Annotated in this window: 288 protein-coding genes, 1 pseudogene and 3 riboswitches; of the genes and pseudogenes, 144 read left to right on the top strand and 145 right to left on the bottom strand. The window is 70.8% G+C overall.

Translation table 11 applies throughout. The annotated features are described in order from the left end of the window. Nucleotides 1–399: 399 nt before the first annotated feature. The 4 genes from urtD to urtA all read right to left on the bottom strand — a co-directional run bounded on the left by urtD (nt 400) and on the right by urtA (nt 5,378). Nucleotides 400–1,287: an urea ABC transporter ATP-binding protein UrtD gene (urtD, locus tag FFT10_RS14155; RefSeq protein WP_137733472.1), complete on the bottom strand. Its 888-nt coding sequence runs from the start codon at nt 1,285–1,287 to the stop codon at nt 400–402. Beyond that, complete coding sequence (gene urtC, locus FFT10_RS14150; RefSeq protein WP_137733471.1) at nt 1,284–2,405, bottom strand: urea ABC transporter permease subunit UrtC; 1,122 nt, start codon at nt 2,403–2,405, stop codon at nt 1,284–1,286. Before urtC ends, urtD begins: the two co-directional genes overlap by 4 nt. Next, nucleotides 2,402–3,973, bottom strand: a complete 1,572-nt coding sequence (gene urtB, locus FFT10_RS14145) for an urea ABC transporter permease subunit UrtB (protein WP_137733470.1) — start codon at nt 3,971–3,973, stop codon at nt 2,402–2,404. The genes urtC and urtB overlap by 4 nt, the downstream gene beginning before the upstream one ends. A 136-nt stretch (nt 3,974–4,109) precedes the next feature. Beyond that, nucleotides 4,110–5,378: an urea ABC transporter substrate-binding protein gene (gene urtA, locus FFT10_RS14140; protein WP_137733469.1), complete on the bottom strand. Its 1,269-nt coding sequence runs from the start codon at nt 5,376–5,378 to the stop codon at nt 4,110–4,112. A gap of 322 nt (nt 5,379–5,700) precedes the next feature. On the opposite strand from urtA, the gene FFT10_RS14135 reads away from it, so the two are divergent. The 3 genes from FFT10_RS14135 (at nt 5,701) to FFT10_RS14125 (ending at nt 7,766) form a co-directional block, all read left to right on the top strand. Next, nucleotides 5,701–6,462, top strand: a complete 762-nt coding sequence (locus tag FFT10_RS14135) for a DUF481 domain-containing protein (protein ID WP_137733468.1) — start codon at nt 5,701–5,703, stop codon at nt 6,460–6,462. Between the two features lie 34 nt (nt 6,463–6,496). Continuing rightward, the gene (mscL, locus tag FFT10_RS14130) at nt 6,497–6,925 is read left to right on the top strand and encodes a large conductance mechanosensitive channel protein MscL (RefSeq protein ID WP_137733467.1); all 429 of its coding nucleotides are present in this window, start codon (nt 6,497–6,499) and stop codon (nt 6,923–6,925) included. Between the two features lie 100 nt (nt 6,926–7,025). Next, nucleotides 7,026–7,766 (top strand): hypothetical protein, encoded by a 741-nt coding sequence (locus FFT10_RS14125; protein ID WP_137733466.1) that lies wholly within the window; start codon nt 7,026–7,028, stop codon nt 7,764–7,766. 24 nt (nt 7,767–7,790) lie between these two features. Here FFT10_RS14125 and FFT10_RS14120 read toward each other — a convergent pair whose 3' ends face one another. Next, nucleotides 7,791–13,343 carry a PAS domain S-box protein gene (locus FFT10_RS14120; RefSeq protein ID WP_137733465.1) on the bottom strand — a complete coding sequence of 1,851 codons (5,553 nt, stop codon included), beginning with the start codon at nt 13,341–13,343 and terminating at the stop codon, nt 7,791–7,793. Between the two features lie 9 nt (nt 13,344–13,352). Next, nucleotides 13,353–14,477 (bottom strand): HD-GYP domain-containing protein, encoded by a 1,125-nt coding sequence (locus tag FFT10_RS14115; RefSeq protein ID WP_228027112.1) that lies wholly within the window; start codon nt 14,475–14,477, stop codon nt 13,353–13,355. A 218-nt stretch (nt 14,478–14,695) separates the two neighbouring features. On the opposite strand from FFT10_RS14115, the gene FFT10_RS14110 reads away from it, so the two are divergent. The 6 genes from FFT10_RS14110 (at nt 14,696) to arsB (ending at nt 19,743) form a co-directional block, all read left to right on the top strand. Further along, a complete protein-coding gene (locus tag FFT10_RS14110) occupies nt 14,696–15,424 on the top strand; it encodes a P-loop NTPase family protein (RefSeq protein ID WP_137733463.1) in 729 nt (242 codons plus the stop codon). Between the two features lie 100 nt (nt 15,425–15,524). After that, nucleotides 15,525–16,568, top strand: a complete 1,044-nt coding sequence (locus FFT10_RS14105) for an ArsJ-associated glyceraldehyde-3-phosphate dehydrogenase (RefSeq protein WP_137733462.1) — start codon at nt 15,525–15,527, stop codon at nt 16,566–16,568. Nucleotides 16,569–16,581: 13 nt separating this feature from the next. Further along, a complete protein-coding gene (gene arsJ, locus FFT10_RS14100; RefSeq protein ID WP_174246105.1) occupies nt 16,582–17,832 on the top strand; it encodes an organoarsenical effux MFS transporter ArsJ in 1,251 nt (416 codons plus the stop codon). Nucleotides 17,833–17,845: 13 nt separating this feature from the next. Further along, the gene (locus tag FFT10_RS14095) at nt 17,846–18,181 is read left to right on the top strand and encodes an ArsR/SmtB family transcription factor (RefSeq protein ID WP_137733460.1); all 336 of its coding nucleotides are present in this window, start codon (nt 17,846–17,848) and stop codon (nt 18,179–18,181) included. A 30-nt stretch (nt 18,182–18,211) separates the two neighbouring features. Continuing rightward, the gene (locus FFT10_RS14090; protein WP_137733459.1) at nt 18,212–18,706 is read left to right on the top strand and encodes an arsenate reductase ArsC; all 495 of its coding nucleotides are present in this window, start codon (nt 18,212–18,214) and stop codon (nt 18,704–18,706) included. Further along, entirely contained in the window at nt 18,703–19,743 is a 1,041-nt protein-coding gene (gene arsB, locus FFT10_RS14085) for an ACR3 family arsenite efflux transporter (RefSeq protein ID WP_137733458.1), read from the top strand. Before FFT10_RS14090 ends, arsB begins: the two co-directional genes overlap by 4 nt. Before the next feature lie 24 nt (nt 19,744–19,767). On the opposite strand, the gene FFT10_RS14080 is transcribed toward arsB, so the two are convergent. From FFT10_RS14080 to FFT10_RS14070, 3 genes are all read right to left on the bottom strand, one after another. Beyond that, complete coding sequence (locus tag FFT10_RS14080) at nt 19,768–20,784, bottom strand: response regulator (RefSeq protein WP_137733457.1); 1,017 nt, start codon at nt 20,782–20,784, stop codon at nt 19,768–19,770. Continuing rightward, nucleotides 20,774–24,367 carry a hybrid sensor histidine kinase/response regulator gene (locus tag FFT10_RS14075; RefSeq protein ID WP_373282519.1) on the bottom strand — a complete coding sequence of 1,198 codons (3,594 nt, stop codon included), beginning with the start codon at nt 24,365–24,367 and terminating at the stop codon, nt 20,774–20,776. Before FFT10_RS14075 ends, FFT10_RS14080 begins: the two co-directional genes overlap by 11 nt. 61 nt (nt 24,368–24,428) lie before the next feature. Beyond that, nucleotides 24,429–25,790: a sensor domain-containing diguanylate cyclase gene (locus FFT10_RS14070; RefSeq protein WP_137733455.1), complete on the bottom strand. Its 1,362-nt coding sequence runs from the start codon at nt 25,788–25,790 to the stop codon at nt 24,429–24,431. 212 nt (nt 25,791–26,002) lie between these two features. Here FFT10_RS14070 and ureA point away from each other — a divergent pair, with 212 nt between their 5' ends. The 7 genes from ureA to FFT10_RS14040 all read left to right on the top strand — a co-directional run bounded on the left by ureA (nt 26,003) and on the right by FFT10_RS14040 (nt 31,888). Continuing rightward, nucleotides 26,003–26,305, top strand: coding sequence for an urease subunit gamma (gene ureA, locus FFT10_RS14065; RefSeq protein ID WP_137733454.1), 303 nt, complete (start codon nt 26,003–26,005; stop codon nt 26,303–26,305). Between the two features lie 28 nt (nt 26,306–26,333). Continuing rightward, nucleotides 26,334–26,498 (top strand): hypothetical protein, encoded by a 165-nt coding sequence (locus FFT10_RS27655; RefSeq protein WP_154694087.1) that lies wholly within the window; start codon nt 26,334–26,336, stop codon nt 26,496–26,498. Between the two features lie 10 nt (nt 26,499–26,508). Beyond that, nucleotides 26,509–26,814 (top strand): urease subunit beta, encoded by a 306-nt coding sequence (locus tag FFT10_RS14060; protein ID WP_137733453.1) that lies wholly within the window; start codon nt 26,509–26,511, stop codon nt 26,812–26,814. Beyond that, nucleotides 26,814–28,553: an urease subunit alpha gene (gene ureC, locus FFT10_RS14055; protein ID WP_137733452.1), complete on the top strand. Its 1,740-nt coding sequence runs from the start codon at nt 26,814–26,816 to the stop codon at nt 28,551–28,553. The genes FFT10_RS14060 and ureC overlap by 1 nt, the downstream gene beginning before the upstream one ends. A gap of 48 nt (nt 28,554–28,601) precedes the next feature. After that, nucleotides 28,602–29,222, top strand: coding sequence for a guanylate kinase (gmk, locus tag FFT10_RS14050; protein ID WP_137733451.1), 621 nt, complete (start codon nt 28,602–28,604; stop codon nt 29,220–29,222). Between the two features lie 59 nt (nt 29,223–29,281). Continuing rightward, nucleotides 29,282–29,485 carry a DNA-directed RNA polymerase subunit omega gene (gene rpoZ / locus FFT10_RS14045; RefSeq protein WP_137733450.1) on the top strand — a complete coding sequence of 68 codons (204 nt, stop codon included), beginning with the start codon at nt 29,282–29,284 and terminating at the stop codon, nt 29,483–29,485. Between the two features lie 90 nt (nt 29,486–29,575). Continuing rightward, nucleotides 29,576–31,888, top strand: a complete 2,313-nt coding sequence (locus FFT10_RS14040; protein WP_137733449.1) for a RelA/SpoT family protein — start codon at nt 29,576–29,578, stop codon at nt 31,886–31,888. A gap of 1 nt (nt 31,889) precedes the next feature. On the opposite strand, the gene greB is transcribed toward FFT10_RS14040, so the two are convergent. After that, nucleotides 31,890–32,456 (bottom strand): transcription elongation factor GreB, encoded by a 567-nt coding sequence (gene greB, locus FFT10_RS14035; RefSeq protein ID WP_137733448.1) that lies wholly within the window; start codon nt 32,454–32,456, stop codon nt 31,890–31,892. A 12-nt stretch (nt 32,457–32,468) separates the two neighbouring features. Then, on the bottom strand, nt 32,469–33,551 hold the full coding sequence (locus FFT10_RS14030) for an AraC family transcriptional regulator (protein ID WP_137733447.1): 1,083 nt from the start codon (nt 33,549–33,551) through the stop codon (nt 32,469–32,471). Nucleotides 33,552–33,677: 126 nt separating this feature from the next. Here FFT10_RS14030 and icmF point away from each other — a divergent pair, with 126 nt between their 5' ends. After that, nucleotides 33,678–36,968, top strand: coding sequence for a fused isobutyryl-CoA mutase/GTPase IcmF (icmF, locus tag FFT10_RS14025; protein ID WP_137733446.1), 3,291 nt, complete (start codon nt 33,678–33,680; stop codon nt 36,966–36,968). 93 nt (nt 36,969–37,061) lie between these two features. On the opposite strand, the gene FFT10_RS14020 is transcribed toward icmF, so the two are convergent. Further along, the gene (locus FFT10_RS14020; RefSeq protein ID WP_137733445.1) at nt 37,062–37,517 is read right to left on the bottom strand and encodes an FxDxF family PEP-CTERM protein; all 456 of its coding nucleotides are present in this window, start codon (nt 37,515–37,517) and stop codon (nt 37,062–37,064) included. Nucleotides 37,518–37,755: 238 nt separating this feature from the next. Continuing rightward, nucleotides 37,756–38,037, bottom strand: coding sequence for a hypothetical protein (locus FFT10_RS14015; protein WP_137733444.1), 282 nt, complete (start codon nt 38,035–38,037; stop codon nt 37,756–37,758). A gap of 306 nt (nt 38,038–38,343) precedes the next feature. Between FFT10_RS14015 and FFT10_RS14010 the strand changes: the two genes are divergently transcribed. The 7 genes and pseudogenes from FFT10_RS14010 (at nt 38,344) to FFT10_RS13985 (ending at nt 46,249) form a co-directional block, all read left to right on the top strand. Further along, the gene (locus FFT10_RS14010; protein ID WP_137733443.1) at nt 38,344–38,757 is read left to right on the top strand and encodes a nuclear transport factor 2 family protein; all 414 of its coding nucleotides are present in this window, start codon (nt 38,344–38,346) and stop codon (nt 38,755–38,757) included. A gap of 70 nt (nt 38,758–38,827) precedes the next feature. Continuing rightward, the gene (locus tag FFT10_RS14005) at nt 38,828–40,645 is read left to right on the top strand and encodes a hypothetical protein (protein WP_137733442.1); all 1,818 of its coding nucleotides are present in this window, start codon (nt 38,828–38,830) and stop codon (nt 40,643–40,645) included. Nucleotides 40,646–40,661: 16 nt separating this feature from the next. Further along, nucleotides 40,662–41,141: pseudogene (locus FFT10_RS28025) on the top strand (cysteine hydrolase family protein); the annotation flags it as partial. A gap of 78 nt (nt 41,142–41,219) precedes the next feature. Next, nucleotides 41,220–41,861, top strand: coding sequence for a pyridoxamine 5'-phosphate oxidase family protein (locus FFT10_RS28020; RefSeq protein WP_137733498.1), 642 nt, complete (start codon nt 41,220–41,222; stop codon nt 41,859–41,861). A gap of 26 nt (nt 41,862–41,887) precedes the next feature. After that, on the top strand, nt 41,888–43,186 hold the full coding sequence (locus FFT10_RS13995) for a class I SAM-dependent methyltransferase (RefSeq protein ID WP_137733441.1): 1,299 nt from the start codon (nt 41,888–41,890) through the stop codon (nt 43,184–43,186). A 73-nt stretch (nt 43,187–43,259) separates the two neighbouring features. After that, nucleotides 43,260–44,459, top strand: coding sequence for an acyl-CoA dehydrogenase family protein (locus FFT10_RS13990; RefSeq protein ID WP_137733440.1), 1,200 nt, complete (start codon nt 43,260–43,262; stop codon nt 44,457–44,459). 59 nt (nt 44,460–44,518) lie between these two features. Further along, nucleotides 44,519–46,249, top strand: coding sequence for a mechanosensitive ion channel family protein (locus FFT10_RS13985; RefSeq protein ID WP_137733439.1), 1,731 nt, complete (start codon nt 44,519–44,521; stop codon nt 46,247–46,249). On the opposite strand, the gene FFT10_RS13980 is transcribed toward FFT10_RS13985, so the two are convergent. The 3 genes from FFT10_RS13980 to FFT10_RS13970 all read right to left on the bottom strand — a co-directional run bounded on the left by FFT10_RS13980 (nt 46,219) and on the right by FFT10_RS13970 (nt 49,341). Continuing rightward, nucleotides 46,219–47,463: a CaiB/BaiF CoA transferase family protein gene (locus FFT10_RS13980; RefSeq protein ID WP_137733438.1), complete on the bottom strand. Its 1,245-nt coding sequence runs from the start codon at nt 47,461–47,463 to the stop codon at nt 46,219–46,221. The genes FFT10_RS13985 and FFT10_RS13980 overlap by 31 nt on opposite strands. Continuing rightward, a complete protein-coding gene (locus tag FFT10_RS13975) occupies nt 47,460–48,431 on the bottom strand; it encodes a hydroxymethylglutaryl-CoA lyase (RefSeq protein ID WP_137733437.1) in 972 nt (323 codons plus the stop codon). The genes FFT10_RS13980 and FFT10_RS13975 overlap by 4 nt, the downstream gene beginning before the upstream one ends. A 79-nt stretch (nt 48,432–48,510) precedes the next feature. Next, nucleotides 48,511–49,341, bottom strand: coding sequence for a helix-turn-helix domain-containing protein (locus FFT10_RS13970; RefSeq protein WP_137733436.1), 831 nt, complete (start codon nt 49,339–49,341; stop codon nt 48,511–48,513). 138 nt (nt 49,342–49,479) lie between these two features. Here FFT10_RS13970 and atpE point away from each other — a divergent pair, with 138 nt between their 5' ends. Next, complete coding sequence (gene atpE / locus FFT10_RS13965) at nt 49,480–49,719, top strand: F0F1 ATP synthase subunit C (RefSeq protein ID WP_137733435.1); 240 nt, start codon at nt 49,480–49,482, stop codon at nt 49,717–49,719. Nucleotides 49,720–49,733: 14 nt separating this feature from the next. Next, nucleotides 49,734–50,021, top strand: a complete 288-nt coding sequence (locus tag FFT10_RS13960) for a DUF2834 domain-containing protein (protein WP_137733434.1) — start codon at nt 49,734–49,736, stop codon at nt 50,019–50,021. Nucleotides 50,022–50,073: 52 nt separating this feature from the next. Here FFT10_RS13960 and FFT10_RS13955 read toward each other — a convergent pair whose 3' ends face one another. From FFT10_RS13955 to FFT10_RS13935, 5 genes are all read right to left on the bottom strand, one after another. Further along, entirely contained in the window at nt 50,074–50,433 is a 360-nt protein-coding gene (locus FFT10_RS13955) for a YciI family protein (protein ID WP_137733433.1), read from the bottom strand. Then, nucleotides 50,430–50,891 carry an SRPBCC family protein gene (locus tag FFT10_RS13950; protein WP_228027111.1) on the bottom strand — a complete coding sequence of 154 codons (462 nt, stop codon included), beginning with the start codon at nt 50,889–50,891 and terminating at the stop codon, nt 50,430–50,432. The genes FFT10_RS13955 and FFT10_RS13950 overlap by 4 nt, the downstream gene beginning before the upstream one ends. 18 nt (nt 50,892–50,909) lie before the next feature. Then, nucleotides 50,910–51,356 carry a VOC family protein gene (locus tag FFT10_RS13945; protein ID WP_137733431.1) on the bottom strand — a complete coding sequence of 149 codons (447 nt, stop codon included), beginning with the start codon at nt 51,354–51,356 and terminating at the stop codon, nt 50,910–50,912. A gap of 102 nt (nt 51,357–51,458) precedes the next feature. Next, nucleotides 51,459–52,706, bottom strand: coding sequence for an RNA polymerase sigma factor (locus FFT10_RS13940; RefSeq protein ID WP_137733430.1), 1,248 nt, complete (start codon nt 52,704–52,706; stop codon nt 51,459–51,461). 230 nt (nt 52,707–52,936) lie between these two features. After that, nucleotides 52,937–53,407, bottom strand: coding sequence for a hypothetical protein (locus tag FFT10_RS13935; protein WP_137733429.1), 471 nt, complete (start codon nt 53,405–53,407; stop codon nt 52,937–52,939). A gap of 146 nt (nt 53,408–53,553) precedes the next feature. Between FFT10_RS13935 and FFT10_RS13930 the strand changes: the two genes are divergently transcribed. From FFT10_RS13930 to cueR, 4 genes are all read left to right on the top strand, one after another. Beyond that, nucleotides 53,554–54,501 carry a sodium-dependent bicarbonate transport family permease gene (locus FFT10_RS13930; protein WP_137733428.1) on the top strand — a complete coding sequence of 316 codons (948 nt, stop codon included), beginning with the start codon at nt 53,554–53,556 and terminating at the stop codon, nt 54,499–54,501. 12 nt (nt 54,502–54,513) lie between these two features. Further along, nucleotides 54,514–54,819 (top strand): P-II family nitrogen regulator, encoded by a 306-nt coding sequence (locus FFT10_RS13925; RefSeq protein ID WP_137733427.1) that lies wholly within the window; start codon nt 54,514–54,516, stop codon nt 54,817–54,819. A gap of 259 nt (nt 54,820–55,078) precedes the next feature. Next, nucleotides 55,079–57,379 carry a heavy metal translocating P-type ATPase gene (locus FFT10_RS13920; RefSeq protein WP_228027110.1) on the top strand — a complete coding sequence of 767 codons (2,301 nt, stop codon included), beginning with the start codon at nt 55,079–55,081 and terminating at the stop codon, nt 57,377–57,379. After that, the gene (gene cueR, locus FFT10_RS13915) at nt 57,376–57,849 is read left to right on the top strand and encodes a Cu(I)-responsive transcriptional regulator (protein WP_137733496.1); all 474 of its coding nucleotides are present in this window, start codon (nt 57,376–57,378) and stop codon (nt 57,847–57,849) included. The genes FFT10_RS13920 and cueR overlap by 4 nt, the downstream gene beginning before the upstream one ends. A gap of 28 nt (nt 57,850–57,877) precedes the next feature. Here the strand turns inward: cueR and FFT10_RS27650 are convergent, their stop codons facing one another. The 11 genes from FFT10_RS27650 to FFT10_RS13865 form a co-directional block, all read right to left on the bottom strand. Then, the gene (locus FFT10_RS27650; protein ID WP_154694086.1) at nt 57,878–58,036 is read right to left on the bottom strand and encodes a hypothetical protein; all 159 of its coding nucleotides are present in this window, start codon (nt 58,034–58,036) and stop codon (nt 57,878–57,880) included. 24 nt (nt 58,037–58,060) lie between these two features. Beyond that, a complete protein-coding gene (locus FFT10_RS13910) occupies nt 58,061–58,432 on the bottom strand; it encodes a copper-binding protein (RefSeq protein WP_228027109.1) in 372 nt (123 codons plus the stop codon). Continuing rightward, complete coding sequence (locus FFT10_RS13905; protein ID WP_137733426.1) at nt 58,429–58,911, bottom strand: DUF411 domain-containing protein; 483 nt, start codon at nt 58,909–58,911, stop codon at nt 58,429–58,431. The genes FFT10_RS13910 and FFT10_RS13905 overlap by 4 nt, the downstream gene beginning before the upstream one ends. Beyond that, entirely contained in the window at nt 58,908–59,453 is a 546-nt protein-coding gene (locus FFT10_RS13900; RefSeq protein WP_137733425.1) for a cupredoxin domain-containing protein, read from the bottom strand. The genes FFT10_RS13905 and FFT10_RS13900 overlap by 4 nt, the downstream gene beginning before the upstream one ends. An 85-nt stretch (nt 59,454–59,538) precedes the next feature. After that, on the bottom strand, nt 59,539–60,963 hold the full coding sequence (locus tag FFT10_RS13895; protein ID WP_137733424.1) for a multicopper oxidase family protein: 1,425 nt from the start codon (nt 60,961–60,963) through the stop codon (nt 59,539–59,541). Between the two features lie 17 nt (nt 60,964–60,980). Next, nucleotides 60,981–62,423: a TolC family protein gene (locus FFT10_RS13890; protein ID WP_137733423.1), complete on the bottom strand. Its 1,443-nt coding sequence runs from the start codon at nt 62,421–62,423 to the stop codon at nt 60,981–60,983. Nucleotides 62,424–62,433: 10 nt separating this feature from the next. Continuing rightward, nucleotides 62,434–62,814 (bottom strand): hypothetical protein, encoded by a 381-nt coding sequence (locus FFT10_RS13885; RefSeq protein ID WP_137733422.1) that lies wholly within the window; start codon nt 62,812–62,814, stop codon nt 62,434–62,436. Nucleotides 62,815–62,938: 124 nt separating this feature from the next. Next, nucleotides 62,939–63,373 (bottom strand): hypothetical protein, encoded by a 435-nt coding sequence (locus FFT10_RS13880; protein WP_137733421.1) that lies wholly within the window; start codon nt 63,371–63,373, stop codon nt 62,939–62,941. A gap of 116 nt (nt 63,374–63,489) precedes the next feature. Then, nucleotides 63,490–64,911, bottom strand: coding sequence for an efflux transporter outer membrane subunit (locus FFT10_RS13875; RefSeq protein ID WP_162520795.1), 1,422 nt, complete (start codon nt 64,909–64,911; stop codon nt 63,490–63,492). Nucleotides 64,912–64,936: 25 nt separating this feature from the next. Then, nucleotides 64,937–68,071 (bottom strand): efflux RND transporter permease subunit, encoded by a 3,135-nt coding sequence (locus tag FFT10_RS13870; protein ID WP_137733419.1) that lies wholly within the window; start codon nt 68,069–68,071, stop codon nt 64,937–64,939. A 20-nt stretch (nt 68,072–68,091) separates the two neighbouring features. Continuing rightward, nucleotides 68,092–69,297, bottom strand: a complete 1,206-nt coding sequence (locus FFT10_RS13865) for an efflux RND transporter periplasmic adaptor subunit (RefSeq protein ID WP_228027116.1) — start codon at nt 69,295–69,297, stop codon at nt 68,092–68,094. Between the two features lie 335 nt (nt 69,298–69,632). Here FFT10_RS13865 and FFT10_RS13860 point away from each other — a divergent pair, with 335 nt between their 5' ends. Genes FFT10_RS13860 through wrbA form a run of 3 tightly spaced genes read left to right on the top strand, consistent with a single transcriptional unit; the run spans nt 69,633 to nt 71,963 of the window. Further along, nucleotides 69,633–70,568, top strand: a complete 936-nt coding sequence (locus tag FFT10_RS13860; RefSeq protein ID WP_137733417.1) for a DMT family transporter — start codon at nt 69,633–69,635, stop codon at nt 70,566–70,568. Further along, on the top strand, nt 70,565–71,281 hold the full coding sequence (locus FFT10_RS13855; RefSeq protein ID WP_137733416.1) for a pirin family protein: 717 nt from the start codon (nt 70,565–70,567) through the stop codon (nt 71,279–71,281). Before FFT10_RS13860 ends, FFT10_RS13855 begins: the two co-directional genes overlap by 4 nt. 28 nt (nt 71,282–71,309) lie before the next feature. After that, complete coding sequence (gene wrbA / locus FFT10_RS13850) at nt 71,310–71,963, top strand: NAD(P)H:quinone oxidoreductase (protein ID WP_137733415.1); 654 nt, start codon at nt 71,310–71,312, stop codon at nt 71,961–71,963. A gap of 421 nt (nt 71,964–72,384) precedes the next feature. On the opposite strand, the gene FFT10_RS13845 is transcribed toward wrbA, so the two are convergent. Beyond that, the gene (locus tag FFT10_RS13845; protein WP_137733414.1) at nt 72,385–73,284 is read right to left on the bottom strand and encodes a LysR family transcriptional regulator; all 900 of its coding nucleotides are present in this window, start codon (nt 73,282–73,284) and stop codon (nt 72,385–72,387) included. Between the two features lie 299 nt (nt 73,285–73,583). Here FFT10_RS13845 and FFT10_RS13840 point away from each other — a divergent pair, with 299 nt between their 5' ends. Both FFT10_RS13840 and FFT10_RS13835 read left to right on the top strand, forming a co-directional pair. Beyond that, entirely contained in the window at nt 73,584–74,144 is a 561-nt protein-coding gene (locus FFT10_RS13840) for a MerR family DNA-binding protein (RefSeq protein ID WP_306446573.1), read from the top strand. A gap of 165 nt (nt 74,145–74,309) precedes the next feature. After that, nucleotides 74,310–74,567, top strand: coding sequence for a heavy-metal-associated domain-containing protein (locus FFT10_RS13835; RefSeq protein WP_137733413.1), 258 nt, complete (start codon nt 74,310–74,312; stop codon nt 74,565–74,567). Here the strand turns inward: FFT10_RS13835 and FFT10_RS28215 are convergent. The 3 genes from FFT10_RS28215 to FFT10_RS13820 form a co-directional block, all read right to left on the bottom strand. Continuing rightward, nucleotides 74,476–75,192, bottom strand: a complete 717-nt coding sequence (locus FFT10_RS28215; protein WP_228027108.1) for a peroxiredoxin family protein — start codon at nt 75,190–75,192, stop codon at nt 74,476–74,478. The genes FFT10_RS13835 and FFT10_RS28215 overlap by 92 nt on opposite strands. A gap of 74 nt (nt 75,193–75,266) precedes the next feature. After that, complete coding sequence (locus FFT10_RS13825; RefSeq protein WP_137733412.1) at nt 75,267–75,812, bottom strand: carboxymuconolactone decarboxylase family protein; 546 nt, start codon at nt 75,810–75,812, stop codon at nt 75,267–75,269. Nucleotides 75,813–75,876: 64 nt separating this feature from the next. Then, a complete protein-coding gene (locus FFT10_RS13820) occupies nt 75,877–76,545 on the bottom strand; it encodes a protoglobin domain-containing protein (protein WP_137733411.1) in 669 nt (222 codons plus the stop codon). Between the two features lie 158 nt (nt 76,546–76,703). Between FFT10_RS13820 and FFT10_RS13815 the strand changes: the two genes are divergently transcribed. After that, complete coding sequence (locus FFT10_RS13815; protein ID WP_137733493.1) at nt 76,704–77,573, top strand: AraC family transcriptional regulator; 870 nt, start codon at nt 76,704–76,706, stop codon at nt 77,571–77,573. 318 nt (nt 77,574–77,891) lie between these two features. Here FFT10_RS13815 and guaA read toward each other — a convergent pair whose 3' ends face one another. From guaA to guaB, 3 genes are read right to left on the bottom strand one after another with little or no spacing between them, the layout of a single operon-like run. After that, nucleotides 77,892–79,493, bottom strand: a complete 1,602-nt coding sequence (gene guaA, locus FFT10_RS13810; RefSeq protein ID WP_137733410.1) for a glutamine-hydrolyzing GMP synthase — start codon at nt 79,491–79,493, stop codon at nt 77,892–77,894. A gap of 8 nt (nt 79,494–79,501) precedes the next feature. Beyond that, nucleotides 79,502–80,767 (bottom strand): MFS transporter, encoded by a 1,266-nt coding sequence (locus tag FFT10_RS13805; protein WP_228027107.1) that lies wholly within the window; start codon nt 80,765–80,767, stop codon nt 79,502–79,504. Between the two features lie 7 nt (nt 80,768–80,774). Then, the gene (guaB, locus tag FFT10_RS13800) at nt 80,775–82,247 is read right to left on the bottom strand and encodes an IMP dehydrogenase (protein ID WP_137733409.1); all 1,473 of its coding nucleotides are present in this window, start codon (nt 82,245–82,247) and stop codon (nt 80,775–80,777) included. Between the two features lie 110 nt (nt 82,248–82,357). On the opposite strand from guaB, the gene FFT10_RS13795 reads away from it, so the two are divergent. Further along, nucleotides 82,358–82,870: a DUF4124 domain-containing protein gene (locus tag FFT10_RS13795; RefSeq protein WP_137733408.1), complete on the top strand. Its 513-nt coding sequence runs from the start codon at nt 82,358–82,360 to the stop codon at nt 82,868–82,870. Between the two features lie 10 nt (nt 82,871–82,880). On the opposite strand, the gene FFT10_RS13790 is transcribed toward FFT10_RS13795, so the two are convergent. After that, on the bottom strand, nt 82,881–83,216 hold the full coding sequence (locus tag FFT10_RS13790) for an RnfH family protein (protein WP_228027106.1): 336 nt from the start codon (nt 83,214–83,216) through the stop codon (nt 82,881–82,883). Next, entirely contained in the window at nt 83,203–83,649 is a 447-nt protein-coding gene (locus tag FFT10_RS13785; protein WP_137733407.1) for a type II toxin-antitoxin system RatA family toxin, read from the bottom strand. The genes FFT10_RS13790 and FFT10_RS13785 overlap by 14 nt, the downstream gene beginning before the upstream one ends. Nucleotides 83,650–83,712: 63 nt before the next feature. Between FFT10_RS13785 and smpB the strand changes: the two genes are divergently transcribed. After that, nucleotides 83,713–84,225: an SsrA-binding protein SmpB gene (smpB, locus tag FFT10_RS13780; protein ID WP_137733406.1), complete on the top strand. Its 513-nt coding sequence runs from the start codon at nt 83,713–83,715 to the stop codon at nt 84,223–84,225. A 15-nt stretch (nt 84,226–84,240) separates the two neighbouring features. On the opposite strand, the gene FFT10_RS13775 is transcribed toward smpB, so the two are convergent. Next, entirely contained in the window at nt 84,241–85,032 is a 792-nt protein-coding gene (locus tag FFT10_RS13775; RefSeq protein ID WP_137733405.1) for an enoyl-CoA hydratase, read from the bottom strand. Nucleotides 85,033–85,045: 13 nt separating this feature from the next. Next, the gene (locus FFT10_RS13770) at nt 85,046–86,695 is read right to left on the bottom strand and encodes an acyl-CoA synthetase (protein WP_137733404.1); all 1,650 of its coding nucleotides are present in this window, start codon (nt 86,693–86,695) and stop codon (nt 85,046–85,048) included. Nucleotides 86,696–86,953: 258 nt separating this feature from the next. Between FFT10_RS13770 and FFT10_RS13765 the strand changes: the two genes are divergently transcribed. From FFT10_RS13765 to FFT10_RS13735, 7 genes are all read left to right on the top strand, one after another. Beyond that, on the top strand, nt 86,954–87,751 hold the full coding sequence (locus FFT10_RS13765) for an ABC transporter ATP-binding protein (protein ID WP_137733403.1): 798 nt from the start codon (nt 86,954–86,956) through the stop codon (nt 87,749–87,751). After that, complete coding sequence (locus FFT10_RS13760; RefSeq protein ID WP_137733402.1) at nt 87,744–88,469, top strand: ABC transporter ATP-binding protein; 726 nt, start codon at nt 87,744–87,746, stop codon at nt 88,467–88,469. The genes FFT10_RS13765 and FFT10_RS13760 overlap by 8 nt, the downstream gene beginning before the upstream one ends. A 7-nt stretch (nt 88,470–88,476) precedes the next feature. Further along, on the top strand, nt 88,477–89,352 hold the full coding sequence (locus FFT10_RS13755; protein WP_137733401.1) for a branched-chain amino acid ABC transporter permease: 876 nt from the start codon (nt 88,477–88,479) through the stop codon (nt 89,350–89,352). Next, nucleotides 89,349–90,332, top strand: a complete 984-nt coding sequence (locus tag FFT10_RS13750; RefSeq protein WP_137733400.1) for a branched-chain amino acid ABC transporter permease — start codon at nt 89,349–89,351, stop codon at nt 90,330–90,332. The genes FFT10_RS13755 and FFT10_RS13750 overlap by 4 nt, the downstream gene beginning before the upstream one ends. Before the next feature lie 66 nt (nt 90,333–90,398). Beyond that, entirely contained in the window at nt 90,399–91,604 is a 1,206-nt protein-coding gene (locus tag FFT10_RS13745) for an ABC transporter substrate-binding protein (RefSeq protein ID WP_137733399.1), read from the top strand. 152 nt (nt 91,605–91,756) lie between these two features. Beyond that, complete coding sequence (locus FFT10_RS13740; RefSeq protein WP_137733398.1) at nt 91,757–92,959, top strand: ABC transporter substrate-binding protein; 1,203 nt, start codon at nt 91,757–91,759, stop codon at nt 92,957–92,959. Between the two features lie 80 nt (nt 92,960–93,039). Continuing rightward, on the top strand, nt 93,040–94,239 hold the full coding sequence (locus tag FFT10_RS13735; RefSeq protein ID WP_137733397.1) for a CaiB/BaiF CoA transferase family protein: 1,200 nt from the start codon (nt 93,040–93,042) through the stop codon (nt 94,237–94,239). Between the two features lie 9 nt (nt 94,240–94,248). On the opposite strand, the gene FFT10_RS13730 is transcribed toward FFT10_RS13735, so the two are convergent. Genes FFT10_RS13730 through FFT10_RS13720 form a run of 3 tightly spaced genes read right to left on the bottom strand, consistent with a single transcriptional unit; the run spans nt 94,249 to nt 97,874 of the window. Next, complete coding sequence (locus tag FFT10_RS13730; protein ID WP_137733396.1) at nt 94,249–96,087, bottom strand: gamma-glutamyltransferase family protein; 1,839 nt, start codon at nt 96,085–96,087, stop codon at nt 94,249–94,251. Continuing rightward, a complete protein-coding gene (locus FFT10_RS13725) occupies nt 96,084–97,388 on the bottom strand; it encodes an O-acetylhomoserine aminocarboxypropyltransferase/cysteine synthase family protein (RefSeq protein ID WP_137733395.1) in 1,305 nt (434 codons plus the stop codon). The genes FFT10_RS13730 and FFT10_RS13725 overlap by 4 nt, the downstream gene beginning before the upstream one ends. 9 nt (nt 97,389–97,397) lie before the next feature. Continuing rightward, nucleotides 97,398–97,874 carry a CoA-binding protein gene (locus FFT10_RS13720; protein WP_137733394.1) on the bottom strand — a complete coding sequence of 159 codons (477 nt, stop codon included), beginning with the start codon at nt 97,872–97,874 and terminating at the stop codon, nt 97,398–97,400. Between the two features lie 29 nt (nt 97,875–97,903). Then, nucleotides 97,904–97,995: riboswitch (glycine riboswitch) on the top strand. 10 nt (nt 97,996–98,005) lie between these two features. Then, nucleotides 98,006–98,129: riboswitch (glycine riboswitch) on the top strand. Between the two features lie 43 nt (nt 98,130–98,172). On the opposite strand from FFT10_RS13720, the gene gcvT reads away from it, so the two are divergent. From gcvT to gcvP, 3 genes are read left to right on the top strand one after another with little or no spacing between them, the layout of a single operon-like run. Next, nucleotides 98,173–99,294, top strand: coding sequence for a glycine cleavage system aminomethyltransferase GcvT (gene gcvT, locus FFT10_RS13715; protein WP_137733393.1), 1,122 nt, complete (start codon nt 98,173–98,175; stop codon nt 99,292–99,294). Between the two features lie 38 nt (nt 99,295–99,332). Next, nucleotides 99,333–99,707, top strand: a complete 375-nt coding sequence (gcvH, locus tag FFT10_RS13710) for a glycine cleavage system protein GcvH (RefSeq protein WP_137733392.1) — start codon at nt 99,333–99,335, stop codon at nt 99,705–99,707. Nucleotides 99,708–99,741: 34 nt separating this feature from the next. Next, a complete protein-coding gene (gene gcvP / locus FFT10_RS13705) occupies nt 99,742–102,696 on the top strand; it encodes an aminomethyl-transferring glycine dehydrogenase (RefSeq protein WP_137733391.1) in 2,955 nt (984 codons plus the stop codon). A 27-nt stretch (nt 102,697–102,723) separates the two neighbouring features. Here the strand turns inward: gcvP and FFT10_RS13700 are convergent, their stop codons facing one another. Together FFT10_RS13700 and FFT10_RS27790 are read right to left on the bottom strand one after the other, a co-directional pair. Next, the gene (locus tag FFT10_RS13700) at nt 102,724–103,074 is read right to left on the bottom strand and encodes a hypothetical protein (RefSeq protein ID WP_137733390.1); all 351 of its coding nucleotides are present in this window, start codon (nt 103,072–103,074) and stop codon (nt 102,724–102,726) included. Between the two features lie 8 nt (nt 103,075–103,082). Then, nucleotides 103,083–103,553: a hypothetical protein gene (locus tag FFT10_RS27790; protein WP_162520793.1), complete on the bottom strand. Its 471-nt coding sequence runs from the start codon at nt 103,551–103,553 to the stop codon at nt 103,083–103,085. 99 nt (nt 103,554–103,652) lie between these two features. On the opposite strand from FFT10_RS27790, the gene FFT10_RS13690 reads away from it, so the two are divergent. Together FFT10_RS13690 and FFT10_RS13685 are read left to right on the top strand one after the other, a co-directional pair. Continuing rightward, complete coding sequence (locus FFT10_RS13690; protein ID WP_162520792.1) at nt 103,653–106,580, top strand: ATP-binding protein; 2,928 nt, start codon at nt 103,653–103,655, stop codon at nt 106,578–106,580. 32 nt (nt 106,581–106,612) lie between these two features. After that, nucleotides 106,613–108,004, top strand: a complete 1,392-nt coding sequence (locus tag FFT10_RS13685) for an L-serine ammonia-lyase (RefSeq protein WP_137733387.1) — start codon at nt 106,613–106,615, stop codon at nt 108,002–108,004. A gap of 1 nt (nt 108,005) precedes the next feature. Here FFT10_RS13685 and FFT10_RS13680 read toward each other — a convergent pair whose 3' ends face one another. Beyond that, the gene (locus FFT10_RS13680; RefSeq protein ID WP_137733386.1) at nt 108,006–111,833 is read right to left on the bottom strand and encodes a PAS domain S-box protein; all 3,828 of its coding nucleotides are present in this window, start codon (nt 111,831–111,833) and stop codon (nt 108,006–108,008) included. Between the two features lie 148 nt (nt 111,834–111,981). Continuing rightward, nucleotides 111,982–114,003: a methyl-accepting chemotaxis protein gene (locus FFT10_RS13675; protein WP_137733385.1), complete on the bottom strand. Its 2,022-nt coding sequence runs from the start codon at nt 114,001–114,003 to the stop codon at nt 111,982–111,984. 179 nt (nt 114,004–114,182) lie between these two features. Between FFT10_RS13675 and FFT10_RS28585 the strand changes: the two genes are divergently transcribed. The 12 genes from FFT10_RS28585 (at nt 114,183) to FFT10_RS13615 (ending at nt 131,201) form a co-directional block, all read left to right on the top strand. Continuing rightward, on the top strand, nt 114,183–115,376 hold the full coding sequence (locus FFT10_RS28585; protein ID WP_137733384.1) for a methyl-accepting chemotaxis protein: 1,194 nt from the start codon (nt 114,183–114,185) through the stop codon (nt 115,374–115,376). A 54-nt stretch (nt 115,377–115,430) separates the two neighbouring features. Then, entirely contained in the window at nt 115,431–115,796 is a 366-nt protein-coding gene (locus FFT10_RS13665; RefSeq protein WP_137733383.1) for a response regulator, read from the top strand. A gap of 4 nt (nt 115,797–115,800) precedes the next feature. Then, complete coding sequence (locus FFT10_RS13660; protein WP_137733382.1) at nt 115,801–116,118, top strand: STAS domain-containing protein; 318 nt, start codon at nt 115,801–115,803, stop codon at nt 116,116–116,118. A gap of 9 nt (nt 116,119–116,127) precedes the next feature. Next, nucleotides 116,128–118,320, top strand: coding sequence for a chemotaxis protein CheA (locus FFT10_RS13655; RefSeq protein ID WP_137733381.1), 2,193 nt, complete (start codon nt 116,128–116,130; stop codon nt 118,318–118,320). Nucleotides 118,321–118,325: 5 nt separating this feature from the next. Beyond that, nucleotides 118,326–120,575 (top strand): methyl-accepting chemotaxis protein, encoded by a 2,250-nt coding sequence (locus FFT10_RS13650; protein ID WP_228027105.1) that lies wholly within the window; start codon nt 118,326–118,328, stop codon nt 120,573–120,575. A 30-nt stretch (nt 120,576–120,605) separates the two neighbouring features. Beyond that, a complete protein-coding gene (locus tag FFT10_RS13645) occupies nt 120,606–121,190 on the top strand; it encodes a chemotaxis protein CheW (protein WP_137733380.1) in 585 nt (194 codons plus the stop codon). 18 nt (nt 121,191–121,208) lie between these two features. Further along, on the top strand, nt 121,209–122,660 hold the full coding sequence (locus FFT10_RS13640; RefSeq protein ID WP_154694085.1) for a methyl-accepting chemotaxis protein: 1,452 nt from the start codon (nt 121,209–121,211) through the stop codon (nt 122,658–122,660). Next, the gene (locus FFT10_RS13635) at nt 122,657–123,460 is read left to right on the top strand and encodes a CheR family methyltransferase (RefSeq protein WP_137733379.1); all 804 of its coding nucleotides are present in this window, start codon (nt 122,657–122,659) and stop codon (nt 123,458–123,460) included. Before FFT10_RS13640 ends, FFT10_RS13635 begins: the two co-directional genes overlap by 4 nt. After that, nucleotides 123,453–124,298: a chemotaxis protein CheD gene (locus FFT10_RS28205; protein WP_228027104.1), complete on the top strand. Its 846-nt coding sequence runs from the start codon at nt 123,453–123,455 to the stop codon at nt 124,296–124,298. The genes FFT10_RS13635 and FFT10_RS28205 overlap by 8 nt, the downstream gene beginning before the upstream one ends. A 32-nt stretch (nt 124,299–124,330) precedes the next feature. Beyond that, complete coding sequence (locus tag FFT10_RS13625) at nt 124,331–125,443, top strand: protein-glutamate methylesterase/protein-glutamine glutaminase (protein ID WP_137733378.1); 1,113 nt, start codon at nt 124,331–124,333, stop codon at nt 125,441–125,443. 123 nt (nt 125,444–125,566) lie between these two features. Continuing rightward, on the top strand, nt 125,567–128,020 hold the full coding sequence (locus FFT10_RS13620) for a methyl-accepting chemotaxis protein (RefSeq protein WP_137733377.1): 2,454 nt from the start codon (nt 125,567–125,569) through the stop codon (nt 128,018–128,020). 1 nt (nt 128,021) lies between these two features. Next, entirely contained in the window at nt 128,022–131,201 is a 3,180-nt protein-coding gene (locus tag FFT10_RS13615; RefSeq protein ID WP_137733376.1) for a sensor domain-containing protein, read from the top strand. Nucleotides 131,202–131,212: 11 nt separating this feature from the next. On the opposite strand, the gene FFT10_RS13610 is transcribed toward FFT10_RS13615, so the two are convergent. From FFT10_RS13610 to FFT10_RS13590, 5 genes are all read right to left on the bottom strand, one after another. Next, nucleotides 131,213–134,419 (bottom strand): efflux RND transporter permease subunit, encoded by a 3,207-nt coding sequence (locus FFT10_RS13610; protein WP_137733375.1) that lies wholly within the window; start codon nt 134,417–134,419, stop codon nt 131,213–131,215. Nucleotides 134,420–134,429: 10 nt separating this feature from the next. Continuing rightward, entirely contained in the window at nt 134,430–135,641 is a 1,212-nt protein-coding gene (locus tag FFT10_RS13605; protein WP_137733374.1) for an efflux RND transporter periplasmic adaptor subunit, read from the bottom strand. 139 nt (nt 135,642–135,780) lie between these two features. Beyond that, a complete protein-coding gene (locus tag FFT10_RS13600; RefSeq protein WP_137733373.1) occupies nt 135,781–137,013 on the bottom strand; it encodes an MFS transporter in 1,233 nt (410 codons plus the stop codon). Beyond that, the gene (gene aroC / locus FFT10_RS13595) at nt 137,010–138,137 is read right to left on the bottom strand and encodes a chorismate synthase (protein ID WP_137733372.1); all 1,128 of its coding nucleotides are present in this window, start codon (nt 138,135–138,137) and stop codon (nt 137,010–137,012) included. The genes FFT10_RS13600 and aroC overlap by 4 nt, the downstream gene beginning before the upstream one ends. 69 nt (nt 138,138–138,206) lie before the next feature. Then, nucleotides 138,207–138,671, bottom strand: coding sequence for a CBS domain-containing protein (locus FFT10_RS13590; protein WP_137733371.1), 465 nt, complete (start codon nt 138,669–138,671; stop codon nt 138,207–138,209). A 110-nt stretch (nt 138,672–138,781) separates the two neighbouring features. Between FFT10_RS13590 and FFT10_RS13585 the strand changes: the two genes are divergently transcribed. Beyond that, the gene (locus FFT10_RS13585; RefSeq protein ID WP_137733370.1) at nt 138,782–140,080 is read left to right on the top strand and encodes an O-acetylhomoserine aminocarboxypropyltransferase; all 1,299 of its coding nucleotides are present in this window, start codon (nt 138,782–138,784) and stop codon (nt 140,078–140,080) included. Continuing rightward, nucleotides 140,077–140,898 (top strand): alpha/beta fold hydrolase, encoded by an 822-nt coding sequence (locus tag FFT10_RS13580; RefSeq protein WP_137733369.1) that lies wholly within the window; start codon nt 140,077–140,079, stop codon nt 140,896–140,898. Before FFT10_RS13585 ends, FFT10_RS13580 begins: the two co-directional genes overlap by 4 nt. Nucleotides 140,899–140,911: 13 nt before the next feature. Here FFT10_RS13580 and FFT10_RS13575 read toward each other — a convergent pair whose 3' ends face one another. Both FFT10_RS13575 and kbl read right to left on the bottom strand, forming a co-directional pair. Beyond that, a complete protein-coding gene (locus FFT10_RS13575) occupies nt 140,912–141,859 on the bottom strand; it encodes an NAD-dependent epimerase/dehydratase family protein (protein ID WP_137733368.1) in 948 nt (315 codons plus the stop codon). Then, entirely contained in the window at nt 141,856–143,070 is a 1,215-nt protein-coding gene (gene kbl, locus FFT10_RS13570) for a glycine C-acetyltransferase (RefSeq protein ID WP_137733367.1), read from the bottom strand. The genes FFT10_RS13575 and kbl overlap by 4 nt, the downstream gene beginning before the upstream one ends. 69 nt (nt 143,071–143,139) lie before the next feature. On the opposite strand from kbl, the gene FFT10_RS13565 reads away from it, so the two are divergent. From FFT10_RS13565 to hemH, 9 genes are all read left to right on the top strand, one after another. After that, nucleotides 143,140–143,739 carry a helix-turn-helix domain-containing protein gene (locus tag FFT10_RS13565; protein ID WP_137733366.1) on the top strand — a complete coding sequence of 200 codons (600 nt, stop codon included), beginning with the start codon at nt 143,140–143,142 and terminating at the stop codon, nt 143,737–143,739. A gap of 84 nt (nt 143,740–143,823) precedes the next feature. Next, nucleotides 143,824–145,161, top strand: coding sequence for an amino-acid N-acetyltransferase (argA, locus tag FFT10_RS13560; protein WP_137733365.1), 1,338 nt, complete (start codon nt 143,824–143,826; stop codon nt 145,159–145,161). 30 nt (nt 145,162–145,191) lie between these two features. Then, nucleotides 145,192–145,464 carry an oxidative damage protection protein gene (locus tag FFT10_RS13555; RefSeq protein ID WP_137733364.1) on the top strand — a complete coding sequence of 91 codons (273 nt, stop codon included), beginning with the start codon at nt 145,192–145,194 and terminating at the stop codon, nt 145,462–145,464. A 32-nt stretch (nt 145,465–145,496) separates the two neighbouring features. After that, nucleotides 145,497–145,859 carry an H-NS histone family protein gene (locus tag FFT10_RS13550; protein WP_306446572.1) on the top strand — a complete coding sequence of 121 codons (363 nt, stop codon included), beginning with the start codon at nt 145,497–145,499 and terminating at the stop codon, nt 145,857–145,859. 244 nt (nt 145,860–146,103) lie between these two features. Then, the gene (locus FFT10_RS13545) at nt 146,104–149,151 is read left to right on the top strand and encodes a bifunctional diguanylate cyclase/phosphodiesterase (RefSeq protein WP_137733363.1); all 3,048 of its coding nucleotides are present in this window, start codon (nt 146,104–146,106) and stop codon (nt 149,149–149,151) included. Nucleotides 149,152–149,197: 46 nt separating this feature from the next. After that, nucleotides 149,198–151,063: a DNA primase gene (dnaG, locus tag FFT10_RS13540; RefSeq protein WP_137733362.1), complete on the top strand. Its 1,866-nt coding sequence runs from the start codon at nt 149,198–149,200 to the stop codon at nt 151,061–151,063. A 361-nt stretch (nt 151,064–151,424) separates the two neighbouring features. Then, the gene (gene rpoD / locus FFT10_RS13535) at nt 151,425–153,689 is read left to right on the top strand and encodes an RNA polymerase sigma factor RpoD (RefSeq protein ID WP_137733361.1); all 2,265 of its coding nucleotides are present in this window, start codon (nt 151,425–151,427) and stop codon (nt 153,687–153,689) included. A 113-nt stretch (nt 153,690–153,802) separates the two neighbouring features. Further along, nucleotides 153,803–154,747, top strand: a complete 945-nt coding sequence (locus tag FFT10_RS13530; RefSeq protein ID WP_137733360.1) for an adenylate/guanylate cyclase domain-containing protein — start codon at nt 153,803–153,805, stop codon at nt 154,745–154,747. An 89-nt stretch (nt 154,748–154,836) separates the two neighbouring features. After that, nucleotides 154,837–155,919: a ferrochelatase gene (gene hemH / locus FFT10_RS13525; RefSeq protein WP_137733359.1), complete on the top strand. Its 1,083-nt coding sequence runs from the start codon at nt 154,837–154,839 to the stop codon at nt 155,917–155,919. 22 nt (nt 155,920–155,941) lie between these two features. Here hemH and FFT10_RS13520 read toward each other — a convergent pair whose 3' ends face one another. From FFT10_RS13520 to FFT10_RS13505, 4 genes are all read right to left on the bottom strand, one after another. Then, on the bottom strand, nt 155,942–158,764 hold the full coding sequence (locus FFT10_RS13520) for a beta strand repeat-containing protein (RefSeq protein WP_137733358.1): 2,823 nt from the start codon (nt 158,762–158,764) through the stop codon (nt 155,942–155,944). Between the two features lie 116 nt (nt 158,765–158,880). Next, nucleotides 158,881–160,377 (bottom strand): tripartite tricarboxylate transporter permease, encoded by a 1,497-nt coding sequence (locus FFT10_RS13515; protein WP_137733357.1) that lies wholly within the window; start codon nt 160,375–160,377, stop codon nt 158,881–158,883. Further along, nucleotides 160,377–160,880 (bottom strand): tripartite tricarboxylate transporter TctB family protein, encoded by a 504-nt coding sequence (locus tag FFT10_RS13510; protein WP_373282515.1) that lies wholly within the window; start codon nt 160,878–160,880, stop codon nt 160,377–160,379. The genes FFT10_RS13515 and FFT10_RS13510 overlap by 1 nt, the downstream gene beginning before the upstream one ends. Further along, a complete protein-coding gene (locus tag FFT10_RS13505; RefSeq protein ID WP_137733356.1) occupies nt 160,880–161,842 on the bottom strand; it encodes a Bug family tripartite tricarboxylate transporter substrate binding protein in 963 nt (320 codons plus the stop codon). Before FFT10_RS13505 ends, FFT10_RS13510 begins: the two co-directional genes overlap by 1 nt. Nucleotides 161,843–162,022: 180 nt before the next feature. Between FFT10_RS13505 and FFT10_RS13500 the strand changes: the two genes are divergently transcribed. The 8 genes from FFT10_RS13500 (at nt 162,023) to FFT10_RS13465 (ending at nt 171,665) form a co-directional block, all read left to right on the top strand. Further along, entirely contained in the window at nt 162,023–162,703 is a 681-nt protein-coding gene (locus FFT10_RS13500) for a response regulator transcription factor (protein WP_137733355.1), read from the top strand. A 43-nt stretch (nt 162,704–162,746) separates the two neighbouring features. Next, entirely contained in the window at nt 162,747–164,165 is a 1,419-nt protein-coding gene (locus FFT10_RS13495; protein ID WP_137733354.1) for a sensor histidine kinase, read from the top strand. Then, complete coding sequence (locus FFT10_RS13490) at nt 164,162–164,608, top strand: RNA-binding S4 domain-containing protein (RefSeq protein WP_228027103.1); 447 nt, start codon at nt 164,162–164,164, stop codon at nt 164,606–164,608. Before FFT10_RS13495 ends, FFT10_RS13490 begins: the two co-directional genes overlap by 4 nt. A 138-nt stretch (nt 164,609–164,746) precedes the next feature. After that, nucleotides 164,747–165,301: a nucleotide exchange factor GrpE gene (gene grpE, locus FFT10_RS13485; RefSeq protein WP_137733353.1), complete on the top strand. Its 555-nt coding sequence runs from the start codon at nt 164,747–164,749 to the stop codon at nt 165,299–165,301. Nucleotides 165,302–165,416: 115 nt separating this feature from the next. Then, the gene (dnaK, locus tag FFT10_RS13480; protein WP_137733352.1) at nt 165,417–167,360 is read left to right on the top strand and encodes a molecular chaperone DnaK; all 1,944 of its coding nucleotides are present in this window, start codon (nt 165,417–165,419) and stop codon (nt 167,358–167,360) included. A 118-nt stretch (nt 167,361–167,478) separates the two neighbouring features. After that, nucleotides 167,479–168,624: a molecular chaperone DnaJ gene (gene dnaJ, locus FFT10_RS13475; RefSeq protein ID WP_137733351.1), complete on the top strand. Its 1,146-nt coding sequence runs from the start codon at nt 167,479–167,481 to the stop codon at nt 168,622–168,624. A 61-nt stretch (nt 168,625–168,685) separates the two neighbouring features. Continuing rightward, nucleotides 168,686–170,977 (top strand): protein-disulfide reductase DsbD family protein, encoded by a 2,292-nt coding sequence (locus FFT10_RS13470; RefSeq protein ID WP_162520791.1) that lies wholly within the window; start codon nt 168,686–168,688, stop codon nt 170,975–170,977. A 61-nt stretch (nt 170,978–171,038) separates the two neighbouring features. Continuing rightward, on the top strand, nt 171,039–171,665 hold the full coding sequence (locus tag FFT10_RS13465) for a thioredoxin family protein (protein ID WP_137733349.1): 627 nt from the start codon (nt 171,039–171,041) through the stop codon (nt 171,663–171,665). Between the two features lie 24 nt (nt 171,666–171,689). On the opposite strand, the gene FFT10_RS13460 is transcribed toward FFT10_RS13465, so the two are convergent. From FFT10_RS13460 to FFT10_RS13420, 10 genes are all read right to left on the bottom strand, one after another. Then, complete coding sequence (locus FFT10_RS13460) at nt 171,690–172,841, bottom strand: PA0069 family radical SAM protein (protein ID WP_373282514.1); 1,152 nt, start codon at nt 172,839–172,841, stop codon at nt 171,690–171,692. A gap of 56 nt (nt 172,842–172,897) precedes the next feature. Then, nucleotides 172,898–174,319 carry a replicative DNA helicase gene (dnaB, locus tag FFT10_RS13455; RefSeq protein ID WP_137733348.1) on the bottom strand — a complete coding sequence of 474 codons (1,422 nt, stop codon included), beginning with the start codon at nt 174,317–174,319 and terminating at the stop codon, nt 172,898–172,900. Nucleotides 174,320–174,499: 180 nt separating this feature from the next. Further along, entirely contained in the window at nt 174,500–175,384 is an 885-nt protein-coding gene (locus tag FFT10_RS13450) for a cytochrome c oxidase subunit 3 (protein ID WP_137733347.1), read from the bottom strand. A 64-nt stretch (nt 175,385–175,448) separates the two neighbouring features. Then, nucleotides 175,449–175,679, bottom strand: coding sequence for a DUF2970 domain-containing protein (locus FFT10_RS13445; protein WP_137733346.1), 231 nt, complete (start codon nt 175,677–175,679; stop codon nt 175,449–175,451). Then, on the bottom strand, nt 175,676–176,302 hold the full coding sequence (locus tag FFT10_RS13440) for a cytochrome c oxidase assembly protein (protein WP_137733345.1): 627 nt from the start codon (nt 176,300–176,302) through the stop codon (nt 175,676–175,678). Before FFT10_RS13440 ends, FFT10_RS13445 begins: the two co-directional genes overlap by 4 nt. Nucleotides 176,303–176,319: 17 nt before the next feature. Next, entirely contained in the window at nt 176,320–176,445 is a 126-nt protein-coding gene (locus FFT10_RS28200) for a cytochrome oxidase small assembly protein (RefSeq protein ID WP_228027102.1), read from the bottom strand. A gap of 16 nt (nt 176,446–176,461) precedes the next feature. Further along, nucleotides 176,462–178,093 carry a cytochrome c oxidase subunit I gene (ctaD, locus tag FFT10_RS13435; protein WP_137733344.1) on the bottom strand — a complete coding sequence of 544 codons (1,632 nt, stop codon included), beginning with the start codon at nt 178,091–178,093 and terminating at the stop codon, nt 176,462–176,464. Nucleotides 178,094–178,145: 52 nt separating this feature from the next. Then, nucleotides 178,146–179,297 carry a cytochrome c oxidase subunit II gene (gene coxB / locus FFT10_RS13430; RefSeq protein WP_137733343.1) on the bottom strand — a complete coding sequence of 384 codons (1,152 nt, stop codon included), beginning with the start codon at nt 179,295–179,297 and terminating at the stop codon, nt 178,146–178,148. Between the two features lie 30 nt (nt 179,298–179,327). Then, nucleotides 179,328–179,894 (bottom strand): DUF2244 domain-containing protein, encoded by a 567-nt coding sequence (locus FFT10_RS13425; RefSeq protein ID WP_137733342.1) that lies wholly within the window; start codon nt 179,892–179,894, stop codon nt 179,328–179,330. A gap of 177 nt (nt 179,895–180,071) precedes the next feature. Next, on the bottom strand, nt 180,072–180,986 hold the full coding sequence (locus tag FFT10_RS13420) for a biotin synthase (protein WP_137733341.1): 915 nt from the start codon (nt 180,984–180,986) through the stop codon (nt 180,072–180,074). 23 nt (nt 180,987–181,009) lie between these two features. Between FFT10_RS13420 and FFT10_RS13415 the strand changes: the two genes are divergently transcribed. Together FFT10_RS13415 and trmL are read left to right on the top strand one after the other, a co-directional pair. Beyond that, entirely contained in the window at nt 181,010–181,741 is a 732-nt protein-coding gene (locus FFT10_RS13415; protein ID WP_137733340.1) for a ComF family protein, read from the top strand. 31 nt (nt 181,742–181,772) lie between these two features. Beyond that, nucleotides 181,773–182,243: a tRNA (uridine(34)/cytosine(34)/5-carboxymethylaminomethyluridine(34)-2'-O)-methyltransferase TrmL gene (gene trmL / locus FFT10_RS13410; protein ID WP_137733339.1), complete on the top strand. Its 471-nt coding sequence runs from the start codon at nt 181,773–181,775 to the stop codon at nt 182,241–182,243. A 13-nt stretch (nt 182,244–182,256) separates the two neighbouring features. Here trmL and FFT10_RS13405 read toward each other — a convergent pair whose 3' ends face one another. From FFT10_RS13405 to FFT10_RS13390, 4 genes are all read right to left on the bottom strand, one after another. Next, the gene (locus tag FFT10_RS13405; protein WP_137733338.1) at nt 182,257–183,246 is read right to left on the bottom strand and encodes an NAD(P)H-dependent glycerol-3-phosphate dehydrogenase; all 990 of its coding nucleotides are present in this window, start codon (nt 183,244–183,246) and stop codon (nt 182,257–182,259) included. A 14-nt stretch (nt 183,247–183,260) separates the two neighbouring features. Then, nucleotides 183,261–183,734 (bottom strand): protein-export chaperone SecB, encoded by a 474-nt coding sequence (secB, locus tag FFT10_RS13400; RefSeq protein WP_137733337.1) that lies wholly within the window; start codon nt 183,732–183,734, stop codon nt 183,261–183,263. A 148-nt stretch (nt 183,735–183,882) separates the two neighbouring features. Further along, on the bottom strand, nt 183,883–184,143 hold the full coding sequence (grxC, locus tag FFT10_RS13395) for a glutaredoxin 3 (protein ID WP_137733336.1): 261 nt from the start codon (nt 184,141–184,143) through the stop codon (nt 183,883–183,885). An 86-nt stretch (nt 184,144–184,229) separates the two neighbouring features. Further along, complete coding sequence (locus FFT10_RS13390) at nt 184,230–184,640, bottom strand: rhodanese-like domain-containing protein (protein WP_137733335.1); 411 nt, start codon at nt 184,638–184,640, stop codon at nt 184,230–184,232. A gap of 84 nt (nt 184,641–184,724) precedes the next feature. On the opposite strand from FFT10_RS13390, the gene gpmA reads away from it, so the two are divergent. The 9 genes from gpmA (at nt 184,725) to FFT10_RS13345 (ending at nt 192,929) form a co-directional block, all read left to right on the top strand. Further along, nucleotides 184,725–185,471 (top strand): 2,3-diphosphoglycerate-dependent phosphoglycerate mutase, encoded by a 747-nt coding sequence (gpmA, locus tag FFT10_RS13385; protein WP_137733334.1) that lies wholly within the window; start codon nt 184,725–184,727, stop codon nt 185,469–185,471. A gap of 80 nt (nt 185,472–185,551) precedes the next feature. Continuing rightward, nucleotides 185,552–186,319, top strand: a complete 768-nt coding sequence (locus FFT10_RS13380) for a FadR/GntR family transcriptional regulator (protein ID WP_137733333.1) — start codon at nt 185,552–185,554, stop codon at nt 186,317–186,319. Further along, the gene (gene ltnD, locus FFT10_RS13375) at nt 186,316–187,233 is read left to right on the top strand and encodes an L-threonate dehydrogenase (RefSeq protein WP_137733332.1); all 918 of its coding nucleotides are present in this window, start codon (nt 186,316–186,318) and stop codon (nt 187,231–187,233) included. Before FFT10_RS13380 ends, ltnD begins: the two co-directional genes overlap by 4 nt. Then, complete coding sequence (gene otnK, locus FFT10_RS13370; RefSeq protein WP_137733331.1) at nt 187,230–188,501, top strand: 3-oxo-tetronate kinase; 1,272 nt, start codon at nt 187,230–187,232, stop codon at nt 188,499–188,501. Before ltnD ends, otnK begins: the two co-directional genes overlap by 4 nt. Further along, a complete protein-coding gene (locus tag FFT10_RS13365; RefSeq protein WP_137733330.1) occupies nt 188,498–189,181 on the top strand; it encodes a class II aldolase/adducin family protein in 684 nt (227 codons plus the stop codon). Before otnK ends, FFT10_RS13365 begins: the two co-directional genes overlap by 4 nt. A gap of 23 nt (nt 189,182–189,204) precedes the next feature. Continuing rightward, nucleotides 189,205–190,017: a 2-oxo-tetronate isomerase gene (otnI, locus tag FFT10_RS13360; RefSeq protein WP_137733329.1), complete on the top strand. Its 813-nt coding sequence runs from the start codon at nt 189,205–189,207 to the stop codon at nt 190,015–190,017. Between the two features lie 42 nt (nt 190,018–190,059). Then, the gene (locus tag FFT10_RS13355) at nt 190,060–191,037 is read left to right on the top strand and encodes a TRAP transporter substrate-binding protein (protein ID WP_137733328.1); all 978 of its coding nucleotides are present in this window, start codon (nt 190,060–190,062) and stop codon (nt 191,035–191,037) included. 59 nt (nt 191,038–191,096) lie between these two features. Beyond that, entirely contained in the window at nt 191,097–191,588 is a 492-nt protein-coding gene (locus FFT10_RS13350; RefSeq protein WP_137733327.1) for a TRAP transporter small permease, read from the top strand. A gap of 12 nt (nt 191,589–191,600) precedes the next feature. After that, nucleotides 191,601–192,929 carry a TRAP transporter large permease gene (locus tag FFT10_RS13345; RefSeq protein WP_137733326.1) on the top strand — a complete coding sequence of 443 codons (1,329 nt, stop codon included), beginning with the start codon at nt 191,601–191,603 and terminating at the stop codon, nt 192,927–192,929. Nucleotides 192,930–192,945: 16 nt separating this feature from the next. Here the strand turns inward: FFT10_RS13345 and FFT10_RS13340 are convergent, their stop codons facing one another. Together FFT10_RS13340 and FFT10_RS13335 are read right to left on the bottom strand one after the other, a co-directional pair. Beyond that, the gene (locus tag FFT10_RS13340; protein WP_137733325.1) at nt 192,946–194,070 is read right to left on the bottom strand and encodes an HD-GYP domain-containing protein; all 1,125 of its coding nucleotides are present in this window, start codon (nt 194,068–194,070) and stop codon (nt 192,946–192,948) included. A gap of 83 nt (nt 194,071–194,153) precedes the next feature. Beyond that, complete coding sequence (locus FFT10_RS13335; RefSeq protein WP_137733324.1) at nt 194,154–195,035, bottom strand: ribose-phosphate diphosphokinase; 882 nt, start codon at nt 195,033–195,035, stop codon at nt 194,154–194,156. 132 nt (nt 195,036–195,167) lie between these two features. Here FFT10_RS13335 and FFT10_RS13330 point away from each other — a divergent pair, with 132 nt between their 5' ends. Continuing rightward, nucleotides 195,168–196,940 carry a sensor domain-containing diguanylate cyclase gene (locus FFT10_RS13330; protein WP_137733323.1) on the top strand — a complete coding sequence of 591 codons (1,773 nt, stop codon included), beginning with the start codon at nt 195,168–195,170 and terminating at the stop codon, nt 196,938–196,940. On the opposite strand, the gene FFT10_RS13325 is transcribed toward FFT10_RS13330, so the two are convergent. From FFT10_RS13325 to FFT10_RS13300, 6 genes are read right to left on the bottom strand one after another with little or no spacing between them, the layout of a single operon-like run. After that, nucleotides 196,935–197,693 carry a lysophospholipid acyltransferase family protein gene (locus FFT10_RS13325; protein ID WP_137733322.1) on the bottom strand — a complete coding sequence of 253 codons (759 nt, stop codon included), beginning with the start codon at nt 197,691–197,693 and terminating at the stop codon, nt 196,935–196,937. The genes FFT10_RS13330 and FFT10_RS13325 overlap by 6 nt on opposite strands. Further along, a complete protein-coding gene (locus FFT10_RS13320) occupies nt 197,693–199,015 on the bottom strand; it encodes a dihydroorotase (RefSeq protein ID WP_137733321.1) in 1,323 nt (440 codons plus the stop codon). Before FFT10_RS13320 ends, FFT10_RS13325 begins: the two co-directional genes overlap by 1 nt. Beyond that, nucleotides 199,012–199,974, bottom strand: coding sequence for an aspartate carbamoyltransferase catalytic subunit (locus FFT10_RS13315; protein ID WP_137733320.1), 963 nt, complete (start codon nt 199,972–199,974; stop codon nt 199,012–199,014). Before FFT10_RS13315 ends, FFT10_RS13320 begins: the two co-directional genes overlap by 4 nt. Nucleotide 199,975: 1 nt before the next feature. Continuing rightward, a complete protein-coding gene (pyrR, locus tag FFT10_RS13310; protein WP_137733319.1) occupies nt 199,976–200,488 on the bottom strand; it encodes a bifunctional pyr operon transcriptional regulator/uracil phosphoribosyltransferase PyrR in 513 nt (170 codons plus the stop codon). Continuing rightward, complete coding sequence (gene ruvX / locus FFT10_RS13305; protein WP_137733318.1) at nt 200,485–200,889, bottom strand: Holliday junction resolvase RuvX; 405 nt, start codon at nt 200,887–200,889, stop codon at nt 200,485–200,487. The genes pyrR and ruvX overlap by 4 nt, the downstream gene beginning before the upstream one ends. A 2-nt stretch (nt 200,890–200,891) precedes the next feature. Continuing rightward, nucleotides 200,892–201,467, bottom strand: a complete 576-nt coding sequence (locus tag FFT10_RS13300) for a YqgE/AlgH family protein (protein WP_137733317.1) — start codon at nt 201,465–201,467, stop codon at nt 200,892–200,894. A 12-nt stretch (nt 201,468–201,479) separates the two neighbouring features. Between FFT10_RS13300 and FFT10_RS13295 the strand changes: the two genes are divergently transcribed. Beyond that, nucleotides 201,480–203,006 (top strand): cryptochrome/photolyase family protein, encoded by a 1,527-nt coding sequence (locus FFT10_RS13295; protein WP_137733316.1) that lies wholly within the window; start codon nt 201,480–201,482, stop codon nt 203,004–203,006. A gap of 14 nt (nt 203,007–203,020) precedes the next feature. Here the strand turns inward: FFT10_RS13295 and FFT10_RS13290 are convergent, their stop codons facing one another. The 7 genes from FFT10_RS13290 to FFT10_RS13260 form a co-directional block, all read right to left on the bottom strand. Further along, nucleotides 203,021–204,046 (bottom strand): alpha/beta hydrolase family protein, encoded by a 1,026-nt coding sequence (locus FFT10_RS13290; protein ID WP_137733315.1) that lies wholly within the window; start codon nt 204,044–204,046, stop codon nt 203,021–203,023. 90 nt (nt 204,047–204,136) lie between these two features. Beyond that, entirely contained in the window at nt 204,137–210,511 is a 6,375-nt protein-coding gene (locus tag FFT10_RS13285; protein WP_137733314.1) for a hybrid sensor histidine kinase/response regulator, read from the bottom strand. Between the two features lie 19 nt (nt 210,512–210,530). Then, nucleotides 210,531–212,897 (bottom strand): methyl-accepting chemotaxis protein, encoded by a 2,367-nt coding sequence (locus FFT10_RS13280; protein ID WP_137733313.1) that lies wholly within the window; start codon nt 212,895–212,897, stop codon nt 210,531–210,533. 60 nt (nt 212,898–212,957) lie between these two features. After that, nucleotides 212,958–213,485 (bottom strand): chemotaxis protein CheW, encoded by a 528-nt coding sequence (locus FFT10_RS13275; RefSeq protein ID WP_137733312.1) that lies wholly within the window; start codon nt 213,483–213,485, stop codon nt 212,958–212,960. 21 nt (nt 213,486–213,506) lie between these two features. Beyond that, nucleotides 213,507–213,872 carry a response regulator gene (locus FFT10_RS13270; RefSeq protein WP_137733311.1) on the bottom strand — a complete coding sequence of 122 codons (366 nt, stop codon included), beginning with the start codon at nt 213,870–213,872 and terminating at the stop codon, nt 213,507–213,509. A 28-nt stretch (nt 213,873–213,900) separates the two neighbouring features. After that, complete coding sequence (locus FFT10_RS13265) at nt 213,901–214,317, bottom strand: response regulator (protein ID WP_137733310.1); 417 nt, start codon at nt 214,315–214,317, stop codon at nt 213,901–213,903. A 66-nt stretch (nt 214,318–214,383) separates the two neighbouring features. Next, a complete protein-coding gene (locus FFT10_RS13260; RefSeq protein ID WP_137733309.1) occupies nt 214,384–214,536 on the bottom strand; it encodes a rubredoxin in 153 nt (50 codons plus the stop codon). A 205-nt stretch (nt 214,537–214,741) separates the two neighbouring features. On the opposite strand from FFT10_RS13260, the gene thiD reads away from it, so the two are divergent. Genes thiD through FFT10_RS13245 form a run of 3 tightly spaced genes read left to right on the top strand, consistent with a single transcriptional unit; the run spans nt 214,742 to nt 217,890 of the window. Then, nucleotides 214,742–215,749 carry a bifunctional hydroxymethylpyrimidine kinase/phosphomethylpyrimidine kinase gene (thiD, locus tag FFT10_RS13255; protein WP_137733308.1) on the top strand — a complete coding sequence of 336 codons (1,008 nt, stop codon included), beginning with the start codon at nt 214,742–214,744 and terminating at the stop codon, nt 215,747–215,749. 9 nt (nt 215,750–215,758) lie between these two features. Continuing rightward, nucleotides 215,759–217,060: a glutamate-1-semialdehyde 2,1-aminomutase gene (gene hemL / locus FFT10_RS13250; protein ID WP_137733307.1), complete on the top strand. Its 1,302-nt coding sequence runs from the start codon at nt 215,759–215,761 to the stop codon at nt 217,058–217,060. Beyond that, nucleotides 217,057–217,890, top strand: a complete 834-nt coding sequence (locus FFT10_RS13245) for a D-hexose-6-phosphate mutarotase (RefSeq protein WP_137733306.1) — start codon at nt 217,057–217,059, stop codon at nt 217,888–217,890. The genes hemL and FFT10_RS13245 overlap by 4 nt, the downstream gene beginning before the upstream one ends. Before the next feature lie 6 nt (nt 217,891–217,896). Here the strand turns inward: FFT10_RS13245 and FFT10_RS13240 are convergent, their stop codons facing one another. Both FFT10_RS13240 and FFT10_RS13235 read right to left on the bottom strand, forming a co-directional pair. Further along, complete coding sequence (locus FFT10_RS13240; RefSeq protein ID WP_137733305.1) at nt 217,897–218,367, bottom strand: DUF6152 family protein; 471 nt, start codon at nt 218,365–218,367, stop codon at nt 217,897–217,899. A gap of 24 nt (nt 218,368–218,391) precedes the next feature. Then, the gene (locus tag FFT10_RS13235) at nt 218,392–218,811 is read right to left on the bottom strand and encodes a hypothetical protein (RefSeq protein ID WP_137733304.1); all 420 of its coding nucleotides are present in this window, start codon (nt 218,809–218,811) and stop codon (nt 218,392–218,394) included. A 61-nt stretch (nt 218,812–218,872) separates the two neighbouring features. Between FFT10_RS13235 and mpl the strand changes: the two genes are divergently transcribed. From mpl to soxA, 11 genes are all read left to right on the top strand, one after another. Beyond that, nucleotides 218,873–220,225: a UDP-N-acetylmuramate:L-alanyl-gamma-D-glutamyl-meso-diaminopimelate ligase gene (mpl, locus tag FFT10_RS13230; protein WP_137733303.1), complete on the top strand. Its 1,353-nt coding sequence runs from the start codon at nt 218,873–218,875 to the stop codon at nt 220,223–220,225. A gap of 50 nt (nt 220,226–220,275) precedes the next feature. Beyond that, on the top strand, nt 220,276–221,127 hold the full coding sequence (locus FFT10_RS13225; RefSeq protein ID WP_228027100.1) for an amidohydrolase family protein: 852 nt from the start codon (nt 220,276–220,278) through the stop codon (nt 221,125–221,127). Beyond that, entirely contained in the window at nt 221,124–221,540 is a 417-nt protein-coding gene (locus FFT10_RS13220; protein WP_137733302.1) for a hypothetical protein, read from the top strand. The genes FFT10_RS13225 and FFT10_RS13220 overlap by 4 nt, the downstream gene beginning before the upstream one ends. Beyond that, nucleotides 221,537–222,754, top strand: coding sequence for a cytochrome-c peroxidase (locus FFT10_RS13215; protein ID WP_137733301.1), 1,218 nt, complete (start codon nt 221,537–221,539; stop codon nt 222,752–222,754). The genes FFT10_RS13220 and FFT10_RS13215 overlap by 4 nt, the downstream gene beginning before the upstream one ends. A gap of 87 nt (nt 222,755–222,841) precedes the next feature. Continuing rightward, on the top strand, nt 222,842–223,819 hold the full coding sequence (locus tag FFT10_RS13210) for a tripartite tricarboxylate transporter substrate binding protein (RefSeq protein ID WP_137733300.1): 978 nt from the start codon (nt 222,842–222,844) through the stop codon (nt 223,817–223,819). A 93-nt stretch (nt 223,820–223,912) separates the two neighbouring features. After that, on the top strand, nt 223,913–224,362 hold the full coding sequence (locus tag FFT10_RS13205; RefSeq protein WP_137733299.1) for a (2Fe-2S)-binding protein: 450 nt from the start codon (nt 223,913–223,915) through the stop codon (nt 224,360–224,362). Between the two features lie 11 nt (nt 224,363–224,373). Next, the gene (locus tag FFT10_RS13200; RefSeq protein WP_137733298.1) at nt 224,374–226,563 is read left to right on the top strand and encodes a xanthine dehydrogenase family protein molybdopterin-binding subunit; all 2,190 of its coding nucleotides are present in this window, start codon (nt 224,374–224,376) and stop codon (nt 226,561–226,563) included. A gap of 7 nt (nt 226,564–226,570) precedes the next feature. After that, entirely contained in the window at nt 226,571–226,945 is a 375-nt protein-coding gene (soxX, locus tag FFT10_RS13195; RefSeq protein ID WP_137733297.1) for a sulfur oxidation c-type cytochrome SoxX, read from the top strand. Further along, nucleotides 226,942–227,400: a SoxY-related AACIE arm protein gene (locus FFT10_RS13190; protein ID WP_137733296.1), complete on the top strand. Its 459-nt coding sequence runs from the start codon at nt 226,942–226,944 to the stop codon at nt 227,398–227,400. Before soxX ends, FFT10_RS13190 begins: the two co-directional genes overlap by 4 nt. A 7-nt stretch (nt 227,401–227,407) precedes the next feature. Beyond that, nucleotides 227,408–227,749: a thiosulfate oxidation carrier complex protein SoxZ gene (locus FFT10_RS13185; RefSeq protein WP_137733295.1), complete on the top strand. Its 342-nt coding sequence runs from the start codon at nt 227,408–227,410 to the stop codon at nt 227,747–227,749. After that, nucleotides 227,746–228,510 carry a sulfur oxidation c-type cytochrome SoxA gene (gene soxA, locus FFT10_RS13180; RefSeq protein WP_137733294.1) on the top strand — a complete coding sequence of 255 codons (765 nt, stop codon included), beginning with the start codon at nt 227,746–227,748 and terminating at the stop codon, nt 228,508–228,510. Before FFT10_RS13185 ends, soxA begins: the two co-directional genes overlap by 4 nt. A 7-nt stretch (nt 228,511–228,517) precedes the next feature. Here the strand turns inward: soxA and FFT10_RS13175 are convergent, their stop codons facing one another. Next, nucleotides 228,518–229,093 carry a TMEM165/GDT1 family protein gene (locus FFT10_RS13175; protein WP_137733293.1) on the bottom strand — a complete coding sequence of 192 codons (576 nt, stop codon included), beginning with the start codon at nt 229,091–229,093 and terminating at the stop codon, nt 228,518–228,520. Between the two features lie 107 nt (nt 229,094–229,200). Next, nucleotides 229,201–229,327: riboswitch (yybP-ykoY riboswitch) on the bottom strand. 76 nt (nt 229,328–229,403) lie between these two features. On the opposite strand from FFT10_RS13175, the gene FFT10_RS13170 reads away from it, so the two are divergent. Beyond that, nucleotides 229,404–229,802, top strand: coding sequence for a PaaI family thioesterase (locus FFT10_RS13170; protein ID WP_137733292.1), 399 nt, complete (start codon nt 229,404–229,406; stop codon nt 229,800–229,802). A 21-nt stretch (nt 229,803–229,823) separates the two neighbouring features. Here FFT10_RS13170 and FFT10_RS13165 read toward each other — a convergent pair whose 3' ends face one another. Together FFT10_RS13165 and FFT10_RS13160 are read right to left on the bottom strand one after the other, a co-directional pair. Further along, nucleotides 229,824–230,486 (bottom strand): class II aldolase/adducin family protein, encoded by a 663-nt coding sequence (locus tag FFT10_RS13165; RefSeq protein ID WP_137733291.1) that lies wholly within the window; start codon nt 230,484–230,486, stop codon nt 229,824–229,826. A gap of 4 nt (nt 230,487–230,490) precedes the next feature. Further along, nucleotides 230,491–231,717: a 6-phosphofructokinase gene (locus tag FFT10_RS13160; protein WP_228027099.1), complete on the bottom strand. Its 1,227-nt coding sequence runs from the start codon at nt 231,715–231,717 to the stop codon at nt 230,491–230,493. Between the two features lie 107 nt (nt 231,718–231,824). Between FFT10_RS13160 and FFT10_RS13155 the strand changes: the two genes are divergently transcribed. After that, nucleotides 231,825–232,934, top strand: a complete 1,110-nt coding sequence (locus FFT10_RS13155; RefSeq protein ID WP_228027098.1) for a TRAP transporter substrate-binding protein — start codon at nt 231,825–231,827, stop codon at nt 232,932–232,934. Between the two features lie 2 nt (nt 232,935–232,936). Then, nucleotides 232,937–235,453, top strand: a complete 2,517-nt coding sequence (locus FFT10_RS13150; protein WP_137733289.1) for an ATP-binding protein — start codon at nt 232,937–232,939, stop codon at nt 235,451–235,453. A gap of 8 nt (nt 235,454–235,461) precedes the next feature. Here FFT10_RS13150 and FFT10_RS13145 read toward each other — a convergent pair whose 3' ends face one another. Together FFT10_RS13145 and FFT10_RS13140 are read right to left on the bottom strand one after the other, a co-directional pair. Continuing rightward, nucleotides 235,462–237,264: a flavin-containing monooxygenase gene (locus FFT10_RS13145; protein ID WP_137733288.1), complete on the bottom strand. Its 1,803-nt coding sequence runs from the start codon at nt 237,262–237,264 to the stop codon at nt 235,462–235,464. Nucleotides 237,265–237,519: 255 nt separating this feature from the next. Further along, complete coding sequence (locus FFT10_RS13140) at nt 237,520–238,722, bottom strand: YbfB/YjiJ family MFS transporter (protein ID WP_137733287.1); 1,203 nt, start codon at nt 238,720–238,722, stop codon at nt 237,520–237,522. A gap of 255 nt (nt 238,723–238,977) precedes the next feature. On the opposite strand from FFT10_RS13140, the gene FFT10_RS13135 reads away from it, so the two are divergent. Then, the gene (locus FFT10_RS13135) at nt 238,978–239,394 is read left to right on the top strand and encodes a GNAT family N-acetyltransferase (RefSeq protein WP_137733286.1); all 417 of its coding nucleotides are present in this window, start codon (nt 238,978–238,980) and stop codon (nt 239,392–239,394) included. A 4-nt stretch (nt 239,395–239,398) separates the two neighbouring features. On the opposite strand, the gene FFT10_RS13130 is transcribed toward FFT10_RS13135, so the two are convergent. Next, on the bottom strand, nt 239,399–241,672 hold the full coding sequence (locus tag FFT10_RS13130; protein ID WP_137733285.1) for a YgiQ family radical SAM protein: 2,274 nt from the start codon (nt 241,670–241,672) through the stop codon (nt 239,399–239,401). A 263-nt stretch (nt 241,673–241,935) separates the two neighbouring features. Between FFT10_RS13130 and FFT10_RS28195 the strand changes: the two genes are divergently transcribed. The 3 genes from FFT10_RS28195 (at nt 241,936) to FFT10_RS13115 (ending at nt 244,237) form a co-directional block, all read left to right on the top strand. Further along, nucleotides 241,936–242,385 carry a high-potential iron-sulfur protein gene (locus tag FFT10_RS28195; protein WP_174246101.1) on the top strand — a complete coding sequence of 150 codons (450 nt, stop codon included), beginning with the start codon at nt 241,936–241,938 and terminating at the stop codon, nt 242,383–242,385. Between the two features lie 95 nt (nt 242,386–242,480). After that, nucleotides 242,481–243,422: a diacylglycerol/lipid kinase family protein gene (locus FFT10_RS13120; protein ID WP_137733480.1), complete on the top strand. Its 942-nt coding sequence runs from the start codon at nt 242,481–242,483 to the stop codon at nt 243,420–243,422. Next, complete coding sequence (locus tag FFT10_RS13115; RefSeq protein ID WP_137733284.1) at nt 243,419–244,237, top strand: metallophosphoesterase family protein; 819 nt, start codon at nt 243,419–243,421, stop codon at nt 244,235–244,237. The genes FFT10_RS13120 and FFT10_RS13115 overlap by 4 nt, the downstream gene beginning before the upstream one ends. Before the next feature lie 12 nt (nt 244,238–244,249). On the opposite strand, the gene FFT10_RS13110 is transcribed toward FFT10_RS13115, so the two are convergent. The 5 genes from FFT10_RS13110 to FFT10_RS13090 all read right to left on the bottom strand — a co-directional run bounded on the left by FFT10_RS13110 (nt 244,250) and on the right by FFT10_RS13090 (nt 250,274). Continuing rightward, nucleotides 244,250–245,368, bottom strand: coding sequence for a serine hydrolase domain-containing protein (locus tag FFT10_RS13110; protein ID WP_137733283.1), 1,119 nt, complete (start codon nt 245,366–245,368; stop codon nt 244,250–244,252). Between the two features lie 33 nt (nt 245,369–245,401). Further along, entirely contained in the window at nt 245,402–247,354 is a 1,953-nt protein-coding gene (locus FFT10_RS13105) for a sigma-54-dependent Fis family transcriptional regulator (protein ID WP_137733282.1), read from the bottom strand. Nucleotides 247,355–247,373: 19 nt separating this feature from the next. Beyond that, the gene (locus tag FFT10_RS13100; RefSeq protein ID WP_137733281.1) at nt 247,374–247,682 is read right to left on the bottom strand and encodes an EthD family reductase; all 309 of its coding nucleotides are present in this window, start codon (nt 247,680–247,682) and stop codon (nt 247,374–247,376) included. A gap of 110 nt (nt 247,683–247,792) precedes the next feature. Then, entirely contained in the window at nt 247,793–248,575 is a 783-nt protein-coding gene (locus FFT10_RS13095) for a class II aldolase/adducin family protein (protein ID WP_137733280.1), read from the bottom strand. 19 nt (nt 248,576–248,594) lie between these two features. Continuing rightward, complete coding sequence (locus FFT10_RS13090) at nt 248,595–250,274, bottom strand: ABC transporter permease (protein WP_137733479.1); 1,680 nt, start codon at nt 250,272–250,274, stop codon at nt 248,595–248,597. A gap of 135 nt (nt 250,275–250,409) precedes the next feature. Here FFT10_RS13090 and FFT10_RS13085 point away from each other — a divergent pair, with 135 nt between their 5' ends. After that, complete coding sequence (locus FFT10_RS13085; RefSeq protein ID WP_137733279.1) at nt 250,410–251,507, top strand: ABC transporter ATP-binding protein; 1,098 nt, start codon at nt 250,410–250,412, stop codon at nt 251,505–251,507. Nucleotides 251,508–251,547: 40 nt separating this feature from the next. Here the strand turns inward: FFT10_RS13085 and FFT10_RS13080 are convergent, their stop codons facing one another. The 4 genes from FFT10_RS13080 to FFT10_RS13065 are packed head-to-tail and all read right to left on the bottom strand — an operon-like array spanning nt 251,548 to nt 254,669. Then, complete coding sequence (locus tag FFT10_RS13080; protein WP_137733278.1) at nt 251,548–252,567, bottom strand: S49 family peptidase; 1,020 nt, start codon at nt 252,565–252,567, stop codon at nt 251,548–251,550. A 7-nt stretch (nt 252,568–252,574) separates the two neighbouring features. Then, complete coding sequence (locus FFT10_RS13075; RefSeq protein WP_137733277.1) at nt 252,575–252,985, bottom strand: Rieske (2Fe-2S) protein; 411 nt, start codon at nt 252,983–252,985, stop codon at nt 252,575–252,577. Then, nucleotides 252,978–253,646, bottom strand: coding sequence for an HAD family hydrolase (locus FFT10_RS13070; RefSeq protein ID WP_137733276.1), 669 nt, complete (start codon nt 253,644–253,646; stop codon nt 252,978–252,980). The genes FFT10_RS13075 and FFT10_RS13070 overlap by 8 nt, the downstream gene beginning before the upstream one ends. 51 nt (nt 253,647–253,697) lie before the next feature. Then, nucleotides 253,698–254,669 carry an RluA family pseudouridine synthase gene (locus FFT10_RS13065; RefSeq protein ID WP_373282512.1) on the bottom strand — a complete coding sequence of 324 codons (972 nt, stop codon included), beginning with the start codon at nt 254,667–254,669 and terminating at the stop codon, nt 253,698–253,700. A 678-nt stretch (nt 254,670–255,347) separates the two neighbouring features. Here FFT10_RS13065 and FFT10_RS13060 point away from each other — a divergent pair. Both FFT10_RS13060 and FFT10_RS13055 read left to right on the top strand, forming a co-directional pair. After that, nucleotides 255,348–258,326: an Rne/Rng family ribonuclease gene (locus tag FFT10_RS13060; protein WP_137733275.1), complete on the top strand. Its 2,979-nt coding sequence runs from the start codon at nt 255,348–255,350 to the stop codon at nt 258,324–258,326. Nucleotides 258,327–258,429: 103 nt separating this feature from the next. Further along, nucleotides 258,430–259,809, top strand: a complete 1,380-nt coding sequence (locus FFT10_RS13055; RefSeq protein WP_137733274.1) for a leucyl aminopeptidase family protein — start codon at nt 258,430–258,432, stop codon at nt 259,807–259,809. Nucleotides 259,810–259,813: 4 nt separating this feature from the next. Here FFT10_RS13055 and nagZ read toward each other — a convergent pair whose 3' ends face one another. The 22 genes from nagZ to FFT10_RS12945 form a co-directional block, all read right to left on the bottom strand. Then, nucleotides 259,814–260,875 (bottom strand): beta-N-acetylhexosaminidase, encoded by a 1,062-nt coding sequence (gene nagZ / locus FFT10_RS13050; protein WP_137733273.1) that lies wholly within the window; start codon nt 260,873–260,875, stop codon nt 259,814–259,816. Nucleotides 260,876–260,887: 12 nt separating this feature from the next. Continuing rightward, on the bottom strand, nt 260,888–261,289 hold the full coding sequence (gene acpS, locus FFT10_RS13045) for a holo-ACP synthase (RefSeq protein ID WP_137733272.1): 402 nt from the start codon (nt 261,287–261,289) through the stop codon (nt 260,888–260,890). Then, nucleotides 261,286–262,077 (bottom strand): pyridoxine 5'-phosphate synthase, encoded by a 792-nt coding sequence (locus tag FFT10_RS13040; protein WP_137733271.1) that lies wholly within the window; start codon nt 262,075–262,077, stop codon nt 261,286–261,288. Before FFT10_RS13040 ends, acpS begins: the two co-directional genes overlap by 4 nt. Before the next feature lie 12 nt (nt 262,078–262,089). Further along, the gene (gene recO / locus FFT10_RS13035; RefSeq protein WP_137733270.1) at nt 262,090–262,875 is read right to left on the bottom strand and encodes a DNA repair protein RecO; all 786 of its coding nucleotides are present in this window, start codon (nt 262,873–262,875) and stop codon (nt 262,090–262,092) included. Nucleotides 262,876–262,877: 2 nt separating this feature from the next. Next, a complete protein-coding gene (gene era, locus FFT10_RS13030) occupies nt 262,878–263,813 on the bottom strand; it encodes a GTPase Era (RefSeq protein ID WP_137733269.1) in 936 nt (311 codons plus the stop codon). Between the two features lies 1 nt (nt 263,814). Further along, a complete protein-coding gene (gene rnc / locus FFT10_RS13025; protein WP_137733268.1) occupies nt 263,815–264,543 on the bottom strand; it encodes a ribonuclease III in 729 nt (242 codons plus the stop codon). A gap of 53 nt (nt 264,544–264,596) precedes the next feature. Further along, complete coding sequence (locus FFT10_RS13020; RefSeq protein ID WP_137733267.1) at nt 264,597–264,971, bottom strand: DUF4845 domain-containing protein; 375 nt, start codon at nt 264,969–264,971, stop codon at nt 264,597–264,599. 23 nt (nt 264,972–264,994) lie between these two features. After that, entirely contained in the window at nt 264,995–265,963 is a 969-nt protein-coding gene (gene lepB, locus FFT10_RS13015; RefSeq protein WP_137733266.1) for a signal peptidase I, read from the bottom strand. A 37-nt stretch (nt 265,964–266,000) separates the two neighbouring features. Next, nucleotides 266,001–267,809, bottom strand: a complete 1,809-nt coding sequence (lepA, locus tag FFT10_RS13010; protein WP_137733265.1) for a translation elongation factor 4 — start codon at nt 267,807–267,809, stop codon at nt 266,001–266,003. Nucleotides 267,810–268,353: 544 nt separating this feature from the next. Further along, nucleotides 268,354–269,835, bottom strand: coding sequence for a DegQ family serine endoprotease (locus tag FFT10_RS13005; RefSeq protein ID WP_137733264.1), 1,482 nt, complete (start codon nt 269,833–269,835; stop codon nt 268,354–268,356). A 63-nt stretch (nt 269,836–269,898) separates the two neighbouring features. Next, on the bottom strand, nt 269,899–270,933 hold the full coding sequence (locus FFT10_RS13000; RefSeq protein WP_137733263.1) for a MucB/RseB C-terminal domain-containing protein: 1,035 nt from the start codon (nt 270,931–270,933) through the stop codon (nt 269,899–269,901). A 2-nt stretch (nt 270,934–270,935) separates the two neighbouring features. Then, complete coding sequence (locus FFT10_RS12995; RefSeq protein ID WP_137733262.1) at nt 270,936–271,544, bottom strand: sigma-E factor negative regulatory protein; 609 nt, start codon at nt 271,542–271,544, stop codon at nt 270,936–270,938. Between the two features lie 90 nt (nt 271,545–271,634). Further along, a complete protein-coding gene (gene rpoE / locus FFT10_RS12990; protein WP_137733261.1) occupies nt 271,635–272,246 on the bottom strand; it encodes an RNA polymerase sigma factor RpoE in 612 nt (203 codons plus the stop codon). After that, the gene (locus FFT10_RS12985) at nt 272,243–272,713 is read right to left on the bottom strand and encodes a hypothetical protein (protein ID WP_137733260.1); all 471 of its coding nucleotides are present in this window, start codon (nt 272,711–272,713) and stop codon (nt 272,243–272,245) included. Before FFT10_RS12985 ends, rpoE begins: the two co-directional genes overlap by 4 nt. An 18-nt stretch (nt 272,714–272,731) precedes the next feature. Then, nucleotides 272,732–273,976 (bottom strand): beta-ketoacyl-ACP synthase II, encoded by a 1,245-nt coding sequence (gene fabF, locus FFT10_RS12980; RefSeq protein ID WP_137733259.1) that lies wholly within the window; start codon nt 273,974–273,976, stop codon nt 272,732–272,734. A 12-nt stretch (nt 273,977–273,988) separates the two neighbouring features. Continuing rightward, nucleotides 273,989–274,228 carry an acyl carrier protein gene (gene acpP / locus FFT10_RS12975; RefSeq protein WP_137733258.1) on the bottom strand — a complete coding sequence of 80 codons (240 nt, stop codon included), beginning with the start codon at nt 274,226–274,228 and terminating at the stop codon, nt 273,989–273,991. Between the two features lie 114 nt (nt 274,229–274,342). Next, nucleotides 274,343–275,080 carry a 3-oxoacyl-ACP reductase FabG gene (gene fabG / locus FFT10_RS12970; protein ID WP_137733257.1) on the bottom strand — a complete coding sequence of 246 codons (738 nt, stop codon included), beginning with the start codon at nt 275,078–275,080 and terminating at the stop codon, nt 274,343–274,345. Further along, nucleotides 275,077–276,015, bottom strand: coding sequence for an ACP S-malonyltransferase (fabD, locus tag FFT10_RS12965; protein ID WP_137733256.1), 939 nt, complete (start codon nt 276,013–276,015; stop codon nt 275,077–275,079). The genes fabG and fabD overlap by 4 nt, the downstream gene beginning before the upstream one ends. Before the next feature lie 61 nt (nt 276,016–276,076). Next, on the bottom strand, nt 276,077–277,054 hold the full coding sequence (locus FFT10_RS12960) for a beta-ketoacyl-ACP synthase III (protein ID WP_137733477.1): 978 nt from the start codon (nt 277,052–277,054) through the stop codon (nt 276,077–276,079). Between the two features lie 41 nt (nt 277,055–277,095). After that, nucleotides 277,096–278,211 (bottom strand): phosphate acyltransferase PlsX, encoded by a 1,116-nt coding sequence (gene plsX, locus FFT10_RS12955; RefSeq protein ID WP_137733255.1) that lies wholly within the window; start codon nt 278,209–278,211, stop codon nt 277,096–277,098. A 259-nt stretch (nt 278,212–278,470) separates the two neighbouring features. Then, nucleotides 278,471–278,653, bottom strand: coding sequence for a 50S ribosomal protein L32 (gene rpmF / locus FFT10_RS12950; RefSeq protein WP_137733254.1), 183 nt, complete (start codon nt 278,651–278,653; stop codon nt 278,471–278,473). A gap of 135 nt (nt 278,654–278,788) precedes the next feature. Further along, complete coding sequence (locus FFT10_RS12945; protein ID WP_137733253.1) at nt 278,789–279,346, bottom strand: YceD family protein; 558 nt, start codon at nt 279,344–279,346, stop codon at nt 278,789–278,791. Nucleotides 279,347–279,396: 50 nt separating this feature from the next. On the opposite strand from FFT10_RS12945, the gene FFT10_RS12940 reads away from it, so the two are divergent. Beyond that, nucleotides 279,397–280,023, top strand: coding sequence for a Maf family nucleotide pyrophosphatase (locus tag FFT10_RS12940; RefSeq protein WP_137733252.1), 627 nt, complete (start codon nt 279,397–279,399; stop codon nt 280,021–280,023). Next, the gene (locus FFT10_RS12935) at nt 280,020–280,790 is read left to right on the top strand and encodes an SAM-dependent methyltransferase (protein ID WP_137733251.1); all 771 of its coding nucleotides are present in this window, start codon (nt 280,020–280,022) and stop codon (nt 280,788–280,790) included. Before FFT10_RS12940 ends, FFT10_RS12935 begins: the two co-directional genes overlap by 4 nt. A gap of 16 nt (nt 280,791–280,806) precedes the next feature. Here the strand turns inward: FFT10_RS12935 and FFT10_RS12930 are convergent, their stop codons facing one another. Then, entirely contained in the window at nt 280,807–282,327 is a 1,521-nt protein-coding gene (locus FFT10_RS12930) for a DEAD/DEAH box helicase (RefSeq protein WP_137733250.1), read from the bottom strand. Between the two features lie 153 nt (nt 282,328–282,480). Here FFT10_RS12930 and rfbC point away from each other — a divergent pair, with 153 nt between their 5' ends. Together rfbC and FFT10_RS12920 are read left to right on the top strand one after the other, a co-directional pair. Then, nucleotides 282,481–283,041 carry a dTDP-4-dehydrorhamnose 3,5-epimerase gene (gene rfbC / locus FFT10_RS12925; protein ID WP_137733249.1) on the top strand — a complete coding sequence of 187 codons (561 nt, stop codon included), beginning with the start codon at nt 282,481–282,483 and terminating at the stop codon, nt 283,039–283,041. Nucleotides 283,042–283,059: 18 nt separating this feature from the next. Continuing rightward, nucleotides 283,060–284,088, top strand: coding sequence for an NAD-dependent epimerase/dehydratase family protein (locus FFT10_RS12920; protein WP_137733248.1), 1,029 nt, complete (start codon nt 283,060–283,062; stop codon nt 284,086–284,088). A gap of 13 nt (nt 284,089–284,101) precedes the next feature. On the opposite strand, the gene FFT10_RS12915 is transcribed toward FFT10_RS12920, so the two are convergent. After that, the gene (locus tag FFT10_RS12915) at nt 284,102–285,193 is read right to left on the bottom strand and encodes an MraY family glycosyltransferase (protein WP_137733247.1); all 1,092 of its coding nucleotides are present in this window, start codon (nt 285,191–285,193) and stop codon (nt 284,102–284,104) included. A 163-nt stretch (nt 285,194–285,356) separates the two neighbouring features. Here FFT10_RS12915 and FFT10_RS12910 point away from each other — a divergent pair, with 163 nt between their 5' ends. From FFT10_RS12910 to FFT10_RS12815, 20 genes are all read left to right on the top strand, one after another. Further along, nucleotides 285,357–287,279 (top strand): SLBB domain-containing protein, encoded by a 1,923-nt coding sequence (locus tag FFT10_RS12910; RefSeq protein WP_137733246.1) that lies wholly within the window; start codon nt 285,357–285,359, stop codon nt 287,277–287,279. A 14-nt stretch (nt 287,280–287,293) separates the two neighbouring features. After that, nucleotides 287,294–288,433: a Wzz/FepE/Etk N-terminal domain-containing protein gene (locus FFT10_RS12905; protein ID WP_228027096.1), complete on the top strand. Its 1,140-nt coding sequence runs from the start codon at nt 287,294–287,296 to the stop codon at nt 288,431–288,433. Between the two features lie 50 nt (nt 288,434–288,483). Next, nucleotides 288,484–289,371, top strand: a complete 888-nt coding sequence (locus FFT10_RS12900) for a WxcM-like domain-containing protein (protein WP_137733245.1) — start codon at nt 288,484–288,486, stop codon at nt 289,369–289,371. Next, complete coding sequence (locus FFT10_RS12895) at nt 289,368–290,468, top strand: DegT/DnrJ/EryC1/StrS family aminotransferase (protein WP_137733244.1); 1,101 nt, start codon at nt 289,368–289,370, stop codon at nt 290,466–290,468. Before FFT10_RS12900 ends, FFT10_RS12895 begins: the two co-directional genes overlap by 4 nt. A gap of 62 nt (nt 290,469–290,530) precedes the next feature. After that, nucleotides 290,531–291,349, top strand: coding sequence for a class I SAM-dependent methyltransferase (locus tag FFT10_RS12890; RefSeq protein WP_162520790.1), 819 nt, complete (start codon nt 290,531–290,533; stop codon nt 291,347–291,349). A 5-nt stretch (nt 291,350–291,354) separates the two neighbouring features. Further along, nucleotides 291,355–292,023, top strand: a complete 669-nt coding sequence (locus tag FFT10_RS12885) for a class I SAM-dependent methyltransferase (protein WP_228027113.1) — start codon at nt 291,355–291,357, stop codon at nt 292,021–292,023. Nucleotides 292,024–292,092: 69 nt separating this feature from the next. Further along, complete coding sequence (locus FFT10_RS12880) at nt 292,093–293,247, top strand: glycosyltransferase family 4 protein (RefSeq protein WP_137733241.1); 1,155 nt, start codon at nt 292,093–292,095, stop codon at nt 293,245–293,247. Further along, a complete protein-coding gene (locus FFT10_RS12875) occupies nt 293,244–294,701 on the top strand; it encodes an MATE family efflux transporter (RefSeq protein ID WP_137733240.1) in 1,458 nt (485 codons plus the stop codon). The genes FFT10_RS12880 and FFT10_RS12875 overlap by 4 nt, the downstream gene beginning before the upstream one ends. Next, nucleotides 294,698–295,939 carry a glycosyltransferase gene (locus FFT10_RS12870; RefSeq protein WP_137733239.1) on the top strand — a complete coding sequence of 414 codons (1,242 nt, stop codon included), beginning with the start codon at nt 294,698–294,700 and terminating at the stop codon, nt 295,937–295,939. Before FFT10_RS12875 ends, FFT10_RS12870 begins: the two co-directional genes overlap by 4 nt. Next, nucleotides 295,936–297,042, top strand: a complete 1,107-nt coding sequence (locus FFT10_RS12865) for a glycosyltransferase family 4 protein (RefSeq protein WP_228027095.1) — start codon at nt 295,936–295,938, stop codon at nt 297,040–297,042. Before FFT10_RS12870 ends, FFT10_RS12865 begins: the two co-directional genes overlap by 4 nt. Before the next feature lie 3 nt (nt 297,043–297,045). Then, nucleotides 297,046–299,055: an asparagine synthase (glutamine-hydrolyzing) gene (asnB, locus tag FFT10_RS12860; RefSeq protein ID WP_137733238.1), complete on the top strand. Its 2,010-nt coding sequence runs from the start codon at nt 297,046–297,048 to the stop codon at nt 299,053–299,055. A gap of 1 nt (nt 299,056) precedes the next feature. Then, nucleotides 299,057–300,133, top strand: a complete 1,077-nt coding sequence (locus tag FFT10_RS12855; protein WP_137733237.1) for an EpsG family protein — start codon at nt 299,057–299,059, stop codon at nt 300,131–300,133. After that, complete coding sequence (locus FFT10_RS12850; protein WP_228027094.1) at nt 300,130–301,248, top strand: glycosyltransferase family 4 protein; 1,119 nt, start codon at nt 300,130–300,132, stop codon at nt 301,246–301,248. Before FFT10_RS12855 ends, FFT10_RS12850 begins: the two co-directional genes overlap by 4 nt. A gap of 2 nt (nt 301,249–301,250) precedes the next feature. Beyond that, on the top strand, nt 301,251–303,059 hold the full coding sequence (locus FFT10_RS12845) for an ABC transporter ATP-binding protein (RefSeq protein ID WP_228027093.1): 1,809 nt from the start codon (nt 301,251–301,253) through the stop codon (nt 303,057–303,059). Next, nucleotides 303,056–303,868, top strand: coding sequence for a class I SAM-dependent methyltransferase (locus tag FFT10_RS12840; RefSeq protein ID WP_162520789.1), 813 nt, complete (start codon nt 303,056–303,058; stop codon nt 303,866–303,868). Before FFT10_RS12845 ends, FFT10_RS12840 begins: the two co-directional genes overlap by 4 nt. Nucleotides 303,869–303,880: 12 nt before the next feature. Beyond that, nucleotides 303,881–304,753, top strand: a complete 873-nt coding sequence (locus FFT10_RS12835; protein WP_137733235.1) for a polysaccharide pyruvyl transferase family protein — start codon at nt 303,881–303,883, stop codon at nt 304,751–304,753. Continuing rightward, entirely contained in the window at nt 304,750–305,958 is a 1,209-nt protein-coding gene (locus tag FFT10_RS12830) for a glycosyltransferase family 4 protein (protein ID WP_137733234.1), read from the top strand. Before FFT10_RS12835 ends, FFT10_RS12830 begins: the two co-directional genes overlap by 4 nt. Before the next feature lie 37 nt (nt 305,959–305,995). Further along, nucleotides 305,996–307,027 (top strand): glycosyltransferase family 4 protein, encoded by a 1,032-nt coding sequence (locus tag FFT10_RS12825; RefSeq protein WP_162520788.1) that lies wholly within the window; start codon nt 305,996–305,998, stop codon nt 307,025–307,027. A 4-nt stretch (nt 307,028–307,031) separates the two neighbouring features. Beyond that, nucleotides 307,032–308,069 (top strand): glycosyltransferase family 2 protein, encoded by a 1,038-nt coding sequence (locus tag FFT10_RS12820; RefSeq protein WP_162520787.1) that lies wholly within the window; start codon nt 307,032–307,034, stop codon nt 308,067–308,069. Nucleotides 308,070–308,075: 6 nt separating this feature from the next. Beyond that, entirely contained in the window at nt 308,076–309,950 is a 1,875-nt protein-coding gene (locus FFT10_RS12815) for an ElyC/SanA/YdcF family protein (RefSeq protein ID WP_162520786.1), read from the top strand. A 27-nt stretch (nt 309,951–309,977) separates the two neighbouring features. Here the strand turns inward: FFT10_RS12815 and FFT10_RS12810 are convergent, their stop codons facing one another. Genes FFT10_RS12810 through FFT10_RS12755 form a run of 12 tightly spaced genes read right to left on the bottom strand, consistent with a single transcriptional unit; the run spans nt 309,978 to nt 323,242 of the window. Next, complete coding sequence (locus FFT10_RS12810; protein ID WP_137733230.1) at nt 309,978–311,861, bottom strand: acyltransferase family protein; 1,884 nt, start codon at nt 311,859–311,861, stop codon at nt 309,978–309,980. 53 nt (nt 311,862–311,914) lie between these two features. Further along, nucleotides 311,915–313,792: a polysaccharide biosynthesis protein gene (locus tag FFT10_RS12805; RefSeq protein WP_137733229.1), complete on the bottom strand. Its 1,878-nt coding sequence runs from the start codon at nt 313,790–313,792 to the stop codon at nt 311,915–311,917. 7 nt (nt 313,793–313,799) lie between these two features. Next, nucleotides 313,800–314,396 carry a sugar transferase gene (locus tag FFT10_RS12800; protein WP_137733228.1) on the bottom strand — a complete coding sequence of 199 codons (597 nt, stop codon included), beginning with the start codon at nt 314,394–314,396 and terminating at the stop codon, nt 313,800–313,802. A 31-nt stretch (nt 314,397–314,427) separates the two neighbouring features. After that, nucleotides 314,428–315,615 carry a DegT/DnrJ/EryC1/StrS family aminotransferase gene (locus tag FFT10_RS12795; protein ID WP_137733227.1) on the bottom strand — a complete coding sequence of 396 codons (1,188 nt, stop codon included), beginning with the start codon at nt 315,613–315,615 and terminating at the stop codon, nt 314,428–314,430. A gap of 6 nt (nt 315,616–315,621) precedes the next feature. Further along, on the bottom strand, nt 315,622–316,344 hold the full coding sequence (locus tag FFT10_RS12790) for a class I SAM-dependent methyltransferase (RefSeq protein ID WP_137733226.1): 723 nt from the start codon (nt 316,342–316,344) through the stop codon (nt 315,622–315,624). After that, complete coding sequence (locus FFT10_RS12785; RefSeq protein WP_137733225.1) at nt 316,341–317,558, bottom strand: glycosyltransferase family 4 protein; 1,218 nt, start codon at nt 317,556–317,558, stop codon at nt 316,341–316,343. The genes FFT10_RS12790 and FFT10_RS12785 overlap by 4 nt, the downstream gene beginning before the upstream one ends. Next, nucleotides 317,555–318,637 carry a glycosyltransferase gene (locus FFT10_RS12780; RefSeq protein ID WP_137733224.1) on the bottom strand — a complete coding sequence of 361 codons (1,083 nt, stop codon included), beginning with the start codon at nt 318,635–318,637 and terminating at the stop codon, nt 317,555–317,557. The genes FFT10_RS12785 and FFT10_RS12780 overlap by 4 nt, the downstream gene beginning before the upstream one ends. Beyond that, nucleotides 318,634–319,239: an acyltransferase gene (locus tag FFT10_RS12775; protein ID WP_137733223.1), complete on the bottom strand. Its 606-nt coding sequence runs from the start codon at nt 319,237–319,239 to the stop codon at nt 318,634–318,636. The genes FFT10_RS12780 and FFT10_RS12775 overlap by 4 nt, the downstream gene beginning before the upstream one ends. Continuing rightward, complete coding sequence (locus tag FFT10_RS12770; protein WP_137733222.1) at nt 319,236–320,462, bottom strand: oligosaccharide flippase family protein; 1,227 nt, start codon at nt 320,460–320,462, stop codon at nt 319,236–319,238. Before FFT10_RS12770 ends, FFT10_RS12775 begins: the two co-directional genes overlap by 4 nt. A 16-nt stretch (nt 320,463–320,478) precedes the next feature. After that, nucleotides 320,479–321,594: a DegT/DnrJ/EryC1/StrS family aminotransferase gene (locus FFT10_RS12765; protein ID WP_137733221.1), complete on the bottom strand. Its 1,116-nt coding sequence runs from the start codon at nt 321,592–321,594 to the stop codon at nt 320,479–320,481. Between the two features lie 5 nt (nt 321,595–321,599). Continuing rightward, complete coding sequence (locus FFT10_RS12760; RefSeq protein ID WP_137733220.1) at nt 321,600–322,181, bottom strand: acyltransferase; 582 nt, start codon at nt 322,179–322,181, stop codon at nt 321,600–321,602. Continuing rightward, nucleotides 322,181–323,242, bottom strand: coding sequence for a Gfo/Idh/MocA family protein (locus tag FFT10_RS12755; RefSeq protein WP_137733219.1), 1,062 nt, complete (start codon nt 323,240–323,242; stop codon nt 322,181–322,183). The genes FFT10_RS12760 and FFT10_RS12755 overlap by 1 nt, the downstream gene beginning before the upstream one ends. 172 nt (nt 323,243–323,414) lie before the next feature. On the opposite strand from FFT10_RS12755, the gene lysS reads away from it, so the two are divergent. Both lysS and FFT10_RS12745 read left to right on the top strand, forming a co-directional pair. Beyond that, the gene (gene lysS, locus FFT10_RS12750) at nt 323,415–324,965 is read left to right on the top strand and encodes a lysine--tRNA ligase (RefSeq protein ID WP_137733218.1); all 1,551 of its coding nucleotides are present in this window, start codon (nt 323,415–323,417) and stop codon (nt 324,963–324,965) included. 19 nt (nt 324,966–324,984) lie between these two features. After that, nucleotides 324,985–325,551 carry a pyridoxamine 5'-phosphate oxidase family protein gene (locus tag FFT10_RS12745; RefSeq protein ID WP_137733217.1) on the top strand — a complete coding sequence of 189 codons (567 nt, stop codon included), beginning with the start codon at nt 324,985–324,987 and terminating at the stop codon, nt 325,549–325,551. 12 nt (nt 325,552–325,563) lie between these two features. Here FFT10_RS12745 and FFT10_RS12740 read toward each other — a convergent pair whose 3' ends face one another. Both FFT10_RS12740 and FFT10_RS12735 read right to left on the bottom strand, forming a co-directional pair. Beyond that, nucleotides 325,564–326,352 carry an enoyl-CoA hydratase gene (locus FFT10_RS12740; RefSeq protein ID WP_137733216.1) on the bottom strand — a complete coding sequence of 263 codons (789 nt, stop codon included), beginning with the start codon at nt 326,350–326,352 and terminating at the stop codon, nt 325,564–325,566. 58 nt (nt 326,353–326,410) lie between these two features. Next, the coding region (locus FFT10_RS12735; RefSeq protein WP_162520785.1) for a DUF3108 domain-containing protein at nt 326,411–327,274 on the bottom strand (864 nt) is incomplete at its 5' end.

Raw genomic sequence — 327,274 nt, 5'->3', positions numbered from 1 at the left:
GCGCCACATCCAACTTCGCCTTGCTGACGTCCACCCCGAGAAAGCTCTGCACGATCGACTCCTTTGCGATCACAACAGCGCTGGATTCGACACGCGCACCCTAGTATGCGGGGTCGCCGCCGGCGGCGCGCTGACCAGCCGGGGCGCCCCAAGACACCGTTCGAGCTACAGCGTCGAAACCGAACGACGCCCCAGTCTTAACCCCGGGCTTGCTGGCCCAAAGAGGAAATCGGGGTCTGTCGGACGGGCTCCCTTCAGCGCGACGGGAGCGGTGAAAACAATACTAGGAGGAGTCCTATGCGCCGCTTGCGGCGTGTAGGACGGGGGACACGGAGGAACCCGGATTCCCGGCCTCCGCTGCCTCGCGCAGACCCGTGGCTGCGAAAGGCAAATGGCCCCTCAGCGCCCAAGATAGACCTCCACCACCTTCTCGTTGTTCTGCACATCCGACAGCAGCCCCTCGGCCAGCACGCTGCCCTCGTGCAGCACCGTCACCTTCTTGCGGCCCTCGGTCAGCTGGTCGACGAACTTCATGTCGTGCTCCACCACCACCAGGCTGTGCTTGCCCTCCAGCGTGAGGAACAACTCGGCGGTGCGCTCGGTCTCCTCGTCGGTCATGCCGGCCACCGGCTCGTCCAGCAGCAGCAGGGCCGGGTCCTGCATCAGCAGCATGCCGATCTCCAGCCACTGCTTCTGGCCATGGCTCAGCAGGCCGGCGGTGCGCTGGGCCTCGTCCTGCAGGTGGATGGTGGTCAGCGTCTCGCCGATGCGGTCGAGCTGGGTGCCGGTGAGCCGCGAGAACAGGCTGGCACGCACCCGGCGGTCGTCGGCCAGGGCCAGCTCCAGGTTCTCGAAGACGCTGAGTTCCTCGTACACCGTGGGCTTCTGGAACTTGCGGCCGATGCCCACCTGGGCGATCTGCGGCTCGGTCAGGCGCAGCAGGTCGATGGTGCTGCCGAAGCTGGCGGTGCCGCTGTCGGGCCGGGTCTTGCCGGTGATGCAGTCCATCATCGTGGTCTTGCCGGCACCGTTGGGGCCGATGATGCAGCGCAGCTCGCCCACATTCACCGTGAGCGACAGCTTGTTCAATGCCCGGAAGCCGTCGAAGCTGACGGTGATGTCATCCAGGTACAGGGCCACGCCCTGGGTGAAATCGGGCACGCCCAGGCGGGCGATGCGGCCGTAGCTGGCGCTGCGGCCACCGCTCTCGGTGCCCAGGCTGGCCTGCTGCTTGGCTTCATAGGCCGCGCGCCGTTGCGCGCCCTGCTCCATCAGGTCGGGCGTCATGACTTCTTCTCCGCGGCCTTGCGGAACAGGCCGACGATGCCGTGCGGCAGGAACAGGGTGACGGCGATGAACAGCGCGCCCAGGAAGTACAGCCAGAACTCGGGGAAGGCCACGGTGAACCAGCTCTTGGCGCCGTTGACGAAGAAGGCGCCGACGATGGGACCGATCAGCGTGGCGCGGCCGCCCACCGCTGCCCAGATGGCGATCTCGATGCTGGCCGCCGGGCTCATCTCGCTGGGGTTGATGATGCCCACCTGCGGCACGTACAGCGCACCGGCGATGGCGCACATCACCGCGCTCAGCGTCCAGATGCTGAGCTTGTAGGCCAGCGGGTTGTAGCCGGTGAACATCACCCGCGTCTCGGCATCACGGATGGCCTGCAGCACGCGGCCGTACTTGCTGTGGACGATGGCGCGGGCCAGCAGGTAGAAGCCCACCAGGGTGCAGCCGGTGATCACGAACAGCGTGATGCGCATGCCCGGCGTGGCGATCGGCAGATCGAGGATGCGCTTGAAGTCGGTGAAGCCGTTGTTGCCGCCGAAGCCGGTCTCGTTGCGGAAGAACAGCAGCATCGCGGCGAAGGTCATCGCCTGGGTGATGATCGAGAAGTACACGCCCTTGATGCGCGAGCGGAAGGCGAACCAGCCAAACACGAAGGCCAGCAGGCCGGGCACCAGCACCACCAGCAGCATCTGGGCGATGAAGCTGTCGCTGACCGCCCAGGTCCACGGCAATTCCTTCCAGTTCAGGAACACCATGAAGTCGGGCAGCGGGCTCTTGTAGTTGCCGTCCAGCCCGATCTGGCGCATCAGGTACATGCCCATGCCGTAGCCGCCGAGCGCGAAGAACAGGCCGTGGCCCAGGCTGAGGATGCCGGTGTAGCCCCAGATCAGGTCCATCGCCAGCGCGCAGATGGCATAGCAGAGGATCTTGCCGGTGAGCTGCACCATGTAGTCGCTGACATGGAACACGCTGCCCTCGGGCACCAGCAGGTTCAGCACCGGGAAGACGACGCAGATCACCGCCAGCGCGGCGATCACGCCGGCCCAGCCCTTGGTGCCCAGCAGCAGACCGCGCTTCTGCTGCAGGCCGGCGGACGGAGAGAGAACCGCGCTCATGCTTCCGCACTCCGGCCTTTGATCGCAAACAGCCCTTGCGGTCGTTTCTGGATGAACACCACGATGAACACCAGCACCATGATCTTGGCCAGCACCGCGCCGGCCCAGCCTTCGAGCAGCTTGTTCAGGATGCCCAGCCCCAGCGCCGCATACACCGTGCCGGCCAGCTGGCCCACACCGCCCAGCACCACCACCATGAAGCTGTCGACGATGTAGCCCTGGCCCAGGTCGGGGCCGACGTTGCCCACCTGGCTGAGCGCGCAGCCCGCCAGGCCGGCGATGCCCGCGCCCAGGCTGAAGGCCAGCATGTCGATGCGGGCGGTGTTGACGCCCACGCAGCTGGCCATGCGCCGGTTCTGGGTGACGCCACGCACGAACAGGCCCAGCCGGGTCCTGCCGATCAGCGCGGCCACGCCCACCAGCACCAGCACCGCGAACACCAGGATGGCCAGCCGGTTGTAGGGCAGCACCAGGTTGGGCAGCACCTGCACACCGCCGCTCATCCACGATGGGTTCTCGACGCCCACGTTCTGCGCGCCGAACAGGCTGCGCACCGCCTGCATCAGCACCAGGCTGATGCCCCAGGTGGCCAGCAGCGTCTCCAGCGGCCGGCCGTAGAGCCAGCGGATCACCGTGCGCTCCAGCACCGCGCCGACCAGCGCGCTGGTCAGGAAGGCGGCCGGGATGGCCACCAGGATGTAGCTGTCGAACAGCCCCGGCAGGTACTGCTTGAACAGGTTCTGCACCACGTAGGTGGCATAGGCGCCGATCATCATCAGCTCGCCATGGGCCATGTTGATCACGCCCATCAGGCCATAGGTGATGGCCAGGCCCAGCGCCACCAGGAGCAGGATCGACCCCAGGCTGGCCCCGGTGAACAGCACGCCCAGGCGCTCACCCCAGGCCAGCTGGCCCTGCACGCTGTCGATGGCGGCCTGGATGGCGGCCTTGACATTCGGATCCTGCTCGTTGCCCAGCTTCTCCAGCAGCAGCGAGCGGGTGGCCGGCGAGCTGCTGCCCGACAAGGCCGCAGCGGCGGCAGCGCGCTTGGCCGGATCGGCCGAGGAGATCAGCACAGCGGCGCGCAGCAGGCCCAGGCGGTCCTTGAGGTCGGCATCGGTCTCGGCCGCGATGGCCTTCTCGATCAGCACCAGCTTGCCTTCGTCGACATCGTCCTTCAGCTCGGCGATGGCGGCGCGGCGCACGGCCACGTCGGGCGAGACCAGCTTCAGCACGGCCAGCGCGGCTTCCAGCTCGCGGCGCATGCGGTTGTTGTTGACGACATCCTCGGCGTCGGCCGGCAGCGTGGCGCTGGCGCCGGTGGCGGCGTCCACCACCTTGTCGCCCTGCACGATGAAAGCCTTGCCGCCGGCCACCTTGACGGTGTCGTCGAGCATGGCCTGGATGAACGGCGACAGCGCGGTGTCACCGGCCGCCACGGCGTCATTGAGCGCGGCGACCCGGTCGTCGGAGTCACCGGCAGCGATCCTGCCGGCCTGCTCCGGTGTCAGCGCCCAGGCATGACAACCGCCCAGCAATGCAATCAAAAGAATCAGACGACGAAGCACAGGCAGGCCCGGTCAAGAACTGAAGGCGGCTGCGGCCAAGCCGCAGCTGCCGAACCAAGCACACGCCGCGGAACCGGCTCTGCCGGGCCGCTGGCGTGGCCCCCCTTGGGGGGAGCGGCGAAGCCGCTTCGGGGGGTTACTTGGTAGGGACGTTCTTCTTGCCCTTGTTCTCGGGGATGTAGTCGCTCCAGGGGTCGGCCACCACCGGGCCCTTGGTCTTCCACACCACGTTGAACTGGCCATCGGCCTTGATCTCGCCGATGAACACCGGCTTGTGCAGGTGGTGGTTCTCCTTGTCCATGGTGGACATGAAGCCGCCCGGCGCCGGGAAGGTCTGGCCGGCCATCGCGGCGATCACCTTGTCGGTGTCGGTGCTCTTGGCCTTCTCCACCGCCTGCTTCCACATCATGATGCCGATGTAGGTGGCTTCCATCGGGTCGTTGGTGATCGGCTTGTCCTTGTGGCCGGGGATGTTCTTGGCCTTGGCGTAGTCGCTCCACTTCTTCACGAACTCGGTGTTGGCCGGGCTCTTGATCGACATGAAGTAGTTCCAGGCGGCCAGGTGGCCCACCAGCGGCTTGGTGTCCACGCCGCGCAGCTCTTCCTCACCCACGCTGAAGGCCACCACCGGCACGTCGGTCGCCTTCAGGCCCTGGTTGCCCAGTTCCTTGTAGAAGGGCACGTTGGAGTCGCCGTTGATGGTGGAGACCACCGCGGTCTTCTTGCCTTCGGAGGCGAACTTCTTGATCTTGGCGATGATGCCCTGGTAGTCCGAATGGCCGAAGGGGGTGTAGTCCTCCATGATGTCGGCATCGGCCACGCCCTTGGCCTTCAGGAAGGCGCGCAGGATCTTGTTGGTGGTGCGGGGGTACACGTAGTCGGTGCCCAGCAGCACGAAGCGCTTGGCGCTGCCGCCGTCCTTGCTCATCAGGTATTCCACCGCCGGGATGGCCTGCTGGTTGGGCGCGGCGCCGGTGTAGAACACGTTCTTGCTCAGTTCCTCGCCCTCGTACTGCACCGGGTAGAACAGCAGGCTGTTCAGCTCCTCATAGACCGGCAGCACGCTCTTGCGGCTCACCGAGGTCCAGCAGCCGAAGGTGACGGCGACCTTGTCCTTGCTGATCAGCTGGCGGGCCTTCTCGGCGAACAGCGGCCAGTTGGATGCCGGGTCGACCACCACCGGCTCCAGCTTCTTGCCCAGCACGCCGCCCTTGGCATTGATCTCGTCGATGGCCATCAGCACGGTGTCCTTGAGCACCGTTTCCGAGATGGCCATGGTGCCCGACAGCGAGTGCAGCACGCCCACCTTGATGGTGTCCTGGGCGAAGGCGGGCACGGCGACGAGGCTGGCGCCCAGGGCGACTGCGGACAGTGCGACGGAGAAGTTGCGACGGGAGGTTGTCATGTTGGCTTTGCTCCTGGTGGGCGGAATGCCCCGTTGAATGGACAGCCGCAGTCTCGGCGCCGGCCGGCGATCGGGCCATACGACACATGTCGTAGGCGGACGCCGCACCCCCTCGGCACCGCCGCGCTGAACTTGAGGCTGCAGCGGGCGCAAATCTGGCAAAAACGCACGATTGGCTGTGGTGCCACGGCCACCGCGGGCTGCAAACGGGCCCGGGCTGTCTAGCATCCACCCGCCGGCTTGTCGGGAGATCTTGATTCCTGTGGCAAGCGGTGCGGGCAGTCCGCCCATCACAACCACACGTTCCCCAGGAGAGAGATCCATGGCACATCTTTGCCAAGCCGCCCTCGTGGCCCTGTCGCTGGCCGCCGCCGCCGGCGCGCAGGCCCAGGCCACCGTCAAGAACGACGGCCAATTCCGCGCCGCGCTGGGACTGGGCGCCAGCCTGGCCTCCGGCAACACCAAGGCGACCAACCTGTCGCTGAACGCCGATGCGGTGCGCGCCACCGACCGGAACAAGCTGTCGCTGTACGGCAACCTGCAGTACGCCCGCAGCGGCGGCACCACCACGGCCGACCAGCTGCGTCTGGGCACCCGCTACGACCAGAACCTCGGCACCCAGCTGTTCGGCTTCGGCGGCCTCGACCTGGAGCGCAACAAGTTCGCCAACCTGAACCTGCGTGCGCAGCTCAGCGCCGGCCTGGGCTGGCATCTGATCAAGTCGCCCAGCACCACCTTCGACCTGTTCGGCGGTCTGGGCTACGTGAGCGACAAGTACAAGAGCCCGATGGTCATCGACGGCCGCAGCCGCGACAGCTACGGCTACATGTCGCTGCTGCTGGGCGAGGAGTCGACCCACAAGCTGAGCGACACCACCAGCTTCAAGCAGCGCCTGACCCTGGTGCCCAACCTGCAGAACCGGGGCGAGTTCCGCGCCAACTGGGACGCCGGCCTGGCCGTGGCGATGAGCAAGGCCATGAACCTGAACGTGGGCCTGAACTTCGCCCACAACAGCGAGCCTGGCCCCGGCCGCAAGTCCACCGACACCCTGGTGACCACCGGCGTGTCGGTCAAGTTCGACTGATCCCCATCAACCCAGCATCCACAGGAGCAACACCATGAGCATGGCTTCGGAATTCAAGGAATTCGCCCTCAAGGGCAACGTGATGGACCTCGCCGTCGGCGTGATCATCGGCGGCGCGTTCGGCAAGATCGTCGACTCGATGGTCAAGGACTTGATCATGCCGCTGGTCAACCTGCTGACCGGCGGGCAGATCGACTTTTCCAACAAGTACCTGGTGCTGTCGGGCAACGTGCCGGCGGGCGCAGCGCTGGCCGAGGCGCAGAAGGTGGGCAACGTGTTCGCCTACGGCAGCTTCCTGACGATCGCGATCAACTTCATCATCCTGGCCTTCGTGATCTTCATGATGGTCAAGCAGATGAACCGCCTGAAGCGCGCCGAGCCGGCGCCCGCACCGGCCGCACCGCCGCCCACGCCGGAAGACGTGGTGCTGCTGCGCGAGATCCGCGACGCGCTGCGCAAGTGAGCCCCGCATGCGGCGGGGGAACTGGGCCCCTGCGGCCCGGTTCCTCCGCCGACAGCCGGTCCGCCAGGCGGCTGACACTGGGTGATCAAGGAGATTGCCCATGGCCCACCGATGGCGCGCCAGCCTGGCCGCCGCCCTCGCCGGCACCAGCCTGGCGGTGGCACTGACCGGCAGCGGCCTGGCCCGCGCCGCCACCGGCCCGGGCGCCGATGCCCTCAGCCCCACCGAGCTGACCTGGCTGCGCGCCGCCGCGCCGGTGCTGGCCTTCGCCCGCGCCGAACGCCTGCCCCTGCATGTGCTGGTGCAGCCGCAGGACACGCCCGGCCAGACGCCGATCGGCATGGCCTTCATCGAGGGCCGCTGCGTGCTGGTGCTGTCGATGCGCGGCAACCCCGAGGCCCAGGCCACGCTGGACCGCATGCCGCCCGGCCTGCTGGGCCCGGTGGTGGAGGCCATCGCCGCGCATGAGCTGGGCCACTGCTGGCGCCACCTGCAGCAGACCTGGGGCACCCTGCCCTCGGGCCTGATGGAGCTGTCCGGCTTCAGCCAGGTGACCCCCGAGCAGGAAGTGCTGCTGAAGGACATGTGGCGCACCCGCCGCGAGGAAGGCTTTGCCGACCTGGTGGGCCTGGCCTGGACGCTGCAGCACCACCCGCAGCACTATGCCGCGGTGCATGCCTGGCATGTGCGCGAGCGTGCCGAGCAGGCGGTGGACACCGGCCCGCACGACACCCGGGTGTGGATCCGCCTGGCCGAGGATCCCGCGGCCTTCGGCCCCGGCGGCTCGGTGTTCGAGCGGGTGGCCGCGCTGTGGCAGGCCGGGTTGATCGCCGGGTTCTGAAGGCCAGACGCCGACCGCGCCCGATCAGGCTGCCGGCGCCGCCAGCAGCGCGTCCACCCGCGCCAGCGCAGCCTCGAAGGCAAAGCCATGCACGTCGCGCGCCAGCGCATCGAGCTGCGGGCCCAGGGCCGCTGCCAGCTGCGGCGCATGGCGGGCCAGGTGGTCGGCGGCCTCGGTGTCGTGCGACTGCAGCAGGCCCCGCAGCGCCAGCAGGCAGCTGCGCACCGCATCGGGCTCGGCCGCCGGCCGGCACCACTGCAGCAGGCAGCGGGTCAGCGCCTCCGGGTCCACCGGCTTGACCAGCACATCGTCCATGCCGGCGGCCAGGCAGTCGACCCGGTCCTCGGCGAAGGCGCTGGCGGTCATCGCGATGATCGGCACCCGCTGCCAGCCCGGCAGCTGGCGGATGGCGGCCGCCGCGCGCAGGCCGTCCAGGCGCGGCATCTGCACGTCCATCAGCACCACGTCGTAGCGGGACTGGCGGGCGCGCTGCAGCGCCTCCTGGCCGTCGCCGACCAGCGCCACCTGGGCGCCCTGGCCGCTCAGCAGCTCCAGTGCCACCTCCTGGTTGATCGGGTTGTCCTCGGCCAGCAGCACCTGCAGGCCCAGCAGCGGCAACGCGGCCGGCAAGGCCGCCGGCGCGGGCGGCAGCGCAGGCGCGACGATGTCGTCGGTCTGGGGCAGCGGCAGCTCCAGCCAGAAGCGGCTGCCCTCGCCCGGCTGGCTGTGCACACCGATGCGGCCGCCCATCAGCAGCGCCAGGCGGTGGCAGATGGCCAGGCCCAGGCCGGTGCCGCCAAAGCGCCGGGTGGTCGATGCATCGGCCTGCTCGAAGGGCCTGAACAGCAGTGGCAGCTGGTGCGGGTCGATGCCGATGCCGGTGTCGGACACCTCGAAGCGCAGCCAGCCCGGGGCCAGCGGCTGCGCCAGCAGGCCGACCTGCCCGCCCGGCGCGAACTTCACCGCATTGCTCAGCAGGTTCAGCAGGATCTGCTCCAGCCGCATGCGGTCGCCATGCACATGGGCCGGGCATGCCGGGTCCAGCTGCAGATGCAGGCGCACCCGGTTGGCCTGGGCGCGGTCGGCCACCATCGCCAGCATGCGCTGCAGGCAGGGCTGCAGCGCGAAGTCGATCGGGTCGAGCTCGACCTTGCTGGCCTCGATCTTGGAGAAGTCGAGGATGTCGTTGATGACCTGCAGCAGGTGCTGGCTGGCGTCGGCGATCTTGCCGAGATGGTCGCGCTGCCGCGGGCTCAACGGTTCGCGGCGCAGCAGGTGGGCGAAGCCCAGCACCGCATTGAGCGGCGTGCGGATCTCATGGCTCATGTTGGCCAGGAAGGCGCTCTTGGCCTGGTTGGCGGCATCGGCCGCGGCCTTGGCCTGCGCCAGGGCGATCTCGGTGCGCCGGCGCTGCAGGATGTCCCACAGGTCGGACCCGGCCAGGGCCAGGTCCTGGGCGGCACCGGGCGGCGCGCCGGGCTCCCCGGCCGCGGTGTCGGCATGCACCACGCACAGCACCTGCACGCAATGGCCCTGGTCCAGCACCGGCACGGCCAGCAGGCGCTGCGGCGGCTGGCCCGCCGGCACCGGCACCACCACCGGCGCCTGGGTGCGCAGGGCGCCGGCACAGGCCTGGGCAGCGGCCTGCGCACCGGGCCCGTCGGCCTGGCCGGGCTGCAGCGCCGGGTGCGTGGTGGTGGCCCAGGTCGGCGCACCGAGGCAGCCGTCGGCATCCACCGGGTGCAGGCTGCCGCTGTGGCTGCCCACCAGGGCCACCAGCACGTCGATGCCCTGCTGCCACAGCGCCTGCTCGTCCAGCCCGGCGGCGCGCTGGCTGAGGCTGAGCATCGCCCGCAGGCGCAGGTCTTCGCGGGCCAGGCGGCGGTTCAGCTGCTCCAGCTCGGTGGTGCGCTGGGCCACCAGCTGCTCCAGGTGCTGGCGGTGCTGGGCCAGCTCGCGGTCGGCGCGCAGCCGGTCGGTGATGTCGATGCCGGTGCCGACCACGACCGGGCCGGTGTCCAGGTCGACCCGGCGGGCCACCAGCAGGAAGGGCACGCGCCGGCCATCGTGCACCCGCAGCGGCGCTTCGGTCTGGAACTCCTGGTCGGTCAGCACCCGCTGCAGTGCCTGCTGCACCGCCGGCCGGTCTTCGGGCGCGAAGTAGTCGACGGCGCTGCTGCCGCGCACTGCCTCGGCGTCGTAGCCGGTCACCGATTCGAAGCGCCGGTTCCACATCAGCAGCCGGCCCTCGGGATCGACCACGAAGAACAGCCCGGCCACCGACTCCATCAGCTGCTCGCGCAGCCGCTGTTCCTGGCGGCGGGCGGCCTCGGCCGCGATGGACTCGACCGCATGGCCGACATCGCGCACCAGGCGGGCGTACAGTGCCAGCTGGTCGGGGTCGAAGTGGCCGGCGCCGTCGGCCTGCAGCACCAGCACGCTGCGCGGCCCGCCGGCCGGCGAGATGGGGAAGGCCGCCACGCTGTGGCCGCCGGCGGCATCGTCGCGCACCACCGGCGCGTCGCCGTGCAGCGCGGCCAGCGCCGGCGCGTCCCAGGGGAACGGCACGGCGCCGCCCTGGCCGGTGCGGGCCTCGGTGCGCAGGGCGCCACCGGTGGCATCCTGCCGGCCGATCCAGGCCTGCGAGAAGCCGCCCACGTCCACCGCGATGCGGCAGACCTCGGCCTGCAGCGCTGCGGTGTCGTGCAGCCGCACGATGGCCTCGTTGACGCCGCTGAGCACCGCATAGGCCTGGTTCAGCCGGCGGATGCGGTCGGCATGCTGGCGGCTCTCGGTGACGTCGCGCCACACCACCGACAGCAGCGGCCGGCCGGCGAAGTCGATGCGGCGCAGCGTCATCTGCACATGCTGCAGGCCACCATCGCGGCGGCGGTGGGTGTTGTCGAACACGGCCTGTTCACCGGCCATCACCCGGGCGGTGTGGTCCTGGATGTCCTGCGGCGATAGCACGGCCTGCAGGTCAGCCGGGCGCAGGCGGGCGAACTCGGCACGTGTGTAGCCAAGGCCGGCGCAGGCGGCATCGTTGAAGGTGACGAAGCCCTCGGTCTGCGGATCGACCAGCACGATGGCGTCGGTGGTCTGGCTGAACATGGTGTCGACCAGGCGCGACTGGTCGGCCAGCGCCTGGGCGCCCTGCTTGATCAGCGTGATGTCGCGCGCGGCGCCCAGCACGCCCGCGGCCCGGCCCCGGGCATCGACCATCGGCGTGGTCACCACCTCGAACAGCGCCTGCCGGTGCTCGGGCGGCACGGCCAGCCAGCGCTCGGCGGTCAGCGGCTGGCCGCCGGTGGCCACCGCGGGCTCGTCGGCGGCCAGGGCCACCAGGTTGTGGGCCGTCAGTTCCGCCGGCGATGCGGCGGTGCCGGCGGCGGGCAAGGGCTCCACCAGCCGGCGGTAGGCGGCGTTCGCCAGCAGCAGCTGGCCCTGCGTGTCCTTCAGCCAGATCGGGTCGGGGATGGCCTGCAGGGTGTCGGCCAGCCTGCGCTCGCTGTCGCGCAGGCGCTGGGCATTGCGGTGCTGGCCCACCGCCAGCGCCGCCAGGCCGGCGGCGAAGCTGGCATGGTCGAGCTCCTCGTCGCCGGGCAGGCCGGGCTGCCGGCGGTAGACGGCAAAGCTGCCCAGTGGCCGGCCAGCCGGACCCGGCACCGGGATCGCCCAGCAGGCGGCCAGGCCGGCGCGGCTGGCCAGGTCGCGGAAGTCGGCCCATGCCGGATCGCGGGCGATGTCCTCGGCCAACACCCGCTGGCCGCTGTGGCAGGCGCTGCCGCAGGCACCCATGCCGGGGCCGATGGCCATGCCGTCGATGGCCTGGTTGTAGAACGCCGGCAGGCTGGGCGCGGCACCGTGCAGCAGCCGGGTGCCGGACTCGTCGACCAGCAGCAGCGAGCACAGGCTGCCCGGAAACGCCGCCTCATGGTCCAGCGCCAGCTGGCGCAGCTGGTCGGCCAGCGGGTCGCCGCGCACCAGGCTCTCCAGCAGGCGCAGCCGGCTCTGGTCCCGCTGCTGGCTGCGGTGCAGGCGGGTGATGTCGGTGATCACCACCACCCGGCAGGCCTCGCCGTCGCGGTCCAGGTCGTGCGACTGCACCAGCACCTGCATCGGCGTGCCGTCGCGCCGCAGGTGCTGCCACTCCGCGGCCACCAGGCCCTGCATCTGCACGATGGCCTGGCGGGCCATGTCGCGCTGGGCCGGCGTCATCAGGTCGGCCACCTCCAGTTGCAGGGCCTCGGCGCGGGTGCAGCGGTAGAGGGCGCAGAAGGCGTCGTTGACCGCCACCAGGCGCTGGTTGCGGCGGGCATACACCGCCATCGGCGCCGGGTTGCGGTCGAACAGCAGGCGGAACTCGTCCTCGGCGCGGCGCAGCGCGGTGATGTCGCGGCCGATGCCCAGCACGCCGATCAGGCGGCCGTCGGCATCGCGCACCGGCGTCTTGATGGTGTGGGTCAGCTCGCTGTGGCCGTCGCTGGCGAAGTGCAGCAGCTCCTCGTTGCTGGTGGGCGCGTTGCGCGCCATGGCCCGCTGGTCATGGGCGCGGAAGAACGCGGCCACGTCGGGCGGCACGAAGTCGGCGTCGGTCTTGCCGACGATCTGCGCCTGCGGCGTGCCGTACAGCTGCTCGAAACGCGGGTTGCAGGCCAGGTAGACGCCGTCCGGGTCCTTCAGCCAGACCAGGTCGGGCAGCGCGTCCAGGATGGCGCGGTGGCGCAGGCGGTCCTGGGCGATGGTGGCATCCATCAGGCTCACCGCCATGGCGCGGGCGAGGTCATGCCCGCTGAGCATGCCCACCAGCTGGCCACGATCGTCGAGCACCACCAGGTGGCGCACCTGCAGCGCCAGCATGCGGTCGGCGGCGGCGTTCAGGGTGGCGCTGGTGCCGATGCTGTGCACCGGCTGGCTCATCACCGTGGCCAGGGGCTGCGCGCCGGCATCGCCGCCGGCGGCCAGGCAGCGGGCGGCATCGCGCGCGGTGACCACGCCCACCGCAGCGCCAGCGGCATCCACCACCACCACGCTGGCGTCGGCGCCCAGGCCCATGGCCAGGGCGGCATCGTGCAGCGTCTGGTCGATCCGCACCAGCCGCGCCACCGGTTGCATCACCGACGGCACCAGGTGGTGGCCGGCCAGCAGGCTCAGCTGCAGCAGCATGCGGAAGTCGGTCTCGCTGACCACGCCTTCCAGGCGCTGCTGCGCATCGACCACCGCCAGGTGCGAGACACCACGCCGCAGGCACAGCTGCCAGGCTTGCTCGCAGGGCAGGCTGCCGTCGACGCAGACCAGCGGCTCCAGCGCATCGCGCACCGGGGTGCTGCCGGCCAGGTCGCCACGCAGCACGGCCAGCAGCCGGCCTTCACCCACCATGCCGAGCACCCGGCCGCCGCCATCGACCACCGCCACGCAGGACACCCGGCGCGCGGCCATCAGCCGTGCGGCGTCGACCAGGCAGGCCTGCGGGTCCACCTGCACCACCGGCCGCGAGGCCATGCTGGACAGCGGCCGCTGCATCGGGCTGCCGGCGGGCAGCGGGGATGGCGGCGCAGGCGGCAGGTCGGTCGGCATCGGCCGCAGTCAGTGGCCCAGCCGGGCGGCCACCGCCCGGAAGCCGGCTTCGCAGGCGTGCAGGGCCTGGCACACCGCCGGGTCGAACTGCCGGCCGGCGCGGGCGTGGATGTAGGCCAGCGCATCGGCCACCGGCCAGCCGGCCTTGTAGGGCCGCGTGGTGGTGAGGGCATCGAAGACATCGGCCACCGCCATCAGCCGGGCGGCCAGCGGAATCGCCTCGCCGGCCAGGCCCGCGGGGTAGCCCTGGCCGTCCCAGTGCTCATGGTGGCCCAGCGCGATGTCGCGGGCCACGGCCAGGGCGCGCAGCGGCTCGGCGGTGTCGCCCGGCGCCGGCGCGGGCTGGTCGCCGGCATGCTGGGCCTGCACCTTGGCCATGGCCTTGGCGATGGTGTCGGCACCGATGCGGGCATGGGTCTGCATCACCGCGAACTCGTCCGCCGTGAGCTTGCCGGGCTTGAGCAGGATGCGGTCGGGGATGCCGATCTTGCCCAGGTCGTGCATCGGGGCGGCCTTGACGATGCGTTGCAGCTGGGCCTCGTCCAGCGCGGCGGCATGGGCCACGCTGCGCTGCAGCTGGCGCGCCAGCAGCTCGACATACAGCCGGGTGCGCTGGATGTGGTTGCCGGTGTTGTCGTCGCGGGTCTCGGCCAGCTCGGCCATGGCGCAGAGCATCAGGTCCTGGGCCAGCAGGCCGTCGCGCATGCGCCGGGCCAGCTCCCGTTCCAGCCAGGCGTTCTGGTCGGCCAGGCGCACCTGGGCCTGGCGCAGCGCCAGGTGGGCACGCACACGGGCCAGCAGCACCGCGGGCTTGATCGGCTTGACGATGTAGTCGGCCGCACCCAGGGCCAGGCCGGCCTCCTCGTCGAACTCGGTGCCCAGGGCGGTGACGAAGATCACCGGGATCGCCGCCAGCGCCGGGTCGGCGCGCATGCGGCGCAGCACGGACAGCCCATCGAGCGCGGGCATCATCACGTCCAGCAGCACCAGATCGGGCTGCTCGGCGGCCATCAGCGTCAGCGCGCTGGCCCCGGACAACGCGCCCAGCACCCGGAACTCCGGCCGCAGCAGCTGGGACAGCAGCGAGACGTTCAGCGGTTCGTCGTCGACGACGAGCAGGGTGGCCTGGGGCACGGTGCGGTGTTTCGCATCTCGTTGGTGGGGGCTGGCACCACCGCCGACATCCGCAGCAGGGCCCGATCGACTACCGCTGCATGCTAGCCCACATCGCGCACCGGATGGCAGCGGCTTGCGCGCCACAATGCATGCAGCCTGCTGGCATGCCGCGTGCACGCTGGCGTCCATCCCGCAACTGCCGCCACCGGGCCGGGCCCGGTGGCCGAGACCACGCCATGAACCAGCCTCCCACACTCGAGACCCTGACGCAGTCCAAGATCCACCTGATCGGCGGCGAGAAGGGCGGCGTCGGCAAGTCGATGGTGGCGCGCCTGCTGGCGCAGTACTTCATCGACCATGCGATGCCCTTCGTCGGCTACGACACCGACCGCTCGCACGGCGCGCTGCTGCGCTACTACACCGGCTATGCCTCGCCGGTGCTGGCCGACCGCTACGAGGCGCTGGACGCCATCGTCGAAAGCGCCGCCGAGGAGCCCGGCCGCCGCGTGCTGGTCGACCTGGCCGCCCAGACCCATGCGCCGCTGGTGAAGTGGATGGACGAATCCGGCGTGCTCGACCTGGCCGAGCTCAACGGCATGGCCATCCACTACTGGCAGGTGATGGATTCTGGGCGTGATTCGGTCGACCTGCTGGCCCGGCTGCTGGACCAGTTCGGCGCCCGGCTGCGCTATGTGCTGGTGAAGAACCAGATCCGCGGCGACGACTTCAGCCAGCTCGAGAAGAGCGGCGAGCAGGCCCGCGCGGTGGCCTTCGGCGCCCAGATCATCACGCTCAAGCACCTGCATGACCCGGTGGTGCAGAAGATCGACGCCGCCAACGCCAGCTTCTGGGCGGCCAAGAACGTCACCGAGAAAGGCGGTCCCGGCCTGGGCCTGATGGAGCGCCAGCGGCTGAAGATGTGGCTGTCCCACGCGATGGCCGAGATCGACACCATCGCGGTCTGAGCGCGCAGGGCCCGGCCGCGCGGCCGGGTGTCATCCAGCCGTCACAGGCCCATCGTAAATTTCCAGGCTTCTGGAATCATCAAGTGATGGAGCACGCAGCATGAGAGTCGGCATCAATGGCATGGGCCGCATCGGGCGGCTGGCGCTGCGCGCGGCCCTGGGCGCCGCCGAGCGCCCGCAGGACGACCCGCGCGCCGGCCACCGGCTGGAGGTGGTGCACTGCAACGAGCTGCAGGGCGGCGCCGCCGCCACGGCCCATCTGCTGCAGTTCGACAGCGTGCAGGGCCGCTGGCGGGCGAACATCACCGCCGACGGTGAAGACGCCATCCGCATCGACGACCGCCGGCTCGGCTTCAGCAGCCACGCCACGGCCGCCGCCATCCCCTGGGGCGAGCTGGGCGTGGACCTGGTGCTGGAGTGCACCGGCAAGTTCCTGACCCCCGAGACGCTGCAGGGCCACCTGGACCGTGGCGCCAAGCGGGTGATCGTGGCCGCGCCGGTGAAGGTGGGCGGCGTGCTGAACATCGTGGTGGGCGTGAACCACCACCTGTACCAGCCGGCGCAGCACCACATCGTCACCGCGGCCAGCTGCACCACCAACTGCCTGGCGCCGGTGGTCAAGGTGGTGCACGAGGCCATCGGCATCCGCCACGGCCAGATCACCACCATCCATGACCCGACCAACACCAACCGGGTGGTGGATGCGCCGCACAAGGATCTGCGCCGCGCCCGCAGCGCGATGACCAGCCTGGCGCCCACCACCACCGGCAGCGCCACCGCCATCGCGCTGATCTACCCCGAGCTCAAGGGCAAGCTCGACGGCCATGCGGTGCGGGCGCCGGTGCTCAATGCCTCGCTGACCGATTGCGTGTTCGAGCTGCAACGCGCCACCAGCGCCGACGAGGTGAACGCATTGTTCCAGGCCGCCGCGGCCGGGCCGCTGGCCGGCATCCTGGGCTACGAGGCGCGGCCGCTGGTCAGCGCCGACTACGCCCGCGACACCCGCAGCGCGGTGGTCGACGGCCTGTCCACCCTGGTGACCGACGGCACGCTGCTGAAGGTCTACGCCTGGTACGACAACGAGATGGGCTATGCCTGCCGCATGGTCGACCTGGCATGCCACCTGGAGGCGCAGGGTCTCTGACCCGCTGCACGCGATGAACGCCGGGACCCGGAACTACGCGATCGTCACCGCCGCCTACTGGGGCTTCACCCTCAGCGACGGTGCGCTGCGCATGCTGGTGCTGCTGCACTTCTACCGGCTGGGCTACTCGCCGTTCACGCTGGCCTTCCTGTTCCTGCTGTACGAGGCCATGGGCATCGTGGCCAACCTGCTGGGCGGGTGGCTGGCCACGCGCTACGGCATCGCGCGCATGCTGGCGGTGGGCCTGGCCACGCAGATCAGCGGCTTCCTGCTGCTGTCGGCCCTGCAGCCAGGCTGGACGGTGGCGGCCTCGGTGGCCTGGGTGGTGGGCGCGCAGGGCCTCTGCGGCGTGGCCAAGGACCTGACCAAGACCGCCAGCAAATCGGCCATCAAGCTCACCGCCGGCACGGCATCGGGCCAGCTGTTCAAGTGGGTGGCTTTCTTCACCGGCAGCAAGAACGCGATGAAGGGCGTGGGCTTCTTCCTGGGCGGGCTGCTGCTGCAGACGCTGGGCTTCCAGCATTCGCTGTGGGCCATGGCCGCACTGCTGGCCGTGGTGCTGGCGGGCGTGCTGCTGTGCGTGCCGCGGCTGATGGGCAAGGCCAAGGCGTCGAAGTCGGCGAAGGAACTGTTCGCCAAGAACCCGGGCATCAATGCCCTGGCCGCCGCACGGGTGGCGCTGTTCGGCGCGCGCGACGTGTGGTTCGTCGTCGGCGTGCCGGTGTTCCTGTATGCGGCGGGCTGGACCTTCACCATGGTGGGCGCCTTCCTGGCGCTGTGGACCATCGGCTACGGCGCGGTGCAGGCTGCCGCGCCGGCCATCGTGCGCCGCAGCACCGACGGGCTGAGCACCGAGGTGCCCGCCGCACGCACCTGGTCGGCCCTGCTGGCGGCGGTGCCGCTGGTGCTGGCGGCGCTGGTGGCGCTGGATCTGCCGGCCCTGCGGCCGCACCTGGACTGGGTGGTGGTGGTCGGCCTGGGGCTGTTCGGCGTGGCGTTTGCCGTCAACTCGTCGGTGCACTCGTACCTGGTGCTGGCCTATGCCGGATCGGAGAAGGCGGCCGAAGACGTGGGCTTCTACTACGCCGCCAACGCGCTGGGCCGCTTCCTGGGCACGCTGCTGTCGGGCCTGCTGTACCAGTGGGGCGGGCTGCTGGCCGCGTTGCTGGGTTCGGCGGTGATGCTTCTGGCCTGCTGGGCCATCACGCTGATGCTGCCGCTGGTGCGCAGCACCGCCAGCACTGACACCGCCCCCGCCACCTGAACGGAGACACCCGATGGACGAACAAGCTGCCGTCACCGCCCTGGCCGCCCTGGCCCAGGGCATGCGCCTGCGGGTGTTCCGCGCCCTGGTGGGCGCCGGACCGGCCGGCATGACGCCCGGCACACTGTGCGCCACGCTGGACGTGCCCGGCTCCACGCTGTCGTTCCACCTGAAGGCGCTGGAACACGCCGGCCTGGTCACGCAGGAGCGCGACGGCCGCCACCTGATCTACCGCCCCGCCATCGTGCAGATGAACGCGCTGCTGGACTACCTGACGGCGCACTGCTGCGAAGGCGCCCCCAGCACGACCTGCGCGCTGGGCCCGGCCAGCAGCGGCGGTTGCTGCTGACTGCGCCCACTCTCGACTCTGGAGCCCACGATGTCCGACAAGATCTACCAGGTGCTGTTCATCTGCACCCACAACGCGGCCCGCTCGATCCTGGCCGAGGCGCTGCTCAACCACCTGGGCGGCGGCCGCTTTGCCGCGCATTCGGCCGGCAGCCACCCGCGCGGCAGCGTGCACCCGCTGACGTTGGCCACGCTGCAGCGGCTGCGCCTGCCCGCCGACGGCCTGCACAGCAAGGACTGGGCATCCTTCGCCCAGCCCGGCGCGCCGCGGCTGGACTTCGTCTTCACCGTCTGCGACCAGGCTGCCGGCGAGGTGTGCCCGGTGTGGCCGGGCCAGCCGGTCACTGCCCATTGGGGCGTGCCCGACCCCGCCGCCGTCACCGGCACCGACGCCCAGCAGCAGCCGGCCTTCTGGGATGCGGCGCTGGTGCTGCGCCGCCGGCTGGAGCTGATGCTGGCCCTGCCGCTGGCGTCGCTGGACCGGCTGGCGCTGCAGCAGGGGCTGCGCGACATCGGCAAGCAATGAATACCTTCGAGCGCTGGCTCACGCTGTGGGTGGCGCTGTGCATCGCCGCCGGCATCGCGCTGGGGCAGTGGTTCCCGGCGCCGTTCCAGGCGATCGGCGCGCTGGAGATCGCCCGCGTCAACCTGCCGGTGGGCGTGCTGATCTGGGTGATGGTGATCCCGATGCTGCTGAAGGTGGACTTCGGCGCGCTGGCCCAGGTGCGCCAGCATTGGCGCGGCATCGGCGTCACGCTGTTCGTCAACTGGGCGGTCAAGCCGTTCTCGATGGCGCTGCTGGGCTGGCTGTTCGTGCGCCATGTGTTCGCGCCCTGGCTGCCAGCCGACCAGGCCGACAGCTACATCGCCGGGCTGATCCTGCTGGCGGCGGCGCCCTGCACCGCGATGGTGTTCGTCTGGAGCCGGCTCACCGGCGGCCACCCGCTGTTCACGCTGAGCCAGGTGGCGCTGAACGACACCATCATGGTGTTCGCCTTCGCGCCCATCGTCGGCCTGCTGCTGGGCCTGTCGGCCATCACCGTGCCCTGGGACACGCTGCTCACCTCGGTGGGGCTGTACATCGTGCTGCCGGTGGTGGTGGCCCAGCTGTGGCGGCGCGCCCTGCTGCGGCGCGGGCCCGAGGCGCTGGCCGCCGTGCTGGCCTGGCTGGGGCCGGCCTCGATGGCCGCGCTGCTGGCCACGCTGGTGCTGCTGTTCGCCTTCCAGGGCCGGGCCATCCTGCAGCAGCCGCTGGTGATCGCGATGCTGGCGGTGCCGATCACGCTGCAGGTGGTGTTCAACGCCGCGCTGGCCTATGGCCTGAACCGCCGGCTGGGCGAGGCGCATTGCGTGGCCTGCCCGTCGGCGCTGATCGGCGCCAGCAACTTCTTCGAGCTGGCGGTGGCCGCGGCCATCAGCCTGTTCGGCTTCGAATCCGGCGCGGCCCTGGCCACGGTGGTGGGCGTGCTGATCGAGGTGCCGCTGATGCTGGTGGTGGTGCGCGTGGTCAACGCCAGCCGCGGCTGGTACGAGCGTGGCGCGCCCGCCAAGGCGCCGGGCTGATCAGCTGCGGGATCAGCCGCTTGATCAGCCGCGGGATGCGCCGAAGCCCGGCACCCGCGCCAGCACCAGGGCGGCGGCGGCGGTGCGCGTCTCCACGCCCAGCTTGGGCAGGATGTGCTCCATGTGCTTGGTCACCGTGCGCGGGCTGGCCCCCAGGATGTCGCCGACATCGCGGTTGGTCTTGCCCTTGGCCACCCAGTACAGCACCTCGGCCTCGCGCGCCGTCAGCTTGAACTGGCCCATCAGCGATTCGAGCACCGCGGCATCGTCGCTCTCGCTGGCGACGATCAGCCACTCGGCCTCGTCGGGGTCGCTGTCCTCGTCGCCCAGGCTGCGTTCGGCCAGCTCGCCGGTCATCGCATGCAGGGCCAGGGTGAGCCGCCGCCCGCCGCGGGCGCTGACCAGCGGCTGCGGCGGCTCGCCACGCGCCACGCCGGCGGCCTGGCTGCGCAGCCAGTCGATCAATGGCACCGGCGCGGCGCTGCCCTCGCTGCCGAAGTAGTCGCGCAGCAGGCTGCGGGCCAGGGCGGTCTGCCACAACAGGCGGCCATCCCCCGCCCGCACCACCAGGGTGGCATGGCCGAAGGCATCCAACGCATTGCGGGCCTGGCGCTGCAGCCGCGCGGCCTGGGTGTGCACGCCGATGCGGGCCAGCACCTCGCGCGGCTGCAGCGGCTTGGTGACGTAGTCGACCCCGCCGGCGCCGAAGGCGGCCACCACATGCTCGGTCTCGGTCAGCGCCGTCATGAAGACGATGGGGATGGCGGCGGTGGCCGGGTCGGCCTTCAGCCGGCGCGCCACCTCGAAGCCGTCCATGCCGGGCATCAACGCATCCAGCAGCACGATGGCCGGGCGCGCCTGGCGGGCGCGCTGCAGGGCGCTGGGGCCGTCGGTGGCCACCAGCACGGTGTAGCCGGCCTCGTCCAGCGCGTCGTGCAGCAGGCTCAGGTTGTCGGGCAGGTCGTCGACGATCAGCACCACCTCGCCCGCGGCATGGGCCAGCGGGGCGGGCGGCGACGGTGGCGTGGGTTCAGACGGCATCGGACGGGGGCGGCGAGACACCGGGCCGCGGTGCGGCCGCCGGTGCGGACGCATCGACCAGCGCGGATTGGATCAGATGCGCCATGGTGTCGAGCTGGAAGCCGCGTGCCAGGTTGCGCAGCCGGTCGATGTAGGCCGTGCTGGCTGGATGCTCGGCGGCCAGCGCGTCCAGCTTCTTCTGGATGCCGCGCAGGTAGCCCAGGCGCACCAGTTCGTCCAGCGCGCGCAGCGCCTCGGCCGGCGGTGGCACCAGGGCCGGCGCGCCGGCCGCCTCGGCATCGGAGGCCGGCGTGGCGGGCTCGTCCACCCACTGCAGTTCCAGGCGGCGCTGCAGCCAGCCCAGCAGTTCGGCCATGCGCACCGGCTTGACCAGGAAGTCGGCCGGCGTGATGCCGAGGTCGTTCTCCAGCCCCTTGTCGAAGGCATTGGCCGAAACGATGGCGGCCGGCGCGTCGCTCAAACCCTGGTCGCGCAGGCGGCGCAGCGTGGTCCAGCCGTCGATGCCGGGCATGGCCAGATCGAGGAAGATCGCATCCACCGGCTCGGTGGCCAGCAGGGCCAGCGCCGCCTCGCCCGATTCAGCCTGCAGCAGGCTGAAGCCCAGCGGCGCCAGCCGGTCGGCCAGCAGGCGGCGGTCGGTCTCCTCGTTGTCGACCACCAGCAGCCGGCGCCGCGGCCCGGCGTAGCCGGTGTGGCGCTGCAGGGCCGGCCGCTCACGCTGGCTGGCGCGGGCCTGCAGCTCGGGCAGGTACAACCGCACGGTGAAACAGCTGCCCTGCCCCGGCGTGCTGCGCACCGTCAGGTCGCCGCCCATCAGGCCGGTCAGCATGCGGGCAATCGTCAGGCCCAGGCCGGTGCCGGTGCTGGCATTGCCGCCGGCGGCGGTGCCGCGCACAAAGGGCTCGAAGACCTGCGCCAGCTCGGCCTCGGACATGCCGGGGCCGGTGTCCTCCACCTCGAAGCGCGCCATCTCGCGGCTGTAGTCGACGCGGAAGCTGACCTGTCCGTTGCGGGTGAACTTCACCGCATTGCCCAGCAGGTTGATCAGGATCTGGCGCAGCCGCTTCTCGTCGGCGCGCACCAGCTCGGGCAGGGTGCCGGTGCGCTGGTGCTCGAAGCGCAGGCCGCGCTCAGTGGCCTGCGGTTCGATCAGCCGCACCAGCTCGTCCATGGCGTCGGCAAAGTGCATCGGGCCCAGCTCCAGCGCCAGGCGGCCGCTCTCGATGCGGGCGATGTCCAGCGTGCCCTCGATCAGGCTCAGCAGGTGGTCGCCACCGCGGCGGATGACCTGCACCGCGCTGCGCCGGTGGCCGGGAATGGCGGGGTCGTCCTCCAGCAGCTGGGCATAGCCCAGGATGCTGTTGAGCGGCGTGCGCAGCTCATGGCTGATGGCGGTGATGTAGCGGCTCTTGGCCTGGTTGGCGGCATCGGCCTGGGCCTTGGCCTGCTGCAGCTGCAGATCGGTGCGCTGGTGGGACTCGACCTCGTCGCGCAGCGCGGCGGCCTGCTGCTCCAGCACCAGGGCCTGCGCGCGCAGCGCCCCGGCCTGCTCGTTCATGGCCTGGGTCTGGCGGCGCGCCTCGGCCTGGGCCAGGGCCCGGCCACGCTGGGCCAGCACCGCCCACCAGGCCACCATGCCGGCGATCAGCAGCAGCACGGCAAACGCCTGGCCGAAGCCGGTGCGAAGCAGCGGCGCCACCGCGGCGGCGCTGATCGCATCCAGGCTGCCCAGCGAGCGCAGGCCCAGCAGGTAGAGGCCGGCGAACAGCAGGGCCAGGCCCGGCACCACCGCGCACATCAGCAGCAGGTACGCCGACAGGCCGCCCGCCAGGTGCGGCGCCATGCGCGCCGGCAGCAGGCGCTGCAACAGGCCCAACCACTGCTCGGCCAGCCGCGCCTGCGGCTTGCACAGGTCGTCGCAGCGGGCATCCAGCGTGCAGCACAGGCTGCAGATCAAGCCGCCGTAGGCCGGGCAGGCGGCCATGTCCTCGGGCTCGTAGTCGCGCTCGCAGATGCTGCAGCGGCGCAACGCATGGCGGCCCAGGTAGCGGCCGTGGGCCACATCCTCGGCGGCTTCCAGCTGCTGTGCCGCCGCGGTGCGGCGGGCCAGGTAGTAGCGGCCGCCAGTGGCCCAAGCGATCAGCGGCGAGGCCACCATGGCCACCACCAGCGCGATCATGGCCGACCAGGCCTGCGCCATCGGCCCGAAGGCGCCCAGGTGGGCGGCGATGCTGAGCACCGAGGCGATGCCCATCGCGCCCACGCCCACCGGGTTCACGTCGTACAGGTGGGCGCGGCGGAACTCGATGCCCTTGGGGCTGAGCCCCAGCGGCTTGTTGATCACCAGATCGGCCACCACCGCCATGATCCAGGCGATGGCGATGTTGCTGTAGAGCCCCAGCACATGGCCCAGGGCCTGGAACACGTTCAGTTCCATCAGCACCAGGGCGATCAGGGTGTTGAACACCACCCACACCACCCGGCCGGGATGGCTGTGGGTCAGCCGCGAGAAGAAGTTGCTCCAGGCCAGGCTGCCGGCATAGGCGTTGGTGACGTTGATCTTGAGCTGGCTGACCACCACGAACAGGCAGGTGGCCGCCACCGCCCAGCCGTAGTGCGGGAACACGTACTCCCAGGCCGCCAGGTACATCTGGTTGGGATCGACCGCGCGCTCGGGCGGCACCATGTGGGCCAGCACCAGGTAGGCCAGCAGCACGCCGGCCAGCATCTTCAGCACGCCCATCAGCACCCAGCCGGGCCCGCCCAGCAGGGTGCCGAACCACCAGCGGCCGGCCTGGCCGGGCCGCTTCTCGGGCATGAAGCGCAGGTAGTCGGCCTGCTCGCCCATCTGCGTGATCAGCGCGATGCCCACCGTCAGCGCGGCGCCGAAGCCCATCAGGCTGAAGCCGGCATGGGAACCGTCGGCGCCGGCATAGCTGGTCAGGCCGGCCAGCTCGGGCGGGCTCTTGACCAGCACCCAGGCCAGCGGCAGCACCAGCATGGCCAGCCACAGCGGCTGCGTCCACACCTGCAGCCGGCTGATGACGGTGACGCCGTGGGTGACCAGCGGGATCACCACCAGGGAACAGATCACGTAGCCCCAGGCCGGCGGGATGTCGAAGGCCAGCTCCAGCGCATAGGCCATCACCGCCGCCTCGAGGGCGAAGAAGATGAAGGTGAAGCTGGCGTAGATCAGGCTGGTGATGGTGCTGCCCAGGTAGCCGAAGCCGGCGCCGCGGGTCAGCAGGTCCATGTCGACGCCGTGCCGTGCGGCATACACGCTGATCGGCAGACCGGCCAGGAAGATGATCAGCCCGGTGGCCAGGATGGCCCAGGCGGCGTTGACGAAGCCGTACTGCACCAGCAGCGTGGCGCCCACCGCCTCCAGGATCAGGAACGAGGCGGCACCGAAGGCGGTGTTGGCCACCCGCCAGGTGCTCCACTTGCGGAACGTGCGCGGCGTGAAGCGCAGCGCGTAGTCCTCCATCGTCTCGCGCGCCACCCAGCTGTTGTAGTCACGCCGGAAGGTCACCACCTGCTGAGGCGGTGCGGTCAGGGCGGCGGGCGGGCGGGGGTCGTTCACGGCGGCGTGGGTGCAAGAAACACACCGAGTCTGCCCCAGCCGGGGCCTGGTGCCTGGCTGCTCAGCCCGCTGCTGGTGCCAGGCACACCTGGTTGCGGCCGGCGCCCTTGGCGGCGTACAGCGCGGCATCGGCGCGGGCCAGCACCGCGTCCAGGCTGGCATCGGCAGGCAGGATCTGGCTGACGCCCACGCTCACCGTCACCACCAGCGCCAGGCCCTGGTGCTGCAGCGGCTGGGCCTGCAGGCTGGCGCGCAGCCGCTCGGCCAGGGCGGCGGCCTCGTCCGGGCCGGTGTCGGGCAGCACCAGGGTGAATTCCTCGCCGCCGCTGCGGGCCACCAGGTCGTGCTGGCGGGTAACGCGGCGCATCAGCGTGGCCGCATGCTGCAGCACCGCATCGCCAGCGGCATGGCCGTGGCGGTCATTGATCAGCTTGAACAGGTCGAGGTCGACCGCCAACACCGCACAGCGGTGGCCGGCGCCGGGCTGGCGCACCCGCTCGAACTCCAGCGCCAGGCGCTGCATCAGGCTGCGGCGGTTGGCCACGCCGGTGAGGTCGTCGGTGCTGGCCTGGCGCTTGAGCTCCTGGCTGAGCAGCACCCGCTCGGTGATGTCCTCGAAGCTGCTGTACACCTCCTGCGCCTGGCCGGCGCGCAGCACCGGCGTGGCATTGACCAGCAACCAGGTGCAGCCGCGGTTCGGCGCATGCACGCCCATCACCACCTGGTGCACCGGCTGGCCGGTGCGCAGCGCCACCATGGCGGGATGCTCGGTGCCGGGAAACGGGCTGCCGTCCTCATGGATGGCCTGCCAGCGCGGGTCGACGCTGTGGCGGCCCTGCATCTGGTCCAGCGTCAGCCCCAGGATGCGCTGCGCCGCCGGGTTGGCCGAGGTGATGCGGCCGGCGGCGTCCTGGTAGACCACGCCCTGGGCCACCGTCTCGAACAGGGTGCGGTAGCGCTCCTCGCTGTCGCGCACCACCGCCTCCAGCTGCTTGCGGTCGGAGACATCGGTGAGCAGCCCGGTCCACACCACCTCGCCGGCGCCGCCGGGCTGCGGCCTGGCGCGGGCATGCACCCACTTGAGCACGCCATCGGCGGTGCGGATGCGGTACTCCTGCTCGAAGGCCTGGCCGGCCAGCAGTGCAGCGCGGATGGTGGCGTCGTGCTGCGGGCGGTCCTCCGGCAGGATCACCCGGCCCAGGGCCCGGATGTCGGCGCAGACCTGTGCCGGCGTCAGCCCGAACAGCGGCTCGATGCCCGGGCTGACATAGGTGAAGCGCCACTGCCCGCCCGCCCAGCGCGACAGCCGGAACATCGCCCCCGGAATCGATGCGGCCAGGTCCAGCATCAGGGCCGCGCTGTCACCCAGGGTGTCCTCGGGCAGCGAGGGGCGGGGAGCGGGCGCGTTCTGCTCGTGCTGCATGGTGGCACTGGCGCCTGACCTCGGCGCGTCTGCTCCTGTGGGTGGACCCGGTGTGCGTCACCGCACACGCCCGGCAACGCCGGGATTCTGAGGCCGGACCTGCATTTTGTGCAGTTTTGCTGACAGGCTTGCCTGCCGGTGCGCGGTGACACCCCGATGGCGACCTGCGTCGCACTGGTTACGATGGCACTGAATGTGCTGAGGCCGACACCATGGATCTGACCCCGCGTGAAAAAGACAAGCTGCTGATCTTCACCGCCGCGCTGCTGGCCGAGCGGCGCAAGGCCCGGGGCCTGAAGCTCAACGTGCCCGAGGCGGTGGCCCTGATCACCGCCGCCATCATGGAAGGCGCCCGCGACGGCAAGACCGTGGCCGCGTTGATGAGCGACGGCAAGACGGTGCTGACCCGCGACGACGTGATGGACGGCGTGGCCGACATGGTCCGGGAAATCCAGGTCGAGGCCACGTTTCCGGATGGCACCAAACTGGTGACAGTGCACCAACCCATTGCATAACGCAGCCAAAACGCTGCTGGAGCGCACCATGAAGAAGCAAATCTTGGCCCTGCTGGCCATGGCAGGCGCCGGTCTGGCGCAGGCGCATGAGGGCCACGGCCTGCCGGGCGCCTCGCACTGGCATGCCACCGACGCCGCCTGGCTGCTGGCCGCGGTGGCCGTCGCCGGCCTGTGGCTGGCCCGGCGCAAGTGAGGCGCAGCGCATGATCCCCGGCGAACTGCTGACCGACGACGGCGACCACATCCTGAACCCTGGCCGCCGCACCCACACCCTGGTGGTGCAGAACACCGGCGACCGGCCGATCCAGGTGGGCTCGCACTACCACTTCGCCGAGACCAACGGCGCCCTCAGCTTCGACCGCGCCGCCGCCCGCGGCATGCGGCTGAACATCGCCAGCGGCACGGCGGTGCGCTTCGAGCCGGGCCAGCAACGCACGGTCGAGCTGGTCGACTACGCGGGCGCCCGGCAGGTGTTCGGCTTCCGCGGCCAGATCCAGGGAGCCTTGTGATGGCCACGATCGGCAGGCGTGCCTACGCCGAGATGTACGGCCCCACCGTGGGCGACCGGCTGCGCCTGGCCGACACCGCGCTGGTGGTGCAGGTCGAGGACGACTTCACCCTGCGCGCCGGCGGCTACGGCGAAGAGGTGAAGTTCGGCGGCGGCAAGACCATCCGCGACGGCATGGGCCAGGGCCAGGCGCCCAACGGCCCCGGTGCGCACGAGGCCGCCGACCTGGTGATCACCAACGCGCTGATCATCGACCACTGGGGCATCGTCAAGGCCGACATCGGCATCAAGCGCCACCGCATCGCCGCCATCGGCAAGGCCGGCAACCCCGATGTGCAGCCGGGCGTGGACATCGTCATCGGCCCGGGCACCGAGATCCTGGCCGGCGAGGGGATGATCGTCACCGCCGGCGGCATCGACAGCCACATCCATTTCATCTGCCCGCAGCAGATCGACGAGGCGCTGTACTCGGGCGTGACCACCATGCTCGGCGGCGGCACCGGCCCGGCCACCGGCACGCTGGCCACCACCAGCACGCCCGGGCCCGAGCACATGCGGCTGATGCTGCAGGCGGCCGAGGCCTTCCCGATGAACCTGGGCTTCCTGGGCAAGGGCAACGCCAGCAGGCCCGAGGCCCTGAACCAGCAGGCCGAGGCCGGCGCCATCGGCCTCAAGCTGCACGAGGACTGGGGCACCACGCCGAGTGCCATCGACCAGTGCCTGAACGTGGCCGAAGCGCACGACATCCAGGTCTCGATCCACAGCGACACCCTCAACGAGAGCGGCTTCGTCGAGGACACCATCGCCGCCACCAAGGGCCGCAGCCTCTGCGCCTTCCACACCGAAGGTGCCGGCGGCGGCCACGCGCCCGACATCCTGCGGGTGGTGGGCGAGGCCAACTTCCTGCCCAGCAGCACCAATCCGACCATGCCCTACACCGCCAACACGGTGGACGAGCACCTGGACATGCTGATGGTCTGCCACCACCTCGATGCGTCGATCGCCGAGGACCTGGCCTTCGCCGAGAGCCGCATCCGCCGCGAGACCATTGCCGCCGAGGACGTGCTGCACGACATGGGCGCGATCAGCATGATGAGCAGCGACAGCCAGGCCATGGGCCGGGTGGGCGAAGTCATCATCCGCACCTGGCAGACGGCGCACAAGATGAAGCAGCAGCGCGGCACGCTGGCGGGCCCAGATGGCCAGTCCAGCGAGCGCCACGACAACTTCCGCGTCAAGCGCTACGTCGCCAAATACACCATCAACCCGGCGCTGGCCAACGGCATCGCCCACGAGGTGGGCAGCGTGGAAGTGGGCAAGTGGGCCGACCTGGTGCTGTGGAAGCCGGCCTTCTTCGGCGTCAAGCCCAGCGTGGTGTTGAAGGGTGGCTTCATCGCCGCCGCCGCCATGGGCGACCCGAATGCCAGCATCCCGACACCGCAGCCGGTGCACTACCGGCCGATGTTCGGCAGCTTCGGCAAGGCCGTCGGCCCCACGTCGATCAGCTTCGTCAGCCAGGCCAGCCTGGCCAGCGGCGTGGCCGAGAGCTACGGCCTGGCCAAGCGGCTGGTGGCGGTGAAGGGCAACCGCACCGTCACCAAGCGCGACATGGTGCACAACGCCTACCTGCCGCAGATGCAGATCGACGCCCAGACCTACCAGGTGCGCGCCGACGGCGTGCTGCTGACCTGCGAGCCGGCCACGGTGCTGCCGATGGCGCAGAAGTACTTCCTGTTCTGACGCTTCAGCGCCGCCCGGGGTGCCGCCGGTCTGGGTGAAAATCCCGCGATGGAAACCCCCGGCAACCTCTTCGTGGTGGCGGCGCCCAGCGGCGCCGGCAAGTCCAGCCTGGTCAAGGCGCTGCTGGAGCTCGACTCCCATCTGGCCGTGTCGGTCTCGCACACCACCCGCGCGCCGCGCGGCCAGGAACAGCACGGCCGCGAGTACTGGTTCGTCGGCACCGATGAATTCCGCCAGATGGCGGCGCAGGGCGATTTCTTCGAATGGGCCGAGGTGCACGGCAACCTGTACGGCACCTCGCGCCGTGCCATCGAAGACCGCCTGGCCCGCGGCGAGGACGTGGTGCTGGAGATCGACTGGCAGGGCGCGCTGCAGATCAAGCAGATCTTCGGCCACGCCATCCTGATCTTCATCCTGCCGCCCAGCTGGGCCGAGCTGGAGCAGCGGCTGAAGCGCCGCGGCGAAGATGGCGCCGACGTGATCGCCCGCCGCATGGAGAACGCCCGGCTGGAGGTGGCGCAGGCGCGCCATTTCGATTTTGTTATCATCAACGGTTTATTCGAGACGGCGCTGTTCGATCTGAAGACCGTCGTGCACTCGCAGCGCTTGCGCTACGCCGCACAGCAACGCAACAAATCCCAGGTGTTCTCGGCGCTCAACTTGATCTGACCCTGATCTGACGCCGGATCTCCCTGCCAGCATCACCGAACTGAACCGAAGGCAAGCCCATGGCCCGCATCACTGTCGAAGACTGCCTCACCAAGATCCCGAACCGCTTCCAGCTGGTGCTGGCCGCCACCTACCGCGCCCGCATGCTGAGCCAGGGCCACGCCCCGAAGATCGAGAGCAAGAACAAGCCCGGCGTGACCGCCCTGCGCGAGATCGCCGCCGGTGAAGTCGGCATCGAGATGCTGCGCCGCGTGCCGCTGTAAACAGCCGCCGCACCGCTGCCAAGGGCGCCTCCGGGCGCCCTTTCTCATTGCCGATCGGCCGCCTGGGCAAAGCAGGCTAAATTCGGGTGCATGGGCATCCGATCCTTCGCCGCCGAACTGCTGTTGCCTGCCGTGCTGCAGGCCAAGCACCGCGGCACCACGCCCGCGTCGGGCACCCAGGACGAGGTCGCCACCTTCGCCGCGCTGCAGGACAAGCTGGGCTACCTGAGCAAGGCCGAGGTCAAGCAGATCCGCGAGGCCTACAAGTTCGCCGACGGCGCGCACCTGGGCCAGTTCCGCGCCAGCGGCGAACCCTACATCACCCACCCGCTGGCGGTGGCCGGCCTGGTGGCCGACTGGCGGCTCGATGCCCAGGCGCTGATGGCCGCGCTGATGCACGACGCGATGGAAGATTGCGGCATCACCAAGGTGGAGCTGATCGAGAAGTTCGGCGCGCCCACCGCGGAGCTGGTGGACGGCCTCACCAAGCTGGACAAGCTGCAGTTCAGCACCCGCGAGGAAGGCCAGGCCGAGAGCTTCCGCAAGATGCTGCTGGCGATGGCGCGCGACGTGCGCGTCATTCTGGTGAAGCTGGCCGACCGGCTGCACAACATGCGCACGATGACGGCGATGCCTGCAGCCAAGCGCGGCCGCATCGCCCGCGAGACGCTGGACATCTACGCGCCCATCGCCCACCGGCTGGGCCTGAACATGATCTACCGCGAGCTGCAGGAGCTGAGCTTCGAGCACCTCTACCCCTGGCGCCATGCGGCCCTGGCCAAGGCGGTGCAACGCGCCCGCGGCTACCGGCGCGACATCGTCGAGCGGGTGCGGCTGGAGGTGGAGAAGGGCTTTGCCGCCGGCAAGATCAAGGTGCAGGTCTCGGGCCGCGAGAAGACGGTCTACAGCATCTACCGCAAGATGCGCGAGAAGCACGCCGGCTTCGCCCAGGTGAACGACATCTTCGGCTTCCGCATCGTGGTGCCGGCGCTGATGGACTGCTACCTGGCGCTGGGCACGCTGCACCAGCTGTACAAGCCGGTGCCGGGCCGCTTCAAGGACTACATCGCCATCCCCAAGGCCAACGGCTACCAGAGCCTGCACACCACCCTGGTCAGCCCGCTGGGCACGGCGGTGGAGTTCCAGATCCGCACCGAGCCGATGCACGCCGTGGCCGAGACCGGCATCGCCGCCCACTGGATCTACAAGCATGATCCCAAGGCCGGCGGCAAGAACGGCAGCGGTGCCGGTGAGGCCCAGCGCCTGGGCGCGATGTGGCTCAAGAGCCTGCTCGACATCCAGGACGAGACCCGCGACGCGGCCGAATTCCTGGAGCACGTGAAGATCGACCTGGTGCCCGAGGCGGTGTACGTGTTCACGCCGATGAGCAAGATCCTGGCGCTGCCGCGTGGGGCCACGCCGGTCGACTTCGCCTACGCCATCCACTCCGACGTGGGCGACCACTGCGTGGCCGCCAAGCTCAATGGCGAGCCGGTGGCGCTGCGCACCGAGCTCAAGAGCGGCGACGTGGTCGAGATCGTCACCGCGCCGGGCGCACGGCCCAACCCGAGCTGGCTGAACTTCGTGCGCACCGGCCGGGCGCGCAGCAAGATCCGCCATTTCCTCAAGACCATGGAGCATGAGGAGTCCAGCGAGCTGGGCGCCAAGCTGCTGGCCCAGGCGCTGCGGGCCGAGGGGCTGCTGATGCCATCGGCCGAGCTGGACGATGCACCCGCCCAGGCGCTGTGGCAACAGCTGATCCGCTGGAGCGGCAACCGCAGCCGGGCCGACCTGCTGGTCGACATCGGCCTGGGCCGCAAGATCGCCACCATCGTGGCCAAGCGCCTGGCCCAGCTGATGGCCGAACGCGGCGCGCGGCCGGATGCGGTGACGCTGACACTCAACCGCTTCGGCAGCACCGTCGACGGCAACGACGACGCTGCCGCCCCGCCGCCGGGCGTGGTGATCGATGGCACCGAGGGTGCGTCGGTGGTGCTGGCCACCTGTTGCCGGCCGATTCCGGGCGACGAGATCCGCGGCTACCTGGGCCGCGGCGAGGGCCTGCTGGTGCACACCGCCGACTGCAGCACCGGCAAGCGCCTGGCCGAGCGCGACCCCGAGCGCTGGATCGCGGTGGAATGGGCCGAGCAGCCCAGCCGCCATTTCGAGACCAGCGTGAAGCTGCTGGTGAAGAACGGCAAGGGCGCGCTGGCCCAGATCGCCCAGGCCATCAGCGCGGCCGAGGCCGACATCAGCCACATCGAGATGGACAACGACCAGCAGGACGACGCCACCGAGCTGACCCTGCTGCTGGCGGTGCGCGACCGCCAGCACCTGGCCGACGTGCTGCGCACCGTCAAGCGCAGCCCGCCGGTGCTGCGGGCGGCGCGCGTCAAGCCCTGAGTCAGCCGCCGGGCGCCGGGTAGTTGACCGCGATCACTTCCAGCACCTCCACGCCACCCGGCGTCTGCAGCTTCACCTCGTCGCCTTCGCGGGCCTTCAGCAACGCCCGGGCGATCGGCGCGATCCAGCTCACCTCGCCGGCCAGGTTGTCGGCCTCGTCGATGCCCTTGATGGTGATGGTGCGTTCCTCACCCCGGCTGTTGGCATAGGTGACGGTGGCGCCGAAATAGATCTGGTCGTTGCCGTGGTGCAGGCTGGGGTCGGCCACCTCGGCGATGTCCAGCCGCTTGGTCAGGAAGCGGATGCGGCGGTCGATCTCGCGCAGCCGCTTCTTGCCGTAGAGGTAGTCGCCGTTCTCGCTGCGGTCCCCGTTCTTCGCGGCCCAGGAGACGGTCTCCACCATCTTCGGCCGTTCCTCGTCGATCAGCGCCACCAGCTCGCCGCGCAGGCGCTGGTAGCCGGCCGGCGTGATGTAGTTCTTGCCGCCGGGCGGCAGCGGCGGCAGGCCGGGGCCGCCGTCGTCATCGTCGGCGTCGCCCTCGGGCTCTTTCGTGAAGGCCTTGTTCATGGTGGACGCAGTCTATCCAGCCGGCAACGTGGCCTGCTGCGCGCTGCGCCAGGCGCCCGGTGCGCTGCCGGTCCACTTGCGGAAGGCGCGGTAGAAGGTGCTGGCATCCTCGAAGCCCAGGCGGGTGGCGATGTCGGCCACGCTCAGCCGCCGCTCGGCCAGCAGCTGCAGCGCCAGGTCACGCCGCACCTCGTCCTTCAGCGGACCCCAGGCGGCGCCCTCGGCATCCAGCCGGCGGCGCAGCGTGGCGGTGGACAGGCCCAGCGCCCGGCCCAGCTCGGCCAGCGTGGGCGCGGCCTGGCCCTGGTCCAGCGCGCTGCGGCACAGGCGGCGGGCGCGGTCGCCCAGGCCGGTGGGCACCACCTGCTTGAGGAACACCGACTGCGGCGCGTCACGCAGAAACGCCTTCAGGCTGGCCGGGGTGACGGTGGCCGCCGCCGCCAGCACCCGGGCGTCGAACACCGCCACCGTGGCCGTGGCGTCGAAGCGCTGCAGCGGGCCGAACATGCGCCGGTACTCGTCGGCATGGGCCGGCGGCGGATGGGCCCAGTCCACCCGGGCCAGCGGCACCCGGCGCCCGGCCAGCCAGCACAGCAGGCCGTGCAGCATCACCAGCAGGGTCTCGTCGGCGAAGCGGCGGGCATCGGCCGCATCGCCCGCGGTTGCGTGGAAGTGGGTGTGAACGTGGGTGCGGATGCGGTTGTCGATCTGCAGCAGCGCCTGGCCACCGGCCACCCGCAGGCTGACCGTCAGATCGTCGAAGAACAGGCCGAATCCGCGCAGCGCCTGCCGCAGCGCGGCGCCCACCGTCGGCTGGCCCGCCACCGCATGGCACAACATGGCAAAACTGCCCACCTTCATGCGCCGGGCATCGAGGCCGAAGAACTCGTCGTCCAGCGCCAGGGCCACCGCCATCCACAGCCGTGCAAAGGCCTGGGCCGGCACCCGGGCACCCGGCTGGGCCAGCAGCGCGGGGGCGATGCCGGCCTCGTCCAGCACGGTGGCGCGGGCGGCCGCATCCAGCGCACGGACGGCGCTGCGCACGAAGGCGATGGAGACGCTGCGCGGACGGTCGGTGCCGGGTGGGCTGGGCATCGGCGCATTCTGGCAAATCCGCTCAGGGCACCGCGCGTTTGCGCCATCACGCACCGGCGGCCGGCGGCCTAGACTCAGCGCCTGCCGGCGCCATGCACGGCGCCGCCCGATCCAGGAGACAACCCGATGACCGATCTGTCCGCCGAGTTCCAGGCCCTGGCCAACTACCGGCCCACGCACAAGGTGCGCTTTGTCACCGCCGCCAGCCTGTTCGATGGCCACGATGCCGCGATCAACATCATGCGGCGCATCCTGCAGGGCATGGGCGCCGAGGTCATCCACCTGGGCCACAACCGCTCGGTCGACGAGGTGGTGACCGCCGCGCTGCAGGAGGACGTGCAGGGCATCGCCGTCAGCAGCTACCAGGGCGGCCACAACGAGTACTTCACCTACATGGTCGAGCTGCTGAAGCAGCGCGGCGGTGAGCACATCCAGGTCTTCGGCGGCGGCGGCGGCGTGATCGTGCCCGAAGAGATCGCCATGCTGGCCGGCCACGGCGTGCGCATCTTCAGCCCCGAGGACGGCCAGCGCATGGGCCTGCAGGGCATGATCGGCGAGATGGTGATGCGGGCCGACCGCGACCTGACGGCCCATGCGCCCACCGCGTTGTCGGCCATCCAGGGCCACACCGAGGCCGCCTGGCGTTGCCTGGCCCAGCTGATCACCGCGCTGGAGAACGGCAAGGCCGACGCCGCCCTGGTGACCGATCTGCATGCAGCGGCCAGGCAGGCCAAGGCGCCCGTGCTGGGCATCACCGGCACCGGCGGCGCCGGCAAGAGCAGCCTGACCGACGAGCTGATCCGCCGCATCCGCCTGGACCAAGGCGACGCGCTGCGCATCGCGGTGATCTCGATCGACCCGTCACGCCGCAAGAGCGGTGGCGCCCTGCTGGGCGACCGCATCCGCATGAACGCCATCGGCCCCTGGAGCCAGGGCCACCGCGTCTACGTGCGCTCGCTCGCCACCCGCGACACCGGCAGCGAGATCAGCGCCGCCCTGCCCGACGTGCTGGCCGCGGCCAAGGTGGCCGGCTTCGACCTGGTGATCGTCGAGACCTCGGGCATCGGCCAGGGTGACGCGGCCATCGTGCCGCTGGTCGACGTGCCGATGTACGTGATGACGCCCGAATTCGGCGCCGCCAGCCAGCTGGAGAAGATCGACATGCTCGACTTCGCCGAGTTCGTGGCGATCAACAAGTTCGACCGCAAGGGCGCTGCCGATGCGCTGCGCGATGTGGCCAAGCAGGTGCAGCGCAACCGTGAAGCCTTCAACGTGATGCCCGATGCCATGCCGGTGTTCGGCACCATGGCCAGCCGCTTCAACGACGACGGCGTGACCGCGCTGTACCAGGCGCTGAAGACCCGCCTGGGCGCACTGGGCCTGCCGCTCACCGAAGGCCGCCTGCCGCTGGTCCACACCCGGCACAGCACCCACCAGACGCCGGTGGTGCCGGCCTCGCGCACCCGGTATCTCGCCGAGATCACCGACACCGTGCGCGGCTACAAGGCCAGGGCGCGCGCGCAGGCCACGCTGGCGCGTGAACTGCAGCAGCTGCGTGCCACCGCCGCCATGCTGCAGGCCGACGACGCCGCCAAGGACGGCGCGAAGAACACCGTGCTGCGCCTGGCCGACCAGCGCGCCACCCGGCAGGACCCGGCCGCCGCCCGGCTGCTGGCGCAGTGGCCCGAGATGCAGAAGGCCTATGCCGGCGACGAGTACGTGGTGAAGATCCGCGACAAGGAGATCCGCACCAGCCTGGTCCACACCACGCTGTCCGGCAGCAAGATCCGCAAGGTGGCCTTGCCTGGCTATGAGTGCCATGGCGAGCTGCTGAAGTGGCTGATGCTGGACAACGTGCCCGGCAGCTTCCCGTACACCGCCGGCACCTTCGCCTTCAAGCGCGAGGGCGAGGACCCGACCCGCATGTTCGCCGGCGAGGGCGACGCCTTCCGCACCAACCGGCGCTTCAAGCTGGTGAGCGAAGGCATGCCGGCCAAGCGACTGAGCACCGCCTTCGACTCCGTCACCCTCTACGGCAACGACCCCGACCGCCGGCCCGACATCTACGGCAAGGTGGGCAACTCGGGCGTCAGCATCGCCACGCTGGACGACATGAAGGTGCTGTACTCGGGCTTCGACCTGTGCAACCCCAGCACCAGCGTCAGCATGACGATCAACGGCCCGGCGCCCAGCATCCTGGCGATGTTCATGAACACCGCGATCGACCAGCAGATCGCCAAGTTCACCGAGCAGAACGGCCGCGCGCCCACCGACACCGAGATCGCCAAGATCCGCGAATGGGCCCAGGCCAATGTGCGCGGCACGGTGCAGGCCGACATCCTGAAGGAAGACCAGGGCCAGAACACCTGCATCTTCAGCACCGAGTTCTCACTCAAGGTGATGGGCGACATCGCCGAGTACTTCGTGCACCACAACGTGCGCAACTTCTACTCGGTCTCGATCTCGGGCTACCACATCGCCGAAGCCGGCGCGAATCCGATCAGCCAGCTGGCCTTCACGCTGAGCAACGGCTTCACCTTCGTGGAGGCGTACCTGGCGCGCGGCATGCACATCGACGACTTCGCGCCCAACCTGAGCTTCTTCTTCAGCAACGGCATGGACCCGGAGTACACCGTGCTGGGCCGGGTGGCGCGGCGCATCTGGGCGGTGGCCATGCGTGACAAGTACGGCGCCAACGAGCGCAGCCAGAAGCTGAAGTACCACATCCAGACTTCGGGCCGCAGCCTGCACGCGCAGGAGATCCAGTTCAACGACATCCGCACCACGCTGCAGGCGCTGATCGCGATCTACGACAACTGCAACAGCCTGCACACCAACGCGTTCGACGAGGCGATCACCACGCCGACGGAAGACAGCGTGCGCCGCGCCATGGCCATCCAGCTGATCATCAACCGCGAGTGGGGCCTGGCCAAGAACGAGAACCCGAACCAGGGCGCGTTCATCATCGACGAGCTGACCGAGCTGGTGGAAGAAGCGGTGCTGGCCGAGTTCGAGAAGATCGCCGACCGCGGCGGCGTGCTGGGCGCGATGGAGACCGGCTACCAGCGCGGCAAGATCCAGGAGGAGAGCATGCACTACGAGATGCTCAAGCACACCGGCGAGTACCCGATCATCGGCGTCAACACCTTCCGCAACCCGCACGAAGACCCGAACCCGAAGCAGATCGAGCTGGCGCGCAGCACCACGGACGAGAAGGAATCGCAGCTGGCGCGGCTGGCCGACTTCCACACCCGCCATGCCGCCGAGGCGCCGGCCATGCTCAAGCGCCTGCAACAGGCGGTGATCGACAACCACAACGTGTTCGACGTGCTGATGGACGCCGTGCGCTGCTGCAGCCTGGGCCAGATCACCAACGCGCTGTTCGAGGTGGGCGGACAGTACCGGCGCAGCATGTGAGCGCTGCGGCGGCGCCGGTTGCCGCCGCACCATGAAAAAAGGCGGCCGAGGCCGCCTTTTGTTCTTGCCAGCCGGGCCAGGCCCGGCGGTCGATCAGCCTTGACGGCGGCGGGCCAGGAAGCCCACGGCCACCAGACCGGCCAGCATCATGGCGTAGGTCTCGGGTTCCGGCACCGGGGTGGCCGCGATGTTGCCGCCGTAGGACCCCTTGCCGGTGGAGAACGCCGCGAACTTCAGCGTGTACATCCCGGCGGTCAGGCCGGCGAAGGAAAAGCCGTCCGTCACATCGCCGTCAGCGCCGAGGACCGTCGCACCCTGGGCCAGCTCGACACCCAGGCCGAGCACCCGGGGCGACTTGAAGGCACCGCCCCAGACATCGCTCAGCGTCGTGAGCGAGAAGCTGAACGTGTCGAACGTGATGCCCGCTTGCGACACCACCGAGCTGAAGCTCTCACCGTCTTCGGTCAGCACGCCCAGCGATCCACCTGCGTTTGCAACCAGGCCCGACAGGGCCAGTACCGCACCAACAGCCGCTTGCTTGAATTTCATGACCACTCCTGAGTTCGAAAAAGAAAACCAACTGAACCGGATTGTGCCCCCCGAAACTCGGGCCAGAAGCCTGTGATCCGGGGGGTTTGTGCCCGACAACGTCAGCAAATGTTGCCAACCCAAGCTGCCCATGTCCGCAAGCAGCAACGACCCGGGGTTGCGACAAAAATTCCCGACTTGCAGAGGAAAAGCAAAACTCGCGCCAGGCAAGTCCACCACGACGGCCCGCACCATGCCGTCAGTCGGGTCGCCGCAGGCGGCTGGCCATCAGGCCGACGGCGCCCAGCCCGGCCAGCAGCAAGGCCAGCGCGGTCGTGCTGCCCTCGGCTTCGGCCGCATCGGCAGCGTCCGGCGCGCGCGCGCTGGGGGACTGCACAGGCGCCGCCACCTCGGGGGGGCTGCGCTGCGCCACCACGGGCAGCGGGCGGCCGTCGGCCGCGGCCATCTCCTGGCTGGCAGGGGCAGCCAAGGCGGTCAACAGCAGCACGGCCACAGTGGCCATCGGGCGGAAACGCAGCACCGCAGTCCTTTCGGGTCGGTCCTACACAGTGAAGTGAATGGCAGAAACCATGCCTGATTTGACACCGATCCGGGCAAACACCCCCCTCAAACCAATGGCCCGCGGTTGCAACTTCGTGTAAGCAACGTGCGTGTCCACGGGCCCGCTGCATGGCCAGGCGCCTTGGCATGGGGCAGGTTGAGGGCGGTCCCCGGCCACGCTGCGCCACCGCGGTGCATGCCGCAGTGCGGGGCAGGTTGGTGCGGCGGCGAGAATCCACGCAGGCGGCCCCGGGGCCCGGGCCGCCGCCCACTGCTGGAGACACCGATGTCCACCTCCCCCGTGATCGACGCCTGGCACCGGCTGGTGCAGACCCGCGACATGACCGCGCTGCGCACCCTGCTCGCCGACGACGTGGTCTTCCACTCACCCGTGGTGCACACCCCGCAGCGCGGCAAGGCCATCACCACGCAGTACCTCACCGGCGCGATGCAGGTGCTGAACAACGCCAGCTTCCGCTATGAGCGCGAGATCATCGGCAGCCACGATGCGGTGCTGGAGTTCGCCACCGAGATTGACGGCATCCAGATCAACGGCATCGACCTGATCCGCTGGAACGATGCCGGCCAGATCACCGACTTCAAGGTGATGGTGCGGCCGCTGAAGGCCGTCCACATGCTGCACCAGCAGATGGGCGCGATGCTCGAGCGGCTGAAGCAGGGCCAGGCCCAGCAACAATAGCTGCCGGCAGCATCGGCTAAGCTCGCCGGCCCTGTCGACTGGACCGGCCTGCGCCGGCCCGCCACACCGCATGCCGCTGTTCCGATCTGCCCGCCTGGCCATGCTCGGCACCCTGCTGCTGACCAGTGCCTTGGCGCTGCGGCCGGCGGCCGCGCAGACCGCGACATCCACCCCGACCAACACCACGGCGGACACCACGGCCTGCGCCGTGCTGTGGCAGGTCACGGCCATGCGCAGCGGCATCGCCGATGCACCGCCACAGCTGCAGGTGCAGCTGCGGTTTCCGGCCGGCCGCCGCAGCCAGACCGGCCTGCACCTGCCCGGCGGCTGGGCCGGTCACACCGAGCTGCCGGCGCAACCCGGCGACAGCCCCCGCCTGCGGCCGCGGCCCGGCGAGCCGGCCTGGCGCGATCTGCCGCATGCACCGGGCGGCACCGTCACCGCGCAGTGGATGCTGCAGCCCACCGGCGACGCCGCCCAGGGCGGCCATGCCCAGCTCAGCGCCACTTGGTTCGCCTTCAGCGGCCAGGGCGTGCTGCCGATGCCCGAAGGCCTGGACGACACCGGCGCCGCCCCCGCCTGCATCGCGCTGCAGGGCCTGGCGGCCGACAGCCGCTGGGCCAGCAGCCACGGCACGGCCGCCGGCGCCAGCGCGCTGTTCGTGCTGGGCCCGTCGCCGGTACCGCTGGCGCAACGGGTGCAGCAGGCGCTGTATGCCGGCGGCGCACTGCAGCTGCAAGCGGCCGACGGCGTGCTGGCCGTGCTGCCGGCCGCGGCGCCGTGGCGCTTTGGCGCCGACACCGTGGCCCAGGCCGGCGCCCGCGCGCTGGCGGCCCAGCAGCGCCAGTGGCCGGCGCCGGCTGGCCCGCGCGACGCAGCCGCGCCCTGGCTGCTGCTGGTGCTGCCCGCGGCAGCCGCCGCCACCCCCGAGACCGCATTGGCCAGTGCCTGGCACCATGCCCTGGCGCTGCAGCTGCCGCCGGCGTGGCCGGGCGCCGATGCCGCGCTGGAGGCCCAGTTCACCCAGGCCCTGGCACGGGCCTGGACAGCCGAGCGCTTCGGCCCGCTGGCCCATGCCGGCCGGGGCGATGCCGCATTGCGGGCCTGGTTCAGCGACGGCTGGGCCGACTTCCTGGCCCACCGCAGCCTGCTGCGCGCCGGCCTGTGGACGCCCGACGACTATGCCGCCGCGCTGAACAGCCGCATCGCGGCCTACCTGGCCGAGCCGGCGCGGACGCTGCCGAACAACCAGCTGGCCGGCCTCAGCCTGCAGGCGCCGCAGCTGGCGGCAATGCAGGCCCTGCGCGGCGAGTGGCTGGCGCTGCAGTGGCACCTGGCCCTGCGCCGCGCCGGCCACCCGGGGCTGGACGCGGTGCTGCGCCAGCTGCTGGTGCCGGCCGCCCAGGCCCGCCGCGACGGCCCGATCAGCGCGCCCCTGGCCACCCACCGGGTGGTGGCCGCGCTGCGCGGCGTGCTGCAGGACCAGCCGCTGCGCGACCTGCAGCAGCACATCGACCAGGGCCAGCCCTTCAGCTTTGCCGCCGACAGCCTGGGCCCCTGCTTCCAACCAGTGGACGGCGCAGCGGGCACGCCGGCCTACCGCCCGCTGGCCGGCGCGCTGCAGCAGCCGGCCTGCCAGGGCTGGCTGGGCGGTGACCCGCAGGCCGAGGCATTGGCCCTGGCGCCCCGGGTGCGCAACGAGGCCCCGGCCCGCGCCGGCAGCCGCCAGACGCAGCGCCAGGCCGCGGCCAAGGCCACGCGCAAAGCGGGTGCCAAAGCCGGGACCAGAGCGTCCGCCAAGCCCGGCGCCAAGGCAGCCGGCAAGCCCGGTGCCAAGCCCGGCAGCCGCACGCCGTCCAAGCCCGCTGCCGGCAAGCCGGCCCGTTGACTGCCAAGGATTCGCCATGTCCACATCGCCGACCGGCCCGCTCTCCGCCACCACCACCGCCCTGCTGCTGATCGACCTGCAGCAGGCGCTGTTCCAGCCCGCGCCGCGCCCGCACGAGGCCGATGCGGTGATTGAGCGCGTCAACGCCCTGGCCGCCAGCGCCCGCGCTGCCGGCGTGCCGGTGCTGTGGGTGCAGCACGAGACAACGCCCGGCCACCGCCTCGCCCATGGCAGCCCCGGCTGGGCGCTGGCCGACGGCCTGGCGGTGGCCGACAGCGACATGCGCCTGCGCAAGACCACGCCCGACAGCTTCCTGCACACCGGCCTGGCCGACTGGCTGGCGCACCGCGGCATCCGGCAACTGGTGGTGGCTGTCTATGCCAGCGAGTTCTGCATCGACACCACCGTGCGCCGCGCCGCCGGCCTGGGCCTGGCCGTCACCCTGGCCGCCGATGCCCACACCACCCATGACAAGCCGCACGCCAGCGGTGCGCTGATCCGCGCCCACCACAATGCCAGCCTGGCCGACCTGACCAGCTTCGGCGTGCCGATCCGGGCCGTGCCGGCGGCCGACATCCACTTTGCGCCGGCGCCAGCCGCCACCACGCACCGGGTCGACACACCGGCGCAGCTGGCCGCGCTGTACGGCCAGCCCAGCGAGGCGGCGCTGCGCAAGGAAGCCGCGGAACTGACCCCGCCCTACCGCGCACTGCTGGAGGCCTCGCCCTTCCTGGTGCTGGCCACCTGCGGGCCAGGCGGGCTGGACGCCTCGCCGCGCGGCGACCCGGCGCCCGCCCTGGTGGTGCAGGACAGCCGCACCCTGCTGCTGCCCGACCGGCGCGGCAACCACCGGCTCGACAGCCTGCGCAACATCGTGGCCGATCCGCGGGTGGCCCTGCTGTGCCTCGTGCCCGGCACCAGCGAGACGCTGCGCATCAACGGCCGCGCCCACCTCAGCACCGACCCCGCACTGCTGGCCCGCCTGTCGGTGGACGGCAAGCCGCCGGCCACGGTGGTGGTGATCACCATCGAGCTGGTGTTCTTCCAGTGCGCGCGGGCGCTGATGCGGTCGGGGCTGTGGCAGCCGGCCACCTGGCCCGACCGTGGCGCCCTGCCCACCGCCGGCCAGATGCTGACCGCCGCCACTGGCGGCAGCTTCGACGGCGCGGCCTACGACGCCGCCCTGCCGCAACGCCAGCGCGACAGCCTGTACTGAGCCGGGGCTGCGCCGACAATGCGCCCATGCCCCTGCCAGCCTCCGCCGCCCAGACCGACCCGCAGAAATTCATCGCCCGCCTGCAGCAGAGCCTGGCCGACGGCAGCTTCGTCAAGCTCGGCCTCGGCCGGCCGCACGGCGGTGACCCCACGCTGCTGAAGCTGCTGGCCCGCCGGGTGGTGATCAAGGGCCAGGACCAGCTGTCGCTGGTGTGGCGCCACCGCACCAAGGACATCACCAAGAACCTGCCGCCCACCGAAGCGGTGGCCCTGGTCGACAGCCTGCTGGGTGACGCGGCGGCCAGCGGTTTCCACCATGCCCACCTGCAGACCAGCGGCCATGACATCCAGCTGGCCCGCGGCCGCAAGGGCCAGTGGGGCCTGCGCATCGGGCGGCTGAGCGCGGCGGCACCGCCCGCTGCCGCACCCGTTGCGGCCAGCGCTGACGAGGACGACGGCGCCACCGACTCCGGCGATGGCCGCTACCTCGGCCACGACCGTGCCCGCCGCCATCCGCTGGCCCTCACCCTGCCCTTCCTGGCCGAGCTGGGCATCACCGATGCGCAGCAGCGCCTGGTGCCGGCGATGGCGCGCAAGTGGCGGCAGATCAACAAGTTCGTCGAGGTGCTGGGCCATGCGATCGCCCAGTCGCCACTGGCCGGGCGCGATCCGGCCCAGCCGGTGCGGGTGCTGGACTTCGGCGCCGGCAAGGGCTACCTCACCTTCGCGGTGCATGAGCACCTGCGCGCCAGCGGCCGCGTGCCCGCTGTCACCGGCGTGGAACTGCGTGGCGAGCTGGCCAGCCTGTGCAACCAGGCGGTGGCCCGCCTGGGCCTGCAGGGCCTGCAGTTCGATGCCGGCGACGTGCGCAGCCACCCGGCCGCCGCCACCGACATCATGATCGCCCTGCATGCCTGCGACACCGCCACCGATGTGGCCATGCACCGCGGCGTCACCGCCGGCGCGGCCATCATCCTGTGCTCGCCCTGCTGCCACCAGGAGCTGCGGCCGCAGCTGCAGGCGCCGCCGGTGCTGGCGCCGCTGCTGCGCCACGGCATCCACATGGCCACGCAGGCCGAGATGCTGACCGACACCCTGCGCGCCCTGCTGCTGCAGACCGCCGGCTACGACACCCGGGTGTTCGAGTTCATCTCGCCCGAACAGACCAGCAAGAACCGCATGGTGCTGGCGGTGCGCCGCGCCCGGCCGCTGCCGCCCGCCCAGCTGCAGGCGGTGCGCGACGAGCTGGCGGCGCTGAAGGCCTTCTTCGGCGTGCGCCAGCAGACGCTGGAGACGCTGCTGGCAGACGCCGCGCACCCGGGCTGACACCGGGTCGGCCACGGTGGCGGGGTGGCAGGGTGCAGTGCATCATCGCCCGGCCACCACCGCCGGATCCGCCATGCACGTCGCCACCGCTGCCACCCGCACTCCCCAGCACCAGGCCCTGATGCAGACCGCGGCCCGTGCCGGCCTGGCGCTGGCCGGCCGCAGCCGCGAGTTCGAAGCCCAGCATGCCCTGCCGCAGGATGTGGCCGACATGCTGGCCGAGGCCGGGCTCTACCGCCTGCTCACCCCGCAGACCCTGGGCGGCCACGAGGCGCCGCCGGCCAGCTTCTACCTGGTGGTCGAGCAGCTGGCGCAGACCGACGCCGCCGCGGCCTGGTGCTGCTTCATCAGCTGCACCTCGGCCCTGCTGGCGGCCTACCTGCCCGAGGACAGCGCCGCCCGGCTGTTCCAGCGGCCCGACCTGAAACTGGCCGGCGTGTTCGCCCCGCGCGGCCGCGCCGTGCCAACCGAGCAGCGCGGCGTGGCCGGCCTGCGCATCAGCGGCCGCTGGGCCTGGGGATCGGGCAGCCGCAATGCCGACCTGGTGACCGCCGGCTGCCTGGTGATCGGGCCGGACGGCCAGCCGCAGCTGATGCCCGACGGCAGCCCGCGGGTGCTGAGCGTGGTGCTCGACCGCAGCCAGGTGCACCTGGCCGACAACTGGGACGCCTTCGGCCTGTGCGGCACCGGCAGCGGCGAGTTCGAGGTGCGTGATGCCTTCGTGCCGCTGGCCCACACCGCCAGCCTGCTGGACGGCCCACGGCTGCAGACGCCGCTGTACCGCTTCCCGGTGTTCGGCCTGCTGGCGATTGCCATCGCCGCGGTGGCCACCGGCGTGGCGCGTGAGGCGCTGCAGCACTTCATCGCCGAGGCCAGCCGCAGCGTGCCCCAGGCCGGCAGCCGACCGCTGGGTGCCCGCGCCACGGTGCAGGATGCGGTGGCCCGGGCCGAGGCGCAGCTGCAATCGGCCCGCTGCTACCTGCTGGCCAGTGTGGATGCCGCCTGGCAGGCCGCCCAGCAACCGGGCGAGTTGCCGCTGGCCGCCCGGCGCGACCTGCGCCTGGCCGCCAGCCATGCGGTGCACACATCGGCCGAGCTGGTGGCGCGGCTCTACACCCTGGCCGGCGGCGGCGCGGTGTTCGCCAGCTCGCCGCTGCAGCGGGCCCTGCGCAATGTGCAGGTGGCCACGCAGCACATGATGGTGGGCGATGCCACCTTCGAGCTCACCGGCCGCCTGCTGCTGGATGTGCCCACGCCCACGCAGATGCTGTAGCCGCGGGCGCCGCTAACATGGCCGCGCCGGGTGCTGCCCGGTGCCTCGGAGCCTGCCGCTTGCCGTCTGCCCGCACCGCCCCACCCCGCGCCGGCCGCGCCGCCAGCTGGCTGCCCTGGCTGGCCGCCCTGCTGGTGCTGGCGGCCGCGCTGCTGACCATGCGGCCGGCAGCGGCCCGGACGGACACTGCACCACCCGACGCCGCCGCCAGCCAGGCCCCGCTGCCGCCCGGCGCGCCGTTGCTGCTGAACCAGCGGCGCATCGTCGAGTTCCGCGGCACGCAGCTGGGCCGATCGCCGGCCGAGCGGGCCGCCCAGGCCCAGGTGCTGCTGCGCCAGGCACTGGCGGCCGACGGGCCGGGCCAGGTGACGCTGTGGCTGCAGGACGGCAACGCCGGGCTGCAGGTGGACGGGCGCATCGTCTTCTACCTGCTGCCGGCCGATGTGGCGCTGGACCTGCCCGGTCAGCCGCTGGCCGCCGCGGCCGAGGTGGTGCGTGCCCGGCTGCAGGCCGCCGTGGCCGAGGTGCGCGAGGCCGGCGACCTGCGCCGCATCGCCCGTGGCCTGGCGCTGGCGGTGCTGGCCACCGCCCTGGCCTGGGCCGCGCTGCGCCTGGTGTGGTGGCTGCGGCGCCGCCTGCGTGACCACGCCGCCCAGCGGCTGGCGCGGTGGGAAGAGACCAGTGCCAACCGCGGCCTGACCCGCACCTATGCCCACCATGCGATGGGCGCCGCCCACGGCAGCCTGAACCTGCTGGCCTGGCTGCTGGTGCTGCTGCTGGCCGACCTGTGGTTCACCTTCGTGCTGGGCCAGTTCGCCTACACCCGGCCCTGGGCCGAGCGCTCCACCCAGTGGCTGCTGGGCCTGTTCCAGCAGTTTGCGCTGGCGGTGGCCGGCGCGGTGCCGGGGCTGCTGTCGGCGGCGCTGATCTTCTTCATCGCCCGGCAGCTGGCGCAGGCGCTGGGCAACGTGCTGCGGCGGGTGGAGCGCGGCACGGTGCAGATGACCTGGCTGGACCGCGACACCGCCGGCCCCACCCGGCGCGTCGGCAGCTTCGTGATCTGGCTGTTCGCACTGGCCTTCGCCTACCCCTTCCTGCCCGGCGCCAACAGCCAGGCCTTCCAGGGCGTGTCGGTGCTGGCGGGGCTGATGCTGTCGCTGGGCGGCTCCAGCGTGGTCGGCCAGATCATCGCGGGCCTGAGCCTGATGTACGCCCGCACGCTGCGCAGCGGCGAGTACGTGAAGATCGGCGACACCGAGGGCACGGTCAGCAGCGTGGGCATGTTCAGCACCAAGGTGCAGACCGGCCTGGGCGAGGAGGTGAGCCTGCCCAATGCCTGGGTGTTCGGCCAGCCGGTGCGCAACTTCTCGCGGCTGGCGCCGGAGGGCCGCTTCGTGCTGCACACCGCGGTGACCATCGGCTACGCCACGCCCTGGCGCCAGGTGCATGCCATGCTGCTGGAGGCCGCCCGCCGCGCACCGGACGTGGCCGACGATCCGCCACCGTATGTGGTGCAGACCGCGCTGTCGGACTTCTACGTCGAATACCGGCTGTGCGCCCACAGCAGCCGCAGCGCACCACGCCGCCGCGCCGAGGCCATGAGCCAGCTGCACAGCGCCATCCAGGACGTGTTCAACGAGAACGGCGTGCAGATCATGAGCCCGCACTACCTGGCCGACCCGCCGCAGGCCCAGGTGGTGCCGCCGGGCGGCTGGGCGCCCGATCTGGCGCCACCTGCGCCGGTGCCGCCCACCCGGCCTCAGGGTGCCGGCGGCGCGCCGTCGGTCTGACCGGCCGGCAGACCCACCACGCCGGCGGCGGCCAGCGCGTCGATGGCGGCGTCGGCATAGCCCAGCTGCTGCAGCAGCGCCCGGCTGTGCGCGCCCAGCGCCGGTGGCGGGCTGCGCAGCGGCAGGCGCTGGCCGTCCAGCGTGATCGGCAGCAGCGGCATGCGGGTGGCGACCGGCTGGCCGGCGCCGCTGGCATCGGCCGGCACGGTGACCGGCGCCAGCCCGCCGGTGGCCAGCAGGTGCGGGTCATCGAACAGGTCCTGCGGCCGGGTGATCGGCGCATACGGCAGGCCGATGCGCTCGAAGCGCTGCATCAGTTCGGCCGCGGTGAACGGCGAAAAGCGGGTGCGCAGCTGCGGCAGCAGCCAGTCACGGGCGCGCACCCGGTGGTTGTTGCTGGCCAGGCGATCGTCGGTGGCCAGGTCGGGCCAGCCGAATTCTCCGCACAGCAGGGCCCACTGCGTGTCGCTGACCGCGGCGAGGAACACCTGCGTGCCACCAGCCACGGTGAACACGTCGTACAGCCCCCAGGCGCTGATGCGGCTGGGCATGGGCGCCGGGTCCTGGCCGGTGACGGCGGCCTGCAGCATGTGCTGGGCCACCAGCAGCACGTTGTTCTCGAACAGCGCGCTCTGCACCGCCTGGCCGCTGCCGGTGCCGCCGGCGGCCTTGTCGCGCTGGTGCAGCGCGGCCAGCACGCCGATGGCGCCGAACAGGCCGCCCATGATGTCGTTGACGCTGCTGCCGGCGCGCAGCGGCCGACCCTCGGGCCCGGTCATGTAGGCCAGGCCGCCCATCATCTGCACCACCTCGTCCAGCGCGGTGCGGTGCTGGTAGGGCCCGGGCAGGAAGCCCTTGTGCGCCACGGTGATCAGCCGCGGGTTCAGCCGCTGCAGCACCTCGGCGCCCAGGCCCAGGCGGTCCATGGTGCCGGTCTTGAAGTTCTCGCTGAACACGTCGGCGCCGGCCAGCAGCTTCAGCACGATCTCGCGGCCGCGGGCATCGGCCACGTCCACCGCCAGGCTCTGCTTGTTGCGGTTGAACATGCCGAAGAAGCCGGCGCCCGAGCCCAGCAGCCGGCGGGTGCTGTCGCCGGCCAGCGGCTCGACCTTGATGACCTCGGCGCCCAGGTCGGCCAGCACCATGCCGCAGGTCGGGCCCATCACCATGTGGGTGAACTCGACGACGCGGATGCCCGCCAGCGGCAGCATCATGCCAGCCCCGCCGTTGCTGCCCGCAGCGGGTCGGCATCCGGCTGCCGCCCGTCGGCATAGACGAAGCCCGGCGGCAGGCCGGCCTCGGGCACCATGCCGTGCAGCGGCTCGCCGGGCAGGCCGCGCTGCAGCACCGCGCGGGCGGCCACCAGGCGGTGCAGGTCGACGCCGGTGTGCACGCCCATGCGCTCGAACAGGAAGACCAGGTCCTCGGTCACCACATTGCCCGAGGCGCCCGGCGCGTAGGGGCAGCCGCCCAGCCCGGCCTGCGAGCTGTCGAAGCTGGTGACGCCGACATCGAACGCCGCCAGGCAGTTGGCCAGGCCCAGGCCGCGGGTGTTGTGCAAGTGGGCGGCGCCGGCGTGGCGGCCCACCGCTGCCTGCAGGCGGCGGAACAGCCGCCGCACCTGGGCCGGATCGGCCATGCCGGTGGTGTCGGACAGGCCCACCTCATCGGCGCCGGCGGCCACCACCTGCTCGGCCAGGGCGATGACCTCATCCTCCGGGACAAGACCCTGGAGGGTGCAGCCGAAGGCGGTGGACAGGCCGACCTCCAGCCCCACCTGCGGCGCCAGGTCGGCCCGCAGCGCCGCGATGCGGCGCAGTTCGTCGACCATCTGTTCGCGGGTCTTGCGCACGTTGGCCAGCGAATGCGCCGCGCTGGCCGACACCGGCACGGTGAGCTTGTGCACGCCGGCGGCGATCGCCGCCCGCGCACCTTGCAGGTTGGGAACCAGCGCCACCACGGTCAGCCCTGGCAAGGTGCGGGCATGGTCCACCACCGCGGCGGTGTCGGCCAGCTGCGGCAGGCGCGCGGCGGGCACGAAGGAGCCGACCTCGATCTCGCGCAGGCCGGCCGCATGCAGGGCCGTCACCCAGGCCAGCTTGTGTGCCAGCGGCAGGGTGCGGGCCACGCTCTGCAGGCCGTCGCGCGGGCCGACTTCGCTGATCAACACGGTGGCGGGCATGCGCGGGCTCCTGGGGCTGGGCGGTGGAGGCCGCATTCTGGGGCCGTGGAGGCCGCATCCTGCGGCCGGCCACGGCCACTCAGCCCGGCAGGCTGGCGTGCAGCGCCCGCAGCAGGGCCTCGCTGGCGTCGTCGGCGGGGTAGAACAGCTCGATGCTCAGCTCTTCCAGCGTGATGTCGCGCGGCGTGCCGAAGGTGGTGAGCGTGGTGAACATCGACAGCCGGCCCTGCGGCAGCCTCAGCACGCAGGGCACCAGCAGCGCCGGCTCAGCGGTGCCATCGGCAGCCGGTGGCGGGGACAGGGCGGCGATGTTGGGGTAGGCCAGCACCTCCTGCTCCAGCCGCTGCAGGCCGGCATCGCCACTGGTCAGGATGGACCGGCGCAGCACCTGCAGCAGGTAGCCGGCCCAGTCGGCGAAGTTCTCGGTCAGCGCGGCCAGGCCCTCGGGATGCAGGCTGGCGCGGAAGACGTTGAACATGGGCTGCAGCAGTGCGGGCGGCAGCAGGCTGGCCAGGGCGGTGGCGGTGCGGTTGACCATCACCACGTTCCATTGCCGGTCGACCACCAGGCCGGGGTTGGGCTCGTGGGCGCGCAACAGTCGCTCCAGCGCGCTGCGCACCTGGCGCATGCCGGCGTCGTCCAGCGTGCGGGCGGCATAGCGCGGCGCATAGCCTGCCGCCAGCAGCAGCTGGTTGCGCTCGCGCAGCGGCACCTGCAGCGCGCCGGCCAGGGCCTCCAGCATGGCCGGGCTGGGCCGGGCGCGGCCGGTCTCGATGAAGCTGAGGTGGCGGGTGGACACGCCCACGTCCAGCGCCAGGTCCATCTGGCTGCGGCGGCGGCGGCTGCGCCAGGTGCGCAGGATCTCGCCAACGCCTTGCTGCGGGGTGGTGGCGGCAGTGATCAATGACATGGGCAGCGGCCTTTCATCGGGCAGGCAGGGTGCGCAGCATGATGCCGCGGCTTGCAGCACGGCCATTACCTGGCAGGTCATCGCCATGCGGCCGGGCGCTGGCCAGACTGGAGGCCCCACAACGAAAGGAACCGCCCCATGTCCTCCCCCGACCTGCTGCCCCTGGCCGTGGCCCTGCTGATCGGCGTGCCCGCGCTGGGCTCGTGCATCGGCATCGGCCTGGCATCGATGAAGATGCTGGAAGCCAGCGCCCGCCAGCCCGAGCTGATGCCCGAGCTGCAGACCAAGTTCTTCCTGGCCGTGGGCGTGACCGACGGCGCCTTCATCATCGCCACCGGCATCGGCCTGTGGTTTGCCACCGCCAACCCGTTCAAGTGATGCCGGGGATGGCGATGCAACGCTTGCTCGTTCTGCTGGTGCTGGCCGGGTTCGGCGCGCTCACCGCCGTCGCGCTGTGGCAGTACGGCTACATCGGCATCTTCCAGCTGCAGTTCCAGACCAGCGCCGGCCTGCAGGTGCTCGCCGATCTGGCGATCGCGCTGGCCCTGGTGCTGGTGTGGCTGTGGCATGACGCCCGCGCCACCGGCCGCAACCCCTGGCCATGGATCGTCGCGACGCTGGCGCTGGGCTCGTTCGGGCCGCTGGTGTATCTGCTGACCCGACCGATGCAACGCCGCTGACACCGGCGCCGTGCGGCCCGCGGTTGCCCCGCCGGCCTGCCGGCTTGCTGCATCAACCCGGATCGGCCCCCTGCGCAGCACCCACCTGCAGTTCGCGCACCGGCCGCACCTCGATGCTGCCGTGCCGGGCTGGCGGAATGCCGGCGGCGATCTGGATGGCGGCGTTCAGGTCGGGCGCCTCCACCAGGTAGAAGCCGGCCAGCATCTCGCGGGTCTCGGCGAACGGGCCGTCGAACAGCGTGACCTCGCCGTTGCGCACCCGCACCGTGGTGGCGGTGTGGGTGCCGTGCAGCGGCTCGGCGGCCAGCAGGCGCTGGCTGGCGGCCACCTGCGCGGCATAGGCGGCGCAGTCGTCGTCGCTGCAGGCATTCCAGTGCACCGCATCCAGGTAGACCAGGCAGAGGTATTTCACAGCGTGGCGGCCAGGGAGGCGAGTTGGTCGGTGGCAATGCCCCACCCGGCATGGAAGCCCATGGCTTCATGGGCCTCGCAGTCGGCCACCGTCCAGTGGCGGGCCACCGCGGTGTAGCGGGTGCGGCCGTCGCCGAGGTCGTCGAAGGTCAGCACCAGGGTCATGAAGGGCTTCTCGGACGGCTCCCAGGCGCGGACATAGGCGTCGGTGGACACCAGCCGCCGGTTCGGCACCACCTCCAGGTAGACGCCCGGGTTGGCCATCTCCTGGCCGTCGGGGCCGCGCATAGTGATCAGGATGGCGCCGCCGGGCCGCACATCGGTCTCGGCATGCGGCACCGTCCAGGGCGGCGGGCAGAACCAACGGCAGATCAGCGCCGGCTCGGTCCAGCAGCGGTACAGCTGCGCCGGCGTGGCGGCGATGTCGCGGGTGAGGATCAGATCGCGGGGGTCGTTCATGGTGTCTCCCATCGGGGGTCAGGGCATCGGCAACGGTTCGCCGCTGACGGCCCAGCTGACGCCGAAGCGGTCGGTCAGCATGCCGAAGCTGCGGGCCCAGAACGCGGGCGCCAGCGGCATCGTCACCTGGCCGCCGGGCAGCAGCGCGGCAAACGCCTGCTCGGCCTGCGCCACGGTGTCGTACTGCAGCGCCAGCATCACGCCCTGCATGCCGTCGAACGGCATGCCGGGCGGCACGTCGCCGGCCATCAGCATGGCGCCGCCGGGCAGCGCCAGGCAGGCATGCATGATGCCGTCGCCGGCCGGTGGTGGGCAGCCGTCGCCGCTCGCACCGGCCGGCGGCGGTGGCATGTCGGCAAAGCGCAGCATCGCCTGGATCTCGGCACCCAGCGCCTGGGCATAGAAGGCGAAGACCTCGCGGGTGTTGCCGCGGAAGCTGAGGTATGGCGTCAGGGTGGTGGGCATGGGATCTCCTGCGTGCGGTGGTTGGACGCCTGCGGGCGTCGGCTTGCACTGGTCGAACGGGCGTGCGCGGTTTCGACGGGCGCGCTGAAAAAAGTCTGCGGCTCATCCACCCAGTGCCGCCAGCTGGCGCAGCAGGTGGTCCCGCTCGGCCGGCTGGCGGGCGGCGGTGGCGGCTGCACGGTAGTGCAGGCGGGCCGCCTCCAGCCGGCCGGCGCGGCGGCACAGGTCGGCCAGCACCGCCGGCGTGGCGGCATAGCCGGCCAGCGCCGGCAGCAGCGGCTGCACCAGCGCCAGGCCGGCCTCGGGGCCGTCGCGCATGGCCACCGCCACCGCGCGGTTGAGCGCGATCACCGGGCTGGGCTCCAGCCGCAGCAGCGCGTCGTACAGGCCGATGATCTGCGGCCAGTCGGTGGCTGCAGCATCGGCCGCCTCGGCATGCACGGCGGCGATCGCCGCCTGCAGCGCATAGGCGCCGAAACCGGGCTGGCGCAGCGCGGCCTCGGCCAGCGTGCAGCCTTCGGCGATCAGCGCGGCATCCCACAGGCGCCGGTCCTGCCGGTCCAGCGGGACCAGATCGCCGGCGGCATTGCGGCGGGCGGCGCGGCGGGCATCGGTCAGCAGCAGCAGCGCCAGCAGCCCCTGGACCTCGGGGCCGGGCTGCAACTGCTGCAGCAGCCGGGCCAGGCGGATGGCTTCGTCCGACAGGCCGGCGGCCAGCGCCGCATGGCCCTCGTTGAACACCAGGTAGACGACGCGCAGCACGCTGGCCAGCCGGGCCGGAAGTTCGGCCGGGCCTGGCACCTCGTAGGGGATGCGCGCGGCGGCGATCTTGCCCTTGGCCCGCACGATGCGTTGGGCCAGCGTGGGGGTGGGCACCAGGAAGGCCGCGGCCACCGCCTCGGTGGCCAGGCCGCAGACCTCGCGCAGCGTCAGCGCGATGCGGGCCTCCTCCGACAGGCTGGGGTGGCAGCAGGTGAAGACCAGGCGCAGCCGGTCGTCGGCGATCTCGGCCCGGGCATCCTGCTGCTGCTCCCAGCCGGGCGCCGGGTCGGCCAGGGTGTCGTCCAGCGCGGCATCCCAGGGCCGGAACCGCCGGTCGCGCCGCAGCCGGTCGATCGCCTGGAAACGCCCGGCCGACACCAGCCAGGCCACCGGGTTGGCCGGCACCCCCTGCTGCGGCCACTGGGCGGCGGCGGCCAGGAAGGCATCGTGCAGCGCCTCCTCGGCCAGGTCGAAGCTGCCCAGCAGCCGCACCAGGGCGGCGAAGACCCGGCGCCCGTCCTGGCGGTAGAGGCTGTCGATCCGGGCCTGGACCGCGCCGGACGGGTCCGGCCCTTCAGCAGCGCGCATGTCGGTGCTGCAGCAGGTCCGCCGACTGCGAGGCGCTATGGCAGCACGGCTGGACACCCGCCGCCAGCGCGACCGGCCCCGGGCCGCCCCGCACGATGGTCATCCGTTGGCCGGATGGGGACGGTTGCACGGCACGCCTCCAGGTGGTTGAAGTCCGGTCCAGTGCGGCGCGCGCGCGGCCGCCCTCCCCGGGTTGACAGTCAGGCCCGGGCCGCGCCGGGTGGGCCCGGTCACCGGGCGACGATCGGCCCCTGGGTCTTGGCATCGAAGTCGTTCCAGACATCCTCGCCCTGCAGGCGTCGGTCGCCCTGGATGCGGTAGGTGATGGTGCCGGCCTTGAAGACCAGCCCGCCATCGCTGCGCCTGGCCTTGACCTGCTTGCCGTCGACCCAGACCTGCTCCCTGGCGTCGATGCGGATCGTTGCCACGGTGGCGCCCGTGTCCGACTTGGCCACCCATTGGCCGGCGTAAGGCGTGGCCGCTGCCGACTTGCCCGCGGGCTTGGGCACCGGCGCGGGCGTCACCGCGAAGCCGGCCTTGGCATTGTCGGCACGCGACTTCCGGATGTCGCAGCCCTGGGCCTCGGTCACCTGGGTGCAGCCGGACTTCTCCAGCTGCTCGGCGTACCTGGCGTTGATCGCGTGGGCGCTGGGCAGCGCCAGCAGGGCGGCCAGCGCCAGCATGGGCAGACGGATGGGCATGGACACGGTCCTGTGAAATGCGCGGGAGCGGTCCGCGCAGTCTAGCGACCCCGTCAACGCGCCGGCCGCCAGCCCGGCCCCGCGTGGCGGCCCAGGCAACGCGGAGCCGCGGACCACGGGGCCGGATGTGGCAGCATCGGCGCGCCATGGACATCGATGTCGTCGTCTTCTTCTTCCTCCTGGGCGTGTTTGCGCGCCTGGTCAAGAGCGACCTGCGGTTGCCCGAGGCGCTGTACGAGACGCTGTCGATCTACCTGCTGCTGGCGATCGGCCTGAAGGGCGGCATCGAGCTGTCGAAGCAGCCGATGGCCGCGCTGGCGCCCCAGGTGCTGGGCTGCATGGCGCTGGGCTTCGCGATTCCATTCGGTCTGTTCCCGCTGCTGCGCGCGCTCAAGCTGCGCGGCGTCGATGCGGCAGCGCTGGCGGCGCACTACGGCTCAGTCAGCGTCGTCACCTTCGCGGTCGCCACCGCTGCGCTCACCCGTCAGGGCATCGCCTACGAGAGCCATGCTGCGCTGTGGGTGGCGGTGATGGAGGCCCCGGGGCTGGTGGCCGGCATCCTGCTGGCGCGCTGGTCGCAGCGTGCCAGCAGCGGCGCCGCCACGCACTGGGGCGGACTGGCCCACGACGTGCTGTTCGGCAAGAGCGTGCTCTTGCTCATGGGCGGCCTGCTCATCGGTGCCGTGGCCGGCGAGGCCGGCACGGCGCCGATCAAGGCCGTGTTCATCGATCCGTTCAAGGGTGTGCTGGCGCTGTTCCTGCTGGAGCTGGGCCTGGTCGCCGGCGGCCGGCTGGCCGAGGTGCGCCGTTTCGGCGCCGCGGTGCTGGTGGTGGGCGTGGCCGTGCCACCGGTGCTGGCGCTGGCCGGCGCGGGCCTGGGACTGGCGCTGGGGCTGAGCACCGGCGGCGTGGCCGTGCTGGCAACCCTGGCCGCCAGCGCCAGCTACATCGCCGCGCCGACCGCGATGCGCATTGCCGTGCCGGAGGCCAATGCCGCGCTGTCGATCACCGCGGCGCTGGGCATCACCTTCCCGTTCAACATCGTGGTCGGCATCCCCCTGTACATCGAGCTGGCACGCCGGCTCACCGCCTGACGGAGCCCAGACATGCTCGCCAAGCATCCCAAGTCCCTGCTCGTCATCGTTGCCGAGGCTGCGCTGGAGAAGAACCTCGTGCGCGACGTCAAGGCCGCCGGCGCACAGAGCTGGACGGTCTACGACGTGCGCGCCGTCGGCCGCGAGGGCGAGCGCGAGGGCGCCTGGGAAGCCGACCGCACGATCGAGATGAAAGTGATCTGCGACGAGGCGGTGGCCGACCACATCGCCGAGCAGGTGCTCGCGAACTACGCCGCCAACTTCAGCGTGGCCATGCACTTCGCATCGGTGACGGTGCTGCGGCCGGAACGCTACTGAATCCCTGGCACGGCGAACGCAGGCCTGCGTCGGGGTCCGGCGAGGACGCTGCCGGCGCACCTGCACGCCTTTGGCATCAGCCGACTCGGTGCCGGTACCGCTGTGTCCCCGCCGCCCTGTGCCGCCGCAGGCGCCGTGGCGCAGCACGCGCCCGGTGCGCAGCGCCACAGACAGGTCACTTGACGGGCCGGCTCGGCAGACGCGCTGAAGGCAGAATCTTTCGAAGGCTGTTGACCTTGCCATCGTCAGAAGCTTGACGATGCGCCACATCGAACAACTGCCCGAGGTCTTCATGATCACCGCCGATTCCTCCGAGATCACGCTGCAGGTCACCGGCATGACCTGTGCCTCCTGCGTCACCCGCGTCGAAAAGTCGCTCATGGCGGTGCCCGGGGTCCGGCAGGCCAGCGTCAATCTGGCGACCGAGCAGGCCTCGGTCCAGGCCGACGCCGCCGTGACCGCCGACATGCTGGCCGCTGCCGTGCGCAAGGCCGGCTACACCACGAAGGACCTTCAGGACGCGACGCCGCAGGCGGCGCCACGCCTGCCCGCCTGGTGGCCCGTGGCCCTGAGCGGTGCGCTGACGCTGCCGCTGGTGCTGCCCATGCTGCTGCAGCTGTTCGGCATCGACTGGATGCCGGACGGCTGGATCCAGCTGGCGCTGGCCACGCCGGTGCAGTTCTGGCTCGGCTGGCGCTTCTACCGCGCGGGCTGGAAGGCTGCGCTGGCGAAGACCGGCAACATGGACCTGCTGGTGGCGCTGGGCACCTCGGCGGCCTATGGGCTGTCGGTCTACCTGCTCCTCAAGCACGCCGCGCATGGCATGCCCCACCTCTACTTCGAGGCCTCCGCAGCCGTGATCACGCTGGTGCTGCTGGGCAAGTGGCTCGAACAGCGCGCGAAGCGCCAGACCGCCGATGCGATCCGGGCGCTGAACGCGCTGCGCCCGACCACCGCGCGCGTGCGCCGCGGTGGCGCCGAGGTGGACATTCCGGTGGAGCAGGTGCTGGTGGGCGACCTCGTGATCGTGCGCCCCGGTGACCGCGTGGCGGTCGACGGCGACATCGTCGAAGGCCGCAGCCACATCGATGAATCGCTCATCACCGGCGAGAGCCTGCCGGTGGCCAAGGGTGTCGGCGACAAAGTGACCGGGGGCGCCATCAATGCCGAGGGCGCGCTGACGGTGCGCACCACCGCCATCGGCGCGGAGACGACGCTGGCCCGCATCATCCGCATGGTCGAGTCGGCCCAGGCCGCGAAGGCGCCGATCCAGCGCATCGTCGACCGCGTGAGCGCGGTGTTCGTGCCGGTGGTGCTGGTGATCGCGCTGCTGACCTTCCTCGGCTGGGTCGGCTTCACGGGCGACTGGGAGCAGGCGCTCATCAACGCCGTGGCCGTGCTGGTCATCGCCTGCCCGTGTGCGCTGGGCCTGGCCACGCCGACGGCCATCATGGCCGGCACGGGTGTCGCGGCGCGCCACGGCATCCTGATCAAGGACGCCGAGGCGCTGGAGGTCGCGCATGCGGTGACCGTGGTGGCGTTCGACAAGACAGGCACCCTCACCGAGGGCAAGCCGTCGCTGGCTGCCGTCGTGGCCGCCGAAGGTTCGGACCGGGGCGAGGTGCTGCGACTGGCCGCCGCACTGCAGAAGTCGAGCAGCCATCCGCTGGCGGTGGCCGTGATGGCCCAGGTTCGCCACGAGCGCCTGCCGATCCCCCAGGCACACGATGCCCAGGCCCTGCCCGGGCGTGGGGTGCAGGGCGTGGTGCGCGGCCAGACGCTGGCCCTCGGCAGCACGCGCCTGCTGCGTGAACTGGGTCTGGAGACAGGCGGCTTGCATGCCGAAGCCCAGCGCCTGGAGCAACATGGCAGCACCGTGTCCTGGCTGGTTCAGTCCGATGCCGGCCAGCAGCGCCTGCTGGGCCTGCTGGCCTTCGGCGACACGGTCAAGCCTGCGGCCGCAGAGGCGGTGTCCCGCCTGCATCAGCTCGGCATCCGCACCGTGATGCTGACCGGCGACAACCGCGGCGCGGCCGAGGCCGTCGCGAAGGAACTGGGCATCACCGAGGTGCGGGCCGAGGTGCTGCCCGGCGACAAGGCGGCCATCGTCAAGGAACTGCGCGATGCCGGTGAGATCGTGGCCTTCGTCGGCGACGGCCTCAACGACGGCCCGGCGCTTGCCGCCGCGTCGGTGTCGTACGCGATGGCGGGCGGTGCCGATGTGGCGACCGAGACCGCCGGCATCACGCTGATGCGCGGCGACCCGCGCCTGGTGGCCGACTCGCTGGACATCTCGCGCCGCACCTACGCGAAGATCAAGCAGGGCCTGTTCTGGGCCTTCGGCTACAACGTGCTGGGCATTCCGCTGGCGGCAATCGGCCTGCTGAACCCCGTGATCGCCGGCGCGGCGATGGCCTTCAGCAGCGTCAGCGTGGTGCTGAACGCGCTGACGCTGCGCCGCTGGCAGGGTGTCGCCGGGGCACGCGCGGCGGAACTGAAGAGCCCGCCAAGTCGGCAACCCGAAACCGTGGACGCCCTGGGAGAGCAGCGATGCGCATGAACATCGGCGAAGCCGCCAAAGCGTCGGGCGTGTCGGCGAAGATGATCCGCCACTACGAGAGCGTCGGGCTGTTCCCCGAGGCCGAACGCACCGAGTCGGGCTACCGGCAGTACACCGCCAAGGACGTCAGCACGCTGCGCTTTGTTCGCCAGTCGCGCGACCTGGGCTTCTCGATCGAGCAGATTCGCGAACTGCTCGGCCTGTGGCAAGACCGCAAGCGGCCGAGCCGGCAGGTGCGCGCGCTGGCACAGGCGCACATCCAGGAACTCGACGAGAAGCTGAAGGAGTTGCAGTCGATGAAGGCCACGCTGGAGCACCTCGTGCACTGCTGCCACGGTGACGACCGGCCGGACTGCCCGATCATCGACTCGCTCTCCCACGAAACTGCCACGCCGCCAGCCGACAGCCGTCACTCAGCCGGCAGGACCGCAGGGCTGCAACCGGGGCGGGCGCGTCGCCGGGCATCCTGATCGACGCCGCCTGCTGCAGCACGTCGAATCAGCGTGGGTGGATGTTGAAGTCCACTGGCGCGCCGGTCGTGAAACGCCAGCGAACCACGCCCCCCACTGCCAGCGCGCCGCAGACCTCGACAGACTTGCCTGCGGCAACCCGTGCCTTGTGCGCAAGGCGGCCATCGGGCGACCAGGCGATGTCCACGATGTGACCTGCGGCCAGCGCCGCTCACTGTGCCATCTGCAGCTCGGTGACGGTGTACTTGCCCGCGTCGTTGATGGCCTTGAACTTGATCTTGTCGCCGGCCTTGAGCTTGTCGAGCATGGCCTTGTCCTTGACGACGAACACCATCGTCATCGCCGGCATGTCCAGGCTCTTGATGTCGGCATGCTTGAGGGTGAGCTTGCCGCCCTCCCTGTCGACCTTGCGAACCTCGCCGTCGGTCATGTCGCCGGCGGCGGCCTGCGACGTCGGCTTGCCGTGGTCGCCATGCGCACCATGTGCGCCTTGGTGGCTTGCGGCCCAGGCCGGCATCGCGGCTGCGGCCGAAAGCACCAGAGCCAGGCTGGCGCTGCGGAAGAGGGATCGTTGGTGGTTCATGAGCGTTCCTTTGGCTTGAAGTAGCTGTTGAAGACTTGGGTGCTGCCATCGTGGGCGATGAGCAGCACGTCGTAGGGATCCTGCCGGTTGCCGTAGGCAGGACCGTCCATGCCCGGCGAGCCGAGCGGCATGCCCGGGACGGCCAGGCCGATCGCGTCGGGGCGCTCCTTCAGCAGCCGGCGGATGTCGGCTGCGGGGACGTGCCCCTCGATGGCGTAGCGGCCGACCCAGGCGGTGTGGCATGACCCGAGCTTCATCGGCACCTTCAGCCGGGCGCGGGCTGCGGTGTTGCCGACATCGTTGACCTTGACCCGAAAGCCGTGGGCTTCGAGGTGGGTGATCCAGTCCTTGCAGCAGCCGCAGGTCGGGCTCTTCCAGACCTCGACGAGCACTGCCGGGCCCTGCGCCTGCAGCACCGCGGGGATGGCCAGCAGCCCGCCAGCGCCGAGCAATGCGCCCAACAACTTTCGGCGCTTCATGACTTGCCCGCCGGCGCGACCATGATCGTGCCCACCATGCCACCCTGGTAGTGGCCTGCGATCAGGCAGGCGAACTCGAACTGTCCAGCGCGGTTGAAGGTCCAGACGATCTCGCCGGCCTTGCCGGGCGGGACATGCGCCATGTACGGCTCGTCGTGCTCCATGTTCGGGAACTTCACCATCATCTCGGCGTGCCTGGCGTTCTCGGCCTTGGTGCCGATGACGAACTCGTGCATCACCTGGCCGGCATTGCGGACCACGAACTTCACGGTGTCGCCCTGACGCACCTCGATGCGCTCCGGCGTGAATCGCATGTTGTCGGCCATGCGGACCTCGATGGTGCGCTTGGCGTTCTTGGCATCGCCGGCAATGCCCCAGTCCTTCTGTTCCTTGACGACCGGCCCCTTCTTGGGGGCGTGCGGCTTGTCGGTGTGCGCCCGCGCGGGTGCCGTCAGCAAAGGCAGTGCCGCGGCAGCGGTGGCTGCCGCCATGCGCGTGAGGGCGGCGCGGCGGGCGGGCGGTTTGGATGTGCAGTCGGACATGCGGGTTTCCTTGGAATGTGGCGATCGGCGGTGGTCCATGACGACGGGATGGCGGTCGTGTCTGTGCTGCGATCTGCGCTTGCCATCAGTGGCCCGAGTGGCCGCCCGCCGGCTTGCGCACCTTGACCTCGACGTCCTGGGCGGGCTTGGCCAGTGCCGGCATGGAGCCGGGTCCGGGGCTGGTGTCGGCCTTGAAGCGCGCCGGGTCGGGCAAGGCGCCGGTGAACTCGTATGCCACCGTGCCGGGCGGGTGCTGGTACCAGCCCGGGTCGCTGTAATCGCCGCGCTTCTGGTTCTTGCGCACTTTCACCACGCTGAACATGCCGCCCATGCCCACCGCGCCGAAGGGGCCCTGCCCCGCCATCATCGGCGCCGTGTTGTCGGGGAGCGGCATCTCCATCTCGGTCATGTCCTTCATGCCGCGCTCGCCCATCACCATGTAGTCGGGGATGAGCTGGGTGATCTGCCGCGCCACGCCGCGGTGGTCGACGCCGATCATGGTCGGCACGTCGTGGCCCATCGCGTTCATCGTGTGGTGGCTCTTGTGGCAGTGGAAGGCCCAGTCACCTTCCTCGTCGGCGAGGAAGTCCATCTGCCGCATCTGTCCCACGGCGATGTCGGCCGTCACCTCGTACTGGCGCGTGCTCTTCGGCGTGGGGCCGCCATCGGTGCCGGTGATCAGGAACTCATGTCCGTGCAGGTGGATCGGGTGGTTGGTCATCGTCAGGTTGCCGACGCGGATGCGCACCTTGTCCATGTGCCGCACCACCAGCGGATCGATGCCCGGGAAGATGCGGCTGTTCCAGCTCCACAGGTTGAAGTCCAGCATCGTCATGATCTTCGGCGTGGCCGCGCCAGGATCGATGTCGTAGGCGTTGAGCAGGAAGCAGAAGTCGCGGTCGACCTCGTCGATCAGCGGATGCTTCTGCTTCGGGTGCGTGATCCAGAAGCCCATCATGCCCATGGCCATCTGCACCATCTCGTCGGCATGCGGGTGGTACATGAAGGTGCCGGGGCGGCGCGCGACGAACTCGTACACGTAGGTCTTGCCGGGTGGGATGCCGGGCTGGTTGAGCCCGGTCACGCCGTCCATGCCGTTGGGCAGGCGCTGGCCGTGCCAGTGGATGCTGGTGAGCTCGCCGAGTTTGTTGGTGACGAAGATGCGCACGCGGTCGCCTTCCACCACCTCGATGGTCGGACCGGGGCTCTGGCCGTTGTAGCCCCACAGGTGGGCCTTGAAACCCGGCGCCATCTCGCGCACCACCGGCTCGGCGACAAGGTGGAACTCCTTGACGCCGTTGTTCATGCGCCAGGGCAGTGTCCAGCCATTGAGTGTCACGACGGGGTTGTAGGGGCGCCCGGTGTTCGGCGCCAGCGGCGGCATGGTGTCGGGCTTGGTCTGCATGACCGGCTCGGGCAGCGCGGCCATGGCCACCTTGCTGACCGAGGCGGCGGCGGCCGCTGCCGTGATGGCACCGGCGCCACCGAGCATCTTGCGTCGGGAAAGCATTGGAGCGTCCTTCATGTTCAATGGCCAGCGCCAGCGGCTTCGGCCGCCATCACGGGGCCGGCGGCTGCAGCCAGGCTGGGTTTGCCGATCAAGGCCATGTCGAGGTCGGCCTGCGCGATCCAGAAGTCGCGCAGCGCCTCGATCGAGGCGTTGACGCTGGTGATCTGCGTGCGCGCGTCGGCGAGCAGCTCGAACACGCCGATGAACATGCCGTTGTAGCGAAGCACGTTCTCCTCGGCAATGCGCTGGTTCAGCGGCACGATCTCGTCACGGTGGTGCCGTGCGATGTCGTAGGCCGAGCGGTAGCCGGTGTAGGCCTCGCGCACCTCGGAGCGCGCGTTGATCGCGGTCTCGGCGGCGCGGTGCAGCGTCTGCATGTAGATGGCCTCCGCACGCGCGACGCGGGCGCCACCCCAGTCGAACAGCGGCAGCTCGAAGCCGATCTCCCAGCCGCGCTGGGTCGGCCCTTCGTTCGAGCTGTTGCGCATCAGACCCAGTTCCAGCACGTTGACGAAGCGCGTCGTCTTCGTCAGGCCAAGGCTGCTGGCCGTCTGCTCCGCTGCCAGCTTGGCAGCCTGCACGTCCAGCCGTTGGGCCAGGGCCACCTGCTCGACGTCGGGCAGTTCCAGTGGCGATGGCGGCAGGTCCGGCAGCCGCTCGGGCAAGGCGAACTGGATCTGCGCGCCCCACAGCCCCAGCAGCCGCACCAGACGCTCCCGCGTCGCACGCTGCGCCTGTTCGGCCCGGGCGAGCTGAAGCGCAGCGCTCGCATAGAACGACTGTTCCCGGGCACGCTGCAGCTTGTTGAAGTTGCCGACCTGCTCCATCCGCCGGGCGAGTTCGGCGCTGGCATCGGCCGCCTGCTTCACCTGCCGCATGTAGCGCACGGTTTCTTCGGCTGCCAGCGCGGTGAAGTAGGCCTTGCGCGTGTCGGCGGCCAGCGACAGCACGCTCATCGCCACGCGGGCCTGCGCCTGCTCGAAGCGCCGCGCCTCCATGCGGCCGATCATGGGCATTGCCACCAGGCGCGCCAGGTTGACGTGCAGGCCACGCTCGATCTCGCGCTCGTCGCCACTTCGCGATCGCCCGACGCTGAAGCCCGGGTTCGGCAGACGTCCCGCCTGGACGACCTCGGCCTCGGTGATGCCGAGCTCCTGGATACCAGCCTGCAGGCCGCGGTTGTTGAGCAAGGCGATCTGCACCGCATCGCCCGCCGTCAGTGGCTTGGCCAGCAGTTCCGCCACGCGCCTGGAGATGGTGTCGAGGTCGGCGTCGCCACGCGCCCACTGCAGCTCTTTGCCGATGCGCTCCTTGGTGGTCCGTTCCACTGCGCTGAAACCACCGTCCGGGGTGAAGCTTGCGCAGCCCCCCAGCATGGCGGCGCTGCTCAGCAGCGCCAGCAGCCGGCGACCGCGGACGCCGCCCCTTGCGGGGGAACGCCTGGGAATGTCATGGTTCATCGTGCGGCCCTCATTGCTGGTGACCGGCGTGCCCCGGCGGCACCGGCTTGGCCGCTGGCGCGGGTGCGATCGACGGCGTCTGGGCCGGCGCCTGCGCCGGCCCAGAGGGCTTGTCCGCTGCGCCCGGCTCGGGCTGCTGCGCCTCGCGGGCGTAGACCCGCCAGCCACCGATGCGCGCGACGGCATCGTTGGCCTCGCGCCAGGCCAGAGGCTTGTCGTCACCGAGGCGACGGAACTGCGCGAACGATGACGCGTAGCGAACCGAAGGCACCTGGGCCTTCGGGTCCAGCGGATCGGGCCGCGTCGCGACGGGCGACTGCGCCTGGGCCTGGGCTGCCAGCAGCACCGTGAACAGCAGGCTCGGCAGTGCGCACGGGCTGCGCCGGCGCATGGGGGTTGGGACCATGGAATCCTCGTGTGAACGTCTGAAGGCGCCCCTGCCGCAGCCGCGGCGGGGACGGAACAGGACCTGACACCGGGCCGCGCGTCACTGCGCGCACGTCAACCCGGGCCAGTTACACGAGAACGCTTCGAGGGGGCCGGTCAGGACCGTCGGCGGCGAACGTGTCGACGGTGGGCACGACGATGGTGAACACGGTCGGCGCCGAATCGGTCATTGGAACCACTGGCACCGTGCCCAGGATGGCACCCAGCGAACAGCAGGCAGCGCAGACGCTGCACTTCTGCTTGGCTGCCTGGCCGGCCTTCAGCATGGCTGACGGGTCGTCGGCGACAGCGGCTTCGGCCGATGCGACCACCTCGAAGCCGTGTGCGACGTCAGCACCGCTGTGGTGCGAATGCCCGGAGACCGCGCTGGTCACCACAAGGCCGGCTGAACCGTCGCCGTGGTGGTCGGGACCGCAGAACGCCATGGACGCGGCAGCCGCACCCTGCACCGGAAGCGCAAGGACCATCAGCCAGACCAACAGCGTTCGGACAAACACACGCATGTACGGAGTCTACGTTGTTCGGCCAGCCGGGGTGTTCCCGATCGGACCAAGCCCTGCACGACAAACCGGCATCCCAGGTGACCTGCCATGTGCGGCTGCCTGAGCGTGCACATGCATCACCGCTCCCCCTGGAGGGGACCCACCACTGCTGCGCGCCCCGCCGGCAGGAAGCGCGCTCCCAGTGCGCGCTGCAGCCCCACCACCTGCTGCTGCTGCTCTGTCGAGGCCACAGACAGTTCGATCTCGGCGCGCTGCGTCGAGCGCTGCGCATCCAGCAGTTCCAGGAGATCGGTGCCGCCGGCCTCGAAGCGCTTGCGCGCGAGCTGCCCGGCGACGACGGCCTGCCGCGCCTGTTCCTGCAGGGATGCCAGGCGCAGCTGCCCCTGCCGCACCCGGGCCAGCGCGCTTTCCACTTCTTCCGTGGCCAGCAGCACGCGCTGCCGGTAGGCCAGCAGGGCTTCGCGCTCGCCGGCACGGGCAACCTGCAGCCGGGCGTCGATGCGGGCGTGATCGAACACCGGCATTGAGACACGGGGCGCCACGAACCACGCGGCAGCACCAGCCGCACCCAGCCCGGAGACCGAGCCCGCCAGGACGCCAAGTGCGCCGGCAACCGACAGCCGCGGCAGGAACTCGGCGCGCACCGCCTCGACGTCCAGCGCAAGCGCCTGCAGGCGGGCTTCGGCTGCCTGCAGGTCCGGGCGCTGCGCCGCCCACTGCGCGGGGTCGGGCAGGCGCAGCGCCACCAGCGCTGGCGACCGATGGGCCGCTGCGGGCGCCTCGTAGCCGGAGGGCGAAACACCCAGCAGCACCGCCAGCCGATGCGTGGACACGGCCAGCGCCGCGTCAAGGGCTGGCAGCTCGGCCTCGGCCGCCGCGAGTTCGGTGCGCGTGCGTGCCTCGTCGAGCGGCGACGCGACGCCGGCCGCGACACGCCGCAGCACCAGGTCCAGCAGCGTGCGGCGGTTGTCCACCACCCGCCGCGCCAGCTGCAGCTGCGCCCGCGTTCCGTTCAGGCCGAACCAGGCATGGGCGATTTCGGCGCCGACGGCCAGCTGCATGGCGCCGACATCGGACTCGACCGCCCGGGCGCGTGCATCCGCGGCCTCCGCCGTGGTGCGGAGCCGGCCGAACAGATCGATCTCCCACGACAGGCCGGCGGCGGCGGACACGCTGTCGCTGCGACGCGCGTCGCGCGTCGCTCCAGGCGCCTCGACGCGGCTGAGCTGCTGCGCCCGCGCATCGAGACCGACGCCGCCGCCGGGCCCGCGCTCGGCCTGGGCGCCTGCGGCCAGCGCCCGCGAGCCCTGCACCCGCTCGGCGGCCTGCTGCAGGTCCAGGTTGGCCTGGAGTCCGCGCTGGATCAGCAGATCGAGCGACGGGTCGGCGAACACCGTCCACCAGTCGGCTTGCGCCACGCCACCGGCATCGATGCCCTGCCCTTGCGCAAACGCCGTCGGCAGCGCTGCCGTTGGCGCGGCCAGAGGCGGTGCGGTGCCGCAAGCCACCAGCCAGGCCGCCAGCGCGATGGCCGTCAAGCTTGTCTTGATCATGTGACGCTCCTCATTGCGCCGCGGCCGGCGCGGCCGCGCGACCGGCGCGGCGCCGTTGCAGCAGCACGTAAAACACGGGGGTGAACAGCAGCCCCGCGACGGTGACCACCAGCATCCCGGCGAAGACCGCCACGCCGACGGCCTGGCGCATCTCGGCGCCGGCCCCGCTGGCGAAGACCAGCGGAAGAACCCCCGTCACGAAGGCCAGCGAGGTCATCAGGATCGGGCGCAGGCGCAGCCGCGCCGCCTCGACCACGGCGTCGACAGCCGAGGCACCTTCCTGCTGCCGCCGGCGCGCGAACTCCACGATCAGGATCGCGTTCTTCGTCGCCAGGCCCACCAGCACGACGAGGCCGATCTGCGTGAACAGGTTGTTGTCGCCACCGGCCAGCCAGACGCCGCCCAAGGCGCCCAGGATCACGGTGGGCACGATGGCCAGCACCGCCAGCGGCAGGCTCCAGCTGCCGTAGGCCGCGGCCAGGATCAGGAAGGCCAGGCCCACAGCCAGGGGGAAGACCCACAGGCCGCTGGAGCCATCCTGGAGTTGCTGGTAGGTGAGATCCGTCCACTCGAACGTGAAGCCTTCAGGCAGCGTGCGCGCGAGGATGGCTTCCATCGCCGCCACCGCCTCCACCGAGCTGACGCCCGGGGCCGGCATGCCCGAGAGATCGGCCGACGCGTCGCCGTTGTAGCGGCCCACGGGGTCGGGCCCGGTCGCCGGCTGGCTCGTCACCAGCGCCGCCAGCGGCACCATCTGCCCCTGCGCGTTGCGCGTCCACAGCTGGTCCAGCGCGGTGGCATCCGCGCGGAAGGGCGCATCCGCCTGCACGTTGACCTGCCAGGCGCGGCCGAGAAAGTTGAAGTCGTTGACGTAGAGCGAACCGAGGTAGACCTGCAACGACTGGTAGATCCCCTCCAGCGGGACGCCCATGGCCAGCGCCTTCTCCCGGTCGACGTTGAGCGCGAGCTGGGGCACGCCCGTCTGGTAGCCGCTGAACAGGCCCACCAGGCGCGGGTCCTTGCCAGCCTCGGCCATCACCGCGCCGAGTGCGGCGTTCAGCGCCTCGTGGCCATGCTGGCGGCGGTCCTGGATCTGCAGCTTGAAGCCGCCCGCCTGGCCCAGGCCGGGCACCGGCGGCGGCGGGAACACCGCCACGACGCCTTCGTCGATGCCCTGGAAGCGCCCGTTCAGCGCCCCGGCGATCGCACCGGCAGCCAGGCTCGGGTCCTGGCGCTGCTCGAAGGGGTCGAGCATCGTGAAGAGCACCGCGGTGTTGGGGCTGTTGACGAAACCGTTGATCGAGATGCCGGGGAAGGCCACGACGCTCTCGACACCCGGCTGCGCCAGCGCGATCGCGGTGACCTGCCTTGTCAGCGCCTCGGTGCGGTCCAGCGACGCACCCGGCGGCAGCTGCACGATGCCGACCAGGTAGTACTTGTCCTGGTCCGGGACGAAGCCCGAGGGCACGGTCTTGAAGCTCCACACCGCACCGGCCACGAGCACGGCGTAGACGGCGAGCAGGCGCAGACCACGCTTCACGCCGGCATGCGTCAGCACCGCATAGCGCGCGGACGCGCGCTCGAAAGCGCGGTTGAAGCCACCCAGGAATCGGGCGAGCACGCCCTGGCCCGACACCGCATGCTGCTTGAGCCACATGGCCGACAGCGCCGGCGACAGCGTCAGCGCGTTGATCGCCGACAGCATGGTCGAGATGGCGATGGTCAGGGCGAACTGCTGGTAGAACTGGCCTGACAGACCGCCCATGAACGCGGTCGGGATGAAGACCGCGGCGAGCACGGCCGTGATGACGAGGATCGGCCCCGTCACCTCCTTCATCGCCGCCAGCGCTGCCGCGCGCGGCTCGAGACCGCGTGCCAGGTGACGCTCGACGCTCTCGACGACGACGATGGCGTCGTCGACGACGATGCCGATCGACAGCACCAGGCCGAACAGGCTCAACGTGTTCAGCGTGAAGCCGGCCGCGTGCATCACCGCCAGCGTGCCAAGCAGCGACACCGGCACCGCCGCGATCGGGATCAGCGACGCACGCCAGTTCTGCAGGAACAGCAGCACCACCAGCACCACCAGCACCATGGCCTCGGCCAGCGTTTGCACGACGTTGTGGATCGAGGCCTTGACGAACATCGTCGGGTCGTAGGCGATGCGGTGCGCGATGTCCTGCGGGAAGCCTTGCTGCAGCTTCGCCATCGCCGCACGCACCCCTGCGGCCACCTCGACGGCACTTGCGGCCGGGTCCTGCACGATCTGGATGCCGACCGCGGGCTCTCCATCGAGCAGGCTGCGCAGCGAGTAGGCGCTCGCGCCGAGCTCGACCCGCGCCACGTCAATCAGGCGCAGTTGCGCGCCGGTGGGCCTGCTCCTGAGCACGATGTCGCCGAAGGCCTCGGGCGACGTCAACCGCCCAGCCACTGTCAGCGGCAGCTGGTGTGCGCTGCGCGCGTCGGGCTGCTGGCCCACCGAGCCGGCAGCCACCTGCAGGTTCTGCGCGCGGATCGCGTCGACCACGTCGCCCGCCACCAGGCCGCGCGCGGCCATGCGCTGGGGGTCGAGCCAGACGCGCAGGCTGTAGTCGCCCGCACCCCAGATGACGACCTTGCTGACGCCGGGCACGCGCAGCAGCGTGTCACGCACCTGCAGCTGGGCAAAGTTCGACAGGTGCAGCAGGTCGTAGCGGCCCTGCGGCGACGTGAGGTGCACCACCATCAGCATGTCGGGCGCGACGCGCTCGCTGACGACGCCGAGCTTCTGCACCTCGGCTGGCAGCCGAGGCAGCGCACGCGCCACGCGGTTCTGCACATCGGTCTCGGCGCGGGCCGGGTCGACGTCGGCGCCGAAGCTCAGCGTCAACAGGTAGCGCCCGTCGCCGCTGGCGTTCGAGCCCATGGACTGCAGGCCCGGCAGTCCAGTGAGTTCGGTCTCGAGCGGCGTCGCCACCGTGTCGGCGATCACCTGCGGGTTCGCACCCGGGTAGGCGGTGCGCACCTGCACGGTGGTGGGCATCACGTTGGGGTACTCGGTCAGCGGCAGGCGGCCCATCGACAGCAGGCCGGCCAGCAGCAGCACCAGAGACAGCACGATCGCGACGATCGGGCGGTCTATCAAGCGTCGGGCAAGTCGGTTCATGGTCAGTCACTCCCCATCGGTCAAGACCGGTCGGGCACAGGGCACGGATCGCGCTGCGCCTGTGGCGCCGCCGGCTCGGCGGGCTGCTGCGGCGTCACCGTCATGCCCGGGCGCACGCGCATCAGGCCCGAGACGATCACCTGCTCGCCGGCCTTCAGGCCTTCGCTCACGATCCGGTCCGCACCTTGCGCCGCACCGACGCCAACAGGGCGGTACGCGACCTCGCCGGCATCGTTGACGACCAGCACGAAGCGCCGGCCCTGGTCGGTGCCGATGGCCTTGTCGGGCACCAGCAGCACCGGCCGCGCCGCGCCCGTCGCGAGTTGCACGCGCACGTACTGGCCAGGCATCAGGCCCGGAACGGCGGCATCGACCCGGGCGCGCAGGCGCACCGTGCCGGTGGCGGCGTCGATGGAGTGGTTGGTGAAGTCGATCGGCGCCAGCGCCAGTTCGCGCTGGCCGTCGGCGTCGAGGATGCGCGCCTTCCAGCCCTTGGCGCCGCCACGCTCGGCCAGGCGCTGCTGCAGGGCGCGGTCGGCGACGTCGATGTGCACGTGCAGCGGCGAGATGCTGACCAGCGTGGCCAGCGGCGTGGCCTTGTCGCCAGCAGTGACCATGTGGCCCGCCGTGACCAGCGCTCGGCCGATGCGGCCGTCGATCGGCGAACGCACCAGCGTGAAGTCGCGCACCAGCTGGGCCGTCTGCAACGCGGCTTCGGCTGCGGCACGGCGCGCCCGGGCTTCGGCGTGGGCAGCGAGGCGGCGCTCCATCTCCTCGCCGGCGATGGCGTGCTCGGCGTGCAGCTGGCGCGCACGCGCGGCCTCGGCTGCGGCCAGCGTCTCGCGCGCCTCCGCCAGCTGCAGCTCGGCACGGGCGCGAGCAAGCGCTGCGTCATGGGGCCTGGGGTCGATCTGGAACAGCGGCTGGCCGGCGCGCACGGCGTCGCCTTCGCGGAACAGCACCGCATCGATGGGGCCCGAGACTCGCGCCTGCAGCTCGACCTGCTGCGCCGCTTCGACACGGGCCACCTGGGTGGTCCCGGCTTCCATGGCGACGGATCGCACCAGGGCAACCGGCACCGTGGGCACCGGCGCGGATGCGGCAGGGCTCGCCTGCGCATCTGGCACGGCGGGCTGGCAGGCAGCGAGCACCACAGCCGCCAGCGCAGAGATCGCACCGACCGACAGCGTGGCCGGGAGGCTGCGAGGACCGGGCGGTCGGGGCATGTGTGCAGTCGTCATGTTCGGCTCCGGAAGTGTTGATGCCGGCATGCTGCGGATTGCCGCAATGGCAAGGTCAAGCGCCCTGCGGGCAGCCCCGGGCCAGCGCTTCGGCATCGGCACCAGCACCGGGATCCGGCCGCACGGGCAACACCTGTGGCCCCTGCCGGTCCGCTGCAGTTGGACGTGCCGCGCCGCAGCACCCCTGGCGGCCTGCCCGACAGGCTGCGCGCCTCGGCATTGATCGCGGCCCGCGAACAATGAAGTGCGCGTCACGGCCTATGTCTGCTGGACATCGCTGCCTACAGTGACCTCGACTCCCATCGACGAGGTGACGCGACATGAAACCCTTCCTCTGGCCGGTGCTGTTGGGCACCGGAATCTTCCTCGGCCTGGGCATGCCCCTGGCCAAGGCCGCTGCCGAGCAGCATGTCGGCGCTTTGGCCTTTGCGCTGTGGCCCACGGCCGCTGCGGGGCTGGTGCTGATGGGCATCGGCCATCTGCGCCACGGCAGGCCAGCCTTCACCGCGGCCCAGCTGCGCTTCGGCGCCATTGCCGGCCTGTTCGGCCACGCGCTGCCGATGTCAGCGGCCTACTGGCTGGCCTCCCAGGCGGGTGCCGGCTTCACGGCGCTGGCGTTCACGCTGCCGCCTGTGTTCACGCTGGCCGTCACGCTGCTGCTGGGATTGGAGCGGCCGGTGCTGCGCCGCGTGGCTGGCGTGGCCGTCGGGCTGGCCGGCGCGCTGCTGCTCGTGGCAGGCCGTGGCGTCTTGACGACGAAAGCCGATCACACCGCCGACGCGGCCCATGGAGCGCCTGCCGCGCTGTGGCTGGTGCTGGCCATCCCTGCCGTCATCGCCGCTGCCAACGTCTACCGATCGGTGCGGTTGCCGCAGGGGCTGGCGGCCGAGTGGCTCTCGGGCCTGACGCTGCTGTCGTCCGCCACCTTTCTGGCGCTGTTCGGTGCCGTCGCGGGTGGCCTGCAGGTGCCGATGACGGCTGCGGCGCTGTCGTGGCTGGCGCTGCAGGCTGCCGCCCTGGTGGCCGGCTACATCCTCTACTTCCTGCTCCAGCAACGTGCCGAGCCTGTGACCTTCAGCTTCATGGGCTACGTGGTGATGGCCACTGGCGTGGCCTCGGGCACGCTGTTCTTCGGCGAGCGCCTGCCCTGGACCACCGCGCCAGCGCTGGCCTTCATTGGCGCGGCGCTGTGGCTGATCAGCAGCAACACCGCGCGGCCAGCGGCAACGCTGCTGGGCACCGGGAGCCGGCCATGATGGACGCTTCATTCCAGATCCGCCGGGCGGCCGACAGGGGCCACGCCGCCAACGACTGGCTCGACGCCCACTTCAGCTTCTCCTTCGGCGACTGGCACGACCCCTTGTGGCCACGCTTCGGCCCGCTGCTGGCCATCAACGAGGACCGCGTGCAGCCCGGGCGCGGCTTCGCAATGCACCCGCATGCCAACCTCGAGATCCTGATGCTGCCGCGCCAGGGCCGCATCGAACACCGCGACAACTTCGGCGGACACACCACCATCGCACCTGGCGAGCTGATGCGCATGCGCGCAGGCACGGGCATCCGCCACAGCCAGATGAATCCGTCAGCCGACGAGATCGACCACCACTTCCAGATCTGGCTGGCACCCCGAACCACCGGGGTCGAGCCCCAGGTCCAGACGCTGCGGCTCATGCCTCCGGTCGCAGGCAGTTGGGTGGTGATCGCCTCGGCTGCAGGCGCGGACGGCCTGCCCATCGATGCCGACGCCACGGTGTCGTGGGGCCGGGCCGACAAAGGCGCGCCGCTCGCGCTGCCGGCGCGACCTGCCAAGAGCCGCTACCTGCACGTGATGTGCGGCGAGCTGTCGGTGAACGGCCAGCCCCTCTGCGCCGGCGATGCCCTCGTGCTGCCAGATGCCGCGCAACCACTGATGCTGGCCGCGCGCCACGGCGCCGAGGTGCTGGGCTTCGAGCTGCCTGGCATCCGATGAATTCAGTTTCTTCACAGGAGATCCAACCATGAACACACGCGTTCTCGTTCTCTATTACTCCAGCTGGGGCCACGTCGAGACGATGGCCGAAGCGGTCGCCGCAGGCGCGCGATCCGTGCCCGGTGTGGAGGTTGACCTCAGGCGTGTGCCTGAACTGGTGCCCGAAGCCGTGGCAAGGGGCAGCGGCTACAAGCTCGATCAGCGCGCACCCATCGCCGACCCCGAGGAGTTGGCGCACTACGACGCCATCGTCTTCGGAACGCCCACGCGGTTCGGCAACATGGCTGCGCAGATGCGCAACTTCCTCGATCGCACCGGTGGACTGTGGGCGCGCGGCGCGCTCATCGGCAAGGTCGGCAGCGTGTTCGCCGTCACCGGCACGCAGCATGGCGGGCAGGAGACCACCCTCACGAGCTTCCACACGACGCTGCTCCACCACGGGATGGTCATCGTCGGCCTGCCCTACTCGTTCGAGGGCCTGACCCGCATGGACGAGATCACCGGCGGCACGCCGTACGGCGCCACGGCGCTGGCCGGCGGCGATGGCGCACGGCAGGTGTCGGACAACGAGATGGCGGGCGCGCGGTTCCAGGGCGCCCATGTCGCCCAGGTGGCGCAGGCCCTGGCACGGGGGCGGGCAGACTCAACATCGAGACCCGGGGTCGCGCAGGCCACCGCATGATCGACCCGGGCTGCCATGCACGCGCCGGCGGATGCTGGCCGCCGGGGGCGCCCTGCGCGTGGTGGCCGCCTGTGGCCGGCGGGACGGGCAGCGTGCGCCTGACCGAGCGGGTGGACCTCCTGTGCGGCAGCAGCAACCCGGCGGCAGACCTGTCGGTCGCGCGGGCCCAGCATGCCGCGGTCCGGCCGCTCGGCGGCCGCTTGCCCGTCACGGGGGTGGGGCCAGCGGCACGGCGGTGCCCCTGGTCGCGTGGGTTCCGGGTGTCGGGCCTCGACAGGTCGACAGTCTGAACGCAGGCTGCGAACTTCACGCCGCCAGGCTGCTGACCGTTGGGCGGTCCCTCGTGGTCGGTGGCGAGGCAGCGGACCTGGCCAACGATCGGCCACGATTCGCCACGACCCTTGGCGATGCCGACGTCCCCTCAGCCGACGGCCGGTGCGGGCAGGCGCTCCTTGAGAAAGCGCACCAGCGCGCGGACGCGCTCGGGCAGGTGATCGCGGCTGGGGTAGACCGCGTACAACGTGCGCGGCTCGGCCCGGTAGTCGCCAAGCGCAAGTTCGAGTTCGCCGGCGGCCAGTGCACGACGCGCCATCGGCTCGGGCACCAGACCGACACCGAGGCCCTGCCGCAGCGCGTCGATCAGCAGCAGGCTGTTGTCGGAACGCAGCCGACCGCGCACGTCGACGGCGTGGTGGCCGTCGGGGCCGTCAAATTCCCAGCGCGAGGCATCGCTTCCCAGCACATAGCTCAGGCAGTCATGCTGCACCAGGGCCTGCGGATGCTCGGGCCTGGCGTGGCGCTGCCAATAGCCCGGCGAAGCACAGACCAAGCGCGGCAGCGTCATCAGCGGCACCGCCACGAGCGAGGAGTCTTCGAGCGCTGCGCGGCCGCGCAGCGCGAGGTCCACCCCCTCGCGCACCAGGTCCACCGGCTTGTCGCTCAGGCGCAGATCGAGCTCCAACGCCGGATGGGCCGCCTGGAAGGCGAGCAGGTGGTCGCTCAGGAACGACAGCGTCAGCGAGACGGGAGTCGACACAGTGATGCGCCCGGCCAGCCCGGCGCGGGCACTGCGCATGGCCGACAAGGTCTGCTCGGTGTCCTGCAGCACGCGCCGGCAGTAGGCGTAGAAGCGGTCGCCGGCCTCGGTGAGCTGCATGGTGCGCGTGGTGCGCTCCAGCAGCCGGCTGGCCGTCCACGCCTCCAGTTCCTGGATGGTGCGTGTGACCACCGAGCGGGTCACGTCCAGGTCGCGCGCGGCGGCAGCGAAGCTGCCAGTTTCTACGACACGACAGAAACAGTGCATGGCGTGATGCCGGTCCATCGGGGCCTCCAGTCTCCTGCGCTGCAGTGGCCGTCATTGTCTTGGAGACCCGTGTTGCCGTGGCAGCAACACAGTGTTGCTGCAGCGGAGCTGTCTGGCGGCGGTGACGCTGCCCATGGTCCTTCGGCAACGGGACTGACGATGGAAGCGACCACGAGACCGCGCACGTGGCTCGGGAGCCGCGACCACGCCGGTGGCCGGCGACCCGTGCCCTCTGCCAGGCGCCCAGCAGCGCTTGACCTTGCCCCTGTGGGAAGGTGGACACTGATTGAACTGGCTCCACTGAACCGGGAGAACCCATGAACAGCAGCATGAACATCGGCGCGGCGGCGAAAGCGGCCGGCGTCTCGGCCAAGATGGTCCGCCACTACGAGCAGATCGGACTCGTGCCTGCAGCGGAGCGCACGGACGCCGGCTACCGCCAGTACAGCGAGCGTGACGTCTCGGTGCTGCGCTTCATCCGGCAGTCACGCAATCTGGGCTTCTCGATCCCGCAGATCGCCGACCTGCTCGGTTTGTGGAGCAACGGGCACCGCACGAGCCGCGAGGTCAAGGCGGTGGCCAGGCGGCACCTCGACGACCTGGCCGAGAGGCTGCGCGAGATGGCGGCCATGAAGGCCGCGCTCGAGCGGCTGGTGACTTCCTGCCTCGGCAGCGAGGACCCGCATTGCGCGATCCTGGCCGAACTGGCGGCCGAGAGTCCCGCCGCGCCTGAACCCCGGCGTGCGGGCCGGCGGCCGCTGCGCAAGACACCGGCACGCCAGCCCGGAGAGGTGAACCACGCGGACGCCGCAGCGTCGCCCCATGCCGACCTGATGGCCTGGATCCGCAACGCCCACGCCGCGCACGGCTCGCACTGAACAGCAGACTCGGCCCTGCGGCTGACGCAGTCCATGCACGGGCTGGCAGCGGCCCGCCGCACGACCGCTTCTCCACGCCAGGCGTTGACGCCATGCCCAGGCGGCTTGACCTTTCCACAGTGACAAGGCCAATCATGACGAGATCGACAACCCAAGGAGCAATCGATGCCAGTCTTCCGAGTGGATGACATGACCTGCGGCCACTGCGTCAGCACCATCACCAAGGCCCTCCAGGCCACTGACAAGGATGCAAAGGTCACCGTCGACCTGGCGCAGCACCTCGTCATGGTGGAGCCGACCGAAGCGAGCGCGCAGGAACTGAATGACGCCATCACCGAGGCCGGTTACACGCCGGTGCCGTTGCAGGCGGCCTCCGTGGTGGCAGAACCCGTCCAGCAGCGCGGCTGCTGCGGGTGCCGCTGACGAGTCGTGCGGCAACCCTGGAGTCACATCGGGCGATGAGGGGATGCAGCGCGCCCGAAGCGGCAGCATTGCATTTGGTGCGTGCCGTGGCCCCGTCCTTCAGCCCGTTTCGGGACCGGCCACCCTCCAGTGGAAGCCGGCATGGCTCTGGCGATGCTGGATCGGCTTGGCCACGCTCGATGGCGCGCAGATGCAGGTCGTCGATCTGACCAGAGTGATTCAGACGAACGCGGCCGTCCCTGTCAAAGACCACCACGCCAGGCGTGCCGCGCATCCCATGGCCCTGCATCGTCATCAGCACCGGACCTCCTGGATCGGCTTGGTCGACACCGACCGGGAACGGAATCCGGTACCGGTGCAGGAAAACGCGCAGGGCCTCGGGCCCCATCACATCGTGGTGCTTGAAGACGGTGTGCAGGCCGATCACCGCGACCTGTTCCTGCGGGAACAACCGGTGGATGCGCAAAGCCTGCGGCAGGCCGTGCGACACGCAACCCGGGCACAACATCTGGAAGGCGTGCAGCACCACTGCGCGTCCGCGCAGGCACTCCAGGGTCACCAGTTGCGGCGAGTTGAGCCACAGGCTGGTTTGCAGGGCCTGGGTTGTGCGGTTGGTGGCGGTCATGACTCAGCTGCAAGGCCAGCAGAGCCCGGCGCGATGCCGTGCCGGGCAGCCGGCGCTATCCCCACAATGCGGCTTCAGGCAGCGCGGCGCAGCTTGACGGCCGGGAAATCGACAGGCACTGCGAAGGCGACATTGACGTAGTTGGTGAACAGGTTCAACGCCACGTGAGCCAGGATCTCGACGATCTCTTCGTCACCGAACCCGACCGTGCGCAGCGCCTGCACGTCGGCGTCGCCGACCTGGCCACGGCCATTGACCAGCTTGAGGGCGAAGCGCAGCGCGGCTTGCATCTTTGCATCGGCCGACTCACCGGCTTGGGCGTGTTGCATTTCTTCGGCGCTGGCGCCGGCCTTGCGGCCCAGAGCGGTGTGGGCCGCCAGGCAGTACTCACAGGCGTTGCGATCGGCAACGGCCACGGCGATCTGCTCGCCGAGCTTGGGCGCAATCACGCCGGCGCCCAAGGCGCCGAAGGACGACCACATGCTCTTCAGCGCAGCCGACGAGTTGGCGACGGCGCGGAACATGTTGGGCGTGGCGCCAAAGGCGCCATGGATGGCGTCGAGCAAGGCCTTGCGGTCGGCAGTGGTGGCATTGCGGTCGACGAGGGGGACGCGGTTCATGGTCGTTCCTTCAGGTTCAGGTGGAAGTGAACAATGGATGTTGGGACGGATCGGTTTCAAAGACTCAGAACTGACCGTCCTTGATGTACGGATAGCTCCACAGGATGGACTGCAGCAGCACCGACTTGACCCATGCTGCGTGCATCTTTTCGACGTCGGCAGCCGAGGCGCCCTTCTTCGCCAGGAACGGCTTGAGCGTGGTCGTGACGGGAATCGTCAAAGCCGACAGGTAGCGGAAGTTGACCAGCGGCACGCTGTCGGCCTCGTCGGTCTTGTTCTTCTTGGGCGTGGTGTGGCGCAGGCCGATCTCGTACTGGTAGTCGAGCCAGGACTGGTCGTAGTTGGCGTCGGCCGTATCGGCGATCCATTGGCCGAAGCGCTTGCGCACGGCCCCCAGGTAGGCACCGTCCGGAGCGCCGGTCTTGTTGTTCTTGAAATACACGACCAACTCGGGGGTGGAAGCGACGAAGCCGTACCAGACGTCGAGGATGGCCTCGTGCTGGTCGGCCAGGATCGCCCTGCTCATGCGGAGGTAGCGAATGTCCTCTTCGGTGAACAGCAGCGTCTTCTTCAGCGACTCCAGATCGGCCAGGGTGAAGGGCGCCTTGGCCAGCGACTTCTGGCCCATGGTGTAGCCGGGGATGGCGGGCGTCGATTGGGCGTTGGCGGTCGGGGCCGCGGCAACAGCCACCAGGGCCGCCAATGCGGCGGCGACGAGCGAGTGGTGTTTCATGACTTCTCCTGAAGCTCGGGGGTTGGCGCGGCACCGGTGTGCCTGTGCGCTGGACGAAAGTGTCTCGTCGACGGATGTATGATTTGGCACATAGAGTCCATCAAAGCATCCATTTCGTCCAATCTGAACCAGCCATGCTCGTCCAATCTGAGTCAGCCATGCCTTCAACTTCAGCAGGGCCCTTGGATCGGCTGTCCGGGATGCTCGAACGCTTTCGGGTGCGTGCGCACCTGTTCCATGCCGGGCCACTCTGCGGGGTCACGCACTTCGACGCCCAAGAGGGACGCGGCTTTCTGCATGTGCTGCGTCGGGGCGAGATGGTGGTGACGCACCGACCGCGCAGCAGCGCGCCGCGCAAGATCAAGGTCGCCGAGCCGACCCTGCTGCTCTACCCACGTCCTCTGGAGCACCAGTTCCACAACGCGCCCACAGAAGGTTCTGATTTCGTGTGCGCGACCGTGGACTTCGACGGTGGTGCCCGGCACCCCCTGGTGGCTGCGCTGCCTCCGGTTCTCGTGCTGCCCCTGCACGCCGTGGACGGCCTGGAACAGACGCTGGCGCTGCTGTTCGCCGAGACCGAGCGCGTCCGCTGCGGTCATCGCCTGCTGGCCGATCGCTTGTTCGAGGTGCTGCTGCTGCAGTTGCTGCGCTGGCTGTTGGACCACCCAGCCGAAGCCGGCATCACTGAGGGGATCCTCCACGGCCTGGCACATCCCAAGTTGGCCCGCGCGCTGACGGCGGTGCACGAGAGCCCCGGGGCTGCATGGGCACTGGAGCCCATGGCCCAGGCTGCAGGCATGTCACGCAGTGCCTTTGCAGCGGAGTTCAAGCTTCAGGTCGGCATCACCCCGGCCGAGTACCTGCTTCGTTGGAGGGTGTCGCTAGCGCAATCGATGTTGCTGGCGGGAAGCTCGATCAAGCTGGCGAGCGAAAGGCTGGGCTATGCCAGTGCGGCGTCGTTCTCGCGAGCCTTCGTTCAGTCGGTGGGTGTGTCGCCCAGGGCTTGGCTGCAGGGTCGACACGCTTGAGTCGCCTGCATCAGTCTGCCGGCGGGGCATGGGCAGGCTGGTCGAAGGTCGGCGAACGGGAGCGATGAGCGAAGGTCATGTTCTGGCCGCGAGCAAGTGCTGGGCAGTTTGCTCAAAAGCCGCCATAGGACCGGCGTGGCCAACATGAGCGTCGCGGCGGACGGTTCGCGCAGCGGTTCCGTCAGCTCGACGTCCCAACTGATCCCGCCACTCTCCGGACACCCGGCCTCACCGCGGGTGCACCAACTCGTTGACGATGTGGTCGAGTCATCAACGAGAACTCTCAAGACATTGATCTGTGAAGCCTTGCAGGCTCCGTCACTCCCACTCGATGGTGGCCGGCGGCTTGCTGCTCACGTCATAGGTGACGCGGTTGATGCCGCGCACCTCGTTGATGATGCGGCTGCTCACCTTCTTCAGCAGGCTGTAGGGCAGCTCGGCCCAGTCGGCGGTCATGAAGTCGCTGGTCTGCACGGCGCGCAGGGCCACCACATGCTCGTAGGTGCGGCCGTCGCCCATCACGCCCACGCTCTTGACCGGCACGAACACCACGAAGGCCTGGCTGGTCAGGTCGTACCAGCTCTTGCCGGTGGCAGGGTCGATGGCCGCGCGCAACTCGTCGATGAAGATCGCATCAGCCCGCTGCAGCAGCGCGGCGAACTCGGGCTTCACCTCGCCCAGGATGCGCACGCCCAGGCCCGGCCCGGGGAACGGGTGGCGGTAGACCATGTCATGCGGCAGGCCCAGGGCCACGCCCAGCTCGCGCACCTCGTCCTTGAACAGCTCGCGCAGCGGCTCCAGCAGCTTCAGGCCCAGCGTGGCCGGCAGGCCGCCCACGTTGTGGTGGCTCTTGATCGTGGCCTTCTTGCTGGCGGTGCCACCGCTCTCCACCACGTCGGGGTAGATGGTGCCCTGGGCCAGCCACTTGGCGCCCTTGGCGCCGGTGCCGGCGGCCTTGAGCTTGGCGGCCTCGGCCTGGAACACCTCGACGAACTCGCGGCCGATGATCTTGCGCTTCTGCTCCGGGTCGGTCACGCCCTGCAGGTGGCCGAGGAACTGCGCCTGCGCCTGCACATGCACCACCTTGGCATGCAGCCGGCCGGCGAACATGTCCATCACCATCTGGCCTTCGTTCAGGCGCAGCAGGCCATGGTCGACGAAGACGCAGGTCAGCTGGTCACCGATGGCACGGTGGATCAGCGCCGCGGCCACGCTGCTGTCCACGCCGCCCGACAGGCCGAGGATCACCTCTTCATCGCCCACCTGCTCGCGGATGCGGGCCACGGCCTCGTCGACATAGTTGCCCATGATCCAGTCGCCGCGGCAGCCGGCGATCTGGCGCACGAAGCGCGTGAGCAGGGCCGTGCCCTGCAGGGTGTGGGTCACCTCGGGATGGAACTGCACCGCGTAGTAGCCGCGCGCCTCGTCGGCCATGCCGGCGATCGGGCAGCTGGGCGTGCTGGCCATCAGCGTGAAGCCGGGCGGCAGCACGCTCACCTTGTCGCCATGGCTCATCCACACCTTCAGCATGCCGTGGCCTTGCGGCGTGGCGAAGTCCTGCAGGCCATCGAGCAGGCGGGTGTGACCGTGGGCCCGCACCTCGGCATAGCCGAACTCGCGGTGGTCGCTCCAGGCCACTTCGCCGCCCAGCTGCACCGCCATGGTCTGCATGCCGTAGCAGATGCCCAGCACCGGCACACCGGCTTCCCACACCGCCTGCGGCGCACGCAGCTGGTGGTCTTCGTAGGTGCTGGCGTGGCTGCCGCTGAGGATGATGCCCTTGGCGCCGAAGCTGCGCACGAAGTCGTCGCTGACGCTGCTGGGGTGGATCTCGCAGTACACCTGCGCCTCGCGCACGCGGCGCGCGATCAGCTGGGTGACTTGCGAGCCGAAGTCGAGGATCAGGATCTTGTCGTGCATGGCGCAGCTCAGGAGGCAGGTTGGGGTGACACGGGCGGATTGCGCCGCGCCTGGCGCCGGAAGTGCAGCACCGCCAGCACCAGGGCGGCGGCCTGCAATCCGGCGCAGAAGAACATCGGCGCGCCGATGCGCCAGTCGGACGTGGGCAGGTGCGAGACGGTGGCCATCAGCGGCGCGGCCAGCACCGGCGCCACCACCGCGGCCAGGCTGTTGAGGCTGGACACCGCGCCCAAGGTCTGGCCCTGGGTGCGCTCATCCGCCGCGGCCGACACCAGGCCCTGCAGCGAGGCCGACACCGCGGCGCCCAGCAGGTTGGCGAAGATCACCGCGTACATCATCCAAGGCTGGGTGGCCAGGCCCCAGCCGACGAAGGCCAGGCTGGACGACACCAGGCCGGCCATGGCCAGGCGCTGGGTGCCGAAGGACTTGAGCAACCGGCCCAGCAGGCCGCCCTGCACCACCGCCGAGACGATGCCCACCGCAAACAGCGACCAGCCGTTCTCGGTGGGGCCCCAGCCGAAGCGCAGGCTGCCGTACAGCACCCACACGGTGTACAGGCTGAACTGGGCCAGCGCGGCAAAGCCCAGCACGCCCACCAGCAGGCCCACGCCCTTGAGCGCCACCAGCTGCCTGAACGACGACAGCGGGTTGGCCCGCCACCAGTTGACCGGCCGGCGCTGCGCCGGCGCCAGCGATTCGGGCAACACGAAGTAGCCGTAGGCCAGGTTGGCCAGCGCCAGTCCGCCGGCCAGGAAGAACGGCAGCCGCAGGTCGATGCCGCCGAGCAGGCCGCCGATCACCGGCCCCAGGATGAAGCCGATGCCGAACATCGCGCCCAGCATGCCGAAGCGCTTGGCGCGATCCGCCGGCGCGGTGATGTCGGCCACATAGGCATTGGCCACCGCGGCATTGGCCTGCATCGCCCCGCCCACGATGCGCGAGGCCACCAGCATGGCGATGCTGGTGGCCAGTGCGGTGGTGAAGAAGTTGATGGCGATGCCGCAGAAGCCCAGCAGCAGCACCGGCCGGCGGCCGAAGCGGTCGGACAGCGCGCCCAGGATGGGCGCGGCGACGAACTGCGACAGCGCGTACACCGCCGCGATCACGCCGTACCAGAAGGCCTGCTCCGACGGATCGGCCGTGAAGCGCCCCACCATCGCCGGAAGCACCGGCACGATGATGCCGACCGCCAGCATGTCGATCAGCAAGGCCAGCATGATGAAGCGCATGGCCGCGCCCTGGTTGGCGCCGGCCTGCTGGGGAGCAGAGGTCACGCGACGCTCACTCCATCCGGTAGTTCGGCGCTTCCTTGGTGATCTGCACGTCGTGCACATGGCTCTCGCGCATGCCGGCCGACGAGATCTCGACGAACTCGGCACGGGCGTGCATGTCGTCGATGCTGGCGCAGCCGCAGTAGTGCATGCTGGCGCGCAGGCCGCCGGCCATCTGGAAGATCACCGCCACCACCGAGCCCTTGTAGGGCACCTGGCCTTCGATGCCCTCGGGCACCAGCTTGGCGCTGGCATTGCCGGTGGCACTGCCGCTCTCCTGGAAGTAGCGGTCGGCCGAGCCCTGCTGCATGGCGCCGATCGAGCCCATGCCGCGGTAGCTCTTGTAGGTGCGGCCCTGGTACAGGATGGTCTCGCCCGGGGCCTCTTCGGTGCCGGCGAAGGCGCCGCCCATCATCACGCTGTTGGCACCGGCGGCGATCGCCTTGGCCAGGTCGCCCGAGAAGCGCACGCCGCCGTCGGCGATCAGCGGCACGCCGCTGCCCTTGAGCGCCTTGGCCACTTCGTCGATGGCGTAGATCTGCGGCACGCCCACGCCGGTGACGATGCGGGTGGTGCAGATCGAGCCGGGGCCGATGCCGACCTTCACCGCATCGGCGCCGGCTTCCACCAGCGCCAGCGCGGCGGCGCCGGTGGCGATGTTGCCGCCGATCACGTCGACCTGCGGATAGTGCTTCTTGACCCAGCGCACCCGGTCGATCACGCCGGCCGAGTGGCCATGGGCGGTGTCGACCACCAGCACGTCGACGCCGGCCTTGACCAGCAGGTCCACCCGCTCCTCGGTGCCGTCGCCCACGCCCACCGCGGCGCCCACGCGCAGCTTGCCTTGGGCGTCGCGCGCAGCATCGGGGAAGTTGGTCTGCTTGGTGATGTCCTTCACCGTCATCAGGCCACGCAGCTCGAAGGCGTCGTTGACCACCAGCACCCGCTCCAGCTTGTGCTGGTGCATCAGGGCCTTGCCCTCGGAGATGGTGGCGCCTTCCTTCACGACGATGAGCTTGTCGCGCGGCGTCATGATCTCGCGCACCGGGGCGTCCAGCCGGGTCTCGAAGCGCAGGTCGCGGCCGGTGATGATGCCCACCACGCGGCCGTCCTCCACCACCGGGAAGCCCGAGATGCCGTGCTGGCGGCTGAGCGCGATGACATCGCGCACCGGCACGCCGGGCGAGACGGTGATCGGATCGCGCAGCACGCCCGATTCATAGCGCTTGACCCGTGCCACCTCGGCCGCCTGCTGCTTGGGCGTGAGGTTCTTGTGCACGATGCCGATGCCGCCCTCCTGCGCCAGGGCAATCGCCAGGCGCGCCTCGGTCACGGTGTCCATGGCGGCGGACACCAGCGGCAGGTTCAGGCGGATGTTGCGCGACAGCTGGGTCGCAAGCGAGGTGTCACGGGGCAACACCTGGGAGAAGGCGGGCACCAACAACACATCGTCGAAGGTGAGCGCTTTGCCTAGAAGGCGCATGGGAAAGCTCCAGACGCAAAAATCGATTATACGGAGAGGCCGCCCATCGCCCTCTGGGCGGGGTGGCGGCTGGCTACACTGGCCGTTGATCCAGCCCCGGAACGCCTGCCATGCCGACTGTCCGCCCCCGCCTGCTGCCCTGGTGTGCCGCCCTGCTGCTGTGCGCCTGGCTGCCGGCGCAGGGCCAGTACCTGTGGAAGGACAGCAAGGGCCAGATGCATGCCAGCGACCAGCCGCCGCCGCGTGACGTCCCCGACAAGGACGTGATCAAGCGCCCGAGCGCAGCGCGCCCTGCAGCCGCCCCGGCACCGGCGGCGGCGCCCGCATCGGCCGCAGCCCCTGCCCGCCTGCCTGCGGCCAGCGCGCCGGTCGACCCCGAGCTGGCACAGCGCCGCGCCCGTGCCGAGCAGGAAGCCAAGGCCAAGGCCCAGGCCGAGGAACAGCGCCTGGCGGCCCAGCGCGCCGAGAACTGCCAGCGCGCCCGCGCCCACCTGGCGACGCTGGAAGCCGGCACCCGCCTGGTGCGGGTCAATCCCCAGGGCGAGCGCGAGGTGGTGGACGATGCGGCGCGGGCCCGCGAGGCGGCCGAGGCCCGCAACGCGATGGCATCGAACTGCCGTTGACCAGGCGTCGTCAGCGCCGGGGCGTCTTGCGCCGCGGGCGGATGCCGTCGCGGCGGTAGCGCAGGCGGCGCGCCTCCTTCGGATCGACCAGCAACGGGCGCAGCATCTCCAGCCGGTCCTGCGGCTGCAGCACGGTGGCGGGATCGATGGCACGGCCCCACAGCGCCAGCGTCAGACTGTTCAGCACCTCGGCGCCCAGGCGCTCGGCCAGACCGCTGGCGCGCAGCGCGGCCAGCGCAGTGCTGCCGGCAGGCAGCTGCAGCTGCAGGCGCTCCAGCTGCTGCGGCGCGGCCGACCAGGCCAGCTCGATGGTGATCAGGCCGCCAGCCGGCTCAGCGCTCGCCATAGACCTGGCGTGCGCGCTGCACGAAGCTGTCGACGAAGGTGTTGGCCACGCGGTCGAACACCGGGCTGAGCACGGCCTCGAAGGCGCGGTTGGCAAAGGCATAGCGCAGGTCGAACTCGACACGGCAGGCGGCCTGCGCGTCATCGCCGATGGGCACGAAGCGCCAGGTGCCGTCGAGGTCGGAGAACGGCCCGTCGACCAGGGCCATCACCACGGTGCGGTCGGCCTCGTGGGTGTTGCGGGTGGTGAAGGCATGGTGCAGGCCGGCGAACTGCAGGTGCAGCCGGGCGGTCATGCCGGTGGCGTCTTCCTGCAGCACCTCGGCCTTCTCGCACCAGGGCAGGAAACCGGGGTAGGCTGCCACCGCGGTGACCAGCGCATACATCTCGCGGGCCGAGTACCACAGCAGCACGGACTTTTTCACGTGCTTCATACAATGGCTGAATTCTAGAGGCCGCTTGGTTTGCACCCAGCCGGCCTCATTTCATTGAGAGCCATGTCCACGCTCACCATTTCACGCAAGGAAGCCGCCAAGGCGGCCAAGCCTTCGGGGCCGATCGCCGAGAACCGCCGCGCCCGCTACGACTACCACGTCGAAGAGCGGCACGAGGCCGGCATGGTGCTGGCCGGCTGGGAGATCAAGGCCATCCGCGCCGGCCAGGTGCAGCTGACCGATGGCTATGTGGTGATCAAGGACGGCGAGCTGTTCCTGATCGGCTGCCGCATCAATGCGCTGCGCTCGGCCAGCACCCATGTCAGCCCCGAGGCCGACCGCACCAAGAAGCTGCTGATGCACAAGGCCGAGATCCGCCGCCTGGTGGGCAAGGTGGAACAGCGCGGCTTCACCCTCGTGCCGCTGAACCTGCACTACAAGGGCGGCCGGGTGAAGGCCGAGATCGCCCTGGCCAAGGGCAAGGCCGAGCACGACAAGCGCAACGCCACGAAAGACCGCGAGTGGGAGCGCGAGAAGGGCCGCCTGATGCGGCACAACACCACGGCCAAGGGCTGAAGCCCGCTCTGAACCTCAGCGCAGGTTCCAGTCGGGTGGGCGCTTGTCGATGAAGGCCTGCACGCCTTCCAGCGCGCTGTGGTCCATCATGTTGCAGGCCATGGTCTCGCCGGCATCGGCATAGGCCGCCTCGATGCCCACCTCCAGCTGCCGGTAGAACAGGGCCTTGCCCATGGCGATGGGCAACCGCGGCTTGGCCACGATGGCCGCCACCAGCGCCTCGACCTCGGCCTCCACCTGGTCCGGCGGCACCACGCGGTTGACCAGGCCCTTGGCGCGGGCCTCGTCGGCGCTGATGAAGGCGCCGGTCACCAGCATCTCGAAGGCCTGCTTGCGGCCCAGATTGCGTGACAGCGCCACGCTGGGCGTGGCGCAGAACAGGCCCAGGTTGACGCCGCTGACCGCGAAGCGTGCATCGGAAGCCGCCACCGCCAGGTCGCACATCGCCACCAGCTGGCAGCCCGCCGCCGTGGCGATGCCCTGCACCTGGGCGATCACCGGCACCGGCAGGCGCTGGATGGCCATCATCATGCGGCCGCACTGGGCGAACAGCGCCTCGTAGTAGGCCTGGCTGGGCTCGGCGCGCATCTCCTTCAGGTCATGGCCGGCGCAGAACGCCTTGCCGGCGGCCTTGATGACGAGCAGGCGCGCGCCGGCATCCTGGGCGATGGTGTCCAGCTCGGCCTGCAGCGCTGCCAGCATGGCTTCGCTGAGGGCATTGAAGGCCTGCGGCCGGTTCAGCGTGACGGTGATCACGCCGCGGGCATCCTGGCTGCGCAGCAGCAGCGGGTCGTCGGTGGTCAGCATGGTGGGGTGCCCTTCATTCGATGGCGGACGAGGACTTCGCCCGCTCGCGCAGCTGGAACTTCTGGATCTTGCCGGTGCTGGTCTTGGGGATCTCTTCGAAGCGGATCTCGCGCGGCACCTTGTAGCCGGCCAGCAGGCCCTTGCAGTGGGCCACCAGCTCGGCCGCCGTCACCGTGGCGCCGGGCTTCAGCTCCACATAGGCCACCGGCGTCTCGCCCCACTTGGGGTCGGGCCGGGCCACCACCGCGCAGGCCACCACCGCGGGGTGGCGGTACAGCGCGTCTTCCACCTCGATGCTGCTGATGTTCTCGCCGCCCGAGATGATCACGTCCTTGCTGCGGTCCTTGATCTTGGCGTAGCGGTCGGGTTCCAGCACCGCCAGGTCACCGGTGTGGAACCAGCCGCCGTCGAAGGCCTTGGCGGTGGCCGCCGGGTTCTTCAGGTAGCCCTTCATCACGATGTTGCCGCGGAACATGATCTCGCCCATGGTCTGGCCATCGGCCGGCACCTCGGCCAGGGTCTCGGGGTGGCGCACCGTCAGGCCTTCCTGCAGCACATAGCGCACGCCCTGGCGGCCGTTCAGGCGGGTCTGCTCGCTCAGCGTCTCGCCGGCCCAGGCGGGCCGCTTCACCGCCACCGAGGCCGGGCCGTAGACCTCGGTCAGGCCATAGACATGGGTGATGTCGAAGCCGATCCTGGCCATGCCCTCGATCATCGCCGCCGGCGGCGCCGCGCCGGCCACCATGCCGCGCACCTGCTGGCTGATGCCGGCACGCAGCGCCTCGGGCGCGTTGTAGATCAGGCTGTGCACGATGGGCGCGGCGCAATAGTGGTTGACGCCATGGGTGCGCATCGCCTCCAGGATGGCCGCCGCGTCCACCCGGCGCAGGCAGACATGGGTGCCGCCCTGCATCGCCACCGTCCAGGGGAAGCACCAGCCGTTGCAGTGGAACATCGGCAGCGTCCACAGGTAGATGGGGAACTGCGGCATGGTCCAGGTGGCGGCATTGCACACGGCGTTCAGGTAGGCACCGCGGTGGTGCGTCACCACGCCCTTGGGGTCGCCGGTGGTGCCGCTGGTGTAGCTGACGGCGATGGCGTCCCATTCGTCGGCCGGGCCTTCCAGCTGAGGCAGCGGATCGTGCGCGGCCAACAGGGTCTCGTACTCCAGCGTGCCCAGCCGGGCGCCGGGGCCGGTGTACTCGCTGTCGTCGACATCGATGACCACGATGCTGCGGCCATGGGTGCTGCGCAGGGCCTCCAAGGCCGGGCCGATGGTGGCGGCAAACTCGCGGTCGGTGATCAGCACGCTGGCTTCGCAGTGGGCCATCTGCCAGGCCAGCAACGGCGCATCCAGCCGGGTGTTCAGCGTGTTGAGCACCGCATTGAGCGCCGGCACCGCGTAGTGGGCCTCCACCATCTCGGGCGTGTTGGGCAGCATCACGCTGACGGTGCTGCCGCGGCCCACGCCCTGTGCCCGCAGCGCGGCGGCCAGGCGGGCCGAGCGGTCGCGCACCTGGGCCCAGCTGTAGCGGCGCGCACCGTGCACCACCGCCGGCAGATCGCCGAAGACCTCGGCACTGCGCTCGACGAAGCTCACCGGCGACAGGGCCACGAAGTTGGCCGGATTGCGGTCCAGATGCTGGTCGTAGATGCTGGTCATGCCGGCGCCTCCAAGGGGTTCCACAGCCACTGTTCAAGCGACCCGCTGGTGCACCGTTTGTGCACGGGCGAGCGGCCGCCATCGTCGCACATGAAGACCCCCTTTTCCCAGGTGGAAGGGGGTCGCGGGCCTTGTCGCAAGTGTGTCAGGGCAAGCACCCGTTGTGGCCCATGGTGCAGTGCACCTATAAACCCGAACCGTTGCCGGGCAGCCCTGCCCGTGCAGCTTTCGACAGACCAGGAGCAGGTCAGGACAACAATGGCAGACACAGCAGTTCCCCTGCTCAGCGTGCGTGGTGTGACGGTCCGCTTCGGCGGCATCGTCGCGCTCGACGGCGTGAGCTTCGATGTGGAGAAGGGCCATGTGTGCGGGCTGATCGGCCCCAACGGCGCCGGCAAGACCACGCTGTTCAATTGCCTCTCCCGCCTCTACAACTACCAGGCCGGCGACATCCAGTTCGAGGGCAGGTCCATCACCAACACGCCCACGCACGAGATCTCGCAGCTCGGCATGGGCCGCACCTTCCAGAACCTGGCGATGTTCCGCACCCTGCCGGTGCGCGACAACATCATGATCGGGGCGCATTCCCGTTCGTCGGCCGGCTTCCTGGCCAGCGCCCTGCGCCTGCCCAGCGTCAAGGCCGAGGAGAAGCGCCTGCGCGACCGTGCCGACCAGATCATGGAGTACCTGGAGCTGACACCGTTCGCCGACCGCCCGGCCGGCGACCTGCCCTTCGGCACCCAGAAGCGGGTGGAGATGGGCCGCGCCCTGGCGGCCGACCCCAAGCTGCTGCTGCTGGACGAACCCGCCGCGGGCCTCAACCACGAGGAGCTGAAGGACCTGGGCCGGTTGATCCTCGATGTGCAGAACCGCCTGGGCATCACCGTGCTGCTGGTGGAGCACCACATGAGCCTGGTGATGAGCGTGTCCGACCACATCGTGGCGCTGAACTTCGGCAAGAAGATCGCCGAGGGCACGCCCGAGCACATCCAGCAGCATCCCGACGTGATCGCGGCCTACCTGGGTTCACCCGAGAACGAGGCCGCCCATGGCTAAGCTGTTCGAAGCCAAGAAGCTGAGCGCCTTCTATGGCGCCACGCAGGTGCTGTTCGACATCGATTTCGCGATCGAGGCCGGCAAGATCACCACCATCCTCGGCGCCAACGGCGCCGGCAAGACGACCACGCTGCGGGCGCTGTGCCAGATCGTGCGCACCACCGGCAGCATGACGCTGAATGCCGGCGAGGGCGAGGTGCAGCTGGTGGGCAAGGCCACCGACGCCATCGTGCGCATGGGCGTGGCCCATGTGCCCGACGGTCGCGGCACCTTCACCGCGCTGTCGGTCGAGGACAACCTCAAGCTCGGCGCCTACGTGCGCGGCGACAAGGACGCCGTCGCCAAGGACATGGAGCACTGCTTCAAGCTGTTCCCGCGGCTGCGCGAGCGGCGCAACCAGCAGGCCGGCACGCTGTCGGGCGGCGAGCAGCAGATGCTGGCCATCAGCCGCGCGCTGATGCTCAAGCCCAAGCTGCTGCTGCTCGATGAACCCAGCTTCGGCCTGGCGCCGCTGATCGTGGCCGAGATCTTCCGCATCATGCGGCAGATCAACACCGAGGACGGCGTCAGCATGCTGCTGGTCGAGCAGAACGCCAGCCTGGCGCTGAACCTGGCCCACCACGCCTACCTGCTGGAGACCGGCACGGTGGCACTGTCGGGCCCGGCAGAGCAGATCAAGAACGACGAGTCGGTGCGCCGCGCCTACCTCGGCTACTGAGACCGCCATGGAAGCACTCCTCTACCAAGTCTTCTCCGGCCTGGCCAACGGCATCATCTACGGCTCGGTCGCCCTGGCCCTGGTGATGATCTACCAGGCCACGCACCACATCAATTTCGCCCAGGGCGAGATGGCCACCTTCAGCACCTTCATCGCCTGGGCGCTGATCAACGAGGCCGGCTGGTCCTACTGGGCCGCGTTCTTCTTCACCGTGGCGGTGTCGTTCGCCGGCGGCCTGCTGGTGCAGCGCATCGTGCTCAAGCCGATCGAGAAGGCACCGGTGCTGACCAACGTGATCGTGTTCATCGGCCTGCTGCTGATCTTCAACGCGCTGGCCGGCATGTTCTTCGACCACACGATCAAGAGCTTCGCCAGCCCCTTCCCGAAGGACGCCTGGTTCGACACCAAGTACTTCTCGTCGCACCAGATCGGCTCGGCCGGCGTGCTGGTGGTGGTGCTGTTCGCGCTGTTCGCGTTCTTCAAGTACACCTCGGTGGGCCTGGCGATGCGGGCGGCGGCGCAGAACCCCGACTCGGCCAAGCTGGTGGGCATCCGGGTGAGCTGGATGCTGGGCCTGGGCTGGGGCCTGGCTGCCGCCATCGGCGCGGTGGCCGGCATGATGGTCGCGCCCATCGTCTTCCTCGACCCCAACATGATGGCCGGCATCCTGCTGTACGGCTTCGCCGGCGCGCTGCTGGGCGGCATCGACAACCCGCTGGGCGCGGTGATCGGCGGCCTGGTGGTCGGTGTGCTCGAGAACCTGCTGGGCGCCTACGTGATCGGCACCGAGCTGAAGCTGACCGTGGCGCTGGTGCTGATCGTGGGCACCCTCACATTGCGGCCTGACGGCCTGTTCGGCAAGAAAGTGGTGACCCGCGTATGAAAGCCATCGACCGCAAGTGGCTCTGGATCGGGAGCCTGCTGCTCCTGGCGGTGCTGCTGGTGCTGCCCTTCCTGGTCAAGAACTACCGGGTGTTCCAGTTCAACCTGGTGCTGGTGTATGCCGTCGCCATCCTGGGGCTGAACATCCTCACCGGCTTCAACGGCCAGATCTCGCTGGGCCATGGCGCGTTCTACGCCTTCGGCGCCTACACCGCGGCCATCATGATGGACAAGATGGGCGTGCCGTACTGGGCCACGCTGCCGGCGGCGTTCGTCCTGTGCTTCATCTTCGGCTTCCTGGTGGGCTTCCCGGCCTTGCGGCTGGCGGGGCACTACCTGGCACTGGCCACCTTCGCACTGGCACTGGCGGTGCCGCAGCTGCTGAAGTACAAGAAGATCGAAGGCTTCACCGGTGGCGTGCAGGGCATCGTGCTGACCAAGCCCGAGCCGCCGTTTGCCTTCCGCTTTCTGGACCAGCCTTTCAGCGCCGACCGCTGGCTGTACTTCTTCACGCTGGCGGTGTCGGCGCTGATGTTCCTGCTGGTGTGGAACCTGCTGCGCGGCCGCGTGGGCCGGGCCCTGATCGCGGTGCGCGACCATCCCATCGCCGCCACCGCCATGGGCATCAACCTGCCGGTGTTCAAGAGCATGACCTTCGGCGTGTCGGCCGGCGTCACCGGCCTGGCCGGTGCGCTGGGCGCCATCGTGGTGGCCTTCGTCTCGCCCGACAGCTTCACCGTCAACCTCAGCATCTTCCTGCTGGTGGGCGTGGTGGTGGGCGGGCTGGCGTCGATCCCCGGGGCGATCTTCGGCGGCATCTTCATCCAGTTCGTGCCCAACATCGCCGACGAGATCTCCAAGTCGGCACCGGCGGCCATCTACGGCCTGGTGCTGATCGGCTTCATGTACCTGCTGCCCATGGGTGTGATGGGCGGCATCTACAAGCTGTGGTTCCGCCTGCGCGCCAAGGCTGCGGGTTGATACCGACATCGTTGCCGGCGCTTTCATCGTTTTGACCTGACCACCCTCCATAGGAGACCTTGCACCATGCGATTGAACCCCCTCACCCTTGCCGTGGCGGGCTTGGCCTCGCTGCTGGTCAGCGGCGCCGCCCTGGCCCAGAAGAAGTACGACACCGGCGCGACCGACAAGGAAATCAAGATCGGCGGCATCAGCCCGTACTCGGGCCCGGCGTCGGCCTATGGTGCGATCGGCAAGGCGATCTCCGCCTACATGAGCAAGATCAACGATGAAGGCGGCATCAACGGCCGCAAGATCAACTTCATCAGCCTGGACGACGGCTACAACCCCGCCAAGACCGTGGAGCAGGCCCGCAAGCTGGTGGAAGAGGAAGAAGTGCTCTTCGTCTTCAACACGCTGGGCACCCCGCCCAACAGCGCCATCCACAAGTACATGAACGGCAAGAAGACGCCGCAGCTGTTCGTCGCCACCGGCGCCACCAAGTGGGGCGACCCGAAGAACTTCCCCTGGACCATGGGCTGGCAGCCCAACTACCAGAGCGAGTCGAAGGTGTTCGCCACGCACATCCTCGAGACCAAGCCCAACGCCAAGATCGCGATCCTGTACCAGAACGACGACTACGGCAAAGACTACCTCAAGGGCTTCGAGGACGCACTGGGCGACAAGGCCAAGAGCATGATCGTCTCGAAGATCAGCTACGAGGTGACCGATCCCACCATCGACAGCCAGATGGTGTCGTTGAAGGGCACCGGTGCCGACACCTTCTTCAACATCACCACGCCCAAGTTCGCGGCGCAGGCGATCAAGAAGGCGGCGGATATCGGCTGGAAGCCCACCCACTACCTGAACAGCGTGTCGGCCTCGGTTGGCACGGTCATGATCCCGGCAGGCGCCGAGAACGGCGTGGGCATCATCACCGCCAGCTACCTGAAGGACCCGACCGATCCGCAGTTCCAGAAGGGCAAGGAATGGGACGACTTCGTGGCCTTCATGAAGAAGTACATGCCCAACGCCGACATCAAGGACGTGAACCACACCTTCGGCTACACCGTGTCGCAGGGCCTGGTGCAGGTGCTCAAGCAGGCGGGTGACAACCTGACCCGCGAGAACATCATGAAGCAGGCGGCCAGTCTGGACATGACACTGCCGATGCTGCTGCCCGGCGTGAACGTGAAGACCGGCCCGGACGACTTCTACCCCATCGAGCGCGAGCAACTCGCCCGCTTCGACGGCAAGACCTGGCAGTTGTTCGGCAAGGTCTACGGCCGCTGATCACGGCGCCGGCGCGCGCCGCTGGCCCCAGCTCGAAAGGGCCTGCAGTTTGCAGGCCCTTTTTCTTTGTGCGTACGGGTTCATCCTCTGCGGCGCGGGTGGACGGCGGGCGTTGAATCGCAACTCCCACAACCCGACTGGAGACACGCACCATGCTTCTGCACAAACGCGCGCTGATCTTGGCCACCCTGGCCCTGTTGTCTTCAGCCGGCACGGTGCTGGCCCAAAAGAAGTACGACCCCGGTGCCGATGACAAGGAGATTCGCGTCGGGTCCATCCATCCCTACTCGGGCCCGGCGTCGGCCTACGGCACCATCGGCAAGGCCATCGGCGCCTACTTCGACAAGGTCAATGCCGAAGGTGGCATCAACGGCCGCAAGATCAAGTACCTTGCGCTGGACGACGGCTACAACCCGGCCAAGACGGTGGAGCAGGCGCGCAAGCTGGTCGAGGAGGAGGAGGCGCTGATCGTCTTCAACCCGCTGGGCACGCCGCCGAACACCGCCATCCAGAAGTACATGAACAGCAAGAAGGTGCCGCACCTCTTCGTGGCCACCGGCGCCACCAAGTGGGGCGATCCGAAGAACTTCCCCTGGACCATGGGCTGGCAGCCGCCGTACCAGACCGAGGGCGCGATCTTCGCCAAGCACATCCTCGACACCAAGCCCAACGCCAAGATCGCCGTGCTGATGCAGAACGACGACTACGGCAAGGACTACTTCAAGGGCTTCGAGGACGGCCTGGGCGACAAGAAGGGCATGATCGTCAGCAAGGTCACCTACGAGGTGACCGACCCGACCATCGACAGCCAGATCGTCTCGATGAAGGCCGCGGGCGCCGATGTGTTCTTCAACATCACCACGCCCAAGTTCGCGGCGCAGGCGATCAAGAAGATGGCCGAGGTCGGCTGGAAGCCGGTGCACTACCTCAACAGCGTGTCGGCCTCGGTCAGCGCTGTGCTGCAGCCGGCGGGGTTGGACAATTCCAAGGACATCCTGACCACGCTGTATGCCAAGGACCCGACCGACCCGCAGTTCGCCAACGACCCCGGCATGAAGGACTGGGCCGCCTGGATGAAGAAGTACTACCCCAGCGGCAACCCGACCGATGCATTCAACGTCTACGGCTACAACGTGGCGCAGACCCTGGTGCAGGTGCTCAAGCAGTGCGGCGACAACCTGACCCGCGACAACGTGATGAAGCAGGCCGCCAGCCTGGACCTGAACCTGCCGATGCTGCTGCCGGGCGTGAACATCAAGACCGCCGCGGACGACTTCTACCCGATCGAGCGGGAGCAGTTGGCCCGCTTCGATGGCAAGACCTGGATTCTCTTCGGCAAGGTGTACGGTCGCTGATCGAGCGCGTCACCGTGGCGGCTTCGGCCGCACGCCGCAGGGTCCATCATGTGGGCCCTGCTGCATTCCAGAACCCCGCCATGACCGCACCCCTGCAAGGCATCCGCATCGTCGATCTGTCGGCCGTGTTCTCCGGCCCCATGGCCACCGCGCTGCTGGCCGACCAGGGCGCCGAGGTCATCAAGGTCGAGTCGCCCGAGGGTGACACCACCCGCTTCATCGGCCCGGCCAAGGGCGACCTGGCGGCCAGCTACGTGGCGGCCAACCGCGGCAAGCGCAACCTGGCGCTGGACCTGAAATCGCCCGAGGCCATCGGCGTGCTGCATGCGCTGCTGGCCCGGGCCGATGTGCTGGTGGAGAACTTCCGCCCCGGGGTGATGGCCCGCCTGGGCCTGGCCGACGATGACCTGGCGGCACGCTTCCCGTCGCTGATCCGCGTGTCGATCACCGGCTTCGGACCCGATGGCCCACGCGGGCAGGACAAGGCCTACGACGCGGTGATCCAGGCGCTGGGTGGGCTGGCCTGCTCGCAGCGTGACCCGGCCACCGGCGCGCCGGTGATCCTGGCCAGCACGGTGAGCGACAAGGTCACGGCCCTCACGGCCGCCCAGGCCATCACCGCCGCGCTGTTCGACCGCCTGCGCCATGGCGGCCGCGGCAGCCGGGTGGAGGTGGCGATGCTCGACGCCACCGTCGCCTTCCAGTGGCCCGACGCGCTGTACAACCATGTGTGGGTGGACAACGCACCACCGGCGTTCCCCGAGTTCGGCGCCACCCAGCGGCCCTGGCGCACCGCCGACGGCTGGGTGGCCACGATGGTGCCGCAGCAGGCCGAGTTCCAGGCCTTGTGCAATGCCCTGGGCCAGCCCGGCATCACGCAGGACCCGCGCTTTGCCAGCCAGGTGGCCCGCTACCACCATGGCCCCGAGGTGCGGGCGGTGCTGGCGCCACTGTTCGCCCAGATCGACACCGCCACGCTGGAGCGCCGCTGCCGGGAAGAAGGCGCCGCGCTGGGCCGCATCAACGAGCGCGAAGACCTGCTGGCCGATCCGCAGGTGCAGCACAACGGCTGCGCGGTGCTGGTGGCCAATGGCGATGGCGACCGGGTGCGGGTGGCCCGCAGCGCTGCCCGCTTCGACGGCACGGCGATGACGCCCACCCGCGGCGCGGCACGCCTGGGCGAGCACAGCACACAGGTGCTGCAGGAACTGGGCTACGGCGCGGATGCCATCGCCGCGCTGGTGGCCAGCGGCGCGGTCCGCCTGCCCAAGGCGCGCTGAGCGGCGGCGCTACTCGCCCATCACCACGCCTTCGCGGCGTGGATCGGCGCCGCCGAACCAGCCGGTGGGCGTGCGCTGCAGCGCCTGCAGGCCGCTGGGCAGGTCGGTCTCCACGACGGTGTGGCCACGGGCCTTCAGCGCAGCCACGGTGGCCGGCGCAAAGCGCCCGGCCTCCAGCACCGTCGGCCCGTTGAAGCTGCCGAAGTTGGGCAGATCGATGGCCTGCTGGGCATTCAGGCCCCAGGGCAGGCTGCCCAGCAGCGTCTTGGCGGTGAAGTGGATGATGGCCGGCCCGCCAGGCGAGCCCAGGCTCATCAGCAACTGCCCGGTGCGGCGGTCGAACACCAGCGTGGGGCTCATGCTGCTGCGCGGGCGCTTGCCGGGCTGTACCCGGTTGGCCACCGGCCGGCCCTGGGCGTCGGTGGGCGCCAGCGCAAAGTCGGTGAGCTGGTTGTTCAGCAGGAAGCCACCGGCCAGGCCAGTGCCACCATCGCTCATCAGCCGGCTGCCGAACACCGCCTCGATGGTGGTGGTCATGGCCACCGCCCGGCCCTGGGCGTCGACGATGCTGATGTGGCTGGTGCCATGCTCGGGCTGGTCGGCCATCGGTGCCCAGGCGCTGCGGGTGCCACCGGGCGTGCCCGGCGTGGCGCGGCCCAGGCTGCGCTCGCCCACCAAGCCGGCGCGCTGCTGCAGGTAGGCATCGTCCAGCAGGCTGCCCCAGCCGCCGGGTGGCGCATCGACGAAATCGGGGTCGGCCACGTACTGGGCACGGTCGGCAAAGGCCAGGCGCGCGGCCTCGGTGTAGGCATGCAGCCAGTCTGCCGATGGTGCTCCGGCGCGCATGCCGGGCTGGTCGCCGCGCAGCGGGTCGGGCAGCAGCGGCAGGCGCTCCAGGATGCCGAGGATCTGCATGATCGCCAGGTGGCCGGACGACGGCGGCGGCATGCCGCAGACGCGGTAGCTGGCCAGCCAGTCGGTGCACAGCGGCTCGCGCTGCTTGGCGGCATAACCGGCCAGGTCGGCGGCCGCCAGGCGGCCAGGCGCGCCTACATGGCCACGCACCCGGCGCACGATGTCATCGGCCACCGGGCCGGTGTGCAGCGCGGCGCTGCCCTCGGCGGCGATGCGGCGCAGCACGGCGGCCAGCGCCGGGTTGCGCAGCAGCGTGCCCACCGGGTGCGGGCTGCCGTCGGCACGGTAGAAGTAGGCGCGGGCCTGGGGGTCGCTGCGCAGCGCCTGCTCCTCGGCCAGCTGCTGGTGCAGCCGGGCGCTGACGGCGAAGCCGCGCTCGGCCAGGCCGATGGCCGGTTGCAGCAATTGCGACCAGGGCAGGCGGCCGTGGGCGCGGTGCGCGGCTTCCAGCAGCCGCACCGCGCCGGGCACCCCCACCGAGCGGCCGCCCACCACCGCCTGCTGGAACGGCACCGGCTTGCCGTCGGCACCGAGGAACAGGCGCTCGTCGGCCGCCGCCGGCGCCGTCTCGCGGCCGTCCCAGGCCTGCACTGCCTGGCCGTCCCAGTGCAGCAGGAAGGCACCACCGCCGATGCCGCTGCTCTGCGGCTCGACCAGGGTCAGCACCATCTGCACCGCCACCGCCGCATCGACCGCGCTGCCGCCGGCCTGCAGAATCTGCAGCCCGGCCGCGGTGGCCAGTGGATTGGCGGCGGCCACGCCGAAGCGGCTGAAGGCCCAGCCGGGCTTGTGGGTGACCAGGGCCACATCGCCGGGCAGCGGCGGCAGGTCTGGCGCGCTGGGTGCGGTCGGCTGGCTGGTGCAGCCCGCCAGCGCCAGGGCAGCGACCAGGCGCCAGGCAGCACGCCGGACCAGCGGCCACTGCAGTGTCATGCGCCGGCGCTGGCCGCCAGGGCCTGGTCGATGTCCCAGAGGATGTCGTCGATGTGCTCCAGCCCCACCGACAGCCGCACCATGTCGGGCGGCACGCCGGCGGCCAGCTGCTGCTCATCGCTGAGCTGGCGGTGGGTGGTCGACGCCGGGTGGATCATCAGCGTGCGGGTGTCGCCGATGTTGGCCAGGTGGCTCATGAACTGGGCTGACTCGATGAATTTCACGCCCGCCGCCATCCCGCCCTTCACGCCGAAGGACAGCAAGCCCGACGCCCCGGGCCGCCCGCCGATGGACCGCATCTGCCGCTGCACCAGCGCATGCTGCGGATGGTCGTCCAGCCCGGGGTAGTTAACCCAGCCCACCCGCGGATGGCTGCGCAGGTGCCGGGCCACCGCCAGCGCATTGCTGCAGTGCCGCTCCATGCGCAGCGGCAGCGTCTCCACGCCCTGCAGGATCTGCCAGGCGCTCATCGGGCTCAGCGTCGAGCCATAGACCCGCAGCGTTTCCATGCGCGCCCGCATGCAGAAGCCGAAGTCGCCGAAGGTCTCGTAGAACTTCACGCCGTGGTAGCCGGCGCTGGGCTCGGTCATGCCGGGAAACTTGCCGTTGTCCCAGGGGAACTTGCCGCTCTCCACGATCACCCCGCCCAGCGTGGTGCCGTGGCCGGCCAGGTATTTGGTGGCCGAATGCACCACGATGTCGGCGCCCAGCGCGATCGGGTTGCACAGGAACGGGCTGGGCACGGTGTTGTCGATGACCAGGGGCAACCCGTGCGCATGGGCCACCTCGGCCACGGCGGCGATGTCCAGCACCGCCAGGCTGGGGTTGCCCAGGCTCTCGGCAAACACCGCCCGGGTGTTGGGCTGGATCGCCGCGGCAAAGGCCTTTGGCTGCGTCGCATCGACAAACGTGGTGGTGATGCCGAACTTGGCCAGGCTGACGGCCAGCATGGTCACCGTGCCGCCGTACAGCGCGCCGGCGGCCACCACATGGTCGCCCTGCTGCAGCAGCGTCATCAGCGCCATGGCCTCGGCGGCCATGCCGCTGGCGCTGGCCACCGCGGCACGGCCGCCTTCCAGCGCGGCCACGCGCTCTTCCAGCGCGGCCACCGTGGGGTTGCTCAGCCGGCTGTAGACATTGCCGAAGGTGGCCAGGTTGAACAGGTCGGCCGCATGGTCGGCGCTGTCGAAGACGAAGCTGGTGGTCTGGTAGATCGGCAGCGCGCGGGCGCCGGTCTCGCGGTCGGGGACCTGGCCGGCATGGATGGCCAGGGTCTCGGGCTGGAAGATGCGGTCCGTCATGCTCGTCCTTCAGGCCCGGCGGCGCGCCGACACCACGCCGGTGTTGACACCCGCCCAGTGCAGGCCGCCGAACAGCCGCGCATGCTCGATCTTCACGCAGCGGTTCATCACGCTGTCGAGCCCGGCGGCGCGCACGGCGGCGTCGGCCGCGAGGTTGACCACCCCGATCTGCTGCCAGAGGCACTTCGCGCCGATGGCGATGGCGCTGGCCGCCACCGGGCCAACGTCGTCGGTCTTGCGGAACACGTCGACGATGTCGACCGGCTCGGCGATGTCCTCCAGCCGGGCCACGCAGGGCATGCCCAGGATGGTGCCGCCGGCCTGCCGCGGGTTGACCGGCAGGATGCGGTAGCCCTTGCCCTGCATGTAGGCCGCGGCAAAGTAGCTGGGCCGGTGCCACTCGGCCGACAGGCCGACCACGGCGATGGTCTTGGCTTGCTGCAGGATCCTGCGCAGCGTCAGGGCGTCGTCCGGGCCAGGGTGCATGACGCCATCATAGGCCGGGCTGCTACACTGGATTTCGACCAGGAGAGAGCTTCGCGAGAAGCCGCCGAAGGCGCAGGGCCGCAAGGCTCGAACGCTCAGGCAAAAGGACTGGTCGGCGCCCCGGCAACGCGGCGTTCCTCGTCTGGAGAGAGACGGGCCAGGCCGCAAGGCGGGCGCCCGTCCACCGAAGGGGCAAGCCACCGTGGCACAGGCGCGGCGGCCAATCTCTCAGGTAAAGCGGACAGCGAGGGCATCCCCCCACTCGGTTGGGGTCTGGTCCTGCCCTCGAAAGCTCCGCATGTCTGCTGACAACGCCCCGCTGCTCCACACGCCCCTGCACGCCCTGCATGTCGAACTGGGCGCCAAGATGGTGCCCTTCGCCGGCTATGCCATGCCGGTGCAGTACCCCGCCGGCATCCTGGCCGAGCACCGCCACTGCCGCGACGGGGCGGCGCTGTTCGATGTCTCGCACATGGGCCAGCTGCAGCTGCGCGGCGCCGATGCGGCCGCCGCGCTGGAAAGCCTGGTGCCGCAGGACATCATCGACCTGCCGGTGGACAAGCAGCGCTACGCCTTCTTCACCAATGCCCAGGGCGGTTTGCTGGATGACCTGATGGTGACCCGCCGCGCCGACCACCTGTTCCTGGTGGTCAATGCCGGCTGCAAGGTCGACGACACCCGGCACCTGATCACGCACATCGGCCACCGTTGCCAGGTGGTGCCCATGCCCGACCACGCCCTGCTGGCGCTGCAGGGCCCGAAGGCGGTGGTGGCGCTGCAGCGGCTGAACCCCGGCGTGGCCACGCTCAGCTTCATGACCGGTGGTGACTTCGAGCTGGCCGGCACGGCCTGCTTCGTCACCCGCTCGGGCTACACCGGCGAGGACGGCTTCGAGATCTCGGTGCCCGCCGACCAGGCCGTGGCCCTGGCCCGCGCGCTGCTGGCCCAGCCCGAGGTACAGCCCGCCGGCCTGGGCGCACGCGACACCCTGCGCCTGGAGGCCGGCCTGTGCCTGTACGGCCACGACATCGACACCCGCACCTCGCCCATCGAGGCCGGCCTGACCTGGGCCATCCAGAAGATCCGCCGCCCGGGCGGCGCCCGCGCCGGCGGTTACCCCGGCTCCAGCGTGATCGACGGCCACCTGACGGTGGGCGTGGCGGTCAAGCGGGTGGGCCTGGTCGGGCTGGAGAAGGTGCCGGTGCGTGAAGGCGCCGCCATCGTCGACGCCCACGGCTCGCCGCTGGGCCGGGTGACCAGTGGCACGCTGGGCCCGACGGTGTTCGAGCCCATCGCCATGGCCTACCTGGCCGTCAACCACGCCGGCCTGCAGCACGAGGTGTATGCCGAGGTGCGCGGCAAGCGCCTGCCGATGCGCGTGAGCCCGATGCCGTTCACGCCCCACCGTTACCACCGCTGAATTCCGTTCAACACCTGTCCCCGAAGAGGAGCCCCCGCATGACCACCAAGTTCACCGCCGACCATGAATGGATCAACATCGAGGACCACGAGGCCGCGGTCGTCGGCATCACCCTGCATGCGCAGGATGCGCTGGGCGACGTGGTCTATGTCGACCTGCCCGAGGTGGGCCGCAGCTACGCCAAGGGCGAGGTGTCCGGCGTGGTCGAGAGCGTGAAGGCCGCCGCCGACATCTACATGCCGGTGACCGGCGAGGTGGTCGAGGTGAACGAGGCCCTGCGCGAGAACCCCGCCCTCGCCAACAGCGACCCGATGGGCGAAGGCTGGTTCTTCAAGGTCAAGGTGACCGACATGGCCCAGTTCGACGAACTGATGGACCCGCCGGGCTACGACGCCCTGCTCAAGACCCTCTGACCTGCCCCACCCTTCTGCCCTGAGCACCACCGCCATGCTGCAAGCCGCCCAAGTCCCCCTGTCCGAGCTGGAGAACCCGGCCGAGTTCGCCGCCCGCCACCTGGGGCCCGATGCGGCCGACGAGGCGCACATGCTCAGCGCGATCGGCGCGGCCAGCCGCCGCGCGCTGATCGAGGCCATCGTGCCGGCCAGCATCGCCCGCAGCCAGGTGATGCGCCTGCCGGCGCCGGTGACCGAGGCCCAGGCCCTGGTCGAACTGCGCGGCATCGCCCAGCAGAACCAGGTGCTCAAGAGCTTCATCGGCCAGGGTTACCACGGCACCCACACGCCGGGCGTCATCCTGCGCAACATCCTCGAGAACCCGGCCTGGTACACCGCCTACACGCCCTACCAGGCCGAGATCTCGCAGGGCCGCATGGAGGCGCTGGTCAACTTCCAGACCATGGTCTGCGACCTGACCGGCATGGCCATCGCCAACGCCAGCATGCTGGACGAGGCCACCGCCGCCGCCGAGGCGATGACGCTGGCCAAGCGCAGCGTGCGCAGCAAGAGCAACCGCATCGTGGTGGCGGGTGACTGCCATCCGCAGACGCTGGAGGTCATCCACACCCGCGCCGCGCCGCTGGGCCTGCAGGTGATGCTGGCCAATTCGGCCACCGAGTGGGACAGCCTGCTTGATGGCGGCGACTACTTCGCCGCCCTGGTGCAGGTGCCCACCACCGACGGCAGCCTGCACGATCTGCGCGGCGATGCCGCGCGCATCCATGCCGCGCAAGCCGCCTTCATCGTCGCCGCCGACCTGCTGGCGCTGACCCTGGTGGTGCCGCCGGGCGAATACGGCGCCGACATCGTGGTGGGCAACACCCAGCGCTTCGGCGTGCCCATGGCCAACGGCGGCCCGCACGCCGCCTACCTGGCCTGCCGCGATGAGTTCAAGCGCAGCATGCCCGGCCGGCTGGTGGGCGTCAGCATCGACAGCCATGGCAACCCGGCCTACCGGCTGGCGCTGCAGACCCGCGAGCAGCACATCCGCCGCGAGAAGGCCACCAGCAACATCTGCACCGCCCAGGTGCTGCTGGCGGTGATTGCCAGCATGTACGCCGTCTACCACGGACCCGAGGGCCTGAAGCGCATCGCGCAGCGGGTGGCGCGGCTCACCGCCGTCCTGGCCAAGGGCCTGCAGCAACTGGGTGTCAACGTCGGCAATGCCTGCGGCTTCGATGCCATTGCGCTGCACACCGGCGACCAGACCGAGGCCATCGCCGCCCGCGCCGAGGCCGCCGGCATGAACCTGCGCCGCTTCCGCGAGTGGGGCGACACCATGCTGGGCATCAACCTCGACGAGACCAGCACCCGCGCCGACGTGCAGGCACTGTGGGCGGTGTTCGCCCAGCCGGGCCAGCCCTTGCCCGATGCGGCGTTGTTCGACCAGCCGATCGACAGCCTGATCCCGCCGGCACTGCGCCGCAGCAGCGCCTTCCTGACGCACCCGGTGTTCAACCGCCACCACAGCGAGACCGAGATGCTGCGCTACATCCGCAGCCTGTCGGACAAGGACCTGGCACTCGACCGCAGCATGATCCCGCTGGGCAGCTGCACGATGAAGCTGAACGCCACCAGCGAGATGATCCCCATCACCTGGCCGGAGTTCGCCAACATCCACCCGTTTGCGCCGGCCGCGCAGCGTGCCGGTTATGCGCTGCTGAACGACCAGCTGTGCGGCTGGCTCAGCCAGGCCACCGGCTATGCCGGCATCAGCCTGCAGCCCAATGCCGGGTCGCAGGGGGAATATGCCGGCCTGCTGGCCATCCGCGGCTGGCATGCGTCGCGCGGCGAGGGCCACCGCAACATCTGCCTGATCCCTGAATCGGCCCACGGCACCAACCCGGCCAGCGCGCAGATGGCCGGCATGACGGTGGTGGTGGTCAAGTGCGACAGCCAGGGCAATGTGGATCTCGTCGACCTGCAAGCCAAGTGCGAGAAGCACAGCGCCAACCTGTCCTGCATCATGATCACCTACCCCAGCACCTACGGCGTGTTCGACACGCAGGTGAAGGCGCTCTGCCAGATGGTGCACGACCACGGCGGTCGGGTGTACGTGGACGGCGCCAACATGAACGCCCTGGTGGGCGTGGCCGCGCCGGGTGAGTTCGGCGGCGATGTCAGCCACCTCAACCTGCACAAGACCTTCTGCATCCCGCACGGCGGCGGCGGCCCGGGCGTGGGCCCGGTGTGCGTGGTGGCCGACCTGGTGCCCTTCCTGCCGGCGCACCGCGCCTCGGGTCAGGCGGGCGGCACCTGCGGCGCCGAGCCGCCTGCGGGCCATGAAGTGGGCGCGGTGTCGGCCGCGCCGCTGGGCAATGCCGCGGTGCTGCCGATCAGCTGGATGTATGTGCGCATGATGGGCAGCGAGGGGCTCACCGCCGCCACCGAGATCGCCATCCTGTCGGCCAACTACGTGGCCGCACGCCTGGCCGGGCACTACGACATCCACTTCTCCGGCGGCATCGCCGGCCTGCAGGGCGGCGGCGTGGCGCATGAGTGCATCCTGGACCTGCGCAAGCTCAAGGACAGCAGCGGCATCAGCGCCGAGGACGTGGCCAAGCGGCTGATCGACTACGGCTTCCACGCGCCCACGCTCAGCTTCCCGGTGGCCGGCACGCTGATGGTCGAGCCGACCGAGAGCGAGCCGCTGGCCGAGCTGGACCGCTTCTGCGACGCGATGATCGCCATCCGCGGCGAGATCGCCCAGGTGGAAGCCGGCACCTGGCCGCGCGACGACAACCCGCTGGTCAACGCGCCGCACACCGCCGCGGCCGTCAGCGCCGACGACTGGGCCCATGCCTACCGCCGCAGCGAGGCGGCCTATCCGCTGGCCTCGCTGAAAGCCGGCAAGTACTGGGCGCCGGTGGGCCGGGTCGACAACGTCTGGGGCGACCGCAACCTGAGCTGCAGCTGCATCCCGGTCAGCGACTACGCCGACGACTGACCGTGCAGGCCGCCGCGGCGGCCGTCCTCAGAACCGGTACCAGGCGATCAGCGCCACGGTCAGCGCGCACATCAGCGCATTGGCCAGGTTCACCGCCACGGCGCGGTTGGCACGCCGGTCGTTGTGTTCATGCAGCCAGGCGGCCATCGTGAGGTTGGCGCCCAGCCAGGTGCTCCAGGTCAGCAGCGAATGCTGGCCCGAGTCACCACTGGCATGGATGGCCCACAGCGTGGGCAGGTAGGACAACACCCGCACCGAGCTGAAGAAGGTGAAGCTCCAGGTCAGCAGCACCAGGTAGCGGGCCCGCGTCCACAACACCGGGCGCGGTGCGTGCAAGGGCCGGCCGTGGTGGTCGGTCCCGTTCTCGGTGGGCAGCATGGCCGGCCTCATGCCGCCACCACGAAGACCCGGGTGTGGCCGTGGGCGGCGAGATGGTCGGCCACGCGGGCGGCCACGCGCGGATCGCAGCCGCGCACGAGCACCGGTGCCGCGACGTCCAGGTGGTGCTCCAGCTGCAGCCCCTGGGCCTGCGCCAGCGCCAGGCTGGCCGCAGCGGCCACGTCGGCCGCACAGTCCACCCGCACGGGAATGGCCTGCGCGCCCAGCGCCGCCTCCAGCTGGGCAGCCTGGTCGGCTGTGGCGTGGTGCGCCCGTTGCGCGCGGGCGGCGGGATCGGCAGGCACCGCTGCCGGGTCGCCGGCATGCAAGCCCCCCGCATCATCGAGCAGCGGGCTGACCACCCGGACACCGGCCAGCAGCGGTGCAGCCGTGTCCGCGTCGCCGCCGCCGCCGCAGGCGGTGAGCCCGGTGCCCAGCAACAGCAGGCTCAGCGGTGGCAGAAGTCGGTGCAACATCATCGCCTGGTCCTTTCAAGGGCGGCTGGCTCCACCAGCCAGGCGACAACCTTAGGCAGCGGCCGTTTCGCCGGCGTTTCGCCGCCGCGATACTCCCGCGCCATGTCCACCGCCGATCCGTCCGGAGCGCCGCAGGTGGTGCCGTCGCTGCGCCTGCTGGGGCCGCCGGCGCTGCTGCTGCCCGATCGCACCGTGCCGCTGCGGCCAGACCGCGCCCACGGCCTGCTGGCATTGCTGGCCTGCCGCCGCGACTGGCTGCACCGCGATGTCCTGGCCGACCAGCTCTACCCCGACCGCGACCTCGACAGCGCACGCAGCAACCTGCGCAAGGTGATCCACCTGGCGCGCAAGGTGGATGGCGTGGGCGCCATCGACCAGCGTGGTGAGCTGCTGCGCTGGTCACCCGATTCCGACCTGCTGCGCTTCGAGGCGGCCTGCGACGCCGGTCGGCATGACGAGGCGGTGGCCGCCTACGGTGGCCCCTTGCTGCAGGGACTGGACGCCGCCTGGCCGGCTGCATCGCGCGACTGGCTGGACGCCGAGCGCCTGCGCCTGCAGTCCCGCTGGCAGGAGGCCTGCGCCTGCCGCCTGGCCGAACTGGCCGACCAGCCGGCCGCGCTGCTGCGGCTGGCCGAGGCGCTGTTGCGGCTCGACCCGCTGGACGAGCTGGCGCTGCAGGCGCTGGCCCGGGCGCAGCAGGCGCTGGGCCGAGGCGATGCAGCCCGCGCCGCGGTGACCGCCTATGCCGACCGCCTGTCGGCGACCTTGCAGCTGGAACCGTCGGCCGCCGTGCGCCAGCTGGCCGACGACCTGCACCGCAGCGCCATGCCAGCCCCGGTGCCCGCACCGGGGGTGGTGGGACGCCGGCAGGAGCAGGCGCTGGTCCGCCAGCGTCTGGCCACGCCGGGCTGCCGGGTGCTCACCCTCCTGGGTCCGCCGGGCGTGGGCAAGAGCGCGCTGGCCCGTGCCCTGCTCGCCAGTCTGGCCGGAACCTGGGTGCCGCTCGAGGACTTGACCGGCACCGAAGCCGTGCCCGCGCGCATCGCCGGCGCCTGCGGCCGCCCGCTCGACGCCACCCTGCCGCCCTGGGTGGCACTGGCGCGCGCACTCGGCAGCCCAGCGCGGCTGCTGGTGCTGGACAACTGCGAGCACCTGCCGCTGGCCGCACCGCTGGCCACGCTGCTGGCCGACGTGCCGAATCTGCAGGTGCTGGCCACCGCGCGCGCACCCCTGGGCGTGGCCGGCGAGTGGCGGCTGCCGCTGGACGGGCTGCCACTGCCCGATCTGGACGAGACCGACCCCGAAGTGCTGCGCGCCAACGATGCCGTCCAGCTGTTCGAGCTGCGCACCCTGGCGGCGCGCGCCGACTTCCAGCTCGGCGCCGAAGCCGCCGCCGTGGTGCACCTGCTGCACGAGGTGGCCGGCCTGCCGCTGGCCATCGAGCTGCTGGCCGCCTGGCGGCGGTTGATGCCGGTGCAGGCCATGCGGGAGGAACTGGCCGCCTCGCTGGACCTGCTGGATGCGTCCGCACCTGGCGAGCGCGGCGTGCGGGCGGCCTTCGAGCGCAGCTGGCGGATGCTGGGACCGGCCGAGCAGCGGGTGCTGGCCCAGCTGGCCGCGCTGCCGGGCCCCTGCCAGCGCGCGCTGGCGCGCCAGGTGCTGCCGGCACCCCTGCCGGTGCTGGCGGCCCTGGTCGACCGCTCGCTGCTGCAGGTGGACGACGCGGGCCAGTTCTCACTGCATCCGCTGCTGCGGCGCCTGGCCGCACCGCTGGTCACCGACGCTTCGGCGCTGCAGGCACGCCATGCCCGCCATGTGGCGGCCGTGCTGGGGCGCGACAGCCAGGCCCTGGCCGCCGCCCTGCCGCACGCCCAGGCCGCCTGGCAGTGGGCCCTGGACCAGGGCGACCTGCCGGTCCTCGACCAGCTGGCCACGGCCTACCCGGATGCGCTGCTGCAGCGCGCGCAGTGGCGCGAGGCGCTGGCAGCGCTGCAGGCGGCGCTGGCCCTGGTGGGCCCGGGCGTCGTGCCGGAGGCCGTACCGGCGGCGCCGACGACCGGCCAGCGCACCGCGGCGCACCTGCTGGCCCAGTTGGAGGCCGGACAGGCCCGCTGCCACCTGGCCGGCAGTGCGCTGGATGCCGCCGCCGCCGCCAACCAGCGTCTGGAGGCCCTGGCCACGGCCTGGGGTTTCGAGCCCCTGCGCATGCAGGCCTGTGGCACCGCGGGCAACCTGCAGTGGCTGCGCGGCGACAACGTCGGGGCCCGGGCCGCGTTTGCCCAGATGCTGACCCTGGCCCGTGCCGGCGGCGATGGGCGCGAGGTCTGGCGTGCGCTCGGCCGGGTGGCGCTGGCGGAGAAGGTGCTGGGCCACTACGAAGCCGCGCTGGCGGCATCGGCCGAGGCGCTGGCCGGGGTGCGGGCCACCGGGCAGCTGCACGGCCACCTGTACCTGCTCAACAACAGCGGCAACCTGCTGCGGCTGCTGGGCCGCCACGACGAGGCGCTGGCCATGCTGCACGAGGGCCTGACCGTGGCGCGGCAGACCCAGCGGCTGGAGGACGAACCCTATCTGCTGGTCAACCTCGCGCTGGTGCACGAGAGCGCCGGCCGCCTGGATGCGGCCACGCGCTGGGCCGCGCAGGCCGTGGCGTCCGCCCAGCGGCTGGGGCCGCCGATGATCGAGGCCGCGGCCTGGCTGGCCCGGGCCCGAGGCACGGCCCGGCTGCACCGCCAGCGCGGCGCGCTGGCCGACGTGCATGCCGCCCTGGCGATCGCCCATGCCATCGGCACCCTGCCGCTGCTGGTGCAGTGCCTGTCCACCGCTGGCGTGGTGCTGGCGGCCCTGGGCGACACCGGCACCGGCGTGGCCATGGTGCGCTGGGCGATCGCCCAGCCCGTCAGCGTGCGCTCCGAGCGCGAGGATGCCCAGCGCCATCTGGCCGGGCTGGGCCTGGCCGCTGCGACCGGCGAACCGCTGGCAGTGGACACCCCCGGCTGGCGTCTGGCGGCGGACCTGCCGCGCGACTGACCGCCGGTGCCGCGTCCGCCTTAGCATGCGCCATGGCCATCAGCGTCTTCGACCTCTTCAAGATCGGCATCGGGCCGAGCAGCAGCCACACCGTGGGGCCGATGCGGGCGGCACGGCTGTTCGTGCAGCGGCTGGCGCATGACGGCCAGTTGCCCGGCGTGGCGCGGGTGGCGTGCCACCTGTACGGCAGCCTGGGCGCCACTGGCAAGGGCCATGGCAGCGACAAGGCGGTGCTGCTGGGCCTGCTGGGCGAGGCGCCCGACACGGTGGACGTGGACGCCGTGCCCGGCCTGTTGCGCCAGGTGCGCCAGGCCAAGGCCATCGCCCTGCCCGGCGGCCCGACCATCGGCTTCGACGAGAAGACCGACCTGAAGTTCTGGCGCCGGGAGACGCTGCCCTTCCATGCCAACGGCATGCGCCTGCAGGCCTGGGACAGCGCCGGCACGCTGCTGGCCGAGCGCTGCTACTACTCGGTGGGCGGCGGCTTCGTGGTCAGCGACGAGGTGGCGGCCGACGGTGCCCGGCAGAAGGTGATCGCGCCCGACACCACCGCGCTGCCGCTGCCCTTCCACAGCGGCGCCGAGCTGCTGGCGCTGTGCAAACGGGAACAGACCAGCATTGCCGGCCTGATGCGCCGCAATGAACGGCACTGGCGCACCGACGCCGAGATCGACGCCGGCCTGTTGCGCATCTGGCAGGTGATGCAGGACTGCGTGGCCCGCGGCTGCCGCACCGATGGCACGCTGCCGGGCGGCTTCCAGGTCAAGCGCCGCGCCGCCGCGCTGCACCGCGCCCTGTGCGCCAACCCGGAACAGGCCCTGCGCGACCCGCTGCAGGTGCTGGACTGGGTGAACCTGTACGCGCTGGCGGTGAACGAGGAGAACGCCGCCGGCGGCCGCGTGGTCACCGCACCCACCAACGGCGCGGCCGGCATCGTGCCGGCGGTGCTGCACTACTACAGCCGCTTCGTGCCCCAGGCCACGCCGGCCGGTGTCATCGACTTCCTGCTCACGGCCGCCGCCATCGGCCTGCTCTACAAGGAGAACGCCAGCATCTCCGGCGCCGAGGTGGGCTGCCAGGGCGAGGTGGGCGTGGCCTGCAGCATGGCCGCCGGCGCGCTGTGCGCGGTGCTGGGCGGCACGCCGGCGCAGGTGGAAAACGCGGCCGAGATCGGCATGGAGCACCACCTGGGCCTGACCTGCGATCCGGTGGGCGGCCTGGTGCAGATCCCCTGCATCGAGCGCAACGCCATCGCGTCGGTCAAGGCAATCAACGCCGCCCGCATGGCGCTGCGCGGCGACGGCAGCCACTTCGTCAGCCTGGACCAGGTGATCAAGACCATGCGCGAGACCGGCGCCGACATGCTGACCAAGTACAAGGAGACCGCCCGCGGCGGTCTGGCGGTCAACATCGTCGAGTGCTGACTCAGGCCACCGTCTCAGCGGTGGCCGCCGTGGCAGGCGTCTCGTCCAGCGCCTGCGCCAGACCGGCCAGGCCGGCGCGCAGGGCGTCCAGCGCAGCCTGCTGGGCCGCCTCGGCGCCGGCGGCGCCGGCCGGCAGGTCGGGCCGCTCCAGATGGCGCGCCGCAGCGGCGATGGCGTCGGCCCCCAGCGTGGACGCCGCGCCGTACAGCGCATGGGCCAGCTGCCGCACCTGCGCCATCTCGCCGCGCTGCAGGGCCTGGGCGATGCGGGTGGCATCCATCGCATGCCAGTCGACAAAACGGCGCAGCAGCGCGACGTACTTGTCGCTGCGGCCGCGCAGCAGGGCCACGCCGCGCACCATGTCCAGGCCCGGCAGGTCGGCCAGCCGCTGGGCGGCCGCGCCGGGCGGTGCCGGCGGCGGCAGCGGCGCCTGCCAGGGCTGCGGCTGCAGGGCCTCGGACGGCGGCACCGCGGCGGTCGCGCCGGCGGCGTCCAGCCATTTCAGCAGCGCGGCATAGAGCAGGTCCACGTCCAGCGGCTTGGCGATGAAGTCGTCCATGCCGGCCACGCTGCAGGCCAGCCGGTCCTCGTCGAAGGCATTGGCCGTCAGCGCCAGGATGGGCCGTTGCGCCCAGCCCGGCAGGGCGCGGATGGCACGGGTGGCCTCCAGCCCGTCCATGCCGGGCATCTGCATGTCCATCAGCACCAGGTCCTGCTGGCCGACGGCGGCCTGGGCCACCGCATCGGCGCCGTCCACCGCCACGTCCACCGCCAGGTGCACCGCATGCAGCATGGCCAGCACCACTTCGCGGTTGACGGCGTTGTCCTCGGCCAGCAGCACGCGTGCGCCGCGGTGCCGCTCGCGCAGCTGCTGCTCGGCGCTGGCGGCCAACGGCGCGCTCTGCACCGGCATCGGGCCATGGCCGCGTTGCAGGCAGGCGGTGAACCAGAAGCTGCTGCCCAGGCCGGGCGTGCTGGTCACACCGGCATCGCCGCCCATCAGCTCGGCCAGGCGGCGGGTGATCACCAGGCCCAGGCCGGTGCCGCCGTAACGGCGGCTGATGGTGTGGTCGGCCTGCTCGAAGGGCACGAACAGCCGCGCCTGCTGGTCGGGTGCGATGCCGATGCCGGTGTCGTGCACCCAGAAGCGCAGCCGCAGCAGGTCGTCATTGCTGTCCAGCAGCTCGGTCTGCAGCGTCACGCTGCCGTGCTCGGTGAACTTCACCGCATTGCTGGCCAGGTTCAGCAGCGCCTGGCGCAGCCGGGTGGCATCGCCGCGCAGCCAGCCGGGCACCTCGCCACGCTGCACCTGCACCTGCAGGCCCTTGGCGCGGGCCGATTCCGCGATGATCGACTGCACATGGTCCAGCACCGCCGACAGGTGGAAGTTGCCGTGCTCCAGCTGCACCCGGCCGGCCTCGATCTTCGACAGGTCGAGGATGTCGTTGACGATGGCCAGCAGGTGCTGGCCGGCGCTGTCGATCTTGTCGAGCCGGGCCGCCTGCTCGGGCGTGCTGCCGTCGCGGCGCAGCAGGTAGTTCAGGCCAATGATGGCGTTCATCGGCGTGCGGATCTCGTGGCTCATGTTGGCCAGGAAGTCGCTCTTGGCGCGGTTGGCCTGTTCGGCCTGCAGGCGGGCGGCGTCCAGCTCCTGCGTGCGCAGGGCCACCAGCTCCTCCAGGTGGGCGCGGTGGCGCTCCAGCTCCAGCGCCGTGGCCTTGCGCTCGCTGATGTCCTGGATCAGGCCGCTCACCGCCAGCGGCCGGCCCTGGTCATCGCGGGTGACCTGGCCCAGCGCATGCAGCCAGCGGCGCCCGCCGTCCGACGGGCGGATGATCTCGTACTCCAGGTCGAAGCGGGCATCGTGGCGGGCCAGCACATCGCTGTAGTGCCGGGCCACGCGGGCCTCGTGGCCCGGGGCCATCAGCGCACCCCAGTGCTGCACGTCACGCACATAGCTGGCGTCGATGCCGAGGATGGCGTCCAGCGTCTCGCTGCTGGTCCAGCGGCCGGTGGTGGTGTCGAGGTGGTAGCTGCCGGCGCGCGCCACCCGCAGGGCCTCCTGCAGGCCCTGCTGCGCGGCCAGCAGGGCCTGGGCGGCCTGCCGGCGCTCGGTCACGTCGCGCATGGTGCTGATGAAGTGGATCAGCTGGCCATCGGCCCCGAACACCGGGGCGATGCTCAGCTCATTCCAGAACGGCTCGCCGTCCTGGCGGTAGTTCAGCACCTCGCCGAAGAACTCGGTGCGGCCATCGATGGCCTGGCGCATCTGCGCCACCATGGCGCGGTCGGTGCCCGGGCCCTGCAGGAAACGGCAGTTGCGGCCCAGCACCTGGGCCTCGCTGTAGCCCGTGATGCGGCAGAAGGCGCCATTGGTCTCGGTGATGTCCTGCAGGGGGTTGGCGATCACCACGCCCTGGTTGATCGCCTGCAGCGCCTGGTGGCTGATCGCCAGCCGGTCGGTGTCGCGCTTGCGGTCGGTGATGTCGATGGCGCTGCCGATGTGGCGCACCAGCTGGCCATGGCGGTCGCGCACCGCGGTCACCGTCACCCACAGCGGGAAGGTGTGGCCGTCGCGGTGGCGGCCCAGGCGCTCGCCGCGCCAGCTGCCGGTGGTCGTCAGCGCCTCGCGGATGTCGTCGTCCACGGCCTGGCCGGGCGGGTCGATGCGCAGCGGCTGGATCTCCCGGCCGATCAGTTCCTCGGCCGACCAGCCGTGCAGCCGCTCGAAGGCGGGATTCACGTCGATGATGCGGTGCGCCGTGTCGGTCATCGAGATCGCCTCGCCGGCATGCTCGAAGGCATCGGCCAGCAGGCGCAGCCGCTGGCGCGCGTGGCGCTCGCGCACCGAGGCCCGCCACAGCAGGGCCAGGCCGGTCCCGTACAGCAGCAGGAAGGCGCCGGTGGCGGCCGCCACCAGCCGGCGCTCGCGGTGCCAGTCGGCCAGGTAGTCCTGCTCGGCCAGGGCCACCACCACGCGCAGCGGGGCATTGGCGATGGTGCTGAAGCTGATGGTGCGCACGAAACCGTCGGGCGTGGGGACGTTCTGCACCGTGGCCTGCACGGCGCCGCTGTCCATGGCCTGGCGCAGCACGGCCGGCATCTCGCGGCTGCCCACCGACATCACCGCGGGGCCGGCCTCGCTGGTGTGGCGCACCAGCATGCGGTGCTCGCGGTCGCGCAGCATCACCACGCCGTTGGGCCCGACGTCGACCGCGCGCAGCTGCTGCTGCAGCACATCCAGCGGCAGGGCGGCGCTCACCACGCCGGCAAAGCGCCCCTGGGCGTCGGTGATGCGCCGGCTGAACGACACCACCCAGGCGGCTTCGAGCTTGTTGCGCAGCGGCGCGCTCATCACCAGGCTGCCACCCGTGTTGTCGCGCTGCTGCAGGAACCAGTCGCGGTCGGCAAAGTTCAGCGGCGGCTGGCCCGGGATGTTCTCGCCCACCAGGGTGGTGCCGCTGGCATCGACGATGCGGATGCCGCCCAGCTCGGGGTGGCGCTGCACCTGGGCCTGCAGGGTCCGGCCCAGGGCCGCCAGATCCAGGCCGCGGCCAGCCAGCTGCTGCTGCGCCTGATCGGCCAGCATGACCAGGGCGATGTCGAGCTTCTCGATGTCGGAGGCCACGCTGTGGTGCAGCGCATTGGCCAGGTTCTGCGTCAGCAGCTCGGCGCGGCGCTCATGCAGCGCCCGGCCGGACTGCACGGCGTAGGCGGCCAATGCCACCACCGCCAGGGCCGGCACCAGCGCCCACAGCAGCAGCGGCACACGCACCCGGCGGTTCGGGCGTTCGGCAGCCGGGGGCGGGCGTGGAACCAACGGTGGCATGGCGGTCTGCAAGGACAATCGGGCGGATCGACCCGTGTGTGCAGCCCCAGACAGCGGGCGGATCCCCGCGCACTTGCGGGGCGATGGACAGCTTATCGCCTTTCAGGCGGCCTGGAACTGATCACGACCTGGCGGCAAGGCATCGTCGTCAAGACAGCTTGAACAGCCCCACCTTGTGCGACAGCCGCTCGCCCTGCCCGCGCAGCGCATCCGACGCCACGGCCAGCTGGTCGACCAGGTCGAGGTTCTGCGCCGTGCTGTCCTTCAGATGCTTGATCTCGTCGAGGATGCTGGCCGACTCGCGGTCACCCTGCTGGGTGAGTGAGGCCACGCTGCCCATGGCGGCATGGATGGCGTCGACATGGGCATCGGCCTGCACCATGGCCGCGCTGGTCTCGTCGGCCAGGGCGTGGCCCTGCTCGATGTCCAGCGTCGAGCGGCTGACGATGTCGCCCACCCGGCGGGCCGATTCGGCGCTGCGGGTGGCCAGGGCGCGCACCTCCTGCGCCACCACCGCGAAACCGCGGCCGGCGTCGCCGGCCTTGCTGGCCTCCACCTGGGCATTGAGCGCCAGGATGTTGGTGCGGAAGGCGATGTTGTCGATCATGTTGACGATCTCGCCGATCTCGCGGCTGTTGCTGCGCAGGTCGCCCATGCGGGCCTGCAGGCGCTGCACCTGGCGGCGGTTGCGCGACGAGGCCAGGCGCAGCGCCTGCACCGTGGTGACCACCTCGTCGACGCTGCGCGAACAGGTCTGCAGCTGCTCGGTGTAGCGCGTCACCGCGGCCACCAGGCTGTCCAGGCCGTCGGCGCTGCGGCGGCTGCGGCTGCGCAGGTCGCCATTGCCCATGGCGATCTGCTCCGACGCCTGGGTGATCGCACCCACGCCATGGCGCACCGAGGCCAGCAGATCCGACAACCGCGCCAGCGAGGTGGTCATGGCCTGCAGCGTCTCGGCCACCTCGTCGCCGCCCAGGCCCTGGGGCCGGGCACTCAGGTCGCCCTGGGCCATGCGGTTCATCTGGTGGGCCAGCTTGGCCAGGCCGCCGTGCATCACCAGGAAGAAGCTGTAGACCAGGTAGACGGCCAGCAGCGTGGTCATCGCCAGCGCGCCGAACAGCCAGCGCCGCTGGGCCTGCGCATCGGCCTGCTGGGCCTGCAGGTCATGCTCGACGCGGCCCTGCAGCGCGCGCTGCAGTTCGGCCAGCTGGGTGGCGGTGGCGGCCACGCCGGCGCGCAGGCGCGGCAGGTCCACGGCCGGCTCGGGCGCCAGCAGGCCGGTCTCGATGTCGTGCAGGGTGGCGCGCGCAGCGGCCAGCGCCGGGTTGCCGCCGGCGCCGGCAGCGGTGGTGGCCAGCCCCAGGTCCTGCCCGTGCACGCCACCCAGCGTGCGCTCGGCCTGGGCCAGCTGGCCGCGGGCCTCGGCCACCACGCCGGCGGCCTGCAGCAGCAGCGCATGCAGCTCGGCCGCCGGGCGTGGCTGCTGCGCCAGCAGCGCGGCCTGGCGGCCGGCCATGCCGCGCAGGTTGGACAGGTGGCGGTGCAGCGCTGGCAGCACCTGCACTGCCAGCGTGGTGCGGGCCGCCTGGCCGGCGTTCTCGGTCAGCAGCAGGTTGGATTCGGCGATGGTCAGCTGGCGCAGCGTCACCAGCGACTGGCGGGCGCTGGCCAGCGCCGCCAGCCGCGAGGCCGGCGACTGCGACGGGGCGCCGGCCGTGCGCTCGAGCATCGGCAGGTGGGCACGCCAGGCGGCATCCAGCGGCAGGCCCAGGGCCACCGCGTCGGCCATGCCGGCGGACAGCCGGGCCAGCAGCGCATCGCCACCCGCCAGCGGGCCGGCCGGCTGGCCCGATTCCAGCGCCTGGCGCGGCTGGTCCAGCGTGGTGGCCAGCTGGTAGGCGGCGTCGGCCACCTCCAGCCCGGCCAGCCGCTGGGCGCTGCGCACCACCGTCTGGTTGCGATCCAGGATCTGCTGCACCATCAGCGGCAGCAGCGGCAGCGACATCACGGTGACCAGCAGCACCATCTTCATGCGCAGCGACCACAGCCGCAGCGCACGCACACCGAAGGCCCAGACGCCGTGGTAGGCGAAGAACTCCCGCGCCGCGCGCAGCGCACTGCCGCCAGGTTTGGCGCCGGACATCCGGGTGAAACGGGCAGACAGTGGCATGGCGGCCTCGAGGAGCTGGATCTCTGCGGCTATCGGCACCGCAGCGGTCCGACTTGAGCGGGCGCTGCGCCCGGCGCAGGCTTCAGTTGCCGGACTGCGGGCCGATAAGCCAGGAGGCATGCAGGTGCAACCGCACTTGCGGCCGCAACGCACCAGGTTCCACGTCTGCCGCTGCCTCCATGACCACCAGCCCGATCACCGCCCCTGCCGCTGCCCCTGCCCCCGCGGCTGGCCGGGCGCCTGCGCCGGGCATCTGGCGGCTGGCCGCCGCCGGCGCCCTGGTGCTGGTCTGCGCCCTGCTGGGCTGGCAGGGCGGCGCCTGGGGCATGGGTGGCGCGCTGGTGGTGGCCACCGCCCTGCCCTGGCTGCTGCGCCCGCCGGCCGGCCAGGCCGGCGACAGCCTCGATCCGCTGCTGGACGTGCCGCGGGTCAGCGGCGGCCGTGTCGGCGCCGAGGTGATGGTGGGCCAGGTGGTGCCGGTGTGGGGCAAGCAGCTGGACATCACCCGCGTGGCCGCGGCCGATGGCCTGGGCCTGCTGCTCGAAGGCTTCAGCCAGATGTCGGGCGCGCTGAACACGCTGGCCAGCCAGATCGAGCACAGCCAGGTGGCCGTGGCCCCCGGCGCGGTGGACCAGGCCCTGGCCCCCGACAGCCCGGCCCAGGCGGCGCTGCAGGCCCTGCTGGGGCCCAGCCAGCGCGCCTTTGCGCAGCGCGATGCCGCGGTGGCCCAGCTGGTGCTGTGCCACGACGCGCTGCAGGAGCTGCGCCAGCTCGGCCGCCAGGCCCGCGAGGTGGGCAAGCACACCCGGCTGGTGGCCTTCAACGCCTCGATCGAGGCCAACCGCGGCAGCCAGGGCCAGGACGGCGGCTCGCAGGCCGTGGCCAACGAGACCCGCATGCTGGCCGCCCGCATCGCCGAGGTGGGCGAGCAGATCGAACGCCTGGTGTCGAAGCTGGACCGCGCGCTGGCCCCCGAGCGGCTGCGCGGCGAGATCGGCGACACCACGCCCGAGGAACTGCGCATGGAGCTGGACCTGGGCGCGCGCACCGCGCTCAACGGCCTGCTGGGCGCCATGGGCGGCGCACTGCGCAGCTCGGGCGAGGTCAAGGCCGCGGCCGAGACCCTGGGCCAGCAGCTGGAGGCCACCTTCGTGAACTTCCAGTTCGGCGACCGCCTGAGCCAGATGCTCGACATCGTGGCCAAGGACATGCAGAACTTCGCCCGCTGGGTGGAGGCCAACCCCTACGCCACCCAGAGCGACGCCGCCGATTGGCTGGCCAACCTGGAAGCCAGCTACACGATGGAGGAGCAGCGCTCCCAGCACCACGGCAACGTGCACATCGACCGCGGCAGCGAGATCGAATTCTTCTGAAGTCGTCCCCCCACTCCCCCCACCGCCCCCAGACCGACCCGAGAGAGCCCCACCATGAGCAAGACCGTGATGATCGTTGATGACTCCGGCAGTTTCCGCACCGTCGTGAAGCTGGCCCTGCAGAAGGCCGGCTACGGCGTCGTCGAGGCCGTCGACGGCAAGGATGCGGTGGGCAAGCTCAACGGCCAGAAGCTGAACCTGATCGTCTGCGACGTGAACATGCCCAACATGGACGGGCTGACCTTCCTGCGCCACCTGAAGACCACCGGCGCCTACAAGTTCACGCCGGTGATCATGCTGACCACCGAGTCGCAGGAGAGCAAGAAGGCCGAAGGCCGGGCCGCCGGCGCGCGCGCCTGGATCACCAAGCCGTTCCAGCCGTCCACGCTGGTGGACGCGGTGAATAAGCTCTGCGTCTGAGGCCATGACCACCCTGCCCACAGCGGACACACCCGCGGCCGGCCCGGTGCTGTGCCTGGGTGCCGAGATGACCATCGCCCATGCTGCCGCGCACCGCGACACCCTGGCCGATGCGCTGGCCGCCGCCTCCGGCGACCTGCAGCTGGACCTGTCCGGTGTGAGCGACTTCGATTCCAGCGGCGTGCAGCTGCTGCTGGCGGCGCGCCGCAGCCTGCGCGAACGCGGCCGGGCCCTGCAGGTCGTGGCCGCCAGCGCCGCGGTGCAGGACGCCCTGCAGCTGTTCGGCCTGGCCGACTTGCTCGACGCCCCGGCCAACGCCTGAGGACCCACGATGCACCGCGACGACGACGCCGAGATCATTGCCGCCGCCCGGGTGGGCTTCCTCGACGAGGCAGCGGACATGCTGCAGCAGTTTGAGCAGGCCCTGCTGGTGATGGAGACCGACCCGGCCGATGCCGAGAACCTGAACGCCGCCTTCCGCGCCGCCCACACCATCAAGGGCACGGCCGGCCTGTTCGGCTGCGACGCGGTGGTGCTGTTCACCCACGAGGTGGAGACGCTGCTGGAGGGCCTGCGCTCGGGCACGCTGGCGGTCACCGAGGCGATCAGCGCCGCGCTGCTGGAAGGCCTGGACCAGATGGCCGCCTTGCTGGACGAGGTGCGCAGCGGCGACACCAGCCCGGCGGTGGCCGAACGCAGCCAGGTGCTGGGCGCCCGGCTGCGGCAGCTCTACGGCGCACCGGCGGCGCCAGTCGCCGCGGCCGCGGCCGTCAAGCCCGCTGCGGCGGCGCCCGCCTCCGCAGGCGCCTGGCACCTGTCGCTGCGCTTCGGGCCCGATGCGCTGCGCAACGGCCTGGACCCGCTGGCCTTCATCCGCTACCTGGGCAGCCTGGGCTCGATCACCGGCTGCGCGGTGGTGGCCGACGTGCCGGCCCTGACCGACCTGGATGCCGAGACCTGCCACCTGGGTTTCGAGCTGGGCCTGCAGAGCGGCGCCAGCGCCGACGAGATCGCCCAGGTGTTCGAGTTCGCGGCCGAGGACTGCAGCGTGCAGATCCTGCCGCCCGGTGCCGACGGCAGCGCCTTCGAGCAGCTGCTGGACCTGCGCTGCCAGGGCGACGGCGCCGCCACCGAATCCCTGCTGGCGCTGTGGGCTGCGCTGGGCGTGGGCATGGGCACGGTGCAGACCGAGGCCGAGGCGCCCGCCGAGGCTGGCGCCGCACCCGCTGGCCCGGCCACGCCCGCCCCTGCCGCCCCACCGGCGCCGGAGCGCCGCAGCGGCCGCGACCGCCGCGGCCCGGCCGAGGCCCGCTTCGTCAAGGTGCGGGCCGACAAGCTGGACCACCTGATCGACCTGATCGGCGAGCTGGTGATCGCCGGCTCGGGTGCGCAGATGGTGGCCAACCAGGAAGGCTCGGCGGTGTTTTTGGAAGCCACCCAGCGTGTCAGCGAACTGGTGCAGGCCACCCGCGACGGCGCACTGGCGCTGCGCATGGTGCCGGTGGGCGAGACCTTCAGCCGCTTCCAGCGGGTGGTGCGCGATACCAGCAAGCAGCTGGGCAAGGAGATCGAGTTCGTGGTCACCGGGGGGGACACCGAGCTGGACAAGAGCATGGTCGAGCTGATCGCCGACCCGCTGATGCACCTGGTGCGCAACAGCCTGGACCACGGCATCGAGCTGCCGGTCGAGCGCGAAGCCGCCGGCAAGCCGGCCACCGGGCGGCTGGGCATCGACGCCTGCCATGAAGGCGGCAGCATCGTGATCACCGTCAGCGACGACGGCCGCGGCCTGCGCCGCGAGCGCATCCTGGCCAAGGCCATCGAGCGCGGCCTGCTGCCCGAGGGCGCCACGCCCAGCGACAGCGAGGTCTGGCAGCTGATCTTCGCGCCCGGCTTCTCCACCGCCGACAAGGTGACCGACCTGTCGGGCCGCGGCGTGGGCATGGACGTGGTCAAGCGCAACATCGAGGCGCTGCGCGGCCAGATCGCGCTGAGCAGCACCGAGGGCCAGGGCACGCGCACCCAGATCCGCCTGCCGCTGACGCTGGCGATGATCGACGGCTTCCTGACCCTGGTGGGCGGCGTGCACTATGTGCTGCCGCTGTCGGTGGTCAGCGAATGCATCGCCGTGCCGCCGGAATGCGAGGCCGCACCCGGCCGCACCTGCGGCACCTTCGACCTGCGCGGCGAGGTGCTGCCCTACATCGACCTGGCGCTGTTCTACGGCAGCGTGGCCACGGCCGCCGGCGACGCCGAACCCCAGCGCCGCAGCCTGGTGGTGGTGCGCGACGGCGCGGTGCGCGTGGGCCTGGTGGTCGACCGCCTGCTCGGCGAGCACCAGACCGTGATCAAGCCGCTGGCCGGCATCTTCCGCCACCTGCAGGCCCTGGCCGGCTCCACCATCCTGGGCTCGGGCGACGTGGCCCTGGTGCTGGACATGCAGGGCCTGATGGCCGGCGCCCTGCAGGCACAGCAGCCGACCCGTTCCAACCCGTCGTCCCCCCGTCTTGCCTTCAGCGAGTGACCGCCATGAAAAACCCCCTTCGCAGCATGCAGCTGTGGCAGAAATTCAGCGCCATCGGCCTGATCGCGGTGGCGGCGTGCGCCGTGCCGTTGACCAAGGTGGTGCTCAACACCAACGCGCAGATCGCCGTGGCCCTGGCCGAGGACGCCGGGCTGGACCCGCTGCAGTCGGCGGCCGAGATGCTGGGCCATGTGCAGGCACACCGGGCGCTGGCCCATGAGCAGCTGAGCGGCCAGCCCGGTGCCGAGGCCCAGCGCCGCCAGCATCTCGACGCTGCCCAGGCCGCTGCCGCCAAGCTGGCCAAGCAGCTGGAGTCCTTGCCCTACCCCCAGGCCGCAGCCAGCCTGAAGGCCCTGAAGACCGACATGGATGCCGTGGGCCAGGCCCTGGCAAGCGGCAAGGTCGGCGCCGATGCCAGTCTGGAACTGCATGGCAAGGTGGTGGGCGACCTGCTGGCCCTGATCGAGCATGTCGCCGATGAATCCACCCTGTCGCTGGACCCGGTGGCCGAGAGCTACTTCGTGATGACCGCGGCGGTCGACCACCTGCCCCGCCTGGCCGAGGCGGTGGAGCTGCTGCGCCTGACCGGCATGCGCCACATCACCGGCGCCAACCTGTCGGAGGCCACCCGCGCGCGGCTGGCCGAGTCATCGCACCAGGTGCACTACCTGCAGGCCCGCGCCGATGCGCAGCTGGGCAAGGCCATGCAGCTCGACGCCAGCCTGAAGGCGCCGCTGCTGGCAGCGGGCGAGCCGGCCGCCAAGGCGGTGGACGACTACCACGAGCTCGCAGAGAAGTACGGCGAGACCGGCAAGGCCACGCTCAGCGCGGCCGAGTTCGGCCGCCAGGGTGCCGCGGCCAGTGCGCTGCAGTTCAAGGTGGTGACCGCCGCGGTGAACAGCCTCGAGCGGCTGCTGCACGACCGGGTGCAGGCCCTGCGCACCGAGCGTGCCACGCTGCTGGCCGGCCTCCTCACCATGGCCCTGCTGGCCCTGGCCATGGGCGTGGCCATCACCCGCTCGGTCACCCGGCCGCTGGGCAAGGCCGTGGCCGCCGCCAACGCAGTGACCGCCGGCGACCTGAACCACACCATCGAAGACCGCGGCAGCGACGAGGCCGCGCAGCTGCTGCAGTGCTTCGGCCGCATGCAGGACAGCCTGCGCGAGCGCCAGCAGCAGGACGCCCGGCGCATGGCCGAGGCCCAGGCCGAGGCCGAGATGGCCCAGCGCACCGCCGAGGAGATCAACGCCACGGTGGAGGCCGCCACCCACGGCGACTTCACCCGCCGCATCGAGCTGGACGGCAAGAGCGAATTCCACGCCAGCCTGTGCGGCAAGTTCAACGAGCTGATCGAGACCATCAGCGGCACCATGGTCGAGGTGCGCTCCGCCGCGCAGCAGCTCAGCTCGGCCAGCGAGCAGGTCAGCCAGACCTCGCAGAGCCTGGCGCACTCGGCCTCGCAGCAGGCCGCAGGCGTGGAGGAGACCACCGCCAGCCTGCACGAGATCAGCGCCAGCGTGCGCCAGAACGCCGACTCCGCCACCGTCACCGACGGCATCGCCACCCAGGCCGCCAGCGAGGCGATGGAAGGCGGCCAGGCCGTCAGCCAGACGGTGGACGCGATGAAGAGCATCGCCCAGAAGATCGGCATCGTCGACGACATCGCCTACCAGACCAACCTGCTGGCGCTGAACGCCGCCATCGAGGCCGCCCGCGCCGGCGAGCACGGCAAGGGCTTTGCCGTGGTGGCCGCCGAGGTGCGCAAGCTGGCCGAGCGCAGCCAGGCCGCCGCCCGCGAGATCGGCCAGCTGGCCGGTGGCAGCGTGAACCTGGCCGAGCGCGCCGGCCACCTGCTCGAGCGCATGGTGCCCAGCATCCACAAGACCAGCGAGCTGGTGCAGGAGATCGCCGCCGCCTCCGGCGAGCAGAACAGCAGCGTGGTGCAGATCACCGGCGCGATGAACCACCTCAGCAGCAGCACCCAGCAGACCGCCAGCGCCAGCGAGGAGCTGAGCGCCACCGCCGAGGAGCTGAGTGCGCAGGCCCAGCGCCTGCAGGAGCTGATGGCCTTCTTCAAGCTGGCGCAGGACGGCGCCGCCGTGCGCCCGGCCGCCAGCCAGCCGGTGCTGCACCGCCCGGCAGCCAGCGTGGGGCTGCGCTTCGGCCAGCAGAGCGCCGGCACATCCGCCGCATCCGCCCGCCTGCCCGAGCTGGCCGCCGGCGCGGTGGACGAGTCCTCCTTCGCCCGGTTCTGATGGCGGAACACCGCCGCCGAGTTCGCTGCCATGCACGCTGACCTGCCCCGCAGCCGGCCCCGGCCGGTGCCCGCCCCTGCCGAGAGCGACCACGCCGGCTGCGCCCTGCTGCGCATGGCCGTCGGCAACGACGCCGTGGCCGTGCCCATCGCCGATGTGCGCGAGATCCTGGAAGTCGGCCGGCTCACCGCGCTGCCGCGCACACCGGCCTTCGTGCGCGGCGTGATGAACCTGCGCGGCGCGGTGGTGCCGGTGATCGACCTGGTGGCGCGCCTGGGCCACCCGCCCGCCGAGATCGGCCGCCGCAGCTGCGTGGTGGTGGTGGAAGCCCGGCCGCGTGGCCACGACGGCATCGACGACGAGGACACCGCAGCCGGCGACAACCACCTGGGCGAGACCCTGGTGGTCGGCCTGCTGGTGGATGCCGTCTACGAGGTGTTCGACGCCCCGCCCGGCGACTTCGAGCCGGTGCCGCCGCTGGGCACCCGCATCGACGCCGCCTACCTGCAGGGCATCAGCCGCGTCCGCGGCGAGGCCATCGGCGTGCTGGCGCTCGAACGCGTGCTGGCGCAGCAGGAACTGAGCGCCCTGATCGCCGCCCATGTGCCGCACTGAGTGCCTGTGAGAACCCCCATGTCCGATGCTCCGCTCGCCGTCCCGACCACGGCCGCCGCCTGGCTGCCCGCCGGCCTGGCCCTGGCCACCCTGGCCACCACCGCGGTGGTGGCCGCCCACGGCCAGTGGGCCTGGTCAGCGCTGCCGGCGCTGGGCGTGCTGGCCACCGGCTGGCAGTCGGCCGCGCTGCTGCGCCGATTCGGTGCCCAGGCCCGCGCGGCGGCCGCCGAGGCCGACCAGACCATGCGCATCCGCACCGCGCTGGCCTCGGTGGCCACGCCGATCCGCATCGCGGATGCCGAGGGCCGCGTGGTCTACGTCAATCCGGCGCTGGATGCGGTGCTGCGCCGCGACCTCGCCGCCTTCCAGCGCGAGCTGCCCGGCTTCAATCCCGACACCCTGGTGGGCAGCTCGGTGGGCGTGTTCTACGCCGACCCGCAGGCCGCGCTGGACCGGCTGCGCGCGCTGAAGGCCCGCGCCACCACCCAGATGGTGCTGGGCGGCCGCCACTACGAGGTCATCACCACGCCGATCTTCACCCCCGCCGGCAGCCTGCTGGGCACGGTGGGCCAGTGGCAGGACACCACCGAGCAGCGCTTGGCCGAGCAGGCGCTGGACCGCGTCGTCGACGCCGCCAGCCAGGGCGACCTGGGCGCACGCATGCCGGCCGACCGCCTGCACGGCAGCTGGCGCCAGGTGGCGCTGAAGCTCAATGGCCTGATCGGCAGCTTTGCCGGCACGGTGCGCCAGGTGGGCGACACCAGCCAGCGCCTGCTGGGTGCGGCGGCGCAGGTGTCGCAGACGGCGGCCGCGCTGTCCGGCGGTGCGGCGCAGCAGGCGGCCAGCGTCGAGGAGACCAGCGCCTCGCTGCAGCAGATCAGCGCCTCGGTGCAGCAGAACGCGCAGAGCGCGACCACCACCGACGGCATCGCCACCCAGGCCGCCGCCGAGGCCGCCGATGGCGGCGAGGCGGTGGTCCGCACGGTGGACGCGATGCAGCAGATCGCCCAGCGCATCGGCATCGTCGACGACATCGCCTACCAGACCAACCTGCTGGCGCTGAACGCCGCCATCGAGGCCGCCCGTGCCGGCGAGCACGGCAAGGGCTTTGCCGTGGTGGCGGCCGAGGTGCGCAAGCTGGCCGAGCGCAGCCAGGCCGCCGCCCGCGAGATCGGCCAGCTGGCCGGCGGCAGCGTGGGCCTGGCCGAGCGTGCCGGCCACCTGCTGCAGCGCATGGTGCCCAGCATCCGCCAGACCAGCAGCCTGGTGCAGGCCATCGCCAGCGCCTCCGGCCAGCAGGCCCAGGGCGTGCAGCAGATCACCGGCGCGATGAACCACCTCAGCAACAGCGCGCAGCAGACCGCCGCGGCCAGCGAAGAGCTCAGCGCCACCGCGGCCGAGCTGTCGGACAAGGCCGGCGAGCTGCAGGCGCTGATGGGCCGCTTCCGCCTGGCGGAGCACGCCGGATGAAGCCGCTGTCGAGCCAGGCCTTCGATGCGGTGACCCGGCTGTTCCACAGCGTCTCGGGCATCCGGCTCACCGAGTCCAAGCATGCGCTGGTCACTGGCCGCCTGCAGCGCCTGGCCACCGAGGCCGGCGAGCCGGACGTGGAAACCTATGTCGAGAAGCTGCTGCGCGGCGGTGCGCCGGCGCAGGAGATGACCCGGCTGATCGACCGGCTGACCACCAACGAGACCTACTTCTTCCGCGAGCCGCAGCACTTCAACGACCTGGCCGACCGCCTGGCCCTGGTGCCGCCCGGGCAGGACTTCAGCGTCTGGAGCGCGGCCAGCTCGTCGGGCGAGGAGGCCTACAGCGTGGCCATGCTGCTGAGCGAGCAGCTGACGCACGCGCCCTGGCAGATCATCGGCACCGACCTGTCCACCGCGATGGTGGAGTCGGCCCGCCGCGCGCTGTACCCGATGGACCGTGCGCGCATGGTGCCGCCGGCGTACCTGAAGCGCTTCTGCCTCAGGGGCATGGGCGAGCAGACCGGCCAGGTGCTGGTCAGCCGCGAGCTGCGCGTCAAGGTGCGCTTCGAGGCGGCCAACCTGATGCAGCCGCTGCCCGACTGGCTGCCGCAGTTCGACGTGATCTTCCTGCGCAACGTGCTGATCTACTTCGACACCGAGGCCAAGGCCGAGATCCTGCGCCGGGTGCTGGGCCACCTGAAGCCGCAGGGCGTGCTGTACACAGGCCATGCCGAATCGCTGAGCAGCCTGGGCCTGCCGCTGCGCCCGCTGGGCACGGCCGTGCACACCCATGCGTAAGCCGCCGGGGCTGCGCGGCGGCTGGGCCCCCACCCAGCCGGCCGATGCGGCCCGCCCCGCGCCTGCCCCCGCGCCACTGCCGGCGCGGCCGCGCCCCGCCGGCGCCGAGTTCCAGCCGACGCGGCCGTTCAACGACTTCCAGCCCACCCGCCCGTTCAACGACTTCCAGCCGACGCGCCCGCTGGCCGATTTCCAGCCGACGCGGCCGCTGACCGACTTCCAGCCCACCTGGCCGCTGGACAGCCCGACCGCCCGCGCACCGGCACCACGGCGCCCGCCCGCGCCGGCACCCGCCCCGGCGCCACCACCGGTGGCGGTGACCGACGGCCACTGGCAGGTGCGCGGCACGCCGGGCCAGAACCTGGTGCTGATGCCCGGCCAGATGCACCTGGGCCAGCAGGTGGCCAGCCTGCGCACGCTGCTGGGCTCCTGCGTGGCGATCACGCTGTGGCATCCGGTGCGTCGCATCGGCGGCATGTGCCACTTCCTGCTGCCGCAGCGCCAGCGCCGCAACGGCGAGCCGCCCGACGGCCGCTACGGCGACGAGGCGGTGGCCGAGATGGTGCGCGCCCTGGGCGCGCTGGGCACCCAGCCGCAGGAGTACGTGGCCCACCTCTACGGCGGCGCCGACACCATGTCCGGCGTCAGCGCGGCGCGCTTCAACATCGGCGAACGCAACATCGAACAGGGCTGGTCGCTGATCGACCGCTACGGCTTCCAGCTCGACGGCGTGGACGTCGGCGAGGACATCCCGCGCACCGTGTCGCTGACGCTGGCCACCGGCGTGGTGACCATGCGCCGCGGCACCGGCCAGGCGCCCGACCACCTGCGCGGCTGAGCCGCCGCACCCGCATCCGGAGAACCCCGACCATGGCGCCCCAGCCCGCCCCGACCGCCACCGCCGGCCAACGCATCACCGCGGTGGTGGTGGACGATTCCGCCGTGGTGCGCAAGCACCTGGCCGAGCTGCTCGCGGCCGGCGGCATCGAAGTCATCGCCACCGCCAGCGACCCGCTGTTCGCCTGGCCCAAGATGGCCGCGCGCTGGCCCGACGTGGTGGTGCTGGACGTGGAGATGCCGCGCATGGACGGCATCAGCTTCCTGCGCAAGATCATGGCCGAGCGGCCGACGCCGGTGGTCATGTGCTCCACCCTGACCGAGCAGGGCGCGACCACCACGCTGCAGGCCCTGGCCGAGGGCGCGGTGGCCTTCGTCACCAAGCCCAAGCTGGGCCTGCGCGACTTCCTCACCGATCCGTCCAACGGCCTGGTGGCCTGTGTGCGGGCCGCCGCGGCCAGCAACCTGCGGGCGATGCGGCCGCGCGCGGCGGCCAGCGCACCCGCGCAGCCGCTGCCCGCCCGCCTGCCGCCGCCGGCCGCTGCGGGCGCCATGGCCGTCACCACCGACCGGGTGGTGGCCGTGGGCAGTTCCACCGGCGGCGTGCAGGCCATCGAGACGCTGCTGGTCGGCCTGCCGCGCACCGCACCGGGCATGGTCATCGTGCAGCACATGCCCGAGCGCTTCACCGGCGCGCTGGCAGAGCGGCTGAACGGCCTGTGCGCGGTGGAGGTCAAGGAAGCCAGCGATGGCGACCGCGTGGTCGACGGCCGCGTGCTGATCGCCCCGGGGGGGCGCCACATGCAGCTGCTGCGCAGTGGTGCGCAGTACCTGGTGAGCGTGCGCGACGGTCCGCTGGTCAACCGCCACAAGCCATCGGTGGACGTGCTGTTCAAGTCGGTGGCGCACTGCGCCGGTGCCAACGCGCTGGGCATCATCCTCACCGGCATGGGCGACGATGGCGCCCGCGGCCTGCGCGAGATGCGCGACGCCGGCGCCCGCACCGCGGCGCAGGACGAGGCCACCAGCGTGGTCTACGGCATGCCGCGCGAGGCGGTGCGCCTGGGCGGCGCCGAATCGGTGCTGCCGCTGGGCCAGCTGGCCGGCTGGCTGCAGCAGGCGGCCAGCCGCGGCACCCCGGCCTGAACCGCCACCGGCACAGATGACCGGCCAACACGCCGCTGATCGGTGCTTTGCCCGCCGCCGGTTCACGCCAGCATGCCGCTGCATGGTGCCGGCAGTCCGCCCGCACCGCCGACCCCCGCGCCCATGACCGATTCCACTGCACCCCAGACGTCCGACACCGGCTCCGGCCGCTGGACCCGTGGCCTGATGGCCCCGGGCGCACGGCTGATGTTCTCGCTGCGCATGCGCAACAAGCTGGCCCTGCTGGCGGTGTCGGTGCTGCTGCCGATGGCCGTGCTGATGGCCCTGTCGCTGCAGCTGCAGTGGGAGCTGCGCCGCACCACCCAGGCCGAGCTGCAGGGCACGGCCGTGGTCGAGCGGCTGCTGCCGCTGATGCTGGAGGTGCAGAAGCACCGCGGGCTGCACGAGCGCGTGCTGCGCGGCGATGCCGCCGCCATGCCGCAGCGTGGCGATGCACGCACCGCGCTGAAGAGCGCCGTCGAGCGGCTGGACACCGTGCTGGCCCAGCCGATGGACTACCGGCTCGACGACGCCTGGTCACCGCTGCGCAGCCAGCTGCTGGGCCTGGCACAGGACGGCATGGCCGGCCCACCGGATGCCGCCTTTGCCAGCCACACCCGGCTGGTGGACGCCATCCGCCAGCTGGCCCTGCTCAATGGCGACCGCTCCGGCCTGGTGCTGGACCCGCTGCCGCGCAGCTACTACCTCAGCCTGCTGCTGGTCGACACCGTGCCGGTGACGCTGGAGGCGATGGCCGTGGCCCGCGGCATCGGTGCCGCCCAGATGACGCAGGCGCAGACCGGCAGGCAGGCCGGCGATGCCGGCGCCGACCCGGCTGCCCGCGACCGCCGTGCCCTGCTGATCGGCCAGGTGGCGCTGGTGCGGCGCAACATCGACGAACTGGCCACCCGGGTGGCCTACTACGAGCGCCACGGCGGCGAGGCCCTGCGCGCCTGGCCGGCCACGCGGGATGCGATGCAACGCCTGGCGCGTCAGGTCGATCAGCTGGCCGCCAGCGACAACCCGGGCGGCACCAGCGCCGACTTCTTCGACCAGGCCACCGCCGCGCTGGACCAGTTGCATGGCCTGGCCAACGAGGCCTCGGTGGACCTGCAGAACCTGCTGCGCAGCCGGGCCGACGCGCACCGGCAACAGATCGCGCTGCAGGCTGCCGCCTTCGTGGCCTGCACGCTGCTGCTGGCCTACCTGCTGCTGTCGCTGCACGTCACCTTCCAGGCCTCGCTGCGCACGCTGCGCCGCGGCACCGACGCCATGGCCAGCGGCGACCTGGCCCACCGCACCACGGTGCACGGCAGCGACGAGCTGGCCGAGATCGGCCACCAGGTCGATGCCACCTGCGCCCAGCTGTCGGGCATGGTGGCCGAGATCCGCAGCAGCGCGGCGCTGGTCAACCTGGCTGGCAGCCAGGTGGCCGACGGCAGCCAGCGCCTGTCGCAGCGCACCGACGAGCAGGCCGGCAGCCTGCGCAGCTCGGTCGTCGCCATCGGCCAGCTCAGCAGCGGCGTGGCACAGAACGCCGAAGCCGCACGCGCGCTGGACAGCCTGACCGAGACCCTGTTCCAGGAAGCCGAGCAGGGCCACGCCGCGATGGCCGACACCGTCGCCGCCATGGCCCGCATGCAGGAGGCCGCCGAGCGCATGGCCGAGGTGGTGGCGGTGATCGACGATGTGGCCTTCCAGACCGGCATGCTGTCGCTGAATGCCGCCGTCGAGGCGGCCCGCGCCGGCGAGTCCGGCAAGGGCTTTGCCGTGGTGGCCAGCGAGGTGCGCCACCTGGCGCGCCGCTGCGCCGAATCGGCCGACGAGATCCGCGCGCTGATCGGCAACGCCGCCAGCCAGGCCGATGTCTCGGCGGGCAAGCTGCGCCATGTGGCCGGCACGCTGGACACCATCGTCGGCGGCGTGCGCGAGGTCTCGGGCAAGCTGCGCTCGATCTCCACCGCCAGCACCCAGCAGAGCGCCGGCCTGGGCGAGGTGACCGAGAACGTCGGCAACCTCGACAAGATCACCCGCGAGAACGCGGCGCTGGTGGAGATGTCGGCCAGCGCGTCCAACACCCTGGTGGAGCGGGCGCACAAGCTGCGCGAGGCGGTGGTGTCGATGCGGCTGCGGCAGGCCTCGGCCGACGAGGCCCACGGCCTGGTGGAGGCGGCGGTGGCGCACATCGAGGCCGTGGGCCGCGACCGTGCCTTTGCCGATTTCCATGCCGCAGGCAGCCGTTTCATCGACCGCGACCTGTACATCTTCGTGATGGACCGCAACGGCATGATCAGCGTGTTCGGCAGCAAGCCGATGCTGGTGGGCCAGCCCTCCAGCGCCATCCCCGGGCTGGAGGCGGTGAGCTTCCTGGAGAAGGCCTGGGCCGCAGCCGACAGCGGCGGCGGCTGGATCCAGTACGACGTGGTCAGCCCCGGCACCCGGCAGGTGACGCCCAAGGAATCGTTCATCCTGCCGCTGGGCAGCAGCGAGTTCATCGGCTGCGGCGCCTACCGGCGCGAGCAGGGCACCAGCCCCGCCGCCCTGATGGCGCGCCGCCATGCCGGCGCCACCGCCTGACATGGCCGCGCCCGCGGCCAAGGCGCCGCAGCAGCACCTGCGCTGGATGATGCACGGCGCGCTGGCGCTGATTGCGCTGCTGATGGCGCTGGCCTGCTGGAGCGCGTGGCGCGGCGAGCAGCGCCGCAGCGCCGACGGCGAGCTGATCCGCCTGGCCGGCGCCCAGGCCATGCTGGCACAGCGCATCGCGCTGCTGGCCGGTGCCGGCGGCGCCGACGGGCTGGCCGCGCTGGACACCGCGCTGGCCCGCGCCCAGCAGGACGCGCTGCGCATCGAGACCCTGCTGGATGCCTATGACGAACGCCGGCTGGCACTGCTGCCACCGGCACTGACGGCGGCCGTGCGCCGCTGGCAGGACAGCCGCGAGCGCCTGTGGTACCGGGCGCAGCTGCCGGTGCGGCCTGCCGACCCCGGCGCGCCCGCCGCCGCCACGCCGCGGCAGCTGCAGGCCGAGGCCGAGCAGGCGCTGGACGCGGCCGACGCGCTGGTGCAGCAGATCCAGGTGCATGCCAGCCACAAGGCGGCCGAGGCGCAGCAGCGCCTGGCCACCGTGGCCGCGCTGGGCGGCCTGCTGCTGCTGGGGCTGGCCGGCGGCGTGGTGGAGCCGATGGCCCGGCGGCTGCGCCGCCAGCATGAGCGATTGACGGCGCAGGCCGAGCAGGTTGCCCGCCTGGCCCTGGTGGCCCAGCACACCCACAACGCGGTGGTCATCACCGATGCGCAGCGCCGCATCGTCTGGGTCAACGAGGCCTTCACCCGCGTCAGCGGCCATGCGCTGCACGAGGCGGTGGGCCGGTCGCCCGGCGCACTGCTGCAGACCACCGAGACCGACGCCGCCACTGTGGCCCGCATGCGTGCGGCCTTCGCCGCCGGCCAGGGCGTGCGGGTGGAGCTGCTGAACCGCGGCAAGACCGGCCGCAGCTACTGGCTGGACATCGACATCCAGCCGCTGCGCGGCGCCGATGGCCAGGTCAGCGGCTACATCGCGGTGGAGACCGAGATCACCGAGCAGGTCTACCAGCGCCAGCGCCTGCGCGCCCTGCTCGACGCCCTGCCGGCCGGCATGGTGGAGCACGATGCCAGCGGCGCCATCGTCGATGCCAACCGCGCCGCCGAGCAGGTGCTGGGCCTCAGCCGCGACCAGCTGTTCGGCCGCACGCCGGTGGATGCACGCTGGCGCACGGTGCATGACGACCTGAGCCCCTGTCCCGGGGACCAGCATCCGGCAGCCCGCTCGCTGCGCGACGGCAGCAGCGTGCGTGGTGCCAGCCTGGGCGTGGTCACGCCCGATGGCGAGCAGCGCTGGCTGCTGGTCAACAGCGAGCCGCTGCGCACCCCGCATGGCGCGGTGCACGGCGCGGTGGCCTGCTTCGTCGACGTGACCGAACAGCGTGCCCAGCGCACCCTGCTGCAGATGGCGCTGCGGGCGGCCGACATCGGCACCTGGGAGTGGCGGCCCGACACCGGCCAGCGCCAGTGGAGCGCGGTCAGCTGCCAGATGCTGGGCTACCAGCCCGACGAGATGGCGCGCCTGCTGCCGCGCTGGCACGACCTGATCCACCCCGACGACCGGTCCGTGGTCGAAGCCAGCGTGCGCGACCACATCGCCGACCCGGCGCTGCCGATGCGCTTCGACCTGCGTGTGCGCCACCGCGCCGGCCACTGGGTGTGGCTGCAGTCCTACGGCAGCGTGGTCGAGCGGGACGCCGCCGGCAGCGCCTGCCGCCTGGTGGGCGTGCACATCGACATCAGCGAACGCAAGCGCCAGGAGCAGCAGCTGCGCGACAGCGCCACCCACGATGCCCTCACCGGCCTGCCCAACCGCGCCGCGCTGATGCCGGCGCTGCAGCAGGCACTGGCGCAGTGGCGGGCCGACCCCGGCCGCCACTTCGGCCTGATGTTCCTGGACTTCGACCGCTTCAAGCAGGTCAATGACACGCTGGGCCATGCCGCCGGCGACGAGCTGCTGCGCCAGATCGCCGAGCGGCTGCAGGGCGCGCTGCGCGATGGCGCCGGCGGCCGAGTGCCCGACACCGTGGCCCGCAACGCCACGCCCACTGCGGCACGGCTGGGTGGCGACGAGTTCGTGGTGCTGCTGTCCGACCTGCGCAGCCCGGCCGATGCCGGCCTGGTGGCCGAGCGGCTGCTGCAGGTGCTGGCGCGGCCGTACGCGCTGCGCGGCCAGCGGCTGCACAGCAGCGCCAGCATCGGCGTGGTGACCTCGGCACAGCCGATCACCGATGCCGACAGCCTGCTGCGCGACGCCGACACCGCGATGTACGAGGCCAAGCGTGCCGGCCGCGGCCGCTGGGTGCTGTTCGAACCACGCATGCAGACCCAGGTGGTGCAGCGCGCCACGCTGGAAGCGGACCTGCACGAGGCCCTGGTGCGCGACGAGCTGTTTGTCGTCTACCAGCCGGTGCTGGCGCTCGGCGGACCGGGTGCCAGCACCGGCTGCGCCGGCGTAGAGGCCCTGGTGCGCTGGCGCCACCCCGAGCGCGGCCTGGTGGCGCCGGGCCAGTTCATCGGCGTGGCCGAGGAGGCCGGCCTGATCGGCGCGGTGGGCCTGTTCGTGCTGCGCAGTGCCTGCGAGCAATACATGCGCTGGCAGCTGGACCTGGGGCCGCAGGCGCCGGGCGTGCTGGCAGTGAACCTGTCGGTGGCGCAGCTGCGCCAGCCCGATCTGGTGGACCAGGTGGGCCGGGTGCTGGCCGATTGCGCCATGCCGGCGGCCTGCCTGCAGCTGGAGGTGACCGAGAGCCTGGCCGCGCAGGACCCGACTTCGCTGGCCCGGCTGCGCGGGCTCAAGGCCCTGGGCGTGGGCCTGGTGCTCGACGACTTCGGCACCGGCTATTCGTCGCTGTCCTGCCTGCACCAGCTGCCGGTGGACACGGTGAAGATCGACCGCAGCTTCATCGCCGAGGCCGAGCGCAGCGGCTACCACCGTGCGCTGATCGAGGCCACGGTGCGGGTGGCCCGCACCCTGCGCATGACCACGGTGGCCGAGGGCATCGAGACCGCCGCCCAATCGGCCCTGGTGCAGGACCTGGGCTGCGACCTGGGCCAGGGCTACTGGCACTGCCGGCCGCTGGAGGCCGAGGCGCTGACACCCTGGCTGGCCGGCCGGCCGGCGCCGCGGCGGCCGGCAGCGCCGCCGCTGCAGCTGGTCTCGGGCGGCTGACCGGCGGGCGATCAGTCGCGGTCGGCGGCGGCCAGCGGCGGCAGGGCTGCGCCGGCAGCGGCCGCCGGCACCGGCGTGGGTGCAGGCCGCCTGTCGCGCACCAGGTAGCTGTAGATCACCGGCACCACCACCAGGGTGAGCAGGGTGCTGGTGATCACGCCGCCGATGATGGCCCGGCCCATCGGCGCCTGGATCTCGCCGCCGTCGTTCAGCGCCAGCGCCATCGGCAGCATGCCGAAGACCATGGCCGCGGTGGTCATCACGATCGGCCGCATGCGGATCAGCCCGGCCTGCAGCAGTGCGTCGGCCACGGTGGCGCCGGCCTGGCGGGCATGGTTGGCGAAGTCCACCAGCAGGATGGCGTTCTTGGTCACCAGGCCCATCAGCATCACCAGGCCGATCATGCTGAACACATTGAGCGTGCTGCGCCAGAACAGCAGCGCCAGCATGACGCCAATGAGCGCGAGGGGCAGGCTGGCCATGATCGCGATGGGCTGCAGGAAGCTGCCGAACTGGCTGGCCAGCACGATGTAGATGAAGATCACCGCCAGCGCCATCGCGCCCAGCAGGCCGCTGAAGGCCTCGGCCTGCTGCTGCATCTGTCCGCCGATGTCGAAGCTGTAGCCCGGCGGCAGCGTGGTGGCCTTGATCAGCTTCTGCACGTCCTCGCCCACGTCGCCGGGGCTGCGGTCCTTGACGCCTGCGAACACCGCCTCGCGGCGCTGCAGGTTCTGGCGGCGGATGATCTCGGGGTTGAACACCTCGGTAATGTCGGCCACCGTCTCCAGCGCGATCGGCGTGCCGTCCTTGGCAAAGGCCACCGGCAGCTGGCGCAGCTGGGCCACGCGCTCGCGCTGGGTCTCGTTCAGCCGCAGCACCACCTCCACCTGGTTGCCGTCGGGCGTGGTCCAGTAGGTGGCGGTCTCGCCGTTGACGTAGGCGCGCAGGCTGCTGGCCAGCTGCGGCGCGGTCAGGCCCAGTTCACGCACCGCGCCGGGCTTCAGCCGCACCGCATAGGCCGGCAGGCCGGGCTTGACGCTGGACTCCACGTCCACCACGCCAGGGATCTTCTTGACCTTCTCGGCGAACTCCTGCGCCACCTTGGCCAGGCCCTCCGGGTCGGTGCCCAGGATGGCCACGTAGATCGGCCGGTCGAAGCCCACCGACACATCGATGCCGGGGATCTTGGCGATGGCCTCGCGCATCGCGTCTTCCACCTGCTTCTGGCTGCGCTTGCGCTCCTTGCGGTCCTTCAGCGCGATGTTGAGCCACGACTGGTTGCGCTGGCCGGCGCCGCCCACCCAGGTGGAGACGGTGGCCACCTCGGGCAGGGCCCGCACGATGGCTTCGACCTGCTGCACCTTCTCGTCGGTGCGGGCCAGGCTGCTGCCCACCGGCATGGTGAGCTTGAGCTGGGTGTAGCCCTGGTCGGTCTGCGGCACGAATTCGCTGCCCACCAGCGGCGCCAGGCCCAGCGCCAGCACGAAGCTGCCGATGCCCACCGCCATCACCACGCCGCGCGGCGTGAAGGTGGCCCGCCGCCAGTGGCGCGGCCCCTGCTGCAGTCGGTGGCCGTCGGGCCCGAAGCCGCGGCCGAAGGCGGGCAGCCAGAGCTTCCAGCGCCGGCCCGAGAACACCCAGTGGATCAGGCGTTCATACACGACGTGCAGCAGGTCCATGCCGCGGTCGGTGGCGCGGATGGCATGGCCGAGCACCGGCACGTTCTTCAGCCGGGTGGCCGGCGGGTCGTGCCAGATCGACGACAGCATCGGGTCCAGCGTGAAGCTGACGAACAGGCTGACCAGCACCGCCACCACCACGGTGATGCCGAAGGGGTGGAAGAACTTGCCGATGATGCCGCCCATGAAGGCCACCGGCACGAACACCGCGCACAGCGCGAAGGTGGTGGCCATCACCGCCAGGCCGATCTCATCGGTGCCCACGCGGGCGGCGGTGATGTGGTCCTTGCCCATCTGCACATGGCGCACGATGTTCTCGCGCACCACGATGGCATCGTCGATCAGCAGGCCGATGCACAGCGAGAGCGCCATCATCGTCATGAAGTTCAGCGTGAAGCCGAAGGCATAGACGGCGATGAAGCTGGAGATCACCGCGATCGGCAGCGTCAGCCCGGTGATGATGGTCGAGCGCCAGCTGTGCAGGAACAGGAAGACGATGGCCACGGTCAGCGCCGCGCCTTCGATCAGCGTGTGGCGCAGCCCGTCCAGCGAGCCCTTGACCCAGTCGCTGCTGGCGTAGATCAGCCGCAGCTCCACATCGGGCGGCAGGTTCTTGCGCAACTCGTCCATGGCCTGCTTGACCGCGTCGCCGGTGTTGACGATGTTGGCGTCCTGCTGCTTGAAGACGCTGAAGTTGATCGCACGCTGGCCGTTGATGCGGGCCACCGAGTCGGGCTCCTTCTCGCGCTCGACCAGCTGGCCGACATCGCCCAGCGTCAGCGCCAGGCCGTTGCGGCGGGCCACCACCAGCTGCTCGAACTGCTTGGGATCACGCACCCGGCCTTCCACCCGCAGCAGCGCGTCCTGCACCGGGTCGCTGAGCAGGCCCACCGGCTGGTCGGCATTGGCCTCGCGCAGCGCGGTGGCGATGTCGGCCGGCGTCACGCCGTAGGCACGCAGGCGCACCGGGTCCAGGTCGATGCGCACCTCGCGCACCGTCAGCCCGCTCACGTCCACCCGGGCCACGCCGGGCACCCGCTGCAGGCGCTTGCTGACCTGCTCGTCGGCCAGGATCGACAGCTCGCGCGGCGACCGCTTGGCCGACAGCAGCGCCATCTCCACCACCGGCTGGGCGTTGTCGTTGTTCCAGCGCTCGATGGTGGGCGCGCGGGCATCCTTGGGCAGGCTGGACTGCACCGCCGAGACGCGGTCGCGGATGTCCTGCATCGCGCGGCCCATGTCGGCGTCCAGCGCGAACTCGATGCTCATCTCGCCGATGCCCTCGCGCGAGCGGGAGGTGATGCGCTTGACACCGGCGATGCTGTTGACCGCCTCCTCCAGCGGCTTCATCAGCTCGCGCTCCACCGCCTCGGGCGAGGCACCGGGGTAGCGCACGTTCAGCTGCGCGCCGGGGAAGCTGATGTCGGGCATCTGCTCCACGCCCAGCTTGGCATAGGAGAACAGGCCCAGCACGCACAGCGCCACCATCACCATGGCAGCGAAGACCGGGTTGTTGATCGAGACGCGGGTCATCCACATGGTGGATCTCCTAGCGCAGCGGCGACGCGCTGGCCGCCGTGGCCGCAGACGCCACCGCCGGCCCGCTGGCCGTGGCAGGCGGCGCGCTGCCGGTGACCAGGGCCTGCGCGCCTTCACGCAGGTTGTCGAAGCGCGAGCCCAGCACCCGGGCATCGGCGCCGATGCCGTCCAGCACCTCGATGCGGCCGCCGGCCTCGTCGCGGCGGCCCAGGGTGACCGCGCGGCGCGCCAGCTTGCCGCCCTCGATCACCCAGACATGGCTCTGGCCCGCGGTGCTGCCCACTGCCGTCACCGGCAGCAGCAGGCGCTGGCGGTCGTCGGGCAGCAGCACCTCGCCGATGGCGTACTGGCCGGCGCGCAGCCGCTCGTCCGCATTGGCCAGCGCCACGGTCACGCCGATCGACCGGGTGCCGGCCTCGGCCGCGGGGGCGATGCGGGCCAGCTGGCCGGTGAGCGCGCCGTCCAGGCCCTCCACCGTCACCCGCACCGCCATGCCCGGCTGCAGGCGCGCCACCTCGTGCGTGCCGACGCTGGCGGCCAGCTCCAGCCGGGCCAGGTCGACGATGGTCAGCACCTGCTGCTCGGCCGACACCTTCTCGCCGGGCAGCACATGGCGCCTGGCCACGATGCCGGCGATCGGCGCCACCAGGCTGGCATCGCGCTGGCCGACGCGGGTGGTCTCCAGCGTGGCCTGGGCCGCCGCCAGCGCGGCGCGGGCGGTGTCGACCTGGGCGCGGGAGCTGTCCAGCGCATTCGGCGAGATGAAGTTCTGCGCTGCCAGCCGTTCGTTGCTGGCATGCGTGCGCTCGGCCTGGGCCAGGGTGGCGCGGGCGGAGTCCAGCAGTGCGCTGCGCTCGGCGATGCGCGGCGCCAGCTCGGCCATGTCGATGCGGCCCAGCACCTGGCCGGCCCTGACGCGGTCGCCCTCGGCCACCGTGAGCGCCAGCAGCGTGCCCGAGGTGCGGGCCCGCAGCAATGCGGTGTTGGGTGCCACCAGCGGGCCGGAGAAGGCGATGCGCTCGGGCAGCGCGGCGCGTTGCGGCTGCACCACCTCGTTGCTGCGGAACTCCAGCGGCGGCGCCGAGGCGGCTGCACCCGGCTTGCCGGCGGCCGCCTGGGCGTTGCCGCCCGGTGCACTGCCCGGCTTCATCGCCACCCAGGCGCCCGCGGCCAACGCCAGCACCACCACCCCGCCCACTGCGATCCACGCTTGTCTGCGCATGTCCTGCCCTCCAGAAGCGGCGCGAGTGTAGGCCGCGGCCCGTGACGCGACCGCCATCATGCGACGGAATGCACCCGGCGCGGACCAACTGCAGGCGCGGCGGATCGACCGCCGAAGTGATGGCGCCGGTTCGGCCGGTTCAGTGCCGGGCAGCCGCCTGCTCGGCGCGCCAGGCCAGACCCACGCAGCCCAGGGCCAGCAGGCCGGCCAGCATGGCCGCGCCATACAGCGCGCCGAAGCCGGCCCGCTCGATCAGCCAGCCGCCGCCCACGCCGCCCAGCAGGCCCGACAGGCCGTAGCCCAGCGCCGAGTACAGCGCCTGGCCGCGGCCGCGCAGCCGCCCGGGGAAGTGCCGGCTGACCAGCGCGATGCAGGCCGCATGGTGGCCGGCAAAGGTGATGGCATGGGTGAGCTGCGCCAGCACCAGCACCACCGGCTGCGCGCCGGCCAGCGCCATGGCGGCAAAGCGCAGCGCGGTCACGCCGGCGGCCAGCGCCAGCCAGCCGTGCAGCGACAGCCGGTTGAACCAGCGGCCCTGCAGACGGAAGAACAGCACCTCCACCGCCACCGACACCGCCCAGGCCAGGCCCACGGCCTGCTTGCCGTAGCCGCTGTCCACCAGGTACAGCGACAGGAAGGCGTACAGGCTGGTGTGGGCCAGCACGGTGAAGAACACCGAGGCGAAGAACCAGGCCACCGCCGGCTGGCGCAAGAGCGGCAGCACCGGCGGCGGCGGCACGCCGGTGTGGCGCTCCTCATGGCCGCTGGGCAGGCGCCAGGCCACCGCCAGCAGGGTGGCGTTCAGCCCCAGCACCAGCCAGGGGAAGGCGCCGATGCCCAGCGGCTGCAGCAGCACACCGGCCGCCACCACCGCGGCGATGAAGCCGACCGAGCCCCACATGCGCACCCGGCCGTAGCGGCTGGTGTCCATGCCGTTGGGGCCGGTCAGCAGCTGCGACAGCGCCGCCTCGGCCAGCGGCACGATGCCACCGTTGCTGATGAACAGCAGCGCCACCAGGGCCGGGATCAGTGCGGCCGTCAGCCAGGCAGCCTGGCCAGTGGGCGTAGCGGCCAACCAAGGTGCCAGCGCCAGGCCGGCCGCGCCCAGCACGCAGCCGGCGGCGGCCAGCCGGATCAATGCCACCCGGGCGCCGCTGTGGTCGGCCGCCCAGCTCCAGGCATAGGGCGCCAGCAGCCGGGTCCAGCTCTGCAGCGAGGCGATGGCGCCGATGGCCAGCGTCGACATGCCCAGCGCCTGGAACCACAGCGGGGCGTACGGGTTGAACAGCCCGATGGTGGCGAAGTAGGCCAGCCACAGGCCGGCAAAGGCGCGCAGCGGGCGCTGGGGTGTCGGCGCGGCGGCGGTGCTCACCCGCCGGCGGCACCCGGCGTCTGTGTCGGCACTTGGGCCGGCACGGCGGGCGTGGCCAGCTGCACATCACCGCACTGGGCGCGGTGCAGCAGGGCATGGTCCATCAGCACCAGGGCGAGCAGGCTCTCGGCGATCGGCGTGGCGCGGATGCCCACGCAGGGGTCGTGGCGGCCGAAGGTCTCCACCTGGGTGGGCGCGCCGGCACGGTCGATGCTGGCCTTGGGCGTGCGGATCGAGCTGGTGGGCTTGATGGCGATGCGCACCACCAGGTCCTGCCCGGTGCTGATGCCGCCCAGCACGCCGCCGCCGTGGTTGCTGGCGAAGCCGGCGGGGGTGATCTCGTCGCCATGGTGGCTGCCGCGCTGGGCCACCACGCCGAAACCGTCGCCGATCTCCACGCCCTTGACCGCGTTCAGGCCCATCATCGCGAAGGCGATGTCGGCGTCCAGCCTGTCATAGAGCGGCTCGCCCAGGCCGGGCGGCACGCCGTGGGCGCGCACCTCGATGCGGGCGCCGCAGCTGTCGCCCGCCTTGCGCAGGGTGTCCATGTAGGCCTCCAACTGCGGCACGATGCCGGCGTTGGGGGCGTAGAACGGGTTCAGCGGGATCTGCGCCGCATCCTCGAACGGGATGGCGATCTCGCCGAGCTGGCTCATCCAGCCGCTGAAGGTGGTGCCGTGCTGCTGGCGCAGCCACTTGCGGGCCACCGCGCCGGCGGCCACGGTGGGCGCGGTGAGCCGCGCCGAGCTGCGGCCGCCGCCGCGCGGATCGCGCACGCCGTACTTGCGCCAGTAGGTGTAGTCGGCATGGCCGGGGCGGAAGGTGTCGAGGATGTTGCCGTAGTCCTTGCTGCGCTGGTCGGTGTTGCGGATCAGCAGGCAGATCGGCGTGCCAGTGGTCAGGCCCTCGTAGACGCCGCTGAGGATCTCGACCTGGTCGGCCTCGTTGCGCTGGGTGACGTGCCGGCTGGTGCCGGGGCGGCGGCGGTCCAGCTCGGGCTGGATGTCCTCGACGCCCAGCGCCAGCCCGGGCGGGCAGCCGTCGATCACGCAGCCGATGGCCGGGCCGTGGCTTTCGCCGAAGTTGGTGACGCGGAACAGGGTGCCGAAGGTGCTGCCGGGCATGGGAAACCGTCCAAAAAGAAAGGGCCCACGCAGCCGCGCCGGCCCCTGCCATTGTCGCAGCCGTGGGCGTCAGAGCTTCGGCGAATCGGCGCCTTCCTCTTCCTGCGGCCAGTCGCGGATGTAGGCCTTGAGCATGCGGTTCTCGAAATCCTGGCCATCGACCACCGCCTTGGCCACGTCGTAGAACGAGATCACGCCCATCAGCGTCTTGCCATCCAGCGCCGGCATGTAGCGGGCGTGGCGGCCCAGCATCATGCGGCGCACCTCGTCGATCTCGGTCTCGGGGGTGCAGGTGAGCGGGGCGTCGTCCATCACCGTGCGCACCGTCAGCGTGCCCACGGCGCCACCGTTGCGGCAGATGCCGGCGATCACCTCGCGGAAGGTGAGCATGCCCACCAGGTCGCCGTATTCCATGACGACCAGCGAGCCGATGTCGTGCTCGGCCATCGTGGCCACGGCCTCGGCCAGGGGCTGGGCGGGCGAGACAGTGAACAGCGTGTTGCCCTTGACACGCAGGATGTCGCTGACTTTCATGGGGAATCTCCTGGGGTGAGGCGCCCGGTGTGCCGCAGGGCGGATGGAAAAACATAGCACACAATCTGCGGCCACGACACCCTGGCGCGCCCCCGGGACGCCCCCTGCACATGGCTGGTTACAGCGATCCCGGTTTCGACACCCTGGCCCTGCACGCCGGTGCCACGCCCGACCCCACCACCGGCGCCCGCGCCACGCCCATCCACCTGAGCACCAGCTTCGTGTTCCAGAGCAGCGAGCATGCCGCCTCGCTGTTCAACATGGAGCGCTCGGGGCATGTGTACAGCCGCATCAGCAACCCCACCACCGCGGTGCTGGAAGAACGCATCGCGGCGCTGGAAGGCGGCGCCGGGGCGATTGCCACCGCCAGCGGCCAGGCGGCGCTGCACCTGGCGATTGCCACGCTGGCGGGAGCCGGCCACCACATCGTGGCCAGCAGTGCGCTGTACGGCGGCAGCCACAACCTGCTGGACTACACGCTGCGGCGCTTCGGCATCAGCACCACCTTCGTCAAGCCCGGTGACATCGATGCCTGGCGCGCCGCCATCCGGCCCGAGACCCGGCTGCTGTTCGGCGAAACCCTGGGCAACCCGGGGCTGGACGTGCTGGACATCCCCACCATCAGCGCCATCGCCCATGAGGCCAGGCTGCCGCTGCTGGTCGACAGCACCTTCACCCCGCCCTGGCTGCTGAAGCCCTTCGACCACGGCGCGGACCTGATCTTCCACTCGGCCACCAAGTTCCTGTCGGGCCACGGCACGGTGGTGGGCGGGCTGCTGGTGGATTCGGGCGCGTTCGACTGGGCCGCCTCGGGCCGCTTCCCGGAGCTGAGCGAACCCTACGACGGCTTCCACGGCATGGTGTTCAGCGAAGAGAGCACGGTGGGCGCCTTCCTGCTGCGCGCCCGGCGCGAGGGCCTGCGGGATTTCGGCGCCTGCATGAGCCCGCACACCGCCTGGCTGATCCTGCAGGGCATCGAGACCCTGCCGCTGCGCATGGCCCGCCATGTGGAGAACACCCGCAAGATCGTCGAGATGCTGGCCGCCCACCCGATGGTGGCGCGTGTCGGCTACCCCGAGCTGGAAGGCCACCCCAGCCACGCCTTGGCGAAGACGCTGCTGCCCCGCGGCTGCGGCGCGGTGTTCAGCTTCGACCTGAAGGGCAGCCGCACGCAGGGCGTGGCCTTCATCGAGGCGCTGAAGCTGTTCTCGCACCTGGCCAATGTGGGCGATTGCCGCAGCCTGGTCATCCACCCGGCCAGCACCACCCACTTCCGAATGGACGACGCGGCACTGGGCCGCGCCGGGATCGGCCCGGGCACCATCCGGCTGTCGATCGGCCTGGAAGATGCGGCCGACCTGATCGACGACCTGAAGCGGGCGTTGAAGGTGGCGGAGAAGGCGGCATGAACATCGATGTGAACGGGCAGCTTGCCCACGTCTACACCGGCGGCAAGCCCTTCGACCCGGCCCTGCCCTGCGTGGTCTTCATCCACGGCGCGCTGCACGACCACAGCGTGTGGACCCTGCTGGCCCGGTGGTGCGCCCACCACGGCCACGGCGTGCTGGCGCTGGATCTGCCCGGCCACGGCCAGAGCGCCGGTCCGGTGCTGCCCAGCGTGGAAGCCACCGCCGACTGGCTGCTGGCCCTGCTGGCCGCCGCCGGCGTGCAGCGCGACGGCCAGGTCACGCTGGTGGGCCACAGCATGGGCTCGCTGATCGGCCTGGAGGCCGCGGCGCGGCAGCCGGCGCTGGTCGGCCGCCTGGTGATGGTGGGCACGGCCTACCCGATGAAGGTGTCCGAAGCCCTGCTGACCACCGCCCGCGACACGCCGCTGAAGGCCATCGACATGGTCAATGCCTTCTCGATCAGCACGCTGGCGGCCAAGCCCAGCTACCCCGGCCCGGGCATGTGGCTGCACGGCAGCAACCGGGCTTTGATGCGTCGCAGTCTGGCCGGCCCGAACGCGACCGGCTGCGCCGTCAACCTGTTCCACCATGATTTCAGCGTCTGCGACGCCTACACCGGCGGGCTGGACGCCGCGGCGAAGGTGACTGCCGAGGTGACGCTGGCCCTCGGCAACGCCGACCAGATGACGCCGCCACGCGCCACCCGCGAGATCGCGGCGGCGCTGAAGGCCAAGGTGGTCACCCTGCCGTCGGGCCACAGCCTGCCGGCCGAGGCGCCGGACGAACTGCTGGCGGCCTTGCGCGGCGCCCTCGCCTAAATTAGGCGGTCAATCAGGCGGTCAGCCGCGGCCGCAGCTCGGCCAGCATCTCCGCCACCATCGCCCGCAAGTCGTAGTGCGGCGCCCAGCCCCAGTCGCGCCGGGCCAGGCGGTCGTCGATGGATTGCGGCCAGCTGTCGGCGATCGCCTGGCGGAAATCGGGCGCGCAGTCCAGCTGGAAGCCGGGCACCAGCCGGGCGATCTCGGCCGCGATCTCGGCCGGCGTGAAGCTGAAGGCGGCCAGGTTGTAGCCGCCACGCTCGGTGATCGCATCGGCCGGCGCATCCATCAGCGCCAGCGTGGCGCGGATGGCATCGGGCATGTACATCATCGGCAGCCGGGTGTCGGCGCGCAGGAAGCTGGTGTAGCGGCCGCGTTGCAGCGCGCCGTGGAAGATGTCGACGGCATAGTCGGTGGTGCCGCCGCCGGGCGGCGTCTTCCAGCTGATCAGGCCCGGGTAGCGCAGGCTGCGCACGTCCACGCCGTGCTTGGCGTGGTACCAGGCGCACCAGCGCTCGCCCGCCAGCTTGCTGATGCCGTAGACGGTGCCGGGGTCCATCACCGTGTGCTGGGGCGCATCGGCCGGCGTGCCGGGGCCGAAGGCGGCGATGCTGCTGGGCCAGAACACCCGCTGCAGCTTGGCGGTGCGGGCCAGTTCCAGCACGTTCAGCAGCCCGGTCATGTTCAGGTGCCAGGCCCACTGCGGATGCTGCTCGCCGCTGGCCGACAGCGCCGCGGCCAGCAGGTAGACCTGGGTGATGCCGTGGCGCTTGACGGCCGCCGCCAGCGCGGCGGCATCGGTCACGTCCAGCGCTTCATGGCGCAGTCCGGGCACACGGCCTTGCGGTGCCAGGTCGCTGGTGACCACGGCGGCATCGCCATGGCGGCGGGCCAGGGCCTCGGCCAGCTCGGTGCCGATCTGGCCATTGGCGCCGATGATGAGGATCTTCGGTGTGCTCACTTCAGCAACCCCAGTTCACGGCCGGCCTGGGTGAAGGCGGCCACCGCGGTTTCCAGCTGCGGCCGGCTGTGCGCCGCGCTCATCTGCACCCGGATGCGCGCCTGCCCCCGTGGCACCACCGGGAAGAAGAATCCCACCACGTAGACGCCCAGGTCCAGCAGGCGTGCGGCCAGCCGCTGGGCCACCACGGCGTCATGCACCATGATGGGCACGATCGGGTGGTCGCCCGGCTTGATGTCGAAGCCCGCCGCGGCAATGGCCTGGCGGAAGTAGGCCGTGTTGGCATGCACCCGGTCGCGCAGGGTGGTGTCGGCCTCCAGCAGGTCCAGCACCGCGATGCTGGCGCCCGCGATCGCCGGCGCCAGGGTGTTGCTGAACAGGTACGGCCGCGAGCGCTGGCGCAGCAGCTCGATCACCGCCGCCGGCCCGGCGGTGAAGCCGCCCGAGGCGCCGCCCAGGGCCTTGCCCAACGTGCCGGTGATGATGTCGACGCCCGACTGGCCATTGACCAGCAGCCCGCGGTGCTCATGCGTGCCACGGCCGGTGGCACCCATGAAGCCGGTGGCATGGCATTCGTCGATGGCCAGCAGCGCGTTGAATTCATCGCACAACCGGCGCATCACATCCAGCTGCGCCACCGTGCCGTCCATCGAGAACACGCCGTCGGTGAACACCAGGATGTGCCGCGCGCCGCCCGCCCGCGCCGACGCCAGCTGGGCCCGCAGGTCGTCCATGTCGTTGTGCGCGAAGCGCCGGCGCTCGGCCTTGCACAGGCGGATGCCGTCGATGATGGATGCGTGGTTCAGCGTATCGCTGATCACCACGTCGCCCTCGCCCAGCAGCGGCTCGAACAGGCCGCCGTTGGCGTCAAACGCGGCGGCGTAGAGGATCGCGTCCTCCGTGCCCAGGAAGCGGGCCAGCCGCTGCTCCAGCGTCTTGTGCAGATCCTGCGTGCCGCAGATGAAGCGCACGCTGCTCAAGCCGAAGCCGTGGCTGTCCAGCGCCGCCTTCGCCGCGGCCACCACCGCGGGGTGCGACGACAGCCCCAGGTAGTTGTTGGCGCACAGGTTGAGCACCCGCCGGCCGTCGGCCAGCGCCACCTCGGCGCCCTGCGGGCTGGCAATCACCCGCTCGGCCTTCAGCAAGCCGGCCGCGCGCAGGGCTTGCAGCTCGGCATCGGCATGCGCCACCAGATCGGTCAGGGCAGACATCAGCGGACTCCGGTCTTCATATCGAACATGTGTTCACTATATCGAACAGCGTACACTTGTTCAAGCACCATGAACAAACCCGCCCCCCGCCCCACCCCGACCGAGCCTCCACGCATCGGCGCTGCGCTGGCTGCGCTGCGTGAACAGCAGGCGCTCTCGCTGGACGAGTTGTCGCGCCGCGCCGGCGTCAGCAAGAGCATGCTGTCGCAGATCGAACGCGCCCAGGCCAACCCGACGGTGGCTGTGGTCTGGCGCCTGGCCAATGCGCTGGGCGTGCCGCTGACCGACCTGCTGCAGGCCGCCGAGGTGCCCGCCACGCCGGCCATCACCACCGTGGCCCGCCATGCCACGCCCACGCTGCGTGGCGCCCAGGACGGCAATGGCAGCGGCTGCGAATTGCGCATCCTGGGCCCGGTGGACCTGGCCGGCCAGTTCGAGTGGTACGAGCTGCAGATGCAGCCCGGCGCGGCGCTGGAGAGTGACGCCCACGGCCCCGGCTCGCGCGAGCACCTGAGCGTGCTGACCGGCACGCTGTCGCTCACCGCCGGTGACAGCAGCGCCACGCTGGCGGCCGGTGAAACCGCGCGTTATGCCGTCGACCAGCCGCATGCCATCCGCAACCCCGGCCCGGGCGTGGCCACGGCGCTGCTGGTGGTGTTGCACGGTTGATCCAGCGTGCCCGGCGGGCCAGACCCCCTGCGGCACAATCCCGGCAACTTCGCGCGCCACCCCGGCCGCCACCCGCGCCACCCCATGAGCCTGGTCTTCCCGCACACCTTCATCCCGTGGTTCCGCGCCGTGGCGCCGTACATCCACGCCTACCGCGGCAAGACCTTCGTGGTGGGCCTGGCCGGCGAGGCGATTGCCGCGGGCAAGCTCAACAACTTCGTGCAGGACCTGGCCATCCTGCATGCCATGGGCATCAAGCTGGTGCTGGTCCATGGCTTCCGGCCGCAGGTGAATGAGCAACTGGCCGCCAAGGGCCATGCCAGCCGCTACAGCCACGGCCTGCGCATCACCGACGAGGTGACGCTCGATTGCGCCCAGGAAGCCGCTGGCCAATTGCGCTTTGAAATCGAGGCCGCGTTTTCCCAGGGTCTGCCCAATACCCCGATGGCCAATGCCACGGTGCGGGTGGTCTCAGGTAACTTTCTGACAGCGCGGCCAGTGGGCATCGTCGACGGCGTGGATTTCATGCATTCCGGCGTGGTGCGCCGGGTGGATGGCCCGACCATCCGCCGCGCCATCGACATCGGCGCGCTGGTGCTGCTGAGCCCCTTCGGTTTTTCGCCCACCGGCGAGGCCTTCAATCTGACGATGGAAGACGTGGCCACCGCCACCGCGATCGCGCTGCAGGCCGACAAACTGCTGTTCATGACCGAGATTCCCGGCATTGCCGAGGACCGCAGCGACCCCGACAGCGCCATCGACACCGAACTGGCCCTGGCCGATGCCAAACGCCTGCTGGCACAACTGCCGCCGCCAGCGCAGCCCACCGACACCGCGTTTTATCTGCAACATTGTGTGAAAGCCTGCGAAGCCGGTGTCGAGCGCTCGCACATCCTGCCATTCAGCGTCGACGGTGCGATATTGCAGGAGGTATTCACCCACGATGGCATCGGCACCATGGTGGTGGACGAGAAACTGGAATCCCTGCACGAGGCCACCGCCGACGACGTGGGCGGCATCATCCAGCTGATCGAGCCCTTCGAACGCGACGGCACCCTCGTGCGCCGCGAGCGCACCGAGATCGAACGCGACGTCGCCAACTACACCATCATCGAGCACGACGGCGTCATCTTCGGCTGCGCTGCGCTCTACCCCTACCCCGAGGCGCGCACCGGCGAGATGGCCGCGCTGACGATCTCGCCGCAGGTGCAGGGCCAGGGCGACGGCGAGCGCATCCTCAAGCGCATCGAGCAGCGCGCCAAGGCCGCCGGGCTCGACAGCATCTTCGTGCTGACCACCCGCACCATGCACTGGTTCATCAAGCGCGGTTTCGTGCAGGTCGACCCCGACTGGCTGCCCGAGGCGCGCAAGCGCAAATACAACTGGGACCGGCGTTCGCAGGTGCTGGTCAAGAAACTCTGAACCCGACCCAACCCGCCACAGGAGAGCCCCATGGCCCGCACCGTCCAATGTGTCCATCTGAAGAAAGAGGCCGACGGCCTCGACTTCGCACCCTATCCCGGTGAACTGGGCAAGCGCATTTACGCCAACGTCAGCAAGGAAGCCTGGGGCCTGTGGCTCAAGCACCAGACCATGCTGGTGAACGAGAATCGGCTGAATCTGGCCGACCAGCGCGCCCGGCAATACCTGGCGCGGCAGATGGAGCGATTCTTCTTCGGCGAGGGCGCCGACCAGCCCACCGGTTATGTGCCGCCGGCCGCCTGAAGCCTGACGCCAAAACCGCAGGCACTGCAGAGATGATTTTCGATATACTCGCTCCGTTGTCTCATCCACCGGAGCCGAATATGTCCTCTCTGCAAGACCTGTTGGCGCAGCGCGCTGAAATCGAAAAGAAGATCGCCGATGTGCAGCGCGAAGAACGCGCCACCGCCATCAACAAGGTGCGCGCCATGATGGCCGAGTTTGGCCTGACGGCTGCCGATATTGCCGGCAAGGCGCCGGTGGTGCGTGCTGCCAGTGCGGCCAAACCGGCCAGCAAGGTGGCCGCCAAGTACCGCAACGCCGCCACCGGCGAATCCTGGACCGGCCGTGGCCTGCAACCCAAGTGGCTGAAGGCCGCTCTGGCTGCCGGCGCCAAGATCGAGGATTTCACGATCTGATCCCGCGTCGGGGCAACCCGGCCTGCAAGCCCGGCCCCGGCCGGGCTTTGTCGTCTTTGCAGCGCGCGCCGGCCGCCACCGCGGCATGACCACCCACACCGGCGGCCCCGGATGCGCGCGCAGCCGCTAGCATCGGTGCCCGCCTCTGCGGGCCATTCACCGGCGCCCGCCGGACAGCCGCCACCGCCACCATGCATCCAGCCACCCCTGCACTGCCGCCCGCCTGCTGCGGCCGCCGACCGGCATGACGCGCTGGTGGTGGCGGTCGCTGCTGGTGGCCGGCACCTACCTTGCGGCCGGCCGCCTGGGCCTGGCGCTGGAGAGCCCCTCGCCCTTCGTCAGCGTGTTCTGGCCGGCCCTGGGCGGCGCGCTGGCGGTGCTGGTGCGCTGGGGGCCGGGTTATGTTCCCGCGCTGTTCGTCGGCGCGGCGGCGCTGCAGCTGTCGGTGGGCGCGTCGCCGGGGTTGGCGCTGGGCATTGCGCTGGGCAACGCCGCCGGGCCCTGGCTGGCCTCCCGCTGGCTGCTGCGCGCCGGCTTCAACCCGCAGCTCACCCGACGGCGTGACCTCTGGCTGCTGCTGGGCGCCGGTGGCCTGGGCGCCACCGCCTTCACCGCACTGAACGGCGCCAGCTGGCTGGCCGCCACCGGCCGCATCGCGCCGCCGGCCTGGCCGTTGACGGTGCTGCAATGGTGGGCCGGCGACACCCTGGGCCTGCTGGTGGCCGGTGTGCCGCTGCTCACCCTCGGCCGCCGCAGTCTGGCCAGTGCGCTGGCGGCGCAGCGCCGCCATCTCAGCCTGGGGCTGCTGGCGGCGGCAGCAGCGCTGGTGGCCGCCAGCCTGGTGACCACACCCTGGCTGGGACTCGGTGCACTCGCCCTGTTGCTGGGCACGCCGGTGGCCCTGAGCGCCGTGGCCATGCGGGCCGGTCTGGCCACCGCGTCGGCCGCGGTGCTGGTCATGTCGATGGCGCTGGTGGCGGCCACCGCCGCCGGCCTGGGTCCGTTCGCCCAGCTCGACCAGCTGCAGCCAGGCAACGGCCAGCTGCTGCTGTGGGCCACCTCGGGCGCCATGGCCGTGCTGATGCTGGTGGCCCATGCCCTGACTGGCGAGCTGGTGCGGCTGGACGAGCGCTGGCAGCTGGCACTGGCCGGCTCCGACCTGGGCGTGGCCGACTGGAACCTGCGCACCGGCGAGAGCTTCACCTCGGCCTGCTGGCGTGCCCTGATGGACGATCCCCACGGCGCCCAGGGCCGCAGCCTGGCGCACTGGCTGGACCAGGTGCATGCCGACGACCGCCCGGCGCTGGACGCCGCGCTGGCACCGCAAACCGCGCCCGCCAGCCCCGGCCTGCAGCGCGAGCTGCGGCTGCGCCGCGGCACCGGCTGGCACTGGTTCGACCTGCACCTGAGCGTGGCCGAGCGCGACGACGACGGCAAGCCGCTGCGGGTGGTGGCCTCGCTGGCCGACGTGGGCGAGCGGCACGACGCCGCCGACCGCCAGCAGCTGTCGTCCAGCGTATTCATGCACCTGCACGAAGGCCTGGTGGTCACCGATGCCGACCTGCGGGTGCTGGACGCCAACCCCACCTACTGCCGCATCGTCGGCATCCCGCGCGACGAGCTGCTGGGCAGCGTGCCGTCGCTGCTGCGCCCGGGCCTGGCCGACGGCACCCAGCGGCCGCAGCAGGCCAGCCTGTTTGCCGCGCTGCGCAGCCAGGGCAACTGGGTGGGCGAGGTGGTGGAACGCCGCCGCAACGGTGACCCGTGCGCGCTGCACATCACCGTCAGCACGGTGCACGGGCCCGACGGCGCGCTGCGGTACCACGTGCTCGTGGTCAGCGACGTGACCGAGCAGCGCCTGCAGCGCGAGCAGCTGGAACGCCAGACCTACTTCGACGAGCTGACCCGCCTGCCCAACCGGGCGCGGCTCAGCCAGCTGTTGGCCGAAGCCATGGCCGCCACCGACCGCGACGGCTACCTGCTGGCGGTGTGCTACCTCGATCTGGACCACTTCAAGACCGTCAACGAGCGCCACGGCCATGCCGCCGGTGACCTGTTCCTGGCCGAACTGGCCAACCGCCTGCGCAGCGCGCTGCGCGTGCGTGGCACGGTCTGGTCCGACGCGGCCGCGCGGCTGGGCGGCGACGAGTTCGTGCTGCTGCTGCGCGCCGGCACGGTGGACGAGGCCCGCTCTGCGGTGGAACGGGTGCTGCGTGTGGTGGCCCAGCCGGTGGTGGTGGGCCCCGGGGTCGCGCCGGAGACGGTGACCGCCAGCGTCGGCGCCACCGTCTACCCGCTGGACGCCAGCGATGCCGACACCCTGCTGCGCCATGCCGACCATGCGATGTATGGCGTCAAGCAGAGCGGGCGCAATGGCTTCCTGTTCTTCGACCCCGAGCACAGCCGCCGCACCGAGGAACGGGTGAGCGCCATCGGCAGGGTGCAGGATGCGCTGGACCGCCATGAGCTGGTGCTGTACTACCAGCCCAAGGTCGACCTGCGGCGCGGCGCGGTGCTGGGCTTCGAGGCCCTGCTGCGCTGGAACCACCCCGACAAGGGCATCGTGCCGCCGGCGCACTTCCTGCCGCTGATCGAGCACACCGGCCTGTCGGCCCGGGTGGGCGACCATGTGCTGGCCCGCGCACTCGACCAGCTGGAGGCCTGGCAGGACGCCGGGCTGGACCTGTCGCTCAGCGTCAACATCACCGCCCGCCACCTGCAGGAGCCCGACTTCGCCCAGCGCCTGGGCGAGCTGCTGGCCCGCCATGCCCGGCCGCTGGGCCCGCGGCTGGAGCTGGAAGTGCTGGAGACCGCCGCCTTCACCGACATCGGCTTCACCAGCGCGGTGCTGGAGCGCTGCGCCCGCCTGGGTGTGCGCTGGGCGCTGGACGACTTCGGCACCGGCTATTCCACCCTCAACTACCTGAAGCGGCTGCCGGTGCAGGTGCTCAAGATCGACCGCAGCTTCGTGCACAACATGCTGGGCGACCCGCAGGACCTGGCCATCGTCGAGAACGTGATCAACCTGTCGCGCACCTTCGACTGCCTGGTGGTGGCCGAGGGCGTGGAGACCGCCGCCCAGGCCCGCGTGCTGCTGGACATGGGCTGCGAGATTGGCCAGGGCATGGGCATCGCCCCGCCGATGCCTGCCGAGGCGGTGCTGCCCTGGGTGCGCAACTGGAAGGGCCTGTTCGCGCTGACCACCGCGCCCGCCGCCAGCCTGGCCAACCCCGAGGGCGGCGGCCAGGTGGTCGACGACCTGCCGCCGCCCCGCGGCCTGGCGGGCGACTGAGCCACCCCAGCCGGCCCCGGCGGGCCCGACTCGCTAGACTCGGCCGATGCTCCCCACCGGCTTCATCCAGGACCTGCTGTCCCGCGTCGACATCGTCGAGGTGGTGGGCCGCCATGTCGAGCTGAAGAAGGCGGGCATCAACCACAAGGGCCTGTGCCCATTCCATGGCGAGAAATCGCCCAGCTTCATCGTCAGCCCGTCGCGGCAGACCTACCACTGCTTCGGCTGCGGCGCCCACGGCGATGCCATCCGCTTCCTGACCGAGCACCACGGCATGGGCTTCATGGACGCAGTGCGCGACCTGGCCCAGCAGGTGGGCCTGGCCGTGCCGGAGAGCACCGCCACGCCCGAGGACCGCGCCCGTGCCGAGGCCGAGCGCGCCCAGCGCGCCACCTTGAGCGATGTGCTGGCCAAGGCCGCCGACCACTACAAAGGTGCACTCAAGGCCAGCCCGCGGGCGGTGGCCTACCTGAAGAAGCGCGGCCTGACCGGCCAGATCGCCGCCCGCTTCGGCCTGGGCTATGCGCCCGAGGGCTGGCGCACCCTGGCCGGCGTGTTCCCGGACTACGCCGACCCGCTGCTCACCGAGAGCGGCCTGGTCATCACCAGCGGCGGCGAGGCCGACGGCGGCGGCGAGGAAAAGCGCTACGACCGCTTCCGCGACCGCATCATGTTCCCGATCCGCTCGGTGCGGGGCGAGGTCATCGGCTTCGGCGGCCGGGTGCTGGATGTCGGCGAGCCGAAGTACCTCAATTCGCCCGAGACGCCGGTCTTCCACAAGGGCCAGGAGCTGTACGGCCTGTACGAGGCCCGCCAGGGCCTGCGCGCCAAGGGCTATGCGCTGGTGGTGGAGGGCTACATGGACGTGGTGGCGCTGGCGCAGTGGGGCTTCCCCAATGCGGTGGCCACGCTGGGCACGGCCTGCACCGACGAGCACGTCAGCAAGCTGTTCCGCTTCACCGACACCGTGGTGTTCAGCTTCGACGGCGACGCCGCCGGCCGCCGCGCCGCCGGCCGGGCGCTGGAAGCCGCCCTGCCGCATGCCACCGACACCCGCAGCGTGCGCTTCCTGTTCCTGCCGGCCGAGCATGATCCCGATTCCTACATCCGCGAGCTGGGCCCCGAGGCCTTCGATGCCGCCGTGGCCCAGGCCGTGCCGCTGTCGGCCCAGCTGATCGCCCATGCCGGCGCCGAGTGCGACCTGGCCACGGCCGAGGGACGCTCGAAGATGCTGGCCCAGGCCGGCCCGCTGGTGGCCCTGCTGCCAGAGGGCCTGCTGCGCGAGCAGGTGGTGCAGACTTTGGCCCAGCAAGGCGGCATGGCCGCCGAGGTGCTGCAGGCGCACTGGGCCCGGCGCAGCGGCGGCCGGCGGCAGGCACCGGCTGCGGCCGCTGCCGCCGAACCGGCCAGCGACGGCAGCGCACCGCGGCGCCAGCCGCCGCGCGCGCCGCAGGCATCCGGCCGCCGCAATCCGCAGACCGCCACCCGGCTGGACCGCGCGGCCTGGCTGGTGGCCCGCCACAGCGAGCTGTGGGCCCAGCTGCCCGATGCCAGCCATGCGCTGCTGTGCGACCAGCCGGCGCCGCACGGCCTGTTCTTCAGCGGTGTCGAGCGCCTGCTGCAGGACCACGGCGCGATGACGCTCGACGCCCTGCTGACCGACCTCGCCGCCCTGCCCGAGGCCGAGGCCATCGCGCCGCTGCTGGCCCGCATCCGCGCCGACCATGCGCTGGACCCCGATCCACCGACGGCCGACCTGGGCACGGTGCTGGGCCAGATCGAGTTCACCGAACTGTCCGACCAGCTCAACCTGCTGATCCAGTCAGGCGAACTGTCGGAAGACGACCAGCGCCACATCCGCGCGCTCTACGCCCGGCAGGCGGCGCTGAAGCTGGCCGGCGCGGCGGCCTGAGCGGGCGCGTCGACGTCGACTTTGACGCGCCGGCGGAAATTGGCCGATAATGTTGGATTGGTTGCATCGGCAAGAGTGACAGCAGCACCTCCGGTCCTGGCCACCCCTGACACGGGTCCGCAAACGCGCTAAGGCCAACACCCCCCGCAAGGGCTGCGCTTCAACAACGTCCACGCCAGCTTGCCCGACCAAGCCTGGACCACCCGCCTCCCGTCTGACCGGGCGCCCGGGAACACGCTGCGCATGCCCGCGCGGTGCCTGTTCACGTGTGCCGGTCAACGGCATCGCATGGCTGGCCCGGCTGGCCGAACGCCCCTGCTGCCACACCGAATCCCCGCCGATCACCCGCGATAGGACCCGCATGACCGCCAAGAAGACCGACGCCACCGCCGACAAGGCCACCGACCCCAAGGCCAAGACCGCCGCCGCGAAGCCTGCGCCCAAGGCCGCTGCCAAGCCGGTGGCGGAGGCGGCCAAGCCGGCCGGCAAGGCGGCCGTCGTCGAGGCCAAGCCCGCCAAAGCCAGCGCCAAGCCGGCCAAGGCCGATGCCAAGGCCGAGAAGCCCGCGGCCAAGGGCAAGGCCAAGGCCGAGCCCAAGAAGACCGAGGACGACGATCTGGGCGACATCGAGGCCGACTTCATCGAGCCCGAGGCCGAGGTCGAAGCGGTGGCCGACGAAGGCACGGTCGAGGTCGAGGCCAAGGCCAAGCCGCTGCGCATGAAGGTCAGCCGTGCCAAGGAGCGCGCGCTGATGCGCGAGTTCGGCCTGGACGAGACCACGCTGACCGAGGAAGAAGTCGCCAAGCGCCGCCTGGAGCTGAAGACCCTCATCAAGATGGGCAAGACGCGTGGCTTCCTCACGCACCAGGAGATCAACGACCACCTGCCCGAGAAGCTGGTGGACAACGAGATCCTGGAAGCCATCGTCTCGATGCTCAACGACATGGGCATCGCGGTGTACGAGCAGGCGCCCGACGCCGCCACCCTGCTGATCGCCGGTGGCAGCACCACCACCGCGACGGAAGAAGAAGCCGAGGAAGCCGCCGAGGCCGCGCTGTCCACCGTCGACAGCGAATTCGGCCGCACCACCGACCCGGTGCGCATGTACATGCGCGAGATGGGATCGGTCGAGCTGCTCACCCGCGAGGGCGAGATCGAGATCGCCAAGCGCATCGAAGGCGGCCTGCAGTCGATGATGCAGGCGATCTCCGCCTCGCCCAAGACCATCGCCGAGATCCTGTCGATGGCCGACCGCATCGGCGAAGGCAAGATGCAGATCTCCGAAGTGGTCGACGGCTTCGTCTCCGATGACGAGGCCGACGACTACGTGGCCGAGGAAGACTTCGACGAATTCGACGAGGAAGACGACGACGACGGCAACGGCGGCAGCAAGGCGCTGACCAAGAAGCTCGAAGAACTGAAGAGCCAGGCGCTGGAGCGCTTCACCCTGGTACGCACCCACTTCGACAAGATGCGCAAGGCCTATGAGAAGGACGGCTACAACTCGCCGGCCTACCGCAAGTGCCAGGAGCAGCTGACCGGCGACCTGATGACCATCCGGTTCACCGTCAAGACCATCGAGCGGCTGTGCGACGTGCTGCGCTCGCAGGTCGATGACATCCGCCGCTTCGAACGCGAGATCCGCAAGATCGTGGTCGACCGCTGCGGCATGCCGCAAGACCACTTCATCAAGACCTTCCCGCCCAACATCCTGAACCTGCAGTGGGCCGAGAAGGAAGTGGCCGCCGGCAAGCCCTTCAGCGCCATCATGGGCCGCAACCTGCCGGCCATCCAGGAACTGCAGCAGAAGCTGATCGACCTGCAGAACCATGCAGTGGTGCCGCTGGACGACCTGAAGGAGATCAACCGCAAGATGAATGCGGGCGAGAAGTCGAGCCGGGATGCCAAGAAGGAGATGATCGAGGCCAACCTGCGGCTGGTGATCTCGATCGCCAAGAAGTACACCAACCGCGGCCTGCAGTTCCTCGATCTGATCCAGGAAGGCAACATCGGCCTGATGAAGGCGGTGGACAAGTTCGAATACCGCCGCGGCTACAAGTTCTCGACCTACGCCACCTGGTGGATCCGCCAGGCCATCACCCGCTCGATCGCCGACCAGGCGCGCACCATCCGCATCCCGGTGCACATGATCGAGACGATCAACAAGATGAACCGCATCAGCCGGCAGCATCTGCAGGAGTTCGGCTTCGAGCCCGACGCCCCGACCCTGGCCGAGAAGATGGAGATCCCCGAGGACAAGATCCGCAAGATCATGAAGATCGCCAAGGAGCCGATCTCCATGGAGACGCCGATCGGCGACGACGACGACAGCCACCTGGGCGACTTCATCGAGGACACCAACAACACCGCGCCGATCGAGGCCGCGATGCAGGCCGGCCTGCGTGACGTGGTGAAGGACATCCTCGACAGCCTGACCCCGCGCGAGGCCAAGGTGCTGCGCATGCGCTTCGGCATCGAGATGTCGACCGACCACACGCTGGAAGAAGTGGGCAAGCAGTTCGACGTGACCCGCGAGCGCATCCGCCAGATCGAGGCCAAGGCCATCCGCAAGCTCAAGCACCCGAGCCGCTCGGACAAGCTGCGCACATACCTGGACAACCTGTGATCCGGATTCGTCTCTGACGATGTCAAGGCCTCCTTCGGGAGGCCTTTTTCATGCCCCGCTGATGGCTGCTGCGCCACCAGGGCCCCAAGGATTTCACGATTAAACTGCCTGGCATGACGCGCATCGCCGAGCGCACCGTGCTCTTCGCCGACCTCCGGGGCTCCACCGCTCTCTATGAGACGCTGGGCAATGCCGAGGCCACCTCGGTGGTCACGCACACGGTGGCGGCCCTGGGCCGGGCGGTGCCGGCCTGCAGCGGCACGCTGATCAAGACCCTGGGCGACGGCCTGATGGCGGTGTTCCCCAGCCCGGCCGACGGCTTGCAGTCGGCCCAGCAGATGCACGAGGAACTCGACGCCCTGGTCAGCCGCGGCCGCGAGCGCGGCGCATCGCCCGGCCTGCGCGGGCTGCGCCTGCAGGTGGCCCTGGCCCGCGGCGAGGTGGTGGAGATGGGCGGCGACTGCTTCGGCGATGCCGTCAATGTCTCGGCCCGGCTGATCGACCATGCCAGCGACAACGAGACCCTGATCACCGCCGAGGTGCTGGCCGGCCTGCCGGCCGAGGCGCAACCGCGCTTCCGCTCGCTGGGCTGGATGCACCTGCGCGGCCGCGCCGAGCCGGTGCAGGTGCATGTGCTGGGCGGCCGCCGTGGCGCCGACATGCCGCCCACGCAGTTCGGCTTCGTCACCAACACGCTGGAGCCGGAGGCGGTGCGCCTGATCTGGCTCAATGCCAACGAGGTGTTCGACGGTGACCGCATGCCGGTGGTGCTGGGCCGCAGCCCGCAGGCGCATTTCCGCGTCGACGACAGCCGCGTCTCGCGCTCGCACGCACGGGTCGACTGGCATGGCGGCGTGTTCCAGCTCACCGACCTCAGCTACAACGGCACCTATGTGCGCTTCGGCAGCGGCGACGAGGTGGTGACCCTGCGGCGCAGCAGCTGCACCCTGCACGGCGCCGGCTCGATCGGCCTGGGCGGCTCGCCGCTGGACCCGCTGGCGCCCTGCGTGCGCTTCGAGTTGCTGAGCTTCACCGACACCGTCCCGCACCGGCCCTGACGGCGCCTGTGTCCACGGCCCGGCAGGCCTGCCAGGCATTTGACCCGCGCGCCCCGGCCTCGCAGCGGCTTCGCTGACAATCGCCCCCCATGACGTTTGCGCCCGAACCACCGTACCGCCATGGCAGTGCTCCGCGCACCGCCGTGCTGCTGGTCAACCTGGGCACGCCTGACGCCCCGACACCCGCCGCCCTGCGGCGCTACCTGGCCGAATTCCTCTGGGATCCGCGGGTGGTCGAGATCCCGCGGCCGCTGTGGTGGCTGATCCTCAATGGCGTGATCCTGCGCACCCGGCCGGCCAAGTCGGCGGCCAAGTACGCATCGATCTGGACCGAGCAGGGCTCACCGCTGCTGCACTGGTCGGCCCGCCAGGCAGAAGCGCTGCAGGCCGAGCTGGCCGGCCGCGGCCACACCGTGCTGGTGCGCCACGCCATGCGCTACGGCGCGCCGTCGATCGCCAGCGTGCTCGACGGCCTGCAGGCCGAGGGCGCCACCCGCGTGCTGGTGCTGCCGCTGTACCCGCAGTACGCCGCCGCCACCACCGCCAGCACCTTCGACGCGGTGGCCGGCTGGGCGCAGCGGTCGCGCCGCATGCCCGAGCTGCGCTTCGTCAACCGCTACCACGACGACGCCGGCTACATCCGCGCGCTGGCCGCCAGCGTGCGCGAGCACTGGGCCCTGCACGGCCGCGGCCAGACCCTGGTGATGAGCTTCCATGGCGTGCCGGCGCGCAGCCTGACGCTGGGCGACCCCTACCACTGCGAATGCCACAAGACCGCCCGCCTGGTGGCCGAGGCGCTGGGCATCGGCCGCGACGGCTACATCGTCACCTTCCAGAGCCGCCTGGGCCGCGCCAAGTGGCTGGAGCCCTACACCGAGCCCACCGTCAAGCAACTGGCCGAGCAGGGCATCAAGCGCATCGACGCCATCTGCCCGGGCTTTGCGTCGGACAACCTGGAAACGCTGGAAGAGATCGCGATGGAAGCCAAGGAGGCCTTCCTGCATGCCGGCGGCGAGCGCTTCGACTTCATCGACTGCCTGAACGACCGGCCCGACTGGATCGGCGCGCTGGCCGACCTGAGCCTGCAGCACCTGCAGGGCTGGCCGCTGGGCGCGCCGGTGGCCGACGACGCCCAGCGCCAGCGGGCGCTGGCGATGGGCGCGGCCGACTGATCAGGCAGCCCGGCGCCGGCCGTCAAGCCACCTGACGGCGGCGGGCCAGCCAGCCCAGGCCGGCCAGGCCGGCCAGCAGCATGGCGGTGGTGCCCGGCTCGGGCACCGGGGCGGCGGTGAAGTCGCTGGCGCCCGCTGCGGCGCTGAAGCTGAAGCCCTGGATGGTGTAGTCCTCGGCGCTGGCCTTGAAGCCCACGTCGCTGAAGAAGGTGGCGTCCAGCACGCCCAGGCTGCCATCAGTGCCCTTCACCTGGAAGAAGGTGTCGGTGGTGAACAGCTCGCTGTTGTTGAACTCGACCGGATTGGTGTCACCCAGGAAGCGGAACTCGATGTTCAGGCCCGTCAGGTCGAGCGGCTGACCCGCATTGAAGATCACCTGGTCGGTCTTGAAGCCGCCCTTGCCGTCGGACTCCACCTCCAGGATCATCCGGCTGTCCTTCTCCGCGATGAAGCCGCCGTTGATCTCCAGCCGGCCCGGCGAGGTGCCCGGCGCGAAGATGCCGCGGTTGGTGACCGTGCCGTTGATGGTGCCGGTGCCACCCAGGAACCCGTTGGTGCCGATGACGATCTGGTCGGCATTGAGCGTGCTGTTGATCAGCACGAAGGTGCCGGTACCCCCGTCGGTGTCGCCGGTGTCGGTCCTTCGGGCGCCGACGCCCACCCAGCCCGCGGTGATGCTGGAACCCTCGGACATGATCACCGTGCCGTCGCTGCCGCTGTTCCGGGCGATGTGCAGCACGCCCGTGCCCTGGTCGATGCTGCTGCCGCCGCGCAGGCGCAGGAAGCCGCTGCCTTCGCGGCCGACTGTCAGGCTGTTCAAGCCCGGCTGGCTCTGCAGTGCGATGCGCGAGCCACCGGTCAGCGTCACGCTGCCTTCGCCGTTGGCGAAGTTGCCGGATCCGCCGATGGACATGCTCACGCCCGAGCTGCCGAGGTTCGACAGCGTCACCTGGCTGGCGTTGGACAGCGTCACCACACCGATGCCACCGCCATTGCCGATCGAGAAGAATGCACCGGATTGCGTCCCGCCTGTCTGCTGGCCGGAGAAGGACAGCGTGGCCGCATCGACCTTGAGCACGCCGACGCCACCCGAGCGGCCGACGTGCATGCCGTTGGCGCTGACAGAGGCGCCGTTGGACACCGTCAACTGGCCGTTGCTCTGGGGCCCCATGGCGACACCGACGAAGGTGTCCCCGCCGGTCAGCCGGATTTCGGAGCCCGCGCCGGTGACCGTGGCAATGCCCTTGCCACCGATCTCTGTGTCGTTGTAGCCGCCGATGATGAGGGACGTGGAGCGCCGGTGGTCCGGCGTCGACACGGCGCCGCCTTCCATCAACAGCTTGCCGCCGGCGCCGATGTTCAGCGTGCCGTTGCCCTCGCGGCCGATGGAGACGAACGGGTTGCGGGTTTCAGTGGCACCGCCGCCCGGGGTGTTGGAGATGCCGGTCAGCTGCACCAAGGAGCCCGCACCCTGGATGTTCAAGGTGCCGGACGAGGCGGCATCGCGGCCGAGCTGCAAGCTGTTGCCGCCTTGCCGGTACTCGGTCGCCTCGACCAGCAGCCGGCCACCGTTGAGTACGTTGACCGTGCCGGTGCCGTTGCGGCCGATGTCCATCGCCGCGTTCTGTGACGTGCCCGACGGCTGGTTGGCCACCGCGCTGGCCCGCGAGTTCAGGCGCACCCAGGAACTGGCACCGTCGATGGTCAGCACGCCAGTGGCGCCGTCGCGGCCAACCGCCGAGTACCAGAGACCGTCGACAGAGCCGCCGTCGGTCACCAGCAGGTTGGCGGTGCCGCGCTGCCGCGCGAGGTTCAGAACGCCCGCCTCGCTGCTGAACAGCAGCTGCGAGCCGGCCCCGGTGATGACCATGTCGGTGCGGCCACCGGCCAGGCCCGAGCGGCTCGTGCCGCCATTGGTGAGGTTGACGTAACTGATGGTGTCGTTGGGCCCGTTCAGCTCGATCACACCGCCGTCACTCACCCGGATCGTGGCCCAGGCGTTGCTGTCGTTGGCGGTGATGATGCCGGCCTGGCCCTCGCCCACCGCGCCGGTGGCGTGGTTCAGCACCGCCTGGCCACCTGTCACCAGCCAGCGCGACCCGGCGCCGCTGACATTGACCTCGGCGATGTTGCGCTCGAAGCCAGTGGCATTGGTGCTCCAGTGACGCGGGCCGATGGTGGCGCGGTCGGTGCTGAGCAGTGCACCGCCGGTCACGTTGACCGTGCCACGGGTGGTGCCGCCCGGCGTGCCGTAGGTGTAGCCATCCAGTCCCAGGATCGCCAGGCCGGGCTGGGCCACGTAAAGGTTCTGGCCGATCAGCACCTGGGTGCCGGCGCCGGTCACGTTCAGCGTGGCGTTGTCACCAGCGGCGGCGCCGACAAAGGTGTCGCAGTAATGGAACGCCAGCAGGCAGGGCGCCTGGTTGCCACGGGTGGACAGCAGCGCACCGGCGCTGACGGTGAGCTGGCCGTTGCCCCAGTCGCCGACCAGCAGCCGTTGGGTCTGGCCGAAGTTGCCGACGCTCAGCAGTTGCACCTGCGTGCCGCTGCCGGTGATCAGGCCGGTGCCATTGCCCACGCCGCTGCCTGCCCCGAACGACAGGCGCGCCAGCGACAGGAACGAGCCGTTGTCGATGGTCAGGCTGCCGGTGCTGCTGCTGCCCGAGACGGTGCCCACCCACGCGACGGTGCCGGGCAATGCCGTGTCGCCAGGCCCGAGCACGGACGCTGGATTGGTCCCGACATTGCCGGTGACGGTGACCGCCGCCTGGGCTGCAAACGCCGCCACCACGGCGGCCGACAGCGCGGTCAGGCGGATGGCGAGACGGGTCACGGATCGTTGCATGAGGTTCTCCTGCTGGTGAAGAACTTCACATTAGTCAATCCACCGCCCCATGCATCCGTGATATTCACGAGATGCGCGCCAAACTCAGGGTTGTCCCACCCCCGCGATCAGGTGCTTCAGGCGGCTGCGCGCCGCCGCTTCAGCGCCGCCAGCGCCCGCGGCAGCACCAGCACTGCCAGCACCACCAGCAGCAGGAACAGCGACATCGGCCGCTCCAGGAACACGCTCCACTTGCCCTCGCCGATGCTCAGCGCATTGCGCATCTGCGCCTCGGCCAGCGGTCCCAGGATCATGCCCACCACCACCGGCGCGGTGGGGAAGCTGTAGCGCCGCATCACCACGCCCAGCAGGCCAATGGCATACAGCAGCACGAGGTCGAAGGCGCTCTGGCGCATGCCGTACACGCCCACGGTGGCGAAGATCAGGATGCCGGCGTACAGCGGCGGCTTGGGGATCTTCAAGAGCTTCACCCACAGGCCCACCAGCGGCAGGTTCAGGATCAGCAGCATCACGTTGCCGATGTACAGGCTGGCGATCAGCGCCCACACCAGCGCGCCGTTGGTGTCGAACAGCTGCGGCCCTGGCTGGATGCCGTAGTTCTGGAACGCGCCCAGCAGGATGGCGGTGGTGTTGCTGGTGGGGATGCCCAGCGTCAGCAGCGGGATCAGCGTGGCGGTGATGGCCGCGTTGTTGGCCGCCTCGGGGCCGGCCACGCCCTCGATGGCACCGGTGGTGCCGAATTCCTTCTTGTGCGGGCTCAGCTTCTTCTCGGTGGCGTAGCTCAGGAAGGTGGGGATCTCGCTGCCGCCGGCCGGGATGGTGCCGAACGGAAAGCCGATGAAGGTGGCGCGCAGCCAGGCCGGCCACGAGCGGCGCCACTCGCTGGCCGTCATGTGCACCTTGCTCATCTTGTTCTGGGTCTCGACCACGCGGCCCTGGTAGAGCACCGCGTACAGCGCCTCGGCCACGGCGAACAGGCCCACCGCGATCAGCACCACTTCCAGGCCGTCCATCAGCTCGGGCACGCCGCCGGTGTAGCGGGCCTGGCCGGTGATCTGGTCGATGCCCACCAGGCCCATCGCCAGGCCGATGCCCAGCGCGGTGAGGCCCCGCAGCGTGCTCTGCCCCAGCACGGCGCTGACGGTGCAGAAGGCCAGCACCATCAGCAGGAAGTACTCCGGCGGGCCCAGCTTGACCGCATGGGTGGCGATCAGCGGCGCCAGGAAGGTGACGCCCAGCGTGGCGATGGTGCCGGCCACGAAGCTGCCGATGGCCGCGGTGGCGAGTGCCGCACCGGCGCGGCCGTGTTTGGCCATCTTGTTGCCTTCCAGCGCCGTCACCATCGACCCGGCCTCGCCAGGCGTGTTCAGCAGGATGCTGGTGGTGCTGCCGCCGTACATCGCACCGTAGTAGATGCCGGCGAAGAAGATCATGCTGGCGGTGGGCTCCACCTTCAGCGTGATCGGCAGCAGCATGGCCACCGCAGTGGCCGGGCCGATGCCCGGCAGCACGCCCACCGCCGTGCCGATGGTGCAGCCCACGAGCGCCCACAGCAGGTTGATCGGCGTGCCGGCGGTGATGAAGCCCTGCAGGAGGTTGTTCCAGACGTCCATCACAGCCAACCGGTTTGAGTGAGCCCTGGCAGGTTGATCGCCAGCGCCTGGGTGAACATCCAGAACACCGGCGCCGAGATGACCATGCCGATCAGCGCATCGGTGATCCAGGCGCGGACGCTCATGTCCAGCCGGCCCTCGGCCGACTTGAAGCCGCGCACCGCCAGCACGAAGCACAGCGCGCAGCTGAGGATGAAGCCGATGGTGGTGATCAGCGCCGCGTTGGCCAGGATGCCCGCACTGACCCAGACGAAGCCCGGCCAGTGACCATGCTCGGCACCGTCCAGGTCGTCCATCTGGCGGAAGCCGCCGCTGTTCGCTTCCCAGGCCAGGAAGCCGCCGCACAGCAGCAGGCCGATGGCCACCACCCAGGGCAGGAAGTTGGGGCCGACGCCGGCATAGCCGGCCGCCGACGGGATGGTGATGGCGCCAGCCACCAGCAGCAGGCCGAGCGCGACCACGCCGCCCGCCACTGCGGACTGGCGCAACACCATCCCGGCCATCAGAGCATCCCGCTCTTGGCCATCACCGCCCGCAGGCTGGCGAATTCATCGTCGACGAACTTGTCGAAGGCCGGGCCGGTCATCAGCGCCGGCGTCCAGCCGTTCTTCTCCAGCGATTCGGCCCAGGCCTTGCTCTTGGTGGCCTTGACGATCATCTCGGTCAGCGCCTTGCGCTGCTCGGGCGTGATGCCGGGGGCACCGTAGACGCCGCGCCAGTTGCCGATCACCACGTCGATGCCCTGCTCCTTCAGCGTGGGCACGTCGATGCCGGCCAGGCGCTTGTCGGAGGTGACGCCGATGGCGCGCATCTTGCCGGTCTTGATGTACTCGGCGAACTCGCTGTAGCCGCTGCCGCCGATGGTGACGTTGCCGCCCAGGATGGCGGCGGTGGCCTCACCGCCCCCCCGGAAGGCCACGTAGTTGATCTTGCTCGGGTCCACGCCCACGGCGCGCGCGATCATCGCCGCGGCGATGTGCTCGGTGGACCCGCGCGAACCGCCGCCCCACTTCACGCTGCCGGGGTCCTTCTTCATCTGCTCGACCACGTCGGCCATGGTTTTCAGCGGCGAGCTGGCCGGCAGCACGAACACGTTGTACTCGCTGGTCAGGCGGGCGATCGGCGTCACCTTGTCCAGCGACACCGGCGGCTTGCCGGTGATGATGCCGCCCAGCATCACCGCGCCCATCACCATCAGCGCATTGGCGTCGCCCTTGCTGCCGTTGGCGAACTGCGCCAGGCCGATGGCGCCGGCCGCGCCGCCCTTGTTGTCGTAGCTGACGGTGGCCGCGGCCTGGGCATCCTGCAGGGCCTTGCCCAGCGCGCGGCCGGTGGTGTCCCAGCCGCCGCCCGGGTTGGCCGGGATCATCATCTTGAGGTTGGCGGCATTGGCCAGCGCGGCCTGCGGCAGCACGCCGGCGGCCGCCAGCGCGGCCATGGAACGGAGGAAGGTGTCGCGACGCATCGGGGGTCTCCTGGGTTGGCGGTGCCCGCCGTCTGGGCGGCGGGGTTGGGCACGGTGCACTGGCCGGTCGTCCGGCAGTTCGCGGATGATCGCGGCCCTGGCTGTCGAACGGCTGTCCGCCACCCCCGGGGAAACACGGGGCCGGGCGGAAACCCGCAGCCGCCACGCCACACTCCCGCCATGAAGTTGCTGCTGATCGAAGACAACCCCAGCATGCAGGCCACGCTGCAGCGCAGCTTCGAGCGGCGCGGCATCAGCGTCACCACCTGCGGTGACGGCCTGCGTGCGCTGGACCGCTGGCGCGCCGCCCTGCCCGACGTGGTGCTGCTGGACCTGAGCCTGCCCGGCCGCGACGGCCTGCAGGTGCTGGCCGATGCCCGCGCCGAGGGCCTGGCCACGCCGGTGATCATCCTCACCGCCCGCGGCACCGTGGGCGACCGCATCCTGGGCCTGAACACCGGCGCCGACGACTACCTGCCCAAGCCCTTCGACCTGGACGAGCTGGAAGCCCGGGTGCGCGCGCTCGCCCGCCGTGGCAGCGCCGGCGCCGCCGACCCACGGTCCGAAGCGCCCGTCTTCTGCGGCTTGCGTGTCGACGGCGAATCGGGCGCCGTCTACCACCAGGGCCAGCCGATGGAACTGGCGCCGCGCGAGGGCGCGCTCCTGCGTGCCCTGCTGGCCCGGCCCGGCCAGGCGGTGGCCAAGGAGCGGCTGTTCGAACTGGTGTTCGCCGGCGAGGCCGAGGTGCAGCCCGACGCGATCGAGGTGGTGGCCTACCGGCTGCGCAAGAAGCTGGCGGCCACGCAGGCCAAGCTGGTCACGCTGCGCGGTCTGGGGTACCTGCTCAAGGCCGAGGCCTGAATTGCCGACCTGGCCCTTGGTCCATCGCCTGGCCGGCCTGTCCATGCGCAGCCGGCTGCTGGCCGGCATCCTGCTGCCGGTGGGGCTGCTGGTCGCCCTCAACACCTTCAGCTTGTACCAGCAGGCCCAGCGCGCGGCCAACACCGCGTACGACCGCACCCTGCTGGCCTCGGCCAAGGCCATCGGCGAGCTGCTGGACGTGGGTGGCACGCCGGCGCGGCCGCAGCTGCTGGCCACCGTGCCCTACGCGGCGCTCGAGGCCTTCGAGGCCGACAACCGCAGCCGCATGTTCTTCAAGGTCAGCGGCTTCCAGGGCGAGATGGTCTCGGGCTTCGACGACCTGCCGGCCTGGCGCGGCCGCCTGCCCGACAAGGGCATCTACGCCGCGCTGGTGGACTTCTACGACGACCGCTACCAGGGCCAGCCGGTGCGGGTGGCGGTGCTGCTGCAGCCGGTGTCGGGCCAGATCGGCCAGGGCATGGCCACCATCCAGGTGGCCGAGACGCTGGAGCTGCGCCAGACCCTGGCCCGCCAGGTGCTGCTGGACACGCTGTGGCGCCAGGCCGCGCTGCTGGCGGTGATCGCCGTGGTGGTGTGGGCGGTGGTGCAGCAGGCCACGCGGCCGGTGCGCCAGCTGAGCGAGGCCATCGAGGCCCGCGAAGCCGATGACCTGTCGCCCATCGAGGCGCCGCAGGCCCCGCGTGAGCTGGCGCCGCTGATCGCCGCCACCAACCATGCGCTGCAGCGCCAGGCGCGGCTGCTGGCCCACCAGCAGCGCTTCGTGCGCGATGCCTCGCACCAGCTGCGCACGCCGCTGGCGGTGCTGAAGCTGCAGGTGCAATCGGCCCAGCGGGGCGATCTGCCGCCGCAGCAGGCGCTGGCCGAGATCGGCCACACCGTGGACGGCGCCACCCGCCTGGCCAACCAGATGCTGGCCCTGGCCAAGGTGGAGCAGTTGCGCCAGCAGGGCGACGCGCCGGTGCTCGACTGGGCCGACACCGTGCGCGAGGTGGCGCTGGACCTGGCACCGCTGATCGCCGATGCCGGGCTGGACTTCGAGCTCGACACCCAGCCCGCGCCGGTGCGCGGCCATGTGTGGGCGCTGCGCGAGCTGGTGCGCAACCTGCTGCACAACGCGCTGAAGCACAGCCCGGCCGGCGGTGGCCTGCAGGTGCGCCTGGCCGCCGACGGCGCCGAGGCGGTGCTGACGGTGGCCGACAGCGGCCCCGGCATCGCCGACGCCCTGCGGCCACGGCTGATGCAGCCGTTCGTCGGCGGCGGCGGCCCGGGCAGCACCGGCCTGGGCCTGGCCATCTGCCGCGAGATCGTGCAGCAGCTCGGCGGCACGCTGGTGCTGGACAACCGGCCAGCGGCCAGCGGCGGCATCGCCGGTCTGGATGCGGTGGTGCGGCTGCCGCTGGCAGCAGCCGGCATGCCGCCGGGCGACAATCCCGCCGGATGAGCCGTTCCACCCCCGACGAGAAACCCGCGCTGGCCGCCATGCGGCTGGACAAGTGGCTGTGGGCCGCCCGCTTCTACAAGACGCGGGCGCTGGCGGTCGACGACATCGACAAGGGCCGGGTGCAGGTCAACGGCCAGGTGGCCAAGCCCTCGCGCGATGTGCGGCCGCAGGACACACTGGTGGTCCGCCAGGGCCCGGTGACCCGCACCGTGGTGGTGCAGGCCCTGAGCAACCTGCGTGGCCCGGCGCCGGTGGCCCAGGCGCTGTATGCCGAGACGGCGCAGAGCATCGCCGCCCGCAGCCAGGCGGCCGAGGCGCGCCGGCTGGCCGCCGAGCCGGCGCTGGCCATCGTGCAGGGCCGGCCGACCAAGCGCGACCGGCGCGACCTGGACCGCACCCAGCAAGGCTGGCAGCGCTGGAGCGCGTCGATCGACGACGCCTGAATCGGCGTCTCTGCTGCACAAATGCGCCGGTTGTGGGCGCCATTTGCTGCAAAAACCCCTCTTGAACTGCGGGATCGTGGCCCCAGATGCCAAGCGACCGTGTTCAACCCCTTCAAGAAAAACCGCAAAGCGACCGCCATGACGACGCCGGAGAACGACCCCGCGACCGCCGCAGCCACGCCCCAGGACACCACCCTGCCCCCTGCTGCCGACACCCCCGCCGAGCCCGCCGCGCCCACGCTGGAGCAGCAGCTGGCCGAGGCCCAGGCCAAGGCCAGCGAGGCGTCCGACGCCTTCCTGCGCGCCAAGGCCGAGGCCGAGAACACCCGCCGCCGCGCCGAAGAAGAGATCAGCAAGGCCCGCAAGTACGCGGTGGAAGCCTTTGCCGAGAGCCTGCTGCCGGTGATGGACAGCCTGCAGGCGGCCATCGCCATGCCCGAGGCCAAGGTGGAGACGGTGCTCGAAGGCGTGCATGCCACCCTGCGCCAGCTGAGCGCCGCGCTGGAGAAGAACAAGGTCGTGCCCATCGCCCCGCCGCCGGCCACCAAGTTCGACCCGCACCAGCACCAGGCCATCAGCATGGTGCCGGCCGACCAGGACGCCAACACCGTGGTGGCCGTGCTGCAGAAGGGCTACCTGATCAACGACCGGGTGCTGCGCCCGGCGCTGGTCACCGTGGCCGCGCCGAAATGACCGGCCCGTGACCGCCAGCTGATCCAAGACAAACCAACGGCCGGCCGGGCTTGAAAGCCACCGCGCCAGCCGCACCTCCAGACCATCCAGATTCACTCCGCAGGAGCACAACACCATGGGCAAGATCATCGGCATCGACCTGGGCACCACGAATTCGTGCGTGGCCATCATGGAAGGCAACACCACCAAGGTGATCGAGAACAGCGAGGGTGCACGCACCACGCCGTCGATCATCGCCTACCAGGAGGACGGTGAAGTCCTCGTCGGCGCCAGCGCCAAGCGCCAGGCCGTCACCAACCCGCGCAACACGGTGTATGCCTCCAAGCGCCTGATCGGCCGCAAGTTCACCGAGAAGGAAGTGCAGAAGGACATCGAGCTGATGCCCTTCAAGATCGCCGCGGCCGACAACGGCGACGCCTGGATCGAGGTGCGTGGCAAGAAGATGGCGCCCCCGCAGGTGTCGGCCGAAGTGCTGCGCAAGATGAAGAAGACCGCCGAGGACTACCTGGGCGAGGAAGTGACCGAGGCCGTGATCACGGTGCCGGCGTATTTCAATGACTCGCAACGCCAGGCCACCAAGGATGCGGGCCGCATCGCCGGCCTGGACGTCAAGCGCATCATCAACGAGCCCACCGCCGCGGCCCTGGCCTTCGGCCTGGACAAGCACGGCAAGGGCGACCGCAAGATCGCGGTGTTCGACCTGGGCGGCGGCACCTTCGACATCTCGATCATCGAGATCGCCGATGTCGACGGCGAGAAGCAGTTCGAGGTGCTGTCGACCAACGGCGACACCTTCCTGGGTGGCGAAGACTTCGACCAGCGCCTGATCGACTACATCGTGGCCGAGTTCAAGAAGGAACAGGGCGTCGACCTGACCAAGGACGTGCTGGCCCTGCAGCGCCTGAAGGAAGCCGCCGAAAAGGCCAAGATCGAGCTGTCCAGCAACTCGCAGACCGACGTCAACCTGCCCTACATCACGGCCGATGCGTCGGGCCCGAAGCACCTGAACATCAAGCTCACCCGCGCCAAGCTGGAAAGCCTGGTCGACGAGCTGATCAGCCGCACCATCGAGCCTTGCCGCGTGGCGGTGAAGGACGCGGGCGTGAAGCTGTCGGACATCGACGACGTGATCCTGGTCGGCGGCATGACCCGCATGCCCAAGGTGCAGGAGAAGGTCAAGGAGTTCTTCGGCAAGGAGCCGCGCAAGGACGTCAACCCCGACGAAGCCGTGGCCGTCGGTGCCGCCATCCAGGGCCAGGTGCTGGGCGGCGAGCGCAAGGACGTGCTGCTGCTCGACGTCACCCCGCTGAGCCTGGGCATCGAGACGCTCGGCGGCGTGATGACCAAGATGATCAAGAAGAACACCACCATCCCGACCAAGTTCAGCCAGGTGTTCAGCACGGCCGACGACAACCAGCCGGCGGTGACGATCAAGGTCTACCAGGGTGAGCGCGAGATGGCCTCGGGCAACAAGAGCCTGGGCGAGTTCAACCTCGAAGGCATCCCGCCCAGCCCGCGTGGCCTGCCGCAGATCGAGGTGACCTTCGACATCGACGCCAACGGCATCCTGCACGTGGGCGCCAAGGACAAGGCCACCGGCAAGGAGAACAAGATCACCATCAAGGCGAACTCGGGCCTCTCCGAGGCCGAGATCGAGAAGATGGTGAAGGACGCCGAGGCCAACGCCGCCGAGGACGCCAAGAAGGTGGAACTGGTGCAGGCCCGCAACCAGGCCGACGGCATGGTCCACTCGGTGAAGAAGAGCCTCTCCGAGCATGGCGACAAGCTCGACGCCGGCGAGAAGGAGAAGATCGAGGCCGCGCTGAAGGAGGCTGAAGAAGCCATCCAGGGCGACGACAAGGCCGCGATCGACGCCAAGACCGAGGCGCTGATGACCGCCAGCCAGAAGCTGGGCGAGAAGGTGTATGCCGAGCAGGCCGCTGCGGCCGGTGCTGCTGGCGCCGCGCCCGGTGGCGACGCGCCCAAGGCCGACGCCGGCGCGTCCAAGCCGGCCGACGACAACGTGGTCGACGCCGAGTTCAAGGAAGTCAAGAAGTGATCTGCCGATATCCCGGACAGGCCCTGGGCCTGCCGTGATATCTCGCCGCGTTCGAACGTCAGACTGCCCTCTGCCGTTCAACGCGGCGGTTTTGTTTCCTACGTGCTGAGAATTTCACATGGCAAAGCGCGACTACTACGACGTGCTCGGTGTGCCCAAGAACGCCACCGAGGACGACATCAAGAAGGCCTACCGCAAGCTGGCCATGAAGTACCACCCCGACCGCAACCAGGGCGAGGGGGATGACGCGAAGAAGGCGGAAGAGAAGTTCAAGGAGGCCAAGGAGGCCTACGAGATGCTCTCCGACCCGCAGAAGAAGGCGGCCTACGACCAGTACGGCCACGCCGGGGTGGACCCGAACGCCGGCATGGGCCGTGGCGGCCCGGGCGCCGAGGGCATGGGCGGCTTTGCCGAGGCCTTCGGCGACATCTTCGGCGACATCTTCAACGGCGGCCGGCGCGGCGGCGGCGGCCAGCAGGTCTACCGCGGCAGCGACCTGAGCTACGCCATGGAGATCAGCCTGGAAGAGGCCGCCAACGGCAAGGACGCGCAGATCCGCATCCCCAGCTGGGACACCTGCGACACCTGCCATGGCAGCGGCGCCAAGCCGGGGACGAGTGCCAAGACCTGCGGCACCTGCAACGGCAGCGGCACGGTGCACATGCGCCAGGGCTTCTTCAGCATCCAGCAGACCTGCCCGCACTGCCACGGCAGCGGCAAGATCATTCCCGAGCCCTGCACCACCTGCAACGGTGCCGGCAAGATCAAGCGGCAGAAGACGCTGGAGGTGAAAATCCCCGCCGGCATCAATGAAGGCATGCGCATCCGCTCGGCCGGCAACGGCGAGCCGGGCACCAATGGCGGGCCGGCGGGCGATCTCTACATCGAGATCCGCATCAAGGACCACGACATCTTCGAGCGCGACGGCGACGACCTGCACTGCACCGTGCCGGTGTCGTTCACCACCGTGGCGCTGGGCGGCAGCATCGAGGTGCCCACGCTCAGTGGCAAGGCCGAGATCGAGCTGCCCGAAGGCACCCAGCACGGCAAGACCTTCCGCCTGCGCGGCAAGGGCATCAAGGGCCTGCGCAGCAGCTACCCGGGCGACCTGTACGCCCATGTGTCGGTGGAGACGCCGGTCAAGCTGACCGAGCACCAGCGCAAGCTGCTGAAGGAACTGGACGAGTCCCTGAAGAAGGGCGGCGAAAAGCACTCGCCCAACGCCAAGAGCTGGACCGACCGGGTCAAGGATCTGTTCAAGTGATCCGGTGATGCCCCAGCGCGGGCCGGAACTCGGGCGCAGTGCCACACTCCCACCCGCAGCCATGGACACACCAGCCCCCACCCGCTCCCGCCCTGCCGGCCTGTTGCGCCGGCTGGCCGCCGGCTGCGCAGCCGGCGCACTGGCCTGGTCTGGCCTGACCGGCGCCCAGCCGGTGCGCACCGAGCATGTCACCGCCGAGCTGGTCGCCCGCAGCGCCGGCGTGCAGCCGGGGCAATCGGTGCAGATCGGCCTGCGGCTGCAGCACATCCCGCACTGGCACACCTACTGGCGCAACCCTGGTGACTCCGGTCTGCCCACCACGCTGGGCTGGACACTGCCCGCCGGCGCGCAGGCCGGTGCCATCGAGTGGCCGGCGCCAAAGCGCATTCCGATCGGCCCGCTGGTCAACTACGGCTACGAGGGCGACCTGCTGCTGCCGCTGCGCTTCACCGCGCCGTCCGATGCCCAGCCCGGCAGCACGCTGCAGCTGAAGGCCGAGGCCAACTGGCTGGTCTGCAACGATGTCTGCATCCCCGAATCCGCGACGCTGAACCTGGCCTTGCCGGTGCTGGCGCCTGGTGCCAGCGTGGCGCCCGGTCCGCTGGCCGGCCGGTTCGATGCCGCGGCCGCCGAGGCGCCGGTGCCGCTGGCCGGCTGGCGGGCCGAACTGCAGCGCGCCGGCCGCGACCTGCAGCTGCGCCTGGTGCGCCAGCAGCCGTTGCAGCCCGGCGAAGCCCTGCCGCCCGTGCAGGTGTTCCCCTACCAGGAACAGGTGCTCGAACCCGCGCGCCATGCCGTCTACCGCACGGCCGATGGCTATGCGGTGCAGATGGCGGTGGCACCGCATGCGGCCGCGGTGCCGGCCACGCTGACCGCCATCGCCGTGGCTCCGCCAGCCACCGGCGGCGCCACCACGCCCTGGGGCACACCGCAGCGCAGCGCCGAATTCAGCGTGGCGGTGACCGAGGTGGCCGCCCTGGCCCTGCCGGCCGGCGCGGTGCGGCTGGACGATCCGCTGGCTGGCGGCGCGTCCAGCCAGTCCGGCGGCAAACGCGATCTGCTGGGCCTCGGTGCCGCCGGCAGCGACAGTGCGCCACGGACCGGCGGCGGTGCCAGCCTGGGCCTGTGGGCTGCGCTGGCGCTGGCCCTGGTGGGCGGCATGGTGCTGAACCTGATGCCCTGCGTGTTCCCGGTGCTGTCGATCAAGCTCCTGGGCCTGACCCAGCAAGGCGAGCAGCCAGCGCGGCTGCGCAGCCACGCCCTGGCCTACAGCGCCGGCGTGGTGCTCAGCTTCCTGGCGCTGGCGGGTCTGCTGCTGGCCCTGCGGGCTGCGGGGTCGGCCGTGGGCTGGGGCTTCCAGCTGCAGGAGCCGGGCGTGGTGTTTGCGCTGGCGCTGCTGTTCTTTGCGCTGGGCCTGAACCTGATGGGTGTGTTCGAGCTGGGCACGCTGCTGCCGCAAGGCTTGGCAGGCTGGCGGGCCCAGAACCCCGGGATGGATGCCTTCGGCTCGGGCGTGCTGGCGGTGCTGGCGGCCAGCCCCTGCACCGCGCCGTTCATGGGGGCGGCGCTGGGCTTTGCCGCCACGCAGCCGGCACCCCAGGCGCTGGCGGTGTTCGGCGCGCTGGGGCTGGGCATGGCCATGCCCTATGCCGCGCTGGTGCTGCTGCCGGGCTGGCGCCACCGCCTGCCGCGGCCCGGGGCGTGGATGCTGCGGCTCAAGCAGGCACTGGCCTTTCCGATGTTCGCCACCGTGGTGTGGCTGGTGTGGGTGCTGGGCCTGCAGGCCGGCATCGACGGTGCCGCCCAGGCGTTGCTGGCGCTGCTGGGGCTGGCCGCCCTGGTGTGGCTGCTGGGACTGCTGCGGCAGCCGACGGTGGCCGCACGGCTGGGCGCGGCCACCGGCATGGCTGCCATGGTGGCGCTGCTGGTCTGGAGCTGGCCCAGTGCGCAGCCTGCCGCTGCGCCGCAAGGCGACGCCGCAACCGCGGCCGATGGCCGCACGGCCGCCGCCGGGGCAGCTTGGCAGCCTTACAGCGACGCCGCGGTGTCCGAGCAGCTGGCCCAGGGCCGCACGGTGTTCGTCGACTTCACTGCTGCCTGGTGCGTGAGCTGCCAGGTCAACAAGCGTCTGGTGCTGACCCAGCCGGCCGTGCTGGCCGACTTCGACAAGGCCCAGGTGGTGCGCATGCGCGCCGACTGGACCCGGCGCGACGCCGAGATCACCGCGGCCCTGGCCAGGCTGGGCCGCAATGGCGTGCCGGTCTACGCCCTGCTGCGACCGGGCCAGGAACCTTTGCTGCTGCCCGAGATTCTGACCGCCGGCCTGGTGCGCAGCGCCCTGGCCGGGCTGTGACCGCAGCGGGCCGTCGGCCCGCCGGTCATCCATGTGTTTGCCAACCACCGAGGAGCCCCCGATGCGCTGGACCCGACGCCTGACCCTGACCACCACCCTGGCCGCCGCCGCGCTGGCCATCCCGCTGCACGCTGCCGCCGTGGCGGTGGGTGAAGCGGCGCCGGCCTTCGAGTTGAAGGACACCCAGGGCAAGACAGTGAAGCTGTCCGATTTCAAGGGCAAGCACGTGGTGCTGGAATGGACCAATCCTGGGTGCCCGTTCGTGGTGAAGCACTACGGCGCGAAGAACATGCAGGCGCTGCAGAAGGACGCCAAGGCCAAGGACGTGGTCTGGCTCAGCATCAATTCCACCGCCCGCGGCCACCACGACCACCTGGCCCCGACTGCCCTGCAGGACAAGCTGGTCAAGGACTGGGGCGCCACGCCCACGGCGGTGCTGATGGACGAGGCCGGCACCGCAGGCAAGGCCTATGCGGCCCGCACCACCCCGCACATGTACGTGATCGATCCGGCCGGCAAGCTGGTCTACGCCGGCGGCATCGACGACAAGCGCAGCGCCAACCCGGCCGACATCCCGGGCGCCAAGAACTTCGTGCGCGCCGCCCTGGCCGACAGCCTGGCCGGCAAGCCGGTGGCCACGCCCAGCACGCCACCCTACGGCTGCAGCATCAAGTACGACGCCAGCTGATCGGCCGGCGGTCGGCAGAGCCCGTCAGAACAGGCTGGCCTGGGCGCTGGCCACGGCCGCCTCGCGGCGGGCGCTGCGGAACTGGGTCAGGTCCAGTTCCACCCTGGCGCGCCGCAGCCCCAGCTTGTCGGCTGCCTTGTGGAAGCGCTGGCGCAGCAGCTGGGCCCAGATGCCGCTGCCGGTCATGCGTTCGCCGAACCGGCTGCTGTTGTCACCACCCCCGCGCATCTCGCGGATGCGGGCCATCACCCGGGCGGCGCGCTCGGGGAAGTGCTGCTGCAGCCATTGCTGGAACAACGGGTTCACCTCCCAGGGCAGGCGGATCACGATGCTGAAGGCCGAGCTGGCGCCGGCATCGGCCGCCGCGGCCAGGATGCGCTCCAGCTCGGGCTCGTTCAGGAACGGAATCACCGGCGACACGCTCACGCCCACCGGAATGCCGGCGGCAGCCAGTTTGCGGATGGTCTGCAGCCGCCGCTCGGGCGACGCGGCGCGCGGCTCCATCACCCGGGCCAGCGCCGGATCCAGCGTGGTGATCGACACATAGACGGCGGCCAGGTTCTGCGCCGCCATCGGCGCGATCAGGTCGATGTCGCGCACGACGCCGGACGACTTGGTGATCAGCGAGAACGGATGCCGGAACTCGCTGCAGACCTCGATCACCTGGCGGGTGATGCCCAGCTTGCGCTCGGCCGGCTGGTAGGCATCGGTGGCCGAGCCGATGTTCAGCAGCATCGGGCTGTAGCTGCGGGCCGAGAAGGCCTCACGCAGGCGCTGGGCCGCATTCACCTTGGCGATGATGCGGGTCTCGAAATCCAGCCCCGGCGAGAGATTCAGGTAGCTGTGGGTGGGCCGGGCGTAGCAGTAGATGCAGCCGTGCTCACAACCCCGGTAGGGGTTGATCGACAGGTCGAAGCCGATGTCGGGTGAGTCATTGCCGGCCAGGATGGTCTTGACCTGCTCCTCCAGCACCCGGGTGGCGGGTGGCAAGGCCTGGGCGTCGACCGCCTGGTCGAGGTTGCCCCAGCCGTCGTCACAGGGCTGGCGGTCATCCCGGGTGAAACGGTGGGCCAGCGACCAGGCCGTGCCCCGCCCCTTGAGCAGCGGAGCGGCCAGGGATTGGGCCATGCCGGCAGGCGGGATGGGACGGACGGGGTAGACGGGGATGGTGCGCATGACTGTCAATATAGACAGTCACTGTGAATCCGTCCAGTATTTTGCGCTGCTTGCTGTCAGTACTCACCGGAGCCGGCAGCACCTGGTGCCAGGTTGTCGAACTTGGTCAGCGGCTTCAGGAAGGTGAGCTTGACCGTGCCCACCGGGCCGTTCCGCTGCTTGCCGATGATGATCTCGGCGATGCCCGGCTCCTTGCACTGGTCCTTGGTATAGTACTCGTCGCGGTAGATGAACATGATCACGTCGGCGTCCTGCTCGATGGCGCCCGATTCGCGCAGGTCGCTCATCATCGGCCGCTTGTCGGTGCGGGTCTCGACCGAGCGGTTGAGCTGCGACAACGCGATCACCGGGCACTGCAATTCCTTGGCCAGCGCCTTCAGGCCGCGCGAGATCTCGCTGATCTCGGTGGCGCGGTTTTCGCCGTCGCTCTTGCCGGTGCCGCTCATCAGCTGCAGGTAGTCGACGACGATCAGGCCCAGCGTGCCGCCGAACTGCCGTGCCATGCGGCGCGAGCGGGCGCGCAGCTCGGCCGGGTTCAGCGCCGGCGTCTCGTCGATGAACATCTGGGCCTTGCCCAGGCGCTCGGCCGCTTCGGTCAGGCGGGTCCATTCATCGTCACGCAACCGGCCGGTGCGCAGGCCGCTCTGGTCGATGCGGCCCAGCGAGCCGATCATCCGCAGCGCCAGCTGCGAGGCGCCCATTTCCATCGAGAACACCAGCACCGGCAGCTCTTCGCTGACCGCCACGTACTCGGCGATATTCAGCGCGAAGGCTGTCTTGCCCATCGATGGCCGCGCGGCCAGGATGATCAGGTCACCCTTTTGCATGCCGGCCATCATGCGGTCCATGTCGTAGAAGCCGGTGCGCACGCCTGTCACGTCCTCGGCACCGTTCTCGGCCAGTTCGGTCACCCGGTCGATCAGCTGCATCGTCAGCTTGTCGATGCCGATGAAGCCCTGCTTGTTGCGCGAGCCCTCTTCGCCGATCTTGAAGATCTTGCCTTCGGCCTCGTCCAGGATCTGGCTGACCTGCCGGCCCTGCGGGTTGAAGGCATTGGTGGCGATCTCGTCGGATGCCGAGATCAGCTTGCGCAGGATGGCCCGCTCGCGCACGATTTCCGCGTAGCGGCGCAGGTTCGCGGCGCTGGGCACGCTCTGCGCCAGGTCGTTCAGGTACTTCAGGCCGCCGCAAGCCTCGGCCTTGCCGTTGATCTGCAACTGCTCGAACACGGTGATCACGTCGGCCGGCTTGTTGGCGTTGATCAGCGCAGCGATGGCGGTGAAGATCTCGCGGTGCTCGTAGCGGTAGAAATCGCTCTCGGTGACTTGGTCGCCGGCGCGGTCCCAGGCCAGGTTGTCGATCAGCAGGCCGCCCAGCACGCTCTGTTCCGCCTCGACCGAATGCGGCGGCACCCGCAGGCGGGCCACCTCGTCATCGGCTGGCGACGGGGATTGGGCAGCGCGGAAGACGGCAGACATCGGTGGGGGATCCAGGAGGCAGGTGGCCTGCCATGATAAGCCGCGCCCTGTGGCGCGGCTGTGGACAGGCCTGTGGAAATGCGGTGCGGCAACGGGGGACAACCACAGCCGCCAGCGGCAGTGGCGGGACCAAGCAAAACGCCGCCCGAAGGCGGCGTTTCGTTGATGCGATGTCCGGTCTTACAACCAGTACACCAGGAAGTACAGGCCCAGCCAGACCACGTCGACGAAGTGCCAGTACCAGGCGGCGCCTTCGAAGCCGAAGTGGCGCTCCGGCGTGAAGTGGCCCTTTTGCAGACGCAGCGTGATGAACAGCAGCATCAGCATGCCCACCAGCACATGAAAGCCGTGGAAGCCGGTCAGCAGGAAGAAGGTGGAGCCGAAGATGCCCGAGCTGAGCTTGAGGTTCAGGTCGCGGTAGGCATGCATGTACTCATAGGCTTGCACGCACACGAAGGTGGCGCCCAGGGCCACCGTGATCCACATCCAGGCGATGGTCTTGGCGCGGTTGCCGGCGATCAGCGCATGGTGCGCGATGGTCAGCGTCAGGCCCGAGGTCAGCAGCAGCGCGGTGTTGATCGTCGGCAGCGGCCACGGTCCCATGGTGGCAAACGGCTCGACCGTGCCGGCCGGCGAGGCGGTGATGCCGGGGCCTGCGCTGGGCCACAGGGCCTTGAAATCGGGCCACAGCACCTGGTGGTCCAGGTTGCCCAGCATCGGCAGCGTGTGGGCACGGGCCCAGTACAGCGCACCGAAGAACGCGGCGAAGAACATCACCTCCGAGAAGATGAACCAGCTCATGCTCCAGCGGTACGACACGTCGATGCGCTCGGAGTAAAGGCCGCCTTCGCTCTCGGCGATGGCGTCCTTGAACCAGACGTACAGCGTCGACAGCCAGATCACCATGCCCAGCAGCAACGCATACGGACCCCAGGTCGAGCCGTTGACCCACTGACCAGCACCCAGGATCACGAAGAACAGGCCGAGCGCCGCCATGGCCGGATGGCGCGACGGCGCGGGGACGAAGTAATACGGGGTGGCCCCGTGGGGTGTCGCTGCGGACATCGTTTGAGTTCTCCTCGAAACCTGGAATCTGGAATGGAAACTGTTGTGGAATTGTCGCCGATCGCTAGGCGGCCACGCCGCTGCCGACCACCCACTGCACCAGCAACACCAGCGCCAGCACAAACAATGCCGCACCAGCGACACCGGCCACGATCACATGCACCGGGTTGAGCTTGGCGACATCCTGCGCATGGTCGGCCGAGCGGCGCACACCGAAGAACGACCAGGCCACCGCCTGCAGGGTCTGCACGAACGAGCCCTTGCGTGCAGCAGCGTTGCGCAGGTCGTCGCTCACAGGCGCTTCTCCGCGGCAGGTTGCGGCTCGACGGCCGTCGCCTGACCCACCACCTTGCCGGCCACCTCGAAGAAGGTGTAGGACAGGGTGATCGTGGTCACATCCTTGGGCAGCTTGGGATCGACATAGAACACCACCGGCCAGGCCTTCTGCTCGCCCGGGGCCAGGGTGTATTCATTGAAGCAGAAGCACTCGAGCTTGTTGAAGTGGGCGCTGGCCCGCATCGGCGCGTAGCTGGGGATGGCCTGGGCGGCCATCGTGCGGTCCTGCTTGTTGCGGAACTCGTACATGACCGTGGCCAGTTCGCCCGGATGCACCTTGACCGAGTTGACCGCTGGCTTGAAGTCCCAGGGACCGCGCGCATTGGCGTCGAATTCGACCGTGACGGTGCGCGAGGTGTCGACCTGGGTGTTGCCCTGGCGCTGGGCAGCGCCGGCCAGGCCGGCCGACTTCACCCGCTCGCTGACCGACAGCACGTTGATGCCCAGTGCCTCGCAGATGTGTTTGTACATCGGCACCAGCGCATAGCCGAAACCGAACATCGCCAGCGCGATGACGGCCAGCTTGCCCAGCAGGCGGCGGTTGTCACGGTGCAGGCCTGACAGCAGGGAAGGCAGGGCCATGGGGTCAGCTCCGCGGCTCAGCGGCCGAACAGCACGATCTTGGCGACAAAGCCGGCGAAGAACACCAGCGCCACCGACGCCAGCACCAGGGCCAGCCGCAGATTGGCGCGGCCCTGCTGCCGGGGGTCGCGGGGGTTGGTCATCGGTCGTAACGCCAGGTCAGGCCAGCACGCGGGTGGCGGTCGCGTCCAGCTTGGGCGGGTTTTCGAAGGTGTGGAACGGTGCCGGCGACGGCACTTCCCATTCCAGACCCTCGGCACCTTCCCAGGGCTTCTGCGGCGCCTTGGCGCCCTTGCCACGCATCATCGGCACGACGACGAACAGGAAGAAGTACACCTGCATGAAGCCGAAGCCGAAGGCGCCGACCGAGGCGATGGCGTTGAAGTCGGAGAACTGCATCGGGTAGTCGGCATAGCGACGCGGCATGCCGGCCAGGCCAAGGAAGTGCATTGGGAAGAAGGTCAGGTTGAAGAAGATCAACGAGCCCCAGAAGTGGATCTTGCCGCGCACCTCGGAGTACATGACGCCGGTCCACTTCGGCCCCCAGTAGTACACGCCGGCGAACAGCGCATACAGCGAACCGGCCACCAGCACGTAGTGGAAGTGGGCCACCACGTAGTAGGTGTCCTGCAGCTGGATGTCGATCGGCGCCATGGCCAGGATCAGGCCGGTGAAGCCGCCGATGGTGAACACGAAGATGAAGCCCACGGCCCACAACATCGGGGTCTCGAAGGTCATCGAACCGCGCCACATGGTGGCGATCCAGTTGAAGATCTTCACGCCGGTGGGCACCGCGATCAGCATCGTTGCGTACATGAAGAACAGCTGGCCGGTCACCGGCATGCCGGTGGCATACATGTGGTGGGCCCACACGATGAACGACAGGATCGCGATCGACGCGGTGGCGTAGACCATCGAGGTGTAGCCGAACAGGCGCTTGCGGGCGAAGGCGGGCACGATGGCGCTGACGATGCCGAACGCCGGCAGGATCATGATGTACACCTCGGGGTGCCCGAAGAACCAGAAGATGTGCTGGTACATCACCGGGTCGCCACCGCCGGCGGGGTTGAAGAAGCTGGTGCCGAAGTGGCGGTCGGTCAGCGTCATCGTGATCGCACCGGCCAGCACCGGCATCACCGCGATAAGCAGGTAGGCGGTGATCAGCCAGGTCCAGGCGAACAGCGGCATCTTCATCAGCGTCATGCCGGGCGCGCGCATGTTCAGGATCGTGACGATGATGTTGATCGAGCCCATGATCGAGCTGGCGCCCATGATGTGCATCGCGAAGATGCCGGCATCCATGCTGGGGCCCATCTGTAGCGTCAGCGGCGCGTACAGCGTCCAGCCGGCGGCGGGGGCGCCACCGGGCATGAAGAACGAGCCGGCTAGCATGATGGCTGCCGGGATCAGCAGCCAGAAGCTGAAGTTGTTCATCCGCGCAAACGCCATGTCGGAGGCGCCGATCTGCAGCGGAATCATCCAGTTCGCGAAGCCGACGAAGGCCGGCATGATCGCGCCGAACACCATGATCAGCCCGTGCATCGTGGTGAACGAGTTGAACAGTTCCGGGTTGAAGAACTGAAGGCCCGGCTGGAACAGCTCGGCACGGATGCACAGCGCCAGGATGCCGCCGATCATCAGCATGGCAAACGAGAACAACAGGTACATCGTGCCGATGTCCTTGTGGTTCGTCGCGAACACCCAGCGCCGCCAGCCCTTGAGCGGGCCGTGGTCATGGTCGTGGGCGTGATCGTGGTCGTGAGACCCGTGTTGCGGGAGGACGGCGCTCATGGGGCGTTGCCTTTCAGCGGCTGATTCGGCGATTCAGGAAATGGTTGGCAGGTCACTTGCGGGCGGCGACGATTTCGGCCGGCTGCACGATCTGCCCGGTCTTGTTGGACCAGGTGTTCTTGGTGTAGGTGATGACGGCAGCGATCTCGGTGTCCGACAGCGTCTTCCAGGCCGGCATCGTGCCGTTGTTGGCACCGTTGAGCAGGATGGCGATCTGCTTGGCATGGTCGGTGTCCATCACGATGGCCGAGCCGTCCAGGGCCTTGATCGGACCGGCGCCCTTGCCGTCGGCCTTGTGGCAGACCGCGCAATTGGCAGCGTAGATCTTCTCGCCACGTGCAGCCAGGGCTTCCAGCGTCCACACCTTGCTCGGGTCGTCGGCCTTGGCTGCCATTTCCTTCTTCTTGGCATCGACCCACTTGGTGTAGTCCTCGGCGGACAGCACCTTCACGTGGATGGGCATGTAGGCATGCTCCTTGCCGCACAGCTCGACGCACTGGCCGTAGAAGTCGCCGGTCTTCTCAGCGCGGAACCAGGTGTCGCGCACGAAGCCGGGGATGGCGTCCTGCTTGACCGCGAAGGCCGGCACCATCCAGCTGTGGATCACGTCGTTGGCGGTGGTGATGATGCGGATCTTCTTGTTGACCGGCACCACCAGCGGGTTGTCGACCTTCAGCAGGTAGTCGGCGCCCTCGGGCTTGCCGGCGTCGGACATGTTGCGCTGGTTCACATCCAGCGTCGACACGAAGCCGATGCCTTCGCCCTCGCCCTTCAGGTAGTCGTAACCCCACTTCCACTGGTAGCCGGTGGTCTTGATGGTGAGGTCGGCGTTGCTGGTGTCCTTCATGGCCACCACGGTCTTGGTGGCCATCAGGCCCATCACCACGACGATGATGAAGGGCACGATCGTCCAGGCGATCTCGACAGCCACGCTCTCATGGAAGTTGGCCGACTTCGCGCCGACCGACTTGCGGTGCTTGACGATCGAATAGAACATCACACCGAACACCGCGAGGAAGATCACCAGACAGACGATCAGCATGAAATAGTGCAGGCCCTGAACCTCGCTGGCGATCTTCGTGATGGGCGGGTGCAGGTCCAGCTGGTTCTTGGCCGGGCCACCGGCCAGGTCAGTCGCAGCCCAGGCGGCTTGCAGTCCGCCGGCCAGCACCAGGGCAGCTGCGCCCTGCAGGGCCCGGGACATCCATGTCTTAGTCGTCATCATCGTCATGCTTCAAGGTTCCTGATCCACAGCCTGGGCGCCTGCAGCGCGCGCCAGGCGCAAGGCCCGCCGCAACTCCTGCGCCAGCGCCACCCGCATCTCCGGGCGCACGTGGCGGCCGACCCGCACACTGCGCCCTTCTCCTGACAGCTCCACCAGCGAGCCGTCGTCAGCCACCGGCTCCACACGCACCCACTCGGCACGGAAGCGCACCTGCTCCACCGCCGGCCCCACCTGCTGCACCACCGACATCTCACCGTCGGCGAGGGTGATGGTCTCGCGGTCGCCGGCATGGCGGGCAAACACCAGCAGGGCGACGCCCACGGCCAGCAGTTCGACACCGGTGAACAGGCTGACGATGGTCACGCCGTGCAGCCAGAAACCGGCAGCCACGGTGAGGGAGACGGCGCACAGCAGGGCGTAACACCCCATCAGCTGGCGCGGCGTGATCGAGACATTGCGGCGCAGGTCGAACAGCCAGGCCAGCGGCACGGCCTGCTCACGGCCGAAGCGCCAGCCGCCGTCCGGCCGCGCGGCAGGCGGCGCAGGCCAGGGGCTCGGGGCGGTGGTGACGGACATGGCGGCTCGGTGGAAGGGTCGGGGCGGATCAGAACGCAGCGTGGGCACCGGTGCCCGATGAAGCCGGACACCGGCGCAGCCCGGTGGTCACCCACACCCAGGCACTCTGCGCCAAATCAACCTGAGATTCTAGCGGAGTGATAAGCCGATTCCCCGGGTTGGTGAAGCAGATGCAAATCATGACTGTCCTGCCTTGGGCAGGCCGCTGCGCAGGTGCGCCAGCGAGACGACGGCCGGCTCGCCCCGGCCCGGTCGGGGCGCCGCCTTGTAGGCATGGCCGTAGACAAGTTCGACCGTCATGGCGATGCGGCCGTCGGCGCCGGCGCGGTTGGTCAGCGCCTGCTGCAGCCGCGCCTGCCAGCGCGGCGTGCGCAGGCCGGCAAAGCGGGCGCTGCCCAGGTGGCCGCCCAGGCTGCGCAGTTCGGCCAGCAGCGCGGCGGGTGATGACCAGGTCAGCCGGATCGTCTCCTGGTCCATCACCGGGTCGGCGAAGCCGCCGTGCACCAGCAGGTCGCCCAGGTCGTGCATGTCGGCATAGGGCGGGTGCGGATCGGGCCAGCCGGCCTCGGCGTACACGGCGCGCAGCTCCCGCAGGGTGTCGGGGCCGAAGCAGGAGAACATCAGGAAGCCGTCGACCGCGAGCGCGCGGTGCCAGGCGGCCAGGCTGGCGGCGGGGTCGGCCGCGGTGTGCAGCACCAGGTTGGCCCACAGCATCTGGGCCTGGCCGGCCGGCACCTCGCTGCTCAGCCAGACCGGCTGCGCGGCAGCCTGCCGGCGCGCCCCCAGGGCCCACCAGGGCGCCGCCTGGGCCTGGCGGCTGCGGGCCTGCAGCGCGGGTGTGGGCTCGACCGCCTGGCGCTGGGCCTGCGGCCACACCGCCTGCACCGCGGCCGCACCGGCGCCGGTGAAGGCCCACCAATCCAGCCAGCGCTCGGGCGGCTGGCGGATCACCGGCAGACGCTCGGCCATGCGGCGCGCCACCTCCTGGTGCAGCCAGGGCGCCGAATCGGCACGGGCCAGGCGGTCCAGCACCCGGCGCAAGGCGGGCTGGTCGATGGCGGGTGCGGCGCTGGCGGCGGTCGGGTCGGACATGGCGGTTTCAGTATATTGATGCGATGCAGCAGCACCACCCGGCAGCCCCACGCGCGCCACGCTGGCCGGGCCGGCTGCCGCGCCCCTGCGTGCTGTGCAGCCGCTGGGACCGCACCGGCTTCTGCGGCGACTGCCACCAGCGCTTCGTCGCATCCACCAGCCTGCGCTGCCCGCAATGCGCCCTGCCCAGCCCCGGCGGCCAGGGCTGCGGCGCCTGCCTGCAGGCACCGCCGCCCTATCAGCGCACCGTGGCGGTGGCCGACTACGCCTTTCCCTGGGACCGCCTGGTCGCCCGCTTCAAGTTCCAGCAGCAACCCGAACTGGCCGGGCTGCTGGCCGATGCCCTGGCCGAGGCGCTGGACCGACAGTCGAGCCTGCCGGTGGCGCACTGGGTGCTGCCGGTGCCGCTGAGCCCGGCGCGGCTGGCCGAGCGCGGCTACAACCAGGCCTGGGAGCTGGCCCGCCGGGTGGCGGCGCAACGCGGGCTGCGGGCCCGGCCCGACGCCCTGCTGCGGCTGCGCGACACGCCACACCAGGTGGGCCTGGGCCGCGGCGCCCGTACCGCCAACGTTCGCGATGCGATGTGGGTGCCACCCGAGGCCCGGTCGGCGCTGGCCGGCCGCACCGTGGCGCTGGTCGACGACGTGATGACCACCGGCGTCACCGCGGCCGCAGCCAGCCAGGCGCTGCTCACCGCCGGCGCGGCCGCCGTGCAGGTGTGGGTGCTGGCGCGCACCCCGGCGCCGGGCGATTGAGGCGGCCGCCGCGGCGCCACAATCGCGCCCCATGTTCCACATCGTCCTCGTGCATCCGGAGATCCCGCCCAACACCGGCAACGTGATCCGCCTGGCCGCCAACACCGGCTGCGCCCTGCACCTGGTGGAGCCGCTGGGCTTCTCGATGGAGGACAAGCTGCTGCGCCGCGCCGGGCTGGATTACCACGAGTTCACCGCGGTGCGCCGCCATGCCGACTGGCCAGCGCTGCTGGCGGCGCAGCAGGTGATCGGTGGGCGGATGTTCGCCTTCACCACCCGCGGTTCGGCGCGCTTCAGCGACATCGCCTGGCAGCACGGCGACTGGCTGGTGTTCGGCAGCGAGACCGCCGGCCTGCCGGCCGAGATCCGCGACGGCTTTGCCGACGACCGCCGCGTGCGCCTGCCGATGCGTGCGGGCCAGCGCAGCCTGAACCTGAGCAATGCGGTGGCGGTGGCGGTGTTCGAGGCCTGGCGCCAGACCGGCTACATCGGCGGCAGCTGAGCGCCAGCGCCGTTCAGGCTTCGGCCCGCGCCCCGCGGGCCATCAACTGCTGCAGCGCCTGTGCCGGTGACAGCCGGCCCTGCAACACCGCCACCACCGCATCGGTGATCGGCATGTCGACGCCGCTGGCGCGGGCGCGGGCCTGCAGCGTGGGCGCGGTGTGCACGCCCTCGGCCACATGGCCCAGCTGCTGCAGGATGTCGGGCAGCGCCCGCCCCTGGGCCAGCAGCAGCCCGACCTGGCGGTTGCGCGACAGGTCGCCGGTGGCCGTCAGCACCAGGTCGCCCAGACCGGACAGGCCCATGAAGGTCTCGGCCCGGGCGCCCAGCGCCACGCCCAGGCGCGTCATCTCGGCCAGGCCGCGGGTGACCAGCGCGGCGCGGGCATTCAGGCCCAGCGCCAGGCCGTCGGCGATGCCGGTGGCGATCGCCATCACGTTCTTCACTGCACCGCCCACCTCGACGCCAACCGGATCGGTGCTGGTGTAGACGCGCAGGCTGTCGCTGTGGAAGGCCTGCACCGCCAGCGCGGTGAGCGCCTCGTCGGCACTGGCCGCCACCAGGGCGGTGGGCTGGTGGCGCGCCACTTCCTGGGCGAAACTGGGGCCGGACAGCACGCCGCAGCGCAGGTCGGGCCGGGTGGCCTGGGCGATCTCGTGACCCAGCAGGCCGCTGCCGGCCTCGAAGCCCTTGCACAGCCACAGGGCGCGGCTGCCGGGCGGCAGCGCAGCCAGCGTGGGGCGCAACCCGGCCATCGGCGTGCCCAGCACGGCCAGGCCCTGCGCCGCCAGCACGTGGGCCTGGGCGGCATCGGCGGTGACCGTCAGGCCCGCGGGGAAGGCCACGCCGGGCAGGTAGCGCGCATTGACACGCTGGGCCTGCATCTGCGCCGCCTGGGCCGCATCCCGCGCCCACAGCAGCACCGGCTGGCGGCCGGCGGCCGCCACGGCCAGCGCCGTGCCCCAGGCACCGGCGCCCAGCACCACCAGCGGCGGCTGCGCCATGCCCGGGGTCGGCTTCAGTTGGCGCTGGTGATGATGCCGCTGGCGCTGCCGTTGGCAGCGGCCTGGGCCTGCTGGGCCTCGAACATGGCCTGGAAGTTCACTTCCGTCAGCATGATCGGCGGGAAGCCGGCGCGGGTGCAGACGTCAGAGACGATGGCGCGCAGGTAAGGGTAGATCATCTGCGGGCAGACGATGCTGAGGATGCCCTGCAGCTGCTCTTGCGGCACGTTGCGGATCTCGAAGATGCCGGCCTGCTTGGCCTCGACCAGGAACAGCGTCTTGTCCTTGATCTTGGTGGTGACGGTGGCGGTCACCGTCACTTCGAAGATGCCGTCGGCCACGCCGCCGGCGGCCATCGCCAGGTTGATGTCGACCTGCGGCTGCTGCTGCTCCAGCAGGATCTGCGGCGAGTTCGGCTGCTCCAGCGACAGGTCCTTCAGGTACATGCGCTGGATCTGGAACACGGGGGTATCGTCTTGGTCGGCCATGGCGGAAGGATCCTGAGAGAAACACAAAAGCCCGCCGCCGACAGGGCAACGGGCTGGGGCGGCGCGGATTATGGCGCAGGGCCATGACGGCTCCGCGGCGGCGGGCGTGACGGATCCGGCAGCCGGCGGGCGGCCGCCGGTCGCGGGTTCAGGCGCCTTGCAGCAAGGGCTGCAGGCCGCCGGCGCGGTCCAGCGCCATCAGGTCGTCGCAACCGCCCACGTGGGTGCTGCCGATGAAGATCTGCGGCACGGTGCGGCGGCCGGTCAGCGCGATCATCTGGTCACGCTGGCCCGGGTCCAGGTCGATGCGCACCTCGTCGATCGCCTCCACGCCGCGCTGCTTCAGCAAGGCCTTGGCCCGGATGCAGTAGGGGCAGACCTGGGTGGTGTACATGCGCACGGCGTTCATGGTGACGAGGCTTTGAATCGGACAGGGCACCGATTCTGCCGGTCCTGACGCAGGCCTGCAGGCGCCGCGCCGGACAGGCCCGACGTTCAGGCGGGCTTCTTGTCGACCGGCAGGCCGGCCTCGCGCCAGGCGTTCAGGCCGCCGGTGACGGCCATGGCCTTCTCGTGGCCCGCCTTGCGCAGCAGGCCGGCGGCGCGGCCAGCGCGGGCGCCGGTGGGGCAGATCAGCAACAGCGGCAGGGCCTTGTTGCTGGGCAGCTCCTTGGCGCCTTCGAGGCTGCCGAAGGGGATGTTGCGCGCGCCCACCGCGTGGCCGGCGGCGAACTCGGCCGGCTCGGACACATCGATCAGCACGCCCTTCTCGCGGTTGATCAGGCGCACGGCTTCGGCCGTGCCGACGCCGCCGCCGGCGTTCTTCTGCAGCGCCTGCCACAGCAGCAGGCCGCCCGAGGACGCGGCCAGGAGGATGAGCATCCAGTTGTCGATCAGAAACTTCACGGGTGGGGCCTGCGGTCAGCGGAAACCCGGATTATAGAATTTGCGGCTTTGCCGCCGCCCACCCCCTTCTTCCCTCTGCCCGCCATGTACAAGCTCGTGCTGATCCGCCACGGTGAATCGACCTGGAATCTGGAGAACCGCTTCACCGGCTGGACCGACGTGCCGCTCACCGACACCGGCGTGGCCCAGGCGCAGCAGGCCGGCCGGCTGCTGAAGGAGGCCGGCTTCGAGTTCGACGTGGCCTACACCTCGGTGCTCAAGCGCGCGATCTGGACGCTGTGGCATGCACTCGACCAGATGGACCGCACCTGGCTGCCGGTGGTCAAGGACTGGCGGCTGAACGAGCGCCACTACGGCGGCCTGCAGGGCCTGAACAAGGCCGACATGGCCGCGCAGTACGGCGACGCGCAGGTGCTGGTCTGGCGCCGCAGCTACGACACGCCGCCGCCGGCGCTGGAGCCGGGCGACGCCCGCAGCGAGCGCGGCGACCGCCGCTACGCCCACCTGACGCCGGAGCAGGTGCCGCTGACCGAATGCCTGAAGGACACCGTGGCCCGGGTGCTGCCGTTCTGGGACGGCGTGCTGGCGCCGGCCATCCGCAGCGGCCAGCGCATCGTGGTCGCCGCGCACGGCAACTCGATCCGCGCGATGGTGAAGATGCTCGACGGCATCAGCGATGCCGACATCGTCAACCTGAACATCCCCAACGGCATTCCGCTGGTCTACGAGCTGGACGCCGACCTGAAGCCGATCCGCAGCCAGTACCTGGGCGACCCGGCCGCTGCAGCCGCCGCGGCCGCTGCGGTGGCCAACCAGGGCAAGAAGGGCTGATTCCCTGGCGCCGCAGGACCGCGGCGCCACCCCAGGTTTTCCCGGATGGGGATGTCCGCCCCAATTTGTATGATGACCCGATGATCAGGTCATCGCTGCAATCACCGTCTCAGCCGCTGGCCAACCAGCGGCTGTCGGACCAGCTGGCCGATGACCTGCGTCGCCAGATCGAGGGCGGACTGGTGCAGCCGGGCGAGCGCCTGCCCACCGAGCAGGCGCTGGCGGCGCAGTACGCCGTCTCCCGCACGGTGGTGCGCGAGGCGGTGAGCCGGCTGCGCAGCAGCGGCCTGCTGGTGGCGCGCCAGGGTTCGGGCATGTTCGTGGCGGCGCTGGACGCCGCCCGGCCGCTGGACTTCGACAGCAGCGTGCTGGCCAACCTGGGCGCGGTGCTGGATGTGGTGGAAGTGCGCCGCGCGCTGGAAAGCGAAGTGGCGGCGCTGGCCGCGGTGCGCGCCACCGCCGCGCAGCGGGCCGCCATCCAGGATGCGCTGGCGCTGGCGGATGCCTCCATCGCCTCGGGCAGCGCCACCGTCGACGAGGACCTGGCCTTCCACCAGGCGGTGGCCGAAGCCGCCGGCAACCCGCAGTTCCCGCGGCTGCTGCGCCACCTGGAGCAGTACCTGCGCGAGGCGATGACCGTCACCCGCCGCAATGAATCGATGAAGCAGGACTTCATCACCCAGGTGCGGCAGGAGCACCAGGCCATCGCCGACGCCATCCTGGCGCGTGATGCCGACGCCGCCCGCGCCGCCGCCACCCGCCACATGCACGAGGCCGCCCGCCGCCTGCACGACAGCGACGCCCCCATCCGCCGCACTGCGGCCACCGCCAAGAGAGACACACCATGAGCAACACCGCCACCACCCTCGGGGTCGTGGGCCTGGGATCGATGGGCCGCGGCGCCGCACTCAGCGCGCTGAAGCGCGGCGTGCCGACCTGGGGCTTCGACCTGAATCCCGCCGCCTGCGCCACCGTGGCCGCCGCCGGCGGCCAGATCGCCACCAGCCTGGCGGACCTGGCCGCGCACTGCGACGCGGTGGTGGTGCTGGTGGTCAATGCAACGCAGACCGAGCAGGTGGTCTTCGGCGACGGTGGCCTGGCCCGGCACCTGAAGCCCGGCAGCGTGGTCATCACCTCGGCCACCGTCGACCCGACGCTGCCGCCGCAGTGGGAAGCCCGGCTGGCAGAACAGGGCCTGCACCTGATCGACGCACCGGTCTCCGGCGGCGCCGCCAAGGCCGCCAACGGCGAGATGACGGTGATGGCCTCCGGCAAGCCGGACGCCTTTGCCGCCGTGGGCGGACTGCTGGATGCGGTGGCCGGCAAGGTGTACCGGCTCGCCGACCATGCCGGCGTGGGCAGCACGGTGAAGATGGTCAACCAGCACCTGGCCGGCGTGCACATCGCGGCCGCCTGCGAGGCCATGGCCCTGGGCATCCGCGCCGGCGCGGCCCCCGACAAGCTCTACGAGGTGATCACCAACTCGGCCGGCAACAGCTGGATGTTCAGCAACCGCGTGCCGCACATCCTGGCCGGCGACTACACGCCGCTGTCGGCGGTCAACATCTTCATCAAGGACCTGGGCATCGTGCTGGACGCGGCGCGCAAGCTCAACGCCCCGCTGCCGCTGGCCGCTGCCGCGCACCAGCTCTACCTGGGCACGGCCGGCGCCGGCTTCGGCGCCGAGGACGACAGCGCGGTGATCAAGCTGTATGCCGCGCTGACCGGCATCACCCTGCCCGCCAGGAAGGACGCAGCATGATCCTGGGCATCATCGCGGACGACTTCACCGGCGCCACCGACGTGGCCAGCATGCTGGTGCGCGCCGGCCTACGCACGGTGCAGACCATCGGTGTGCCGCAAGGCGACATCCCGCCCGAAGTGGCCACTGCCGATGCGGTGGTGGTGGCCTTGAAGAGCCGCACCACGCCCGCCGCCGACGCGGTGGCCGACAGCCTGGCCGCGCTGCGCTGGCTGCAGGCCGCGGGCGCCCGGCAGTTCTACTTCAAGGTCTGCAGCACCTTCGACTCGACGCCCCAGGGCAACATCGGCCCGGTGGCCGAGGCGCTGATGGCGGCGCTGGGCAGCACCCAGACCCTGGTCTGCCCGGCCTTCCCCGAGAACGGCCGCACCGTCTTCCGCGGCCACCTGTTCGTCGGCGATGACCTGCTCAGCGATTCCGGCATGCGCCACCACCCGCTGACGCCGATGAGCGACAGCAACCTGGTGCGCTGGATGCAGCAGCAGTGCCAGCAGCGCGTGGGCCTGCTGCGGCATGACGTGGTGGCCCGGGGCGCCGCTGCCATCACCGCCCGCCTGGCCAGCCTGCAGGCCGACGGCGTGGCCCATGTGGTGGCCGATGCGGTCGACAACGAGGCATTGCGCCAGCTGGCCGCCGGGGCGGGTCACCTGCCGCTGTGGGTCGCCGGTTCCGGCCTGGCGCTGGGCCTGCCCCAGGTGCTGGCCGACCGCGGCTGGGTGACCCTGAACGCCCACGCCGCCGATCTGGAACCCTTGACCGGCCCCGCCGCCGTGCTGGCCGGCAGCTGCTCCACCGCCACGCAGGGCCAGGTGGCCCGCTGGATCGCCGCTGGCCGGCCGGCGCTGCGCATCGACCCGCTGGCCCTGGCCCGCGGCGAGCCGGTGGCGGCCGACGCCCTGGCCTGGGCCAAATCCCAATCCAGCGCCCCGCTGCTCTATGCCACCGCCGACGCGGCCACCCTGGCCAGCACGCAGGCCGCGCTGGGCGTGGCCGAAGCCGGCGCGCTGGTGGAGCACGCGCTGGCGCACATCGCCCGTGGCCTGGTGGACAGCGGGACCCAGCGCCTGGTGGTGGCCGGCGGCGAGACCTCCGGCGCGGTGGTGCAGGCGTTGGACGTGCACACCCTGCGCATCGGCGCGGCCATCTGCCCCGGCGTGCCCTGGACGCAGGCGGTGCGCGGCGCCGGCCAGGGACCGCTGAAGCTGGCGCTGAAGAGCGGCAACTTCGGCGGGCCGGAGTTCTTCACCGAAGCCCTGGCGGCGGCATGAACCACCGCGAGCTCCGCGACGAACTCTGCGCCGTCGGCGCCTCGCTGTTCCAGCGCGGCCTGGTGCATGCCACGGCCGGCAACATCAGCGTGCGCCTGCCCGATGGCGACGGCCACCTGATCACGCCCACCGATGCCTGCCTGGGCCGCCTGCGGCCCGAGGCCCTGGCCCATGTGGATCCCGCAGGCACCCAGCGCAGCGGCGACCGCGCCAGCAAGACGCTGGCGCTGCACCGGCAGATCTACGCCGCCGCACCCGACGCCCGCTGCGTGATCCACACCCACAGCACCCACCTGGTGGCGCTCACGCTGCAAGCACCCGGCCTGGGCGTGTGGCGGCCCGAGACCATCCTGCCGCCGATCACGCCCTACTTCGTGATGAAGGTCGGCCGCGTGCCGCTGATCCCCTACCACCGCCCGGGCGACCCGGCCGCGGCCGCGCTGGTGGCCGATGCCATCCGCAGCGCGGCCGCCGCGGGCGCGCCGATCCGCGCGGTGCTGCTCGACCGGCTGGGCCCCAACGTCTGGCATGACAGCCCGGCCGCGGCCATGGCCACGCTGGAAGAGCTGGAAGAGACCGCCCGCCTGTGGCTGATGACCACGCCGCGCCCGCAGCCGCTGGATTCTGCGCAGATCGACGCGCTGCGCCAGACCTTCGGCGCCGTCTGGCCGACCCACTGAACGGCCCACTGAACGGACCCCCCATGCCCCGCTTTGCCGCCAACCTGTCGATGCTCTACAACGAGCATGCCTTCGTCGACCGCTTCGCCGCCGCTGCGGCCGATGGCTTCGACGCGGTGGAATACCTGTTTCCCTATGCCGTGCCCGCCGCCGAGCTGGCCGCCCGCCTGCAGCAGCAGGGCCTGACGCAGGCGCTGTTCAACGCCCCGCCCGGCAACTTCGACGCCGGCGAGCGCGGCCTGGCCTGCCTGCCCGACCGGGTGGACGAGTTCCGCCGCGGCTTCATCGACCAAGCCCTGCCTTATGCCGCCGCGCTGGGCTGCCAGCGGGTGCATGTGATGGCCGGCCTGGTGCCCGCCGGCGCCGACCGCGGTGCGCTGCGCGACACCTACCTGGACAACCTGGCCTGGGCCGCGCAGCAGGCCGCGCCGCATGGCGTGAACGTGCTGATCGAGCCGATCAACACCCGCGACATCCCCGGCTTCTTCCTCAACCGCCAGGACGAGGCCCACGCCATCGTGCAGGCGGTGGGCGCGCCCAACCTGAAGGTGCAGTTCGACCTGTACCACTGCCAGATCGTCGAAGGCGACCTGGCGATGAAGATCAAACAGCATTTGCCCACCGGCCGCGTCGGCCACTTCCAGATCGCCGGCGTGCCCGAGCGCCACGAGCCCGACCTGGGCGAAGTGCATTTCCCGTACCTGTTCAGCCTGCTCGACAGCCTGGGCTGGGACGGCTTCGTCGGCTGCGAATACCGGCCGCGCGACACCAGCCCCGGTGGCACCAGCGCCGGCCTGGGTTGGCTGCGTGCCTGGCGCGCCGCCCAGGCTGCCTGAGCCCATCCGTTTCACCCGCCCCACCCCCCCAAGGAGACAACCATGTCCAAGACCACCCTGCTGAAGACCGCCGCCGCCGCGGCCCTGCTGGCCGCCGCCGCCGGCGCCTCGGCCCAGACGGTGCTGAAGATCGGCTACGCCACCACCAAGGAATCGCACTACGGTGTCGGCTCCACCGTGTTCTGCGACGAGATCGCCAAGGGCACCAGCAACCGCTACACCTGCCAGCAGTTCCCCAGCAGCGCGCTGGGCGGCGAGCGCGAGATGATCGAGGCGGTGCAGCTCGGCACCCAGGACCTGGTGAACACCTCCACCGGCCCGCTGGGCAACTTCGTGCCCGAGGTCAAGCTGTTCGACATCCCCTTCCTGTTCCGCGGCTACGACCATGCCCGCAAGGTGATGGACGGCGCCATCGGCCAGGACGTGCTGAAGAAGATGCAGGCCAAGGGCCTGATCGGCCTGGCGTGGAGCGAGAACGGCTTCCGCCACATGACCAACAACAAGCGCGCCATCAACCAGGCCACCGATGCCTCGGGCCTGAAGCTGCGCACCATGGAGAACAAGGTGCACATGGCGGGCTACAAGACCTTCGGCATCCTGCCCACGCCCATGCCCTTCCCCGAGCTGTTCACCGCGCTGCAGCAGGGCACGGTCGACGGGCAGGAGAACCCGATCCCGGTGATCCTGGCCAGCAAGTTCAGCCAGGTGCAGAAGCACCTGTCGCTGACCGGCCATGTCTACTCGCCGGCGGTGATCATCCTGTCACCCAATGTCTGGAGCAAGCTGTCCGACGCCGACAAGAAGGTGTTCACCGAGGCGGCGATCAAGGGTGGCCAGGCCCAGCGCAAGAAGGTCAACGACGACGAGGCCAGCGGCATCGCGCAGCTGAAGAAGGACGGCATGCAGGTGGTGGAGAAGCCGGACGGCGAGAGCTTCCGCAAGGCCGTGGCGCCGGCGTACGCCGAGTTCGCCAAGGAGTTCGGCGCCGACAAGATCGCCGCCGTCCAGGCCGTCAAGTAAACCTTCCCGTCGTTCCCTGACGCTCCCGGGCGCACCGCGCCCGGGGGTGGAGCCTGCCCATGCGCCACACCATCCTCACCCTCGACCGCTGGCTCACCAGCCTGGCCTGGACACTGGCCTGCGGGCTGCTGGCCGCCATCTCCGCCCTGGGCATGTGGCAGGTGGTGGCGCGCTTCGTCCTGTCGCAGCCCAGCACCTGGACCGAAGAATCCATGCGCCGGCTGCTGATCTGGATGGTGATGCTGGGCACGGTGGTGGCCTTCCGCCGCGGTGCGCTGGTGTCGGTGGACCTGATGCTGCGCAGCGCACGCGGCGCCTGGCTGACGACGGTGCGCTGGATCATCACCACCACCGCGCTGGCCTACCTGGCGGTGCTGGTGTGGTTCGGCGTGGGTCTGGTGACGCGGGTGCGCTTCCAGACCTTCGCCAGCATGGAGCTGAGCATGGGCTGGGCCTATGCCGCACTGCCGGTGGGCGCGGCGCTGGCGATGGTGGCGGTCGTCGCCCACCACCTGCAGCCGATCAATGAAGAACTCGAAGCCGCGCAGTAAAGGGCCGCTGCCATGTCACTCACCCTGCTCGTCACGATGCTGCTGGCCTTCGCCTTCAGCATCTCCATCGCCGTGGCCATCGGCGGCTCGGCCATCCTGGGCATCGCGCTGTTCGACCCCGAGCGCCTGATCCTGGCGCCCAAGGAGATGTTCACCGCGATCGACAAGTTTCCGCTCGCGGCCATCCCGTTCTTCATCCTGGCGGGCAACCTGATGGAGACCGGCGGCATCAGCCGCCGCCTGGTCGACTTCGCCAAGAGCCTGGTCGGCGGCGTGCAGGGCGGCCTGCCGATGACCTGCGTGCTGACCTGCATGATCTTCGCCGCCGTCTCCGGCAGCAGCGTGGCCACCACCTTCGCCATCGGTGCCATCCTGATCCCGGCGCTGATCAAGCACGGCTACCCCACGCCGTACGCGGCCGCGCTGCAGGCCACCTCGGCCGAGCTGGGCGTGATCATCCCGCCGTCGATCCCGATGATCCTGTTCGGCGTCAGCGCCGAGGTGTCGATCGGCGAGCTGTTCATCGCCGGCGTGGTGCCGGGCTTGCTGATCGGCTGCGCGCTGATGCTGTTCGTGCACCTGTACTGCCGCTGGAAGGGCTGGGGCCTGACCGACGGCGAGGGCCGCCTGGGCGTGGGCACGGCCACGGTGAAGGCCGGCTTCGCGCTGCTGATGCCGGTGATCATCCTGGGCGGCATCTACGGCGGCATCTTCACGCCCACCGAGGCCTCGGTGGTGGCGGTGTTCTACGCGCTGATCGTCGGCCTGTTCATCCACCGCGAGCTGACCTGGGCCGACCTGGTGCCGGTGTTCAAGAAGAGCGTGGTCAGCAGCGCGGTGATCATGTTCATCATCGCCAACGCCGGGTTGTTCGCCTTCCTGATCACCCGTGCCGGCGTGCCCGATGCCATCGGCGGCTGGCTCAGCGAAGTGCTGCAGAGCCCGTTCTGGTTCCTGCTGGGGGTGAACGCGGCGCTGTTCCTGATCGGCATGTTCATCGAGACCAGCGCGGCCATCATCGTGCTGGCGCCGATCCTGGTGCCGGTGGCCCGCCACTTCGGCATCGACCCGGTGCACTTCGGCATGATCATGGTGGTGAACCTGGCGCTGGGCATGATCACGCCGCCGTTCGGCGTCAACCTGTTCGCCGCCTGCACCGTGGCCAAGATCTCGCTGGACCGCATCATCGGCCACCTGCTGCCCTTCGTGGCGGTGATCATCGGCTGCCTGATGCTGATCACCTACATCCCCAGCATCAGCCTGACGCTGCGCGACATCGTCTACGCACCGGCCGTGGTGGCGCCGGCGCCGGGCCCGGCGCCGGCCATCGGGCCACAGTGACCGGCGGCGCCGGCAGTCACTCCACCAGGCCGTAGAGCCGCTCGGGCGGCACCCGCAGCAGCATCCTGCTCTCGGGCACGCTGCTCTTGATGGCCCAGGCCGGCTCGGCGGTGTTGCGCCGGGGCGTGCGCACGATGGGGATGCCGTTCTTGTCGGTCACCGCCGCGGCCACCGGCGTGTGGGCGGTGGCGCCGCGGCGGATCACCACCGCCATCTCGCCCGAGGCCAGCAGCACGAAGTTGCCCGGCGGGTAGATGCCGTACTCCTTGATGATGGCCGCCGCCAGCGGGTTGCCCTGGGCTTCGGCGAACAGCTGCCGCGCCGCATCCAGGATGGGCATGGCCGGCCGCTCGGTGCGCGGGCTGATCTTGGCCATGAACACGTCGGCCATGCGCAGCACCTGCGCCATCTCGCTCATGCCGGCAGACCCGCTGGGGTAGCCGCCGCCGTCGGGCTGTTCATGGTGCTGCAGGACCGCCTGCAGCCACTCGGTGTCGTCGACACCAGCGGCCTGCAGCTGGTCGTGCGCGGCCTGGGGGTGGGCGCGGATCTGGTCGCGCTGGGTGTCGTTCAGCCGGCCCATGGTGGCGAACCGGCCCTGCACCTCGACGATGGTCAGGTTCATCGTCAGCGCCGCCTTCACCAGGGTGCGCACCCGGTCGTCGGGCCAGCCGGCACGGCGGGCGGCCAGCTGGCCCACCATGGCGCAGTGCAGCGCATGGTTCAGGCCATACAGGCTCAGGCGGTTCGGATCCTGCCGCACCGAGTGGTAGATGCCGATGTCCGGGTCGCGGTCGATCAACGCCATCAGCTGGGTGGCGAAGGTGTCGCAACGCGCCACAAATCCTTCACGCGGCACGCTGTTGAGCAGGATGTCCAGCCGCGCCGTGGTCTGCTTCCACAGGTCGAACAGCGTCATGCGGCGCGGCGCCCCTTCGGCGCCGGCCGCTTCCTCGGCGGCGTCGGCCTCGTCGTGGTCGGCGTACAGGCCGCGTTCCAGCAGGGTTTGCAGCTGGGCATCGTTGGCCACCAGCCGGCCCTTGGCCAGCAGCAGCTTGCCCTGGTCGTCGCGGATGCCGAACGGGAGGGCCTCGCCCACCCGGATCTGGTCCGCCACCATGCGCATCAGGTCGATGGCCATCGTCGCTCCCTGTGGGCCCCCGCCTCTGCCGCACCGGGGCCGGTGCCAGGCACCAGCACCGACTCTAGCGCTGCCGCGCCGACCTAGAAAGCCTGAACAGCGGCCGCCAGCAGCGCTGCAATCGGCACCACCGCGGTGGCATGCGGCACGGCATCGGTGCTCCAGACGTGGCGCACGCCGGCCGCCCGCAGCTGGGCCAGGGCATCGCCGACGAACAGCGCATGGGTCACCGCCACGTCGACGCTGGCCGCACCTGCGGCCAGTGCGGCGGTGGCCGCCTCCACCAGGGTGCGGCCGGTGCTGGCCACGTCGTCAAGCAGCACCACCGCGCGGCCGACCAGCGGCAGCGCGGGCAGGGCCACGCGCACGTCGCGGTCGCCGAAGCGCTGCTTGTGGCACACCGCATGGTCCAGCCCATGGGCCTGGCCCGCCGCGGCCACCCATTGCAGGGCTTCTTCATCGGGGCCCAGCAGCAGCGCGCCGGGCACCTGCTGCGCCACCCAGGCACCCAGCAGCGGCGCCGCAGTCAAGGCGCGGTTGGGGCAGCCGGGCATCACCTCGTCCAGCGAGGCGATGCGGTGCAGGTGCGGATCGACGGTGATCAGCCCGTCCACCTGCGCGGCCAGCAGCGCGGCAATGTGGCGCTGGCTGACCGCCTCGCCAGGGCTGAAGGCCATGTCCTGCCGCATGTAGGCCAGGTAGGGCGCCACCAGCACGATGCGCTGCGCACCCAGCGCGCGGGCCGCCGGCACGGTGATCAGCAACTCCACCAGCTTGTCGTGTGGCTGGTGCAGGCCACGCAGCAGCAGCACCTCGGCCGGCAACGCGGGGGGCAGGCGCAGCTTGCTTTCACCGTCGGGGAAGCGGTGGCGCTGCACCTGCGCCCAGGGCACGCCCAAGGCAGCCGCCAGGGCCGCGGCCGCCGGCTGTTCGTCGTCGAACGCGAGCAACAAGCCTGGGTTCATGCGGGGGGCGCTTTCATGGCGGACGGACAATCATGACTTTATGCGTGTTTTGCCGGCCCGCCAGCATCCAGCGGCAGGTCGACCGGGCCGATGTCACCAGGTGGCACGGCCACGCTCTCCATGTCCTGAACGATGTCCCTGAGCCGACTGCTGCGCCTGCTGGCTGCGATGCTGACCCTGGCCACCGCCCTGCTGGTGGGCCGGGTGGCCACGGTCGAGTGGCGCAACCAGGACCTGGCCGCCGTCGGCCGGGAGTCGGTGTCCGAGCTGCGCCGGGCCTTGGCGGCCGCCGAGATGGTCTCGCGCGAGCGCGGCCCCACCAATGGTGTGCTGGGTGACGACACGCCACCGCAGCCGCAGCGCCGCGAGCGCCTGGCCGAGGCCCGCGCCCGTTCCGATGCGGCGCTGGCCGCGCTGGGCCAGGTGCTGGTCGACGGGCCGCACGATGCGCGCCACCAGAATGCCGAGCGCCATGTGCAGCAGGCCCGGGACGCCCTGCAGCGCGCCCGCGCGGGGGTCGACGCGCTGTCTGCCGTGCCCAAGGCCGAGCGCACGCCGGCACAGATCCGCGCCCAGGTGGGGGCGATGGTGGCCGTGGTGCCGCTGATCGCGCCGGCGATCAGCCTGATGGCCGAAGAGGCGCAGCAGGCCCTGCCGGTGCTGGGCGACGATGTGCAGGGCGCCCGCATGGCGGCCGAGCTGCGGGAGTACGCCGGACTGCTGGGCTCGCACTTCACCGCCGCACTCACCGCGCAGCAGCCCTTCAGCGCCGAGGAACGTGCTGCCATCGAGCGCACCCGCGGCCGCATCGACCAGCTGCGCGGCCTGCTCGACCTGCGGCTGCGCACGCCCGGCACGGCCGACGCCGCCCAGCAGGCCTGGCAGCAGGTGCAGCAGGCCTACTTCGGCCGCGCGGCCAGCCTGGTCGACCAGGTGGTGACCGCCGGCAACGGCGACGGCCGCTACGGCATGGACCCGGCGGCCTTCGCCACGGCCTATGTGCCCGACATGAACAGCCTGTTCGCGCTGCGCGACCTGCTGCTCGACAACGCGGCCGCCCGCGCCAGCGCCCAGGCCCGCGACGCACGCCGCGTGCTGTGGCTCACCGCCGCCGGCTCGGCGGTGCTGCTGGCGGTGCTGGCGGTGTCGATGCTGATGGTGCAGCGCCGGCTGCTGCGCCCGCTGGTGCAGACCGCCGGCGCCCTGCATGCCCTGGCCCGCAATGATCTGCAGGCGCCTCTGCCGGTGGCCCGTGCCGGCGACGAGATGGCCGCGGTGGTGGGCGCGGTGCGCACGCTGCAGGACCACACCCGCCAGCGCCAGGCGCTGGAGGCCGAGCGCGACGCGCTGATCGAGCAGCTGCGCGCGCTGTCGAACACCGACTTCCTCACCGGCCTGCCCAACCGCCGCGCGTTCATGCTGGCCGCCGAGCGCGAGCTGGCGCAGGCCAGGCGGCATGCCGTCAGCATGGTGCTGGTGCTGCTGGACGTGGACCACTTCAAGCAGTTCAACGACAGCCATGGCCATGCCGCGGGCGACGAGGCGCTGGTGGCGGTGGCCGGCGCGGTGCGCCAGGCACTGCGCGCCGGCGACCTGGTGGCGCGCTTCGGCGGCGAGGAGTTCGTGCTGCTGATGGCCCACTGCACGGCCCAGCAGGCGCTGGCCTTTGCCGAGCGGCTGCGCGCGGCCATCGCCGCCGCCGCGGTGACCGTGCCGGGCCGCGGGGCGCCGGCCCGGGTGACCGCCAGCATCGGCCTGGCCGACGCCGGCACCGCACCCAGCGCGCTGGCCGACCTGCTGGACCAGGCCGACCAGGCGATGTACCTGGCCAAGGAGGCCGGCCGCAACCGCGTGGTGCTGGCCGCGACCGATCCGATCAGCCCGGCGGGCGCCGGCAGTTCATGAACCCAGCCGGTCGGCCATCTGCTGGCGCAGGTGGTCGGCCAGGGCGCGGCGGTCGGCATGGGCCGTGCCCTGTGGCAGCAGCAGATCGACATGGGCCACCAGGCCGCGCGCCGTGGCCACGCGCCACAGGCTCTGCACCAGGGTGGTGTCGCCGACGAACTCCACCGCCGGGCTGAAGCGCTGCTGCGTGTCGGCAAACCGCAGCACCGCCGGCTGGATGGGCGTCTCGGTGGCGATCGCCGCCTGCAACAGGTTGGCGTGGAAGGGCAGCAGCGCAGGGCCCGGACCGGTGGTGCCCTCGGGGAACACCGCCACCGTCTCGCCGGCGCGCAGCGCCTCGGCCATGGCATGCACCACCCGCAGCGCATCGCGCTTGCGTTCCCGCTCGATGAACAGCGTGCCGGCGCCGGCCACCAGCCAGCCCAGCAGCGGCCAGCGGCGCACATCGGCCTTGGAGACGAAGCGCGCCTGCGGCACCGCCGCATGCAGCGCAGCGATGTCCAGCCAGGACACATGGTTGGCCACCAGCAGCGTGGCACCAGGCCGCGGCGTGCCGCGCACCTGCAGGCCCACGCCCACCGCCCGCAGCAGGCCGGCCGACCACCACTGGATGCGGGCCTGGCGGCCGGTGGCATCCAGCGACGGAAAGCGCAGCGCCATCACCGCCATGCCGTGCAGCACATGCAGCACCAGGCGCGCCACCCGCCACAGCACCAACGGCACGCGGGCCAGGCCGCCCGCCACCCCCGGCATCACGCGGCGGTGGGGACGGAGGCGGCGTAGGCCACGGTGCCGGCCACCAGGGTGGCGCGCACCCGGCCGGGCAGCGCCATGCCGGTGGCCTCGAAGGCGAAGGGCGTGTGCTTGCCTTGGCTCAGCAGGCTGCCCGGCTGCACCGTCCAGGTGGCATCGGGGTCGAAGATGCAGACATCGGCCACACCGCCTTCCACCAGCTGGCCGGCCGACGAGGCCAGCGAGCCCAGCGCATCGCCCAGCACCCGCACCGGGCCGCTGGTGACGCGGGCCAGGGTGGTGGTGATGGGCAGGCCGCTGTCGGTGCCCCACTTCAGCGCCATGCTCAACAGCAGCTCCAGCCCGGTGGCGCCGGGCTCGGCCTCGCCGAAGGGCAGGGTCTTCATGTCGCCTTCGACCGGCGTGTGGTCGGACACCAGCGCGTCCAGCGTGCCGTCGGCCAGCGCGGCGCGCAGGGCGTCGCGGTCGCTGCCCTGGCGCAGCGGCGGCGTCAGCCGCATTGCCGGGTTGAAGAAGCCGATGTCCACATCGGTGAGGTGCAGCGAGTTGATCGACACATCGGCGGTGATCGGCAGGCCCTCGGCCTTGGCCGCGCGCAGCAGGGCCACGCCGGCGGCGCTGGACAGGCGGCACAGGTGCACCCGCGCGCCCGTGGTGCGCACCAGTTCGATCAGCGTGAGCATCGCCACCGTCTCGGCGGCCACCGGCACGCCCGACAGGCCCAGCCGGGTGGCCACCGCGCCGCTGGCGGCCACGCCCTTGCCCAGCCAGCCGTCCTGCGGCCGCAGCCAGGTGCTGTAGCCGAAGGTGGCGGCGTACTGCAGCGCCCGCTGCAGCACCAGGGTGTCGATGACCGGCACATCGGCCTGGCTGAAGCCGACGCAGCCGGCCTCGGTCAGCTCGGCCATCTCGGTCAGCACCTCGCCGGCCAGGCCGCGGGTGAGCGCCCCCAGCGGGAACAGCCGGCACAGGCTGAGCTTGCGGGCACGGAACTTCAGCATCTCCACCAGGCCGGGTTCGTCCAGCGTGGGGTCGGTGTCGGGCGGGCAGACCAGGCTGGTGACACCGCCGGCCGCGGCCGCGTTCAGCTCGCTCTCGAGCATGCCTTCATGCTCATGCCCCGGCTCGCGCAGGCGGGCGGCCAGGTCGACCAGGCCGGGCGCGACGATGCAGCCGGCCGCGTCGATCACCCGTTGGGGCTGGAAGTCGGCCGGCACCGTGCCGATGGTGAGGATGCGGCCGGTGGCAATCGCCACGTCGGCGCGTTCATCGCGGCCCGATGCGGGGTCGATCAGCCGGCCGTTCTGGATCAGGATCTTCATGCCTCATTCCCCGCAATGATCGACATCACCGCCATGCGCACCGCGATGCCGAAGGTGACCTGCGGCAGGATCACGCTGTGGCTGCCGTCGGCCACCTGGGAGTCGATCTCCACGCCGCGGTTGATCGGCCCCGGGTGCATCACGATGGCATCGGGCTTGGCCAGCTTGAGCTTCTCGTCGGTGAGGCCGTAGTTCTTGAAGAACTCGCCGGCGCTGGGCAGCATGGCGCCGCTCATGCGCTCGTTCTGCAGGCGCAGCATGATGATCACGTCGGCGCCGCGGATGCCCTCCTCCATGCTGTGGCACACCCGCACGCCCATGCCCTTGAAGTCCCCCGGCACCAGGGTCTTGGGGCCGACCGCGCGGATGTCGGGCACGCCCAGCGTGGTCAGCGCATGGATGTCCGAGCGCGCCACCCGGCTGTGCACGATGTCGCCGACGATGGCCACGCTGAGCTGGGTGAAGTCCTTCTTGAAGTGCCGGATGGTGTACATGTCCAGCAGCCCCTGGGTGGGGTGGGCGTGCCGCCCGTCGCCGGCATTCACCACATGCACATGCGGCGCGCAGTGCTGGGCGATGAGGTACGGCGCGCCGCTCTCGCTGTGCCGCACCACGAACATGTCGGCATGCATCGCGCTGAGGTTGGCGATGGTGTCGAGCAGGCTCTCGCCCTTGCTGGCGCTGCTCTTGGCGATGTCGAGGTTGATGACGTCGGCGCTCAGCCGCTTGGCCGCGATCTCGAAGGTGGTGCGGGTGCGCGTGCTGTTCTCGAAGAACAGGTTGAACACGCTCTTGCCGCGCAGCAGCGGCACCTTCTTCACCTCGCGGTCGTTGACGCTGAGGAAGGTGCCGGCGGTGTCGAGGATGTGCGTGACCACATCGCGCGGCAGGCCCTCGATGGACAGCAGGTGGATCAGCTCGCCATGCTTGTTGAGCTGGGGGTTGCGCTTGTTCAGCATGTCAGATCGATCCCTTCACGCTGAAGCTGAAGCGGCCGTCGTCGGTGCGCGTCAGCGCCAGCTTCTGTTCGGGCGGCAGGCTGATCTTGGCAGCGGCAAAGGCCGGCTGGATCGGCAGCTCGCGCCCGCCACGGTCGACCAGCACCGCCAGCGTGACGCTGGCCGGGCGGCCGAAGTCGTACAACTCGTTGATCACCGCGCGGATGGTGCGGCCGGTGAACAGCACGTCGTCGAGCAGCAGGATGTGCGCGCCGTCCACCGCGAACGGGATCTTGGTCGCATCGGTCCCGCTGGCCATGCCGCGGGCGGAGAAATCATCCCGGTGCAAGGCGCTGCTGATGACGCCGGGCTTGCCCACCGCCAGCGTGGCCGGCAGGTCGGCCACCAGCCGCTCGGCCAGCCAGGCGCCGCCCGACCAGATGCCCATCAGCGCCATGCCGGGGCGCCACAGCTGCTGCACGCCGGCACGCAGCTCGGTGTACAGCGCCTCGGCATCGAGGGTGAGTGTGCTCATGGAAGGCTTCTCAGGTATTGATCGAGGATCACCGCGGCCGAGGCGGCATCGAGGTCGCGCGCGCCGCCGGCCGCCGCCTCGGTGGTGCTGTAGCGCTCGTCCACCGGGTGCACCGGCAGGCCGAAGCGGCCTTGCAGCTGGCGGGCGAAGCGCTGGGCGCGGCGGGTATTGTCGTGCGGCGCGCCATCGGGGTGCACCGGGATGCCGACCACCAGCGCATCGGGCTGCCACTCGGCGATCAGCTTGGCGATCGGTGCGAAGCGGGCATCGCCCTCGGCGCGGATGGTGGTCAGCGGGCTGGCCTGGCGCAGCAGGCTGTTGCCGGTGGCCACGCCGGTGCGCTGGGTGCCGAAATCGAATGCCAGGAAGGTCTGCGTGCGGAGCGTGGCGCCGGCAGACATGCTCAGGCGTGCCCCGCCTCTTGGCTGAGCATGCGCGGATCGAAGCCCAGCAGCGACACCGCGCGGTCGTAGCGCTCGGCCACCGGCGTGTCGAAGATGATCTCGGGCACCGCATCCACAGTCAGCCAGCCGTTGCGGCCCAGCTCGTCTTCCAGCTGGCCGGCGGCCCAGCCGCTGTAGCCCAGCGTGACCAGCAGGCGCCGGGGGCCGGCGCCGTGGGACAAGGCTTCCAGCACGTCCTTGCTGGTGGTCATCTCCAGCCCGCCGGGGATCGACAGCGTGCTGCTGTAGACCGGCTCGTCACCCAGCTTCTCATGCAGCACGAAGCCGCGCTCGGTCTGCACCGGGCCGCCGTAGAACACCGGCTGTTCGGCCAGTTCCTGGCTGTCCAGGCTCAGGTCGACCTTCTGGAACAGGTTCTTCAGCTTGATGTCGATGGGCTTGTTGATCACCAGGCCCAGCGCGCCGTTCTCGTTGTGCTCGCAGAGGTAGACCACCGCGCCCGAGAAGGTGTCGTCGCCCATGCCCGGCATGGCGATCAGGAACTGGTTGGTCAGGTTCATGCGGTCCGCGGGCATGCCGGGATTCTAATGATCGGGGACACTGCCGCCGTGCCACACACCCTGCCCCACCCCACCGCCCATGCGCCGGTGCTCGACCGCGCCCTGGTCTGGCTGCGCCGCGACCTGCGCACCGACGACAACGCCGCCCTGCACCATGCACTGACCGCCGCACGCCAGGTGTGGTGTGTCTTTGTGTTCGACACCACCATCCTCGACCCGCTGCCCCGCGCCGACCGGCGGGTGGAGTTCATCCGCGACAGCCTGGCCGACCTGGACGGCCAGCTGCGCGCGCTGGCGCTGGCCCATGGCGTGGACGGCGTGGGCCTGCTGGTGCGCCATGGCGACGCCCGCAGCGCCGTGCCCGCGCTGGCCCGCCAGCTGGGCGTGCAGGCGGTCTATGCCAGCCATGACGACGAGCCCGATGCGCTGGCGCGCGATGCCCGGGTGCGCGGCGCGCTGGCCGATGCCGGCATCGCCCTGCACACCGGCAAGGACCATGTGGTGTTCGAGCGCAGCGAGGTGCTGACCGCCACCGGCGGGGCCTACAGCGTGTTCACGCCCTACAAGAACGCCTGGCTGAAGAAGCTGGACGCCGCCGACCTGGCGCCGCGCGCGGTGGCGCCCATGGCTGCGCGGCTGGCGCCACCGCCGCCCGGCCTGGCCACCAGTGTGCCGACGCTGGCCGAGATCGGCTTCCAGCCCACCAACCTGCACCAGATGAAGCTGCCCACCGGCAGCAGCGGTGCGATGGAGTTGCTGGACGACTTCCTCGCTCGCATCGATGCCTACGGCACGGCGCGCGACTTCCCCGCCGTCAAGGGCCCCAGCTACCTCAGCACCCACCTGCGCTTCGGCACCATCAGCATCCGCCGGCTGGCGCGCGAGGCCTGGCAGCGCATGCAGGGCGGCTCACGCGGGGCCGAGGTGTGGCTGTCGGAGCTGATCTGGCGGGACTTCTACCACCAGGTGCTGCACCACCACCCCCATGTGGCGCGGGCCAGCTTCAAGCCGGTGTACGACAGGATCCACTGGGCCCACGGCCAGGAGGCCGACGCGCTGTTCGCCGCCTGGTGCGAGGGCCGCACCGGCTACCCGCTGGTGGATGCGGCCATGCACCAGATCAACCAGACCGGCTACATGCACAACCGCCTGCGCATGGTGGTGGCCAGCTTCCTGACCAAGGACCTGGGCATCGACTGGCGCCGCGGCGAGGCCTACTTCGCCACCCACCTGAATGATTTCGACCTGGCCGCCAACAACGGCGGCTGGCAATGGGCGGCCAGCAGCGGCTGCGATGCCCAGCCCTACTTCCGCATCTTCAACCCGGTGAGCCAGAGCGAGAAGTTCGATGCCGACGGCAAGTTCATCCGCCGCTACCTGCCGCAGCTGGCCGACCTGCCCGACAAGCTGATCCACGCGCCCTGGCTGGCCCGGCCGGTGGACCTGGCTGCAGCCAGGCTGCGCCTGGGCACCGACTACCCGCTGCCGGTGGTCGACCATGCGCTGGCGCGCGAGGCCACGCTGCAGCGCTACGCGGTGGTGAAGGCCACCTGACCCGCTGGCGCGTCTCAGGGCGGGCTGAAGCGCGCCAGCAGCGCCGAGAAGCGCTGCCCCATCTGCCGCAGCGTGCTGCTGTCGCCACCGAACACGCTGCCCAGGAAGGCGGTGGACAGCGCCTGGGTGGCGGCCTTGACCTGCGGGTTCAGCAGCGCGCCGCCAGTGCCGGCGCGGTCGGTGAAGATGCTGTGCGAGCCGCCTTCGAACACCGCCAGCGTCTTGGCCGGGCCGCCCATGGCCTCGAACACCGCCACCCGGTCGGTGGCGGGCGAGTAGTAGCCGGGCACGCGGATCACATCCTCGGTGGCGGTGATGTGCAGGCTGGGCACACGGATGCCGGCCAGCACCTTCTGCGGCGAGGTCTCGCCGTAGAACGGCGGTGCCGAGATCACGATGGCCGCCTTGATGCGGGCGTCGCGCAGGTTCAGCGGATGGCCGTCGCGCTCCACCTCGGCGCCGGCGGCCAGCAGCGTGGTGTTGGCACCGTAGGAATGGCCGGCAGCGACGATGCGCTCGGCGTCGATGCGCACGGCCAGCGGCCCGGCCAGCAGCTGGTCGAGTGCGAAGCTCAGGTCACGCACCCGGGCGGTGGCCTCGCCGTCCTGGGCGGCGGCCTGCAACCGGCCCGGCAGGGCCAGCGGATTGCCCATCCAGACGGCCCGGTCGCTGCCCACATGCTGCAGGTGCAGGCTGGCATAGCCCTGGCTGGCCCAGTGGCGGCCCAGGTAGCTGTAGCCGCGGCGCGAGCCGCCGATGCCGTGCGAGAACACCACCAGCGGATGCGCCTGCGCACCCGGCGCCGCGAGCGGCAGGTACAGCCGCACCGGCACCAGGCGGCCGCGGCCGGCGTCGAACCAGTCGAACTCCTGCACGGTGAAGCGGGCCTCGGCCTCGGGCGCCGTGGCCGCCGCCTCGGGCGGCAGGGCCTGGGCGCGCAGCGGCGCGGTCCAGCAGGCCGACAACGCCACCACCAGACCGGCACCGGCCCACAGCAGGCGGCCGGCGGCTGGCCGCCGGGTTCCAGAGTTCTGCACCATCGTCGTCACCCCCGCATGTCCGTTGCCACCCGACGGCCAACGCGGCCGATCGGATGAGATGGCGCCGCGCAGCCGAAGTTCAAGCCACGCCTAGAGAGCGGCCACCAGGGCGCGGCGGGCGTAACGGGCCACCAGGGCCAGCAGCTCGTCCTCGGCATAGGGCTTGCCGAGGTAGTGGTCCACACCCAGTTCGGCCGCGTAGTCGCGGTGTTTCTGGGCGATGCGCGAGGTGATCATCACCACCGGCAGATCGGCCAGACGGGCATCGCTGCGCATGTTGCGCACCAGGTCGAAGCCGTCCATGCGCGGCATCTCGATGTCGGTGAGCAGCACCGCCGGCCGCTCGGCGGCCAGCTTGTCCAGGCCGTCCAGCCCGTCCTTGGCCACGGCGACGCGGTAGCCCTCGCGCTCCAGCAGGCGCTGGGTGATGCGGCGCACGGTCAGGGAATCGTCGACCACCAGCACCAGCGGCGCCTGCGGCTGCACCGGCGCGGCGAATGCCTCGCCATGGCCGCCGCCGCCCAGCGCCGCCAGCGTGGCCGCACGGGCGCCCTCGCCGTACAGCGTGGCCAGCGCCACCGGGTTGTAGATCAGCGCCGGCAGGCCCGAGGGCAGCAGCGTCATGCCCACCAGGCCCGGCACGCGGGCGAGCTGCGGGCCCAGGTTCTTGACCACCACTTCCTGGTTGCCGAGCACCTCGTCCACATGCAGCACCAGGCGCTGCTGGGCGCTGCGGATGACCACCACCGGCGCGCTGCGGCCCGTGGGCAGGCCACGCGCCGTGCCGCCCAGCAGGGCATCGAACCAGAAGAACGGCAGCAGCTGGCCACCCTCGGTGAAGCCGCCGCTGCGGTAGGCCTCCTCCAGCTCGGGCAGCTTGATGCGCCGCACGGTCTCGAGCAGCGTCGACGGCACCGCGAAGGCCCGCTCGCCGCAGCGCAGCATCACCACCTGGGTGACGGCGGTGGTCAGCGGCAGCACCAGGCGGAAGCTGGTGCCCTGGCCCGGCGCGCTGGCGGTCTCGATGCGGCCGCCCATGGCGTTGACATCGGTGCGCACCACGTCCATGCCCACGCCGCGGCCAGCCAGGTCGGTCAGCGACTCGGCGGTGGAGAAGCCGGGCTGGAAGATCAGGTTGGCCAGCGCTGCCTCGTCGGGCCGGGCATCGGGTGCCACCAGGCCCATGGCGCGGCCACGCGCCAGGATGCGCGGCAGGTTCAGGCCGGCGCCGTCGTCGCGCACCTCCACGCCCACCTCGTTGCCCACCTGGGTGACGGCCAGGGTGATGGTGCCGGTGGCGTCCTTGCCAGCCTTGGCACGCTCGGCCGCCGGCTCGATGCCGTGCACCACGCTGTTGCGCAGCAGGTGCTCGAAGGCCGGCGTCATGCGGTCGAGCACACCGCGGTCGATCTCGACGCCACCGCCCAGGATGTCCAGGCGCACCGGCTTGCCGGTCTCCTTGGCGGCCTGGCGCACCACCCGGTAGAGCCGCTCGGACAGCCCCTCGAACTCCACCATGCGGGTGCGCAGCAGGTCGTCCTGCATGTCGCGGTTCATCCGCGCCTGGTGGGCCAGCGCATCCTCGGTGGACTGCAGCGTGCGTTGCAGGCCGCGCTGCACCGTGGCGACGTCGGCCACCGACTCGGCCATCATCCGCGTCAGCTCCTGGAAGCGGGTGAAGCGGTCCAGCTCCAGCGGATCGAAGGCCTGGGCGGCGGCGCGGGCCGCCTCCATGCGGGTGTCGATCTGGGTCTCGGCCTGCAGCTCGATGTCGCGCAGCTGGGCACGCAGGCGCTCGAGGTTGTCGGTCAGGTCGCCGAGCGCACTCTTGAACTGGTGCACGTCGGACTCGATGCGCGCCCGGGCGATGCTCACCTCGCCGGCCTGGTTGACCAGGCGGTCGAGCAGCGGCGTGCGCACCCGCACCGAGCCGGCGGCGCCGGCCTGGGCGCCGGCCACCCAGGCCGACTCGGCCGCCGCGGCCGGCTGGGCAAAGCGCTGCCAGTCGATGGTCTTCTGCGGCGCCGCAGCCGTGAACACGGCGGGTGCCACCGGTGCAGGCGGACGCGACACGGACGGCACCGGCGCCGGAACGGCGGGCGCAGCCACGGGCGCCACCACCACGGCCGGCGGCGCAGCGGGAAGCAACAGGCCATCCAGCCGCGCCTGCAGCACATCCGCATGGCCAGACAGCGCCTCGATCTCGGCCGTGCCGGCGGCGGCCCCGGCGGCAGCCAGGTGCTCGACCAGGGTCTCCAGCCGGTGCGCCATCTCGCCCAGGCGCATCGCGCCGGCCAGCCGGGCGCTGCCCTTGAAGGTGTGCAGGCTGCGCATGCAGGCTGACGGCGCCTGGGCGTCGCCGGGCTGGCGGGCCCAGTCGCGCAGGCCGGCATGCAGCGTGGGCAGGAGCTCCTGCGCTTCCTCGCTGAAGATCTGGAACAGCTCGGCATCGACCGCATCGACTGCATCGATGTCCTCGTCGAGGCCACCGGCCAGGCCCCCAGCATCACCGCGGGCGGCCCGCGCCGGCAGCTCGCCCAGCGTCGCCAGACCGGCGAACGGCAGCAGCGCGGCACGGCCGAAGGCGGCCTGTGCGGCATCGGCGGGCGCAGTCTCCGGCGCAGCGGCGGACAGGGCATCGGCAGCCGCCTGAGGCGCCGGCGCCGGCTCGACCATGGGTTCAGGGACCGGCTCAGGCTCAGGCTCAGGCTCAGGCTCAGGCTCAGGCTCAGGCTCAGGCTGGGGCTGGGGCTGGGGCTGGGACTCGGGCTCAGGCGCCGTGTCGTCGGCCGGCGCCTCGGCTGGCGCCAGCGCATCCAGCGGCAGCAGACCGCTGGGTTCGGCGGCAGGCGGTTCCGGCGCGGCATGGGCCAGGGCCTGCAGTCGCGCCACCAGCCCGGCGTCCGGAGCGTTCAGGAAGCCGGCGGCGAACAGGTGCAGCAGGCGCCGGATCTCGTCGGAAGCCAGGTTGAACAGCGTCGCCTCGTCGCCCAGCCCATGGCCGCGGGCCTGCGAGCGCTCCAGCGCATGCTCCAGCGACCGCGCCAGCTGCGACAGGTCGGCATAGCCCACCGTGCCCGAGCTGCCGGCCAATGAATGGGCCAGCGCCACCGCCGCATCGCCCACCGGGCGCTGCTGCTCCTGCGCCCATTCGGCCAGCTCCACCCCGAGTCGCCGCGACAGCTCGTCGGCCTCGTTCAGGTAGATGTTGAACAGCGGGATGCTGATGCGCAGTGGACCGATCTGGCGGAAGGCCTCGGGCTCCGCCTCGGGCTCGGGTTCGGGCTCGGCCGCAGGCTCGGATGCGGGCGCGGCCTCGTCGAGCGGTTCGGCCACCGGCAGCACCAGCGTCGGCGCGATGTCGGGGGCGGCGGCATCCTCCTGCGGTGCCGGATCGGCGACCGGGCCGGCAGCGACCGGCATGGCCTCGGTCAGGCCGAAGCTGGATGCAAACTCCGGCGGCAGCGCGAACTCGGTGGCCTCGGGCAGCAGGTCCATCGGCGCGGTCGGCGCCGCCGGGCGCAACCTGTCGACCACGGTGGCCTCGGGCTCGTCGTCCAGGTCGGCCAGGTCGATCTCGGGCAGGCCCGGATCCTCGCCAGCAGCGGCGACCGGCGGCGCCGGTGGCGGGCTCAGATCCAGGTCGCTGGCCAGCGGCAGGTCAGGCACACGCAGCCGCAGGTCCAGCGCGGTGTCGGCCGGCGCGCGCAACTCGGCCGTGGTGCCCTCCACCGGCAAATCGCCGAGGTCGATGGCAGCCAGCCCGGCCTCATCCAGCCCGGCCGCCTCGGTGTCCACCGCGTCGGGCCCGAGCTCGGGCAGGTCTGCAGCCGCATCGGCCGTGGTGTCGGTCAGCGGCAGGCGGCGGCGCTCGGTGCGCAGCGCGTCGGCCGCCCGCACGATGGCCTGCGGCCCGTGGCCGCCAGCGTCGCCGTCGGCGAGTGCCTGGACCCAGCGGCCGAACAGCGCGCAGGCGTCGTGGCTGAAACCGCGCAGGTCGGCATCGGCGCCGCCATGCTCGGCGAGGCGGGTGTTGTAAAGCTGCTCGCAGGCCCAGGCGGCGTCGCCGAAGTCCAGCAGGCCGACCATGCGGGCGCTGCCCTTGAGGGTGTGGAAGGCCCGGCGCACCGTCGTCATGGCGTCGGCGTCGTCGTGCCGCTGCTGCAGCGCGTCCAGGGCCTCGCGGGCGTTGTCCAGCACCTCGCGCGCTTCCTCCAGGAAGATCTCCCGCATCTCGGGGTCGTCTTCCAAGCCGCTGGACACCGGGGCGGCGGGCGCCGCGGGCGGCGGCGGGCGGGCGGCGGCCGGTTCGAGGGTCTGGGGCAGCGTGGGCAGCACCAGGGTGCGCTCCAGGCCGGGCAGCGCGTCGGCCACCGTCTCGCCGTCCATCGGCGTCAGGCGCAGCGTGATCTCGGGCTGGGTGCTGGCGCCGGCACGGCTGTCGCTGGCGTCCGCCGGACCGTCCAGCCCGTCGAGCGACAGCATCGGCAGGCCGTGGTTGCCCAGCATGGGGGCAGCCGGTGGCACCGCACCGCCGCGCTGGCTGGCACGGGACTGCTTGACGATGCGGTCGAACTCCAGCGTGACGGCCAGCGCATCGGTGTCGGGCTGGGCGCCGCCATCCGGGCCCGCCTGGGTGTCCAGGTCGGCAAAGCCGCTGGGCCGATCCTCGCGTGCCATCACCGCCGCCAGGTTGCCGGTGACCGGATCGAAGCGGAACAGCGACTTGGCCATCTGCGGCTGCACGCTGACCATGTCGATCAGGAAGCTCAGCGCGCCCAGGTTGTCGGCCAGGCGGTCGAAGCTGCCGCTCTGGATGGCCTGCTGCGGATTGACCTCGGTGTTGGCGAGTTCGTCGACATCGTCGCGCATGCGCAGCACCGCCAGGGAGGCCTGGTCCAGCCCCAGCACCGACAGCACGCCGCGCATGGCCTGCAGCTGCGCCGGCACCGGGATCAGCACATCGCGCTGGGCCGGGTTGCGGAAGTACTGGTCGATGTTCTTCTCGACCTCGGACAGCGAGGCGCGCAGCTCCTGCACCACGCTGCCCATCGTCTGGCGGTCGGAGACGCGGCGGTACAGCTCCTCCATCCACAGCTCGAGCGTGCCGGGATCACGCGCCTGGCGCACCGCGTCGATGCGCTGGGCCAGGCGGTGGATGCGGGCGGCGCCGTCGGGATGGTCGAAGTCGCCATCGTCGATGGACGCATCGAGGTACAGCAGCGCGGTGGCCACCTCCATCGCCAGGTCGGCCGGCGGCTCGGTGCCGGCGGCCACGGTGTGGGCCACCGCCACCTGCAGCGCACGGCCCAGCACCGCGCCATCGGGGTACAGCCGGGCCAGCGAATCGCTGACCAGGGCGAACTGCTCGGGCAGGCCTTCCTGCCGCGCGGTGTCGCCACCGGCCACGGCCGACCAGACCTCCTTGGCCGCCGACACCCGCTTGCGCGCCTGGGCCACCCAGGCCGGGTCATGGCGGCCAAGGCTGGAAGTCTCGTAGTCGACCCGCGCGATGGCCTGCAGGTTGTAGCCGCGGCGCACCGTGGCCAGCAGCGGGCCCACCGGTTGCGGGCCGTCGGCGGCGGCCTGGCTGCAGAAGAACAGCAGGTCATGGCCCAGGCGCTCGGACGGCTCGGCCAGCTCACCGGCGCGCAGCTGGGCCAGCAGCTTGGAGCCCAGGCGCTTGCTGTAGGCATCGGGCTGCAGCAGGCCGTCGGCCTGGGCCTCGAAGAAGCCGGCCGCCAGCTGCCACAGCGTGGCCAGCCGGCTGTGCGGCGCATGGGCGGGGGCACCGCCGCCATCGGCCACGGCCTGGGCACCGGCGGCCAGACCGGCGAACAGCGTGGCCATGCGCCCGGCCACGCTGGGCGGCGCGCCGCGCATCAGCGCCAGCAGGTCGGCCTCGATCTGGCCGGTGGTCTGGGCATCGGGATGGCGGGCCGGCACGCTGGGATCCAGCACCAGCTCGCGCCAGGACCAGGGCACCGACCACAGGTCGGCCGGATGCACCCGCGGCGCGCCGGCCAGTTCCTGAAGCGCCTTGTACTGCGGGAACAGCGCCAGCGCCGACACCGCCTTGCCGGCCAGGCGCCGCTCGATGAAGTCCAGTAGCGCGAAGCTGCCGCGCTCCAGCGCCGCCACCGCCGCCGGGGTGATCAGCTTGGGCCGGGCGCTGATGCGCTGCAGTGCGGCCTCGGCCGCCCGCGGCAGCTCGGCCGCCGGGCCCAGGCCGACGAGCTCGAGCACGCCCACGCACTGGTGCAACTGGTTGCGCGCCTGGCGCAGCACCGACGGGTCGACGCTGTCCAGGTCGGAGCGCTGGGTCTGCTCCTTCAGGTAGCGGCGCAGCGCCTTGTTGGCCAGGTCGAGCGAACGGCGCAGCTCCTCGCGCACCCAGGACAGGGCGCTCAGGTCCTCGCCCGGGGCGCCGGTGGCGTCGCTGGCGGCGCTGGGGTCTGCGGCCATGGTGGGGCGGTGTCCGGCGTCAGCCGATCTTGAAGCGCGAGACCGACTGCCGCAGCTCTTCGGCGCTGCGCGACAGCTCGCGCACCATCTGCGCCGTCGAGCGGGTGCCGTCGCCGGTCTGCTCGGTCACCGCGAAGATGTGCTGGATGTTGCCCGCCACCACGTTGGCGGAATCGGCCTCCTTCAGCGCCTGCGACGAGATCGCCTCGATCAGCTCGGCCAGCCGGCGCGTCACGCGGTCGATGTCGGCCAGCGCCGAGCCGGCGGCATCGGACAGCCGTGCGCCGTCGACCACGCCCTGGGTGCTGCGGGCCATGGCGGCCACCGCGTCCTGGGTGTCGGTCTGGATGGTCTTGACCAGGGCCGAGATCTGCCGCGTGGCATCGCCCGAGCGCTCGGCCAGGCGCTGCACTTCCTCGGCCACCACGCTGAAGCCGCGGCCGGCCTCGCCGGCGCTGGCGGCCTGGATGGCGGCATTCAGCGCCAGCACGTTGGTCTGCTCGGTGATGTCGGAGATCAGCTCGGTGATCTCGCCGATCTCCTGGCTGGATTCACCCAGGCGCTTGATGCGCTTGGAGGTCTCCTGGATCTGGTCGCGGATGGCGTTCATGCCGCCGATGGAGTTCTGCACCGCGGTCAGGCCGGTCTCGGCCGCGCGCAGCGACTGCCGCGCCACCTGGGCCGACTGCTGCGCCTGGGCCGACACCTCGTTGATGCGGGTGGCCATCTGCAGCACCGCATCGCCGGTCTCGCGGATCTCGCGCAGCTGCTCGTCGGACGCGGCCAGCAGGTCGGTGGAGGTGGTGGTGACCTGCTCGGTGGTCTCGGTCACCCGGCTGGCCGTGCCCTGCACCTGGCTGACCAGCGAGCGCAGCTCTTCCACGGTGTAGTTGATCGAGTCGGCGATGGCGCCGGTGATGTCCTCGGTGACCGTGGCCTGCTGCGTCAGGTCGCCCTCGGCCACCGTCTGCAGTTCATTCATCAGCCGCAGGATGGCGGTCTGGTTGGCGTCGTTCACCCGCTTGGCCTCGCGCTCCTGGCGCTCGGCTTCCAGCCGCTGCGATTCGGCCAGGCGGGCGCGCTGGGCCTGGTCGGCCATGTACAGCCGCAGGAAGCCCCAGCCGCCGGCCACCACCAGGGCCAGCGCCAGCAGCATGGCCAGGCCATGCGCCAGCTGGAAACCGCCCTGTTCGGCCAGCTGGTCCTGCACCGACTGCAGGCCCTTGCGCAGCGGCTCGGCATCGGCCAGCACCAGGCTCTGGGATTCGCGCGCACTGACCAGGCCCTGCAGGTTGCCCAGGATGGCGCTGGCCTGGCTGCGGGTCTGCTCGTACTGCTGCAGCAGCGTGGCCAGGGCCTGGCGCACCTCCGGGTCCTTGGAGCCTGGCAGGCGCAGCTCGGTGCTGCCGCTGGTCAGGCCGTCGATGATCTCGCGGAAGCTGGTCAGGTCCTTGCCGAGCAGGAACACCGCGTCGTTGCTGGCGCCTTCACTGGTCAGGAACTCGTTGGCGCTCTTGCCGATGCGCTGTGTCAGCATCACCAGCTTGCCGGACTGTGTCAGCTCGGGCGCGCTGGCGTTCTGCTGCAGCTTCAGCGACAGCACGGTGTCGGCCGATTCCAGCAGCTCGCCGGCCTGGGCGTTGATGGTGCGCAGCGCCTTGCTGACCTGCACCAGCGCGGTCTGCTGGGCCAGCACCGCCTTGGCGTTCTTCTCGGCGCGGTCGACCAGGGGCATCAGCGGCTCCAGCAGGGCCTGGGCCGCCGCCGGCACGGCCGGCACGCTGGCGCCGCCGCTCTTGAGCTGGCGGGTGTTGGCGGCCAGCACCTCGGCCGCCTCCTTGACCTCGGCAAACGCGGTGGGTGTGCCCACCAGCGCCTGCGACACCGCCTTGGCCAGCCGCTGCGACTGCATCAGCGCCTGGCCGGTGGCGCCCACCTGCACCGCATTGCGGCTGGCGGAGGTCAACGCCAGCACCGTGGCCAGCACCAGCAGCACCAGGCCGGCCAGCACCATGCCGCCGAGGATACGCTGCTGCGCAGCCAGCGGCTTGTCGCCGATCAACGGCAGCGCCGCCGCCGCGGCTGGCAGGGCAGCCGCGGCCGCCGCTGCGCCGGCCGCGCCGGCGGCGGGCATCAGACGGCTTTCGGAGAAGTCGCTCAGCTGCTCGGACGGCGGCAGCTCCGAGATGATGGAGTGGCTGCCGGCCAGGGTGGTGGCCCCCTGGTCGGCGGTGGTCAGGTCGAGATCGGCAGCGCGGGTGACGGTCATGTTCACGGTGCGGTCGTCGTCGCCATCGGCTTGCAGTTCGTCGAAACTGGCAGGGGCGCGGTCACGTGCGGCCTCGTCATCGGAGCGGTTGTTCTTCAGTCGGTCCAGCAAGCCCATCACATCCCCTTGTCTGTCTGGTGCCACCGGCTTGGAATGCCCGGGAGCAGATGCCCGCCTTCAGGCCGTGATCGCCAGAAACTGCGGCGACTGCGCCAGCGCCGCCAGGTCGATCTCCTGCCACCAGCGGCCGGCCGCATCGCGCCAGCGCGCCAGGGCGAAGTCCGGGCGCGGCGCATTGTCCGTGCTTTCGTCGTCGGCCAGCAGGTCGGCGGCATGGCGCAGACCCTCCAGCCGGTCGATCAGCAGCGCGCCGTTGATGCCCAGCGCCGCGTTGAAGGCCACCAGCCGGGCCTGGCCCTGCAGCGCCGGTGCGCTGTCGCGCAGGCCCAGGAAGCGGGCCAGATCGACCACGGTGAACACGCCGCCACGCAGATTGACCACACCAGCCAGCCAGGGCTGGGTGTGCGGCACCGGCAGCAGCGGACCCACGCTGGAGATCTCGCCGGCCTGCTTCAGCGACAGCAGCAGACCCTGGCCGGCGCAGTCGACCGCCAGCCAGGACACGCCCGGCGTCTCGGTGCGCACCTGCTGCATGCGCTCGGCCAGCCGGGTCTGCAGATCGCGCAGGGCTTGCTTGTTGGCCATGGGGGCTGCCGGCGCCTGGGCTCAGTCGAACTTCTTGATCTTGGCGATCAGTTCGTCGGCCACCACCGGCTTCACCACATAGTCCTTCGCGCCCTGGCGCAGGCCCCAGACCTTGTCGGTCTCCTGGTTCTTGCTGGTGCACATGATCACCGGCAGACCGGCGTAGCGCGGGTCGCGGGTGATGGTGCGGGTGAGCTGGAAGCCGTTCTGGCCGGGCATCACCACGTCCATCAGGATCAGGTCGGGCTTGTCCTCGGCCAGGCGCTTGAGTGCCTCGTCGCCACTCTCGGCGGTGCGCACCGAATAGCCGCGCTTGAGCAGCAGCTCGGTCATGTGGTGCAGCTCGGTCTTGGAGTCGTCGACCACCAGGATCTTGTTCACGGGCATGTTGCGGTCTCCGCTGCGGGTGGGGTGGTCAGCCGGCGTCGCTGCCCGCGCCGAACTGCTGCACCGCGCGCAGCAGCTGTTCCTTGGTGAAAGGTTTGGTCAGGTAGTCCTGCGAGCCGACCATGCGGCCACGCGCCTTGTCGAACAGGCCGTCCTTGGACGACAGCATGATCACCGGCACATGGGCGAAGCGCGGATTGCGCTTGATGATGGCGCAGGTCTGGTAGCCGTCGAGCCGCGGCATCAGGATGTCGCAGAAGATCAGCTGCGGCACATGGTCGTTGACCTTGGCCAGGGCGTCGAAGCCGTCCTCGGCCAGCAGCACCTCGTGGCCGCCCTGGCGCAGGAACAGTTCGGCCGAGCGGCGGATGGTGTTGCTGTCGTCGATCACCAGCACCCGCGTGCAGGCGGCAGGCGCTGCGGCGGCAGTCGGGGCGTCATCCATTGCAGCGGCTCCTCGGCCAGGGTGGCGGGTGGGCTGCCGGCAGGCAGCGTCAGCCCTGGCAGGCCATCAGACCTGCACCATCTCGAAGTCTTCCTTGCGGGCGCCGCACTCGGGGCAGGTCCAGTTCATGGGCACATCGGCCCAGGCGGTGCCGGGCGCGATGCCGTGTTCGGCGTCGCCGGCGGCCTCGTCGTAGATCCAGCCGCAGATCAGACACATCCAGGTGCGAGGTTCGGTCACGCGGGTTTCGGCCACGGGGGTGGCAGTTCACTACAATGAAGCCGGCATTGTAGCCACCGGTTTTCGGGCCCCAAGGGTCCAACGGCGCGGCGGAATCACGTTATTTCAACTTTGCGCCAGCATGGCTGGCGGCACGCGGGGCCGCCCGTTCCGGGCGCCCTCTCTCCCCTGCATCGGACCGTTCATGACCTCCAGCCCCGCCCCCCGACCCGACGCCCCGGCCGATGCCGGCGCCGATGAGCTGCAGGAGGCTGCAGCACCGGCGTGCGTGATGAGCTTCAACGCCGCCGATCCCAGCGGCGCCGGCGGCCTGGCCGGCGACATCAGCACCCTGGCCGCGATGGGCGCCCATGCGCTGCCGATCACCACCAGCCTGCTGCTGCGCGACACCGCCGAGATCTTCGACCACCACCCGATCGATGCCGACATGGTGGCCGAGCAGGCCCGCAATGTGCTGGAAGACATCACCGTGGCAGGCTGGAAGGTGGGCTTCCTGGGCAGCGCCGAAGGCGTCAGCGCGGTGGCCGAAATCCTGTCCGACTACCCCGATGTGCCCCTGGTCAGCTACCTGCCCAACCTGGGCTGGCTGGACGACGACCAGGCCCAGCCCTACCTGGAGGCCTTCCGCGAGCTGATCCTGCCGGCCACCGAGGTGCTGGTGGGCAACCACAAGACGCTGACCGACTTCCTGCTGCCTGACTGGGACAGCGAGCGCCCGGCCTCGGCACGCGAGCTGGCGGTGGCCGCCGGCGAGCGCGGCACCCGCTTCGTGCTGGTCACCGGCATCATGCTGCCGACCAAGGGCGGCAAGGGCGCCGCGGGCACGCCCGAGCAGTTCATCGACAACGTGCTGGCCTCGCCGCAGGGCGCGCTGAGCGGCGAGAAGTTCGAGATGTTCGAGACCAGCTTCGTCGGCGCCGGCGACACGCTGAGCGCCGCACTCGCCGCCCTGCTGGCGGCCGGCGCCGAGCTGCAGGCCGCCGTGGGCGAGGCGCTGGCCTTCATGGACCAGACGCTGGACTCCGGCTTCCGCCCCGGCATGGGCGGCGTGGTGCCCGACCGCTTCTTCTGGGCCCTGCCGCCGTCCGACGATGGCGAGGGTCCGCCCGATGGCACGCCCGGCGACGCCGTGCTGCCCGATGCCGACATCCCCGAGACCAAAGGCAAGTCCGCGCCCCGCCGCGTCCACTGAGACAACCGCATGACCAGCAACCAGAGCCTGTTCGAACGCGCCCAGCGCGTCATCCCCGGTGGCGTCAACTCGCCGGTGCGCGCCTTCCGCGCCGTCGGCGGCACGCCGCGCTTCATCGCCCGCGCCCAGGGCCCCTACATGTGGGACGCCGAGGGCACCCGCTACATCGACTACATCGGCTCCTGGGGCCCGATGATCCTGGGCCACGGCCACCCGGCCGTGCTGGACGCCGTGCAGAAGGCGGCGCTCGACGGCTTCAGCTTCGGCGCGCCCACCGAGCGCGAGGTGGAGCTGGCCGAGGAGATCATCCGCCACGTGCCCAGCGTCGAGCAGGTGCGGCTGGTCTCCAGCGGCACCGAGGCCGGCATGAGCGCCATCCGCCTGGCCCGCGGCGCCACCGGCCGCAGCAAGATCGTCAAGTTCGAGGGCTGTTACCACGGCCATGCCGATGCGCTGCTGGTCAAGGCCGGCTCGGGCCTGGCGACCTTCGGCTTCCCCACCAGCGCCGGCGTGCCGCCCGAGGTGGTGCAGCACACCCTGGTGCTGGAGTACAACAACCTCGAGCAGATCGAGGAAGTCTTCAAGACCCAGGGCGACGAGATCGCCTGCGTGATGATCGAGCCGATCGCCGGCAACATGAACTTCGTGCGGGCGCAGGTGCCCTTCGTGAAGCGCATCGCCGAGCTGTGCCAGCAACACGGCGCGCTGTTCGTCTTCGACGAGGTGATGACCGGTTTCCGCGTGGCACTCGGCGGCGCGCAGAGCGTGTACGCCAAGCTGATCCCCGGCTTCCAGCCGGACATCAGCGTGTTCGGCAAGGTGATCGGCGGCGGCATGCCGCTGGCGGCCTTCGGCACCAGCCGCAAGATCATGCAGCAGCTGGCGCCGCTGGGCCCGGTCTACCAGGCCGGCACGCTGTCGGGCAACCCGGTGGCCACCGCCTGCGGCCTGGCCACGCTGAAGCTGATCAGCCAACCCGGCTTCTACGACACCCTGGGCGCCAAGACGCAGGCCGTGGTGGACGGCCTGACCGCCGCCGCCCGCGCGGCCGGCGTGCCCTTTGTCGGCGACAGCCAGGGCGGCATGTTCGGCTTCTTCTTCACTGACAGCCTGCCGCAGAACTACGGCGTGGTCATGGCCACCGACAAGGACCGCTTCAACCGCTTCTTCCACGGCATGCTCGAGCGCGGCGTGTACCTGGCGCCGGCGCTGTACGAGGCCGGCTTCGTCAGCGCTGCCCACACCGACGCTGACATCGCCGCCACCATCGCCGCAGCCCACGATGTGATGGCCACGCTGCACAGCGCATGATCAAGCCCACGACCGTGCTGGGGCAGCCGGCGATGTGGCTGCGCGCCCCCGATGGTGCGGAGGTGACGGTGCTGCTGCAGGGCGGCCAGATCGTCAGCTGGATCCCGGCCGGCGACCAGGAGCGGCTGTACCTGTCGCCGCAGGCCGTGGCCGGCCCCGGCAACGCGGTGCGCGGCGGCATCCCGGTGTGCTTTCCGCAGTTTTCCAAGCGCGGGCCGCTGGGGCCGCACGGCTTTGCACGGCAGCAGGTCTGGCAGTGGGTGGAAGGCGCGCAGCGTGGCGAGGTGGTCATCGGCGTGCTGCGCCTGACCGACAACGACGCCACCCGCGCCGTCTGGCCGCATGCCTTCGAGGCCGAGCTGAGCTTCAGCTTCAGCGGCCTGCAGCTCGATGTGGAGCTGGCTGTCACCAACACCGGTGATGCAGCGTTCGACTTCACCGCCGCGCTGCACACCTACCTGCTGGTCGACGATGTGCGGCGGGCCCGACTGGGTGGCCTGTTCGGCGTGCGCTACCTGGACACCGTCAATGGCCAGAGCCAGCACCAGGAGATGGACCCGTTCAGCTTCGCCGGCGAGATCGACCGCATCTACTGGGACGCCAAGGGCCCGCTGACCCTGGCCACTGCCGCCGGCCGCACCCAGATCACCAGGGAGGGCTTCGACGACGTGGTGGTGTGGAACCCCGGCCCGGCGCGCGCCGCCGCGCTGGCCGACCTGCCCGACGACGACTGGCTGCAGATGCTGTGCGTGGAGGCGGCCCAGATCGGCCAGCCGGTGACATTGGCGCCGGGCCAGGAGTGGGTGGCCCGCCAGGGCTTTGAAGTCTGAGTCGCCTCAGGCAGGCGACGACCGCAGCCCGTAGGCCTTGCCGCCGAGGAACAGGTACTCGGCCCGCAGCACCGCATCGCCCTTCTCGTCGGTGAAGGTGAAGCCCAGCACCGCCAGCGTGGTGCCGGCCTGGATCTCGGGCACGCTCCAGGCCTGCAGGCGGGTCAGCGGCGCCAGCTCGACGGCCCAGGTCTTGTCGCGCCGCTTCGGCAGCTGGGCCGCAGCCAGCAGGGCCTTGCCGTCGACGGCTGCAGTCTGCGCCGGCACCGCCCGGCTGGCCAGGTCAGCGGGCAGCTTGGGGTCGGCCGGCAGCTCCAGCTTCAGCTCGGCATGCGGGTTGCGCCAGACCACCTGGGCGGCCCGGCCCTCCAGCCAGATGGGCCTTGTCTGGTCGAAGCTGCTCCAGCCGTGGTGGGCACGGGCGGCCAGCGGCAGGGCCAGGGTGCTGCCGAGCAGCAGGGTACGGCGTTGGATCATGGACGGGCCTCCGGTTGCGCAGCCTCAAACATAGGCGATGAAACGGCCGCAGGTCAGTACCGCCCCCCACAGCCCCAGCGACAGCAGGGCCTGGGCCTTGGCCGGGCCGTCCAGCCGCTGCAGGCTGCCGCGGCCGTGGAACCAGGCGGCGTTGCTGCCGGCGGCCATCAGCAGCAGCATCTTCAGCGTGAACAGCCGGTTGGACAGCAGTTCCATCGGCTGGCTGGCGAACATCAGCAGGCCGCTGGTGGCCGCCAGGCCGAAGCCCACCGCCACCAGCGGCAGCGCCGCGCGGGCCAGCGGCACCAGCGGCAGCACCGGCGACACCCCCAGCACCCGCAGCTCCACCAGCACCAGGTTGCCCAGCAGCAGGGCGATGCCGACGAGGTGCACCACCTCCAGTGCGGGGTAGGCCCAGGGGTGGCCGCTGATCCAGGTGAACATGGGGCCGATTGTGGGCGGGGCGCGGCAGGGTCGGCGCGAGGGCGGCTCCTAGAATCCCGCCATGCACATCCACATCCTCGGCATCTGCGGCACCTTCATGGGCGGCATCGCCGCCATCGCCCGCGAGGCCGGCCACCGCGTCACCGGTTGCGACGCGAACGTCTACCCGCCGATGAGCGACCAGCTGCGGGCCCTGGGCATCGACCTGATCGAGGGCTTCGGCGCCGACCAGATGGCGCTCCAGCCCGACCTGTTCGTCATCGGCAACGTGGTGACCCGCGGCAATGCGCTGATGGAGGCCATCCTGGATGCCGGCGCCGGCTACACCAGCGGGCCGCAGTGGCTGTCGGAGAACGTGCTGAAGGGCCGCCATGTGCTGGCCGTGGCCGGCACCCACGGCAAGACCACCACCACCTCGATGCTGGCCTGGATCCTGGACCAGGCGGGCCAGAAGCCGGGCTTTCTCGTCGGCGGCGTGCCGCTGAACTTCGGCATCTCGGCCAGGTTGGGCGAAGGCGCGCCCTTCGTCATCGAGGCTGACGAGTACGACACCGCGTTCTTCGACAAGCGCAGCAAGTTCGTGCACTACCGGCCGCGCACCGCGATCCTGAACAACCTGGAGTTCGACCACGCCGACATCTTCCCGGACCTGGCGGCCATCGAGACCCAGTTCCACCACCTGGTGCGCACCGTGCCGGCCCATGGCCGGCTGGTGGTCAATGCCCGCGAGACAGCACTCGACCGGGTGCTGGCCCGCGGCTGCTGGAGTGAGCTGCAGCGCTTCGGCGCCCGCAAGGAAGAGCCCGGCGCGCTGCGCGCCCGCGGCGAGCCGCATGCCTTCGACGTGCTGCGCGGCAGCCTGAAGATCGCCCGTGTGGACTGGCAGCAGCTGGGCGAGCACAACCAGCTCAACGCCCTGGCGGCCATCGCCGCGGCCGAGCATGTCGGCGTGCCGCCCGAGCAGGCCGCCGCCGCGCTGGCCAGCTTCCGCAACGTGCGCCGCCGGCTGGAGCTGCGCGGCGAGGTGCGCGGCATCCAGGTCTACGACGACTTCGCCCACCATCCCACGGCCATGCGCACCACGCTGAACGGCCTGCGCCGCAAGGCCGGGCTGGCGCGGGTGCTGGTGGTGTTCGAGCCGCGCACCAACACCATGAAGCGCGGCGAGATGAAGGCCCTGCTGCCCTGGGCGCTGGAAGAGGCCGACCTGAGCTTCTGCCTGCAGGGCAACTACGGCTGGAGCGCCACCGAGGCCCTGGCGCCGCTGGGCGCCCAGGCGGTGGTGGCCGACAGCGTCGATGGCCTGGTGGCCGCCATCGTCAAGGCGGCGCAGCCGGGCGACCAGATCCTCGTGATGAGCAACGGCGGCTTCGGCGGCATCCACGAGAAGCTGCTGGCCGCGCTGAAGCACTGACATTGCCGCTGCGGTAGCCTTGGCGCCGGTCGACACCGGACGAGGCACCCATGGAATCCACCCCCCTCACCCGCCGCGGCTTCCAGGGCTGGCTGGCGGCCGCTGCGGCACTGGCCGGCGGCACCGTGCGTGCCGCGCCGGAGCTGCCGCTGTTCGACGCCCACATCCACTACAGCCACGACGCCTGGGACCTGGTGCCGCCCAAGCAGGCGGTGGCCATCCTCCGCCAGGCGGGGCTGCGCGGCGCGCTGGTCTCCAGCTCCAACGACCAGGGCACGCAATTGCTGGCCGCCGAGGCACCGGATCTGATCGTGCCCGAGCTGCGGCCCTACCGCAGCCGCGGCGAGATCGGCAGCTGGATGAACGATGCCAGCGTGGTCGGCTACCTGGAAGAGCGGCTGGCGAAGTACCGCTACGTCGGCGTCGGCGAGTTCCACCTCTACGGTGCCGATGCCGACCTGCCGGTGCCGCGCCGCATGGTGGCACTGGCCAAGGAGCGTGGCCTGCTGCTGCATGCCCACAGCGATGTCGACTGCATCGAACGCCTGCTGAAACAGTGGCCCGAGGCCCGGGTGCTGTGGGCGCACTCCGGCTTCGACCGGCCCGAGAAGGTGCGCGAGGTGCTGCGCCGCCATCCGCGGCTGTGGTGCGACCTGGCCTTCCGCGGCGACCACGCCACCGGCAGCCAGGTCGACCCCGGCTGGCGCGAGGCCTTCACCGAGTTCCCCGACCGCTTCATGATCGGCACCGACACCTTCACGCCCGAGCGCTGGCACTACATCACCGGCCATGCCAGCTATTCACGCGGCTGGCTGGCCAGCCTGCCGGCGCCGGTGGCCGAGGCCATCGGCTGGCGCAACGGGGTGGCCCTGGTGCAGGCGGTGCGGGGCGCCAAGGTGTGAGCCGCCGCGGCACCGCCATGCTGGCGCTGGTGCTGGCCGGCGCCACCGCCCAGGCCGCGTGCGGCGACAGCCTGCCCGCTGCCCACCGCCTGCTGGCCGAGGCCGATGGCCTGCAGCTGGCGTTTGCGGCGCGCCCGGCGCCGCTGCCGCTGGGCCGGCATTTCGCGCTGGACATCGTCGTCTGCCCGGCGGCCGGCCAGCCGCTGCCGGCCACGCTGGTGGTCGATGCCGACATGCCGGCCCACCGCCATGGCATGAACTACCGCACCACCGTCACCGCGCTGGGTGACGGCCGCTTCCGCGTCGAAGGGCTGCTGTTCCACATGGCCGGCCGCTGGCGCCTGCTGTTCGACCTGCCGGCTGCCAACGGCCAGCCGGCGCGCCGGCTCAGCCGCGAGATCGACCTGCGATGAGCCTGCGGCGCTGGCTGGCCATGGCGCTGCTTGGCCTGGTGGCACCGGCAGTGCCGGCAGCGCTGCTGGATTTCAGTGACGACGAGCGGGCCCGCATCCTGTCGCACGGCCCCTGGCCGCCCGCACCGGCGCGCGACCCCGGCAATGCCCAGAGCGGCCGGCCGGCGGCCATCGCCCTGGGCCGGGCGCTGTTCTTCGAGCCGCGGCTGTCGGCGGGCGGCAACCTGGCCTGCGCCAGCTGCCATGTGCCGCACCGTGGCTTCACCGATGGCCGGCCGCGCGCCCTGGGCCGCAGCCAGCCTGGCGGCGCGGCCGACACACCGCTGGACCGCCACACGCCCACGCTGCTGAACGCCGCCCAGCAGCGCTGGTGGGGCTGGGACGGCGCCTTCGACAGCCTGTGGGCGCAGGCCCTGCAGCCGCTGCTGCACCCGCAGGAGATGGGCGCCGACCCGGCGCGGCTGGCAGGCCTGCTGCGCAGCGATGCCCAGCTGGCCTGCCGCTGGCGCCACGCCCACGGCGCCGTGCCGACCGACACCACCCCCGACCCGCCAACGGTGCTGGTGCCGCTGGCCAAGGCCCTGGGCGCCTACGTGGCCACGCTGCAGAGCCGGCGCACCGCATTCGACGATTTCCGCGATGCCCTGGTCCGCGGCGACCGGGTGGCGGCCGCCCGCTACCCGCTGGCGGCACAGCGCGGGCTGCGGATCTTCATCGGCCGCGGCAACTGCAGCACCTGCCATGCCGGGCCGTTGTTCTCCAACGGCGAGTTCGGTGACATCGGCGCGCTGTTCTTCAGCCGTCCCGGCGTGGTCGACCCCGGCCGCCATCGCGGCATTGCCGCGCTGCTGGCCAACCGGCACAACCTGCTGGGGCCGGAGGCCGATCGCCCACCGGCCGGCGCCGATGACCCGGCGCTGAAGACCCGCCATGTGCTGGCCCAGCACCGCAACTTCGGCGAGTTCAAGGTGCCGAGCCTGCGCCATGTGGCCCAGACGGCGCCCTACTTCCACGATGGCCAGAAGGCCACGCTGGCCGACGTGGTCGACCACTACGACACCTTGAGCCCCGACCGGCTGCATGCCGACGGCGAGCAGATCCTGAAGCCGCTGCAGCTGCGCGGCAGCGAGCGGGCCGACCTTCTGGCCTTCCTGCACAGCCTGGATGGCGGCGCCACCGCGGCCTCGCTGCAGCCCCCGGCGCCTTGCCGTTGACCGGCTGCCTCGGCCCCTGTCCGAGGAGCGACTGACAGCCGCGCCGGCACCCCCTAAAGTGCGCCCTCCCCTGTTTCCGGATTCCGCATGCCCGCCTTCGATTCCCGCCGCCGCCAGCTGACCCTGGCCGCCCTGGCCGCCACCCTGCCCGCCGCCGGCCCGGCCCGCGCCGACACCTATCCCAGCCGCGCCATCACCCTGGTCGTGCCCTGGCCCGCCGGTGGCAGCACCGACCGCCACCTGCGCGCCCTGGCCGAGATCGCCAGCAAGCACCTGGGCCAGCCGATCATCATCAACAACCAGCCCGGTGGTGGCGGCACCAACGGCCCCGGCAACCTGGGCCTGCAGGGCCGGCCCGACGGCTACACCATCGCCCAGTACCCGATGGGCATGCTGCGCATCCCGCACATGCAGAAGACCGCCTGGCACCCGATCAACGACTTCAGCTTCATCCTCGGCGTCACCGGCTACAGCTTCGGCTTCGTGGTGCGCGCCGATTCGCCGTACAAGACCTTCAAGGACTACATCGAGGCCGCCCGCAAGGCGCCGGGCAAGATCGACTTCGGCTCCACCGGCACCGGCACCAGTCCGCACCTGCTGATCGAGGAAGTGTCCGACGCCGCCGGCGTGCAGCTCAACCACATCCCGTTCAAGGGCAATGCCGACCAGATGCAGGCCCTGCTGGGCGGCCATGTGATGGCCGCCAGCGACGCCACCGGCTGGGACAAGTTCGTCGACGCCGGCCAGATGCGCCTGCTGGTGAGCTTCGGCGACCAGCGCATGAAGCGCTATCCCAACGTGCCCACCGCCAAGGAACTGGGCTACAACGTGGTGGCCAACTCGCCCTACGGCCTGGTCGGCCCCAAGGGCATGGACCCGGCGGTGGTGAAGACCCTGCACGATGCCTTCAGGAAGGCCATGGACGACCCGCAGCACCTGGCGGTGCTGGACCAGCTGAACCAGCCGGTCTGGTACAAGAACAGCGCCGACTACGCCGCCTGGGCCCGCGAGACCCTGGTGAAGGAGCGCAAGCTGATCGAGCGGCTGGACCTGCTGGCCAAGTAACCCCGCGGCCACGCGGGCTGCTGGTCTGCCCGCATGGGCGGGCAGGCGCAGGCATCGCATCATCGGGGTCTTGATCCAGATCAGGAGCCCCGGATGTCCAGCCTGAACGTCAACGGCCAGGTGCGCACGCACGATGCCGAACCCGACACCCCGCTGCTGTGGGTGCTGCGCGAGCAACTCGGCCTGACCGGCACCAAGTACGGCTGCGGCGTCGCCCAGTGCGGCGCCTGCACCGTGCACATCGACGGCGTGCCCACCCGCAGCTGCGTGCGGCCGGTCGCCAGCGTCGAGCCGGGGCAGAAGATCACCACCATCGAGGGCCTGTCGCCCGACGGCCAGCACCCGCTGCAGAAGGCCTGGGTGGCGCTGGACGTGCCGCAATGCGGCTTCTGCCAGAGCGGCATGCTGATGGCGGCCGCCGCGCTGCTCAAGAGCAAGCCCCGCCCCACCGAGGCCGAGGTGCGCGAGAACATCACCAACATCTGCCGCTGCGGCACCTACAACCGGGTGCAGGCCGCGATCATGATGGTGAGCAAGGCATGAGGGACGCGGCCATGACCACCACCACGACCACCCCCCGCTCGCCGGCCCGCCGCCGTTTCCTGGCCACCAGCAGCGCCGCTGCCGGCGGGCTGATGCTGGGCTTCCATGTACCGATGGCGCAGAGCCAGGGCACGGCGCCCGAGATCAATGTCTGGGTGCAGATCAAGCCTGATGAAACCGTGGTGGTCCGCATCGCCCGCAGCGAGATGGGCCAGGGCACGCTGACCGGCCTGGCCCAGTTGGTGGCCGAGGAGCTGCAATGCGACTGGGCCCGCGTCACCACCGAATACCCCACACCCGGCCAGAACCTGGCGCGCCAGCGTGCCTGGGGCAACTTCAGCACCGGCGGCAGCCGCGGCGTGCGGGAATCGCACGACTACGTGCGCAAGGGCGGCGCCGCCGCCCGCATGATGCTGGTGCAGGCCGCGGCCGACGGCTGGGGCGTGCCGGCCGCACAATGCCAGGCCGAGAAGGGCGTGATCACCCATGCCGCCAGCGGCCGGCGTACCACCTACGGCACGGTGGCCGCTGCGGCCGCCAAGCTGACGCCGCCCACCGAGGTGCCGCTGAAGGACCCCAAGACCTGGACGTTGGCCGGTCAATCGGTGCTGCGGCTGGACACCGTGGCCAAGACCACCGGCGCCCAGGTCTACGGCATGGACCTGCAACTGCCCGGCATGCTCAACGCCGCCATCCGCGACTGCCCCATCGTCGGCGGCAAGCTCAAGTCCTTCGACGCCAAGGCAGTGATGGGGCTGCCCGGCGTCAAGCAGGTGGTGCAGGTGAGCGACACCGCGGTGGCGGTGGTGGCCACCACCTGGTGGCGGGCCAAGAAGGCGGCGGATGCACTGCCCATCGTGTGGGACGAGGGCCCGCACGCCAAGCTGGACAGCGCCGCCATCGCCCAGATGCTGAAGGCCGGGCTGGACGCGCCCGAGGGCCTGGTCGGCCACACCAACGGCCAGGCGAAGGAGGCGCTGGCCGGCGCCGCCCGCACCATCGAGGCGGTCTACAGCTTTCCGTACCAGAACCATGCCTGCATGGAGGTGATGAACGCCACCGCCCGCTGGACGCCCGAGCGCTGCGAGGTCTGGACCCCCACCCAGAACGGCGAGGCCGCATTGGCCGCCACCGCCGAGGCCGCCGGCCTGCCCGCTGCGCAGTGCGAGGTCTACAAGATCCACCTGGGCGGCGGCTTCGGCCGGCGCGGCGCCACCGACTGGGTGCGCCAGGCGGTGGCCATCGCCAAGGCCATGCCGGGCACGCCGGTCAAGCTGGTCTGGAGCCGCGAAGAGGACATGCAGCACGGCTTCTACCACCCGGTCACCCAGTGCAAGCTGAAGGCCGGGGTGGACGCGCAGGGCCAACTCACCGCGCTGCACATGCGCATCTCGGGCCAGTCCATCCTGGCCGGGCTGTTCCCGCAGAACATGCGCGACGGGCTGGACCCGGTGGTGTTCCAGGGGCTGAACAAGGGCGGCACCGAGGGCGCGCTGGGCTATGCCTTCCCCAACCTGCTGATCGACCATGCGATGCGCAACCCGCCGGTGCGGCCGGGCTTCTGGCGTGGCGTGAACCTGAACCAGAACGCGGTCTACCTGGAGTGCTTCCTCGACGAGGTGGCCCATGCCACCAAGCAGGACCCGCTGGCCCTGCGCCAGAAGCTGCTGGCCGGCAGCCCGAAGCACCTGGCGGTGCTGAACGCCGCCGCCCAGCGCGCCGGCTGGGGCACGCCGGCCAAGCCGGTCAACGGCCAGGCAGTGCACCGCGGGCTGGCACAGATCATGGGCTTCGGCAGCTATGTGGCGGCCTGCGCGGAGGTCTCGGTCAGCAAGGATGGCGAGCTGACGGTGCACCGCATCGTCGCCGCCACCGATTGTGGCCATGCGGTGAACCCGCAGCAGATCGAGGCCCAGGTGGAAGGCTCGTTCGCCTACGGCCTGTCGGCCGCGCTGCTGGGTGAATGCACGCTGGAAAACGGCCGCTTCGTGCAGACCAACTTCCACAACTACCCGGTGCTGCTGATGGCCCAGATGCCCAAGGTCGAGACCATCGTGATGCCCTCGGGCGGGTTCTGGGGCGGGGTGGGTGAGCCCACCATCGCGGTGGCGGCGCCGGCGGTGCTGAACGCCATCTTTGCCGCCACTGGCCGGCGCATCCGCGACCTGCCGATCAAGAACCAGAACCTGAAGCAGGCCTGACCCCGACATGCACCTGGCCCTGCTGGCCCTGGCCGCCACCGCGGCGCCGGCCGCCCTGGCCCAGGGCGATGCGGCGCGTGGCGAGGCCATCGCGCTGCACCGCAGCCAGGGCCTGTGCGTGCTGTGCCATGCCATGCCGGGGCAGAACCCGGCGCTGCAGGGCACCATCGGACCGCCGCTGGCCGGCGTCGGCAGCCGGCTGGACGCCGCCACGCTGCGGCAGCGCCTGGTGGCGCCGGAGCAGTTCAACCCCGAGACGGTGATGCCCGCCTACGGCCGCAGCACCGGGTTGCAGCAGGTGGCCGCCGCCCAGCGCGGCAAGCCGCTGCTGACCGACGCCCAGATCGACGACGTGGTGGCCTGGCTGGCCACGCTGCGATGAATCTGCTGCTGCCCCGCCGCCAGATCCTGTGTGCGGCCGCCGGCCTGGGCCTCGCGCTGCAGATCCGGCCGGTGGCCGCGGTGTCGGCCGCGCCCACCCTGCAGGCGGTGGAACGGCAGTGGGCCGGCGGCCGGCCCATCACCGAAGGCCGGGTGCTGCTGGACGTGGCGCCGCTGGTGGAGAACGGCAACGCGGTGCCGATCCGGGTGCAGGTCGACAGCCCGATGACTGCGGCTGACCATGTGGTCGAGATCGTGGTCTTCAACGAGCGCAATCCGCAGCGGGATGTGGCGCGCTTCAGCCTGTCGCCGGCCAGCGGCATGGCCCAGGTGCAGACGCGCATCCGGCTGGCCACCTCGCAGCAACTGGTGGCGCTGGCGCGCATGCGCGATGGCAGCCAGTGGTCGCACCATGTCGACGTGCTGGTGACGCTGGCTGCCTGCATCGAACCCTGAACACCGCATGGCCGACACCCCCGCCCCCCGCGTGCGCACCCTGATCCACGGCCTGGACAGCCTGCGCCGCGGCCAGCCGGCCGAGCTGCGGGTGACGCTGGCCCATCCGATGGAGAACGGCCTGCGCCACGACGGCTACGGCAACGTGGTGCCGCGCAACATCGTCACCCGCTTCGAATGCCGGCTCGATGGCCAGCTGGTGTTCGGCGCCGACCTGTACAGCGCCATCGCCGCCAACCCCTACCTGGCCTTCTGGCTGCGTGCCGACGGGCCGGGCACGCTCAGCTTCGAATGGACCGGCGACTGGGGCTTCCAGCACCGCGAGACGCGGGCCATCACGCCGGCATGAACCGGCGAAGTGCCGCGCTGCTGGCCCTGGCGATGCTGGCCCTGCCAGCCACCGCCGACGACGGCCGCCGCTCCGGGCTGACGTTCATGGGCCCGGCGCTGCAGGCACTGCAGCGCGACGATGGCCAGAACCCGGCCATGCTGTGGGTGCAGGACGGCGAGCAGCTGTGGCGCAGCCCGGCCGGCACCAGCGGCAAGCGCTGCGCCGACTGCCATGGCGACGCATCGCGCAGCATGGCAGGCGTGGCCGCCCGCTATCCCGCCTGGGATGCTGCCAGCGGCGGCGCGCTGAACCTGGCCGGCCGCATCAACGCCTGCCGCAGCCGCCACCAGCAGGCCGCGGCGCTGCCGGTGGAGCATGCCGACCTGCTGGCGCTGTCGGCCTATGTGGGCCTGCAGTCACGCGGCCAGCCGCTGGCGCCGCCCGACGATGCCCGCCTGGCACCGCTGCGCCAGCAGGGCCAGCTGCTGTGGCAGCAGCGCCTGGGCCAGCTGAACCTGGCCTGTCTGCACTGCCATGACCAGCGCGCCGGTCAGCGCCTGGGCGGCGCCGTCATCCCGCAGGGCCATGCCACCGGCTACCCCAGTTACCGGCTGGAATGGCAGGCCCTGGGCAGCCTGCAGCGCCGGCTGCGCGGCTGCGTGGTGGGTGTGCGGGCCGAGCCCTGGGCCGCCGATGCGCCGGCGTGGCTGGCGCTGGAAGCCCACCTGGCACAGCGCGCCGCCGGCATGCCGGTGGAGACGCCGGCGGTGCGGCCCTGAGGCCCCGTCAGAGCAGCTGGCCGACGTTCAGCAGCGTCAGCACGCCCAGCACCGCGAAGATGGCCGCGGCGATGCCGTGCACCAGCTTCATCGACACCCGCCTGGCGATCTGGTCGCCCAGCAGCACCGCCGGCACATTGGCCAGCATCATGCCCAGCGTGGTGCCGGTCACCACGGCCAGCAGGTCGGTGTAGCGCGCGGCCAGCGCCACCGTGGCGATCTGGGTCTTGTCGCCCATCTCGGCCAGGAAGAAGGCCACCACCGTGGTGCCGAACACGCCCAGCCGGCGGCTGCCGCCTTCGGTCTCGACATCGTCGAGCTTGTCGGGGACCAGCATCCACACCGCCATCGCCAGGAACGAGATGCCGATCACCCAGCGCAGCCACTGCGGCCCCATCCAGGCGGCCAGCAGGCCGCCCAGCGCGCCGGCCATGGCATGGTTGGCCAGCGTGGCCACCAGGATGCCCAGCACGATGGGCACAGGCTTGCGGAACCGCGCGGCCAGCAACAGGGCCAGCAGCTGGGTCTTGTCGCCCATTTCTCCGAGCGCGACGATGCCGGTGGAGACGAGGAAGGCTTCCATGGAACAGACTTTCAGGGGGCCGGCAGGAACACCGATGACCACGCCGCCCCCCGGCCCACGGCGGAGGCAGCGCGGTCAAAGGTCTTGCCAGGCACACAACCCGGGCGGGCTGCGGTGCTGCGGGCGCCATGGCCAGGATCCCGCGGGATGCGGGCAAGCCCGCGGCCAAGTGTGTTGACGCCCGCCCCGACACCACGCACAGTGGCCGGGCGGCTACTCCCCAATGACAGGACAGCAGCCGCCAGTGTACCGGCCGCTGCTGTCGATCCGCTGACACACCACCCACCCATTCCAACCACGAGACACCCCCATGCTGGATGCCGCTGCCGTGCAGGCGATGCTGACCCCCCTGTTCCCTGGCCTGATGGGCGTGACGCTCACCAGCGTCGCGCCCGACCGCATCGTGGCCACGATGGCGGTGCGGCCCGACCTGTGCACCGGCGGTGGCATCCTGCACGGCGGCGCCTACATGGCGTTTGCCGACACCCTGGGCGCGGTGGGCACGGTGGTGAACCTGACCGACGGCCAGCGCACCACCACCACCGACAGCAGCACCAAGTTCATCGCCGGTGCCAAGGTGGGCAGCACCGTCACCGGCGAGAGCATCGCCCTGCACCGCGGCCGCACCACCCAGGTGTGGCAGACGATGATCCGCAACGACCAGGGCAAGCTCTGCGCCGTGGTCACCCAGACCCAACTCATCATGTGAGCGCCTGGCGGCGCAGGCGCCTCAGCGCGGCGCGCGGCTCTTCAGCCCGTAGCGGCTGAACTTGTCGACCACCACCGCGATCTCGGCATCCGGCAGCACCCGCGGGCCGCCCAGGCTGCGGCACATCACCATCTGCTGGGCCAGCGTCTCCACCTCGCCGGCCAGCCACATGGCCTTGTCCAGGTTGTGCTCGAATGCCAGCAGGCCGTGGTGTTCCAGCAGGCAGGCCTTGCGGCCTTCCAGCGCCACCACCGCCGCGGCCGACAGCGCCGCCGTGCCGTAGGTGTGGTACGGCGCGCAGCGGATCGGCGCGCCGCCGGCGGCGGCGATCATGTAGTGCAGCGCCGGGATCTCCAGCCCCTGGATGGCCAGCACCGTGGCGTAGGTGGGGTGGCCATGCACCACCGCACCGGCCTCGGGCCGGGCCTGGTAGACGGCCTGGTGCATCGCCCATTCGCTGCTCGGGTCCAGCGGATGCTGCCAGGTGGCGGTGCCCGAGCCGGTGAACTGCACCGGCACGATGTCGTCGGGCTGCAGCGTGTCGTAGGCGATGCCGCTGGGCGTGATCAGCATGCCGCCGTCCACCCGCACGCTGAGATTGCCCGAGGTGCCGGTGGCCAGCCCCATCGGCTGCAGGCGGTTGGCATGGCGCACCAGTTGCTGGCGCAGGTCGGCGTGGTCCATGGCATCACCCCCCGCTGTGCAGCACCTTGGCCACCGGCGCGGGCCGCAGGCGGTAGGCATCGCTCAGACCCGAGCCCAGCAGCGGCCGCAGGTACAGGCGGAAGGCATCGGTCACGTCGGTGCCGCTGGGGCTGATGAAGGCGTCGTCCATCACCCGGGTCTGGCCGGCGACGGCATCCAGCGGGAGCAGGCTGTAGTCGGCGCTGTAGTAGCCGGTGCGCTGGATGGCCACCGAGCCATCCCGGTCACCCCACATCGCAAACTGCACCGCCTTCTCGCCCACCTCGCGGGCCTCGCGCTGGTCGACATCGCTGACGCAGCCGATGAAGCTGCGCTGCAGGTAGCCGAAGGTGTCGCCACGCACCCGCTGGATGCCCAGCTTCTGCTTGATCTCGGCGCACAGCAGATCGGCCAGCGCGCCGGTGCCCGACAGCTGCACATTGCCGTGGGCATCGCGCTCCAGGTCCTGCGCCAGCTGGGCCAGGATGGGCGCGCCGCTGGCATCGTGGATGCCCTCGCTGACGGCGATGACGCAGCGGCCGTGGCGCCGCTGCATGGCCTGCACGTCGGCCAGGAACTGCTCCAGCACGAAGGTGCGCTCGGGCAGGTAGATCAGGTGCGGGCCGTCGTCTGGGAACTTCTTGCCCAGCGCGCTGGCCGCCGTCAGGAAGCCGGCATGGCGGCCCATCACCACCGCCAGGTACACGCCCGGCAACGCCGCGTTGTCGAGGTTGGCGCCGGCAAAGGCCTGGGCCACAAAGCGCGCCGCGCTGGGAAAGCCCGGTGTGTGGTCGTTGCCGACCAGGTCGTTGTCGATGGTCTTGGGGATGTGGATGCAGCGCAGCGGGTAGCCGGCGGCCTGCGCCTGCTGGCTGACGATGCGCACCGTGTCCGACGAATCATTGCCGCCGATGTAGAAGAAGTGGCCGATGCCATGCGCCCGCAGCACCCGGAAGATGCGCTCGCAGTAAGCCAGGTCGGGCTTGTCGCGGGTGCTGCCCAGGGCCGAGCCCGGCGTGGCGGCCACCAGCTCCAGGTTGTGGCTGGTCTCCTGTGTCAGGTCGACGAAGTCCTCGTCGACGATGCCGCGCACGCCGTGGCGGGCGCCATAGACGCGGTCGATGCCCTTGTGGCGGCGGGCCTCCAGCACCACGCCCACCAGGCTCTGGTTGATCACCGCGGTGGGGCCGCCGCCCTGGGCGACCAGGATCTTCTGCAGGTTCGAGGTCAAGAGAAAGCTCCTGTTTCTGGTGGGTGATCCCGGCCGTGGCGCTGGCCGGCCCTGCTAGGGTAGCGACTGTCGCAGACTCCCGGTTCCAGATGGCCCCACACCCGCCCTTGCCAACTGCGTCGGCCACCGGCTGGCGGCGCCTGCGCGCCTGCGGCTGGGCCCTGGCCGTGGTGGCCGGGTTGGGCGGCGCGCCGGCCGGGGCCGCTGCGCAGGCGCCCGCTGGCGAGGCGCCGCCGTTGCAGCTGCGCATCGTCGGCGGCCTGGCCAGCGTCAACCAGTTCACGCAGCAGGAAGAACCGTTCTGGACCCGCCAACTGCCCGCCCTGACCAACGGGCGGGTGCGGGCCGAGATCCAGCCGTTCGACCGTGCCGGCATCCGTGGCCAGGACATGCTGCGCCTGCTGCGCCTGGGCGTGGTGCCGTTCGGCACCGCGCTGCTGAGCCTGACCGTCGCCGAAGACCCGCTGGTGGGCCTGACCGACCTGCCCGGCGCCAACCCCGACATGGGCACGCTGCGCCGCGCCGTGGCCGCCTACCGCCCGGTGCTGGCGGCCCACCTGCGGCAGGCCCATGGTGTGGAACTGCTGGCGCTGTACGCCTATCCGGCCCAGGTGCTGTTCTGCCAGCAGGCCTTTGCCACGCTCGGTGATCTGGCGGGGCGGCGGGTGCGGGTGTCATCGGCACCGCAGGCGGACTTCATCGAAGCGCTGGGCGCCGTGCCGGTGCTGGCACCCTTTGCCGAATTGCTGCCCAGGCTGCGCGCGGGCCAGCTCGACTGCGCCATCACCGGCACCATGTCGGGCAACACCATCGGCCTGCACCAGGCCACCAGCCACATGCATGCGCTGCCCATCACCTGGGGGCTGTCGCTGTTCGCGGCCAACAAGGCGGCCTGGACCGGGCTGCCGGCCGATGTGCGGCAGCTGCTGCAGCGGGAGTTGGCGCAGCTGGAGCAGGCGATCTGGGCCGACGCCGACCGCGAGACCGGCGAGGGCATCGCCTGCAACACCGGCAGCACCGCCTGCAAGCCGGCCCAGCGCGGCCGCATGACCCTGGTCACGCCCACGGCGGGCGACCGCGCCCAGCTGCGCAGCCTGCTGGCCGACACCTTGCTGCCACGCCTGGCCGCGCGCTGCGGTCCGCCCTGCACCGATGCCTGGAACAGCAGCCTCGCGCCGGTGGTGGGGGTGCGCCTGGGCCCCGCCACCGCCCGCTGACCATGGCCGGAGGCCCTGAACGCCGCACGCTGTGGGCCCTGTGGTGTGTGGCCGGCCTGTTCGTGCTGGCCGTGCTGTTCACCGCTGCCAGCCTGCTGCGCAGCCAGCGGGCGGAGGCGCAGGCCCAGGGCGAGGCCCGGCTCACCCGCTTCATGGCCGGCGCCGAGGCGGCGATCAACCGCAGCTTCATGGGCATCGACATGCTGCTGGCCGGCCTGGCCGAGCCGCTGGACGACCTCGGCGAGGCCGACCCCGCCCAGGCCCGCCAGCAGCGCAGCCGGCTGCTGGCCCAGGTGGTGCGCCAGAACCTGCAGCTGCGCGATGTGCTGCTGCTGGACGCCGACGGCCAGGTGCTGGCCGCCGGCCAGGAGAGCAGCCTGCGCCAGGTGCCCACGCTGCCACCGGGCTTCCTGGCCCGGGTGCTGGCACCGGGCGTGCCGGTGCTGGCCATCAGCACGCCCATCGTCAACCCGATCACCGCCGAGGCGGCGCTGTACTTCGCCCGGCCCCTGGCCATGGGTGCGGCCAACACCGTGCTGCTGGCCGAGGTGCCAGTGTCGCTGGTGGCCGGCATCGCGGCGCAATCGGTCGAGATCGCCGGCCTGACCGTGACCCTGGAGGGCCGTGATGGCGCGCTGCTGGCCAGCATGCCCGGCGACGAGCGCCTGGGCATGCTGCGCCTGCAGCCGCCGCTGGCGGCAGCCTCGGCCACCGGCACCGCCTGGCATGCGCCCGGCCGGCTGGACCGCGCGCCCGCGCTGCTGGCCGTGCGCACCACGCTGAACGCCGACGTGATGCTGGCCGCCAGCCTGCGGCTGGACGTGGCCCTGGCCGATGGCGCCGGCTACCGCCAGCAGGTGCTGCTGCTGGCCAGCGGCTTCGTCGTGATGCTGCTGGCCGCCGCTGCCCTGGTGCATGGCGCCATCGGCCGGCAGGCCCGCGCGCAGGCCGAACTGGCCGCCTCCAAGGGCACGCTGGAGCAGGCCATGGCATCGATGAACGATGGCCTGCTGCTGGTGGACAACCAGCAGTGCGTGGTGACCTGGAACCAGCGCTACACCGAGCTGTTCCCCTACCTGGCGCCGGTGCTGCGCCGGGGTGTGCACAACAGCATGCTGGCCGAGGCTGCCGCCCGTGCGCTGATGCCCGAAGGCACCCAGGCCGAGCGGGCTGACTGGATGGCTGCGCGCATGGCTGTCGACAAGGAGGCGGATGTCAACTTCCCGCAGCGGGTGGCGGGCGGACGCATCGTCGACACGGTGCGCCGCGCCACGCCGGACGGTGGCTTCGTGGCCGTCTACCGCGACATCACCGCCTCGGAGCGGGAGCTGTCACGGGCCAAGGCCCAGGCCGAGGCGGCCAACGAGGCCAAGTCGCGCTTCCTGGCCACCATGAGCCATGAGATGCGCACGCCGCTCAACGGTGTGCTGGGCATGATCCACCTGCTGCTCAACAGCCCGCTGAACCCGCGCCAGCGCCAGCATGCGCTGCTGATCCGCAGCTCCGGCCAATCCCTGCTGGCGGTGCTCAACGACATCCTCGACCTGTCCAAGATCGAGGCCGGCCGCATGGACCTGGAGCTGCAAGCCTTCCAGCTGGGCGAAACCGTGCGCGACGTCGTCACGCTGCTGTCAGAGCGCGCCGAAGCCCGCGGCCTCACCCTGCAACTGCTGCTGCCCCCTGACCTGCCCACCTGGCTGGTGGGCGACGCGAGCCGGCTGCGCCAGGTGCTGTTCAACCTGGTGGGCAATGCGCTGAAGTTCACCGAGACCGGCGGTGTGACGGTGGCGCTGGCGCACCAGCCGCGGCCCCACGGCGAGGTGGCGCTGACCCTGCAGGTGCGCGACACCGGCATCGGCATCGCGCCGGATGTGCTGGACCGGCTGTTCACCCGCTTCACCCAGGCCGACAGCTCCACCGCGCGCCGCTATGGCGGCACCGGCCTGGGCCTGGCCATCTGCCGCGAGATCGTGGACCTGATGGGCGGCCGCATCAGCGTGGAAAGCGCGGTGGGCCAGGGCAGCTGCTTCACCGTCGCGCTGGTGCTGCCGCTGGCGCCCGCCGGCACCGACACGGCCGCCCGGCCGGGCCAGGGCGCCGACGCCGACAGCGCCGATGGCAGCCCGCTGCCGCCGTTGCGCCTGCTGGCGGCCGAGGACAACGGCGTGAACCAGATCCTGATCAAGGCGCTGGCAGAGGGCTGGGGCCACCACTGCGACGTGGTGGGCAACGGCATCGAGGCGCTGGCCCAGGTGCAGGCCGCTGACTACGATGCGGTGCTGATGGACATCCAGATGCCCGAGATGGATGGCGAGGCCGCCACCCGCGCCATCCGCGCCCTGCCCGGCCTGCTGGGCCGCATTCCCGTCGTGGCGATGACCGCCAATGTGATGCCCGAGCAGCGCAGCAGCTACCTGGCCGCGGGCATGGATGCGGTGGTCTCGAAGCCCGTGGACGCGCAGGCCCTGCAGGCCGCCCTGCGGCAGGTGGTGACCCGCCGGCAGGACGCCGTGGTCTGACCCAGGGATCAGCGGGTGTGGTGCACCGGCGCCAGCCCGTAGACCGGTGTCGGGATGCCGGCCAGCCGGGCCTTGAGCTGCAGCGACAGGAACTGCGAGTAGTGCCGGCTCTGGTGCAGGTTGCCGCCGTGCACCCACAGATGCGGCACCTGGGTGGGCTTCCACATGTTGCGCAGCTCGCCTTCCCAGGGGCCGGGGTCCTTGGGCGTGTCACTGCCCAGGCCCCACACCTTGCCCAGCCGGTCGGCCACGGCGGGTGAGATCAGCCCGGCCAGCCACTGGTTCATCGACCCGTAGCCGGTGGCGTACACGATCACGTCGGCCGGCAGTTCGGTGCCGTCGGTCAGCGTCACGCTCCTGGGGTTGATGCGCTCGATGGTGGTGCGGCTCTTCAACTTGATGCTGCCGTTGGCCACCAGCTCGGAAGCGCCCACGTCGATGTAGTAGCCCGAGCCACGGCGCAGGTATTTCATGAACAGGCCCGAGCCGTCGACGCCGAAGTCGAGCATGAAGCCGGCCTTCTCCAGCCGGTTGTACAGGTCGGCGTCGCGCCGCTTCATCTCGTCGTACACCGGCACCTGCAGCGGCGCCATGATCTTGTAGGGCAGGCTGGCAAAGATCAGGTCGCCCTTGTGGTGGTCCACGCCGGCGGCGATCGCGTCTTCGCTGTACAGGCCGCCCAGGGCCAGTTCCATCAGGCTGGCCGATGGCGCGATGTGGGTGGAGCTGCGCTGCACCATGGTCACGTCCACGCCCTGCTCCCACAGTGCGGCGCAGATGTCGTGGGCCGAATTGTTGCTGCCCAGCACCACCACCTGCTTGCCCTGGCAGGCCTCGGGCCCGGGGTGCTTGCTGGAATGGTGCTGGTCGCCCAGGAAAGTGTCGGCGCCGGGGATCTGCGGCACATTGGGGTAGCCGGAGACGCCGAGTGCGATCACCAGTTCCTTGGGCCGCAGCACGATGGTCTGGCCATCGCGCTGCACCGTCACTGCCCAGGTCTGGCTGGCCTCGTCGAACACCGCCTGCGTGGCCGTGGTGGACGCCCAGTAGTTGATCTCCATGATCTTGACGTAGGCCTCCAGCCAGTCGCCGATCTTGTCCTTGGGCGCGAACACCGGCCAGTCGTCGGGGAAGTTCAGGTACGGCAGGTGGTCGTACCACACCGGGTCGTGCAGGCACAGGCTCTTGTAGCGGTTGCGCCAGCTGTCGCCGGCGCGCGGGTTCTTCTCGACCACGATGTGCGACACACCCAGCCGGCGCAGCCGCGCGCCCAGCGCGATGCCGCCCTGGCCACCGCCGATCACCACCACCTCGGGCTGCACCGTGTGGCCCAGGTTGGCGGCCTCGTCGGCCTTCAGCTCGGCCCAGCTCTTGCGGCCGCGGTGCACGCCGTGCTCGGCGCCGGCGGCGCGGTGGCGGCCGGTCTTTTCCTCATGGCCCTTCAGTTCGACCATGGTGGTCAGCAGGGTCCAGGCGCGGCCGTTGATCAGGCGCACCAGGCCCTTGCCGCGCGACAGCCGGGTCTCGAAGGTGAACCAGGCCTCGGTCACGCCGTCGGCGGTGGTGGCGTCGCCGATCAGCTGCCAGTTCGACGGCGCCACGTCGTCGAGCCGGGCGGCCAGCATGGCGCGCACGGCGGCGGGGCTCTCCTGGGTGCAGATGTTCCAGGTGAAACTGACGAGGTCGCGCCAGTAGCAGTCGTCGCCCATCATCGCCACGGCGGCGTCGATATCGCGGCGCTGCAGGGCGTTGTCGAAGCCGGTCAGCCAGGCCTGGGCGTGTTCGCTCGGGCTGGGGGTGGTGTCGCTCATGGTGTTGTCTCCGTGGGGTGCTGAACAGTGCAACGGCCAAGGGGCCGCGCAGGGTCTGTCGCGCAAAGCGCGTGCCGCGCCCAGGGCGCCCGGGCTTGCGGCAGCGCAACATGGCTGCAAACCCCACTGTGGCAACACGTTGCCAGCGATCCGGCCACAACCCTGCTGCGATGCAGCAACGGCACCCAGGCTGTCACAGCGTGACAGCTGTCACACCCCAGGGTGTGACACGTCAGGCGTGGCGCGTCGCGCCCGTCACCGCGCCGGTGGCCCTGGCTGCTGCAACGGGCGTTGCAGCAAGGCCAGCACCGCACCAACCAGCAGCAGCGCCGCAGCCGCCAGCAGGCTGACGCCGATGTTGCCCGACAGGTCACCCACCAGCCCGGCGCCGTAGGGGCCGGCGGTCTGGGCCACGGCGAACACCAGGGTGAACAGGCTGATGGCGCGGCCCCAGGCCGCCGGCGGCAGGTTCTGCCGCGCGAAGTTGGTCACCGCGCCGGGTGCCATGAAGACCGACAGGCCGAAGACCACCGCCGACACCAGCAGCACTGGCCCGTTGGGCAGCACCACCGGCAGCGCCGACCCGATGGCGATGCAGAGGAGGATCATGGCCAGCGGCCGGCCCGACGCATGGCGCGCCAGCACGCGCCGCCAGACGAACGGCGACAGGCAGATGCTGGTGCCCAGCACCACCCACACCAGCGCGATGAAGCCGGCACTGGCGCGCTGCTCGGTCATCCAGGCCGACAGGAAGGTCAGGTAGACGATGTAGCCCAGGCCGAAGCCGGCGTAGCCGGCCATCTCGGGCAGCATGCGGCGCAGCGGCAGGGGCGCGGCGTCGGCGGCCTGGCTGCCTTGCGCCGGCGTGCGCAGCTGCAAGGCCGCCCACAGGCTCAGCGGCACGCAGCACAGGCTGGCGCCACCGATCAGCACCCAGCCCAGCGGCCACGACGCCGCCCCACGGGCCTGCAGCATCAGCGGCAGCACCGCGCCCGCCAGCACGATGCCCAGCCCGCCGCCCGTCCCGAACAGGATCGCGATGGCCAGCGCATTGCGGCGTGTGTCGCCCTGGAACAGGCCCGCTGCCAGCGCCCCGGCCGTGGAAAACGACATCGCCCCCAGCACGCCGGCGGCGATGCGCCACCCTGTCTGCCACCACAGCGCCGGGTTCAACCCGGTGGCCAGCAGCGCCAGCGTGGTGGTGACCACGCCGAAGGCGAACAGCCGCGTGGGCGGCACGTGGCGGATCAGCAGCATGGTGAGCAGCGCACCGCCGATGTAGCCCAGCGCGTTGGCGGTGTTCAACCAGCCGGCCTGGGCGTAGGTCCAGCCCATCTCGGACTTCATCGCCGGCAGCAGCAGGCCGTAGGCAAAGCGGGCAAAGCCGTTGGTCACCGTGACGCCCAGCGCCAGGCCGGCCAGCACCAGCCACGGCCGCTGCAGGCCGGCGGCTGTCATGCCGGGGCCTCCATGGGCACCACCGCCGCATGCGGCTGGCGGGGCCAGGATGCAGCGCCGGCGCCGACGATCAGGCGGACGTACTTGTTCATGGTCTCGTCCCGGGCTGGCATGGCTGGCGATTGTGACCCCGCAGTCCAGAATGCAGGCTGCCGAGGAGGACGCCACCATGGCCCACACGCCCACATTCCGGACGGGCCAGCCCGAAGACAGCGTTGACCTGGCCCTGTTGTTCGACGCCGCCTCGCGGCGCAGGTGCAGGGCCAGACCATCGGCGCGCTGTTCGGCTTTTCGGTGGCGGACGCCGATGACCCGACCCCGCTCGACGAATTGCCCGCGCCACTGCGCCCGGTCATCGACCTGGAGAGCGTCGCCAGGGGTTGCTGGCTGCTGCAGGCCGTGGCCCTGTTCCCGGAACACCGCGGCCAGGGCCATGGCCCGGCGCTGGTGGCGCGTGCCTGCCAGGCCGCCCGCGAGGCCGGGCACCGGCGCATCGCCCTGCAGGTGGAAAGCCCCAACACCGGGGCCATCGCGCTGTACAGCCGCTGCGGATTCACCGCCTGGCAGCGCCGGGTCGACGTGCCGTTTCCCGGCTCGGACGACGAAGGCGACTGGATCCTGATGGGCAAGGACCTGTCGCCTGGGACCAGTGGCCCGGCGGCCGGCAAGTAACTGCCTAACGCGGCTTGCGGCGGGGTGCGGTGCCCGGACGCGGCGGCAGGCCGGTGTGCTGGGTCAGCAGGCTGCCGCGCCGGGGCCGGGCTGGTGCCGCCGGCGATGCCGCAGCCACCGCCGGCTGGTAGCTGGGCACCAGATGCTTCTTGCCGTTGCCGATCAGGTCGGCGCGGCCCATGGCCATCAGCGCGTCGCGCAGCAGCGGCCAGCCGGCCGCATCGTGGTAGCGCAGGAAGGCCTTGTGCAGGCGGCGGCGCTTCTCGCTGCGCACGACATCCACCTTCTCGGTGCCATCGGGCTTGGCGACATCGCGGCTCAGGCCCTTCAGCGGGTTGCGGCCGGTGTGGTACATCGCCGTGGCGCTGGCCATCGGGCTGGGGTAGAAGGTCTGCACCTGGTCCGCGCGGAAGCCGTTGCGCTTGAGCCAGAGCGCCAGGTGCATCATGTCTTCGTCGCTGGTGCCCGGGTGGGCGGCGATGAAGTACGGGATCAGGTACTGCTGCTTGCCGGCCTCGGCGCTGTACTTGTCGAACAGCTGCTTGAAGCGGTCGTAGCTGCCGATGCCGGGCTTCATCATCTTGGACAACGGCCCGGCCTCGGTGTGCTCGGGCGCGATCTTGAGGTACCCGCCCACGTGGTGCGTGACCAGCTCCTTCACGTAGTCGGGCGAGCGCACCGCCAGGTCGTAGCGCAGGCCCGAGCCGATCAGCACCTTCTTGACACCCGGCAGCGTGCGGGCGCGGCGGTACATGCGGATCAGCGGCGCATGGTCGGTGCCCAGGTTGGGGCAGATGCCGGGCCACACGCAGCTGGGCTTGCGGCAGGCGCGCTCGATGGCGGTGCTCTTGCAGCGCAGGCGGTACATGTTGGCGGTGGGGCCGCCCAGGTCGGACACGATGCCGGTGAAGCCGGGCACCTTGTCGCGCATGTCCTCGATCTCGCGGATCACCGAGTCTTCGCTGCGGCTCTGGATGATGCGGCCCTCATGCTCGGTGATCGAGCAGAAGCTGCAGCCGCCGAAGCAGCCGCGCATGATGTTCACGCTGAAGCGGATCATCTCCCAGGCCGGGATCTTGGTCGAGCCGTCGTGCCGGCCGTTGGCGTCGGCATAGCTGGGGTGCGGGCTGCGCGCATAGGGCAGGCCGAACACATGGTCCATCTCGGCGGTGGTCAGCGGGATCGGCGGCGGGTTGATCCACACGTCACGCGGCTTGCCGCCCACCAGGTGCGCCTGCACCAGGGCGCGGGCATTGCCTGGGTTGGTCTCCAGGTGCAGCACGCGGTTGGCATGGGCATAGAGCACCGGATCGCGTTTCACCTGCTCGAAGCTGGGCAGGCGCACCACGGTGCGCTCGCGCGGGGGCAGCTGCACCCGGCCCTGGCGGGGCACCAGGCGGATGGGTTGCGGGGCGGCAGGGTCGGCGGGTGGAGCCGCGTCGTCCTTCGCGCAACTGGCACCCTGGCTGGCCGCCGCTTCGCTGGTGGTCTGGTACGGATTGATGTGGTCGTCGATGCGGCCGGGCAGGTCCACGTCGGTCGAGTCCAGCTCGAACCAGCCGGCTGCGCTTGCATCGCCATCACGCCGCAGGAAGGCCGTGCCCCGCACTTCGGTGATCTGATCCACCGGCTCGCCGGCGGCCAGCCGGTGCACGATCTCCACCAGCGCCCGCTCGGCATTGCCGTACAGCAGCAGGTCGGCCTGGGCATCGACCAGGATGGCGCGGCGCACCTTGTCCTGCCAGTAGTCGTAGTGGGCGATGCGGCGCAGGCTGGCCTCGATGCCGCCCAGCAGGATGGGCACATCGCCGAAGGCCTCGCGGCAGCGCTGGGTGTAGACCAGGCTGGCGCGGTCGGGCCGCTTGTCGGGCGCACCGCCCGGGGTGTAGGCATCGTCGCCACGCGGCCGGCGGTCGGCGGTGTAGCGGTTGATCATCGAATCCATGTTGCCGGCAGCCACGCCGAAGCACAGGTTCGGCCGGCCCAGCGCGGCGAACGGCGCGGCGCTGTGCCAGTCGGGCTGGGCGATGATGCCGACGCGGAAGCCCTGCGCCTCCAGCACCCGGCCCACCACCGCCATGCCGAAGCTGGGGTGGTCAACGTAGGCGTCGCCGGTGACGATGACCACGTCGCAGCTGTCCCAGCCCAGCGCGTCCATCTCGGCGCGGCTGGTGGGCAGGAAGGGCGCGGTGCCGAAGCGCTTCGCCCAGTACGGGCGGTAGCTGGTCAGCGGCTTGGCGTCGAGGCCGTATTCCTGGCGGGGGGTGGCGGTGGACACGGCGGTGGGCGGATCGGCGGCGGGGGCCGGATTGTCACCCGCCACCGCCAACGGCGCTGGGCACCGGCCCGTGCAGCCATGGCCTGTTGTCCGACAAGCGCTTGGCGCCGCAGCGCACAGCGGCCATTGCCCGCCCCGCCTAGACTGGCACCACACCCTGTTTGGCAACCATGACACCGTCGTCCGGTGACCCGTGTGCGCACAGCACGGGCGGCGGACACCGCCCCACCACCCGCGCCGCCACCCGCCCCGGAAGATCCGCCATGACCACCACCGACCGCCCGATCGCCCTGCACCACCTGCCGCGCCGACGCTTTGCCGTGCTGCTGCCCCTGGGCGGCATCGCGCTGCTGGCGGCCTGCTCCAAGCCGCCCGAACCCGCCGCCACGCCAGCCCCCGCACCAACCCCCACACCGGCGCCGGCACCTGCCGCCGAGATGCCCGCGGCCACGGCACCGGCCCAGGCCAGCGCCGGAACCGCCGGCCTGCCCATGGTCGATCCCGCGGATCCGTCGGCCAAGGCCCTGGCCTACACCGCCGACGCCAGCCAGGTGGTCGCCGCCAGCCAGCCCAAGTACCAGCCCGGACAGGCCTGCGGCAACTGCGCGCTGTACGCCGGCCAGCCGGGCGACGCCGCCGGCCCGTGCCCGCTGTACCCCGGCCGGCAGGTCAGCGCCCAGGCCTGGTGCAACGCCTACGCGAAGAAAGCCTGATCCATCCCGACCCGCCTGCCCAGCCGGCAGCACCTGGCAGCCCGCGCCACGCCGGCGGGGCGCAGCCTGGCGCCGGCGCCGTGACCGCCCTGCCCATGGCCGCACCGCTGCACATCGTGTTCAACCTCGGCGCCGGCCACGGCAGTGCCGAGCTGGTCGAACAGGCCATCACCCAGGCGTGCGCCAGCGCAGGCCGGGCGGTGCACCTGCTGCGGGTGGACGACCCCCGCCGCCTGGGCGACATCGCCAGGCAGGCGGTGCAGGCGGCGGTGGCCGATGGTGGCGTGGTGGTGGCGGCCGGGGGTGACGGCACGATCAACACCGTGGCCCAGGCCACGCTGGGCAGCGGCTGCGCCTTCGGCGTGCTGCCCCAGGGCACCTTCAACTACTTCAGCCGCACCCACGGCATTCCGGCCGAGCCCGACGCCGCGATGCAGGTGCTGCTGACCGAACAGGCGCATCCGGTGCAGGTGGGTCTGGTCAACGGCCAGGTCTTCCTCGTCAACGCCAGCCTGGGCCTCTACCCCGTGCTGCTGGAAGACCGCGAGGCCTGGAAGCGCCAGCTCGGCCGAAGCCGGCTGGTGGCCTTCGGTGCCGGCTTGCTGACCCTGCTGCGCGGCCACCGCAGCCTGCGCCTGGACATCGACGTGCAGGGCAGCCGGCGCACGCTGCGCACCCCCACCCTCTTCATCGGCAACAACGCCCTGCAGATGGAGCAGCTGGGCGTACCGCAGGCGCAGGCCATCGACGCCGGTGCGCTGGCGGTGGTGGCACTGCAGCCGGTCGGGCGCCTGGACCTGCTGGGCCTGGTGCTGCGCGGCGCGCTGGGCCGCCTCGGCGACGCCGACCAGGTCACCCACTTCGGCTGCCAGCGCCTGACGGTGCTGCCGCCCTGGCGCTGGGGCCGCCGGCGGGTCAAGGTGGCGACCGACGGCGAGGTGCAGCGCATGCGCCTGCCGCTGGAGTTCAGCGTGTCGCCCACCGACCTGCAGCTGATCCGCCCGGCGGCGCCGGCGCCCGAGCGGCAGGACCCATGACCCTGCTGCTGCAGCTGTCCGACCCGCACTTCGGCACCGAGCAGCCGCCGGTGGTGGCCGCGCTGGAGCGCCTGGTGGCCGCACAGCGGCCGGATGTGCTGCTGCTGTCGGGCGACATCACCCAGCGCGCCACCGCCGCGCAGTTTGCAGCCGCCCGGGCCTTCGTCGACCGGCTGCGGGTGCCCACGGTGCTGGCGGTGCCGGGCAACCACGACATTCCGCTGTTCAACCTGGCGCAGCGCGTCCTGCAGCCCTATGCGCGCTACCAGCGGGCCTTCGGGCCGGTGCTGGAACCCGAGTTCGACAGCCCGTCGGTGCTGGTGCTGGCGCTGAACACCACGCGCTGGTGGCGGCATGCCGACGGCGAGGTGTCCGATGCGCAGATCACCCGGGTGGCCGACCGACTGGCCCGCGCCAGCGCCCGGCAGTGGAAGCTGGTGCTGCTGCACCAGCCGGTGGCCGTGACCCGGGCGGAAGACCGCAAGAACCTGCTGCATGGCCATGCAGACGCGGTGCAGCGCTGGCGCGCCGCCGGTGCCGACATGGTGCTGGGTGGCCACATCCATCTGCCATTCCTGCTGCCGCTGCCAGCGCCAGGCAAGGGCAGCGGACCGGGACCGGTGCTGTGGGCGGTGCAGGCGGGCACCGCTGTCAGCAGCCGGGTGCGGGCCGAGGCCGGCAACTCGGTCAACCTGATCCGGGTGGCCGACAGCGGCCCGCGCCAGGCAGCGGTGGAACGCTGGGACCACGATGCCGGGCTGCAGCAGTTCCGCTGCGTGGCCCAGCAGGCCCTGCCCGGCCGCGCGCCGGGCTGATGCAACCAGGCGTCAGGCCGCCAGCGCGCGGCGCAGCATCATGCGCGCCACCATGCGGCTGGCCATGTTGGCGCTCATCAGCAGCGCGAACCAGCGCTCACGGGGCTGCACGAACAGGGCCGTGCCGCTGATGCCCGACCAGGTCAGCTCGCCCGCGGTGCAGGGCATCGCAGCCGGGCCCCAGTCGTGCCGCACCGCCAGGCCCAGGCCGAAACCGAAGCCCGGGCCGGTGTAGCCCGCCGGGCCGTCGACGCCGTCGGCCAGCTGGTTGCGTGACAGCTCGGCAAACAGCCGCTCGGACAGCAGCCGCTGACCGCCGACGACGCCACCGTCGGCCAGCAGCCGGGCAAAGGCGGCGTAGTCGTCCAGCGTGCTGACCAGGCCGCCGCCGCCGCTGTCCATCCAGGCCGCGCCCGGCTGCTGCTGGCCCAGCGGGGCCACGGTGGCATGCCAGGCAGCATCGTCGGCGAAGGCGGTGGCCACCTGCTCACCGGGGCCGATGGCAAAGCTGGTGTGGCGCATGCCCAGCGGCCCGAACAGCCGGCGCTGCAGCGCGCCGCCCAGCGGCACGCCGTCCAGCGCCTCGACCACCAGGCCCAGCACGTCGGTGCTGTAGCCATAGCGGAAGGCCGCCCCCGGGGCATTGACCAGCGGCAGCGCCGCCAGCCCGGCCAGCAGGCCGGCGCCGTCCAGCCCGGCACGGCCAGGTGCCAGGGCTGCGGCCGTCCAGGCGCTGCGCAGCGCGGCGTGCGCAATCTCCTGCGGGTAGGCCAAGCCGGCGGTGTGGCGCATCAGGTCGCGCACCGTGGGGCCGGGCACGGCCAGGCTGCCGTCGGCCAGGCGCAGCCCGCGCAGCGCGGGCAGGATCTCGCCCACCGGCGCATCCAGGTCGAGCCGGCCTTCGTCGGCCAGCATCAGCGCAGCCACCGTCACCACCGGCTTGGTCAGCGACGCGATGCGAAAACGCACGCCGGCATGCAGGGGCGCCGGCTGGTCGGGGTGGATGCGGCCGAGCGCGTGGCGCGCCAGCACCTGGCCGGCACGTTCCACCAGCAACAGGGCACCGGGGCAATGGCGCGCCGCCAGCTGGTGTTGCAACAGGTCGAGCACCGGGGTGGTCATGGTGGTCATCGGCAAAGGCAGGCCTGGGGGCCGGCGGGTGGGTCAGTGCGGCGGTGCGGCACCGTCTTGCGCGTTGGGTGAGCGGATGCCCCAGCGGGCCATGCGGCGGTAGAGCGTCATGCGGGCGCAGCCGAGCTGACGCGCCACGGCGGTGACGTTCCACTGCGCATCACGCAGCAGCTGCAGCAGGGCCTCGGCCTGGGCGGGCACGGGTGGCGGGGCGGGCAGGCCGGTGGCCGCCTGCAGCGCGTCGGGCAGGTCGGTGGGCTCCACCAGGCCGTGGCTGCAGACGCTGCGGGCGTAATCCAGCGCGTTGCGCAGCTCGCGCAGGTTGCCGGGCCAGCGGTGGCCCAGCAGCAGCGCGCGCGCCTCGGGCGCCAGCCGCACCGGCGGCTGCTGGCTGTCGCCGGCGGCCAGCACGCGGTCGACCATGGTGCCGAGATCACTGCGCTCGCGCAGCGGCGGCAGCGCAAAGTGCGCGCCGTTCAAGCGGTAGTACAGGTCGTCGCGGAAGCGGCCCTCACGCACCCGCTGCTCCAGCGGCGCGTGGGTGGCGGCAATCACGCGGATGTTCACCGGCACCGGCCGCGCCGCGCCGATGGGGGTGACCTCGCGCTCGGCCAGCACCCGCAGCAGCCGGGCCTGCAGGCCCAGCGGCATGTCGCCGATCTCGTCGAGGAACAGCGTGCCGCCGTCGGCCGACTGGATCAGCCCGCGCTTGGCGCGCGACCCGGCGCCGGTGAAGCTGCCAGGCAGGTGGCCGAACAGCTCGCTCTCGATCAGGCCCTCGGGGATGGCCGCGCAGTTGACCGCCACGAACGGGCTGCCGCGCCGCTCGCTGGCGGCGTGCAGGGCCTTGGCGAAATACTCCTTGCCGCTGCCGGTCTCGCCGGTGATCAGCAGGCTGACCGGGCTGTTGGCCAGCCGCGCGGCGCGCTCGATCTGGCGGTCGAGCCGCGCATCGCCACCCGACAGCGCCGCCAGCGGCGCGGGAAGGCGCGGCGCGGCGGCCACCGGGTGCGGCACCCGCGCAGCAGCCGGCGGCGGCATGGCGGCCATGAACAGCAGCTGCCGGCCGCCGGTGAGCATGACCGCGCGCTGCTCGGCCGGCCGCCCGGCCATGAAGCGGCCCAGGTCGCCGGGCGCCAGGTCCAGCAGTGCTGACAGCGGCTGGCCCAGCAGCGGCCGGCCTGCCAGCGCCGGCAGCCCCTGCAGCAGCAGCTGGGCACGGCGGTTGTGGCCGATGAGCCGGCCGCCGGCATCCAGCGCCAGCAGGTAGTCGGGGTTCACGTCCAGGAACTGCGGCGCCTGCGCCAGGCGCAGCACCCAGTCGTGGCGGAAGCGGTGCAGGAACTGCGCGTTCTCGACCTGCTGCGCCGCCTGCTTGACCAGCTGCAGTGCCAGGTGCTGGCTGACCTTGGGGTCGGGCGCGCTGAGCGCCGAGATGTCGAGCACCGCGCTGAGTTCACCGCTGGGGTTGAACACCGGCGCGCTGGTGCAGGTCAGCGGGATGTGGGTGGCGTCGAAGTGGTCCGCCAGGTGCACGGTGAGCGCCTGGCCGGTGCTGATGCAGGTGCCCACACCACAGGTGCCGGCGTGGTGTTCGCTCCAGTCGGCACCCAGGTACAGGCCGGCCTTGCGCAGGCTGGGCTCGACCACCAGGTCGCCGAGAAAATCGACGGTGATGCCGCGGGCGTCGGTCAGCAGCACCACATAGCCCAGGCCGGCCACCTGCTGGTAGAGCGATTCCAGCCCGTGGCGGGCGATGTGCAGGAAGGCCTCCATCTGGTCCTGGTGCTCGCGCAGGCGCGCACCGGGCAGGATCACCGCCTCCTGCATGCGGGTGGGGTCGAGCCGGTGCTGGTGCACGCAACGCTGCCAGCTGGCGCGGATGATCTCGTCATGCGCCTGCGCCTGCGGCGCGCCGATGCCATGACCGGCCACCTGCATCACCGTGTCGATGTGCGCACGCTGTGCGCTGGCCGTGGCAGCCATGGCAGACCCCGCAGGCCGGTCAGCCGACCTTGGCTTCGCTGATCTGCAGCACCGGCTGGGCGTCGGTGTAATTGGGCACGTCGCCCATGATCTCGGCACCATGCTTGGCCAGCGCGGCCTGCAGCGCCTCCACCGAGGTGAGGTGCAGGGTGCCGATGGCGGCATAAGGTGCCGGCGCGCCGGGTGCGCCGCCGGCCAGACCGGCATCCACCGTGAAGCCGGTGCAGGCGGCACCGATGCGGGCCTGCACCATGGGCATGTGCTTCTCGCAGTAGTAGGCCAAGTCGAAGCGGCTGCTCTGCGGGTAGAAGATCTGGACGTGGATCATGGGGGTCTCCGTTGTGGGTGTGCATGCGCCGCTCGGGCAGCAAGGCCCACGGTTATCGCACGCACCGCCCGCGGCGGCATCCTGGGGTCTGCCCGGGGCCGCGCCGCTGATCAGCCGCGGTAGGACGGATCGATCCGGTCGACCACCCGCCGCATCGCGTCGAAACTGTCCTGCCCCGCGCCGAAGTGGGTGTTGAAGTTCAGCGAATCGCGTACGCAGCCTTCCAGCACCGGTGTGGGGATGGCGCGCAGCGGCCCCAGTGGCTGCGACGCCACCTGCACCTCGCAGGCCCGCTGCAGCACCCACAGCAGGTTGAAGGCCTGGGCCAGGGTCTGGCCGATCACCACCGGCCCGTGGTTGCGCAACAGCAGCACCGGCTTGCAGTGGTCGGGTGCACCGGCGCTGGCCAGGATGCGCGCGCCCTCGTCGGCATGCACGGTGATGCCCTCGAAGTCGTGGTACGCCACCTTGCCGTACAGCTGGGCGGCATAGAAGTTGGTGTAGCTCAGGCCGCCTTCCAGGCAGCACACCGCCATCGTCGGCGTGGTGTGCACATGCATCACGCAGTGGGCATCGGCCACGGTGCGGTGGATGGCGCCGTGGAAGGTGAAGCCGGCGGGGTTGATCGGCCAGTGGCTGTCGCCGATGGTGCGGCCGTCGCCGTCCACCTTGACCAGGTTGGAGGCGCAGACCTCGGTGTAGTGCAGGCCGAAGGGGTTGAGCAGGAAGTGCCCCGGCTCGCCCGGCACCCGCAGCGACAGGTGGTTGTAGATCAGCTCTTCCCAGCCCAGGTGGGCAAAGATGCGGTAGGCCGCCGCCAGCTCCACCCGCGCGGCCCACTCGGCCGGGGCGATGTGTTCCGGGCGGGGGTAGGCGGCATCGAGGTCGGGCATGGCGGGCTCCTGAGGGGGGTCAGCTGGACGAGACGGACTGGCCCTTGGCGATCTGCCGGCAGATCACCACCATCGGCAGCAGGCCCACCACCACGATGGCCAGCGCGGCGGTGCTGGCCTCGGCCAGGCGCTCGTCGGCGGCCAGGGTGTAGGCCTGGGTGGCCAGGGTGTCGAAGTTGAACGGCCGCATCACCAGGGTGGCGGGCAGCTCCTTCATCACGTCGATGAACACCAGCAGCGCGGCGGTGAGCAGGCTGCCGCGCAGCAGCGGCAGGTGCACGCGGCGCAGCGTCTGCGCCGGCGTGTGGCCCAGGCTGCGGGCGGCCTGGTCCATGCTGGGCGTGATCTTGGCCAGGCCGGCATCCACCGCCTGCATGGCCGCGGTGAGGTAGCGCACGATGCAGGCGTAGACCAGCGCGGCGATGCCGCCGGTGATCAGCAGCCCGGGGTGGGTGCCGAACAGCTGCTGCCACAGCGCGGCCAGCGCATGGTCGAGCCGTGTCACCGGGATCAGCACGCCCACCGCGATCACCGAGCCCGGCAGCGCATAGCCCAGGCCGGCGATGCGGTGCGCCCAGCGCATGGCGCCGCCGCGGTGCACCCGGGCGGCATAGCCGATCAGCAGGGCCAGCGCCACGGCCAGCAGCGCCGTCAGCCCGGCCAGCAGCACGCTGTTGCCGGCCAGGCGCAGGAAACGCTCGCCGAACTGGGCATCGCCCTCGGTCAGCGCCATGGCCAGCAGCAGGCCACCGGGCAGCAGGAAGCCGCCGACCAGCGGCAGCGCGCAGGCGCACCAGGCCAGCAGCGCCCGGCCGCCGGCCAGCGGCATGCGCGCGGCGCCGCTGCGTTGCAGGCTGGTCTCGGCAAAGCGCCGGCCGCCGCGGCTGAGCCGCTCGAACACCAGCACCAGCACCACGAAGGCCAGCAGCACCAGGGCCAGCTGGGCCGCGGCCACCCGGTCGCCCAGCGAGAACCAGGCGCGGTAGATGCCGGTGGTGAAGGTCTGCACCGCGAAGTAGCTCACCGTGCCGAAATCGGCCAGCGTCTCCATCAGCGCCAGGGCCACGCCACCGGCAATCGCCGGCCGGGCCATCGGCAGGCTGACCCGCAGAAAGCCCTGCCAGGGCGTCAGACCCAGCGATCGGGCCACCTCCAGCGTGGCACCGCCGCGCTCCAGGAACGCCGTGCGCGCCATCAGGTAGACATAGGGATAGAGCACCAGCGAGAACATCGCCACCGCGCCGCCGGTGCTGCGCACATCGGGAAACCAGTAGTCGGCGCGCTTCCAGCCGAAGGCCTCGCGCAGCGCCGTCTGCACCGGGCCCACGTACTGCAGCAGGTCGGTGTAGGTGTAGGCCATCACGTAGGCCGGCATGGCCAGCGGCAGCACCAGCGCCCATTCAAAGCTGGCCCGGCCGGGAAACTGGTGCCGCGTGACCAGCCAGGCCGCGCCCACGCCCAGCAGCGTGACGCCCAGCCCGACGCCGGCGCACAGCCACAGCGTGGTGCGGATGTAGTCGGGCAGCACGGTGGACGCCAGGTGGGCCCAGGTGCCGGCCTGCCCGGTGGCGAAGACATTGCTGCCCACCGACAGGATGGGCACCGCCACCAGGCCGGCCGTGGCCAGGGCCAGCAGCAGCAGCCACGACCAGCGCCGGCCACGGACGGCGCCCGCGCCACGGCGCGGCGTGGCGGGCAGGGTCAGGCGCTCGGGACGGGCGGACACGGTGGGGGCGCAGGATCGGGTGGCGGCGCGGCAGCGGGCCGCGGCAGGCGCCGCAGGGCTGGCAGTGTATCGGCCAGGACTGCGACGCCCCCCTATGATCGCCCCACCATGAACGACGCCTCCCCGCCCTGGCTGCAACTGGACAGCATCGCCGTGGCCTACGGCCGCAAGGCCGTGGTCGAGAACTTCTCGCTCACCCTGCCGCGCGGCACGGTGGGCTGCCTGCTGGGGCCGTCGGGCTGCGGCAAGACCACGGTGCTGCGCGCCATCGCCGGCTTCGAGCCGCTGGCCGCCGGCGAGATCCGGCTGGACGGCACGCTGGTGGGCAGCGCCCGGCAGCAGGTGCCGCCGGAGCAGCGCCGCATCGGCATGGTGTTCCAGGACCATGCGCTGTTCCCCCACCTCACCGTGGCGGCCAACGTGGCCTTCGGCCTGCGCGGCCTGCCCGATGCCGACCGCCGGGTGCAGCAGATGCTGGAGACGGTGGGCCTGGCCGGCAGCGGCACGCGCTACCCGCACCAGCTGTCGGGCGGTCAGCAGCAGCGGGTGGCGCTGGCGCGGGCGCTGGCGCCGTCACCGCGGCTGCTGCTGCTGGACGAGCCCTTCTCCAACCTCGACATCGAACTGCGCGAGCGCCTGGGCGGCGAGCTGCGCCAGCTGCTGAAGGCCGCCGGCACCACCGCCCTGCTGGTCACGCATGACCAGCACGAGGCCTTCGCCATCGCCGACGAGATCGGCATCATGTCCGGCGGGCGCATCCAGCAATGGGCCAGCGCATACAACCTGTACCACCAGCCGGCCAACCGCTTCGTGGCCGACTTTGTCGGCCAGGGCGCCTTCCTGCCGGGCACGGTGGAGCGTGGCCAGCACATCCACATGGAACTGGGCGTGCTGGAGAGCCCCGAGCCGATCCGCTGCACCGAGCATGGCGACCTGTGTGATGCCGGCTGCAGCGTGGATGTGCTGCTGCGCCCCGATGACGTGGTGCACGACGATGCCAGCCCGGTCACCGCCGAGGTGGTGGCCAAGGCCTTCCGCGGCGCCGAGTTCCTCTACACCCTGCGGTTGGACAGCGGGCAGACGGTGCTGTCGCTGGTGCCCAGCCACCACAACCACGCCATCGGCGAACGCATCGGCATCCGCCTGGAGGTCGACCATGTGGTGGCCTACAAGCGCGAGGGCGAGCCGGTGCTGGACTGCGGCTGAGCACCGCGGCCGGCCGGCGCCGGCGCTGGTCTGCCGGCCCTCAGTGCAGCCGCACCAGGCCGCCGGCGGCGCGCATCGCGCCTTCGCCGATGGCCGCGCCGAAGCGCTTGGCCAGCTTCTCGGCGACGTTGTCGTGCGGCGTGTAGTCGATCACTTCCTCGGCCTGGATCACCTCGCGGGCGACGTAGTCCAGGTTGCCCAGCTTGTCGGCCAGGCCCAGGGCCACGGCTTCCTCGCCGTTCCAGAACAGGCCGGAGAAGGTGTCGGGGGTCTCCTTGAGCCGGGCGCCGCGCCCCTCGCGCACCACGCGGATGAACTGCTGGTGCACCTGGTCGATCATGGCCTGGGCATAGGCGCGCTGCTTCGGGTCCTGCGCGGTGAAGGGATCGAGCATGCCCTTGTTTTCGCCCGCGGTGAGCAGGCGGCGCTCCACGCCCAGCTTGTCCATCAGGCCGGTGAAGCCGAAGCCGTCCATCAGCACGCCGATCGAGCCGACGATGCTGGCCTTGTCGACATAGATCTCGTCGGCCGCCACCGCCACGTAGTAGGCGCCGCTGGCGCAGACCTCCTCGACGACGGCGTAGACCTTCTTCTTGTGCAGCGCCTTCAGGCGGCGGATCTCGTCATTGATGATGCCCGACTGCACCGGGCTGCCGCCCGGGCTGTTGATGCGCAGCACCACGGCGCGGGCGCCCACGTCCTCGAACGCGCTGCGCAGGCCCGAGAGCATCAGCTCGGCACTGGCCTCGGTGTCGGCGGCGATCTCGCCACGCAGTTCCACCAGCGCGGTGTGCGGGCCGCTGGGGGCGGTGTGGCGGTTGCGGTCGGACATCAGCAGCCACAGCACCGCCAGCACCACGCCCAGCCAGGCCAGGCGGAAGAAGATGCGCCAGCGCCGCTCGGCACGCCGGTCCTGCAGCAGCGCGCGGGCCAGGGTCTCGAGCGAGGCTTCCAGCGCCGGGCGGGTGGTGGCTGGCGCAGCCGCAGGTGCCGCGGCGGTGGGCGCCACGGCCCCGCTGCCCTCGGGGGCGGGGGTCGGGGTGTCGTCGGGCGTTGTCATGGCAGGCTCACGGTGGGGATGGTGGGGTGGCGGCCGGCGGCACCGGCCGCACATCGCGGGAAGGATACCAACAGGCCTGTCCCGCCTGCTCGCCCACGTCCAGCGCGATCAGCTTGCTGCGGCCGCAGGGCCCGCCCACGCAGCGGCCCTGGGCCGGCTCATAGGTGGCGCCGTGGATGGAACAGACGATGAAGCGCTGATCGCTGTCGAGGAACTCTCCCGGCTGCCAGTCCATCTCCACCGGCACATGGGCGCAGCGGTTGATGTACCCGCGCAGCACGCCGTCATGCCGCAACACGAAGGCGCGCGCCGGCTGGCCCCAGAGCAGCACGTCGAAGACGATGGCCTTGCCCCGCTCGGCCAGGCTGGCCGACGGGCCCAGCGGCTGGGCCGCCGGCGCCGTGTCGGGCTCAGCCATGGGCCAGCAGCCAGTCGGCCAGGTCGGCGGTGCTGTGGGCGATGTGCAGCGGGCCCAGCGCGCCGAAGGCCTCGGGCGCATGGGCCCCGAAGCTCACCGCCACGCTGGCCGTGCCGGCATTGCGGGCCAGCTGCAGGTCATGGGTGGTGTCGCCGATCATCAGCGTGCGCTCGGGCGCCGTGCCGATGGCGGCCATCAGCTCCAGCAGCATGCGCGGGTGCGGCTTGCCGGCGGTTTCATCGGCGGTGCGGGTGTCGTCGAACAGGCCATGCAGCTGCACCGTCTGCAAGGCCTCGTCCAGGCCGCGGCGGCTCTTGCCGGTGGCCACCGCCAGCCAGTGGTTGCGCGCCTTCAACGCCTGCAGCATCTCCAGCGTGCCGGGGAACAGCACCAGCTCATGCTGGCGGTTGAAGTAGTGGTGGCGGTAGCGCGCGCCCAGCTCGGGATAGCGCGCGGCCGGCAGGCTGGGCACGGCCATCTGCAGGGCCTCGGTCAGGCCCAGGCCGATGACATGGCTGGCGGCCTGGTCGCTGGGCACCGGCAGGCCAAGGTCGGCGGCGGCGGCCTGGATGCAGCGGGTGATCAGCGCGGTGGAATCGAACAGCGTGCCGTCCCAGTCGAAGACGACCAGGTCGAAGCGGCGTTGGCGTGGGCTGGGCATGGCGGGCGGCGGTGTGGAACGCGCCAGTGTCGCGCATCCGCTGTGCGCCTGTCAGTGCGGCTCGCCCAGGCGCCGCAGCAGCGCCGTGCAGTCGGCCGGCAGCGGCGCGGCCAGCGTGATGCGTTCGCCGGTGGCCGGGTGGTCGATCGACAGCTGCCGGGCATGCAGGAACATGCGGTCGAAGCGGTGGCCGGCCAGGCCCTCGCCCCGGGCCCACTGCTTGTTCAGCGCAAAGTCGCCGTACTTCGGATCGCCGACGATCGGGTGGCCGGCCTGCTGCAGGTGCACCCGGATCTGGTGGGTGCGGCCGGTCTTCAGCGTCACGTCCAGCAGCGTGCAGTCCTGGAAGTCGGTGACCACCTGCACCAGGCTGATCGAGCGCCGGCCGTCGGGGTGGTCGGCCGCCACCGGCAGCACATGGCGCTCGCCGCGGGCGTCCAGCGTCTTGTGCAGCGCCACGTCGATCACCTTCAGCTTCGCCGGCCAATGGCCCAGCACCAGGGCGGCGTAGATCTTGCCGGTGTCACGGCTGCGGAACTGGTCCTGCACATGGGTCAGCGCGCTGCGCTTCTTGGCCAGCAGCAGAACGCCCGAGGTTTCCTTGTCGAGCCGGTGCACCAGCTCCAGGAACTTGGCCGCCGGCCGCGCCTGGCGCAGCTGCTCGATGACGCCGAAGCTGACGCCCGAGCCGCCATGCACCGCCACGCCGGCTGGCTTGGCGATGGCGAGCAGGTGGTCGTCCTCGAACAGGATCGGGAATTCGCGGGCCGGAGCTGCCGGGGCGTCGGCGGGCTTTTCGGCCACCCGCACCGGCGGTACCCGCACTTCGTCGCCCAGCGCCAGCCGGGTGTCGGCCGCGGCCCGGCCCTTGTTCACGCGCACCTCGCCCGAGCGGATCACCCGGTAGACATGGGTCTTGGGCACGCCCTTGAGCAGGCGCAGCAGGAAGTTGTCCAGCCGCTGGCCTTCGCCGGCTTCGTCGACGATCACGCGGCGCACCTCGGGCGCGGTCACGGCCGCCACGGTGGGATCACCTCGGGACGCCGCGGGTTTGCTGCTTATAATGATCCGAGCCACGATTGGGCCGTAAGTGCTTGATTTTTCAGAGTTTACCCGGGCAGGTGCGGGTCTATCGTCGGTGGGCGCCGTCACAGGCGCTCAAAAGCGTTGATGCAACAGTGGCGTCCGCGCGGCAGGCCGCAGTCCCCCAAGTGATGCGGCGGCCCCGTTGGCCCGCTGGAAGAGACACGTCGTCACAGCCGTCCCGTCACAGGGAAGATCAAAAGCTCATGGACGGCAGATCACCCTGTTGTGGTGGCCTGCCGTCCGCGTCGAAGCCCACAGGGTCTGCATGCCGCCCCTCCCACCCACCCACCTGCAGCTGCTGGACGACCCGTCCGGCAGCCAGGCGCAGCCCCGGCCACCGGCCGGTGCGGCAGCGCCCGCCGGTGGTGTGATGCCTGCGCGCACCGCGCGCGGGTGGGGAAATGCGGCGCCGCCCACCCCCACCGCTTCGCCGCACGCGGCCCCGCTGCATCCCTGACCGCCATTCGGTCACTGCAGCCCAGGGCGATTCGTACTCCGGCCGTTTCCCGTTTCTCGTGCATCGGAATGGATCGCCTGCCTTGACGCACTGACGTCAGGCCGGTGGTCAGACAGCGCGTGCCCGCCTTGGCGGGCCCGTGCGGGACTGGAGTGCACATGAAACGCATGCTGATCAATGCCACGCAGCCGGAAGAGCGGCGCCTGGCGATCGTCGACGGGCAGAAACTGCTCGACTTCGAAACCGAGATCGAGGGGCGCGAGCAGCGCAAGGGCAACATCTACAAGGCCGTGGTCACGCGGGTGGAGCCCTCGCTGGAGGCCTGCTTCGTGGAGTACGGCGAAGATCGCCACGGTTTCCTGCCGTTCAAGGAAATCTCCAAACAGTACTTCCGCGAAGGCGTGGAAGCCAAGAACGCCACCATCAAGGAGGCGATCCGCGAGGGCCAGGAACTGCTGGTCCAGGTGGAAAAGGAAGAACGCGGCAACAAGGGCGCGGCGCTGACGACCTTCGTCAGCCTGGCCGGCCGCTACCTGGTGCTGATGCCCAACAACCCGCGTGGCGGCGGCGTGTCACGCCGCATCGAAGGCGAAGACCGGGAAGAGCTGAAGGAAAACCTCGACCAGCTCGAGTACCCCAAGGGCATGAGCCTGATCGCCCGCACCGCCGGCATCGGCCGCTCGGCGCCTGAGCTCCAGTGGGACCTGAACTACATGCTCAAGCTCTGGAGCGCCATCGACGGCGCGGCCAAGGCGGGCAAGGGCGCGTTCCTGATCTACCAGGAATCATCGCTGGTCATCCGCGCCATCCGCGACTACTTCACGTCCGATATCGGCGAGATCCTGATCGATACCGACGACATCTACGATCAGGCGCAGCAGTTCATGAACCACGTGATGCCGGAGTCGGCATCCCGTGTGAAGCGCTACCGCGACGACGCGGCGCTGTTCTCGCGCTTCCAGATCGAGCACCAGATCGAGACCGCCTTCAGCCGCACGGTGAACCTGCCGGCCGGCGGCGCCATCGTGATCGACCACACCGAAGCGCTGGTCAGCGTGGACGTGAACTCGGCGCGTGCCACCCGGGGCGGCGACATCGAGGAAACCGCCACCCGCACCAACCTGGAAGCGGCCGATGAAATCGCCCGCCAGATGCGGCTGCGCGACCTCGGCGGCCTGATCGTCGTCGACTTCATCGACATGGAGGAGAGCAAGAACCGCCGCGAGGTGGAGCAGCGCCTGCGTGACGCGATGCGCCAGGACCGCGCCCGGGTGCAGTTCAGCTCGATCTCGAAGTTCGGTCTGCTCGAACTCAGCCGCCAGCGCCTGCGCCCGGCGCTGAGCGAGGGCAACCACATCACCTGCCCGCGCTGCAACGGCACCGGCCACATCCGCGACACCGAGTCGTCGGCTCTGCAGATCCTGCGGATCATCCAGGAAGAGACGCTGAAGGACAACACCGCCGCCGTGCATGTGCAGGTGCCGGTGGAGGTGACCAGCTTCCTGCTGAACGAGAAGCGCACCGAGATCACCAAGATCGAGCTGAAGCAGCGCTGCACCGTGCTGCTGGTGCCCAACAAGCACCTGGAGACGCCGAACTACAAGCTCGAGCGCCTGCGCCACGACGACCCGCGGCTGGAGAACCTGCAGGCCAGCTACACGATGATCGAGGAGCCGGACGACGAGGTCGGCATCACCCGGCGCGAGAAGAGCAAGCCCAAGCAGGAGCCGGTGATCAAGGGCGTGCTGCCCGACCAGCCGGCGCCGGTGGCCGCGCCCAAGCCCGAGCCGGTGGCTGCCAAGGCCGCCGCACCGGTGGCGACCAGCGCACCCGCCGCTGCCCCAGCAGCCCCTGCCGCGCCCACCTGGGTGGCGCAGCCGCCCGCGCCGGCCGCCGGCAGCGGCTTCTTCGGCTGGGTGAAGAAGCTGTTCGGCGGTGCCGCGCCGGCCCCGGTGGCCGCGCCCGCCCCGGCCCCGGCACCGGCCGTGGTGGCCACGCCGGCCGCACCGGTCGAGTCCGACAAGCGTGAAGCCCGCCCCGACGGCCGCCGTGACCGGCCCGACCGTGGCAACCGCGGCGAGCGCGGTGACCGTGGCGGCCGCGGCCGCGACGGCAAGCCGGCCGAGGCCCGGGGCGACCGCCCCGAGCGCGGCCCGCGTGCCGACCGTGCGGAGCGTGGGGAACCCCGCGGCGAAGGCCGCCGTGACGGCCGCCGCAATGAGCGCCCGGCCGAGGCCGATGCCGCGCTGCGCGCCGATGGCAGCGCCAGCACCGAGGCCGTGCGCCGCCCGCCGCGCCCTGAGCGCGAACCGCGCCCGGCCGAGCTGACCGACACCGCCCTGCCGCTGGCCGACGGCGCCGTGCCGGACGCAGCCGCCGCCGAGGGCAGCGATGCGGCTGGCGACGAGCAGCGCCGCCGCCGCCGCCGCCGCGGTGGCCGCGGTGGCCGTGACGAATCCGGTGCCGATCTGGCCGTCGACGGCCTGCCGGCCGCTGACGCCACCACCGAGGCACCTGCCCGCGCCGAGACCGGCGACGCTGCCGATGTGGCCGCCGAGCCTGTCAGCACCGAGCCGGGCGACGCAGCCGAGGGCGGCGAGCGCGAAGGCGGCCGCCGCCGCGGCCGTGGCCGCGACCGCAACCGCCGTGAGCGCGCGCTGCTGGACGAGAACGGCCAGCCGATCGCAGCCGAGCCGGCCACCGATGCGCCGGCCGAGACCGTCGCCGAGGCTGCAGCAGCCACCGCCGGCGAGACGGTGGCACTGGCCGATGCCGTCGCGGAGCCGGTCGCCCAGGCAGCGCCTGTGGTGGCCGCCCCCGTGGCACCGCCGGCCGCCGCCAGCGCCGCACCGGCCGCCCAGCCCCGCGCACTGCCCAAGGTCGCGCCCTTCGTGCTGCCGATGGACGACCTGCAGCGCCTGGCCGAGGCCTCGGGCCTGCAGTGGGTCAACAGCGATGGCGAGAAGATCCGCGCTGCCCAGGCCGCGATGGCCGCCGAGCCGGCACCGATCCACGTGCCGCGTGAACGCAAGCCGCTGGTGGTGATCGACGAGGGCCCGCTGGTGCTGGTGGAGACCCGCAAGGACTTGTCGCAGCTGAAGCTGCCGTTCGAGCAGAGCGCCCCGCCGGCCGCCTGACGCGCCCCGCGCACGGCCATCCCTGCACGCCGCCCGGCCCCGCCGTGGCGGCGTTTTTCATGCACGATGCAGAGCCCTGCGTCGCACGCCCTTCCCAACGCCCATGACCGTCACCCTGAAGAAGCCCTCGCCCGCCTGCATCCCCGTGCACCTGACCGACCGGGCCCACCTGGCGGCCCACACCGCCAGCCTGCCCGCCGCCCAGCGGCAGTGGCTGGACACCGTGGGCTTCACCGGCGCGCCGGACACCCATGCGCTGCTGCCCGATGACCAGGGCGGGCTGCAGGCGGTGTGGGCCGGCGTGCGGGCAGTTGACCATCCGTATGCGCTGTCGGCCCTGCCCAAGGCCCTGCCGGCCGGCCGCTACGGCCTGGGTGACGGCGGCTTCGGCGCCGACGCCGGTGCCGCCGCGCTGTCATGGGCGCTGGGCGGCTACAGCTTCACCCGCTACAAGCCGGCCCGCCGCGCACCAGCCGAACTGCTGCTGCCGCCCAGCGAAGCCGCCCGCCAGGGCCTGCTGCTGGCGGCTGCCATCGCCCACACCCGTGATCTGGTCAACACCCCGGCCGAGCACCTGGGCCCGGCCGACCTGGCTGCTGCCGTGCAGACGGTGGCCAAGGCGCACGGCGCCAAGTTCAAGCAGACGGTGGGCGACGCGCTGCTGAAGGCCGGATTCCCGGCCATCCACGCCGTGGGCCGGGCGGCGGACGCGGCGCGGGCGCCGCGGCTGATCGAGTTGCGCTGGGGCTCACCGAAGGATCCGAAGCTCACCATCGTCGGCAAGGGTGTGTGCTTCGATTCCGGCGGCCTGGACATCAAGGGCCCCGAGGGCATGCGCCAGATGAAGAAGGACATGGGCGGCGGCGCCAACGCCCTGGGCCTGGCCAGCCTGGTGATGGGGCTGAAGCTGCCGGTGCAGCTGACGCTGCTGATCCCGGCGGTGGAGAACGCGATCTCGGGCAATGCGTACCGGCCCGGTGATGTGTTCAAGACCCGCGCCGGCCTGCACATCGAGATCGGCAACACCGACGCCGAGGGCCGGGTGATCCTGTGCGATGCACTGGCCTACGCCGCCGAAGCGCAGCCTGACCTGATCATCGACCTGGCCACGCTGACCGGCGCGGCCCGGGTGGCACTGGGTGGCCAGCTGCCGGCGCTGTTCTGCCGTGACATGCAGACCGCGCGCGACATCGTCGACCTGGGCCTGGCCCGGCACGATCCGCTGTGGCACCTGCCGCTGTGGGCGGGCTACCACGGCGGCATCGAGAGCGACATCGCCGACATCGTCAACACCGGCCGCGGGCCGCAGGCCGGCGCCATCAACGCGGCGCTGTTCCTGGAAGACTTCGTGCCCGCCGACATCGACTGGCTGCACATCGACCTGTTCGCCTGGAACGACGCCAGCCGACCCGGCCGCCCCGCCGGCGGCGAGGCGCAGACGATCCGCACGCTGCTGGCCTGGCTGCAGCAGCGCTACGGCTGATCCGTCAGGGGAGTTTTTCCAGCGCGTGCTGGTAGGCGGGCTGGTGCATCAGCTCGTCCCAGGGCAGGGGCGGCGTCAGCGGCAGCAGGTCCAGCCGACGGGCCTCGCTGTCGCCGTCGGGCCGCCAGCGGCCGTCGGCCTGGGCGGCCTGCAGGCCGTCGAGCAGGGCATCCACCGCCTGGCCACCGTCGATGGACTGGTTGCACAGCAGCACCATGTCGCAGCCGGCGTTCAGGGCGGCCAGCGCGCCATCCACCGCGCTGCCAGCCACCTTGGCGCCCTCCATGCTGAGGTCGTCGCTGAAGATCGCGCCCTGGAAGCCCAGGTCGACACGCAGGATCTGCTTGAGCCAGCGCTCGGAGAAGCCGGCCGGCAGCGCATCCACCTTGGGGTAGACCACATGCGCCGGCATCACGCTGGCCAGGCTGGTCGACAGCCAGTCGTACGGCTTGGCGTCATCGGCCAGGATGGCCTTCAGCGAGCGCTTGTCCACCGGCAGCGCCAGGTGGCTGTCTGCCTTGACGAAGCCGTGGCCGGGGAAATGCTTGCCGCAGTTGGCCATGCCGGCCAGCAGCAGGCCGTGCATCAGGCTCTTGGCCAGCATCGTGGCCACGCGGGCATCGCGGTGGAAGGCGCGGTCGCCGATCACGCTGCTGCCGCCATGGTCCAGGTCGAGCACCGGGGTGAAGCTCAGGTCGACGCCGCAGGCGCGCAGCTCGGCGCCCAGCACATGGCCGCAGGCGGTGGCGGCATCGGTGGCGGCCAGCGCGTCGCGCATCCACAGGTCGCCCAGCACCCGCATCGGCGGCAGGTGGGTGAAGCCGTCGCTCCGGAAGCGCTGCACCCGGCCGCCTTCATGGTCCACGCAGATGAGCACATCGGGCCGGATGGCCTTGATCTCGGCCGTCAGCGCGGTGAGCTGGGCGCGGTGCTCCCAGTTGCGGGCGAACAGGATCAGCCCGCCGGTCAGCGGGTGCTGCAGGCGGCGGCGGTCGTCGGCGTTGAGGGTGGTGCCGGCGATGTCCAGCACCACCGGGGCGTGGCCGTTGTCGAGGTCGAAGGACATGGGAAAGGTCTTTCAGGCTGAGGGAGTGGACTCGACGACGACGAACGAGGCGGCGTAGTCGGTCTCGTCGGTGACGGTGACATGGGCGCGCAGGCCGCGCTGGCTGAACCACTCGGCCAGCGCGCCATGCAGGCGGATGTATGGCGCGCCGCTGGGGTGGTTGAGGATCTCGCAGGCGCGCCAGGTCATCGGCATGCGCATCCCCATGCCGATGGCCTTGGAGAAGGCTTCCTTGGCCGAGAAGCGGGTGGCCAGGTAGGCGGTGCCACGCACATCGACACGGGCGCGCCGGGCGTGGAAGACCTGCAGCTCGCTGGGTCCCAGCACCTTCTCGGCAAAGCGGTCACCACGGCGCTCCAGCGTGGCCCGCAGGCGGCGGATGTCGCAGATGTCGGTGCCGATGCCGAAGATCATGCGGGTCTTGCGAAAGCGTTCTGGATGCAGCGCTGGTAGTCGCGGATCGTCTCGGTGAGGCCCAGCTCCAGCGCATCGGCGATCAGCGCATGGCCGATCGACACCTCCAGCACGCCGGGCACGGCACGCAGGAACTCGGTGAGGTTGTCGCGGTTCAGGTCGTGGCCGGCATTGATCTCCAGGCCGGCCGCCAGCGCGGCCTCGGCCGCGGCGGTGTAGCGCGCCAGCATGGCGGCGCCCTGCGGCGTGCCGTGGGCGCTGGCATAGGCCTCGGTGTAGAGCTCCACCCGCTCGGCGCCGGTGGCGCGGGCGGCGGCCATCTGGTCGGGCAGCGGGTCCATGAACAGGCTGACCCGCACACCCAGCGCCCGGGCCTCGTCGATCAGCGGCTGCAGGCGGGCGGCATCCTCCGGAAAGCGCCAGCCATGGTCGCTGGTGAACTGGTCTTCGCTGTCGGGCACGAAGGTGACCTGGTGGGGCCGCAGCGCGCGCACAAAGCCCATCAGGTTGTGGAACGGGTTGCCCTCGATGTTGTACTCGGCCTCGGGCCACTGCTGCATCAGGGCATGCAGATCGTGCACGTCCTGGGTGCGGATGTGGCGCGCATCGGGACGTGGATGCACGGTGATGCCCTGGGCGCCGGCCTCCAGCGCCTGGCGCGACAGCTTCACCACATCGGGGATGCCGATGTGCCGGGTGTTGCGCAGCAGCGCGATCTTGTTGACGTTGACCGACAGCGCGGTGCGGTGCGGCCGGGCATGGGCTTCAGGTGCGACGAGGGGGTTCATGGGGGCCCGGTGTCAGGTGGAGGGCGGCGCGGGCGCGTCGAGCAGGCGGCGCACGTCCAGCATCAGCTGGCGGGTGCGCAGCGCCGGCGCGCCCAGATGATAGTGAAGCAGCGCCCGCAGCTGCGCCCGCAAGGCCGGCAGCCCGCCCTGGCAGGCCCGGCGCAGCGCCGGGCGGTCGTCGGCATCCAGCGCGGCCTGCAGGGCCAGGCACAGGCTGCCGGGCAGTCTGGCGGCTTCATCGGCGGCCACCACCAGGCCGCTGTCGCCGCTGAGGCGGTAGTGCTGGCCCGGCCGCACCGGCTCCTGCGTGGTGGTGGTGCGCGACAGCTCGGGCAGCAGGCCGGTCTCGCGCAGCAGCAGCAGCTCGAAGGCGCGCAGCGGCGCCTCATCCGGTGCCACTGCCAAGGCCTGCAGCGCATCGGCATAGGCGTCGAACAGCGCCGGGTGCGGGTCGCCCCGGGCCAGCAGCTTCATCAGCAGCTCGTTGAGGTAGAAGCCCGGGAACAGCCGGGCCGGCGGCAGCGCGGCGCCGGCGCCGGCGTACTCGGCCGAGCGCAGCAGCAGGATGTCGGCATGTTCGTCTGTGCTGGCGGCCTTGGGCCGGGTGGTCAGCACCAGCAGGCGCTGGAAGGGCATCAGCACCGGCCGCAGCTGCGAATACGGCCGCTTGGCGCCCTTGGCCACCGCCGCCAGGCGGCCCTGCTCACGGGTGAACAGGTCGAGGATCAGGCTGGTCTCGCTCCAGTCCCACTGGTGGAGCACAAACGCGGGCTGGGGCGCGGACCGGCTGCTGGCCACGGCTATTCGTAGCCATAGCTGCGCAGGTGCTCCTCGCTGTCGGCCCAGCCCGAGCGCACCTTCACCCACAGCTCCAGGAACACCTTGCTGTCGGTGAGCTTCTCCAGCTCGACCCGGGTCTCGCTGCCGATGCGCTTGAGCCGCTCGCCGCCGTCGCCGATCACCATGCCCTTGTGGGCGTCACGCTCGACGACGATGGTGGCGGCGATGCGGCGCAGGTTGCCTTCTTCCTCGTACTTGTCGATCACCACGGTGGCGCTGTAGGGCAGCTCGTCGCCGGTCAGGCGGAACAGCTTCTCGCGGATCAGCTCGGCCGCCATGAACTTGTCGCTGCGGTCGGTGAGCGCGTCTTCCTCGTGCAGCCAGGGCTGCTGCGGCAGGTAGGGCTCGACGATCTTGAACAACCGCTCCACGTCGGTCGGCTTGGTCGACGACATCGGCACGTACTCGGTGAACGGGTGGCGCTCCTGCATGCTCTTGAGCCACGGCAGGATGTCGGTGCGGCGGGCCACCACATCGAGCTTGTTGGCGACCAGAAACACCGGCTTGTCCGGCGGCAGCAGGGCCAGCACCTTGGCATCGTCCAGGCTGAAGCGGCCGGCCTCGACCATGAACAGCACCACATCCACATCGCCCAGCACCGACGTGACGGTGCGGTTCAGGTTGCGGTTGAGCGCGGTGCGGCCACGGATCTCCTTGGTCTGGAAGCCCGGTGTGTCGACAAAGATGAACTGCGTGGCGCCCAGCGTGCGGATGCCGGTGATGCGGTGGCGGGTGGTCTGCGCCTTGCGCGAGGTGATGCTGATCTTCTGCCCCACCAGCGCATTCAGCAGGGTGGACTTGCCCACGTTGGGGCGGCCGACGATGGCGATCAGGCCACAGCGGGGGGTGGCATCGGTGTCGGGGGCATCGCTGCCAGGGGCGGGGGTATCGGTGATGTCAGTTCCTCAGGGGGCTGCCAGGCTTGTCGCTGGCCTTCAGGCGGCCGAGCATGCGGCGGGCGGCCTCCTGCTCGGCACTGCGACGCGATCGGCCCTCGCCCTGCTCGGCCAGGCCCAGTGTGGGCACGGCGCATTCGACCTCGAAGGTCTGGGCATGGGCCTGGCCGCGGGTGGCCAGGATGCGGTAGCTGGGCACCGCCAGCTTGCGGGCCTGCAGCCACTCCTGCAGCTCGGTCTTGGCGTCCTTGCTCCAGCTGTCGGCTTCGGTGCTGGAGATCAGCTCGCCGAACAGCGCCCGCACCAGGCGGGTGGCTGCCGGCAGGCCGCCGTCGAGGTAGAGCGCGCCGAGCAGCGCCTCCACCGCATCGGCCAGGATGGATGGCCGCTGCGCACCACCGCCACGGGCCTCACCCTCGGACAGGCGCAGCGCCTCGGGCAGGCCCAGCACCAGGGCGGCGCGGTGCAGGCTGTCCTCGCGCACCAGGTGGGCGCGCACGCGGGTCAGGTCGCCTTCGTCCGACGCGGAGAAGCGCTCGTACAGCAGCGCGGAGACCGCCATCGCCAGCACCGCATCGCCCAGGAATTCCAGCCGCTCGTTGTGGTCGGCGCCGAAGCTGCGGTGGGTGAGCGCCCGCTGCAGCAGCGAGACGTCGGCAAAGCGGTGGCCCAGGCGCTGCTGCAGGGCATCCAGGCGCGGCTCCGGGCGGTGGTCAGGTCGGGGTTCCATGGCTCCAGGCTGTGCAGGGGGCGTGCCGGCCGACCGGTCGGCCGCCGCTGCCATCACTTCGATCGCCCAGCGTACTTGATCAGCAGAAACACCGGGCCGAAGAGTTCGATTTCCTTCTCGTAGGCAAAGCTGATCACCACCCGGTCGTTCTCCTTGGTGATGTCGAGTTCCTTGCCCAGCACCGAGGTGATGGTGGCATCGACCTGGCGTTGCTTGTCGAAGGCGCCGCGGATCTCGGCCACGGTGGAAGCCGGGCTGGCGGCGATGCGGTCGACCACGCTCTGGATGGTGTAGAACTCGGTCACCGTGGGCACCACCCGCACCAGCAGGTAGCCGGCAAAGCCCACCACGATGGCCCAGGCCAGCAGGCCGATCAGGGTGACACCGCGGCGCGGTGCCGGTGCAGGAAAGCAGTGTGGCGTGCGCATGGTGCCCCGGGTGACGCGCGGCATCAGTCGAAGCTGCCGATGCGGCGCAGGTTGCCGAAGTTCATCCACACCATGAAGGCGCGGCCGACGATGTTCTCGTCGGGAACGAAGCCCCAATAGCGGGAATCCTGGGAATTGTCGCGGTTGTCGCCCATCACGAAGTAGTGCCCGGCCGGCACTTTGCACGACACGCCCTCCGCGGTGTAGCGGCAGTTGTCACGGAAGTTGACGAAGCTCTCCATCGGCCGGTAGATCGACGCCCGCTTGGGATCGACGAGGATGCCGTGCGCCACCGCACCCAGCTTCTCGGTGAAGCGGGGGGCATAGCGCATGCTGTCTTCGTCGTAGAAGTCACCCTGCGGCTGCACCGGCGCCAGCTGGCCGTTGATGGCGAGCTGCTGGTTGGTGTAGGTGACCTCGTCGCCCGGGATGGCCACCACCCGCTTGATGTAGTCCACCCGGGTGTCGACCGGATAGCGGAAGACGATCACATCGCCACGCTTGGGGTCGTTGTTCTGGATGATCTTGGTGTTGATGACCGGCAGGCGCACGCCGTAGTGGAATTTGTTCACCAGGATCAGGTCGCCCACCAGCAGCGTGGGCACCATCGAGCCCGACGGGATCTTGAACGGCTCGAACAGGAACGAGCGCAGCAGGAACACCGCCAGGATCACCGGGAACAGCCCTGCCGTCCAGTCCAGCCACCAGGGCTGCATCAGCAGCCTCTCGCGGGCGCTGTCCACGTTGCCGTCGACCTGGCTGATGCCCATCTTGCCCAGCTCGGCACGGCGCTGGGTGTCCTGCGCGGTCAGGGCCTCGGCGGCGGCCACGCGGGCCGGGGCGAACTTGAAGCGTTCGGCCAGCCAGTAGGCCAGCGTCACCACCGTCAGCACGAACAGCAGCAGCGAGAAGTTGCCGATCCAGTAACCCAGCCACCAACCGGCGCCGTAGACCAGCAGGGCGCCGTACAGCACGGCGGTCAAAGCACTCATCATGGGCAGGTGGGGTTGTTCTGGTGGAGTGGGCGGGTCAGTCTTCGACCTGCAGGATGGCGAGGAAGGCTTCTTGCGGCACCTCGACCGAGCCGATCTGCTTCATGCGCTTCTTGCCCGCCTTCTGCTTCTCGAGCAGCTTCTTCTTGCGCGTGATGTCACCGCCATAGCATTTTGCCAGCACGTTCTTGCGCAGCGCCTTGATGTTCTCGCGGGCGATGATGTTGGCGCCGATGGCCGCCTGGATGGCAACGTCGTACATCTGCCGCGGGATCTGCTCGCGCATCTTGGCCGCCACGGCGCGGCCGCGGAACTGGCTCTGCGCCCGGTGCACGATGATGCTCAGCGCGTCGATGCGGTCGCCGTTGATCAGCAGGTCGACCTTGACCACATCGGCGGCGCGGTACTCCTTGAACTCGTAGTCCATGCTGGCGTAGCCGCGGCTCACGCTCTTCAGCTTGTCGAAGAAGTCCAGCACGATCTCGGCCAGCGGCATGTCGTAGGTCAGCATCACCTGGCGGCCGTGGTAGGCCATGTTCAGCTGCACGCCGCGCTTCTGGTTGGCCAGCGTCATCACCGGGCCCACGTAGTCCTGCGGCATGTACAGGTGCACGGTGACGATGGGCTCGCGGATCTCCTTGATGCGGCCCAGGTCCGGCATCTTCGAGGGGTTCTCCACCTCGATGACCTCGCCGTCGTTCAGCTCCACCTGGTAGACCACGCTGGGCGCGGTGGTGATCAGGTCCTGGTCGAACTCGCGCTCGAGCCGCTCCTGCACGATCTCCATGTGCAGCAGGCCCAGGAAGCCGCAGCGGAAGCCGAAGCCCAGCGCCTGGCTCACCTCGGGCTCGTAGCGCAGGCTGCTGTCGTTGAGCTTGAGCTTCTCCAGCGCGTCGCGCAGCTGGTCGTACTCGCTGGCCTCGGTGGGGTAGAGGCCGGCGAAGACCTGCGGCTGGATCTCCTTGAAGCCGGGCAAGGCCGTGGTGGCCGGACCGGCGTTGTTGGGCAGCTTCTTCTCGAGGGTGACGGTGTCGCCCACCTTGGCCGCCTGCAGCTCCTTGATGCCGGCGATCAGGAAGCCCACCTCGCCGGCCTTCAGCTCCTCGCGCGACTCGCTCTTGGGCGTGAACACGCCCAGCTGCTCCAGCGGGTAGACGGCATTGGTGGCCATCATGCGGATGCGGTCGCTCTTGCGCAGCACGCCGTCGACCACGCGCACCAGCATCACCACGCCCACGTAGTTGTCGAACCAGCTGTCGACGATCATCGCCCGCGGCGGGCCGTCGGGGTCACCCTTGGGCGGCGGCATGCGGCTGATCACCGCTTCCAGGATGTCGTCGATGCCCATGCCGGTCTTGGCCGAGCAGGGGATCGCATCGTCGGCATCGATGCCGATCACGTCCTCGATCTCGGCCTTGGCGTTGTCGGGGTCTGCATTGGGCAGGTCCATCTTGTTGAGCACCGGCACCACTTCCACACCCAGGTCGAGTGCGGTGTAGCAGTTGGCCACGGTCTGGGCTTCCACGCCCTGGCTGGCATCGACGACCAGCAACGCGCCTTCACAGGCCGACAGGGAGCGGCTCACCTCGTAGCTGAAGTCCACATGCCCGGGCGTGTCGATCAGGTTGAGGTGGTAGACCTGGCCGTTCTTGGCGGTGTAGCGCAACGAGGCGGTCTGCGCCTTGATGGTGATGCCGCGCTCGCGCTCGATGTCCATCGAGTCGAGCACCTGGGCTTCCATCTCGCGGTCGCTCAAGCCGCCGCAGCGGTGGATCAATCGATCGGCCAGCGTCGACTTGCCGTGGTCGATGTGGGCAATGATCGAGAAGTTTCTGATGTGGTCCATGGGTGCGATCGTGGGCCCGTTGCGGCATGGTTGGCGGGCTTGCAACCCGGCCTGCCGAGGGCGCGGCGGCGGGTCCGTTCAACCCGCGCGCGACATAAAAAAAAGGCACGTCCAAAGTGGAGACGCGCCTTCCAACAAATGTTTGGCAACTGCTTGTTGGGCCTTCATTGTAGCCAAAACGCCTGGGCGGGAAGCCGCGCCGTTGCTGGATCTCCGGCCGTTGCGACCCGCCAACATGGCAAAGTTATCAACAGCTTGTACACAGACGTCAGCGACAGCCGACACCCTGTTGGTGGCGCACAACAAGCCGGGTCTGCAGCGCTGAAAACCCAGCCGTTACCACCTGATTCTAACCGGCCGGCGATGCAATCCACCCGGCTGGGCTGTTGAAGCTAGCGGTCACCAACTTTTGCAGCAGCGGCTTGGTCAGGATGCGGCGCCGCGCACCGGGCCGTGTGGCCGATCCCGATGGTTTGTGAGCACGCACTGACTGCCACGATGCGGAAAGACCCGTGTTCCCAGTCGGTTGAAGCGGCGCCGGCGCTCAGCGCGCGGGGCGGATCACCAGGTAGTTGACCCACTCGCCGCGGCGCACCATCACACTGACGGCCCGGGCCTTCTCGGCCTTGGCGGCCACCGCGAGGAACTGCTTCACGTCGGCGATCTCGGTGTTGTCCAGCGTCAGGATCACGTCGCCCTCGCGCAGGCCGGCGCGGGCTGCCGCGCCGTCGACCGCATCGACCTTGACGCCGCCGCGCAGCTTCAGGTCGCGCTTGTTGCTCTCGCTGAGCTCCGACACCGTCAAGCCCAGGGCCGACTTGGCGCCCGCGCTCGGCCCGGCGGCGTCGCTGTGGGCCACCTTCACCGGCGCATCGGGCTCGAACTCGGCCACGGTGACGGTCACGTCGCGGTAGCTGCCACGGCGGAACACCTGCAGCGTGGCCTTGCTGCCCGGCTTGGTGGCCCCGACGATCCGCGGCAGGTCGCCCGACTTCTCGATCACCTTGCCATCGACCTTGGTGATGATGTCGCCGGCCTCCACACCGGCCTTGTCGGCCGGGCCGCCGGTCTCGGCACCGCGCACCAGCGCGCCGGTGGGCTTGCCCAGGCCGATGGACTCGGCCACGTCCTTGGTCACCGGTGCGATCGTGACGCCGATGCGCCCGCGGATGACCCGGCCGCTGACACGCAGCTGGTCGGCCACGTTCTTGGCCTCGTCGATCGGGATGGCGAACGAGATGCCCATGAAGCCGCCCGAGCGGCTGTAAATCTGGCTGTTGATGCCCACCACCTCGCCGCGCAGGTTGATCAGCGGGCCGCCCGAGTTGCCGGGATTGATGGCCACGTCGGTCTGGATGAACGGCAGGTAGTCGCCGGTGTCGCGTGCCTTGGCACTGACGATGCCGGCCGTGACGCTGTTCTCCAGCCCGAAGGGCGAGCCGATGGCCATCACCCACTCGCCCACCTTGAGCTTGCCCACATCGCCCAGCTTGACGGCCGGCAGACCGGTGGCCTCGATCTTGACCACCGCCACATCGGTGCGCTTGTCGGCACCGATCACCCGGGCCTTGAATTCGCGCTTGTCGGTCAGCGTCACCATCAGTTCGTCGGCGCCGTCGACCACGTGGGCATTGGTCATCACATAGCCGTCGGCGCTGAGGATGAAGCCAGAGCCCACGCCGCGCTGCTGCGGCTCGTCCTCGCCCTGGCCGCCGCCCCGCGGCGCACCACGACCGCCCGGCAACGGGATGCCGAAACGGCGGAAGAACTCTTCCATGTTGGGATCGATGCCACTGCCGCCCGGGCCGGCAGCCGCGCGGCCGCTGCGCTCCATGGTGCGGATGTTGACCACCGACGGACCCACCTTCTCCACCAGCTCGGTGAAGTCGGGCAGCTCCACCCGGGACTGGGCTGCGGCCACCTGTGGCAAGCCGACACCGGCAAGACCCAGGGCCAGCCCGGCCACCAGAGCCACTCGGCGGCTGCGCTGCAGCGGCCGCACCATCGTCGCAATCAGATCGGACATCGACTCACCTCGTGTTCAGGGGAAAACGGCGCAGCGAGTTAGCTTGCGCCGCAGCGCGAAATTTCAACGCTTGCGCTCGAGCTGGGCCTCGAACTGCTGCACCGTGGCCATCGGCACCTCGCCGACGACGGTGAGCCACCAGTCGCCGCGGCGGGCCATCACGGTGTGCGAGGCTCCGACGCTGGTGCCCATGGCCTTGGGGTGGCGCTTGGCGTCATAGCGCTCGATGAACACCGACACCTGGGCCACGCCGTCGGAGAACACCGACTGCACCACCTGCAGCGGCGGATCGCTGTCGCTGCCGGTGATGTCCAGCGGCCGGCGGGTGCAGCTGACGAGCTGGAAGCCGGGCACCGGCTTGCTCAGCACCCAGCCTTCGGCCTCCAGCTGCGTGCGCTCGGCCTGGGGCCGCAGCACACGGAAGCCGTCGAGCTGCTTCATCGGCTTGAGGAACTGCTCGGGCTGCGCCTTGCCGCCGAGGCGCACATCGACGAAGGCCGATGACTCCAGCACCTCGCCGCCCGGCGCCAGCACGTCGTTGCGCAGCAGCAGGCCGCTGTCGCGGTGGGCCCACAGGCGCTGGGCGAAGCGGTGGCGGTCACGCGGCTTGAGCAGCAGCACATCGGCATCCTGCCCGGCGACCCGCTCCTGGCCGAGCTTCTGCACCTCGTAGTTCTCCAGCAGGCGGGTGGTGCTGGTGGCGGGCAAGGCCGGGAACTGCGCCACCGGATCGCGGTGCTCGACCACCGCCCGCTTGGCCGCGGGCCACAACGTCACGACCTGGTCGTTGTGGCGGTACTGCAGCCGACTCTCGCCATCGAGCTGCTCCAGCCGCTCGTAGGTCTGGCGGCCCTCGCAATAGTGCGCCACGCGGGCACTGCTGGTGGTGCCGCCGACGCTGTAGGCCAGCGTGCCCTGGTAGCTGCTGAGTGCGGCGGCCTGTTGGATTCGCTGCAGCCAGGCCTCCGCCCCCATGGGCACGGACGCGGCCACCGCGGCGCCTGGCGGGCCGGCCAGGGCAGCACCAGCAGCCACCAGCACCAGGGTCACGGCCATGCCCCAGCGGCCCAGCCGCACCCGGGCCCGCGTGCTGCGCATGCTCACTGCCCTTCGAAGACGATGTGCACGCGGTGCTCGGCCCCGGCGCCGGGCATGGCGCCGTTGGCCAGGCTGCGGTGGGCGGACAGGTAGCGGTCGAGCCGGGCATCGCGCACCAGCACCGCCGAGGCACCGGCGGACGGTGCCCGCTCGGCCTGGGCCATCACCGGCGCGGCGGCCGGCGCTGGCGCCATCACCCGGGTGACCACCATCACGCCGGCCACGGCGACGAAGCCGGCGGCCACCGCCATGGGCGCCATCAGCCACTGGCGGCCACGCGCACGGCGGCCAGCCGCCGCACCGTTGGCCACCTGGGGCACGGCCTGCGGCACCGGTGTCTGCAACGGGGCAGGCGCCAGCGGCACCGGCTCGTCGGCCAGCCGCTGACGCAGGGCCTGCAGGAAGGCCGCGTCGCGGGCCGGCGCACTGGCCAGGTCGTCGCTGCGCATGACGTCGCCGATCAGGTGGTAGGCATGCCAGTCGCGCCGGGCTTCGGCATCCTGGCGCCACAAGGCGCAGACGCCGGCGGCGTCGCCATCGACGAGATCGCCATCCATCAGGGACGACAACTGCTGGCGGCGGGCTTCGGGAGAATCAGACCTGTTCAGCATGGTGCTCGTTCGGTTCCAGGGCCACGGGACGGGCCCGGAGGCCCGCGCGTCGGTGCGCATCCGCCATCGGCGGAGCGGGCAGGGAGATCGTCACCATCGCTCACCCTCGCGGGTGTCGAGCAGCGGCCGCAGCCGCTGGGCGATGGATTCGCGCGCCCGGAAGATGCGGGAGCGCACAGTGCCGATGGGGCAGTTCATCAACTCGGCAATCTCTTCGTAGCTGAGGCCTTCGATCTCGCGCAGCGTGATGGCCTGCCGCAGATCGTCGGACAAGGCCTCGATCGCGGCGTTGACGGTCTGGGCAATCTCCTTGCTGGCCAGCACCGCATCGGGCGTTTCACCGTCGCTTAGTTCGCGCTCCGGCCGGGAAGTTTCATCGTCGTCGTCATTCATGCCGGCGCGTGCCGATTCCGTCACCAGGGGGTCGCGCTTCAGGTCGACCAGCGCCTTCTTGGCGGTGTTGACGGCGATGCGGTAGAGCCAGGTGTAGAAGGCGCTGTCGCCGCGGAACTGCGGCAGCGCGCGGTAGGCGCGGATGAAGCTCTCCTGGGCGATGTCCTGCACCAGGTCGACATCACGCACCATTCTGGCGATCAGCCGCTCGATGCGGCGCTGGTACTTGACCACCAGCATCTCGAAGGCCTTGGGGTCGCCGCCCTTCGCGCGTTCGACCAGGTGCGCGTCGACATCGTCGATGCTCATGGCCGGCCTCCGCCATCGGCGGAATTCGCGGCACCGGCATGGGCAGCCAGCGCCAGGCGCAGGCCATGCCAGGCCGTGCGCGCACTGCCGGCGCCAGACACCCGCCAGGCGGTGCGGCCATGGACCGGGTGCAGGCGCAACAGCACCCAGATCCCGAGATCCAAGGCCACCACCAGGCGCTGCAGCGGCTGGACGCCGGCAGCGGCCACCATGCTCCAGGTCTGGCCGTCCCAGCGCAGCTGGCCGGGTGACACTGGCAGCGTGCGGCGGGCCAGCATGGCGCCCATGCCGGCCAGGAGGGCAGCCATCAGCGCCGCAGCCAGCACCAATCCGCCAACAGGCCATTCGGCGTGCAGCGCCGACCAGACGGCCAGCAGGGCGCCGGCCAGGCCATGCAGCAGGGTGATCAGCATGCGTTCAGCGCGGCCGGAGCCCAGCGCAGCCTCGACGGGCGGGGCAGCGCGCATGCGCGTTGCCGTCGGCGCTCACACGCGGCGCAGGACCAGCGTGCCGTTGGTGCCGCCGAAGCCGAAGTTGTTCTTCACCGCCACGTCGATCTTCATCTCCCGCGCGGTGTTGGCGCAGTAGTCCAGGTCGCATTCCGGATCCTGGTTGAAGATGTTGATCGTGGGCGGCGAGACCTGGTGGTGCACCGCCAGCGTGGTGAACACCGTCTCGACGCCACCAGCGCCACCCAGCAGGTGGCCGGTCATCGACTTGGTGGAATTGACCACCAGCTGCTTTGCATGGTCGCCAAAGGCCAGCTTGATCGCGTTGGTCTCGTTCAGGTCACCCAGCGGCGTGGATGTGCCATGCGCGTTCAGGTACTGCACCGCATCGGCGTTCAGGCCGGCGTTGCGCAGCGCGGCGCGCATGGCGCGCTTGGGGCCGTCGACGTTGGGCGCCGTCATGTGGAACGCGTCGGCACCCATGCCAAAGCCGGCCAGCTCGGCATAGATCCTGGCGCCGCGCTTCTTGGCGTGTTCGTACTCCTCGAGCACCAGCACGCCGGCGCCCTCGCCCAGCACGAAGCCGTCGCGGTCCTTGTCCCAGGGCCGGCTGGCGGTCTTGGGATCGTCGTTGCGGGTGGACAGCGCGCGCGCCGCGGCAAAGCCGCCGATGCCCAGCGGCGAGACGGTGCTTTCGGCACCGCCGGCCACCATCACGTCGGCATCGCCGTACTCGATCAGCCGGCCGGCCTCGCCGATGGCATGCAGGCCGGTGGTGCAGGCCGTCACGATCGACAGGTTGGGGCCGGTGAAGCCGTACTTGATCGAGATGTGGCCCGAGATCATGTTGATGATCGAGGCGGGCACGAAGAACGGCGAGATGCGGCGTGCGCCGCGGGCGGCGTACTCAATCTGCGTCTGCTCGATCATCGGCAGGCCACCGATGCCCGAGCCGACCAGGCAGCCGATGCGCTCGGCCTGCTCCTCGTTCAGCGCGTCGCCGGTGGGCAGGCCGGCGTCCTGCACCGCCTGGATGGCCGCCGCCATGCCGTAGTGGATGAAGGTGTCCATGTGGCGGGCCTCCTTGCCGGGGATGTAATCCTCGACATTGAAGCCCTTGACCTCGCCGGCGAACCGGCAGGACAGCCCCGAGGCATCGAAACGGGTGACGTTGTCGATGCCTGAACGGCCAGCCAGCAGGTTGGTCCAGCCTTCGGCCACGGTGTTGCCCACCGGGCTGATCAGGCCCAGGCCGGTGATGACGACGCGACGACGGGTCATGTCAGCAGCAGATCAGGCCTTCTGGTGCTTGACGGCGTAGTCGATCGCCAACTGCACCGTGGTGATCTTCTCGGCCTCTTCGTCGGGGATCTCGATGCCGAACTCATCCTCGAGGGCCATCACCAGTTCGACGGTGTCCAGGGAATCGGCACCCAGGTCGGCCACGAAGGCCTTCTCGTTGGTGACTTCGGCTTCGGCCACGCCAAGCTGCTCGGCAATGATCTTCTTGACGCGTGCTTCGATATCGCTCATGACTCCTCCAGGAGTGGTAATTTCAAAAACAGCCCATGATTCTACCGGCGGAGCAGCGCCGGACCTGCCTGCGCTGTGGCCGTGCCGGTCGGGCCCATGACCGGCAGTGGTTCTTCAGCCCATGTACATGCCGCCGTTGACATGCAGCTCGGTGCCGGTGATGTAGCCGGCCAGCGGGCTGGCGAGGAAGGCCACCGCATGGGCGATCTCCTCGGGCGTGCCCAGCCGGCCCAGCGGGATCTGGCCGAGCAGCGCGGCCTTCTGGGCCTCGGGCAGCTCGGCCGTCATGTCGGTGGCGATGAAGCCGGGGGCGATGCAGTTGACCGTGATGTTGCGGCTGCCCAGCTCGCGCGCCAGCGCCCGGGTCATGCCGGCCACACCTGCTTTGGCAGCCGCATAGTTGGCCTGGCCGGCATTGCCGCTGGCGCCCACCACCGAGGTGATGTTGATGATGCGGCCATGCCGCTGCTTCATCATCGGGCGCAGCACCGCGCGGCTGCAGCGGAACACCGCCTTCAGGTTGGTGTCGATCACCGCGTCCCAGTCGGCATCCTTCATGCGCATGGCCAGGGTGTCGCGGGTGATGCCGGCGTTGTTGACCAGCACCTGCAGGCCGCCATCGGCCTGGACGATGGCCTCGATGGCGGCATCGACGGCGGCGGCGTCGTTCACGTCCAGCCGCAGGCCGCGGCCGCCATGGGCTGCCAGCGCCTCGGTGACGGCGGCGGCGCCGGCATCGGTGGTGGCGGTGCCGATGACGGTGCAACCCTGCGCCGCCAGCGTGGCGGCAATCGCCCGGCCGATGCCGCGCGAGGCACCGGTGACCAGCGCAACCTGCCTGGTGGTGCTCATGCCAGCAGCCCCCGGGTCTCGGCCAGCGAGGCCGGGTCGAAGATGGCGCCGCTGACCAGCTCGGCATCGATGCGCTTGACCATGCCGGCCAGCACCTTGCCGGGACCGCACTCGACGATGTGGGTGGCGCCGCGGGCCTTCAGCGCCTGCACCACCTCCACCCAGCGCACCGGGCCCGAAGCCTGGCGGTACAGCGCTTCGCGGATCGCGTCAGGTTCGGCGGGCGCGGCCACGTCGATGTTGTTGACCACCGGGATGCGCGGGCTCTGCAGCGCCACATCCACCAGCCGGGCACGCAGGGTCTCGGCAGCCGGCTGCATCAGCGCGCAATGGAACGGCGCCGAGACGGCCAGCGGCAGCGCCCGCTTGGCACCGGCTGCCTTCAGCAGCTCGCAGGCCTTGGCCACGCCGGCCTGGCTGCCGGAGATGACGGTCTGCTTGGGATCATTGAAGTTGGCGGCCGACACCACCTCGCCCGTGGCGGCGGCGGCCTGGGTGCAGCCCTCGACCACGGCGGCGGCGTCCAGCCCCAGGATGGCGGCCATGGCGCCCTGCCCCACCGGCACGGCCTGCTGCATGGCCTGGGCGCGCAAGCGCACCAGCGGCAGCGCATCGGCCAGCGTCAGCGCGCCGGCGGCCACCAGGGCGCTGTACTCGCCCAGCGAATGGCCGGCCACGGCCACCGGCTGGGCACCGCCCTCGGCCAGCCAGGCGCGCCAGGCGGCGATGGCCGCGGTCAACATCACCGGCTGGGTGTTGGTGGTCAGGTCCAGTTGTTCCTTGGGGCCTGCGGCCATCAGTTGGGCAATGTCTTCACCCAGCGCGGCCGAGGCCTCTTCCAGCGTGGCGCGCACGGCCGGGTGGTCGCCCCAGGCATCGAGCATGCCCACGGCTTGCGAGCCCTGGCCGGGAAAGACGAAGGCGAACGAAGTCATCGTGCGGATTGCTCCTGGCGGGAGGTGGTCGGACGTGTGAGGAAACAGCGGGCCGGCGCGCTCAGTAATCGAGCAGAACGGCGCCCCAGGTGAAGCCGCCGCCCACGCCTTCGAGCATCAGCGTGTCGCCGCGCTGGATGCGGCCGCTGCGCACGGCGGTGTCCAGCGCCAGCGGGATGGACGCGGCCGAGGTGTTGCCATGCTGGTCGACGGTGACGACCAGCTTGTCGAGCGAGAGCTTCAGCCGCTTGGCCGTGCCCTGCATGATGCGGATGTTGGCCTGATGAGGGATCAGCCAGTCGATGTCGGATTCCTGCCGGCCGGCCTTCTCCAGCGTGGCGCGGGCCGACTGCTCCAGCACGCCCACGGCCAGCTTGAACACCGCCTGGCCGTCCATCTTCAGCAGCGGGTCACCGAGCACCTGGCCGCCGGACACCGTGCCCGGCACGCACAGGATGCCGACATGGCGGCCGTCGGCATGCAGATCGGTGGCCAGGATGCCGGGAGTGTCGCTGGCCTCCAGCACCACGGCGCCGGCGCCGTCGCCGAACAGCACGCAGGTGCCGCGGTCGTTGAAGTCGAGGATGCGCGAGAACACCTCGGCGCCGATCACCAGCGCACGGCGGGCGGTGCCGGTGCGGATGAGGGAATCCGCCATCGTCAACGCGTAGACGAAGCCCGAGCACACCGCCTGCACATCGAAGGCCGGGCAGCCGACGATGCCCAGCTTGTTCTGCACGATGCAGGCCGTCGACGGGAACACCATGTCGGGCGTGGACGTGGCCAGGATGATCAGGTCGATGTCGGCCGGCTGACAGCCGGCGGCCTCGATGGCATGGCGGGCGGCGCCCACGGCCAGATCGCTGGCATGGGTGTCGGCATCGACGAAATGGCGGGCGCGGATGCCAGTGCGCTCGATGATCCAGTCGTCGCTGGTCTCGACGCCGCGCTGGGCCAGTTCGGCGGCCAGGTCGGCATTGCTCAGGCGCCGCACCGGCAGCATGCTGCCGGTGCCGGCGATGCGGGTGTAGCGGGGCAGGCCGGGGGCGGCAGGCGCGAAGGAAGGCGCGGGGCTGGGGTTCATGCGGCTTTGGCAGGCGGCTGGGCGGCGACCGTCAGTGTGATGTCGAGCTCACCCGACGCACCGGCGGCGCCCGCCAGCGTGTTGCGGATGCGGTCGTGCACCCGGTCAAGCAGGCGATTGCGGGCCGCATCATAAGCCCGGGCCAGCGCCCGCTCGAAGGCGAAGGCATCGGACGAGCCATGCGCCTTGAACACCAGGCCGCGCAGGCCCAGCAGCGCGCCGCCGCTGTAGCGGCGGTGGTCCAGCCGGGCCTTGAAGCGGTTGAGCACCGGCATGGCCACCAGCGCCGCCAGCTTGCTCAGCGGCGTGCGGGTGAACTCATCCTTGATGATCTGGCCCAGCATGCCGGCCAGACCTTCGCTGGTCTTGAGCGCGACGTTGCCGACGAAACCGTCGCAGACCACCAGGTCGGTCGTGCCCTTGAAGATGTCGTTGCCTTCGACGTTGCCGTGGAAATTGATCTGGCCGGCGGCGCCGGCATCGCGCAGCAGCTCGCCGGCGCGCTTGATCACCTCGCTGCCCTTGATCGTCTCCTCGCCGATGTTCAGCAGGCCGACACTGGGCTCATCGTTGCCGTCCAGGGCGCTGACCAGGGCGCTGCCCATCACCGCGAACTGCAGCAGGTGCTCGGCGCTGCAGTCGACGTTGGCGCCGAGGTCGAGCACCTTGGTGAAGCCGCCCTTCTGATTGGGCAGCAGCGCGGCAATGGCGGGGCGGTCGATGCCGTCGAAGGTCTTCAGCACGTAGCGGGCCAGCGCCATCAGCGCGCCGGTGTTGCCGGCCGAGACACACACGTCCGCGGCCGCCCGCCCGCCCTCACCCGGCTTGAGCTGGGCGATGGCCACGCGCATCGATGAATCGCGCTTCTTGCGCAGCGCCACCTCCACCGCGTCGTCCATGGCCACCACCTCGGTGGCCGCAACCAGCGTGGTGCGCGGCCAGCCGCGGGCCGGCGCCAGGGCCTCGGCCGTGCCCACCAGCACGAGGTCGGCCTGGGGATGGGCGTCGAGGAAGGTCTTGCAGGCCGGCAGGGTGACCGACGGGCCATGGTCGCCGCCCATGCAGTCGACGGCAACGCGGACACGGGCCAGCGGCTGCAGGGCGGAATGCATCAAGGACGTGGGCAAGGCGGGGACGGCAACAGGGCCGGTCAGGCGTTCGGCAGGCGGCGACGGGGCATCAGCCCGACGACGGTAGGGGATGCGCGCCCGGCACGCAAGCCGGGCAGGCCCGATGGGCAGCCAAGCGCCCGACCAATGACAAAACCCGGCCTCGCAGCAGGCGGAGCCGGGTTGGGCACATCAGCAACATGGGGCGGAACCGCAGCGGGTGGCCGGCACATGGCACGGACCCGCCCGCCGGACAGCCAGATCAGGCGTCGGCCTTGCTCTTGAGCACCTTGCGGCCGCGGTAGAAACCGGTGGGGCTGATGTGGTGGCGCAGATGCACTTCGCCGGTGGTGGGCTCGATCGCCGTGCCCGGGGTCACCAGGGCGTTGTGCGAGCGGTGCATGCCGCGCTTCGAGGGCGACTTCTTGTTCTGTTGAACGGCCATGGGGATTCTCCTGATTCGGGCGTGGCTGGCGGCGCGGCCTGCACGGGTGGCATGTGGGGTGCAGGGCAACCCGAGGCGCCATGCGAAAAGCCCGCGAGTATAGCATTCCTCCCGAACCCGCAGACACCAGCGCGCTCAGCCGCCTGACGTGGAGGATTTCAACCGCTGCAGTGCGGCGAACGGGTTCTCGCGCTCGGGCACGTCGTCGGGCGCAGGCGCCTCGCCCAGCGGCACCGGCAAGGGCTGCGGGCAGACGTCGTGCCGCGGCACGATGGGCAGGTCCAGCAGCAGTTCATCCTCGACCAGTTCACGCAGGTCGAGCGCCTTGCTCAGCGCCAGCACGTCGTCCTCGATCTCGGCATCCAGCGCCTCGGCTGCGGCCTCGCCACGCACGAAGCGCAGGCGGCGGTCGATGGCCAGCGGCACGGTGAACGGCTGCAGACAGCGCTGGCAGGTCAGCCAGACCGGTGCGCTGGCCTGCAGATGCAGCCACAGCTCGGCCTCGCCGCCCGTGACCGGCACGCGCACGCCCCAGGCCCGCCAGGCGACGGGTGGCAACGCGGTGTCTTGCGGCGGGGTCTGCAGCTCGGCCAGGCGCGTCAGGTCAGCGCCCGGCCACTGGCCATCCAGCGTCGCGGCGTCGGCGATGAAGGCCGACACATCCAGCCGCAGCGCATCATGGGGACGTTTCATCCGGCCAGTGTACGGGGGCGCCACTGGAGATTCCGGGGAGAATCCGGTTCATGACCATGCCCCCGCCTGCCGGCCTGGCACCCCGGCGCCTGCCGCTGGTGCTGGGCTCCACCTCGCCGTACCGGCGCGAGCTGCTGGCCCGCCTGCGGCTGGATTTCAGCGTGGACGCGCCCCGCGTCGACGAGACACCGCGCATGGGCGAAGCGCCCGCACAGCTGGCGCAGCGGCTGGCGCTGGAGAAAGCGAAGGACGTGGCATCGCGCCACCCCGGCGCGGTGGTGATCGGCGCCGACCAGGTGGCCGACCTGGACGGCCAGCCGATCGGCAAGCCCGGCCGCCACGACCGCGCGGTGGCCCAGTTGCAGGCCATGCGCGGACGGCAGGTGGTGTTCCACACGGCGGTGGCGGTCGTGCGGTCGGACACCGGCTTCGCCCAGGGCCTGCTGGCGCAGGTGGCGGTGACCTTCCGCGCCTTGGCCGATGCCGAGATCGAGCACTACCTGCGGCTGGAGCAGCCCTACGACTGCGCCGGCAGCGCCAAGTGCGAGACCCTGGGCATCGCCTTGCTGGAACGCATCGACAGCGACGACCCGACCGCGCTGGTGGGCCTGCCGCTGATCCGCACCTGCGCCCTGCTGCGCCTGGCCGGCATCGACCCGCTGGTGGTGCCCGCATGACGGTCCAGCCCGGCCGGCTGCTGCTGGTGCCCAACACGCTGGACCTGGGCACCGAGACCGAGGTGCCGCTGGACACCGTGCTGCCGCAGGCGGTGATCGCCCAGGCCGCGGCGCTGGGCCACTGGGTGTGCGAGAACGCCAAGACCACGCGCGCCCTGCTCAAGCGGGTGCAGGCGCTGGTCCCGCTGGCGCAACCGCTGCAGCAGATCCAGATCACCGAGCTGCCGCGGCCGGCCAAGGGCGGCGGCAGACCGTCGGCACCGCCCGACCTGCGGCCGCTGCTGGCGCCGGCGCTGGCCGGGCATGACGTGGGGCTGCTGTCGGAAGCTGGCCTGCCAGCTGTGGCCGACCCTGGCGCGGCCCTGGTGCAGGCCGCGCATGCGCTGGGCCTGGTGGTGGTGCCGCTGTCGGGCCCCACCTCGCTGCTGCTGGCGCTGGCCGCCAGTGGCCTGAACGGCCAGAGCTTCGCCTTCGTGGGCTACCTGCCGGTGGAACCGGCGGCGCGGGCGGCGCGCATCCGCGACCTGGAGGCGCTGTCCCGCCGCCAGCAGCAGACGCAGATCGCCATCGAGACGCCCTACCGCAACGATGCGCTGCTGGCCGCCCTGGTGCAGCACCTGCAGCCGACCACCCGGCTGGCGGTGGCCAGCGGGCTGACATTGCCCGGCGCGCGCTGCGAAACCCGCAGCGTGGCCGACTGGCGCGCGGCAGGAACCGCAGTGCTGGGTGGGCGGCTGCCGGCGGTCTTCAGCTGGCTGGCTGGCTGAGGCGGGCGCTGGCCGATCAGGCCTTGCTGCCGCCACCCAGCAGCGACGCGACCTTGCGCTTGCTGCGGATGTTGGGCGACAGGCCACGCACCGGGGCCGGCGCCGCGGCGCCCTTCTGCTCCCAGGCCGGCTTCTCGCCATCGGGCACCGACGGCTCGTAGGGCTTCTCGAAGAACGGATCGCCGCTTGGCTGCGCACTGCGGCGGGGGCGGTCAGGCTCGCGCGGCACACGCTCGGCCTGGCGTGCCGGCGGGGCATCGTCCTCACGCGCCGGGCGGTCATCGAAGCGCTCGCGTTCACGGTAGGGCGCGCGGCGCGGCCGGTCGTCCACCAGCTCATAGGGCTCGAGCTCGATCTTGGTCTTGATCAGCCGCTCGATGTCGCCGACCAGGCGCATGTCCTCGCGGTCGACCAGGGTGACGGCCAGGCCCGAAGCGCCGGCGCGGCCGGTGCGGCCGATGCGGTGCACGTAGTCTTCCGCGTTGAACGGCACGTCGAAGTTGAAGACGGCGGGCAAGTCGGCGATGTCGAGGCCGCGGGCGGCCACATCGGTGGCCACCAGCAGGTCCACCTCGCCGGCCTTGAAGGCCTGCAGCGCCTTGAGGCGCTCGTCCTGGCTCTTGTCGCCATGCAGCGCCTGGGTGCGCATGCCGTCACGCTCGAAGCTGCGCGCCAGGCGCGCGGCGCCCAGCTTGCTGTTGACGAAGATGATGGCCTGGGTGAGCGCGCGGGTCTTGATGAGCTGGCGCACCACGGCGCGCTTGTCGTCCTCGGCCACGCTGTAGAAACGCTGCTCCACATTGGTGGCGGTGGCATTGGCGCGCGCCACTTCCACGGTGATCGGATCCTGCAGGTAGCTCTGCGCCAGCTTCTTGATCTCGGGCGAGAAGGTGGCCGAGAACAGCAACGTCTGGCGGTTGCCCTTGGGCAGGTAGCTGAGGATGCGCTGCAGATCGGGCAGGAAGCCGATGTCGAGCATGCGGTCGGCTTCGTCGAGCACCACGTACTCGACCTGGTTGAGCACGCAGTTCTTGGCCTCAATGTGGTCGAGCAGGCGGCCCGGGGTGGCGATCAGCACCTCGACGCCGCGCTTCAGCTCCGCCGTCTGCGGCTTCATATCGATGCCGCCGAAGACCACGGTGCTGCGCAACTGGGTGTGCTTGGCGTAGGTCTTGACGTTGTTGGCCACCTGGTCGGCCAGTTCGCGGGTGGGCGTGAGCACCAGCGCCCGCACCGGATGCCGCGCCGGCGACATCGATGCGGTCTCGTGCTTCATCATCTTCTGCAGCAGCGGCAGCGAGAAGGCGGCGGTCTTGCCGGTGCCGGTCTGGGCAGCGCCCATCACGTCGCGCCCGGCCAGCACCAGCGGGATGGCCTTGGCCTGGATCGGCGTCATCGACGTGTAGCCCGATTCGGTGACGGCGCGCAGCAGTTTGGGGTCGAGCGCGAGCGTCTCGAAGCGCTGCGGCAGGGCCTCAGCGGCCGGCAAGGCGGTGCTGACTTCGCCGGCGTCGGCGGTGGGGGTGGTGTCGTTCATTGGTCCCCCATTATCCGCGAGTGGTGGAATCGGGATGCGCCGGGCGACGCCAGGATGCCTGGACCCTCTCAGTGGCCACCCTAGAATCCGGGTTTTCAACCTGCCCCGGGCCGCCGGTTCTGGCGACCGTCCCAGGTCATTGATGAGGACCGCATGAAGTTCACCTCCACCCGCCTGCCTGATGTCGTCGTCATCGAACCTGCCGTGTTCAGCGACGACCGTGGCTGGTTCATGGAGAGCTTCAACCAGAAACGGTTCCAGGATGGCCTCGCCGCGCTGGGATTGCCGGCGCCACGTCCCTTTGTGCAGGACAACGAATCCAGCTCCGCGCGCGGTGTGCTGCGTGGCCTTCACTACCAGCTGGCGCCGCACCCGCAAGGCAAGCTGGTGCGCGTGGTGCACGGGGCGGTGATCGACGTCGCGGTGGACATCCGGCGCGGCTCGCCCCACTTTGGCCAGTGGGTGGCCGTGGAGCTGAGTGCCGAGAACCGGCGCCAGATCTGGATTCCAGAAGGATTTGCCCATGGCTTCATGGCGCTGACCGACGAAGCACGCTTTCTCTACAAGACGACCGACGTGTACGCAAAGAGCTGCGAGCGGGCGATCCGCTGGGATGACCCGGCCATCGGCATCGACTGGCCCACCAGCGCGGCGCCGCGGCTGGCGCCCAAGGATGCAGACGCCCCGCTGCTGGCCGATGCCGACACGTTCTGATCCACCCAATTTGCCCACATGACCTCGGCCTACGACACCCTGCAGGACCAACTGCGCCGGCAACCCCGCCATTGGCTGGTGACCGGTGCTGCCGGCTTCATCGGAAGCCACCTGATCGAGACCCTGCTGCAGCTGGAGCAGACGGTGACCGGCCTCGACAACTTCGCCACCGGCCACCGGCACAACCTGGACGCTGTGCGGGCCAGCGTGGGCGACGCGGCATGGTCTCGCTTTCGCTTCATCGAGGGCGACATTCGCCAGTTGGCCGACTGCCAGGCCGCCTGCACCGGCGTGCAGATCGTGCTGCACCAGGCCGCGCTGGGGTCTGTGCCGCGCTCGCTGGCTGATCCGATCACCAGCAACGCGGTCAATGTGAGCGGCTTCTTGAACATGCTGGTGGCGGCGCGCGATGCGAACGTGCAGCGGTTCGTCTATGCCGCCAGCAGCAGCACCTATGGCGACCATCCGGGCCTGCCAAAGATGGAGGATGTCATCGGCAAGCCGCTGTCGCCGTACGCCGTCACCAAGTTGGTCAACGAGCTGTACGCCGACGTCTTCGGCCGCAGCTACGGACTGCAAAGCATCGGACTGCGCTACTTCAATGTGTTCGGACCGCGGCAGGATCCGAACGGTGCCTATGCGGCCGTGATTCCCAAGTGGGCAGCGGCCATCTTGGCCGGTGAGACCGTCTTCATCAACGGCGACGGCCTGACCAGCCGCGACTTCTGCTACGTCGCCAACGCGGTGCAGGCCAACCTGCTCGCCGGCACGGTGCAGGACGCAGCGGCAGTGAACCAGGTCTACAACGTGGCGGTTGGCGATCAGACCGACCTGAACCAGTTGCACGGCATGCTGGTGGCTGCACTGCAAGCACAGCGTCCCGGGCTCGCTGGCCAGGGACCGGCGTACCGTGGGTTCCGCGATGGCGATGTGCGCCACTCGCGGGCAGACATCTCCAAGGCTGCCCGCCTGCTGGGCTACACACCCAGCCACACCATCCGCGCCGGGCTTGAGATCGCCGCCAGCTGGTACGCCCGCGCCTCGTGAGCGGTGGCAAGCCTCAGCGGTTGGTGATCATCCAGCGCGGCGCCCTGAACCGGACGATGCGCCAGTACAACGCGGTGTAGGTGACACCGAACAGCACGATGAACCCGCCCAGGACCGGCGTGCTGTCCCAGAACAGCATGGCAGGCACCACGGCCGTCATGCAGAGCATCCACAGGTACGGTGACGTCATCGAATTGCGCCGCGCAGCCGAACGCTTCGACTGCTTCCCGATGGCCCAACGCATGATGCGCCGGTAGATCAGTGAATGCAGGTGGATGCCGTCGGGCATGCCTGCGGGCTGACCGCGCAACATCACGCGTCGATAGATCGAGAACACCGTCTCGAAGACCGGGTAGATGCAGACCAGCAGCGGGAACATCGGCGAGACCGTCGCATTGCGGTGCAGCAGCAAGATGGCCAGCTCGGCCACATAGAAGCCCAGAAAGTAGGCGCCGCCATCCCCCAGGAAGATCAGGCCCGCCGGGAAATTCCAGACGAAGAAGCCCAGCACAGCCCCGACACCCGCCACTGCCAGCGCCACGACCAGCATGTCGTCCACCTGAAACGCCACGTAGCCGATGCTGGCGAGGATCAACACCGCGCACATCGACGCCAGACCATTGAAACCGTCGATGATGTTCAGCGAATTGGCGACGCCCGCCACCACGAACACGGTGACGGCAGCAGCCACGCCCGCGAAGGACACGGCCCAGTCGAGGCCTGGAATGTCGGTGCGGTCGATCACGGCGCTCAACAAGACCACCGCCAGCGCCGCCGAGACCGCCGTGAAGAACAACCGCCTGCGCGGACTCTGCGTCTTGGTCAAGTCTTCGGTGAGCCCGCAACCGAAAGCCGGAATGGCACAGGCCATGAGCAGCAGCGCCTCGCTGCCGATCTCGGGCTGGCGAAGCCAAAAGACCAGCAGGCCCGCGAACACGCCCAGGAAGATGCCGATGCCGCCCACCCGCGGCACCGGCGCGGAATGGAATTTCTGTGGCCCGGAAAGGTCGTGGTCGTGCAGGCGGTGGCCGCCGACCTTGGCTGCACGCACCAGCATCAATGTGATGCCCGTGGACAGGGCGAAGGCAACCAAGAGAACGAGCATGGACGCAGATTCTATCGAGGTGCTTCACCGAGTCTGACTGGAGGCCACCGCTAGAATCCAAAGTTGGACTGCCCGCGCAGGTCGCGACCGCAAGGCGCGCATCAGGGCCTCGCGCAACTGCAACGCACCCGGCGAAGGCCAGTGAGGCTGTAACAAGATTTCAATGAACGCTTTCAATCAAGTCGCCCAGCCTGCATGCTGGCCGCGCGGACTGCGGCGGGCCGGCATCACTGCGATGTTCGTGTCCACGATGCTCCTGCCAGCTTGGCTGCAGGCACAGACGTCGACGGTCGCCCAGGCCCCGCAGAGCTCGGGGGCGCCGATCCAGCTTCGCGATGCAGGGGCAGCCCCGGCAGCGGTGCCCGCGACCGAGCAGGTCTCGGCACAGGCCGCTGGCAAGTCATTGGCGGCCCAGCAGACGCCGAACCGGCTGATCCCGCCGCGACTGGGCGAATTCGAACGCTACGTCCAGAGCCTCCCTGAAGGCAGGGATGTGCGCAGGCTGGGTGCCGAACTGGCAGAAAACGCCGAGGACGGGCTGCTGGCCGGCACCATTCCCAGCAGCCCCATCGTGCCGCCCGACTACCTGGTGCAGCCTGGTGACGAACTCGTGCTGACGATCTGGGGCTCGGTGGACGCCGATCTGCGCCTGGTGGTCGATCGGGTCGGGCGCGTGAACATCCCGCGCGTCGGCACGGTGCTGGTCTCGGGCGTGCGCCAGTCCGACCTGGCCGATGTGATCGGTCGCCGGGTGGCGCAAGTCTTCCGGAATTACCAGCTCAGTGTGTCGCTCGGCCAGCTCCGCGGCATGCGTGTCTTCGTCACCGGCTTTGTCGAACGCCCCGGCAGCTTGTCCCTGAGCAGCTTGTCCACGCTGGCCCAGGCCCTGTTGCGGGCAGGTGGTCCGGCAGCGTCCGGCAGCTTCCGGGATGTGCAGTTGCGCCGTGGCCGCAGCGTGGTCGCCAAGTTCGACTTGTACGACCTGCTGCTCAAGGGCGACCGCAGCGCAGACGTCGTGTTGCAGCCAGATGATGTCATCCACGTGGGACCGGTCGGTCCTCTCGTGGCCATCATGGGCAGCGTCAACCGGCCCGCCATCCTTGAACTGAAGCCGGGCGAGACCGTTGGCGATGCCATGCGCATGGCCGCCGGCCTGTCGGCGGTGGCCGAGACCAGCCGTCTCAGCATCGAGCGGCTGTCTGACCGTGCCGGCAACCGGGTCGTGCTGCTCGACCTGCCGGCCGGGATGAGCGCGCCACTGGCCAATGGCGATGTGCTGCGGGCCTTCAGCGCGGTGGATGTGGTGCAGTCGGTGGTGCCGCGCAACAAGCGCGTGCGGGTCGAAGGCGAAGTGATGCGACCGGGTGAGTACGTGTTGCCACCCGACAGCAGCACGTCCGATGCGATCGCTGCGGCGGGCGGACTGACGCAGAGCGCCTTCCTGTACGGCACCGTGTTCGAACGGGTGAGCGTTCGGCAGCTGCAGGCAGTGAACTACGACCGGGCCTTGCGCGACTTCGAGACCGAGCTGGTCCGCACGCCGGTGGCGACACGTGCGGCCAACCGCGAGGAGGCAGACACCGCAGCGGCCAGTGCCGAAGCAGGCGCCCGGCTGCTCGAGAAGCTCCGCGCCATCCGGCCCACCGGTCGCATCGTGCTGCAGATCCCGCCCGAGGCGACCACCCTGCCGCAGCTGGCGGTCGAGGACGGCGACCGGATGTACATCCCGCCGCGGCCCAACACCGTCGGCGTGTTCGGCAGTGTGTTCAGTGCGGGCAGCTATCTGCACTCGCCCGGGCGCACGGTGGGCGACTTCCTGCGCTTGGCCGGTGGGCCGACGCGGCACGCCGATCACGGCAGCGTGTTTGTGGTGCGCGCCAATGGCACCGTGCGCAGCAGCCTGGTCAACACCAGCTGGCTCAACCGCGGCAATCAGCTCGAGACCTTGCCCACCGAGCCGGGCGACACGGTGTTCGTGCCCGACGAGTTGAGCCGCATCACCTGGGTCCAAGCCGCGAAGGACTGGACGCAGATCCTGTACCAGTTCGGTCTGGGCATCGCCGGCATCAAGAGCGCCTTCAATTGAGCGGAAACCCACGCATGAGCAACAGCACGAGCGCGGAGTTCGACACCAGCGCCATGCAAGCCGGAGCTGCGACCGGCGTGAGCCCCGCCGAACTGTTGGCCGTCCTGGGACGCCGCTGGAAGCTGATGCTGGGCGTCCCGCTGCTGGTGGGATGCCTTGTCTACGGCTACACCCTCACGCTGCCGAAAGTCTTCACCGCCAGCACCACCCTGATGCCGCCGCAGCAGAGCGGCAGCGGTGCCGGTGCAGCGCTGGCGTCACTGGGGTCGCTGGGCGGCGCGCTGCCGGGCGGCATCGGCAATGCGCGCAATGTAGGTGACCAGTACGTGGCACTGCTGGAGAGCGCCACCGTGGCAGATCGCATCATCGACCAGTTCAAGCTGAACGAGGTCTACGGGCAGCCGGTGCGTGCCCACGCACGCCAGCAATTGGCCAGCAACACGCGCATCGCACTGAGCAAGTCCAGTGGTCTGGTGAGCGTCGATGTCAGCGACACCGACCCCAAGCGCGCCGCGAATCTCGCCAACCAGTACGTCGCCGAGCTGCGTCGGCTGAACGCCTCCCTGGCCCTGACCGAGGCCCAGCGGCGCCGCATGTTCTTCGAGAAGCTGCTGGCGCAATCGCGCGATCGCCTGACCGATGCCCAGCGCAACTTGCAGGCCAGCGGCTTCAACGCTGGCGTGCTGCGGTCCGAACCCAAGACCACCGCGGAGACCTACTCGCGGCTGCAGCTGGAGGTGGCAGCCGCCGAAGTGCAACTGCAGGCACTGCGCGACAGCCTGACGGACAGTGCTCCCGAAGTGCAGCGGCAGCAGGCCACGCTGGCTGCACTGCGTCGCCAGCTGACCCGGTCGGAGCGTCCGCCGGAGGCCAGCGACACCGGTGACTACATCGCCCGGTTCCGCGACTACAAGTACCAGGAGACACTGTTCGATCTGTATGCGCGCCAGTTCGAGGTGGCCCGTGCGGACGAGAGCCGCGAGAGCGACGCGGTGCAGGTCATCGACGTCGCATCGCCGCCCGAGATCCACAGCGGGCCACGCAAACTGCGGGCGACCGCCATCGCCATGGCCATCACGGCGGTGGTCCTGGCCATCGGCGTGCTGCTGCAGGCCGGCATGGCCAGCCGCAGGACCGCGCTGGCCGCGGCCTGACGATCCCTGCTGCCGCCCGGCTCCACGAACCCCAGCGCGCCTGCCCGCCCATGCCATCCGCACCCATCGATGCCAGCAGCTGTCTCGACGCCGGCGTCCAGGTCGATCCGACCGCGCAAATCGGCCCGAACTGCCACCTGCGCGGCCGCATCGTCGTCGGACCCGATGCCGTCCTGGCCGGCGGCATCACGCTGATCGGCGACATCCAGATCGGTCGTGGTGCCCGACTCGAGCCCGGCGTCTGCCTGGCCCGGTCGCGTCCCGGGCCGTCCGTCGATCCACACACGGTGGTGCAGGTGGGCCAGCATGCCCACATCGGCGCTGGCTCGGTGCTCTGCGAAGGTGTGCAGATCGGCCACCATGCCTGGGTGGAGCCGGGCACGGTGGTGCGGCGCAACGTGCCGCCACATGCCATCGTGGGCGGCAACCCCGCGACGATCTCCGGCTACATCGACGATGCCACCCAGGCCGCCCGCGGCGCGCCCACGGTCGTGCCGCGCCAGGACAGCCCGGGCGTGGTCGCGCTGCAGGTCGAGGGCGTGACGGTGCACCACTACGCCCGCATCCGCGACTTGCGCGGCGACCTGACCGTCGGTGAGTTCGAACGCAACGTGCCGTTCCAGCCCAAGCGCTACTTCGTGGTGTTCGACGTGCCCAGCAGCGAGACCCGCGGCGAGCATGCGCACAAGCGCTGCCACCAGTTCCTGGTGTGCGTTGGCGGGACGGTGTCGGTGGTTGTCGACGACGGGCGGCGCCGCGAGGAAGTGCTGCTCGACCGGCCGAACATGGGGCTGCTGATTCCAGCCGGCATCTGGGGCATCCAGTACAAGTACTCGGCCACCGGCACCCTGCTGGTCTTCGCGTCGGAGTACTACGACGCCAGCGACTACATCCGCAACTACGACGAATTCCTGCAATTCCGCGGGATCCACCCATGATCGCCTTTCTGGACCTGAAAGCCCCTTACCTGGAACTGCAGGCGGAGATCGACGCCGCCGTGGCGCGCCAGATGGCATCGGGCTGGTACATCCTCGGCCCGGAGGTGGAAGCCTTCGAGGCCGAGTTTGCCGCGTTCGCCGGTGCCGCCCACTGCGTCGGACTCGGCAACGGTCTGGATGCGCTGGTGCTGGCACTGCGGGCGCTCGACATCGGACCGGGTGACGAGGTGATCGTGCCATCGAACACCTACATCGCCACCTGGCTGGCTGTCAGCCAGGTGGGTGCCACGCCAGTGCCGGTGGAGCCCGATCCGGCCACGCATTGCCTGGATGCGCAGCGCGTCGCGGAGGCGATCACGCCGCGCACCCGTGCGGTGATGCCGGTGCACCTGTACGGCCAGCCGGCTGACATCGACGCGCTGACTGCGCTGTGCCAACGCCATGGCCTGAGACTCGTGGAGGACGCCGCCCAGGCCCATGGCGCGGCCCTGGGCACGCGGCAGGTGGGCAGCACGGGCGACATCGTCTGCTGGAGCTTCTATCCCGGCAAGAACCTGGGTGCGTTCGGAGACGGTGGCGCCATCACCACCCAGGACGCGGGTCTGGCCCGCCGGGTGGCGTTGCTGCGCAACTACGGCTCGGCGGTGAAGTACGTGAACATCGAGAAGGGTGCCAACAGCCGCCTCGATCCGATCCACGCAGCGGTGATGCGCGTGAAGCTGCCGCACCTGCTGGCCTGGAACCAGCGCCGCGCAGCCATCGCCGAGCTCTACCAGCAGCGCCTGCAGGGCTTGCCCCTGGGCCTGCCCGCGGCGGCGCCGGGCACCACCCATGCCTGGCACCTGTATGTGGTGACCACCCCGCAGCGTGACGCCCTGCAAGCCCATCTCACTGCGGCTGGCATCGGCACGTTGATCCACTACCCGATCCCGCCATTCCGCCAGGACGCCTACCGCGAGTTCGCCGACCGGGCGCCGCAATGGCCGCTGGCCGACCGCCTGGCACGCGAGGTGCTCAGCTTGCCGATGGGCCCCCACCTGGGGCTGGCGCAGGCCGCCGCCGTGGCCGACGCCGTGGCCGGGTTCTTCCACGACTGACACCCCTGGTGGTGCCGCACCCATCACCTGACCGTGGTGGTGTCACAGGCGACAGTGCATCCATGCAAGACAACAACAAAGCCACCGACTTCCTGGAGGCGATCCGGCTGTCGGAACTCGCGCAGATCGAAGCCATCCTGCAGGCTACCGTGCCGGCAGGCGCCCGGGTGCTCGAGATCGGTGCGGGCACGGGCTGGCAGGCGCGTGAACTGGCACGGCGCGGCTATGCGGTGTCGGCCATCGACATCCCGACCAGCAACCACGGCAAGGCCCGCATCTGGCCCATCATCGACTTCGACGGCCGCCACATTCCGTTCCCGGATGCCGCCTTCGACATCGTCTACAGCTCCAACGTGCTCGAGCACGTGGAAGACATCGCCACCCTGAACCAGGAAATGGCGCGTGTGCTGGCCGCTGGCGGTCATGCGATCCACTATGTGCCCACCAGCGCCTGGCGCGCCTGGTCGCTGCTCGCCTTCTACCCGGCGCTGTTGCGCGATGTCTGGCGTCGCCTCCTGCGGCCACGGCCGACGGCGCCGGTGGCAGCCGGCGCGCCGGCGGCACAGCCGTCAGGTGATGCAGCACCACCGCGGCCGCTGCTGGCCAAGGTGCTCCGCCGCGTGGTGCCGCACGCCCATGGCGCTCAAGGCACCTGCTTCACCGAACTGCGCCGCTTCAGCCGAGCGGCCTGGGACCGGTACTTCAACGACGCCGGCTGGGCCCTGCGCAGCTACCGCCAGAACGGCATGTTCCTCACCGGCGACATGCTGCTGGGTGCGCACCTGTCCACCTCGCGCCGGCAGCAGCTCAGCCCGCTGCTGGGCTGCACCGCCCACCTCTACGTGCTGCAACGGCAAGCTGATCGCCGCAAGGCGCAGTGAACCCCATGGCCGACTCGACACTGGAACTCAACTACAGCCGCTGGCTGCCTGCCGACCACGCTGCCCCCATCCTCGACCTGGGCTGCGGCGACGGCCGGGTGCTGCGGTTCCTGGCCGACAAGGGCTTCCGGCAGGTGCATGGGGTGGACCGTGACGCCGCGGCACTGGCGAGCATCGGGACACTGCCCGGCGTCACGCTCGAATGCACCGAGGTCGGCCTGGACTACCTGCGGGCCCAGCGCGGTCGCTTCCGGCTGATCATCGCCAAGCAGATGATCTACTACATCGACCGTGGCGAGGCGCTGGCCTACATGACGGCCTTGCGCGACGCGCTCGCCGATGACGGCGTGCTGCTGGTCGAGTACTTCAACGGGTCGCTGCTGTCCTCGCGGATGACGGAGCTGAAGGACCCGTTCATCCGCACCGCCTACACTGAGCACGCCATGCGCCGGTTGTTCACCGCCAGCGGGCTGCACGAGTGGTTCACCGGCGGTGAACGGCGACCTGCCAATCCACGGCTGCGCTCGCGCGTGTACGACGCGCTGCGGGCCGCGTGGATGGCAGCCTACAAGGCGATCCTGATTCTCGAGCGCGGCCATGACAGCGAGCTGCCACGCATCTACACCAAGTCCATCATCGCGGTGGCCGGCCGGCAGCCGGCGCCGGGCCACTGAATTCCGCTGCCGGCGGGTCCGCCGACCGGCCCGACGCCTGTCGGCGGACGGCCCCGAGGCAGCCACCCCATGAAGATCACCCACCTCTGGCAGGACTATTCGCCCAACCTGTTCGACCGGGCCCACCCGCTCTGCCTGGCACACGGAGTCCAGTCGGAAGTGGTCTGCCAGGCCTTCATCGACAACGGCGCGGCCGCCCTGCCCCACACCTCCTGGGTGCGCCGCCGTGCGCCGGCGGAGTCGAACTCGACCGCATTGGCTGCGCGCATCGCGAGGCGCCTGCGGCGCCCTCTGGACCTGGCGCGCTTCGCCCGGCTGGTTCAGGCGCGGGTGCAGGCCGGCGCGCCGCAGGTGCTTCACCTGCATTTCGGCACCACTGCCGCGGCGCTGGTGCAGCGCCACGCCTTGCCCAGCCTGCCGATGGTGGTCTCGTTCTACGGCATGGACGTGAGCCAGTCCCTGCGCGATACCGACACGCTGCGGGCCTACGCCATGGTGTTCCGGCAGGCCACGCTGCTGCATGTGTTGTGCGATGAGGCACGCCAGCGTCTGGTCGACGCCGGCTGTGCGGCCGACAAGATCCGCATCGCCAACCTGCCGATCGACCTGGCTGCGATCCCGGACATCGGCACCACGCCGACCCCAACCACCCGGTTCCTGATTCCGGCACGCTTTGTCGAAAAGAAGGGCCACAAGCTGCTGCTCGACGCCATGCGGCAGCTGTGCGATGCAGGCCTTCCGGTGCAACTGACCTGCTTTGGCTACGGGCCCACCGACTGGCTGGTGCAGGCCGTGGCCGAGCGTGGATTGGGACAGGCGGTCCGGGTGGTCAACAACCAGCAGAGCGGCAACTTCATCGCCGATTACGTGGACATGCTGCAGGCACACGACGTGGTGCTGGCGCCATCGATCCGCGCCAGCAACGGTGACGACGAAGGCGGTCCGGCCCTCACGCTGGTGATGGCCCAGGCCGCCGGCAAGCCAGTGATCGTGTCGGACTTTCCCGGCGCGGAGCGCTCGGTGGCCGATGGACGGGAAGGCCTGGTCGTGCCTGCCGGCCAGGCCGAGGCGCTGGCGGCAGCCATGCGCGGCATGGTGGGTGACCACGCCCGTTGGCAGCGCATGGGGCAGCTCGGCCGCCAGCGCGTGGTGGTCGAGTTCTCCGAGGCGGCCTACTGGCAGCAACTGCAGGGCTGGTACAGCACCTGCTCGCCGCAACCATGAAGCCGGGCTTCCTGCGGCGCATCGCGCAGGGCGGTGGCCTCAGCGCTGTCAAGCTGTTCACCGGTCTGGTCAAGATCAAGGTGCTGGCGTCGGTGCTGGGCGTCGAAGGCGTGGGCCTGCTGTCGCTGGGGTTGCAGTTCCAGGCCACTGCCGTGGGCCTGGTGTCGATGAGCCTGGCCGTGGGCGTCATCAACCTGGGCCGGCCGGCCTGGGTGGACGGCGATGCCGCTGCAGCCGGCCAGGTGCTGGGCACCGCGCTGGCCCTGGTGGGGCTCAATGCCACGGTGTTCCTGGCTGCGCTGGCACTGTTCGGCCAGGCACTCGGCGGGGGCTGGCTGGCCGCGTTCGCCGCGCAGGGCATCAGCCTGTGGCCGCTGGCGCTGGCGGCGGTGGTGGTGTCGTTCGCGAACGTGCTGTGGGAGGGGTTGTCCTTCCTGGTGGACCGCTTCGACGTCTACGTGCGCAGCAACATGGTTGCTGCCGTGTGCGACGCGCTGCTGTTCGGCCTGGGCGCCTGGTTCTTCGGCCTCCCGGGCGCGCTGGCCGCGTCGCTGCTGGGCAGCCTGGTGCTGTTCGCGGTCTACACCCTGTTCTCGGCACGCGCCACGGCGACGCGCCAGATCCTCGGGCGACTCAGCGTGCAGCGTGCCCGCATCCGGCCGCTGCTGTCGTACAGCGTGCTGATGCTCTCGACGACGGCACTCGGCCTGAGCTGCCTGTTCGCTGCACGCGCGCACCTCACTGCGGTGGCTGGCGAGTCGGCCAACGGGTACCTGCAGGTGGTCACAGCGCTCTCGGCATACCTGCTGCCATTCGTGATGACTGGCGTCTGGGGCCACCTGCACCCGGCCGCGGCGGCGTCGGGGGACACCACGGCTGCACGTGTCGAACTGCACCGCACCCTGGTGGCCAGCATGCGCCTGGGTTGTGCCGGCTGCGTGGCCGTGGTGATCTCGGCGCCGCTGCTGGTGTCGCTGGTGTACACGCGCAGCTTCCTGGACGCGCAGGCCTTCATCCCGGTCTACTTCGGGGCGGATCTCGGCTACATGTTCGTCTCGGTGCTCGGCGCCTACCTGCTGGCCGTGGGCCAGAAGCGGGCCTACTTCATCGGCTATGCGGCCTACCACGGTCTGCTGCTGGCCGGCGTGCTGCTGGCCGCTGCACGCTGGGGCGCCTGGGCCTATGTGCTGGCCCACGCGCTGGCCGCAGTTGGCGTGACCGCGCTGGCCCTGGTGCACGCGTTGCGCAGCGGCCTGCTCGACGGCACCACCCTGCGCACCGTGGCCGGCTGCGCACTGGCCGCACTGGCCTGCTGCGCGCTGGACCACCTGGGCACCGTGCTGCCGCTGGGGACGCTGGCGCCGCAGGTGTCCTGGCTGCTCGGTCCGGTGGTGATCCTGCTGGTGCTGGCGCCGTTGCGTCCGCGCTGGCTGCCACGCTGGGGGCGCGCATGAGCCGCCCGCCGATCCGTGCAAGCCGCGCCGGCGGGGTGTTGTACCTCTCCTATGACGGCATGCTCGAGCCACTGGGCCAGTCGCAGGTGCTGGCCTATCTCGAGCGGCTGGCGCCGCAGCGTCCGATCCACCTGCTCAGCTTCGAGAAACCCGCCGACCTGGCGGACACGTCGGCGCTGGCCCGGGTGCATGCGCGCATGGCAGCTGCCGGCATCCACTGGCACCCGCGCCGCTACCACAAGCGGCCGTCGGCGCTGGCCACGGCCTGGGACATCCTGGTGGGCATCACCACCGGCAGCGTGCTGGCGTGGCGCCATCGCCTGCGCATCGTGCATGCACGCAGCTATGTGCCGTCGGTGATGGCGCTGGCGATCAAACGGCTGACCGGCGCACGCTTCCTGTTCGACATGCGCGGCTTCTGGGCCGATGAACGGGTGGACGGCAGCATCTGGCCGCGCGACAGCGGGCTGTACCGCATGGCCAAGGGCTTCGAGCAGCGCTTCCTCTTGCGCGCCGACCATGTGGTGTCGCTCACCCACGCGGCGGTCGGGGTGATGCAGCAGTTCGACTACCTGGCCGGCCGGACACCGCCGTTCACGGTGATTCCCACCTGCGCCGATCTGGACCGCTTCCGCCCGATGGCACGGCCGGATGCCCATGCCGACCAGCGATTCACCCTGGGCTACGTCGGATCAGCCGGCACCTGGTATCTGTTCGATGCGGTCGCAGCCTGCTTCGCCCGCCTGCTGCAACTGCAACCCGATGCCCGCATCCTGATCATCAACCGTGGCGAGCACGACCACATCCGCCAGGCGCTGGCAAACGCCGGCGTGCCCGCGCAGGCGGTCGAACTGCGCAGCGCCGACCATGCCGAGGTGCCGGCACAGCTGGCGCGCATGGATGCGGCGGTGTTCTTCATCCGACCGGTCTACTCCAAGCAGGCCTCGGCGCCCACCAAGCTGGCCGAGTTGCTGGGCTGCGGCGTGCCCTGCCTGGCCAATGCCGGCGTCGGCGACATGGCGGGCGTGCTTGAAGACGACCGCGTGGGCGTGGCACTGCAGCGCTTCGACACTGCCGCACTGGACGCGGGCCTGGCGGCGTTGCTGGCGCTGTGCGCCGAGCCCGGCGTGGCCGCGCGTTGCGTGGATGCGGCACGGCGCCACTTCTCGCTGGACGAAGGCGTGGCACGCTACAGCGCCATCTACCAATCGCTGCTTGTCAGCCCGGAGGTCCGGTGAACGGCGACCCGCTGCGCGTGGCCTGCTTCAGCCGCTACACCCGGCTGGGCGCCAGCAGTCGGCTTCGGGCATTGCAGTTCATCCCCATGCTGCACGACGCGGGGATCCAGGTCGATGTCTTTCCGCTGTTCGATGACCTGTACCTCGACGATCTGTACCAGCGGCAGCAACGCCGGGCCGGTCGGGTGCTGACGGCCTATGCGCGGCGCTGGCGGGCACTGCGCCGTGCGCGGCAGCACGATGTGCTGTGGATCGAGAAGGAACTGTTTCCATACCTGCCCTGGCTGCTGGAGGGCGCGTGCCTGCCCGCCGGCATGCCGGTGGTCGTGGACTACGACGACGCCGTCTTCCACCAGTACGACCTCTCGCAGCGGGCCAGCGTGCGTGCCCTGCTCGGCCGCAAGATCGACCGCCTGATGGCTGCAGCCAGCTGTGTGAGCGTGGGCAACCGCTACCTGGCGGCCCGCGCCACGCAGGCCGGTGCCGGCTGCGTGGAACTGGTCCCCACGGTCGTGGACGTGGCGCGCTACCAGGTCAGGCCGACGCAGACGGTCCCGGGTGAGCCGCTGGTCATCGGCTGGATCGGCTCACCAGCCACCGAGCACTACCTGCTGGCCTTGCAGCCGGTCCTGCAGGCCGTGTGCGCACGGCAACGCGCCCGGGTGGTGCTGGTCGGGGCCAGCGCATCGATGGCGCAGCGGCTGGCTGGCGTGCCGGTGCAGGTGCAGACCTGGACCGAGGACACCGAGGCTGCGCTGATCGCCGGCTTCGACATCGGCGTGATGCCCTTGCCCGACGAACCCTGGGAACGGGGCAAGTGCGGCTACAAGCTGATCCAATACATGGCTTGCGGGCTGCCCGTGGTGGCGTCCCCGGTGGGCGTGAACCGCGACATCGTGGTGCACGGCGCCACCGGCATGCTGGCCGATGGGCCTGCCGAGTGGCAGGCGGCCCTGCAGACACTCATCGATGACCCCGTGCAGCGGCGGCGCTGGGGCTTGGCAGGCAGGCAGCGGATGGAGGAGGAGTATTCGATGCAGGTTCAGGGTGCCCACATCGCGCGGTTGCTGCGCGCCGCGGCGCAGCCGGGCGGAGGGCGCTAGCACATGTGCGGCCTGACCGGATTCATCGGCCTGCCCGGCCCCGACGCGGCCCTGGCCAGTCACGGCCGGCGGATGGCCAACACCCTGGTGCACCGCGGACCGGACGACGAGGGCCTGTGGACCGATGCCGACGCCGGCGTCTGCCTGGTGCACCGGCGGCTGGCCATCGTCGATCTGTCGCCGGCAGGCCACCAGCCCATGGCCTCGGCCAGCGGTCGCTACGTGATGGCCTACAACGGCGAGATCTACAACCATGCCGACCTGCGACGGGCTCTGGAGTCCGAGGGCGCCGGTCTGCCGTGGCGCGGGCACTCCGACACCGAGACCCTGCTGCGCGGCATCGAGCACTGGGGGCTGGACGAGACCCTGCGGCGGGCCGTGGGCATGTTCGCGATCGCGCTGTGGGACCGCCAGGACCGCGTGCTGCACCTGGTGCGCGACCGCTTCGGCGAGAAGCCGCTCTACTATGGCTGGGTCGGCCAAGGGCGGGACAGCACGTTTGTCTTCGGATCGGAGCTGAAGGCGTTGCGCGCGCACCCGGGCTTCGCCAGCCCGGTGTGCCGCCAGGCGCTGGCGCTCTACATGCGCTACCTGTACGTGCCTGCGCCCTACAGCATGCACCGCCACATCTACAAGCTGGAAGCGGGATGCCGCATCAGCCTGAGCGTGCCGGTGCCACCGCCACCCGAGGCCGGATTGCGCCCGCCATCGCGGCATGGCAACCTCTCGCTGGTCCGCTGGTGGTCGCTGGCCGATGTGGCGCGGCAGGGTGCGGCCGACCCGCTGCCCGACGATGCAGGCACGCTGGACCTGCTGGAGCAGGCCTTGCAGCGCGCTGTCGCCCAGCAGTCGCTGGCCGATGTGCCGTTGGGCGCGTTTCTGTCCGGTGGCGTCGACTCGTCGCTGGTGGTGGCCTTGATGCAGGCGCAGTCCAGCCGCCCGGTGAAGACCTTCACGATCGGCTTCGACGACCCCGCCTACGACGAGTCCCCGCATGCCGCAGCGGTGGCGCGCCACCTGGGCACCGACCACCAGGTGCTGCAGGTCACCGGGACCGATGCACTGGCGGTGGTGCCCCGGCTGCCGGTGATGTACGACGAGCCGTTTGCGGACTCGTCGCAGATCCCCACCCACCTCGTGTGCGCGGCGGCCCGCCAGAGCGTCACGGTGGCGCTGTCCGGCGACGCGGGCGACGAGCTGTTCGGTGGCTACAACCGCTATTTCTGGACACCACGCCTGTGGCGGCGGCTGGGCGCCATCCCCTACCCGCTGCGCCAGGTGCTGTCAGGCAGCCTGACCGCCCTGTCGGCACCGACCTGGGACCGGCTGGCCGCCCCATGGCAGCGCCGCGGCAGCGATGGCGTGGCACGCGTCGGCGAGAAGCTGCACAAGCTCGGACGCAGCCTGCGTGGCGTCCGCACGGCCGACGACCTGTACCTGCGCCTGGTGTCGGAGTGGCAGGACCCGGCAGAGGTGGTGCGGGCGGACGGCATGCTGCCTGCCGGGCCGACCACCGCCTTGGACGACCCGCTGCCCGGCACGGGCCTGCCCGACCTGGCCGCGCGCATGATGTACCGCGACAGCGTGAGCTACCTGCCCGGTGACATCCTGTGCAAGGTGGACCGCGCCGCCATGGCCATCAGCCTGGAGACCCGCGTGCCCTTCCTGGATCACCGGGTGGCCGAGCTGGCCTGGCGGTTGCCGCCGTCGATGCGCATCCGCGGTGGCCAGGGCAAGTGGGCACTGCGCCAGCTGCTCGACCGGCATGTGCCGCGCACGCTGATCGAGCGGCCCAAGCAGGGCTTCGGCATCCCCCTGGGCGACTGGCTGCGGGGCCCGCTGCGGCCCTGGGCCGAACCCCTGCTCGACCCCGCCCGGCTCGCGCGCGAGGGCCATTTCCATCCGGCGCCGATCACGGCCCGCTGGGCACAGCATCTCGCCGGCAGGGGCGACCACACCGCGTCCCTGTGGGCCGTGCTGATGTTCCAGGCCTGGTTCGAGACGGTGGCCTGACATGTGGCCCTACTGGCTCCTGTTCGGGCTGGCCGCCTGGCTGGCGACCACGCACATGTGGCCGCAACGCCGCTTCGACCCACGCTGGCCTGCCCCCTGGTGGGGCATGTTCGCAGCCCTGGTGCTGGTGGTGGGCCTGCGCGACCGGGTCGGCGGCGACTGGGACACCTACCTGTTGCACATGTCGAATGGCGGCCGGCACACGCTGGCCGAGTCGCTGGCCGAGAAGGACCCGGCCTACAGCCTGCTGAACTGGGCTGTGGCCCAGCTGGGCGGCAACATCTACGCCGTCAACACCGTGTGTGCGCTGCTGTTCGCCTGGGGCCTGATCAGCTTCTGCCGCGTGCAGCCGAGGCCCTGGCTGGCCCTGGTGGTGGCCGTGCCCTACCTCGTCACGGTGGTGGCCATGGGCTACACCCGCCAGGGCACCGCCATCGGGCTGGTGATGCTGGGCCTGGTGGCCCTGGGTCGCGGGCAGACGCTGCGCTTCGTGCTGTGGACCGTGGTGGCGGCCACCTTCCACAAGTCGGCCACCATCCTGATTCCGCTGGCCGTGTTGGCGGGGCGGCAGATCAACCTGGCCACGCTGATGTGGGTGGTGCCGGCCACCGCGGGTGTGTTCGTGCTGATCGTGCTGGACTCGGTGGATGCGCTGGCCGTCAACTACATCGGGCGCGAATACGACTCGCAGGGCGCTGGCGTGCGGGTGGCGATGAATGCGCTGCCGGGGGCTGTGTTCCTGCTGCTGCGGCATCGCTTCAAGCTGCTGCCCCAGCAACAACGCTTCTGGACCTGGATGGCAATGGGCGGCATCGTGTTCGTGCTGCTGCTGGCGGTGTCGCCTTCGTCCACCGCGGTGGACCGCCTGGCGCTCTACTGGATCCCGCTGCAGGTCTTCGTCTGGTCGCGCCTGCCGAATGCGCTGGGACAACCCGACGGTCCCAACCCCGGCTGGGTCTGGGTGACGGTGGCCTACAGCGCCCTGGTGCTCGCGGTGTGGCTGTTCTTCGGCGGCCATGCCTACCTGTGGCTGCCATACCGCTGGTGGCCCGTGCAGCTGCTGGAGGGCAGCCTGTGACGCGACCGCTGCGCATTGCGGTGGTCGCCAACACGGCCTGGTACCTGGTCAATTTCCGGCTCAACCTGATGACCGCGCTGCGCGCCGCCGGTCACGAGGTGGTGGCGATCGCACCGGACGACCCACCGCAGGTGTCGCGCATCCGGGCCGCCGGCCTGCCGTTCGAGCCGGTGCCCATCTCGGGCGCCGGCACCAACCCGGCCAGGGAGCTGGCCACGGTGTTGCGGCTGTGGCGCTGCCTGCGCGCACGGCAGTGCGATCTGGTGTTCAGCTACACCCCCAAGGGCAACCTGTACAGCGCGCTGGCCTGCATCGCCTCGGGGCGGCGCTTCGTGCCCAATGTGTCGGGCCTCGGCCGTGCCTTCATCCGCCCGTCGTTCATCACCCGGGTGGTCAAGCTGCTGTACCGCAGCACCTTCGGCCGCGCCGAACATGTCTTCTTCCAGAACCAGGACGACCTGGACGGCTTCGTCCAGGCCGGCCTGGTGCCCGCCCGGCTGTGTGAGCGCCTGCCCGGCTCGGGGGTGGACCTGCAGCGGTTCATGCCCAGCGCACCGCCCGAGCGGCCTGCCCAGGCGCCAGTGTTCCTGCTGGTGGCCCGCATGCTCTGGGACAAGGGCGTGGGCGAGTTCGTCGACGCGGCCCGGCAGGTGCGGCGCCGGCACCCGCAGGCCAGCTTCCAGCTGCTGGGCCCGGCCGACGTGGCCAACCCGGCGGCGATCCCGCGGCAGCAACTGGCCGACTGGGATGCCGAAGGCGTGGTCCGCTACCTCGGCCCCACCGACGACGTGCGTCCCTGGCTGGCACAGGCCGACTGCGTGGTGCTGCCCAGCTACCGCGAGGGCGTGCCCCGCACGCTGCTCGAGGCCGCCGCCTGCGCCCGGCCGGTGATCACCACCGACGCGCCGGGCTGCCGCGACACCGTGCGCGACGGGCAGACCGGCTGGCTCTGCCGCACCGCCGACGCCGACGACTTGGCCGACCGGCTGCTGCGGTTCATCGACCTGCCCTTGCCGCAGCGTGCCGCGATGGGGGCGGCAGGCCGGGCCTTCGTCGAGCAGCATTTCGACGAGCGGCAGGTGATCGACCGCTACCTGGCGTTGGCCGGGGGTTGAGCATGGCCGCAGCCTCCGGCCCGCATCCGGCGCGCAGCATCCTCGCGCTGTTCACTGCCGGCGAGCGGCGGCAAGCCCTGCGCCTGCTGGGCATGGTGATCGCGATGGCCCTGCTCGACATGCTGGGCGTGGCCTCGATCATGCCGTTCATGGCGATGCTGGCCGATCCGGGCGCCGCACAGACCAGCGCGGTGCTGCGCTTCCTGCAGGGCGGGCCGGGCATGGCCGATCCGCAGACATTCCTGTTGTTCCTCGGGGGCCTGGTGTTCTCGGCGGTGTGCCTGTCGATCGCCTTCAAGGCCTACACCACGCGCCGGCTGCTGCACTTCACCCACGGCTGCAGCCACGCGCTGGGACAGCGCCTGCTGGCCAGTTACCTGGCGCGCGACTACACCTGGTTCCTGCAGCAGCGCGCATCCGATCTGGGCAAGACCATCCTCAGCGAAGTCGACCAGGTGCTCAACGGCGTCATCATCCCGGCGATGAATCTGGTCACCCATGGCGCGGTGGCGGTGGCGCTGCTCGGCCTGCTGATCGCCAAGGACCCGCTGCTCGCCAGCTATGTGGGCCTGGGGTGTGCCCTGGCCTATGGACTGATCTACGCGGCCTCGCGCGGCCTGCTGCACCGGCTGGGGCAGCAGCGCGCGCAGGCCAACCAGATCCGCTTCGCGTTGCTGCAGGAGATCTTTGGCGGCATGAAGGAGGTGAAGGCCGGCGGCCACGAGGCAGGCTTCCTGCAACGCTTCGGTGCGGCGTCGGACCAGTACGCCCGCGCGCAGGCCAAGGCCCAGGCCGCCGCGCAGCTGCCCCGCTTCCTGATCGAGGTGGTGGCCTTCGGCGGCATGCTGCTGGTGTTCTTCTACCTCACCCAGCGCAACCAGGGCGTGCAGGGCGCGCTGCCGGCCATCGCGCTGTATGCCTTTGCGGCCTTCCGCCTGATCCCGGCGGTGCAGAACATCTACGGCTCGCTGTCACGCATGAAGTTCGGCAACACCGCGCTGAACCACCTGCTCGACCACCTGGCGCAGCCCGCGGCCGCGCCGGCCGCGGCCGTCGGCCCGCCACCGGGCTTCCTGCAAGGCGCGGCCTTGCGGCAGGTGCGCTACACCTACCCGGGCCGGGACACACCGGCGTTGCAGGACATCGACCTGGTCATCCCGGCCGGTGCCAGCATCGGCCTGGTCGGGCGCACCGGCTCGGGCAAGAGCACCACGCTGGATCTGGTGCTGGGTCTGCTGCCGCCGGACAGTGGTGCGCTGTGCGTCGACGGCCAACGGCTGCAGGCTGGCCACCTGCGCGCGTGGCAGGCCCTGATCGGCTATGTGCCACAGCGCATCCACCTGTCCGACGACACCGTGGCCGCCAACATCGCCTTCGGCCTGCCGGTCGACCGCATCGACCGCCGCGAAGTGGAACGCTGCGCCCGTCTGGCCGAGGCGCACGGCTTCATCACCAGCGAGTTGCCTCAGGGCTACGACACGCCAGTGGGCGAACATGGCCTGCGGCTGTCCGGTGGGCAGCGCCAGCGCCTGGGCATTGCACGCGCCCTGTACCGCAACCCGCGCCTGCTGGTGCTGGACGAGGCCACCTCGGCGCTGGACAGCGTGACCGAGCGCAACATCATGCAGGGGCTGCACCAGTTGCAGACGGGCATGGCGGTGCTGGTCATCTCGCACCGGCTGACGGCCCTGCGCGCATGCCAGTGCATCCATGTCTTCGAGCGGGGCCGCATCACCGCCTCGGGCAACTTCGACCAGCTGGCAGCAGGCAGCGCCGAGTTCCGCCGCATGCTGGAGGGCAGCGCCACATGAAATGGCATGACGCCCGCGGCCGGCGCCTGATCGAGACGCACCACGGCGCCACCCCGGCCTACTGGGATCGCAAGTGGAGCAGCGCACCCGTGGCGGTGTACGACGCCGCTGCGGTGCGGCCCTACATCGCCACCACACGCCGCTGGCTGCCGCCGCAGTCGCGCCTCCTGGAGGGTGGGTGCGGCAACGGCGGCAAGATGGCCGCGCTGCTGGACGCCGGCTACCAGGTCACGGGCATCGACTATGCCGAGGCGACGGTCGCCCGGCTGCAGTCGGCCCGGCCCGGCTGGGATGTGCGCGTCGGCGATGTGTTCCGGCTCGACCAGCCCGATGCCAGCTACGACGGCTACTGGTCGTTCGGCGTCATCGAGCACTTCTGGGATGGCTACCAGGGTCTGCTGGCCGAGGCGGGGCGGGTGCTGCGCCCCGGTGGCATGCTGTTCCTGACGTTTCCGGCGCTGTCGCCGCTGCGCCGCACCAAGGCGGCGCTGCGGCTGTACCGCCCCTGGCCGGTGGCCGACGGCACCGGCGCGGCAGCCACGGCCGCGCCGGCGGATTTCTACCAGTTCATGCTCGACCCGCAGACCGTCTGCGCACAGTTGAGGACCGCCGGCTTCGTGCCGGAGACACCGACGCTGATCCAGGCCAGCCACGGCCTGAAGAACGAGACCCCCCGCCTGTGGCGCGCGCTGCGGCTGGCGGGCCGGGTCCTGTCCGTCGATGCCAGGACCCGCCTGGAAGCCGGGCTGGAGCAGCGGCTGGCAGCACAACTGGGGCACCTGTGCCTGTTGGCTGCCCGCAAGGCCTGAACCGCCGCCTGCATGACCGCGATCGAACTCTTCCACTACGACCCCCGGCTGCCGGTGGTGCCCGGCAGGCTGGGCAGCCGGCTGCCCTGGCGCCGTCCGCTGTCGAACTTCGGCGACCTGCTGGGGCCGGTGGTGGTGCGCGGGCTGCTGGCCCGGCACGGCGTGCATTTGCCTGCGCAGGCGCCGCCCGCCCGCGCGGACGGACCACCGCGGCAGCGCCTGCTCAGCATCGGCTCGGTGCTGCACTACGCCCGTGACGGCGACGTGGTGTGGGGCAGCGGGCGCAACGCCAAGATGGAGGACGCACTGCACCGCTTCACGCGACTGGACGTGCGTGCGGTGCGCGGCCCGCTGACGCGCGACTTCCTGCTGGCCCGCGGCGTGCCCTGCCCGCCTGTGTACGGGGACCCGGGGCTGCTGGTGCCGCTGGTGTTGCCGGAACTGGTGGCGCTGTCGCGACAGCGGCCGCACCCGCTGACCATCGTGCCCAACTACAACGACCTGGGCTGGATGCCGCCGTCCGACGCGCTGCTCGACCCACGCTCGCCCTGGATGGACTGCCTGCGGCGCATCGCCCAGAGCGCGCTGGTGGTGGCCACCTCGCTGCACGCCGTGGTGGTGGCCGAAGCACTGGGCGTGCCGGCCCGGCTGGTGCGTTCGCGGGCCGAGCATCCGTTCAAGTACCAGGACTACTACCTCGGCACCGGCCGCAGCGACGTCCGCATCGCCGACAGCCTGGCACAGGCTCTGCGCTGGGGCGGCGAACCGCCACCCAGCCCTGCGATCGGGCCGCTGCTCGACAGCTTCCCGCACGAGCTGTGGACGGCGGCCGCTGCCGCACCACCCGGCGGCAGCGTCCACCTTGGCGCGGAAGGTGCTGCATGACCGCCGCCGCCACCATCTTCTACGTGCTGCCGCACCTGGATGTGCCGCCGTTCGAGGACCACCGGCAGGCCCGCATCGGCCGAGAACGGCGCATGGTGCAACTGAGCCGGGCGGCCGGTCACACCGCCGAGTTGTACCTGCTGTCCCGCCAGTCCGCGCTGCGGCGCCTGGACGACCCGGTCGGGTCATGGCTGGTGCCCACGGACACGCCGCAGGGCACCGACCGCTTCGCCCATGTGTCGACCAGCCTGCTTGACGCGGTGCAGCGTGCGCGCCCCGATGTGGTCGTCATCAAGGGCCTGGGTTACCGCCTGACCCATTGGCTGGTGCTGCACAGTGACCACCGCTTCCGGCTGGTGCTGATGGCGGCAGGCCAGGTGCGCGATGTGCTGCGCGACCAGGCCGACTACATCCTGGCGGAGACCTCGGCGCAGATCGCCAACAGCTTCCGGACCGCCGCACGGCTGGGCCGCGCCGGCGTGCTGCCCAAGCTGGTGGAGCCGTTGGTGGCGCCCGCCGCGCTGCCGCGGCGCTTCGATGTCGTCAATGTCGGCCGCTTCACCGCCAACAAGAACCAGGCCGCCCTGCTGCCGCTGGCCGATGCCTTCCGGCTGGCACTGGTGGGCGATGGCGACGGCTGGCGGGCCGTGCGGGACTTGGCGCAGCAGCAGGCGCAGCCGGTGCACCTGCCTGGCCACCTGGACCCCGCCGCAACGCAGGCCCTGATCGCGGACGCCCGCCTGATGGTGCACGTGGCCCACCATGAAGGCGTGGCGCGGGTGGTGATGGAAGCCTTCGCCCTGGGCGTGCCGGTGGTGGCCTCCAGCGTGGCCATGCCGGGCGCCTTCGAGCACGGCGTGCAAGGCCTGCTCGTGCCGCCAGCGCAGATCCTGCCGTCGGCCCGGGCCTTGCTGGCCGACGAGCCACGCCGCGCCGCCATGGGCCGGGCGGCGCTGCAGTACGCCCAGACGCACTGCAGCGAGGCCGCGCTGGGTGCGGCCCTGCAGACGATGTTGCAGCGGGTGCTGGCCGGGCCGCCGCGCCACCGCAGCCGCTGGATCGACCAGCGCGGCCTGCAGGCCAGGCTGGCGCTGGCAGCCGGACGGCGCGGCCTGCGGTCGGTGCTGCGTGCCGGGGTCCAGGCGGCGGGTCTGGGCGGCGTGGCCAGGCGCCTGCTGGCGGCCCTGCGGGCGGGGCCGCGCTGACATGGCCGGCGTCTCGTCAGGCGGTCTGCCAGCGGCCATGCACCACCCCGTCGCCACCGGCAACCCTTACCAGGCCCTGCTGTTCGACGCCACGCGGCACGCCGGCTGGTTCTGCCACGGCCTGCCTGGCGGCGTGGTGCAGTTGCTGCGCTTCGTGCTGGCGCGCACGCCCTGCACCGTGCTGCACCTGCACTGGATCGGAGAGCCGGTGGCCGGACCCTCGCTGGCCGGCGCACTGGCGCGGCTGCTGGTGTTCCATCTCGCATTGGCCATCTGGCGGTTGCGCGGCCGGGCGATCGTGTGGACGGTGCACAACCTGCGGGACCATGGCGGCCGGCGGCCCGCGCTGGATTTGCTGAATGCCCGCTTGGTGGCACGCCTGGCGAGCCGGCTGATCGTGCACGGCGCCAGCGCTGCCGGCACCGTGGCGGCCACCTTCGGCGTGCCCGGGCACCGCATCGTGGTGATCCACCACGGGCACTACGGCAGTGTCGTCACGCCCCGCCCGCTGGACACCGCACACGCCGGCACGCGCCTGCTGTTCTTCGGCCAGATGCGCGGCTACAAGGGCCTGCCACGCCTGCTGCAGGCATTCGCCCAGATCGCCGGCCCGCACCAGCTGCGCCTGGCGGGCAGCCTGTCCGATCCGGCGCTGGCGCACACGCTGCAGCACCTGGCTGGCCACGACGGCCGGGTCAGCCTGCACCCGGGCCACCAGAGCGATGCGGCGCTGGCCGACCTGCTGGCCTGGTGCGACGCCGTGGTGCTGCCCTACGACGACGTGTTCACCTCCGGCAGCCTGCTGATGGCCATGTCGGCCGGTCGCGCCACCGTGGCACCGCGCGCCGGTCTGGTCACCGACTATGCAGACGGGGACACGCACTTCCTGTACGACCCGCGGACGGCCGATGGCCTGCTGCAAGCCCTGCAATGCGCCGTGACGGCGCCCGACCTGGCCGCGCGCGGCGCGCGTGCCGCGCAGCAGGCCCACCAGTTCGACTGGGCCACGATCGGCCGCCAGACCGCTGCGGTCTACCACGATGCCGCCGGCCGGCAACTCCAGGCCTGACCACATGCACCAACGCCACGCAGACACCACCCCGCCAGCAGCGCCTGCGGCGGGGCAACCCTGGGTGACGGTGGTGGTGCCGGTCTACAACAAGCGCGCGCATGTGGCGCTTGCACTGCGCTCGGTGCTGGCGCAGACCGATCAGGACTTCGCGCTGGTGGTGGTCTGCGATCCATCCACCGACGGCAGCAATGAGGAGGTGGCGCGCGTCACCGACCCACGCCTGCGCGTGCTGCACCGTGACCGACCCGGCCCCGGGGGCTATGCAGCCCGCAACCTGGGTGTGCGGGCCGCCGCCACGGAATGGGTGGCGTTCCTGGATGCCGACGACACCTGGACGCCCGAACACCTGGCGCGTCTGCGCGCGCTGGCGGCCAGGCACCCCGGCATGCCGATGCTGAGTGCCGGCTGGATGCTGCACGACGGCAGTCGGCAGCTCGACCGCTTTTCGGCCCTGCAGCAGCGGCAGGACGATCAGCTGCTCGACGTGGTCGACTACCTGCGGTGGGAGGCCCGTGGTGCGCGTCCTGTCTGGACCGGGGTGGTGTGCCTGCGCAAGACACTCCTGACGCAGGCCGGCGGGTTCCCCGAGGACAAGATCGCCCGCAGCGGCGACCTCGACACCTGGGTGCGTTGCGTCGCCGCCGCGGGCGGCCTGGCCTGGAGTCCGCATGTCGGCGGCATCTACCATCGCGATGCGCAGAACATGGTGACCCGTCTGGCGCCAGTGCATCTGGAGGTGCACCTGGCCACCACCCGGCGCCTGCTGCAGGCCACCGGCGACCCGCTGTTGCGGCGCCTGCTGATCGAACGCAAGAACAACCTGGTGATCAACGCCTGGGTCTCGAATGTCTACATCCCGCAGGGCCACGGGTTCCGCATGGGCCCATTGCTGGAGCACCGCGCGTTGCTGCTGCACCGTCCGCTGCACGTGGCCAAGTGCCTCGCCTACGACCTGCTGTCGCGCCTGCCGGGCGACGGCGGGCTGCGCGTGCACCGCGGGCTGGTGCGCCTGCGCCAGGCCTGGCGGTCGCAGCCCTGATCTGCCGTGAGCGACACGGCCTCCACCGCCATGCCCGGACCCCAGCCGCCCCGCAACTGGGTGATCGTCTCGTCGATCAACTGGGCCGAGAACTGGCAGATGCACCAGCAGCTGGCAACAGCCCTGGTGGATGCCGGCCACCGGGTGCTGTTCGTCGAGAACACCGGTGTGCGCGCCCCGCGCCGCGGCGACTTCGGCCGGGTGCGCGACCGGCTGCTGCGCTGGCTGCGCAGCACCCGTGGCTTCAGCGACGTCCGGCCGGGCCTGACCCTGCTCTTCCCGCTGGTGCTGCCGCTGCCCTACTCGCGCCTGGCGCTGGCGATCAACCGGGCGCTGCTGGCGGGCACCATCCGCAAATGGTCGGTGGCCAACCGCTTCCATGATCCGGTGGTGGTGTCGTTCCTGCCCACCCCGCTGGCCGACGCCCTGGCGCAAGACCTGGACCCGGCGCTGCTGGTGTACTACTGCGCCAACGACATGTCGGGCGGGTCGGACGGCGCATCGCGCCTGGTGCAGCACGAGGAACGCTTCATGCAACGCGCCGATGCGGTGTTCTGCATCTCGTCGGTGTTGATGGAGCGCGCCCGCCGGTTCAACAGCCAGGTGCACTACTTCCCGGCCGGCGTCGACATCGACAAGTTCGCGGCCAGCCGCTGCGCGCCGGCGGCGCCGGTGCCTGATCTGGCCATGCTGCCCAGGCCATTGATCGGCTATGTCGGGGCGATCAGCCCGGTGTTCGACCAGCCCCTGCTGGTGGCGGCTGCCCGGGCCCTGCCCGGCGCCAGCTTCGTGTTGGTGGGGCCGACCTACTGCGACACCGCGGCGCTGCAGGCCTGCCCCAACGTGCACCTGCTGGGCAGCCGGCCGCACGACGCCGTGCCGGGCTACCTGCGCCAGTTCGACATCGGGCTGATCCCCTACGTGCGCAACCGCTTCACGGACGCGGTGTACTCCTGCAAGCTCAACGAGTATCTGGCGATGGGTCTGCCAGTGGTGGCCACCAGCATGCGGGAGCTGCGCGAGTACAAACAGCGCCACGGCGACGTGCTGAGTCTGGCCGACACACCCGACGACCTCGTCGCCGCCATCCAGCACCATCTGGCCCACCCCGACCCGGCGCGCCGGCAGGCGCGCATCAACGCCGCCGAGGCCAACACCTGGCCGCGTCGCTTCAGCGCGATGCTGGACGTGGTGCAGGCGCGGTTGGTCGAGAGCAGCCAACGTCCGGTGCGCTGGCAGGACCGCCTGCTCGGGGTGGTGCACCGCGGCCGGCGGCGCATGTTGCGCCTGGCGGTCGCCTTGGCGGCAGGCTATGCGCTGGTGTTCCACACGCCGCTGGCCTGGCTGGCGGCGCGCCCGCTGCTGGCGCAGGACCAGGCCACCCAGGCCGATGCCGTGGTGGTGTTCGCGACCGAGGGTGCGCCGGCCTACACCATGCTGCATTACCCCAAGCGGGTGGGTGAAGCGCTGGCCCTCTACCGTGCCGGCCTGGCACCCCGCATCGTGGTGTCGTCAGGACGCATCGCCACTGCGGCCGAAGCCGATGTGGTGCGCGCCCTGTTGCTGGAGCAAGGGGTGCCCGCGGAGGCCATCGCCATGGTGCCTGGCATCGCCAGCGGCACGGCCGACAGTGTGCGCCAGGCCGCCGCCGAGTTGCAGCGGCTGGGCGTCCGCCGAGTGGTGGTGGTCACGTCACCGTACAGCGCCAGGCGGGTCGGTCTGGTGTGGCAGGCATTGGCGCCCGGGCTGCAGGTCCAGGTCCACGCGGCGGTGGACGCCCCGCCACAGACCCCCGTGTGGCGCACCAGCTGGCGCAACCTGCGGGTGATCGCCTACGAGTACCTGGCGCTGGCCTACTACGCCCTCAAGGGCTGGGTCTGAGTCCACGCTGGCAAGCTGCCGACGCGGTCAGCGCAAGGGTGCCAGGGCCGGGTGGTCGAACACCAGCCGGCCGGCATGGCGCGCACCATCGGGGGTGAAGTGCTCACCATCGAAGCTGATCAGCGCGCCATCGGCGGTGAAGATGCGGCACCGACCCGAGGCGCCACACAGCGTCTGCTGCACGTCGACAAACTGCTCAGCCGGCAGACTGGCGCGCAGCAGGCTGTTGACCTCGGCGTTCATGGCCGGCACCTGGTTGGTGAGCGCCAGGCGCTGGGCCTCGGTGTTGGCCAGGTAGGACAGCGGCGCGATGGTGCCGAAATCCTTGCGGCCGATGATGATCAGCCGCTGCTGCGGCCGCAGGCCCAACGACTGCACGGTCTGCGTGATGCGCTGCGCCTCCCAGGTCCGCCACTGGCCAGCGAGGATGACCACATCGGCGGTCCGGACCAGGGGCAGCACATCACGCAGGTTGCCCTCGGCGGCGCAGTAGGCGGCGTCCAGGTGTTCGCCGGCGGCCGCGTACAGCGGCGCCACGTCATCTGGCCCGATGTACTTCGGGCAACGCGCGGCAATCGGATGGCTGACGATCTGGGCCGACGCCATGAAGCCGTTCTCGCCAACCATGTTGAGGAAGTCCTGCGCATAGCTGTCACCCACCAGCAGCACACGGGGCGATGCGCCTGCAGCGTCGAAGGCCTGGCGTTCGGCCTGGCGGAAGCGCCGCTCGGTGTAGCGCCCGAGTTCGGTTGGGCTGATCGACAGCAGGTAATGGTCCTTGGCAGGGAAGCGGCTGATCACGCCGTTGGCCATGACCATCGGCACGGCCACCGCGGCCAGGGCGAGCGAGCCGACGAGGGCCCCGAGAAACACCTGCCTGCGCGACAGCCAGCCACGCCCGCGGAATGGCTGCTCCACATGCTTCCAGCTGATCCAGCCCAGTGCCAGGGTGGCAGCGATCAGCGCTGCATACAGCCAGCCCGGCCGGGACGGGTCGGGCAGCATCAGGCGCGCAAACGCAAACAGGGGTTGGTGCCACAGGTAGGCGCTGTAGCTGATGACGCCGATGCCCACCGCCGGCGGCGACGCCAGCAGGCGATACACCAGGCCACCCGCCTGGGCAAAGACGATCATCAGCGCCGCACCCACCGTGGGCACCAGCGCCAGCAGGCTGGGGAAGGGCGTGGTGCGGTCGAAGCGCAGGATGCTGAACAGCACCATGACCAGGCCCAGCAGCGCCCCTGCGCCGGCCAGCGGCGACGGCCGCTGCGGGTGGCGCAACAGGTACATGGCCACCGCCGAGCCGATCAGCAGTTCCCAGGCGCGGGTGGGCAGCAGATAGAAATTCGCCACGATGATGCCCTTGCGGGATGCCCATTCCGCCAGGCCCAGGCTCGTGATCAATGCCAGCACCACCAGCACAGGCAGCGCACGCCGCCCCAACCGCCAGGTGACCATCACCACCAGCGGAAACACCACATAGAACTGCTCTTCGATCGCCAGGCTCCAGGTGTGCAGCAGTGGCTTGAGTTCGGTGGCCGCCTCGAAGTAGCCCGACTCACGCCAGAACAGCACGTTCGACGAGAACACCAGGACGCTGAGCACGCTCTTGGCAAAGTCCTTCAACTGGTAGGGCAGCATCCAGAACCATGCAAACGGGATGCACACCGCCATGACGAAGAACAAGGCCGGCAGGATCCTGCGGGCCCGGCGCTCGTAGAAGGTCGCCAGCGAGAAGCGGCCAGCGGCATGTTCGGACAGGATCAGCGTGGTGATCAGGTAGCCGCTGATGACGAAGAAGATGTCGACACCGACATAGCCGCCCCGCACCCACTCGAAGCCGGCATGGAACAGGATGACGGACAGCACGGCGATGGCACGCAGCCCGTCGACTTCAGGTCTGTATTTCATGGTTGTCGGAGGGACCTTGAAGGGTTCTTGGCATGGCGCGGCGGGCCTGCCGCTCATCGGCCGTCAACCGGCTCGAGGTACTCGGGCACGGTCTCGGTCAGCCGCGCCCGCAGCACCGCGGCCGGCGCCGCGCTGGCCGCGGTGGCCCAGGCCAGCAGCTGGCGCACGCCCTCGTCGCGAGCGTCCAGCCGGGCAATGCGCAAGCGGGGGATGCGGGTCGGCAGGCTGTTGTCGGTATCGGCCAGCAATTCCTCGTACAGCTTCTCGCCTGGCCGCAACCCGCTGAACACGATCGGAATCTCGTCCACCGTGCGACCCGACAACCGGATCAGATCCCGTGCCAGGTCGACGATCTTCACCGGCTCGCCCATGTCCAGCACCAGCACCTGGCCGCTCTCGCCGATGGCAGCAGCCTGCAGCACCAGCCGTGCAGCCTCGGGGATGGTCATGAAGTAGCGGATGATGTCCGGGTGCGTGACCGTCACCGGTCCGCCGCGGGCGATCTGCTCCTTGAATTTCGGGATCACGCTGCCGCTGCTGCCCAGCACATTGCCGAAGCGCACCGCCATGAAGCGCGTGCCCGGGTGCTCGGCGGCCATCATGCTGACCACCATCTCGGCCGCGCGCTTGGTGGCGCCCATCACGTTGGTGGGGTTCACCGCCTTGTCGGTGCTGATCAGCACGAAGCGCTCGGCCCCCGCCTCGGCCGCGGCGCGCGCCGCATGCCAGGTGCCCAGGGTGTTGTTGCGCAGCGCCGCCAGCGCGTTGTGGTCTTCCTCCATCAGCGGCACATGCTTAAAGGCCGCGGCGTGGAACACCACCTGCGGCCGCCACTGGGCGCAGGTGTGCTGCAGGTGGGCCAGGTCCTTCACATCACCGATCACCCGCACCAGCGGCAGCTGCGGAAAACGCTGGCCCAGGTCCTGCTCGATGCTGTAGAGATTGAACTCGCTCAGCTCGTACAGCACCAGCCGCGCGGGCAGGAAGCGCGCCAGCTGGCGGCACAGCTCGCTGCCGATGCTGCCGCCGGCGCCGGTCACCAGCACCGTCTTGCCGGCCAGCACCGCGCCGATGCCGGCCTCGTCCAGCTGCACCGGCTCGCGGCCCAGCAGGTCGTCGGGTTCGATGTCGCGCACGCGCTCGATGGCCGACTGGCCGTCACGCAGCTCACCAGCCGAGGGCACGGTCAGCACCGGCAGGCCGCTGGGCGCGGCCAGTTCCAGCGCGCGCCGGCGCTGCGCCGCCGTGGCCGCCGGCATGGCCACGATCACATGGGTGGCCGCCCCGCGCACCGCCTTGTCGGCGATCGCCGCCAGCGGCCCCAGCACCGGCAGGCCGGCGATGCGCGCGCCTTGCTTCGCCGGGTCATCGTCCAGCAGGCCCAGCACGATCCAGCCCTGCTGGTGGATGCCGGCCAGCAGGCGGCGCGCGGCCTCGCCGGCGCCCAGCACGATGGCCCGGCGGATCTCGCGGTCGCTGCCGGTGATCTGCGCGCGGGCATGCTCGTAGACCATGCGGTAGCCCAGCCGCACCAGGGCCAGGCCCATCAGCGCCACCACCGGGTGCAGCGCCAGCACCGCCCGCGGCACCTTGGTCAGCTGCATCATCAGCACCAGCACCGCGCTGGCCAGCCCGGCCAGCAGGCAGGCCAGCGCCAGGCGCTTGACCTCGCCAAAGCCGGAGAAACGCCACATGCCCTGCGGCACCTTCAGCGCGCTGAAGGCCGCCGCATAGGCCAGCACCACGCCCAGCAGCACCCAGCCGTCGTAGTCGGGCCGGGCGCTGATCCAGCGCTCGAAGCCCAGCCGGAACAGGTAGGTCACGTTCCAGGCCACGGCCACCACCGCGCCATCGATCAGCAGCGACAGCGGCTCGCGGTGCGGGCGCAGCCGGGCCAGGAAGCGGTCGAGACGGTGCCAGATGGTGACCATGGTGGGATCAGCGCGCCAGCAGCACCCGCAGCGTGCGGCCCAGCACCGCCAGATCGGACCAGAGCGTGGCGCTGGCCGCGTATTGGGCCTGCAAGGCCAGCTTGTGCGGCAGGATCTGGTCGATGTAGGTGCGCTCGGGGTCGGCGCTGCCGGCCAGCAGGCTGGCCTCGTCGATGTGGGCGAGCGACGCCGGATCGGTGATGCCAGGCCGCACCGCCAGCACCTGGGCGGCCAGTGCCACCGGGTAGTGCGCCACGAAGCGCGGCACCTCGGGGCGCGGGCCCACCAGGCTCATGCGGCCAAGCAGCACGTCGATGAACTGCGGCAGTTCGTCGATGCGGCGGTCACGCAGCCAGTGGCCCACGCGGGTGATGCGCGCATCCTGCCCCACCGTCACCTGCGGGCCCAGGGCCGGCGCATCCACCCGCATGGTGCGGAACTTGTGGATGCGGAACGGCACGCCGCCGCGGCCCACCCGCTCCTGGCGGAAGAACACCGGCCCGGGCGAATCCAGCCGGATCGCGAGCGCCACCAGCAGCAGCAGCGGCGCCAGCAGCAGCAGCGCCGCGCTGGCGCCGATCAGGTCGAACAGGCGCTTGGCCATGGTCAGGGCCATCGATGGTGGCGGCAGCGGTTCAGGCCGGCGCCAGCAGGCCACGCACGGCGGCGATCACGCGCTGGGTGTCGGCATCGGTCATGCGGCTGTAGACCGGCAAGCTCAGCATCTGTTCGTAGGCCTGCTGGCTGGCGGGGAAATCATCGGCCCGCAGCGCATAGCGGTCGCGCCAGTAGGGCTGCAGGTGCAGCGGGATGTAGTGCACGCTGCAACCGATGCCCAGCGCAAACAGCCGCTCGATGAAGGCATCGCGCGCGATGCCCGCCGCCGGCAGCAGGCGCAGCACATACAGGTGCCAGGGATGCAGTTCGCCAGCAGGTGCCACCGGCGCGGTGATGACCGGCAGGTCGGCAAAGGCCGCGTTGTAGCGGGCCGCAATCGCCGCCCGCCGCGCGGCAAAGGCATGTGCCTTCTTCAACTGGTGGATGCCCAGCGCCGCGGCGATGTCGGTCAGGTTGTACTTGAAGCCCGGCGCCACGATCTCGTAGTACCAGCTGGGCACGGTGGCAGTGAAGCGGTCGAAGGCGTCGCGGCTCATGCCGTGCAGGCGCATCACCCGGGCGCGCTTGGCCAGGGCCGCATCGCGGGTGACCAGCATGCCGCCCTCACCCGTGGTGATGGTCTTGTTGGCATAGAAGCTGAACACCGTGGCGTCGCTGTCCAGCGTGCCCACGCGGCGGCCGGCGCTGGTGGTGGGCAGGGCATGGGCGGCGTCTTCCACCACCTTCAGCCCATGCTTCCTGGCGATCGCCCCGATGGCCGGCATGTCGGCGGCCAGGCCGGCGTAGTGCACCGGGATGATGGCCTTGGTCTGCGGGGTGATCGCCGCCTCGACCCCGGCCGGGTCGATGTTCAGCGTGGCCGGGTCGATGTCGACCAGCTTCACGTCGGCGCCCAGGTAGCGCACCACCTCGGCGGTGGCGGTGAAGGTGTGGGTGGTGGTGATGACCTCGTCGCCCGGGCCGATGCCGATGGCCTCCAGCGCCAGGTGCAGACCGGCGGTGGCCGAGTTGACGGCGATGCAGTGCAGGCCCTCGGCGTTGTCGCCGGCATCACCCAGCCAGGCCTGGAAGTCGGCCTCGAAGCGCTTGGCCTTGGGGCCGGTGGTCACCCAGCCGCTGCGCAGCGTGTCGACGACCTCGGCGATGTCGTCCTCGCCGATTTCGGGCAGGGCAAACGGAAGGAACGGAAGGGATGGAGCAGCCATGCCCGATTATCCGGTGCCACCCGGGTGGTTGTTGGGCTTGCCCACCCAGGCCAGCACATGGGTGCGCAGCAGCGGCAGCGCATTGGCCACGGTGTACAGCGCCGGGTACAGCCTGCACAGCGGCCGCGCCAGCGGCGGCGCCAGCGTCACCCGGCGGTGGGTGATGATCGCCTGCGGAAACAGCTGCCGCAGCCGTGCCAGCGGCACGCCGCGCACATCGCGGTTGCGCGGGTTGTTGACGGTGAAGTCGTACCACAGCACGCCGCCACCAGGCGCCACCCAGCGCCACATCGCCGATGCCAGCTGCTGCTGGAAGGCATCGTCCAGCAGCGAGCTGAACACCGTGCTCTGCAGCACGATGTGCTGGCTGCCCGCGGCGATCGGCAACTGGCTGGCATCGCCCGCATGCAGGGTGACGGCCGCCGGCAGCACCGCCCGGGCCTGGGCCAGGCGGTCGGGCAGCAGCTCGGCGCCGGCGAGCTTGGCGGGATCAAAGCCCAGGCGCAGCAGCTCCAGCAGGTTGCCGCCGGCGCCGCAGCCCACCTCCAGCACCCGCAGGACCGGCAGGTCGGTCAGGCCCTGGTGGTGGAACAGCCGCAGCATCGCGCGCTGGCGCTCCTGCACCGTCTGCCACACGTCGGGCTGCAGCATGCTGTAGCGGCCGGGCGGCGCGCGGCGGGCGTAGCGCTCGGCCACGGCCCGGGTCTCGTCGGCGGGATCGCTGCTCATCGCTGCATCGCCTGGATGAAGCACTGGGCCAGCACCGGGTAGGTGTGGTACGCCAGCACGAAGGCGCGGCCGCGTTCGCCCATGGCCTGGCGCTCGGCGGCCGGCAGCGCGGCCAGGCGGCGCAGGCCGTCGGCGATGGCGGTGGCCGATTCCGGCGCCACCGTCAGGCCGCAACCGCTCTCGGCCACCGGGTCGTTGCCGGCCTCCACGCTGTGCAGCACGGCGCAGCCGGCCATCATGTAGTCCATCAGCTTGTTCGGCGCGATGCCGAAGCGGTAGATCGGCACCCGCTGCCAGCCGATGAAGGCGATGTCGATGGCCGCCAGCAGCGACGGGATCTGCGCCTTGGGGATGGGCGGCAGCATCGTCACGTTGGGCAGCCCCTCGTCGGCCACGCGCTGCGCCAGGCGGGCGCGCTCATGGCCGTCGCCCACCATCACGATGGCCAGCCGATCGCCCTGCAGCGCCTTGGCAGCATCCAGCAGATGGTCCAGCGCATTCGGCAGGCCCATCGACCCGGCATAGCCCACCACCGTGTGCCCAGCGGCGCGGCGCTCGGCGATGGCCCGAGCCACGTCGTCGCGCAGCGGCGCCGGCGTGCCCTGCCACTCGTCGAGCGTGATGCCGTTGGGCACGATGGTCAGCTTGGCCAGGTCCAGCCCGCGGCTGGCCATGTAGCTGTGCACCTTGGGCAACATGCTGACCACCACGTCGGCATCGCGGTAGGCATCGTCCTCGGCCTTCTGCACCAGGCGGATGAACGGGTGGCGCGGCGACATGCCCGACAGCTCGATCGGGCTCAGCGGCCACAGGTCGTGCACCTCGAACACCAGCCGCGCCCTGGCCTTGCGCGCGATGCGCCGAGCCACCCAGATGTCCATCGGATAGGTGCTGCTGGCGATCACCGCATCGGGCTGAAACTCGGCCACCAGCCGGTCGGCCATGGCCCACACCTGGCGGCAGAAGGCCCAGATGTTCTTCACCCGGCCCAGGCCATTGCCCTGGTAGGGCGGCGTGGGCAGCCAGCGGTAGGCGATGCCATCGATGGTCTGGTCACCGGCTTGCGGCTGGCGCGCCCGCACATGGGAGAAATCGGCTGCCACCACCTGCACCCGGTGGCCGGCGCGCACCCACTCCCGCGCCAGGTAGTAGGGCCGGTACTCCATGCCCAGCGCCGGGCTGCCGGCGTAGTGGTTGAGGTAAAGGATGTTCATGACGGGAGATGCCGGTTGGCATCCAGCGCCCGAAGCTGGGCCAGGAAGGCGCTGACGCTGGGGCCGAACAGCGCGTTCTCGGCCACCCAGGCGTGGTTGGCCGCGGCGATGGTGTCCGCACGGTTCAACAGCGGCTGCAGATCAGCCACGGTGGGCAGGCTGCTGCCGACCGCGATCCAGCCGTTGTCGCCGTGTCGCACCAGTTCCCGGTTGGCCGGCAGGTCCGACAGGATGGGGATGCAGCCATGGGCCAGCGCCTCCAGCACCGACACCGAGACCGAATCGCTGGCCGGCAGGCTCACGTACCAGCGGGCCTGGGCATACCAGCCGGCCTGGGTGGTGGCGTCGACCCGGCCGATGAAGCGCACCCGGTCGGCCACGCCCAGGTCGGCCGCCTGCTGCTGCAGCGCCTGCGCCAGCGATCCGCTGTTGGCCACCACCAACTGGGCATCGGGCCAGGCGGCGGCCAGGCCGGCGAACAGCCGCAGCACACGGCCGGGGTCGTAGAGGGTCTCCAGGCCGCGGTTGGCGAAGACCAGGTGGTCCTGCTTGGCGCCGGGCGCCGGCGGCAGGGCCTCCAGGCCGAAGGGAAAGGTCATCACCTCGCCGGCACCCAACGCCCGCATGCGCTCTGCCATCACCTGGGAATCGCTGGTCGTCAGCACGCAGGCGCGCAGCACCCGCGTGGTCAGCCAGCGCAGCAGCGGGCTGCGGTCGGGCGTGACCAGGATGTCCGAGCCCCAGGCCGAGCCCACCAGCCGGCCCGGCGCGCCCAACAACCGGGTGGCCAGCCAGGCCAGCGTGCCGTGGGAAGTCAGGTAGTGGGCATGGATCCAGTCCGGCTGCGCCGTCTTCAGCCAGGCGGCCAGGCGCGGCAGCTGGCGCAGCAGGCCGGCGTTGCCGCCCTCGAAGTCGGGCCGGGTGTCCAGCGCCAGGCGGCGCGACGTTGGCACCAGGGCGTCAAAATCCGGCGCGAAGCCGCGTGACGACGCCGCCCACAGCTCCACCTGCGGCGCCAGCGCCCGCGCCCACTTCAGCAGGTGCGGGCTCTCGCCATCGCCCAGCAGCACCAGCTTCATGCGGGCTCCGCCGGGCGCGCCGCGGCCCAGGCCTCGTAATCGGCGCGCAAGCCGGGTTCGGCCTCCAGCCAGCGCTGGTCGCCAGTGCGGGCATCACCCACCACCACCGCCGGGTTGCCGGCGATCAGGCTGTGGGCCGGGTAGTCGCCCCGCAGCACGCTGCCGGCGCGCACGATGCAGCCGGCGCCCAGCGTGGTGCCCGGCTCCAGCAGGCTGTGCGGGCCGATGAAGCACCAGGGCCCGATGGCCACCGGCCCGGCCACCCAGCCTGGCCGCGGCTGGCCCGCCGGCCACAGCACATAGGCCTTGGCCAGCAGCCGCTGCGCCCGGTGCGAGCTGTGGGTGACGATGCTGACATGGTGGGTGATCTGCACGCCCTCGCCCACCGTCACGCCGCCGCTGGCCTCGATGAAGTTGAAGGCGCCGATGAACACATGGTCAGCCAGGGCCAGCCGGTCGTCATGCTCGATGCAGGTGCTGGGCGCGATGCGGGTGTGGGGCAGCCAGCGGCCCTGCGACAGCTCGCCGAACACCACACGGTGCAGCAGCAACTGCGCAATGCGCCGGCGCCAGCGGTTCAAGTGGCCACGCCAGGCGTTCATGGTGTCGCCCCCGCCACGGCTGGTGGCACATCCAATGGCCAGGTCGCCAGCCGGCTGAAGTACCAACCGAAGTACAGCGCCATCGCGCCCGACACCGCCCAGCCAGCCCCGGCCAGCCCGCCCCAGGCCAGGCCGCCGGCCAGCGCCGCCACGAACACCGCCTGCCCCACCAGGGCCAGCTTCAGCGCCCAGGCCTGGGCCTGCCAGGCCATCGTCACCACACCCAGCGGCGACGCGATGAAGTGCAGGCCGATGTAGACCGCCAGCGCCCGCGCCAGCAGGCCGGCATCGGCCCAGTCGGGCCCGAAGGCCCAGGTGAACAACGCGGGGCCCAGCCACCACAGCACGGCCACCAACGGCGCGGCCAGTGCAGCCAGCAGCAGCATGGTGCGCAGCACCAGGGCCCGACCGGCGGCGGTGCAGCCTCCCGCCTGGCCGCTGGCCGGCGTCAGCCGCGGGTACAGCGCCTGCGACACCGCGCCGCCCACCAGCGTGGCCGGCGCCTTCAGGTAGCGCAGCGCCAGACCCCAGGCACCGGCGGCCGCCGGCCCCAGGCTGCCGGCGATCAGGGCGACGGCCAGCGTGTCCTGCAGTGCGCCCAGGAAGGCATGGGGCGTGTTCAGGATCGGGAAGCTGCGGTGCAGCCGGGCGACGGACTGCCATTGCGTCCGCGCCGCCTGCGCCGGCCCGGGCCAGCCCAGCGCCGCCACCGCGGCCAGCGCTGCGGCAATGGGGGCGACGATCAGCCCCACCACCCCGGCATGCAGCAGGCCGGCCGCCAGTTGCAGCAACGCGCCGCCGCCGTGCTGCACCACACGGGCGACTGCCAGGCCGCGGAAGCGCTGGGCGCGGGTGGCGTTCAGCGTGGCCAGCGACACCAGGCCCAGCGCGCCCACCGCGGCGGGCAGCCACAGCGGCCAGGCCTGGCCCGACACCACCGCCCAGGCCACACCGCCGACCGCTGCCAACGCCATGCTGGCGACCAGCAGCCGCTGGCACAACGCACGCAGGGCGGTGGCCTCGGCCTCGTCGGCGGCCAGCGGCAGCGCGAACTCGTAGCGCGCGCAGGCCACCACCGCGGCATTGGCCGCCACCGCGGCGAACAGGTGGTAGACGCCGAACTCGGCCGGGCTGTAGAGCCGCGTCAGCCAGGGGCCCAGCAGCAGCGGCAGCGCCTGCGCCAGCAGGCCGCCGGCCAGCAGGGTGAGCACCGCGCGGCGCATGCGGATGGCGTGGCGCTCAGGCCGTGGCCATCGCCGTGGCGCAGGCCTGGGCCAGCGCGGCCACCACGCGGTCCTGGTCGGCCTCGGTGAGATCCGCGCTCATCGGCAGGCTCAGCACCCGCTGGCCAGCGGCGATGCTGTGCGGGTTGCAATCGGGGCAGCAGTCGGCGGCATAGGCCGGCTGGTGGTGCAGCGACTTGGGGTAGTGCACGGCCGTGGGCACGCCGGCGGCCTGCAGCGCGGCCTGCACGGCCGGGCGGTTGTCGACCATCACGGTGTACTGGGCCCAGACGCAATCGCGGTCCGGCCGCACCGCCAGCAGTTGCACTGGCGCGCCGCTGGCCAGGATCAGCCGGCTGTAGCGTGCAGCCAGGGCCTGGCGGCGCTCCAGCTCCCAGCTGAAGCGCGGCAGCTTGCCCAGGATGACGGCGCATTGCAGTGTGTCCATGCGCCCGCCCACGCCCACGCGGGTGTGGTGGTACCGGCCGCTCTGCCCATGCACGCGGATCTCGCGCATCGCCTGCGCCAGCGCGGCATCGATGGTGAACAGCGCGCCGCCGTCGCCATAGCAGCCCAGCGGCTTGCTGGGGAAGAAGCTGGTGGCGGCGATGGTGCTGACATTGCAGCTCTGCTTGCCCTGGTATGTCGCGCCAAAGCTCTGCGCGGCATCCTCGATCACGACCAGGTTGTGCCTGGCGGCGATGGCGTTGATCGCGTCCATGTCGGCCACCTGGCCGTACAGGCTGACCGGCATGATCGCCCGGGTGCGGGGCGTCACCTTGGCTTCGATCAGCGCTGCATCGATGTTGCAGGTGTCGGGCTGGATGTCCACGTAGACCGGCTTGCCGCCCAGCAGCACGATGACCTCGGCGGTGGCGGCAAAGGTGAACGGCGTGGTGATGACCTCGTCGCCCGGCTTCAGGCCGATGGCCATCAGCGCGATCAGCAGCGCCTCGGTGCCACTGGCCACCGCCACGCAGTGGGCGGCGCCGGTGCGCGCTGCCAGGGCCTGCTCCATCTCCTTCACCTCGGGGCCCATGATGTACTGGCCGTGGTCCAGCACCCGCTGGATGCGGGCGTCGATGTCGGCCTTCAGCGCGGTGTACTGGGTCTTGAGGTCGGTGAATTGCATGGGGTTCAGTCGATCAGGGTCAGCTGGTTGCCGGCCAGGCGGTAGCGCTCGCCGGTGGCGGGGCAGGCAGCCTCGGCGTCGCCGTGCAGCGGCAGGGCCAGGCGCTCGCCATGCCGGCTCATCCAGCCGATCTGCTTCGCCGGGACGCCCACCATCAGCGCGAAGTCGGGCACATCGCGGCTGACCACGGCGCCGGCGCCGACGAAGGCATGCGCGCCGACCGTGGTGCCGCAGACGATGGTGCAGTTGGCGCCCAGCGTGGCGCCACGGCGGACCAGCGTGCGCCGGTACTCGTTCTTGCGCACCACCGCGCTGCGCGGGTTGTGCACGTTGGTGAACACCATGCTGGGGCCGCAGAACACGTCGTCCTCCAACGTCACCGCGTCGTAGACGCTGACGTTGTTCTGGATCTTGACGTTGTCGCCGATCACCACGTCGTTGCCCACGAACACGCCCTGGCCGAGGCTGCAGCCGCGCCCGATGCGGGCGCCGCCCGAGATGTGCACCCAGTGCCAGACGCGGCAGCCCTCGCCGAGCTGGGCACCGTCGTCGACGATGGCGCTGGGGTGGATGGTGGTCGTTGCCATCAGTATTCGAGGGGCAGGTTGACCTTGGCGCCATCGCGCGCGCTGCGGTACATGGCGATCAGCAGTTCCAGCGACTTCAAGCCCTCGCGGCCATCGGTCTCGGGCTCGCACTCGCCACGCAGCGTGCGGATCACGTTGTCGTAGTACAGCGGGTGGCCATGGCCGTAGACCGAGGTGGTCTGGTAGCTTGCATCGTCCAGGCCGGCGTCCATGGCGTGCGGTTCGGCAAACTCCCAGTGCTCGACCTTGTTCACCGCCACACCGCCGATGCGCACGCTGCCGTGCTCGCCCAGCACGGTGATCGAGCCTTCCAGGTTCTTCGGGTGCGTCAGCATGGTGACATTGACCGAGCCCATCGCGCCATTGCGCCAGCGCAGCGCGGCCACGCCGGTGTCTTCCACCTCGATGTGGCGGGCCAGGGTGCCGGTGTAGGCCATCACGCTCTCCACCGGGCCGACCAGCCAGTCCAGCAGGTCGATGTAGTGGCTGGCCTGGTTCATGAAGGCGCCGCCGTCGAACTCCCAGGTGCCACGCCAGGCGGCCGAGTCGTAGTAGCTCTGCGGCCGGCTCCAGAACACGTTGACGGTGACCATGTACAGCCGGCCGAAGCGCCCGGCCTGCAGCGCCTGGCGCAGCAGTTGCAGCGTGCGGTTGCGGCGGTTCTGCTTGACGACGAACAGCCGCACCCGGGCTTCGTCGCAGGCCTTGACCATGGCCAGGCCGTCGGCCCAGCGGGTGGCCATCGGCTTTTCGGTCATCACATGCAGGCCGGCCTGGGCGGCCTCGGTCACCTGGCGGGCATGCAGGCCGCTGGGCGTGGCCAGCACCACGCAGTCGGCGGCCGATTCGGCCAGCATCTGCTCGTAGCGGGCGAAACCGCGGGCGCCGGTCTTCTGCACCGCCGCCGCCAGCGCGGCGGGGTCGGAGTCGCACACCGCCACCAGTTCGGCCCGGTCGGCATGGCGCGCGATCGATTCCATGTGGTTGGCCGCAATGCGGCCGCAGCCGGCCAGGGCAAAGCGCAGCTTGCGGTCGGTGATGGCGGGATGGTGCAGGTGCATGGGGCGGTGGCGAGGCGCCGGCTGCAGGGATCGGCAGCGGGCACGCAGGGGGCATGGGCCGGTGGCCCAGGGTGCGCAATTATCGCGCAGGGGTGCTGCCGGCCCGGCGGGCCGTGGGCCGCGACGGCGCACTGCCTACAATTTGCGGTTTCCCCCGAGCCCGGCCCGCCCCATGACCACCCCCCACGCACCGCACGCCCCCACCCTCGAGCCGGGCGCCGACGAGAACAAGCTGGTGACCGAGCGGCGCGAGAAGCTGGCCGCCCTGCGCGCCCAGCACCAGGCCGCGGGCACCGCCGTCTTCCCCAACGATTTCAAGCCCACGCACCACGCCGCCGACCTGCAGGCGCAGTACGGCGCACTCGACAACGAGTCGCTGGAGCCGCAGGGCATCGCCGTGGCCCTGGCCGGTCGCATGATGCTCAAGCGCATCATGGGCAAGGCCAGCTTCGCGACGGTGCAGGACGGCTCGTTCGGCACCACCCACGGCCGCATCCAGCTGTTCATCAGCCGTGATGCGCTGGGCGAGGCGGCCTACGACGCCTTCAAGCACAGCGACCTGGGCGACATCCTGGGTGCCAGCGGCACGCTGTTCAAGACCCGCACCGGCGAGCTGTCGGTCAAGGTGACCAGCCTGCGTCTGCTGACCAAGAGCCTGCGGCCGCTGCCCGACAAGTTCCACGGCATGGCCGACCAGGAGCAGAAGTACCGCCAGCGCTATGTCGACCTGATCGCCGATGAGCATGCCCGCACCCGCTTCGTGGCCCGCAGCAAGGCCGTCAGCTCGATCCGCGGCTTCATGGTGGACCACGGCTTCCTGGAGGTGGAGACGCCGATGCTGCACCCCATCCCCGGCGGTGCCAATGCCAAGCCCTTCATCACCCACCACAACGCGCTGGACCAGGAAATGTTCCTGCGCATCGCGCCCGAGCTGTACCTCAAGCGCCTGCTGGTGGGCGGCTTCGAGCGGGTGTTCGAGATCAACCGCAACTTCCGCAACGAGGGGATCAGCGTCCGCCACAACCCCGAGTTCACGATGATGGAGTTCTATGCGGCCTACTGGACGCACCATGATCTGATGGACTTCACCGAATCGCTGCTGCGCCATGCGGCGGTGGCCGCCACCGGCTCGGCCGCGGTGACCTATGCCGGCAAGCCGGTGGCGCTGGACCAGCCGTTTGCCCGGCTGAGCGTGCGCGACAGCCTGGTGGCGCATGCCGGGCTGACGCCCGAGCAAGCCGACTCGGCCGACGCCGTGCACGCCGCCCTGAAGGCGCTGGGCGAGGAGCCGCCCAAGCACTGGGGCCTGTCGCAGCTGCAGTTCGGCCTGTTCGAGGCGGCGGTGGAAGACAAGCTGTGGCAGCCCACCTTCATCATCGACTACCCGGTGGAAGTGAGCCCGCTGGCCCGCGCCTCCGACAGCAACCCGGGCATCACCGAGCGCTTCGAGCTGTTCATCACCGGCCGCGAGTTCGGCAACGGCTTCAGCGAGCTGAACGACGCCGAGGACCAGGCCGCCCGCTTCCAGGCCCAGGTGGCCAACAAGGATGCCGGGGACGAGGAGGCGATGTACTACGACGCCGACTTCATCCGCGCGCTGGAGTACGGCATGCCACCGGCCGGTGGTTGCGGCATCGGCATCGACCGCCTGATGATGCTGATCACCGACAGCGCCAGCATCCGCGACGTGATCCTGTTCCCCGCGCTGCGGCGCGAAGGCTGAGCCGGAGCGGGGCAGCACCATGACCACGCCCCGCCTCGACGACCTGACCGCCATCCACCAGGCCTGCTGGCAGCAGCTGGCCGCCAGCACCCGGGACAAGGCCCATGCCTGGCGGGTGATGGGCCTGGCCACGGTGGACGGCGATGTGGCGGATCTGCGCAGCGTGGTGCTGCGCGAGGTCGATGTCGACACCCGTACGCTGATGTTCTTCACCGACGCCCGCTCGTCCAAGGTGGCGCAGATCAGGTCGCAACCCCAGGCGGCCCTGCTCTTCTGGAGCCCGGCGCTGGGCTGGCAGCTGCGGCTGCGGGTGCGGCTGGCGCTGGACACCAGCGGGCTGGCGGTCTCGTCGCGCTGGGCCCGGCTGAAGATGAGCCCCGCGGCGCAGGACTACCTGTCGCCGCTGCCGCCGGGCGCGCCGCTGACCGGTGGCACGCCGCCGCCCGCGCCCGACCGCGACAGCCGCAACCACTTTGCCGTGGTGCGGGCCGATGTCCAGAGGATGGACTGGCTGGAACTGCACCCGGAAGGCCACCGCCGGGCGCTGTTCGACGCCGACGGCAACGGCCACTGGGTCACCCCGTAGGCCGCCGAAGGCTCAGGCCCGCTTGAACGCCGGCTTGCGCTTGTTGAGGAAGGCGTCCATGCCTTCCTTCTGGTCGGCGGTGCCGAACAGCGCGTGGAACAGGCGACGTTCCACCAGGATGCCGTCGTTCAGCCCGCCCTCGTAGGCGCGGTTCACGCACTCCTTGGCCGCCAGCACGCTGGGGCCGCCCAGGGCATTGATGGCGGCGGCGGCGCCCAGCGCCTCGTCCAGCAGCTTGTCGGCGGGCACGATGCGCGAGACCAGACCGGCACGCTCGGCTTCCACCGCATCCATCATGCGGGCGGTCAGCACCAGGTCCATGGCCTTGGCCTTGCCGATGGCCCGCGGCAGGCGCTGCGTGCCGCCGGCGCCGGGGATGATGCCCAGCTTGATCTCGGGCTGGCCGAACTTGGCCGTGTCGGCGGCGATCACGATGTCGCACATCATCGCCAGCTCGCAGCCGCCGCCCAGCGCGAAGCCGGCCACCGCCGCGATCACCGGCTTGCGGATCGTGCGGATGGTCTCCCAGTTGCGGGTGATCAGGTCGCTGGTGTAGGCGCTGACGAAGTCATGCTGGGCCAGCACGCCGATGTCGGCGCCGGCGGCAAAGGCCTTCTCGCTGCCGGTGATCACGATGGCGCCGATGCCGGCGTCGGCATCGAAGGCCTTCAGCGCCGCGCCCAGCTCGTCCATCAGGCCGTCGTTCAGCGCATTCAGCGCCTTGGGCCGGTTCAGGGTGATCAGGCCGGTGCGCACGGCGCCGTCGCCGCGCACGTCAACCAGTATGTTCTCGTAGCTCATGGTGTCTCCGCAGGAGTCTTGCAACAGGTGCGCCGCAATCTAACCGATCGCCGGCGGGCTATTTCGCCGGGGCGGCCTGCATCGGCGGCTGCTCCAGCGCCAGGTCGATCCAGTTGTCGCCACCATCGCGGATCAGGATGCGCACCGGCAGGTACTGCAGCGTCGGCGCGATCCAGATCTCGGGCGTCAGGTCGCCAGCGGCCGCCGCGCGCCGCGGCTTCAGGTGGAAGGTGGGCACCTCGCCGAAGGGGAAGCGCAGCGTCTCCTCGCCCACCACGTCGTAGATCCAGCGCTCGAGCTTGCGGCTGATGGCCAGCGGCATCTCCACCGCGCCGCCCACCCGCAGCTTGTGCGGCTGGGTGGTGAACAGCCAGGTCAGCTGCACGAACTGGCTGGCCTCGTCCTGCGCGCCGGGCTGCTGCGGCACTTCCTTGCCGTCGGACAGCACCACCAGATCGGGCCCGAAGCGCAGCTGCCAGCGCCGCGGGCTGCGGAACAGCACCTTCTGCTCGCCGTCGAAGCGCCGCGGCGCCAGGCCCTGGGCGGTGAGCTCGCCCTCGCTGGTGATGTGGCGCGACAGCACCGGCCCGATCGCCGTGGACAGGTGCACCTGGTAGCGGCTGCCCTGGCGCAGCCACTCGACCTGGGCCGCGCCTTCCACCGGGCCACGGTAGTTGCCAAGCAGCTTGTAGCTGAGCCGGGTGGAGGGTGGCCAGGCGAAGGCCGGCGCGGCGGCCGAGGCGGCGGCATCGGCCACGGCCACGGCAGCGGTGGCCGGCGCAGGCGGTGCAGCCAGCGCCGGCAACTGGTCGGGCACCGGCACGGCGGCGGCCGCGGCCAGCGCGGCGCTGGCCGCGGTCGACGCGCGGGGCTCGGGCTCGGGGGCCGCCTCCGGCACGGCGGGCACAGCCTGCGCCAGCAC

Source organism: Pseudaquabacterium pictum, assembly GCF_005403045.1.
GTDB classification, from domain to species: domain Bacteria; phylum Pseudomonadota; class Gammaproteobacteria; order Burkholderiales; family Burkholderiaceae_C; genus Pseudaquabacterium; species Pseudaquabacterium pictum.
This window is presented reverse-complemented; position numbering and strand designations above follow the sequence as displayed.

Coding starts and splice junctions, on each gene's coding strand:
- FFT10_RS13265 (WP_137733310.1), bottom strand. CDS start 214,317: ATGGATGACGCCCCGACTGCCGCCGCAGCGCCTGCCGCCTGCACGCGG.
- FFT10_RS13725 (WP_137733395.1), bottom strand. CDS start 97,388: ATGACGGACCGCATCTTCCAGCCCGAGACCCTGGCCATCCATGCCGGC.
- FFT10_RS13620 (WP_137733377.1), top strand. CDS start 125,567: ATGACCGATTCCACTGCACCCCAGACGTCCGACACCGGCTCCGGCCGC.
- FFT10_RS13070 (WP_137733276.1), bottom strand. CDS start 253,646: ATGCCCAGCCCACGCCAACGCCGCTTCGACCTGGTCGTCTTCGACTGG.
- greB (WP_137733448.1), bottom strand. CDS start 32,456: ATGAACAAGGCCTTCACGAAAGAGCCCGAGGGCGACGCCGACGATGAC.
- FFT10_RS13415 (WP_137733340.1), top strand. CDS start 181,010: ATGCAGCAGCACCACCCGGCAGCCCCACGCGCGCCACGCTGGCCGGGC.
- trmL (WP_137733339.1), top strand. CDS start 181,773: ATGTTCCACATCGTCCTCGTGCATCCGGAGATCCCGCCCAACACCGGC.
- FFT10_RS13280 (WP_137733313.1), bottom strand. CDS start 212,897: ATGGGCTTGCTGGACCGACTGAAGAACAACCGCTCCGATGACGAGGCC.
- FFT10_RS12845 (WP_228027093.1), top strand. CDS start 301,251: ATGGCCGCAGCCTCCGGCCCGCATCCGGCGCGCAGCATCCTCGCGCTG.
- FFT10_RS13345 (WP_137733326.1), top strand. CDS start 191,601: ATGTCACTCACCCTGCTCGTCACGATGCTGCTGGCCTTCGCCTTCAGC.
- FFT10_RS13215 (WP_137733301.1), top strand. CDS start 221,537: ATGAGCCTGCGGCGCTGGCTGGCCATGGCGCTGCTTGGCCTGGTGGCA.
- FFT10_RS13645 (WP_137733380.1), top strand. CDS start 120,606: ATGCACGCTGACCTGCCCCGCAGCCGGCCCCGGCCGGTGCCCGCCCCT.
- FFT10_RS13365 (WP_137733330.1), top strand. CDS start 188,498: ATGAACCACCGCGAGCTCCGCGACGAACTCTGCGCCGTCGGCGCCTCG.
- FFT10_RS13150 (WP_137733289.1), top strand. CDS start 232,937: ATGGCCGGAGGCCCTGAACGCCGCACGCTGTGGGCCCTGTGGTGTGTG.
- wrbA (WP_137733415.1), top strand. CDS start 71,310: ATGAACACACGCGTTCTCGTTCTCTATTACTCCAGCTGGGGCCACGTC.
- lepA (WP_137733265.1), bottom strand. CDS start 267,809: ATGGACCACATCAGAAACTTCTCGATCATTGCCCACATCGACCACGGC.
- FFT10_RS28585 (WP_137733384.1), top strand. CDS start 114,183: ATGACCACCAGCCCGATCACCGCCCCTGCCGCTGCCCCTGCCCCCGCG.
- FFT10_RS14135 (WP_137733468.1), top strand. CDS start 5,701: ATGGCACATCTTTGCCAAGCCGCCCTCGTGGCCCTGTCGCTGGCCGCC.
- FFT10_RS13500 (WP_137733355.1), top strand. CDS start 162,023: ATGAAGTTGCTGCTGATCGAAGACAACCCCAGCATGCAGGCCACGCTG.
- pyrR (WP_137733319.1), bottom strand. CDS start 200,488: ATGAGCACACTCACCCTCGATGCCGAGGCGCTGTACACCGAGCTGCGT.
- FFT10_RS13545 (WP_137733363.1), top strand. CDS start 146,104: ATGACGCGCTGGTGGTGGCGGTCGCTGCTGGTGGCCGGCACCTACCTT.
- FFT10_RS12930 (WP_137733250.1), bottom strand. CDS start 282,327: ATGAACGACACCACCCCCACCGCCGACGCCGGCGAAGTCAGCACCGCC.
- FFT10_RS12805 (WP_137733229.1), bottom strand. CDS start 313,792: ATGGTCACCATCTGGCACCGTCTCGACCGCTTCCTGGCCCGGCTGCGC.
- hemH (WP_137733359.1), top strand. CDS start 154,837: ATGACGTTTGCGCCCGAACCACCGTACCGCCATGGCAGTGCTCCGCGC.
- FFT10_RS13530 (WP_137733360.1), top strand. CDS start 153,803: ATGACGCGCATCGCCGAGCGCACCGTGCTCTTCGCCGACCTCCGGGGC.
- FFT10_RS13940 (WP_137733430.1), bottom strand. CDS start 52,706: ATGCGCGCTGCTGAAGGGCCGGACCCGTCCGGCGCGGTCCAGGCCCGG.
- FFT10_RS12920 (WP_137733248.1), top strand. CDS start 283,060: ATGACCTCGGCCTACGACACCCTGCAGGACCAACTGCGCCGGCAACCC.
- kbl (WP_137733367.1), bottom strand. CDS start 143,070: ATGTCTGCCCTGACCGATCTGGTGGCGCATGCCGATGCCGAGCTGCAA.
- FFT10_RS12905 (WP_228027096.1), top strand. CDS start 287,294: ATGAGCAACAGCACGAGCGCGGAGTTCGACACCAGCGCCATGCAAGCC.
- acpP (WP_137733258.1), bottom strand. CDS start 274,228: ATGAGCGATATCGAAGCACGCGTCAAGAAGATCATTGCCGAGCAGCTT.
- FFT10_RS28205 (WP_228027104.1), top strand. CDS start 123,453: ATGCGTAAGCCGCCGGGGCTGCGCGGCGGCTGGGCCCCCACCCAGCCG.
- FFT10_RS12755 (WP_137733219.1), bottom strand. CDS start 323,242: ATGCACCTGCACCATCCCGCCATCACCGACCGCAAGCTGCGCTTTGCC.
- FFT10_RS13170 (WP_137733292.1), top strand. CDS start 229,404: ATGCTGGATGCCGCTGCCGTGCAGGCGATGCTGACCCCCCTGTTCCCT.
- atpE (WP_137733435.1), top strand. CDS start 49,480: ATGTCCTCCCCCGACCTGCTGCCCCTGGCCGTGGCCCTGCTGATCGGC.
- FFT10_RS13240 (WP_137733305.1), bottom strand. CDS start 218,367: ATGATCCAACGCCGTACCCTGCTGCTCGGCAGCACCCTGGCCCTGCCG.
- FFT10_RS13515 (WP_137733357.1), bottom strand. CDS start 160,377: ATGGACGTCTGGAACAACCTCCTGCAGGGCTTCATCACCGCCGGCACG.
- FFT10_RS13320 (WP_137733321.1), bottom strand. CDS start 199,015: ATGAAGATCCTGATCCAGAACGGCCGGCTGATCGACCCCGCATCGGGC.
- FFT10_RS13260 (WP_137733309.1), bottom strand. CDS start 214,536: ATGTGTCTGATCTGCGGCTGGATCTACGACGAGGCCGCCGGCGACGCC.
- FFT10_RS12790 (WP_137733226.1), bottom strand. CDS start 316,344: ATGAGCAGCGATCCCGCCGACGAGACCCGGGCCGTGGCCGAGCGCTAC.
- FFT10_RS13225 (WP_228027100.1), top strand. CDS start 220,276: ATGGAATCCACCCCCCTCACCCGCCGCGGCTTCCAGGGCTGGCTGGCG.
- FFT10_RS13095 (WP_137733280.1), bottom strand. CDS start 248,575: ATGCCCGACCTCGATGCCGCCTACCCCCGCCCGGAACACATCGCCCCG.
- FFT10_RS13910 (WP_228027109.1), bottom strand. CDS start 58,432: ATGAACCACCAACGATCCCTCTTCCGCAGCGCCAGCCTGGCTCTGGTG.
- FFT10_RS12830 (WP_137733234.1), top strand. CDS start 304,750: ATGACCGCCGCCGCCACCATCTTCTACGTGCTGCCGCACCTGGATGTG.
- FFT10_RS27790 (WP_162520793.1), bottom strand. CDS start 103,553: ATGATGTTGCACCGACTTCTGCCACCGCTGAGCCTGCTGTTGCTGGGC.
- gcvH (WP_137733392.1), top strand. CDS start 99,333: ATGACCACCAAGTTCACCGCCGACCATGAATGGATCAACATCGAGGAC.
- FFT10_RS13905 (WP_137733426.1), bottom strand. CDS start 58,911: ATGAAGCGCCGAAAGTTGTTGGGCGCATTGCTCGGCGCTGGCGGGCTG.
- nagZ (WP_137733273.1), bottom strand. CDS start 260,875: ATGTCCTTCGACCTCGACAACGGCCACGCCCCGGTGGTGCTGGACATC.
- FFT10_RS14040 (WP_137733449.1), top strand. CDS start 29,576: ATGGGCATCCGATCCTTCGCCGCCGAACTGCTGTTGCCTGCCGTGCTG.
- hemL (WP_137733307.1), top strand. CDS start 215,759: ATGACCAGCAACCAGAGCCTGTTCGAACGCGCCCAGCGCGTCATCCCC.
- grpE (WP_137733353.1), top strand. CDS start 164,747: ATGACGACGCCGGAGAACGACCCCGCGACCGCCGCAGCCACGCCCCAG.
- coxB (WP_137733343.1), bottom strand. CDS start 179,297: ATGTCCCGGGCCCTGCAGGGCGCAGCTGCCCTGGTGCTGGCCGGCGGA.
- grxC (WP_137733336.1), bottom strand. CDS start 184,143: ATGAACGCCGTGCGCATGTACACCACCCAGGTCTGCCCCTACTGCATC.
- FFT10_RS13930 (WP_137733428.1), top strand. CDS start 53,554: ATGGACATCGATGTCGTCGTCTTCTTCTTCCTCCTGGGCGTGTTTGCG.
- FFT10_RS13760 (WP_137733402.1), top strand. CDS start 87,744: ATGGCTAAGCTGTTCGAAGCCAAGAAGCTGAGCGCCTTCTATGGCGCC.
- arsB (WP_137733458.1), top strand. CDS start 18,703: ATGAATACCTTCGAGCGCTGGCTCACGCTGTGGGTGGCGCTGTGCATC.
- FFT10_RS13990 (WP_137733440.1), top strand. CDS start 43,260: ATGCACGTCGCCACCGCTGCCACCCGCACTCCCCAGCACCAGGCCCTG.
- FFT10_RS13615 (WP_137733376.1), top strand. CDS start 128,022: ATGGCCGCGCCCGCGGCCAAGGCGCCGCAGCAGCACCTGCGCTGGATG.
- otnI (WP_137733329.1), top strand. CDS start 189,205: ATGCCCCGCTTTGCCGCCAACCTGTCGATGCTCTACAACGAGCATGCC.
- FFT10_RS13625 (WP_137733378.1), top strand. CDS start 124,331: ATGGCGCCCCAGCCCGCCCCGACCGCCACCGCCGGCCAACGCATCACC.
- FFT10_RS13795 (WP_137733408.1), top strand. CDS start 82,358: ATGCCGACTGTCCGCCCCCGCCTGCTGCCCTGGTGTGCCGCCCTGCTG.
- FFT10_RS14060 (WP_137733453.1), top strand. CDS start 26,509: ATGATCCCCGGCGAACTGCTGACCGACGACGGCGACCACATCCTGAAC.
- lysS (WP_137733218.1), top strand. CDS start 323,415: ATGACCACCCCCCACGCACCGCACGCCCCCACCCTCGAGCCGGGCGCC.
- FFT10_RS13865 (WP_228027116.1), bottom strand. CDS start 69,297: ATGCCCCGACCGCCCGGTCCTCGCAGCCTCCCGGCCACGCTGTCGGTC.
- lepB (WP_137733266.1), bottom strand. CDS start 265,963: ATGAGTGCTTTGACCGCCGTGCTGTACGGCGCCCTGCTGGTCTACGGC.
- FFT10_RS12875 (WP_137733240.1), top strand. CDS start 293,244: ATGAAGCCGGGCTTCCTGCGGCGCATCGCGCAGGGCGGTGGCCTCAGC.
- FFT10_RS13330 (WP_137733323.1), top strand. CDS start 195,168: ATGTCCCTGAGCCGACTGCTGCGCCTGCTGGCTGCGATGCTGACCCTG.
- FFT10_RS13420 (WP_137733341.1), bottom strand. CDS start 180,986: ATGTCCGACCCGACCGCCGCCAGCGCCGCACCCGCCATCGACCAGCCC.
- rfbC (WP_137733249.1), top strand. CDS start 282,481: ATGAAGTTCACCTCCACCCGCCTGCCTGATGTCGTCGTCATCGAACCT.
- secB (WP_137733337.1), bottom strand. CDS start 183,734: ATGGCCGACCAAGACGATACCCCCGTGTTCCAGATCCAGCGCATGTAC.
- ureC (WP_137733452.1), top strand. CDS start 26,814: ATGGCCACGATCGGCAGGCGTGCCTACGCCGAGATGTACGGCCCCACC.
- FFT10_RS13680 (WP_137733386.1), bottom strand. CDS start 111,833: ATGCCACCGTTGGTTCCACGCCCGCCCCCGGCTGCCGAACGCCCGAAC.
- FFT10_RS13825 (WP_137733412.1), bottom strand. CDS start 75,812: ATGAACCGCGTCCCCCTCGTCGACCGCAATGCCACCACTGCCGACCGC.
- FFT10_RS13205 (WP_137733299.1), top strand. CDS start 223,913: ATGTCCAGCCTGAACGTCAACGGCCAGGTGCGCACGCACGATGCCGAA.
- FFT10_RS13770 (WP_137733404.1), bottom strand. CDS start 86,695: ATGACCAGCATCTACGACCAGCATCTGGACCGCAATCCGGCCAACTTC.
- fabG (WP_137733257.1), bottom strand. CDS start 275,080: ATGAGCACCACCAGGCAGGTTGCGCTGGTCACCGGTGCCTCGCGCGGC.
- thiD (WP_137733308.1), top strand. CDS start 214,742: ATGACCTCCAGCCCCGCCCCCCGACCCGACGCCCCGGCCGATGCCGGC.
- FFT10_RS13650 (WP_228027105.1), top strand. CDS start 118,326: ATGAAAAACCCCCTTCGCAGCATGCAGCTGTGGCAGAAATTCAGCGCC.
- FFT10_RS13350 (WP_137733327.1), top strand. CDS start 191,097: ATGCGCCACACCATCCTCACCCTCGACCGCTGGCTCACCAGCCTGGCC.
- FFT10_RS14095 (WP_137733460.1), top strand. CDS start 17,846: ATGGACGAACAAGCTGCCGTCACCGCCCTGGCCGCCCTGGCCCAGGGC.
- FFT10_RS12745 (WP_137733217.1), top strand. CDS start 324,985: ATGACCACGCCCCGCCTCGACGACCTGACCGCCATCCACCAGGCCTGC.
- FFT10_RS13580 (WP_137733369.1), top strand. CDS start 140,077: ATGAACATCGATGTGAACGGGCAGCTTGCCCACGTCTACACCGGCGGC.
- FFT10_RS13995 (WP_137733441.1), top strand. CDS start 41,888: ATGCCCCTGCCAGCCTCCGCCGCCCAGACCGACCCGCAGAAATTCATC.
- FFT10_RS13785 (WP_137733407.1), bottom strand. CDS start 83,649: ATGAAGCACGTGAAAAAGTCCGTGCTGCTGTGGTACTCGGCCCGCGAG.
- ureA (WP_137733454.1), top strand. CDS start 26,003: ATGGATCTGACCCCGCGTGAAAAAGACAAGCTGCTGATCTTCACCGCC.
- FFT10_RS13005 (WP_137733264.1), bottom strand. CDS start 269,835: ATGTCCGATCTGATTGCGACGATGGTGCGGCCGCTGCAGCGCAGCCGC.
- FFT10_RS13020 (WP_137733267.1), bottom strand. CDS start 264,971: ATGCGCACGCCACACTGCTTTCCTGCACCGGCACCGCGCCGCGGTGTC.
- FFT10_RS12940 (WP_137733252.1), top strand. CDS start 279,397: ATGACCATGCCCCCGCCTGCCGGCCTGGCACCCCGGCGCCTGCCGCTG.
- FFT10_RS14120 (WP_137733465.1), bottom strand. CDS start 13,343: ATGCCGACCGACCTGCCGCCTGCGCCGCCATCCCCGCTGCCCGCCGGC.
- FFT10_RS13340 (WP_137733325.1), bottom strand. CDS start 194,070: ATGGCCATCGACCTGATGCGCATGGTGGCGGACCAGATCCGGGTGGGC.
- FFT10_RS13740 (WP_137733398.1), top strand. CDS start 91,757: ATGCTTCTGCACAAACGCGCGCTGATCTTGGCCACCCTGGCCCTGTTG.
- FFT10_RS13200 (WP_137733298.1), top strand. CDS start 224,374: ATGACCACCACCACGACCACCCCCCGCTCGCCGGCCCGCCGCCGTTTC.
- soxA (WP_137733294.1), top strand. CDS start 227,746: ATGAACCGGCGAAGTGCCGCGCTGCTGGCCCTGGCGATGCTGGCCCTG.
- FFT10_RS13550 (WP_306446572.1), top strand. CDS start 145,497: ATGATTTTCGATATACTCGCTCCGTTGTCTCATCCACCGGAGCCGAAT.
- dnaG (WP_137733362.1), top strand. CDS start 149,198: ATGCTCCCCACCGGCTTCATCCAGGACCTGCTGTCCCGCGTCGACATC.
- FFT10_RS13185 (WP_137733295.1), top strand. CDS start 227,408: ATGGCCGACACCCCCGCCCCCCGCGTGCGCACCCTGATCCACGGCCTG.
- FFT10_RS13190 (WP_137733296.1), top strand. CDS start 226,942: ATGAATCTGCTGCTGCCCCGCCGCCAGATCCTGTGTGCGGCCGCCGGC.
- FFT10_RS13245 (WP_137733306.1), top strand. CDS start 217,057: ATGATCAAGCCCACGACCGTGCTGGGGCAGCCGGCGATGTGGCTGCGC.
- fabD (WP_137733256.1), bottom strand. CDS start 276,015: ATGACTTCGTTCGCCTTCGTCTTTCCCGGCCAGGGCTCGCAAGCCGTG.
- FFT10_RS14125 (WP_137733466.1), top strand. CDS start 7,026: ATGGCCCACCGATGGCGCGCCAGCCTGGCCGCCGCCCTCGCCGGCACC.
- FFT10_RS13685 (WP_137733387.1), top strand. CDS start 106,613: ATGGCCATCAGCGTCTTCGACCTCTTCAAGATCGGCATCGGGCCGAGC.
- FFT10_RS13040 (WP_137733271.1), bottom strand. CDS start 262,077: ATGAACCCCCTCGTCGCACCTGAAGCCCATGCCCGGCCGCACCGCACC.
- FFT10_RS13815 (WP_137733493.1), top strand. CDS start 76,704: ATGCCTTCAACTTCAGCAGGGCCCTTGGATCGGCTGTCCGGGATGCTC.
- FFT10_RS13000 (WP_137733263.1), bottom strand. CDS start 270,933: ATGCGCAGCACGCGGGCCCGGGTGCGGCTGGGCCGCTGGGGCATGGCC.
- FFT10_RS13750 (WP_137733400.1), top strand. CDS start 89,349: ATGAAAGCCATCGACCGCAAGTGGCTCTGGATCGGGAGCCTGCTGCTC.
- FFT10_RS13355 (WP_137733328.1), top strand. CDS start 190,060: ATGTCCAAGACCACCCTGCTGAAGACCGCCGCCGCCGCGGCCCTGCTG.
- FFT10_RS12985 (WP_137733260.1), bottom strand. CDS start 272,713: ATGCGCGCTGCCCCGCCCGTCGAGGCTGCGCTGGGCTCCGGCCGCGCT.
- FFT10_RS14010 (WP_137733443.1), top strand. CDS start 38,344: ATGTCCACCTCCCCCGTGATCGACGCCTGGCACCGGCTGGTGCAGACC.
- cueR (WP_137733496.1), top strand. CDS start 57,376: ATGAACATCGGCGAAGCCGCCAAAGCGTCGGGCGTGTCGGCGAAGATG.
- plsX (WP_137733255.1), bottom strand. CDS start 278,211: ATGCATTCCGCCCTGCAGCCGCTGGCCCGTGTCCGCGTTGCCGTCGAC.
- FFT10_RS12935 (WP_137733251.1), top strand. CDS start 280,020: ATGACGGTCCAGCCCGGCCGGCTGCTGCTGGTGCCCAACACGCTGGAC.
- FFT10_RS13060 (WP_137733275.1), top strand. CDS start 255,348: ATGAAACGCATGCTGATCAATGCCACGCAGCCGGAAGAGCGGCGCCTG.
- FFT10_RS13335 (WP_137733324.1), bottom strand. CDS start 195,035: ATGAACCCAGGCTTGTTGCTCGCGTTCGACGACGAACAGCCGGCGGCC.
- FFT10_RS13075 (WP_137733277.1), bottom strand. CDS start 252,985: ATGGCTGAGCCCGACACGGCGCCGGCGGCCCAGCCGCTGGGCCCGTCG.
- rnc (WP_137733268.1), bottom strand. CDS start 264,543: ATGGAACCCCGACCTGACCACCGCCCGGAGCCGCGCCTGGATGCCCTG.
- FFT10_RS13735 (WP_137733397.1), top strand. CDS start 93,040: ATGACCGCACCCCTGCAAGGCATCCGCATCGTCGATCTGTCGGCCGTG.
- ctaD (WP_137733344.1), bottom strand. CDS start 178,093: ATGAGCGCCGTCCTCCCGCAACACGGGTCTCACGACCACGATCACGCC.
- FFT10_RS13950 (WP_228027111.1), bottom strand. CDS start 50,891: ATGAACGACCCCCGCGATCTGATCCTCACCCGCGACATCGCCGCCACG.
- FFT10_RS12770 (WP_137733222.1), bottom strand. CDS start 320,462: ATGCGCCGCGCGGTGCTCACCCTGCTGGCCGGCGGCCTGCTGGCGCAG.
- FFT10_RS13510 (WP_373282515.1), bottom strand. CDS start 160,880: ATGGCCGGGATGGTGTTGCGCCAGTCCGCAGTGGCGGGCGGCGTGGTC.
- FFT10_RS12775 (WP_137733223.1), bottom strand. CDS start 319,239: ATGAACGCCTGGCGTGGCCACTTGAACCGCTGGCGCCGGCGCATTGCG.
- FFT10_RS13970 (WP_137733436.1), bottom strand. CDS start 49,341: ATGTCATTGATCACTGCCGCCACCACCCCGCAGCAAGGCGTTGGCGAG.
- FFT10_RS13890 (WP_137733423.1), bottom strand. CDS start 62,423: ATGAACCATGACATTCCCAGGCGTTCCCCCGCAAGGGGCGGCGTCCGC.
- FFT10_RS13290 (WP_137733315.1), bottom strand. CDS start 204,046: ATGGTGCAGAACTCTGGAACCCGGCGGCCAGCCGCCGGCCGCCTGCTG.
- FFT10_RS13935 (WP_137733429.1), bottom strand. CDS start 53,407: ATGCCCATCCGTCTGCCCATGCTGGCGCTGGCCGCCCTGCTGGCGCTG.
- FFT10_RS13405 (WP_137733338.1), bottom strand. CDS start 183,246: ATGGCGCAGCCGCCGCTGGTGGTGCTGGGCGCCGGTGCCTGGGGCACG.
- FFT10_RS13900 (WP_137733425.1), bottom strand. CDS start 59,453: ATGTCCGACTGCACATCCAAACCGCCCGCCCGCCGCGCCGCCCTCACG.
- mpl (WP_137733303.1), top strand. CDS start 218,873: ATGCACATCCACATCCTCGGCATCTGCGGCACCTTCATGGGCGGCATC.
- FFT10_RS13655 (WP_137733381.1), top strand. CDS start 116,128: ATGCACCGCGACGACGACGCCGAGATCATTGCCGCCGCCCGGGTGGGC.
- FFT10_RS13660 (WP_137733382.1), top strand. CDS start 115,801: ATGACCACCCTGCCCACAGCGGACACACCCGCGGCCGGCCCGGTGCTG.
- FFT10_RS13565 (WP_137733366.1), top strand. CDS start 143,140: ATGAACAAACCCGCCCCCCGCCCCACCCCGACCGAGCCTCCACGCATC.
- FFT10_RS12900 (WP_137733245.1), top strand. CDS start 288,484: ATGCCATCCGCACCCATCGATGCCAGCAGCTGTCTCGACGCCGGCGTC.
- FFT10_RS13115 (WP_137733284.1), top strand. CDS start 243,419: ATGACCCTGCTGCTGCAGCTGTCCGACCCGCACTTCGGCACCGAGCAG.
- FFT10_RS13140 (WP_137733287.1), bottom strand. CDS start 238,722: ATGACAGCCGCCGGCCTGCAGCGGCCGTGGCTGGTGCTGGCCGGCCTG.
- FFT10_RS13845 (WP_137733414.1), bottom strand. CDS start 73,284: ATGGACCGGCATCACGCCATGCACTGTTTCTGTCGTGTCGTAGAAACT.
- FFT10_RS13765 (WP_137733403.1), top strand. CDS start 86,954: ATGGCAGACACAGCAGTTCCCCTGCTCAGCGTGCGTGGTGTGACGGTC.
- FFT10_RS13640 (WP_154694085.1), top strand. CDS start 121,209: ATGTCCGATGCTCCGCTCGCCGTCCCGACCACGGCCGCCGCCTGGCTG.
- FFT10_RS13275 (WP_137733312.1), bottom strand. CDS start 213,485: ATGGCCAACAAGCAAGCCCTGCGCGATCTGCAGACCCGGCTGGCCGAG.
- FFT10_RS13590 (WP_137733371.1), bottom strand. CDS start 138,671: ATGAAAGTCAGCGACATCCTGCGTGTCAAGGGCAACACGCTGTTCACT.
- dnaJ (WP_137733351.1), top strand. CDS start 167,479: ATGGCAAAGCGCGACTACTACGACGTGCTCGGTGTGCCCAAGAACGCC.
- FFT10_RS12795 (WP_137733227.1), bottom strand. CDS start 315,615: ATGGCTGCTCCATCCCTTCCGTTCCTTCCGTTTGCCCTGCCCGAAATC.
- FFT10_RS13755 (WP_137733401.1), top strand. CDS start 88,477: ATGGAAGCACTCCTCTACCAAGTCTTCTCCGGCCTGGCCAACGGCATC.
- FFT10_RS12820 (WP_162520787.1), top strand. CDS start 307,032: ATGCACCAACGCCACGCAGACACCACCCCGCCAGCAGCGCCTGCGGCG.
- FFT10_RS13675 (WP_137733385.1), bottom strand. CDS start 114,003: ATGCCACTGTCTGCCCGTTTCACCCGGATGTCCGGCGCCAAACCTGGC.
- FFT10_RS13055 (WP_137733274.1), top strand. CDS start 258,430: ATGACCGTCACCCTGAAGAAGCCCTCGCCCGCCTGCATCCCCGTGCAC.
- aroC (WP_137733372.1), bottom strand. CDS start 138,137: ATGCCCGGCAGCACCTTCGGCACCCTGTTCCGCGTCACCAACTTCGGC.
- urtD (WP_137733472.1), bottom strand. CDS start 1,287: ATGACGCCCGACCTGATGGAGCAGGGCGCGCAACGGCGCGCGGCCTAT.
- FFT10_RS12915 (WP_137733247.1), bottom strand. CDS start 285,193: ATGCTCGTTCTCTTGGTTGCCTTCGCCCTGTCCACGGGCATCACATTG.
- FFT10_RS13860 (WP_137733417.1), top strand. CDS start 69,633: ATGAAACCCTTCCTCTGGCCGGTGCTGTTGGGCACCGGAATCTTCCTC.
- dnaB (WP_137733348.1), bottom strand. CDS start 174,319: ATGTCTGCCGTCTTCCGCGCTGCCCAATCCCCGTCGCCAGCCGATGAC.
- mscL (WP_137733467.1), top strand. CDS start 6,497: ATGAGCATGGCTTCGGAATTCAAGGAATTCGCCCTCAAGGGCAACGTG.
- FFT10_RS12810 (WP_137733230.1), bottom strand. CDS start 311,861: ATGAAATACAGACCTGAAGTCGACGGGCTGCGTGCCATCGCCGTGCTG.
- FFT10_RS13270 (WP_137733311.1), bottom strand. CDS start 213,872: ATGCCCGTGAACAAGATCCTGGTGGTCGACGACTCCAAGACCGAGCTG.
- FFT10_RS12885 (WP_228027113.1), top strand. CDS start 291,355: ATGGCCGACTCGACACTGGAACTCAACTACAGCCGCTGGCTGCCTGCC.
- acpS (WP_137733272.1), bottom strand. CDS start 261,289: ATGATCTTCGGCATCGGCACCGACATCTGCGACATCCGCCGCCTGCGG.
- FFT10_RS14110 (WP_137733463.1), top strand. CDS start 14,696: ATGAACCAGCCTCCCACACTCGAGACCCTGACGCAGTCCAAGATCCAC.
- FFT10_RS13925 (WP_137733427.1), top strand. CDS start 54,514: ATGCTCGCCAAGCATCCCAAGTCCCTGCTCGTCATCGTTGCCGAGGCT.
- FFT10_RS13635 (WP_137733379.1), top strand. CDS start 122,657: ATGAAGCCGCTGTCGAGCCAGGCCTTCGATGCGGTGACCCGGCTGTTC.
- FFT10_RS14005 (WP_137733442.1), top strand. CDS start 38,828: ATGCCGCTGTTCCGATCTGCCCGCCTGGCCATGCTCGGCACCCTGCTG.
- FFT10_RS13775 (WP_137733405.1), bottom strand. CDS start 85,032: ATGCTGACCACCGACGACCCGCTGCTGCTGCGCAGCCAGGATGCCCGC.
- FFT10_RS13880 (WP_137733421.1), bottom strand. CDS start 63,373: ATGCGTGTGTTTGTCCGAACGCTGTTGGTCTGGCTGATGGTCCTTGCG.
- ruvX (WP_137733318.1), bottom strand. CDS start 200,889: ATGTCTGCCGGCGCCACGCTCCGCACGCAGACCTTCCTGGCATTCGAT.
- FFT10_RS14070 (WP_137733455.1), bottom strand. CDS start 25,790: ATGCAGCACGAGCAGAACGCGCCCGCTCCCCGCCCCTCGCTGCCCGAG.
- ltnD (WP_137733332.1), top strand. CDS start 186,316: ATGAGCAACACCGCCACCACCCTCGGGGTCGTGGGCCTGGGATCGATG.
- FFT10_RS13120 (WP_137733480.1), top strand. CDS start 242,481: ATGGCCGCACCGCTGCACATCGTGTTCAACCTCGGCGCCGGCCACGGC.
- smpB (WP_137733406.1), top strand. CDS start 83,713: ATGTCCACGCTCACCATTTCACGCAAGGAAGCCGCCAAGGCGGCCAAG.
- FFT10_RS13490 (WP_228027103.1), top strand. CDS start 164,162: ATGAGCCGTTCCACCCCCGACGAGAAACCCGCGCTGGCCGCCATGCGG.
- FFT10_RS13210 (WP_137733300.1), top strand. CDS start 222,842: ATGCCCGCCTTCGATTCCCGCCGCCGCCAGCTGACCCTGGCCGCCCTG.
- FFT10_RS12880 (WP_137733241.1), top strand. CDS start 292,093: ATGAAGATCACCCACCTCTGGCAGGACTATTCGCCCAACCTGTTCGAC.
- FFT10_RS13300 (WP_137733317.1), bottom strand. CDS start 201,467: ATGCCCGCGGACCGCATGAACCTGACCAACCAGTTCCTGATCGCCATG.
- guaA (WP_137733410.1), bottom strand. CDS start 79,493: ATGCACGACAAGATCCTGATCCTCGACTTCGGCTCGCAAGTCACCCAG.
- FFT10_RS12995 (WP_137733262.1), bottom strand. CDS start 271,544: ATGCTGAACAGGTCTGATTCTCCCGAAGCCCGCCGCCAGCAGTTGTCG.
- FFT10_RS13745 (WP_137733399.1), top strand. CDS start 90,399: ATGCGATTGAACCCCCTCACCCTTGCCGTGGCGGGCTTGGCCTCGCTG.
- FFT10_RS13840 (WP_306446573.1), top strand. CDS start 73,584: ATGAACAGCAGCATGAACATCGGCGCGGCGGCGAAAGCGGCCGGCGTC.
- FFT10_RS13790 (WP_228027106.1), bottom strand. CDS start 83,216: ATGGCGAGCGCTGAGCCGGCTGGCGGCCTGATCACCATCGAGCTGGCC.
- FFT10_RS28200 (WP_228027102.1), bottom strand. CDS start 176,445: ATGACCAACCCCCGCGACCCCCGGCAGCAGGGCCGCGCCAATCTGCGG.
- FFT10_RS13315 (WP_137733320.1), bottom strand. CDS start 199,974: ATGCTGAACAAGCGCAACCCCCAGCTCAACAAGCATGGCGAGCTGATC.
- FFT10_RS13100 (WP_137733281.1), bottom strand. CDS start 247,682: ATGATCCACGTCCAGATCTTCTACCCGCAGAGCAGCCGCTTCGACTTG.
- FFT10_RS13440 (WP_137733345.1), bottom strand. CDS start 176,302: ATGGCCCTGCCTTCCCTGCTGTCAGGCCTGCACCGTGACAACCGCCGC.
- arsJ (WP_174246105.1), top strand. CDS start 16,582: ATGAACGCCGGGACCCGGAACTACGCGATCGTCACCGCCGCCTACTGG.
- FFT10_RS13495 (WP_137733354.1), top strand. CDS start 162,747: ATGCGCAGCCGGCTGCTGGCCGGCATCCTGCTGCCGGTGGGGCTGCTG.
- FFT10_RS13425 (WP_137733342.1), bottom strand. CDS start 179,894: ATGTCCGTCACCACCGCCCCGAGCCCCTGGCCTGCGCCGCCTGCCGCG.
- FFT10_RS13105 (WP_137733282.1), bottom strand. CDS start 247,354: ATGGCTGCCACGGCCAGCGCACAGCGTGCGCACATCGACACGGTGATG.
- FFT10_RS13870 (WP_137733419.1), bottom strand. CDS start 68,071: ATGAACCGACTTGCCCGACGCTTGATAGACCGCCCGATCGTCGCGATC.
- asnB (WP_137733238.1), top strand. CDS start 297,046: ATGTGCGGCCTGACCGGATTCATCGGCCTGCCCGGCCCCGACGCGGCC.
- FFT10_RS27655 (WP_154694087.1), top strand. CDS start 26,334: ATGAAGAAGCAAATCTTGGCCCTGCTGGCCATGGCAGGCGCCGGTCTG.
- FFT10_RS14090 (WP_137733459.1), top strand. CDS start 18,212: ATGTCCGACAAGATCTACCAGGTGCTGTTCATCTGCACCCACAACGCG.
- FFT10_RS28215 (WP_228027108.1), bottom strand. CDS start 75,192: ATGACCGCCACCAACCGCACAACCCAGGCCCTGCAAACCAGCCTGTGG.
- FFT10_RS13145 (WP_137733288.1), bottom strand. CDS start 237,264: ATGAGCGACACCACCCCCAGCCCGAGCGAACACGCCCAGGCCTGGCTG.
- FFT10_RS12835 (WP_137733235.1), top strand. CDS start 303,881: ATGACCGCGATCGAACTCTTCCACTACGACCCCCGGCTGCCGGTGGTG.
- FFT10_RS13175 (WP_137733293.1), bottom strand. CDS start 229,093: ATGGAAGCCTTCCTCGTCTCCACCGGCATCGTCGCGCTCGGAGAAATG.
- FFT10_RS12945 (WP_137733253.1), bottom strand. CDS start 279,346: ATGAAACGTCCCCATGATGCGCTGCGGCTGGATGTGTCGGCCTTCATC.
- FFT10_RS12895 (WP_137733244.1), top strand. CDS start 289,368: ATGATCGCCTTTCTGGACCTGAAAGCCCCTTACCTGGAACTGCAGGCG.
- icmF (WP_137733446.1), top strand. CDS start 33,678: ATGACCGATCTGTCCGCCGAGTTCCAGGCCCTGGCCAACTACCGGCCC.
- rpmF (WP_137733254.1), bottom strand. CDS start 278,653: ATGGCCGTTCAACAGAACAAGAAGTCGCCCTCGAAGCGCGGCATGCAC.
- FFT10_RS13690 (WP_162520792.1), top strand. CDS start 103,653: ATGTCCACCGCCGATCCGTCCGGAGCGCCGCAGGTGGTGCCGTCGCTG.
- gcvP (WP_137733391.1), top strand. CDS start 99,742: ATGCTGCAAGCCGCCCAAGTCCCCCTGTCCGAGCTGGAGAACCCGGCC.
- FFT10_RS12765 (WP_137733221.1), bottom strand. CDS start 321,594: ATGCAATTCACCGACCTCAAGACCCAGTACACCGCGCTGAAGGCCGAC.
- FFT10_RS13325 (WP_137733322.1), bottom strand. CDS start 197,693: ATGCCGGGGGTGGCGGGCGGCCTGGCCCGCGTGCCGTTGGTGCTGTGG.
- gcvT (WP_137733393.1), top strand. CDS start 98,173: ATGTCTGCTGACAACGCCCCGCTGCTCCACACGCCCCTGCACGCCCTG.
- FFT10_RS13920 (WP_228027110.1), top strand. CDS start 55,079: ATGCGCCACATCGAACAACTGCCCGAGGTCTTCATGATCACCGCCGAT.
- otnK (WP_137733331.1), top strand. CDS start 187,230: ATGATCCTGGGCATCATCGCGGACGACTTCACCGGCGCCACCGACGTG.
- fabF (WP_137733259.1), bottom strand. CDS start 273,976: ATGACCCGTCGTCGCGTCGTCATCACCGGCCTGGGCCTGATCAGCCCG.
- FFT10_RS13080 (WP_137733278.1), bottom strand. CDS start 252,567: ATGACAACGCCCGACGACACCCCGACCCCCGCCCCCGAGGGCAGCGGG.
- FFT10_RS14020 (WP_137733445.1), bottom strand. CDS start 37,517: ATGAAATTCAAGCAAGCGGCTGTTGGTGCGGTACTGGCCCTGTCGGGC.
- FFT10_RS12840 (WP_162520789.1), top strand. CDS start 303,056: ATGAAATGGCATGACGCCCGCGGCCGGCGCCTGATCGAGACGCACCAC.
- FFT10_RS13960 (WP_137733434.1), top strand. CDS start 49,734: ATGCAACGCTTGCTCGTTCTGCTGGTGCTGGCCGGGTTCGGCGCGCTC.
- rpoE (WP_137733261.1), bottom strand. CDS start 272,246: ATGAGCATCGACGATGTCGACGCGCACCTGGTCGAACGCGCGAAGGGC.
- FFT10_RS12800 (WP_137733228.1), bottom strand. CDS start 314,396: ATGGCCAAGCGCCTGTTCGACCTGATCGGCGCCAGCGCGGCGCTGCTG.
- gmk (WP_137733451.1), top strand. CDS start 28,602: ATGGAAACCCCCGGCAACCTCTTCGTGGTGGCGGCGCCCAGCGGCGCC.
- FFT10_RS13470 (WP_162520791.1), top strand. CDS start 168,686: ATGGACACACCAGCCCCCACCCGCTCCCGCCCTGCCGGCCTGTTGCGC.
- FFT10_RS13895 (WP_137733424.1), bottom strand. CDS start 60,963: ATGCTTTCCCGACGCAAGATGCTCGGTGGCGCCGGTGCCATCACGGCA.
- FFT10_RS13165 (WP_137733291.1), bottom strand. CDS start 230,486: ATGGACCACGCCGACCTGCGCCAGCAACTGGTGCGCCATGCCAACCGC.
- rpoD (WP_137733361.1), top strand. CDS start 151,425: ATGACCGCCAAGAAGACCGACGCCACCGCCGACAAGGCCACCGACCCC.
- FFT10_RS12740 (WP_137733216.1), bottom strand. CDS start 326,352: ATGAGCTACGAGAACATACTGGTTGACGTGCGCGGCGACGGCGCCGTG.
- FFT10_RS12785 (WP_137733225.1), bottom strand. CDS start 317,558: ATGAACATCCTTTACCTCAACCACTACGCCGGCAGCCCGGCGCTGGGC.
- FFT10_RS13380 (WP_137733333.1), top strand. CDS start 185,552: ATGATCAGGTCATCGCTGCAATCACCGTCTCAGCCGCTGGCCAACCAG.
- soxX (WP_137733297.1), top strand. CDS start 226,571: ATGCACCTGGCCCTGCTGGCCCTGGCCGCCACCGCGGCGCCGGCCGCC.
- guaB (WP_137733409.1), bottom strand. CDS start 82,247: ATGCGCCTTCTAGGCAAAGCGCTCACCTTCGACGATGTGTTGTTGGTG.
- FFT10_RS13450 (WP_137733347.1), bottom strand. CDS start 175,384: ATGTCCGCAGCGACACCCCACGGGGCCACCCCGTATTACTTCGTCCCC.
- rpoZ (WP_137733450.1), top strand. CDS start 29,282: ATGGCCCGCATCACTGTCGAAGACTGCCTCACCAAGATCCCGAACCGC.
- argA (WP_137733365.1), top strand. CDS start 143,824: ATGAGCCTGGTCTTCCCGCACACCTTCATCCCGTGGTTCCGCGCCGTG.
- FFT10_RS13975 (WP_137733437.1), bottom strand. CDS start 48,431: ATGCCCGCCACCGTGTTGATCAGCGAAGTCGGCCCGCGCGACGGCCTG.
- FFT10_RS12780 (WP_137733224.1), bottom strand. CDS start 318,637: ATGAAGCTGGTGCTGCTGGGCGATGGCGAGAGCCCGCACCTGCTGAAG.
- FFT10_RS13460 (WP_373282514.1), bottom strand. CDS start 172,841: ATGCGCACCATCCCCGTCTACCCCGTCCGTCCCATCCCGCCTGCCGGC.
- FFT10_RS13665 (WP_137733383.1), top strand. CDS start 115,431: ATGAGCAAGACCGTGATGATCGTTGATGACTCCGGCAGTTTCCGCACC.
- FFT10_RS12870 (WP_137733239.1), top strand. CDS start 294,698: ATGAGCCGCCCGCCGATCCGTGCAAGCCGCGCCGGCGGGGTGTTGTAC.
- FFT10_RS13700 (WP_137733390.1), bottom strand. CDS start 103,074: ATGCTGCCCACCGAGAACGGGACCGACCACCACGGCCGGCCCTTGCAC.
- FFT10_RS13505 (WP_137733356.1), bottom strand. CDS start 161,842: ATGCGTCGCGACACCTTCCTCCGTTCCATGGCCGCGCTGGCGGCCGCC.
- FFT10_RS13945 (WP_137733431.1), bottom strand. CDS start 51,356: ATGCCCACCACCCTGACGCCATACCTCAGCTTCCGCGGCAACACCCGC.
- FFT10_RS13855 (WP_137733416.1), top strand. CDS start 70,565: ATGATGGACGCTTCATTCCAGATCCGCCGGGCGGCCGACAGGGGCCAC.
- FFT10_RS13285 (WP_137733314.1), bottom strand. CDS start 210,511: ATGGCCGCAGACCCCAGCGCCGCCAGCGACGCCACCGGCGCCCCGGGC.
- FFT10_RS12855 (WP_137733237.1), top strand. CDS start 299,057: ATGTGGCCCTACTGGCTCCTGTTCGGGCTGGCCGCCTGGCTGGCGACC.
- FFT10_RS13885 (WP_137733422.1), bottom strand. CDS start 62,814: ATGCGCCGGCGCAGCCCGTGCGCACTGCCGAGCCTGCTGTTCACGGTG.
- FFT10_RS13820 (WP_137733411.1), bottom strand. CDS start 76,545: ATGAAACACCACTCGCTCGTCGCCGCCGCATTGGCGGCCCTGGTGGCT.
- FFT10_RS14030 (WP_137733447.1), bottom strand. CDS start 33,551: ATGCCCAGCCCACCCGGCACCGACCGTCCGCGCAGCGTCTCCATCGCC.
- FFT10_RS13110 (WP_137733283.1), bottom strand. CDS start 245,368: ATGACCACCATGACCACCCCGGTGCTCGACCTGTTGCAACACCAGCTG.
- FFT10_RS13235 (WP_137733304.1), bottom strand. CDS start 218,811: ATGTTCACCTGGATCAGCGGCCACCCCTGGGCCTACCCCGCACTGGAG.
- FFT10_RS12910 (WP_137733246.1), top strand. CDS start 285,357: ATGAACGCTTTCAATCAAGTCGCCCAGCCTGCATGCTGGCCGCGCGGA.
- urtC (WP_137733471.1), bottom strand. CDS start 2,405: ATGAGCGCGGTTCTCTCTCCGTCCGCCGGCCTGCAGCAGAAGCGCGGT.
- FFT10_RS13610 (WP_137733375.1), bottom strand. CDS start 134,419: ATGTGGATGACCCGCGTCTCGATCAACAACCCGGTCTTCGCTGCCATG.
- urtA (WP_137733469.1), bottom strand. CDS start 5,378: ATGACAACCTCCCGTCGCAACTTCTCCGTCGCACTGTCCGCAGTCGCC.
- FFT10_RS13295 (WP_137733316.1), top strand. CDS start 201,480: ATGATCGGGGACACTGCCGCCGTGCCACACACCCTGCCCCACCCCACC.
- gpmA (WP_137733334.1), top strand. CDS start 184,725: ATGTACAAGCTCGTGCTGATCCGCCACGGTGAATCGACCTGGAATCTG.
- FFT10_RS13465 (WP_137733349.1), top strand. CDS start 171,039: ATGCGCTGGACCCGACGCCTGACCCTGACCACCACCCTGGCCGCCGCC.
- FFT10_RS12825 (WP_162520788.1), top strand. CDS start 305,996: ATGCACCACCCCGTCGCCACCGGCAACCCTTACCAGGCCCTGCTGTTC.
- FFT10_RS13730 (WP_137733396.1), bottom strand. CDS start 96,087: ATGACACTGCAGTGGCCGCTGGTCCGGCGTGCTGCCTGGCGCCTGGTC.
- FFT10_RS13980 (WP_137733438.1), bottom strand. CDS start 47,463: ATGATGCTGCCGCTGGCGGGCATCCGCGTCGTCGAGTTCACCCACATG.
- FFT10_RS13835 (WP_137733413.1), top strand. CDS start 74,310: ATGCCAGTCTTCCGAGTGGATGACATGACCTGCGGCCACTGCGTCAGC.
- FFT10_RS13520 (WP_137733358.1), bottom strand. CDS start 158,764: ATGCAACGATCCGTGACCCGTCTCGCCATCCGCCTGACCGCGCTGTCG.
- FFT10_RS13605 (WP_137733374.1), bottom strand. CDS start 135,641: ATGCGCAGACAAGCGTGGATCGCAGTGGGCGGGGTGGTGGTGCTGGCG.
- FFT10_RS13555 (WP_137733364.1), top strand. CDS start 145,192: ATGGCCCGCACCGTCCAATGTGTCCATCTGAAGAAAGAGGCCGACGGC.
- FFT10_RS12890 (WP_162520790.1), top strand. CDS start 290,531: ATGCAAGACAACAACAAAGCCACCGACTTCCTGGAGGCGATCCGGCTG.
- FFT10_RS13085 (WP_137733279.1), top strand. CDS start 250,410: ATGAACGACGCCTCCCCGCCCTGGCTGCAACTGGACAGCATCGCCGTG.
- FFT10_RS13720 (WP_137733394.1), bottom strand. CDS start 97,874: ATGCACCCTGGCCCGGACGACGCCCTGACGCTGCGCAGGATCCTGCAG.
- FFT10_RS13585 (WP_137733370.1), top strand. CDS start 138,782: ATGGCTGGTTACAGCGATCCCGGTTTCGACACCCTGGCCCTGCACGCC.
- FFT10_RS28195 (WP_174246101.1), top strand. CDS start 241,936: ATGACCACCACCGACCGCCCGATCGCCCTGCACCACCTGCCGCGCCGA.
- FFT10_RS12760 (WP_137733220.1), bottom strand. CDS start 322,181: ATGGCAACGACCACCATCCACCCCAGCGCCATCGTCGACGACGGTGCC.
- FFT10_RS14105 (WP_137733462.1), top strand. CDS start 15,525: ATGAGAGTCGGCATCAATGGCATGGGCCGCATCGGGCGGCTGGCGCTG.
- dnaK (WP_137733352.1), top strand. CDS start 165,417: ATGGGCAAGATCATCGGCATCGACCTGGGCACCACGAATTCGTGCGTG.
- FFT10_RS14080 (WP_137733457.1), bottom strand. CDS start 20,784: ATGCCGTCTGAACCCACGCCACCGTCGCCGCCCGCCCCGCTGGCCCAT.